The sequence below is a fragment of the Polyangium mundeleinium genome, assembly GCF_028369105.1.
Classification (GTDB): domain Bacteria; phylum Myxococcota_A; class Polyangia; order Polyangiales; family Polyangiaceae; genus Polyangium; species Polyangium mundeleinium.
This window is the reverse complement of the sequence record NZ_JAQNDO010000001.1, coordinates 10,899,233-11,360,605: the sequence shown is the minus strand read 5'-3', so window position 1 is coordinate 11,360,605 and position 461,373 is coordinate 10,899,233. Positions and strand designations below refer to the sequence as shown.

The 461,373-nt window shown below is 69.0% G+C and carries 376 protein-coding genes, 2 tRNA genes and 2 pseudogenes (2 of these 380 only partly in view); 189 read left to right on the top strand and 191 right to left on the bottom strand.

The annotated features are described in order from the left end of the window. The 4 genes from POL67_RS44780 to POL67_RS44765 all read right to left on the bottom strand — a co-directional run. Positions 1–1,106 carry the 5' portion of a S1 RNA-binding domain-containing protein gene (locus tag POL67_RS44780; protein ID WP_271927499.1) on the bottom strand. Its footprint begins 766 nt before the window's first position, so 1,106 of the gene's 1,872 nt are visible here — the first part of the coding sequence; it begins with the start codon at positions 1,104–1,106; its stop codon lies off the left edge, out of view. A gap of 148 nt (positions 1,107–1,254) precedes the next feature. Next, positions 1,255–2,364, bottom strand: coding sequence for an Mrp/NBP35 family ATP-binding protein (locus tag POL67_RS44775; RefSeq protein ID WP_271927498.1), 1,110 nt, complete (start codon positions 2,362–2,364; stop codon positions 1,255–1,257). A gap of 176 nt (positions 2,365–2,540) precedes the next feature. Then, positions 2,541–3,719, bottom strand: a complete 1,179-nt coding sequence (locus tag POL67_RS44770) for a hypothetical protein (RefSeq protein WP_271927497.1) — start codon at positions 3,717–3,719, stop codon at positions 2,541–2,543. A 216-nt stretch (positions 3,720–3,935) separates the two neighbouring features. Next, complete coding sequence (locus POL67_RS44765; protein ID WP_271927496.1) at positions 3,936–5,261, bottom strand: hypothetical protein; 1,326 nt, start codon at positions 5,259–5,261, stop codon at positions 3,936–3,938. A gap of 187 nt (positions 5,262–5,448) precedes the next feature. Here POL67_RS44765 and POL67_RS44760 point away from each other — a divergent pair, with 187 nt between their 5' ends. Genes POL67_RS44760 through POL67_RS44750 form a run of 3 tightly spaced genes read left to right on the top strand, consistent with a single transcriptional unit; the run spans position 5,449 to position 8,870 of the window. Continuing rightward, positions 5,449–6,159, top strand: a complete 711-nt coding sequence (locus tag POL67_RS44760) for a TlpA family protein disulfide reductase (protein WP_271927495.1) — start codon at positions 5,449–5,451, stop codon at positions 6,157–6,159. Positions 6,160–6,217: 58 nt separating this feature from the next. Next, positions 6,218–6,745 carry a peroxiredoxin family protein gene (locus tag POL67_RS44755; protein ID WP_271927494.1) on the top strand — a complete coding sequence of 176 codons (528 nt, stop codon included), beginning with the start codon at positions 6,218–6,220 and terminating at the stop codon, positions 6,743–6,745. Positions 6,746–6,779: 34 nt separating this feature from the next. Beyond that, on the top strand, positions 6,780–8,870 hold the full coding sequence (locus tag POL67_RS44750) for a DUF6029 family protein (RefSeq protein WP_271927493.1): 2,091 nt from the start codon (positions 6,780–6,782) through the stop codon (positions 8,868–8,870). Between the two features lie 12 nt (positions 8,871–8,882). On the opposite strand, the gene POL67_RS44745 is transcribed toward POL67_RS44750, so the two are convergent. Further along, on the bottom strand, positions 8,883–10,214 hold the full coding sequence (locus POL67_RS44745; protein WP_271927492.1) for a hypothetical protein: 1,332 nt from the start codon (positions 10,212–10,214) through the stop codon (positions 8,883–8,885). A gap of 190 nt (positions 10,215–10,404) precedes the next feature. Here POL67_RS44745 and POL67_RS44740 point away from each other — a divergent pair, with 190 nt between their 5' ends. After that, complete coding sequence (locus POL67_RS44740; RefSeq protein ID WP_271927491.1) at positions 10,405–11,340, top strand: diacylglycerol/lipid kinase family protein; 936 nt, start codon at positions 10,405–10,407, stop codon at positions 11,338–11,340. 12 nt (positions 11,341–11,352) lie between these two features. Here the strand turns inward: POL67_RS44740 and POL67_RS44735 are convergent, their stop codons facing one another. Continuing rightward, positions 11,353–12,003 carry a CBS domain-containing protein gene (locus POL67_RS44735; RefSeq protein ID WP_271927490.1) on the bottom strand — a complete coding sequence of 217 codons (651 nt, stop codon included), beginning with the start codon at positions 12,001–12,003 and terminating at the stop codon, positions 11,353–11,355. 165 nt (positions 12,004–12,168) lie between these two features. On the opposite strand from POL67_RS44735, the gene POL67_RS44730 reads away from it, so the two are divergent. Beyond that, positions 12,169–13,131 carry an acyl-CoA desaturase gene (locus POL67_RS44730; RefSeq protein WP_271927488.1) on the top strand — a complete coding sequence of 321 codons (963 nt, stop codon included), beginning with the start codon at positions 12,169–12,171 and terminating at the stop codon, positions 13,129–13,131. On the opposite strand, the gene pyrG is transcribed toward POL67_RS44730, so the two are convergent. Then, on the bottom strand, positions 13,124–14,815 hold the full coding sequence (pyrG, locus tag POL67_RS44725) for a CTP synthase (RefSeq protein ID WP_271927486.1): 1,692 nt from the start codon (positions 14,813–14,815) through the stop codon (positions 13,124–13,126). The genes POL67_RS44730 and pyrG overlap by 8 nt on opposite strands. Positions 14,816–15,130: 315 nt before the next feature. On the opposite strand from pyrG, the gene POL67_RS44720 reads away from it, so the two are divergent. Beyond that, entirely contained in the window at positions 15,131–16,039 is a 909-nt protein-coding gene (locus POL67_RS44720) for a fumarylacetoacetate hydrolase family protein (protein ID WP_271927484.1), read from the top strand. Here POL67_RS44720 and POL67_RS44715 read toward each other — a convergent pair. Together POL67_RS44715 and POL67_RS44710 are read right to left on the bottom strand one after the other, a co-directional pair. Beyond that, a complete protein-coding gene (locus POL67_RS44715) occupies positions 16,036–16,530 on the bottom strand; it encodes a hypothetical protein (RefSeq protein ID WP_271927483.1) in 495 nt (164 codons plus the stop codon). The genes POL67_RS44720 and POL67_RS44715 overlap by 4 nt on opposite strands. An 8-nt stretch (positions 16,531–16,538) precedes the next feature. Next, positions 16,539–17,072: a hypothetical protein gene (locus POL67_RS44710; RefSeq protein ID WP_271927482.1), complete on the bottom strand. Its 534-nt coding sequence runs from the start codon at positions 17,070–17,072 to the stop codon at positions 16,539–16,541. A gap of 134 nt (positions 17,073–17,206) precedes the next feature. Between POL67_RS44710 and dacB the strand changes: the two genes are divergently transcribed. Further along, positions 17,207–18,730: a D-alanyl-D-alanine carboxypeptidase/D-alanyl-D-alanine endopeptidase gene (gene dacB, locus POL67_RS44705; protein ID WP_271927481.1), complete on the top strand. Its 1,524-nt coding sequence runs from the start codon at positions 17,207–17,209 to the stop codon at positions 18,728–18,730. 151 nt (positions 18,731–18,881) lie between these two features. Here dacB and POL67_RS44700 read toward each other — a convergent pair whose 3' ends face one another. After that, complete coding sequence (locus tag POL67_RS44700) at positions 18,882–20,609, bottom strand: sigma-70 family RNA polymerase sigma factor (RefSeq protein ID WP_271927480.1); 1,728 nt, start codon at positions 20,607–20,609, stop codon at positions 18,882–18,884. Between the two features lie 836 nt (positions 20,610–21,445). Between POL67_RS44700 and POL67_RS44695 the strand changes: the two genes are divergently transcribed. Then, positions 21,446–22,813, top strand: a complete 1,368-nt coding sequence (locus POL67_RS44695) for an ATP-binding cassette domain-containing protein (RefSeq protein WP_271927478.1) — start codon at positions 21,446–21,448, stop codon at positions 22,811–22,813. Here the strand turns inward: POL67_RS44695 and pheS are convergent. Genes pheS through rpmI form a run of 3 tightly spaced genes read right to left on the bottom strand, consistent with a single transcriptional unit; the run spans position 22,804 to position 24,466 of the window. Continuing rightward, on the bottom strand, positions 22,804–23,874 hold the full coding sequence (gene pheS / locus POL67_RS44690; protein WP_271927476.1) for a phenylalanine--tRNA ligase subunit alpha: 1,071 nt from the start codon (positions 23,872–23,874) through the stop codon (positions 22,804–22,806). The two genes, POL67_RS44695 and pheS, sit on opposite strands and share 10 nt — an antisense overlap. Positions 23,875–23,890: 16 nt before the next feature. Continuing rightward, positions 23,891–24,244 (bottom strand): 50S ribosomal protein L20, encoded by a 354-nt coding sequence (rplT, locus tag POL67_RS44685; protein WP_136930298.1) that lies wholly within the window; start codon positions 24,242–24,244, stop codon positions 23,891–23,893. Between the two features lie 24 nt (positions 24,245–24,268). Further along, the gene (gene rpmI, locus POL67_RS44680; protein WP_153819534.1) at positions 24,269–24,466 is read right to left on the bottom strand and encodes a 50S ribosomal protein L35; all 198 of its coding nucleotides are present in this window, start codon (positions 24,464–24,466) and stop codon (positions 24,269–24,271) included. Between the two features lie 162 nt (positions 24,467–24,628). On the opposite strand from rpmI, the gene POL67_RS44675 reads away from it, so the two are divergent. After that, a complete protein-coding gene (locus POL67_RS44675) occupies positions 24,629–26,164 on the top strand; it encodes an ASKHA domain-containing protein (RefSeq protein WP_271927474.1) in 1,536 nt (511 codons plus the stop codon). Positions 26,165–26,221: 57 nt separating this feature from the next. Beyond that, positions 26,222–29,590 (top strand): carbamoyl-phosphate synthase large subunit, encoded by a 3,369-nt coding sequence (gene carB, locus POL67_RS44670; RefSeq protein ID WP_271927473.1) that lies wholly within the window; start codon positions 26,222–26,224, stop codon positions 29,588–29,590. A gap of 39 nt (positions 29,591–29,629) precedes the next feature. Here the strand turns inward: carB and POL67_RS44665 are convergent, their stop codons facing one another. Both POL67_RS44665 and POL67_RS44660 read right to left on the bottom strand, forming a co-directional pair. Continuing rightward, positions 29,630–29,896, bottom strand: coding sequence for a hypothetical protein (locus tag POL67_RS44665; RefSeq protein ID WP_271927472.1), 267 nt, complete (start codon positions 29,894–29,896; stop codon positions 29,630–29,632). Then, positions 29,893–33,633: a DUF3857 domain-containing protein gene (locus POL67_RS44660; RefSeq protein WP_271927470.1), complete on the bottom strand. Its 3,741-nt coding sequence runs from the start codon at positions 33,631–33,633 to the stop codon at positions 29,893–29,895. Before POL67_RS44660 ends, POL67_RS44665 begins: the two co-directional genes overlap by 4 nt. Positions 33,634–34,124: 491 nt before the next feature. Between POL67_RS44660 and POL67_RS44655 the strand changes: the two genes are divergently transcribed. From POL67_RS44655 to rimI, 6 genes are all read left to right on the top strand, one after another. Continuing rightward, positions 34,125–34,607 carry a roadblock/LC7 domain-containing protein gene (locus POL67_RS44655; protein ID WP_136930304.1) on the top strand — a complete coding sequence of 161 codons (483 nt, stop codon included), beginning with the start codon at positions 34,125–34,127 and terminating at the stop codon, positions 34,605–34,607. An 11-nt stretch (positions 34,608–34,618) separates the two neighbouring features. Beyond that, on the top strand, positions 34,619–35,209 hold the full coding sequence (locus POL67_RS44650) for a GTP-binding protein (protein WP_271927469.1): 591 nt from the start codon (positions 34,619–34,621) through the stop codon (positions 35,207–35,209). Between the two features lie 529 nt (positions 35,210–35,738). Further along, a complete protein-coding gene (locus POL67_RS44645; protein ID WP_271927467.1) occupies positions 35,739–36,245 on the top strand; it encodes a hypothetical protein in 507 nt (168 codons plus the stop codon). A gap of 172 nt (positions 36,246–36,417) precedes the next feature. Beyond that, positions 36,418–37,563: an alanine racemase gene (gene alr, locus POL67_RS44640; RefSeq protein ID WP_271927465.1), complete on the top strand. Its 1,146-nt coding sequence runs from the start codon at positions 36,418–36,420 to the stop codon at positions 37,561–37,563. A gap of 42 nt (positions 37,564–37,605) precedes the next feature. Beyond that, positions 37,606–38,793 (top strand): vWA domain-containing protein, encoded by a 1,188-nt coding sequence (locus POL67_RS44635; protein ID WP_271927463.1) that lies wholly within the window; start codon positions 37,606–37,608, stop codon positions 38,791–38,793. Beyond that, complete coding sequence (gene rimI / locus POL67_RS44630) at positions 38,790–39,260, top strand: ribosomal protein S18-alanine N-acetyltransferase (protein WP_271927461.1); 471 nt, start codon at positions 38,790–38,792, stop codon at positions 39,258–39,260. Before POL67_RS44635 ends, rimI begins: the two co-directional genes overlap by 4 nt. A 118-nt stretch (positions 39,261–39,378) precedes the next feature. Here the strand turns inward: rimI and tssM are convergent, their stop codons facing one another. Next, the gene (tssM, locus tag POL67_RS44625) at positions 39,379–42,324 is read right to left on the bottom strand and encodes a type VI secretion system membrane subunit TssM (protein ID WP_271927460.1); all 2,946 of its coding nucleotides are present in this window, start codon (positions 42,322–42,324) and stop codon (positions 39,379–39,381) included. 80 nt (positions 42,325–42,404) lie between these two features. Continuing rightward, positions 42,405–43,199, bottom strand: a complete 795-nt coding sequence (locus POL67_RS44620; RefSeq protein ID WP_271927459.1) for a hypothetical protein — start codon at positions 43,197–43,199, stop codon at positions 42,405–42,407. A gap of 221 nt (positions 43,200–43,420) precedes the next feature. Here POL67_RS44620 and POL67_RS44615 point away from each other — a divergent pair, with 221 nt between their 5' ends. Continuing rightward, on the top strand, positions 43,421–44,158 hold the full coding sequence (locus tag POL67_RS44615; protein ID WP_271927457.1) for a metallophosphoesterase family protein: 738 nt from the start codon (positions 43,421–43,423) through the stop codon (positions 44,156–44,158). Between the two features lie 134 nt (positions 44,159–44,292). On the opposite strand, the gene POL67_RS44610 is transcribed toward POL67_RS44615, so the two are convergent. The 3 genes from POL67_RS44610 to pyrH form a co-directional block, all read right to left on the bottom strand. Further along, positions 44,293–45,141, bottom strand: coding sequence for a class I SAM-dependent methyltransferase (locus tag POL67_RS44610; protein ID WP_271927455.1), 849 nt, complete (start codon positions 45,139–45,141; stop codon positions 44,293–44,295). A 24-nt stretch (positions 45,142–45,165) separates the two neighbouring features. After that, entirely contained in the window at positions 45,166–45,405 is a 240-nt protein-coding gene (gene rpoZ / locus POL67_RS44605) for a DNA-directed RNA polymerase subunit omega (protein ID WP_136930313.1), read from the bottom strand. Between the two features lie 106 nt (positions 45,406–45,511). After that, positions 45,512–46,291 carry a UMP kinase gene (gene pyrH / locus POL67_RS44600; protein WP_308789581.1) on the bottom strand — a complete coding sequence of 260 codons (780 nt, stop codon included), beginning with the start codon at positions 46,289–46,291 and terminating at the stop codon, positions 45,512–45,514. Positions 46,292–46,428: 137 nt separating this feature from the next. Here pyrH and POL67_RS44595 point away from each other — a divergent pair, with 137 nt between their 5' ends. Further along, the gene (locus tag POL67_RS44595) at positions 46,429–47,508 is read left to right on the top strand and encodes a peptidyl-prolyl cis-trans isomerase (protein WP_271927452.1); all 1,080 of its coding nucleotides are present in this window, start codon (positions 46,429–46,431) and stop codon (positions 47,506–47,508) included. A gap of 133 nt (positions 47,509–47,641) precedes the next feature. Here POL67_RS44595 and POL67_RS44590 read toward each other — a convergent pair whose 3' ends face one another. Together POL67_RS44590 and POL67_RS44585 are read right to left on the bottom strand one after the other, a co-directional pair. Then, positions 47,642–50,143, bottom strand: coding sequence for a bifunctional serine/threonine-protein kinase/formylglycine-generating enzyme family protein (locus POL67_RS44590; RefSeq protein ID WP_271927450.1), 2,502 nt, complete (start codon positions 50,141–50,143; stop codon positions 47,642–47,644). Between the two features lie 33 nt (positions 50,144–50,176). After that, on the bottom strand, positions 50,177–50,311 hold the full coding sequence (locus POL67_RS44585; RefSeq protein WP_271927449.1) for a hypothetical protein: 135 nt from the start codon (positions 50,309–50,311) through the stop codon (positions 50,177–50,179). 17 nt (positions 50,312–50,328) lie between these two features. Between POL67_RS44585 and POL67_RS44580 the strand changes: the two genes are divergently transcribed. The 9 genes and pseudogenes from POL67_RS44580 to nusB all read left to right on the top strand — a co-directional run. Further along, positions 50,329–51,897 (top strand): acyl-CoA carboxylase subunit beta, encoded by a 1,569-nt coding sequence (locus POL67_RS44580; protein ID WP_271927448.1) that lies wholly within the window; start codon positions 50,329–50,331, stop codon positions 51,895–51,897. 104 nt (positions 51,898–52,001) lie between these two features. Then, on the top strand, positions 52,002–52,508 hold the full coding sequence (locus POL67_RS44575; RefSeq protein WP_271927447.1) for a hypothetical protein: 507 nt from the start codon (positions 52,002–52,004) through the stop codon (positions 52,506–52,508). Between the two features lie 204 nt (positions 52,509–52,712). Beyond that, complete coding sequence (locus POL67_RS44570) at positions 52,713–53,072, top strand: hypothetical protein (RefSeq protein WP_271927445.1); 360 nt, start codon at positions 52,713–52,715, stop codon at positions 53,070–53,072. A gap of 234 nt (positions 53,073–53,306) precedes the next feature. Then, positions 53,307–55,532 (top strand): Rne/Rng family ribonuclease, encoded by a 2,226-nt coding sequence (locus tag POL67_RS44565; protein WP_271927444.1) that lies wholly within the window; start codon positions 53,307–53,309, stop codon positions 55,530–55,532. 8 nt (positions 55,533–55,540) lie between these two features. After that, positions 55,541–55,885 carry a PilZ domain-containing protein gene (locus POL67_RS44560; protein ID WP_271927443.1) on the top strand — a complete coding sequence of 115 codons (345 nt, stop codon included), beginning with the start codon at positions 55,541–55,543 and terminating at the stop codon, positions 55,883–55,885. A gap of 23 nt (positions 55,886–55,908) precedes the next feature. Continuing rightward, on the top strand, positions 55,909–56,649 hold the full coding sequence (locus POL67_RS44555) for a riboflavin synthase (RefSeq protein ID WP_271927441.1): 741 nt from the start codon (positions 55,909–55,911) through the stop codon (positions 56,647–56,649). A 49-nt stretch (positions 56,650–56,698) separates the two neighbouring features. Beyond that, positions 56,699–57,853: a 3,4-dihydroxy-2-butanone-4-phosphate synthase gene (gene ribB / locus POL67_RS44550; RefSeq protein WP_271927439.1), complete on the top strand. Its 1,155-nt coding sequence runs from the start codon at positions 56,699–56,701 to the stop codon at positions 57,851–57,853. A 10-nt stretch (positions 57,854–57,863) separates the two neighbouring features. Next, positions 57,864–58,370 (top strand): 6,7-dimethyl-8-ribityllumazine synthase, encoded by a 507-nt coding sequence (gene ribH, locus POL67_RS44545; protein ID WP_271927437.1) that lies wholly within the window; start codon positions 57,864–57,866, stop codon positions 58,368–58,370. Between the two features lie 18 nt (positions 58,371–58,388). Further along, positions 58,389–58,808 (top strand): annotated as a pseudogene (gene nusB / locus POL67_RS44540) (transcription antitermination factor NusB); the annotation flags it as partial. A 76-nt stretch (positions 58,809–58,884) separates the two neighbouring features. Here nusB and POL67_RS44535 read toward each other — a convergent pair. From POL67_RS44535 to POL67_RS44520, 4 genes are all read right to left on the bottom strand, one after another. Continuing rightward, complete coding sequence (locus POL67_RS44535) at positions 58,885–61,317, bottom strand: endonuclease MutS2 (RefSeq protein ID WP_271927435.1); 2,433 nt, start codon at positions 61,315–61,317, stop codon at positions 58,885–58,887. Continuing rightward, a complete protein-coding gene (locus POL67_RS44530; protein WP_271927433.1) occupies positions 61,318–63,231 on the bottom strand; it encodes a sigma 54-interacting transcriptional regulator in 1,914 nt (637 codons plus the stop codon). It abuts the gene before it with no gap. 86 nt (positions 63,232–63,317) lie between these two features. Continuing rightward, positions 63,318–64,700, bottom strand: a complete 1,383-nt coding sequence (locus POL67_RS44525; protein ID WP_271927431.1) for a hypothetical protein — start codon at positions 64,698–64,700, stop codon at positions 63,318–63,320. A gap of 84 nt (positions 64,701–64,784) precedes the next feature. Then, positions 64,785–65,783, bottom strand: coding sequence for an NAD(P)H-dependent glycerol-3-phosphate dehydrogenase (locus tag POL67_RS44520; protein WP_271927429.1), 999 nt, complete (start codon positions 65,781–65,783; stop codon positions 64,785–64,787). 108 nt (positions 65,784–65,891) lie between these two features. Between POL67_RS44520 and POL67_RS44515 the strand changes: the two genes are divergently transcribed. The 3 genes from POL67_RS44515 to POL67_RS44505 all read left to right on the top strand — a co-directional run bounded on the left by POL67_RS44515 (position 65,892) and on the right by POL67_RS44505 (position 69,762). Next, on the top strand, positions 65,892–66,956 hold the full coding sequence (locus POL67_RS44515; RefSeq protein ID WP_271927428.1) for a hypothetical protein: 1,065 nt from the start codon (positions 65,892–65,894) through the stop codon (positions 66,954–66,956). Positions 66,957–67,016: 60 nt separating this feature from the next. Next, positions 67,017–68,480: a signal peptidase I gene (gene lepB, locus POL67_RS44510; protein WP_271927426.1), complete on the top strand. Its 1,464-nt coding sequence runs from the start codon at positions 67,017–67,019 to the stop codon at positions 68,478–68,480. Positions 68,481–68,562: 82 nt separating this feature from the next. After that, a complete protein-coding gene (locus POL67_RS44505) occupies positions 68,563–69,762 on the top strand; it encodes a zinc-binding dehydrogenase (protein WP_271927424.1) in 1,200 nt (399 codons plus the stop codon). A gap of 56 nt (positions 69,763–69,818) precedes the next feature. On the opposite strand, the gene kbl is transcribed toward POL67_RS44505, so the two are convergent. After that, a complete protein-coding gene (gene kbl, locus POL67_RS44500) occupies positions 69,819–71,027 on the bottom strand; it encodes a glycine C-acetyltransferase (protein ID WP_271927423.1) in 1,209 nt (402 codons plus the stop codon). Positions 71,028–71,288: 261 nt separating this feature from the next. Here kbl and POL67_RS44495 point away from each other — a divergent pair, with 261 nt between their 5' ends. Beyond that, positions 71,289–72,365, top strand: coding sequence for an SMP-30/gluconolactonase/LRE family protein (locus POL67_RS44495; protein WP_271927422.1), 1,077 nt, complete (start codon positions 71,289–71,291; stop codon positions 72,363–72,365). 34 nt (positions 72,366–72,399) lie between these two features. Beyond that, positions 72,400–73,806: a DUF4331 domain-containing protein gene (locus tag POL67_RS44490; RefSeq protein WP_271927420.1), complete on the top strand. Its 1,407-nt coding sequence runs from the start codon at positions 72,400–72,402 to the stop codon at positions 73,804–73,806. A 64-nt stretch (positions 73,807–73,870) separates the two neighbouring features. Here the strand turns inward: POL67_RS44490 and POL67_RS44485 are convergent, their stop codons facing one another. Continuing rightward, complete coding sequence (locus POL67_RS44485; protein WP_271927419.1) at positions 73,871–74,674, bottom strand: hypothetical protein; 804 nt, start codon at positions 74,672–74,674, stop codon at positions 73,871–73,873. Between the two features lie 81 nt (positions 74,675–74,755). On the opposite strand from POL67_RS44485, the gene POL67_RS44480 reads away from it, so the two are divergent. Next, on the top strand, positions 74,756–75,349 hold the full coding sequence (locus POL67_RS44480; RefSeq protein WP_271927418.1) for a hypothetical protein: 594 nt from the start codon (positions 74,756–74,758) through the stop codon (positions 75,347–75,349). Between the two features lie 17 nt (positions 75,350–75,366). On the opposite strand, the gene POL67_RS44475 is transcribed toward POL67_RS44480, so the two are convergent. Beyond that, a complete protein-coding gene (locus tag POL67_RS44475) occupies positions 75,367–76,329 on the bottom strand; it encodes a hypothetical protein (RefSeq protein ID WP_271927417.1) in 963 nt (320 codons plus the stop codon). 105 nt (positions 76,330–76,434) lie between these two features. Between POL67_RS44475 and POL67_RS44470 the strand changes: the two genes are divergently transcribed. Then, positions 76,435–77,808 carry a tetratricopeptide repeat protein gene (locus POL67_RS44470; protein WP_271927416.1) on the top strand — a complete coding sequence of 458 codons (1,374 nt, stop codon included), beginning with the start codon at positions 76,435–76,437 and terminating at the stop codon, positions 77,806–77,808. Positions 77,809–77,811: 3 nt separating this feature from the next. Continuing rightward, positions 77,812–78,933, top strand: a complete 1,122-nt coding sequence (locus POL67_RS53975; RefSeq protein ID WP_271927415.1) for a HupE/UreJ family protein — start codon at positions 77,812–77,814, stop codon at positions 78,931–78,933. A gap of 3 nt (positions 78,934–78,936) precedes the next feature. Here the strand turns inward: POL67_RS53975 and POL67_RS44460 are convergent, their stop codons facing one another. The 3 genes from POL67_RS44460 to POL67_RS44450 all read right to left on the bottom strand — a co-directional run bounded on the left by POL67_RS44460 (position 78,937) and on the right by POL67_RS44450 (position 81,095). After that, the gene (locus tag POL67_RS44460; protein ID WP_271927413.1) at positions 78,937–79,221 is read right to left on the bottom strand and encodes a hypothetical protein; all 285 of its coding nucleotides are present in this window, start codon (positions 79,219–79,221) and stop codon (positions 78,937–78,939) included. Between the two features lie 23 nt (positions 79,222–79,244). After that, positions 79,245–79,646 carry a hypothetical protein gene (locus POL67_RS44455; RefSeq protein ID WP_271927412.1) on the bottom strand — a complete coding sequence of 134 codons (402 nt, stop codon included), beginning with the start codon at positions 79,644–79,646 and terminating at the stop codon, positions 79,245–79,247. Positions 79,647–80,054: 408 nt separating this feature from the next. Then, positions 80,055–81,095 (bottom strand): polysaccharide deacetylase family protein, encoded by a 1,041-nt coding sequence (locus POL67_RS44450; RefSeq protein WP_271927411.1) that lies wholly within the window; start codon positions 81,093–81,095, stop codon positions 80,055–80,057. A 159-nt stretch (positions 81,096–81,254) separates the two neighbouring features. On the opposite strand from POL67_RS44450, the gene POL67_RS44445 reads away from it, so the two are divergent. Next, positions 81,255–83,897, top strand: a complete 2,643-nt coding sequence (locus POL67_RS44445; RefSeq protein WP_308789580.1) for a serine/threonine protein kinase — start codon at positions 81,255–81,257, stop codon at positions 83,895–83,897. Here POL67_RS44445 and POL67_RS44440 read toward each other — a convergent pair. Then, on the bottom strand, positions 83,894–84,565 hold the full coding sequence (locus POL67_RS44440) for a ComF family protein (protein ID WP_271927407.1): 672 nt from the start codon (positions 84,563–84,565) through the stop codon (positions 83,894–83,896). The genes POL67_RS44445 and POL67_RS44440 overlap by 4 nt on opposite strands. Positions 84,566–84,712: 147 nt before the next feature. Between POL67_RS44440 and POL67_RS44435 the strand changes: the two genes are divergently transcribed. The 3 genes from POL67_RS44435 to POL67_RS44425 are packed head-to-tail and all read left to right on the top strand — an operon-like array spanning position 84,713 to position 89,833. Continuing rightward, the gene (locus tag POL67_RS44435; RefSeq protein WP_271927406.1) at positions 84,713–87,538 is read left to right on the top strand and encodes a GYF domain-containing protein; all 2,826 of its coding nucleotides are present in this window, start codon (positions 84,713–84,715) and stop codon (positions 87,536–87,538) included. Positions 87,539–87,540: 2 nt separating this feature from the next. Next, on the top strand, positions 87,541–88,326 hold the full coding sequence (locus POL67_RS44430; protein WP_271927405.1) for a hypothetical protein: 786 nt from the start codon (positions 87,541–87,543) through the stop codon (positions 88,324–88,326). 1 nt (position 88,327) lies between these two features. After that, positions 88,328–89,833 (top strand): alginate export family protein, encoded by a 1,506-nt coding sequence (locus POL67_RS44425; RefSeq protein WP_271927403.1) that lies wholly within the window; start codon positions 88,328–88,330, stop codon positions 89,831–89,833. Here POL67_RS44425 and POL67_RS44420 read toward each other — a convergent pair. From POL67_RS44420 to mnmA, 8 genes are all read right to left on the bottom strand, one after another. After that, complete coding sequence (locus tag POL67_RS44420; protein ID WP_271927401.1) at positions 89,830–90,348, bottom strand: YcbK family protein; 519 nt, start codon at positions 90,346–90,348, stop codon at positions 89,830–89,832. The two genes, POL67_RS44425 and POL67_RS44420, sit on opposite strands and share 4 nt — an antisense overlap. 107 nt (positions 90,349–90,455) lie before the next feature. Then, complete coding sequence (ftsH, locus tag POL67_RS44415) at positions 90,456–92,399, bottom strand: ATP-dependent zinc metalloprotease FtsH (RefSeq protein ID WP_271927399.1); 1,944 nt, start codon at positions 92,397–92,399, stop codon at positions 90,456–90,458. A gap of 148 nt (positions 92,400–92,547) precedes the next feature. Next, entirely contained in the window at positions 92,548–93,438 is an 891-nt protein-coding gene (tilS, locus tag POL67_RS44410; RefSeq protein WP_271927397.1) for a tRNA lysidine(34) synthetase TilS, read from the bottom strand. After that, positions 93,435–93,629, bottom strand: a complete 195-nt coding sequence (locus POL67_RS44405; RefSeq protein ID WP_271927396.1) for a hypothetical protein — start codon at positions 93,627–93,629, stop codon at positions 93,435–93,437. Before POL67_RS44405 ends, tilS begins: the two co-directional genes overlap by 4 nt. A gap of 28 nt (positions 93,630–93,657) precedes the next feature. Further along, a complete protein-coding gene (locus POL67_RS44400) occupies positions 93,658–95,031 on the bottom strand; it encodes a class I SAM-dependent RNA methyltransferase (protein WP_271927394.1) in 1,374 nt (457 codons plus the stop codon). 73 nt (positions 95,032–95,104) lie between these two features. Further along, on the bottom strand, positions 95,105–97,555 hold the full coding sequence (locus POL67_RS44395) for a serine/threonine protein kinase (RefSeq protein WP_271927392.1): 2,451 nt from the start codon (positions 97,553–97,555) through the stop codon (positions 95,105–95,107). A gap of 188 nt (positions 97,556–97,743) precedes the next feature. Then, on the bottom strand, positions 97,744–98,391 hold the full coding sequence (locus POL67_RS44390) for a hypothetical protein (protein ID WP_271927391.1): 648 nt from the start codon (positions 98,389–98,391) through the stop codon (positions 97,744–97,746). After that, on the bottom strand, positions 98,388–99,503 hold the full coding sequence (gene mnmA / locus POL67_RS44385) for a tRNA 2-thiouridine(34) synthase MnmA (RefSeq protein ID WP_271927389.1): 1,116 nt from the start codon (positions 99,501–99,503) through the stop codon (positions 98,388–98,390). The genes POL67_RS44390 and mnmA overlap by 4 nt, the downstream gene beginning before the upstream one ends. A 161-nt stretch (positions 99,504–99,664) precedes the next feature. Here mnmA and POL67_RS44380 point away from each other — a divergent pair, with 161 nt between their 5' ends. After that, positions 99,665–101,467: a response regulator gene (locus POL67_RS44380; RefSeq protein ID WP_271927387.1), complete on the top strand. Its 1,803-nt coding sequence runs from the start codon at positions 99,665–99,667 to the stop codon at positions 101,465–101,467. A gap of 28 nt (positions 101,468–101,495) precedes the next feature. On the opposite strand, the gene POL67_RS44375 is transcribed toward POL67_RS44380, so the two are convergent. After that, a complete protein-coding gene (locus tag POL67_RS44375; protein WP_271927386.1) occupies positions 101,496–102,104 on the bottom strand; it encodes a CPBP family intramembrane glutamic endopeptidase in 609 nt (202 codons plus the stop codon). A gap of 224 nt (positions 102,105–102,328) precedes the next feature. Between POL67_RS44375 and POL67_RS44370 the strand changes: the two genes are divergently transcribed. The 4 genes from POL67_RS44370 to POL67_RS44355 all read left to right on the top strand — a co-directional run bounded on the left by POL67_RS44370 (position 102,329) and on the right by POL67_RS44355 (position 104,855). Further along, complete coding sequence (locus tag POL67_RS44370) at positions 102,329–102,697, top strand: zinc ribbon domain-containing protein (protein WP_271927385.1); 369 nt, start codon at positions 102,329–102,331, stop codon at positions 102,695–102,697. Beyond that, positions 102,694–103,095: a hypothetical protein gene (locus tag POL67_RS44365; protein WP_271927383.1), complete on the top strand. Its 402-nt coding sequence runs from the start codon at positions 102,694–102,696 to the stop codon at positions 103,093–103,095. Before POL67_RS44370 ends, POL67_RS44365 begins: the two co-directional genes overlap by 4 nt. After that, positions 103,095–104,465, top strand: coding sequence for a DNA methyltransferase (locus POL67_RS44360; RefSeq protein WP_271927382.1), 1,371 nt, complete (start codon positions 103,095–103,097; stop codon positions 104,463–104,465). Before POL67_RS44365 ends, POL67_RS44360 begins: the two co-directional genes overlap by 1 nt. Positions 104,466–104,549: 84 nt before the next feature. Further along, positions 104,550–104,855, top strand: coding sequence for a hypothetical protein (locus tag POL67_RS44355; RefSeq protein ID WP_136936297.1), 306 nt, complete (start codon positions 104,550–104,552; stop codon positions 104,853–104,855). 7 nt (positions 104,856–104,862) lie between these two features. Here the strand turns inward: POL67_RS44355 and POL67_RS44350 are convergent, their stop codons facing one another. Then, positions 104,863–106,110: an NAD(P)/FAD-dependent oxidoreductase gene (locus tag POL67_RS44350; protein ID WP_271927380.1), complete on the bottom strand. Its 1,248-nt coding sequence runs from the start codon at positions 106,108–106,110 to the stop codon at positions 104,863–104,865. A gap of 86 nt (positions 106,111–106,196) precedes the next feature. Here POL67_RS44350 and POL67_RS44345 point away from each other — a divergent pair, with 86 nt between their 5' ends. Continuing rightward, entirely contained in the window at positions 106,197–106,511 is a 315-nt protein-coding gene (locus tag POL67_RS44345; protein WP_271927378.1) for a 2Fe-2S iron-sulfur cluster-binding protein, read from the top strand. A gap of 31 nt (positions 106,512–106,542) precedes the next feature. Here the strand turns inward: POL67_RS44345 and POL67_RS44340 are convergent, their stop codons facing one another. Beyond that, the gene (locus tag POL67_RS44340) at positions 106,543–107,541 is read right to left on the bottom strand and encodes a phosphatase PAP2 family protein (RefSeq protein ID WP_271927376.1); all 999 of its coding nucleotides are present in this window, start codon (positions 107,539–107,541) and stop codon (positions 106,543–106,545) included. 453 nt (positions 107,542–107,994) lie between these two features. Between POL67_RS44340 and POL67_RS44335 the strand changes: the two genes are divergently transcribed. Then, positions 107,995–108,375: a PDZ domain-containing protein gene (locus POL67_RS44335; RefSeq protein ID WP_271927374.1), complete on the top strand. Its 381-nt coding sequence runs from the start codon at positions 107,995–107,997 to the stop codon at positions 108,373–108,375. A gap of 48 nt (positions 108,376–108,423) precedes the next feature. Here POL67_RS44335 and POL67_RS44330 read toward each other — a convergent pair whose 3' ends face one another. Further along, positions 108,424–108,819 (bottom strand): YbjN domain-containing protein, encoded by a 396-nt coding sequence (locus POL67_RS44330; protein ID WP_136932305.1) that lies wholly within the window; start codon positions 108,817–108,819, stop codon positions 108,424–108,426. Positions 108,820–109,068: 249 nt separating this feature from the next. On the opposite strand from POL67_RS44330, the gene dctP reads away from it, so the two are divergent. The 4 genes from dctP to POL67_RS44310 all read left to right on the top strand — a co-directional run bounded on the left by dctP (position 109,069) and on the right by POL67_RS44310 (position 114,521). Beyond that, entirely contained in the window at positions 109,069–110,070 is a 1,002-nt protein-coding gene (dctP, locus tag POL67_RS44325) for a TRAP transporter substrate-binding protein DctP (RefSeq protein WP_271927371.1), read from the top strand. A gap of 136 nt (positions 110,071–110,206) precedes the next feature. After that, positions 110,207–111,463, top strand: a complete 1,257-nt coding sequence (gene metK / locus POL67_RS44320) for a methionine adenosyltransferase (RefSeq protein WP_271927369.1) — start codon at positions 110,207–110,209, stop codon at positions 111,461–111,463. A gap of 117 nt (positions 111,464–111,580) precedes the next feature. Then, positions 111,581–113,053: a choice-of-anchor L domain-containing protein gene (locus tag POL67_RS44315; RefSeq protein WP_271927367.1), complete on the top strand. Its 1,473-nt coding sequence runs from the start codon at positions 111,581–111,583 to the stop codon at positions 113,051–113,053. A gap of 175 nt (positions 113,054–113,228) precedes the next feature. Further along, positions 113,229–114,521 carry a choice-of-anchor L domain-containing protein gene (locus POL67_RS44310; RefSeq protein WP_271927366.1) on the top strand — a complete coding sequence of 431 codons (1,293 nt, stop codon included), beginning with the start codon at positions 113,229–113,231 and terminating at the stop codon, positions 114,519–114,521. 75 nt (positions 114,522–114,596) lie between these two features. On the opposite strand, the gene POL67_RS44305 is transcribed toward POL67_RS44310, so the two are convergent. Then, complete coding sequence (locus POL67_RS44305; protein ID WP_271927365.1) at positions 114,597–115,538, bottom strand: lipoyl protein ligase domain-containing protein; 942 nt, start codon at positions 115,536–115,538, stop codon at positions 114,597–114,599. A 189-nt stretch (positions 115,539–115,727) separates the two neighbouring features. Between POL67_RS44305 and POL67_RS44300 the strand changes: the two genes are divergently transcribed. The 7 genes from POL67_RS44300 (at position 115,728) to POL67_RS44270 (ending at position 121,381) form a co-directional block, all read left to right on the top strand. Continuing rightward, entirely contained in the window at positions 115,728–116,276 is a 549-nt protein-coding gene (locus POL67_RS44300) for a MerR family transcriptional regulator (protein WP_271927364.1), read from the top strand. Positions 116,277–116,303: 27 nt separating this feature from the next. Beyond that, positions 116,304–117,527, top strand: a complete 1,224-nt coding sequence (locus POL67_RS44295) for an IscS subfamily cysteine desulfurase (protein ID WP_276076136.1) — start codon at positions 116,304–116,306, stop codon at positions 117,525–117,527. Between the two features lie 24 nt (positions 117,528–117,551). Next, complete coding sequence (iscU, locus tag POL67_RS44290) at positions 117,552–117,956, top strand: Fe-S cluster assembly scaffold IscU (RefSeq protein ID WP_136932297.1); 405 nt, start codon at positions 117,552–117,554, stop codon at positions 117,954–117,956. Between the two features lie 35 nt (positions 117,957–117,991). Next, the gene (locus POL67_RS44285; protein ID WP_271927363.1) at positions 117,992–118,411 is read left to right on the top strand and encodes a HesB/IscA family protein; all 420 of its coding nucleotides are present in this window, start codon (positions 117,992–117,994) and stop codon (positions 118,409–118,411) included. 52 nt (positions 118,412–118,463) lie between these two features. Then, entirely contained in the window at positions 118,464–118,994 is a 531-nt protein-coding gene (hscB, locus tag POL67_RS44280) for a Fe-S protein assembly co-chaperone HscB (protein WP_271927361.1), read from the top strand. A 66-nt stretch (positions 118,995–119,060) separates the two neighbouring features. Continuing rightward, positions 119,061–121,019, top strand: a complete 1,959-nt coding sequence (hscA, locus tag POL67_RS44275) for a Fe-S protein assembly chaperone HscA (protein WP_271927360.1) — start codon at positions 119,061–119,063, stop codon at positions 121,017–121,019. After that, complete coding sequence (locus POL67_RS44270) at positions 121,019–121,381, top strand: 2Fe-2S iron-sulfur cluster-binding protein (protein ID WP_271927359.1); 363 nt, start codon at positions 121,019–121,021, stop codon at positions 121,379–121,381. Before hscA ends, POL67_RS44270 begins: the two co-directional genes overlap by 1 nt. Here the strand turns inward: POL67_RS44270 and POL67_RS44265 are convergent. After that, on the bottom strand, positions 121,378–121,641 hold the full coding sequence (locus POL67_RS44265) for a hypothetical protein (RefSeq protein ID WP_271927358.1): 264 nt from the start codon (positions 121,639–121,641) through the stop codon (positions 121,378–121,380). The two genes, POL67_RS44270 and POL67_RS44265, sit on opposite strands and share 4 nt — an antisense overlap. Positions 121,642–121,804: 163 nt before the next feature. Here POL67_RS44265 and POL67_RS44260 point away from each other — a divergent pair, with 163 nt between their 5' ends. Then, entirely contained in the window at positions 121,805–124,123 is a 2,319-nt protein-coding gene (locus POL67_RS44260; RefSeq protein ID WP_271927356.1) for a GumC family protein, read from the top strand. Next, complete coding sequence (locus POL67_RS44255) at positions 124,120–125,682, top strand: hypothetical protein (protein ID WP_271927354.1); 1,563 nt, start codon at positions 124,120–124,122, stop codon at positions 125,680–125,682. The genes POL67_RS44260 and POL67_RS44255 overlap by 4 nt, the downstream gene beginning before the upstream one ends. Positions 125,683–125,704: 22 nt before the next feature. Here the strand turns inward: POL67_RS44255 and POL67_RS44250 are convergent, their stop codons facing one another. The 4 genes from POL67_RS44250 to POL67_RS44235 are packed head-to-tail and all read right to left on the bottom strand — an operon-like array spanning position 125,705 to position 130,360. After that, the gene (locus POL67_RS44250; RefSeq protein ID WP_271927353.1) at positions 125,705–126,739 is read right to left on the bottom strand and encodes a GNAT family N-acetyltransferase; all 1,035 of its coding nucleotides are present in this window, start codon (positions 126,737–126,739) and stop codon (positions 125,705–125,707) included. 7 nt (positions 126,740–126,746) lie between these two features. After that, positions 126,747–127,496, bottom strand: a complete 750-nt coding sequence (locus POL67_RS44245) for a polysaccharide deacetylase family protein (protein WP_271927352.1) — start codon at positions 127,494–127,496, stop codon at positions 126,747–126,749. Positions 127,497–127,551: 55 nt separating this feature from the next. Then, positions 127,552–129,072: a glycosyltransferase family 4 protein gene (locus POL67_RS44240; protein ID WP_271927351.1), complete on the bottom strand. Its 1,521-nt coding sequence runs from the start codon at positions 129,070–129,072 to the stop codon at positions 127,552–127,554. A 55-nt stretch (positions 129,073–129,127) separates the two neighbouring features. Continuing rightward, positions 129,128–130,360, bottom strand: coding sequence for a glycosyltransferase family 4 protein (locus POL67_RS44235; protein WP_271927349.1), 1,233 nt, complete (start codon positions 130,358–130,360; stop codon positions 129,128–129,130). Positions 130,361–130,460: 100 nt separating this feature from the next. On the opposite strand from POL67_RS44235, the gene POL67_RS44230 reads away from it, so the two are divergent. From POL67_RS44230 to POL67_RS44220, 3 genes are all read left to right on the top strand, one after another. Continuing rightward, complete coding sequence (locus POL67_RS44230) at positions 130,461–132,215, top strand: carbamoyltransferase family protein (RefSeq protein ID WP_271927348.1); 1,755 nt, start codon at positions 130,461–130,463, stop codon at positions 132,213–132,215. A 44-nt stretch (positions 132,216–132,259) separates the two neighbouring features. Beyond that, positions 132,260–132,844, top strand: coding sequence for a Uma2 family endonuclease (locus POL67_RS44225; RefSeq protein WP_271927347.1), 585 nt, complete (start codon positions 132,260–132,262; stop codon positions 132,842–132,844). A gap of 103 nt (positions 132,845–132,947) precedes the next feature. Next, positions 132,948–133,577, top strand: coding sequence for a hypothetical protein (locus POL67_RS44220; RefSeq protein WP_271927345.1), 630 nt, complete (start codon positions 132,948–132,950; stop codon positions 133,575–133,577). Between the two features lie 10 nt (positions 133,578–133,587). Here POL67_RS44220 and POL67_RS44215 read toward each other — a convergent pair whose 3' ends face one another. Genes POL67_RS44215 through POL67_RS44180 form a run of 8 tightly spaced genes read right to left on the bottom strand, consistent with a single transcriptional unit; the run spans position 133,588 to position 141,936 of the window. After that, positions 133,588–135,783: a metallophosphoesterase family protein gene (locus POL67_RS44215; protein ID WP_271927343.1), complete on the bottom strand. Its 2,196-nt coding sequence runs from the start codon at positions 135,781–135,783 to the stop codon at positions 133,588–133,590. After that, positions 135,780–137,048: an ATP-binding protein gene (locus POL67_RS44210; protein ID WP_271927342.1), complete on the bottom strand. Its 1,269-nt coding sequence runs from the start codon at positions 137,046–137,048 to the stop codon at positions 135,780–135,782. Before POL67_RS44210 ends, POL67_RS44215 begins: the two co-directional genes overlap by 4 nt. A 58-nt stretch (positions 137,049–137,106) precedes the next feature. Further along, positions 137,107–137,988: a class I SAM-dependent methyltransferase gene (locus POL67_RS44205; RefSeq protein WP_271927341.1), complete on the bottom strand. Its 882-nt coding sequence runs from the start codon at positions 137,986–137,988 to the stop codon at positions 137,107–137,109. A 49-nt stretch (positions 137,989–138,037) separates the two neighbouring features. After that, positions 138,038–138,616, bottom strand: coding sequence for a glycosyltransferase (locus tag POL67_RS44200; protein ID WP_271927340.1), 579 nt, complete (start codon positions 138,614–138,616; stop codon positions 138,038–138,040). After that, a complete protein-coding gene (locus POL67_RS44195; RefSeq protein WP_271927338.1) occupies positions 138,613–139,059 on the bottom strand; it encodes a glycosyltransferase family protein in 447 nt (148 codons plus the stop codon). Before POL67_RS44195 ends, POL67_RS44200 begins: the two co-directional genes overlap by 4 nt. Beyond that, the gene (locus POL67_RS44190; RefSeq protein WP_271927336.1) at positions 139,056–140,207 is read right to left on the bottom strand and encodes a glycosyltransferase; all 1,152 of its coding nucleotides are present in this window, start codon (positions 140,205–140,207) and stop codon (positions 139,056–139,058) included. Before POL67_RS44190 ends, POL67_RS44195 begins: the two co-directional genes overlap by 4 nt. Positions 140,208–140,214: 7 nt before the next feature. Then, positions 140,215–141,195, bottom strand: a complete 981-nt coding sequence (locus POL67_RS44185) for a CgeB family protein (protein ID WP_271927335.1) — start codon at positions 141,193–141,195, stop codon at positions 140,215–140,217. Positions 141,196–141,201: 6 nt separating this feature from the next. After that, on the bottom strand, positions 141,202–141,936 hold the full coding sequence (locus POL67_RS44180; RefSeq protein ID WP_271927334.1) for a class I SAM-dependent methyltransferase: 735 nt from the start codon (positions 141,934–141,936) through the stop codon (positions 141,202–141,204). A 141-nt stretch (positions 141,937–142,077) separates the two neighbouring features. Between POL67_RS44180 and POL67_RS44175 the strand changes: the two genes are divergently transcribed. After that, the gene (locus POL67_RS44175; protein WP_271927332.1) at positions 142,078–143,202 is read left to right on the top strand and encodes a hypothetical protein; all 1,125 of its coding nucleotides are present in this window, start codon (positions 142,078–142,080) and stop codon (positions 143,200–143,202) included. Between the two features lie 15 nt (positions 143,203–143,217). Here the strand turns inward: POL67_RS44175 and POL67_RS44170 are convergent, their stop codons facing one another. Further along, entirely contained in the window at positions 143,218–143,406 is a 189-nt protein-coding gene (locus POL67_RS44170) for a hypothetical protein (protein WP_271927330.1), read from the bottom strand. A 263-nt stretch (positions 143,407–143,669) separates the two neighbouring features. Here POL67_RS44170 and POL67_RS44165 point away from each other — a divergent pair, with 263 nt between their 5' ends. After that, positions 143,670–144,113, top strand: a complete 444-nt coding sequence (locus tag POL67_RS44165; protein ID WP_271927329.1) for a hypothetical protein — start codon at positions 143,670–143,672, stop codon at positions 144,111–144,113. A 6-nt stretch (positions 144,114–144,119) separates the two neighbouring features. Here the strand turns inward: POL67_RS44165 and POL67_RS44160 are convergent, their stop codons facing one another. From POL67_RS44160 to POL67_RS44090, 15 genes are all read right to left on the bottom strand, one after another. Next, positions 144,120–145,019 carry a sialate O-acetylesterase gene (locus POL67_RS44160; RefSeq protein WP_271927328.1) on the bottom strand — a complete coding sequence of 300 codons (900 nt, stop codon included), beginning with the start codon at positions 145,017–145,019 and terminating at the stop codon, positions 144,120–144,122. 8 nt (positions 145,020–145,027) lie between these two features. Then, positions 145,028–146,071: an acyltransferase family protein gene (locus POL67_RS44155; protein ID WP_271927326.1), complete on the bottom strand. Its 1,044-nt coding sequence runs from the start codon at positions 146,069–146,071 to the stop codon at positions 145,028–145,030. After that, positions 146,068–147,525: a hypothetical protein gene (locus tag POL67_RS44150; protein ID WP_271927324.1), complete on the bottom strand. Its 1,458-nt coding sequence runs from the start codon at positions 147,523–147,525 to the stop codon at positions 146,068–146,070. Before POL67_RS44150 ends, POL67_RS44155 begins: the two co-directional genes overlap by 4 nt. Positions 147,526–147,538: 13 nt before the next feature. After that, positions 147,539–148,351: a class I SAM-dependent methyltransferase gene (locus POL67_RS44145; RefSeq protein WP_271927323.1), complete on the bottom strand. Its 813-nt coding sequence runs from the start codon at positions 148,349–148,351 to the stop codon at positions 147,539–147,541. Continuing rightward, positions 148,348–149,286 (bottom strand): glycosyltransferase family 2 protein, encoded by a 939-nt coding sequence (locus POL67_RS44140; RefSeq protein WP_271927322.1) that lies wholly within the window; start codon positions 149,284–149,286, stop codon positions 148,348–148,350. The genes POL67_RS44145 and POL67_RS44140 overlap by 4 nt, the downstream gene beginning before the upstream one ends. Positions 149,287–149,338: 52 nt before the next feature. Continuing rightward, on the bottom strand, positions 149,339–150,325 hold the full coding sequence (locus POL67_RS44135; RefSeq protein WP_271927321.1) for an NAD-dependent epimerase/dehydratase family protein: 987 nt from the start codon (positions 150,323–150,325) through the stop codon (positions 149,339–149,341). A gap of 31 nt (positions 150,326–150,356) precedes the next feature. Continuing rightward, positions 150,357–151,943 carry a lipopolysaccharide biosynthesis protein gene (locus POL67_RS44130; protein WP_271927320.1) on the bottom strand — a complete coding sequence of 529 codons (1,587 nt, stop codon included), beginning with the start codon at positions 151,941–151,943 and terminating at the stop codon, positions 150,357–150,359. Beyond that, entirely contained in the window at positions 151,940–153,085 is a 1,146-nt protein-coding gene (locus tag POL67_RS44125) for a glycosyltransferase family 4 protein (RefSeq protein ID WP_271927319.1), read from the bottom strand. The genes POL67_RS44130 and POL67_RS44125 overlap by 4 nt, the downstream gene beginning before the upstream one ends. Then, on the bottom strand, positions 153,082–154,254 hold the full coding sequence (locus POL67_RS44120) for a glycosyltransferase family 4 protein (RefSeq protein WP_271927317.1): 1,173 nt from the start codon (positions 154,252–154,254) through the stop codon (positions 153,082–153,084). Before POL67_RS44120 ends, POL67_RS44125 begins: the two co-directional genes overlap by 4 nt. Before the next feature lie 7 nt (positions 154,255–154,261). After that, complete coding sequence (locus POL67_RS44115; protein ID WP_271927315.1) at positions 154,262–155,233, bottom strand: UDP-glucuronic acid decarboxylase family protein; 972 nt, start codon at positions 155,231–155,233, stop codon at positions 154,262–154,264. Positions 155,234–155,250: 17 nt separating this feature from the next. Then, entirely contained in the window at positions 155,251–156,615 is a 1,365-nt protein-coding gene (locus POL67_RS44110) for an asparagine synthase-related protein (RefSeq protein WP_271927313.1), read from the bottom strand. Then, positions 156,612–157,610 carry a GDP-mannose 4,6-dehydratase gene (gene gmd, locus POL67_RS44105; RefSeq protein ID WP_271927311.1) on the bottom strand — a complete coding sequence of 333 codons (999 nt, stop codon included), beginning with the start codon at positions 157,608–157,610 and terminating at the stop codon, positions 156,612–156,614. Before gmd ends, POL67_RS44110 begins: the two co-directional genes overlap by 4 nt. Before the next feature lie 350 nt (positions 157,611–157,960). Next, positions 157,961–158,566, bottom strand: coding sequence for a hypothetical protein (locus POL67_RS44100; RefSeq protein ID WP_271927309.1), 606 nt, complete (start codon positions 158,564–158,566; stop codon positions 157,961–157,963). A gap of 77 nt (positions 158,567–158,643) precedes the next feature. Continuing rightward, entirely contained in the window at positions 158,644–159,819 is a 1,176-nt protein-coding gene (locus tag POL67_RS44095) for an AAA family ATPase (protein ID WP_271927307.1), read from the bottom strand. A gap of 199 nt (positions 159,820–160,018) precedes the next feature. Next, complete coding sequence (locus tag POL67_RS44090; protein ID WP_271927306.1) at positions 160,019–160,537, bottom strand: hypothetical protein; 519 nt, start codon at positions 160,535–160,537, stop codon at positions 160,019–160,021. A gap of 436 nt (positions 160,538–160,973) precedes the next feature. On the opposite strand from POL67_RS44090, the gene POL67_RS44085 reads away from it, so the two are divergent. Together POL67_RS44085 and POL67_RS44080 are read left to right on the top strand one after the other, a co-directional pair. Further along, the gene (locus POL67_RS44085; RefSeq protein ID WP_271931015.1) at positions 160,974–161,915 is read left to right on the top strand and encodes an NAD(P)-dependent alcohol dehydrogenase; all 942 of its coding nucleotides are present in this window, start codon (positions 160,974–160,976) and stop codon (positions 161,913–161,915) included. Positions 161,916–162,015: 100 nt separating this feature from the next. Then, complete coding sequence (locus POL67_RS44080; protein ID WP_271927305.1) at positions 162,016–162,342, top strand: hypothetical protein; 327 nt, start codon at positions 162,016–162,018, stop codon at positions 162,340–162,342. Between the two features lie 292 nt (positions 162,343–162,634). Here the strand turns inward: POL67_RS44080 and POL67_RS44075 are convergent, their stop codons facing one another. Next, the gene (locus POL67_RS44075) at positions 162,635–163,456 is read right to left on the bottom strand and encodes an alpha/beta fold hydrolase (RefSeq protein WP_271927304.1); all 822 of its coding nucleotides are present in this window, start codon (positions 163,454–163,456) and stop codon (positions 162,635–162,637) included. A gap of 213 nt (positions 163,457–163,669) precedes the next feature. Between POL67_RS44075 and POL67_RS44070 the strand changes: the two genes are divergently transcribed. After that, complete coding sequence (locus POL67_RS44070) at positions 163,670–166,684, top strand: hypothetical protein (RefSeq protein ID WP_271927303.1); 3,015 nt, start codon at positions 163,670–163,672, stop codon at positions 166,682–166,684. Between the two features lie 36 nt (positions 166,685–166,720). On the opposite strand, the gene POL67_RS44065 is transcribed toward POL67_RS44070, so the two are convergent. Then, positions 166,721–167,158: an RNA polymerase sigma factor gene (locus POL67_RS44065; RefSeq protein WP_271927302.1), complete on the bottom strand. Its 438-nt coding sequence runs from the start codon at positions 167,156–167,158 to the stop codon at positions 166,721–166,723. A 76-nt stretch (positions 167,159–167,234) separates the two neighbouring features. Between POL67_RS44065 and POL67_RS44060 the strand changes: the two genes are divergently transcribed. Beyond that, positions 167,235–168,125: a hypothetical protein gene (locus tag POL67_RS44060; protein ID WP_271927300.1), complete on the top strand. Its 891-nt coding sequence runs from the start codon at positions 167,235–167,237 to the stop codon at positions 168,123–168,125. Positions 168,126–168,158: 33 nt separating this feature from the next. Here the strand turns inward: POL67_RS44060 and POL67_RS44055 are convergent, their stop codons facing one another. Continuing rightward, positions 168,159–170,741 (bottom strand): O-antigen ligase family protein, encoded by a 2,583-nt coding sequence (locus POL67_RS44055; RefSeq protein WP_271927298.1) that lies wholly within the window; start codon positions 170,739–170,741, stop codon positions 168,159–168,161. Positions 170,742–170,867: 126 nt separating this feature from the next. Between POL67_RS44055 and POL67_RS44050 the strand changes: the two genes are divergently transcribed. Both POL67_RS44050 and POL67_RS44045 read left to right on the top strand, forming a co-directional pair. Then, the gene (locus POL67_RS44050) at positions 170,868–172,322 is read left to right on the top strand and encodes a hypothetical protein (protein WP_271927297.1); all 1,455 of its coding nucleotides are present in this window, start codon (positions 170,868–170,870) and stop codon (positions 172,320–172,322) included. Between the two features lie 127 nt (positions 172,323–172,449). Beyond that, positions 172,450–172,803, top strand: a complete 354-nt coding sequence (locus tag POL67_RS44045; RefSeq protein ID WP_271927296.1) for a hypothetical protein — start codon at positions 172,450–172,452, stop codon at positions 172,801–172,803. A 13-nt stretch (positions 172,804–172,816) separates the two neighbouring features. Here the strand turns inward: POL67_RS44045 and POL67_RS44040 are convergent, their stop codons facing one another. From POL67_RS44040 to trxA, 8 genes are all read right to left on the bottom strand, one after another. Further along, a complete protein-coding gene (locus POL67_RS44040) occupies positions 172,817–173,467 on the bottom strand; it encodes an acyltransferase (protein WP_271927295.1) in 651 nt (216 codons plus the stop codon). A 3-nt stretch (positions 173,468–173,470) separates the two neighbouring features. Beyond that, complete coding sequence (locus POL67_RS44035; RefSeq protein ID WP_271927293.1) at positions 173,471–174,982, bottom strand: glycosyltransferase family protein; 1,512 nt, start codon at positions 174,980–174,982, stop codon at positions 173,471–173,473. Positions 174,983–175,014: 32 nt separating this feature from the next. Then, complete coding sequence (gene secG / locus POL67_RS44030) at positions 175,015–175,284, bottom strand: preprotein translocase subunit SecG (RefSeq protein ID WP_271927291.1); 270 nt, start codon at positions 175,282–175,284, stop codon at positions 175,015–175,017. A gap of 17 nt (positions 175,285–175,301) precedes the next feature. Then, positions 175,302–176,093, bottom strand: coding sequence for a triose-phosphate isomerase (gene tpiA, locus POL67_RS44025; RefSeq protein ID WP_271927290.1), 792 nt, complete (start codon positions 176,091–176,093; stop codon positions 175,302–175,304). Then, entirely contained in the window at positions 176,090–177,322 is a 1,233-nt protein-coding gene (locus POL67_RS44020; RefSeq protein WP_271927288.1) for a phosphoglycerate kinase, read from the bottom strand. The genes tpiA and POL67_RS44020 overlap by 4 nt, the downstream gene beginning before the upstream one ends. A gap of 3 nt (positions 177,323–177,325) precedes the next feature. After that, positions 177,326–178,348 (bottom strand): type I glyceraldehyde-3-phosphate dehydrogenase, encoded by a 1,023-nt coding sequence (gene gap, locus POL67_RS44015; protein WP_271927286.1) that lies wholly within the window; start codon positions 178,346–178,348, stop codon positions 177,326–177,328. A 146-nt stretch (positions 178,349–178,494) separates the two neighbouring features. Then, complete coding sequence (locus POL67_RS44010; RefSeq protein ID WP_271927285.1) at positions 178,495–180,444, bottom strand: serine/threonine protein kinase; 1,950 nt, start codon at positions 180,442–180,444, stop codon at positions 178,495–178,497. Between the two features lie 108 nt (positions 180,445–180,552). Beyond that, positions 180,553–180,876: a thioredoxin gene (gene trxA, locus POL67_RS44005; RefSeq protein ID WP_271927283.1), complete on the bottom strand. Its 324-nt coding sequence runs from the start codon at positions 180,874–180,876 to the stop codon at positions 180,553–180,555. Positions 180,877–181,056: 180 nt separating this feature from the next. On the opposite strand from trxA, the gene POL67_RS44000 reads away from it, so the two are divergent. Continuing rightward, positions 181,057–181,779: a polyprenol monophosphomannose synthase gene (locus POL67_RS44000; RefSeq protein ID WP_271927282.1), complete on the top strand. Its 723-nt coding sequence runs from the start codon at positions 181,057–181,059 to the stop codon at positions 181,777–181,779. Positions 181,780–181,781: 2 nt separating this feature from the next. Here the strand turns inward: POL67_RS44000 and POL67_RS43995 are convergent, their stop codons facing one another. Next, positions 181,782–184,481 (bottom strand): DUF2169 family type VI secretion system accessory protein, encoded by a 2,700-nt coding sequence (locus POL67_RS43995; RefSeq protein ID WP_271927280.1) that lies wholly within the window; start codon positions 184,479–184,481, stop codon positions 181,782–181,784. Positions 184,482–184,532: 51 nt separating this feature from the next. On the opposite strand from POL67_RS43995, the gene POL67_RS43990 reads away from it, so the two are divergent. Next, entirely contained in the window at positions 184,533–185,108 is a 576-nt protein-coding gene (locus POL67_RS43990) for a hypothetical protein (RefSeq protein WP_271927279.1), read from the top strand. Here POL67_RS43990 and POL67_RS43985 read toward each other — a convergent pair. The 4 genes from POL67_RS43985 to POL67_RS43970 all read right to left on the bottom strand — a co-directional run bounded on the left by POL67_RS43985 (position 185,105) and on the right by POL67_RS43970 (position 190,147). Further along, positions 185,105–186,253 carry a peptidase MA family metallohydrolase gene (locus POL67_RS43985; protein ID WP_271927277.1) on the bottom strand — a complete coding sequence of 383 codons (1,149 nt, stop codon included), beginning with the start codon at positions 186,251–186,253 and terminating at the stop codon, positions 185,105–185,107. The two genes, POL67_RS43990 and POL67_RS43985, sit on opposite strands and share 4 nt — an antisense overlap. Further along, complete coding sequence (locus tag POL67_RS43980) at positions 186,250–187,026, bottom strand: hypothetical protein (RefSeq protein WP_271927276.1); 777 nt, start codon at positions 187,024–187,026, stop codon at positions 186,250–186,252. Before POL67_RS43980 ends, POL67_RS43985 begins: the two co-directional genes overlap by 4 nt. 68 nt (positions 187,027–187,094) lie before the next feature. Next, positions 187,095–188,231 carry a hypothetical protein gene (locus POL67_RS43975; protein WP_271927274.1) on the bottom strand — a complete coding sequence of 379 codons (1,137 nt, stop codon included), beginning with the start codon at positions 188,229–188,231 and terminating at the stop codon, positions 187,095–187,097. Positions 188,232–188,353: 122 nt separating this feature from the next. Continuing rightward, a complete protein-coding gene (locus POL67_RS43970; protein WP_271927272.1) occupies positions 188,354–190,147 on the bottom strand; it encodes a PE-PGRS family protein in 1,794 nt (597 codons plus the stop codon). Between the two features lie 272 nt (positions 190,148–190,419). Here POL67_RS43970 and POL67_RS43965 point away from each other — a divergent pair, with 272 nt between their 5' ends. Beyond that, positions 190,420–191,553, top strand: a complete 1,134-nt coding sequence (locus POL67_RS43965; RefSeq protein WP_271927270.1) for a vWA domain-containing protein — start codon at positions 190,420–190,422, stop codon at positions 191,551–191,553. 52 nt (positions 191,554–191,605) lie between these two features. On the opposite strand, the gene POL67_RS43960 is transcribed toward POL67_RS43965, so the two are convergent. The 6 genes from POL67_RS43960 to POL67_RS43935 form a co-directional block, all read right to left on the bottom strand. Next, the gene (locus POL67_RS43960; RefSeq protein ID WP_271927269.1) at positions 191,606–193,075 is read right to left on the bottom strand and encodes an HAD-IG family 5'-nucleotidase; all 1,470 of its coding nucleotides are present in this window, start codon (positions 193,073–193,075) and stop codon (positions 191,606–191,608) included. A 35-nt stretch (positions 193,076–193,110) separates the two neighbouring features. Continuing rightward, positions 193,111–195,093, bottom strand: a complete 1,983-nt coding sequence (locus POL67_RS43955; RefSeq protein WP_271927267.1) for an alpha/beta hydrolase family protein — start codon at positions 195,091–195,093, stop codon at positions 193,111–193,113. Positions 195,094–195,142: 49 nt separating this feature from the next. Further along, on the bottom strand, positions 195,143–196,090 hold the full coding sequence (locus POL67_RS43950) for an MBL fold metallo-hydrolase (protein ID WP_271927265.1): 948 nt from the start codon (positions 196,088–196,090) through the stop codon (positions 195,143–195,145). Positions 196,091–196,256: 166 nt separating this feature from the next. Beyond that, positions 196,257–196,847 carry an alpha-ketoglutarate-dependent dioxygenase AlkB family protein gene (locus POL67_RS43945; protein ID WP_271927264.1) on the bottom strand — a complete coding sequence of 197 codons (591 nt, stop codon included), beginning with the start codon at positions 196,845–196,847 and terminating at the stop codon, positions 196,257–196,259. After that, a complete protein-coding gene (locus POL67_RS43940; RefSeq protein WP_271927262.1) occupies positions 196,834–197,064 on the bottom strand; it encodes a hypothetical protein in 231 nt (76 codons plus the stop codon). The genes POL67_RS43945 and POL67_RS43940 overlap by 14 nt, the downstream gene beginning before the upstream one ends. Before the next feature lie 101 nt (positions 197,065–197,165). Beyond that, a complete protein-coding gene (locus POL67_RS43935) occupies positions 197,166–197,822 on the bottom strand; it encodes a protein-L-isoaspartate(D-aspartate) O-methyltransferase (RefSeq protein ID WP_271927260.1) in 657 nt (218 codons plus the stop codon). A 227-nt stretch (positions 197,823–198,049) separates the two neighbouring features. Between POL67_RS43935 and POL67_RS43930 the strand changes: the two genes are divergently transcribed. Beyond that, a complete protein-coding gene (locus POL67_RS43930) occupies positions 198,050–198,646 on the top strand; it encodes a DUF4384 domain-containing protein (protein ID WP_271927259.1) in 597 nt (198 codons plus the stop codon). A 48-nt stretch (positions 198,647–198,694) separates the two neighbouring features. Here the strand turns inward: POL67_RS43930 and POL67_RS43925 are convergent, their stop codons facing one another. Beyond that, positions 198,695–199,306, bottom strand: a complete 612-nt coding sequence (locus tag POL67_RS43925) for an SRPBCC family protein (protein WP_271927258.1) — start codon at positions 199,304–199,306, stop codon at positions 198,695–198,697. Between the two features lie 96 nt (positions 199,307–199,402). On the opposite strand from POL67_RS43925, the gene POL67_RS43920 reads away from it, so the two are divergent. The 5 genes from POL67_RS43920 to POL67_RS43900 all read left to right on the top strand — a co-directional run bounded on the left by POL67_RS43920 (position 199,403) and on the right by POL67_RS43900 (position 207,233). Beyond that, positions 199,403–199,966 (top strand): prolyl hydroxylase family protein, encoded by a 564-nt coding sequence (locus POL67_RS43920; RefSeq protein WP_271927256.1) that lies wholly within the window; start codon positions 199,403–199,405, stop codon positions 199,964–199,966. A 7-nt stretch (positions 199,967–199,973) separates the two neighbouring features. Beyond that, a complete protein-coding gene (locus POL67_RS43915; RefSeq protein WP_271927255.1) occupies positions 199,974–203,792 on the top strand; it encodes a serine/threonine-protein kinase in 3,819 nt (1,272 codons plus the stop codon). Between the two features lie 117 nt (positions 203,793–203,909). Beyond that, positions 203,910–205,397, top strand: a complete 1,488-nt coding sequence (locus POL67_RS43910; RefSeq protein WP_271927254.1) for a DUF2252 family protein — start codon at positions 203,910–203,912, stop codon at positions 205,395–205,397. 19 nt (positions 205,398–205,416) lie between these two features. Continuing rightward, positions 205,417–206,556 carry a hypothetical protein gene (locus POL67_RS43905; RefSeq protein ID WP_271927253.1) on the top strand — a complete coding sequence of 380 codons (1,140 nt, stop codon included), beginning with the start codon at positions 205,417–205,419 and terminating at the stop codon, positions 206,554–206,556. Positions 206,557–206,573: 17 nt separating this feature from the next. Beyond that, on the top strand, positions 206,574–207,233 hold the full coding sequence (locus POL67_RS43900) for a lamin tail domain-containing protein (RefSeq protein WP_271927251.1): 660 nt from the start codon (positions 206,574–206,576) through the stop codon (positions 207,231–207,233). 3 nt (positions 207,234–207,236) lie between these two features. Here the strand turns inward: POL67_RS43900 and POL67_RS43895 are convergent, their stop codons facing one another. Together POL67_RS43895 and POL67_RS43890 are read right to left on the bottom strand one after the other, a co-directional pair. After that, positions 207,237–210,116 carry a YncE family protein gene (locus tag POL67_RS43895; RefSeq protein WP_271927249.1) on the bottom strand — a complete coding sequence of 960 codons (2,880 nt, stop codon included), beginning with the start codon at positions 210,114–210,116 and terminating at the stop codon, positions 207,237–207,239. A 112-nt stretch (positions 210,117–210,228) separates the two neighbouring features. Next, positions 210,229–210,879, bottom strand: coding sequence for a glutathione S-transferase (locus POL67_RS43890; protein WP_271927247.1), 651 nt, complete (start codon positions 210,877–210,879; stop codon positions 210,229–210,231). Positions 210,880–211,006: 127 nt separating this feature from the next. On the opposite strand from POL67_RS43890, the gene POL67_RS43885 reads away from it, so the two are divergent. Further along, a complete protein-coding gene (locus tag POL67_RS43885; protein ID WP_271927245.1) occupies positions 211,007–212,065 on the top strand; it encodes a phospholipase D-like domain-containing protein in 1,059 nt (352 codons plus the stop codon). 242 nt (positions 212,066–212,307) lie between these two features. Continuing rightward, positions 212,308–212,586 (top strand): hypothetical protein, encoded by a 279-nt coding sequence (locus POL67_RS43880; protein WP_271927243.1) that lies wholly within the window; start codon positions 212,308–212,310, stop codon positions 212,584–212,586. A 9-nt stretch (positions 212,587–212,595) separates the two neighbouring features. Here the strand turns inward: POL67_RS43880 and POL67_RS43875 are convergent, their stop codons facing one another. Beyond that, positions 212,596–214,818, bottom strand: coding sequence for a putative metal-binding motif-containing protein (locus POL67_RS43875; RefSeq protein ID WP_271927242.1), 2,223 nt, complete (start codon positions 214,816–214,818; stop codon positions 212,596–212,598). Positions 214,819–214,926: 108 nt separating this feature from the next. Here POL67_RS43875 and POL67_RS43870 point away from each other — a divergent pair, with 108 nt between their 5' ends. Then, entirely contained in the window at positions 214,927–216,327 is a 1,401-nt protein-coding gene (locus tag POL67_RS43870) for a histidine kinase (protein ID WP_271927240.1), read from the top strand. A 111-nt stretch (positions 216,328–216,438) separates the two neighbouring features. Here POL67_RS43870 and POL67_RS43865 read toward each other — a convergent pair whose 3' ends face one another. The 5 genes from POL67_RS43865 to POL67_RS43845 form a co-directional block, all read right to left on the bottom strand. After that, positions 216,439–217,584 (bottom strand): site-2 protease family protein, encoded by a 1,146-nt coding sequence (locus POL67_RS43865; protein WP_271927238.1) that lies wholly within the window; start codon positions 217,582–217,584, stop codon positions 216,439–216,441. Positions 217,585–217,692: 108 nt separating this feature from the next. Continuing rightward, positions 217,693–217,968 carry a hypothetical protein gene (locus POL67_RS43860; protein WP_271927236.1) on the bottom strand — a complete coding sequence of 92 codons (276 nt, stop codon included), beginning with the start codon at positions 217,966–217,968 and terminating at the stop codon, positions 217,693–217,695. Between the two features lie 67 nt (positions 217,969–218,035). After that, positions 218,036–219,052, bottom strand: a complete 1,017-nt coding sequence (locus POL67_RS43855; RefSeq protein ID WP_271927234.1) for a hypothetical protein — start codon at positions 219,050–219,052, stop codon at positions 218,036–218,038. A gap of 52 nt (positions 219,053–219,104) precedes the next feature. After that, the gene (locus POL67_RS43850) at positions 219,105–220,403 is read right to left on the bottom strand and encodes a FecR domain-containing protein (RefSeq protein WP_271927232.1); all 1,299 of its coding nucleotides are present in this window, start codon (positions 220,401–220,403) and stop codon (positions 219,105–219,107) included. Beyond that, entirely contained in the window at positions 220,400–221,149 is a 750-nt protein-coding gene (locus POL67_RS43845) for an RNA polymerase sigma factor (protein ID WP_271927231.1), read from the bottom strand. The genes POL67_RS43850 and POL67_RS43845 overlap by 4 nt, the downstream gene beginning before the upstream one ends. Positions 221,150–221,321: 172 nt before the next feature. Here POL67_RS43845 and POL67_RS43840 point away from each other — a divergent pair, with 172 nt between their 5' ends. The 3 genes from POL67_RS43840 to POL67_RS43830 all read left to right on the top strand — a co-directional run bounded on the left by POL67_RS43840 (position 221,322) and on the right by POL67_RS43830 (position 228,374). After that, positions 221,322–221,534: a hypothetical protein gene (locus POL67_RS43840; RefSeq protein ID WP_271927229.1), complete on the top strand. Its 213-nt coding sequence runs from the start codon at positions 221,322–221,324 to the stop codon at positions 221,532–221,534. Positions 221,535–221,692: 158 nt separating this feature from the next. After that, positions 221,693–222,733, top strand: a complete 1,041-nt coding sequence (locus POL67_RS43835) for a hypothetical protein (protein WP_271927228.1) — start codon at positions 221,693–221,695, stop codon at positions 222,731–222,733. 79 nt (positions 222,734–222,812) lie between these two features. After that, positions 222,813–228,374 (top strand): tetratricopeptide repeat protein, encoded by a 5,562-nt coding sequence (locus POL67_RS43830; RefSeq protein ID WP_271927226.1) that lies wholly within the window; start codon positions 222,813–222,815, stop codon positions 228,372–228,374. A 9-nt stretch (positions 228,375–228,383) separates the two neighbouring features. Here the strand turns inward: POL67_RS43830 and POL67_RS43825 are convergent, their stop codons facing one another. Both POL67_RS43825 and POL67_RS43820 read right to left on the bottom strand, forming a co-directional pair. Continuing rightward, positions 228,384–229,223, bottom strand: coding sequence for a heme NO-binding domain-containing protein (locus tag POL67_RS43825; RefSeq protein ID WP_271927225.1), 840 nt, complete (start codon positions 229,221–229,223; stop codon positions 228,384–228,386). A 200-nt stretch (positions 229,224–229,423) separates the two neighbouring features. After that, the gene (locus POL67_RS43820; protein WP_271927223.1) at positions 229,424–231,061 is read right to left on the bottom strand and encodes a serine/threonine protein kinase; all 1,638 of its coding nucleotides are present in this window, start codon (positions 231,059–231,061) and stop codon (positions 229,424–229,426) included. Positions 231,062–231,308: 247 nt separating this feature from the next. On the opposite strand from POL67_RS43820, the gene POL67_RS43815 reads away from it, so the two are divergent. The 5 genes from POL67_RS43815 (at position 231,309) to POL67_RS43795 (ending at position 241,348) form a co-directional block, all read left to right on the top strand. Next, on the top strand, positions 231,309–233,135 hold the full coding sequence (locus tag POL67_RS43815; protein ID WP_271927222.1) for a DUF4215 domain-containing protein: 1,827 nt from the start codon (positions 231,309–231,311) through the stop codon (positions 233,133–233,135). 50 nt (positions 233,136–233,185) lie between these two features. After that, positions 233,186–236,941 (top strand): 1,4-alpha-glucan branching protein GlgB, encoded by a 3,756-nt coding sequence (gene glgB / locus POL67_RS43810; protein WP_271927220.1) that lies wholly within the window; start codon positions 233,186–233,188, stop codon positions 236,939–236,941. Further along, the gene (locus POL67_RS43805) at positions 236,938–239,424 is read left to right on the top strand and encodes a DUF3536 domain-containing protein (protein ID WP_271927219.1); all 2,487 of its coding nucleotides are present in this window, start codon (positions 236,938–236,940) and stop codon (positions 239,422–239,424) included. The genes glgB and POL67_RS43805 overlap by 4 nt, the downstream gene beginning before the upstream one ends. Continuing rightward, complete coding sequence (locus POL67_RS43800; RefSeq protein WP_271927217.1) at positions 239,421–239,909, top strand: MGMT family protein; 489 nt, start codon at positions 239,421–239,423, stop codon at positions 239,907–239,909. Before POL67_RS43805 ends, POL67_RS43800 begins: the two co-directional genes overlap by 4 nt. Before the next feature lie 116 nt (positions 239,910–240,025). Then, positions 240,026–241,348 carry a ferritin family protein gene (locus POL67_RS43795; protein WP_271927216.1) on the top strand — a complete coding sequence of 441 codons (1,323 nt, stop codon included), beginning with the start codon at positions 240,026–240,028 and terminating at the stop codon, positions 241,346–241,348. Here the strand turns inward: POL67_RS43795 and POL67_RS43790 are convergent. The 4 genes from POL67_RS43790 to POL67_RS43775 form a co-directional block, all read right to left on the bottom strand. Next, positions 241,307–242,530, bottom strand: a complete 1,224-nt coding sequence (locus POL67_RS43790) for an ATP-grasp domain-containing protein (protein ID WP_271927215.1) — start codon at positions 242,528–242,530, stop codon at positions 241,307–241,309. The two genes, POL67_RS43795 and POL67_RS43790, sit on opposite strands and share 42 nt — an antisense overlap. 34 nt (positions 242,531–242,564) lie before the next feature. After that, positions 242,565–244,214: a tetratricopeptide repeat protein gene (locus POL67_RS43785; RefSeq protein ID WP_271927213.1), complete on the bottom strand. Its 1,650-nt coding sequence runs from the start codon at positions 244,212–244,214 to the stop codon at positions 242,565–242,567. Between the two features lie 55 nt (positions 244,215–244,269). After that, positions 244,270–244,803 (bottom strand): YtfJ family protein, encoded by a 534-nt coding sequence (locus tag POL67_RS43780; RefSeq protein ID WP_271927211.1) that lies wholly within the window; start codon positions 244,801–244,803, stop codon positions 244,270–244,272. A gap of 99 nt (positions 244,804–244,902) precedes the next feature. Next, positions 244,903–246,141, bottom strand: a complete 1,239-nt coding sequence (locus tag POL67_RS43775) for a monooxygenase (protein ID WP_271927210.1) — start codon at positions 246,139–246,141, stop codon at positions 244,903–244,905. 131 nt (positions 246,142–246,272) lie between these two features. On the opposite strand from POL67_RS43775, the gene mscL reads away from it, so the two are divergent. Genes mscL through POL67_RS43760 form a run of 3 tightly spaced genes read left to right on the top strand, consistent with a single transcriptional unit; the run spans position 246,273 to position 248,587 of the window. Then, complete coding sequence (gene mscL, locus POL67_RS43770) at positions 246,273–246,671, top strand: large conductance mechanosensitive channel protein MscL (protein WP_271927209.1); 399 nt, start codon at positions 246,273–246,275, stop codon at positions 246,669–246,671. 46 nt (positions 246,672–246,717) lie between these two features. Beyond that, complete coding sequence (locus tag POL67_RS43765; protein WP_271927208.1) at positions 246,718–248,169, top strand: ferritin-like domain-containing protein; 1,452 nt, start codon at positions 246,718–246,720, stop codon at positions 248,167–248,169. Then, positions 248,117–248,587, top strand: a complete 471-nt coding sequence (locus tag POL67_RS43760) for an NFACT RNA binding domain-containing protein (RefSeq protein WP_308789579.1) — start codon at positions 248,117–248,119, stop codon at positions 248,585–248,587. Before POL67_RS43765 ends, POL67_RS43760 begins: the two co-directional genes overlap by 53 nt. A 580-nt stretch (positions 248,588–249,167) precedes the next feature. On the opposite strand, the gene POL67_RS43755 is transcribed toward POL67_RS43760, so the two are convergent. Then, positions 249,168–250,505, bottom strand: coding sequence for a sigma 54-interacting transcriptional regulator (locus POL67_RS43755; protein WP_271927207.1), 1,338 nt, complete (start codon positions 250,503–250,505; stop codon positions 249,168–249,170). Between the two features lie 71 nt (positions 250,506–250,576). Here POL67_RS43755 and POL67_RS43750 point away from each other — a divergent pair, with 71 nt between their 5' ends. Further along, positions 250,577–251,275 (top strand): hypothetical protein, encoded by a 699-nt coding sequence (locus POL67_RS43750; RefSeq protein ID WP_271927206.1) that lies wholly within the window; start codon positions 250,577–250,579, stop codon positions 251,273–251,275. Between the two features lie 3 nt (positions 251,276–251,278). On the opposite strand, the gene POL67_RS43745 is transcribed toward POL67_RS43750, so the two are convergent. Both POL67_RS43745 and POL67_RS43740 read right to left on the bottom strand, forming a co-directional pair. Continuing rightward, positions 251,279–252,307 (bottom strand): tetratricopeptide repeat protein, encoded by a 1,029-nt coding sequence (locus POL67_RS43745; RefSeq protein WP_271927205.1) that lies wholly within the window; start codon positions 252,305–252,307, stop codon positions 251,279–251,281. Continuing rightward, entirely contained in the window at positions 252,304–253,716 is a 1,413-nt protein-coding gene (locus POL67_RS43740; protein WP_271927204.1) for a serine/threonine-protein kinase, read from the bottom strand. Before POL67_RS43740 ends, POL67_RS43745 begins: the two co-directional genes overlap by 4 nt. Positions 253,717–253,915: 199 nt before the next feature. On the opposite strand from POL67_RS43740, the gene POL67_RS43735 reads away from it, so the two are divergent. Beyond that, complete coding sequence (locus POL67_RS43735) at positions 253,916–254,473, top strand: superoxide dismutase family protein (RefSeq protein WP_271927202.1); 558 nt, start codon at positions 253,916–253,918, stop codon at positions 254,471–254,473. On the opposite strand, the gene POL67_RS43730 is transcribed toward POL67_RS43735, so the two are convergent. Next, positions 254,457–255,395: a formate/nitrite transporter family protein gene (locus POL67_RS43730; protein ID WP_271927201.1), complete on the bottom strand. Its 939-nt coding sequence runs from the start codon at positions 255,393–255,395 to the stop codon at positions 254,457–254,459. The two genes, POL67_RS43735 and POL67_RS43730, sit on opposite strands and share 17 nt — an antisense overlap. A gap of 170 nt (positions 255,396–255,565) precedes the next feature. Here POL67_RS43730 and POL67_RS43725 point away from each other — a divergent pair, with 170 nt between their 5' ends. Both POL67_RS43725 and POL67_RS43720 read left to right on the top strand, forming a co-directional pair. Next, positions 255,566–257,035, top strand: coding sequence for a tetratricopeptide repeat protein (locus POL67_RS43725; protein ID WP_271927200.1), 1,470 nt, complete (start codon positions 255,566–255,568; stop codon positions 257,033–257,035). A gap of 76 nt (positions 257,036–257,111) precedes the next feature. Beyond that, positions 257,112–257,507: a VOC family protein gene (locus tag POL67_RS43720; protein WP_271927198.1), complete on the top strand. Its 396-nt coding sequence runs from the start codon at positions 257,112–257,114 to the stop codon at positions 257,505–257,507. Positions 257,508–257,510: 3 nt separating this feature from the next. On the opposite strand, the gene POL67_RS43715 is transcribed toward POL67_RS43720, so the two are convergent. Then, on the bottom strand, positions 257,511–258,707 hold the full coding sequence (locus tag POL67_RS43715; protein WP_271927197.1) for a hypothetical protein: 1,197 nt from the start codon (positions 258,705–258,707) through the stop codon (positions 257,511–257,513). A 166-nt stretch (positions 258,708–258,873) separates the two neighbouring features. Between POL67_RS43715 and POL67_RS43710 the strand changes: the two genes are divergently transcribed. The 4 genes from POL67_RS43710 (at position 258,874) to POL67_RS43695 (ending at position 265,008) form a co-directional block, all read left to right on the top strand. Next, complete coding sequence (locus tag POL67_RS43710) at positions 258,874–261,687, top strand: cation-translocating P-type ATPase (protein ID WP_271927195.1); 2,814 nt, start codon at positions 258,874–258,876, stop codon at positions 261,685–261,687. Positions 261,688–261,839: 152 nt separating this feature from the next. Then, positions 261,840–262,652, top strand: a complete 813-nt coding sequence (locus POL67_RS43705) for an AAA family ATPase (RefSeq protein ID WP_271927194.1) — start codon at positions 261,840–261,842, stop codon at positions 262,650–262,652. After that, a complete protein-coding gene (locus POL67_RS43700) occupies positions 262,622–264,454 on the top strand; it encodes a tetratricopeptide repeat protein (protein ID WP_271927192.1) in 1,833 nt (610 codons plus the stop codon). Before POL67_RS43705 ends, POL67_RS43700 begins: the two co-directional genes overlap by 31 nt. Positions 264,455–264,486: 32 nt before the next feature. Further along, positions 264,487–265,008, top strand: a complete 522-nt coding sequence (locus POL67_RS43695; protein ID WP_271927191.1) for an acyl-CoA thioesterase — start codon at positions 264,487–264,489, stop codon at positions 265,006–265,008. Here POL67_RS43695 and POL67_RS43690 read toward each other — a convergent pair. Beyond that, positions 265,001–265,076 (bottom strand) — tRNA-His (locus POL67_RS43690). The two genes, POL67_RS43695 and POL67_RS43690, sit on opposite strands and share 8 nt — an antisense overlap. Positions 265,077–265,150: 74 nt before the next feature. Further along, positions 265,151–266,233, bottom strand: coding sequence for a histone deacetylase family protein (locus POL67_RS43685; protein ID WP_271927190.1), 1,083 nt, complete (start codon positions 266,231–266,233; stop codon positions 265,151–265,153). Between the two features lie 86 nt (positions 266,234–266,319). Here POL67_RS43685 and POL67_RS43680 point away from each other — a divergent pair, with 86 nt between their 5' ends. After that, the gene (locus POL67_RS43680) at positions 266,320–267,756 is read left to right on the top strand and encodes an MXAN_5187 C-terminal domain-containing protein (RefSeq protein WP_271927189.1); all 1,437 of its coding nucleotides are present in this window, start codon (positions 266,320–266,322) and stop codon (positions 267,754–267,756) included. A 102-nt stretch (positions 267,757–267,858) separates the two neighbouring features. Here the strand turns inward: POL67_RS43680 and POL67_RS43675 are convergent, their stop codons facing one another. Next, positions 267,859–268,125: a hypothetical protein gene (locus POL67_RS43675; RefSeq protein WP_271927187.1), complete on the bottom strand. Its 267-nt coding sequence runs from the start codon at positions 268,123–268,125 to the stop codon at positions 267,859–267,861. Between the two features lie 457 nt (positions 268,126–268,582). On the opposite strand from POL67_RS43675, the gene POL67_RS43670 reads away from it, so the two are divergent. From POL67_RS43670 to POL67_RS43630, 9 genes are all read left to right on the top strand, one after another. Continuing rightward, on the top strand, positions 268,583–268,717 hold the full coding sequence (locus POL67_RS43670; RefSeq protein ID WP_271927186.1) for a hypothetical protein: 135 nt from the start codon (positions 268,583–268,585) through the stop codon (positions 268,715–268,717). Positions 268,718–268,872: 155 nt separating this feature from the next. Continuing rightward, complete coding sequence (locus POL67_RS43665) at positions 268,873–269,829, top strand: tetratricopeptide repeat protein (RefSeq protein ID WP_271927185.1); 957 nt, start codon at positions 268,873–268,875, stop codon at positions 269,827–269,829. 22 nt (positions 269,830–269,851) lie between these two features. Next, positions 269,852–271,279: a serine/threonine-protein kinase gene (locus POL67_RS43660; RefSeq protein ID WP_271927183.1), complete on the top strand. Its 1,428-nt coding sequence runs from the start codon at positions 269,852–269,854 to the stop codon at positions 271,277–271,279. A 235-nt stretch (positions 271,280–271,514) separates the two neighbouring features. Further along, positions 271,515–272,729: a hypothetical protein gene (locus POL67_RS43655; RefSeq protein WP_271927181.1), complete on the top strand. Its 1,215-nt coding sequence runs from the start codon at positions 271,515–271,517 to the stop codon at positions 272,727–272,729. Positions 272,730–273,167: 438 nt separating this feature from the next. After that, positions 273,168–273,485 carry a hypothetical protein gene (locus POL67_RS43650; RefSeq protein WP_271927180.1) on the top strand — a complete coding sequence of 106 codons (318 nt, stop codon included), beginning with the start codon at positions 273,168–273,170 and terminating at the stop codon, positions 273,483–273,485. A 221-nt stretch (positions 273,486–273,706) separates the two neighbouring features. Then, complete coding sequence (locus POL67_RS43645) at positions 273,707–274,486, top strand: bestrophin-like domain (RefSeq protein WP_271927179.1); 780 nt, start codon at positions 273,707–273,709, stop codon at positions 274,484–274,486. 87 nt (positions 274,487–274,573) lie between these two features. Continuing rightward, positions 274,574–276,019 carry a DUF2252 domain-containing protein gene (locus POL67_RS43640; protein ID WP_271927178.1) on the top strand — a complete coding sequence of 482 codons (1,446 nt, stop codon included), beginning with the start codon at positions 274,574–274,576 and terminating at the stop codon, positions 276,017–276,019. A gap of 227 nt (positions 276,020–276,246) precedes the next feature. Next, positions 276,247–276,921: a hypothetical protein gene (locus tag POL67_RS43635; protein WP_271927177.1), complete on the top strand. Its 675-nt coding sequence runs from the start codon at positions 276,247–276,249 to the stop codon at positions 276,919–276,921. A 61-nt stretch (positions 276,922–276,982) separates the two neighbouring features. Further along, positions 276,983–277,648, top strand: a complete 666-nt coding sequence (locus POL67_RS43630) for a Gfo/Idh/MocA family protein (RefSeq protein ID WP_271927176.1) — start codon at positions 276,983–276,985, stop codon at positions 277,646–277,648. Positions 277,649–277,710: 62 nt separating this feature from the next. Here POL67_RS43630 and POL67_RS43625 read toward each other — a convergent pair whose 3' ends face one another. After that, positions 277,711–278,034, bottom strand: coding sequence for a hypothetical protein (locus POL67_RS43625; protein ID WP_271927174.1), 324 nt, complete (start codon positions 278,032–278,034; stop codon positions 277,711–277,713). A gap of 4 nt (positions 278,035–278,038) precedes the next feature. Continuing rightward, the gene (locus tag POL67_RS43620) at positions 278,039–278,641 is read right to left on the bottom strand and encodes a plastocyanin/azurin family copper-binding protein (protein WP_271927173.1); all 603 of its coding nucleotides are present in this window, start codon (positions 278,639–278,641) and stop codon (positions 278,039–278,041) included. A gap of 263 nt (positions 278,642–278,904) precedes the next feature. Here POL67_RS43620 and POL67_RS43615 point away from each other — a divergent pair, with 263 nt between their 5' ends. Both POL67_RS43615 and POL67_RS43610 read left to right on the top strand, forming a co-directional pair. After that, complete coding sequence (locus POL67_RS43615) at positions 278,905–279,870, top strand: hypothetical protein (protein WP_271927172.1); 966 nt, start codon at positions 278,905–278,907, stop codon at positions 279,868–279,870. A gap of 107 nt (positions 279,871–279,977) precedes the next feature. After that, a complete protein-coding gene (locus POL67_RS43610) occupies positions 279,978–282,278 on the top strand; it encodes a lytic transglycosylase domain-containing protein (protein ID WP_271927171.1) in 2,301 nt (766 codons plus the stop codon). A 55-nt stretch (positions 282,279–282,333) separates the two neighbouring features. Here POL67_RS43610 and POL67_RS43605 read toward each other — a convergent pair whose 3' ends face one another. The 3 genes from POL67_RS43605 to POL67_RS43595 all read right to left on the bottom strand — a co-directional run bounded on the left by POL67_RS43605 (position 282,334) and on the right by POL67_RS43595 (position 286,765). Continuing rightward, the gene (locus POL67_RS43605) at positions 282,334–284,598 is read right to left on the bottom strand and encodes a lamin tail domain-containing protein (protein WP_271927169.1); all 2,265 of its coding nucleotides are present in this window, start codon (positions 284,596–284,598) and stop codon (positions 282,334–282,336) included. 127 nt (positions 284,599–284,725) lie between these two features. Then, complete coding sequence (locus tag POL67_RS43600; RefSeq protein ID WP_271927167.1) at positions 284,726–285,442, bottom strand: hypothetical protein; 717 nt, start codon at positions 285,440–285,442, stop codon at positions 284,726–284,728. A 126-nt stretch (positions 285,443–285,568) separates the two neighbouring features. Next, positions 285,569–286,765 carry a glycoside hydrolase family 113 gene (locus tag POL67_RS43595; RefSeq protein WP_271927165.1) on the bottom strand — a complete coding sequence of 399 codons (1,197 nt, stop codon included), beginning with the start codon at positions 286,763–286,765 and terminating at the stop codon, positions 285,569–285,571. A 92-nt stretch (positions 286,766–286,857) separates the two neighbouring features. On the opposite strand from POL67_RS43595, the gene POL67_RS43590 reads away from it, so the two are divergent. Further along, on the top strand, positions 286,858–288,489 hold the full coding sequence (locus POL67_RS43590; protein WP_271927163.1) for a DNA polymerase/3'-5' exonuclease PolX: 1,632 nt from the start codon (positions 286,858–286,860) through the stop codon (positions 288,487–288,489). Positions 288,490–288,503: 14 nt separating this feature from the next. Here the strand turns inward: POL67_RS43590 and POL67_RS43585 are convergent, their stop codons facing one another. Then, positions 288,504–288,827 carry a transcriptional regulator gene (locus tag POL67_RS43585; RefSeq protein WP_271927161.1) on the bottom strand — a complete coding sequence of 108 codons (324 nt, stop codon included), beginning with the start codon at positions 288,825–288,827 and terminating at the stop codon, positions 288,504–288,506. Positions 288,828–289,038: 211 nt separating this feature from the next. Here POL67_RS43585 and fusA point away from each other — a divergent pair, with 211 nt between their 5' ends. Next, positions 289,039–291,150, top strand: a complete 2,112-nt coding sequence (gene fusA / locus POL67_RS43580; RefSeq protein ID WP_271927159.1) for an elongation factor G — start codon at positions 289,039–289,041, stop codon at positions 291,148–291,150. A 68-nt stretch (positions 291,151–291,218) separates the two neighbouring features. Continuing rightward, positions 291,219–292,187, top strand: a complete 969-nt coding sequence (locus tag POL67_RS43575; RefSeq protein ID WP_271927157.1) for a potassium channel family protein — start codon at positions 291,219–291,221, stop codon at positions 292,185–292,187. 9 nt (positions 292,188–292,196) lie between these two features. Here POL67_RS43575 and POL67_RS43570 read toward each other — a convergent pair whose 3' ends face one another. From POL67_RS43570 to POL67_RS43560, 3 genes are all read right to left on the bottom strand, one after another. Next, complete coding sequence (locus POL67_RS43570; protein ID WP_271927155.1) at positions 292,197–292,925, bottom strand: aquaporin; 729 nt, start codon at positions 292,923–292,925, stop codon at positions 292,197–292,199. Positions 292,926–292,992: 67 nt separating this feature from the next. Beyond that, positions 292,993–293,766 (bottom strand): phosphocholine cytidylyltransferase family protein, encoded by a 774-nt coding sequence (locus tag POL67_RS43565; protein WP_271927153.1) that lies wholly within the window; start codon positions 293,764–293,766, stop codon positions 292,993–292,995. 110 nt (positions 293,767–293,876) lie between these two features. Next, positions 293,877–294,326: a hypothetical protein gene (locus tag POL67_RS43560; RefSeq protein ID WP_271927152.1), complete on the bottom strand. Its 450-nt coding sequence runs from the start codon at positions 294,324–294,326 to the stop codon at positions 293,877–293,879. 352 nt (positions 294,327–294,678) lie between these two features. Here POL67_RS43560 and POL67_RS43555 point away from each other — a divergent pair, with 352 nt between their 5' ends. Continuing rightward, on the top strand, positions 294,679–295,467 hold the full coding sequence (locus tag POL67_RS43555) for an acyl-CoA desaturase (RefSeq protein ID WP_271927151.1): 789 nt from the start codon (positions 294,679–294,681) through the stop codon (positions 295,465–295,467). Here the strand turns inward: POL67_RS43555 and POL67_RS43550 are convergent. Next, positions 295,448–296,539 carry a hypothetical protein gene (locus tag POL67_RS43550; RefSeq protein ID WP_271927150.1) on the bottom strand — a complete coding sequence of 364 codons (1,092 nt, stop codon included), beginning with the start codon at positions 296,537–296,539 and terminating at the stop codon, positions 295,448–295,450. The two genes, POL67_RS43555 and POL67_RS43550, sit on opposite strands and share 20 nt — an antisense overlap. Positions 296,540–296,556: 17 nt before the next feature. On the opposite strand from POL67_RS43550, the gene POL67_RS43545 reads away from it, so the two are divergent. Beyond that, positions 296,557–297,495: a TIGR01777 family oxidoreductase gene (locus tag POL67_RS43545; protein ID WP_271927149.1), complete on the top strand. Its 939-nt coding sequence runs from the start codon at positions 296,557–296,559 to the stop codon at positions 297,493–297,495. A 327-nt stretch (positions 297,496–297,822) separates the two neighbouring features. Here the strand turns inward: POL67_RS43545 and POL67_RS43540 are convergent, their stop codons facing one another. Further along, entirely contained in the window at positions 297,823–299,688 is a 1,866-nt protein-coding gene (locus POL67_RS43540) for a HEAT repeat domain-containing protein (protein ID WP_271927148.1), read from the bottom strand. Beyond that, positions 299,685–301,163, bottom strand: coding sequence for a hypothetical protein (locus POL67_RS43535; RefSeq protein WP_271927147.1), 1,479 nt, complete (start codon positions 301,161–301,163; stop codon positions 299,685–299,687). The genes POL67_RS43540 and POL67_RS43535 overlap by 4 nt, the downstream gene beginning before the upstream one ends. 50 nt (positions 301,164–301,213) lie before the next feature. Between POL67_RS43535 and POL67_RS43530 the strand changes: the two genes are divergently transcribed. Next, the gene (locus POL67_RS43530; RefSeq protein WP_271927145.1) at positions 301,214–301,813 is read left to right on the top strand and encodes a phosphatase PAP2 family protein; all 600 of its coding nucleotides are present in this window, start codon (positions 301,214–301,216) and stop codon (positions 301,811–301,813) included. On the opposite strand, the gene POL67_RS43525 is transcribed toward POL67_RS43530, so the two are convergent. From POL67_RS43525 to POL67_RS43510, 4 genes are read right to left on the bottom strand one after another with little or no spacing between them, the layout of a single operon-like run. Next, positions 301,734–303,959, bottom strand: coding sequence for a bifunctional serine/threonine-protein kinase/formylglycine-generating enzyme family protein (locus POL67_RS43525; RefSeq protein WP_271927143.1), 2,226 nt, complete (start codon positions 303,957–303,959; stop codon positions 301,734–301,736). The genes POL67_RS43530 and POL67_RS43525 overlap by 80 nt on opposite strands. 22 nt (positions 303,960–303,981) lie before the next feature. Continuing rightward, entirely contained in the window at positions 303,982–304,779 is a 798-nt protein-coding gene (locus tag POL67_RS43520) for an HvfC/BufC N-terminal domain-containing protein (protein ID WP_271927141.1), read from the bottom strand. Beyond that, the gene (locus POL67_RS43515; protein ID WP_271927139.1) at positions 304,772–305,647 is read right to left on the bottom strand and encodes an MbnB/TglH/ChrH family RiPP precursor modification enzyme; all 876 of its coding nucleotides are present in this window, start codon (positions 305,645–305,647) and stop codon (positions 304,772–304,774) included. Before POL67_RS43515 ends, POL67_RS43520 begins: the two co-directional genes overlap by 8 nt. Before the next feature lie 3 nt (positions 305,648–305,650). Then, positions 305,651–306,028 carry a hypothetical protein gene (locus POL67_RS43510; RefSeq protein WP_271927137.1) on the bottom strand — a complete coding sequence of 126 codons (378 nt, stop codon included), beginning with the start codon at positions 306,026–306,028 and terminating at the stop codon, positions 305,651–305,653. A gap of 358 nt (positions 306,029–306,386) precedes the next feature. On the opposite strand from POL67_RS43510, the gene POL67_RS43505 reads away from it, so the two are divergent. Further along, positions 306,387–307,001, top strand: a complete 615-nt coding sequence (locus tag POL67_RS43505; RefSeq protein ID WP_271927136.1) for an outer membrane beta-barrel protein — start codon at positions 306,387–306,389, stop codon at positions 306,999–307,001. A gap of 55 nt (positions 307,002–307,056) precedes the next feature. Here POL67_RS43505 and POL67_RS43500 read toward each other — a convergent pair whose 3' ends face one another. Continuing rightward, entirely contained in the window at positions 307,057–308,043 is a 987-nt protein-coding gene (locus POL67_RS43500; protein WP_271927135.1) for a DUF72 domain-containing protein, read from the bottom strand. A 388-nt stretch (positions 308,044–308,431) separates the two neighbouring features. Between POL67_RS43500 and POL67_RS43495 the strand changes: the two genes are divergently transcribed. The 8 genes from POL67_RS43495 to POL67_RS54480 all read left to right on the top strand — a co-directional run bounded on the left by POL67_RS43495 (position 308,432) and on the right by POL67_RS54480 (position 317,120). Then, complete coding sequence (locus POL67_RS43495; protein WP_271927134.1) at positions 308,432–308,914, top strand: hypothetical protein; 483 nt, start codon at positions 308,432–308,434, stop codon at positions 308,912–308,914. Positions 308,915–309,123: 209 nt separating this feature from the next. Continuing rightward, positions 309,124–310,146: a methyltransferase domain-containing protein gene (locus POL67_RS43490; RefSeq protein WP_271927133.1), complete on the top strand. Its 1,023-nt coding sequence runs from the start codon at positions 309,124–309,126 to the stop codon at positions 310,144–310,146. 159 nt (positions 310,147–310,305) lie between these two features. Next, a complete protein-coding gene (locus tag POL67_RS43485; RefSeq protein ID WP_271927131.1) occupies positions 310,306–312,720 on the top strand; it encodes a SpoIIE family protein phosphatase in 2,415 nt (804 codons plus the stop codon). Between the two features lie 22 nt (positions 312,721–312,742). Then, positions 312,743–313,660, top strand: a complete 918-nt coding sequence (locus POL67_RS43480; RefSeq protein WP_136928627.1) for a slr1658 superfamily regulator — start codon at positions 312,743–312,745, stop codon at positions 313,658–313,660. Positions 313,661–313,912: 252 nt separating this feature from the next. Next, positions 313,913–314,698 carry a PP2C family protein-serine/threonine phosphatase gene (locus POL67_RS43475; RefSeq protein WP_232379460.1) on the top strand — a complete coding sequence of 262 codons (786 nt, stop codon included), beginning with the start codon at positions 313,913–313,915 and terminating at the stop codon, positions 314,696–314,698. Then, positions 314,695–315,201 carry an ATP-binding protein gene (locus POL67_RS43470; RefSeq protein WP_136928625.1) on the top strand — a complete coding sequence of 169 codons (507 nt, stop codon included), beginning with the start codon at positions 314,695–314,697 and terminating at the stop codon, positions 315,199–315,201. Before POL67_RS43475 ends, POL67_RS43470 begins: the two co-directional genes overlap by 4 nt. Next, complete coding sequence (locus tag POL67_RS43465) at positions 315,198–315,605, top strand: hypothetical protein (RefSeq protein WP_136928624.1); 408 nt, start codon at positions 315,198–315,200, stop codon at positions 315,603–315,605. The genes POL67_RS43470 and POL67_RS43465 overlap by 4 nt, the downstream gene beginning before the upstream one ends. Before the next feature lie 771 nt (positions 315,606–316,376). Then, complete coding sequence (locus POL67_RS54480) at positions 316,377–317,120, top strand: hybrid sensor histidine kinase/response regulator (protein WP_271927130.1); 744 nt, start codon at positions 316,377–316,379, stop codon at positions 317,118–317,120. A gap of 8 nt (positions 317,121–317,128) precedes the next feature. Here the strand turns inward: POL67_RS54480 and POL67_RS43455 are convergent. Continuing rightward, positions 317,129–317,202 (bottom strand) — tRNA-Arg (locus POL67_RS43455). A gap of 160 nt (positions 317,203–317,362) precedes the next feature. Here POL67_RS43455 and POL67_RS43450 point away from each other — a divergent pair. Beyond that, the gene (locus POL67_RS43450) at positions 317,363–318,181 is read left to right on the top strand and encodes a hypothetical protein (protein ID WP_271927128.1); all 819 of its coding nucleotides are present in this window, start codon (positions 317,363–317,365) and stop codon (positions 318,179–318,181) included. Beyond that, a complete protein-coding gene (locus tag POL67_RS43445; protein ID WP_271927126.1) occupies positions 318,178–318,936 on the top strand; it encodes a L,D-transpeptidase in 759 nt (252 codons plus the stop codon). Before POL67_RS43450 ends, POL67_RS43445 begins: the two co-directional genes overlap by 4 nt. Before the next feature lie 34 nt (positions 318,937–318,970). Here POL67_RS43445 and POL67_RS43440 read toward each other — a convergent pair whose 3' ends face one another. The 4 genes from POL67_RS43440 to POL67_RS43425 are packed head-to-tail and all read right to left on the bottom strand — an operon-like array spanning position 318,971 to position 321,628. Next, entirely contained in the window at positions 318,971–319,657 is a 687-nt protein-coding gene (locus POL67_RS43440) for a class I SAM-dependent methyltransferase (RefSeq protein WP_271927125.1), read from the bottom strand. Positions 319,658–319,681: 24 nt separating this feature from the next. Then, positions 319,682–320,689: a D-cysteine desulfhydrase family protein gene (locus tag POL67_RS43435; protein ID WP_271927123.1), complete on the bottom strand. Its 1,008-nt coding sequence runs from the start codon at positions 320,687–320,689 to the stop codon at positions 319,682–319,684. Then, entirely contained in the window at positions 320,686–321,189 is a 504-nt protein-coding gene (locus POL67_RS43430; protein WP_271927121.1) for an acyl-CoA carboxylase biotin carboxyl carrier protein subunit, read from the bottom strand. Before POL67_RS43430 ends, POL67_RS43435 begins: the two co-directional genes overlap by 4 nt. A 4-nt stretch (positions 321,190–321,193) precedes the next feature. Beyond that, positions 321,194–321,628 carry a hypothetical protein gene (locus POL67_RS43425; RefSeq protein WP_271927119.1) on the bottom strand — a complete coding sequence of 145 codons (435 nt, stop codon included), beginning with the start codon at positions 321,626–321,628 and terminating at the stop codon, positions 321,194–321,196. A 63-nt stretch (positions 321,629–321,691) separates the two neighbouring features. On the opposite strand from POL67_RS43425, the gene hutH reads away from it, so the two are divergent. The 3 genes from hutH to POL67_RS43410 all read left to right on the top strand — a co-directional run bounded on the left by hutH (position 321,692) and on the right by POL67_RS43410 (position 326,629). Next, the gene (gene hutH / locus POL67_RS43420; RefSeq protein WP_271927117.1) at positions 321,692–323,248 is read left to right on the top strand and encodes a histidine ammonia-lyase; all 1,557 of its coding nucleotides are present in this window, start codon (positions 321,692–321,694) and stop codon (positions 323,246–323,248) included. Between the two features lie 56 nt (positions 323,249–323,304). Beyond that, complete coding sequence (locus POL67_RS43415) at positions 323,305–323,652, top strand: hypothetical protein (protein WP_271927115.1); 348 nt, start codon at positions 323,305–323,307, stop codon at positions 323,650–323,652. A 121-nt stretch (positions 323,653–323,773) separates the two neighbouring features. Further along, a complete protein-coding gene (locus tag POL67_RS43410) occupies positions 323,774–326,629 on the top strand; it encodes a protein kinase domain-containing protein (RefSeq protein WP_271931007.1) in 2,856 nt (951 codons plus the stop codon). 406 nt (positions 326,630–327,035) lie between these two features. Here the strand turns inward: POL67_RS43410 and POL67_RS43405 are convergent, their stop codons facing one another. After that, positions 327,036–327,566 (bottom strand): hypothetical protein, encoded by a 531-nt coding sequence (locus POL67_RS43405; protein WP_271927113.1) that lies wholly within the window; start codon positions 327,564–327,566, stop codon positions 327,036–327,038. Further along, a complete protein-coding gene (locus POL67_RS43400; protein ID WP_271927111.1) occupies positions 327,563–329,182 on the bottom strand; it encodes a hypothetical protein in 1,620 nt (539 codons plus the stop codon). The genes POL67_RS43405 and POL67_RS43400 overlap by 4 nt, the downstream gene beginning before the upstream one ends. A 111-nt stretch (positions 329,183–329,293) precedes the next feature. Here POL67_RS43400 and POL67_RS43395 point away from each other — a divergent pair, with 111 nt between their 5' ends. The 6 genes from POL67_RS43395 to POL67_RS43370 all read left to right on the top strand — a co-directional run bounded on the left by POL67_RS43395 (position 329,294) and on the right by POL67_RS43370 (position 335,830). Beyond that, the gene (locus POL67_RS43395; protein ID WP_271927109.1) at positions 329,294–329,911 is read left to right on the top strand and encodes a hypothetical protein; all 618 of its coding nucleotides are present in this window, start codon (positions 329,294–329,296) and stop codon (positions 329,909–329,911) included. Between the two features lie 81 nt (positions 329,912–329,992). Further along, entirely contained in the window at positions 329,993–331,444 is a 1,452-nt protein-coding gene (locus tag POL67_RS43390; protein WP_271927107.1) for a serine/threonine-protein kinase, read from the top strand. Between the two features lie 90 nt (positions 331,445–331,534). Next, on the top strand, positions 331,535–333,712 hold the full coding sequence (locus POL67_RS43385) for a hypothetical protein (RefSeq protein WP_271927106.1): 2,178 nt from the start codon (positions 331,535–331,537) through the stop codon (positions 333,710–333,712). After that, positions 333,709–334,356 (top strand): hypothetical protein, encoded by a 648-nt coding sequence (locus POL67_RS43380; RefSeq protein ID WP_271927105.1) that lies wholly within the window; start codon positions 333,709–333,711, stop codon positions 334,354–334,356. The genes POL67_RS43385 and POL67_RS43380 overlap by 4 nt, the downstream gene beginning before the upstream one ends. A gap of 211 nt (positions 334,357–334,567) precedes the next feature. After that, positions 334,568–335,134 (top strand): helix-turn-helix domain-containing protein, encoded by a 567-nt coding sequence (locus POL67_RS53970; RefSeq protein WP_308789578.1) that lies wholly within the window; start codon positions 334,568–334,570, stop codon positions 335,132–335,134. Between the two features lie 360 nt (positions 335,135–335,494). Further along, on the top strand, positions 335,495–335,830 hold the full coding sequence (locus POL67_RS43370) for a helix-turn-helix domain-containing protein (protein ID WP_271927101.1): 336 nt from the start codon (positions 335,495–335,497) through the stop codon (positions 335,828–335,830). Positions 335,831–335,933: 103 nt separating this feature from the next. Here the strand turns inward: POL67_RS43370 and POL67_RS43365 are convergent, their stop codons facing one another. Beyond that, complete coding sequence (locus POL67_RS43365) at positions 335,934–336,356, bottom strand: hypothetical protein (protein WP_271927099.1); 423 nt, start codon at positions 336,354–336,356, stop codon at positions 335,934–335,936. 13 nt (positions 336,357–336,369) lie between these two features. Next, positions 336,370–338,862: a peptidase U32 family protein gene (locus POL67_RS43360; protein WP_271927098.1), complete on the bottom strand. Its 2,493-nt coding sequence runs from the start codon at positions 338,860–338,862 to the stop codon at positions 336,370–336,372. A gap of 69 nt (positions 338,863–338,931) precedes the next feature. Between POL67_RS43360 and POL67_RS43355 the strand changes: the two genes are divergently transcribed. From POL67_RS43355 to POL67_RS43330, 7 genes are all read left to right on the top strand, one after another. Continuing rightward, complete coding sequence (locus POL67_RS43355) at positions 338,932–339,195, top strand: chorismate mutase (RefSeq protein ID WP_271927097.1); 264 nt, start codon at positions 338,932–338,934, stop codon at positions 339,193–339,195. A 46-nt stretch (positions 339,196–339,241) separates the two neighbouring features. Then, entirely contained in the window at positions 339,242–339,577 is a 336-nt protein-coding gene (locus POL67_RS43350) for a YciI family protein (protein ID WP_271927096.1), read from the top strand. A gap of 3 nt (positions 339,578–339,580) precedes the next feature. After that, the gene (locus POL67_RS43345) at positions 339,581–340,897 is read left to right on the top strand and encodes a globin domain-containing protein (protein WP_271927094.1); all 1,317 of its coding nucleotides are present in this window, start codon (positions 339,581–339,583) and stop codon (positions 340,895–340,897) included. A gap of 49 nt (positions 340,898–340,946) precedes the next feature. Next, positions 340,947–343,577 (top strand): DEAD/DEAH box helicase, encoded by a 2,631-nt coding sequence (locus POL67_RS43340; protein ID WP_276076128.1) that lies wholly within the window; start codon positions 340,947–340,949, stop codon positions 343,575–343,577. Continuing rightward, positions 343,556–343,903: a helicase-related protein gene (locus tag POL67_RS54475; protein ID WP_308789577.1), complete on the top strand. Its 348-nt coding sequence runs from the start codon at positions 343,556–343,558 to the stop codon at positions 343,901–343,903. The genes POL67_RS43340 and POL67_RS54475 overlap by 22 nt, the downstream gene beginning before the upstream one ends. Before the next feature lie 88 nt (positions 343,904–343,991). Continuing rightward, on the top strand, positions 343,992–344,996 hold the full coding sequence (locus POL67_RS43335; protein ID WP_271927092.1) for a hypothetical protein: 1,005 nt from the start codon (positions 343,992–343,994) through the stop codon (positions 344,994–344,996). 80 nt (positions 344,997–345,076) lie between these two features. Continuing rightward, positions 345,077–345,997: an aldo/keto reductase gene (locus tag POL67_RS43330; RefSeq protein WP_271931004.1), complete on the top strand. Its 921-nt coding sequence runs from the start codon at positions 345,077–345,079 to the stop codon at positions 345,995–345,997. On the opposite strand, the gene POL67_RS43325 is transcribed toward POL67_RS43330, so the two are convergent. The 4 genes from POL67_RS43325 to POL67_RS43310 form a co-directional block, all read right to left on the bottom strand. Beyond that, positions 345,994–346,686: a hypothetical protein gene (locus tag POL67_RS43325; RefSeq protein WP_271927090.1), complete on the bottom strand. Its 693-nt coding sequence runs from the start codon at positions 346,684–346,686 to the stop codon at positions 345,994–345,996. The genes POL67_RS43330 and POL67_RS43325 overlap by 4 nt on opposite strands. A 12-nt stretch (positions 346,687–346,698) precedes the next feature. Continuing rightward, the gene (locus POL67_RS43320; RefSeq protein WP_271927088.1) at positions 346,699–347,256 is read right to left on the bottom strand and encodes a hypothetical protein; all 558 of its coding nucleotides are present in this window, start codon (positions 347,254–347,256) and stop codon (positions 346,699–346,701) included. A 127-nt stretch (positions 347,257–347,383) separates the two neighbouring features. After that, a complete protein-coding gene (locus tag POL67_RS43315; RefSeq protein ID WP_271927086.1) occupies positions 347,384–347,911 on the bottom strand; it encodes a hypothetical protein in 528 nt (175 codons plus the stop codon). 23 nt (positions 347,912–347,934) lie between these two features. Continuing rightward, on the bottom strand, positions 347,935–349,224 hold the full coding sequence (locus POL67_RS43310) for a penicillin-insensitive murein endopeptidase (RefSeq protein ID WP_271927085.1): 1,290 nt from the start codon (positions 349,222–349,224) through the stop codon (positions 347,935–347,937). 92 nt (positions 349,225–349,316) lie between these two features. On the opposite strand from POL67_RS43310, the gene POL67_RS43305 reads away from it, so the two are divergent. From POL67_RS43305 to POL67_RS43260, 10 genes are all read left to right on the top strand, one after another. Further along, positions 349,317–350,078, top strand: coding sequence for a CoA transferase subunit A (locus POL67_RS43305; protein ID WP_271927083.1), 762 nt, complete (start codon positions 349,317–349,319; stop codon positions 350,076–350,078). Positions 350,079–350,082: 4 nt separating this feature from the next. Next, positions 350,083–350,760 carry a CoA transferase subunit B gene (locus POL67_RS43300; protein ID WP_271927081.1) on the top strand — a complete coding sequence of 226 codons (678 nt, stop codon included), beginning with the start codon at positions 350,083–350,085 and terminating at the stop codon, positions 350,758–350,760. Positions 350,761–350,800: 40 nt separating this feature from the next. Continuing rightward, positions 350,801–351,658 (top strand): acetyl-CoA carboxylase, carboxyltransferase subunit beta, encoded by an 858-nt coding sequence (accD, locus tag POL67_RS43295; protein WP_271927079.1) that lies wholly within the window; start codon positions 350,801–350,803, stop codon positions 351,656–351,658. 4 nt (positions 351,659–351,662) lie between these two features. Beyond that, a complete protein-coding gene (locus tag POL67_RS43290) occupies positions 351,663–352,985 on the top strand; it encodes a bifunctional folylpolyglutamate synthase/dihydrofolate synthase (protein WP_271927078.1) in 1,323 nt (440 codons plus the stop codon). Between the two features lie 77 nt (positions 352,986–353,062). Beyond that, positions 353,063–354,457, top strand: a complete 1,395-nt coding sequence (gene sthA / locus POL67_RS43285) for a Si-specific NAD(P)(+) transhydrogenase (RefSeq protein WP_271927077.1) — start codon at positions 353,063–353,065, stop codon at positions 354,455–354,457. A gap of 181 nt (positions 354,458–354,638) precedes the next feature. Then, positions 354,639–355,421, top strand: coding sequence for an alpha/beta fold hydrolase (locus POL67_RS43280; RefSeq protein ID WP_136928587.1), 783 nt, complete (start codon positions 354,639–354,641; stop codon positions 355,419–355,421). After that, positions 355,418–356,419, top strand: coding sequence for an STAS domain-containing protein (locus POL67_RS53965; protein WP_271927076.1), 1,002 nt, complete (start codon positions 355,418–355,420; stop codon positions 356,417–356,419). Before POL67_RS43280 ends, POL67_RS53965 begins: the two co-directional genes overlap by 4 nt. A 13-nt stretch (positions 356,420–356,432) precedes the next feature. After that, on the top strand, positions 356,433–357,542 hold the full coding sequence (locus POL67_RS43270) for a hypothetical protein (protein WP_271927075.1): 1,110 nt from the start codon (positions 356,433–356,435) through the stop codon (positions 357,540–357,542). Between the two features lie 13 nt (positions 357,543–357,555). Continuing rightward, positions 357,556–358,557: an LLM class flavin-dependent oxidoreductase gene (locus tag POL67_RS43265; RefSeq protein WP_271927074.1), complete on the top strand. Its 1,002-nt coding sequence runs from the start codon at positions 357,556–357,558 to the stop codon at positions 358,555–358,557. Positions 358,558–359,326: 769 nt separating this feature from the next. Further along, entirely contained in the window at positions 359,327–359,719 is a 393-nt protein-coding gene (locus POL67_RS43260) for a hypothetical protein (protein WP_271927073.1), read from the top strand. Positions 359,720–359,721: 2 nt separating this feature from the next. Here POL67_RS43260 and POL67_RS43255 read toward each other — a convergent pair whose 3' ends face one another. Both POL67_RS43255 and POL67_RS43250 read right to left on the bottom strand, forming a co-directional pair. Beyond that, a complete protein-coding gene (locus POL67_RS43255) occupies positions 359,722–360,966 on the bottom strand; it encodes a radical SAM/SPASM domain-containing protein (protein ID WP_271927071.1) in 1,245 nt (414 codons plus the stop codon). A gap of 30 nt (positions 360,967–360,996) precedes the next feature. Then, positions 360,997–364,401: a response regulator gene (locus tag POL67_RS43250; protein WP_271927069.1), complete on the bottom strand. Its 3,405-nt coding sequence runs from the start codon at positions 364,399–364,401 to the stop codon at positions 360,997–360,999. A gap of 264 nt (positions 364,402–364,665) precedes the next feature. Between POL67_RS43250 and POL67_RS43245 the strand changes: the two genes are divergently transcribed. Beyond that, a complete protein-coding gene (locus POL67_RS43245; RefSeq protein WP_271927067.1) occupies positions 364,666–365,166 on the top strand; it encodes a hypothetical protein in 501 nt (166 codons plus the stop codon). Here the strand turns inward: POL67_RS43245 and POL67_RS43240 are convergent. Both POL67_RS43240 and POL67_RS43235 read right to left on the bottom strand, forming a co-directional pair. Further along, positions 365,163–365,969 (bottom strand): YwiC-like family protein, encoded by an 807-nt coding sequence (locus POL67_RS43240; RefSeq protein WP_271927066.1) that lies wholly within the window; start codon positions 365,967–365,969, stop codon positions 365,163–365,165. The genes POL67_RS43245 and POL67_RS43240 overlap by 4 nt on opposite strands. A gap of 49 nt (positions 365,970–366,018) precedes the next feature. Continuing rightward, positions 366,019–366,684, bottom strand: coding sequence for an EamA family transporter (locus POL67_RS43235; RefSeq protein ID WP_271927064.1), 666 nt, complete (start codon positions 366,682–366,684; stop codon positions 366,019–366,021). A gap of 132 nt (positions 366,685–366,816) precedes the next feature. Between POL67_RS43235 and POL67_RS43230 the strand changes: the two genes are divergently transcribed. The 4 genes from POL67_RS43230 to POL67_RS43215 are packed head-to-tail and all read left to right on the top strand — an operon-like array spanning position 366,817 to position 370,510. After that, a complete protein-coding gene (locus POL67_RS43230; RefSeq protein ID WP_271927062.1) occupies positions 366,817–367,209 on the top strand; it encodes a hypothetical protein in 393 nt (130 codons plus the stop codon). Between the two features lie 39 nt (positions 367,210–367,248). Then, a complete protein-coding gene (locus tag POL67_RS43225; protein ID WP_271927061.1) occupies positions 367,249–368,088 on the top strand; it encodes a hypothetical protein in 840 nt (279 codons plus the stop codon). A gap of 2 nt (positions 368,089–368,090) precedes the next feature. After that, positions 368,091–368,717 (top strand): TPM domain-containing protein, encoded by a 627-nt coding sequence (locus POL67_RS43220; RefSeq protein ID WP_271927059.1) that lies wholly within the window; start codon positions 368,091–368,093, stop codon positions 368,715–368,717. Positions 368,718–368,719: 2 nt separating this feature from the next. Continuing rightward, a complete protein-coding gene (locus POL67_RS43215; RefSeq protein ID WP_271927058.1) occupies positions 368,720–370,510 on the top strand; it encodes a TIM44-like domain-containing protein in 1,791 nt (596 codons plus the stop codon). Between the two features lie 10 nt (positions 370,511–370,520). On the opposite strand, the gene POL67_RS43210 is transcribed toward POL67_RS43215, so the two are convergent. Beyond that, positions 370,521–371,627: a hypothetical protein gene (locus tag POL67_RS43210; RefSeq protein ID WP_271927057.1), complete on the bottom strand. Its 1,107-nt coding sequence runs from the start codon at positions 371,625–371,627 to the stop codon at positions 370,521–370,523. Between the two features lie 270 nt (positions 371,628–371,897). Here POL67_RS43210 and POL67_RS43205 point away from each other — a divergent pair, with 270 nt between their 5' ends. The 4 genes from POL67_RS43205 to POL67_RS43190 all read left to right on the top strand — a co-directional run bounded on the left by POL67_RS43205 (position 371,898) and on the right by POL67_RS43190 (position 382,770). Beyond that, entirely contained in the window at positions 371,898–377,642 is a 5,745-nt protein-coding gene (locus POL67_RS43205) for an alpha-2-macroglobulin family protein (protein ID WP_271927055.1), read from the top strand. After that, positions 377,639–380,062: a penicillin-binding protein 1C gene (gene pbpC / locus POL67_RS43200; RefSeq protein WP_271927054.1), complete on the top strand. Its 2,424-nt coding sequence runs from the start codon at positions 377,639–377,641 to the stop codon at positions 380,060–380,062. Before POL67_RS43205 ends, pbpC begins: the two co-directional genes overlap by 4 nt. Positions 380,063–380,149: 87 nt before the next feature. Further along, positions 380,150–381,430, top strand: coding sequence for an AAA family ATPase (locus tag POL67_RS43195; protein WP_271927053.1), 1,281 nt, complete (start codon positions 380,150–380,152; stop codon positions 381,428–381,430). 56 nt (positions 381,431–381,486) lie between these two features. Next, positions 381,487–382,770, top strand: a complete 1,284-nt coding sequence (locus POL67_RS43190) for an oxygenase MpaB family protein (RefSeq protein ID WP_271927052.1) — start codon at positions 381,487–381,489, stop codon at positions 382,768–382,770. Here POL67_RS43190 and POL67_RS43185 read toward each other — a convergent pair. From POL67_RS43185 to POL67_RS43175, 3 genes are all read right to left on the bottom strand, one after another. Then, positions 382,760–383,710, bottom strand: coding sequence for an STAS domain-containing protein (locus tag POL67_RS43185; RefSeq protein WP_271927051.1), 951 nt, complete (start codon positions 383,708–383,710; stop codon positions 382,760–382,762). The genes POL67_RS43190 and POL67_RS43185 overlap by 11 nt on opposite strands. Before the next feature lie 185 nt (positions 383,711–383,895). Further along, complete coding sequence (locus POL67_RS43180) at positions 383,896–384,837, bottom strand: STAS domain-containing protein (protein ID WP_271927049.1); 942 nt, start codon at positions 384,835–384,837, stop codon at positions 383,896–383,898. A gap of 11 nt (positions 384,838–384,848) precedes the next feature. Beyond that, a complete protein-coding gene (locus POL67_RS43175; protein ID WP_271927047.1) occupies positions 384,849–385,034 on the bottom strand; it encodes a hypothetical protein in 186 nt (61 codons plus the stop codon). 142 nt (positions 385,035–385,176) lie between these two features. On the opposite strand from POL67_RS43175, the gene POL67_RS43170 reads away from it, so the two are divergent. Together POL67_RS43170 and POL67_RS43165 are read left to right on the top strand one after the other, a co-directional pair. Next, the gene (locus POL67_RS43170; protein ID WP_271927045.1) at positions 385,177–387,402 is read left to right on the top strand and encodes a hypothetical protein; all 2,226 of its coding nucleotides are present in this window, start codon (positions 385,177–385,179) and stop codon (positions 387,400–387,402) included. Beyond that, positions 387,399–388,010: a hypothetical protein gene (locus tag POL67_RS43165; RefSeq protein WP_271927043.1), complete on the top strand. Its 612-nt coding sequence runs from the start codon at positions 387,399–387,401 to the stop codon at positions 388,008–388,010. Before POL67_RS43170 ends, POL67_RS43165 begins: the two co-directional genes overlap by 4 nt. A 1-nt stretch (position 388,011) precedes the next feature. On the opposite strand, the gene POL67_RS43160 is transcribed toward POL67_RS43165, so the two are convergent. The 6 genes from POL67_RS43160 to POL67_RS43135 form a co-directional block, all read right to left on the bottom strand. Further along, the gene (locus tag POL67_RS43160) at positions 388,012–392,373 is read right to left on the bottom strand and encodes a capsule biosynthesis protein CapB (protein WP_271927042.1); all 4,362 of its coding nucleotides are present in this window, start codon (positions 392,371–392,373) and stop codon (positions 388,012–388,014) included. Continuing rightward, positions 392,370–397,268: a hypothetical protein gene (locus POL67_RS43155; protein ID WP_271927040.1), complete on the bottom strand. Its 4,899-nt coding sequence runs from the start codon at positions 397,266–397,268 to the stop codon at positions 392,370–392,372. The genes POL67_RS43160 and POL67_RS43155 overlap by 4 nt, the downstream gene beginning before the upstream one ends. Further along, positions 397,265–398,377: a hypothetical protein gene (locus POL67_RS43150; protein WP_271927038.1), complete on the bottom strand. Its 1,113-nt coding sequence runs from the start codon at positions 398,375–398,377 to the stop codon at positions 397,265–397,267. Before POL67_RS43150 ends, POL67_RS43155 begins: the two co-directional genes overlap by 4 nt. Before the next feature lie 29 nt (positions 398,378–398,406). Continuing rightward, positions 398,407–400,920 (bottom strand): hypothetical protein, encoded by a 2,514-nt coding sequence (locus POL67_RS43145; protein ID WP_271927037.1) that lies wholly within the window; start codon positions 400,918–400,920, stop codon positions 398,407–398,409. Next, the gene (locus POL67_RS43140) at positions 400,917–404,180 is read right to left on the bottom strand and encodes a poly-gamma-glutamate biosynthesis protein PgsC/CapC (RefSeq protein WP_271927036.1); all 3,264 of its coding nucleotides are present in this window, start codon (positions 404,178–404,180) and stop codon (positions 400,917–400,919) included. The genes POL67_RS43145 and POL67_RS43140 overlap by 4 nt, the downstream gene beginning before the upstream one ends. A gap of 88 nt (positions 404,181–404,268) precedes the next feature. After that, positions 404,269–406,314 (bottom strand): S53 family peptidase, encoded by a 2,046-nt coding sequence (locus POL67_RS43135; RefSeq protein WP_271927034.1) that lies wholly within the window; start codon positions 406,312–406,314, stop codon positions 404,269–404,271. A gap of 418 nt (positions 406,315–406,732) precedes the next feature. Between POL67_RS43135 and POL67_RS43130 the strand changes: the two genes are divergently transcribed. Together POL67_RS43130 and POL67_RS43125 are read left to right on the top strand one after the other, a co-directional pair. Then, the gene (locus POL67_RS43130; RefSeq protein WP_271927032.1) at positions 406,733–409,231 is read left to right on the top strand and encodes a CHASE2 domain-containing protein; all 2,499 of its coding nucleotides are present in this window, start codon (positions 406,733–406,735) and stop codon (positions 409,229–409,231) included. Between the two features lie 94 nt (positions 409,232–409,325). Further along, positions 409,326–410,246 (top strand): formylglycine-generating enzyme family protein, encoded by a 921-nt coding sequence (locus tag POL67_RS43125; protein ID WP_271927030.1) that lies wholly within the window; start codon positions 409,326–409,328, stop codon positions 410,244–410,246. A gap of 13 nt (positions 410,247–410,259) precedes the next feature. On the opposite strand, the gene POL67_RS43120 is transcribed toward POL67_RS43125, so the two are convergent. The 3 genes from POL67_RS43120 to ppdK all read right to left on the bottom strand — a co-directional run bounded on the left by POL67_RS43120 (position 410,260) and on the right by ppdK (position 414,737). Further along, positions 410,260–410,982 carry a PspA/IM30 family protein gene (locus tag POL67_RS43120; protein ID WP_271927028.1) on the bottom strand — a complete coding sequence of 241 codons (723 nt, stop codon included), beginning with the start codon at positions 410,980–410,982 and terminating at the stop codon, positions 410,260–410,262. Positions 410,983–411,156: 174 nt separating this feature from the next. After that, the gene (locus POL67_RS43115) at positions 411,157–412,071 is read right to left on the bottom strand and encodes an SDR family oxidoreductase (protein ID WP_271927026.1); all 915 of its coding nucleotides are present in this window, start codon (positions 412,069–412,071) and stop codon (positions 411,157–411,159) included. Further along, positions 411,978–414,737 (bottom strand): pyruvate, phosphate dikinase, encoded by a 2,760-nt coding sequence (gene ppdK, locus POL67_RS43110; protein WP_271927024.1) that lies wholly within the window; start codon positions 414,735–414,737, stop codon positions 411,978–411,980. Before ppdK ends, POL67_RS43115 begins: the two co-directional genes overlap by 94 nt. A gap of 124 nt (positions 414,738–414,861) precedes the next feature. Between ppdK and POL67_RS43105 the strand changes: the two genes are divergently transcribed. Further along, positions 414,862–415,482, top strand: coding sequence for a Uma2 family endonuclease (locus POL67_RS43105; RefSeq protein ID WP_271927023.1), 621 nt, complete (start codon positions 414,862–414,864; stop codon positions 415,480–415,482). Between the two features lie 142 nt (positions 415,483–415,624). Then, complete coding sequence (locus POL67_RS43100) at positions 415,625–418,027, top strand: TonB family protein (protein ID WP_271927022.1); 2,403 nt, start codon at positions 415,625–415,627, stop codon at positions 418,025–418,027. On the opposite strand, the gene POL67_RS43095 is transcribed toward POL67_RS43100, so the two are convergent. The 10 genes from POL67_RS43095 to POL67_RS43050 all read right to left on the bottom strand — a co-directional run bounded on the left by POL67_RS43095 (position 418,028) and on the right by POL67_RS43050 (position 428,521). Then, the gene (locus POL67_RS43095) at positions 418,028–418,645 is read right to left on the bottom strand and encodes a hypothetical protein (RefSeq protein WP_271927021.1); all 618 of its coding nucleotides are present in this window, start codon (positions 418,643–418,645) and stop codon (positions 418,028–418,030) included. A 44-nt stretch (positions 418,646–418,689) separates the two neighbouring features. Beyond that, positions 418,690–419,268 (bottom strand): C-type lectin domain-containing protein, encoded by a 579-nt coding sequence (locus tag POL67_RS43090; RefSeq protein ID WP_271927020.1) that lies wholly within the window; start codon positions 419,266–419,268, stop codon positions 418,690–418,692. A gap of 59 nt (positions 419,269–419,327) precedes the next feature. Further along, a complete protein-coding gene (locus POL67_RS43085; protein WP_271927019.1) occupies positions 419,328–420,347 on the bottom strand; it encodes a hypothetical protein in 1,020 nt (339 codons plus the stop codon). 5 nt (positions 420,348–420,352) lie between these two features. Further along, entirely contained in the window at positions 420,353–421,840 is a 1,488-nt protein-coding gene (locus POL67_RS43080; RefSeq protein ID WP_271927018.1) for a serine/threonine protein kinase, read from the bottom strand. Between the two features lie 189 nt (positions 421,841–422,029). After that, the gene (locus POL67_RS43075; protein ID WP_271927016.1) at positions 422,030–422,566 is read right to left on the bottom strand and encodes an OsmC family protein; all 537 of its coding nucleotides are present in this window, start codon (positions 422,564–422,566) and stop codon (positions 422,030–422,032) included. Between the two features lie 31 nt (positions 422,567–422,597). After that, positions 422,598–423,458, bottom strand: coding sequence for an alpha/beta fold hydrolase (locus POL67_RS43070; protein WP_271927014.1), 861 nt, complete (start codon positions 423,456–423,458; stop codon positions 422,598–422,600). Between the two features lie 25 nt (positions 423,459–423,483). Beyond that, entirely contained in the window at positions 423,484–424,860 is a 1,377-nt protein-coding gene (locus tag POL67_RS43065; RefSeq protein ID WP_271927013.1) for a tetratricopeptide repeat protein, read from the bottom strand. A 131-nt stretch (positions 424,861–424,991) separates the two neighbouring features. Further along, positions 424,992–425,564, bottom strand: a complete 573-nt coding sequence (locus tag POL67_RS43060; protein ID WP_271927012.1) for a hypothetical protein — start codon at positions 425,562–425,564, stop codon at positions 424,992–424,994. Then, a complete protein-coding gene (locus POL67_RS43055) occupies positions 425,552–426,406 on the bottom strand; it encodes a metallophosphoesterase family protein (protein ID WP_271931001.1) in 855 nt (284 codons plus the stop codon). The genes POL67_RS43060 and POL67_RS43055 overlap by 13 nt, the downstream gene beginning before the upstream one ends. Positions 426,407–426,550: 144 nt before the next feature. Continuing rightward, the gene (locus POL67_RS43050) at positions 426,551–428,521 is read right to left on the bottom strand and encodes a hypothetical protein (protein ID WP_271927011.1); all 1,971 of its coding nucleotides are present in this window, start codon (positions 428,519–428,521) and stop codon (positions 426,551–426,553) included. Between the two features lie 501 nt (positions 428,522–429,022). Between POL67_RS43050 and POL67_RS43045 the strand changes: the two genes are divergently transcribed. Next, complete coding sequence (locus POL67_RS43045; protein WP_271927010.1) at positions 429,023–430,201, top strand: ferritin-like domain-containing protein; 1,179 nt, start codon at positions 429,023–429,025, stop codon at positions 430,199–430,201. Positions 430,202–430,233: 32 nt separating this feature from the next. After that, the gene (locus POL67_RS43040; protein ID WP_271927008.1) at positions 430,234–430,671 is read left to right on the top strand and encodes a DoxX family protein; all 438 of its coding nucleotides are present in this window, start codon (positions 430,234–430,236) and stop codon (positions 430,669–430,671) included. A gap of 3 nt (positions 430,672–430,674) precedes the next feature. On the opposite strand, the gene POL67_RS43035 is transcribed toward POL67_RS43040, so the two are convergent. Genes POL67_RS43035 through POL67_RS43025 form a run of 3 tightly spaced genes read right to left on the bottom strand, consistent with a single transcriptional unit; the run spans position 430,675 to position 434,784 of the window. Then, positions 430,675–433,407 (bottom strand): M1 family metallopeptidase, encoded by a 2,733-nt coding sequence (locus POL67_RS43035; protein WP_271927006.1) that lies wholly within the window; start codon positions 433,405–433,407, stop codon positions 430,675–430,677. 32 nt (positions 433,408–433,439) lie between these two features. Beyond that, complete coding sequence (locus POL67_RS43030; RefSeq protein ID WP_271927005.1) at positions 433,440–434,531, bottom strand: hypothetical protein; 1,092 nt, start codon at positions 434,529–434,531, stop codon at positions 433,440–433,442. A gap of 31 nt (positions 434,532–434,562) precedes the next feature. After that, complete coding sequence (locus tag POL67_RS43025) at positions 434,563–434,784, bottom strand: DUF350 domain-containing protein (RefSeq protein ID WP_271927003.1); 222 nt, start codon at positions 434,782–434,784, stop codon at positions 434,563–434,565. A gap of 110 nt (positions 434,785–434,894) precedes the next feature. Between POL67_RS43025 and POL67_RS43020 the strand changes: the two genes are divergently transcribed. The 4 genes from POL67_RS43020 (at position 434,895) to POL67_RS43005 (ending at position 438,972) form a co-directional block, all read left to right on the top strand. Beyond that, entirely contained in the window at positions 434,895–435,707 is an 813-nt protein-coding gene (locus POL67_RS43020) for an alpha/beta fold hydrolase (protein ID WP_271927001.1), read from the top strand. 39 nt (positions 435,708–435,746) lie between these two features. Further along, a complete protein-coding gene (locus POL67_RS43015) occupies positions 435,747–435,995 on the top strand; it encodes a DUF378 domain-containing protein (RefSeq protein WP_271926999.1) in 249 nt (82 codons plus the stop codon). Between the two features lie 124 nt (positions 435,996–436,119). Further along, complete coding sequence (locus tag POL67_RS43010) at positions 436,120–438,123, top strand: EGF domain-containing protein (protein ID WP_271926998.1); 2,004 nt, start codon at positions 436,120–436,122, stop codon at positions 438,121–438,123. Positions 438,124–438,165: 42 nt separating this feature from the next. Next, positions 438,166–438,972 carry a fibro-slime domain-containing protein gene (locus POL67_RS43005; RefSeq protein ID WP_271926996.1) on the top strand — a complete coding sequence of 269 codons (807 nt, stop codon included), beginning with the start codon at positions 438,166–438,168 and terminating at the stop codon, positions 438,970–438,972. 3 nt (positions 438,973–438,975) lie between these two features. Here POL67_RS43005 and POL67_RS43000 read toward each other — a convergent pair whose 3' ends face one another. Then, positions 438,976–440,547: a DUF2007 domain-containing protein gene (locus tag POL67_RS43000; RefSeq protein ID WP_271926994.1), complete on the bottom strand. Its 1,572-nt coding sequence runs from the start codon at positions 440,545–440,547 to the stop codon at positions 438,976–438,978. Between the two features lie 145 nt (positions 440,548–440,692). Between POL67_RS43000 and POL67_RS42995 the strand changes: the two genes are divergently transcribed. Together POL67_RS42995 and deoD are read left to right on the top strand one after the other, a co-directional pair. After that, positions 440,693–441,796, top strand: coding sequence for a hypothetical protein (locus POL67_RS42995; RefSeq protein WP_271926993.1), 1,104 nt, complete (start codon positions 440,693–440,695; stop codon positions 441,794–441,796). A 7-nt stretch (positions 441,797–441,803) separates the two neighbouring features. Beyond that, positions 441,804–442,538: a purine-nucleoside phosphorylase gene (gene deoD / locus POL67_RS42990; RefSeq protein ID WP_271926991.1), complete on the top strand. Its 735-nt coding sequence runs from the start codon at positions 441,804–441,806 to the stop codon at positions 442,536–442,538. Between the two features lie 9 nt (positions 442,539–442,547). On the opposite strand, the gene POL67_RS42985 is transcribed toward deoD, so the two are convergent. The 3 genes from POL67_RS42985 to POL67_RS42975 all read right to left on the bottom strand — a co-directional run bounded on the left by POL67_RS42985 (position 442,548) and on the right by POL67_RS42975 (position 446,324). Further along, a complete protein-coding gene (locus tag POL67_RS42985) occupies positions 442,548–443,108 on the bottom strand; it encodes a hypothetical protein (RefSeq protein WP_271926990.1) in 561 nt (186 codons plus the stop codon). Between the two features lie 248 nt (positions 443,109–443,356). Beyond that, entirely contained in the window at positions 443,357–444,616 is a 1,260-nt protein-coding gene (locus tag POL67_RS42980; protein ID WP_271926989.1) for a tetratricopeptide repeat protein, read from the bottom strand. A gap of 274 nt (positions 444,617–444,890) precedes the next feature. Continuing rightward, positions 444,891–446,324 (bottom strand): hypothetical protein, encoded by a 1,434-nt coding sequence (locus tag POL67_RS42975; RefSeq protein WP_271926987.1) that lies wholly within the window; start codon positions 446,322–446,324, stop codon positions 444,891–444,893. A gap of 125 nt (positions 446,325–446,449) precedes the next feature. Between POL67_RS42975 and POL67_RS42970 the strand changes: the two genes are divergently transcribed. Together POL67_RS42970 and POL67_RS42965 are read left to right on the top strand one after the other, a co-directional pair. Further along, positions 446,450–446,773 (top strand): transposase, encoded by a 324-nt coding sequence (locus tag POL67_RS42970; RefSeq protein WP_271917931.1) that lies wholly within the window; start codon positions 446,450–446,452, stop codon positions 446,771–446,773. Between the two features lie 53 nt (positions 446,774–446,826). Continuing rightward, positions 446,827–447,789 (top strand): DDE-type integrase/transposase/recombinase, encoded by a 963-nt coding sequence (locus POL67_RS42965; protein ID WP_271926985.1) that lies wholly within the window; start codon positions 446,827–446,829, stop codon positions 447,787–447,789. Between the two features lie 231 nt (positions 447,790–448,020). Here the strand turns inward: POL67_RS42965 and POL67_RS42960 are convergent, their stop codons facing one another. The 6 genes and pseudogenes from POL67_RS42960 to POL67_RS42935 form a co-directional block, all read right to left on the bottom strand. Further along, on the bottom strand, positions 448,021–448,146 hold the full coding sequence (locus tag POL67_RS42960; RefSeq protein ID WP_271926984.1) for a hypothetical protein: 126 nt from the start codon (positions 448,144–448,146) through the stop codon (positions 448,021–448,023). 7 nt (positions 448,147–448,153) lie between these two features. Further along, on the bottom strand, positions 448,154–448,834 hold the full coding sequence (locus POL67_RS42955; protein ID WP_271926982.1) for a peptidoglycan-binding domain-containing protein: 681 nt from the start codon (positions 448,832–448,834) through the stop codon (positions 448,154–448,156). After that, positions 448,759–449,115 carry a hypothetical protein gene (locus POL67_RS42950; RefSeq protein ID WP_271926980.1) on the bottom strand — a complete coding sequence of 119 codons (357 nt, stop codon included), beginning with the start codon at positions 449,113–449,115 and terminating at the stop codon, positions 448,759–448,761. Before POL67_RS42950 ends, POL67_RS42955 begins: the two co-directional genes overlap by 76 nt. Further along, a pseudogene (locus tag POL67_RS42945) lies at positions 449,093–450,372 on the bottom strand (type VI secretion system Vgr family protein). Before POL67_RS42945 ends, POL67_RS42950 begins: the two are co-directional and overlap by 23 nt. 21 nt (positions 450,373–450,393) lie before the next feature. Beyond that, positions 450,394–450,597 carry a hypothetical protein gene (locus tag POL67_RS42940; protein ID WP_271926978.1) on the bottom strand — a complete coding sequence of 68 codons (204 nt, stop codon included), beginning with the start codon at positions 450,595–450,597 and terminating at the stop codon, positions 450,394–450,396. Between the two features lie 39 nt (positions 450,598–450,636). Then, positions 450,637–451,464, bottom strand: a complete 828-nt coding sequence (locus POL67_RS42935; protein WP_271926976.1) for a class I SAM-dependent methyltransferase — start codon at positions 451,462–451,464, stop codon at positions 450,637–450,639. A 140-nt stretch (positions 451,465–451,604) separates the two neighbouring features. Here POL67_RS42935 and POL67_RS42930 point away from each other — a divergent pair, with 140 nt between their 5' ends. The 8 genes from POL67_RS42930 to POL67_RS42895 all read left to right on the top strand — a co-directional run bounded on the left by POL67_RS42930 (position 451,605) and on the right by POL67_RS42895 (position 460,494). Beyond that, on the top strand, positions 451,605–452,450 hold the full coding sequence (locus tag POL67_RS42930; RefSeq protein ID WP_271926974.1) for a hypothetical protein: 846 nt from the start codon (positions 451,605–451,607) through the stop codon (positions 452,448–452,450). 99 nt (positions 452,451–452,549) lie between these two features. Then, positions 452,550–453,311: a CDP-alcohol phosphatidyltransferase family protein gene (locus tag POL67_RS42925; RefSeq protein WP_271926972.1), complete on the top strand. Its 762-nt coding sequence runs from the start codon at positions 452,550–452,552 to the stop codon at positions 453,309–453,311. 338 nt (positions 453,312–453,649) lie between these two features. Further along, the gene (locus POL67_RS42920) at positions 453,650–455,413 is read left to right on the top strand and encodes a hypothetical protein (protein ID WP_271926970.1); all 1,764 of its coding nucleotides are present in this window, start codon (positions 453,650–453,652) and stop codon (positions 455,411–455,413) included. A 71-nt stretch (positions 455,414–455,484) separates the two neighbouring features. Then, complete coding sequence (locus POL67_RS42915) at positions 455,485–456,378, top strand: hypothetical protein (RefSeq protein WP_271926969.1); 894 nt, start codon at positions 455,485–455,487, stop codon at positions 456,376–456,378. A gap of 107 nt (positions 456,379–456,485) precedes the next feature. After that, positions 456,486–457,676 carry a PQQ-dependent sugar dehydrogenase gene (locus POL67_RS42910; RefSeq protein WP_271926968.1) on the top strand — a complete coding sequence of 397 codons (1,191 nt, stop codon included), beginning with the start codon at positions 456,486–456,488 and terminating at the stop codon, positions 457,674–457,676. Between the two features lie 60 nt (positions 457,677–457,736). Continuing rightward, positions 457,737–458,423, top strand: a complete 687-nt coding sequence (locus tag POL67_RS42905) for a DNRLRE domain-containing protein (protein ID WP_271926966.1) — start codon at positions 457,737–457,739, stop codon at positions 458,421–458,423. Next, positions 458,420–459,427 (top strand): ABC transporter ATP-binding protein, encoded by a 1,008-nt coding sequence (locus POL67_RS42900; protein ID WP_271926964.1) that lies wholly within the window; start codon positions 458,420–458,422, stop codon positions 459,425–459,427. The genes POL67_RS42905 and POL67_RS42900 overlap by 4 nt, the downstream gene beginning before the upstream one ends. Beyond that, positions 459,424–460,494, top strand: coding sequence for an ABC transporter ATP-binding protein (locus POL67_RS42895; RefSeq protein ID WP_271926963.1), 1,071 nt, complete (start codon positions 459,424–459,426; stop codon positions 460,492–460,494). Before POL67_RS42900 ends, POL67_RS42895 begins: the two co-directional genes overlap by 4 nt. A 3-nt stretch (positions 460,495–460,497) precedes the next feature. Here the strand turns inward: POL67_RS42895 and POL67_RS42890 are convergent, their stop codons facing one another. Beyond that, positions 460,498–461,373, bottom strand: partial view of an oxygen-binding di-iron domain-containing protein gene (locus POL67_RS42890; RefSeq protein WP_271926962.1) — the final stretch only. The gene runs 1,413 nt beyond the window's last position; only the last 876 of its 2,289 coding nucleotides appear in the window; its start codon lies off the right edge, out of view; the stop codon is at positions 460,498–460,500.

Here is a 461,373-nt window from a genome sequence, read left to right as displayed (position 1 = left end):
ATGAGGCCCTCGACGTTGCCCGCCTCGGGCAGCGCGACGAAGACGCCCCACGCCACGACCTTGCGCACGATGCCCTTGTGCACGCTGCCGGGCGTGACCTTGCTGAGCGCCTCGGTGCGCAGGCGGCGCGCATCCTCTTCGAGCATGCGCTTGCGCGAGACCACGATGTCGCGGCCCTTCTTCGCGTACTGCGCGACCACGAAGTCGAGGCGCTGACCGACGAGGTTCGAGAGATCCGCGCCGTGGCGCAGGTCCACGTGCGAGGCCGGCGCGAACGCGCGGAGGCCGCCGAGATCAACTTCGAGGCCACCCTTCACCGCGCCCGTCACGAAGCCGAAGACCGGCTCGCCGCTCTGCGATGCGGCTTCGAGCTGCGTCTTCAGCTCGTCGAGCGGCTTCGGCTGCCCCTTGCAGAGGACCAGCATGCCGCCGCGAACGCCCGTGCTTTGCACGCTCGCGATGAATTGATCGCCCTCGGCCGGCACTTCCTCGTCGCCGAGTTCTTGCCGATCGAAGAGGCCCGTCGCCTTGCCTGCGATGTCGATCCAGATCGCCTGGTCCGTCACCTTGCAGACCTTGCCGAAGACCTCTTCGCCCACGCTGAACGCAGGGCGCTCTCGCTGGGCCGCGGCCGCTGCAGCGGCCTGTTTGTCCTTGCGGCGATCCTTGCGCTTGCCTTGCGGCGCTTCGCCTCCGGCTTGGGCCTCGGAAGCCTCGCCGGCCTCCGCGTCTTCGCCTTCCGCGTCCTCGCCGTCGCTCGCCTCGGCGCCTTCGGCCCCTTCGGCTGCGCCTTCCGCCGTCGGACCTTGCGCGCCCGGGGGACCCTTGCGCTTCCTGCGGCGCTTGCGCTTCTTCGCGTCGCCGCCCGGACCCTCGGCCGTCGCCGCAGGGCTCGCCTGCGGCCTACCGCCGGCGCCTGGCAAGCGGTTGCCAATGTCGTCTCCCGGCTGCTCATCCTCCCACTCTTCGCGGGATGGAGCGGCGGTGGGCGAGGGGGCCTGGGCCTCGGTGCTCGCCTCGGGCGTTTGGTTCTGCGGCTGCGCCTCGGGCGCCGCGGCGTCCTTCTGGACCTCTGCCGCCTCGGTGGTGTTGTTGTCCGTGTTCATCCGGGATCTCGGGCCCCGCTCGCGGCGCGCGCCGTCGGGGGACGACCTTCGCGCATACGCTTAGCTCGGAAGGGGACGGAAAACATAACGTACCTCGTGCACAGGCGCGAGGTCTCCGCGCACAGCGCTCGAACTTCGAGACGCTTTTTCAACGTACGATGGGTAAAAACCGCTGCTGGCCGCCGCTACGGTCGATGCGGAGGGAGCCCCCACGACCAAGGTCGTGCACGCTTACCTTGGCCGCCAGCCGCTGCGCCACCTCGAGGAACGCTCGGCCGACCGAGCTGTCGGGCGCCGCCTGCACGACGGGCGTGCCTGCGTCACCCCACTCCCGCACCGAAGGATCGAGCGGGATCTGGCCGAGCAGCGGGGCGCCCGCGAACTCGGCGATCTTCTGACCGCCGCCCGAGCCGAAAAGCTCGTGACGCGCGGAGCAACCGTCACAGATGAAATAACTCTCGTTCTCGACGACGCCGAGGATGGGGATGCCCACCTTCTGGGCCATCGAGACCGATTTGTAAACGTCCTGAAGCGCGACCTCCTGCGGCGTCGTAACGACCACGGCGCCCGTGGTGCGCAGCTTTTGCGAGATCGTGAGCACGATGTCGCCCGTGCCGGGGGGCAGGTCGAGGATGAGGTAGTCGAGCGTGCCCCAGTCGACGTCCTTCATGAACTGGAGCAGCGCGTTCTGGATCATCGGCCCGCGCCACACGACGGCTTGACGCGCGTCTTCGAGCAAGAAGCCGATCGACATGAGCTTCACGCCGAAGCGCTCGAGCGGGAGGAAGCGCTGTCCATCGGACGAGGTCGGACGGCCCATCACGCCGAGCATCGTGGGCACGCTGGGCCCGTACATGTCCGCGTCGAGCAGGCCCACGCGGCAGCCGAGGCGGTTCAACGCGAGCGTCAGGTTCGCGGCGACCGTGCTCTTTCCGACGCCGCCCTTGCCGCTCATGACGAGCACAATGTTCTTCACGCCGGGGCAAGGATCGTCGGCCATGATGTTGCGCTCGGGAACGTTTGAGGTCCAACGGATCGACACGTTCGCCGCGCCCGCGGCTTTGAGTGCCGCCGTCACGTCGTCCTGGATCCGTTCCCTGTACGGGCACGCCGGCGTCGTGAGCGTGAGGACGACGGTGACGTTGTCGCCCTCGACGATGACGTCTCCCAGCATGCCGACGTCGGCGAGGGGGCGAGACAGCTCGGGGTCCTCGACCCTTCCGAGCGCGATTTTCGCGGATTCGACCGTGATTGCCATGATTTCCTTCGGGGCAGGCGCGGGGCAGCCGGTCTGTTAGGACCAGCCACGGGTGTCGTCAACCCGTTCCGCCGTCGCATGTGCGCGCTGCTGTCGGGAAAAACGGCCGGGGCGAAACAAAAAGAAAACGCGCCGCCCGGCGCGAAGAGCGGCCGGGCGGCGCGTCGATCAGGCGCTCACTGGACGGAGCCGGCAGCCTTGCCGCCGATGCTGGCGCTGGCCTCGACGGAGACCTTCACCTCGACGCTCGCGTTGAGCGAGGCCCTCGCCGCCTCCGTGGCGCAGACGAAGGCCTTGCCGCTCGACGTGAGCGCACCCTCCAGGTTCCCGCCGACCTCGACGAGGACCTCGCCGGCGTCGAGCGCGGCCTGACCACGCTCGATGCCGGTGACGATGAGCTTCGGCAGGTGCTCCTCGAGCGCAGCCGCGAGCGCCTCGAGGTCGGCGGTGGCGCCGCCCGCGAGCTCGATCGTGACCTTGGGCGGCGTGCACGACGCATTCGCCTGGACCTGCGCGTTGCAGCTCGCCTGGCAGTCGGCGTCGAGCTCGCACTCGGGCGGCGTGATTTTGCCCTCGCAGTGCGGGGCCTCGAACTCGACGGAGCACTCGCCGCGGCAGGTGCCGTCGCACTGCACAGCGGCGTTGGCTTCGAGCTCGCACGCGCCCGAGCAGGTACCCTCGCACGTGCCGTCGCAGCGGCCGTTGCAGTTGTTCGAGTCGCCCGAGGAGCACTGGCCGTCGCACTTGCCGTTGCAGACGGCGCTGCACGAGCCGCGGCACTCGACCGTGGCGCCGACGTCGGCCGTACAGGCGCCCTTGCACTCGGCCTTGCACGTGCCCGCGAGCTTGCCCGGCTCGCACTTGGCTTCGAGCTGCGCCGGCGTGCACTGGCCGCTCACGTCGCAGCGCGCGTTGCACTCGGCGGACGCGTCGAGGCTCGCCTCGCACTTGCCGCCCTCGACGAGCGCGACGAGCTCCACGTTCGCGTTGGCCTTGATCACCTCGTCGAAGCCGAGCTCCGCCTCCTTGCACACGGCCTCGAGGCGCGCGGCGCCCTCGAGCTTCGACCACTTCGATTCGTCGCGATTCGTCGCCTTGGCGATGCCCTGGCAGGCCGCGGTGACGTCGGCGATCATCTGATCGGCGAGCGTGATGAACGCGCCCGAGGCGCCCATGAACGACTTGACGCGGAAGTCGATGTCGAGGTTCGCGCCCCACTGCGCGTCGGCGCGGAACTCGTCACAACCCTCGGCGATGTCGGCGATGTCGCTGCAACCGAGGCCGGCGGTGAGGCCAACTCCGAGCACGAAGGCGGGTGCGGCGACGAGGCGGATCCACTTGTTTTTCTGCGACATGCGAAGCTCTCCTTGTTGAAGAAGTGATGGGTACGTTGAAGCGCACGTGCACCTTCTGCGCCATGCGAAGTGCGACGTGAGCACCCTCCCGTCCATCCCCGGGGCCCTCGCGGAATCCCCGGATCACGGGGGGGAGGGTGCGAAAGAAACGTGCCGCGCGCGGCGAAAGTTTTTGCGCGGCGAGGATCGATTGAGACCGGAAGAGACCAGCTTCTGTTACCAGCAGCTCGCCTCGCCGCCCTGGTTCGGGTTCGCGGGGTTGGCGAGCGTGTAGGGGAAGAGCTGGCACTTCTGGTAGTTCTGCGAGCCCGGGTTGAGGTCGCACTCGGCGTGCTTGCCGCTCGGCGAGAGCGGGCAGTCGTTGTTCGACATGCAGGCCCCGCCGGACGTGCTGAGATCGACGCAGCCGCGGCTGCCGTCGGTGGCCTGGATGCAAACGGAGCGGCCGGTGAGCGGGCCGCAGTCCTCGTCAGTCACGCAGGGCTCGCAGTATTTGCCCTCGCCGACGCAGGCGCCGAAGCGGTGGAAGCACGCCTTCGGTCCGTCCGGAGCGGCGTCGCTCACGGGCTTGCACTCGAACGAGCGTCCGCAGTCGGAGTCCTTCACGCACTCGGAGGCGCAGCGCTTCGTGGTGTCGTTCGGGAGCGAGATGCAGTGGCTGTTCGGGATCTGTGAACAGTCCAGATCAGTGTTGCACGGGGCGCACGTGTCGCGCTGGACGCACGTCTTCCGGAGTACACAGAGCTGGCCTTCGAACATCGTGTTGCCCTGCCCGAGCGAGCTCGGCTCGATGCACGGGTCGTTCGACTGACCGCAGAGGCCGTTGTTGCCCTTGGCGGGGTTCATGCTGCCGCAGAGCGCGCGCGCCTCGCGGGTCGTGCCGCAGTAGAACCCGCCGGGGCACTCGGCGTCGCTCTGGCAATCTTGCTTGGTGCAGAAAGCATCGGCATCACCCTCGGCGGCCGAGAGGCAGGAGAGCGGCGCCGTGCACTCGCCCGGCGCGCACGCGAGCACCGTGCAGGGCGTGTTGTCGGGGCATTTGCCGACGAGACAGTTTGCACGTCCGTAGCAGTAGGTCTCGTCGAGCTTGCAGGTGTCGGGCGCGCCGCCGCACTGATCGAGGAAGCAGGGCGACCCCGTCTGCGGGCAGGAGAGGGTCTTGCTGCACTCGTCGCCGAAGGGGCACTTGAAGCCGAAGCCGAAGGGCTTCTCGTTCGGCTGGCAGGCGAACATTTCACGCTTCGTGTCGTCCTCGACCGCGGGCGTGCAGTCCTGCGTGCCGTCCGCGAGGCAATCGGCGTGACCGGCGCACTCGAGGACGCAGCGGTTCTCCACGCACGTGTTGCCGGGTAGGCACTTGTCGGGGGTGCACTTCCCCTCGCATTTGCCGTCCGCGGTGACGAAGCCGCCGAAGCAGAACGGCACCGCCTCCTCCTCGGAGCAGGCGCCGAGCGCGCCACCAAAAAGGAGTGAGAGGAGCGAGAGGGCGGCGGCAAAACGAAGGCGCGGCTGCCGGGGACGGAGAACAGGAGAATGCTGCATGATGGCCTCGAACCTTGGAGGGCCGTCCCTCCGCGGGTGTGGGTATGCATGGGACGGTGCCGTGTTCCACGCATCTTGCCTGGGTACGGATCCGGTCCGTGCGAGGCCTTTTGCAAGGAGGGCGCTTGACGCCCCGAACCCCCGCGAGGACCATTCCGACCTACCTCATTCCAGGCGCGGTGGCATCATGCGAAACGACGTGCTCTTTCGGTGCTTGGTTCTCGGTCTGACGGCAGCTTTCGGTTTGATCGGCTGCGGCAGTGACGAGGGCGATGGCAACGTGACACCAGGGTTCCCGGATCAAACGGGGCAACTTCCGCGTGGATCGTGGGCGCTCCCGTATCCCGCGGGTCCCTTCGGCATCAGCAAGGGCTCGATAGCGCAGAATTACGAGCTCATCGGTTTTCCGAACGCGAAGGAAAAGATCGGCGACGGCGTGCGATTCATCTCCTTTGCGGAGTTCTACAATCCGACGGGCGACGGGGTTTTTCCGGAAAACTCCGTGTTCCCCGCGGGCACGCCGAAGCCGAAGGCGCTCGCGATCATCATCTCCGCTTCGTGGTGCGGCCCTTGCCAGTACGAGGCGGCCGAGGTCCTCCCGGGCCTGCGCGCGGAGTACAACCCGATTGGCGGCGAGTTCCTTCTCGCGCTCGCGGAGGGAATCTCCGGTTCGCCGGCGACGCCCGAAGACCTGACGAAGTGGGTGAAGAAGTTCGCCATCGACTACCCGTCGGTGACCGATCCGGGCGGCAAGCTCGCGGCTCTCTGGGAGAGCGATTCGTTCCCGGCGAACATCATCATCGACACGCGGACGATGGCGATCGTTCACACGTACGCCGGTCCGCCTCCGGCGACGTACTGGAAGACCTTCGAGAAGGTCATCGCAGGGACGTTGTAGCCCTCTCGCCTGCTTTTGCGCGCGTGCCGCCCCTCCTCCTTTGCGGCATGATGCGAGGATGAACGCGCAAAAAGCTCACGTCCTCGGCGCCGCGCTCGCCGGCCTTCTCCTCAGCTCGTGTGGCGGCGAAATGCCCTCCGCGAAGGCCGGCGGCGGCGCGACGGCACCCGACTTCACGCTGCCGTCGCTCGACGGCAAGCAGGTCCGGCTCTCCGACTACAAGGGGAACAGCGTGGTGCTCATCGACTTCTGGTCGACCACCTGCGACCCCTGCATGATCGAGATGCCGCACCTCGTCGACCTTTACAAAAAGCACAAGGATCGCGGCTTCGTCGTGCTCGCCGTCTCCGCCGACGGGCCGGAGTCGCGCGCGCAGGTGAGCAGCGTGGTGCGCTCGAAGGACATGGTCTTCCCCGTGCTGCTCGACGAGGAGACCGTGGTGACGGCCCGCTACAATCCGAAGCGCGAGCTGCCCTTCACGGTGCTGATCAGCAAGGACGGTTCGATCATGCACAAGCGTGGTGGATACACCGCGGGTGACGAGAAAACCCTCGCTGTCGAGGTCGAGAAGGCCCTCGCGGAGTGATCGGACGCCGCGCGCGTCATGGTAGAAGGCGCGCGTGAGATCTTCCTCGCGTCGCGCCGCTGCTGCGCTGGCCGTCACCCTCGGAAGCCTCGCGATCGCGCCCGCCGCGAGCGCGCTCGACTTGCCCGGGCCGGCAGGTGAGCCGATCGGGCTCGACGTCACCAACACCACGGTCGTCGACTATCGCTGGGACAACCGCAACCACGATCCAAGGGCGTTCAACCCGCGGCCGATCGTCGACGACGACTACGGCGAGTGGATCAACCGCCTGAACGTGCAGGCGACGTGGTGGCGCTTCCGCGTCGGCGTGCGCCTCGACTCGGCGCTCTACTACCTGACGACGAAGCGGACCGAGGCGCAGGTGATCGCGCAGCGCCAGATCGACGCGGTAAAGCAGGCGGATCCGAACGCCCAGGTCCCGCAGACGATCGACTATGCGAACCGCTTCTACAACGAGCTGAACACGCGGTTCTTGAACAGCGTGTACCCGGCCAAACTCTACGTCGGATACAACCAGCCGGGCCTAGACATCACGATCGGCGATTTCTACGCGCAGCTCGGCCGCGGCCTCGTGCTCAGCGTGCGCAAGATCGACGAACTCGCGATCGACACGACGATCCGCGGTGGGAAGGTCGTCTTCGACAAGAAGCTCGGGCCGGCGCGGATCGGCGCCACGCTGCTCGCGGGACAGATGAACCCGCTGCGCTTCGACGAGGTGAGCGGTCGGCGTCTGCACGGCGCAGGATCCCCCTTGTTTTTCGGCTTTCCGGACGCGAAGCCCGCGACGACGTACGCCATCAACGGGCAGCCGATCGTCGCCGAGCCGAGGCCGAGTTACCTCGAGGACACGATCTTCGGCGGCCGCGTCGAAGGCGGGATCGACGCCATCCAGTTCGCCGCGAACGCGTCGGTGCTGGTGCGCAAATCCTTCACCGAGGAGAACCTCGCGTGCAGGAACGCCTGCGCCACGGGCGATTCGACGTGCGTGGATCACTGCTACGCGCAGTTCCCCGAGTTCACGGTCCTGCCCGGAGGCCGCTCGCACAATCAGATTCGGACGTTCAGCGGATCGGTGAACGTGCCGTCGATCGCGGGGATCGGCGACCTCTACGTGGAGGTCGCGGGGCAGCAACTCCGCGACGGGCACGTGGGCGCGATCGACGCGCAAGGCACGGCGACGGAGCGGCAAGCGGACGTGTCGGGGTACGCGGTGTACGCGAACGCGAACTTCGGCCTCGGAAAGCTCCAGCTTTCCTTGGAGGGCAAACACAACCGAAAATTCTTCCCACTCGGTTCGAACATCGACGTGACGACGCCTGGCTATAGCGCCCCCGAGTACAGCGTCGTCGCCTACAGCGCGCCGCCGACCGCGGAGCCGATTTACATCGAGCCGATCGAGTCGCCGAACGTGTGCATGACCGGCGGCCGCGCGACCGCGAACTTCAAGTACGACGAGCACACGTCGGTGTACGGCTGGCTCGGTCGTTACCGGAGCTGGACGGAGGTGCCCACGAACGACCTCTGCCAGTCGATGGACGACCAGTTCCGCACGGACACGTGGGACACGGCCGTGGGCATCGACATGAGCCGCGAGCAGGGCAAGTCGCACGCGCGCGCCTGGATCGGAGCGCGTATCGCGGAGCGCGCGGTGCCCACGCTCGGCACGCGGGCGCCGGGCGAGACGGACGTCCTCTATTACGAGGGCTACATCCGCTACGACCTCGTCAAGCACATCAAGGGCCCGTTTTCGTTGCAGCTCCAAGGGTTTCATCGCAACCGCTACCTGCCCGCGACGCACGGTCGGGTGTGGAACGAGGGCGAGAACTACACGGCGCTCCACTGGTCGCCGCACCTCTCGGCGGTCTTCGGCTACGAGTACTCGACGCGCCCCGGCTGCCAGCCCGAGCTCGCCGGTGCAGACGAGTTCAAGGTCGTGCTTTGCCACTACCTGAGCGGCGGCCTCACGTACCGATCCGGGAGCACGGACACGTGGGCCTCGCGGCTCGTGAACACCGTGAACCTCTTCGTCGGGCAGCGGCGCGGCGCGATCCGCTGCGTCTCCGGCGTCTGCCGCCTCTTCCCGCCCTTCGAGGGCGCGCGGCTCGAGGTCGTCTCCCGGTTCTAGCCGGACAAACCGCTACTTCGCCCGGAGCATCGCGCACGCGACGCCCGTGCGCACGCGCGGGTCGGCGTCGACCGCGAGCAGCGCGGCGCGCCCGAGCTCGCCGAGCGCTACGAGCGACGTGCCCGCGACCTTGCGCGCCTGCTCGCTCGTCGAGCGCGCGTCCTCCGTGAGGAGCGGGAGCACCTCGCGCGAGCCCGCCCGCGCGAGCGCCGCCTTTGCGAGCAACGCGCGGATGCCCTTGCCCTTCGCGAGGCCGAGCAGCTTCTGCGTGATCTCGGCGCGCTCTTTCGGCTTCGCGCCTTCGCCCTCGGCCGGCGCCATCTCCAGGCCACGGCCGAGCGCCGCGATCGCGACGTCCTCGTCCGCGTCGCTCCGCGCCTTCACGAGAGCCTCGCGCACGCTCGGCGTATCGAGCGTCGCCGCGTGGATCGCGAACACCCGCTCGCGCGTCGAGCCGGTCTCAATCGACCGCGCGAGGATGCCCGCGGCGTCCTCCGCGCCGGGACCGGGCTGACGGACGAGCACAGCCGCTGCCACGATCTGCGGCAAGCCTCGTTCGGCCTGCGACACGCGCACGAGCTGCGCTCGCCCGCCCGCGTCCAGTGCGCGCGCCGAGGACCACGCGCCCACGATCGCGACCCGCTCGTCCTCGTCGGCCTTCACGAAGAGATCCTTCAGCGCGAGCACGACGCGCTCGCCGCCGAGGTTGCCGACCGCGTCGATCGCCTGCAAACGCGCGGGCGGGTGCGGATCGAGCCGCGCCGCTTCGAGCAGCGCCTCGGTGTCGTTCGGATCGAACGCGTCGAACGAGGCCTTGAGCGCCGCGAGACGCACGGCCTGGTCCCCGTCGGTAAACAGGCTCCTGCGCTGCGTGCCGTCCGCGTACGCGACGAGCCCACGCGCCTCCACCGCGCGCCACGCGCCCGACGCGCCCTTCGATGCGAGCGCTGTACGTGCTGCCTCCGCGAGATCGTCGCGATCCCACAGGCGCGCATCGAAGCGGATGAGCGCCGCGATCGCCGCGACCTCGTCACTGCCCGCGGCGCGTGCTTCGAGCACGTCGTCGAGCCCTTCGGCGCACGACGGCAGCTCCCGAAGCTTGCTCACGCCGGCGTCCCCCTTCGCGGCCTTTACCTCTTGTTCGAGTACGACGCGCGCGATGCGACGCGCCTCGGCCTCGCCGACGGTCTCCTGCGCGGAGCCGGACGCGAGCGCGCGCCTCGCCCCGCCGAGATCGCCTTGCTCCGCGGCGCGCAGCGCCGGGCCTCCGCCGCAGCCTGCAGCGAGAGCAAGGACGAGGAGACTTCCAAGGGCGCGCGGGAGTTTCGTGCGGCGAGCGATCATCGGGCGTTCCTTTCGAGCTACCTGACCTCGCCCCGACTCGCAAAGCCTTCCGTGGCCCGCGCGCGCTCGGCCCTTTCCCCCGCGCCTCCGGTGCGTCACCCTGCGCGCTTCGGGGGGCTCTTTTGTCTCCCGAACACGCCCATCGCGTCCGCGCCCCTACAGGCCTCGGCGTCGCGAGGGCCTTCCGTTCATGCGTTTCGACGTCATCGCCAACATCACGGCTCGCCTCTACCGCCGACGGCCCTCGCTCCTCGACGACGTGAGGCGCATCTGCGCGGGCGTCGCCGAGGTTCATCCCACCACGCAGGTCGCCGAGCTCGACGCCGTCTGCGCGCGGATCGCGGCGCGTGGCACGGACCTCGTGATCCTCTCCGGCGGGGACGGCAGCTTCATGGCCGGCGTCACGGCGCTCGCGCGGGCCTTCGGCGAGGCCTCGCTCCCGCGCCTCGCGCTCCTGCCCGGCGGCACCGTCGCCACCGTCGCGCGGAACTTCGGCATGCAGGGGGATCCCAGGCGGCTGCTCACGCGGCTCCTCGCCTCCCGCGCGCTCGCCTCGCGACGCAGGGCCACGCTGCGCGTGCGCGAGGCGCGCGAGGGCGCGGAGACGACGCGCATCGGCTTCATCTTCGGCACCGGCCTCGTCGCGCGGTTCTTCGACCTCTACTACGCGGATGGCGCGCGCGGGTACGGCGGTGCGGCACGGATCGCCGGCCGGATCTTCGTCGAGTCGTTCGTCGATGGTCCGTATGCACAGCAAGTGCTCACGCCCATGCCGTGCACGATCGAGGTCGACGGGCATCGCCTCACCTCCGATCGCTGGTCGCTCGTGTGCGCCTCCGTCGTGCGTGACCTCGGCCTCGGCATGCGCGTCAACCACCGCGCGGGCGAAGACCTCGATAGCCCGCACCTCGTCGCGAGCCCTCTGCCTCCTCGCTCGCTCGGCCCGCGCGCGCCGCTCGTCCTTCTCGGCAAGCCGATCGGCGGCGCAGGCGCTTTTGATGATCTCACGCGCTCGTTCGTCGTGCGTTTCTCGCCCGAAGGGCCCTACGTGCTCGACGGCGACGTGCTGCGCGCCTCGGAGGTCACGGTCTCCGCGGGCCCGCCCATCGACGTCGTCACGCTCTGATCCACGCGGTCGTCACGCACTCCGACGCGTTGGAGCCTTCCTCGTGGCCGCGCCTTTGCGCGCGTGCGCCTTCACCGAGACCTTCGGCACGATCTTCGTCGCCATCCCCTTCTTCGATGCGATCGTTTTCGCCCCTCGTGTCGCCGTCGCCGTCGCCGCGCTCTTCGCCGTCCCTTTCGCGAGCGAAGGCCTCGTCCTCGTCCTTGCGGACGCACGCGCCACCGGCTGCTTCGCCGCTCGCGTGATCTTCCCGGCGCGAAGCGCGTCTCGCGCCATCGCCATGAAGTCCGCGTCGGTCACGATGCCGAGCAGCCGACGCGACTCGTCCACCACGGGCAAGCAGCCGATCTTCTCCGTCAGCATGAGGTCCGCCGCGTCGGCTGCATCTTCGTCGAGGCCGATCGTGTCCACCGATTTGCGCATGACCTCGCGGACGCTCGCCTTGCGTTTCCGTTCGAGATCCTGATCAGCGGCCGGCTTCTTCAGGATCGACTCGGAGGCCGCGACGATGTCGCGGTGCGACAAGATGCCCACGAGGACGTCGCCATCCAGCACGGGCAAGTGACGCACGCGCTCGACGGTCATGAGCTCCTCGGCGAACGCGAGGTTGTCGTCGGGCTCGAGTGTGGTCACCGGCGTGCTCATGATCTCTCGCACCTTCACGCGATCCTCCTTCTCCCGCGCGCGCCGTGCGCACTGCGCAACACGATGACGCGCGACGCGCTGCACCACGCGTCACGCGTGCATCTCGTGAGCCACACGTGTGCATGACCGAATCGTGACGGGACGCAGGGCGACGGCTGAAGAGCGCATGTGACAGTCGGCCTCGTGCAAACGGTCCCGGATTCAAAGCCCTCCATCACGGTTGTCGCCGGCTCGAAGTGGTCGCTGTCCGAGCTCTTCCACGTCGCCGCGCTCGTCGCGATGCACGTGGGCCTCGTCATCGCGTTCGTGCGTGGTCCGACGTGGCGCCTCGTCGCGCTCGCCTTCGCGACCTACCTCGTGCGCATGTTCGCGATCACGGCCGCGTACCATCGCTACTTCTCGCACCGCAGTTTCAAGACGAGCCGGCTCTTCCAGCTCGTGCTCGCGTTCCTCGGCACGACGGCCGTGCAGAAGGGGCCGCTCTGGTGGGCCGCGGCGCACCGCGTTCACCACAAGCACTCCGACACCGAGCGCGACGTGCACAGCCCCCTGCGTCGCGGCTTCTGGTACGCCCACCTCGGCTGGTGGATGGGTCGCAACCACCAAGAGACGCGGCTCGATCTGGTCCCCGATCTCGCCGGGTATCCCGAGCTCCGCTGGATCGATCGCTACCACGTGATCGGATCGGCCGCGCTCATCGCTGCGGTCACGATCCCCTTCGGCTTCGACGGCTTCCTGTGGGGCTACGTCGTCTCGACGGTCGTGCTCATGCACGCGACGTTCACGATCAACTCGCTCGCGCACGTGTGGGGATCACGCCGGTACGCGACGAAGGACACGAGCCGCAACAACGCGTTCCTCGCGCTCCTCACGCTCGGCGAGGGCTGGCACAACAACCACCACCACTACATGTCGAGCGCGAACCAGGGCTTCTTCTGGTGGGAGATCGACATCAGCTTCTACGTGCTCCGCGCGCTCGAGAAGCTCGGCCTCGTGTGGGATCTGCGCCGTCCGCCCGAGCGCATGCTGCGCAAGGATCTCGTCGCGGAGGTGGGCGAGCGCGCGCCGCTGCTCCTCGGCAAGGAGACGTCGAGCGAGGAGGACGTCGCGCCCTCGCTCGCTCGTACGGCGACGCGCGTCAGTTGACGGTGGACGAGCTCTTGGCGGGGCCGGGCAGCGTGCCTTGCGCCCCGCTGACGCTCTCCGTCCGCGGCTTGCGTTGCTCACGCTGACGCTCGACGGCGGCGCGCACGAAGCGTGAGAAGAGCGGATGCGCCGCCTGCGGGCGGCTCTTGAACTCCGGGTGGAACTGACAGCCCAGGAAGTAGGGGTGATCCCGGAGCTCGACCATCTCCACGAGGCGCTGGTCCGGCGAGGTCCCCGAGAGCACGAGGCCGCCCTGCGCGAGCGCGTCGCGGTACTTGTTCGACACCTCGTACCGATGGCGGTGACGCTCGCTGATCGACGTCGCGCCGTACGCCTCGGCCGCGAGCGAGCCTCGCTCGAGGACACACGGATACGCGCCGAGCCGCATCGTGCCGCCCTTGTCGAGCACGCCCTTCTGGTCGGGCATCAGGTCGATGACCGGATGCGCCGCGTTGCGATCGAACTCGGCCGAGTTCGCGCCGTGGAGCCCGCCGATGTGCCGCGCGAACTCGACCACGGCGAGCTGCATGCCGAGGCAGATGCCGAAGAACGGCACCTTCTGCTCACGCGCGTAGCGGATCGCTTCGATCTTCCCCTCGGTGCCGCGGTCGCCGAAGCCGCCGGGCACGAGGATCGCGTCGAGCGCGCCGAGCAACTCCGCCGCGCCCTTCTGCTCGATCTGCTCCGAGTCGATGTACTCGAGGTCGACGCGCACGTCGTTGTGCAACCCGCCGTGCACGAGCGCCTCGTGCAGCGACTTGTACGCGTCGCGCAGGTGCACGTACTTGCCGACGACGCCGATCTTCACGGTGCCGCGCGTGGGGCGCTTGAAGCGCTCGACCACCCAGTGCCACTGGGAGAGATCCGGCTGCCTCGCCCAGATGTTGAGCTTCTCGGCGATCTTCTCGTCGATGCCCTCGGCGTGCAGCACGATCGGCAGCTCGTAGATACATCCGACGTCGACAGCCGCGATCACGCAGTCGACCTCGACGTTCGAGAAGAGCGAGATCTTCTCCTTCATGCCGCGCGAGAGCGGCCGGTCGCAGCGGCAGAGCAGGATGTCCGGCTGGATGCCGATCTCGCGCATCTCCTTCACGGCGTGCTGCGTGGGCTTCGTCTTGAGCTCGCCCGCGGTCGCGATGAAGGGCACGAGCGTCACGTGCACGCTGACCGCGTTCTGGCTGCCGCACTCGACCTTGAGCTGACGGATCGCCTCGAGGAACGGCAGCGACTCGATGTCACCGACGGTCCCGCCGATCTCGACGATCGCGATGTCCACGCCCTCGGCGGCCGCGCGGACGCGGTGCTTGATCTCGTCGGTCACGTGCGGAATCACCTGCACGGTGGCGCCGAGGTACTCGCCGCGCCGCTCCTTCGAGATGACCGACTCGTAGACGCGTCCGGTCGTGAAGTTGTTCTGGCGCGTCATGCGCGCGAGCGTGAAGCGCTCGTAGTGGCCGAGGTCGAGGTCGGTCTCCGCGCCGTCATCGGTCACGAAGACCTCGCCGTGCTGGTACGGCGACATCGTCCCGGGATCGACGTTGATGTACGGATCGAGCTTGATGTGGGTGACGCGCAGGCCACGCGCCTCCATCAGCGCGCCGATGGAGGCGGCGCCGAGGCCCTTGCCGATCGAGGAAACCACCCCACCCGTGACGAAGACGAATTTGGTCCGCTTGCTCATGAACCGCCGCTCCGGCCCCGCGTGGGCGCATCTCTTCCGAGCTGCGCTCGGTTGGTTTTTCCGTACGCTGTCGGGCAGCTCTGCCCGCTTGGGGCAAACACGCTGTCTGAGCACGTACGGGGGTTTGGGGATGCATCACTCCGCTCGATGGAAGTGACGCCCCAAGCGTCAACCAGGGCGCAGTCTAGGCGTCCAGGGTGGCGCGTCAACGCGCGAGCCACCGAAGAAATAACAGCCTTTTTCCCGCGTGAAAGCCGCGACGCACCCAGCGAGGGATGCTAACGTGGTCGATCCTGGTGCCGAGGCGCCTTGCCGATGCGTCTTGCCCGTGTCCTCCTTCCGTCCTCGCCGGTCCCGCGGATCGCGCTCGAACGTGACGGCTGCCTCTACGACGTCGCCGAGCTCGAGCGGAGGCGCGCCGAACCCCTCCTCGACGAGGACGAGGGCTTGTCCACCGCCGAAGATTTTTTCGCGCGCGTCTTCTCCGTCGGCGGCGCGGGCCTCGATGTCCTGGACGATGCGCTCTGCGCTGGCGAGCGCCCCACGGAAGCGAGGCTCTGGCCCGACGAGCTGCTCTGGCTGCCGCCTTGCTTGCCCGAGCGCGCGCTGCTCGTGCAGCTCGTCGGTACGGCCGACGGCGAAGAACCTCGCTACCACCTCGGCAACCCGCGCGGATTGTTGGGGCACAAGCTATCGGTCGCCTTCCCGCCGAACGAGCCGCGGCCCGACGTCGAGATCTCGATCGCAGTGCTGCTTGGCGATGAGCTCCGCGCCGCGACCGTGGACGAAGCCGAGCGCGCGATCCTCGGCTTCACGATCCTGCTCGGCTGGGTCGCGCGTGAACAGGAACGAACGAGCGGAGCTTTCCGCGCGCGTGACTTCGCCGCGACGCTCGGCCCCGTGCTCGTCACGAAGGACGAAGCCGGCGCGCTCGACGACGCACACGTCCGCCTGCGCGTGGGCGGCGTGATTGAAGAGCTCGCGCGGCCTGCTGCGCCGGCGCTTTCGTTCGCCGAGTCGCTCGCTTTCGTCAGCCGCCACGTCACGTTGATGCCGGGCGATATCGTTGGTGCTCCACCGATCGAAGGGAGCAGCGAGGCCGCACGGCGCCTCGGCCTCACCTTTGGCGCGACGCTCGAAGTCGCGGTGGATCGTCTCGGAAAGGTCGCGGCGCGGCCCGTGCGCGGCCCCGAGCCGCCGCCGTTTCGCCGCGTGAAGAGCTAGAACCGGCCGACGAGCCCGAGCCCGGTCATGTTCGGCGCCACGATCGGCACCGGCATGATGAACGCGCTCTGCTCCGCCTCCGCGGGCTTCGGCGCGACCGCCTCGGTCTTCATGATGATCCCCTCGGCGACGAGCGCGAGCCCGCCGATCTGCGCGAGCCCTCCGAGCCCCGTCAGAAGCCCGCGCAGCCAGATCGACCCGGAGCAATCGGTCGACGTGGGATCCCCGCACTTGTTCTCGGCGATCGCCATCCACGGCCCGACGATCGGGATCTTCAACGACTCCGCGCCCGGCGCGTCGGGCCAGCTCGTCGCGGCCACGAAGCCGACGCCGTAGGCGATCGCCGTGAGCGCGAGCCCGCCGCCGATGAGCTTCGGCCGCACCGACGACGGCGGATACCGCGGCGCCGGGGCTTCTTCCGTCTCCTCGGCGAAGCTCTGCGAAGAGCCGAGCAAGAGCGCGAGCGTGACGAGGATCGAGGCGTGCTTCATTCCGCGCGTCACTTCTTCTTCGGCGGCGTCGCCGGGGCGGGCTTCGCGGGCAGGTTCACCGTGTACTTCACGACCTTCGGATCACCCTCGAACGGCAAGCAATACTCGCCGATGAACGAGCGCTTGATGCACTGCTCGACCGGCGTCCCCGCGAACGGCGCGCCGACCTCGACATCGGTGATCTTGCCGATCTTGCCGTCGAACGTGACCGACACCGGGCCCTCGCCCGTCGGGCCGTTCTCGACGACGGTCGCGCAGTTCGTGGCCTTCGACTGGCCACGCTTCAGCGCGATTTCCATCTGCTTGATCTGGTCCTCGTTGAGCTTCGCCGGCTCGGACGCGCCGGTCCACTTCGTGTCCTCGGCGGTGTCGCCGGACGGCGTTTCGCTTTTCGCGCTGCTCTCGTCGGTGGACTTCGTCGGCGGTTTCTCCCAGGTGGAGTCGTCGCCGGCTTGCTTCGGCTGAGCGCCACCACAGGCCACGAGCAGGATGGAGATCGAGAGCCCCAAGGTGAGGTGCGAGGTCGAGGTGTGAAGAGCCACGGTCTTCTCCGGTCCCAAAGAGAGGAGCGAGTTTGACTCGACCCTAGCAAGGTCTCGTGCTGTCCGCACAATGAAAGCCCTCGTCTGCCCTCGTCGGATGCGCGCGCCCGACCCGGACGTTGTAGGAAGCTCCCATGCACCAAGGCAGCCGTCTTCGCCCCACGCTCGCCGGCCTCGCGCTCCTCGCCCTCACCGCCTCGGCGCGCTCGGAGGTCCCGACCCCCGCCGCGAGCCCGGCGTCGGCACCGGCAGAGCGCCCGAGCGCCGAAGCAGCGGCGCGCCCCCGCGCGTCGATCGAGGCAGGGCCGATGCTGCAAGCGATGGAGAAGCTCGCGGCGGACGTAAAGGGCTGGGGCGGGACCGTCGGCGTCGCCTTCGCCGACGTGGGGACAGGGGAGACGGTCGCCGCGCGTGACGGGCATGTTGCCTTCAACCCCGCCTCGAACGCGAAGCTCGTGACGGCCGCCGCGGCGCTGCGCCTGCTCGGGCCGGGGCATCGCTTCGTGACGGGCCTCTACGGCAAGCTCGACGGCGATCGCGTCCCGGAGCTCGTTCTGCGCGGGCAGGGGGATCCTTCGCTCGACGGCGGGGCGCTCTGGCCCATGGTGCGCGAGCTCGTGACCGCGGGCGTGCGACGCGTGGGCGCGATCGTCGTCGACCAGAGTTACTTCGACGATCGTTTCGTGCCGCCGGCGTTCGAGGAGCAGCCGAATGAATGGGCGCCGTTCCGCGCGCCGGTCTCCGCAGTCGCGCTCGACGAGAACACGGTGACGCTCTCGGTGCGCGCAGCGGAGAAAGGCAAGGACGCGCAGGTGCGCGTCGATCCGATCGGCTTCGTGGACGTCGTGGGGACGGTGCGGACGACGAAGAAGGGGGATCCGGAGAAGATCACGCTCGAGCTCTCGCCGAAGGGAGATCGCCTCGTCGCGCGCGTAGGCGGCCATCTACCCGAGAACTCGCGCGTCGTGCGCGTTCGGCGGCGCCTCGACGATCCGCGCCTCGTGCCGGGCCATGCGCTGCGCGCGGTCCTCGCGTCGGCGGGCATCGAGGTCGAGGGCGCCGTGAAGCTCGGCGGTGCCAAGGAAAAGCGCCTGCTCGCGTCGCATCGATCGCGCCCGCTCGGCGAGCTGCTCGCGCTGCTTGGGAAGGACAGCGACAACTTCTATGCCGAGATGATCTTCAAGGCCGTCGGCGCCGAGAAGAAGGCGCGCCCGGGCACGGCCGAGGGCGCCGCCGAGGTCATCACCGCATACCTCAAGGAGATCGGCGCGTTCGAGGAGGGGATGGTCGTGAAAAACGGCTCGGGACTCTTCGACGCGAACCGCATCACGCCGCTCGGCACCACCGCGCTCCTCCGCGCCGCGTATCGCGACGTGACCATGGGCCCCGAGTTCCTCGCGCACCTCGCGGTTGGCGGCGCCGACGGCACGCTCCGCGGGCGCTTCAAGAACCTCGGGGATCGCGGCATCGTCCGCGCCAAGACCGGCACCTTGAACGCCGTCGCATCACTCTCCGGCTACGTGCTCGGCCCTCCGGGCCGCGCGCCGCTCGCGTTCTCCATCTACGTGAACGGCATTCCCGGCAAGGTCGGCCAGGCGCGCGGCGGGATCGACAAGGTCGTCGAGGCGGCTGCACGTGCCCTCTGGAAGGACCGGTAGCTCGAGAGCATCGCTTGCTCAGATCGCGCACGCCGTGCCCGTGCGTGATGACACGAATGTCATACCCCCTCGAAAGCCAAAGGCCACGTGGAGGGTTTTTCCACGTGGCCTTTGGTGAGGCGGGTTGTGCGGGGGGTTGCCCCGCCGAACCTCAGTAGTAGTCGCGCATCTGCTTGCGGATCTTCACGAGCGCCTGCTCCTGGAGCTGGCGGATGCGCTCGCGCGACAGGTTGTACTTGTCACCGATCTCCTTGAGCGTGAGCTCGTCCTCGTCGTCGAGGCCGAAACGCCAGCGGATGATGCGCGACTCGATCGGCGTCAGCGTGGTGAGCAGCCGCCGGACCTCGTCGCTCCACTTGCGGTTCGCCAGGTGATCGAACGGCGAGAGCGCGTTCTCCTCCTGGAGGAAGTCGATGAACTTGCGCCCGTCCTCGTCGCCGACCGGGCGATCGAGGGAGAACGGCGTCTCGGCGTAGAAGTCCTTCACCTTGTCGAGCTTCTCGCGCGGGACGCCGGTCTCCTTTTCGAGCTCCTCGATCGTCGGCTCGTGGCCCGTGCGCGCGATGATCGCCTGGGTCGCGCGGGCGACGCGGTTGTACGTGTCGAGCATGTGCACCGGGATGCGAACCGCGCGGCCCTTGTCGGCGAGGGCGCGGCTGATCGCGTGCCGGATCCACCACGACGCGTACGTCGAGAAGCGGTAGCCGCGGTTGTGGTCGAAGCGCTCGACCGCCTTCATGAGGCCGATGTTGCCCTCCTGGATGAGGTCGATCAGCGGCAACCGGCCGCGGTTGTAGCGGCGCGCGATCGACACGACGAGACGGAGGTTCGCCTTGACGAACCGGTTCTTCGCGTCGTGCTGGGCCTGGAACGTCTTCTCGACCCGATCGAGGTAGCGCTTGTACGACGGCGACATCGGCAGCGTCGGGCGCGGCGGCCGGATCGGCGCGCCTTCCTCCGTGTCGGCGATCGTGTCCTCCTCGAAGTCCGGCTCGCGCACGAGATCCCGCGCGATGCTGCTGGCGCGCGACATCCAGAGGCGGTCGGAATCCGGCAGGCGGATCACGGTCGCGAGCTCGTTCGTGAGCTGGCTCCAAGCCTTCTCGTGCTCGGGCGCGAGCTTGTACTTCTGCTTCTTCGCGATCTTCACGAGCTTCTGCAGCTCTTCGATCTGCGGCGCCTTCACCTCGTCCTCACCTGCCTTCGCCACGTCCTCGGCGAGCGCGTCGAGCACGAACTCGGCCGCGGGCAGGTACGAGAGCAGCGCGACCCAGTGATCGATCTCCGTGCGCTCGACGGCACGCGCGGTCTCGAGCTCCTCCTCGGGGCCCATGACCGGGTGCAGCGCCATGTCGCGGAAATACCGCGCGAGCATGGAGTCACCGCCGCCCTCCTCGATGTCCTTGAGCTCGCGGTCCGCGTTGGTCCGGGGAGAATCCGGCCGGCTGAGCGGCGTAAACTCGAGGTCGATGAACTCGGCCGTCGTCGGCTCCGGATCGTGCATCTCGGGCCGCGGGCGGATGGCGGCGGCCTCTTCCGCGGCCGCGCCTTCGTCATCCAGCATGCCGATGTCGATGTCCGACGCGGCGAGCGGCTCCTTGGCGAGCGGCGCGGCGGGCGTCTTGCTGCGCGCGTCGTCGAGGTGCGCCTCGTCGTCGACCGGCGCCTGCGTTTGCTCGGGCTCCTGGCCCTTCGGCCGGCGCTCGATCGTTCCGCTGCGACGAACCGGGCGTGCATTCGCGACGGCGGCACCGCGGCGACCGGGCGCGCTCCCGCGGGCGGGCTTGGGGGCCGAGGCGGTGCGCGTCGTGGAGCCCGTCATCGCGGCCTTGGTGGAGGGGCGGTTGGCATCGGGGCGGCGGGCGGTCGACGTGCTCATCTTGCTCTTCGTTGCGGTGGAGGGTTTTTCGTTCACTTCTTCGGAATCACCCTTTCGAGAGTGGAAGCTCTCGGCCGGGTCAAGGAGGGATCGGTCCGGGCTCGTCGGGGTTTCGAAGCTCGCCATGGCTGGGCCCTTGTTCCCGCTGCCCGATAGGGGGCTGAACGGGGGATTGTGCGGTTTGATTCCGGTGGATCCTCTCCGAGAAGAAATCGGCTGGCTCGGGCCGCCGTTCACGGATGCAATGCTGGAGACTGGATCGCTCGTCTTCTCGATGAATTCTGCAAATTTCATGCCGTCATCGGTGTATGTTCCCGAATTTCCCGGTCCCGGGCCGGGCCTTCCGCCGGCCGGCATGCTAGGAGCATCCTCCGACGAGGCATGCAGGGAGGCCGGCTCCCCGTCATGCGAGGCGGTGGGCGATGGACTGCCTCGATGGCGGTGTGCTCCCATGCTTGCGCGCTCCGTTGTAGTCGATGATGCCGACTGAGAACACGTCCAGTCGGGCATTCGTCGTGCGTGTCGTTCACGAGCTCCGCCGCGATCGGCGAAACTGTTGGATGTTTTCTGGGGCTACCCTGGTGCAGGCGATAGCCCATGGAATCTTGGCTTCGTGCGCTGGCCTTCTCGGACAGGCGCTGATGGGTAGGCAACTTGCTTCCTTCAGCGCCCTTGTCGACCCCCGCGACGCCCTGCATCATCCGATTTTTCTGGCTTCTATCGGTCTCGGGGCGTCCCTTGTAAAGACTGCAGCGAGCACCTTCTCCATCTACGGCCAGAAGCGTGCTGTCTTTCAGGTCGGGAACGCAATTCGGCGTACGATCACCGCCGCGATCGTGCTTCAAGGGCAACCGCCGAGCGCGGCCGCCGCCTCCCTCGCTGCGATCACCGTGCGTATTCGCGACGTCGAGCGTGGCGTCGATGAAGGTGTGCTCGCGGCCGCTCGTGCGATTGCACACCTCGTTCCGCTTGCTGTGGCGCTTCTCTGCCTGTCCTCGCGCCTCGCGATCGCCGCACTCCTGCTGCTCGCGCCGTTCGCGCTGATCCTGGCCTTCGCGCGGCGGTTCGTTCGGGGGCATCACGCGCGGTCGGCGCGCCTCGCAGAGGGCCTGCATTCCGCTGTAGACGAGCTGGTACGGCATCTGGATCTATGGCGAACGTATGGAGCCGCCCGGCGCGTGCATGCAGCGCTGGGAAGGGCAGGGGACGAGGCCGGTCGGTCCGCCGCGCGGGCCGAAGCAACGCGAGGCGCGATCTCGGGGGCGAACGAGGTGCTCGCCGCAGCCGCTTTGCTTGGCGTCTGCGTGTGGATCGAGCGGTCGCAGCCGTCCCTCGGCGATGGGTCGCTCGTTGCATTCGCAGCGGTGTTTTTTCTGACGTATCGGCCGTTGCGGGATCTCGGGGACGCGCGGACGGCGATCGAGCGAGGCGCGGCGTCGCTCGGGTCGCTCGAAGCAAGCGTGCAGGTCGGAGGCGCTGAGGCCGCGCTCGAAGCGGTCGAGGCGGCGAGTGTGCAAGGGGCGCGCAGTCGGTTCCCGCTGGCGCGGCTGTCGGTCGAAGGGCTGCGTTTCGACGTGGGCGGCGTGAACGGGCGGGCTGTGCAGTTCACGGCCGAGCCAGGGCGGATCGTGGCGATCGTAGGCCCGACCGGGAGTGGGAAAACGACGCTGCTCCGGGGGCTGCTCGGGCTCGTGCCCGCGACGGAAGGGGCGCTTCGGTACGACGGGGAGGAGCTGACGCGCGCAGGGGTCGGTCCAGACGAACGGCCGTTCGCGTGGGTGCCGCAAGAGGCGGCGATCGTGTCAGGGACGATCGAGGAGAACGTGGGGCTCGGCGCGAAGGATGCGCCCGCTGCGGAGATCCGGCGCGCGCTTAACGAGGTCGGAGGGCTCGGGCTCGCCGAGGCGCGAGGCGGGGCGAGGATCGCGGCCGGGGGGCATGAACTCTCGGGCGGGGAGCGGCAGCTCGTGGCGATCGCGCGCGCGGTCGCGAGCCATCAGCCGGTGCTCTTGCTCGACGAGCCGACGTCTGGGCTCGATGCCGAGGCCGAGGCGCGCGTGCTCGCGGCGCTCGCGGCGCAGCGAGGCGCACGGACGATCCTGATCGTGACGCATCGGCCGGGGCCGCTCGCGATCGCGGATGACGTGGTCTCGTTCGAGGGAGCGGCGGCCGTCTCGGCCACGACGCTCGCGGCTCAGAACTGAGACAAGAAGCGCGGATCGCTCTCGAAGAGCAGGCGGATGTTCGGGATGCCGTAGCGGAGCATCGCCAGACGATCGAGGCCCATGCCGAAGGCGAAGCCGCTGTACCGCTCGGGATCCAGGCCGCACTGACGGAAGACGTCCGGATGGATCATCCCGCAGCCGAGCACTTCGAGCCACCCCGTGTGCTTGCAGACGCGGCATCCGGCGTAGGTGCCGTCGGCCTGTCGGCAGAAGACGCAGCCGCAATCGACCTCGGCGCCGGGCTCGACGAACGGGAAGTAGCTCGGCCGGAACCGCACCGGCAGGCCCGGGCCGTAGAGGCGCTCGATGAAGGCCGTGATGACGCCCTGGAGCTCCGCGAAGCTCACCTTCTCGTCGACGAGGAAGCCGTCGATCTGGTGGAACATCGGCGAGTGCGTGACGTCGTCGTCGCGGCGGTACACGGAGCCTGCCATCACCACGGCGAGCGGCGGCTTGCGGAGCAAGAACTCACGCGGCTGAACCGTCGTCGTGTGCGTGCGCAGGAGCAGGCCCGGCCCGAGCCAGAAGCTGTCCTGCATGTCCGTTGCGGGGTGATCGGGCGGGAACGCGAGCTTCGTGAAGTTGTTTTCTTCGAGCTCGATCTCGGGCCCGGCCTCGGCGACGAAGCCGAGGTCGCGGAAGATCGCGAGCAGCTCGTCACGAACCTGCGCGATGGGATGGAAATGGCCGCGGCCGAGCTCGAGCCGGCCCGGCAAGCTGAGGTCGTAGGGGAGTCCGCGGAGCTCGGCCTCGCGAGCGGCGCGGGCGATCGCCTTGAGGCGCGCTTCGAAGGCGGCCTCGACCTCTTCTTTGAAGGCGTTGACCCGGCTGCCGACCGTGGCCTTCTGGTCGCCGGGGACGTGGCGCATCAGCGCGAGGACGGCGGTGAGCTCGCCCTTCTTGCCGAGGACGCGGGCGTGTTCGAGGCGAAGGGCCTGCTCGTTCGTCGCGGCCGCGAACGCGTCGCGGTACCGCGTGCCGAGCGCGGACAGGCCCTCCTCGATGGCCTTGATCGCCTGGACAGGATCCGCGGCGCTCACGCCCCGTCCTCCCTGCCTAGCGGCTTCCGCCCGCGAGCTTCACGACCGCGCCGAACGACGCCGGATCGTGGATGGCGAGCTCAGACAGGATCTTCCGATCGAGCGTGACGTTCGCCTTCTTGAGCGAGCTCATGAGGCGGGAGTACGTCGTGCCGTTCGTGCGGGCACCGGCGTTGATGCGGACGATCCAGAGGCGCCGGAAATCCCGCTTCTTCAGCTTGCGGCTGACGTAGCCGTACTCCCACGCGTGGCGCAGGACCTCGACGGCTTGGCGGTAGCGGTTCTTCCTGCCAAGGAAATACCCCTCGGTCAGGTTCAGGACGCGGTTACGACGACGACGGGCTTTGAACCCACGCTTGACTCTCGGCATTGGGCGCTCCTCTCTTGCTCGGGATCAGCGGTAGGGGAGAAGGAGCTTCACACGCCCCTCCATCGCAGTGTCGACGGTGTCGTTCTTGCGGAGACGGCGAAGGCGCTTCTTGCTCTTCTCCTGCATGCAGTGATTCAAGCCGCCCTTGCTCCGGCGGATCTTGCCCGAGCCAGTGACGCGAAAGCGCTTCGCGGCGGCCCGGTTCGTCTTCATCTTCGGCATGATGCCTTCTCGCTCCCGTGAGGGTGCGCTCTGCCTGGCCTCGCTCCGACCGTCGGAGCGCCGTTCGAAACCAAGGTAGATGCGGCGGGGCGAGCTTTATGGCGGACGGGTGCGGGGGTTGTCAAGGCCGCGAAGGTCCCCAAGAGCTAGCCTCCGCAATCCATGCTCGTCCGCGCCACCTTCGAAGAGCCGTCCAGCGACGGATCCCCCGTCCGCACCACCGTGAGCTTCCACGCTGGACATTCGCTCCTGGAAGTCGCGCATTCGCGCGGAATCGCGATCAACGCGCCCTGCGGCGGTCGGGGGTCGTGCGGAAAATGCATCGTCCGCGTGCTCGCCGGGAACGCGCCGCCGACCGAGGAGGACCGCGCGGTGCTGAGCGAAGGGATGATCCGCGAGGGCCTCCGGCTTTCGTGCCGGATCCGGCCGCGCACGCCCGTCACGGTGGAGGTGCAGAGCCGGTTCGATCTGCGCGCGGCGCCGAGCGTGACGCGGCTCGCGACCGGGGAGCTGCCGAAGATCGTGGATGCCGCGGTGGATCTTGGGTCGACGAGCGTGCAGCTCCGGACGATCGATCCGGCCACGGGGGAGGTGCTCGGCGAGGCGAGCGTACTGAACCGGCAGGTGCGTCGTGGTCACGATGTGATGACGCGGCTGACGCACGCGCTGCAAGGAAAGCAGGCGCGCGAGGAGCTGACGGAGGACGCGCGCGAGACGCTGCGGCTCCTCGAAGGTGCTGCGCGAGGGCGGATCTTTCCGGAAGACGGCGCGATCCGGCGGTGGGTCGTGGCCGCGAACAGCGCGATGACGACGCTGCTTTGGGGCGCGGACGTGACGAGCCTGGCCGAAGCGCCGTACACGCCGCCGTTCTTCGACGAACGGACCGGGCCGGCCGCGGAGCTGGGTTTGTCCGGGGAGACGCTCACGACGTTCCCGCTGCTCGGATCGTTCGTCGGCGGTGATACGGCCGCGGCGGTGCTCGCGACCGAGCTCGATCGTTCGGGGCCTCCGCGCATGCTCATCGACATCGGGACGAACACCGAGATCATGCTCGCGCACGAGGGCTCGCTCTACGCGTCGTCGACGCCCGCGGGGCCAGCGTTCGAGGGCGGAAACATTTCCGTCGGGATGCGCGCGGAGCCTGGCGCGATCGTGCGGGTCGAGGTGCGGGACGATGGGGCCATCCGCCCGACGACGATCGGGACGGTGAAGGCAAAAGGGATCTGCGGGACGGGGCTGCTCGAAGTGCTGGGCGAGCTCGTGCGCGCGGGGATCGTGGCGAAGGATGGAGCGATCGCGTCGGGCGCGGATCGGATTACGCTCGCGCGGGGCGTGGATCTCCTGCAGATGGACATCCGCGAGCTGCAGCTCGCGAAGGGCGCGCTGCGGGCCGCGACGAAGCTGCTCTGCATGACGGCGGGCATCCGGGACAAGGATCTCGCGCGGGTGGCGGTGGCAGGCGCGTTCGGGACGCATCTCCGGCACGACGTGGCGATCCGGCTCGGGATGCTGCCGGAGGTGGATCCGTCAGCGGTCGTCGCGGTGGGCAACGCTTCGCTCGAAGGAGCGACGGTGTTCGCACGAGATTCCGAGGCGGCGCGGGCGAGGCTCGCGGATGTCCGCTCGCGGGTCCGGCACGTGGAGCTCGCCACCCGCGACGATTTCCAGGATGTCTTCGTGGCGAGCCTCGATTTCTGAGCGACCGTTCGCGCACACATCGACGGTGCCGCGTTCCGGTGCTAACTCGCCCGCCCGATGCCGCGCCGTGACGATCTGAGAAAGATCCTGCTGATCGGCTCTGGTCCCATCATCATCGGACAAGCGTGCGAGTTCGACTACTCGGGAACGCAGGGCGCGAAGGCGCTCGCGGCCGAGGGGTACGAGGTCATCCTCGTCAATTCGAACCCGGCGACGATCATGACGGACCCAGAGCTCGCGTACCGAACGTACGTGGAGCCGCTCGACGTACCGACGTTGACGGCGATCCTCGAACACGAGCGGCCCGATGCGATCCTGCCGACGCTTGGTGGTCAAACGGCCTTGAACCTGGCGCTCGCGCTCGACGCGGAAGGGGTGCTCGCGCGGCTCGGGATCGAGCTCATCGGCGCGAGCCCCGCGGCGATCCGCAAGGCCGAGGATCGCGCGCTGTTCAAGGCGGCGATGGAGCGCATCGGGCTCACGTGTCCGCGGTCGGGGCATGTGAAGAGCGTGGAGGAGGCGCGCGCGCTGGCCGAGACGTCGGGGCCTTGGGGCGCGCCGCTCGGGTATCCGGTGATCGTGCGGCCGAGCTTCACGCTCGGGGGCACGGGCGGCGGGATCGCGTTCCGGCCGGAGGAGCTCGATGCGAAGGTGCGCTGGGCGATCGAGCAGTCGCCGACGCACGAGACGCTGATCGAGGAGAGCGTGCTCGGCTGGAAAGAGTTCGAGCTCGAAGTGATCCGCGACAAGGCGGACAACTTCATCGTGATCTGCTCGATCGAGAACATCGATCCGATGGGTGTGCACACGGGCGACTCGATCACGTGCGCGCCCTCGATGACGCTGACCGATCGCGAGTACCAGCGGCTCCGGAACGCGGCGCGCGCGGTGATGACGGAGATCGGGGTGGAGACGGGCGGATCGAACGTCCAGTTCGCGGTGAACCCCGAGGACGGTCGGTTCGTGGTGATCGAGATGAACCCGCGCGTGTCGCGGTCGAGCGCGCTCGCCTCGAAGGCGACGGGGTATCCGATCGCGAAGATCGCGGCGAAGCTCGCGGTGGGCTACCGGCTCGACGAGCTGACGAACGACATCACGGGCACGAGCGCGGCGTTCGAGCCGACGATCGACTACGTGGTCGTGAAGTGGCCGCGCTTCGCCTTCGAAAAATTCCCCGGTGCGGATCGGCGGCTGGGGCCGCAGATGAAGAGCGTCGGCGAGGTGATGTCGATCGGGCGCACGTTCGCCGAGGCGTTGCAGAAGGCGGCGCGCTCGCTGGAGATCGGGCGTGATGGCCTGGAGTCGCTGCTCGGCAAGGTCGACTACCGGCAGCTCGGCAGTGACCCGAACCAAGCGCGCGACATGTTGATGGACGCGCCGCGCGAGCCGTCGGTGCCCGTGGAGATGCCGCCGGCGAGCCACGAGGATCTGGTCGCGGCGCTGGAGAAGATCGTCGGCGTGCCCGTCGCGGATCGCCTCTTCTACGTGGCGGACGCAGTGCGGCTCGGGATCCCGCTGGAGGCGCTGTACGAGGCGACGCGCATCGATCGCTGGTTCCTGTCGCAGATCGATCGGATCGTGCGGTTCGAGCGGACGCTCGCGGAGGTCGCGAAGGAGAAGGGCACGCTCGACGAGGGCACGCTGCGTGATGCGAAGCGGCTCGGCTTCTCGGATCGGGCGATTGCGCGGCTCGTCGGGCGGACGGAGGACGAGGTGCGCGCGCTACGGATGACGCTCGGCGTGCGCGCAGTGTTCGGCCGCGTGGACACGTGCGCGGCGGAGTTCGTGGCGAAGACGCCGTACCTCTACTCGACGTACGAGCGCGAGAGCGAGGCCGCGCCGAGCGGACGTCGCAAGGTGGTCATCCTGGGCGGCGGGCCGAACCGGATCGGGCAGGGGATCGAGTTCGACTACTGCTGCGTGCATGCAGCGTTCGCGCTGCGGGACCTCGGGTTCGAGACCATCATGGTCAACTGCAACCCGGAGACGGTCTCGACTGACTACGACACGTCCGACCGGCTCTACTTCGAGCCGCTGACGTTCGAGGACGTGCTCTCGATCTGCGACGAGGAGCGCAAGGACGGTGAGCTCGTCGGTGTCGTGGTGCAGTACGGCGGGCAGACGCCGCTGAAGCTCTCGGTGCCGCTCGCGCGCGCCGGCATCCCGATCCTCGGCACGCCCGCGGACGCGATCGATCGCGCCGAGGATCGAGGTCGCTTCGACGCGCTGCTCACGAAGCTCGGCCTCAAGCGTCCGCGCGCGGCGGTTGCGTCGAGCGTCGAGGAGGCGATCGGGGCGGCGCGATCGATCGGCTACCCCGTGCTCGTGCGACCTTCGTACGTGCTCGGCGGGCGGGCGATGATGATCTGCCACGAGGAGAAGGAGCTCGAGGCGTACATCCACGCGGCGGTCGAGGCCGCGCGCGAGGCCGGCACGCACACGATCCTCGTGGACGAGTTCTTGGAGGACGCGATCGAGGTGGACGTCGACGCGCTCGGCGACGGTCGCGAGGTCGTGATCGGCGGCGTGATGCAGCACATCGAGGAGGCCGGGATCCACTCGGGCGACTCGTCGTGTGTGTTACCGCCGCATTCGCTGCCGCTCGAGGTGGTGGCGTCGATCGAGCAGACGCGGCAGCTCGCGCTGGAGCTCGGCGTCATCGGCCTCATGAACATACAGTTCGCGGTGAAGGGCGGTGCGATCTTCGTCCTCGAGGTGAACCCGCGTGCGTCGCGCACCGTGCCCTTCGTGTCGAAGGCGACGGGCCGGCCGCTCGCGAAGATCGCGGCGCAGGTGATGGCGGGCAAGACGCTCGCAGAGCTCGGCATCACGGACGGGGTCATGCCGCAACACGTGGCCGTGAAGGAGTCCGTCTTCCCGTTCGCGAAGTTCCCGGGCGTCGATACGCAGCTCGGTCCGGAGATGCGATCGACGGGCGAGGTGATGGGCATCGCGCCGACGTTCGCGCACGCGTTCGGCAAAGCGCTGCGAGCCTCGGGCATGCAGCTCCCGAACACGGGGTGCGCGTTCATCTCGGTGAAGAACGACGACAAACCCGCGGCGTGTGTCATCGCGCGGCGGCTGCGCGCGCTCGGCTTCACGATCCTCGCGACGAGCGGGACGGCGCAGGCGCTCGCCCGCGCGCGTATCCCCGCGACGCCCATCAACAAGGTGAACGAGGGCTCGCCACACGTCGTCGACGCGATGAAGGCAGGCGAGGTCGCGCTCGTCGTGAACACCACGGTTGGCGCGCGGTCGATCCGCGACAGCTACCCGATCCGGCGGAATGCTTTGCTCGCCAACGTTCCGTACTTCACGACGATGGCGGCCGCGATGGCCGCGGTCGACGTCCTGGAGGCGAGCGCGCACGACGCGCGTGCTTCGTACCGGGTCCGCTCGCTCCAGGAGTGGAACCCGTCGTCCTGAGAGGCAACGAGGGCCGCCGGTGTTCGATGCGCCGGCGGCCTACGTGCCGTTCGGATCGTTCGTGTCGTTCTTGTTCGTGTCGTTCGCGCCGCCGTCGTGGGTCTCGTCCGACGATTCGCGGCGCTCGCGCGGCGTCAGCGCGGCCGTGAGGGCCACCGCAAGCGCGCCGACGACGACGCTCCCGTAGAAGAGGATGTCGATGGCGCTGCCCGCGGACGAGCAGTTCGCGCCCGGGCCGAGGCGCACCGCGAGCACGCCTTCGGGCAGCTTCGGCGGCCCCTCCGGCGTGCTCGCGCGCTCGGTCACTTCCCCACCACGATGCGCTGGCCGAAGGCGCGATCGACGGCCTCGCAGAAGGAGCGGAACGCCTCGTACTCGGCCGGCGTGACGCGCGCCTTCTTGAAGGACAGGCCCGTCCGCACGGTGACCTTGCCCGGCGCTTGCTCCACCGTGACGTGGAACGCGCCGAAGGGCGTGTCGAGCTTCTGCGCCGTGGGCGCCGCGCGGACCTTCATGCCCGCGGGCACCTTGATGACCCACTCCTCTTCACGGCTCGTGAGCGCCGTAAGCGTGACGTCGAGCGTGCGCTTCGACGAAGGCGCAAGCTCGGCGACGAGGCGCGGCGTGATGCTGGCGGGCACGCTGAGCGCATCGCCCTCGCGCCGCGCGAAGCTCGTGGCCTTGCCGCGGGCACGGATCTTCACGGCCTGCTCGACGTCGTCGAGATCGCCCGTCTCCACGCCCGCGCGGCCCTTTTCGAGCTCGATCGGACCGAAGTCCGAGGCGAGGTCTTGCGACGCGCGCTCGTGGCGTGTGCCCTCGGCGAGGTACCGCCTGCGCCAGTCGGGCGCGTACGCGCCGGTCACCTGCACGTCCGACACGAGCTGCGCCGCGCCGCCGTCCGCGAGCGTCACCTCGACGTGGCGGCGCGTGAGCGACTGCTCCGGCGGCGGCTGCGGCAGCCGCACGAGCTTGGGTTTGCCCTCGTTGACGAGCAGGCCGATCGCCGCGCGATCCATCACGGGCAGCTCCATCGAGCCCGTGTGCTCGGCCGTGCCGTCGAGGTAGAGGTCCATCGACGGCACGTAGACGATCGCGTGATCGAAGGGCGCGAGGCTCGCGGGCTCGGGGGCGATGTCGCCGCGCATGCGCGTGCGGAGCAGGACGATCGTCGAGTTGATGCCGAGCTCGCGCAGCATCGTGACGATCAAGGTCGCCTTGTCCTTGCAGTCGCCCCAGCCGCGCGCGAGCGTCTGCGCCGCGCGACGCGGCCGGATGCCTTCGATGCCAAACTCGAGCGCGACGTAGCGCGTCTGCGTGGCGAACTTGTAGATGGCCTTCACCTTCGCAGCGTCGTCGGTCAGGCCCTTCGTGAGCTCGCGGGCGCGCTTGCGCACCTCGTCGTCGACGTCGAACTGCTCTCGCGCGAGGCCCCAGTACCACGCGCCCACCGCGTCCCACGTGTCGAACGTGGAGACGTGCACCGTGCCGAGCACCTCGGACCAGGGCGGCATGTTGGGCTCGGGCGCGAGCGCCGGGACGTTTGTCCCCGTGAAGCGGTAGATGCGCTTGTCGCCCTCCTCCTTCACGTCCTCGACGAGCCCGGGGAGACGGTCGGTGCGAATGAAGAAGCGGCGCGCCTTCGGCGTGATGAGGACGTACTCGCTGCTCGCGATGGGGTGGTCGTTCTGGAGGTACTGGATCTCGCCGAAGTAGTCGGACTTCTCGTTGCGCGGCGCGACGTCCTCCACGCGGTAGCGCAGTTCGACGACGTCGCCCGCGTTGAGGCGCGGGAAGAGGACGACGAACGCGCGCTGCGACGTGTACATCGAGATGGCGGGGTTGTCGGCGGCACCCTCGCCGCTCTCGATCGCCTCATCGATCTTGCCGTTCGCGCGGTAGACGCGGGCGGCGCGCAGATCAACGGTCTGGCGGTCGGCCTCGTAAGCGAAGTCGTACTGGCGCGCGGACGCGGCGCTCTCGTCGGTGAGCGGCTGGAAGACGACCTGGTGGAAGCGGCTCGCGAGGCCGTTCGGGTAGACCGTCGTCACCGTGACGTTGCGCATGAAGCGCATCGGGTAGCCCTGCGCGGGCTCCTTCCGCATCGGAAGGAACTTCTCGGGCGCCCACGCGTACGCCTCGTCCGCGCGCGGCGCCTTCGGCTCGATGTGCTCGACGTACTCGCGCACCTCCTTCGCCTGCGGGACGATCGTGAGGATCTGCCGCAAGAGGTCGAGCTGCTTGTCGCGATCCCCTTCCTCTCCGTAGAGGTCGGAGAGCGCGCGTAGCGTCTGCACGTCCTCGGGCGCCATTGCGAGCGCTTGCTGATACGTCGCGAGCGCGCGGTCCTTCTGGCCGAGGGCGCGGTACGTGCGCGCCGCGAGACCTCGCGCCCACGCCGAGCCCGCGTCGACGCCGAGGAAGCGGTTCAGCCATCGCTCCGCGCCTGCGGCATCACGGCGCGCCACGGCGAGCTCTACCTTCTGGCTCAGGAATTCGGCATCGTCGAAGCGCAGTGCGGCGTAGCGCGCCTCGACCTCCTCGGCCTCGGTGTCGCGACCGAGCGAGCGAAGTTGCGCGGCGAGCGCGGAGAGGAGCGAGACGCAACGCGGGTTCTTCTGCACCGCCTTCTCGAGCATGCCGAGCGCGGTGCGCTTGAGGCCCGCCTCGATGGAGAGCTCGACCAGGCCGAGCGTGCCGCCGAGGTTGTCCGGGTCGAGCGCGAGGATGCGCTCGTAGATCGGCACCGCGTCGCGCCAGTTCGCTCCCGTGCGCGCGAGGTGCGCCTCGGAGAGCAGGACGTCGAGCTTCTCCTCGTTCGTCTTCGCGAGCGTGCTCGCGCGTTCGACCCACGCGCGCCGCTGATTTCGATCTTCGGCGAGCTCGCCGGCGAGCAGCAGTCGCGGCACCGTCGGCTCGGCCTCGGCGGCGCGGCGCGCGAGGTCTCGCGCCTTGTGCTCGGCCTTCGGGTCGCCGCCGGTGATCGCGAGGTACCGCGCGTACTGCTCCAGCGCGGCGGGCGCGGGGCTCTTGCCGGACGTGAGCGCTTCGAACGCCTGCACGGGCCCGACGACACCGCGGCCTTGCTCCTTCGGCTCCTTCGTCTTCGCGCGCTCCTTCATCGCGGCGGCGGCCTCGGTGCTCGCTTCGAGGTCTGCGCGCACCTCGACGTCGAGGTCGGGCTTGCCGGTCTCGTCGCCGATGCGCAGCGCGAACTTCGGCGCTTCCTCGTCGCCGCAGACCTTCACCGTGATGCGGCTGAACGTCGGGCGCAGCGTCACGGTGGTCGCGAGCCTGTCAATGTCGAGGTCGCGATAGGCCCCGTCTTCGAGGATCTTCTCGCCGTCGTAGTAGAGCTTGAACGCGCCCGCGGAGCCCATCCACAGCGTCGCCTTGCGCGCCTTCGTGCCGGGGCGCGCGCGGACGAACGTCGTCGCGTAGCCGCAGACCGACTCGCGCGGGCGCAGGATGTCGCCGAAGTCGAACCACCCGTACGACGACATCGTCGGCGGCACGCGCCAGCGCACGGCGCGCTCCTTTCCTTCGTACGCGCGGCCCGCGGGGATGGCCTCGGTGAGCTCGGCCTCGGGCTGGTAGTCGAGCGCGAAGCCCGTCTTGTTGTCGTTGTCGAAGGGGCCGACCGTCATGTATCGGCCGACGAACCCGAGCTTTTCGATGCGCGCGAGCGCGCCTTCGAGGTCGCCGCGGCGTCGCCTGGCGTAGGCGCCGAGCAGCTCCGCGTAGACACGCACGGGCGCGGGGAGCGCCTTGTTCTCCGTCGCCGCGACGATCGCTTCCTCGACGTGCGTCGGATCCGCGCGATCCCACGTTCGCCAGAGATCACGCAGCGCCGTGTAGGCGGCGGGGCCCTTCGCGGAGGCGATCGCGGCGCTCGCTTCGAGCACGTCGGGGTGGATCGTCCCGCCCTCTGCGCTCGCCGGGTGCGTCGGGGCGATCGCGCAGCAGGCGAAAGTCAACGCGAGGGCGAACCGTGCCTTCGCGCGTGTCGCGCGATCCAGGAGAGCACCACGTTTCCGAGCCATCGTCGGGCTATCCCGTGCCATGACCGGCTGGTCAAGGGGAGGACGCGGCCCGCTCCGGCGAGCTTCACGACCGTGCGGACGCGGGTGCGTCGCGCTGTGTGGCAGGCGGCTTTTTTGCGGCTTTTTTGTGAGTTGTCGCGGGAAACGCTTGAGGTGCGTGGGATGGGGTGGTCATCCACATTACCAGCGTTCGCGATCCTCGCGGGGGGCCATGGTGCGGAGGCGCTCCGGGTTTGGCGCTCGTGGAGGGGTCGGGCAGGAATCTGCGCGTTCGTTCCGAAAGGCCACCTTGCTCCGCGACGCCTGCTTCGGATAGAACCATCGCTGCACGCGTCGAATGTGCGCCCGTGCGAAGAGCTCGAGCGGGTGCGCGAGGGTGGCTCTCCCGCGCCGTCATTTCGGGGACGGGGCCCTCCGGCGGATCCGGCGGAACGAAAGCACTCTAGGCAACGAGACGAAGACCCCATCGCGGAAGCGCTGGCGGAGGAACGATGGTCAATCCTCAGATGGTGATGTACGAGGAGGAGTTCAATCAGATCCAGAATGTCGTGGATCGCCTCGTCAAGGACGCCAATGCGAAGGTCGTTTTCATCGTTGACAAGAACGGGCAGCTGATCGCTGCGAGCGGCGACGTGGACAATCTCGACACCACGTCGCTCGCGTCGCTGACGGCCGGCAACATCGCGGCCACCGGCGGGATGGCGAAGCTCCTCAAGGAGAACGAGTTCGCGACTCAGTTCCACGAGGGCGAGAAGGCGAACATCCACATCCAGCTCGTCGGCAACCGCGTCATCCTCGTGGTGATCTTCGACTCCAAGTCCAGCCTGGGCCTCGTGCGTTTGCGCGTCCGCCGGGCGAGCGAGGAGCTGAACAACATCTTCGAGGCGCTCTTGAAGAAGGTCGCGGATCCCGGCGCCGACTCTCCGTTCGCCGAGATCACCGACGAAGACATCGACAACCTCTTCAACGACTAGGAGCGCGCGCGATGAGCTTCATCAACTACATGGCGCGCGAGATCAACTGCAAGATCGTCTATTACGGCCCGGGTTTGTGCGGGAAGACGACGAACTTGCAGTACATCTACGAGCGCACGAACCCCGACGCGAAGGGGAAGATGATCTCGCTGGCGACCGAGACGGATCGCACGCTCTTCTTCGACTTTCTGCCGCTTGCGCTCGGCGAAATTCGCGGCTTCAAGACGCGGTTCCACCTCTACACGGTGCCCGGTCAGGTCTTCTACGACGCGAGCCGCAAGCTCATCTTGAAGGGCGTCGACGGCGTCGTGTTCGTGGCCGACTCGCAGGTCGAGCGCATGGAAGCGAACGAGGAGTCCGTCGAGAACCTCAAGACGAACCTCGACGAGCAGGGCTACAAGCTCGAGAAGATCCCGTACGTCATCCAGTACAACAAGCGCGACCTGCCCGAGGTCGCCACCGTCGAAGAGCTTCGCCAGAAGCTCAACCCGATGAACGTCCCTGATTACGAGGGCGTCGCGCGTACCGGCGTCGGCGTGTTCGACACGCTGAAGGCCGTCGCAAAGCTCGTTCTCACCGAGCTGCGCAAGGGCGGCCCCTAAACCGTCGTCTCACGACCCCACGCACCGCCTCGGTGTCTCGCATGCGCGAGGTGCCGGGGCGGTCGTCTTTCATCCAGTCGACAAAATGCCGAACGGCCGAAGGTCTCTCGTGGAGACGTCTTCGGCCGTTGGCGTTTGGGCTGAGCCCGGGGGGCTTACCCGCGCTGGTAGATCCGGTTGCGGCGACCCTTGTTCTTCGCCTTCAACTTCGCGCGGTGGCGCTTCGACTTGCTGCGGTTGGTCTTCCGAGGACCCTTCGAGAGCATCAGGAACATGAGCCGACTTCCTCGTCTTGCGCGGCGCGATGGACGGCCGCTCCTGTAGGGAGGGCGGGAAGGTAGGCCATGTTCGGTCGAAGTTCAAACGAGATCGCGAAGTTTTCACGCAAGGTCGAGGTCGTCTGCGAAAGATGGCCTTCGCGGTAGACTCGCCATCGATGCCGAGATCGCCCACGCCGTCACGTCCCCGCAGGGCTCTGCCCAGGGCGATCACGCGGGTGCGTCTCGGTGTAGCCGGAGTGGTGGCGCTCGTGACGGCCTCGTGCGGCGCGAGCATCAACGCCGTGTACGAGGGCGATGTGCGCTTCGAGCACTGCATGGCGCTCGACATGGAGAAGCACGTCAAGCCCACGATCCGGAAGGCGTGCTGGGAAGAGTGGACGAAGTTCTACACGTTCGGACAGACGCGTGATCGCGTCGAGTACGCGAAGCTGCGCATGAAGCAGCTCAGCGGCGCGAGCGACTACGAAGAGTCGGACCTCGGCACGGACGAGCCGCGCGTGGCGTCCGCAGTGCCAGAGCCAACGACGGCGCTCGCGCCGCCGCCGATGATGCTCGTGGTGGACGCAGGGACGTCGGGGCCCGCGGCGGACGCATCCACGGATGCAGCGGCGGACGCGTCGTTGGTGCCGCCCGGATCCACCTGCGCGGCGGCATGCGAAGCGACGTGGAACGAGTGCAAGGCGGGCTGCACGACGGCGACGTGCGAGCGCGGATGCACGGGGCAGTACAAGCGCTGCATGCGCAAGTGCTTCTGAGCACGGGCGCAGAAGCAAAAAGACTCGGAATCTTGACGTTTTGCTAGGCGTATGGGTATCGGCAAACGAGATGACGTCGCTGCCCGCATACGAGGACGGGGTGGCTCCCCATGAGGGGGGGCGGGGTGCAATTCGGGTGTTGAAGCCGCGCAGGGCCGCACCCGCGGACGCCGTGAGGCCGACGCGCGCCGAGGTGAACCTCGCGCACTTGCGGCACAACTACCGCGTCCTCGAGAAGATGTTCGGCGACGGCAAGACGACGCCGGCGATCTGGGGCGTGCTCAAGGCCGATGCATACGGGCACGGCTCGGCGGCGGTCGCGCGTACGCTCGAACGCGCCGGGATGCCGGGCTTGTGCGTGGCGCTGCTCGAAGAGGCGATCGAGCTTCGGGACGCGGGGATCCGCGTGCCGATCCTGGTGATGGGCGGCTACTACGGGCCGCGGCGCGAGGGGCTCGAGGAGATCCTCGCGCGGGATCTCGTGCCGGTCGTCTACGACGCCGGGCAGATCGAGCGCATCGCGACGCTCGCGCGGTACGAGAGCGAAGGTCGGCCCGTGCGCGTGCACCTGAAGGTGGACACGGGCATGGGGCGGCTCGGCGTGACGATGTCGGAGCTCGACGACGTGCTCGACGCGTTCGAGGGTCGGCCGGAGGTGCAGCTCGATGGGCTGATGACGCATCTCGCGTGCGCGGATGGCGACGATCTCGGTCCGACGATGGAGCAGCTCGCGCGGTTCGCAGAGGCGCGAGGCCGCGTGCGGGCGCGCGGGTTCTCGCCGCGCTTCGTGCACGCGGCGAACAGCGCGGGCGCGATGCGGCTCTCGGAAGCGCGCTTCGATGCGGTGCGGCCGGGCGTCGCGCTCTTCGGTGTGTCGCCGGTGCCCGGACTCGCGCCGGAGCTCAAGCCGGTGATCCGGGTGCGGACGGAGGTCGTCGCGCTACGGACGGTCGAGGCAGGAGAGCCGATCGGCTACGGGTACACGTGGCGGGCGCCGCGGCGGAGCGTGATTGCGACCGTGCCGATGGGGTACGCGGATGGCCTCGATCGGAAGCTTTCGAACCGCGGCCACGCGCTCGTGCGCGGGCGGCGCGTGCCGATGGTGGGCACGATGTCGATGGATCTTACGATGCTCGACATGACGGAGATCCCGGCCGCGCGCATCGGCGACGAGGTCGTGTTCCTTGGGCAGCAGGAGGGCGCGCTCGGGCGTGACGTCATCACGGCGGAGGAGATCGCCGAGACGACAGGCACGATCCCGTGGGAGGTGCTGACGAGCATCTCGCGGCGCGTTCCGCGGTTCTATCGCGAGCCCTGACGATCGAGAGCGCGTGGCCCGGTCCTGCTACGATCGGGTGTGATGGACACGCGCGCGCTTCGTTCAGCTCGGGGGATCGTGGCCTCGTTCGTGTTGCTCGGCGCGTGGGGCGTCGCGTCGTCGATCGGAGGGTGTGGGTCGACGAGTGACGACGCCTTGCCGCCGCGCCCGCCGCGGCCCGCGGCCGATGCGGGCGGTGAAGGCGGTTTTGACGGCGGTGGAGGCGGACCGCCGGCGCCCGACGCGGGCGGTTATTGCGGCAACGAGGTGCACCAGGCGATCGTCGACGCGCCGAACCTCTACTTCGTGCTCGACGCTTCGGGGAGCATGAACGCGCCCGCACCCGGAGGAACGCGATACGACGCGGTGCGCGCCGCGGTCGTGGGGCTCGTGCGCAAGCTCGGGCCGCTCGTGAAGGTGGGCGTGGCGATTCTGCCTGCGCAGGGGTCGAATCAGGATCAATGCGCGGCGGGGAAGCAGGTCTTTCCGGTCACGCAGGGCGATCCGATCACGGGCGAGGACGGCCCCACGACCACGGGGATCCGCTTGACGACTGCGACGAACCCGGTCGGCGGGACGCCGATCTCGCCGACGCTCGAAGCGCTCACGCCGACGCTGCTCGCGCTCCAAGGCAAGACGTACGTCATTCTCGCGACGGACGGAGGTCCGAACTGCAACGAATCGGCGTCGTGCGAGATCGAGGACTGCCAGCCGAACGTCGAAGGCGACGAAGCATGTCTGTCCATGGGGACGAACTGCTGCGCGCCTGGACAGCTTTGGGGTCCAACGTTCTGCGTGGACGAGCCCGCGACCGTGGCCGCGATCGAGGCTTTGCGCGCGGGTGGGATCGAGGTGTTCGTCGTGGGGATCCCGGGCAGCGAGGCGTACGCGGGCGTGCTCGACGCGATGGCGATCGCGGGCGGCTCGACGAAGGATACGGCGCCGTTCTACTACCCGGTGAGCGAGCTCGGATCCCTCGGCGGCGTGCTCGCGGAGATCGCGGCGGTCGCGGTGACGTGCGAGTTCGAGATCGTGGATCCGCCGGACGAAGAGGGCATGACGAACGTGTACCTGGACGATGAGGTCTTGCCGTACAACGATCCCGACGGCTGGATCTGGAAGCCGCCGTCGAGCGTGCGGCTGCTCGGCAAGGCTTGCGAGCGGCTTCAGGGCGGGCAGGTGAAGCAGGTGCAGATCGTGAGCGGTTGCCCGACGGAAGTGCCGAAGTGAGCGAGCGTCTGCAGGTGTCGGTGACGCGCGTCGAGCGCGAGATCGAGGACGCGGAAGAGCTCGCGGCGATCGCGCGCGCGGCGTTCGCGGGGCCGTCGTTCTCGCCGGTGGACGAGCTCGAACGGCCCTGGGCGCGTGTGTGGGTCGCGCGGGGTGGGGCGCCGGGTGAAGGGCCGCGGGCGCTCGGGTTCCTCGTCGCGTGGCACGTCGTGGACGAGCTACACGTGCTCAACGTCGCGACGGCGCCGGAGGTCCGGCGGCGCGGGATCGGGGCGGTGCTCGTGGAGGCGGCGCTCGCGTTCGCGACGGAGAACGGCGTGCGGCTCGTGCTGCTCGAGGTGCGGCGCTCGAACGAGCCTGCGATTCGGCTTTACGAGAAGTTCGGCTTCGTCGTGTCGGGGGTGCGGGAGAAGTACTACGCGGACAACGACGAGGACGCGCTGGAGATGCAGCGCATCCTCGCATAGAGCAGTGATTCGATCGCTGCTCTGCGAGGTCGCACAGCGAGCTCGCCTCGGGGGGTGAATCGGCCGGGCTCTGCCAGGCTGAGAGGGGGACGCGAGGCGTCCCCCTCGGGACAAGACGCTAGCGCCGGAACGGGTTCGGGAACCGCTCTTTCGGCTTGTCGACGTAGTTGCCGCCGCCGGGCGCCGCGATGCGCGTGCCCGAGATCCTGAGCGGGTTCAGGAGCAGCGGCCGCAAGAGCGCCTTGGCCTTCTCGTCGAGCGGCTGCAGGAAGGCTTCAACCTTCTTCGCGACGTCCGAGAGCTGCTCGCTCAGGTTGATCATGTCCGTCGACGTGGGCGGCGCCGGGATGTCCTGCATGACTCGGCGCAGCTCCGTGAGGCTGTCGAGGTACTTCTGCAGCGGCGTGTCCGTGATCGGCTGACCCGGGCGCGTGTTCTCGGGCGGCACGCCGAACGAGATGAGCGCCGCGAACGAGGGCGGCACCGTGCTCGGTCGCTCGCCCATCTTCGTCACGTCGACGTTCGTTGTGATGCGCAGACCGCCGGTCTTCTGCGAGAACTGCTGCTGGAGCTTGGTGTTGAACATCTTGTTCAACTCGTCCTTGTTCACGCTCGGACCGTCGCCCTTCTTGTACTTCTTCCACTGCGTGTGGTCCTCGACCGCGCGCAGGATCTGCAGGTACGGGTAGGGCGTGTTGAGCAGGATGTTGTAGAGGTCGAGCGCCTCTTTCACGGTCGACGGCGGGGTGATCGTGATGTCGGCGAGGAAGTCGCTCCACTGCTCGATGTAGCGCTGGTCGTAGTCCTCCGAGAGGCGCTTCAGGTTCGTCGGGATCTTGTCGACCGCCTCGTCGGGCCCGAGCGGCGCCACCCATTGCTCGCTGAGCAGGAGCGCCTCGGCGTTCGCCACGTTGAGGACCACGATGTAGTGGCCCTTGTCCGTGTAGGGGCCCTCGACGTCCTTGAAGCGTTTGTCCTTCTGGTACCGCGCGCTCTGGATGAGCTTCGTCGCGTTCGGGCGATCGACGAAGAGGTCGGCGAGGCTGAGCGGCGGGTACTTGCGGTTCTCTTTGCGATCGTCGCCGGCCTCGTCGTACCGCTCGTCGTTCAGGCTGTTGACGAAGAGCTCGTAGTAACGGTCCTGCACCGGGACGGACTGGAGCGTCTTGCGGACGTTCTCCACGAGGGCCTTGTCCGCGGGCAGCGGGAGGACCTTCTTGTCTTTGACGAGCTCCAGGTAGTAGCGCACGTGCTTGGCGAGCCGCTCCTTGAGCTCGTACTCCGGCATCGTGCTGTTCGTGGCCTTCAGGATCTCGGCCCAGAGGCCCGTGAGACGGCCCGTCTCCCAGTCGACGTCGAGGTTCGCGACGTCGCTCATCATGAGGTACGTCTTCAGATCGGTGCGCTCGCGGAGGTACTGCTTGCCCTTCGCGCTCTTGAGGCGATCTTCGAGCTTCGTCTTGCAGGGCAGGACGAAGCCGGTCTGCAGGAGCGCGACGTACGCGGTGACGGCGGGGCGATAGATCTCCTCGCCGCGGTACATGCCCCAGCCGTAGCTGAGCGGCAGGTTCGCGCGGAACTGGTCGAGCTCCTTCAGGCGATTGAAGACGGGATCGAGCTGATCGAGCTTCGGGCCCGGCTCGCCTTCACCCCAGTTGATCTTCATCGCGGTCTCGACGCGCTCCTGCGTGGAGAACATGAGCTCGCGGTTCTGGGCGAAGGAGCGGATGCTCGGGATGGAGAGGATCAGGCCGAGCGTGAAGGCGGCAGCGCTCACCGCGATGCGCATGATCTTCTGCCGCTTGATCTCGGCCGCGCTGCGCGAGGCGACGTCGCCGTCGGGGAAGACGACGTTCATGAAGACGTCGTGCAGGAAGTAGCTCTTCGACTCGGTGACCTGCTGCGCCGCGGTCTCCGGCGGGCGGATGCCCATCGCGTGGCCCATGCGCGCGAGCACGCGATCGAGCGGGCGACCTTCCTGCGTGCCGCTCGTGAAGTAGAAGCCGCGGAAGAGCGGCGTGCCCTGGAAGGCGTTCACCGCGAAGATCGTCTGCACGAGCTCGGTGAGGTTGCGCTTGATGCCCGCGAACTCGAGCGGGAACTGGTAGATGCGCTCGCGCGCCTCGCGGTTTCGCTCCTGCGCGAGGCGCTTCAGCGAACGGGCGTGGACCTTCTGGACGAGCGTGTCGAACTCGCGCTCGAAGAGCTGCTGGGGGTTCGACTTGTTCTCGGTGAGCTTGACCGTGGCGCCCCAGGCCTGCGCGCGGTCGCTCTTGCGGATGTCGCCGAAGAACTCGATGAAGCCGGCGATGAGGTCGCACTTCGTGAAGAGCACGTAGACGGGCACGACCATCTGGAGCTGGGTCATGACCTCATCGATACGAGCGCGTAGCTTCTTGCCGGTCGACTCGATCTGCTGCTCGGAGGCGTCGATGAGCTCGGCGATGCTGATGGCCACGAGCACGCCGTTGATCGGCTTGCGGCTGCGGTAGCGCTTGAGCATCTGGAGGAACGAGATCCACTCGTCGTGGTCGTCGCCCTCCGTCGTGTAGCGGCCCGCGGTGTCGAGCAGGATCGCCTCGTTCGTGAACCACCAGTCGCAGTTGCGGGTGCCGCCGACGCCGCGCACGCCGCCGCCGCGCGGATCCGCGAACGGGAAGACGAGGCCGGAGTGCTTCAGCGCGGTCGTCTTGCCGGCGCCCGGAGGGCCGATGATCACGTACCAGGGCAGCGAGTAAAGCGCGGCCGCCCCGCCCTTCTTGTTCTTGCCGAGCTTCGAGGTCTTGAGGGCGTTGATGCCGCCCTGGACCTGCTTCTGGAGCTCCTGGATCTCGGCGCGTCGCTCGGGCCGCGCGTTGAGCGCCTGCTGCGCGCCTTGCTGCGCGATGGCGCGCTCGAGCGCGGAGGCGGCGCGGCTTGCCCGGATCCGGTTCCAGAGGAGCCGCACGACCGAGACGAGCACGATGAGCACCGTGCCGACGATCGGGAGCCAGAGCGGCAGCTTGAGGATGTACCAGAGCGCCCAGACGATCAGCGCGAGGAGCGCAGATAGAACCCACCACACGGTGGAGCGACCTTATCACGAGGGGCCGCCCTCGCTCCGCATCCTTCGGATCGAGGCCGTCTTCGCAGGAAGACGCGTGTTCAGGAGTAGTCGTCGGGCTCGAGGTGCGCGTCGGCCTCCATGCCAGCGGCCATGCGGCGGGCGCGGATGGTCTCCACGATGATCTCGACGACTTCCAGGTGCGTCGACGGGGCGTGGTACTCGGCGTCGGAGACGGGCGGGAGCAAGGCGAGGCGCTCGGCGACGGCCGCTTGGTCGTCCTCGTCGAGTTCGAGGAGCGCAGGGCCGAGGTCATCCATGGGATCGGGGATGACGACCTCGTCCGGCGTCGCCTCGCTCTCCGCGGCCGCCTCTGTGCCCTCGTTCTCGTCGTCGTCCTCGTCTGCGTCCTCGTCCTTGCGCCCCTGGATCGGAGAAGCGTCACGCGGGGGCGTGGGGGGCAGATCGAGCGCGCGCGTGGCGAGCTCGATCGGGCGGAGGATCAAGTAAACGGGCTCGAGCTCGACGCGCCACGAGCGCGGATCGTGCTCGTCTTCGAGGCGCCAGAAGCCCTGGAATTTGCGGCGCGCGATCTCGCCGAGGTAGGCGCCGATGGCCTGCGCGAGGAGCGGGCGCGCCTCCTTGCGATCACGCGTGTCTTCGCGTGCTTTCTCGATGTAGTGATCGAGCACGGGCAAGGTCTCGGGTTCGAAGTCGAGCTTGAAGCCGATGGCTCGCTCGACGAATCGAACGCAGGAGTCCGCGAGGTCCTGCACCGCGCGCGGCGGCGGCGGCGTGATGGGCGCGTTCGAACGTTCGCTCGTGCCCTGCGTGGTCGCCGATGGGATCACGTGACCGTTGGCTTTGCCGTTGCTTTTCCCGTTCGTCCCTGTCACGCGACCCTTCCTTCCATCTTTTCGGCGTGGGAGCCACGAGCGCTCGCTTTGCGTTCGTGAGGCGCGAGAACACGCTGGATCTTCGTGTTCGTTCTCTAACGAAGGGCATCGTTTTAAGCGACGAAACCCTTTAAAAAAGGCCGTTCCGAAGGAAAATTTTTTTCGACGAAAATACTACCGTAACGGTAGGTGCCTCATGCTACCCTCCGGTCCTCACGCACATGCGGATTGGAGTCTTCAGCGACACGCATGCCAACTACGAGGCGCTCAGTGCTGTGCTGGAGGCGTACCGGCGCGAGCGCATCGATGTCTACTACTGTCTGGGCGACACGGTAGGCTATGGCGGATCCCCAAACGAATGCGCCGATCTGGTCCGGAAGATCGCCAAGAAAACGATCCTCGGGAATCACGATGCGGCCGTCGCCGGACGAATGGACTACTCGTATTATTACGAGGCCGCTCGTCAGGCACTCGACACCCACGCGTCGATGCTCTCGGCCGAGAACGCCGCCTGGCTCAAGAACCTGCCGTACCAGGAGAAGTTGACCGACATCGGCGTCGACCTCTGCCACGGTTCGCCGGTTCGCCTGGAGGAGTTCGAGTACATCTTCGCCCCGGAGCAAGCACGCGAGTGCCTGCCGATGTACAGCGAGCTCGGGCATCTGACCCTCATTGGCCACTCGCACCTCTGCAAGGTCTTCGCGCTGACGCCGACGACCGTGGAAGAGCTGCCCGCGGTCGACTTCACGCTCGACCCTAACAGGAAGTACATCGTGAGCGTCGGATCGGTCGGCCAGCCGCGCGACTACGACAACCGCGCGAGCTACACGATCTACGACAGCGAAGTAAAACGCTTCGAGTTCAAACGAGTCGAGTACGACATCGAAACCGCAGCAGAAAAGGTGCTGCGGGCGAAGCTCGAGCGGAACTTCGCGCATCGATTGTACATCGGCGTTTAGTCATGGTGGGGGGGCGCCGGTCGGACTGCTTTGCAGTCCTTCCTCTGCCCCCCACACCCCCCGCGGGTTCGAGCTGAGGCGTTTGCGTCTCCGCGGGGTTGAACGGAGACGTGTGCGCCCTGCGGGTTGCTTGATCAGCGACGGCGGGCGCGGGCGCGCAGGATCAGCGTGATCGAGTCGCGGGTCGGGGGCGAGCGGTCGAAGTCGCCCCACGCGTCGAGGATCTCGAAGCCGTTGTAGTGGAGGAGCGCTTCGAGCTCGCGCGGGTAGAACTGCCGGTGCGCGAGCGGCGTCATCCACGCGTCCTCGCCCGAGACCGGCGAGAACTCCATCGCGACGAACAGGATCTGGCGGATCTTGTCGTAATCGAAGCGCTCCGTGTACCGGACGGGCATGCCTTTGCCGTCGGGCCTCGGGTAGTTGAAGCGCGGCGTCGCATAGGCGCGCCCAGGATCCCGCGCGAGCTCCTCGGGCTCGGGGATCGAGACGTCGAAGACGAGCTCGCCGCGCGGCGCGAGATGCTCCCGCACGCGCTCGAGGAAGCGCTCGACGTCGACCCGCGTGTAGAGGTGCAGGAAGGCGTTGAAAGGGCAAAAGACGAGCGGGAAGCGGCGGCCAAGGCGGACCGTCCGCATGTCGCCGCGCTTCGTGCTGACGCGCGCCCGGACGTCCGCAGGCTCTTCGCGAAGGCGCGCGCGCAGGTCCGCGAGCATCTCGCTGGAGAGATCAACGCCCGTGACGTCGAGGCCGAGTCGCGCGATCGGGAGCGTGATGCGTCCGTTGCCGCAGCCGTACTCGAGCACGGGGCCGCCACGCTCGGCCGCGTAGTCCGCGTAAAAACGGACGTCGTCGAGCCGCGAGCGGTAGGTCTTCGTGTAGTAGGCGGGGTCTTCGTAATGAGCCGAGGTGCCAGCCTCGAGCTCGAGATCACGCCGGGCACGCGGGCGCGTGCGCTGAGGAGGAGTGCTTCGGGGAGAGGACATGTCCGGGGCTCCCCGGCGGGGCGATCAGCGGTCGAGGGCGTGCTGGTGGCGGAGCCACTCGTACACGACTTCCGAGGAGTTCCGGTGGAAGTGCACCTTGCCAGCCGCGATCTCGCGCAAGCTTGTCACAGCGGGCTTGTTCCTCGTCTTCAGCAGAGGCTCAGCGCCCTTCATGAGCTGCCGGGTGCGGTTCGAGGCCAGGACGACGAGGGCGAAGCGGTTTTCTTCGCGCTCGAGGCAATCTTCGACGGTGACGCGTGCCATAGGTGGGACTCGGGAGGTTAGCCGTCCTCGGGGAAACGCGCAACTTGCGTTCCCGATCGGGGGTTTGGGGCGTCGTTGAACAGCCCGTCCGTCGGGAACACGTAGGTCACGCCTCGACGACGGTGCCGATGTTTTCGCCTTTGCAGACGCGCAGGATGTTCCCGCGCGTCGTCAACTTGAAGACGCGGATGGGGAGCTTGTTCTCGCGGCAGAGCGTGACGGCGGTCGAGTCCATCACGCCGATCCGGTCGACGAGGAAGCGGTCGTACGAGAGCTTCGTGAACATCTGCGCATCCTCGTGGCGCGCCGGATCGCGGTCGTAGATGCCCTCGACCTTGGTGGCCTTGAAGAGCGCCTGCGCCTGGATCTCCATCGCCCGGAGCGCCGCCGCGGTGTCCGTCGAGAAGAACGGGTTGCCCGTGCCGGCCGCGAAGATGACCACGCTGCCCTTCTCGAGGTGTCGCATCGCGCGGCGCCGGATGTACGGCTCGGCGACCTGGCGGATCTCGATCGCCGTCATCACGCGCGTGGGGACGCCGTGTTTTTCGAGCGCGTCCTGGAGCGCGAGCGAGTTGATGACCGTCGCGAGCATGCCCATGTAGTCGCTCTGCGAGCGATCCATGCCGGCGCTCGCGCCCTTCAAGCCGCGGAAGATGTTGCCTCCGCCGACGACGATGCCGATCTGCACGCCGAGCGAGGAGAGCTCCGCGATCTCGGCGGCGACGCGCTGGAGCGTGTCGGGGTGAATGCCGAAGTTGCCCTCGCCGCACAGGGCCTCGCCGCTGATCTTGAGGACGATGCGGCGGTACTTCAGGCCAGGGGCCGGGCTCGGCGGAGGGGGAAGAGTCGAGTCATCGCGGTCTTGACGGGTCGCGTCGCGGGTCACGCGGGTCTCGTAGCCCCGGTTCGCCTCGTCCGCAACGCGTCGTTCGGCAAAAGGCCGGAGAAGCGGCAAGGTGCTGCACCCAAACCTCGCAGAAGCGCCCCCCAATCACGCCAGAGAAGTGCTAGACCGGCCGCTCGATGCTGGTGAGGCGCGCGCAATCGTCCCTGTTCGTCGCGGCAATCGTCGCGCTCTCCGCGGGCTGCAACGACAAGGCCGTGGCGCCGTCCGCAGCGGACGCGGCGCCGCCCGCGGCAGGGCTCTCGCAAGAGCAAGCCGCGCGGACGCTGGCGAAGGTCGGCGATCGGGTGATCACGCTCGGCGACTTCGCCGCGACGCTGGAGCGGATGGATCAGTTCGACAGGCTCCGCTACCAGACGAAGGAGCGCCGAAAAGAGCTGCTCGACGAGATCATCGACGTGGAGCTGCTCGCCGCCGAGGCGCGGCGTCGCGGGCTCGACAAGCAGCCCGAGACGGAAGAGGCGATCCGTCAGATCCTGCGCGACGCGATCCTCGCCGATGCGCGGAAAGGTCTGCCCGCGCCGGGCGAGATTCCGGCGACCGAGGTGCGCGCGTACTACGAGGCGCACGCGGAGGAATTCCGCGAGCCGGAGCGGCGTCGCGTCGCGGCGATCGTGCTGTCCGACAAGAAGACGGCAGAGCGCGTGTTGAAGGACGCGACGAAGATCAAAACCGCGGCCGAGTGGGGCGAGCTTTTCTACAAGCACTCGGTGACGGCGGCGAAGACGAAGGATCCGAGCGCGTCGGTGGATCTCGCGGGGGATCTCGGCGTGGTCGGCGCGCCCGACGATCCGCGCGGCAAGAACCCGAAGATCCCCGAGTCGATCCGCGCAGCGGTGTTCAAGATCGGCAGCGTGGGGTCGGTGCTCGACGAGATCGTCGAGGCGGACGGTCGGTTTTACGTGGTGCGAATGAACGGCATCACGGCGGCGCACAGCCGAACGCTCCAGGAAGCGGATCGCTCGATCCGCGTGAAACTCTTGCAGCAGAAGATGCAGGAGCGCGAGAAGGCGCTTGAAGCGGAGCTCAAGAAGAAGTTCGCCGTGGAGATCGACGACGCGGCGCTCGCGAAGGTGAAGCTCCCCGAAGGCGTGAAACCCTTCGAAGGCCAGGATCCGGGGCCGTGGGCGCTGCCCGGATACACGCCGCCCGGGCAAGAAGCGGCGGACGGCGGCGCGGGCGACGCGGGCGCGCCTTAGTCCCGAAGGGGACGCCTCGCGTCCCCCTCTCGGCCAGGCGAAGCCCGGCCGATTCACCCCCCGAGGCGAGTTCGCTTCGCGATCTCGCAGAGCAGCGAGCATGTCGCTGCTCTAGGGTTCGGAAGTACGAACCTCAGCGCGGGTGGCGGCGCGGGAGATCGTGCGCGACGCGGAAGCCGAGGTGCGTCGCGCGGGTGAGGGCGAAGAAGCGCGTGCGCGCAGCGCTGCGGGTGTACTCGGGCGTCGTGGACCAACCGCCCGAGCGGATGACGCGCCACTCGGAGGCATCGCGCAAGGCGCCAGCGCCGGGCTCGGGCTCGGTGCTCGTCTCGGACCACGTGCGCTCGCCGTGCACGTCGCCAACCCACTCGCGCACGCCGCCCGCCATGTCGCGGACGCCGTACGGTGATTCGTCGAGCGGGAAGGTGCCGACAGGCTCGGGCTGCGGGAGGTAGGGGCGCGAGGCGCGCATGAGGCAGAAGGTGGGATCAAAAGGATCTCCCCAGGGATGGATGCGGCCGTCGGTGCCGCGCGCGGCCTTCTCCCATTCGAGCTCCGTGGGCAAACGCATCTCGAAGTCCTCGTGTTCGGTGTGGAACGCGCAGTACGCGGCGGCGTCGAACCAATCGACGAGGAGGACGGGCACGTCGAGGAGGTGCCCCTCTTCGTGGGGGAACTGCTTGCGCGCATCGCCTTCGATGAGGCCGGAGACGGGCTCCCACTGACCGTGCTCGCCGCGGCGCACGACGTAGCCTTCGGTGCCGCGGAAGTCGCGCGGGGCGCGCATGAGCGCGAGCGCGTGGGAGCGCTCCTCGATGCGGTCGAGGAAGTCGCAGTACTGCCGGAAGGTGACGGGGAAGCGCGAGATCGCGAAATCGGCGACGACAGGCTCGGTACGTGCGAGCGCGTCGGGCGCGTCGTCGTCGCCGCCCGCGATGAACGAGCCGCCGGGGATGTAGACGAAGCCATCGCCGATCTCCTCCTCCGTGTAGAGGTTGACCGTGGCCTCGTGGCGCTCGCCGCGGCGGAGCAAGACGGGGTAACGAACGTCGCGAAAGCCGGGGCGGCGCAGCACGAGCAGGTAGCTGCCCGGCGAGAGGCGGACCTCGGTGATGGGCGTGCGGCCGAGGTAGCGCTCTTCGCTCGCGACGAGGACACGATCCTTTTCGACGTAGCGATAGGCGAGGACGCGCGCGCCGGGCGGGTTCGTTTCGATCGCGAGGCACGCGTCGGAGCGGAGGAGCGCGGCGTAACTGCCGACGTCGAACTCGGAGACGAGGGCTTCGTAGTAGATGCGGCTCGCGTGGCGACGCTCGGCGCCAGCGGCGAGGGCGCGGGCCCAGTAGAGATCGGCGAGGCCCGAGCGCGCCTCTTCAAGCTCGGGATCGTACGCGAGCGCCTTCGTGTAGAGGTCGATCGCTTCGGCCATGGCACGCGCCTGCTCGCGCTCCACGGCGGCGGCGCGATCTTCGAGGGCCCACGCGGGGCGCTTGCGATCGATCGGATCGTAGCTCTTCACGTCGGCGCGCAGGCGCCGCGCCTCGGCGTCGAGCTGCGCGCGTTCGAGGCGCAGGGCCTTGTCGCGCTGGGCCGGCTCACGCGCGAGCTCGCAGAGCGATCGCGCCTCGGCGCGGCGACGATCCCGCTCCTTCGCGCCTTCGAGGAAAGCCTCGGCTCCGCCCGCGACGAGCGCGGCGCAGTGCGGCCGTTTCGCGGGATCCTTCGAGAGCATGGCGAGGCAGAGGTCCTCGAGCACGAGCGGGCAGCTCGGCGCGACGGCGCGCGGCGGCCTGGGATCCCGCGTCTGCGTCGCGAGGATCACGCCGAGCACGGTGGGTGCGTCGAAGGGGTGCTCGCCCGTGAGCATTTCGTAGAGCACCACGCCGAGCGCGAAGATGTCGGCGCGGTGATCGATCTTCGCGCGCTCGCCGCGGATCTGCTCGGGGGCGATGTAACCCGGGGTCCCGGACAAACCGCTCGGATAACCACCTTCGCCGCGGATGAAGAAAGGATCGTCGTCGGGGAGCGAGATCGGTGAGGTGGGCTCGATGCCCGTGAGCATGCGCGCGTTGCCCCAGTCGCTCAGGTACACCTCGCCCTCGTCGCCGAGCAGGATGTTCTCCGGCTTGATGTCGCGGTGCACGACGCCGCGGCGATGCGCGTAGGCGAGGGCGCGCGAGATCTGGACGAATGCGGAGACGAGGCGCGCGAGCGGCCACTTCGGGTGGAGCTCGGGCTGCATGAGCACGTCGTGCAAGTTCTGCTGCTTGACGATGCGCATCGTGTAGAAGGGCCGGCCGTCGGGCAGGCGGCCGACGTCGTAGACGGGGACGATGTTGGGGTGCTCGAGCTGCGCAGCGACGCGCGCCTCGTGGAGGAAGAGGCCTTGGCTCCCGTCCGGATCGTCGCTGTCCTCTTTGCGCGTCTTCAGCGCGACGAGGCGGCTCGCGGCGCGGTCTTCGGCGGCGTAGACGACGCCCGTGCCGCCGGTGCCGAGGCGCTCGACGATGCAGTAGCGTGCGCCTCCGTCGGGGAGCGTGGGTGCGATGGGATCCATCTCCTCGAACGAGGGTGCATCGCCTTTGGCGTTCGGCAGTGCCGATGCGCCGGCCTCGCAGGTCGGAGCGGGCTTCATGCGTGAGCTGCCCGAGGCGAGCGCGGCCCCCCTCTACTTTCCGTCGCTCATCTCGTCTCCGCGCAGGCGCGGGCTCGCTCGGGCCAGGAAATCGTACTTGGTGGAGCGCGCGGCGCAACGCCCGTTCGGCCGCTGGGCGGCGAAGGGAGGCGGCGCGCGCGTGCCCATGGTAGGGGCCCTCCGCGATGTCCGAACAACAGAGCTCCCGCGCGAAAGACGCGATCGAACGACTCGACGACATGAACCGCCGTGCCCTCGAGGGGGGCGGCGCGGCGCGAATCGCAAAGCAACACGAGGCCGGCAAGCTCACCGCGCGCGAGCGCGTCGAGCTCTTGCTCGACCCTGGATCCTTCGTCGAGCTCGACCGCTTCGTCGTGCACCGTTGCAACGACTTCGACATGGACAAGTCGAAGGTCCTCGGCGACGGCGTGGTGACCGGCTGGGGGCTCGTCGACGGCCGCAAGGTCTGCGTGTTCGCGCAGGACTTCACGGTGATCGGGGGATCGCTCTCGGGGGCCTACGCGCAGAAGATCTGCAAGGTGATGGATCTCGCGATGAAGATCGGAGCGCCCGTGATCGGGCTCAACGACTCCGGCGGGGCGCGGATCCAGGAAGGCGTCGAGTCGCTCGCGGGCTACGCGGACATCTTCCTGCGCAACACGCTGGCGAGCGGCGTCGTGCCGCAGATCAGCGCCATCATGGGCCCTTGCGCGGGCGGCGCCGTGTACTCGCCGGCGATCACGGACTTCATCATGATGGTCGAGGGGACGAGCTACATGTTCATCACGGGCCCCGAGGTCATCAAGACGGTGACGAACGAGGACGTGACCAAGGAGGACCTCGGCGGCGCCTCGGCGCACGCGGCAAAAAGCGGCGTCTGCCACCTGACGGCCCCCGACGATCGCGCGGCGCTCGCGCGCGTGCGGGAGCTCCTCGCCTTTTTGCCCTCCAACAATACCGAGGATCCGCCGCGGCGGCCTTGCACCGATCCCACGGATCGCGAGGTGCCGGAGCTCGACACCATGGTGCCGAGCGAATCTTCGAAGCCGTACGACATCAAGAATGTCGTACGCGCGGTCGTCGACGACGGCTACCTCTACGAAGTGCACGAGCGCTACGCGCAGAACATCGTCTGCGGCTTCGCGCGCGTCGGCGGGCGGACGGTGGGCGTCGTGGCGAACCAGCCGAACGTGCTCGCGGGGTGCCTCGACATCCGCGCGAGCATCAAGGGCGCGCGCTTCGTGCGGTTCTGCGACTGCTTCAACATCCCGCTCGTCACGTTCGTCGACGTGCCCGGCTTCTTGCCCGGGACCGATCAGGAGTACGGCGGCATCATCACGCACGGCGCGAAGCTGCTCTACGCGTTCGCCGAGGCGACGGTTCCGAAGATCACGGTGATCACGCGCAAGGCCTACGGCGGCGCGTACGACGTGATGGCCTCGAAGCACATCCGCGCGGACTACAACCTCGCTTTCCCGACGGCGGAGATCGCGGTGATGGGGCCCGACGGCGCGGTGAACATCGTCTACCGCAAGGAGATCCAGTCGGCGTCGGATCCGGCGGCGGCGCGCGCGCGGTTCGTCGAGGAGTACAAGGCGAAGTTCGCGAACCCCTACAAGGCCGCGGAGCTCGGCTTCATCGACGAGGTCATCCACCCGAGGACGCTCCGCATCCGCCTCGACCGTGCGCTCGAGCTTCTTCGTGACAAGCGCGACAAGAATCCTCCGAAGAAGCACGGCAACATTCCGCTTTGACCAAAGCGCGTTGCTTTGCTGCTGCCGCGCGTGTACGGACGCGTTTGTCCTCGGCCCTTCGTACCTCTTGCGAGGCCGAGGTCGCACATCCTTGGAGGTTTCCGATGAAGTGGACGTTCGCGGCTTTGTTCGTGTCGCTCGGGGCGCTCGTGGCGTGCAGCGGCAGCGGCAGCGGCAGCGGCGGTGGTGGCGGCGAGGGCGGTGACGACTGGGGCGGCGACGGCGGCAACGGCGGCGGCAAGACCACGTCGGCGGCCTCCGCCTCGGGCGGCAGCGGCGGCACGGGCGGCGCGGGCGGCAGCGGCTCCGGCGGCAGCGGCGCCGGCGGCGGCAACCCGGCTTGCGACACGGCAGGCGCGAGCTGCCAGAGCTGCCAGGCCTGCACGCAGATGGGCGGCGGGTGTCAGACCCAGATCATGGCGTGTCAGACCAACCAGGCTTGCGCGACGCTCGCGCAGTGCCTCCAGAACTGCGCGGACGCCGCGTGCCAGCAGAACTGCGCGCAGATGAACCAGGCGGGCCTCGCGTCCTACAACGCCGTCGCCGTTTGCCTCATCTGCGACAACTGCCCGAGCGCCTGCGCCCAGCAGGCCGCCATGTGCCCGCCGTGACCTGACCACCGGCACAGTCGGACGGACATTGTCCATGTAGGTCGGTGTCGCCCTTTCGCGGGGAACCGCCCCGAAGTACGTTGATCCGTTGCACTTATGGCGCAACGGAACGGCATTTTCGGGGCGGCGCTCGTGTTCCTCCTGGCCTGCTCGCATGGTGACGAGGGGGGGGAATTTTCCGAAGGAAGCGGGGGCGCCGGAGGTATGGCGACGTCGGTCGCCGCCAGCGTCGGCACCGGCGGCGGGGGCGACGCGGGGGCCGATGCTTCGGCCTATCCGCCCAAGAGCTGCGACGAACTCGTTTTGTGCGGCGATTACAGCCGCGGCTGCACGGGATGCGCGGTGAAGGGCCCGTGTCTCATGGCCTACGAGGGCTGCTTCGGCGACAAATCCTGTGTCGAATTCAACATGTGCATGGCCGGCTGCGAGGATGACGTCGGCTGCCAGAGCGGGTGTGCCATGGGAAACCCCCTCGGTGCCGAGCGGTACAACACGCTCGTGACCTGCATCATCTGCGACTCCTGCGCGACCTCTTGCTCCGACAGCGCGAGCCTCTGTCCGTGAGAAAGGCCCCGCAGCGAGGCTGAAACCTTCCTCTTTTCCGGCACTTCCGCGGTTCGGCCGGCCCGACCCGCGCCCCGCTCCGGCGGCGCTCGGTCGTGCCGCGGGGGGCACCGGCGAAGCGCGGGTCCGTCATGAAGGACGAGCCCAGAACGAAAGGCGAGCCAATCGGCTTCATGGCCCGGGCTTGTCGTGGTAACCCTTCGCTCGCGGCGCGGTAAGGGCGCTCCAGTGGGCATGGGTAAGAATCTCCTCGTCATCAACGTCGACATCCGCGAGACGCGAGTCGCCCTCATCGAAAACGGGATCATCGCCGAGCTGCACATCGAGCGAGATGCGCAGAAGGGGACCCTCGGGAACATCTATCTCGGTAGGGTCAGCCGTGTTCTCCCGGGCATGCAGGCCGCGTTCATCGACATCGGGCTCGAACGCGCGGCCTTCCTGCACGTCGAGGATCTGATCCGTCCGGATGACTTCGACGCGTACCTCGCGGGTCGGCACACGCACGGCACGCCACACGAAGAAGAAGAACGTCCGGCGCACGTACCGCCCGAGATCACGGCGCACGTGCCCGAAGAGCCGCTGCGCACCGAGCGCGACGTGTCGATCTCGCTGCCGACCGCGCTCGACGTGATGGCCGAGCCGAGCGGCGAAGAGGTCTACGAAGAGGCCGAGGACGAGCAAGCCGTCGAGGCGCAGAGCAGCGAAGGGCCAGCGTCGGACGAACCGGCCTCGGAGGAGCTCGCCGCGGACGAGGCGCGCGCCGAGGAAGGTGCGGACGATGCGACGGCGTCGGAAGACGATGGCGACGTCGAGCCCGTCGAGGCGACCGAAGCGAGCGCGGAGTCCGAGGAGCAAGAGGACGCAGCGCAGGCCGAGGAAGGCGCGGAGGCGCAGGCGGCCGAGGTGAAGGTCGAAGGCGCGACCGGCGAAGGCGAGACCTCGCCGACGGAGCCGCGCGGCGGGCGCTCACGACGTGGTCGTGGGCAACGTGGACGCGTGCGTCGGTCCGGACGAACCCGCGATCGTCGGCCGGAGGCCGCAGCGCCTGCGGTGGTGGTGGCGGTGAAGGAAGCGCCCAAGGAGGCCGCTCGCGAGACGTCGCGTGCGCCGAAGGAAGGGCGCAGCCGCGACCGCAGCGAGAAGGGGCGCGGCCGGGATGGAGGCCGCGGAGGTCGTGATCGCGGGGGCGATCGTACGACCACGAAACGAGCGCACGGCAGCCACCACGAGCCGATGCGCGTCTCGAAGACGACGCCGATCCGCGAGGTGATCCGCGAGGGCCAGGAGGTCCTCGTGCAGGTCTCGAAGGAGCCGATCGGGACGAAGGGCGCGCGCGTGACGAGCCACGTCTCGCTGCCGGGTCGCTACGTCGTGTACCTGCCGACGGTCGATCACGTGGGCATCTCGAAGCGCATCGGCTCCGAGAAGGAGCGCTCGCGGCTGCGCGAGGCGATCGAGTCGATGAAGCCGCCGCAGGGCGGGCTCATCGTGCGCACGGTGGCCGAGGGGCTGACGAAGAAGCAGCTCAAGTCGGACGTCGGTTACCTCGTGCGGCTCTGGGGCGAGGTCGTGAAGAAGCGCGAGAGCGTCGTGCGGGGGCCGGCGTGCCTCTACACGGAGCTCGATCTCGTGCTGAAGACGGCGCGTGATCTGTTCACGGACGACATCGAGAAGATCGTGATCGACAGCCGCGAGGAGTACGTCCGGCTGAAGCGCTTCATGGAGATGTTCATGCCGGAGCGCGTGGACGCCGTGGAGCTCTACGAGGGCGAGGAGCCGATCTTCGACGCGTACGGCATCGAGGACGAGATCCAGCGCGCCTTGTCGCGCAAGGTCCCGCTGCCCTCGGGTGGCCACCTGATCATCGACCAGGCCGAGGCGCTCACGGCGATCGACGTGAACACCGGAAAGTTCGTGGGCAAAGGATCGCGTGATCTCGAAGAGACGATCCTCACGACGAACCTGGAGGCGGTCGAGGAGATCGCCTACCAGCTCCGGTTCCGGAACATCGGCGGCCTGATCATCCTCGACCTCATCGACATGGAGCGCGCGGGCAACCGCGAGAAGGTGCGCAAGCGCCTGGAGGAGCTCCTGTCACGGGACAAGGCCAAGACCACGTTCAACCGGATCTCGGAGCTCGGGCTCATCGAGATGACCCGCAAGCGCACGCGGGAGAGCCTCGGGCGCATCATGCTCGAGCCGTGCTTCTACTGCGACGGTACCGGGCAGCTCCAGTCGAAGCAGAGCATCGCGTACGAAATTCTGCGGCAGATCCGGCGCGAGCGTATGAACCTGCCGGGGTACGTGGTGATCGTCAACGCGCACCCGGCGGTCGTCGACCTTCTGAAGAACGACGAGCGCGTCGCCGTGCAAGAGGCCGAGCGCCTCTTCACGCGCCGGATCGAGCTCGTTCCCCGCAAGGAATACCACCTCGAACAGTTCGACCTGCTGGGCAGATGAGGTGACGCATGAGCGAGAGCGACCGTCCTCCTGTTGAACTTGGCCCGCGCAAGGACGAGCGCGTCACCATCAACAAGGAGTTCGAGAGCTACGACTCGTTCATCAACGAGTACGTGTCGAACATCTCCCGCACGGGTGTGTTCGTCCGCTCGAAGACCCCGCTCGAGGTCGGCACCAAGGTCAACCTGCGCTTCACCGTGATCATGGACGACATCGAGACGATCGAGGGCGTCGGCGAGGTGGTGCGCGTCCACGACGACCCGCCCGGCATGGGCGTCGTGTTCACGGAGCTCGGCGACGAGGCGAAGCGGATCGTCGATCGGTTGCTCGCCGCGCAGGCAAACAAAGAGTAAGCCCTCGGATCGAGCCGAAGAGGATGTTCACAGGCCTCGTCGAGACCATCGGGATCCTCCGGCAGAGGGCCGGCAGCCCCGTCGCGCGCGCGTTCATCGAGTGCTCGCTCGGGCCGCTGGAGCTCGGCGAGTCGATCAGCGTGAACGGCGCGTGCCTGACGGTGGATCGGATCCGAAAGGCCGGGTTCGAGTGCGACATGTCCTCGGAGACGCTCGATCGGACGACGCTCGGCGCGCTCATGGTAGGCGCGCGTGTGCACCTCGAACGAGCGATGAAGCTCGGTGGGCGCATGGGCGGGCACATGGTGCTCGGGCATGTGGACGGCATCGGGCGCGTGAGCGAGCGAGCGCCGAGCGGGGACGCGACGCGGCTCGTAGTCGAGGCCGACGGCGGATTGGCGCCGTACCTGGCCGACAAGGGCTCGGTGGCGATCGACGGCGTGAGCCTGACGATCAACCGGGTGACGGATCAGGGGAAGGGGCGCTCGTCACGGGTCGTGTTCGAGGTCATGCTCGTGCCGCACACGCTCGGGCGGACGAACCTCGGCGATCTTCGGCCGGGGCAGGCCGTGAATCTTGAAGTCGATGTGCTCGCGCGCTACGTGGCGCGCCAGCTTTCGATCGCGAGCGGAGCGCGCGCTACGTCTTCGTCGGAAGAGGCGCCGGGGTGGGGAGGAGAGGTCGCAGAAAACGATGAGCACCACCACCACGAATCCAGGGACGAACGCCTCCTCGCGAAGCTCCGATCGGGGGGATTCCTTTGATGAGCTCGCCACTTCCAACCCGCGCGCGAGCGAGAAGGGCGGGGGCACCATGCCGCATCGACTGACGATCGACTCTGCCGTCCTCAGCCGTGTGAACCGCGCGCTCGATGAGATCCGGAGCGGTCGGATGGTGATCCTCGTCGACGACGAGGACCGCGAGAACGAGGGCGACCTCTGCATGGCCGCCGAGCGCGTGTCGCCGGAGGCAATCAACTTCATGGCCAAGCACGGCCGTGGCCTCATCTGTCTGACGCTCGAAGAGGAGCAGGTCGATCGGCTCGAGCTGCCGATGATGAGCGCCCCGGGGCGCGGCGGTCCGCCCCTCGGGACGGCGTTCACCGTGAGCATCGAGGCGCGCACGGGCGTGACCACGGGCATCAGCGCGGCCGATCGTGCGAGGACGATCCAGGTCGCGATCCAGCCGGACGCACGGCCCACCGACCTCGTCACGCCGGGGCACGTGTTCCCCCTGCGCGCGCGGCGCGGCGGCGTGCTGGTTCGGACGGGACAAACCGAGGGCTCCGTGGATCTCGCCCGGCTCGCGGGGCTCCGGGCCGCGGGCGTGATCTGCGAGATCATGAACGACGACGGCACGATGGCGCGGATGCCGGACCTCGAGCGGTTCGCGGCTCAGCACGAGCTCGTGATCCTGTCGGTGGCCGACCTCATTCAGTACCGCCTCCAGACCGAGCGGCTCGTGCGTCGTGTGTCGGAGCGAGAGATCCGGCTCGATCTGACGAGCACGACGTGGACGGCGGTGGTCTACGAGATCATCGGCGAGGCGCGGCAGTTTCTCACGCTCGTGAAGGGCACCGTGGACGGCACGAAGCCCACGCTTTGCCGCATGCATTCGGGCGCGCTCGTGGCCGACCTCTTCAGCTCGACGCCGTTCGAGGGCGGGTCGAACCTGCGCGAGGCGATCTCGTTGATCGAGAAGGCGGGCGAGGGCGTGGTGGTCTACATCCCGCCGCGGCTCGATCTCGCGGCCGAGCTCGAAGCGAAGGGCCGCACGACGACGCAGGAGACGCGTGCGCCGCAGCAGGCGCTGCGAGAGTTCGGGCTCGGCGCGCAGGTGCTCGCCGATCTCGGCTGCCAGAAGCTGCGGCTTCTGACGAACAGCCAGACGAAGATCGCGGGGCTCGACGGGTTCGGGCTCGAGGTGGTCGAGCGCGTGCCGCTCGTGTCGATGCAGGGCGAGGCTTGAGGAAATTCGGATGAGCACCAACGGAGAGCGCGGCGCTCCGCGCACGGTCGAGGGCCACCTGGTCGTCCCGTCGGGGGCGAAGTTCGCCCTCGTCGTGAGCCGGTTCAACCACTTCATCGTCGACAGGCTGGTCGAGGGCGCGCTCGACGCGATTGTGCGGCACGGTGGTTTGACGTCGGACGTGACGATCGTGCGCGTGCCGGGCGCGTGGGAGATCCCCGTCGTCGTCCGCAGGCTCGCGGAGAAGCGCAGCGTGAGCGCGATCGTGGCGCTCGGCGCGGTGATCCGCGGATCGACGCCGCACTTCGACTACGTGGCGTCCGAGGTGACGAAGGGGATCGCGCAGGTCTCCTTGCAGACGGGCGTGCCCGTGACGTTCGGCGTCCTGACGACCGACACGATCGAGCAGGCGGTCGAGCGCGCCGGGACGAAGGCTGGTAACAAGGGCTGGGAGGCCGCCGTGAGCGCGATCGAGATGGTCTCGCTCGCCTCGGCCCTCGACGGCGCCAGGCTCTGAACGAAAGCTCTCGGGACCATGGGCGCTCGGTCGACCGGCCGCGAGGCCGCGCTGCAAATGTTGTTCGCGCTTGAGCAGGGCACTGGCTCGGCCGAGCGCGTGATCATGCACTACTGGCGTCTGACGCCAGGAGATCCGGAAGGTCGGGAGTACGCCGACCAGATCGTGCGAGGCGTCGAGAAGGACCTCAAGAAGGTCGACGAGACGATCCGCAAGGCGAGTGTGAACTGGCGACTCGAGCGGATGGCGCGGGTCGATCGGAACGTGCTGCGCCTCGGCGCGTGGGAGCTCATGAACGGCGGGGACGTGCCGCGTGCGGTCATCCTCGACGAGTCGGTGGAGCTCGCCAAGCGCTTCGGGAGCGAGGACTCGTCGGCGTTCGTGAACGGCGTGCTCGATCGGGTCGCGGAGGATCTCGGCCGCGTCGATCGTGATCGCGCGGCCGCGAACAAGGCGGCCGCGCCCGGCGGCAAGGGCGGCGGTGGCGGCGGTGGCGGTGGTGGAAACCGGCCCGCTAAGCGCGGAGCCAGACGACCGTGACGCCGTCTCCGCCCTCGCGAGGTTCGCCGGGGCGGAGGCGCGAGACGTAGGGGCTCTGGCGCATCGCGTCCCGCACGGCGTCGCGCAAGGCACCTTTGCCGTGGCCGTGGATCAGGAACGCCACGCGGCGGCCCGCGCCGACGGAGCGATCGAGGAACTGCTCGGCCATGCCGACGGCCTCGTGCGCGCGGAGGCCGCGGAGATCGACGGAGTTCTCGCTCGTCTGGATGGGGACGTCCGGATCGGCGGCCGCGTCGAAATCGACGCGCTTTTTGCCGCCGCCCGCGCGGGCTTTCTCGGACGAACCCCCGTCCGCCGCGCGCACCTCCGCGATGGACGTGGTGAGCTTGAGGGGACCGGCGGCGACGCGGAGCTGGCCGCCCGCGAGGACCTCGACGACGTCGGCTTCGGCGCGCAGGCGCGGGACGTAGACGCGCGTGCCCACGCGGATCTCAGCCGGCGCGACGGTTCCACGGGACAAACCTTCGTCCCGCGCGGTCGGTTCGAGCTCGCCGAAGGTGCTCGTCTTCTGCGCGACGGCGTCGATCGCGCGGGCCGCGGCGCGTAGGTCCTCGGCCGTGGGCTTGGCCCGGAGACGCACCTGGGCGTCGCGGATGTCCTGCCGTGCTTTGCGGATCGACTCCATCAGCTCGCGGCCGGCTTCGGTGACGAAGCGTCGTTCCTCGGCGCGGAGGCGCGTGAGCTCCTCGTCGATCGCGCGCTGTTTGTCGCGCGCGATTTCGGCCTCGCGCTCGGCCGACGTGCGCGCGACTTCGAGCGCATTTCGCTCGGCCTGGAGCTTCGCGACCATGTCCTCGAAGCGTACGGCCTCGCGGGAGAGGAAGCGCTCGGCGCGCTCGAGTACGGTGCCGGGGATGCCGAAGCGGCGCGCCACGGCGAGCGCGCTCGACGCGCCGGGGATGCCCATCGAGAGCCGGAACGTCGGGCTCATTGTGGCGATGTCGAAGCCGACGGAGGCGTTCTCGAAGCGCGGATCGGCGAGCGCGAGCGCCTTGAGGCCCTCGTAGTGGGTCGTCGTCGCCACGGTGCCGCCGCGCGCGCAGAGCGAGTCGAGCACGGCGGACGCGAGCGCCTCGCCTTCGCGCGGATCGGTGCCGCCCGCCAGTTCGTCGAGCAGGACCAGGGCGCCGGGCCGCGTGTCCGCGAGGATGTGCGCGAGGTTCTGCACGTGTGCGCTGAACGTGGAGAGGTTCTTGTGCAGGCTCTGATCGTCGCCGACGTCCGTGAGCACGACCTCGAAGACGTCGACGCGTGAGCCCTCGTCGGCCGGCACGGGCAGGCCCGCGCGCACGCAGAGCGCGGCGAGGCCGAGCGTCTTCAGCGCGACGGTCTTGCCGCCCGCGTTCGGGCCCGAGACGATCATCGCGTGGCCCGCCGTGATCCCGAGATCACTCGGGACGACGGAGACGCCGTCGAGCGCGAGCAGCGGATGACGCGCTCCGATGAGGTGGATCGCCCCCACCGATGCGGCCTCGTGCACCTCGGGGAACGTGAAGCGTAGATCCTTCGCGAGGCGCGCGGCCGCGGCGCGCACGTCCGCGTGCGCGAGGGCAAAGACGGCAGCCGCGACCGAGTCGATCTCGCCGCCGATCTTCGCGCTGAGCGCCGCGTAGACGAGCTCCTCCTCGTGCTGCACGAGGGCCTCGAGCATCTTCAGGCGGTTGCCCATGTCGACGACGACACGCGGCTCGACGAAGAGCGTCGCGCCGCTCCCGCTCGTCGCGTGCACGATCCCCGGGAACCGCTCGTGCGCGTCGGCGCGCACGGGCAGCACGTACCGGCCGTCGCGCTCCGTGTAGTACGTGTCCTGCAGGATGTCCGCGTGCTTGCGCATGATCTCGTCGAGCTTGCGGACGAGGCGATCGCGCAGGTTGCGTCGCTCGCCGCGGAGCTCGGCGAGGCGCGGCGAGGCGCGGTCGGAGAGCGTGCCGTCGGGATCGAAGGCGGAGCTCACCTCGCGCTCGAGCGCGTCGAGGCCCGGATCGGTCGAGCACGCGCGGAAGAGCAGCGGCAGCCTTTGCTTGCGCACCGCGAGGAACCGCCGCAGCCGGCCCGCCTCCGCGAGGCAACGGCCCACGGCGCGCAGCTCCTCGTTCGCGAGCGTCGCGCCGATGCGCGCGCGATCGAGCGCGGCCTCGACCCAGGGCACGTCGGCCGCGGGCAAGGGCTCAGCCGTGCGATCGAGGTCGACGGCTTCCTTCACCTCGCCGAGCGCAACCCGCACGCCTTCGTGTGTCGAGGCGAACGGGAGATCACGGGCGATGCGCTTGCCAGCCTCGCTCGCCGCGCGATCGGCGAGCGCCGCGAGCAGCCGATCCCATTCGAGATCGGCGCGCGTCTTGTCGGGACAGGGGTGGGGGAGGGGCCGGACTTCGATGCTTTCCATTCAGCCTTCGGAAGGATCCCGCGGCGTGCCGCCCGCGCCGCTCGGCATCGGGTTCTGCTCTTTCTCCAGGTACCGGAAGATGGTGCGTGGATCGACGCCGAGGTCGCGGGCGGTCTGCGTGCGGTTGCCGTTGTTGCGTTCCAGCACTTCGAGGACGTACCTGCGCTGGAATTCTTCTTTCGCTTTTTCGAGCGGCAAGATGGCGGTCTCCGCGCCGGGCCCGAGATCGAGGTCCTCGGGGCCGAGCAGCGTCTTGTCGCAGAGCACGAGCGCCTTCTTGATGCGGTTTTCGAGCTGCCGGATGTTCCCGGGCCAGGCGTATTTCTTGACCGCCGCGAGCGCCGCGGGGCTGTAGCCGCGCACCGAGCTGCCGAGCTCGTCTGCATACTTCGAGAGCAGCATCTTCGCGATGATGAGCACGTCGTCGCCGCGCTCGCGCAGGGGCGGGAGCCACAGGTTCACGACGTTGAGCCGGTAGTAGAGGTCTTCGCGGAAGTGGTTCGCGCGGATCTCCTCTTCGAGGTTCCGGTTCGTCGCGGCAACGATGCGGATGTCGACCTTCTCCGGCTTCGAATCGCCGACGCGGAAGACGACACGCTCTTGCAGCGCGCGGAGCAGTTTGACCTGCAAGTTCAGCGGCAGCTCGCCGATCTCGTCGAGGAAGAGCGTGCCTTTGTCCGCGACCTGGAACTTGCCGGGCCGGCTCGCGATGGCGCCGGTGAACGCGCCCTTCACGTGGCCGAAGAGCTCGCTCTCGATGAGGTTCTCCGGGATCGCGCCGCAGTTGATCGTGACGAACGGCCCGCCCTCGCGGTTCGAACGCCGGTGGATCTCCCGCGCGATGAGCTCCTTGCCCGTGCCGGTCTCGCCCGTGATGAGCACGCTGATGTCCGTCGCCGCGACCTTCGTGAGCTTGCGGAAGACCTCCAGCATGCTCGGACACGCGCCGATGATCTCGCCGAACTTCTTGTCCTTGAGCTCCGCTTCGAGCTTCGCCTTGTCGGCTCGGAGCGCGCTCAAGAGCATCGCGTTTTGCAGGATGAGCGAGGCTTGCGAGGCGAAGATGCCGAGCAGCTCGAGCTGCGTGCGATCGAAGAGGTGCTTGACCTTGTCGTTGCCGACGTAGAGCGCGCCGATCACCTCGCCCTGCGAGCGCAGCGGCGCGCACATGACGCTGGAGAGCTTCATCGCGATGACGCTCTCGCTGCGGCCGAACTGCGTGTCCGCGAGCGCGTCCGAGACGATGATCGGGCGGCCCGTGGCGAGGACCTGCCGCGCGATGCTGTCCGAGATCGAGCCCTGCGCGTCCGTCATCGCCTCGCGCCGCACGTTGCGCGAGGCGCGCACCGCGAGCTTGCGCTCCTCGCCCTGGGCCTCGCGTCGCGCGCCCTTGCCCGGATCCGCGGCCTCCTCGGCGCCCTCGACGAGCAGGAGAAAACCCTTGTCCGCGTGCGTGAGCTCGATGATGTCGTCGAGCATCGCTTCGAGCAGCTCGTCGACGCTGCGCCGGTTGATGAGCTTCTCGCTGAACGCGAAGAGCTTGCGCACGCCCGCGAGCTCCGCGGAGACGCCGGGCGTCGAGGGCTTTTCGGTCTCGTCGTCGTCGGACCGCGTCTTCGTGGCCTCGGAGAACATCGAGAAGCCGAGCTCGACGGCGCCGAGCGTGACGCGGTCGCCGTGGACGAGGCGCGCGCGACGCTTCTTCTTGCCGTTGATCTGGATGTCGCCGTCCCGGTCGAGCTCTTCGAGCACGAAGTCCCGGCCGTCGAAGGAGATCTGCGCGTGGTGGTCCGCGAGCCCCGTCCCCGCGAGCGCGACGTCGTTTCCGAGCGCCTTGCCGATCGTCGTGACCGGCTTGTGCACGGCATACACCCGAGGCGCGCCGCGGGCGGCGAAGTACTTCAATGTCGGCATGGGGACCCGGAGGATAGCGCTTTTGCCACGAGCGTCGGCTCCGGCGCGCTGTTCGATGTCAGAAGGCCAGGCTACGTCGCCGGGCTTCAGTAAAGCTCGCCGACGAGCGAGACACCTGCGCCGGGGCCCTGGACCGGCATGATGGAGGGGCCGAGGATGCGCGCGAACTTGGGGTGATTGCCGATGCCCGTGGTCGCGGGGGCCTGGGCCGTTGCGCTGCTGCTCTCGGGGGCGCCGATCAGCGCGCCGCCGGCCACGCCGAGCAGGGAGAGGACTCCCTGGAAGATCAGGCCGCTGCGCGGATCCGCGTCATCCGAGAGCGCGTAGAACGGGTACACGAGCGCGGAGACCGCGGCGCCCGCGCCGAAGCCGCCCCACATCCACCCGAGCTGGTTCCACGACGGCGTCCACACCGCGGAGACGCCCGCGGCCGCGACCATGCCGAGGTTGTAGCCGATCAGGCCGCCGAGGAAGACGCCGTCGTTGGCCCACGCGCTCCACGATCCGTTGCTTCCGCCGCCGCCGAACGCGCCGCCCGCGATCGAGCCCCAGAGCGCCGCCGAGCCGACGAACATGCTCGTCTGCGGACGGAACTTGAGGCCGTAATGCGCGAGGTAGCCGCCGACGCCGCCGATGGTCGAGCTGATGACGTGGGCGCGGAAATATTGCTTGGGGCCCCACTCCTCGCCGGATTTGGCGGTGGTGTACTGGCGTGTCCAGATGAGCGCGGCCTCGCCCGAGCCGAGCATGATGCCGGTGGCGATCGCGGAGGGGCGACCGAGGGGCATTTTCGGGCGATCGAGGAAGAACATCGCAGTCGGCGCGGCGGCGCCGAAGAGCGCGGGCGCGATGAGCGCGAGGCCGGGGTTTTCGGTCTCCGCTTCGAGATCGATCCAGACGCCGGTGGTCACGCCCCAGGCGATCGAGGCGCCGTAGAGGTAGCCCATTTCGAGCTTCGTCCGATCCTGCAACATCGGGACGGGCGTCTGCGCCGGGCACGGAGGGCCGTACGGCTGCTGCACGCAGGGCTGCTGGCCATAAGGTTGTTGCCCATAAGGTTGCTGGCCGTAAGGTTGCTGCCCATACGGCTGCTGCCCGTACGGCTGCTGCCCGTACGGATAAGGCTGGGTTTGCCCGTACGGGGTCGGCTGCGTGGGCTGCGTCGGCTGCGTCTGTGTGGGCTGCTGCGGGATGAGCGGCGGCAGGCCGGGGATCGTGGGTAGGCCGGGAATCGTGGGCTGCTGTTGCGGCGGCTGCTGCGGCTGGTTCGGATCCGGCTGCGGCGCGGGCTGCTGCGGGATGAGCGGCGGCAGGCCGGGGATCGTGGGCAGCGTCGTCGGCAGCGGGAAGGGCTGCGGAGGCGGCGGCTGACCGGACGGATCCGGGACCGGGTTCTGCGCCGCGGCCGTCGCAGCGGCGCCAAGGGAAAGGCATGCAGCAAGAAGAGCGAACCAACGCGCACGTAGCATTGCGCCTCCGAGTCTACACCTTTCCGGCTCTCCTGCCTTCTTCTGCGCAAACCGGACCGTGTCGGCGAGGCGCGATCGGGCGCGTCATTCCTTGCGCAGCGACCGGTTCATGAGGTCCACGACCGCCTGGAGCGGGGTCTTTTGCTCGTAGAGCACGCGGTAGACCTCGGTCGTGATGGGCAGGTCCACGTCGAGCTTCACCCCGAGATCGTAGGCGCTCTTCGCGGTCTTGACGCCCTCGGCGACGTGGCCGAGGTGCGAAAGGACGTCGTCGAGCGTGCGCCCGCGCCCCATCTCGTAGCCGACGGTCCGGTTGCGCGAGAGCTCGCCGGTGCACGTGAGCACGAGGTCGCCGAGCCCGGAGAGGCCCGCGAGCGTGAGGGGGCTGCCGCCCTTGACCATGGCGATCCGGGCGATCTCCGCGAGCCCACGCGTGATGACGCCGGCCCGCGCGTTGTGCCCGAAGCCGAGCCCGTCGACCGCGCCCGCCGCGATGGCGACGACGTTTTTCAGCGCCCCGCCGACCTCCACGCCGACGACATCGTCGGACTGGTAGACGCGCAGCCGCTCCGTGGCGAACGCGTGCTGCACGGCCACGGTCTCGTCGTTGCTCTTGCCCGCGACGACGACGGCCGTCGGCTGCCCCGCGGCGACCTCCTTCGCGAAGCTCGGCCCCGACAAATACGAGAGCCGCGGCTCGACATCACGCCCGAGCACGTCGACGAGGACCTCGCTCATCAGCATGAGCGAGTCGTTCTCGATGCCCTTCGTCGCGCTGCAGATGAGCGCGCGCTGCGGGATGTACGGTCGCGCGATCGCCACGACCTCGCGCATCGCGTGCGAGGGCACGACGAGCACGACGAGCTCGGCGCCGGAGAGCGCCTGTTCGATGTCGCCGGTCGCGCGCAGCGTCGGCGGCAGCGGGGCCGAGGGCAGGTACCGCTCGTTCACGCGCCGCTCGTTGATCAAGAGCGCGAGATCGGCGCTGTGCGACCAGAGGAACGTCGGGTTCTGTTTGTCTGCGAGGACCTTCGCGAGCGCCGTGCCCCACGCCCCCGCGCCAAGGACTGCCACCTTCGACATGAGGCAAAAACGCTATCACCCCTTTCCACGCTTGGGGCTCCGCTCGGACAAGCCGAGCTGCGCCCCAAACCTGCCCGAGGCCGTGCGTATGCACTATTCTCCCCCGCCATGTCCTTCCGTGCCGTCACAGCGCGCCTTCTCTCCGTCGCTTTCGCGCTCTCCTTCGTGGGCGCGAGCTGCGGCCAGACGTCGCTCGCGGTGATGCCCGGCGTCGTGAACGATCCGGGCAACCTCACGCTCCGTCGCGGCATCTTGTCGTTCGCGCGCGGCGAGATCTGCCGCGAGGTGCAGAAGCGCAGCGTGCCGCTCAAGCTGCGCGAAGAAGATCCCGCGACGGGCCGCTTCTTCCCGCTCTCGTGTGCCGCGCAGGAGCTCGCCTCGGGCAACCTCTTCCTCCAGTTCGGCGGCTATGGCTACGCCTGGACGAACCTCACGAAGCGCATCGGCTTCGATGCGAGCGCGGCCGTCGAGTACGACCACGACTTCCTGATGGATGGCAGCACGATGTACGTGTACTTCCGCGAGCGCGCGACGAGCGCCACGACGTTCGGCTCGCGCCTCGTCGAGCAGCCGCCCGCGCCCGGGGCCTTCGGCCTGCCCGGCGGATCGACCCAAGGCTTCCTCGATCAAGTCGGCGGCGCGGTGCTGAAGAAGGAGATTGGGCGTGGCTTCACGGTCATCCGTGACTCCAACGGCAGCGTCGACTTCGGCCTCGGCGTCGTGGAGAAGGGCAAGCGGCCCGGCTCGCCGTACAAGACCGCGGACAACGGCCGGCTCGTGCTCGTGAACGAGCGCATCGAGGTGCACCAGAACCAGCGCGATTATGCGGGACCCTTCGAGGTGAAAGGAAAGGGGCAGGCCCTGTATCTCAGCGTGGCCGTCGACGGCGCGCCTGCGGTCGACGTGATCGTCGTGCATCGCGGCGTGGGGGATGCGTGGCTTCAGCAGTACACGACGAGCGTGGCGCTCGGGCCTCCGCCTGCGGCCCCCGTCCTGGACGAGCCCGTGTCGAGCGGCATGGTGTGGCGGAGGCCGCTGCCGCTGCCGGCCGGGCAGTACTACGTGGTCTTCGACAACACGGCGGCGGCCGGCAGGACGGCTCCGCCCAGCGCGGCCGGTGACGACCGGGCCGCTCTCGTCAGTTACGCGGTCGAAGTCGGGGCCGCGCCTTGAGGTTCGCGGCGCCCCTCGCCCTTGCCCTGCCCCAGGGCGGCGTATAGAAAGGCTAACCCCTTGGCAACCACGCCGGATGAACGGTCTCCCGAGAGCTCGCCCGCCCTCGCCAAAGAAGGCGGCGCGACGGAGGGATCCGACCCGTCCCCCTCACACCGGCCGAACACGGGCAGCGCCGGACCGACCTGGCTCCGCGGAGTTTTCTACGCGATCTGGATCGTCACGCTCCCGTTTGTCCTGGCCATTCTCGCCGTCTGGCTCCTGACCCCGGCGCCCGGTGACGTCTCGGCCGGAGGCCTGCGCGTCTTCGTCGCGGAGCAGCAGATTCCAGCGGGCATCGTGCTCTTCACGATCTTCGCGATGCTCGCGTGGCACTACCGCTACGAGCTCCCGCTCTCGGGCGCGATCGGCGTCGGACGCAAGGACATCCCGCCGCAAGCGCGGGCGCGGTTCGAGGAGGCGCAGGCGCTCGTCGACGAGGCGCGGCGTATCCTCAAGCAGAACGCGCGCGAGGTGACCAAGGGGCTCCGGAGCGCCGAGCGCGAGCGCCTCGACGAGGCCATCAGCGGCCTCGAAAAGGTGATGCTCGCCGAGAAGTTCGACCTCGCGGAGTTCGACACGGCGCACGCGCGGGCCGACCGCGCGGTCGGCGAGCACCTGTCGCGCTGGCGCAAGGGCGAGATGCGCGAGTACGCCGAGTCGATCGGCGTGGCGGTGGCGGTCGCGCTCATCTTGCGGGCGTTCGTGATCGAGGCCTTCAAGATCCCGAGCGGCTCGATGATCCCGAGCCTGATGATCGGCGATCACATCTTCGTGAACAAATTGACCTACGGCCCGCTGATCCCGTGGACGGAGAAGCGGCTCTTCTCGAGCCTGCCGCCCACGCGCGGGGACGTGATGGTCTTCAAGTTCCCGGAGAACAAGGAGCAAGACTTCATCAAGCGGGTGATCGCGGCCCCCGGCGACACGCTGGAGGCGATCAACGGCCGCCCGATCATCAACGGCTGGCTCGTGCCGCACTGCTACGTGGGGCGGTACGGGCACGACGGCTGGCTCTACGTGGAGTTCTTGGAGGACAAGTCGTACTTCACGTTGTTCGCGCACGACGACATGCACCCGAACGGTCCGGACGAGCCCGTGTGCAAGGGGCAAGAGGACTGCGGGATCGGGCAGTCGTGCAAGGCGGGAATCTGCGGCCATCACCAGGGCCCGTTCAAGGTCAACGCGAACGAGGTGTGGGTGATGGGCGACAACCGCTACAACAGCCACGACTCGCGGAGCTGGCGCGGCGGGATGGGCGCGGGCGTGCCCTTCGAGAACATCAAGGGCCGCGCGATGTTCGTATGGATGAGCTTCGCGCCGGGCGGCGGTATCGCGCAGGACAGGCTCTTCGTGAACGTGATGGGCCGTCCGAAGCTCCCTGGCGGGCTCGACGTTTCGCTGCAATCGGGCCTCGACAAGTGCATGCGCGAGCGCCCGCCCGTCTCGCAAACGACGCCGCCGCCTGGTCGCAAGCTGCGTTGACTCTGCGTTAACCCAACGCGTCAAGCAGACTTGGCTCGCCTTGGGACTTGCGCAGCGTCGCGCCGCGACGACACTGGCCGACGTGTCTTTCGAGGAGGCGCACAACGTGAGCGACGCGATGCAGGCCCTGACGTACGACCGCGAGACCGATCCGTGGGAAAACTCCACGGGCCTGCGCAAGACCGAGGTCGAGAGGCCGCGCATCGATGAGACGAGCGACTACCACGACCGGTCGCAGGTGCTCATCAAGCCCATCATGACCGGCTTCTGCGGCTCGGACCGCGGCATCTGGTTCCGCTCGGCCTTCAAGGACATGATCTTCAAGTCGCTCGAGCGCGACAAGAAGTCGTCGCGCGTGATCGGGCACGAGCTGCTCGGCCGCGTGGTGGAGATCGGCACGGACGCGAGGCGGCAATACGGGCTCGAAGTGGGCGACGTGGTGACGACGGAGAGCCACATCCCCTGCGGCGTTTGCTACCAGTGCCGCATCGGCGACACGCACGTCTGCGCCGACGACAAGATCATCGGCATCAGCGAGGACGGCTGCTTCGCCGAGCTCGTGAAGCTGCCGGCGAAGAACCTGTGGCGGACGGACATCACGAAGATCCGGCCGGAGGTCGCGGCGATCCAGGAGCCGTTCGGCAACGCGGTGCACGCGTGCACGAAGGTCAACCTGCGCGGCAAGCGCGTGGCCATCGTCGGATGCGGGACGATCGGCCTCTTCGCGGTGGCGGTCGCGCGGGCGATGGGCGCGAACTACATCATCGGCGTCGAGCCGATGGAGAGCCACGCGGAGATGGCGCGGCGGCTCGGCGCGGACGTGGTGCTCCGGCCGCAGTTGCAGAACGGTTCGAAGGACAAGCCGCACAAGAGCGATCCGGAGCTGACGGAGCGCATCCGCAAGCTGACGGACGGCGTCGGTGTGGACGTGGCCCTCGAAATGAGCGGCGTGAACTCCAGCGTGAACAACGCGATCCACGCGGTTCGTCGCGGCGGCGACGTGATCCTGTTCGGCTTGAAGAGCGGCGACGCGGTGATCGAGAACTTCGATCGGCTGATCGTCGACGGCATCAGCCTGCACAGCGTGATTGGCCGCCGGATCTTCGAGACCTGGCACATCACGCGGCATCTCTTGGAGTCGCGTGATCCGAACATCCACGACCTCATCTGGGAGGTCATCCTCAAGCGCGGCGAGGGGACGATGTTCGACTTCCGCGACTACGACGCGGGGGACTTCCAGAAGGCGATCACGACCTATCCGAAGGTCGTCATCCGCTACTGACGCGGCCCTTTACCCCCTCTCCCCAGCGGGGAGAGGGGGCAGGGGGTGAGGGGCGATCAGCCCACGACCCCGAGCTTCTTGCCCACGCGGGCAAACGCCTCGATCGCCTGCTCCACGTGCTCGGGCGTGTGCGCGGCGCTGAGCTGCACGCGGATGCGGGCCTCGCCCTTCGGCACCACCGGGTACGAGAAGCCGATCACGTAAATCCCTTCCTCCAGCATCGCGGCGGCCATGTCCGTGGCGAGGCGCGCGTCACCCAGCATGATCGGCGCGATCGGGTGGATGCCCGGCTTGATGGTGAAGCCCGCCTCCGTCATGCCCTCGCGGAAGCGGCGCGCGTTCGACATCAGCCGCTCGCGCAGCCCGGGCTCTCGTTCGAGCAGCGCGAAGACCGCGATCGAGGCGCCCGCGATCGGCGGCGCGACGGTGTTCGAGAACAGGTACGGGCGCGAGCGCTGGCGGAGCAGATCGATGATCTCGCGCCGGCCCGTGGTGAAGCCGCCGCTCGCGCCGCCGAGGGCCTTGCCGAGCGTGGAGGTCATCACGTCGATGCGGTGCAGGACGCCACACTCCTCGGGCGTGCCGCGGCCCGTCGGCCCGATGAAGCCCGTCGCGTGCGAGTCGTCGACCATCACCATCGCGCGGTACTTGTCCGCGAGATCGCAGATCACGTCGAGCTTCGCGAGGTAGCCGTCCATCGAGAAGACGCCGTCGGTCGCGATCATGCGGATGCGTTTGTCCTGCGTCTTGCGCAGCGCCTCCTCGAGCGCGGCCATGTCGCTGTTCGCGTAGCGGTGGCGCTCGGCCTTGCAGAGGCGGATGCCGTCGATGATCGAGGCGTGGTTCAGCGCGTCCGAGATGATCGCGTCTTCCTCGCCGAGCAGCGTCTCGAAGAGGCCGCCGTTCGCGTCGAAGCACGACGAGTAGAGGATCGTGTCATCGGTGCCGAAGAAGCGGCTGATGGTGCCTTCGAGCTGCTTGTGCAGGTCCTGCGTGCCGCAGATGAAGCGGACGCTGGAGAGGCCGAAGCCGTGCGTGTCGATGGCGTGCTTGGCCGCCTCGATTACCGCGGGGTGCGAGGAGAGGCCGAGGTAGTTGTTGGCGCAGAAGTTCAGGACCTCGCGCGGCGCGGCGCCCGAGGGGCCGCCGCTCGTGCGGATGCTCGCGCCCTGCGGCGTGGTGATGACGCGCTCGTCCTTGTAGAGGCCGGCCGAGCGTATCTCGCTGAGGGTTTGGGCGTAGATGGACTTCGCGACGTCGAACATGGCGCGCGCAGTCTAGATCGAGGGTCGTTCGTGGTCGATGCCCGCGACCTCGGTCACGAGATCGCGCCATTTCACGAATAACACGCAGAACCCGCGCAACCGCGGCCACTCCTCGGGCGTAGCCCGCGAACCCCGATAAAGGGGGATTGCGGGTCGATCCACGCACCTTCCACGCAGCAGCGCGTGACACTCACTTAATCGATCGTGGCACGTGCTGCGAGCGCGGGGGCTGGGTGGGGAGGTCCATTTGAAGGAGGAAGCATGAGGGAAACGAGGCATCACCGCCTCCTGCGCCCCATCGCCGTGACCGGCTTGCTTTTCGTCGCCATCGCCGCGCAGGGTTGTAGCGACGAACCGCCGCCTGGAAACACGACGACATCGTCGAGCTCGTCCGGAAGCGGCGGGACGGGGGGCATGGGAGGCACCGGTGGCATGGGTGGCACCGGCGGCAGCGGCGGGTCGGGCGATTTCGCCGTCTCCACCGCTTCGAATCACGCGTCGTTCCAGCGCCCGTTCGACGCGACCCCGGATCCGGCGGGCAACGACGTGTATTTCACGGGGCTCGACGCGAACGGCGAGCCGGCGCTTTTCAAGGCGAAGGGCGACAACTCCGCGCCTCCGACGGCGCTCCACACGGGCGCCCCGCTCGTGGCGCCGCTCAACCTCGCGACGAGCACCGACGGCAGCAAGCTTTTCCTCGCCGACGTCGGCGCCGAGGATCCCGTCGGGGATCGCGGCCGCATCTTCACGATTGCCAATGACGGCGGCGCGCTGACCGGGCTCACGGCGGCAGACGCTTATCGGCCGCGTGGCATCGAGATTCGCGACGAGGGCGGCAAGGACGTGATCTATTTCGCCGGCACCGATCCGCAGGGCGTGCCCGGCATTTTCAAGCTCGCCGCGGATGGAAGCGGCAGCGTGTCCACCGTCATCAAGGGCAATCCGTTCCAGGATCCCAGCGGCGTGGCCATTTCCGTCGAAGGCACGGTGTACGCCTGCGATACCGTGCAGGGCGACGGGCTCGGCAGCATCTTCGCCGTCGCTCCGAATGGCACGGCGACGGCCATCCTTTCGGGGGTTCGCGTGGGGTATCCCTGCGGCGTCGCGCTCATGAACGGCGACAAGACCCTGCTCGTCTCCGCGCTCGACACGGAAAAGCAGACCGACGTCGTGATCTCCGTGGATCTCGCGACGAACGCGCCGACATACCTGTCGAAGGACATCGACACGTTCACCGAGTCCGCGGGTCTGCATCGCGCAAAAAAGGGCGGCAATACGTTCGCTTTCGTCGATAGCACGGCCAAGGGCGGGACCGTGTTTCGCGTGACGTTCCCGTGAGCGCCCGAGGGCGAAACAAGGAGTTTTCCTCATCATGATGAAGCGAATGACGTGGACGAGCGCTGCCCTCGCGGCACTCACGATTCTCGGGACGGCGGGCACGGCGATGGCTTCGAGCCACGCCGAGGCGCCGGGCATCGGCGAGGACCCTCGCGCCGACAACACCGATCTGTATGCCTGGGTCGAGGGCGGGAACCTCGTGATCCTGGCGAACTACATCCCCCTCGAAGAGCCCGCGGCCGGCCCGAACTTCCACAAGTTCTCGGACGACGTGCTCTACGAGATCCACATCGCGCGTGGCCCGAACAGCCTCAATGACGCGCTGACCTACCAGATCCGCTTCAAGTCGACGGCGTACCCCTATGTCGATCCGGCGAACCTGGCGGCCCCCGTCGGCGGCGGCAAGGAGTTCTTCTCCCAGCTCTCCGGCGCGACGCAGACGTATTCGGTGACGAAGCTCGTCGACGGGAAAAACCCGACGGTCGTCGTGAACGACGCGCCGGTCGCCCCGCCGAACGTCGGTCCGCGGACGAACGAGCTCGCCTATCAGATTCCGCCGGGCAAGACGTACGAGCAGTACTTCGTGGACGAGAGCGGGACGTCCGTCGTGCGGAACCTCAATGGCGGCGAGGGCCGCGTTTTCGCGGGCCCGCGCGACGACGGCTTCGGCGTGGACCTCGGCGCGATCTTCGATCTCGCCGGCCTCGAGACCGTGCTCGGCGGCACGCCCTACGACAACGTGTCGGGCTACAACGTGCACACGATCGCCCTGGAAATCCCGCTCTCGGTGGCGAACGGCGGCACGGCCGTCGTCCCCGGCACGGCGAACGACAACCAGACGATCGGCGTATGGGCCTCGGCGAGCCGCCGCAAGACCCGCATTCTGCGCAAGAAGGAATCGGCGGACGGCTTTGGCCCGTGGGTCCAGGTCTCGCGCCTCGGCCTGCCGCTCATCAACGAGGCGGTGATCGGCATTCAGGACAAGGACAAGTACAACCGGACGCACCCGAAGGACGACGTGGCGAACTTCGGCGCGTACATCCTGAACCCGGTCATCGTGCGCGACGCCGAGTTCGCGGGCTTTTACAATGCCGGCGGCCCGCTCGCGGCCTGCCCGGGAGGGCCGGCGGCCCTCAAGACCAACCGCACGGATGTCATCGACGTCATCAGCCTGAACGGCATGTTCGGGCACAACATCACGGCGATCGGCGACGTGCTGCGCGTCGATCTCGGCCTTCCCTCGGCGTTCCCGAACGGCCGCAAGGTCAACAAGGGGACGAACAAGGAAGAGGACGTGACCGACGTCGAGCTGAGCCTGCTGCTCTGCAAGCTCGCGGCGAACGTGCCCGACGGCGTGGACACGAACGACGCGACGTTCAAGAGCGCGTTCCCGTACCTCGCGCCGCCCTGGGAGGGGTCGACGCGCGGAAAGGGCGAGTGATCGCCGCTCCTCGATCGTGACGGTTTGCCATGGAAAGCCCTGCCTCGGCGGGGCTTTCCGCTTTTCAGGGGGGCGGCGAGAGGCGTGTCCCCGGGGGCAACCCCCGCATCGTGGGGTCGTCGACGTATTTCTGCACGTACGCGCGCTTCGACGCGAGGACGTCTTTCAGCGCGGGCGAGGCGCTCGCCGCGATCTCGTCGAGCGCGCGCGCCAAGAATTCGGCCGCGCGGGGCACGGTGAGGGTTTGCCCGCGGAGGATTTCGATCTTTTCGGCATCCGTGGGCGCCGCGCGGATTGCCTCGATCACGATCAGCTCGGGCAATACGTCCAGCGCGAGGCGCTGCACGACCTGCAGGCGACGCATGCCCTCGCCGCCGTCGAAGGCCGCGCGCACGGCATTCTCGGTGTCGTCGTACGAGACGATGATCCAAGGCTCGCCGACCTTGGGCGGTGGCGAGATACGAAGGCCCTCGTTCGCAAGATCAAAGCCCGAGACGTGCCGGGCAGACAAACACGGGCCGAGCCGAGCGGGGGGGTCGAGCGGCGGGAGGTCGCCGAGCGCCGCGACGTACGCGACGAACGCGGGGGATGTGGCGCGGGCGAGCGCCGCGTCGACGTGCGCTTGGGAGAGGCGCGCAGGCAGGCCGCCGCTCGGTCCGACGGCCGTGCGGAGGGTGATCCGACGGCTGCCGCTGCCGAAGAAGGCGAGCGCGACGAGGAGCAGGGTCGCGGTGATGCCGACGGGGATCCTGCGGCTCCCGAGGCGCGCCGCGATGTGCGGGCGGGCGAGGGCGACGACGAGCGCCACGAGCCCGAGCACGGCGACGTAAAAACCCAGGAAATGGCCGCCCGACATGCTCCCGCTCATCGGAGGGCCTCAGCGTCCGCGGAAGGCGAACATTTCGCCTGCGGGACGATCGGGATACGATGGTTCTTGGTGGAGGTGCGCATGGCCAGTCGCTGGGTGACAGGGTGCTTCGTGATCACGTGCCTCGGCGCCTTCGGGGTCGGGTGCGCCGATCCGGGGCGAGAGGACCGGGCGCTCGCCGAGATCGACGCCGTGCGACGGGAGTCCGCCGCGCGGGACGCGCAGATGCGCGTGCTGGAGGAGCGGCAAGCCGCATTCACGCAGCAGATGGCCATGGTGGTGGCCATGGCGCAAGCGAGCTATGGCCGCGACGCGCGCAGGGACCGGGACGACGAGCGCGACGGGCGGATCGCCGAGATGTCCGCCCGGCTGGCGCGCGTCGAGGGCATGGTGTCGCGGATTCACGCGAACGAGGTGCCGGCCGAGGCCGACGTCGCGACGGCGCGCCGCACGGCGGAGCAAGGCTCGGTCGAGGAGCGAGCGGCCGCGGTGCGCAAGGTGCAAGCGCTGCTTGATTCGGGTCAGGTGAAGGTCACGGTGCGCGGGGGCAAGGTGCAGCTCTCGCTCTTGCGCCCACTCGACGGGAAGGATCCGTACACGGGCCAGGCCGCGCCGCCGCCGAAGCCCGCGACGCCGCCGCCGCAGATGGAAGCGGACGTGCTGCAGTGGCGCTGAGCTAGCTCGCCCATTCGTCACAACATGCGGCACTTCATCCCGCACGTGCCGCCTTTGCCTGCGTCGCCGCGCAGGCAGCCGCCGCGGCACTCGACGTCGCGCTCGCACGCCGCGCCCTCCTCCTTCGGCCCGACGCATGTTCCTTTCTCGCAGCGGAGCCCGGCCGCGCAGGTGAGCTTGCAGGTTTGTCCCTCGCCAGGGAGCGCGCCCGCGCGGCATTTGCCCTCGTCGCAGATCTTGCCCGCGCCGCACGCGACATCGAGCTTGCACGCAGAGCCCTCGGCCACGATCTCCCGGCAGCGGCGTTGCGCGCAGTAGCCGCCGCACTCGGGGTGGCGCGCCTCGAACGAATCCTGCCGCGTGAGCGCCGCGAGCGTGTCGACCGAGACGCCGCACGGAAAGCTCGTCGGGAGTGGCTTGCGACACGTGCCCGTGTCCGTCGGTCCCACGCCGAGGCAGCGGAGCCCGTCGCTGCATTCGAGTGACGATCGGCACGGTTTGTCCTCGGCGAGCACGCCACGCACGAGGCCGTCACACGCCGCGGGCAGCGGCGCGCCCGTCGGCCCGACCCATGCGCATCCATCGTGCGCCTTCTCCATCGCGCTGACGCACGCATCGACGCCGGCCGCGTCCACGGTGACAGCCTTCTCCCGCAGCGCGTAGCTCAACGTGCGCGTGCATTCGGCGGCGAGCGAGAAGCCGGGCGCGTGTCCGCAGCAGGTCGCCCTGCGTTTCGTGGGCACGCCGTGCAGCGCGTCGCAGAGCTTCTCGGCGAGGGGATCGGGCGGATCGTTGGTCTTCGGATACACCGGCCGCACCTCGTCGTCGGGCGCCGACGTGTTCCCTGCGGGCGCGCTCGCGCTCGGCGCCGCGGAGGCGGGCGCGCTCGCCGAAGGCGCAGCCCCGGACCCTGCGTCTTTTCCGCACGTGCAGCCGCCGAACACGCCGAAAACGAAGAGCAGAAGGAAAGCGGGCCTCATGCGTAGTCATCGCATCGCAGACACGGTCCCCGCACAGCAAGGCCTTTTTTTGATACGTTTTCGCGGGGCCGGAGAGGCCCGTCGCGCGTAGCGCGTGAAGCCATCGTGCCCCCGAGCGAGCGTATCTCCCGAACCCCGAGCCGGTGGGCCCTCGCCGCCCTGCTCGTCCTCGTGATCCCGGCCTGCAACAAGGCCGCGCAGGAAACACCACCCGCGCCGATCGCGTCGGCGGCCGCTGCTCCGTCGGCGTCCGTGTCGCCGCCCGCGCAGGACGAAGCCACGCGGACGACACGCGCGCTCGCCCTGCAAAAACCGAACGGATCGAGCACGGTCGACAAGGAGATCGAGATCCTCGTGCGGCGCATCGAGAAGACGCCCGAGCCGATCGATCCGTGGATCCTGCTCGGGCGCGCGTGGGTCCGGAAGGCGCGGTACGAGGGGGATCCGGGCTACTACTTGAACGCGGGGGCCGTCGCGGATCTCGTGCTCGGCCGCGAGCCGAAGAACCGGCCGGCGCGGAACCTGCGCGCGGCGGTGCTGCTGGAGAGCCACGCGTTCGTCGAGGCGAAGGACCTCGCCGATCAGATCCTCGCCGAGGATGCGGACGATCTGCTCGCGCTCGGCACGAAGGCCGACGCGGCGCTCGAGCTCGGCGCGTTCGACGAGGCGCTTTCGAGCGCGCAGCAGCTCATGGATCTCAAGCCGAGCCTGCCGGCGTACGGGCGCGCAGGCCTCTTGCGCTGGCTGCAAGGAGATCCCGCGGCCGCGAAGAAGAACTACCGCGCGGCGATGGACGCGAGCGACCCGCGTGATCCCGAGCCGTTCGCGTGGGTGCTCGTGGAGGCGGCAAAAGTCTTCTGGCACGAGGGCGACGTCGACGGCGCCGACAAGGGCTTCGATCGCGCGCTCAGCGCCGTCGCGGACTATCCGCCTGCGCTCGTGGGCAAGGCGCGCGTGGCGCTCGCGAAGGGCGATGCGAAGCGCGCCGCCGAGCTCGCCGCGCGCGCGCTCGCGAAGAGCCCGCTCTGCGAGACGGCGTGGCTGCTCGGCGATGCGCGGAGGGCCGCGGGCGACGAGAAGGGCGCGGAGGAGGCGTACCAACGCGTCGCGGCGATCGGCCGCGCGACGGACAAGCGCACGCTCGCGGCGTTCCTCGCGGCGAAGAACAAGGATCCCGACGAGGCGCTCGCGCTCATTCGCGAGGAGATGAAGGCGCGCAAAGGCATCCACACGACCGACGTCCTCGCGTGGGCGCTCTATCGAAAGGGCGATTTCGCCGCCGCGCGCAAGGAGAGCGACGCGGCCCGCGCGCACGGCACGCGCGAGCCCGTGCTGCTGTTTCACGCGGGCGCGATCCGCATCGCGCAGGGTGAGAAAAAAGAGGGCGAGAAGCTCGTCCGCGAGGCGCTCGCCATGAACCCGCACTTCGAGCCGAACGCCGTGGCCGAGGCGAACAAGCTCCTCGGCGAGGGAGGCTAGCGCGTGCGGCCTCGCGCCCTGTTCGCCGCGCTGCTCACGCTCTTCGGCGTGCTCCTCGTGCTCCTGCCGCGGGTCGCCTCGGCCCATCAGGTGGGGTTGTCCCGGGGCGAATACAAGGTCGATGGCGCGACGATCACCGCGGAGTTCGTCTTCGCACGGCGCGAGGTGCTCTCGCTCGTCCGGAGCATGGACGAGGACGGCGACGGCGCGATTTCACCGACGGAGATCCAGCACGCCCGCGAGGCGCTCGGCCGCGCGGTGGTCGATCGCGTCTCCGTGCGCGCCGGCGAGGGGGCTTGTCCGGGGATGCTCGACGACGCGTTCCTCGTGGAAGAGGACGGGTTTTCCCTGCGCGCCGTCTACCGCTGCCCCGCGTCTCCCCGGGCCGTGCGCGTGCGCCTCGACGTGCTCGACGAGCTCCCCTACGGCCACCGCCACATCGCGCGCGCGGACGCGGGCGCCGGGCCCACAGAGCACGTGCTCTTCGGCGCGAACCGCGAGCTCGGGATCGCGGGCTTGCCCGGCGGTGGCGGCGAGGCCCCGGCGGCGCCGAAGGCCGAGGCGAAAAACGAAGGCTTCTTCGGCTTTTTTCGGATGGGCATCGAGCACATCCTGTTCGGCTACGACCACCTCGTCTTCCTCTTCGGCCTCGTGCTCGTCGGCGGTCGCCTGCGCGCGCTCCTCCTCGTCGTCACGGCGTTCACGGTGGCGCATTCGATCACGCTCGGGCTCGCCGTGCTCGGGATCTGGGCGCCGAGCGGGCGGATCGTCGAGCCGATCATCGCGCTCTCCGTCGCGTACGTCGGTGTCGAGAACCAGCTCGTGAAGGACGCCGAGAAGCGCTGGCGCATCACATTCCCGTTTGGCCTCGTGCACGGTTTCGGGTTCGCGGGCGCGCTCGGCGAAATCACGCTCCCCAGGCCGCAGATCCCGAGCGCGCTCCTCGCGTTCAACCTGGGCGTCGAGGCCGGGCAGCTCGCGGTGCTCGCCCTCGTGCTCCCGCTGCTCGTCGTGGCGCAGAAGCGCAAATGGCTGGAGAAGCGAGGCGTGAAGATCCTGAGCCTCGGCATTGCCGCGCTCGGGCTCGTGTGGTTCGTCCTGCGAATCGTGGACGCGGAGGGCTGAACGTCAGCGCTTTTGATCGTCCGTGATCGGCGCGGGGATCGAGATGCGGGGCGGGGGCGGCACGAAGGGGCGGGGCACGCGGATCGAGGCGGCGACCTGCGCGACCTCGGGGAACATCTTGCCGAGCCCCTCGACGAACGCCGCGCGGCTCGCGTCGTCGGGCGAACGCGCCGAGGCCCCGGCCGTCGCGAGCGCGGCCGAGAGCTCGTAATACCAGGCCGAAAGAGATGCGTGCGCCTCCAGGAGATCCCGGAGCGTCTCCTCCGACACGATGACGTTTTTACCCATACCCGCGCAGCATAACCCAGGCCTCAACCAGGCAGCCAGAGCAGGCCTTCCATGATGGGTTCGAGGCAACTCACGACCTGCGAGCCGACATCGCCACACGAGAGGTTTTTCAGGCAAACCTCGAATGCCATGCGGCCGCGCCGGTTCATCGCGCCCACGGCGCGTTCGAGGTGCGGCGCGAGGCCGTTGCCGAGCTCGCCCCGGCATTCGTCGTACGTGGCCTCGCCGCACCGGGCCATCCGCCCGCAGATCGCGGTGACGTACGGCGTGATCTCCTCGACCTTCACCACCACCGCGTCGAGCGCGGACGAGCCGCAGCGGCTCACCTCGGCCGCGTAGGCGCTCGTGAAGGGATCTCCGTCGAACTTGTCGAGCGCGGCGCGCGAGCAGCTCGCCGTCCGTCGCAGCATCTCCGGCGACGCCATCGTCTTCGCCTCGAAGCACTCGTCCCGGCTCGGCCAGCGCTCGTTATCGCCCGTTGCGCGTGGTAGAGCGCTTCGAGGTACTCGCACCAGGTGCGCTGCGCGGCGCGCTCGTCCGCCGCCTCCACGATGGCCGGGTCTTCCGTGTTTCCCGCGACCTTCACGATGTTCGGATTGGCCGAGCGGGCCCGGTTTCCCTTCGGCGCCGCGCCACAACCGGCCGCCGCGAAAGCGGCGGAGGCCGTGGCGAGCGAAAGCAATGCAGCCCCGAGGGAGCGACGACGGAGTGTGCGTGACACGAGCCACCTGACCTTCCCGGGCGGAAGCCCGCGAGCGAGAGGGGCAAACACCGGGCCTCGGCGATGGGCAGATCGGAGCCGCTGGCGCGAGGATGTCCGGAGTGAAAGGCGCCTAGGGCCTCGCGATCAGCAGCGCTTTGAACATCGCGCCTTCGAGCTCAGGGCCCATCGCGATGCGAGGGATGTTGAGCAAGTCCGCTTGGTCGCGCATACAGACGCCCGTCGCATTCGTGAAGCCGAGGTCGAAGCCTGCGTCGCGAGCGACCCGCACGAAGGGCCCCTGGACCTGGTGCCCGACGGGATAGGCCACGGTGCGCACGTCCTGCTCGAGCACGTCGGAGAGCACGCGGCGGGATCGATGGAGATCGGAGAGCGCCTCTTCGGGCGTCATCGTGGCCATCACGCGGTGCTCGTGGGAATGCGAGGCGACGCTCATCCCCGCGTCCGCGAGCGCCCGGACATCGCGGAAGCCCATGATGGTACGCGCCGCGATCGAGCGCTCCTCCGCGGGGTCGAGCGTGACGTCTGCGGCGCGCGAGAGCTCGTCGAAGAAGCGCGCGAGATCGAGCCCCGGCGTGCGCTTGACGAGGCTGAGCAGGAGGCGCTTGGCGCCGAGGGGATCGTGCCCGAGGTCGAGCATGATCGGGTACGGATATGCGAGCGCGAGCGTGCGCTTCTGGCAGCGCCCGAGGAGCAGCGCGATGCGATCCCACCAGAAGATCCGCCCCGCGTCGGGGTAGGCCGTGGGCACGAAGAACGTCGCGGTCGCGCCGGCTGTTTTCAGGATGGGCAGGGCGACGTCGTGGCAATCGCGATAGCCGTCGTCGAACGCCAGCATCACCGCGTTCGAGGGCAGCGGCCCGCCCTGGAGGAAGCGCCGCACGTCGGGCAACGACACGAGCGCGCCGTGTTGCTTCACCACCTTGATCTGCTCGGAGAGCCCACGCGCGTCGGTCTCGCGCACGTCGGGGTCGAGCTCTCCCACCTCCGCGGCGTCGGCGATCCGGTGGTACGTGAGCACCATGAGGGATCGCGTCGTGAGCTTCGCCCGCAGCGAGAGCATCCGATCCAGGATCCCCAGGGAGTCGAACGCGCGCGCGAGCCGCGCACGCTTGGAAGGCTTCGCCGTCGGGCGCACCGGTTTGAGGCGCATGGTGGTGATGTAGTTGAGCACACTTTCGACGATGTGCTCGTGCCTACGAACGCCTTCGTTTCGGCCGATTTTTCCACCTGTGACGTTCGGAGACGGGGCTGGCGGACAGGATCCGCCGACAGCGTGCCTGCGATTTGGGGAAGACGACTCGGCTCCGGTATGATCGCGCCAATGTTCCCGAGTGAGCCCGTTCCCGAGCGTATCGGGGCGTACAAAGTGCTCCGAAGGTTGTCCGGAGCGGGCTCGGCGGACGTGTACGTCGGACGCATGGAAGGGCCGATGGGCTTCTCGCGGCTCTGCACGCTGAAGCTCGTCCGGAACACGATCGAGGGAGACGCGCACTTCGCCGAGGAGCTCGTGCGCGAGGCGGCGATCTGCGCCGTGCTGAACCACCCGTCGATCCAGCGGATGTTCGACTTCTTCGAGCACGACAAGCACCTCGTCCTGGTGCTCGAGCACGTGGAGGGCGTGACGCTCGATCGGCTGCAGGACCTGCTCGGGCGGCAGAAGTCGAGGTTCGACGACAGGACGATCGCGTTCCTCGGCCGCGCGCTCAGCGGCGCGCTCGCGCACGCGCACGCCGCGAAGGATGAGGAGGGGACGCCGACGCCCGTGATCCACCGGACGATGCACCCCGAGAACGTGCTGATCGGCTGGGACGGGCACGTGCGGCTGACGGGGTTCGGGCTGGGGAAGATCCTCGGACGAAGCCCGGACACGGTGGCCTTCGTGATCAAGGGCGCGCCCGGGTTCATGGCGCCGGAGCAAGCGCGCGGCGAGCGGGTGACGCCGAAGGCGGACGTGTACGGGCTCGCGGTCCTGCTCTGGTCGCTCTACGCGGGCGCGAAGCCGCCCGAGGTGGGCACGCGGCCCATGCCGCTCGCGGTGCTGCGGTCGGATCTGCCGAAGGAGCTGACGAGCGCGATCGACGGGGCGCTGGAGCCGTCCCCGGACAAACGGAAGGTGTCGTGCCAGGATCTCGAGCGCGTCCTGAACAAGGCGCAGGGGATCGAGCTCGGGCAGAAGGACCTCGAAGAGAAGGTCGCGCCGCTCAAGGGGCCGCGAACGAAGGCGACGGAGGTCGACGGCGGTCCACGCAAGCGCGTGCCGCTCGAATCGGTGCGGCCCGCGAAGCCGCCGCCGTCGAGCAAGCAGAGGCTCTCGGTGCCGCCGCCTTCGCGGCCGCCGGGTTCGATTCCGCCGGTGCGATTGTCCGAGCGGCCCGCCGACCCAGGAGATGCGGCGCCGGCCTCGGTGTACCCGCTGCTCCGGGCCCTGGCCGAGCGCGTGCCGGGTCCGCCGAGGCTGCCGCTCGCGGTGGTCGAGGCCGATGCCGACGTGCAGCCGGAGGCGCCGACGGTGCGGCCAGCGCAGGCGCAGGCGCAGGCGCGGGGGCCGTCGAAGCCGTCGATCGCGGCGCCGCTCGGGGCCGTGGTGCCGGAAGGCGAGTGGAAGGAGTCGGTGCCGGACGAGGAGCTCTTCGACCAGCTCTTCGACGACGCGACGTCGCGCTCGGGCATCAGCCTGACGGCGATGGGCATCGGCGCCGAGGAGCGGGAGAAGGCCGCGCTGGCGATCACCGAACCTGATCAGGTCACGGCGCGAAAAGACAGGGGGACGCCTCCTCCACCCCAGGGCACGCCCGGAGCGGGCAAGGTGATGCCTCCTCCGGCCAAGCTCATGACCGGACCGGAGAAGGTCGTCCCGTCGACCCCGAAGATCGGGAGCGGCGTGGACAAGGTCATCCCCGGTCCTTCCAGGATCACGTCCGGCGCGGGGAAGTTCACGCCCATTCCTCCCCCGCTCACGCCCGGCGCTGGGAAGGTCACGCCCGTCCCTCCCCCGCTCAAGCCCGGAGCGGGGAAAGGTGACGCCTCACCTGTCGATTTTGGGCTGGGGGCGCCCAAGGACGTGCCCCCGCCTTTCGATTTCAGGTCCGGGGCGCCCAAGGATGTGCCCCCGACCTTGCCGGAGGTGCTCGATCCCGCGGCCGCATCGAAGGTGGGGAACAAGCGATTGGAGCTCGCGGACACGGTGATGGCGCTGAAGACGGCGCCGTCTCCCGGGGCGCCGCCCGCGGCGTTGCCCGCGTTCGCGCCGCCGCCGATGCCGCCGGCCGCCACGAAGCCGCCCGCGCTGGCCCCGCCGCCGATGCCGCCGATCGCCGCGCCGCCGGTGCCGCCTCGCTTCGGCACGCCCACGGCGACGCCCGCGCTGGCCGCCGTGTCCGCGCCCGTCGTGCCTGCCGCGCCTGCGGCCGTTTCCGCCGCCGGCTCCACGGCCGATCCCGTCGTCACGGCCGCACAACCGGTGAGCCGCAAGAAGCGACCGCCGCCCATCGCGCTGGCGATCGCCGGGGGCGCGGTCGCGTTGATCACCGCGGGGGCCGTCGTGCTGCTGACCAGCGGCTCGGATCCGAACGCGAATCCCAACGCCGGCGCGTCGGCCTCGTCCTCGGCCAAGCCTTCGCTCGCGTCGCCCGAGACCGGTCCGACCGAAACCGCCGTGGCGTCGCCGTCGACCGCGCCCGCCGCGCCTCCCGCGGGATACGGCCTCCTCACGGTGGCCTTCCCGTCGGAAGGAAACGTGTACGTCAGCGGCAAGAAGCTCGGCCACACGAACGAGGCGTTCCAGGCGCCGTGCGGGAGCAAGTTCGTGCGCGTGTCGAGCTCGGCCGAGGGGAAATATCCGGAGTGGCTCTCGGCCGGGGAGACGGTGGTCGTGCCGTGTCAGGAGTCGCTGCGGATCGACGTCGTCCCGGGTCGGCCGGCGCCGCAGGTGCCGCGGAAGAAGAAGCGCTAGCCGTCCCCGGCGCGGGCGACACACAACGTGATCACGTCCCGCGCGCCCGCCTCGACGAGCGCATCACGACAAGCCGAGAGCGTGGCGCCGGTCGTGGCCACGTCGTCGACGAGCAGCACGCGGAGGCCCTGCACGGCGCGTGGGGAGCGCGTCACGAAGGCCCGCGCGACGTTTGCGTGTCGCTCGGCGCGGCGGAGCGTCGCCTGCTGCGTGGTGTCGCGAAGCCGCACGAGCGCGCGTGCTGCGAGAGGGACGTCGAGCTCGTCGGCGGCTGCATGCGCGAGCAGCGCGGCCTGGTTGTAGCCGCGCTCCGCGAGTCTTCGTGGGTGAAGCGGAACGGGCACGACGAGGTCCACCCCGGGCGCCTCCTCGCGCATGAGCCCGCGCAGGAGATGGCCAAGCGGACGTCCGAGATCGGGGCGCTCCCCGTACTTGAACCGCCGCAGCGCAGCCGCGACGGCGCCGCCGAAGGCCGCAAAAGCGAGCGGCTCGCCGGGCTCGTTCGCGGCGCGGAGCACGGTCGCGGCGCAGGGGGAGCAAAAGACGCGGTCGCGGCGCACGGGCGCATCGCAGGCCGCGCAGGCCGGGGGGCTGAGCGTGTCGAGGAGGGCGCGGGCGAGGGCGCGCGCGGCGACGGACGCGAGGAGGAACGGACGTACGTGGGGCATGCCTGAACATCGAAGGCACCGCCCCGCAGTTGCGTCGCGGCGAACGAAATTCTGCGCAACGTCGCAGGGGTCGCTGTACGATTCGCGCGACGTGCTCGCCCGACACGAACCCGATCCGCGCACGACCTGCACGTTGCCGAGGCACGCGTGACCAGCCGCGACGAGTGGCGCTGGACCGACGAGCAGGGCGTACAGCGGCTCGTGCGAACCGAGGAGCTGCGGGAAGCCATCGCGACCCGCGTGCTCCCGCCGTCCGTCCTCGTCTGGCGCGAGGGCATGGCCGAGTGGGTCCCCGCCTTCACGGTGCCCGAATTCGCCGACGCCACGCCCACCACGCAGGAGCCGGCTGCGCCGAGGCACGAGCCCTCCACCATCTCGCCGTTTCGTTTCGGCGCCACGCTGCCCGAGAAGCGCGGCCAGATGGGCACGCTGCTCGGGCTCACGGGCCCCGGCGCGCCGCAACAAGGCGTCGAAGGCGCGCCGATCGTGGTGCCTTCGGGCGGAGGCACCGACGCCGCGCCCCCGGGCGCCGCGCCGATCACGCTGCGGCCCGAGTACGGCGGCGCCGCGTTCGAAGCCGCGCTTCCCCGAAGCCCGAACGCGTCGCCGGAGCCGCCGGCCGCCGTTCGTCCGCCGCCGCCCGTCGGGCCTCCCGTGCCGGGCCCCGTCGCCGATGCGGCTGCGAGGCGTCCTCCGACGAGCACGAGCGCGGTCGACGAGCTCTGGGGCAACGTCAACGACGACGAGACGACCAACGTCGGCGATCTCGCCCCGCCCGCCGCGAAGCCGCCGAAAGAGACGACGGCCGCGGCGCTGCCGAAGCCCGCGATGGTCGCACCTCGCGCGGCCGAGAGCCCCGCCAAGCCGCCGCACGTGGTGCCCAAATCGAGCCCGCCGCCGGCCGGCGCCGCGCCCGTCAAGCCCGCCGAGGGCCCGCGCGGCAAGGCCGGCGCCAGCGCGGAGAATACGTCGGTCGGTCTTGCGCCGAAACCCCTCGGCCCCAAGACGTCCGAGTACTCGACGGTGGGACCGAGCCCGATGCGCGCGCCGTCGAAGGTGTTCACGAAGCCCACGGAGCCGGCCGCGCGTCCTGCGGCATCGCCGACGCTCCCGCGGCCCGTCGCGGACAAGTCCGCGGACAAGCCCTCGGCCATCCTGCGCCCCTCGGCCCTGCTCAAGCCCGCGCCCGTGCCCGTGCCCCGCGCGGGCGCCACGCCGGGCACGTCGCCCGCGAAGGCCTCGCCGAGCGCGCCGCCGCCCGCGCCGATCGAGCCTCCCGCCGCGCAACCGCCGGCCACGCCAGCCGATCCGCCTGCGGCCGCCGCGCCTCCGCCGCTCGCCGCGACCGAGCCGCCGCCCGCCATGCCGCCGTCCGAGGTCACGTCGCTGGCCGAGCTCGCGCCCGTGACGGCGCCTTCGCGCATCGACGAGCTGCCCCCGGCGCCGCCTCCGCGCGAGCCGAGCACGACCGCGATCCTGCCGCCCGATCTCAACAGCAGCGGTGGCGGATACACCGGCCCGTCGATGGCGGGTGCGGTGAAGTTTGCGCACGAGGTCACGCGGACGATCCGGATCGACGCGCTGCTCGCCGATCCCTCGACGTCGCCGCTGCCCGAAAAGGAAGCGGCCGCGCGGGGTTCGTCCGGGGAGACGACGACGTTGCCCTCGGCGCTGGAAGAGGGCCCCTTCCGCGGGGCGCCGCCGCCGCCCGCGGTGGAGATCGCCGCCGTCGGTCCGAACACGTCGTACACGGATTTGCCGCGCGGTCGCGCCGCGCTCGACGCGACGTCGGACGGCATGCGCGCCGTGTCGCCCGAGCAAGCGGCGAGCTCGCTGCCGTTGAAGGTGATCGCCACGAGCTGCGGCTTGCTCGTGATGATGGTGATCTCGGCGTTTTTCGTGGGGCGTTGCTCGGTCAAGCCGACGGTGGCCGGCGGCGGCGCGCGTTCGGTCCTGGCGAACACGGTCCGCGAGATCCGCGACGCCCTGCCGCAGCCGCCGAAGCCTTGCTGGGTGGCGAAGCAGCCCGTGCGCTGGGCGCCCGTCGTCTCGAACAAGGTCCCCTTCGAGCTCTTGCCGCTCGCCTCGGGCAACGTCTCGATCGGTTACGCGAAGAGCTCGGACGAGGCCGTCGGCATCGAGGTGACGCCGTCGAGCGGCCAGGTGAACGAAGGCTTCGTCGAGAAGGTGAGCGGCGAGATCGATCGCGTCGCGCCGACCGGGACCGACAAGGGGTACTTCGTCGCGGCGAAGGAGGCGCCGGGCGCGCTCAAGTCGATCGTGCAGGTGCCCGCGTCCACGGCGTTTTTCCTGGGTGTCGCCGAAGGCAGCCTCGCGACGGCCGATGGTGTCGACGCCGCGCCGCAAGCGCTCTGGCCGATCGCGGGGACGGATCCGCTCGACGCGGCGCGCGTGGTGGTCGCGGACGACAAGGGCTACGCGCTCTCGTTCCGGCGCGACGGCGCCGTCATGGGCGGCTTCATCGGCCCGGATCGCAAGCCGATCGGCGAGCTCGTGAAGGTCGTGGGATCCGGCGGGCAGGTGGGCAAGCCGATGAGCGGATGGAACGGCCGCGAGGTCGCGATCCTGTTCGCCGATCGTCAGGACGATCAGAGCCCGTGGAAGATCCGGCTCGGCCACGCGCCTGTTGGCTCGATCCCGGCGACGACCGAGGTGATCGAGCTGCCGGCCGGAGGTCCCGGCGGCGACGCGTTCGCGCCCGGGATCGCGGGCCTGCCGGATGGTCGATGGGTGCTCATCTGGACCGAAGGATCGGCGGGCGCGCGCGCCGTTCGTGCGCAGACGCTCGGCCCGGATTTCGTGCCCGTGGGGGATCCGATCGCGCTCTCGCCGCCCGCGGGTAACTTCGGTCAGGGCATGGCCGCGGTGGCGGGCGCGTACGTGACCGCGGTGTTCCTCCAGAGGGGCAAGTCGAGCTACGAGCTTTGGGGAGGCGTGCTCCAGTGCGGATGAGAGTGTCGTCGAGGCGAGCGTTCGCGTGGGCCTTCGTCGTGGCGGCGAGCTTGTCCTCGCTGCCCGCATGCGGGCCCTCGCTGTCGCAGATCGAGCAGGGCAAGGCCATCACCACGAAGGAGCCCTCGCTCGACGATTTCTTCAAGTCCGTCGTCGCGCTGCGCGGCGAGGTCGATCGCGCCGAGAGTGATCGGAAGGCCGCGCGCGCCGATCTCGTGAAGGCGCTCGGGCTCGCGGAGACGGCCGAAGCCGGGGCCGCGCTGGAGGCGGCCGCGAAGAAGGCGAAGACGCTCGACGAGGCAGGCACGTCGCTGCACCTCGAGCTCACGCCCGACGCGAAGCTCCTCGTGCTCGCGCAGAAGCGAGGCAAGACGAGCGAGGATCCCGAGGCGCTCGCGAAGGCCGTGGAGCAATCCGTGAAGGCGTCGCTCGATGTGGCGCGGCGCATGGGCGAGCTCGAACAACGCGCGCGGTTCCTCGACACGAAACGGACGGAGCTGTCCGCGACGCCCGCGGCGAAGTCGGGCGACGCCCCGCGCGAGCTCGAAGGCGCGCGGATCGTGCTCGCCGAGCTGCGCGGGCGCGCGACGACGGAGGCGGGGCTCGCGTCGTCCTTCGTCGTGGGCCTGGCGATGGCGCTGGAGACCGGCGCGGCCGACACGGCGCTCGCGAAGTTCACCGGCAAGGCGGCGCGCCCGCGGCCCGGCGGCGGGGGTGGCGGCGGCGGCGCGCCCGCGGGAGGATCGCCGGCGCCGAAGCCCAAGCCGAGCGACGATTTCGAGCCCTGACATGACAAGACTGAACCCCCACGCCTTCGCCGCAGCGGCCGCGCTCGCGCTCTCGCTCGCGAGCCCTCGCGCCGAGGCGCAGGCGACGCCGCTGCCCGAGTCGATCCCGGTCGGGTCGTTCACCTTCCGGCCCTCGTTCGAGCTGCGCGTGCGCGGCGAGTTCCGCACCGATCCGTTCGACATCGGCGGCGTGAATTTCACGCGCGGGGCAGTGCTCGAAGACGCGTACGGCTCGAACCTGCCGCCGCGCTTCGACGGGCTGAGCTACATGACGCCGATCTACACGTCGCAGTGGGCGGCGACGAGCCGCGCGCGGCTCGGCCTCGCGGTGGATCGAGGCCCGGTGACGGCGGCGATCGTGCTGCAGGACGCGCGCCCGATCGCGGGCTCCATGGGGTCCAGCGTGCTGCAAGGCAACCAGCTCGGCGCGGGCCTCGGGCTCTTCGAGGCGTACCTCGACGTGCATCGGAAGAACCGCCGGCAGTGGTTCCGGCTCGGTCGCCAGCGCGTCGTGTGGGGCGACGGGCGCCTCGTCGGCGAGAGCGATTTTACGCAACGGCCACGAGCGCTCGATGCCGCGCGGCTCGGTTTGTCCTGGAAGGACATCGACGTCGAGCTGCTCGCAGCGCTCATCGGAACGTCGCCGCTCGGGGGGCTCGGTAGCCTCGGCGGCGCGGCGGGCGGGGGATCGACGGGGGGCACGGACAGCAGCACGGTGCCCACGACGACGGTCCGGCCGCAGACGGGCAGCCAGCTCTACGGCGCGCACGCGGTCTTTCGCATCTTCCCGCTGCTCGCGGTGGACGTGACGGCGCTCGCGCGGATCGTCCGGCCGCCGGTCGCGATCGATCTCACGCCGAGCGATACGTACGTGATCGACGCGCGCCTGTCCGGGGACTACCGCGGCGTTCGGTACGCCGTCGAAGGCGCGTACGAGCTCGGCCGCATTTCGAGCTTCGGCGCGAACCGCGATCTACGTGCCTTCGCGGGCGCCGGGCGCGTCACGTGGGAGACGGCGCTGCCCTGGCATCTCACGTTCGGCGCGGCGGGCGCGTACGCTTCGGGGGACAACGGCAGCACGGACACGCTCGCCGTGCAGACGCGTTTTGATCCGATCCTCCCCGAAGAGCGTCCGATGCACGGCCGCATGGGCCTCTACGCGTGGTCGAACTTGATCGAGGCTGGCGCTGACATCGCGGCGCGCCCGACCGACACGTTCTCGGTGAACCTCGGCTACCGCTTCGTTGGCCTCGCCGAGCCGAAGGGGCGCTGGACGAGCGCGTCGTTGATCCCGATCGGCGCCTCGGCCACGAACGAGTCGCACGTCCTCGGCCACCAGGTCGACGCGACGTTCGGCCTGCGTGCGTGGGATCCGCTCGCGATCGAGGCCTCCTACGGCCTCTTCCTGACCGGCGAGGGCGCGCGGAACATCCTCCAGGCGTCGAGCCGCGGCCAGCCCGACATGCAGCACTTCGCGTATCTCCAGGCTGTACTGCGCGCGCCTTAGATCCCGCTCCAGCGCCGCTTCGGCCCCGTGTCGACGTGCACGAACCTGTCGCGTTTCCCCGCGTAGGTGCCGAGTCCGCCTTGCCACTTCGCCTGCAGGATCTCGGCCGCGAGCTTCGGGACGGTGAGCCCCTCGACGCGGAAATCGATCGCCATGCCGAGCGTGTGCTGGCTGTGCGATGCGACGTGCCGGCCCTTCTTGCGCATCACCTCGTTGCGCTTGGGGCTCCGGTAGCCGCTCACGATCTCGATCCGCGTGCCCTCGTGTTTCTTCGCGATCGTACGAAGCAGATCGAGCAGCCGTGGATCGATGCGCGTCTCTTGCTCGTAACCGTGGTCCGCGAGGAACGTGGAGAAGCGCTCGATCGTTGGTTCGTCCTCGGTGAGCGCGACGGTCTCCTGCGTGTGACCGTGCACGATCGTCGCGAGCGGTTTCTTCGCGGGAGGTGCATCCGCTGCGGGATCCACGGGGCGTGGATCGAGCGATGGAGCAGGCGCCGCCGCCGCGTCGATCACGGCGGCGGTGCTTCTGCGTGGGGGAGGGAGGGGTGCTTCGGAGAGAGGGGAGGGGACGGGCAGGGCGAACGCCGCGGCGACGAGGGCCGGCGCGATCGCCCTACCTTTCACGTGCTCGGAGCCGGCTTCGGCGCGCCGAAGATGCTGGCGGCGCGGCGCTTCTCCTTCGCGGCGCGCTCGCGGTCGGCGTAGGTCGGGATGACGACCTTCTGCCGCTCGGGCAACTCGCGCCCAGCCACGATTGCGTCGACCTCCTCGGCGTCGAGCGTCTCGCGCTCGAGCAGCGCGTTCGCCAGCTTGTCGAGCGCCTCGCGGTTCTCGTCGAGCAGGCGGCGCGCCTCGGCGTGGCCGTCGAACACGAACTTGCGGACCTCGTCGTCGATCTGGTTGGCGACCGTCTCCGAGTAGTTGCGCGACTGGCTCGTGAAGTCGCGGCCGAGGAAGACGCTCTCCTCGTTCGCGGCGTACGAGATCGGGCCGATGACGTCGCTCATGCCGAACTCGGTCACCATGCGGCGCGCGAGGTTCGACGCTTGTTTGATGTCGTTGCCCGCGCCCGTCGTGAACTGGCCGAAGACGATCTCCTCGGCGACGCGGCCGCCCATCAGCACCGCGAGGCGCGCCTTCGCGAAGTCGCGCGACATGCTCAGGCGGTCTTCCTTCGGGAGCTGCTGCGTGATGCCGAGCGCCGGGCCGCGCGGGATGATCGTCACCTTGTGCACGGGGTCGGCGTTCTTCTCGAGCAGCTTCGCCACGAGCGCGTGGCCAGCCTCGTGCCACGCCGTCGTCTTTTTCTCCTCGTCGCTGATGACCATGCTGCGGCGCTCGGTGCCCATGAGGACCTTGTCCTTGGCCATCTCGAAGTCGACCATCGAGACGAGGTCCTTGTCCTGGCGCGCGGCGAGCAGCGCGGCTTCGTTGACGAGGTTCTCGAGGTCGGCCCCGACGAATCCGGGCGTACCGCGGGAGATGATGTCGAGGTCGACGTCCGGACCGAGCGGCACCTTCTTCGTGTGCACGCGGAGGATGCCCTCGCGGCCGCGCACGTCCGGGCGGTTCACCACGATGCGCCGATCGAAGCGGCCGGGCCGCAGGATCGCGGGATCGAGGACGTCCGGGCGGTTCGTCGCGGCGATGATGATCACGCCCTCGTTCGACTCGAAGCCGTCCATCTCGACGAGGAGCTGGTTCAGCGTCTGCTCGCGCTCGTCGTGCCCGCCGCCGAGGCCCGCGCCGCGGTGACGGCCGACAGCGTCGATCTCGTCGATGAAGATGATGCAGGGCGCGTGCTTCTTGCCCTGCTCGAACAGGTCACGCACGCGGCTCGCGCCGACGCCCACGAACATCTCGACGAAGTCCGAGCCCGAGATCGAGAAGAACGGCACGCCCGCCTCACCCGCGATGGCCTTCGCGAGCAGCGTCTTGCCCGTGCCGGGCGGGCCCATCATGAGCACGCCCTTGGGGATGCGGCCGCCGAGCTTCTGGAACTTCTTCGGATCCTTGAGGAAGGCGATGATCTCTTCGAGCTCGTCCTTCGCCTCGTCGATGCCGGCGACGTCCGCGAACGTCACCTTGTTCTGCGACTCCGAGAGCAGCCGCGCGCGCGATTTGCCGAAGCTCATCGCCTTGCCGCCGCCCGCCTGGAGCTGCCGCATGAACAGGTAAAACATGACGAGGAGGAAGACCATCGGCAGGATGGTCACGAGCGCGCCCGACCAGAACGGCGACGCGTCCTCCTTCTCGAAGGTGACGGCGACCTTGTTGTCGACCAGCGTCTTCGTGATCTCGTCGGCGTTGTCCGGGCCGATCGTGACCTTTTTGACCTTCGAGTTGCTCTTCGGGTCCTTTACCCAGAACGTGTATTCACGATCCTTGATCGAGACGGAGTCGACATGCGGGTCCTTCTCGCGATCGGCCTGAACCTGGCTCATGAACTCGCTGAACGAGACCTGCGTCGCGGGCGGGCGATCGGGGCTCAGGAACTGCCAGATCACGAGGAACATCATGATCAGCAGGACCCAAAGGAGGAGCGTCTTGTGCGATTGCTTCACGAGGATCCTCGGGTTGCCCGCCCCGATCTCCTCGGGACAAGCAGACTGCGTCCAAATGTAACGCTTCTTTTCACCAGCATGCCACGCGGTGGCATGGCCGCCAATGGAAGCCAAGCCGCGCCGTCCATTCGGTACCGACGTGGCTCGATCATTTCTTTTCGTTAAGGACGATCTTCCCGGCTGGGAAGGTCACGTCGAGCTCTCGTCCCCCCTTCATACGTATCTTCACAATCCGAACGCCCTTCTTTTGGGCTCGCTCGATCGTCCTGCGTTGCGCCCGGCCGAGTTCGCTCATCGGGTCCTCCGCCGGACGGACGTCGTGCAGCATGTCCGCGAGGGCACAGAGATGGTCGATGATCCGTGGTGATAAGTCCTCCAGCAGGGGAATCAGCTCGCGGCGCACCCGGACACGCGTGAATCGAGGGTCGAGGTTGGAAGGGTCGCGCGCGTGCGCGATCGCGTGACGATCGAGGTGAAGCAGGACGTCGGCCCGGCGCGCCCGGACGAGCGGACGCACGAGGTCGCGCGGCGTTTCGGAGCCGCTCGGCGGTACGGGCGCAGGCGCGCGTGGTTCGAGCACGGCGAGGCCACGCGGGCCCGCGCCACGGAGCAAGCGCAGGAGGACCGTCTCGGCCTTGTCGTCGGCCGTGTGGCCCGTGGCGATCACGGCGGCCCCGTGCCGCGCCGCAGCGTCCTGCAGCGCCCGATGACGCGCCTCGCGCGCCCGCGCCTGGAGGTTTCCCCCCGGCTCGACGTCGATCCGCGTCACCTCGAAAGGAACACCGAACTTGTCGGCAAGCTCGGCCGCGAGCGCGAGTTCGTCCCGCGCCTCGGGGCGCAATCCATGATCGATCCCGTGCCCCACCACGTCATGGCCGATCGTGCGGCGGAGCAGCGCGAGCACGTGGAGGAGCGCCGTCGAGTCGGGGCCACCCGAGCAGGCGACGAGCACGCGATCGCCGCGATCGAAGAGCGATTCGTCGCGGATGGTGCGCTCCGCGAGGCGTCGCAACGAAGGCGGGTGCGAGGGCTTGGTCAACGGAGCTCGAAGGCCTTGCAGAAGACGACCTCGTCACGCGCGTCGAGGTCGGGCTCCTTGTGCATGACGTGCGGATATCCGAGCGAGCAACGATCGCCTTCCGGATCGTACTGCGCGCAGTCGCCGCACGTGAACACGAGGCGGAAGCGGCGCGCCTCCTGCCGGAGCCGTTCGTCGACGTGGTGGATCATCCGGCGAGAGCGTAGCGCACGCGAGCGCTCAACGCGCCCCGCGGCGACGCACGAGGCGGGCCACGGTTTCGACGTGGCTCGTCTGCGGGAAGAGCTCGACCGTCTCCAGGTGCGTGAGCGCAAAACCCGCGCGCGAGAGCACGCCGAGGTCCCGCGCGAGCGTGGCCGGATCACACGCGACATAGACGATACGTTGCACGCGCGAGGCCGCGATCGCAGCCGTCGCGCCCTCCGCGCCAGCCCGCGGCGGATCGAGGACGACGACGTCCACGCGCGGCGGAATCGGGTAAGCGTCCGCGTCCGTGGCGACGACCTTGCCCGCAAGATCCCGCGCCGCGAGGTTTTCCCGGGCCGAGCGTGCAGCTCCCTCGTCCGACTCGACCGCGACGAACGACGCCGCCCCACGCGCGAGCAGGATCGAGAGGGTGCCGCTGCCGGCGAAGAGCTCGAGCACGTGCCCGTTCGTCGCTTCGCCTGCGCCTTCCCGCGGCGCATCGACGTCCGCGCGGGCGAGCTCCGCCACGCGCCGAGCGAGCAGCACCGCGCCGCGATCCGAGCTCTGCGCGAACGATCCGGCCGCGATGACGAGCGGCGCGCCGTCCGCGCCTTCGAGCACCGGCCGCGGATCGCCGAACACGGCCGGCGTCTTCGCGCCCTCCATGCGCACGCGCGCGCCGGCCCACGCGCCCTCCACGACACGTCGATCGATCGCGGTCCACGCCGCGGGCGCGATCTCGCCGCGCCACGACACATCCACGACGAGCCGCCCGCCCGCGCCTCGCGCGATCTGCACGTCGCCTTCGCCCGTCGAGCCTGCGAGCACCGCCGGGATCTCGTCGAGCGCGCCGGCGATCGACGACGCGAGCACGATGCAGGTCGGCGTCGCGGCGAGCACGTGTGAGCCCGGAGCGCGATACCCGATCCGCACCCGACCACGCTCGCCGCGCACGTAGAGCCGCGCGCGCGTGCGGTAGCCGAGCGGCTCGTGCGCGGCATGCACATGGATCGCGGGCGGCGCTTCGCCCGTCGCATGCGCGACCGCGCTCCGGACGATCTCCGCGTGCGCCGCCTCCTGCGCGTGCTGCGAGAGGTGCATGAAGTCGCAGCCGCCGCATGCGTCCACGTGCAGGCACGTTGGATCTACGCGATCGGGGCTCGCCTCGATCACCCGCAGGAGGCGTCCCCGCGCGGGTCGCGTGTTCCTGTCGACCTCGGCTTCCACGCGTTCGCCCGGCGCGGTGCCCGGCACGAAGACGGCCGTGCGATCGGCGAGGCGAGCCACGCCGGCTCCACCTGCGGCCAGGTTCTCGATGTGCAGGAGCTCCGTGCGAAGCGCTTGTTTCGGCCTCGCCGGTTTGTCCCTGCGGTCCGGCCTCCCAGCGGGACGCGTTCCGTGCGGCATCTAGGGAGACTACGTCACGACGAACGCACGTGCACCGCCCGCCCCGTTTCCAGGGCGAGCGGCCCGGTGCGTCTCACTTCATCGACACGCGTTGCGCCGTCACCTGGCCGGACACGACGATGACCGAGATGACCTTCGTCATGTCGCCCTTCTTGAGCGTGACCCGGTGCGATCCCGGCTTGACCGAGAGGTGCACGATCGGCGAGGGGCCAAGCGAGCGACCGTTGTCGAGCACGTCGTCGCAGAACGGGTTGCACACGATCGTCAGGAAGCCCGGCTCGCCCGACGCGGCCGCTGCGCTCGCCGTCGCCGTGGGCGCGGCCGTGGGCGCGGTGGCCGCCGTCTTCGCCGTGGCGGGCGCGGTCCCGGGCCCGGGGCCCGGCGCAGGCGTGGGCGCGGCCGTCTCCGTCGGCGCAGCCGCAGCCGTTTCGGTCGGCGCGGGCGCGGGCGCCGGTGCGGGCGCAGGCGCGGGCACGGCGACGGTGCTCGGGACTGCCGGCGCCTCGGGCACGGCCGTGACCGCCGGCTGCGTCGTCGTTGCCTGCGGCTGCTTCAGCTTGAAATACACGAGCACGCCGATGCCGATCACGCTGAGCGCGACGAGCGCGACGACCAGCACGAACACGCCCGTGTTGCGCTTCGGCCCGCCTTGCTGACGAGCCGCTTCCTGCTGCGCCATCCAGAGCGCGGCGGGATCGGGGCGCGGCAACGACATCGCGGTCTCGATCTGCGACTGCGCCACGCGCTGGCCGTACTGCTGTGGGATCTGCGGGTTCGGGTTGCTGATCGGGTGCTGGTAGCCGGGCTGCTGCCCGTACTGCGGCTGCGGCGGCTGCTGGCCGAAGCCAAAGCCCGGCTGCTGCGGCGCCATGCCGCCGTTGAAGCTCGGCTGCTGCGGCGCGGGATATCCGCCGAAGCTCGGCTGTTGCGGCGCGCCAAACCCCTGCCGCGGCGGCCCGGGATCCGGCATCTTCGCGTTCGCCGGCAGCGCGATCGTCGCGTTGAGATCGTCGGCGTCGCCGGGATACCCACCGCTCGGCAGCGCCGCGGTGCGCTCGTTGTGCCCCGGCCCGGGCATGCCCGCGGCGGGGAGCGGCGTCGTGAGCTGAGGCCGGTGCTGACCCTGCGGCGTCGAGGGACGACCTGCGCTCGGCAGCGGCCCTCCCGCGGCCTTCTCCAGGTGATCACGCGTCGCGACCGTGGTCGGCACGTCCTCGTCGTCGTCCATGAGCGACGTGGCGGCCATCTGCTGCGACGCGGACGATCGATCCTCGGGCGGGGGCATCGCCGCGGGCGCGCGGTTCGCGATCGGCTGCGCTGCCGACTTCGACGGCGCCGTTCCGCTCGCGCGGCCGCGGCGATCGTCGTCATCGTCTTCGAGCAGCGAATCGTCGTTCAGGCCGCCCTGCGCGCGGAGCTGATCGACGTTCACCGTCGACGTCACCTCGGCAGCCCACGCGAGGTGTGCCTCGCGCTTGGCGATGCGATCGGTGAACACGTGCCGGACGAACTGCGCGACCTCTTCGGGTCCGACGAACGCTCCGCTCTGGTTGAGGTAGACCTGCAGGGCGCGGGAGAACTCGCGGGCCGTCTGGTAGCGGTCCTTCTTGTTCTTCGCGAGCGCCTTCATGACGACCGCTTCGAGGCCTTGCGGATAGCCGCGCACGATCGTCGAGGGCAACGGCACCACGCAGGCCTGCACCTTCTCGAGCGTGTCGAGATCGGTGTCCATGCGGAAGAGCCGCTGGTTCGTGGTCAGCTCCCAGAGCACGACGCCGAGCGCGAAGATGTCCGTCGTGCGATCGACGTCCGCGCCGCGCACCTGCTCGGGCGACATGTACGCGAGTTTGCCCTTGAGCGTGCCGGCGCGGGTCGACGCGAGCCGGTCGGCGACCTTCGCGATGCCGAAATCGACGACCTTCGTGTAGCCGTCGTACGTGACGAACAGGTTGTGCGGCGTCACGTCGCGGTGGACGAGCCCGAGGAGCTGTCCGTTCTTGCCGCGCAGCTCGTGCGCCGCGTGGAGGCCCTCGGCCGCGTCCGCGCACATGCGCGCCGCGAGCTCGGGGCTGATGTTCATCCGCTTCTCCTCGGCCCGCCGCATGACCTCGCGCAGCGGTTCGCCGTGGAGGTACTCCATCGCGATCCAGTACGTGTTGTCGTCTTTGCCGAGATCGAAGACCTGCGCGACGTTCGCGTGGTTGATCCCGGCCGCGATGCGGGCTTCGTCGAGGAACATGTCGACGAACTGATCGTCTTCGACGAGGTGCGGGTGGATGCGCTTGATCGCGACCCACTTCTGGAAGCCACCGGGGCCGTCCATGCGCGCCAGATGCACGCTCGCCATGCCTCCGACGCCGATTTCGTCGACGACGCGGTATCGTCCGAGGAAGAAAGTCCCAGGCTGCTGCTTCTCGGGTTCTTTCGGGCGGGGACCGGACGAGGAGGCGGGGGCGCTCCTGGTGTTTGCCGGTGCCGGACCGCCCGGTCGCGAAGCAGCGGGTCGAGGCGGAGGTTGAGCCATGACGCGTTGATTGAATCCTACCGCGAAAACGATTCCACTTTCCATGCGCCGGAGAGCGCGCACGGACGCTTCCGGATGTTCAGCGGGCGAGCACGCCTTCACGCCCACGTTTGCGGGCTCGCTCGGGCAAGCTGGGCGATGCCCCCAAACCCCGCAGGTGTGGGCACCCTATCGAAGCGCCTCGAACTTCAGGGGAAGGGCTGACCGGGCTGGCCACGCTCGAAGTAGAAGCGGAAGAAACCCGTCACACGCGATTGCAGTTCCTTCGGGATCTCGTTGGCGGGCGCATCCACGGGAGCGTCGCGAGGATCACCCATCCACACGTCGAACTCGGCGTCGGTGTACTTCTCCGCGGCCTCGGCCTCGTTTGGATCGCCGCTGAACAGCGAATGAAACGTGACCGAGCCATCCACGGCGTAGAGGATCACGTTCTGGTTGTGGCAGGAGCGCTGAAGGTAGAGCGAGACGTGGATCGCCGGCTGATCCTCGGGCGGCGGGGCCGGGAAATCGGAGCCGGGAGGCAAGACGCCCGGCGAGAGCGTCACGTCGAGGGGCTTGCCGAGCAGCTCCTCTCGGACCTTGCCCACGTCCTCGATCAGGACCGCGAGCCCGTCGGAGACCTCTTGCAGATCGGTCCCGCGCTGCACGCGCATCTGGAGCGTCGAGCGGTACGGCACCGCCGCGAAGAAGTCGGGGCGGAGATCGTAGGCGTCGAACCAGCAATCCTTCGCGACGAGCGCGTCGCTCTTGACCTCGCCTTCGCCCTGCCCGAGCGAGCAGCCCATCGCGCCGAGCGCGAGCAGCGACGCGACGACGAGGCAGAGCCGCACGCTCACGCAGCGCCTCCCGCGCCAGCGTGGATCGCGGCCTTGATCGTGGCCCCGCCGCAGACCCGATCGCCGTCGTACGCCACCGCGACCTGCCCGGGCGAGACCGCCTTCACCGGCGTGCGGAAGCGCGCGACGAGCACCTCGCCTCGCTCCGGATCCTGCACGCGCTCGATCGTCGCGCGTTCTCCTTCGTGACGCGCGCGCACCCGCACGTCGGCTTCGAACGGGAACGACACGTCGTCGCTCCACGCGCCCGCTTCGAGCAGCGCGCCCGTCGCGAGCAGCGCGTCCTCGCCGCCGAGACGCACCGCGCCCGACTCCGCGTCGATCCCCACGACGAACGCGGGCCGACCGAGCGCCACGCCGATGCCCTTGCGCTGGCCGATCGTGAACCGATGCACGCCCTCGTGGTGCCCCACCGTGCGCCCTCGATCGTCGACGATCGGGCCGGGACGAACCCGCTCGCGCCCCGCGCGGTTCTCGACGAACGCGCCGTAGCCGCCGGCGGGGACGAAACAAAGCTCCTGGCTCTCGCCCTTGTCCGCGCGCGGGATCCGACGCGCGTGTGCCTCGGCGCGCACCTCTTCCTTCGTCGCGTCTCCGAGCGGCAGGACGAGCCTCCGCAGCTCGTCCTCGCGCAGCATGTGCAGGAAGTAGCTCTGATCCTTGACGCGATCCTTGCCTCGATACAGGCGCGCGCGCCCGTCCTCGCCGACCTCCGTGCGCGCGTAGTGGCCGGTCGCGATGAACGACGCGCCGAGCCGCTCCGCCAGCGGGAAGAGCTCGCGCATCTTCACCGAGCGGTTGCAGGCGACGCAGGGGCTCGGCGTCTCGCCGTCGAGGTACGCGTCGACGAACGGATCGACCACGTGCGCGCGGAAGAGCTCCCGGCGGTCGAACGTGTAGTGCGGGATGCCCAGGTGATCCGCCGCGCGCCGCGCGTCGTGTTGGTCCTCGGGCGCGCAGCAACGACCCCGCTCGCTCCGGTCGTCGGGGTAGTCCCAGAGGTGCAGTGTCACCCCGATGACGTCATAGCCGGCGTCACAGAGGCGCGCGGCCGCCACGGAGGAGTCGACTCCGCCGCTCATGGCGACCACGATCCGCGTTCCTTTCGTCACGAAGCCCAGCTTAGCGCCGAAAAGCCCAGCGCGCGCGGCCGAATCCCTCCGGGCGGGCGGGCCGAGACGCGGGGACCCCCACGCCCCCCGGGGACGAAACCGACCGGGCGGGCCCCTTGCCACTTGGCCCCCCGGCGAGCGCACGTGATACGGTTTCGCCAATGCCCCGAGGGCTCGTGCTCGTGATCGAAGACGACGAGTGGGTCAGCAGCCTGCTCTCGGGCGCGATCCGTGACGCCGGCTACGACGTCATCGTCTGCAACACCGCGCAAGCTGGGCTCGATACGGCCTGCGATCGCGAGCCGGACTGCATCATCTGCGACATCGATCTGCCGGACAACGACGGCTACTGGGTCGCGCGGAACGTTCGCACACAGCCCTCGCGCGTGTCGGTGACGCCGTTCCTCTTCCTCTCTGCCCTCGACGATCAAGAGGCGCGACTCGAAGGATTTCACGTCGGCGCCGATGCGTACATGACGAAGCCCTTTCGCGTCGACGAGGTCGTCGCGCAGGTCGGCGCGCTCGTGCAGATGGCGTGGCGGCTGCGCAAGCGGCGCGACTCGCTCGTCTCCGTGCCGCCCTCGTCCGTGACCGAAACGACGGCGATCCAAGGCGATCTCAGTCAGATGTCGATCGCCACCGTGCTCACGGTGCTCGAGCTCGAGCGGCGCACGGGCGTCGTCGAGGTCATCAGCAAGAAACGCAAGGTGCAGCTCGAGGTCGCCACCGGCTTCGTCGTGACCGGGACCATCGGCGGCACGACGACCGACGCGATCACGATCCTGCGCAACATCCTCGGCTGGAAGGTCGGTCGGTTCTCGTTCGTCCCGCAGCCCGATCGCCCGCCAACCGGCAACGCGCAGCCGATCGGGCACCTCTTGCTCGAAGCCGTGCGCCTCGAAGACGAGAGCGTCCACAACGGCGAGCAACCTCGATCGAGCAAGGCCGCGCCCTCCACGCGCCTCGCCGCACCCTCGATGGGCGGGCCTCCGTCGCGGCGCACCGACCTCGGGCCTCCGTCGTCGAAGGCGCTCGCCGAGCCCGCGAAGCCGATCCAAGCAGCGCGCGCGCCCGCTGCTGCCGCGCCCGCACAAGACGACGAGACCGATCGGAAGGCCTACTACGACTGGGCCGACTTCGGCATGGACGAGCCGGTGGCGCCGCCGCAGAGCGCGAACCGCGCGGAGGCCGCGCCGGGCTCGCAGGAGCTCGTCCCCGAGTCTGCGTACGGCGACGAAGCGCAGCTCGTCGAGGAGCCGGAGCAGCTCACCGAGCTCTCCGCGGAAGCGCTCGACGAGGTCGACGAGTCGCCCGCGTCCGAGTACCAGCTCGAAGAGGAAGACCTCGAAGGCGCGCCGGCCTATCGACCGAACTGGGGTAACGCGCCGAGGCAAGCCGGCGTGCGCCCCGCGCCCGCGAACGCAGGGCCGATGCGGCCTGCCGGAACGTACGGAGCGGGAGGCCCGGTTCGTCCGGGCGCCATGGCGCCGCGCTCGCCGGGCGCGCCTCCGCCGCGCCACACACCGGCCGCTCGACCTGCGGTGTCTGCGGGGTTGCCCGGTCCGCCGCCGCGTCAGCCTGTGCCCACGCGGACTGCGGGGGGTTTGCCCGGACCACCGCCCCGCGCGCCAGGCGGGGCCAATCGGCTTCCGGGACCGCCGCCGCGACAACCTCTCGCGCCTTCTCGCACGAGCGGCGAGTACACGCGCCCGTCGTTCCCCGGCCCCGCGCCCGCGGCGCGCCCGCCGGCGCCGGGCACGCACTCGCATTCGAAGAGCACGCCGCCGCCGCTGCCGAACCCGGGCGCCGGCCCCGTGCCGCGTTCGCCCACGCCGCCGCCGCGTCAAGCCGTACAGACGCGTCCCGATCTCACCGAAAGCGGCGTGCGTCCGGCGCCTCCGCCGCCTCCGCCGCTCCCGCCGCGTCAGCCGCATACGGGCCCGGTCAACGACAAGAAGCGCTGAGCGCGATCGCCGCGCGCGGGGGTTCGCCTCAGGCGAGGTTCTGCTCGGGATCGTCTCCCGGATCGTGATCACGCAGGTAACCGAGGTTCACCGCGTTCACGATCGCGTGCGCGAGCAGCGGCCCGAGGAGCGAGCCCGTGGCCGCGAAGATCGCCCCGAGGATGAGGCCCACGGCCGTCGCCCACGTCGTCCAGACCCAGCGGCTCGGCCCGCGCATCTGATGCAAGAGGCCGAAGAGCACGCCCGAGCCGAGCACGCCGATCACCGGCGTGAGCAGCCCGCGAAACAGGATCTCCTCGCCGAGGCTCGACAGGCCCGCGAGGATGAGGATCTGTCCGACGGAAAGATCCTTCGCGACCGGACGAAGCTCGCCGTGCAGGCGCCTGGCCCAGGTGAACCGACCGACCGCGAAGCGCGTCGTGAGCACGAGGATCGTGGCGAGGATGATGCCGGAGAGCGCGCTCGCGAGCGTCCCGACGAGCGGCGTCAGGCCGAGCCACGGGTTCGGGTACATCCAGGGCGCGCCGTCCCGGAGCGCCAGGGCGAGGGCGGTCGCGAGGCACGCAAGGAGCGCATAACCGGCGGCCACGCTCCACGCTGCAGCGTTCCGGCCCGTCCGGGTCCACCGTCCCCGCATGTCCGGCATGTTGGCACGTCCCTGCCTCGCCGTGAAGCGAGCCGAGCCGTCCCGGCCGGGCGCCCGTTCCCATCCGTCGACCCCGCAGCGTCGATCGGTGCGCTCTCCTCTGGCCGTGGGACCGGCGCCGGATTAGATGCGCCCCTGATGCACGCGACCGTGTTCATCATGCCGGCTCCGAAGGGCGCGAGGGCGACGCGCGGACGGATCGCCCGCGTGGCGCCATGACGGCCGGATCGGCCGAAGGTCGCTGCGTCGCCTGCGGCACGGGCGTCCCTGCGGGGGCCGCCGTTTGTTCGCGCTGCGGGACCTCGCAACGCATGGAGGTTTGTCCGCACTGCGGGGCTACGGCGGGAGCGACGCGTGATGCCGAACTCCGGTTCCGTTGCGACGTCTGCGGCGGGCCGCGCGTGCCGCTCGACACGAGAAAGATGCGGCGGAGCGGCAAGGAGATCACGGCGTTGCAGCGCGCCGAGCTCGCGCGGAAGGGGCGCGCGAAGAACCGCGCGGCCGCGGTGTTCACGGGCGTCGCGCTCGTGGGGACGATCGGCCTGCTCGCGATCTACGCCTGCTCGGCGTCGTCGGCGTGGTGAACCCGGGCTTCGGGTTTTTCCTCGCGAGCGTGCTGACGGCCGGCCCGCTCGCAGGGCTCGTCGCCTGGCTCCTCGCGCGCTCCCGGGCTCGAGGCAAGGAGATCGAGCCTGCGCTCGACGAAGCGTGGCTCTCGGTGGCGGCGGACGTGGCCGCGCAGATCAAGGGACCGGTCACGGCGCGCGCCCTCGCCGAAGCGCTCCCCATCGCGGAGCCGCAGGCGGAGGAGCTGCTCGCGCTGCTCGAAGCGCACGAGATCGTCCGCAACGACGGGAGCCTCACGCGGATGCGGATCGGGGCCTCCCCAGACAACCCCGACCTCGCGGCGATCGAAGCGGAGGCCGAAGCCGAGGCGGAGGCCGAGGCGCGTGCGCCCGGCGTCACGCGCGAGAAGGTGTGATGCGCGAGCGAACGAAGACGAAGCCCGGCGAGCGAACGAAGACGAAGCCCGGCGAGCGAACGAACCTTGGCGAACGAACAAGGCCCCGAGAGCAAACGAAGCCCGACGAGCGAACGAAGCCCCGAGAGCAGACGACGCCCCGCGAGCCGACGAAGCCCAACGTGCGGCGCGCGCTCTCCCACGTCGGCGGAGAGACCCACGTCGAGGGAAATCCCACGCGTGGCACGGCGCTCGTCAGAGCCCTCGACGTGCCCCCGTCCGAGGTCGCCGAGGAGGCCGCGCGCGCACACGTGCACGGCTTCCACAGCTACCCGGCGCGCATGCACCCGGTCACGGCGCAGCGGCTCGTCGAGTCCTTCTCGCGCCCCGGAGGCGCCGTGCTCGATCCGTTCTGCGGCAGCGGCACGGTGCTCGTCGAGGCGCGGCTCGTCGGTCGAAAGGCGATCGGCGTCGACGCGAACCCGCTCGCCGTGCGCCTCGCCGCGCTCAAGCTGCGCGATACGACGGAAGCCGATCGTGCCGCGTTCGTCGAAGCGGCGCGCGCAGTCGCGCTCTTCGCGGACGAACGCCGCAAGGCGAAGAGCGGACCCACGCGGCGGTACGGCCCCGAGGATCTCGCCCTCTTCGATCGACACGTGCTCCTCGAACTCGACGGCGTGCGGGCCGGGATCGATCGCATCGAAGAGCCCGCTGTGCGCGGCGAGCTCGAGCTCGTGCTCTCGTCGATGCTCACGAAGCTCAGCCGCCGCACCTCCGACACCTCCGAGCGCGAGCTCGAACGACGCATCGCCTCCGGCTACGCCGCGCGCCTCTTCGTGCGCAAGGCCGAGGAGCTCGTCGCGCGCCGCGCCGAGGCCTCCGCGCGCCTCGCCGCCGCGCCGCCCGCGCGTGTCCTCGAAGGCGACGCGCGCCGCCTCGACGGCATCGACGATCGCTCCGTGGATCTCGTCGTCACGTCGCCGCCGTACCCGGGCGTCTACGACTACCTCGCGCATCACGAGGCGCGCCTTCGTTGGTTGCGCCTTCGCCCCGAGCGCTTCGAGCGTGCCGAGATCGGCGCGCGTCGCCGCCTCGATCCCATGGGCCCCGACGAAGGCGTGGCCCGCTGGGAGCGCGAGATCGGCGACACCCTCGCCGCGCTCGCCCGCGTCATGCGCCCCGACGCGTCTGCGATCCTCCTCCTCGCTGACAGCGTCGTCGCGGGCCGCCCCGTCTACTCCGTCGACGTGATCCGCCGCGTCGCGCCGCGCGCGCGCCTTCGCGTGGACACCGTCGCCTCGCAGCCGCGCCCGCACTTCCATGCGCCCACGCGTCGCGCGTTCGAATCACGTCCGCGTCAAGAACACGCGATCCTGCTCGTCCGCGCCTAGCACCCGGGCGGAGTCGCGACGAACTGTCCCCGTCCTGCCCTCGTGTGGCAGGATGCCCGCCGCTTTCCCACGGAGACGTTCGAGATGCGGCGTGAGACGATCGCGGTGGTCTTTGCGGTTTCTCTGACGATGTTCGGTTGCAAGAAGGGCAGCGAAGGCGAGGGGACCGCTGCCACATCCGAGGGCGCGATCGGCGTCGCCGAGTGCGACGCGTACGTGAAGAAGATGGAAGCCTTCCTCGATGGTTTGCCCGAGGAGGCGCGCGCCGCGCGTGAGCCCGGCTTCAAGGCAATGCGCCAGGCCTGGCGTGAGGCCGCGCAAGCGCCCGGCGGCAAGGAAGGGCTCGCCGCGACGTGCAAGGAGAACCTCGCGACCGTGCCCACGAAGTAGCGCGCGTTCAGACGAACGTGGGCACTTCGGCCGGGTAGTGCTCGCGGAGGAACGAGGCCCACGGAGGACGGCGCTCCACGTGGAACACGTCGCCCGCGAGGATCGACGTGATGAGCTTGCGGATCGTCGGTCGCTGGTTCGGCTCGAACAACGTCTCGCGGAACCGCCCCGCGTAGAAGCTCTGCACGACGCCCAGGAACAGATCGACCGCGTAGCGCACGTTCGCCTCGTACGTGGCGAACGCCGCGCGCGACACGTCGCCCGTCGTGAGCGCGTGATCGATCGCCTCGGCCGCGAGCGCGGCGCCCTTGATGGCGAGGTGCGCGCCCGTCGAGAACAGCGGATCGAGGAAGCCGCCGGCGTCGCCGACGAAGAGCCACCCGTCACCCGCGAGCTGATCGATCCGATACGAAAAGTCCGCCAGCGCGCCCACGGGCCGCAGCCGCGTCGCGCCTCCGAGGATCTCGCGCGCCATCGCCGATTGCGCGAACGTACGATCGTAAAAAGAATCGAGTGATTCGCCTTTTTGCTTCTGCCGGATCCACTCCGACGATACGACCACGCCCACGCTCGTCACGTCGCCGCGGAACGGGATGAACCAGAACCAGCCGTGTTCGAAGATGACGAGCTGGATGTTCCCTTCGTCCTGCCCGCTCGGCCGGAACGTGCCGCGGTAGTGCGAGAACAGCGCGGTCTTGTCGAGCCGCGCGATGTTCGCTTTGCGCCGCGTGCGTGAGGCCAGGAGCGTGTCGCGCCCCGTCGCGTCGACGACGATCGGCGCGAAGAGCTCCACCACCTCGGAGGGGTTCAGGAGGTTTTTCGCGCGCACGCCGACGGCGCGGCTGCCTTCGAAGAGCACGTCCGTCGCTTCCCACTGCTCGCGCACCTCGGCGCCGAGCTTGCGCGCGTGTTCGAGCAGCACGTGATCGAACTCGGCCCGCGGGACTTGATAGGCGTACGTGAACTTCGGGTCGAAGCTCTCCTCGAAGCGATACGTGCTCTCGCGCCCGGTCGCGCAGCAGAGGAACCGCGCGCCGTACTTGCGCAAGAACCTGCGATCGAGCTCCTCGTCCACGCCGAGCTCGACGAAGATCTCGCGGGATCGAGGCAGGAGCGACTCGCCGATGTGGAACCGCGGGAACTTCTCCCGCTCCAGCACGAGCGCCCGCCGGCCTCTCCGCGCGAGGCTCGCGGCGAGCGTGGAGCCACCGGGCCCGCCCCCCAGGATCAATGCATCCCACCCATGATCCGCCATGGCCCCTGGATATCGCGGTCGCTCGGCCTCGCCAATGCCCGAGCAGTGGAGTCGACGACGCGCGCGCCTTCCGTTAGAGGTGCCTCGTGATCCGGGTGGAGTTCCTGGCGAACGAGCTCGGCCCCGCCGCGGGTGTGGACGCCGAGCCGGGCGACGCGCTCGTCGACGTCAGCGACGCATGCCGCGCGCCCGTCTCGTTCTCGTGTCGCTCGGCGAGTTGCGGTACGTGCCTCGTCGAGGTCCTCGAAGGCGCCGCGCTCCTCGCACCCCCCAAGGCCGACGAATCGGAGGTGCTCGACCTCTTCGACGCGCCGCCTTCCCAGCGGCTCGCCTGCGCGGCGCGTCTCGTCGCGCAGGGGGAGGGGCTCGTACGGCTTCGGTGGGCGGGGAGTGACGAATGATCGACGGTGCGGCGCGTCGTTCGCGTCTTCGTCAGTCGAAGACCCAGGCGCCGCGGAAACCTCGCGCGAGGCGCCACGCCTCTTCACGCTTCGCGATCCAGGGCGCGAGTGCGCCGACGGTGAAGGCGAGCGTCAGGCCTGCGAGGACGTCGATCGCGTAGTGCCAGCGCAGGAACACCGTCGAGAAGATGATGTTCGCCGCGAAGAAGCCCGTCACGATCGCGGGCCAGAACCAGCGTCGATCCGTCTTCGCGTTCTGGAGCGCGTGCAGCGTGAACCACGTCGGCGCGGCCGTGTGCAGCGAGGGGAAGATGTCCTTCATCGCGCTGCCGGCCTGCACCGTGTCCCAGACGCAGCCCCAGAAAAAACCGCCGTTGATCGGCCCCTTGAACTGATCGGCCAGGTACTGGTGCGGGCCGAAGCCGGGCACCGCCATGTACCCGAGCTGGCCGATGCTGAAGACGAGCAATGTTCCGATCGCGAACGCGGTCGTCCGGCGGCTCGGCTTCGTCAGCCACAGGCCCACGACCATGTAGGTCGCGCCGATGAAGAAGTAGCTGAAGTAGAAGAACGAGAACCACTCGACCACGGGTCGCACGTTGAGCGCCTCGAGCACGAGCGCGGGCTCGCGTCCGAAGATCGCCTCGTCGATCCGGAGGAGCGTCGCATCCACCGAGTCCGGCCGCACCACGGGCAAGAGCCAGCGCAGCACGAGGTAGTTCTGCACGAGCACGCCGACGATGCTCACGCGGTAGACGATCTTCCGGACGATCGGCGGGATGCCGGGGATCACGCGGCCGATCAGCACGGCGCCGAGGATCACCCCGATGCAGAGCTCCGTCGTCCGGGCGCACGACACCTGATCGGCCGTCGCTTGCCGCTGCGTCAAGAGCAGCCGCACGACCGTGAGGTAGACGAGCAGGATGAGGTCCTGCACGGTGAAGCTACCGAGCAAGAACTTGATCCACCCGCCTTGCATGGCGGTGATCTGCGAGGGGGCTCCCTCGACGTGCTCTTCGGAGGCACGCATGTCCGACGGGCTCCAAAGTCCGTTTTGGTGCGTGGAGGTACTCACTTGTTCTCTCCGCGTGGCCGGGATCCAGCGACGAACCTCGACGCCGCGGGAGATGACGCGGCGCAGTCTAAGGGGGAAGACCCATCAGGTCGAGGCTTCATCGCCATGGGAAGTGCGGCGGGCTCAAGCAAGATCGGCGCCCGTCGAACACGCGCGAAACGTCGAGGTTTTGTCGAATTCGACGGAACGACGTAGGGCAAGAGGGAACGGAGCGCGTAGCTGGATGCGCTGTCGTCTCGCTCTCGGAAATCCTCTACGCACCGTCGTTCACGTCCGTGCCCGCGTCGCTCGACATGCAACGGACGAGCAGCATGAGGAGACCTCGCGCGTGCATGCGCGCCTGCTCATCCGAGCGCCTGCCGTGCTGCAAGGCGGCTCGTTCGTCATGACGTCCGCTACGATGACGGCATGCGCGTCGCCCGAGCGCCGCTCCTCGCGTCGTTGCTGTTCGTAGGGCTCGCCTGCGCGGCGGAGAAGAAGGGCTCCATCGGCGCCGTGCTCTCGCGCGACAACGACACGGGCGCGCTCTACGTGCGCGACCTGTCGCCAGGCCTCGCCGCCGAGCGCGCGGGGCTCTTGCCGGGCGACGAGCTCGTCATGATCGAAGGCCGCTACGTGCGTGACCTCGACGCCAAGGAGATCCGCGTGCTCCTGCGCGGCGACGTCGGTTCGTCCGTGCGCCTCACCGTCGTGCGTGGCGAAGAAGTACGCCGCGTGCGTGTCGAGCGTCGCGCGCTGCTCGACGCGAAGAAGGAAGAGCGTCCACGCACCGAGACGATCACCGAGTGAAGGTTCGTCCTACCGGAGTTCGCCCCGAACGCTCCGCACCCGAACGCGTCACTGCCCCGAGAGTTTGTGCACGTCCTCGTGGTGTTTGTCCGCGTAGAACGAGAGCACGTCCACGGCGTCGCGGATCTCGCTCGGGTCGAGATGCTCGATCCGGTACTCGACGCTCAGGATGATGTCGCCGTCATCGTCGACGGAGTACTTGGCGAGGTTGATCTCCCGGTTGAGCTTGAGCAGGCGCGTCATGAGCGCCTCGGCTGAATCGGGGTCCTCGGGCAAACGCGCGTAGGGGATCACCGCGAACGTCACGAAGAGAGGTTCGAGGTGTACGAACAGCGGAAAAATCCGGTCCTTGCTGCGGAAGCGGCTGCGCAGCGTGGCCTCGGAGAGCCGCTCGACCGGCCATCCTTGCGCCTCGAGGACGGCGCGGATCTCATCCAGGGTCATCGGGTCGCTATCATCAGGGTTTTTCGCGATGCGGCAACGTGAATAACGTCGTGGGCCCATCGTCCACTGTCCCGTGCCGCCCTCTTCCTGGAACGCGATGCTCGATGCTGCGGTGCATCGTGCGTGCGTGCGGGGCGAGCCTGTCTGTTCGAGAGCGACGAGCTCCGGTATACGAACACGCGCAGGCCAGGAGGAACCCTCGAGACACGTCGCGTACGAGGGTCGGAAGAACCGAGACGGAGGCTTCTGATGATGCTGCGAAGAGCGATGGTGAAACTCCTCGGCGCCCTGACGGTCCTTGCGGGGATCGGTGCGTCGCAGGATGCGAGTGCTGCGGAAGTGATCACGATCGGCACGCTTGCGCCGAAGTCGAGCCCCTGGGGGCAGGTGTTCAGTGTTTGGGAGAAGGCGGTGGCCGAGAAGAGCGGCGGCCGGCTGGAGCTCCGCTTCTACTACAACGGCCAGCAGGGCGATGAAGCCGCGATGGTCGGCAAGATGAAGTCCGGCCAGCTCGACGGCGCCGCGGTCACCGCGGTTGGGCTCGGCAAGGTCCACAAGCCCATCCTCGCGCTGCAGATGCCGGGCCTCTTCTCCTCGTGGGCGAAGCTCGACGCCGCGCGCGAAACCATGCGGCCCGAGTTCGAGAAGGGCGCGGAGGACGCTGGTTTCCGCATCCTCGGTTGGGGCGATGTCGGCCAGGCGCACCTCATCACGAAGGGTGTCGCGGTGCGAACGCCCGACGACTTCAAGGGCACGAAGCCCTACGTGTGGCGCGACGACGCGGTGATGCCGGTGTTTTTCCAGGTCATCGGCGGCGTGACGCCCGTTCCGCTCGGCATCCCCGAGGTCCTGCCGAACCTCGGCACGGGCGCCGTCAACGCGCTCGTCGCGCCCGCGCTCGTCGCCGAGCAGCTCCAGTGGGCGTCGAAGCTCGACACCATCGTCGCCGACGCGTCCGGCTTCGCGGTCGGCGCGCTCGTTCTGTCGAGCAAGAAGCTCGACGCGCTGCCGGCCGACCTCAAGACCATCCTCCAGGACACTGGCAAGGTGGCCGCCACGGCGCTCACGAAGCGCATCCGCAGCGAGGACGACGCCGCGTTCGGTCGCCTGAAGGGCAAGATGACGGTCGTCGAACTCACGGCCGACCAGAAGACCAAGTGGCAAGGCCTCTTCAAGCAGGTGCGCTCGCGCCTCTCGCAGGGCACCTTCTCGCCCGACCTCGTCGCCAAGCTCGAGGGGCTGGGCGGCTGACGGATTTCCAGAGACAGTGTCGCGTGCGCCGGGTCGCCTTCAAGAGGCCCGGCGCTTCGCTTTTGTCGTATTCGGCGCGTTGACGGTGCATCGTCCACGGCGTATGCGTACGCCCCGTCCGTCCCAAGGAGCATCCATGCGCCGTTACCAGTTCACGTCCGAGTCCGTCACGGAAGGCCACCCCGACAAGATTTGCGACCAGATCTCCGACGCCATCCTCGACGGCATCCTCGCGCAGGATCCGACGGCGCGTGTCGCCTGCGAGACGATGGTCAAGACCGGCATGGCGATCGTGGCCGGCGAGATCACGACCTCCGCGTGGGTCGACATGCCCGTGGTCGTTCGAAGCACGATCAAGGACATCGGGTACACGGACTCGTCGATGGGCTTCGACTACGAGACGTGCGCGGTGCTCACGGCGATCGAGAAGCAGAGCCCGGACATCTCGCGCGGCGTGACGGAGGGCGAGGGCCTGTTCAAGGAGCAGGGGGCGGGAGACCAGGGCCTGATGTTCGGGTACGCGACGGACGAGACCCCCGAGCTCATGCCGGCCCCGATCTCGTTCGCGCACCGCATGGCCCGCAAGCTCGCCGAGGTCCGCAAGTCGAAGAAGGTCAACTGGCTCCGGCCGGACGGCAAGACGCAGGTGACGGTCGAGTACGAGAACGACGTCCCCGCGCGCATCGCCGCGGTCGTGCTCTCGACGCAGCACGGGCCGGACGTGAAGCACAAGGAGATCGTCGAGGCGATGCGCACGCTCGTCATCGACAAGGTCCTCCCGCAGAAGCTCGTCGACAAGAACACGAAGTTCTTCATCAACCCCACGGGCCGGTTCGTCATCGGCGGCCCCTACGGCGACGCGGGCCTCACGGGCCGCAAGATCATCGTCGACACGTACGGCGGCATGGGCCGGCACGGCGGCGGCGCCTTCAGCGGCAAGGACCCGACGAAGGTCGACCGCTCGGCTTGCTACTACGCGCGGTACGTCGCGAAGAACGTCGTCGCGGCCAAGCTCGCGGCGCGCTGCGAGGTGCAGATCGCCTACGCGATCGGCGTCGCGCAGCCGGTCGGCGTCCACGTGAACACCTTCGGCACGGGCCGCGTCGCCGACGAGGTGCTCGAGAAGTACATCCTCGAGAGCTTCGACATGCGGCCGAAGGCGATCATCGATCAGCTCGACCTGCTCAAGCCGATCTACCGCAAGACCGCGGCGTACGGGCATTTCGGCCGGGACGACTTCTCCTGGGAGAAGACGGATCGGGCCGCGAAGATGGCCGACGACCTGCTCCGTCCGAGTGTGTCGACCACGAACGGCTCGTCGCACGCGAACGGCAGCAGCAAGAAGGACCAGAAGAAGCGCAAGAAGGCTTCCTCGGCCTCGCCCGAAGCCTGAGTGACGGCGCGTCCACGCGGCGCGCTCTCCTACCGTCCCACCGCACGCTCCCCCCTCCAGGACCCCGGAAGCGCCCCGAGCGCGTGACAGCCTGCTGGCCGTTCGGCTACGCTAGGCATGCTTGCGCTCGCCGTGTCCATCGATACGTGCGTCTTCCTTTCCCCGAGGTACCGCTTGCTCGACGTGGCCGATCCGGCGGGCCATCGGGCGACGACGGCGACCGTGAGTCCCCGAAGAATCCTTTTGCATCACGAGGGCGTCGTCATGAAGCGGTCGAGAACATCCACATGGTTCGGGCTCGTCGGGTTGTGCGTCGTCGCCGCGACGACGGCGGGCGCATGCGCGGCGGGCGGCGGCAGCGGCAACTCCGGGGGGGAGGGTGGAACCGGCGGCGCCGGCGGCATGGGCGGTGCCGGCAACTTCGGTCAGGGTGGCGATGGAAACATCCTCATCACGACGAGCACCTCGTCGACCGGCACGGGCGGCGCGGGCGGCAGTGCTTGTGACGAAGGCGCGCCCGACGCGGACAACGACGGCGACGGCTACACCGAGCTCGAAGGCGACTGCAACGACTGCGACAAGTTCGTCAATCCGAACGCGGTCGAGGTCATCGCGGAGAAGGACGAGAACGGCAACCTCCCCGAGCCTGCGGACGAGGACTGCGACGGCACGGTCGACGTCCTGCCGCCTCCCTGCGACAGCGGACTCGCGCTCGCCAGCATGGATCCCGCCGACGCGGCGAAGGCGATCGGCGTCTGCAGGTTCCTGAAGAGCGCGAAGTGGGTGCTCGCGGACGGGACCCCGCCGCCGGTCAACGCGGCGCAACAGGCGAACTTCCACCTCGGGCACGGGATCGTCCCGAAGCTCGGGACGAACAACAACCCGCAGGAGGGCAACTCGATGCTCCTCCTGTCGTCGGGCAAGGCGCGGGACAAGGGCGACGTGGACGCCACGTACCGCACGTTCGACAAGGGGTACACGAGCAACGCGCCCTTCGGCTTCCCGAAGGCGAGCCCCTCGTGCCCCAACGTGCTCACGGGCCTACCGCACGACGCGACGGGCCTGGAGATGGAGGTCGACGTCCCGTCGAACGCGCTCAGCGTCTCGTTCGACTTCCAGTTCTTGAGCTACGAGTGGCCGGACTTCCTGTGCCGCGAGTACAACGACTTCTTCGTCGCGTACATGGTCCCGTTCCCGATGGGGCAGAGCGACGGGAACATTGCGTTCGACATGTTCGGCGCGCCGATCAGCGTGAACAATAAATTCTTCGAGGCGTGCGGTTGCCCGGGGAACCCCGTGGGGCCCACGGGGGAGTGCGTGGCGAGCGGGTTCTCGTTCAAGTGCGCTCTCGAGACGAAGCAGCTCCTCGGGACCACGTTCGAGAAGGACGAAGCGAATGCCGGCTGGACACACGGCTCGACGGGGTGGCTGCGTACGACGACGGCCGTGACGCCGGGCGCTCCGATCCGCCTGCGCCTCGTCACGTACGATTCCTCGGACGGGAAGGTCGACTCCTCCGCGTTGATCGACAACTGGCGCTGGTCGGGCAAGGCCGGCACCACGGTGACCGAGGTCATCATCCCGAAGTGACCCGCTGCGCGTGTCCGGAGCGTCCTCTCCCCTCGCGGCGCTCCGGACGCGATCTCTGTTCAAGAACGTCAACGCGTTGGTACACTTTGAGCGCAGTCCGCGCGCGTGTGGTGTGCGGCGCTGTGTTCGCGTCCGGCTTGGCTTGTCTCCGTGTGAGCGGGGATGGAGAAGGATCATGAAGCGTAGCCATCTGGTTCTGTTCGGTCTCGCCGCGGTTTTGGGCGTCGCCGCGGCAGGCTCCGCCGGTTGCGGGGCGACCGGCGGTCGCAACGTGTTCGGCGACGGCGGGTCCGGTGGAGAGGACTCGGGGGGCAACGGCGGCTCGGGCTCCTCCGGGCAACCTGGCACCGGGGGCTCGGCCTCGGATGGTGTGGGCGGCACGTTCGTCGGCTCGGGCGGCAACGGCACCGGCGGCGAAGCGCAGTGCAGCAACGATACGAACGTCGACAACGACGGCGACGGATTCTCTGAAGCGCAGGGCGACTGCAACGACTGCGACCCCAACGTCTCGCCGGGCTCGATCGAGGTTGCTACGGATCCGAACGATCCGATGGCGAAGCCTGCGGACGAGGACTGCGACTCGGTCGTCGACAACGTCGCGCCTGCGTCGTGCGACGACAACATCGGGCTCCAGGACACGGATCCGCAGAACGGCGCACGCGCGCTCGACCTCTGCCAGTTCACCACGCCGGCCGACAAGAAGTGGGGCGTGCTCAGCGCGCAGTACGTGCGCGCGAACGGCAACCCCGCCTCGTACACGAGGCACATCGGCATCCAGAGCGGCTTCGGGCCGAACGTGAACGTGCAGAAGGGCACGCGCATGCTCACGCTCTCCTCTGGCTACGCGCGCCTTCCGAACCAAGCGGGCGCTTGCGGCAGCCTGAGCTGCAGCGAGATCGGCGCCGGCACCCCGCCGCCCGGCTTCCCGCAGGACGTGCCCGGCTGCTCGGGCGATCCGGACATCAACGACGACGTCGGGCTCCAGGTGAAGATCCGGTCGCCGAAGAACGCGACGGGCTACAAGTTCAAGTTCAAGTTCTACTCGATGGAGTTCCCGGAGTACGTCTGCACGGCGTTCAACGATCAGTTCATCGCGCTCGTGACGCCGGAGCCGCAGGGCTCGATCAACGGCAACATCTCCTTCGACAAGAACACGAACCCGGTGAGCGTCAACATCGCGTACTTCGACGTCTGCTCGTACGACTCGTTCTACCCGCAGTTCACCTGCCCGTCCGGCCCGGGCGAGATGGAGGGCACGGGCTTCGGCACGTGGGACGAGGCGGGCGGCACGTCGTGGTTGCAGACGCAGGCCCCGATCAAGGGCGGCGACGAGGTGACGATCCGCTGGGCCATCTGGGACACGGGCGACACCGCGTGGGACTCGACGGTCCTCGTCGACGGGTTCGAGTGGGTCGCGAACGGCGGCACGGTCGTCGTCGGCACGGATCCGATCGAAGATCCCAAGTGAGCTGACCCGCTCGCTTCGAGGAAAAACGCCCTGCCAACGCGGGGCGTTTTTCTTTTGGGGGTGAACGATCGATCCTCAGCAGGTGAGCAGATCGGCCATCGTCGCGCCTTCGAGCGCGATCTCCGGCAGGCCCGCGTCTCCTTGGGTTGCGATGCGCGCGAGCGCCCAGCGCGGCGCGAGCACGTCTCCGCCGAGCCATGCGCGCCGTGCACCATCGGGCTCGACTGCGGATTCGATCCAGCCGATCGGGACACGCACGGCTGGTTTGAGGAGCAATCTTTCGGGGACGGGATCGCGCGCGCGCTCGATCGGGGCGAAGGGGCGCGTGTCGAGCTCGTCCGCTCCGATCGTCGGCGTCGTGATCGTGGGCTCGGTGCGTGCGCGCAACGCATCGAGAAGAGCGTGCGCGAACCGATCGAGGTCGAGCGGCGCGTCGGCCGCGAGTTCGGCGAGGGACGCGGGCTTCTTGCCGAGGAACCGATCGACAGCTCGCTCGCTCTCGGTCGTGATCTCGTCGGGCAACGCGATCGCCGCGTCGTACCCGACGAACGCCTCCACGAGGACGGCACCCGACGCGGCGACGTCGAAGCCGAGCAGCGCCGCCGGCCGACGACGCAGCGTGATCCATTCGCGTCCGAAATAATGTGCGAGCATTCCTGCGCGGGTCAACGCGCCGAGGAGCGGGCGCACGTTCCGGTTCAGCAGCGTCCGCGGCGTCGCGTCTGCGACGAGCGCTGCGACGTGCGGCAACGCGAGCGTCACCACGAGGCCCCGGCCGCCGAGCCAGGCTGCCGTCCCCGTCGTCGCGCGCCGCAGGATCGGGATGCCCCTCTGCGCGCACGCTGCGAGGTCCAAGACGCGGCCTGCTCGCTGCGCCGCGCCGAGCACCACCGCGGCTCCGTCGACCAGGCTCAGCGCGAGGTGCGCCGCCTGGGCCTGCTCGGCTCGCTCGACAAGCGCGGGGCCGAGCGCGAGCACCTCAGGGATCGCGCGCCTCCTCAGCTCGATCGCATGCATTTTCGTCCTGCTCCGGTTGACAGCCTCCCGAGGGGCGCCTAAACCTTCCGTTAGGTAACCCTCACGCATGCGTGAGGGTTGGAGTTTTGGATGCGGCCGATTCGCCACCTACCTTTAGCGCGTGGACTCGACGAGAGAGGTGTCCTTCCTCTCCCGAATGGCGTTCGTGCGGGTGCGCATCGGGCCGACGTGGGGCTCGTGCCGCCGGATCTCGACGAGGATCGGGACGGGCACGGGGCCGAGCGCCTTCTCCAGGTCGGGGACATCGCGCGGGCCGTCGGCAAGACGGTGCGAGCGATCCACCACTACGAGGACGTGGGTTTGCTCCGGCCGCACGCGCGGTCGAAGGGCCGGTATCGGCTCTACGATCAGGCGGCGGTCACGCGGGTCCGGTGGATCGGCAAGCTGCACGATCTCGGCCTCAGCCTCTCGCAGATCCAGGAGATCGTCGCGTTCTGGGAGAGCGCGCCTTCGGCCCCCGAGGCGATGGCGCAGGTCCGGTCGATCTACCAGCAGAAGCTCGAAGAGACGCGCGCGCAGATCGCGCGGCTCTCCTCGCTCGAGCGTGAGCTCGAGGCGAGCATCGATTACCTCGACACGTGCGACACGTGTGCACCCGACGAGCTCGTGGCCGCTTGCACCGACTGCAACGTGCATGATCGGACGCAGGCCGAGCCCGAGCTGGTGGCCGGAATTCACGGCGGAAACGGGCACTCCCGAGGTGGCGCGGACCGCTAGAGGGTGCTTCGAAGAGAGACGAAACCGATGTCGATCCAGATCCCGATTTACATGGACTACCACGCCACGACGCCGGTCGATCCGCGCGTCGTGGAGGCGATGCTGCCGTATTTCAACGCCCGGTTCGGCAACGCGGCCAGCCGGAGCCACGTGTTCGGGTGGACGGCGGAGGAAGCGGTCTCGCGCTCGCGGGAGATCCTGGCGAAGCTCGTGGGCGCGTCGAATCCGAAGGAGATCGTCTTCACGTCGGGCGCGACCGAGAGCAACAACCTCGCGATCAAGGGCGTCGCCGAGCTCTACAAGGAGAAGGGCAACCACATCGTCACCACGGTGATCGAGCACAAGGCCGTGCTCGACACGTGCAAGCGCCTGGAGAAGCAGGGCTATGACGTGACGTACCTGCCCGTCGGCAAGGATGGTCGCGTCGATCCTGACGACGTCGCGAAGGCGATCACGGACAAGACGATCCTCGTCTCGGTGATGCTCGCGAACAACGAGGTCGGCACGGTGCAGCCGATCGCGGAGATCGGCAAGATCACGCGGTCACGCGGCGTCCTTCTGCACTCCGACGCGGTGCAGGGCGTGGGCAAGGTGCCCTTCGACGTCGAGGCGATGCACGTCGATCTCGCCTCGATCACCGCGCACAAGATGTATGGGCCCAAAGGCGTTGGTGGTCTCTACGTGCGCCGGTCGAAGCCGCGCGTGCGCCTCGTCGCGCAGATGGACGGTGGCGGGCACGAGTACGGCATGCGCTCGGGCACGTTGAACGTGCCGGGCATCGTGGGCTTCGCCAGGGCCGCGGAGATCATGCTGGAGGAGGGACGCGCGGAGAGCGAGCGCATCCTCGCGCTGCGTGAAAAACTCCGCCGGCGCATCACGAGCGAGCTCGACGAGGTCATCGTGAACGGCTCGCTCGAGCACCGGCTCCCGGGCAACCTCAACCTCTCGTTCGCGTTCGTCGAGGGCGAGGCCATGATCATGGCGATCAAGGACGTGGCGGTGTCGAGCGGCTCGGCTTGCACGAGCGCGAGCCTCGAACCCTCATACGTGCTGCACGCGATGGGCATCGGCGACGACCTCGCCCACTCGTCGATTCGGTTTGGCCTCGGTCGTTTCACCACCGAGGAGGAGGTCGACTACGTGGCCGACCTCGTGATCCGCAAGGTGAACAAGCTCCGCGAGATGTCCCCGCTCTACGAGATGCACAAGGAAGGCATCGATCTCGCTTCCGTGCAGTGGGCCGCGCATTGATTTGAGGTAGGAGAGTTTCGAGCCATGGCATACAGCGAGAAAGTCATCGAGCACTACGAGAACCCGCGCAACGTGGGCACCCTCGACAAGAACGACGAGCACGTCGGCACGGGGCTCGTCGGTGCTCCGGCTTGCGGCGACGTGATGCGCCTGCAGATCAAGGTGAGCGACGCGGGCGTCATCGAGGACGCGAAGTTCAAGACGTTCGGCTGCGGCTCGGCGATCGCCTCTTCGTCCCTCGCCACCGAGTGGCTCAAGGGCAAGACGATCGACGAGGCCGAGCAGATCAAGAACAGCATGATCGCGGAGGAGCTCCACCTGCCGCCGGTGAAGATCCACTGCTCGGTGCTCGCCGAGGACGCGATCAAGAGCGCGATCGCCGACTTCCGGTCGAAGCAGGCGGCGAAGAAGGCCCTCCCGGGGCAGTGACGGCGCCCTTCGGGAAGGTGGACGGAGAACGTACGATGAACGCGACCAGCGAAGTTTCGCAGAGCAACCAGACGGAGCAGCGAGCGCCCGCGCCGACCGACGCGAAGAAGACGATCGGCGTGACGTCGGCCGCGGTCGACGCGATGCGGACGAACCTCGCCAAGCGCGGCACGCCCGACGCTGCGATCCGCATCGGGATCCGGGGCGGTGGCTGCTCGGGTTTCTCGTACGTCATCGAGTTCGACGACGACGCCCCGCGCAAGGGCGACCTGGTCCTCGAGTACCCCGAGGAAGGCAAGAGCACGGTCCGCGTCTACTGCGACAAGAAGAGCATCCTTTACCTCGGCGGCTCGGTGCTCGACTGGGAGAAGACCCTGATGTTCCAGGGCTTCAAGTTCAAGAACCCCAAGGAAGCAAGCCGTTGCGGCTGCGGCCACTCCTTCACCGTCGGCTGAGCAGGCTCCTTCCGCCGCGGCGCGGACGCTGCATCCCACCGCTCCTCTCACGATGATCGATCCCTTCCAGACGCTGGGCGTCGAGGCCCGCTTCGACCTCGATCCGGACGACCTCGCGCGCCGGCACCGTGACCTCTCGCGTGCGCTCCACCCCGACCGCTACGCAGGCGCGCCCGCGGCCGAGCGGCGTTTGTCCCTGTCGCGCGCGATCGAAGTGAACGACGCCTTCCGCGTCCTGAAGGACCCGATCCGCCGCGCCGAGGCGCTCCTTCGCCGCGCCGGCGTGCCCGTCGGGGAGACCGCCGAGCCGAAGCCGTCGCCCGATCTCCTGATGGAGATGATGGAGCGGCGCGAGGAGCTCGGGGATGCGCGGCGGCGGAAGGATCTCGCGGCCGTCGGTGCGCTCGCGGAGGCGATCCGCGGGCGTGAGCGTGAGGTGCTCGCGTCGATGGGCCGCCAGTTTGCAGCGTCCGATCCGGACGCGACCAAGCTCGCGGTCGTCCTGCCCGAGCTCGGCGAGCTCCGTTATCTTCGGCGCTTCCTCGACGAGGCGAGCGCGATCGAGGAAGAGCTCTCTTCCTGATCTTGAAAGGCCCTCATTCCACGTGAGGGCTACGCTCGGACAAGCCGAGCTTGGCCCGCGAACCCCATGGCTCTACTCGAAATCTTCGACCCCAAGGCGGCCCCGAGGCCGATCGGCATCGACCTCGGCACCACGAACTCGCTCGTCGCGCGTGTCCGTGACGGCAAGCCCGTCGTCATCACCGACTGCAACGCGGAGAAGCTCGTCCCTTCGGTCGTGCACTACGACCCGCGCGGCCGCGTGATCGTCGGCGTGGACGCGCAGCGCCTCGCGGTCGATTTTCCGCGCGAGACCATCGTCAGCGTGAAGCGCTTCATGGGGCGAGGGGCCGACGATCCCGAGACGCGCAGGCTCGGCACGTACGACTTCGTCGAGCCGAAGACGCCCGAGGAGGCGAAGAGCGTGCGGTTCAAGATCCGCGATCGCTCGGTCACGCCCGTCGAGGTCTCGGCCGAGGTCCTCAAGGTCCTCCGTTCGCTCGCCGAGGACGAGCTGCGCTCCGTCGGCGGCGTGGTGATCACCGTGCCTGCGTACTTCGACGACGCGCAGCGACAGGCGACGAAGGACGCGGGCAAGCTCGCGGGCCTCGACGTGCTCCGGCTCCTCAACGAGCCGACCGCCGCGGCGCTCGCGTATGGTCTCGAAAAACAGAAGAACGGCCTGTTCGCCGTGTACGACCTCGGCGGCGGCACCTTCGACGTGACGATCCTCCTGCTCGACGACGGCGTCTTCCAGGTGCGCTCGACCGGCGGCGACAGCGCCCTCGGCGGCGACGACATGGACCGCGCGCTCGCCGAGAGGCTGCTCCAGGACCTCGGTGTTCCCGCGGAGAACCGTCCTCGCGAGCTCGTGCGGCTCGCGCTCGATACGGCGCGCAAGATCAAGCACGGGCTCACCGAGAACGATCGTGTCGAGGCCGAGATCGAGGTCCCGGGCGGCACGCGCAAGCTCACCGTCACGCGGGACGAGTTCGAGGCGTTGATCAAACCGATCGTCGAGCGCACGGGCGTCGCTTGCCGGCGCGCGCTCCGCGACGCTGGCGTGACGGCTGACGAGCTCGACGGCGTCATCCTCGTCGGCGGCTCGACCCGCGTGCCGTACGTGCGGCAGTACGTGGAAAAACTCTTCGGCAAGCCACCGCTCTGCGACCTCGACCCCGAGGAGGTCGTCGCGCTCGGCGCTGCGATCCAGGCCGACATCCTCGCCGGCACGAAGGAGCGCGCCGACGAGGTCCTCCTGCTCGACGTCCTCCCGCTCTCGCTCGGCCTCGAAACGATGGGCGGCGTCGTCGAAAAGATCCTCCCGCGCAACACCACGATCCCGGCCGGCGCGCGACAAACCTTCACGACGTACGCCGACAACCAGACCGGCTTCGATCTCCACATCGTCCAGGGGGAGCGCGAGCTCGCGATCGACTGCCGCTCCCTGGCTCGCTTTGTCCTCAAAGGAATCCCGCCCATGCCCGCGGGCCTCGCGCGACTCGAAGTCACGTTCCGCGTGGATGCGGACGGCCTCCTCAGCGTGACTGCGAACGAGCTCACGACGGGCGTCGAGCAGAAGGTCGAGGTCAAGCCGAGCTACGGCCTCACGGACGAGGAGGTCGAGGCGATGCTCATGGCCGCGCTCGATCACGGCGAGGAGGACCTCGAAAAACGTCAGCTCATCGAGGCGCGCGTCGAGGCCGAGCGGGTCGTGCTCGCCACGAGGAAGGCGCTCGTCGCCGACGCCGACTTGCTCGAAGGCGACGAGGAGCGCGCGCGCATCGACGAGGCGCTCGCCGGGCTCGAAGAGGCCATCCGTGGGACGCGCGCTGCGATCATCCGCGGCCGCACCGAGGTCCTCGACGATGTCACGCACGGCTGGGCCGGCAGGCGCATGGATCGCGCGATCGCTCGGGCGATCGCGGGCAAGGACGTGACGGCGATCGAAGGCACCGTGGCGAAGGCGAGGGGCGTCGAGGCGCACCTCGCCGAGCATGCGGGGCACAATGCACCGGACGGCGACGCCTCCGGGACGGGGAGCTGATGGCAAAGGTACGGTTTTTGGCGCACGGGTCGACGTACGACGTCGAGGTACCGATCGGGACTTCGCTCCTCGAAGCGGCGCGCAAGGTCGAGGCGCCCGAGGGCTCGGCGTGCGGCGGCGTGTGCGCGTGCTCGACGTGTCACGTCTACGTGTTGCGCGGCAAAGAGCTGCTCTCCGAGGCGGAGGAGGACGAGGAGGACATCCTCGACAAGGCCTTCGACGTGCGGCTGAGCTCGCGGCTCGGCTGCCAGGCGAAGATCCATCGCGAGGGCGACATCGAGGCCGAGATCACGCGCGAGAGCCTCGACGCCTTCTACAACGAGCACCCGCAGTACACGGACCCGCGCAAGAAGAAGGGCTAACGCTCGTTCGCGGGCTTCGGCTTCGCGTCGGGCAGGGCCGGGGCGCGTTTGGCTCGTTCGACGTTCGCGGCCACCTCGTGGGCGAGGTCGCGCGCCGCGTGGGCGAAGGCTTGCGCGGCTTCGCGCGCCGGCTTCGTGGAGAAGATCGCCACGACGTGCTGCGCTGACGTCTTGCTCCCGACGGGGACGAGGAAAAACGCGAGGCTCCCGAGCAGGAGCACCACGCCGTTCACCAGGCGCTTGACGAGATCACCGAGCACGCAGGGCCGACCGTAGCCCGCCCGCCCCCGAACCCCCCAATTTTCGGCCGCGATCCTTGCCAGGGAGGAAGCTCCTCCCGCGATCGCGGCCCGCTTGAACATCTGGGGGCGTAGGCGCACCTTAGGCGGAGCCGGCCAGCTCGGCCGCACCCCACTTGCCACCGTGACGGACGCACCTGGAACCTCGACCCTGACGACGCCCAAGCCGACCCAGGCCGTGGAGCGCGCGCCCGAGGGGGCCCTGAGCCCTGCCGTCGTCTGGCAGATGGTTCGCAAGTACTGGTCCACGGCGCTCGGGGCGGCGCTCGTGGTCTCGCTCGCGGCGACGTTCAACACGCTCGGCCAGGTCAAAATCTACCAGGCGCAGTCGACGATCCTCTTCGACCCGAACCCGCCGCGTCCCCTCGGCCAGAAGGTCGAGAACATCGTGGACCTCGGCTCGGGCAGCTTCTGGGACAACCGCGAGTATTACGAGACCCAATACAAGATCATCCAATCGATGAAGGTCACGACGGCCGTGGTGAGCGAGCTCGGGCTCCAGCACGACGGCGGCTTTCTCGGCAACCTCCCGCCGGGCACGCCCTCGCCGGACACGAGCGTGCCCGAGGAAATCGCGGCGGAGGTGCTCCGAAGTCGGATCAAGGTTGATCCGGTCAAGGAGAGCCGGCTTGCCGTGATCAAGCTCGAGGACGCCGATCCGCAGCGCGCTCAGCGTATTCTCAACGTCCTCGTCGATACGTACGTCCAGCAAAACCTCGACGACGCGGTGACCTCGACCGCGACGGCCGCGGATTGGCTGCGCAGCCAGCTCGACAAACTCAAGGTCGACCTCGAGTCGAGCGAAATGGCGCTGCACGAGTACAAGGAGACGAAGAACATCCTCTCCGTCGCGATCGACGATCAGTCGAACATGCTGCGCGAGGAGATGAAGCAGCTCAATGACACGCTGACGACGGTCCGGACGCGGAAAGAAGAGTTCCAGGCGCGGCGGGACGAGCTCGCGAAGGTGAAGGGGGAAAACCCCACGGATTTGCCGGCGAGCGAGCTTCTGGAGAGCCATGTCTTGATGGGCCTCCGGACCTCGTACGAGGAGGCGATTCGCACGCGGGACGGCCTGCTCGGCGAGGGCAAGGGGCGCAATTACCCCGACGTGAAGGAGGCCGACGCGCGGGCCGAGGCGGCGAAGAAGGCATTGCTCGCCGAGGTGAAGAACATCCAGCGCGCCCTCGACAAGGATCTCGCCGTCCTGAAGCGCCAGGAGGCGGGCCTCTCGGGGCTCTTCGAGCGGTCGAAAAAGCAGGCGCTCGATCTGAACCTGCTCGAAATCGAATACAATCGCCTCCGACGCTCGAAAGAGAACAACGAAAAGCTTTATTCGCTCGTCCTCGAACGCACGAAGGAGAGCGATCTCGCGCGTGTCCTCCGCGTCAACAACATCCGCGTCCTCGATCGGCCGCTCGTCCCGCGCGCGCCGGTGCGGCCGCAGGTCACGCGCAGCATCGCGATCGGCGTGTTTTTGGGCGTCCTCCTCGGCATTGCGACGGCGCTCGCCCGCGGGCTCCTCGATCGCAGCTTGAAGACGCCCGACGAGGTCGAAAAAGACCTCGGCTTGCCGTTCCTCGGCCTCCTACCCGAGATCGACGACGGCGCGAAGCCCGGGGCGCATTCGCCGCGGCGGCAGCGCGGCAAACCCGTGCGCGTGATGAACTCCGAGCTCATCGTGCACGAACAGCCGACGAGCGGCATCGCCGAGGCGGCGCGCACCATTCGGACGAACCTGCTCTTCATGGCCCCCGACAAACCCTACCGCACGCTGCTCATCACGAGCGCGGGGCCTTCGGAGGGCAAGACCACGGTGGCCACGTGTATTGCGATCGTCATGGCCCAGGCGGGGCAGAAGGTCGCGCTCATCGATTGTGATTTGCGCCGGCCGCGCGTGCATCGGGTCTTCCGGAAGACCTCCGAGGTCGGCGTGACCACGGCGATGCTCGAAGATTCGCTCGACGAGGCCGTGCTCGAGACGGACGTGCCGAACCTGTCGGTCATCCCCGCCGGCCCGATTCCGCCCAATCCGGCGGAGCTGCTCCACAGCGAAAAGTTCAAGAAGTTCCTCGACGACGTGAAGAAGCGCTTCGACCGGGTGATCATCGACAGCCCGCCGATCGTACCGGTCACGGACGCGGCCGTGCTCTCCACGCTCGTCGACGGCACGGTGCTCGTCGTGCGCGCCTTCAAGACGACGAAGGACCTCGCGCGGCACGCGGTGCGCGCGCTGCAGGACATCAGCGCGACGAAGGCGGGCGCGGTGCTCAACGCCGTGAACTTCAACCGCGACGAATACAAGTATCGATATTATTACTACCGTCGCGAAGGGTATTACGAGGGCGAGGACGCGGCGGCGGCGCGGCCCGCGCGGAAGGCGGCACGGGCAAAAGCGGCCGCCGAGGACGAGCACGGCGCGGGGAGCGCTCCGCCGGCTTGACTCGTCCCGCATCCGCGGTCCGGGGCGCCCTCCTCGTCGCGGCGGCCTTCTGCGCGAGCAAGCTCCTCCTTTGCCCCCTGCGCAGCGGTGATTGGCTTTCCCGGCCTCTCGGCGACGACGCATTTTATTACCTGACCGTCGCGCGGAACATCGGAGAGGGACAGGGGATCACCTACGACGGCGCCCCGACGAACGGCTTTCACCCGCTCCAGATGGCGGTGTGTGTCGTGCTCGGTCTGATCACGGGCTTCGACCAGCAGCTCGCGCCGATGGCGCTCGTCTTCTTCAACCTGGCTGTGTTTCACCTGCTCGGGACGTGGCTCCTCGTGCGCCTCGTGTCTCGCCTCGTGCCTGTGAGCGTGCCGCTCGTCGTCTCGCTCGCCGTTCTTTGGAATGCCTCGGGCGCGGGGCTTTTGAGTTATACGGGGCTGGAGACGCCCCTCGCGCTTTGTGGATGGCTCTGGGTCCTCACGGCTTTGCACGATTACCACGCGGGCCCGTCCCTCCGCGCCGCGGGGTGGCTCGGCGTGGCCGGGGGGGTTGCGTTTCTGGCGCGGAACGACATCGCCGTCCTCTGCGGTCTGGCCGTCCTTTCCATGGTTTTCCCGCGGATGCTCGGCGCGTCCTCGGCGGAGACTTCGCTCCGCGATCGGGTGCGGTTCGCCTCGATCGCGGGTGTCGTCATGGTGATCCTCACCTCGCCATGGCTCCTCCGAAACCTCGTCCTTTTCGGCTCACCCATGCCGCAGAGCGGCGCCGCCGAGGCCGTGGGTAGCCTGTACGACGCCGGTCGAATGGCGCAATGGCGCGCCGTCGCCGTGTCCGCCGTCGTCAATTTGGCCGTTGCCAACCTTCCCGTCGATTCGCCCGCGTGGCTCGGCCACATCGTGATCCTCCTCGGCGTCCCCCTCGCGCTCGCGGGTCTCGTGCTCCTGTGGCGCATCGAGCATCGCGCTTCCACCGTGCTCCGGTGCGCCGTGGCGGCCTCGCTCGTCCTCGTCCTCGTCTACGGAAGCGCGTTTGGCGCGGCGCACATGGTCCGGCGGTGGCTCGCGCCGCTCGTGGTGGGGGGGATCCTCGGAGCGACGGCGCTCGCCGCCTCGAAGCGCCCGCGCGCCCTGCATGCCTTTGCGGCCTTCACCGTGTTGCTTTACGTGGCAAAGCTTGGTGTCGAGGTGCGGCGCATTTCGAGCGGCGGCGGGAGTTTTCGCACGAATACCGTGGATCTCGCCGCGTTCGTCGCGCGCCAACCGGCGGGGACGCGGATCGGCGCGCTGCAGAGCGGGCTCCCGGGGTGGGTGCGTCCCGGCGTCGTGAACCTCGACGGCAAGATGGATCGGCGTGTCCTCGCGGCCATTCGCGGGGGTAACTTCGCCACGTGGCTCGCTGCTTCGGACCTCGATATCGCCGTGGATTACGGTTTTTTCGGGCGGGACCTCGATCCCGCCGTCCTCGCCCGGTTCGAGCGGTGCGCCGGGCCGGCCGATCTCATCGTGCTCCGGCGGCGAAGCGAGGGCGTGGTCGCCTTGGAACCCTGTTCCGACGTGAATCCCCGATAACGGCGAACCGCCCGGACGTGGCTCAGAACATGTCCATGTCGGCGTCGCGGTACTCCCACGTCTGATACAGCGAGAGATCCGCGTTCGTCGTCGCGATTGCCACGATGGGCGTCGCGGAGCGTCTCGACAAAAAGCCGAGCCCGGCGAGCGAACTCCCGAGCCGGGCCGAGCGCGCGATTGTGTAGACCTGTTCGAGGCCGCGACGCCGGGCCTCCACGGCGCAGGCCGCAAACAGCGCCCGGAGCGCGCCGCGGCTCCGCGGGTCGACGAGAAAATCGCCGACGTGCAAGCGCGGCGGCTCGCCCGGCATGGGCAGGCGGGCCGCAGCCCAGGCGCGAAGCACGTCCCTCTCGTCGCGGAGCAGCACCTCGATGTATTCGCGTCGGGGACGCGACAGGCGCCAGCGGACGTACGCATGCGGGCGTTCGAGCATGCAATCGGAGGCGGCGAGGACCCTCGCCATGAAACCTTGCCATTCGTGCTCGTCAGGAGGCCCCATCTCGTCCCGGTAGCGCCCGAGGCGCAGCGGCAGCATTCGATCGAGCGCGGCGCCTGCACATTCTGCGGCGAAGATGCCCGGTCGGCCGAATCGCGCGCCCAGCGGGCCCCACGACACCGGACGGGCGGATCGGTCCACGTGGAACATCGCCGAGAAGCCGAGGCGGCCCAGATAAATCCGCAGCGCCGTTTCGTTCGGCCAGCCGAAGACGGCGTCGAGGCCACGTGTGCCCGCGGCCTCGACGAGGAACCGGATCAATCGCTGGAAGAGCCCTTTGCCGCGGTAGTCGGGATGCGTGAACGCGCTGCTCAGGATCGCGGCGGAGACGCGCCGCCCCTGCACGCGAAGGTGCTGCGCGGCGAAACCCACGTAGCCGACCAGCCTGTCGCCGTCGAACGCGCCCGCGAGCAGCCCCTCGTGTGTGGGGTTCTGGAAGAACCACCAGTCCATGAAATCGGCGTCGAATTCTTCCGGCCGCACGCCGTGGAGCAACGCGAACGACGCGACGTGCTCTCGGACCTCGTCGCGCGTGACGGCACGAATCAAAGGCTTCGTCATGGACTCCTCAAGCGCGGCGGTGCAGGCTCGCGCGCAAGCGGCGTTCGACGCGGAACGTGAGGAGTTGCCGCGCGAGGGGCGAGAGACGATAACGATCCCGCGGGCTGCGCATCGACGCGCTGATCACGTCGCGATACATCCAGAAGAGCGAGGTGGCGTCGTTCCGCGCCGGTCCGAAACTACAACATGCGGCCTCGTAGCCGGCGCGGCGCACGGCGCGGACCACGCGCGCGGAGAGCGAGCCGCCCGGATAGGCGAACAATGTGACGGGTTTGCCGAGCAAATCCTCGAGGTCCTGCCGGCTCCCGCGGAGCTCGTCCTCCAGGCGTGGTTCGTCGAGGCGCGCGAGATCTGGGTGCGTCCGCGTGTGCGAGCCGATCGTCATGCCGGCGTCCACGAGCGCCCGCAATTCCGCGGGCCCCATCCGCTTCGCGCACGAAGCACCCTGGCGCAGGTGGTCCGTCGTGACGAAAAACGTCGCCGGGATCCCGAGCGCCCGCAGGATCGGCAAGGCGTACTCGTACTGGTTTCGCCAGCCGTCGTCGAACGTCACGAACGCCGACCGATCGTCCTCCGCGATGCCGTCGTCGAGCTGACGCACGAGGTGATCGAGCGAGCCGAACCGATATCCTCGCCGTTGGAGCTCCTCCAGGTGAAATCGGAACGCCTCGGGGCTGTGCCGGAACGTGAGCCCATCCTCGGCGGAGAATCCTGCGGCGTCGCCCTCGGGCAGGATATGATGATAAAGCAGAATCACCGCGGGGCAGCCTTGGCGATCCGAAAGCGGCCGTCAAGCCTTCTCCTCGGCACGCTCAAGTCCCCGACGCTGCCTCCAGCGCTGGCGCTTCGGCCGCCGCCGCTTCCGCGAGCACCCGCGGCGCGAGGTGGCTCTTCACGCGCGTGAGGCTCGCCTCCACCATGTCCGTCACGACCTGGAGGAGCACCTCGGTTTGCGGCGAGACGTCGCCGAAATCGCTGCGCAGGCCGAATTTCAGCTCCGCGCGCGCCGCGTCGTCCCGGCCGATCGGATAACGCGCCGACACCACGTCCCGGCCGTAGGGATCGTCGTCCGTCGGGTTCGTCCAGCGATACGCCGTCGGTTCGCCGCCGACCACAGGGAGAATCTCGACGTAGGCGAGCTGTCCTTCGAGCGCGAAGAGCCCGAGCGCGGAGAGCACGTCGACCTCGGATCGCGCCGCCTCGAAGCGCGCGGGGAGCCGCGGCAGGAGGCGCCGCAGGACTTCGCTGTCACGCGAGCGGAGCCGCTCTTTTTGCCGCCTCCGCCCGTGGACCTGCTCGAAATACCCCACGGCGCGCACGAGCCCGATGAACACCACGCTGCTCGCCACGAGCGCGAGCCCCACCTGCCAGCTCCGGCCGAGCGAGATTCCGATTGCGGCCACCGTGAGCAGCACGCTCACGCCGTAAATGATGAGCACCGCGCGGCGGTGCGTGATGCCCATGTCGAGCAGGCGGTGATGGATGTGCCCGCGATCCGGCGAGAACAGCGGCCGTCGTTCGAGCCAGCGGCGCACCATCGCGAAGAGCGTGTCGAAGATCGGCACGCCGAGCGCCACCACCGGCACGAGCAGCGAGACCGTGGTCGACGCCTTCTGCGTCGCGCCGATGAGCGACGTCGCAGCGATCACGTAGCCGAGGAAATAACTCCCCGAGTCGCCCATGAAGATGCGCGCGGGGTTGAAGTTGTAAAAAAGAAACCCGATGATCGCGCCCATCATCGTCGCCATGAACAGCGCCGGCAGCGTGCCGAACGACAGATACGCGACGACGAAGTTCGTCAGGGCCGCGAAAAACACCACACCCGCGGCGAGCCCGTCGAGCCCGTCGATGAGGTTCACCGCATTCACGATGCCCACGATCCAGAGCACCGTGACCGGCAGGGCGAAGATGCCCATCGAGAGCTCGCCCACGAAGGGCAAGGAAATCGCCTCGATCCGGAATCCGCAGGCGAACGCGAGCACGGCCACCACGACCTGCGCATAGAGCTTGTGCAGCGCGCGGAGGCCACGCGTGTCGTCGATTGCCCCCACGCCGCAGAGGATCGCGCCGCCCGCGAAGAGGCCGATGACCTTGCGGACGTCCTGCGTGAACGCCTGCGCCACCACCGATTGGACGAAAAAGAGGCCCACGAGCGGCGCGAAGAACCCCACGAAAATCGCGAGGCCGCCGAGCCTGGGCGTCTCGTGGCGATGCACGTGCCTTCCGCCGGGCCGAGAGACCGCGCCGAGACGGAACGCGAGGAGGCGCACGAGCGGCGTGAGGATCCCACTGACGAGCGCCGAGAACGCGAACGCCGCCAGGTAGGTCCTCATGATCCGATGCCTCCCATCATCGCTGGATCTTGGTTGTTCGGTGGGCTTGCCACATTCAAGCGCGCTGCGCGAGCGGCGGTGGCTCTTTCGACGCCTCCTCCAACAGGGCGCGGAAGCGGGCTGAGGATACGGGGCGATCGTAGTGTTCGTCGAAGATCCTGCGGGCCCGCGCGCCCTTTTCATCCCAGGACGTTCTGCGCGTGACCGCGTCTTCGAGCGCGCGGCATAGGCCCTCGACGTCGCCGGGGTGGCCGGTCCAGCCGAGATCGTGCTCGCGCACCACGCGGGCAACTTCGCAACGCGGCGGTCCGAGATAGATCACGGGCCTTCCCGCGGCGAGCGCGCCGTACAGCTTGCTCGGGACGAGCAGCCCTTCGAGATCCTCGCGTAGCGAGACGAGATGTACGTCCGCGGCCGAGAGACTCTCGCCGATCGCGTCGTGAGGCTGATACGGCAGGAAACGCACGTTTTCGAGGCCCTTCGCGAGCGCCTCGGCCTCGGCGCGCCGCACACCGTCGCCGATGAAGAGCACGAGGAGCTCGGGCAGCCGGTCTTTCAGGCGTCGCGCGGCCTCGACGAAGGTCCGGACGTCGTGCCCGATGCCGAGGTTGCCGCTGTACATCGCCAGAAATCGTCCGTCCGAACCGTGGGTTTTTCGGAAAGGATGGTCCTCGCGTCCGCGGGGCGACACGAGGCGGCCGTCGGACCAGTTTGGCAGGACGCGGATGCGCTCACGGGGCGCGCCTTGCGCGACGAGGCGGTCGGCCATGCCTTCGGAGAGCGCGACGATGCGGGCGGCGGCGTGGTGCGTGGCGCGGCCGAGGCCGAGCAGCGCGAGCGACGCCGGGCCGCGGGGCGCGAGGTAACCGAGCTGGATGGCCGCCTCCGGATAGACGTCCTGCACCCACGTGACGAGCGGCAGGCGGCGGGCGAGGGCGACGAGCGCGCCGCCGGCGGCGATCATGGGCGGCGTCGTGAGCACGAGCAGCACGTCGGGTTTGGCTTCGAGGGCGGCGGCGAGCACGCTCGTGGCCCAGAACGACAGGTAATCGGCGAGGCGGCCGGCCATCGTGGCCTTGCCGAAGCGCGTGGCGTAGGGGCGGACGACGTCGACGCCGCGGAGGTGCTCGCGGGCGGGGAGCGCTTCGCCGCCGAGGTATCCGCCGCGGCTCGCAATGACCGTCACGTCTTCGCCCGCGGCGGCGAGGTCCTCGCAGAGCTCCGTGAGGAGCTGCGAGGTGGCGGCGTGGTCGGGGGCATAAAATTGGTTGACGGCGACGACGCGCATGCGAAGGGATCCTGCGGGCGCGGGCCATGGCGGCTTGACGTTGCCCGCTTTGGGTCGGTACCTTTCGCCTCCGCGCGGCCTGGGCGCAACGGAGAAATGAATGTCTCGTCTGGTCTTGGGCATCAATTCGGCCCACGGGGATGCGTCGGCGGCGCTCATCGGTGAGGGGGGCATCGTCGCGGCGATCGCCGAGGAGAGGATCAACCGGAAAAAGCACTGCGCAGGTTTTCCGCGCCTCGCCGTGGCCGAGGTCCTGCGCCTCGCGGGGGCGACGCCGCAGGACCTCACGGACATCGCGGTCGCGCGGGATCCGCGGGCGAACGTGGCGGCGAAGGTCGCGTTCATCGCGTCGAGGCCGTTCACGGGCGTCCCGAGCGCGGTGAAGCGGCTCGCGGTGCACCGCGAGGTCGCGACGAGCGGGGACCTCGTGGCCGAGGCGCTCGGCGTCCCGGAGGCCTCGATTCGGGCGAAATTCCACCGGGTCGAGCATCACCTCGCCCACGCGGCGAGCGCGTATTACTGGTCCCCGTTCGACCGCGCTACGACGATCACCTGCGACGGCGCCGGGGATTTCGCGACGAGCCTCATCGGCCTTTGCGAGGGCAATCGCATCGAGATCCTGCGAAAGAACCTCTGGCCTCATTCGCTCGGCGTGTTTTACACGGCCATCTGCCAGTTCCTCGGCTTCGACAAGTTCGGCGAGGAATACAAGGTGATGGGTCTGTCGGCGTACGGCGTCAATCGATTCGCCAGGGAAATGCGGCGTGTCGTGCGTTTTCATCCAGAGCAGGGCATCCGGCTCGATTTGACGTGGTTTCGGCACCACAAGACGAGCGAGGGGATGGAGACCGTGGAGGGCGCGGAGATCCAGGTCCCGCGGCTCTGGTCGGACGCGATGGCCTCGCTCTTCGGCCCTGCGCGGCGGCGCGGGGAGCCGATCACGGATCGGGAGCGGGACATCGCGGCGTCGTTGCAGACGCGGTTCGAGGAGATTTATCTCGCGCTCGTGGGGGACGCGGTCGAGCGGACGGGTGTGCGCAGCGTGGCGATGGCGGGCGGGTCGGTGCTGAATTCGGTGGGCAATGGTCGCATGATCACCGAGGGCTGGGTCGACCGGGCCTATTTCCAGCCCGCGGCCTCGGACGACGGCACGGCCGTGGGCGCGGCGTTATGGGTGAAGCACGGCGTGCACGGCGAGGTGCGGACGCCCGAGGTGCGGCATGCGTACTGGGGGACGAGCTTCCAGGACCACGAAATCGAGACGGCGCTCGTGAACGCGGGCCTCCCGTTCAAGAAGCTCGGCCGGGACGGCTTGCTCGCGGCGGCTGCGCAGGCGCTTTCCGAGGGCAAGATCGTCGGCTGGTTCCAGGGCCGCGAGGAATGGGGCCCGCGCGCACTCGGCAACCGGAGCATTTTGTGCCATCCGGGCTGGCCGGGGATGAAGGCCACGCTGAACGCGCGCATCAAGAACCGCGAGCCCTTCCGCCCGTTCGCGCCCGTCATTCGGCTCGAAAAGCTGAGCACCTGTTTCCGCGGGGATCACGAGGTGCCGTTCATGATCATCGTCTACAAGGTACGCCCGGAATGGAAGGACAAACTCTCGGCGATCACGCACGAGGACGGCACGGGCCGCGTGCAGACGGTGCGGCGGGCCGACAACGAGCTGTATTACGACCTGCTCGGGGTCTTCGAGGAGAAGACGGGGATCCCGGTCCTGCTCAACACGTCGTTCAACGAAAACGAGCCGATCGTGCACACGCCGGACGAGGCGATCGATTGTTATCGGCGCACGAAGATGGATGCGCTGGGAATCGGGTCGTTCTGGCTGGAAAAACCGGGCGGGGAGGGGGGCTGACGGCGAAGGGACGGGCGTGCTATGCTGAGGGGAGAGGTTTCATCATGGCGGAGCCGGCGGGGAAGCTGAAGGTCACGTTCGCCGAGTACCTGGCCCTCGAAGAGGGGAGCGAGACGAAGCACGAGTTCCTGGACGGACAGATCTACGACATGGCCGGGGGTACGCCGAATCATGGGCTCCTCGCAGGAAACGTGGCCCGAGCGCTTGGCAACCAGCTCGAGGGGCGCCCTTGCCGTGTGCACCCCGCAGACGTTCGGATCCGGGTCCAAGCGACCGGCCTATCGACGTACCCCGACGTCAGCGTCGTCTGCGGCCAGCTCCAGGTGGATGCCGAGGACAAGAACGGCGTCGTGAATCCCATCGTGCTCGTGGAGGTCCTTTCGGAGAGCACAGAGGCCTACGACCGCGGCATGAAATTCACGCATTACCGGCGGATTCCCTCTCTCCGCGAATACGTTCTCGTTTCGCACAAGACGAAGCAGATCGAGGTGTACCGCCGGGCCGACGGAGGCGCCTGGATTCTGCACGAGGCGCAGAGCGGGTCGATCGACCTCGAATCGATCGGCTGTTCGCTTTCGGTGGACGCGGTCTACCGCGGAGCCTTCGAGGTGCCCGAGCTCGTCTCCTGATCGGCTTCGCGCAGATCCAGCACACGTGACGCGGCGCGAGATTGCGCCGCCCGTCCGCTTCGTGGTACCTTGGGATATCGCATTTCCGCCGAGGAATGGCATCATGGCGAGATCGCTTGGTATTTGCTTGATGGTCGCGGCGCTCCTGACGCTCACGTCGTTCGTGCGCGCGGAGGAGCCTTCGCCCTCGACGCCTGCCGCGCCGTTCACCTACGATCCCACGTTCCTCGCGGCGGCGCCGCAGATGTGCAGGACCGGCGCGCAGGCTCGTTGCGTGTGCCAGGATGGGCGGCCGGGCACGCAGACCTGCGATTCGCGGGGCATCTTCTCGCTTTGCGCGTGCGCTTCGGTGACGATCGACGTCCCGCAGATGCCCGCCGTCTCCGCGGCCCCCGTGGAGGTCGATCTCGAGCGGCTGCGGCGACCGAAGCAAAAGAAGAAGAAGACGCGCTCGTCGGGCGTGGGGCTCCTGATCGGCGGCGCCGTCACGCTCGGGATGGGCACTGCGAGCCTCGCCTGGGGCATCGATCGGGTGCGGGACAAGGGAAAGGACCCGCTCGGCATCGTGCTCATCTCGACGGGCGGAACGGCCATGCTCGTGGGTTTGCCGCTCACGATCGTCGGCATCGTTTTCGTGGCGACGCGCTCGTCGAGCCCGAACAAATCGGCGCGGAAGGACGAGAGCAACGTCCGGTTCATGCCCACGGCGGACGGGTTTGCGCTTTCGTTCTAAGAGCGCGCTCCTACCAGAACAAATGCAACACGAGGACCTCCCGCCCTGCCGGAGTCTTCTCGTGCTCGATGCGCGCCTCCTCGTCCCCCTCGCCCGTGTGAACCACCACGAGCGCGCCGTGCGCGACCTCGCCGCTCTTCAAGCAGCGCTCGATCTGCTCGAATTGCTTCGGCAGGGCATCCCCGATCCTCCGTAACAGATGCACCTCGATGATCGAGCGGATCGCCGGGGCGTCGTTCGGATTCCCGATGAGAATGTCCGGCCGCGTCGCCTCAGGGAACGAGCGCTCCACGGATACGGGCCCATCCACCACATGGCTCAGCGCCGTGGCGATGAGCTGCACGAGCATTTCCTCGCGGGCCGCGTCCTTCGCCACCTTGCCGCGGACCTTGCGGTGAATGAACTCCGCCACCCGCCCGAGCGCCTTCTCCAAGAAGTGCGGATCCGATCGCGGAATCCGCGTCGGCCCTTCCGCTTCGAGTTCGTCGGCAGCCGTCTTGCTCAGCGCCGTGCTCATGCGCCGTTCGTCCACCACATTCGCGAGCAGCGCCGGATCGTCCACCTTCGCAGCCGCGGCCCGCGCGACCTTTTTCGCCACCGCTTTCGACATCCGGCTGCTCGGTGCCTCGATGCCGAGCACCTTCGCCACCTGCCTTTGCACGGCCTCCGGCGCGGCTTCCACCGCCTCCTCCGTCGCCCGGGCCAGATGCCTCCGCAAGGTGCTCGGCGTCCGTTTCTTTTCGGCCACGCCGAACGTGTGCGCGTAGCCGTCCTTTGCGTCGTCGGGGAAAACCTTGGTATCGAGCACCCAGGGATCCGCGCCCGAGGCGTACATGTACGGGGTGATTCGCACCTTGCCCGAGCGCGGCCGAAGCTCGCCGAGCAGGCAGCCATTGGGCCACGGGCTGCCCTGGTAGGCCGACGGCGCCGCGAGCTCGACGAAGCCGCCCCGCTGCGAGGCAATGCCGCGGCTCTTCGGCTGGTGCATGTGGCCGCGCAGCACGAGGTCGAAGAGGCGCTCGAAGCGGTGCTCGATGATGTCGCGCTCGAGCTCGTGCAGCTCTTCGAACGGGTGGTGCATGAGCGCGATCGCGGCCCGCGCGCCCTCGTCGGCGATGCGGTCACCGGCGCGATCCACATTCGGCTCGCCGAGCCAGAGTTTTCCGTGATCGTCGTCGCCCTGCGCGAAAAATGCTGAATTGAACGACGCAACCGCGATCCGCACCCCGCGCACCGTCACGACTTCCACCGCCTGCGCGCCGACGCCGAGCCCGAGCGCGCGGTCTTGCCCGAGCAGCGGCGCGAGCGCCGCGCGATACGCTTCGAGCTTTTGCATGTGGAACCGTCGGGCGTGCTCGTCCTCGAAGAATGCAATCGCCTCCTCGTCCTTGTCGAGCGTGCGCCGGAGCCAGCGGCCCACCTCGCGGTCGACGTCGTGGTTGCCGGGGACGACGAAGAAATGGGACGGCGCGACGCCCGTCACGTCGAGGAGGTGCTGGAAGAGGTCGACCACGAGCGCGAACTCTTCCGGCTTCCCGCTATGGGCGAGGTCGCCCGTCACGAAAATCAGATCGAGCGGGAAACGCGCGCGGTCCTGCGCGAGGAAATCGATGAGGCCGCGGAGAACGCGGTCCTGGTCGTATCGTTTCACCCGCTGGGGCCTCAAATGGAGGTCCGAGAGGTGGAGGAATCGAAGGGGAGGTTCTTCCGAGGGCACCCCGGGCGTGCGCTCGGGCAAGGCGCCGAGCCTTCGGGCCATCGCGACGAGCTCCGCGGGTGCGGGCAGCTCGTACGTCCGCGCGGCCCACGTGAAGAAATCGGGTGCCTTTTGCCGGAGGATTCGCTCCGTCTCGCGGGAGACGACGAGCAGCACGGGGCCCGCGAGCCGCCGCAAAAACTCGCGCTCGGCGTTCAGGAGGCCCGCGAATGCGCCGCCGCTGAACGGGCCCCACGGCGCCGCGGAGAGCACGTAGGCGTCGGCCGCGCGCTCGTGCGTGAGCTCCACCCAGCGCGCCGGGCCCATGTCGACGTCACACGCGCCGAGGTCCTCCATGTGCATCGGCGCTCGCTGCAAAATGCCCACGAGCAGGCCGCGCGCCTCGTCGAGCGTCGCATCGGATTCGGCCACCACGACGAGCAGGGACGGCGATCCCTGCGCCAGCGAGAGCCGCGCCGAGAGTTCCTCCATGCGCGCTTCCGGCGTCATCCGGCCCAGGTCTCCATTTGCCGGAGGAGCTGCTCGACGGGATCGGGCAGCGAATACCAGGCGATGCCATTGCGATATTCGATCACCCAGAGCCCGTAGAGGAGCTGCTTCGTCACATCGCCCTGGCCTTCGAGCCGGAACTCGCGTCGCACCTTTTCGAGCACCGGCAAGAAGCGGGGATCGTACGCGCGGCGGAACGACTCGCGCTGGTCGGCGATCGCGGCGGTCACGTCCTGCTCCTCGATGAACGTGCCGCGGCGGACGTGCGCCTTCACCACGCTCGATTGCACGAGCCGCGCGAGCTCGCGGATGTTGCCGCCCGATCCCACGATCGCGCGCTCGACGGCCTCGGGCATCACGATCCGCGCGTCGATCGGCTCGACGCGCGCCTCCACGATGCGACGCATGATGCTCACGCCCTGCTCGGAGCGCCGCCGCGTGTTCGTGTGCGGGTTGAGATCGTAGAGACGCACGGCAGGCAGGACCGCGCTACCCGCGTTGTTGTACCTCTCGGAGAGGACGTTGAACGTGGGCTCGTAGATCAGCGAAATCGGGATCGTCAAAATCGCCGCGCCCGGCGCCTCGACCATTGGCTTCTTCTCGTCGCCGAGGAACGCGTCGCGCGCCTGCACGGGCGGCAGTTTGTCGAGGCCGTCGAGCAGCACGACGGGCCTGTGCTCTTCGAGGTCGTCGAGCAGGCCGGCGAGCATGTCGATTGGCTCGAAGCCCGATTCCTTGATTTGCCGCCGCAGCTCGTCGCGCAGGAGCTTGCTCTCGCGCACCGTGGAGAGCAGCCGGCGTAGCGCGGCGCCGAGGGCGTCGAGGTCGGGCGCGACGGACGAGCCGAGCAGGCGTTCGAGGGCGCTGCGCAGCATCTCGGTCGCCTTTTCCGAGAGGCCGATTCCCGCTTTTTTCGCCTCCGCGATGAGCTCGGCCTTGGCAGCGAGGTACATCTCGAGCGAGCCGAGGTCCTGCACGGCCGTCTGCGCTTCGAGGTCGACGAACGCGACGAGCCGCCCCTCGCGCCGCAGCCGGTGGGCGATGCTGAGCAGGAGCGTGGTCTTGCCGCATCCGGGCTGGCCGGCGAGCAGCAGCTTCGCGTTGTCGTTCAGGTCGAGCGCGGCTTCGAGCTCGGCGCGATAGTGCTCGTGGGCTTCGGGGACGTACGAGGAGCCGGGGCCGTCGTCGGCGTCGAGGTACGGCCGGTAAATCGGGTCGAAGACCCGGGTCAACGCGCGGAATTTCGCTCGAGGATCGAGGCTCATGCCGGCACCTCCGATGAAACTAGCGGCCTCGCGGTCGGGGGGCAAGCGGGTGGCACGGTCAGCCCCGCGGCTTCTGCGCGACGAGGAGCTGGATGTCGCCGATCTGCGTGACCACGCTCTGCCTCCGGCGCTCCCACGCGCCCGGGTCGAAATGGCGCAGCGCGCGCCCGAGGACGACGCCGACGAGCACGTTTCGCAGGCGCCGCGCCACGTACCTCGGCGCCGAGCGCTCGAACGAGGGCGTCGAATACACGACGTCGAGGCCCGCGGCCCAGACGAGGCGCGAGAGCGACCCGTACGAGAACACGTGAATGTGCTCGGGCGGGCAGAACCAGTGCGAGCGCGCCGCGACGTCGCGCTCCGAGGCGTCGCCGCAGAGGGGCGTGTCGCAAAAGAAAAAACCGCCCGGCTTGAGGACACGGCGCACTTCGCGCATCGCCGCGTGTGGATCGCGCACGTGCTCGATCACGGCCCAGGACGTGACGACATCGAAGCTCGCGTCCTCGAACGGCAAGCCCCCCTCGGTGTCGAGGTTGCCGGGAAAAACTTGGACGCCGGGCGAATATTCTTTCCGCACGGAGTAATCGCAGCCGACGGCGTCGAAGCCGGCTTCGAGGGCTTGTGAGAGGAACCCGCCTTCCCCGCAGCCGACGTCGAGCAGGCGGCCTTGGGGCTGATGATGACGCACGAGCGCGAGCTTCGCGGCGTGGCGCTTCGGCATCTCGCGGGCGAACCGCTCGGCGCCCATGCCTGCTGTGTAGCTCTCCGAAAAACCAGCGTAATGGTTTGCCAGCTCTTCCACCGTAGGCAGAACGTTCGATTGCACGGTGCCGCAGGTGCCGCAGCGGAAACAGGCGATCTCCTCGAAGGACTCCTCCGGCGCTCCACGCGCCCCGCAGATCCGGCACGCGGAACGCGCGTTTTCGCGGGTCATGCTCATCGCGCCGCCGAACGTAGCGGGAGCGCGGCGCGGGGGCAAGCGCGCGGTTTCATCGCACGCGTAGCCGATCGAGCCGCGGACCCAGCGCCGCGAGCGCGCTCATGGCGAGTTTTCCGAGCAGCAGCGGGCGCTCGCGGGCCGGACCTTCGGCGATCGCGCGCGCCACGGGCAAGAGCCGCGCAGGATCCTCGTCCCGCGGAGGACCACGCCGCGCCTCGCCCCGCGCATGACGCAGGAGCGCTGCGCGGAGGGATTCGGCATCCTCGGCAACCTCGATCCGCCCTTCATGCCCGAGGGCCGCGACGATTTCGAGCTGGTGGTCGTTCACGATCTCCCCAAACCCGGCGCGGCGCGGCGCGACGATCGGGCGGTGGCCGCGGCGGAGGGCATCGGAGAGCGTGCCGACGCCCGCGTGGCAGACGACCACGTCAGCGTGATTCATTTCGCGCTCGAATTCGGCGCGGGAGAGGTTCTCGCGTGGCGTGAGCGCGCGCGGACGAACCCGGCTCGGTCCGTGCTGGCAGAGGCCTTCCACGGGCACGGGGAGCGTCGACGTGGCCTCGTCGACCCAGCCGAGGAGCCGGTCGAAGGGGACGAGCGCATTGCCGACGGTGACGAAGATCCTCATCCGAAATGAATGCTCGCCTTCTCGGCCCGCGGGAAGAACCGCGCGAGCGTGTCCCATTGATAAAAGAAATGGTGCGCGAGCGGCGCCATCAGCCGGCCTGTGAGCGTCGGGCGGACGATCGCCGCGGCCGTCTCGACGAACACGATCCGCGCCCGCGTGCCGAGCCGCGCCACGAACGCGACCGGGACCGCCGGGCCCGCGCCGGTCGAGAGCACGATGTCGGGATCCTCGTGGCGCAGGATGCGCGCGGCTTCGAGCAGGTTGAAGAGCACGCGCGCGTCCCGCTCGGCGTGCACGATGCGGTACACCCGGGCGAACGGAAAATCTGGCAATGCGGCCTCGTCGTTGAGGACGAGGACGACCTCGTGGCCCGCGAGGACCGGGGCGAGCTGCATGATCTCGGTCAAGTGACCGCCGACCGAGGAGACGACGAGGATCTTCAAGGCCGCCTCCCGCGCAGGGCGATGGCCTCGTACTCCCCGAGCATCTGTTTTGCCATGGCGTCCCAGCCGAATTCCGCGGCCACGGCGCGACCTGCTTCTCCCATGCGCCGGGCCCGCGCGGGGTCTTCGAGCATCCAAAGCAGCGCCTCGGCAATACGCTCGGGCGTGTTCTCGACCCAGGCGCCCGCGCCGCGCTCTTCCAGGATCTTCCAGGGACAAGCCTTGCTCACGACGACGGGCGTACCCGCGGCGAGCGCCTCGGCCACGACGATGCCGAAGTTCTCGCCGTGCGAGGGCAACACGAGGACCGTCGCCGACGCGAGGAGCTCCTGTTTGTCCTTCCCGTACACAGGCCCGAGAAACCGCACGCGGGGCCGGGGCGTGACGCGGGCGAGGAGGGCCTCGACGCGCGCTTGTTCGCCGTCCTCGTCCGGGCCGGCGACGAGGGTCTCCACCTCGGGCAGGACGGCGGCGACGCGGGCGAGGGCAGGGACGAGCACGTCGAATCCCTTCACCGGGTGGATGCGGCCCAGAAAAACGATTCGCGCCTTCTCGCGCGGCACGTCGGGGAGCACGTCGGGCAAGTCGACGCCATTGGGCACGACGAAGGTACGCGCGCCGGGGACGTGGCGGAGGATCTCGCGCGTCTCCTCGTCGCTCGTCGCGTGCACGCCCGCGGCGGAGAGGATGTTTTTTCGCTCGACGAGCTCGAAATAGGGAGCCTTTTTCCAGCGCTTCGAGCCGATGGCCCAGGGCATGAGCGTGCCCTGCGGCGAGAGGACGGCGGGCACACCCGCGCGCCGCGCGAGGGCCATGGCCGCGGCCGAGGAAAACGAGAACAGGGCCGTGACATGGACCAGATCCCAGCGCGTGATCTCCCGCGCGAGGTGGAGCGCGAGCGGCGCGGAGACGGCAAACCGCGTGCGAGGCCTGCGCGGGAAATACCGGACGGGCACGCCTTCGGCGAGCGTCTGTTCCGCGTGGGGCACGGCGAGATCGCCCGTGCCGTCGGCGTCCGTCGTGACGACCTCGACGGTCACGCCGAGGCCGAGGAGCCGCTGGCAAAGACGCAGCACGCCTTCGATCGGCCCGCCATACCGCGTCGCGGGCCAAAAGCTCGGAATGACGTGGAGGACGCGGAGGGACATGGAAACGTCAGGCGAAATCCGCGAGGATGGTTTCGAGCCTGTGCCGATACGTGTGCTCGGCGAGGGCGCGGCGCGCGCCGGCCTCGCGGATCGCGAGCATGTCGGCCGGGAAGCGGCGCGCGTGTTCGAGGTGGCCCCGGAGCTCCTCGTACGTTTCGAACGCGAGCACCTCTTTTCCTGGCTCGAAGCACTGGAGCAACGTCGGCCGGAACTCCACGAGCTGGAGCCCGCCGGCGCCCGCGATCTCGAACGCGCGGCAATTCAGCGAATTGCCCTCCGCCAGCGCGAACGTGTTGAGGCAAGCCATCCCCGCCCCGAACACGCGGCTCTTCTCCTCGCGGACGACGTATTTCCCGGAAAAACTCGCGCGGATCTCCTTCGCCGACCAGGGCGGCGGCTCGGCGCCATAAAGTTCGAGCCGCGCGCCGTCGCGGAGCAGGCGCATGAGGACGGCCTGGCGGAAGGCATAATAGTTCCCCGCGACGACCACGGCGTCGCTCGTCTGCTTCGCGAGCGGCCGATGCCAGCGCGGGTTCATCGCCTCGTGCAGGAGCGCGCACTCCTTGCCCGCGAGCCGTAGCTTTTTCACGGCGTCCGGGTCCTTGACGTACACTTTGTCCCAAAAGGGATTCACGAGCCCGAACCTGCGGCTGTTCGCGGGCGCGTCGCCCCACCAGAGAATCCGCCGGCCCGGGACGAAGCGGCCGAGCGCGTCGAGGACCTCGGGGTGCACGTCCCACGTGAGCGCGAGCAAGACGTCCGGGCGGCGATCCTTGACGAAGCGGAGGAGCTTGCGGTCCTGCGGCAAGGGCGCGTCCCCGAAGACCCGCTCTTCCACCATGCGGAGCGCGCGGCGAGGGACCGACCAATACGCGGCGTGATCGACCTCTTCCGCGCCCAGGACCTCGTGGCCCATCTCCACGAGCGTCTCGGCGACGTTGTCGGCAAAGCCGTCCGCGAATCGAGGGCCGAGGACGAGGACACGCATGGCGCCTCAGGATTCCTTTCGCAGCCGGAAGAGCATGTCCGACGAATAAATCCCGTCACGCGGCGCCCCGTTCTCCACGAGAAACCACGCCGCGATCGCGCCGCGCAGCGCGCGCCAGGCGACATATCGGATCGCGCTCTTCACGCCGTACGGCACCGGGCCGCACTCGCGGAACTCCACGCGGTCGCCCCAGCCCGTCATCGCCGCGAGCTGCGTGAGGCTGTTCGGCGTGAACGCGATCTGGTGCGTGATGTCCCAGTAGCGCGCCGCCGCGCCGAACGGAGAGACCGCGTTCGGCACCATGCCCACGAGCGCGCCTCCGGGGCGCAGCACGCGGCGCGCCTCGCGGAAGAAGTCGACGAGCCGCTCCTTGGGCAGATGCTCGACGATGTTGAAGGCCGTCACGAAGCCGAAGGAGCCCTCGCGCTGGGCCGCGAGGTGATCGATCACGTCGCTGACGACGAGCTCGGCGCGCACGAACTTGCGGGCCTCGTCGAGCTCCTCGACGCAGAGGTCGACGCCGTGTGTACGGGCGAACCCGCGTTGTTCGAGCGCGTAGATGAGCTCGCCGCAGCCGCAGGCGAGGTCGAGGCACGGCGTCGTGCGATCGCTCGGGATCCAAGGACCGAGGCGGCGCAGGAGGCCCGCGGCGCTCGTGGCGTAGTGCTCGGCGGTCGGGCGGTGGCCACGCGAGGCCGTCGTCTCGTAGTAGCGCTTGGTGATGTCATCGAGCGACGCCATGTGCCGGAGCGCATGGTGAAGAAGCCGGAGCGCCGAGGCAAGGGCGCGCAGCGGTTTCCCCTGCGCGGGGGCATCACGTGGTCCTCGCGCGACCGCGGCGCGGATTGCGCCCGTGCGCCTCACCGCGGTAGCATTCCTTCCATGGCACGTCCCGGGATCCGAGCGAGGCAGATGCGCGCGCTGGTTGCTGCGCTCCCCGTCGTTTTCGGCATGGGGTGTTCGCTCATCCCCCTGCAAATGCAGACGAGCGGCTTTAACGAGCCCGAGCCGATCCAGGTCCCCGCGGAGAATCGCTCCGCCGCGCGGGCCGCGGAGGCAGAACAAGAAGCTGCGGCAGAGGATACGCGCGTCGAGGAGATTCAGGCGGAACTCACGTCGCTGCGCACCAAGATCGCAGATGGCAAGGACCTGGTCGGCGACGCCAGGTCCTTCGCCGAGCTCGTGATCGAAGCCCGGCGGACGAAAGCGGCGAGAACCGGCGAAATGGAGGTGGGCAAGCTCGAAACGGAGGCCGTGGGTTACCTCGACAAGGCCCTCGAAAAGGCGCCCTCGCTCGAGCTTTTCGACGTCCTCGTCAACGTCGCCGTGAGCCCCGAGGCTGACGCCGTCGTCCTTCGGGCTTGCGCCCGCGTGAGGCCGAACGTGTCCGCGGACGATGTCCCTTCCTTCGTGGGAGAATGCCTCCATCGCGCGGGGGACGACGCGAAGAAGCTGAAATGGGCCAGCGCGGCCAGCGACGTCGCCAGGTTTCGCAAGCTCGAAGCCGAGCGTGTCGCCGCCGAGGCCGCGGCGCAGGAGGTCGAACGAAAAGCCCAGGCGAAGACGGCGCGTTACGTGGCTGCCGCGGTCTTCGCCTCGGGCCGGTGCAAGTTCAGCAATTGCTTGAAGGACGGCTGGACGACCTCGACCCCGGAGGGCGACGTCGACGTGCGTTGCTCCTTCGGCGACTGCATGAAAGACGGCTGGGAAGCCCGCTTCCCCGATGGAACGACGGCGCGGACGCGGTGCTCGTTTTCCAATTGCATGAAGGACGGCTGGGAGACGAGCTTTTCGGACGGGGCGACGGCGCGGACGCGGTGTTCGTTCTCGGATTGCCTGAAAAACGGCTGGGACACGGATTTGCCCGGCGGGGAGACGGCGCGGACGCGTTGCTCGTTCTCGGATTGCTCCAAGGACGGCTGGAGCACGGACCTGCCGGGTGGCCGGCAGGTGCAATGCCGCTGCAACTTTCAGAAGTGCTTCGTGGACGGCGCTACCTGCAATTAAGTCGCGGCGGGAGCGTCAGAAGCCGGCGGGCAAAGGGAGCGTCTGCCAGTTGGACCACTGCGTCCAGCCAGCGGTGGATTGCACGGCGTAGGCGAGCTCCGATCCGGACCAGATGAAGACCACGAGCCGGCCGTCACCGACGCGGCTCACCACGGGCGTGCTGGTGGCGACCTTGGTCCCCATGGGCTCGCTGGAGCAGATCATGAGGACGAGGCGCCCTGAGGAGCTGTGGAGGGTGTACCAAAAGGTCTACAAGGACCACGCGCACTGGCTCGACGCCATCAGGCCGTATTTCGGAAAGTAACTGCCATCGAGGCGCGACATGAGGACAGAGGTTCGACTCCTGATCAGCAACGACATCCAAGGGGGGCCACACACGCTCCTGGACCCGGTGGGATGCGGTCCCGACGTGGCAGAGTATCGAAGAAGGCGCGTTCTTCACCATCGTCACCCTCGACGAAACAGACATGCTCGTCGACGAGAAGCTGGCCGGCACGCTCGCGGAAAGCGGCTTGACCGGGATCTCGTTCCGAGGTGTCTTCGCAGCCTTCGAAAAGAGGGGCCACATTCAGCTCCCGTGGCGGCAGATCTGCGCTGCGCACACGATGCCGCCGCTGTCACCACGTTCGACGGGAATCGAGCCCTCCGAACTTTGCGCATGCGGCCGGAGCGGCTTCGATACGCCCTCGGAGGTCCCCCTCCGCCTCGTCTACCGCGCCTCGGACCTGGCCGACATTCGTGACGTCAACGTGACCTGGGAATGGTTCGGCGATGCGCGCTTCGACGGCGACGTGAGCGACGCTCTCTTCCCGTACCCCTGGTTCCTCGTCACTCCCAAGGTGTGGCGCATCTTCCACGACGCGGGCGTCACCGGGTTCGATTGGATGCCCATTCGCGTCGTGGACGAGTAGGCGAACTCATCGTCGGAGCAACCCCTCCATCGCCTCCGCAAATCGCCTCCCGATGGCCTCCTGCCCTTCCCCTCCGAAATGCACGGCATCCTGGAGCGGCAGGTCGTCCGTGCGAATGCGCGCGACGCCCGGAATCGCGACCGCACGTTGCTGCTCCTTGACGCGCTCCCACGCGGGGAAACGGCTGTCCGTCGGGCGCGAACCGAGCTCGGCGAACACGACGGGCAGATCGGGCGCGCCGAGGTCGCGGCGGAGGTCGGCGACGAAAGCTCCGAATGCAGCGGCCCATTTCGACGGATCGGGGTGCGCCTCCGCCGCCGTGAGGGCGGGATCCATGGCGTCCGTTTCGCCCTGAAAGAACAGGACGCCGGAGACCGTGCCCGCGGTGGACGCCGCGCGGGCGCGCTTCAAGCACGCGCCGTACAGGGTGTCGTCGCCGAGGTGGCGGCGCCATTCCGCGAGGGACGAGCCGCCTTTCGCGCAAGGAATCAGGCCGATGGGTCGATCTTTGTGTTTGTCGCGGAGCGCGGCGGCGAATGCCACGGAAGGGCCGGCGCCCGCGCCGGGGTCGGCAGAGACGTCGTCGATCTGGCCTTCGGCGAAATCAACCGGCTCGCGGCCCTCGTGCCAGCGGCCGTCGTTGCCGAAGATGTAGACGCCGGGAACCGGCGCAGGAAGCGGGTTCGGCAAAGCCGCCCGGCCCGACATGTTGGACTGGCCGGCAAGCACGAACAACGAAAGCACGCCGAGGTGCTCGGGCGGGAGCGTGACGCGGGCGGGGATCGTGGCCTCGGGGCGCGGCGCCGGGGCGGGTTTGGCCATGTGGCGAAACACGAGCGCGCTGGCGAGCGCTCCGGCGGCGAAGGGGAGGGCGAGGATCGCGGCGGCGCGGAGGTTTCTGCGCATGGCGCGCGTCAGGCGGTCGGCAGCGGCGCCGCGGGTTTCGGGCGGAGGGATTTCGCGAGGCGCCGCGCGAGCTTCTGCGACGGGTCCTCGCAGACGAGGAAAAACACATAGGCGACGCCGAGCGAGAGGGCCATGAGGAGCGCCCAATCGACGAAGTAGCCGAGGTTGAGGCGATAGTATTTCTTGAAGAGCTCCCACGCCGCGAGGTGGACGAGGTAAAGCGAGTAGCTGAAGAGGCCGAGGCGCTCGGAGAAACGGGGCACGCGCGAGGCCGCGAGGTGCGGGATCTCCACGAGGAGCCACGCATACACGAGGAGCGAGAAGGCGTTCAGGGTCCAGGGATACCCGATCGGAGAATGGAACCGGAGCGCGAGGGCCCCCGCGCTCGCGAGCCAGACGGCGAGGCGGAAGGCCCAGATGCGGGGGTTCGTTCGGGCCGGGCGCTCTTGAATTCGTTCGGCGAGCAAGCAACCGAGCAGCCAGCAGGGCAAGCCGATGACCCATTGCAGCGCCCAGCCATACGCCGGGTACGGGAGCGCGCGCGGATCGACGAGGACGATCACCGCCGTCGCGAGGGCAAACGAGCCCGCGAGGAGCGGGCGCCAGCCAAACCGATCACGAAGGGCGAGGAGGAGCGGATAAAGGGTGTAGTAAATGAGCTCGCACTGGAGGCTCCACAGGATCGACGCGGAGAGGCCGACGTAAGGGATGCCGACGGCGGACGAGAGGGCAATCGAGGCGAGGAGGGGAATGCCGATCCGGACGTAGCGGCGGACGAAATACTCGGGCCAGTGGGGGCGCCGCGTGAGCGTGGGCCAGTGGATGCAGAGGCCCGAGATGACGAAAAAGACGATGACCGCGGCCGGGCCATTCCAGGCGACGCCATACGAGGCGGAGAGGAACCAGGCGACGCGGTTCGTGCGTTCGAGGCCCGCGAGCAAGGGCGGCGGGCCGAGGTGACTCAGGACGACCATCGCCGCCGCGAAGAAGCGGAGCGTGTCGAGGCCGGCGATGCGGGCCGGCTCGTTCGTCCCTCGTTCGTCGCGGCTCATGAGGGGGACCGTACTCCGGCGAGGGCCTCCGCGCGCCTTTTCGCCGTGCGGTCGAGGAGGTACATCGACGGGACGAGGACAATGGTGCGGAAGGCAATGTTGACGACGGTGGTCCCCGCCTCGGACATGTCGATCATGTTGAAGACGATGCCGATGTAAAGCACGAGCCGGATCGGATCCTGCTCGGGGAACGCCGTCGTGAGCCGCCAGAGGGAGCCAAACAGCGCGCCAATCGCGGCGAGGCCGAGGATGACCCCGGGGAAGCCGAAGTTCCAGTACATCTCGCCGGCGGCGGTCTGCGCGATGGAGGTCGTGGCCTCGGCCTCGGTGCGGGCGGCGCCGATGTAATAGTAGAACCAGCCGCCGCGGGAGACGGTCGGTTTGTCGGGCCAGAAGATGCGGGGGACGAAGGCGTAGGCCAGGTAATCGAAGGTATCGCCCCAGCGGAGGCCGTGCCGCTCGACCTCACCGTACAGGAACGAGGCGGGGATCGGCTCGAAGGAGCGCTCGAAGAAGGCGGTGGCCTGCTCTTCGATGCCGTCGCCTTCGCCATACTCACCCTGCGAATAGGTGCGGACGATACGATCGCTCTGGCTCTCGCCGGCGAGCTCCGTCGCCTGGCGGGAGGCGGCGACGACGGGCGCGACGACGCCGAGGTAAAATGCCGTGAGCGCGAGCCCGAGGACCGGCAGCCAGCGGCGCAAGGCGCGCTCGCGGGCGAAGAGGAGGCCGGCGGGGAGGAAGCTGAACATGAGGAACGCCTTCGAGCCCGCGCGCAGGTTGACCGCGAACTCGATGGCCGTGCCGAGGGTGATGAGGAGCCAGAACGAGGCCCGCCGGTAGTCCTTGGACTCGAAAATGACGTATCGGGTGAGCGCCGCGAGCGAACCCCATTGCAAGAGGCCGCCGAACGCGCCGATCCCGACGATGAATTTGTCGCCGAACCGGACGAGGATGCCGATCACCCAGAGAAGCAAGAAGCCCGAGCCGCCGGACGGCGAGCGCTCCCCGGGCTTCGGAATCGGTCGTACGAACTGGAGCCCCGCGTGGAGGCCGAACGAGCCGAGGAGGTACATGACATACCCCGCGGCGAGCTCGTCCGGATAGATCGTCTGGACGCTGAAGCGAATGGGGATGCCGTCGGCAAGCTTGTTGCCGTGGTGGATGGCCGCGAGGCCGAGGGACACGGTGTTCCAGCCGAAGTAAAAAGAGATCGGGCTCAGGCCGAGCGGCGCGCGTCGAATTTCGAGGAGAATGATCCACGGAAAGACGACGGTGACGGCGGCGCCGGTGACGTAGAGCGTGGTGGCGGGCGATTCGGCGAAGCCGAGCGTGGTGAAGCCGAGCAAAACGAGGAACGCATGGAGGACGAGCGGGCCGTAACGACGGTCGAGGAGGCCTCCCGGGCGGGCTCCCGCCGTGGTGGCGAATGGCCGGGCGATCGTCGCGTCCATGGGCCCCGGAGGTTCAGCCGACCTCGGCGGCGGGGGTGTGCGCGGGGCGGCGCTCCGCGGGCCGGTAATCGGGGAATCCCTCGGTGATCGCGGGCGGCGGCGGGAGCGCGCCGCGGCTCTGGCGTTCGGGTTTGTCGAGGTCCTTCACGGCGAGGAGCTGGCCGCCGGGCGGGCCATACGTCTGCCAGAGCGCCATCGCGAGCTGGAGCGGGGCGCGCGGGCCCGGCTCGACCTTGCGGCCGCAACGAAAGCCGAGGGAGCGCAGCTCGGAGGGCGTGAAGGCCGAGCGGTGCGTCTCGGCGAAGGTCCAGGCCTGGACGTCGGGATCGGGGTTCTCGAGGCGCAAGAAGGCGCGCTCGTCGTGGCCGGTGTGCGGGTCGAGCGACTCGCGCGGGACGGTGATGACGATACGCTTGCGGGCGATACGCTCGAAATTGCGGAGGGCGCGCAGGGCCGCGGGTTTGTCGAGGTGTTCGAGGACCTCGATGCAGAGCAGGGTGTCGACGTAATCGTCGGGGTAGGGGAGGGCGTCGGCGCTGGCGAGGACGAGCTCGTCGTAGCTCCGGTGGTGGCTCGTGCGGCGGAGGTTGTGGACCGTGAGGTCGCAGCCGCTGAGCAGCTCGGGCTCGTCGAGGCGCGGGTCGCGGCGGTCGTATTCGCGGACCTGACGAAAGCCGATCGGCGTGTCCTGCCAGCGATGCCGGAGCATGAAGCCATAGACGCCGACGCCGCAGCCGACGTCGAGGATCCGCGTGCCCACGATCTCGTCGAGGACGCGCGGGATCATGTCGAGGGGGCTCTGGCCGACGAGGAGCGAGGTCTTCACGAGCGTTTCTCCGAAAGAAGGGATTCCAGAGGGCCCACGAGGGGCAAAAGGGCACGGGAGAGGGGGCCCGCATGATCGCGCAGGGGGCCGAGCGAGGCGCCGAGGCCGATGGGTTTTCCGTGGCGGAGGCGCGAGGCGACCTCGTGCAGGACCTGCTTGTCGGCGCGGAGCGCGAGCGCGGCTTCCTTGGCGAGGCGCATCGGTCCCTGGAAATGGCGCGGGACGTACTTGCGGTGAATGGCGAAGGAGAACGCGTGGATCGGCCACGGGTTGACGTCGACGTCGTGGCCGTCTTCGCGGTTGCGCACGCGGACGAGCGGGCGGGCCGCATACGCGACGTCGCCGTGCTCGCAGAGGCGCATCCACATCTCGACGTCGGCGATGAAGCCAAACGCGGGGTCGTAGAGGCCCAGCCGCTCGTGCGCGTCGCGCCGGACGAGGGTGAGCGCGCAGACGGGGGAGCTGAAGCTCCGGAGCATGAAGTCGAGCCAAGCCCGGCCACGCGTGAGCTCGGGCCAGGGGCCGACGTGGACCGCGCCGAGGGGCCTATCGTCCTGGTCGACCATTTCGAGGCCCGTGTGCGCGAAGAGCGCGCGCGGGTGGCGATCGAGCAGGCGCACGAGCTCGGCGAGGAAATCCGGGTGGTAAAGGTCGTGGTCGTGGCAGACCGCGATGAGCTCGCCGACGGCGTCCTCGATGCCGGCGTTGAGGTTCGCCGGCATGCGCAGGTTCTTCGGATTGCGGTGGTATTTGACCCGCGGATCCCCGGCCGCGGCCTCGCGCACGGCCTCCTCGGTGCCGTCGCCGCCCGGGCCGTCGTCGCGGACGAGCAGCTCGAAATCGCTGAACGACTGGGCGAGGATCGAGCGCAACGTCGCGCCGAGCAGGCGCGCGCGCTTGTACGTCGGCATCACGACGGAGACGCGCGGGCGCACGTCTCCATCGCGGCGAGGGGGCCGAGGCGAGAGCTTTGGCGGAGGAGGAAGATCAGTCGAGGCGCCCCGCACGAATGTACTCCACGCTGTCGCGAATGACGGTGTCGAGGTCGAAGCGAGGGCGCCAGCCGAGCTCGCCCATGGCCTTGTCGGCGTCGGGGTACTTGTCGTTCGCCTCCTCGAAGAGCGGGCCGAAGAGGGCCTTCGGGTCCACGTAATCGATGCGGCTCTCGGAGGCGGTGATGCGCACGGTGCGCTCGGCGAGGTCGCGGATGCTGATCTTGTTCTGCGGGTTGCCGATGTTGTAGGCCTCGCCGCGGCGGCCGAGGCGCAACGCCCGGACGATGCCCTCGGCGACGTCGTCGACGTGCGTGAAGGCGCGGATCATGCCGCCGTCGCCGTAGACCGTGAGCGGCTCGCCCGCGAGGCATTGCTTGATGAAGCGCGGCAGGACGAAGCCGCCCTTGCCCGACTGGCGTGGCCCCGCGATGTTGAAGGGGCGGATGATCACGGCGAAGAGCTCCGAGACCCTGCACGTGTTGACGAGCGCGATCTCGCACGCGAGCTTGGCCACGGCGTACTCGAGGCGGACCGAGACCTTGGGCGTGATGATCTTGTTGTCGTTCTCGGAGCAGTAGCCGTCGCGGCCGCCGCCGTAGATCTCGCTCGTGGAGACGTCGCAGAGGCGCGCGCCCGTGCGGTTCGCGATGTCGATCACGCGGTAGGTGTCGTCCGTGATGCTCTTCGTGATCTTGCCGGAATGAGCGAGGACGCCGACAGGGCCGACGACCGAGGCGAGGTGGTAGATCTCGCCGAAGGGCGCGAACGAGCCGCGTGCGTAGTAGTCCTCGACGGAGAGGATGTCGTACGTGAGGCGCGGGTTGTTCACGCGGCGCACGAAGGCCTCGTGATCGAGGGGGCTCGTGCTGAGGTTGTCGACGACGTGGACGCGCGCGTCTTCGTCCGCGAGCAGGCGCTCGACGAGATGGCTTCCCAGGAAGCCGAAGCCTCCCGTCACGAGGATGTGTTTGTCTTTCATGAAACGTTGTCCTTCGCGTCGTGGGTCCGGATCATGCGGCATCTCCCCGCGTGCCGCCGAGCTTTCGACGGATCTTCCCGGCGAGCCCCCGGGCAGTTTCGCGCTCCTCGGGGGCGAGCGCGATCCAGAAGAGCAAAAGCGCGAGGGCGCCAAAGACGGGCGGCACGAGGACGGCCCGGACGATCCCCTCGGGCAAAAACCACCAGAGCACGGCCGAGAGCGCGGCCGGGACGAGCAAACCAAGGCCCAGCGCGCCCAGGATTTCGCGGGCGTAGCCGCCGAACCGGTCGCCGAGCGCCTGGCAAGCGGCGCGCGGGACGATCCAGGCCGCGAGCGCGAGATCCGCGAGGAGCGCGGCCGCCGCGACGCCCCGCATGCCGAAGCGCGGGACGAGCAGGACGGACAGGACGAACACGAGCGCCGCGTTCGCCGTGAGCAAGACCGCGACGCGGCCCTGGCGGTTCGTCGCGAGCAGCGCGGTGGAGCCGACGCCCCAGAAGCCCCACAGGACGGCCTGCGCGACGAGCATCCCGAGCGTGGGAAGGTCGAGCGTGAGCTTTTTCAGGGTCCACGCGGTGTAGACGGGCTCGGCGAGGGGCAAGAAGCCGAGGAGCGCGAGGCCGATGAGGAAGCCCGAGAGCTTGGTCGTGGTGCGATGCGCGCGCACGAGCCGTGAGGGATCGCCGAGCGCGTCGAGCGCGGTGAGCTCGGGCCAGACGACGGTCGTGAGCTGGATCGAGAGCATGCGGCCCATGTTCGCGATGTTGCGATGGGTCGCGAAGCGAGAGACCTCCTCGCCGCCGATGACGGACTGGATGACGAGGAGGTTGCCCTGGTTGGCGAGGAACTCGCCGAGGCCCGCGAGCAAGAAGAGCGCGCCGGGCGCGAGCATGCGCAGGCCCGCTTTGCTATCGCCGCCGAGGGGCGTGAGGCGAAACCAGGGGTTTTGGCGGTGCAGGTCGCGCACGACGTACACGTCGAGCGCGAGGGCCCACACGACACGGGCGAGCGCGACGACGGGGAACCGCGCGCCGGCGAGCATGAGCACGACGGGCAAGGCGATCTCGACGCCGCGCTTCAAGGCCGTGAGGTAGGCGGCGCGGACGAGCTGGCCCGTGGCGCGGTAGGTGCCGCGGAGGGCGCCGAGCGGGACGCCGAGGAGGAGCTCGAAGCCGAGGAGCGCGAGCGTGAGGTACGTCTCGAAGTGCGTCGCGGTGGTGATGCCGAGCCACGTCTCGAGCGGCAAGACCGCGGTGACGAGCGCGGCGAGGATCCAGATGCCGATCGCGAGCGGGCCCTGGAGGCGAAGCGCGCTGTGGAGGTCGGCGAGGAAGAGGTCGTGATCCCCACGCGCGTGATGCGCGCACATGCGGTTGACGACATGCGACTGGACGCCGAGGTCGGTCATCGTCAGGAACGCGACGAGGGCCGAGAGCGAGGTCCATTCGCCATACCGCGAAGGACCCCAGGCGTGCATGCCGACGGGGACGACGACGAGCTGGCCGACGTAACCGACGATCGCGACGACGCTCATGGCCGCGACGCCACGAAGCACACGCTCGGCCATGCCGGGCGCGCCGAGCCGTTCGGTCCCGTGCTCGGCCTGCGCGACGCTCATGCGGTGCCTGCCGCGAAGGCGCGCGGGTGAAGCTCTGTGAGGGCGTCCCAGATGCGCGCGCCGAAATGGTCTTCGGTGAAGGAGGCGAGGACACGCGCGCGGGCGGCGCGGCCGAGGCGGTCGCGATAGGACGCGTCGCTGAAGAGCTCGACGAGGGCACGCGCGAGGCCTTCGTGATCGCCGTAGCGCACGGAGAGGCCGGTCTCGCCGTCGACGATGACCTCGCGCGCGGCGTCGTCGAGCGAGCCGATGCAAGGGACGCCCGCGGCCATGGCTTCGAGGTAGACGAGGCCAAAGCCTTCGCCGCGGCTCGGCATCGCGAAGACGGTGGTGCGCTGGTAGAGGGCGCGGAGGTCGTCGTCGGGGATGCGGCCCCAGAAGCGGACGGCGCCGCTTTCGAGCAGGCCGAGGCGCTTGGCCTGGGCCTCGTACGCGGGGCGCGCGGCGCCGTCGCCGACGATGTCGAGGCGCGCGCCGGGGCACTGGCGGCGGACGTGGTTCCAGACCGAGATGAGCTCGGCGTGGCCCTTGTAGCGCTCCTCGGGGTGGATGCGGCCGACGATCAGGGCGGAGAGGCCGGCGTCTTCGGCAGGGGGCGCGACCTCGAACGTGGCCCGATCATTCGAAAGGCCGAGCCAGAAGACCTTGCTCGGGATCGAGCGATGCTCGGGATTCCAGTCGAGGAAGCGATCGAGCGTGAAGGCGCTGTTGCTGATCAAAAGATCGGAGCCCCAAAGACCGACGCGCTGGTGCGCCGGCAAGGGGCGCCAGCACTCCACGCCGTGGAGGAACTGGACGACGGGCGCAGCGCGCGGGCGGAGAAGGCGGGCGACAGGGCCGAGGCCGATGTGCGTCGTGAAGACGAGGTCCGCATCCGAGCGCTCGCGCGCGGCGGCGGCGAGCATCCCGAGGCGCGAGCCGCCAAAGGAGCGGAAGCGTCGCGGCGGGGTTTGCAGGCCGACTTCGCGGGCGACGTCGCGCGTGTCGTGGGGCGCGTCGTGCAGGGCCCAGACGTCGAAGGCGAGCGGGACACGGCGCTCTGCGGCGATTCGTTCGAGCTGGCGCAAAAGCTGGCGGCTCACGGTGGGGATGCCGCCGTGGGGCGCGTCGACGAGATCGGGGCAGAGGAACGTGATCTTCATGCGCGCGACGAGACGGCGCGGGCCGCGCGGACGAAGCCTTCGGCGGTGTGCGGGATGTCCCAGTCCGCGATGCGGCGCAGGGAGGCTTTTCCACGCGAGGCGCGACCGTCGTGTTGCGCGAGGGCCTCGTCGAGGACACGCGTCAGCGCAGGGACGCTGCCGGCGGGGAAGACCCAGCCATTGTCGGGGCCGACGAGGTCGGGGACGGCGCCGACCTGATCGGAGGCGATGATGGGCAGGCCGAGGTTCATGGCCTCGTTGACGGCGAGGCCCCAGGGCTCGAAGCGCGAGGGCAAGACGAAGACGTCGCCGAGGGCATACGCGGCCGGCATGCGCTTCTGGTTGACGAAGCCGACGAAATGGACCCGCGCGGAGAGGGATTTGGCGAGCGATTCGAGCTCGCCGCGGAGCGGGCCGTCGCCGACGAGGACGAGGTGGGCGCCGGGGCGCGGGCGCGCGGCGAAGGCGCGGATCAGATCGGCGCAGCCCTTCACGGGGATGAGCTTGGCGGCGTAAGTGACGACGAGGTCGTCCGCGGGAATGCCGAGCTCCCGGCGGAAGGCGCGGGCCTCTTCGCGGACGTTATCGGCCTGGGATTGGAAGAACGAGTTGTCGACGGTGTAGGGCGCGAGGAAGACGCGCTCTTTCGGGACGCCGTAATGCTCGAAGTAGTGCGCGGAGAGGGCGCCGATCGCGAGGGCGCCGCCGAGGCGGCGGAAGATCGGGGGGAGGCCGAGGCGCTTGGCGAGGGCGACGTGCGGCGGGCGTTTGGCGAGCAGGTTCGATTCGCCGCGGAGCAGGACGGGGATGCCCTTCTGGTGGGCCCGCGCCATGACCTCGTGCTCGGTGAAATGGGCGTAGCCGTGGACGAGGATGACGTCGGGGCGGAACGCGGACATGCGCGCGAAGGCGCCGGGGTTGACGAGGCCGAAGAAATGGTCCGTGCCGGGGCGCTTCGAGACGTTCGGCACGAATTCGTGGTCGTAACCTTCGAGGAGGGGGACGTCCCAGCGGATGGTCTGGCCGAAGCCGGGGTCGCGGGTCTCCTTGACGCCGAAGTCCCAGCAGAAGAAGAGCTTGATGGCGACGTCGTCACGGGCGGCGAGCGCGCGATAGAGCGGCGCCTGGTACTGGATCGGGTGCGTTGCGAGGATCGCGATTCGGACCATGGCGAGCCTATCGTCCTTTCGGGCTGCGCTCGGCGAGCCGGGCCTGGAAATCGACGACGGTGGCGCGGAGCCCGTCGCGGAGGCCAATCCGCGGCGAGAAGCCGAGCAGCTCGCGGGCGCGGGTGATGTCGGGCTTGCGCTGGCGCGGGTCGTCGGCGGGCAAGGGCGCGTGGATGATTTCGAGGTCCGAGCCGAGGAGCCGGAGGACCTCTTCGGCGAGCTCACGAATGGTGAACTCCTCGGGGTTGCCGAGGTTCACGGGGCCCTCGATGGGCTCGGGGCGGGCGAGGGCGACGATGCCTTCGATGAGGTCCTTCACGAAGCAGAAGGAGCGGGTCTGTTTGCCGTCGCCGAAGAGGGTGAGGGGTTTCTCGCGGAGCGCCTGGACGATGAAATTCGAGACGACGCGGCCGTCGTCGAAGGCCATGCGCGGGCCATAGGTGTTGAAGATACGCGCGATGCGGACGTCGACGCCCCAGGCGCGGCGGGCGTCGTTGAGGAGGGTCTCGGCGCAACGTTTTCCTTCGTCGTAGCAGGAGCGCTCGCCGATGGGATTGACGTTGCCCCAGTAGCTCTCGGGCTGCGGGTGGACCGTGGGGTCGCCGTAAACCTCGGAGGTCGAGGCGTGGACGATCGTGCAGCGGCGGCCGCGGGCCATTTCGACGAGGCGGAGGGCGCCGAGGACGCTCGTGGTGAGCGTGGCGTGCGGGTCGCTCTGGTAATGGACGGGCGAGGCGGGGCAGGCGAAGTTGAAGACGAGCTCGGCGTAGACGTGAATCGACTGGCGGACGTCGCCCATCTGGAAGTGGAAATGCGGGTCGCGGCCGGCGCGCTCGAGGTTGCCGAGGTCGCCGGTCATGAGGTTGTCGATGCCGACGACCTCGTAGCCCTCGTCGAGCAAGCGATCGACGAGGTGGGATCCGAGGAAACCCGCGGCGCCCGTGACGAGCGCGGTCTTGCGTGCAGCGCCGAGTCCCATGTCAGCAGAGTCCTCCGTCAGATCGTTGCGTCATGGCTTTTCAGATAGGCGATGAGCGTGGCCCAGGCGAAGACGTTGGGCGCGGCGTACGTGCCTTTGTCGTCGAAGAGGCCGCGCCAGAAAACGGCGAGGACGTGCGCGTCGAGGAACGGAGCGTAGCGCCGGGCCTCGTCGAGGAGCGTTCGTTCAGCCCAGGCGCGGAGGGGGCCCCGGAGCCACGCGGCGAGCGGAGGCGCGGGCGCCGAGCGAGCGCGGGTATGGCGGAGCGCGCCGCGGAGCGGGAGGCCGAGGGCATGCTCCACGACGGCACGATCGAGAAGCGGGGCGCGGAGCAGAAGGCCATGGCGGCGGCACGCGAGGTCGGCGTCGCGCAGGGCCGTGCCGTGGAGGTCGTTCGCGAGGTCGAGCACAGCGAGCGCGCGATCGAGGCGGATTTTCCGCCGCGCAAGGGAGGGCTCGAGCTCCTCGGGGATCCTGACCGGCAGGAGCGTGTAGCCTTCGAGGTGGAGCAGGCTCGGGTGCGTGGCGATTGCACCGTCGCGAAAGGAGGCCGCGGCGAGCGCGTCCGTCATTTCCTTGCAGCGGAGCCCGGCGTAGGCGCGCTCGACGGACCGGTCCCTCGCGAAGAGCGCTCCGAAATGAAGGAGGCGGCTCGCCGCGGGGAAAAGCGCGCTCCGGCCGAGGCCCGAAAAGGCCGCCTCGCCCGCAGATTTCGCGGCGCGGAAGGCCTGGGGGAACGACGTGGAAGGTTGATCGAGCGCCTCGATGGCCTCCGTGATCTCGCGCTCGTCGGGGGCGAGGGGCGGGGTCGCCGGAGTAGACAGGGTCTCGGCGAGCGCGGCTTCGAGCGGCGCTGCGGCGTGTGTCGTGCCGGGCTCGCTCGGGAGCTTCCAGTACGTCGCGCTGCGCGTATGGCCCTCGCGGTACGTGAGAATCGTGGCGGGCGGGAGGGGCGAGACACCTTCGAGGATCGTGTCGGGTTCGGCGACGGCGCCCGTGGCGAGGAAGCTCGCGACCGCGCGGCGGGACAAACGTTTCTCGGCAAAACCCTGCGCGGCGAGGGTCCACACCTCGGAGGCGAACGCGAGCTTTCCGTGGGCCGTCGCGAAATAGAGGGATTTGATGCCGATCGGATCCCGCGCGAGCAGGAGCGTGCGCTCGGTCGCGTCCCAGAGACCGAGCGCAAACCCGCCCCGAAGTTCTTCGATCGCGCGCTTGCCGCGGGCGGCATACGCGGCGAGGACGCCTTCGGGGGTTTCGCGGTCGCCTTCAAAAACGAGCGTGAAACGGCCGTCCGCGGACGTCACGGCATTCGGGGAGAACCGGGCCTCGTCGATCGGGGAGCCCGGCCTGCCGCTGACGTACCCGAACGAGCCGTTCATCCCCGCGCCCGCTTTTCCCGCGCCGCGAGCTCGACGTCCGAATCCACCATGCGCCGCACGAGCTCCGGGAACGTGACCTTCGGCGTCCACCCGAGCTTTTCCCGCGCCTTCGTCGGGTCCGCGAGCAAGACGTCGACCTCGGCCGGCCGGAAATACTTGGGATCGATGCGCACGTACTCCTGCCAATCGAGGCCCGCATGGCGAAACGCGAGCTCCAGAAACTCGCGCACCGCGTGCGTCTCGCCCATACCGATGACGTAATCGTCGGCCTGCTCCTGCTGGAGCATGCGCCACATGGCCTCGACGTAATCCTCGGCGTGGCCCCAATCGCGGCGGGCGTCCAGGTTGCCGAGCCAGAGCTCGCGCTGGAGGCCCTGTTTGATGCGGCCGACGGCGCGGGTGATCTTGCGGGTGACGAAGGTCTCGCCGCGGCGCTCGCTCTCGTGGTTGAAGAGGATGCCGTTCGAGACGTGCATGCCATACGCCTCGCGGTAGTTCTGCGCGACGTAAAAGGCATACGCCTTGGCCGCGGCGTACGGGCTGCGCGGGTGGAAGGGCGTGGTCTCGCGCTGCGGGATCTCGGCGACCTTGCCGTAAAGCTCGCTCGAGCTCGCCTGGTAGAAGCGCGCCGCGACGCGCATCTTGCGCATGGCTTCGAGGAGGCGAATGGCGCCGAGCGCGGTGACCTCGCCGGTGTACTCGGGGATGTCGAAGGAGACGCGGACGTGGCTCTGCGCGCCGAGGTTGTAGATCTCGTCCGGCTGGACCTCGGCGAGGATCGACTGGAGCGAGGAGGCGTCGTTGAGGTCGCCGTGATGCAAGAAGAGGCGGACGCCGCGCTCGTGGGGGTCGCGGTAGAGGTGGTCGATGCGCTCGGTGTTGAAGGAGGAGGAGCGCCGGATGATGCCGTGGACCTCGTAGCCTTTGCCGAGGAGCAGCTCCGCGAGGTACGAGCCGTCCTGGCCCGTGATGCCGGTGATGAGCGCGCGTTTCATGCGGGTGTACGGTTCATCCGGCGACCCGGGAGGCGGACCGTAGCATCGGGGGTGGGGGGCGCCAAGACGAGCGCGGGCTCATGAAAGGCTTGGTTGCGGGAGAGGCAGGAGACGTTCAGGGGGCGGGGCGGGAGAGGTGGGGGGAGCCGGCAGCGGGCGCACTGCGCGGGGGCGGGGGCTGCTGCTGCCGCTGCCGCTGCGGCTTCAGCGGTTCGTTCAGGTGGGGTTCGGGGGCTTGGCTTCCGTGGCGCGCTCGGCGTCTTTCTCAGCGCGCGCCTGCTTGTTCTTGCGGCGCTGGGCGGGCACCAACGCCAGCGACGCTGTCAAGGGCAACTTGCTATGGGATGCCCTTATCGCAAGGCATCCCACGTCGTGAGCAAAGCGGAGAGGCTCTGCAAGTGCCCGGTCGAGGCACATCGCTGGCGCAATGCGTCCAGATAATCTTTCCTGACGACGACGCCGGGGTGCTCCTTCGAGTACCTCATCCCATGCTCGAGGAGCATCTCCTTCAAGTACTTTCCATGAAAACTGGCTTTCGTGGTGTACCCGTCCGGCTTGCCCATGATCTCCGGATCGCTGTTGCTCACATCGTAAAACCGCTTCATCTCCACGAGTTCCGGGGAGGTGGGGTTTCGACGCAACATCCTCCCGTGCCCCAGAAACCACGTCTCGATGCAGCAATGTTGCACGACGACGTGCAATCCGATGTTCGGGGCTTTTTCGACCAGCGAGCAAGCGCGCGCGGCGTCGTCGAGGACACCCCGTGTGAGATCGAACGCGTCTTCGTAGCGCATCTCCTCCGAATCGCTGCACACGAAGAAATGATCGATCACGGGACGATCGCATATGTCCCGTAGCGCGCTTTCGATGCGCTTCAAATACGACGGGTTCCCGTACCCCGAAAAGATGCAGTAACAGTTCGATTCCACATCGGCGAGATCTCGCACGGATCGCATGTCGGGGAACGTATGGCGGATCCATGCCTCGTACACCCTGCGCTCGGTGTGCCTCCCCTCGACCAAGAAGTACAAGTTCACGTGATACCTTCGTCGAACTCGGGCAAATTCAGCAACCGATCGAATGCATCAAAATGAGACGCGCGTTGGAGCGCCGGCACGTCACGCGCGCTCCGCACACGTACGGCACTGCCGCGGCGTTGAACGAGTTTCCACTCTGAAATGGGGATGTTGTTGATGACGTACGGGTGATGGCTCGTGATGATGAATTGCATTTGCGGCGCAGACTCGAGAATCAAATCCACCAGCGCCGGGAGGCAGTTCTTGCCGAGGCTGTTCTCGAATTCGTCAATGAGTATCACCGACCCGGGCGGCGTGAGGCGCAGTCCGAGGATCGTCGCGAGCACACGGCGCATCCCCCCCGACACGTCTGCTCCGACGATCCAGTCGCTCGCGCCGCGCTCACGGAGCAGGAGGATGAATTGCGCGGATACCCTCCCTCCGACCGATCGGTCGAAACGAGCAATCCGCAAATCCTCCACCGTCGGAAAGATCGACGCGAACGTCTCCCGGACGTCTCGCCACTGCTCCGGAAGAGCCTCCTGCAACATGTACGTTCGCAGCATGATGTCGGAATAGGGGCTCTGCTGGATTGCAGGGAGACTCATCGAGCCCCGCCGAAGACCGCTGAAAACACGCGCATCCGTGCTGGAAGTGCCCGCAAAGACGTCCAGAGAACCCAGGGCCCGGTGGTCCGTGACGCTCTTCAGCCCCGTGGCAGCCCGCGCCACCTCGGCTTCGCCGGAAAGCAGCGCCAAGGCGGACTCGGACGGGTTGAGCTTCGGCAAATCCGCCCCCTTGAAACGAAATACGCCACCGTCTTGCCGCACGAGCTCGACATCGTCGAGGTCCACCTCCTCCCGCTGGAAATGAGCACCTGGGCCATGCCCCCGACCCATGCGGTTCATCCGCCGAGGTTGTTCGTCCTCCACATCTCCCTGAGCGGGCTCGACGAACACCGCATGCCAGCGATACCGATGCCCTTCGTGCTCGAAGCGCATCGTCCACTCGACATCGCTCGGCAAGCCTGGTGCGCTCGGCTGAATCGCACTCCGCACCTGCTCGAGTGCACGCAGGATTTTCGTTTTTCCAACACCCGAGACACCAACCAACAGGTTGAACGGGTCGAACGTCGTCTCCTCGAGCTGCCAGCCCGTCGAGCGATCCTGGAACGAGAAGCTGTGGATACGCATCTTCCTCGCCGTATGGGAACTCTAACCGACCCCCTGCGCCAGGGGAAGGTTGGTCGCGTGGAGAGTCTGTACGAACAGGTTGCGGGAGAGGCGGGAGACGTTCAGAGGGCGGGATCCGAGGGATCCAGGGTCGCCTGCGTCTGCTGGCGCTGGCGCTGCCGCCGCTGCTGAGGCGGCGGCGGCGGGGTCCGCGGGGCGCTCAGGTGGGGTTCGGGTCCTTGGCTTCCGTGGGACGAGCGGCGTCTGTCTCGGCGCGCGCTTGCTTGTTCTTGCGGCGCTTGTCGGCGGCCTTCTTGGCGTACTGGGAGCGGTACTCCAGGGTCTTGTTGAAGGCCGCTTGCACGGACGGGTCGCCGTGCCGGGCGGTGGCGTCGACGAATTGGCCGATGCGGCTGATGTCGGCTTCGCGTGCGTCCTCGTAGTAGAGCTCGCTCTCCTCGAGGACCTCCGCGAGCTTGAGGACATCTTTCTTGAGCGCGCGGATCTCGTCGAGCGTGGCCGTCTTGTCGACGATGTTCAGCCAGATGCCGGGGTGCATGCCGAGGGTCTCGCCGTACTGCGGGATGGCCTTCGAAAGTTCGTCGAAGACACCCAGGAAACCGGGCTTCTCACGCTGCGCGCCCGTGAGCGTGCCATTGGTGAGATCCACGAGCTTCGGGCGAACCTTGGAAACGTCGATGATGCTGGGGCCCATATACGGAGCAATGATGTCGTTCACGAAAACCTCCATGGCCCGCACCCTCAGGGAAGGAGCGGGACGAGTTGGGGGACGGGCAGGAAGAGAAACAGAAGCTCGATGCTTTTATTGGCGGCGGAATCTTGCTCTGTGGGCGGCCACGCAGAGGGTGAGAACGAGAGAGGAGGTTCGCTCGGACGCGAACGGGGAGGGCGAGGGCGCGAGAGGGGTTCGCGTGGACGAAAGAGGAGGTTCGCTCGGACGCGAACGGGGAGGGCGAGGGCGCGAGAGGGGTTCGCGTGGACGAAAGAGGAGGTTCGCTCGGACGCGAACGAGGAGGGCGAGGGCGCGATGGGGGTTCGCTGGGGCGCGAACGGAGAGGGCGCGAACGTGATGGGGGGTTCGCGAGGGCGCGAATGGAGAGGGCTCGGACGCGAACGGGGAGGGCGAGGGCGCGAGAGGGGTTCGCGTGGACGAGATGGGAGGTTCGCTCGGACGCGATGGCTCGAACCGCTGGTCGCCGATCAGCGTGCCAGGCCACGAGATCGTGGGGCGCGTGTCCGCCGTCGGCGCGCACGTGACCGGCTTCAAGATCGGCGATCGGGTGGGCGTCGGCTGCATCGTCGATAGCTGCGGCCAGTGCTCGGCCTGTGCGGCCGACCTGGAGCAGTATTGCGAGGCGGGCATGACCGGCACGTACAATTTCGCGACGCCCGATGCGCCCGGACACACGCTCGGCGGCTACGCCCAGCGGATCGTCGTCAAGGACAAGTACGTCCTCCAGATCCGTCACCACGAGGAGCAACTCGCGGCCGTCGCTCCGCTGCTCTGCGCCGGCATCACCACCTACTCTCCGCTCAGGCACTGGAACGCTGGGCCCGGCAAGAAGGTGGGGGTCGTCGGCATCGGCGGGCTCGGCCACATGGGCATCAAGCTGGCGCACGCGATGGGCGCCCACACCGTCGCGTTCACGACGTCGGAGTCCAAGCGGAGAGCCGCCGTGGCGCTCGGCGCCGACGAGGTCGTCGTGTCGCGCAACACGAGCGAGATGGACGCGCACGTGGAGAGCTTCGACCTGATCCTGAACACGGTCGCGACGAGCCACGACCTCGACGCCTTCACGCGCCTGCTCAAGCGGAACAGCGCCTTGGTGCTCGTGGGCGTTCCGGAGCATGCCCACCCGTCGCCCAGCGTCTTCCACCTCGTCTCCAAGCGCAGGACGATCGCTGGCTCGATGATCGGCGGCATCGCCGAGACACAGGAGATGCTCGACTACTGCGCGGAGAAGGGAATCGTCGCGGACATCGAGTTGATTCGCGTTCAGCAAATCGAAGAAGCCTATGCGCGAATGCAGAAGAGCGACGTGAAGTATCGCTTCGTCATCGACAATGCGAGCTTGGGGGCCGCGTCGCAGGTGTAGAGCTGGGGAGACGAGGTCATGGCCGACACGCCAACGACGACGAAGACCATGAAGACCATCAAGCTGTCCCCCGCGACCCACCGACGTTGCTTGCTACGACATGGGCGCCGCGGCGCGCAACGGCCTGCGGCATTCCGTGAGCCTCGAGCAGCGCAAAGCGCTCATCAAGAAGGCGACGGACCAACGTTTCGTCGAGTTTCGGGGCGGCGAGCCCCAGTACATCCCCGGCACTGTCAACCAGCTCGACGAAACCACGGACCCTGTTCAGCGCGAGTTCTTCGATTTCTATCGCACCGCAAGAGGTGCATACGCCCCGAAGGGGCAGGCGCCCGAGCAGCCCACGAAGCCGATGCTGAGCAGCATCGTCAAGTTGCCCCCGCACGCGAGGAGGAGGGGCAGCGTGCGCGCGTGCAGAGCATCGAGCTGATGAGCAGCGAGGCGCTGGAGGGGGGCGTCGTCTGGCTGCGGTACCAGATCCGAAACCAATGATGCTGGACGATGTTCGGTCGGCGGCGAAGCGAATGCATCGCGCAGGAGCCGATCGGGCGCATGGGCAAGCCCGAGGAGATGGCTGCTGCGGCTCTCTGGTTGCCTTGCGGGGCCGGTGAGCCGCGCGTTGGCGGCCGCGATGTCGTCCTTGTCGACGTCGCCGCGGGCGTGATGGGACCAAAGCCCTACACGCGTGCTCACCCATGGGACCAAGGTCCCATGGCGGACGCTCAGGGAATGCGGAGCGCGAGTTCGGCGAAGGCCGCGCGCACATCCTGGGGATTCTCGATCCAGGGGAAGTGCCCAGCGCCCGCGATGACGCGCTCGATGACGTTGGGCGTCTGGAACCTCGGCTCGTGCCAGCCGCCTTGCCAGACGATCCGATCGTCCGAGCCAGCCAATCGAAGGACCGGCATTCGCGTGGGCCACCACCGGGCCTGGTAGACGTGGTCGAAATGGGCCTCCGACCACGCGACCGCCGCGCTGTTGTAAGGCATTCTCGCGAGGAGCTCGCGTCCCGCCGAAAGCCCGGCCGGGGTGAAGTTCCATTCCGCGGACGCCACCGCAACCGCGGCGATGTTCTCGTCGCGCGGGTCCGCTTCATAAAGCGCTGTGGCCGCCTCGACATCGGGCAACGGATGCGCCCGGGTCATTTCCACGAAACGAGGATGCCAGAGGGCGTCCGGAGCGGTGTCCAGGAGCGCCAAGGCTTCGAGGTGCGGCCCGAGCTCGGGCGTCGAAAGCAGATACATGCCGCCGGTCGAATGTCCGGCGAAGACGACGCGCGGGAGCGCCCTGGCCGCTTCGACGACGACCTGGGGCCAGACATCAAAAGGAGCCTTCGGGCTGCCTGGAGGGTTGCGGTTCGAGCCGTCTCCCGGCAGATCGACGAGCCAGATGGCCCCCGGCACATCCAGGATGCCGGCCAGCCCTTCGAGGCTTTCCGAGCCGATGCCGGGTCCTCCCGGCAGGAGCAGCCAGTTCAGGTCGCCGGGGCGGAGGGAGTGACGACGGAGCCGGACGCCGGATGGCGTATAGAAGAGGTCGGCCATGTCGGGAATCGTGAGCGCAAACGAGGCCTGAGGCCAGGCTGCGGAGAGGGGAGCTGGGGAGGGGGAGATTGCCCCATCCCGTCGAGCTTCGCGAGCTCTGCCACTGCCGCCCAAGCCCTCGCCGCGCCATCCGCATGATTCCGGTGCTCCGCGAGTCGTGATACTTCCCTGGTCCTGATGAGCTTTGGAAACAATCCCGAGGAAGGGCTTGCGATGAGGAAGGACACGGAGCGGAAGCGCGGGGGCTGGCGGCGTCGCGGCTTCGTTTTCGCCCTCATGACCTGGCTCTTCGCTTGCGGCGCCGACAGCGCGCCACCGAAGACGGAGGGCGCGGCGCCGGCGCCGTCTTCCGCGACCGAATCCTCGGCGTCCCTGCCGCCTGCGCTGCGTGCCGCCTACATCGAGGCGGTGCAGCAAGCGGCGCCCGAGCCGTATACCGCTGTGGACCTCGGACGGGGGCTCCTCCGCGCCGAGAATGACGCCCAGCGGTTCTCGGCGACGCTGGGCCCGTCGGGGGTTTTGGTCTCGTCGCGCGAAGGGTCTCTGTCCATGCGCGCGGCGGCCCTGGGCTGCGAGGGGGCGCTGTCGCCGTTGCCGGAGGTGGAGCCCGAGGCGGCGGGCAACCGGGTTCGGTATCGGCGCGAGCGGATCGAGGAATGGTACCTCAATGGCCCGCTGGGTCTGGAGCAGGGATTCGTGCTCGACGAGCCACCGAGCTGCGCGGGGCCGAAGGTGATCGCGCTCGCGTTCGGCGGAGAGCTCGACGCCGAGCTCGAGGACGAGGACGGCGACGGCCGTGGGGAGGCGCTCCGGTTCGTGGACGCCGAGGGTCGGAAGGCGCTCGCCTATACCGATCTGTGGGTGAAGGACGCGCAGGGGAAGAGCCTCGCGGCGTGGCTCTCGGTGGAGGCGGGGCGAGCGGCGATCCACGTCGAGGACGAAGGGGCTCTGTACCCCATCGCGATCGATCCGTTGGTCTGGACGCAGCATGCCAAGCTCCTGCCCAGCGACGGCGCGGCGGAACACTACTTCGGCATCGCGGTCGCGCTCTCGGGCGACACGGCGCTCGTGGGGGCACGGGGCGACGACGACCAGGGGACCGGCTCCGGCTCGGCGTATGTGTTCGTGCGGAGCGGCGAGGTCTGGACGCAGCAGGCCAAGCTCCTGCCCAGCGACGGCGCGGCGAACGACGCGTTTGGGTTTTCCGTCGCGCTCTCGGGCGACACGGCGCTCGTGGGGGCGGGGGGCGACAGCGACCAGGGGCTCTCCTCCGGCTCGGCGTATGTGTTCGTGCGGAGCGGCGCGGTCTGGACGCAGCAGGCCAAGCTCCTGCCCAGCGACGGCGCGGCAGGCGACTTCTTCGGCAGCTCGGTCGCGCTCTCGGGCGACACGGCGCTCGTGGGGGCGGAGAGTGACGACGACCAGGGGACCGGCTCCGGCTCGGCGTATGTGTTCGTGCGGAGCGGCGCGGTCTGGGCGCAGCAGGCCAAGCTCCTGCCCAGCGACGGAGCGGCAGACGACGCCTTCAGCATATCGGTCGCGCTCTCGGGCGACACGGCGCTCGTAGGGGCGTACGGCAGCAACGACCAGGGGAACTCCTCCGGCTCGGCGTACGTGTTCGTGCGGAGCGGCGCGGCCTGGATGCAGCAGAGCAAGCTCCTGCCCAGCGACGGCGCGGCAAACGACTTGTTCGGCATATCGGTCGCGCTCGCGGGCGACACGGCGCTCGTGGGGGCGCAGGGCAACGACGACCAGGGGACCAACTCCGGCTCGGCCTACGTGTTCGTGCGGAGTGGCGCAATCTGGATGCAGCAGAGCAAGTTCCTGCCCAGCGACGGGGCGGCGTACGATGGCTTCGGCAGAGCCGTCGCGCTCTCGGGGGACATGGCGCTCGTGGGGGGAGGCGACGCTCTGCTCGACGGCTCGGCGTATGTGTTCATGCGGAGCGGCGCGGTCTGGACGCAGCATTCCAAGCTCCTGCCCAGCGACGGGGCGGCGAACAACTTCTTCGGCCGTGACGTCGCCCTCTCCGAGAATACGGCGCTCGTGGGGGCGCTCGCGGACGACGACCAGGGCGACGCCTCCGGCGCGGCGTACGTGTTTTTCTTCGGCGAGCTCAAGAGCAACGGCGAGGCCTGCGCGGCCGGGCTGTATTGCGCGAGCGGCATCTGCGTCGACGGCGTGTGCTGCGACGACGCCTGCGGCGGCGGGTCTCCGAGCGATTGTCAGGCGTGCAGCGTCATGATGGGCGCGGCCGTGGACGGGGTCTGCGCGGCGCTCGCTGCGGGCACGGAATGCCGCGCTTCGACGGACGTATGCGACAGGGCGGAGACGTGCGACGGCACGGCGAAAAATTGCCCGATCGACGGTGTAAAGCCATTCGGCACGGAATGCCGCGCTTCGGCGGGCGCATGTGACACCGCGGAGACATGCACCGGCATTTTCAAAGGTTGCCCGTCCGATGGCATAAAGTTTTTCGGCGCCGAGTGCCGCGCTGCGGCGGGTGCCTGTGACGTGCCGGAGACGTGCGACGGCCTCACGATCCATTGTCCGTTCGATGTCAAGAAGCCCTTCGGCATCCCATGTCGCGCTCCGGCCGGCATGTGCGATGTGGCCGAGGTGTGCGACGGAGCTCTGGCCGATTGCCCGGCGGATGCCAAAACCGCGCCGGGCACGGAATGCCGCGCGTCGGCCGGAGCGTGCGATGTGGCGGAGACGTGCGACGGAGCTCTGGATGGCTGCCCCGCGGATGCGCAGGCGTCCGACGGAACGCCGTGCCAGGGAGGCGTTTGCATGAGCGGCGCGTGCGAGTCGGGGACCGGCGGGAGCGGCGGCGGCGGCGGGAGCGGCGGCGGCGGCGGAAGCAGCAGCGGAAGCAGCAGCGGAAGCGGGAGCGGAAGCGGCAGCGGAAGCGGAAGCGGCAGCGGAAGCGGAAGCGGCAGCGGAAGCGGCAGCGGGAGCGGAAGCGGCAGCGGAAGCGGCAGCGGAAGCGGAAGCGGCAGCGGAAGCGGAAGCGGCAGCGGGAGCGGAAGCGGCAGCGGGAGCGGCGGTGACGGCAGCGGCGGGAGCGGCGGCGGCCCAATCGCCGAGGAGGGCGGCTGCGATTGCCGCGCCGCACCTGGAACTCCGAGCGGGAGCCCTGGCACGCTCCTCGGTTTGCTTGGCCTTGGTCTGCTCGCCTTACGCCATCGCCAGTCTGCCGCCCTGAAGAGCGGGCGCTGCTTTTGACCGGACGCTTTACCCCGAGCGGCGCGCTCGAGGTCGTCAGGGACAGGTGCGGTCTGCGGTCATCATCTGCTTGTTGCCGGCGCAATTGCTTACGCCGGAGAGAAACGCCGGTCCCACCACGGTAAAGTTGTATTCGCACGTGAAGTTGTAGGTCGGCCATAGGTAGCGCACGCGCCGCCTCGGGGGGAGGGGAGACCCGTCACGCCAGGCAATGATGAAGACCTCCTGCACGAGGTCGTCCACCTCCCGCTCCGGGACGCCGCGCTGGAGAAGGGTGGAGCGGACGAAGGGGCGGCATTCGCGGTAAAACCGCTCGAAAGACGCTTGCGAGGAAGGAATGCGCGCAGGTTTCTTGGCGGATTCGGGATGCGGAGAAGGATTGGATCGACGACACCATCGCGAACAACTGAGCAGATTGCGCGCGGGAGCGGGGGGAGGCGGAAGCGGAACCGGCAGCGGCGGCAGCAGCAGCATGGTTCCGGTAAAACCGATTCGTTCCCCGACGAACCTATCCCTTGTCCCCCCCGTGCTCTCGCAGTAGAGCGCTCTCGTGCCTTCCCTCTTGCACGAGGCGATCATCGAGCTTTTCCGCAACCGTCCGGTCCTGGCGGCGGAGCTCCTTCACGAGGCCCTGCACATCCCGTTGCCGCCGTTCACGGAGGCGCGGATTGCCTCGGCGGATCTGACGAACATCATCCCGCGCGAGCTTCGCGCCGATCTCCTCGTCTTGCTCCTCGACGATCAACCTGTCCTGGTCATCATCGTCGAAGCGCAGCTCCCGTGGGATGCGGACAAGCCCTTTGCCTGGCCTGCGTACGTCGCCGGTGCGCGTGCGCGTTACCGGTGCCCGGCGTGCTTGCTGGTCGTCACGCCCGACGGAGCGCTCGCGGCGCGTCTTTCGCAGCCGATCGTGCTCGGCCCCGGACAGGCTTCGATCACGCCTCTGGTCCTGGGGCCGGAGGGGGTGCCCGTGGTGAAGGACATCGACGAAGCCAAGGAAAGGCCGGAACTGTCGGTCCTCTCGGCGCTCGCGCACGGACGAACGGAGGGAGGGATTTCCATCGCGGTGGCGGCGCTGGCAGCGGGGGCGGGGCTGGATGCGGAGCGAGCGAAACTCTACGCGGATCTCGTGCTATTTTCGCTGGGCGAAGCTGCCCGGACAGCCCTGGAGAAGCTCATGAGCATTCCGAACTACGAGTACCAGAGCGAATTTGCCCGCAAGTACGTGCAGCAAGGTCGCGAGGAAGGGCGCGCGGAAGGAAGCCTAGAGCCAGTTTTGCGACTGTTCGAGCGACGGCTCGCCCGGCCGTTGACCAGCGACGAGCGTGAGAACCTCGCCACGCAGCTCCGCAAGGAGGGCGCCACCCGGCTTACGGACATGGCCCTTGATCTCTCCGCGGCAGACCTCGCTGCCCTGCTCGTCGCGAACAATGGGCGCTGATCATCAGCCGCCGTAGCCGCAGCAGCTCCCTCGCTACTTTCCCCCCATCGCCCGCGCCCGCTCCTCCGCGATCCGTTTCCTCAACTCCTCCGTCATTCCCCGCTTCTGCGCCGCGCGTTCGAGCGCCATCACGGCCTGCGCGTGTGCGCCTCCGCGACTCGCAGCGTCCGCGAGCGCGAGCCACCGGGCCTCGGTCGGTTCTTCGCGGGCCGCGCGGTCGTAGAGCGTGAGCGCGGCGCCGGCGTCGCCGCGGGTCTCGCGGAGGCGCGCGAGGAAGGCGGCTGCCTCGGCGCAGGCGGAGGCCGAGAGGCAGGTCGCGGCGAGGAGGTCTTTGCTGGCCGCGTCGATGCGCGCGACGCCGGGGACCTGGGAGGCGATCTCGACGCGCGCGCGCAAGCAGGCGGCGCGCTCCTTGACGAGCGGGCATCGCGCCGCGAGCCGGGCCTCGGCGTCCTCGCTTTTGCCCTCGGTGACGAGGGAGCGCGCGCGGATCCGATCGGCCATGAAGTCCCCGGGGAACGCGGATTCGAGCGCGGCCGCGTGCGCCTCGATCTCTCGCATGCAGCGAGCGCGATCGTCACACGTGCCCTTCACGAGCGCGTCGAGCAGGGCGTCCGCGGCGCGCACGCGCGGGCCGTGGGCGCCGGGATTTCGCGTGATCGCTTCGGCATCGAGGCGCGCGCTGAGCGTGGCGTTGCCAGCGTTCCGCGCCTGCACCGCGAGCTCGTCGAGCATGGGCGTGCCCGCTTTGCCTTCGGGGACGGCGCCGCTCAATTCGCCTTCGTCCTTCGAGAGCCGGACCGCGAACACGCCCGCGGGGCCCACGAGCGAGCTGTCTTGCGTGACGGCGATCCGCAGCTCGAGCAAGGCCTGGCGGCGCGCGCCGCGGCTGGCGAGGACCTGCGCGAGCAAGAGGTGCGCGCGGCCGTTCACGTGGCCTCGTTCGAGGGTGCGCTGGAGCCACGGGAGCGCGCTCTCGCGTTTGCCCTGGTAGGCCGCGAGCGCGCCGATGAGCGGGAAATACGGCTCGGCCGGGTGGCGGCGCATCGCCGCGCGGAGCGCGCCTTCGAGCGCGTCGTGCGCGGCAGGATCCGCGGGGTTCGTCGCTTCATACATCGTCCGGATCACGTCGCGCTCGGCGCCGACGTCTGGATGTCCGAGCCGGAAGGAAGCGGCCGCGAGCGCGAGGCCCACGAAGAGCGCGATCGCCGGCGCGAGGCGCGTGAGCTTGTTCGGGGCCTTCGCGGCGAGGCCACGCGAGGGGCGCGAGCGCGCGCGATCTCCCCACAACGAGCCGAGCACCGTGGCGAGGGCGAAGCAGACGGCCGGGATTTCCAGCGAGAGGTCGGCGAGGTTCTGGAGGAGGACCACGACGACGCCCGTGAATGCGGCCGCCGCAAGACGGCTGCGCAAGGCGCCGAGGCGCGAGGGGGCGAGCGCCCACGCGAAGAGGACGAGCGACGCGAGCGCGACGGGCGCGCCCCACTCGACGAGCCACTGCGCCGGGAAGTTCTCGATGTACGCGAAGACGACGTGGCCCGAGCTCGCGCGGTACGCAGGGAAGACGCTTTCGAAGGCGCCGCGGCCGATGCCGAAGATCGGGTGCTCGCGCAAGACGGGCAGCGCCCAGCGCACCATCTGGAGTTTGTCGAGGTTCTTGTCGTAGAGCTCGAACCAGGTGTCGCGCGTGCCGCCGAGGAGCGCGAGCGCAGCGCCGCCGAGGAGCGCGGCGCCGAGGAGCCATCGGAGCGAGGGTTCGGCGTCGCCGCTGCCACCGCGACGCGCAGCGCGGATCCGCAGGAGGAGCGCGAGCAGGAGGACGCCGAAGATCAAGGCGATCACGCCGCCGCGCGAGGCCGACGTGACGTCGACGGCGACGAGGAACGCGACGCCCGCGGCGACGAGCCAGCGCGGCGCGACGGGATCGTGCATGAGGGCGAGGCCCATGCCCGCGAGCGCGCCGAGGTTCAGGTAGCCGGCGAGGGTGTTCGCGTTGATGAGCGGTCCGACGTGCCACGGAGGCAGCGCGACCGAGGGCGTGTAAAAGCCGTAGACCTTCGTCAGGCCTGCGAGGCCGTGCACGACGGTGACGAGCGCAACGGCGAGGGCCGAGAGGAAGACGAGGGTGATGCCGGTGGCGGCGCCGCGGCGCGCGGACACGGCCGCCGAGGCGGTGAAGATCGCGGCGTAGGAGGACCACTTCAGGGCCTCGACGATCGAGCCGCCGGGATCGAGCGAGAGGCTCGCGAAGCGCGGGCCGGCTTCACCGAAGGGCAGGAGGGCGCGGGACCAGACGTCGGCGTTGCCCGGCGCGAGGCGCTCGAGCAGGGCCATCGGCAAGGGCACGGCCTGCAGGAGCGTGTAGGCGGCGAGCGCGGTCGCGAGGAGCGCGGGCAAGGCGAGCGAGACCGAGCCCTTGCGCTCTTGTTCGCGTTGAAGCGCGAGGGCAGCGGCGGCGAAGGCGAAGGGCGCGAGGAGGGCGACGACGCGGACGTGGACGCCGCCGAGCGCGAGGGCGGAGCTCGCGACGGTGAGGGCGACGAGGGCGACGAGGGGCCGAACGGAGCCGGAGCTTCCGCGATCTCGGCGCGGGCTGGATCGGGAGGTAGGAGGCATCCGAGGCTCGTGATCGGGGCGCGCGGGAGGGAGCCGAGTGTATCGCAGAACGATCGGGCGTCGGGGCGCGAGATGGCGCCGCGCGTTCGTTGACGCCGGGTCGTGTTCCGCAGAGGATTCCTGATCATGGAACGTTCGTCTCGCCGCGGGCGTCGCGGCCTTGCTTCACTTGGGATCTCTGGCATCGCTGCGCTCGTGACGGGCGCGTGGCTCGGCGCGTGTAGCCTCGATCAGCTCGGGTCGGCGCCGATGGGACAAGCGTCGTCGTCGTCTTCGGGCGGGAACGGCGGCGGCGCGACCGTGGGGCCGGGCGGGATGGGCGGCGGCGGGATGGGTGGCGACGGCGGGATGGGCGGCGTGGGTGGAATGGGCGGGGTCGCCGTCGGTGGAATGGGCGGCGTGGGCGGCGTCGGTGGAACGGGCGGCGTCGGTGGAACGGGCGGCTCGGGCGGCGGGGGGCCGGTGGCGATCCGCGAATGGACGGCGACGACGCCTCCTGCGGCCACTTTACCCATTTACACGTTGCCAGGCGACTGGCTCAAGATCGAATGTCCGACGGCCGATAGGACCTCGCAGGTGGGTCCGCACAGCCTGAAGCTCCCCTATCCTGCGAACGCAGCACGTCCGAGAAACGTGGGGCCTGCCTGGGGGCTCAGCGTGGAGAGCAAGCGGAAGAACAGGATCTGGAACGGAGAATCGTGGATGGGGGTGGGCTGGACGACTCCGGTCGGGGCGGTCGGGATGGCAATCACGCCGGGGCAGCCGGATCCGGCGGGAGGTATGAGCGCCACGAGATTCGATTCCACGGGAAAACAGCAATCGAACTATTCGACGCTTCCCAAGGGATACGGGTCAGCATGGTTTCGTGGGCAGGGTGATGTCGGCCCCTACGCCTATTTCGTCATGGAGCCGGGAAACTCCGGGTGGACGGTCGACGTCATCGATGATGCCGCGAACTGGAAGCGTTACGAGGTCGGCGAGGACGACGGCTATTTCCTCCTGGAGACCCGCGGCGATGGGGACGGGGATCCTGCGCCGATCGAGACGCCGACGGCGGTGTTCGCCTATGGTGCGCAGCTCGAGACGAAGGACAACAACAACAGCGTCAAGTATCCATCGAGCTACATCCCGACGACGCAGGCACTGGAGCGTGTCCGGGAGGCCGACAAACTCTCCGTCATCGCCCCGCCGATCGTCGCGCCGGGCGGCTATTTCCACGTGAAGATCCGTTTCGCGCCGAATTATGCCACCGCCGAGACCACGGAGAACGAGCACGATTTGCTCAACATCAACAACGATAACCGTCTCTTTTTTCGGTTCTCGGACAAAAAGATCGTGTTTCGTATCGACAAGGTCAACCTCGAATCCGCCGCGCTCGCGTGGACCCGGGATCAGGAGATCCAAGTGGAGGCGATTCACTCGGCGACCGAACAAAGGCTGATCGTGTCCGGGGGCGGCACCTTCTCGGGGCCGGCGCAGGCCCCCGTCCCGGTGAACAACTCCTTCTACGTCCTCGGCAACGGATCCGGCGCCCAGGAGTGCGCGGATTTGCGTTACCTCGGGTTCTTCGAGCCCAATTGAAATCGTCCTGTCGCGGTAGAGTTTTTTTTGCCGAGGTGGAAGTTGCAACCCAAGGAAAATCGGTCCCCGTCCGCTTGACGTGACCGAGGGCCGTGCGCAAAACGTCGATGCTCTCCCGGAGAACCAAATGAGCAAAACTCTCGCGGTCGTTCTCGCTCTCGGTGTTTGCGGCGGCGCCGGCGTGGCGGCGTTCGCCTACATGAAGAAGCCCGAGCGCGCTGCCTGCGTGCGCATCGCCGACCTGTGCGGCGAAAAGAACGGGACGAAGGACGACCTCGACCGCTGTGTCGAGGAGGTCGAGCAGTGGCGCAAGGTCGCCGGCGACGAGCCGGTCGACAAGGGGATCGAGTGCGTCGACGGGGCCAAGACCTGCGGCGAAGCCATGGGCTGCGTCGCAGGCGCCGGCATGAAGGGCTTTCAGAACGTCGTCGACGACTTCTTCAAGGGCCTCGGCAAGGGGCTCGGCGGCAGCAAGAAATAGCCGCCGGTCCGTCTCAACCCGGGCGCGATCGGATGTAAGGCTTGCCCAGGTCGCGCCCGCCCGACGGCAGCGGCGCATCCTCGGGAAGATCCAAGCAACGGACGAGCCCCTCCTCGATCCGATATCGATATCCACTCTCGGGACAAACCATGATCCCGTCAGGCCCAGGCCGCCCGAGCTTCTGCCCGTGCCGACTCATGGTGCCCGTGCGTCGCGCCGGGACGCCCGTCATCAGCGCATAGTCGGGGACGTCCCGCGTGACGAGCGCGCCGGCGCCGACGAACGCATGCCGCCCGATGGTCGTGCCACACATGATCGTTGCATTCGCGCCAATCGTGGCGCCGCGGCGGATCACGGTCGTTTCGTAGAGGCCCCGGCGATCGATTTCGGCGCGCGGGTTCGTGACGTTCGTCAGGACGCAGGAGGGGCCGAGAAAGACTGAATCCTCGACGATCGTGCCCTCGTACAGGGAGACGTTGTTCTGGATCCGCACGTCGTCCCCGATGACGACGCCGCTCGCCACGAAGACGCCCTGGCCAAGCACGCAACGCTTGCCAATCCGAGCGCCCGGCATGACGTGGCAAAAATGCCAGATGCGCGTGCCCTCGCCGAGGGAGGAAGGCTCGTCGACATAGGCGGAGGGGTGCACGAAGGGGGATTGCATTAATCAGCGGCTCCCGTGCTCCCATAACCCGAACGAGCCGTGGACGGCGCGCGGCGGGCCAAGGACGGCCGCGGCAGGGCTCGCCGTGCGCCCGAGGAGGAAGTGCGCGCGTGCTTCGGCGAGGCGGCGCGGGAGGCCGTCGGGGGCGTCGAAGGTGGAGGCAGAGGCGGGTTTGCGAGGATCGAGGTCGCGGTCGAGGACGACGTCCTCGGGGCGGCCGAGGGCCGCGGTGATGGCGAAATGGCCATAATCGCGCACCTCGACGAGGACACGTTCGCCAGGGGGGACGAGCGCGCGCGCGGCGTCGCCGATGGCGACCTCGTCCGTGCGCGGGACGAAGTCTTCGCCGCGGAACCAGCGGCGGACGATGACGAGGCTGAAGACGAGGAGGGCGACGGCAGCGGTCGCCGCGCCGAGGCGGGCCTGCCGGCTCGCGCGAGGGAGCAGCGTGGCCGCGAGGTCGCCAACGACGAGGGCGCAGAGAAGGAGGCCAACGAGGACCGCACGCTCGGGGTGATGCGTCGGGGCGCCGTCCTTGACGAGCGCCGCGGAGAGGGCGACGAGCTGGAAGAGGGCAAGGGCGAGGGGGCGCGCGTACGGGCGGAGGGTTTCGCGGGCTGCGGCGCGGAGCGAGGGGAGCGCGGCGAGGGCGAGGAGGACGGCGAGCGCGCTGAAGAGCTCGGGCTCGTGGCGAGCCATGGCGAGCGGGTAGGCGAAGAGGCGCGAGAGAAGGGCGTCGGCGTCGCCGCCGAGGGCGCGGCGGTAGGCGGCGACGCGGTCGAGGGAGTCGAAGGCGCTGCCGCGGGTGAAATGGTTCCAGAGGACCCACAGCAGAGGGCCGAGGAGCGCGAGGGCCGCCGCGAGGACGAAGAGGGCGCGGTCCTTGCCGGATCGGTCGCGATCACGGAGGGCGTCGAGGCCGGTGAGGGCGGCAAACGCGGCGGCGATGGGCCAGACGTCGTACCGCGAGAGGGTGGCGCCGAGGAGCGCGAGGCCGCCGAAGAGGCGCGCCCGGGGCTCACGCGGGCCCACGAGCGAGGCCATCGCGAAGAGGGCGAGCGCCGCGGTGGGGAGCTCGGGGACGGTGGCGACGCCGAGGCGCGCGCTCCAGGGGAAAACGGCGGCGAGGGCGGCGCCGAGGAGGGCGGCGATTCGGGGGTTTGGGGGCGCAGCACCGCTTGTCGGCGCGAAGCCCCCAAGCGTGGATCGATTCGCGAGGCGCTCGGCCGCGAGCGCGACGAGCACGGCCGAGAGGACGCCAAGGACGAAGGCGGTGACGCGCGCGACGAGGAGCGTACGTCCCGCGCCGAGCATGGCGGCGCCTGTGATCCAGAAGGGGAAGGGGAGCCAGCTCGTGCCGGTCGGATCGAGCTTCGGGGCGTGGGCGAAGTCCTGCGCGATGACGACGCGCGCGAAGTCGTCGTCGCTGACGGCGCGAAAGCCCGTGGCGATCACGATCGCCGCCGCGATCACCTTGACGAGCGCAACGAGGCCGAGATCGCGTCTCTGCAACAACGCGGGCAAGGGGATCCGCCTCGGGCGCGGCGCTACTTCTGCTGCGTGTTCTCGAACTGCTTGAGCTCGCGATCACCCGCGGAGGACAGGTACGCGAGGGACATGCTGGTGACCATGAAGATCGCGGCGCAGATCGCGGTGAGGCGGGTCATGAAGTTGCCCGCGCCGCGGCCGCCGAAGACCTGCGCACCGCCGCCGAACGACGAGCCGAGGCCTCCGCCGCGGCCCTGCTGCAGGAGCACCACGAGGATCAGGAAGATACAAACGATGACGTGGATGACGTTGAGCAGAGTGGTCAGCATCGGCGCACGGCGACGTTCTACCCTCGTTCCGCGGCGTCCGCCAGCCGCTCGGCGCTGTCGATGATCTTGCCGAAGCCGGTCGCGTCGAGGGAGGCGCCGCCGACGAGGGCACCGTCGACGTCCGCCTGGCCGAGCAGGCCCTCGGCATTGTCACCCTTCACGCTGCCGCCGTAGAGGATCCGCGTGGACGCGGCGAGCTCCTCGGAGACGCTCGCGCAGAGGCCGCGGATCATCGCGTGGACCTCCTGGGCGTCCTCGGGACGAGCGACCTTGCCCGTCCCGATCGCCCAGACCGGCTCGTAAGCGATGACGCCGAAGCCCGGGCGCTTGGCAAGCTCGTCGAGGAAGGCGCGGGTCTGGCGCTCGACGACCTCGAGCGTCTTTCCAGCTTCGCGCTCCTCGAGCGTCTCGCCGACGCAGGCGATCGGCTGGAGCTCGGCGCGGATCGCGGCGGCGATTTTTCGGGCGATGAGCTCGTCCGTCTCGCCGAAGATCTGTCGGCGCTCGCTGTGGCCGAGGATGACCCAGGTCGCGCCGGAGTCTTTGAGCATCGGCGCGCTGATCTCGCCGGTGAAGGCCCCGGCGGGCTCGGGGTGCATGTTCTGGGCGCCGAGCATCACGGCGCTCTTCGACTCCCAGAGCTCGTGCGCGGCCGCGGCGAGCGCCGTGAACGGCGGGCAGATCACGACGTCGACGCGGGCCGAGCGGCGCGCCGCCTCGACCACGCCGAGGGCCAGGCTGCATGCGTCCTGGCCACCGGCGTTCATTTTCCAGTTGCCCGCGATGAGGGGGCGGCGCGCGACGTTCACGACGCTTCCTCCGCCACGGCAGAACGAAGCGCCTCGACGCCCGGCAGCTTGCGGCCCTCGATGAGCTCGAGCGCAGCGCCGCCGCCCGTCGAGATGTGATCCATGCCCTTCGCGATCTCCTCGCCCGCGGCGCGCACGGCCGCCGCGCTGTCGCCGCCGCCGACGACGGTGAAACCTTCGGCGCGGGCCATGATGCGCGCGATCTCGAAGGTGCCGTTCGAGAACGGCTTCGACTCGAAGAGGCCCATCGGGCCGTTCCAGAAGACGGTCTTCGCGCGCTCGATGGCATTGCCGAAGAGCTCGATCGTCTTCGGGCCGATGTCGAGCGCCATGGTGCCGTCGGGGATCGCGTCCACGCTGACGGCCCTGCCGCTCTCCGCGTCGAGGCTCTTGGCCACGATGACGTCGACGGGCAAAAGGACCGACGCCCCGCGATCGCGCGCCTTCTGCAGGATCGTGCGAGCGAGCGGGAGTTTGTCGTCCTCGATCTTGCTCGCCGCGACCTTCTTGCCTTGCGCCGCGAGGAACGTGTTCGCCATGGCGCCGCCGATGCAGAGCGTGTCGACGACGTTGAGCAGCGACTCGACGACGGCGATCTTGTCCGACACCTTCGCGCCGCCGAGCACCGCGACGTACGGCTTCTCGGGACGATCGAGCAAGCGGGCGAGCGAGCGCAGCTCCTTCAGCATGAGCAGGCCCGCGCCGCGATCGCGGATCATGCGAGGCAGGGCGTGCACGGAGGCGTGGGCGCGGTGGGCCGCGCCGAATGCGTCGTCGACGTAGATGTCGCAGAGCTCGGCGAGTTGACGCGCGAAGTTCTCCTCGTCCTTCTCCTCCTCCTCGTGGAAGCGGAGGTTTTCGAGGAGGCAAACCTGGCCGGTGCGCAGGTCGTGGATGACCTTCTTCGGGCCATCGCCGACGCAGTCGTCGGTCAGGTGCACCTCGTAGCCCGTGAGCTCCGCGAGGCGCGCGCCGGCCGGTTCGAGGGAGCAGCCCTCATGCTTGCCCGGCTTCGGTCGGCCGAGGTGCGAGGCGAGGATCACCTTCGCGCCCGCGTCCACCGCGACCTTGATCGTGGGGATCGACTCACGGATGCGCGCGTCGTCGGTGATCGCGCCCGTCTTCTTGTCGAGCGGGACGTTGAAGTCGACGCGGATGAAGACGCGCTTGTTCGCGAGTCCGCCGTCCTTGGCGAGGTCCTCGATCGATCGGATGCCAGTGAGCTTCATGGCTCAGACGCCCTTCGCGGCCATGAGCTTGGCCAGGTCGATCATGCGGTTCGAGAAGCCCCACTCGTTGTCGTACCAGGAGAAGACCTTCGCGAACCTGTCGCCGATGTGCTGCGTGAGCGTGGCGTCGAAGATGCTGGAGTGCGGGTTGCCGATGTAGTCGCCCGAGACGAGCTGGAGCTCGGTGTACTCGAGGATGCCCTTCATCGGGCCCTCGGCCGCGCGCTTCATCGCCTCGTGGATCGCGTCCTTCGAGAGCGGCTTCTCCGTCTCGAGCGTGAGATCCACGAGCGAGACGTCGACCGTCGGGACGCGGATCGCCTGGCCGTCGAACTTGCCCTTGAGCTCCGGGATAACCTCGCTGAGCGCCTTCGCCGCGCCCGTCGACGAGGGCACCATGTTCACCGCCGCCGCGCGGGCGCGGCGCAGATCACCCTTGCGATGCGGGAGATCGAGGATGTGCTGGTCGTTCGTGTACGAATGGATCGTGGTCATGAGGCCCCGCACGATCCCGAACTGATCAAGCAGGACCTTCGCGACCGGCGCGAGGCAGTTCGTCGTGCACGAGCCGCACGAGATGACGCTGTGCTTGGCCGGGTCGTACTGCTTGTCGTTCACGCCCATGACCACGGTGAGGTCGTGGCCCTTGGCCGGCGCGCTGATGATGACGCGCTTGGCGCCCGCGTTCTGGTGCAGAGCGGCCTTCGCCTTGTCGGTGAAGAGGCCGGTGCACTCGAGGACGATGTCGACGCCGAGGTCCTTCCAGGGGAGTTCGGCGGGGTCCTTCTTCGCGAGGACCTGGATGCGCTTGTCGTCGAGCGCGATGTAGCCGTCGCCGTGGCTCACCTTCGCCGCGCGGAACTCGCGGTGGATGGAGTCGAAGCGCAAGAGGTGCGCGAGCGTGCCGGCATCGGTGAGATCGTTGATCGCCACGATCTCGAGATCCTTCTCGCCGCGCTCGACGAGCGCGCGCACGATGCAGCGACCGATCCGACCAAACCCGTTGATTGCAATCCTCGTCGCCATCGGAGACTCCTGGAAAAGGTGTGGTTTCGGGCACGATACCTAGCCAGGTGGCCCCGATCGGTCAAGCGAAGGTTCCGCGACGAGCGAAGACCCCGTCCGGGCCGCGATCGCAGCCTCCGCCGCCCCGACCGGCCGCGCGCCCGTGATCAGCGCGCGTAGCCGTGAAAGAACGCCGAGCCATCCTCCGCGACCACGGTGATCCGCGGTGCGCGGGGGCAGACGAGGATCAGCGCGCTCGTTACCGACGGATCGAGCGGGACACGGATCCACCCGCTCTCCTGCCGTTCGAGCAGCCGCGCATCCGCACCCACGGCCCACGCGCCGCCCGTCGTCGGATCGACCGCGACGCCCACGAGATCCCGCGTCGTCTGCACGCTCTCCAGCGTCGCCACCGCGCCGCCGTGCGTCGGCTCCACGCGGAGCGCATGTCCCCCGCTGCCCACGGCATACGCGACGCCGCCGGGGCCCGCCGCGATCGCGTAGAGGTGCCCCGTTCGTCCCCAGGGAACATCGCGCGCGCCGCGCTCGCTGATCTCCACGAGCGTGCCTTGCGTGCCGACCGCGATCACGTGTCCGCTGCTCGTGCGCGTCACACCCGCGAGGCGCGCCGTGTCCGGCGCGGCGAGCATCGTGGGCGTTCCTTCGTTCGGCAGGAAGAGCGCTACGCCGCCCGGGCGCGACGCGCGCTCACCGACGAGGACGATCCCCCGTTCGTCCGCGTGCGCCGCGAGCAGCGTGATCTCGCGCTCCGGGAGCGTGATCCGCCGCAGCCCGCCGCGCGGCGAGAGGGCCGCGCAGAGCCCCGCGTCGCCGAAGAGAAGGAGCTCGCCCGACGGGAGCCGCGACAGGCCTCGCACGGCCCGCGCGTCGATCCCCGCGGGCAGCGGCGCCGCCGACCACGCGCCGTGCACGAGCCGGTAGAGGCCTTGCGTGCCGAGGGCCATGATCGCGCGTCCCTCCTCGACGACCATCGCCGCGCGGAGGCGCTCGCCTGCGATCGCGGGGCCGAGCATCTCCCACGCGGGCATCGGCGCGGCGACCGGCGCGGCCGAGGGCGGCGGCATCGGCATCGCGGCGGCGAGGCGAGCGCCCTCGCTGGATCGCGGGAAGACCGAGTCGAAGCTCACGGGCTCTTCGGGCGTGCTCCCGCCGCTCGCCGTCGGCCGCACGGCTTCGCGCAAGAGCGGCTCCAGCGCGAGCCAGAGCTCCCGGATCGACCCGTGCCGATGGATCGGATTCGTGCTCGTGGCGCGGCCGATCTCCCGATCGAGCGCCGCCACGAGATCCGGCCGATCCCGCAGCTCCGCCGGCAACGTGGCGCGCACGCGGCCGAGCTGCGGCCGGTCGCCCGTCATGAGGCGGAGGAGCGCTTTCGGCTTCGGTTCGCCCGGCTTCGGCGCGAACGCCGCGGTCCCGCAGAGCAGCTCGTACAACACGGCCGCGAACGAGTACACGTCCGCCTCCGGCCCGATGGGGCCCGGGAGTTGTCCGAAGCTCTCGGGCGCTTCGTAGAGCAGGTTCGGCGGGTCGAGCGGATCTTGCGGGCCGAGGGTCGTGACGAAGCCGTCCGTGATCCGGGCCGTCTCTTGGCCGCGCTCCTGCGCGATGAGCACGTGCGAAGGCTTCAGGTCCCGATGCACGCCGCCCGCCTCGTGCAAGGCGAAGAGCGCCCGCGCCACGTGCCCCATGAGCCGACGCGCGCGCGCCGCGGGCAGCCCGAAGCCGCCGTGCGCGGCGATCACCCGCGCGAGGTTTTGCCCCGGCAGATACTCGCGGACGACGCACGGCAAGGCGCCGCGGGGGCTCTCGATCGTGCCGTGATCGATCACGTGCGCGAGCCCGCGCCGCTCCGGGAGCGAGGCGAGCAAGCGGTGCAGGACGCTCGCCTCGCGGGCGAATCGCAGGAGCGCTGTGCCGCCGTCGACGAGCCCGGGCCGGTACACCTTCACCGCGGCCGTCGCGCCGAGGACCTCGCTCGTGGTCTTGAAGACCCAACCGGAGCGGCCTTCTCCGACGAGCTCGCCGAGCTCGTAACGGACGCCCTGGGCGCCATCCAGCACCCGGCCGATCAGGCTTTGTCGGAGTTCGGCGTCCACGAGAGCCAAGCTCTACGAGGAAAATGGAGCCGCGAAAAGACGCGAGCGCGAACCCCTCGTGCTCCGAGAGGCCGCGCTCGTAGGGTCAGCTAACTTTGGTGGCTCGACTTACACGCCGAGGAGCTTGACGAGGTTGTCCTTGCTCGTCAGCCCCACGTGCGTGCCTGCCTTCGCGCCGCCCTTGAAGACCATCACGGTCGGGACGCTGCGGATGCCGTACTTCGCTGCGACCTTCGGGGACTCGTCGATGTCGAGCTTGCCGACCAGCGCCTTGCCCTCGAACTCGTCGGCGACCTTGTCGACGATCGGGGCGAGCTGCTTGCAGGGGCCGCACCAGGTGGCGGTGAAATCCACGAGCACCGGGACGTCGGAGTTCAGGACCTCGGACTCGAAATTCTGTTCGTTGAAGCTGCGGACGTTCTTGCTAGCCATGGTGCCTCGTTCTCCGCCGGGCCGTTGGCCGTTGGCGCCTGTTGCAGGTACCCGCACGATCCGGTAGGGCAACGAAACGTAACTTCGAGAATCGGAGCCGACAAGGCTTCCTGCTGACGCTCCCTTTCTGCTACATGACCCCACGCTCCCGTGCGTCGGTCGGGGAGCCCACGAGCTCGAATGGCCCCGCGGATCCTCGTCGTCACGCCGACCTACAACGAGCGTGACAACCTCCCGCGCTTCGTGCGCTCGGTGCTCGAGGTCGTCCCCGAGGCGCACGTTCTCGTCGTGGACGATGCCTCGCCCGATGGTACCGGCGCCGTCGCGGACACGCTCGCCGCCGAGGACCCTCGCACGACCGTGCTGCATCGACCGGGCAAGCTCGGGCTCGGCACGGCGTACGTGGACGCGTTTCGGCGCGCGATCGAGCTCGGCTACGACGTCGTCGTGGAGATGGACGCGGATCTCTCGCACGATCCGAAGTACCTGCCCGCGTTTCTGCAGGCGATCGAGGAGGGCGCGGACGTCGTGCTCGGCTCGCGCAACGTGCCCGGCGGCGGCGTCCTCGGCTGGGGGCCGGGGCGGCACGTGCTCTCGAAGGGAGGCTCGCTCTACGCGCGGACCATCCTCGGCGTGCCGATCCGCGACCTGACCACGGGCTTCAAAGCGTTCACGCGTCGCGCCTTGCTCGCGATCGACATCGAGACGCTGCGCTCGAACGGCTATTCGTTTCAGATCGAAACGACGTACCGCGCGCTGCGGAAAAGCCTGCGCGTGACCGAGGTGCCGATCGTGTTCGTCGATCGGCGCGCGGGCCACTCCAAGATGAGCCGCAGCATCTTCGCGGAGGCCGTCGTGGAAGTGTGGCGCCTGCGCTTCGACGCGCTCACCGGCCGGCTCTGACGTCAGCGCATGAAGCCGCGTCGTTGCAGGCTGACGACGCGTCCGAGGGCGACGACCTTGAGCGCGGCCGGATGGTTCTCGTACTCGTCCTGCTGCATGTGCGCCTCGGCGACGATGCGCGCCTTGAAGCGCTGGAACATCGGTAGCTTCTTCGTGAGGCTCTCGGGCAGGTACGCGGGCATCAGCGACTGCGAGCCCGCGGGCACGAGGACGCTGCGGATCCAGGGCTCGCCGAAGACCGTGCGTTTCTGGTAGTGCCGCTGTTCGAGCAGCATCCGCTCGGTGTGCGAGTCGAGGTAACTCGGCGGCAGCATGCGGTTGCCCTGCGCGAAGGCGTCCTTCACCTGCTGCGTGAGCCGCTCGGCGACGCCGCTCGAGCTCGACAGCCACGGCGTCTTGAGCAGCTCGTTCACCGTGTCCACGGTCTCCTTGAGCTTCTTGTCGCCCGCGATGAGCGGCGAGACCGCCGTGACCGTGGCCTTCAGCGTTTCGAGCTCGTCGAAGGGGAACGTGAGCTCGGCCGAGACGAGCACGAGCGGCGGGGTGAAGGTGCCGTCGTCGGCGACCGCATCGCCGATGGCCTCCTGGATGCCCTCGGCGTCGGTGGTCGCGCCGCGCGTGAGCACGGCGAAGACGTCCTTGCGATCCCGCACGTCGGGCGGCTCCTCGGGCGGCGGCTCGTCGTCGAAGTCGAGGTCGCGTGGCTCGGGCTTCTTGTCGAGCAGGAGCTTCCAGCTCGGGTGCTCGCGCATCTTCGGCGCGGCTTTCGGGTCGTACCAGATGAGGTCGACGACGTCGCGCGAGGGGCCGCGGTGGGTGTACGGCCGCGGCGAGACGGCAGGCGAGGGCGAGGACGAACCGTCGTTCGGTGTCGACCATTGGGCCGCGGCGGCGGCTGCGTTCGAGGCTGCGGCAGCGCCGACGGTCGCGGCGTTCGCGACGGCGACGGGCGGCGGGGGCGCGGCTTGCGAGGCGCTGGAGAACGCGGCGACGGCGGCCGCGCCGGCGAGGCCCGCGGCGGCCATCGCGGTCGCCGTGGGGGCGATCGGGCTCGGCGGGGACAAACCCGCGGCCATGCTGCCCACGGTCGGCGCGGGGATGTTCTCGCCCCCGCCGGCGCGCGCGGACGGGTTTGCCCACGGGCTGTCGAGCGGCGAGGGGCTCGGCGAGGGCGGGGCCTGCGGGACACGCGCGGGCAGCGGTGGAGGCGGCGGCGCGGAGGGTTGCGCGGCGGGAGGCGCGAACGGCGTCGCGGGCGGCGGCTGGGGTTGCGCGGCCGCGGGCGCGAACGGCGTCGCGTTGGGCACGGCCGGCGAGGGGACGCTGGGGGACGACGATTTGCGCGCGGCCGAGAGCCACGGCGGCGCGGCATCTCCAGGCGGCGGACGATCGGCCGGCGGCTGCGGCGCGCTCCCGGCGGGCGCCACGTTCTTCGCCGCGATGAACGGCAGGCCGCTCGCCGTGGGCGCGACGCGGGGCTGCGGCGACGCGTTTTCCGCGCGCGGCGCGCTCATCTGGCTCAGCGCGGAGACCGCAGGCGAGGGCGACGGCGGTTTGGCCGGGATATCGCCGGCCACGTCGGGCCGCAGGAACGGCACGGTCGCGGGCCGATGCGGCTTGCTCGGGGGCGGCGTGGACAGCGCGGGGGCTTCGGCCGGGGCCTCCGGGAGCGGCTCGCCCGCTTGCCCGCTCGCGACGAGGAGACGCTCGACGTCGGCCCACGTGAGCCGCTGGCCCGGCTCCTCCATCGCGACCACGACGCGGCCGAGCCCGTGCGGCCTGTCGAGCCCGATCTGCGCGCGCCACGTCAGCGTGCATTGCGCCCGGTCCGTGTCGATCCAGAGCGTGTCGCACTTCATCGTGAGGTCCTGCGGGTTTCCGCCCGGCCGGACCAAGAAGGCGCGCGGATGCAGCCCCGGCAAGCTCGTCACGAGCCGCGGGTGCTGCGGGTGCAGGTTCTCGAGCACGATGCGCTCGTTGTCGCGCAGCTCGTCGAGCTGCTGATCGCGCGGGGCGCAGTCGAAGTACGCGGGATCGATGTCGTCGGGCACCGGCTGCTCGCGGACGATCTGCTGCGAGAACGACGACGCGTACGCGCCGAGCGCTTCCAGCCGGCCCGGCCACGTCGGCGCGATCGGGCCATACCCGATCGGGGGGATCACGTCCGCGCGGCTCTGCACGAGCAGCCCCGGCGGCTGCAAGTTCGGCACGGGGGAGACGCCGTACGCGTCCGGCTGCGCGTCGGGCCGGATGCCCACCGGGTTCAGCGTGTCCGGACCACCGGTCGCGCGCTCGTAGCGCAGCGGCACCTTCGTCACGCGGCTCGTTTCGCGCACGGCGCCGTCCGGGCCGTACACGCGCTCGCCGAACGCCTCGATCGATTTGTCGATCCCGCCGACGACGAGGCGCGTGAGGATCGACCGGGACGCTTCGCCGCGCGAGGCGAACGCGTTGCCCACGAGCACCACGTCGGCGCGCACCTTGAACGGAACGAGATCACTCGGCGAGTACACGCTGCGCGCGGGATCGTCGTTCCAGTGGTTGTCGTCCTCGTTCGGATCGTCCTGGTTCGCGGCGAGGCGCGACTGGACGGGCGCGAGGTCGTACGTGGCCTTGCAGACGACCGTGAGGACCCACCCGCCGCGTCGTGGCTGCCAGAGCAGCGACGCGACCCGGAAGGGACAAACCGTGACGACCTCCATGACGGGGTGATACTAATCGACCGTCGCGAAAGCCGATACGGGGGTTCTGGCATGAAGGCGATGATCTCGGCGCGTCCGTGGGTTTCTGCGTGTCTTCTGTCGCTTTTCACGGTCGCGTGTGGGCCGTCCTGGCACGTGGTGGCCAAGGCCGTGCCGAATCCGTTCGTGAACCAGCGCAGCTTCGCGGTGGAGCCCGTGCACTTCGAGGGCGTCCAGATCGGCGAAAAGAGCGAGGCAGAGTACCAGGCGTCGAAGGACGGCGATCAGCAGGCGAGCTGGGACGAGGACAAGCGTGCGTTCGCCGGTGAATTCGGCCGGGAGCTCGCCGAGGAGCTGCCCGAGGTCCAGTTCGTGTCCGCGCCCGCGCCGAGCCCGTTTGTGGTGCGACCCGTGGTCACCTTCGTCGAGCCTGGGTTTTACGCCTACGTCGCGGCGCGGCCCTCGGAGGTGCGGATGACGCTGGAGATCTGGGGCGCGGGGCCCCAGCGCCTCGACGTACTCCAGTTTCGCGCCGTCGTGCCCGCCACGATGACGAACCCGTCGAGCGGCGGCCGTTTGCGCAGCGCCGGCGAGATGCTGGGCGCGCAGGTGGCGGAATACCTGCGGACGCGCGTCTTCCCGGATTAATGCAGCGTGTGCCAGTCGCCGTCGTGCTCCACCTTGGGCACCTCGGCCTCCGGCGGGAACGTTTTGCCGAGGTCCTCGCGCGCGTCCTCGATGCTGTCGATGCGCTCGATGAACAGCGGCGCGGGCGCAGGCCGCGGGCGCGGGGGCGGGCGGCTCGGGGGTTCCATCGTGAGCGGCCGCGGCTCCTTGCGCGGCGCGGGCGTCGTCGTCCCCGCGCGCCGACGCTCGAACACGCGCCGCACGAAGAGGACCAGCACGCAGAGCGCCCAGACCCCGATCCCCGCGAGGAACACCGGCAAAAACCCGTACCGTCGCGCGAGATCCTCCCGCCACTTGAGCTCGATCTGCGCGAGCGGCGCCTCGTGCGCGGCCGCGAGCGCCTGCTCGAACGGTTCGCCGCTGCGGGCCCGATCGAGCGCCCCCACGAACGCCGCCCGGCGAGGTTTGTCCGTGAGGAACCGCGCGAGGTCCGCGGCCTGCGCATACGCGAGCGAGGTCTCCGGCGCGTCGGCCGGCAGGCCACCTTCGAGCGCCGCGACCCCGTGCAGGCGCCTTTGCAGCGTGGCGAGCAGGAGCGCCTGCGCGCGGATCGCCGACGCCTCGCCCGCCACGTGCGCGGCGAACCCCTCGTGCAGCCAGAGCGGCGCGGGCTTGTGGTCGAGCGTTTCGTCGAGCGCCACGTGCGCGAGCGCGTGGGGCAGGGCCACGGCGAGATCCGTCGGCTCCAGCGATCGATGCGAGCCGAGGCTCGTCACGACGAGCCGCTGCTTCGAGAACGCGAGCGCCGGCGCATACCCGGGCACGTCCTCCATCGGGCCGAGCGAGCGCACCTCCTCGGGCACCGCGGCCACGCGGATTTCCACCGCGCCGAGGACCTCCCGGCCGAGCAGCTCGCTCATGGCCTTTCGTGCCCGGAGCACCGCGGGGATCGCGGCGCGCACGCGCTCGTGCGCGGAGGGGTGATACGCGAACGTGAGGCCTGCCTCCTGAAGCTCCAGGTATCCCGTGGGACGCGCGGGCACGTCGGCGCGTGGATCCGTCACGGCCGGCGCATCATGCGGGCGCGAGGGCGCGGCGAACGCGTCCGCGGCGACGAGGCACGACGCGACCGACACGAGGACGAGCGCCCGCGACCCCGCTCTCACGGCGCGACCTGTCCTTTCAGCCGGACCATGCCCGTCGAATCCTCCGTCACCTTCGACGTGATCAGCACCGCGGCGCCCGCGGCCACGATTGCGCCGAGCGGACCCCAGAACCAGGCCGACTTGTAGAACGGCTTGCGCGTCGGCTCCTCCGGCTTCGGCAAGGCGGGCGTGCTGGTTTGTTTCGGCGCGATCGGCGGAGGCGGCGCGGCCTGCGGCACGATCACGAGCTTTCGAAGCGTCGATGCGGCGCCGGGCCACGTGTAGCGGATCTCCCCGGCCTCGTTTCGTTCGATCGTCGGCCCGAGCTCGATCGACTCGTAACGCGCCGTTCCCACGCGGAGCACACGCGCGACGGGACGATCGCCGGCCATCGACACGGCGACCACGATCTCGGCCTTCTGCTCGGCGCCGAGCGAGGCGAGCAGCCTGCGGCTCGGGGCATCGTCGTTCGCCGTGAGCGCGCTCCGCACCTCGGCGAGCTCGCGCTCCTTCGCGGGCGCATCCGGCGCGGCGGCCTCGCCGGCGAGCAGCCGCGCCGCCCGATCGTCGAGGCCCGGCCGGAGCACTTCATCCCGGTAGATCTCGCGCGCGAGCGGCTTCGCCGCGGCCTCCACGCCGCTCCCGATCGCCACGACGACCGCCCCGCGGCCTGCCGGCGCCGCCGCCGTCGTCTCCGAGCCTCGCGCCTCGGGCTCCGCCGCCAGACTCACGCCTGCGGATCCGAGCCACGTCCCGCACCCGGCGAGGGTAAGGGCGAGCACACGAGAACGCATGTGCGGATTTTACGGAGTACCTATCGCCCCGTCAAAGTGTTTTTCGGTGGGCGCCAGGCCCATTCTGGTCACAGCTCGCGCTGGTAGACGCGATATTTCTTGTAAATGCGGCCGCCCATCAGCCGGATCCCCGCATTGATGGCCGCGTTGTCTTCGAGCGTCCACGAGAGCTCGCCGCGCTCGAGGCCGAGCAGGTGGGCGGAGCGGTTCATCGCGACGTAGAGGAACGCGGAGAGCCCCGCGTACTTGCGCACGTGCCGGAACTTTTTCTTGATGCCGAGGATGATGAGCCGCCCGCTCTTCGGCCCCTTTACGCGCAGCCGATAGAGGAGCTTCGCCACATTGAACGGGAAGAGGCTTCCGTCGAAATCGCGGATCACCTCGTTGATGTTCGGCAACGCGAGCGCCACCGCGGCCGGCTCGCCGTCGATCGAGACGAGGTAGGTGATCTCGGGGAACAGGATGAGCTTCATGTCGGCCGCCATCTTGGCGAGCTCGCGCTCCGAGAGCGGCACGAAACCCCAGTTGTCGCTCCAGGCGTCATTGAAGATGTCCATGAGGACGCGGACCTCTTCGCCGAAACGCGCGGGGTCCAAGTGGCGGACCGTCACCTCGGGCATGGCGAGGACCTCGTCGTGCGCCTTCTGCGCGCGCGTCGGAACCGAGCCGACGTCGTACGTCCACGCATAAAAGTCCTTGAGCTTCGCGAGGCCTGCCTGCTCGATGAGCCCGCCCTGGTAGGGCCGGTGGTGGGGCATCATGATCATCGGCGGCGTATCGAAGCCCTCGACGAGGCAGCCGAGCTCCTCGTTGATGTTGAGCGAGAGCGGCCCGCGCAGGAGCTTCATCCCGCGCGCGCGGTTCCAGTCCGCGGCCTTTTCGAGCAGGGCCCGCGCGACCTCCGGGTCGTCCGTCGTATCGAGGAACCCGAAGAACCCGGCCGCGTCCTTGTGCCGTTCGAGGTGCGCGTGGTCGATCTGCGCCGTGATACGCCCGACGCGGCGCCCGTCCCGGTAAGCGACGAACGCCTGCACGTCGCCGTGGTCGAAGAACGGGTTCTTCTTCCGGTTGAGCCGGTCCTCGATGTCCATGTCGAGGGGACGCACCCAGGCGGGATCGTCCGCGTAGATGTCCCGCGCGACGTCGAGGAAATCCCGCCGCCGCTTCTTGTCCTTCTCGCCAAGCTCGACGATCTCGATGGCCATTGCCCGCCGTCCGTACCGTTCGGAGGCCGGCGACGCAAGAAGAAACGAGGGAACATGGAACGAAATGGGGCAGCCCGCGTACGGACCACCCCATTTCGTTGCGCCGCGCGAGACGCGCCGCTTCAGTTGATCTGGATGTTGAACCCGGAGGTGCCGTCGAGGCCCTTGCCGCCGACGCCGCCCTCGGGGTTCGTCCCGCCGTTCGCGCCGAGACCGACCGCGCCGGTCGAGCAGCTATTGCCGGTCCACGTGAACGTCACGCCGCCCGTGCGGGCGAGGCACGCGCTTGGGCCGCCGCCGCCGCCGCCGCCGGCGCCGCCGGCCGCGCCCTTGCCGCCGTTGCCGCCCTTGCCACCGGGACCGCTGTCGTCGCTGTTGCCGCCGCCGGTCCCGCCGACGCCGCCGAGTTGGCCCACCGCGCCATTACCGCCGAGCCCGCCCTTGCCGCCGGCGCCGGCCAGGATCTCGTTGCCCGTCACGATGACCTTGCCGGCCACGGCGAACACACCGAAGCTCCCGCCGCCACCCATGCCGCCCTTGCCGCCATTGCCGCCCTTGCCGCCGCAGCCGCCGCTGCCGCCGCCGCCGCCCTTGTCCCATTCGTTCAAGCAGGCCCCGTTGCCGCTGCCGCCACCGCCGCCGCCGGCGCCGCCGCCGCCCTTGGCTGGCTGCGCAGCCATTCCATCGGTGCCATTGGCGGTCCGATAGAAGTGGTCGAGCACGCCGCCGAGCGCATTGCCGCCCTGACCGGCCGCGCCTTGCGTCGAGTCTGTGCCGTTTTGCCCATTCCCGCCCGGATCCCCCGCGTCGGCGATGAACGGCGTGCAGCCGTTCGCCGGCGCTCCCGCTCCGCCCTGCGTGCCGCCGAAGCCTTGCGCGCCGTTCTGCCCCGCCGACGTATTCTGGCCGCCGTCGCCGCCCTTTCCGCCGGGGGCGTCGCAGACGGGCGCCGCGCCGCCGAAGCCGGAGTTGCTGTTCAGCGCCGCCCCGTTGGTCCCGTTGATCCCATTGGGCGCCGACGACTGCGCGTGCAGCATTCCATTGGCCCCGACCGAGCCGTCGTTCCCTTTGCCGATCGTCATCTTGTTGTACCGCACGTAGAGCTGCCCCACGCCGCCACCGAGCCGCACGCCGTACGTGCTCTCGCCCGCGCCCTGCGGCGTCGCGGCCTCGATCGTGATTCCTTCGATGTGCGTCTCCTGATCGATTTGCGGCGCGTAGAACACTGTGCCCACGGCCTTCACCGTCGTCGTCACCGCCTCGGATCGCCGGAAGCGGAAATCGGCATTGTTGTGGTCGAATCCGCCGTAAATGTTGATGCCCGAGACCACGGTCACGGCCTCGTTGTAAATCTCGCCCGAAAGGCAGACCGACGGGACGCCCTTCGATTGCGCCTGCTGAATGGCCGCGGCGATCGTCTTCATCGGGTCCTGCCGCGTGCCTGCGCTCGCGTCGTTCCCCGCGCCGGCGGAGACGTAGATGCACTGCTCGGCGACGCCGTCCGTCCCGTCGCAGTTGTCGTCCTTGTATCCGTCGTCGATCGGATCTTTGTCGGCGCTCACCAGTGTGCACTGATATTCGCAGCCGCACTGGGCGCCCGTGAGCGGGTTTCCGTCCACGTCCCAGGTGCCCGCGGGGCAGCCCATGGAGCATGGATCGACCATCCCGCCGCCCGTTCCACCGCCGCCCGCGCCGCCCATCCCGCCCGCGCCGCCCATCCCGCCTTCGCCACCTGCGCCCCCTGCGCCCCCTGCGCCGCCCGCGCCGCTCGACGAACTCGACACGCTCGAACTCGACCCCGAGCCGCCGCCCGAGCCGCCGCCCGCGCCCCCTGCGCCGGCCTCGCCGCCTTCGCCGCCCGTGCCGCCTCCGTTGCCGGATCCGCCGATGCCGCCGGTGATGCCTCCGGACGTCACGGACCCGCCCTCGGCGCAGCCTGCGACAGAAACGGCCCCTACCAACCCGATCAAGCCCAGTGTGGTACCAAGAAGAAGACGCGCGCGCATGCCTGAATCTTTCTCTCCCGCGCCATCGCTTGGCAAGGAGTTTTTTTCATTTCGACGAACGCCGTACAGCCCGAATGTGATCGTCCGACCCGGGCCCTCCGGGGCCGTCGCAAAATGCGACGCAAGCGCGAGTGTCCCGGCCTGGGTTGACGGCTCTCCCCCCGATCGGGCACCATCGAGACATGAACCGTATCCACGCCACTTTGCTTGTTCTATCGGCATGCGCCCTCGGCGTTGCCTGTGCGCCCGACTCGAACCTGCCGCCCTCGGGCAATCCCGGCGGCGCCGGCGCCGGGAACACGGGCGGCTCGGGTGGCACGGGCGGCATGGGCACGGGCGGGGATATCTTCGTCGGCAGCGGCGGCAGCAGCAGTTCGAGCGGCGTCGTGGATCCGGGCTGCGGCCTGCTCACCGAGCAAGGAAAGTCCGTGCCGCTCTCGCTCTACATCGCGTTCGACAAGTCGAGCTCGATGGTCGGAACGAAGTGGAACAGCGCCGAGGCGGGGCTCGCGGCGTTCGTCAACGATCCGAACTCGGCGGGCACCTCCGTCGCGCTCAATTTCTTCCCCCTGCCGGCCGAGTCCACCTGTGATCAGATGCTCTACAAGCCGCCCGTCGTGCCCTTCGGCGCGCTGCCGGCGAACGCCGAGCCGATCATTCAGGCCATCGCCGCCGAGGACCCGAACGGCTTCAAGACCCCGATCTACCCGGCGCTCGGCGGCGCCCTCCTCGCCTGCGCCGACGCATTGCAGCAAAAGCCGGGGACGGGCTGCGCCGTGTTGCTCGTCACGGACGGGCAGCCGGCCGGGCCCGCGCCCGTGTGCAGCGGCGTCAATCCGGAGGACCCGCAGGTCATCGCGAACCTCGCGGCGACGGGCCTCTCGCAATTCAAGGTCCGCACGTTCGTGATTGGCCTCCCGGGCGTCACGCAGGACACGGTGAACCTCATCGCGGCGTCGGGCGGCACCGATTCGGCGATCCTCGTCGGCAGCGTGAACGTCCAGGTCGAGTTCCAGAATGCGCTCGCGAAGGCCCGCGGCAAAGCCTTGCCCTGCGATTACGAGATTCCGACGAAGGTCTCGGGCGGCGAGGTCGATCCGGGCTTCGTGAACGTGCTCTTCACGCCGTCGAGCGGCGGCGAGCCGGAGACGATCCTCCAGGACAAGGATTGCACGAACGGCCTCGGCTGGTATTACGACAATCCCGTCGTCCCCTCGAAGATTTCGTTCTGCCCGGCCACTTGCGACGCCGTCCGCAAGGATTTCGGCGCGAAGGTGCAGATCGCCCTCGGCTGCAAGACCGAGGTGGCCAAGTAAAACCCCGGGGCGCGCGGCCGCGATCTACGTCCGTGCCGCGCGCTTCCAGCGGTCAAGGCCCCGGGTTCGGGCTCGGCGCTTCTCCGGAGGGATCGTGGGGCAGGCTCCCGCGGCGGGAGCGGAAATACGAATAGGGCGTGTAGCGCAGGAAATTCGAGACGCGCGACGTATAAATGTCGGCCGAGCGCTCGATCTGCCGCGCCAGGTGGCTCTTGTCGTTGCCTGTGCGCAGGAGCAGGCCCCAGCGCGAGTTCGAGACCTCGGCCGCTGCCTTCGCGAGCGGGGCGATTCGATCGTCGAGCTCCGCGAGCGCCGCCTTCAGCGCGCCGAGCCGCGCGAGGACCTCGTCGCACGACGGCGCTTCCTCGGGCAAACCATATTCTTCCCTGTGCCGCTGGGCGAGCAGCCGGAGCTGGCAGGAGGCGAGCTCGAGCGCCTCTTTTTCCTCCATCAACGCGCCGAGCCGCGCCTCGTCCACGCGGGACGCATAGGCCGCCCGCACCTCTTCTTCGAGCTCCCACAGAATGAGCGCCGTCCGCCAGCGCAGCACGCTCTTCGACACCCGCACGTCGCCCCAGATGTGGTCCCCCACGTACAGGATCTCGTCCCCCGAAATCCCGAGCGAGCGCTCCACCTGCGTCGCGTCCCCGCCGAGGTACGAGCCGCCTTCTTTGAGCGGCCCGATCCACGGCCGGAGCAGCCCGTCCTCGCTCACGACCTCGAAGAGCGGCGATTTCTGCATGAAGAAATCGGGCTTCCGCGCCTGCACGATCACCACGTCGAAGAGATCCCGCCACCGCATCCCGTTCGGCAGGAATCTTTCGAATGCGTAACGCATCATCGCATCCGTGTATCCCCACTCCGAGTTCGTGATGAGCAGGAGCTTTTTTCCGGCCCGCTGCTGGTCGAGCAGCGCGAGCGGCGCCTCCGGGTCGAGCACCACGAACCGGTCCGGATCCGCGATGATCTCGGCCTTCAGGCGGCCCTCCATGTGCGCCTCGTCGAGGCCGCTCTTCACGAGCCGATAGAGCTGCTCGTAGCCTGTCCCCGCCGGCATCTTTCCCGCGTCCGCGAGGTCGACGAGCTGGGCGTACATGCACGCCTCGGAGAGCGAGAAGAGCGTGTTCAGAAAGACGAACCGCGGCTCGGCGAGGTCGATGATCGTCCGCGCGTACGCCGAGCGCATCGGCTCGAAATCGAGCAGCGATGTCCCGTGCATCGCGCGCTTCACGTAGCCGAAGCGGTTCACCTTGAGCAGGTTGCCGAGCTCCGTGTCGATGATGAGCCCCCGGATCACGAGCTCCGGATCGAAGCGGAGATCCTCCACCGGATACCCATGCGCGAGCAGCCGCGTCCGCAGATGCTCGTACGCCAGGCGCTCCCACTCCTCCACCTGATAATGGATGAGCGTGTAGTCCATGTCGTAGCCGATCGCCTTGATCGACCGCATGTTCATGGTCCGGTTGCAAAAGATGCCCCGCTCGCGCGGCGGCTTGCCCGGCAGACCGTCGAAATACGACATTCCTCGAACTCTCCTCGAACCCTGCAACTCGTCCTTCAATAGGGCGGCTTCGCCGTCGCGTACGGCTCGGCGAGCCCTGTCTGGAAAAACTCCACGTATTGCGCCTGTCCCTCCGGCGAGAAGATGAGCTCGCCGTGCACGGCGAGCTTCGTCCCCTCGATCCGGTCGAACTGCGACATCACCAGCGTCGAGCCGGCCTTGCCGTTGCCCGTCAGCGGCCCCTCCGCGGCGGGCAGGCCGCTCACCGGGCGGATGGCATTCATGAGCGTCATGCCCGAGGCCCGCGCGAGTGCTTCGCTGGTCGAGTTCGGGACGATCGTGTCGTTCATGACCACCTGCAAGAGCACGTCGCGCGGCTTCGATTCCGGTGCGCCCGGCAGAGGTTCGCCCGACGCGAACCGAGCGTAGTTGATCGGGTCGCCCGGGTCCACGATCGCCTGCGTGACGGCGAAGAAACGAGCGAGCGCGCCGTCCGGCGTCTTGGGTGGACGCATCGCGTCGACGAGCAGGCCGAACGTGCCGGAGTCCCGCAGCAGCATCATGAGCCCGTCGCCGCCCACGTTCCAGACGGCTTGCCGGATCTCGGGCGCGAGCGCGAGGATCGTCGGCCCCTGCACGGACCCGAACGAATGGCCGATGTAGAGGATCCGCGAGGTATCGAGGTCGGGCTCGCCGTCCGGGGCGCCGACCGGCAGGAGGTCGAGCGAGCCGAGCGTATCGACGAGCCGCACGAGCTCGAGCTGATCCGACGCCATTTGCCGGAAGTTGTCCCGCGCCTTGCCGATGTCGAATTCGCCCGTCGCGCTGTCGATGCCGAAGAAGCCGAACGCGGCGAGCAGGGCATTCTGGCCCGGCTTTTTCGCGCGCGAGCCGTGCTCGGGCGAGTCGATCCCGAAGACGGCCGCGCCGTTCGGGTGAATGGCCGCGAGCCTTTGGGCCGTGCCCCACGTGCCGTCCTTGTCGCCGCCGAGCCCGTGGCCGTAAATGACGACCGGCCTCTTTCCGCTCACCTCCGCCTTCGAGAACGCCAGGAACACGTCGAGCCCGACCTCTTTGCTCGCGACCGGCGTCCCTCCCTCGAAGGACCATTTCCCCGTCTCGCCGCGATATTCGGGTGTCTCGTACACGCCCCGAAAACGCACGCGCCCGCCCGGCTCGGCCGGTGTCTCGACCTCGAAGGGCGTGAGCAACGCAGGCGGCGGGGACTTTCGTGCGGCGACCCCCATCGCCTCGATCCCGGCGCGCACCGTGGCCGTGGTGAATGCGGTCGCGAGCACGATGTCTTCGGCGTGGAAGAGCCCGCTCGGCAAGGCCTCGTCGATCGCCTTGCGCACCTCGTCCCCGTATTCGCCCTCGGCCGTGCCTCCGAGGAGCGCCTGCATGTCCGGCGATCGCCGCACGGGGGCTCCATCGTCCGCGCGGAGCACCTTCGTCGCGACGAACAGATACCGTGTCCCGGGACGGAGCGGCGTGGCGGGCTCCGCGACCAAGGTGAAATCGTCCGCGAAAAACCCGTCGTCGGGCTGCGGGAACCAGCGGGGGATCAGCCCGACGGGTTTTCCTTGCTCGGGCGAGTCCGGGTCCACGTCGACGAGGTAGAGCGGCGCGCCTGGCTTTTTGTAGTCCTCCGCGTCGAGGATGGGCCCGAGCAGCGGCGGCTCCGCGTACGGCGCGAGCACGAGCGGACGCGCGTCGATGGGGCCGCTGAAATTCACCACGACGCCGCCCACCGTGGAGAAACCATCCATTTCGTTCAGAAGATCGACCGTGCCCTGATAGCTGGTCACCAGCGGATCGGCCGCCGTGTCCGGCCCGATCCGCACGCGCCGGCCCGTGGCGGTGGCCGCGTCGGCCGTCGTGTATCGATCGGACGGATAGGGCGAGAGGACCGTCTCGGCGGGCTTGCCGTAGAGCGCGACGACGCCGGTCTCCGGCGGCACGGGCAGCTCCGCGGGGTCGCTGCAAGCGGAGAGGAGCAGGGCGGCGAGGGGAAGGGAGAAGGCAAGGGCGCGGCGCACGACGGCAGCCTACCAGAAAGCGCGCCCGGCCGCAGGCCGTTGATCCCGATCAGGGCATCTTGCAGGCCATGAAGTAATTCGAGGTGCCGAACGAGAGCAGGCCGTCGCCGCCCCAGGTGGGGTACGCCTCTTTGAGCTTCGTCACGGCCTCCTCGGCCGTCGTCGCGGCATCGAGGATCGGCTTTGCGTCGTTGAGGTACTTCTTGTCCTCGTCGATGACGGCGGCCGTGGCCTTTTCGCCGTGGCCCGGATAGAACGTCGTGAAGCCCTTCCCGGCGAGGGCGTCGAGGTTCTTGATCCAGCCGTCGAAGTTGCACTCCGCGAGCCAGAGGTGCTCCTTGTTGTAAAGGAGATCGCCTGCGAAAAAGGCCTTTTGCTCGTTCAGCGCGAGCCCCGCGGCCTCCACGCTCTCGCCCGCGTCGCCGATCTCGACGACGTCGAGCGGATGCCCGTCGACCGTGATCGTGGTCCCCGCGAGCGCGGTGAAGGCGACGACCTTGTCGGGCACCTGGCCGGGGAAGTTCGTCTGGGCGAACGCGAGCGTACCGTCCTTTTTCGCGTTGTAATCGGCGAGGACCGCGGCCGTCGTCACGAACTTCGCGTCCGGGAACGCCGCGCGGATGACCTCCATCCCGAGGTAATGATCGGGGTGGGCGTGCGTGAGCCAGACGGTGGTGAGCTTCTTGTTCGTGCCTTTGACGAGGTCGACGACCTTTTGCGCCTCCGCGGTGAAGAACTGGCCATCGACGAGGACGACCTCGGTCGGGCCCACGATGAGGTGCGAGTCGACGCCGAATCCATCGGGCGAGACGTGGGTCTGCACTTCGATCTCCGAGTCGCCGCCGCCGTTCCCACCGCTGCCACCACTGCCACCGCTGCCGCCCGATCCCGACGAGGAGGACGAGGTTGTATTGTTGGTATTGTTCGTATCGTCGCCGCAAGCCACGACCGCGAGCGCCGCGCCGAGGCCGAGCGCGAGCCAAAGACCTTGCTTCATGATGAATTCGCTCCTTGGAAGGATGAAAGCACCGCGAAGCTAATGGGCACGGATACGACTGTCAAACGAGGAACGTATTGGCGTGAGCGATGTCACCCATGCAGGGCGTGAATGGGTGGGCCGTTCCTACGCGATGGAACCGACCAGCGACCTCGACACGCCCGATTCAGCGGCCTGAACCAAGAATCCGCCGGAACGTCAAATTCATCCTCGCCCCCCGCCCGGCCTGCTTCGGCACCCCGTGCCGATAATGGTGCTGCGTCGTCCCCGCCATGACGAGCAGATTCCCCTCGCCGAGTTCCAGCGTCACCTTCTCCCCGCCTTTCTTCTTCGGTTCCAGGACAAACTTCCTTCGCGCCCCGAGCGACAGGGACGCGATCACCGGGTTTTCCCCGAGCTCGGGCTCGTCGTCGGCGTGTTTGCCCATCGAATCGTCGCCGTCTCTGTAGTGGTTCACGAGCACGCTGTTGAACGTGCAGCCCGCCGCCGCCTCGACCCGCGCTCGTAGCGCCGAGAGCGCCGGCGTCCAGGGGTTTGGCGTGAGCGACAGGCCCGAATACGTGTACGATGCGCCCGCATCTCCGTGCCAGGCCGATAGGCGCGGCTGCAAGATCGATTTGCCGAAGAGCCGGATCGTTTGCTGCTGGAAAGGGACCTCCGCGAGCAGCGCGGGAAACGAGGTGTCGGCCTCGTCCGGCGTGAGAAACGGGTCGTGGAAGAGAAGGAATCCCCCGCTCTGGAGCTCAATCCTTGTCACGGGGGTAAGCCCCTCCGCGCGGCGTCCTGCGTGCCGCGATCGCGATCGTCCCCGCGCCGCCCGCGAGGAGCAGCGCGCCGGGGCGCGACGAGCCCGCGAGCGCGAGGCCCGAGATGACGCAAAACAAACCGAACGCGAGCGTCGGACCGGAGAGCCGTTCGTCCTCGGGCGAGCCTTCGGGGGGCACCGTGGGCCTCATGCGGTACGGATGCGCCATGCGTTCATCGTACCAGGGCGGCGCGTGGAAGGGTATGGGGTTTGGGGCGTAACGCGGCTCGTCCGCATGGAGCCCCAATCGTCAAGCGGGGCGAATGAAAGTTACCTGCCGTCCGCCCGGGCCCAGCCGTCCTCGCCGACGAGCGGGACGAACCGCACCGCGCCGAGGTTTTGCTCGGAGAACACGCCGTCTTCCGCGCCCCGCGTGACGAGGACGAGCTCTTGCTGGTGTTCGTCCGGCCCGACCGGAATCACCATACGGCCGCCCGGCGCGAGCTGGTGCAAAAGCGCCTGCGGTACACGCGGCCCGCTCGCCGTCACCGCGATGGCATCATAAGGTGCGCGTTCGGGATATCCACGGGTGCCATCTCCAGTGACCACCCGGATGTTTGCGTAGCGGAGCGACACGAGCCTCGCGGCGGCCTCGGCGGCGAGGAGCGGGTGGCGCTCGACGGTGACGACCTCGCGCGCGAGTTCGGCGAGCACCGCCGCGGCGTACCCCGAGCCCGCGCCGATCTCGAGGACCCGCGCGTTCGGCCCGATCCGCAGGGCTTGCGCGGTGAGCGCGACGATGTACGGCTGCGAGATCGTCTGGCCTTCGGCGATTGGGAGCGGTCTGTCGAGGTACGCCTCGGGCTCGCGCCCGGCGGGCACGAAGGCGTGCCGCGGGACGCGACGCATCGCATCGAGCACCCGCGGGTCCTCGATGTCGCGGCGTGCGAGTTGTTCGTCCACCATCTGGTGACGCGCTTGCTCCATCGGATCCATGACGGGGACGCGCTCGACGCAATCGTCGTGCCGAGCTCCTTTCGTGCGGGACGTCAAGAAGAGCACGCGCGAAGCGGCGCGACCACGTCCTTGGTGCGCGGGGCTTCGCGCGGGCCCGCCGAGCGACGCCCCAAATCCCGCGAGGAGGTCTCGCTCACGCAGGAGGGATGTTCGTCGCGCTAGGGTTTTTCGGCGCTCCGCCATAGAATGGGTCGGCGATGGTGACCAGGAGCAGCGCGAAGGGCGGCACGATGAAGACCAAGGGGACGACGAAGGGCGGGGTCAAGGGCGCGGCGAAGAAGGCGACGAAGGGGGCGGCCAAGGCGCCCGCGAAGGGCGTGGCAAAGAAGGCGAAGGCCTCGGCCAGGGCGGCGAAGGGCAGCGTGACGGCGAAGATCGAGGCGAGGGCCAAGGCGGCGGCGAGGGCCGCAGCCGCGGCGCCGGTGGAGCTCATCGACGAGCCGCCGCCGAGCCTCATGGGTCGGCCGTTCCGGCGCCTCGCGTGGGGCTACGCGCTCCTCAGCGAGATGCGCGACGACGCGATGAACGAGTTCGACGTCGAGGCGGGCACGAAGGTCGCGATCGAAGGCGAGCTCGATCGGCTTGCGTACGTGTACGTCGTGCAGATCGCGGCGGAGGATCGGTCGGTGGAGATCCTTTATCCGCCGAAGGGCGGGGCGCGCCGCATGCGCCCAGGCACGAAGACGCGCATCCCCGGAGGTTCGGGCTGGATCGTGACCACGAAGAAAGGCAAGATCCGCACGATCGCTTCGTCGGCCCCGATCACGGACGTGACCACCCTCGGCATCGACTGAGCCATCCTCCCCCCACGTCACGATCGAGAAAAGGCGCGGCCGCGTGCGTCAAGGCCGCGGCCCCCGCCGATCCTCCACGTAGCGTCGCAAGAGCTCCGGCGTCTGCAATGCGTACGAGCGGATCTTCTCCTGAAAGAGGAGCTTGATCACGCCGAATTCGAGGTGCAGAAGGGCGCCATAGGTGAGCAGGGTTTTTCCGCCGTCCGCGGGGTCGACCCGGAAAAAGCCCCAGCAATCGCCGATGTCGTGGGGCCGCGTCGGGTCCATCCAGAATCGGACGAGCGACGGGGTTTCCCGACGCGCCCGGACGGTGTATTCGCCCGAGACCGTGGCGCCGCCCTGGCGGAGCGTCAGGAAAAAATCGTCGCCCTTGCGGCCGACGAGGCGCGCGTCCTGCGTGAGCGGGAAAATGTGCCGGTACGAGCCCGGGTCGAGCAACACGGCCATGACCTCGGCGGGCGGCGCCGCGATGACCACGTACCCGAGGCCGCCAATGAAATCGCCCTCCGGGAGCTCGACGTCGAAGGTCCGCCTGACGACCTCCCCCCGCGCGAGGCGGGCTTTTTCGTCCGTCGTGAGGGCGCCGGCGTGCGCGCGGCCCGGAAACCCGAGGACGAGGGCGCAGAGGACCGCGAGGAGGGCGAGGAGGCGGCGCGCCATGTCCTCCCACGGTGAGGTCGCGTCGGTCCCGGCGCAAGCCCCGCGTCGACGACGAAGGGCCCCTTCCGCCCTGCGGCCGCGTATACTCCCCTCACCATGTACGCCGGTCACCTCGACTTGACGCAGCCCCTCGTCTGGACGGTGGACGACGCACTCTCGCCCGCCGACTGCGACGCGTATATCGAGCGCATCCGGACAGGGCACGCAGAGATCGCGCCGATCGTGGGCGAGGACGGGGAGCCGGAGGTCGATCTCGAGGTCCGGAACAACACGCGCGTGATGTGGGACGACGCGGCGGAGGCCGACGGGCTCGTCGCGCGGGTCGCGCCGCACGTGCCGAAGCTCCTGATGGGCATGAAGCTCGCGGGCGGCAACCCGCGCATCCGCCTGTATCGATACGGCCCCGGCGAGCAACACGGGGCGCACTGGGACACGGTCGTGCACCTCGACGGCGGCGTGCGCAGCCTGGTCACGCTCGTCTTTTACCTGAACGACGACTTCGAGGGCGGCGAGACCGATTTTCCGGAGCTCGAACGGCGCATCACCCCGCGGCGCGGGCGCGCATTGCTGTTCCAGCACCGGATCCTCCATATCGCGAGCCAGGTGGCCCGCGGTGAGAAGTTCGTCCTGCGCACGGACATCCTTTACAGTCCGGTGTGAGGCGCGCATGCGGAGCGGCGACATCGTGGACGGGCGGTTCGAGCTGGAGTCGCGGGCGAGCTCCGGCGGCATGGGGACCATCTGGCGCGCCCGCGAGCTCGCGACGAACGAGACCGTGGCGCTGAAGGTCCTGCGCGATCCCGAGCACGGCGCCGAGCGATTCCTGTCCGAGGCGCGTATCCTCGCGCGGCTCGAACACCCGTGCATCGTGCGGCACGTCGGGCACGGGCTGACGGCCCACGGCGAGCCGTACCTCGTGATGGAGTGGCTCTCCGGCGAGGACCTCGCCACGCGCCTCGCGCGCGCGCCCCTCGAAATCGACGCGGGCCTCGCGCTCGTGCGCAACGTCGCGGATGGGCTCGCCGCGGCGCACGCGCGCGGCATCGTTCATCGGGACATCAAGCCGAGCAACATCTTCCTCGTCGGCCGGCGCGTCGATCGCATCAAGCTTCTCGATTTCGGGATCGCGCGCGCGTCGACCGGCTCGACCCTGCACACGCGCTCGAGCTCCGTGCTCGGAACGCCCGGCTACATGGCGCCGGAGCAAGCGCGCGGCGACGGGGTCGTGGGGCCGCGCGCCGATGTGTTCTCGCTCGGCTGCGTGCTCTTCGAATGTTTGGCAGGACGACCGGCATTTCAGGGTTCGCACCCGATGGCTTTGCTCGCGAAGCTCTTGCTCGAAGAGCCGCCCGAGCTCGCGGTCGTGCGGCCCGAGGTCTCCTCCGCCGTGTCGAGCCTCTGCACGCGCATGCTTTCGAAGGATTCGGGAGAGCGGCCGGACGATGGGGCGGCCCTCGTGGCCGAGCTCTCCGCCATCGGCGGGATCACGTCGTCGAGCTCGCCGTCCGTGCGGAGCATGACGCCGTCGCGGCTCAGCGAGCGAGAGCGGCGTCTGCTCTCGATCGTGGCGATCGCAGGCACCGCGCGCAGCGCGCTCGCGGAGGTTCGTCGCATCGCGGATCCGCTCGGCGCGTTCGTGGATACGCTCGCCGGGGGCACGATCTTGATGGTGTTGCCGGGCGTGGGAAGTCCGGCCGATCAGGTGCTGCGGGCGGCGCGCGCCGCGCTGGCGATTCAAGCGGCCTCGTCGGATCGGACCATCGCGCTCGTCACGGGCCGCAGCGATCTCGCCGATCGGCTCCCCGTCGGGGATCTCGTCGAGCTCGTGGCATTGCTGATCGATCGCGCGCGCGAGGACGGCCGACCCGGGGTGATCGTCGACGAGGTCACGCGCGCGCTGCTCGATCCACGGTTCGAGGTGCAGGAGCACGCCGGCCATGCGTGGCTGCTGCACGAGCACGCGCGCGGCGAGGAGACGCGTACGCTGCTCGGCCATCCGAGCCCGTTCGTCGGCCGCGAGCGCGAGCTCACCACGCTGCTGGATCTCCTGCAGCAAGAGTTCGACGAGCAGCGCGCGCAGTCCGTGCTCGTCACGGCGCCCGCGGGGATGGGGAAATCCCGATTGCGGCAGGAGCTCATCACGAAGCTGCAGAGCAACGTGCCCGATTTGTGTCTGGCGGTGGGTCGCGCCGATGCGATGCGCTCGGGCGCCGCGTTTTCGGTGATCGCGTCGGCGTTGCGCATGCTCATGCAGATCGAGGTCGGCGAGCGGCGCGAGGTGCAGCAGGAAAAGGTATCGTCGGCGGTGCGCGCGCTGCTGTCGGGAGAAGCGGCGGAGCGGACGGCGCCGTTCCTGGGCGAGCTCGTGGGGGCGGCGTTCCCGGACGAACGCAATCCCCTGCTCCGGTCGGCCCGCGAGAATGCGCCGCTCATGGCGGGCCGGATCGAGTCGGCCTGGGTCGAGTTCATGCGCGCCGCGGCCCGGAAGGGGCCGACGTTGCTCGTGCTGGAGGATTTGCACTGGGGGGATGGTTCATCCGTGAAGCTCGTGGATACGACGCTGCGCGAGCTGCGGGACGAGGCCTTCGCGGTGGTCGCGTTTGCCCGGCCCGAGGTGCACGATCTGTTTCCGCGGATATGGGCGGAGCGGACGCACGAGGTCCGGCTCGGTCCCTTGCCGCGCCGCGCGGCGTCCGCGCTGGTGCGCGCGGCGCTCGGGGCCGACGTCGACGATGTGCTCGTGACGGCCTTCGTGGCGCGGTCGGAGGGAAACGCGTTTTACCTGGAAGAGCTCGTCCGGGCCTTCACGGAGGGGCGCAGCAGCGGCGCGTTGCCGGAGACGGTGCTCGGGATGGTCGAGGCCCGGCTCGCCGCGCTTCCGCCGGACGTTCGCCATTTTTTGCGCGCGGCGAGCGTCTACGGGGAGGTGTTCTGGCCCAATGGAGTGCGGCGGCTGCTCGGCGGTCGCAGGCCTGTGAACGTGGATGCCGCCCTCGATTACTCCGTGGCGCGTGAGTTCGTGATGCGTCGGAATTCGCGGCGGTTCGTCGGCGAGGAGGAGTATGCGTTCCGGCACGCGCTCCTGCGGGAGGGGGCGTATGCGATGTTGACGGAGCGGGACCGCGCGCTCGGGCATGGGCTCGCGGGGGTGTGGCTCGAACGCGTGGGCGAGCCGGATCCCTCGGTGCTGGCGATGCATTTCGAGCGCGGCGGGCAGGGCGAGAAGGCGGCGTACTGGCACGCGCGGGCGGCGCAGACGGCGATGCGCGGCAATGACCTCCAGGCGGGCGTGCGGGCCGTCGAGCGGGGCCTCGCGGCCGGGCCGACGGACGAGGTCGCGACGGATCTCTGGGCGCTCCGGGCCCGCATCGCCTCGGCCTCGGGCGATTACGAGGCCTCGCTCGCAGCGGCCGAAGAGGCCCTGCGCCGCACGACGCCCGGATCCGTGGCCCATTGCATCGCGCTGGAGGGCGCCATCGGCGGCGCGATGCTGCTCGGCAGGCACGATACGTTGCAGGACCTGAGCCGGCGGGTCTTGCAGACGGAGCCCGCGCCGAATGCGCTCTCCGCGCTGGCGCGGGCGCTCGCGCCGCTCATCGCTGCGCTCGCGGCGAGCGGGAATGGCGACGCGTTCGTGTTCCTGGAAAAACTTCGTGCGACGATGGGGGCTGGCGTCGAGGTGGAGCCGTCGAGGGCCGGGGCGCTCGCGTATGCGTCGGCGATGGTGGAGAAGAACCTCGGCCGCAATCCGTGGCTCGCGAGGCAACACGCGCTCGATGCCGTGCGATCGCTGGAGCAGGGCGGGGAGCGCCACATCGTGCCGATCGTCACGGGGATGCTCGTCGGCATTTGCACGGACCTCGGCGCGTTCGAGGAGGCCGAGTCGTGGCTGGACCGCACGGAGGCGCGCCCGCCGAGCATGGCGGCAAACGTGGTCGCGGCGTACCTCGCTCAGCTCAGGCTCGCGCAAGGCCGGTTCGAGGAGGCGATCACGGTGTCGCGCTCCGTGGCGGAGCGGGTGCACGGCAAGGACGGCAACGTGGTCAGCACGCTCGGCGCGATGACGCTGATCGAGGCGCATATCGAGCGCGGCGACGTGGACGAGGCGGCGTCGAGGATCGATGCGACGAGCAGCCGCGGAAACCTGATCGTCAGCGCCTCGTGCGCGTGGTTCCGATCGAGGGTCCTGCTCGCGCGGGGCCGGCCCGCCGAAGCGGTGCACGTGAGTCGCGAGGCGCTCGCGCTCCATCGGCAAATTGGCCCGCGCGGGGTGGAGCGTGTGCTCCTCACGCTCGCCGAGGCCCTCATGGCCGCCGGGGACACGGAGGCGGCGAAGGGGACGTTGCGCGAGGCGGCCGACGAGCTTTCCGCGCGTGAGCTGGCGATCGGAGATCCCTCCTACCGCCGGCATTTTGGGGAGCGGGTCCCCGGGAACGTGCGCATTCGAAGGCTCTCGGGGGCGTGGCTCGGGGGGCCTTCGCAATAGCCGTCGGTGACGGGTCGATGTCACCCGCGTAGACAACATGGCAGCGCCGTGACGGAAGGGTGTCGCGCGCGCCGCGCGATTGCTTCGACGTGGCCGGTCGATTAGGCATCGCCCGCAGTGAACGGGCCGTCCTCGAAAGGTGTTCGTCTTTGCCTCGCGCTCGCGTTCGTGCTCGCGGCGTGCGGCGGGCGGACCGAGGAAGAGGCGCGCAAGGCCGAGATCACGAGCGTCATGGCCCGGGCCGACGAGCCGCTCCTCCGCGCGAGGCCACGCCTCTGCGAGGGCAAATACGCGCGGATGGCCGCGAGCGCGTACGATTTTTATCGGGGTACGGTGCCGCTTTCGCTCCACGATTTTCGAGGGAACAACTTCGGCTTCGGCGCCTCCGCGTATGCCATCGCCGGGCCGCTCGTGCCCGCGCTCGGCGATCCGCACCCCGAGAATTTCGGCGCGCTGCTCGCGGCCGACGGGACGCTCGCGCTGGAGCCGAACGATTTCGACAGCGCCGATTTCGCGCCGTATCTGTGGGACGTCCGCCGCCTCGTCGCGGGAATGGCGCTCGCCGCGCGCCTCACGAATGCCGACGAGCCGGCGGCGCAGGCAGCGACCGCCGCGGCCTCGCGTGACGTCGCCCGCGCCGCGGCGGAAGGGTATGCGGATGCGATCGCCGCCCTCGCGAAGGGCGGGCCCCGCGAGCGGATCACGGAGGGCGGGGGAGATGCGAACCTCGATGATCTCTTCGAGCGTTCGATCGAGGATCGGGACGCGCGCGCCGAGCTCGACGAGCTGACGACGCTCGACGGCAAGGTGCGGCGTCTTCGCCGGGGTGTGCTCGATTCGGAGGAGCCGACGGGTGTGTATCTCGACGTCCCGCCGGCTGCGTATGCTGCGCTTCCTTCGGCGATCGAGCGATACCGCGGGACGCTCCTCGAACCGCCGCCGTCCGCGTTTCTTACGCTGCTCGACGCTGCGCGCGAGCTCGGCTCGGGCGTCGCGAGCTGGGCGCGGGTACGGGTGATCTTGCTCGTGCGCGGCCCGACGGATGATCCGGCCGACGACGTCGTGCTCGAATTGAAGGAACTCGCCGACAGCGGGCTCGCGGGCCTCTATCCGCCGGGCGTGTTTTACGACGGCGTCGCCGAGCGCGTGCGCCTCGCGTCCCGCGCGGCCTGGGCCCGGCCCGATGCGGAGCCGTTCTGGGGGACGACGGAATGGATGGGGTTCGTCTGTCAGATCAAGCGCGAGAGCGCCGGGCAAAAGACGTTGCGCACGAGCCGCATGCGCGAGGAGCGAGGGAGCCCGGCGGCGCTCGCGAGCCTCGGGCGGCGTCTCGGCGGCGTCGTGGCGCGGGCGCATGCGGCGGATCCCCTGGGCACGTCTTGGGCCGTGGCGGATGTGGCCGCGGTGATCGGCCGTGACCCGGCCGGGTTTGTCGCGGAGCAAGTCGACGTCGGGGATCGATATGCGGCGCAGGTGATCGTTGATTGGAGGCTGTTCCGGGAGGCCTTGGAGGAGCGCGGGCCGCGCCTCGGTGTCCCGATGGATCTGGCGGATACGCCGCCGCCTGATGTGCGAGCGCTTTATGGCGATGCCCACGCGCCTTGACCTGGAGCGACGAACCCGCATGCGTAGTTTCGCCCTGACGACGAGTTTCGCCGTGATGTTTGCCGCCGCGGGACCTGCCGCGGCGCAGGAAGTGGCCGCGCCCGCAGCCGCTTCCGCGCGTACCCCCGCCCCTGCTTCCGTGCCCGCGCCCGATCTCGAGGGTATCGCGGCGCCTCCCACCGCAGCGGGGACCACGGGGCTCAAGGTGACGCCGGGGCTCGAATTGTTCGCGCAATACGCAGTTCGATGGACGGCGACCGAGCCGGGACAGCGAGCGTGGTTTCACCTGTTCGAGGTGCCGCGGGTGCACGGCGCGATCACCGGGGAGTTTGGCCCGGCCGTGGGGCGCGTCGTGATCGAAGGCGTGCGTTCGGCGAGCGAGGGAGCGCTGATCGGCGTGGCGGGCGATAGCATCGTGCTGCGGCTTCGCGAAGCCTGGGCCGGAGTTCGGTATTCGTCGTGGTTCGTGTTCTCGGCCGGCGTGGTCCCGACGCTCACTGTGCCCGAGCTCGAAGGGACCTGGCGGCTGCGGGTCGTCGGCCCCGCGCCGATCGAGCAAACCGGAATGCTCTCGCCTGCGGACCTCGGGGCGACGGCGCGTGTGAACTTGCCGCGGAAATATGGGTTTGTCGCCGTTGGTGCTTACAACGGCGAGGGATATACGAACCGCGAGCTGAACCGGGGGAAAAACATCGAAATCGCAGCCTCGGTGCATCCCGCGCCCGGCGGGGCTGCGCGGCCGCTGGCGATTTTCGGGTCGTACGTGGTGGGCTCGTCGGGGACGGGGCTTTCCCGCGCGGACAGGCTGACCGGTTCGGTTCTCTGGCAAGGCATTCGTGTCCGCGCGGGCGCGTCGGTGACGCACGCGTGGGGGCTCGCGGACGATGGCGCGCGGCGATCGCTCCTGGTGGATGGCTTCGTGCGGCTCGAGCCCGTGGATCGGCTGATCTTCGGCGTGCGCGGCGCGTACTGGAATCGGGATCTCGGCGGGGCGGGGGATACGGTCGCGACGGTGACGGGGTCGATCGGGTATCGCGTCGTGCAACCGCTCGAAGGGCACGTCGCCGTGACGCGGCAGGCGCCGGGGGAGGTCGCGCGGGCGGCGCTGCCCGGCTCGGATTTTTGGGAGCTCCGGCTCGCGAGCCGGGTCGTTTTCTGACGAAAGGAGACCACGAGATGGCGCGGATGGAGTTTTTCCTGGCAGGGGTGTTCGTCGCGGCAACCGCCGCTCTCGGCTGCTCGGAGGCGAGCGAGGATCGGCCTCCCACGGGGGGCGCGAGCAGCTCCGCGGGGCAAGGCGGCGGCGGAAATGGCGGGAGCAGCGGGAGCGGCGGGAGCGGGCAAGGTGGTGGCGGCGGGAGCGGCGCAGGCGCGGCAAAGGTGGTGATCAACGAGATTGCGGCGACCGGCGAGGAGTGGATCGAGATCGTCAACGTCGGCGACGCGGTGATGGATCTCGACGGATACGGGATCGCCGATCAGGACGGTGACGCGCCGAAGCTCGCGGAGGCCGTGCGTTTCGAGGCTGGGACGAAGCTCGCGCCTGGCTCCTACCTCGTCATCGTCGCGGGCCTCGACGCGCCCGAGGCAGGTCCGCAAGCGGAGTGCCTCTCGGAGGGCGGGCCGGCGACCTGTTATCAGGCTGGCTTCGGAATCAGCGCGTCGAAAGGCGACAAGATTTTTTTCCTGTCGCCGAGCGATGCGATCGTCGAGGAGGCGGCCTATCCGGCGGAGGCCGTGGCGGATGGGTTGACGTTCGGCCGCGTGCCGAACGGGATCGGCGATTTCGAGGCCTGCGAGCCGACGCCCGGAGCGGCGAACACGAAGGCGCCTTGAGGATCAGTTCGGCACGATGACGAACTTGACGCCCGGGAGGTTGATGCCCGGGCCGCCGAGCCGGAGCGTGCCCTCGACGAGCGAGATGCTCTGATCGGCCTGGTTCACGGTCTTCACCGTGCCCGTGATCATCGCGGCGTCGGCCACGCCGCTGGGGTTGATCGGCAAGGCGACCGGCTGCATGTAGAGTTTGTCGCCGTCGAGCCGCGCCCACACCTCCTGCCGCTGCTGGTTGCCGAAGAGCTGCGGTTTCACGATCAACGTCATACCGCCCGGGCGCGGGGTGTCGCTCGCTTCGAGCACGTAATCGAGCGGGGTCATCGAGCCGCCGGGGCCGGGGACGGTGACGGTCATCTTCATCGTCTTGGGCCACATGCCGATCGCCGGGTTCGCCACGACGAACTCCGTGCTCCGCTCGCCCCAGAGCGCGCCGCCCGAGAGGAACGGAAGGCCCGGCAAGGCGCGGAATCGGTATTTCGCGCCGGCGGTGAGCGGCGCCGCCGGGACGAACTCGACGAGGCCGCCGGTCACCACGACCGAGCCCGCGACCTTTTCGCCCGCCTCGGTTTCCAGCGTGACGTATTCCGCAGCGAGGTCGGCCGCGGTTTTTCCTGGCTGGGAGTCGTCGATCGGATCGGTGAACGCGACGCTCGGGCGAACGTTCGGGTAGACCGCGTCGTCGCTGTCGATGTCGGGCCAGATCCCCAGCGGGTGTGCGCCCTTCGGCGTGAGTTCGCGCAAGAACTGGAGCAAATCGGCCTTTTCGTCGGTCGTGAGGTCGGCGCCCACGTATTGGATGGCCACGTCGAGCGCCGCTTCGAGGTCGCGCGCCTGTCCCTTCACGAAATACACGCCGTGGCGGTAGACGCCGAGGAGCGAGGGGATGTCCGCCGGTTCGCCCGATTTGCCGACGGGGATGTATTCGCGCGAGGTGTAAAGCGGCGGCGCGTGGCAGCCATAACAAGCGGCTTTGCCCTCGAAGAGATCCTTGCCGCGGGTCGCGGCCTCCGTGAAGCTGCCGTCAATCCGGGTATGGCCCGTCTCGCGCGGGGCGCCGAGGAGCGAGCTGAGGAAGGCCTGCATGCCCAGCGCTTCCTCGGGCGTGGCCGGGCGGCCGACGATCGAGCTCGGGCCCTGATACCCGAAATTGTCCGTGTTCGAGACGTACGCGCCCCATTCGAGCGGCGTGGTCGCGTCGAGGAGCTGGAGCGGCCGCACGTTGTGCCAGATCTGCGGGCCGAAGCGCCAGACCATGCCGTCGTTCTGCGTTTCGACGTGGCAACTGGAGCAAGCGTGGTTCGAGGCGAAGCCGCCGCCCGGGCGCGTGAAGACACGCTCGCCGAGGGCGATGTTCGCCGGGCGCGGGTCCTCGGCGAGCGAGACGGTCTGCACGACGGCGCCGGTCGCGTCGAGGAAGCTCGCCTCGAAGCTCTGGTAGCTGTGGACAGCGACGTTGTTTCCGAGCTTGACGAGCGCGCGCGCGCCGGGGCCGACGGCGGCGCGGCCTTTTTCGGCGAGCGTGGCGCGGTCGAGGGCCACGACGACGTCGGAGGACTCGGACGCGACCCAGATCGTGTCGCCCACGCCGAGGACGCCCGAGGGATTGACGACAGCGCCGCCGGAGCCCGATTGTCGCGTGAGATCGACGCGGCGGAGGACGGCGCCGTAGTCGGGTTTGGCCGGGTCAGCCCCGAGCACGACGACCTCGTGGAAGAAGGGCTCGGCGCCCGGCGCGGACTGCGAGGGCTCGGGGTCGCCGTCGGTCGAGGCGACGTAGAGCTCGGCGCCGTCCTCCGAGAGCGCGATCGACCGGAGATCCGCGGCGACACCGGAGATGGCGAGCGAGACCTTTTGGGTCTCGGTATCGACGATCCAGATGTCCTCGTCGTCGCCGGGGCCGTACGTGCCGCGCGTGTCCTTGATCTTGTTGCCCGAGCGGTAGGAGGCGACGAAGAGGCGTTTTCCGTCGGCCGAGAGCACAAGGGCGCGCGGGTCGAAGCCGACGTCGATCGTGGCCTTGACCTCGCGTTTGGCGAGGTCGACCACGGCGACCTTGCGCATCGTGGCGAGCGAGACGTAGAGCGTCGCGCCGTCGGGCGAGATGGCGAGGCCGCTCGGCTCGTCGCCGACCCAAAGCGCATCTTCGAGGATGTTGCGGTCGCGATCGAGGATGCCGACCGTGTCGCCGCCGCGCTGCGCGACGTAGACCTTCTTGTCGCCGGGGTGATGCGCGATCGCGGCGGGCCACGAGCCGACCGTGATTTCGCCGGCCTTCGTCCACTGGCCATTTTCAGCGACGAGGCGCGTGACGGTGTACGAGGCGCCGTTCGTGGTCCAGAGCTCGCCGTCGACGACGGCCGCGCCGTGGAGCGGCGTGAGGTGGTGGTTGCGGAAGCGCGCTTGCGGGGGGCGGGCGACGGCGCGGAGCGTGAGCTCGGTCTGCGCGGGGTCGTTGAGGCGGAAGGTGTACTCGCCGGGGACGTCGGGCGTGAAGCGCGGCTCGGGGGCGCCGGTGTTGTAGACGGCGTTCTTGCTGTCGGGCGGCGCCGAGACGACCTGCCACGCGAGCTCGGCGGGGCAGCCGGCATCCGTGAGGAAACGCGGCAAATAAAAGGTCTCGCCGAGCGTGTGGGCGCGCGGGTTCTGGAGCGGAAGGAGCGCATCGGCGCAGGCGACGCCGGGGGTGCCAGTGCTCGAGCTTCCGCCACCGACGCCGCCCATCCCGCCGTCACCTCCGACGCCGCCACCCCCCCCGCTGCCGGAGGCGCTGCTCGAGCTCGTGGTCGTGCCCGGGTTCGTCGGGTCGTCGCTGCACGCAACCGCTGCAAACGGCGCGCAGCCAACGAGGATCGCGAGGAGCTGAGATAGGCGTAAGGATCTCATGGTTTGTCTACCCTTTGTGGAAGGTGTGTAGACAGTCGCAGACACACGGGACCCTTGCAAGACCTATTTTAGATCCTTCGAGATACAAAACGCCAGGGCTGTGAAGCTGGGATCAGGCCCGCTGGAAGTCCGAGGGGCGGCGGCGGGCGAGGTAGTCGGCGATCGGGGGCAGGGCGCGGACGTCGTCGAGGAAGCGCTGGAGCGAGCCGTGGCCGTCGAGGCAGGAGGGGACGACCTCGCGGTGCGATTCGAGGGTGTCGAAGGCGAGGAAGTCCGCGTGCGTGGGCGCGGGGCCCGCGAAGTAGAGGGCGCCGCGTTCCTCGGATTGTTCGAGCAAACCTTCGAGGGTCGTGCGGAAGCGGGGGAAGACGTCGCGGAAATGCGCGTCGGTGGCCGCTTGATCCTTGAGCCAGCCAGGGTTGTACGCGACGCGGTTCCACGCGGTGCGGAGCTCGAGGACGGTCTCGGCGACGACGTCGGCGCGGACGCGCTCGTCCTCGTTCGTCCCGTCGAGCCCGAAGACGCGGGCGAGGTGGCGGAGGATGGCCTGGCTCTGCGGGATCACGCGTTCGCCTGCGGGCGTGCGCTCGACGAGGACGGGGACCTGGCCGAGAGGGACGGTTTTCTTGAGGCTCGGCCAGTCGGCGCGCGGGATGCCCCGGTCGACGTACGGGGCCCGCGCATAGGCGAGCAAAAGGCGGATCGACTCGGCTCGGCCGCGGATGTCGAAGTAGACGAGCTCGCGCTCGGGATCATGGCTCATGCCTCGCGAGGAGACCCGAGCCGGCGAGGGGCGTCAATCGGACCGGGGCCGCGTTTGCCCGGGAACGCGATCGCCGGCGAAAGAAGCTCGACGCGGCGCGGGATCCCTTGCTAGATACGCGGTCGGCATGGCGACCATCGAGCTCCTGCGTCACGGCCGAGAGATGGGGGCCCGGCTCGCCGCGGACCTCGGCGAGGCGACGCGGGCCTGCATCGCGGTGAGCCGCGCGGAGGCGAGCGCGCTCGGGGTGGTCGATCTCGTGGGGTTCGTGGAGCGCGGCGGTGAGCTGATGCTGCTCTCCGGGCTCGACGGGTACGGGACGGAGACGGCGATGCTCCGGCGCTTCGAACGGATGCCGGGCGCGCGTTGCCGCATCTACCACGCATGGAGCGGGACGGCGTTCCTGCCGCGGCTCTACGTGATCGACGTCGGCTCGCGGCGCGTGGCCTACGTGGGCTCGTCGGATCTCGCGGCGTCGGGGCTCGCGCGGGATCTCGCGGTGAACGTGCGCATCGAGGGGAGCGCGTCGGAGCCGGAGCTCGAACGGCCGATGCGGCTGTTCGAGGAGCTCTTCTGGTCGGAGCTGTCGTGGCCGCTGTCGTATGCGTTCGAGGCCGAGTACGAGGCGCTGCGGGCCGCGCGCCGGGCGGCGATCGAGCGCGCGCCGGACCCTTCGGCCGAGGCTCGGCTCGGCTTTTCGGTGGCCGAGAAGCTCGGCGAGCAGCGCGGCAAGGCGTCGGCGCGGCGGCACCTGCTCGTGGTGACGGCGAAGAACTACGCGCTCTGCATGCAGACGAAGAGCTTCGGGCGGCGGAGGCAGGCCGAGCTCGAGCGGTACGGCAAGGGCGATCCGTTTTTTTTCCACGTGACGGGGCGCGGCCGGGGCCTGCGGGCGATGGGCATGTTCACGGGGGAGACGTACCGCGACGAGGCGCCCTCGATCCGGGGGATGGACGGCGGGGCTCCGCCATTCCGCAAGAAATTCGTGGTGCTCGGGGAGCTCGGCAAGGAGATCCGGACGCGTCCGATCCTGGAGTCGTTGCGGCCGGGCGCGCCGAAGCACTGGTTCAATGGGTTCGTCCAGGATAGCCATACGCTTTCGATCGAGGACTTCGAGGCGCTTCGCGGGGCGTTCGTCGCGGCGCTCGCGGAGGAGCAGGGCACGTCGAAGGCGAAAGCGGGCTGAGAGCCGTCCGTACCGGACCCCCCGTGCGCCAGGACAAAGAGACAAAGAGACAAAGGGACAAACCTGCGCGATGACAAACCCACGGTCCCGGAAAAACCGAGCTTGACGTTCGAGGAAAAACCGAGCATGGAAGAGCCTTGGTCAGGTACGCAGAGTTCGGCGTCCTTCCCAATGAGGGCCCGTACATGCGAAAGGAATCAGCTCGACCCCGAAAAACGAGCACCCGCAAGGACGTTATGGCGGTGGCGACGAGACGACGAACGAGAGATGTTCGAACGGAGGAAGACGAGACACCGCCGGAACTCCCGACGGAGCTCGCGCTGGGCAGTGACGGTTTGATCTACGTGAATGCAGAGGGCATCGATCCGGCGCGGTATGCCGGGCGCAAGATGTTCACGGGATTCGCGATGACGCCGGACGAGGCCGAGCGCGCCGTGGAGGAGATCCATCGGCTCGCCTTCAATGTGACCGTCAGCGCGCAAGCTGGGGCGGCGAGGTCGAAAAAAAAGAAAAGGGGGTGAAGGAGTCGTTCAGGGATCAACGATACGAACGTCGAGGAACCAAGGGCCGCTATCCTGGCCGAGCCCATCGATCTGGAGGAAGTACGTGCCAGGATCGAGGGTGAGATCGAGGAAGCTTTTGTTTTGGCCGTAACCGACGGCGCAGGCCTTCGGGACCTCGACGCCGGGGCAATCGGGGCCTTTTCGCACATCGAGGAGCGTCGTGTACCCCGATCCGCCCATGTCTAGCACGACGCGTTTTTTATCAGACAGGGAGAGCCCGAGGAGCTGGTCACGTGCCCCGCCCTCGGGCCCTCCACCTTGATCACAGCCAGCATTGAAGTTCGCCGTGGCATTCGCGGTGTTGCCCTGGAAAAAACCGCCCGTCGAGGGGATCATGAGCACGTCGGCGCAAGCGTCGGCGAACGGCACGATCAAAGGCGGCGTGGTCTTGCGGACGAATGCGGTGACTTGCGCGGGTTGACCGAGGAGGGATTCGGCGACGACCCGGTAATCGCCGGCCGGTATGTTGCGCTTGCCGATACGGAGAGGTGACTGCGAGCCAGGATCGCAGATGAGCTGATCCGAAGGGTCGGCGCACGCCGGGAGGGCGAGCGTGACGGCGCCGGTATCGCCCTGGGAGATGCGCTGGACGAGGAGGACGTCGGAGGCGACGGGTAGCGAGAGCGTGTAGGCCGCGTCGACGGCGCCGGGCAAGCAGCCGAGCTTTACGTCGTCTTGCCGATCGAGGAGGTCGACGTCGCGCGTGACGTTGGGCGTGATCGCCGGGGCGCCCTCGCAGGTTTCGTCAGGGAGAGGCTCAGTGGGCGGCTCGATCACGACGGTCGTGGAGACGATCGTGGGGGCGCCAGCAGCGACGGCGACGTGGTACGTGCCCGCGGGGAGCGCGTGGCGGAAGACGTCGACGATCGGCGCGCTCTTGCAGGTGATCTCGTTCTCGGGCAGCGCGCAGGCCGCGTCGCGGAGGGAGATGACGGGGAAGCCGTCGCCGTCGACGGAGCTCGCATAGACGTGGACGTTCGCGGGGGAGGCGAGCTCGAAGCTGTAGAGGAGTTCGCCGGTGAGCGGGGTGCAGGTGATGCCGACGTCCGTTGCGGCGTCGACCAAGGTGGAGAAGAAGGGCACGCCGAAGGAGATGGGCTCGGCGGTGCCGCAGGTCTCGTTCGTGGGAACGGGCTCGGGCGGGAGGAAGGCGACGTCGAGGATGACAGGCGTGTCCGCGTCGGCGAAGACGTACAGCGGCAGCGCGGTGGTCTTCGCAGGATCCCCGAGGCCGCGGCCGCGGATCTTGGCGAAGCGGCCGCCCTGGGGGTGGAAGAACGATGTGCCGCAGGTGATCTCGGTCGAGGGATCACCGCACTGGCCGAGGAGGGCAATGGCGACGTCGGCAGCGTTCGTCCGGGCGGTGATCTCGACGTCGACCGGCGGGCCCGCAGGCAGGACGATCGCCGCGACGACGTCACGCGCGGCGGGCTGGTTGTTGACGTTGCAGGAGGCGGCGAAGTTCGCGGCGGCGGCGGTGGTGTCGATCGTGTAGGCGCCTGGCGCATCGATCACGAGAGGATCGGTGCAAGTGTCGTGCTTGGGTGAAGCGCAGTCGGCTTCGTCGACGGCGCCGTCGCAGTCGTCGTCCTTGCCGTTCGCGCAGACCTCGGGCAGCGCGGGGGAGACCTTGGGATCGTCGTCGTTGCAGTCGCCCTTCGCGATGCAGTGGCCGTCGGGCACGCCGTCGCCGTCGGCGTCGCGCAGGACGTGGGTGCAGGCGCCCGTGGACTCGACGCAGGTGTCGATGGTGCAGACGTCGCCGTCGGAGCAAGCGACAGGGGGGCCGGGGAGGCAGCCGAGCTTGGGCGCGCAACGCTCGACGCCGTCACAGTAGACGCCGTCCTGGCAAGCCGCGTCGTCGGGGCTGTGGCGGCAGCGCGCGATCGAGGTGTCACAGACGTCGACGGTGCAAGTGATGGCGTCGTCGCACTGGGCGTCGTCGTTGCAAGGGCCGCCGAGGGTGTCGTCGGGCGTGCCACCGTCGTCGGGATTACCGCCGCCGGCACCGCCGCCCGTGCCGCCGTCGGGGTCGGTTGCGCCGTCGGGGCCGGCGTCGAGGGTGAAGGGGTTCGGCGCGGTGGATGGCCCACAGGCGCTCGCGAGCGCGGCCACGGGGAGGAGGGCCGTGATCCAGCGAAGGTGTCGCAGGAGCCGGGGCCGCGGAGCCTTCGTCTCGGCGCTCGTCATGGCAAAGGAAGAGGAGGCAGGTCCGCCTTCAGCGTAGCAGGGCAGGACGGGTTCTGGCATCATGCGTCGGCGCGATTTCTCGAAGAAAGCGCAGAGGACGGAGATCGGGTGACGAGCGATCGATTGACGCGCAACGAGCTGACGTGGCTGCTCGCGCAGGAAGCCCGCACTGCAGCGCAGAAGCTCCGCCAGGGAGTGATCATCCAGGACGGGCCCCCGGGCTCCGTTCGCGTGCCCGACGGCGAGAGCACGGTCGCAGTGGAGACGACGCTGAACCAGCTCGACGAGGCCGTCGGCATGCTGGCGTCGCTTCACGGGCATCCCGCGAGCCGAGGGCGGCGAGGCAAGATCGATCTCGCACAGCTCATGTGGGAGGTCGCGCCCGAGGCGCGGGTGCAGATCGAGATGGGCGAGGGCACGACGGTGTTCGGCGACGAAGCCGAGCTACGTCGCATGCTGCTCTTGCTCGTCGGTCAAGCAGGCGACCCGGCGAACGCGAAGGGCACCTCCGAAGTGAGCGTGCGCCGCGACGGCGAAGAGGTGAAGGTCAGCGTGGTGCTCGGTCCGGACCAGCCCGCGACGTTCGAGTCGGAGCGCGCGTGGCTGTCGCGCATGGCGATCCGGCACGGCGGACGGCTCGAGCTCGACGGCTCGATGCAGACGCTGGTGCTGCCGGCCGACGTGGACATGCAGCGGCAGGAGCTCGAGAACCTGAAGCGCGAGCTGAAGGCCGCGCAGGAGCAAGGCGAGGCCTACGCGCGCGAGCTCGCCGCGGTGTTCGCGAGCGGCAGCGCGAGGGTGTCGAGCACGCCGCCGGCGAGCGCATCGATCGAGCCGGTGAGCAGCGAGGGGCTCGCGGTGCTCGTGGCCGGCGTGCGAGGGCTCGTGTCGGAGCTGCGTGGCATCTTTTCGGCGATCACGCGCGACCTCTTGCCGCTCCGGGATCGGCAGGGAGAAGTCGGCGACATCGTGGCGAGCGCGATGCGGCACGTGACGGCGGCGTCGGAGACGATGGGGGACCTCGCGCGGCTCGGCGCGTGCCCGATCGGCGAGCTGCCGCGGCACGTGGACATCGCCGAGGCGCTGCGGGACGTGGTGCGCGACGACATGGGGCGCGCCGCGCGGCACGATGTGCGCGTGACGCTACACGCGCCGCAGAGCGCGTACGAGGTGACGCAGATTGGGGCGCTGACGGTGCTGATGCACGCGCTGCTCGATCATGCGATCAGCGCATCGCCGCCGGGCACGGAGGTGGTGCTGACGCTCGCCGAGCATACGAGCGGCGGGTACGCGCTCACGGTCGACGACGCCGGGCACCCGCTGCCCGAGGCGGCGAGGACAGGCGTGCTGAGCCGTGATTTCGAGGTGCTAGCGGCAGGTCGTCCGGCGGGGATCTCGCTCATCGCCGCGACGGCGGTCGCAGCGCACGTGCGCATGCACCTCGAGATCGAGGATGCTCCGAGCGGCGGCGCGCGCGTGCGCCTGGTCATTCCAAAGATGAGCGCCTAGAGCAGCGACTCGTTCGCTGCTCTGCGAGGTCGCGAAGCGAGCTCGCCCCGGGGGGTGAATCAGCCGGGCTTTGCCTGGCTGAGAGGGGGACGCGAGGCGTCCCCCTCGGGACTAACGACCCCGTCCGCCGGCCGCACCGAGGAGCGCGAGCGCGCGCTGCAGGTCGGCCGGCGTCACGAGGCCAACGACGTGCTCGCCCTCGTCGAGCACGAGCACCGCTTCCGCTTCGCCATTCACCAGCGCATCGAGCGTGGCCGCGGCGTCGTCACGCGTGTGCACGCGTGGCACGTCCGTCCGCATGGCCTTGCCGACGGTCGCGTCGGGCGCGCGGTGGAACTCGGGCCGCGCGAGGTCCCACGCCGTCACAACGCCGAGCACGTGATCCGGATCGAGCGCGTCGTGCTCGTGTGCATGCTCGTGCTCGTTGTCGACCACGAGCGCGCCCGCGAGGTTCTGCCGGAAGAGCCGCCGCGCGACCTCGCCCGCGCGTTCGTCCGCGTGCGCCTCGCCGAGCCGATCGGTCATCACCTCGGCCACGGGCAAACCTTCGAGGACCTGCCTCCACTGGCTGCGCCCCTGCTCGCCCGCCGCGCCCATGTACACGAACACCGCGATGAGCACGAGCAGCACGTTGAACGAGAGCAGACCGAAGAGGCCGAAGAGCACGGCCATGCCCTTGCCGATCGTCGCGGCCACGCTCGTCGCGCGTCGGATGCCGAGCCGCGTCGAGAGGAGGCCGCGGAGGACGCGGCCGCCGTCCATCGGGAAGGCAGGCAGGAGGTTGAACGCGCCGAGCACCGCGTTGGCGAGCGCGAGCGCGAGGAAGGCGACGCGCACCTCGGCGAGGAGCGGCAAGAGCGAGGCGAGCCAGCAAGCGACCGCGATGCCGAAGCTCGACAGCGGCCCGGCGAAGGCCATCCACGCCTCGCGCTCGGGCCGCACGTCACGCTCCATGCGCGAGACGCCGCCGAGCATCATGAGCGTGATCGATCGGACGCGGACGCCGTTCGAGACCGCGACGAGGCAGTGCGCGAGCTCGTGCAGCAGGATGGAGACGAAGAGCCCGACCGCGAGGATCGTGCCCCACACGAGCGGCGGCAGGTGCAGGTCGCTCCGCGGGACGCCAACGGCGTCGGCGATGGCCTTGAACTGGGAGGACGTGACGAACGCGACGTACGGGAGAAACAGGACGAGCGTGATGTGGAGCTTCACGGGGATGCCGCGAATGCGGAAGATCGTCCAGCCTCGGTCCAACATGGTGGCTCCTCCGGTGGCAGCGCGCGCGCCGGGCCGAGCTGCTCCCCCGGCGAGGGGGCAACACGCGTGCCCCGAGGTCGCTCGACGCGCGGCGAGGCAGGAGGCGCGTTACGCGGCCTCGTCGACCACGTCGCTGTCGATGTGGAAGCCCTCGCCGTCGGGCGTGCTGATGAAGCGCAGCGCGCCAGAGGCTTCGAGCGCATCGCAGAGCTCCTCGGCTTCGAGCTGCGAGACGCCGAACCGCTCGCAAAGCGCGTCGCGCATCGCCGTCTTGCCAGGAAGATAGTCGGCGCCGACGAACGTGCCGAAGCGCGCGCGCAGCGCCCGTCCCGCGCTCGCAGGCCCGAGCACGAAGGTCTCCTCGGGCTCTTGCTGGTGTTGCATCGAAAGGCTCCCCCCGAGGTTCATGGAGACGCGCCGCCGAGGCACAAGGCCCCTTCCTCGCGAGCGATCAACGGGGGTTCGTCGCAACGGGTCGGGCGAGCGGGTGCTCGAGCTGCAAGGCGAGGTCCACGCCGAGCCAGAGTCCCTCGACGGCGCCGCTTAGCCCGCCTGCGGTCTCGAAGCGCGTGGGCCGGAGGATGGCGCCCGGGCTCAGGTGAAGGCCGAGCCACGCGGGGCCGAACGCGCGCACGTCGACGCCGAGCAGGCCGCCCGCGCGGCCGGACCACGCGTCCCGCGCGCCGAGGATGCCGTCCGTCGCGCGCGCGTCGCCGAGGTGCAGGAAGCCGAGCGCAGCGTCGGCGCCGAGCGCGAGGCGGACCGACGAGCCGAGGTAGACGCGGTAGTCGACCGCGAGGCCGACCTCGAACCAGCGCGTGGCGCCGGCGCTCGTGGGGCCCGTGAGCCAGCGGGCGGTCGCGCGCTCGCTCACGCTGGCGCCGTGGAAGCCGAGCGAGGCGCCCGCGCCCCACAAGGTGCCGGACGAACCGGGCAGGAAGACGAAGCTCGGCGCGGCCGACCAGACGATCGCGGGGGCGCGCCGCGCCGCGAGCTCGAGCTCCTTCGGCGTGGGTGTGCGCGGGGCCGGGGCCTTGCGGGGCCGGAGCGGGCGCGCCTGCGCGCGGACGAGCTCGTTCGCGGCGATGGCCACGAGGCGCGCGGCCACGTCGGGGTTGAGGCCACCGATCAGGAGAAAACGTCGCGCGGCGGCGCGTTCGGCGAGCCGCGCTTCGATGAGGACCTCCGACGGGCTCGGCAGGTCGATCCACACGTGCGCCACATCGTCGCCGAGCGGGCCGCTCGGGCCGGGCGCGAGCGTGCCCGTGTCGTCGAGCTCGATCTCCAGCAGGCGCCGCACGCGGGACTCACCGCCGAGCGCCTCGGCGGCGGCGCGCGAGAGCGAGAGGCGCACCTCGACGCGGCGCGGGGCCGTGGTCGCCTTCGCTTCGGCAGGCGCGCTCGGCGCGGGCGCGCTCGGCGCAGCTCCCTCGGCGCGCGCGGCGCTCGGGGAGAGGGCGAACGTCACGAGGGCGGCGAGCGCCTTGCGTGCGGCCGGCGAGCGCCACGCGCAGGGCGTTTCAGGGCGCGCTTGCGTCGCCGGCTCCCGCGTCCGGTGATGCTTGGGGCTCCTCCTGCGTGGGCTCCTCGCCCGAGAGAATACGCTCCACGTCCTCCTTGCACCGGCCATCGGGGTACTTGTTCGAATACTCCGTGCCCATGCGCGCCGCCTCATCCTTCCGACCGGCGCGGTGCTCGGCGCGGATCTGCTTGCAGAGGGCGTCCTCGGCCAGCACACCTTTGAGGCTCCGCGCACGCTCGAAGTACTTTTGTGCTTGATCGGCCTGGCCCATCTTCTCGTACATGCCGCCGAGCGTGAAGGCCGCGATCTCCGCGTAAGGATCGTTCGGGAAGCCCTCGACGACGCGGGTGAGCGCGAGCAACGCCGCGGAAGGATCTCCACCTTTGGCGCGGGCGATGTCGCCGATCACCACGAGCTCGGCGGCGCTCCTCGACGACGCGATGGCGCCTTCGATCCCACCAGGCTGCTGGCGCAGGAGCTCGAGGGCCTGGGCGAGCTCGCCTGCGTTGTACTTGGCGCGCCAGTCGGGCGCCGCGATCGCGACCGCCGGTGTTTCGGGGCGCAGCGGCAGCGCGAGCGTGCGGGAAGACATGTCGCGCGGCATCGGCGCGATCGCGCGGCGCGGGCGCGGATCGGGGTTCGTCGGATCGTCGTGCGGGGCCTCGGCGAGCGCGATCATCGGCACGGCTTCGAGGCCGTCGCCGCCGGAGAGCTCACGCGAGCCGGCAGGCCAGGAGACGCGCGCCGATCCACTCGCCACGCGCACGTCGATGTCGGCCTCGTTTCGCCGGACGAACACCACGCTGCCCGCGCGCGCGAAGAGGGCCGCGCCCTCGGCGACGAGCGCGATCTCTGCGGCCTTGGGCGCGCCGGCCGTGTCCACAGAGGCCTCGCCGCGCAGGAGGCGCAAGGTGACGGCTTCGCCTTCGCCGCGCTCGACCTCAACGGTGGCGCCGGGCGAGAGGGTCAACGTGCCGCCGCCGGGCAGCGGATAACTCGCTTGCCGGGTGCCTGCAGCGAGCACGCTCGGCGACGCGTTGTTTTCGGCCGAGATCGCGCGCACCTCGGTCGGACCGCCTTCACGGCTCGTGCCCGTCCCGACGTAGAGGCCCGCGCAGAAGGCGGCGACGGCAGCGGCGGCGACAGCGATCAGCGTGCCCGTCATGCGTGAGCGTTCGGGTTCGCGGCGTCCGGGCAGATCGTGCTCGAGCCGCTCCCAGACGCGCTCGATACGCGCCGGATCCGCGTGATCCCGCAGGTCTTGCGGGCGCAGGGGAGGCACCACGCGGCGGGTCATTGGTCAACCTCTTTGCTCACCGGTTCTTCCTTGCCGGTCGGGTCGACGAAGTGTTCGTCGAGGAAACGCTGCGCGCGCGTGATACGACGTTTCACGGTGGCGAGCGAGCACCGCGTGAGCCCGGCGACAGCTTCGAGCTCGTGCCCGTCGATGCAGCGGAGCGTCCAGGCGATGCGCTCGTCCGAGGGGAGCGTGCGCAGGAGCGCGTAGATCTGGGCGAGCTGCGCGCGCACGTGCGGCGAGGCCTCGGGGCTCGCGATCGCGTCGAGATCCACGGGCTCGCTCGCGCGGCCGAGCCCGAGGAGGTTCAGGAGCTTGCCGCGCCGCATGCGCGAGCGGACCGCGTGCACCACGATCGAGCCGAGCCAGCCGCGGAACGCTGCGCGATCGGTGAGATCACGCAGGCGCTCGAAGGCACGGAGGAACGCGTCGTGGACGATGTCCTCCACGTCGCGGGGCGAGCCCTCGATCCGCGTGGCGAGGTTGATCGCGAAGGCCACGTGGCGCCGGTAGAGGATCTCGAGGGCCTGGACGTCGCCCTCCGCGCCGAGGCCGACGAGCTGCGCGTCGGGCAGGTCGGCGAGCGCGGAGCGGCTGCCTTTGGGGGCGCGCGAGGTCTCGGGCGGGCGCTTGGCTTCGGCGCGATCGTCGGCGATGGGCGTAGCGGCCACCTCGTCGCCCTCGTTCGTGGGGCGGGGCGATGGCTCGACGAGCCGCAACCGACCGCGCTGAAGTCTCGGCGCCATTTTCGTTAATCCTGCGTGTCTAAGGACGCTCAGGGTGTGGCAGGTGGCTCACGGCGGCTACAAAGATTTTTTTGGAGCTCGCGTGAGCCGTTCCAGAGACCTTGGGCGTCCAGGGGAGTGCCGCAGGTCGGACGTCTGCGGGAGCTTCTAGCTAGTACGGAGGATCACAAACATGATCAAGCACATCATCCTCGCTCTCTCGGTTTCCCTCCTCGCGGTCGCCTGCGGCGGCGCTCCGGCGGAAGAGGCGAAGTCGCCCGAGGGTGCCCCGGCCGATGCGAAGCCGGCCGAGGGTGCTCCGGCCGATGCGAAGCCGGCCGATGGCGCCGCCCCGGCGGGTGACCAGGCTGCGCCGCCGGCTGGTGACCAGGCCGCCCCGAAGTGAAACGACTTACACCCCGGCGATCCGCTTTCTGCGGATCGCCGGGGTGTCCTTTTTTGTGCGCCTGAAAGAAGGCCGCGCGGGCGCAGCGCGGGGATGCCACGTCGGGTAGGATCGAAGCTCGCTCGCTTCGTTTTCTTTCGTATCGACAGGTGGATCCCATGCAGAGCTCGCGGCGCTTCGTGCAGAGGTCGTTCGTCGGGGTGATGTTGCTCGGCGCGCTCGGCGCGTTGTTCCCCTTCGCCGGCTGCGGTCGCACGAGCATCACGCCCGCGGAGGGGGGAAGCCTGGGCGGCGACGGCGCGTGTGGCGACGGCACGTGTGATCCCGAGGAGACGTGCGCGACATGCGCGCAGGATTGCGGGTTCTGCGCGGGATGCGGCGACGGCGCGTGTACGGGGATCGAGGCCTGCGAGAACTGTCCCGTCGACTGCGGGGTGTGCGCGAGCTGCGGCGATGGAACGTGCGGCGACGGGGAGAGCTGCGCGACGTGTGTGCTCGACTGCGGCGCGTGCGCGGGCTGCGGCGACAAGACGTGTGATCCGAACGAGAGCTGCGCGACGTGCCCCGTCGATTGCGGGCTCTGCCAGACGTGCGGCAACGGCGCGTGCGACGCGAGCGAGACGTGCGCGTCGTGCCCCGGGGACTGCGGCGCGTGTTCGAGCTGCGGCGATGGGTTCTGCACGGCGCCGGAGGACTGCCTTTCCTGCGCGCCCGACTGCGACGCGTGCCCGAGCTGCGGCGACAACGAGTGCGACGCGGGCACCGAGAACTGCTTCACGTGCCCTGGAGATTGCGGAAAGTGCGCGGGATGCGGCGACGGTATCTGCACCGGGACCGAGACGTGCGCTTCGTGCCAGACGGACTGCGGCGTCTGTTCGGTGTGCCCGAACGGCAAGTGCGAGGCGTTCGAGACGTGCTCGATCTGCCCCCAGGACTGCGGGACCTGCCAGACGAAGGGTTGCCTCGAAGTGGTCACGTGCGCCCTCGGGTGCCTCGATCTCGGCTCGAATCCCCCGAAATTCAGCGTGACGTGCGTGGCGAACTGCGTCGCCCAGGGCTGCGCCGACGTGCAGTTCTTCGTGGACCAGGTGCTGACCTGCGCCGTCGGCGTGCTTCCCGACTGCGGCGGAGACTTCGGGTGCATCCAGTCCGAATGCGGCGCGGAGTTCGCGGCCTGCATCGGCGCGAAGTGCAACTGACGCCCGTCCCCAGGTGAAGGAGGGGCCTCTCTTGCCCAGGGCTTGCTCGATCGACGGGCAAGCCGTGTAGCATCGACGCGTGGCCGAGAACGACGAGCGCCCCGACGAGCCGAAGGCCGAGGACAAACCCACCCCGCAAGCGCGACCCGCCATGATGTCCGTGGACGCGGGCTGGGACGTGCCGGACAAGGGGAAGCCCGCCGCGCCCGGAAAGCCCGCGCCGCCCGCGCAAGCCGCGCAGCCGCCGCAAGGCGCGTCCGCGCCGAAGCCCGCGCCGCCCGGCAAGGTCGTGCCCGCGGTGGGGCCGCTCCCGCCGAAGCCCGCGACGACCGTGGTGCGCGCAGCACCGGAGCCCGCCGCGCCCGCGCAATTGCCTCCGATGGCGCCGCCACCGCTGCCGCCGATGGCGCCGCCGCCCGTCCCGGGGCGTCCCGCGCCGCCGCGTCGCGCGACCACCGTCGCGACGGGAGCCGCGCCTGCCGCCACGCCTGCGGCTGCACCCGCCGCGCCCACTGCGCCCGCCGTCGCGCCCGCCGAGCCTGTCGCGGCAGTTTCGAACGAGCCGGTCACGCTCGGCGTCGAGCTTACGCGGCGCGCCGAGCGCATCACGAGCGCCGATCCCGTGGCCGCGGCGCGCGCCCTCGTCGAGCGTGGTCTCGTCGAGGAGCGCGTCGAGCACGATCGGATCGCGGCGCGGCGCTCGTTCGCGGCCGCACGCTCGATCACGCGCGCGCTCGGCCCGGCGCTGTCGCGGCTCCGGCACCTGTTCGAGCCCGAGGATCGGCTGGAGCGGATCTCGGTCATCGACGACGAGCTCGTGGTCGCGGAGAGCGACGCCGAGCGCGCGGATCTGCTCGTCGAGCGCGCGCGCGCCACGGCCGATCTCGGGCGCTGGCCCGAGGCGCGCGCGGCCTACGGAAAGGCCCTCGAGCTCGTGCCCGCGCACCCGCACGCGCTGCGCGGCCTGGAGGCGGTGCTGCGCCGCGAGATCGAGCGCGCGAAGGGGCGTGATCTCGCGGAGTCGCTCGCCAAGCATCTCGAACGCATGGCCGACGCGTATGCCCCCGAGGCGGGCAAGCCCGACGGGGACGCGCGGCTCGCCGCGTGGCTCCACGTCGAGCGCGCGGCGGTCCTCGACGACATGCTCCAGCAACCGGCGCTCGCGACCGCGGCGCTCGAACGCGCCGTCAACTTCGAACCCGCGCCGGGGCCGGTCCGCGCGGCGCTCTCGCGGCACCACGTCCGCCACGACGAGCCGCGCGCGTACTGCGACTCGCTCTCCGCCGAGGCCGAGCACGAGCTCGAAGATGATCGCGCTTCGCGGCTGCTGTACACGGCGGCGCGGATCCAGGGGGAGCGAGCGCGGGATCCACACGAGGCGATCTCGCTCCTCGGCCGCGCCACCTCGCGCGCGCCCGCGGGGACGCCGACCGCGCGCCGGATCCTCACCGAGCTGAGCCGGCTGCAGGAGCAAGAAGGGGCGCTCGAACAGGCTTCGATCACGCGGAAGCGCGAGCTCGCCATGCTGACCGGGCAGGAGGCGATCGCGCACGCGCACGTGCGGCTCTCGGAGATCTACGACGCGCTCGGGCAAGCGGAGAACGCGGCCGTTCACGCCGAGCAGGCGCTCCTGCACGATCCCGTGGACGAGTCGACGCGAGAGCGGCTCGACCGCGCGCTGCAGCGCCTCGGCCGGCACGAGCGTCGCGTCGAAGTGTGGGCTGCGGAGGGCAATGCCGAGCGGCCCGCGCACCAGCGCGTCGCGTCGCTCATGCGCGCGGCCGACATCTGCGAGCGGCACCTGCGCAAGCGCGAGGACGCCATCGCCTACCTGAAGGCGGCGTGGACCGTGAACCCCGGCGATGCCGCGATCTTCGACGCGCTCACCGCGCTCCTGGAGAAGCCCGCGCGCGAGCCCGACGCGGCCGTGCGCGCGCGCATTGACCTCTACACGCAGGCCGCGCAGGCCCAGGCCGAGGCGCCTCGCAAGATCGCACTGCTCGAAAAGCTCGTGAGCATCTGGGAGGACGAGCTCGGTCAGCCCGAGCGCGCGATGGAGGTGCTCGATCAGATCCTCGCGCTCGATCCCGTGCGGCGCACCGCGGTCCTCGCGATGCAACGAAACGCGCAGCGCGCCAGCGATTACCGCAGGCTCGGGCAGGCGCTCGTCGCCGAGTCCGAGCTGACCCAGGATTCTGCACTCAAGCGCAGGCTCCTGCTCCGTGCCGCGGACGTGGTCGGCGAGCGCATGGGCGATCGGGATCGCGCGATCGATCTCGTGGATCGGGCGCTCGCCGTGAAGGCGACCGACCCGGACGCGCTGCGCGCGCGCTTCCGTCTGCTCACGCGCGCGGGCCGGAACGAGGAGGCGAAACAAGCGCTCCTCGGGCTCATCCGCAACGATCCCGCAGGGTCGTTCGGGCTCTGGATCGAGGTCGCGCGCTTCGACGAGCTCCGCCTCAAGCGCCCGCAGGAGGCCGTGAAGGCCTACGAGGAGGCCGCGCGGCTGCGCCCCGATCACCCGATGCCTGGGCTCGAGATCACGCGCCTGCTCCGCGCCACGGGGGATCATCGTCGCCTCGTCACCTCGCTGAAAAAGCTCGCCGACGGTGCCTCCGGGCCGATCGCGCGCGCGAGCTTTCTGTTCCAGGCTGCCGAGGTCGAGGAGCTCTTGCTCGGCGATGACCAGGCCGCGCTCGCGACCCTCGCGGCCGCGGATGCGCTCTCGTCCTCCCCAGAGGGCGCCTTCGATCCGGCCGTCGTCGAGGCCATGGAGCGCATCCTCGTGCGGCGCCGCGCGACCGACGAGCTTGCCGCGCTTTACGCTGGCTGGCTCGCGCGTCACCCGCCGGCGTCCGTCGATCACGCGATCCGCATCGCCTTCGCCGACGTGCTCTGCCGCAAGGATCGCCGCGAGGCCGTGGGGCTGCTCGAAGGGCTCACCACCGTCGTGCCCGATCACGTCCCGGCGTTGCGCATGCTCGAGCACCTGCACAGGAGCGCGCAGGCCGTCGCCCTCGCCGATGTTCTCCGCGGGCAGGCGGCCGCCGCGCGATCGGTCATCGCCCGCACGGGCGCGCTCGCGCACCTCGTCACGCTGGAGGAGCGCATCCCGAGTGACGTGGTCCTCGACGCGCTCGGCCGCGTCGTCGCCGAGCGCCCGGCCGACAGCAGCGTCCACGACGCGATCATCCGCATCGCCGGTCGCCTCGTCGAAGGCGCCATCTCGCCGGCCTCCACGGGCCCTGCGGGCGCGCTCCTCCTCGCGTCGATCACCGCGCGCAAATCCCTCGCGCGCGAACCTTTCGCCCGCGGATTCTTCCAGCTCGAAGAGGCGATCCTCGTCGAGGCCAAGGCCCGCGGCGGCGACGCCTCGCTCGCCCGCGCCTCGCTCGCCGGCTACCGCGACACCCTCGCGCTTTTCCCCGACAGCTTGCTCGCCGCGCGTGGCCTCGATCGGCTCGCCGGCGAGCTCGGCGATCGCTCGGCGCTCATCACGGCGAACCGCGCGCTCGCCCGGATCGTCGAGGGCGCTCCTCGCCGTGCCGGACACCTCGTCCGCGCCGCACAGCTCACTGCCGAGGAGCCCGGCCTCATGGGCGAGGCCCTCGATCTCTACGAGAACGCGCTCCGCGAAGACCCCGACTGCGAGCCCGCTGCGCGCGCGCTTGCCCGGGGCCTCGCGCTCGATCCTGCGCGCCTCGCCGATCGCCTTGGCGCCGCGCTCGAACGCGCCACGTCGTCCGCGCAGATCGTCCTGCTCGGCACCGAAATCGGCCGCGCCGTCCTTCGCCACCACGAGGCCGGCGGCACCTCGCCCGATGCGAGCATCGGCGTCGCGGCCATGCGCCGTGTCCTCGCCGAGACGCCCGACGACGTCCCCGCGCTCATGCTCACCGCGCGCCTCTACACCGCGCAGCGCCTCCCGGCCGAGGCTCGCGACGCGTGGCAGCGCATCGTCTCGATCGCGGCCGTCCCCGAGGCGCGCACCGCGGCGTACTTCGAGCTCGCGACCCTCTACGAAGGCCCGCTCGCCGACCTTCCGCGCGCCGAGCAGTGCGTCCAGGCCGTGCTCACGATGGAGCCCTCGAACGCCTTCGCGCTCGACCGCCTCTACCAGATCGCCGCCAAGCGCGGGGATCACGCGCTCGCCGTGCATGCGCTCACGCGCCTCGCGGACGCCTCGCCCGACGCGCGCACCCGCGTCGACGTTTGCCTCCGCCTCGCCGAAGCGCAACGCGAGGCCGGTGATCGTGCAGGCATCGTCCGCGCGCTCTGCGACGCCATCGCGCACGGCCCGACCGACATGCGCCCCTGGGGCGCCCTCGCGCGCCTCTACCGCGTCGAGACGCCCGACGGCGCGGCTCAGTATGTCGCGGCGATCGGCCAGGTCCTCGAGATCGCCTCTGCGCGCCGACTGCCCATCGACCCGCGCTGGCTCACCACGATCGGCTTGCTCGAAGTCACCGTCCTCGTGCGCCCGCGCGACGGCGTCGTGCACCTCCAGCAGGCCGTCGCGCTCCCCAGCGCCGGCCCCGAGGCCCGCGCCGCGCTCGGCCGCGGCCTCGACGCTGCCAACCGCAACGCCGATGCCGTCCAGGTCCTCCGCGACGTCCTCGCGACCGACATCGACGCCCTCGCGAAGACCGGCGAACTCTCCGCTGCCCTCGCCGCGCTCGAATCTGCGCTCGCCAAGGATGGACGCGCCGAGGAGCGCCTCACCGTCGAGGAGGCCCGCGCTTGCCTCGGCGACGTCAAACCCGACCGCATCACGCGCCTCCGCGCGCGCCGCATGTCGCCCGAGGCGCTGCCTCCCGGCGTCTTCGCGGGCCCCGAGCTCCACCGCCTCATCGTCCCCGAGGCCCAGAGCCCCATGCTCCTCGCCGCCGCGGCCATCGCGCCCATCGCGCACAAGGCCTTGCGCTTCGAGCTGTCGAGCCTCGGCATCTCCTCGCGCGACCGCATCGGCTCGCGGGACAACAGCTTCACGTATCGCCTCGCCGATCGCATCGCCAAGAGCCTCGGCATCGAGGGGTTCGAGCTCTACCTCTCGCAGACCTGGCAGGGCATGCCGCGCGTGTATCCCGGCGATCCGCCGGCCATCGTCGGCCCCGTCGCGTTCGCCGAGCTGCCCGAGCCCGAGCAAGCCTTCGCCCTCGGCCGCCTCTTCGTGCGGATCGCGCTCGGCCCCACCTGGCTCGACGAGCTCGCCCTCGAGTCGTGTGACGCCCTCCTCATCGCCGCCATGCGCACCGTCGATCCCTCCTTCGGCGCGCGTGACCTCGGCCCCGTGCGCGAGCAGGCTGCCCAGGCCTTCAGCGTCCACGTGCAGCGCGCCATCGGCCGCAGGCAACGCAAGCTCCTCGAAGAGATCCTCCCCTCCGCCGCGCCCGGCTACGACATCCGCCACCTCGCTGCCGGGGTTCGTCGCAGCGAAAACCGCCTCGGATATCTGCTCTCCGGCGACCTCGTCGCCGCGATCGATCACCTCTGCCGCATCGATCGGGACGTCGCGCGCGCGGCCGAGGATCCTCGCCTCGTCGTGCTGCATCCGGTCACGGGCGACCTCCTCCGCTTCGCGCTCAGCTCGCCCTCGTATGCGGAGCGGCGCCGCGCGGGCACCGTCTGGACGAACGCGTAACGCTTTGGATCAGCGCCGACGCCAGGGCTCCGACGGGTCGCCGTCGGAGCTTGGCGGCGGCGTGCTCGGCGTGCTCGGGAGGCTCGGCGCGGCTGGCAGCGAGGAGATCCGCGCGGGCGCCACGCTGCTCGCCGGCGGGCTCGTCTTCGTCTCGGTCCTCCACGCCGACGAGGATGCGGGCGGCGGCGGCACCGACGGCATGTCCGAGCGATCGCCGAACAGCGCGGTTTTGAGCGCCGATCGACTCATCGCCGGCGGCGTCAGCCTTCGCGCGAGCCCTTGCGCCCGCTCCGTGAGCTGCGTCGTTCGTTCGAGCCGGATGGCCATCTCGCATGCCGACGCGCCTGCGAGCATGCACCGCCCCTCGTCGAGGATCACCGGCTGCTCCATGTTCGCGCCGAGCCCTCGCACGATGCCCTTGATCAGCGCGCAGCCCTTCAGGTGCGACTGGTACACCAGCACCACTTCACCGTCGCGCCCCCAGCGCGCGGTCACCGGTGATTGGGGCGTCACATCGCCGCTCCGTTGCGCCATCCGCTCGATGAGCTCCTCGCTGTGCACGAGCAGGTCGAGCACCCGCCAGCGTGGATCGACGAGGTTGCCGTAGACCTTCAGGAGCTCGGACGCGAGCGTGTCGCCGAAGCTCTCCAGCACGAGGGCGGGCGACATGCCCGTCATGCGCGACATGCTCGTCGCGAGCGCGGAGAGCTCTTCGCCCGGGTACGACTGGGAGGGCAGGTACACCCGTTCGGCGACGCCGGCTTCGTTCCGGATCGTTCGCCAGAGCTCCTCGCCGAGCCGTTCGCGTACGTAGTTTTGGAACCCGAGGAGAATGACGCCCAGCACCACGGCCCCCTGCCTCGCGCGTTACGGTCGAGCGAGGCCTGAATGGGTCAAGTATGCAAGATCAACGCCGGAACCGTCTCGAACATTCGATACGCGTTCTTCCCGATCTCGACGACTCCGCCTGCCCTCCGTGGGACGTAAGCCCACGTTCGTGTGCCCGCTTTTGCAACGGATGGATTGCGACTTTGCAATGCGCGGGCGAGCTACTTTTTGTTCCAGTCGATCTTGTCCCACTCTCGCTTTTTCGTCTTCTTCGACGATTCGGTACCCGTCGTCGGCGCGCCGGATCCGGCGTTCGACTTCGTCGTGCTCGCGCCGGAGCCTGCGTTCGCCTTCGTCGTGCTCGCGCCGGCCCCGGAATCGGTCGACGGCTCGTCGTGCCCGCGGAACACCGCGATGCTGACGAACAGGAGGATCAAGCACACGAGCGCCGCGATCAGCGCCGGGATGAGCGGGATCTTCCGCGGCTCCGAGGGCGCTGTAGCGGCCGTCGTGATCAGGCTCTTCGCCATCGGCGGCGGCGTGTGCGCGGCCGACAGAGGCGCGGGCGTCGGCTCCGACGCGCGCGGCGAGGCTTGCGCAGGCGCCGAAGGGTGCGACGCGCGTGACGAGTTCGTCGCTTCGGGCGCTTGCGTCGGCGCGGGCGTCGGCTCCGACAAACCCAGGCTCGCCACGCTCGCCATCACCGTCGGCCCGTACAGGATCGACGCGTTCGCCTGCGCGGTCGTCGCGGATCGTGGCCCCGTCCCGGTCGGGCTGCTCGGCGGCGAGACCGTCGTCACTGCGGCCACGACCGTCGGCGCGGAGATCACGCCCGGCATCACGACGCCGATGCCCGCCGCCGTCGCCGACTCCCCTGCGCCCATCGGCGGCGGCGGCACCGTCGGCGCTTCGGCGAGATCGATGTTTGCCGGCGCGGCCGCGGGCGTCGTGATCAGCGCGGTCGGCAGCTCCCCGGCGGCGAGCTTTTCCAGCGCGTACGGCGGCGGCTCTCCGCGCAGGAGCGCGCGCACGTCGCGCTGCATCGTCGCGGCGTCCGGGTAACGCCGATCCGTGCGAAACGCGAGCGCACGATCGACGACCATGCACACCGACGGGGACACGTCCTTCACCAGCGTCGCGAGCGGCGGCGCCGGCTCGGTCGACATCTTCACGAGGATCTCGGCCTCGGTGTTTCCCTCGTGGATGCGCCGCTTCGCGAGCAGCCGGAACATCGTCGAGCCGAGCGCGAAGATGTCGGCGCGCCCGTCGATCTCGACGCCGCGGATCTGTTCGGGCGGCATGTACGGCAACGTCCCGAGCATCGAGCCGATCTTCGTTTGCACGGCGTGTTGCGAGTTCCGGAGCCGCGCGATGCCGAAGTCGAGCACCTTCACGTGCCCGGTGTTCAGGACGAACACGTTGTCGAGCTTGATGTCGCGGTGGACGATGTTCTGGGCGTGCGCGGCGCCGAGCACCGAGAGCACCTCGTCGACGTACGTGAGCATCTCCTCGACGGGCATCGCGCCGAGCCGCTTGAAGCGCGCGGCGAGCGACTCGCCTTCGAGCAGCTCCATCACGATGAACGGCAGCCCGTCGTGGGTCGTGCCCATGAACAGGACCTCGACCGCGCCTGGGTGACGGAAGCTCGACAGAACACGCGCTTCCTGCTCGAAGCGTGCCCGGAGATCCTTCTGCCGCGCCACCTCCGGGTGGAGGATCTTCACCGCGTCGCGCCGGCCGATCTCCTGCACGCCGACGTACACGGCGGCCATCCCGCCGACGCCGATGAGGCTCTCGAGCCGCCACGTGTCGCGCAGCGTGGTCCCGACGCGCCGCTCCCAGAGCTCCCGATCCTCCATGCCAGCGCTCCGATATGACCGTTTCCGGGCGGCCCGGTCAAGCGGCGCCTTCGTGTGGGGTGGTCTCCGTGCTTCCCACGTGCTGTCGACGGACGGAGGGGCCGCAAAGCTCCCGTCGCAACCGAAAAACGAACGAGACTACGAGAGATGCCACGAGAATCCAACCATTCACGGACGGATGCGGCTAGGATACGCCCCAACCGGCTTGCTTGGCGCGGGATGAAACGCTTGGAGGTGTAACGTGCGGATGCAATCGAATTCGCGGGGGCTCGCGGCGGTGATGACGCTCGCGGGGCTCGCTTTGATGGGACTTGTTGCAGGCTGTGGTGGGGACGAAGGCTCGGTCACCCCGACCGGAACGGGCGGGACGGGCGGGGAGGGCGGCATGGGCGGAGCCGGCGGCGGCGAGCCTGTGTGTGGCAACGGCGTCGTCGAGGGCACCGAGGCGTGCGACGACGGCAATACCGTCGTCGGCGACGGTTGTGAAAGCGACTGCTCCTTCTCCTGCAACAACGCGACCCCGGTGACCGGCGACGCGAAATGCGACGACGGCGATCCCTGCAACGGCGCCGAGACCTGCAAAGACAGCCACATCTGCGCGCCTGGGGCGAACGCGCCCGACGGCTCCGATTGCGGCACGGGCAAGGTCTGCAATGCAGGCGTCTGCGTCGACGACACGTGCGGCGACGGCTTCGCCAGCCCGAGCGAGGAATGCGACGACGGCAACATCGAGAACGGCGACGGCTGTGATTCGTGCAAGTGGAGCTGCGTCTCGGACGACCCGACGCGCGACTGCTCGGGCCTCGATCCGTGCGTCGGCTCCGTCTGCGACGACGCCACGCATACCTGCGGCAATCCTATCGGCAACGGCCAGGTCTGCGGGATGGACTCCGTCTGCGTGAATGGCGCCTGCACCTCCATCGTATGCGGCGACGGCGTCATGGATCCCGGTGAAGAGTGCGACGACGGCAACCTCATGGACGGCGACGGCTGCCAAGCCGATTGCACGCTCCCCCCTGCGGCGTCGGTCTGCGGCAATGGTGTCCGCGAGCCTGACGAGCAATGCGACGACAGCAACACGAAGAACCTCGACGGCTGCGATTCCGCGTGCAAGTTCGAGCAGATCCAGCGCGCGACCTGGCTCAAGATGCAGTTCGCCACCGACGCTGGTTTCTGCCCTGCGAACCGCCTCGGCAGCGCCATCGCCACCGCAGCGCAGAGCCAGCTCCAGACCTCGCTCGACGACGGCGTCCTCAACGGCTCGATCAGCATCATGTTCAAGACGCTCGGTCTGAACGACCTCAGCGGCACCTCCGACCCGTCGATCGAGATCGGCGTCATCCAGGGCACTCCTGTCATCCCGATGGGCGCCATGTACAACGGCACGGCCGATCTCGATTGGTGGTACACGATTGCCCCGGTCTCCATCGACGCGAACCGCAATCCGCTCGACAAGCTCACGGGCTTCATCAGCGCCAAGACGCTCACCGCGGGCCCGGGCAAGCTCTCGATCGGCGTCAACTTCGCGGGTGCGCCTGGGGCGCTCCGGATGAGCAACGCGCGGCTCACGATGTCCGTAGGCGCCGTGAGCACGCCCCTCGCGTCGACCGGCAATACGCCGGGCCACCTCGCCGCGGAGAACCTCGATCCGGCGCTCCAGAGTTATGCGAGCAATGGGCAACCGAACGACAACGGCGCTGGCAAGCTCTGTGGCAACGTCAGCGCGGCCTCGCTCGACCAGATCCCGGTCCCTGCCGACCTCGTCGCCGGTGGCGCCATCCCGTGCGACCAGGGATATACCGCGCAGAACTCCCTGCTCGACGTCATCATCGGCGGCTGCACCGTCTTCAACTTCGTCACGGTCATCGCCGTCAGCCAGCCTGATCAGGTCGATCCGAGCGCGCCGGTCGCGGGCGCGGGCGGCCCCTACACGCTCACGGCGAACGCCATGACGAAGGCGGTCAACGCCTGCCGCGACAAGAACAACCAGACCGCCGACCTCAATACGTGCCTCAACGCTGCGGCGTACTCGTCGTTCTTCAAGTTCGCGACGGGCCGCGTCATCGCGAAATAGGGCGATTCCCCTCTTCCCACCCCCCGCGGTTTCGACTAACCCGGGCTCCCATGGAGCTCGGGACCGCGGTTCGTCACGACGTCACTCGACTCACGGAAGAGGACATCTACCTCTTCGCCGAGGGCACGCACACGCGCCTCTACGAGAAGCTCGGCGCGCACCCGATGACCGTCGACGGCGTCCAGGGCACTTGCTTCGGCGTATGGGCCCCGGACGCCGAGCGTGTCTCCGTCGTTGGGGATTTCAATGGTTGGGACCGCGAGGCCCACCCCCTCGCGCGCCGCGGCGGCTCCGGCATCTGGGAAGGCTTCGTCCCAGACGTCGGGAATGGCACCGTCTACAAATACTTCATCGCCTCCCGCTTCCATGGGTACGTCGTCGAGAAGGCCGATCCGTTTGGCTTCCGGCACGAGATCCCGCCGAAGACCGCGTCGGTCGTGTGGGACCTCGCGTCGCTCGACAAGGAGCCGCGCAAGCCTCGCCAAAAGCGCACGAGCCACGACAAACCGGTTTCCATCTACGAGGTCCACCTCGGCTCCTTCCGCCGCGCCGTCGAGGACGGAAACCGCCCGCTCACCTACCGCGAGCTCGCGGACGAGCTCCCGGAATATGCCGCGCGCATGGGCTTCACCCACGTCGAGCTCCTGCCCGTCATGGAGCATCCGTTCGGCGGCTCGTGGGGCTACCAGATCACCGGATATTACGCGCCTACCTCGCGGTTTGGCGGCCCCGACGATTTTCTCCACCTCGTGAATGCCCTCCAAGACGCTGGCCTCGGCGTCATCCTCGATTGGGTCCCCTCGCATTTCCCCTCCGACGAGCACGGCCTCGGATATTTCGACGGCACGTACCTCTTCGAGCACGCCGATCCGCGCAAGGGCTATCACCCCGACTGGAAGAGCCTCATCTTCAATTATGGCCGCAACGAGGTGATGAGCTTCCTCCTCTCGAACGCCCATTTCTGGCTCGATCGGTATCACGCCGACAGCCTGCGCGTCGACGCCGTCGCCTCGATGCTCTACCTCGATTACTCCCGCAAGCACGGCGAGTGGGTTCCGAACCGCTATGGCGGCCGCGAGAACCTCGAGGCGATCGATTTCCTCCGCCGCCTCAACGAATCGATCTCGCGCGCCTTCCCGGAGGTCCAGACCTTCGCCGAGGAGTCCACCTCCTGGCCCATGGTCTCCCGCCCCGCGTACGTCGGCGGCCTCGGGTTCGGCTACAAATGGGACATGGGCTGGATGAACGACACGCTCAAATACATGTCGAGCGACCCCGTCTATCGCAAGTTCGTCCACAACCAGCTCACGTTCCGCATGATGTACGCGTTCAGCGAGAGCTTCGTCTTGCCGCTCTCGCACGACGAGGTCGTCCACGGCAAGGGCTCGTTGATCGGCAAGATGCCCGGCGACGAGTGGCAGAAATTCGCGAACCTGCGCCTGCTCTTCGCGTACATGTGGGCCCAGCCGGGGAAAAAATTGCTCTTCATGGGCGGCGAGATCGCGCAGAAGCGCGAGTGGAACCACGAATCGAGCCTCGACTGGCACCTGCTCGACGAGGGGCCCTACCACGCCGGCATGAAGCGCTTCGTCCAGGCGATGAACCGCCTCTACCGCGACTATCCCGCCCTGCACGAGCTCGACACGAGCCCCGAGGGGTTCCAGTGGATCGATTGCAACGACGCCGACCACAGCGTCGTCGTCTTCTACCGCCGCGCCCGCTCCACCGACGCCCTCGTCCTCGTCGCCTTGAACTTCACGCCCATGCCGCGCCAGCGATATCGGGTCGGCCTGCCCCGCGGCGGCCGCTGGAAGGAGCTCGTCTCCAGCGACGCCCTGGAGTTCGGCGGCAGCGGCATGGGCGGCGGCGGCGACGTCGCCGCGGAGAACATCGAATGGCATAGCCGGAAAAACTCCGTCGAGATCACCCTCCCGCCCCTCGGCGCCGTCTTTTTCGTGCACGAGGGCCTCGCCGTCTCCGAGCGCCCGCTCGGCGCCGTCCACCTCGGCGAGGACCGCGCCCGCTTCCGTGTATGGGCCCCGAACGTCGGCAAGGTCGAGCTCGTCCTCCAGGGCAAAGTCGAGCGCCGCATCCCGCTCGAACCCGAGGCGAACGGCTACCACCAAGCCCTCGTCGACGGCATCGCCCCCGGCGCGCGTTACCATTACGACCTCGGCGACGGCAAGCTCCGCCCCGATCCGGCCTCGCGCCTCCAGCCGGAGGGCGTCCACGGCCCGAGCGAGGTCGTGAAGAGTTTTTCCGACCATACCCCTGGCTGGACCGGCCGCCCGCTCGAAGAATACGTCATCTACGAGCTCCACGTCGGCACGTTCACCCCCGAGGGCACCTTCGACGCCGCCATTTCGCGCCTCTCGTACCTCCGCGAGCTCGGCATCACGGCCGTCGAGCTCATGCCGGTCGCTGCGTTCCCCGGCGCGCGCAACTGGGGCTACGACGGCGCGTATCCCTTCGCCGTCCAGGCCTCCTACGGCGGCCCCGAGGGCCTGCGCCGCTTCGTCGACGCTTGCCATTCCGAGGGCATCGCCGTCATTCTCGACGTCGTCTACAACCACCTCGGCCCCGAAGGCACCTACCTCGCCGATTTCGGCCCCTATTTCGCCTCGTATTACCACACACGCTGGGGCGACGCTCTCAACTTCGACGGACCACATTCGGACGAGGTCCGCAGGTTCTTCATCGAGAGCGCGCTTCATTTCGTCACGCAGATGGGCATCGACGCGCTCCGCCTCGACGCCGTCAATGCAATCGTCGACAACTCCCCGTTCTCGTTCCTCGAGGAGCTCGGCGAAGCCGTCCACCGCCGCGCCTCCGAACTCGGCCGTTTGGTCCACCTCATCGCCGAGAGCGACGACAACGACCCGCGCCTCGTCACGCCCACATTCCAGGGCGGCTACGGGCTCGACGGCGTCTGGAACGACGACGTCCATCATGCCCTCCTCGCGCTCCTTTCCGGCGAGCGCGTCGGGCACCTCCAGGACTTCGGCCTCGTCGAGCAGCTCGCCAAGACGTTCCGCGAGAATTTCGCCTTCACCGGCGAATACTCCAAGTATCGCCTGCGCCGCCGCGGCCGCCCGGCTGCGAGCATCGACCCGCGGCGCCTCGTCACCTTCGTCCAGAACCACGACCAGGCCGGCAATCGCCCGCGCGGCGAGCGCATCTCCGCGCGGGTCTCCTTCGAAAAACAAAAGCTCGCGGCTGCCGTCGTCCTGCTCTCGCCCTTCCTGCCCCTGCTCTTCATGGGTGAGGAATACGGCGAAACCGCGCCGTTCCCGTATTTCACGAGCCACGGCGATTCCACGCTCGTCGAGAATGTCAGGAAGGGCCGTGCGAAGGAGATGGCCCGGCTCGGCTATGCGGAAGAGCCGTTCGATCCCCAAGACGAGGCCACGTTCCGACGCGCCAAGCTCGATTTCCAGCTCCGCACCACGGGGGATCACGCAAAGCTCCTCGCGTGGTACAAAGAACTCCTCCGGGCGCGACGCGACATCGGCGCCTTCGCGGCGGAGGGCGGGCGGCAGGCCGTCGCCTTCGAGGACGAGCGCCTCCTCTACGTGCGGCGCTGGAACCGTGACTCCGAGGTATTCGTGATTTCCCATTTCGGCGACCACCCCGTCTCCGTCACCTTGCCCGTGCCTTCGGGTACCTTCCGCCGCTCGCTCGCCTCGTCCGAGGCCCGCTTCGGCGGAAAGGGCGAGACCCACGCCCCCGAGGAAATCACGTCGACGGGCGTCGTCCGCGTCACCCTCGGCCCGTCCGAGGCCGTGCTTTACGTGAGGGCTCGATGAAGGCTCCCGAACGGTACGTCTGCGTCCACGGCCATTTTTATCAGCCCCCCCGGGAAAACCCCTGGCTCGAGGCCATCGAGCAGCAGGACTCGGCCGCGCCCTGGCACGACTGGAACGCGCGTATCACGGCCGAGTGTTACGCGCCAAACGCCGCGGCGCGGGTCCTCGACGGGGAGGACCGCATCACGCGCATCGTCAACAACTATTCGCGCATCAGCTTCAATTTCGGCCCCACGCTCCTCGGGTGGATGGAGCACCACGCGAAGGAGACCTACCGGGCGATCCTCGCGGCGGACGAGGCGAGCGCGCGTCGCTTCGGCGGGCACGGCTCGGCCATGGCCCAGGCCTACAACCACCTCATCATGCCGCTCGCGAACCTGCGCGACAAAGTCACGCAGGTCCGCTGGGGCATCGCCGATTTCGTCGCGCGGTTCCGCCGCAAACCCGAGGGCATGTGGCTCCCCGAGACGGCCGTCGACACCGAGACCCTGGAGGTCCTCGCGGCCGAGGGCATTACGTTCACGCTCCTCGCGCCTCGCCAGGCCGCGCGCGTCCGCCGCATCGGCGGCAAGGAATGGATCGACGTCCGCGGCGGCCGCATCGACCCCTCGATGGCCTACCGCGTCGAGCTCCCCTCGGGCCGCTCGATCGCCGTCTTCTTTTACGACGGCCCCGTCTCCCAGGCTGTCGCCTTCGAGCGCCTCCTCGCCAATGGCGAGCATTTCGCCGGCCGGCTCGCCTCCGCGTTCGACAGCAAGCGCACCTTCCCGCAGATGGTCCACATCGCCACCGACGGCGAGACCTACGGCCACCACCATCGATACGGCGAGATGGCCCTCGCCTGGGCCCTCGGGCACATCGAGGCGCACGGTTTGGCCAAATTGACCAATTACGGAGAATTCCTCGAACGCCACCCCCCGACGCACGAGGCCGAGATCCTGGAGCGCACCTCGTGGAGCTGCGCCCACGGCGTCGAGCGATGGCGCGCCGATTGCGGCTGCCGCTCCGGTTCCCCGCACGGCTGGAACCAGTCCTGGCGCAAGCCCCTCCGCAGTGCCCTCGACGCCCTCCGCGACGAGGTCGCGGGCCCCTTCGAGCGCGCGGCCGAGCGCCTCTTCCACGACCCCTGGGCCGCGCGGGACGCGTACATCGAGGTCGTCCTCGATCGCACCGCGAGCACCCTCGCGCGGTTCTTCGCGGCGCACGCGACGCACGTCCTCTCGGCCGAGGAGCAGAGCGAGGCCCTCTCGCTCCTCGAGCTCCAGCGCAATGCGATGCTCATGTACACGAGCTGCGGCTGGTTCTTCGACGACCTCTCGGGCATCGAGACCGTGCAATGCCTCCAGTATGCCGGCCGCGTCGTCGAGCTCGGCGAGGCGCTCTTCGGGAGGAGCCTCGAAGGCCCGTTCCTCGAACACCTCGAAAAAGCGCGCAGCAACCTGCCCGAAATGGGCGACGGCCGCCGCGTGTGGGATCGCTTCGTCACCCGGGCGCGCGTCGATCTCCCGGCCGTCACCGCCCATTTCGCGACGAGCCTCGTCCAGGACGGCCCCCCGAGCACCTATTGTTACGACGTCCACGTCGAGGGCCTCGAAACGCACGAGCGCAATGGCGCGAAGCTCCTCCTCGGCCGCACCCGTGTCACGAGCCGCCTCACGCTCGTCTCGGAGTCCCACGACTTCAGCGTCCTCCACCTCGGCGATCACCGCGTCGCCGGCGGCGTTTTGCAGGACCCCGAGGGCGACGACCACATCGAGCGCCGCGCCGAGCTCGTCCGCATCTTCGAATCGGGCGACATGGAGGGCACGATGCGCCTCTTTTATCGCCGGTGCGACCGCACGATCGACTCGCTCGACGCCGTCTTTCGGGACGACCAGCGCCGCATCGTCGAGCGCCTCCTCGCGCCCACGCTCGCCGAGGTCGAGGCGGCCCAGCGCGCCCTCTTCGAGCGATATGCGCCGCTCCTCCGCCGCCTCGCGCCCTTGCGCAGCCCCACGCCACGCTCCTTGCTCGTCGCGGGCGAGCTCGTCCTCGGCGCCGACCTCTTGCGCGCCGCGGAGCGCGTCCCGCCCGACGTCCTTTCGATGCGGCGCCTCCTCGCGCAGGCCAAGGAACAGGACCTCCACGTCGATCGGGCCGCCGTGACCTTCACCCTCGGCCAGAGCCTCTCCGCGCTCGCCGAGCGCCTTCGCGAGAGGCCCACGGATCCGCTCCTCCTCGCGGATCTCGACATGGCCGTCGAATTCGCCCACCGCGCCGGGTTCCCTGTCGACCTCTGGGAAACACAAAACGTGTTTTACCGACTCGCACATACCATCTACCCCGAGATGCGCACCCGCGCCGACGAGGGCGACGCCGCGGCACATTCGATGTGCCTCGCGTTCCAGAGCCTCGCCGAGCGGCTCCGCGTCCGCCTGCCCGAGGGCGCCGCGCTACCGCGCCTCCGCTCCCTGCGCGGGGAGGAAATCGAGGAAATTCCGTGAGCGCTCGCCGCGCGCCGTCGAAATCAAACAAGAAGCCAGCAAAGAAGGCCGCAAAAGCGCCCGTGAAAGCGCGGGCCCGCATCTCGCGCGCCGAGCCCGACGACGCCGTGGAGCCCGTTTCCTGGTGGGAAGACTTCTACCGCGTCGTCCGTCGCATCCCGCGCGGCCGCGTCACCACGTATGGCGTGATCGCTGCCCTCGCCGGACACCCTCGCTCGGCGCGCCACGTTGGATTCGCGCTCGCCGCGCTGAAGGACCCCGACGGGAGCAGCCGCGTCCCCTGGCAGCGTGTCCTCGGCAGCCGCCCTCGCAATCGCGCCGCCGTCACCATCAAAGATCCCATCAACGGCGCCCTCCAGCGCGCGCTCCTCGAATCCGAGGGCGTCACGTTCGATACGCGCGGAAATGTCTCGCTCGACCGTTTCGGCTGGGCCGGCCCCGGCGCGAAAAAGCCCGCTGCGCCGCGCAAACGCGCGCGCGCCTGAGCCCCTCGCTTTAGGCCCGAATCTTGCCATCTTTCGTGGTTTGGATGCAGGCGTTGCGTCCTCATTGGCGTGGCCTTCGCGCCACCACGACCTTTCATGCATCGAGGCGGCACACCATGACCCACGCGAAACATCCTTCCCCTCTTTCGCTTGCGCTTTTCACGCGAATTTTGCGCGCCGCGGGGCTCACCGCGGGCGCGACCCTCGTCGTTGCGGCGGCCGCGTGCGGCGGCAACGTGGTCATTGATGCGGGCACGGGCGGCACGGGCGGCACGGGCGGCACGAGCGCAACGGGCGGCACGGGCGGCATCCTTGGCCACACCGTCGTCAGCTCCAGCGTTGGCGTCGGCGGGACGGGCGCTGGCGGCGCGCTCCCCTGTGAGAACCCGCCGCCCCCGAATGCCGAATATCGTTTCCTTTGCCTCCCGGGCTCCGTGGGCGGCAATTGTCCACCCCTCGCCGACGTCCAGAGCGAGCTCATGAAGCAGGTCCACGGCACCGACGAATGCGTCGGCTCCGGCTCCTGCTGCTATGACATCCCCGGTGCCGGCTGCCAGGACCTCGCGATCAGCGCGCAATGCTGCTACCACGTGGCCATCATCTTCGAGTCCTGCGAAGGCCGCCCCTTCATCGTCGACGGCGAAGCGCGCACCGCGGAGCCCGAGGCCCGCGCCGATTGGCTCCTGCAAGCCGGGCAAGGTTTGGCCGAGTGCCTCGATCTCTCGAACCTCGATCCCGCCACGCGCCGCGCTCTCGCCGACTACTTTACGCGCTCCGGCCTCTACGAGCATGCCTCCGTCGCGTCCTTCGCGCGGTTCGTCCTGGAACTCCTCGGCGTGGGCGCTCCCGCCTCGCTCGTCTCCGCCGCGCAACAAGCCCTGGCCGACGAGGTGCGGCACGCCAAACTCTGCTTTGGCCTCGCCAGCGCCTACGCCGGCGCGCCGGTGGGTCCGGGCCCATTGCCCATGCCCGCGCTCGCGATCGGGCGGACCCTCGCCGACGTCGCGCTCGCCACGGCCCTCGAAGGTGCCGTCAACGAGACGCTCTCCGCGCTCGTTGCGGGCGAAGAGGCCCTGCGCGCAACGGACCCCGCGGTGAAAGCCGTGCTCGTCTCGATTGCCGAGGACGAGGCCACGCACGCAGAGCTCGCATGGCGCACGCTCGCGTGGGCGCTCGACGCGGGCGGGCCCGAGGTCGCCCGCACCCTCGAAAAGGCATTCACCATGGCCGTTTGCCCCGAACCGGAGGACCTCGTCGCCCCCGGCGCGGACCCGGACAAAGTCGCGGCCCACGGCTGCCTCTCGGCCGCGGATAAACGTGACGTCATGCGCCGCGCCATGGCCGACGTCGTTCTGCCGGCCGCGCGTACGCTCCTCCGCGCGCCTCGCGCCGGCCGGTCAGTACGCGATGACGCGCACGGACTGGACAATCTCGCGTAACGCCTGCGCGACGCCTTCCGTCTCCGGGTGCCGGACCAGCACGTACCCTTCGCCCTCGTAGCTCGCCGATCGCGGCTCGCCGACCTTGGGCCATTTCACGTCCGTGATCATCCTGCCGAGCTTTTGCTCGGCCTCCTCGATCCCCAACACCTCGCGCACCACGCCCGGCGCTTGCCCGCGCAGGAACGCCGCGCCCGTCGCGTACTTGCGCTCGCGCGGCGCCTCGAACGTATCGAATGCGATGAGCCGCGCGACTTGACCGTACATGTCGAAATCATGGGCGCGCGCGTTCAGGTTCATGAGCTGCGCGCCGCCCGGCCGCGCCGCGACCTCGGAGAGAACGATCCTCCCGTCGTCTTGCCGGAACCATTCCATGTGGCAAATGCCCGTCTCGAGCCCGAGCACCGAGAGCGCCCGGAACCCGAGCTCCCGGATCGGAGCGAACTCCGGCCCGCCGATGTCCCGCGGCAAGAGCACGCACCACTGGATCCACGGATTGTCCACGACCTCGATCGGATTCGGCAGGTACCGCGAAATCGAGTGCCAGACCGGCTTTCCCCCGATCACCACCGCATCGAACGTGTGCTCGGCCCCGCCCACGAACTCTTCGAGCAGCACGGGGGACGCTGCGGTGGGCGAGGAGAGCGAGAGCACGCGATCGAGCTCGGCCTTATCTTTTACGATGAACGTGCCCGCCGAGCCCACGCCGGCCGGCGGCTTCGCGACCAGCGGAAAACCCACCTCGTCTGCAAAACGCCGCGCCTCGGCCTCGTCCGTGGCGAGGCGGTGGCGCGCGCAGGGCAATCCCGCCGCGCGCAGCACGTCTTTCATGCGCGGTTTGTCCCGGAAGTTCCGGATCACCTCCGCGCCCGGCCCCGGCAGCCCCAGCGCGTCGCGCGCCTCGGCCACCGCGACCTGCACGAACTCGCTCACGCCGAGCAGCCGGTCGACGGGCGCGACGTTCGCGTGCAGCCACCGCGTCGCCGCCACGAGCTCCGCCGTGTCCTGCACGTTGCTTACGCGAAAATGCTTCACGAGCCGGCCGAGCAGCTCTGCCGGCAGGTTCTCCTCGACGTCCTGGCTCACGACCGCGAGCCGGAGAGCCGGCACGTCGAGCAGGGCGGCGATGAATCGGATGGCGCTCTCGTTGAAGAAAGGCGTGACGAGGACGGCGAATCGCATGGCGGGCGCCACCATACTCCGTTCGTCCCGGTCTTCAAGGCGTCGTTCGTGACGTCTGCGTGGCGGCGTCGGCGTCGTCCGCCGGGGCGGTCGCTCCGCCGACCACGATAACCTCCGTGTCCCCCGCCTCGGGAGGCGCCTGCAATCGCGAAAGGAGCTCCTCGTACCGCCGCCGGAGGGCCGGGCGATCCGGCGCGTTCCGTGTCGCTCGGTACCGGGCGTCGAGCGCCCGCTGGAAATCCCCGCGCGTGATCCACGACTCGGCGATCCGATCGAGCGCCGTCGCGTCCTCGGGATCGAGCGCGAGCGCCGCCTCGTACGCCGCGTGCGCTGCGTCCTTCTCCCCGCGCGCCTCGTGCAGCCGCCCGATCGCCACGTGAATCCGTGGGCCATCCCGCCCGAGCATCACGAGCCTGCGCGCCGCGACCTCGACCCGCGCGAGATCCCCGGCCGCGGCCGCGCGCCGGATCCCCATTTCTTTCTCCCAGGCCGCGCCCGCCCACGCGCCCGCCGCGACGAGCCCCGCCGTGACGAGCCCCGCCCGCACCCCCCACGCCCCGAGGCCCTTCGCCGCCGGGGCCGTCTGCAGCGCCGCGCTCATTTGTCCAACGAGCACATTGCCGACCGTTCCGTCCCGGAGCTTCCAGATCGCCCCGTCGAGGATGAAGTGATGCACGTTCACTGCGGCGGCCACGAGCAGCCCGAGCCCCGATTCGAACGGCAGGATCCCGAGCGCGCCTGGCGCGCAGACGAGAGCGGGGAACACCCAGATCGCCGCGCCCGCGAGCACGGTTTTCCCGAGATACGTGAGCCCCGCCGGCGCCGCCTTGGCCACGCTCCCGGAGGCGCGCGCGTAATGGAACGAGATCCAGAGATATTGCACGCTGTGCGCGATCGCGACCCAGATGAACGCGAGCGCCGTCGCGCCGCCCGGACCATAAAGCGCCGGTCGCAAGAAGCCGAGGAGCACGGGCAGGACGAACCACGCGGCCTGGCTCGCGACGAGCGCGAGCGCCGGCACGAGCCGCGCAGTCCCTGCCATCTGCGTGAGCTTCCGGAGCACGACGCCCGTCACGACCACGTACGAGATTCCCGCGACGGCCAGCGCTCCCAGGGCAAACCGCGTAGGAATACCGAGCGGCGCGAATCGGTAAGCGGCGCTCGCCGCTTGCAGGGGATCGGCCCCGCCCGCGGAAGCCGAGCCGTGGATGTTCACGAAGACCAGCACGAACGAGAGGACGAACGACGTCCAGACGAGCCGCCGGAGCGCCGGGCTCGGCGTGATCCCGGCCCGGCGCAGGAACATCATCACGAGCCCGAAGTTCTGCGCCGTGTAATGCCACGGGCTCCACGTGAGATAGAGCGTGATGAGCCACGTCCCGAGCCTCGGCGCGGCGAGCGACCCCGCGAACGTCGCCCAGATCAGGAAACCGAGGGGGAATGCATAAAGAAAATACCGCTTGCGCGCCGATTCCGTCCCGTAGACGCGGAGCAACGTCGCCCCGTAATGCGGAATCCCCGTCACGAGCACGACGAGCGGCAGCCACCCTTCGAGCGAGCCCATCGGCGCGCCCGTCGCCGCGAGGGCGAGGACGAGCAGCCCATACCCGATCCCGCATCCGAGCAGGAGATCAGGCCATGGACCGAGCAGCCAGGGCCGGGGCGCCGCGACGGCGGTGGACATCGCGGCGCACTCTACCGCGACCGAACCGCCCCGGCCATCCCGCGAACGCGCCGGATCAGCTCCCCTCGACCTCGGCCTTCAGCGCGTCGACGAGCCGCTTCTGGTCGGCGCCCGCGGGCACGCCTTCCTTGGCGAACATCACGCGTCCTTCCTTGCCCACCATCACCACGCCCGTGATCTCGTTCTTCAGCTTGTACGCCGAGCGCATCCCGCCGGTCCAATCGCAATAGACCGTCGTCCCCTGCTTCTTCGTCTCGTCGCGGACGGCGTCCTTGACCGTGCCGCGCGCCGGCCAGAAATCGTAGGGGCTCACGTCTGCGACGATCAAGAGCGACACCTTCGACGTATACGGGCCCGATTTCAGGAGCTTGACGAGCTCGCGCCGGAATGCCTCGCTCTTCGGCGCCGACGTCCGGTCGTCGTAGACGATGACGATCGGCTTGCCCTTCAGCGATTTGATCTCGACCGCCTTTCCGTCGGCGTCCTCCACGCGTGCGTTCGGGGCGACCGCCTGCTCCGAAAGCACGGCCAGGGCGGGCGCGCTCGGAAGCGCCGTCGCCGCGAGAAGGGTGATTCCGAAGGCGAGCACGGTTCGTCGGGCAGAAATCATTGCCCACCAAACAAACCGCTTTTTTCGGAGGCTGTCAAGCTCTCCACGATCGGCCGAGAACAGCGTTCGCCCCGGACATCAATTTGCCGTCAGGTAGAAAAAGGCGATGCACATCTCGTCGTTCGTGCCCTGACCCCAGGACGTCGTCGTGTCGCGCCCGCGCGTGTCGTACGTGCACGTGATGCGCATCGAGTCGCCCCACGAGAGGTCGATGGGCTTCGTGTAATGGGCGAACCCCTGCCAGTGGAAATCCCAGCTGTTCACACGGGCCAGGCATTTCTCTTCTCCGTCGTGCATCGCGGTGACGAGCATCCCCGTCCCGAGCTTGTGCATGTGCGGCCAGAGTCCCCACAAGGTGAGATCCACGGGCACGGGCTGGACCGCGGTCTGGTCGACGCTCGCTTGCCTCGGTGGCAAGAGGAGGTTCGTGGCCGCGATGCGCTGCACGATGGCCTCTTTCGGCACATTCCGGGCGAGCATGAGGTCGATCCGGGTGCGATCGGCGTGGCGCCCATTTTCTTGATTGTAATGGATCTGCAGGATCGTCTTCCGCCCGGCGCGCATGCGCAGCCCCGTGCCCTCGGGGAAGCGAAGCGCCCCGCTGCCGGGGCCCGCGCCGACGAGCCAGCGCGCGTCCGGCACGTGGATGTCGTCGATGCACGAATACCCGAATCCGGGCTCGGCCGCGTCGAGCGCCTCGGCCGTGGCCTCCGCTTCCTTCGTGTCGATGGAGAAGAGCGTGAGGTGATGCAGCATCGAGGCGACCCCCGGGCGAACGTGGAAGCCGGTGATGAATACGTCCTCCGTGAGCCCGGGATCGAGCACGAAGCACCGGTAATCGTCGAACTTCGCGGCATCCGGGGTATACGTATCCTTCATGTCGATCGTCATGTCGACGCGATCGAGCTCCGCGAGGGCCCGCGGCGCGGGGGCCGCGCCCTTCGGCGGCTCTCCCTCGGGCGCGCCGGCGCGGGCCCAGGCCTCGATCGTCTTGATCTGCGCGTCCGTGAGCCAGCGGCCCTCGACGTACGTGTTGCATTCGCCGCTGTTGTCGAGGACGAACGGAGGCATGCTGCGCGACGTCGTGGCGATGCGGAGCGCCTCGGCGGTCCGGCGCGCGTCCTCGTAATCGACGAGGGAAAACGGGGCAATGCCGCCCTTGTCGTGGCAACTCTGGCAATGCTCGGCGAGGATGGGCGCCACGTCCTCGTGATACGTGGGGATCCGGAGCGGGGAGCTCGCGTCTTCCTCCTTGCTGCCACACGCGACCAGCGAGAACATTGAAATCGTAGCCAGCATCCACTGTGTCCGTGTCATCGAGCCCTCCTTCTCGTGTCGGGGGCGACCTGCATGGTCTTTCGCGGCCGCTGCACGGCGCGTTCCAGAACCCGGCGGGCCGACATCTCGTGGCACGCCTCGTGCACAGCTTGCTCGGGAGGGAGGCCGCCATGGCTCACGCGATCGTCAAGGAATTCAAGGACTTCCTATCTCGGGGCAGCGTGATCGATCTCGCGGTCGCCGTCGTCCTCGGCGCCGCATTCAATGCCGTCGTCACGACGTTCACGAACGGCATTCTGATGAACCTGATCGCGGCGATTTTCGGCAAACCCAACTTCGACGAGCTCTCGTTCCGGATCGGCCATGGAGTGATCGAGTACGGGAAGTTCCTGACCGCCGTGGTCAATTTCGTGATCGTAGGATTCGCGCTCTTCCTGTTCGTGAAGGCGCTCAACGCGGCGAGGCGGCCGCGGCCTGCGGCGCCTGCGGTGCCCCAGGAGACGGACCACGATCTTCTCGCGCAGATCCGCGACGCGTTGGTCGCGAAGACCCCCTCGCGCGCCTCGTAGTCACGATACGCGACATCACCGCGCGGAGCTGTGGTACGCTCGCGGCGTGGATCGTTACCGAAGTTTACGCCTCTCCCTCCTCGTCGCGATCGGCGGAGCCGCGTGCTCGGCCTCTCCTCCTGCCTCGTCCGGCGCCGGGGAAGGCGCCGTCGTCGCCATCCCCACGACGCCTTCGAGCGCGACGGCCGAGCCTTCGCCCGAGGGCGAGCCCGAGCCGGAAAAGTCGAAGCGCGTCGGCTGGGTGGCCGAGAAAAACGGGAACGTCCACCGCGCGAGCCGCGTGACGTGCGACGCGACGATCGACATCCCCGCCTGCGCGGGCACGGAGAGGCACCAGTCCTGCAAGACGGACGCCGATTGCACGGAGCATCCGCACGGGAAGTGTACGAGCGGGGTGGGGCAGGTCGGCACGTATTGCGGCTGCACGTACTCGTGCGAGACCGACGAAGACTGCGGCGCCGGGAAGGCCTGCATCTGCAAGGGCACGGGCGCTTTGCGCGCGCGTAACTCCGTCTGCGGGGAAGCGTCCTGCAGCACGGACGCCGATTGCGGGGGGAGCACCTGTGGTTTGTCGGCATACCACAATGGTTGTTACGAGCAGGTCACGCTCGCTTGCCGGACCAAGGAGGACACCTGCAAGAGCGACGCGGATTGCGGGAACAGCCCGCGGCCCGGCGGATCCTGCGTGGCGATTGGCGCGAAGGGCGCGAAGCCGACCTGGCAATGCGCGTCGATGTCCTGTGTGATCGGCCGGCCCCTCGTCGTGGAAGGCGAGACCCGCGCCGCGAAGCCGCGCGCCCGCGCCGACTGGCGCGCGCCGCTTGTCTTCGACACGGGAGACCTCTCCGCGGAGGCGCGTGAGGCGATCACGGCGCACCACGCGGCCATCGCCGCCATGGAGCACGCTTCGATCGCGAGCTTCGCGCGCTTTTCGCTCCAGCTCCTCGCGCTCGGCGCGCCCGCGGAGCTGCTCGCCGAGGCGCAAAACGCCGCGCGCGACGAGGTGGAGCACGCGCGGATCGAATATGCCATCGCCTCCCGAATCGGAGGGCGAATCATCGGGCCGGACAAACTCCCGGAGGCGACGGCGCGGCTCGCGACGGACGTCGTTTCGTTCGTGGAGGCGCTCGTGGTCGAGGGCTGCGTGGGCGAGACGCTCGGCGCGGCCGAGGGGCAGGAGGTGGCGCGTTACGTGAAGGACGAGGGTCTACGGGCCGTGCTCGCGCAGATCGCCGAGGACGAGGCGCGGCACGCGGCGCTCGCGTGGAAGACCTTGCAATGGGCGATGGGCACGTTCGGGGCCGAGGCGCGCGAGGCCACCGTGCGGGCGTTCGAGCGGGCCCGAGCGATGCACGAAAAGGATCCCGCGGCCGGGCCCGTGGAAAACGAGGAATTCGGCGTGCTCGGGGCACGGACGCTCGGCGCGCTGCGGCGCGAGGCGCTGCGTGAGGTCGTGGCGCCGTGCCTTCGTCAGCTCGGGCTTGTCGCCTGTTCTTGAGATTCGGCCGAGCGCAAGGCAGACTCCGCGCGTGGCAAGCAAAGGACGACCGTACCGTACGGTGACCGTGGAGGGCTTCGAGGTCCTCATCGGCCGCGGCGCCGAGGACAACGACTACCTGACGTTCGACGTCGCCAAGCCGCACGACGTGTGGCTGCACGTCGGCGGCGGGACACCGGGCAGCCACGTCATCGTGCGGAACCCCGATCGCGTCGAGGTCCCCCGTTCGGTCGTGGAGATCGCCGCCGCGGCGGCCGCCTGGTATTCGAAATCACGGGGGGCGCCGAAGGTCGAGGTGCATTTCTGCCGCGCGTCCGAGGTGTCGAAGCCGCGCGGCGCTCCCGCGGGGCTCGTGGAATTGGCCCGCTACAAGAGCGTCAAGGTGAAGCCCGCGGCGCCCGCGGGCGCGACCGATTGAGGGGGAGGCGGGGGCGGTCGCCCTCAGCTCGCGGTCGGGCAAGGCGTCGACACGGTCAACAAGGGCGTGCGCGGGGTCCGGGAAGGCGTGCGCGGGGTCCGGGAAGGCGTGCGCGGGGTTCGAGAAGGCGTCCACGAGGTCCGGGAAGGCGTCCACGAGGTCCGGGAAGGCGTCCACGAGGTTCGGGAGGGCGTCCACGAGGTTCGGGAGGGCGTCCACGAGGTTCGGGAGGGCGTCCACGAGGTTCGGGAGGGCGTCCACGAGGTTCGGGAAGGCGTCCACGAGGTCCGGGAAGGCGTCCACGAGGTTCGGGAGGGCGCCCACGCCATTCGGGAAGGCGCCCACGCCATTCGGGAAGGCGCCCACGCCATTCGGGAGGGCGCCCACGCCATTCGGGAGGGCGTCCACGCCATTCGGGAGGGCGTCCACGCCATTCGGGAAGGCGCCCACGCCATTCGGGAGGGCGTCCGCGAGGTCCGAGAGGGCGTCCACGCCATTCGGGAAGGCGCCCACGCCATTCGGGAGGGCGTGCGCAGGGTCCGAAAAGGCGTGCGCGGGGTCCGGGAAGGCGTCTACGCGGTCACGCCCCCCCTTCATCCGCCCCGCGAAACCCGTATTTCCGGAGCAACGTCCGCAGGTGGCTGCGGTCCATCTTCACCCGGCGCGAGGCCTCCGAGATGTTGTCGTGCGTCGCCCGCAAGAGCGCCCGCACGTACCGCCGCTCCCATTGATCTGAAGCTTTTTGCTTGCACACGCGGAAGGGAACCTCGAGGTCGATGTCGTCGTCCCGATCCTTGACCCCCGGGGCCGGCTCGACGTCGTTTCCGAGCGCCAGGATCGCCGGGTCGTTGAAGAGGACGGCGCGCTCGATCGCGGCCCGCAGCTCGCGCACGTTGCCGGGCCACGATTGACGGCGGAGCGACTCCAGGAGGTCGTCCGGGATGGGGTTGTCAGGGACGAGATCGGCGTGGAAATGGCGCGCGAGCCGCTCGATGTCGCCGGTGCGCTCGCGCAGCGGCGGGACGTGGATGCGCACCACGTTGAGCCGGTAGAACAGGTCGGCGCGGAATGCGTTGCGGTTGACCTCCGTGCGCAGGTCGCGGTTCGTCGCGGCAATCACGCGGACGTCGAGCTTGACGCGCTGGTTGCCGCCGACGCGCTTGACGCTGCGCTCCTCCAAGGCGCGGAGCAGCTTCGGCTGCATGTCGAGGGGCAGCTCGCCGATTTCGTCGATGAAAATGGTGCCGCCCTTCGCTTGCTCGAATGCGCCCGCGCGGTCGGCCTGCGCGCCCGTGAACGAGCCCTTGACGTGGCCAAAGAGCTCGCTCTCGATGAGCGTCGGCGCGATGGCCGCGCAATCGAGCACGACGAACGGCCCCGTGGCGCGCGGGCTCGCCTCGTGAATGGCCGCCGCGAGGACGCCTTTTCCCGTGCCCGTCTCGCCTTCGAGGAGCACCGTGCTGTCGGATTGCGCGACGCGGGGCAAGGCCGCGAAAATGCGGCGCATGGCGGAGCTCTGGCCGAGCAGCGGGCCGAAGCCGTCTTCGGGGCTCAGCGCCTCGCAGATGTCCTCGTTCACCTGGTCGACGAGGAGCGTCGTCCGGCCGACGCGCACGCGGGCGCCGGGCTCGACGTAACCGGAGAGGACACGCATGCCCGAGACCCAGGTCCCGTTCGAGGAGCCGAGGTCCTTCAAGAGATACCCCTCGGGCGTCGCCGAGAGGCTGAAATGGTGGCGCGAGACGGTGGGATCGGCGAGCACGAGGTCGTTTCCCTGGGCCGTGCCGACGGAGACCTCGCGCATCTCGGCGCGGAACGAGGCGCCGGAGCCGGGGCCCTCGATGACGGTGAGCGAGAAGCCGTCGAGGCGTAGCTCCTTGGCCCGGGAATGAAGGGGCAACGTGCTTTTCACCGACATGGCCGCGGAGCCTACCACGGCGAAGGCCTCGCGTGGGCAACCCGTGGTATCCTCGGACGGAGGGTGCAATCATGCAAACAGGGAAGGCGGTGTGGATCGCCCTGCTTCTGGCGGCCTCGGGCCTCGTGGCCTTCGGCTGTCAGTTCGTCGCCGGGATCGCGGGGCTCGAAGCGACGGATGGTAGCGGCGAGACGTGCGACGAGGCGGCGTGTGGTCCTTATGCCTGCAATGCGGAGGGGACGGCCTGCAATACGAGCTGCAGCCGGATGATGGGGGGGTGCAAGGAGGACGCGGTTTGCGTCGCGCCGATGAACCAGCCCGGGAGCTGCAACGAATGCGGATGGTCGGCCCTGGGCGAGGTCTGTCCGAGCGCCGAATGTGATTCCTGCGCTGGAAACGTGTGCACGAGGATCTGCGACGCGCCGAACGAGTGCATGCAGGCCGACATGGACGCCGGGACCTTCACCTTGACCCTCGATACGAGGGCGGCGCCCGTCCGGCTGGAGTGCAAGGATCAATGCAACGACGTTCTCGTGGGTTGTATGGGCGGCTCGCGCTGCGAGGTCGTCTGCGAGGAGGGGGGTTGTCAAAACTTGACGGTGAAATGCGGCCCCGACGGCGAGTGCAGCCTCGTCTGCAAGGGCCAGAGCTGCGCGGGCGCGACCGTGGTCTGCGGCGACAACCGATGCACGGCCACGTGCGACACCGCTGTCGAGATCGAGCAGACCTGCGGCGGCTCGTGTGATTGCACGTCGAACGGATGCCTGTGAACGTCAGAACGTGCCGCGGAGCCCGATCGCAAAGGGGCCGACGAGCGGCGTGACGGAGACGGCGGGCGGAGGCACATTCTCGTGTTTCGGCGCGAGGGCGATGCCGGCGATGCCCACGCCGAGGCCGAGGACGGCCACGCCAAACCCGATGTTCGATACGTTCGCCAGGGTATTCGCCGTGGCGAGCGCGTCGGCTTGCCCCGGACACTGCGAGCCGTTGCAGTTCGGCAGGAGCTCGCTCGCCTCGACCAGCGTGAGGATCCCCGTTACGGCCCCGACGAGCAAGGCCGCGCCGCCGACGCCGAACCCCGTGACCAGGAGGACCGTGGAGGCGCTCGGGCCGGTCGGCGCGGGGCTGCGGGGCTCCGCGGGCGGCGGCTTCGTCTGCGGAATGGGGGGCAAACGTTGGGGCGGCGGCGGCGGTGGAGTCGCCTCGGGCGGCGGCTCCGGCGCGTCTTCGAGGGCGGGGATCACGACGGGAATCTCGCCCGGCTGCGCGGGCACGAGGATTTCGCCGGTCCAGGCCCGTTTGCCCGGGGCCAGGGCCGAGACGGTGTGTTTGCCAGGGTCGATGGGCAAGGGGACGTTCAGCGCGGCGACGTCGATGGGTTTGTCGTCGAGCTTCATTCCGAGGCCGGTGGGCGGCGCTTCCATGCGGAGGACGACGTACGCGAGCTTCTTCTTGAGCTCGGCCACGTGGTCGCGCGCGAATTGCTCGCGGTCCTTTTGCCCTTTGCCGCGCGCGAGCGAGGCGGCGGATGTGTATTCGGCCCAGGCCGTCGCGGTCTTTCCTTCCTTTTCGTGGCAGACGGCGAGGTTCAGCAGCGTGCCGAGCTTCGGGTCGAGGCGCTGGCTCTCGGCGAGCTTGAGGCAAGCCTCGGCATAACGGCTCTGATCGAGGAGCGCGCGGCCCTGCTGGAAGAGCGCCTCGGCGACCGCGATGGATGCGCCTTCGGGCGATTGCGCGCGCGCGCGGGCGCCAGAGGAAGTCACGCCGAGCGAGAGCAAGAGGGCAAGGGCCCAGCGCCTCATTCGCGCTCCCCGAGGATCGGATCGAGGCTCGGCGGTTTCGACGGCATCTTGATCTGTACGGGTTTGGCCGGGCGCGGCGGTGGGGCTGCCGAGGCCGACGTGGTCGGGGCGGGCGCGGGGGTGATGTCCGGCGGCGCGGCGGACGGCGGGGGGCTCGGGATCCGCTCGGGCTCGGGGGATTCGTTTTGCATGCCGGAGCCCGCGCCGGGCCCGAAAGGCACGTCGCTCGGAGCGCGCGAGCGCGAAAGGAACGAGGCCGTCCCGCCGAGGGCGGCGATTCCGAGCAAGGCGAAAAGCCACCGGGCGGACGGTCCATTCTTGCGATGCACGCTCGACGAATCGAGGGCGGACATGCGCTCGGTGGACGAAGGCTCGGAGCGCGCGTGGGGCGTCTCGGCGGGGGCGGAGCGGCCGGGCTGCGCGGTGGCGCGAAGTCCCCCGCTTTCGAGCGGGCCGCGGGCGCTCTCGAGGCTCGAATGCAAGGGCAGACGGGGCGCGAGCCCGAGCAGGGCCGCCTGCGCGACGAGGGCGGCGACGGCCTCGCCCGCCGACGCGGGGCGATTGCGCGGGCGTTTTTCGAGCATCGCGAGGACGGGCGCGTCGAGCGCCGGGGGGAGGTCGGGACAAACGCTCGCCATGGCGGGGGGCGGCTCGGTGTCGTGCTTGAGGACGACGTCCATCGCGGAGTCGCCGGCGAATGGCACGGAGCCCGTGAGCATTTCGTGGATCATCACGCCGAGCGAATAGATGTCGGACCGGGGGTCGACCTTCTTGCCGCGCGCCTGCTCGGGGGACATGTAGAGCGGCGTGCCGAGCAGGACGCCGGAGCCGGTTTTGTGGGCGACGTCGTCGTCCATGAGCTTCGCGATGCCGAAATCGAGCAATTTGGGGAAATGGGAGCCGTCGCGCTCGGCGGCGAGGAAGACGTTCTCCGGCTTGAGGTCGCGGTGCGTGATGCCTGCCTCGTGCGCGGCGTCGAGCGCGGAGGCGACGCCCTGGGCGATCTGGAGGGCCGTCGGGAGGGGCAAGCGGCGCTTCTGCTGGAGGAGCGTGGCGAGCGTCTGGCCCTCGACGTATTCCATCACGAAATAATGCCGGCCGCCGGGGAGCGTGTTGAAAGAAAAAATGTCGATGATGTTGCGGTGGCGGATCTTGTTCACTGCGCGCGCTTCGGCAATGAAGCGGGAGACGGTCTCCGGATCCGAGGCGAAGCGCCGGTTCAGGACCTTGACGGCGACCTTCTTGCCGATGAGCGGGTGCTCGCCCGCATAGACGTCGCCGAACGTCCCACCGCCGATCTTGCGATCGATGCGGTACTCGCCGACCATCGTGCCGGGCCCGAGCGTGTCGTCCGTCGGGAAAAAATCGGGCGATACGAGCGCCGCGTCGTGCGCCGGGCATACGGGCACGTCGTCCTCGTAGCTCGCACGGCACTCCGGACACATTCGCATACGAGGCCGGATGTTACCGTTCCCGGGTGTTCCTTGGCTACACCTTCGAGGAGCGATCGGGCCCACGAAACCACGCTTGCCGAGCCCGGAGGACGCGCCATGATGCGCGAGATTTCCAGGCAAGATGCTTGGAGGACCAACGGCAGGGGAGGGGTACGTGACGAAGAAAGGTCATCCTTTCGCGGTCTTGGGCACGTGTGTCCTGGTGGTGCTCTGCGGGTGCAGCGACGACGTCGACGGGGCGTCTCAAGGCGTCAAGGAGAGGAAGAGGGCCACGGCGGAAATCACGCCGTCGACGGGCCAGAGCGTGATGGGGCTGGCCGCGTTCACCGCGGAGAATGGGCAAGTCGAGCTCACGCTCCAGTTGAATGGCCTCAAGCCCGGGGTTCACGCGGTGCACATCCACGAGATGCCTGACTGCGGCATGGACGGAAACAATGCAATGGGGCACTGGAACCCGACGAACGAGGCGCACGGGAAGTGGGGGACGCCGCCGTTTCACCGTGGCGACATTGGCAACGTGACGGCGGACGCGACGGGAAAGGCGTCGCTCTCGCTTCGAACGGATCTGTGGACCCTCGGGGACGAGTCGTCGTCGACGGACGTGTTGAACCACGCATTCATGGTGCACGCGGACCCGGACGATTTCACCACGCAGCCCACCGGCAATGCAGGCGCTCGGATTGGCTGCGGCGTGATCAAGCGGAATCCGTAGCCTCGGGCCCTTCCGCGGGCTCGGGCTCGCTCGCGAGCAGCTCCAGCACGGGGGGATCGGGGACGAGGACGAGCGCGGGGGCCGGGGCCGGGAGGGGCGCGACGATCTCCGGGGGCGCGGGGTTCGCCGCGGCGGCCTCGGGCTTGGGCTTGTGCGTGAAATAAAGCGCCATTCCCGTGAAGAGGCAGCCGCCCACGAAATTGCCGGCCGTGACGGGGAGCTGGTTCTTCAGCCACCAGTCCGCGAACGTGACCTTCGCGCCGAGCATCATGCCGGCCGGAATGACGAACATGTTCACGACGGAATGCTCGTAGCCGTGCGCGAAAAACACGAGAATCGGTAGCCAGGCGGCGACGATCTTGCCGACGGTCGCCGTGGACGTCATGGCCATGACGACGCCGAGACAAACCATCCAGTTGCAGAGGATGCTGCGGACGAACACGCCCACGAGGCCGGCGAGGCCATACTGGGGGAACTGGGTCTTGGCATGGGCGATGGCGACGATCTTGTTCGCGACGGCGTCGGGCGGGACGCTGCCCATCATCGTGAGCGAGATCGAGAGGAGCCACGCATAAAAGAGGCTGCCGGCGAGGTTCGCGAAGAATACGACGCCGAAGTTGCGGACGAGCTGCCAGAAGGTGGCGCGCTTGTCGAGCATCGCCATGGGCAGGAGCGCGAAGTTGCCCGTGACGAGCTCGAGGCCGAGCAGAACGATCATCACGAAGCCGATGGGAAAGATGACCGCGCCAGCGACCGGGAGGGTGGTCTGGACGGTCGTGGTGATGGCGAGGCTCGTGGCGAAGCCGAGGAGCGCGCCTGCGAGAAAGCCGCGGATCACGAGGTCCCGGAGCGACGCCGCGGCCTTGGCCGCGCCCGCGTCGAGCATGGTGGAGACGACCTTCGACGGAGCGACGTAGTCCATGAACGGCGCCATCATCACCCGCGCGCGGCGCCCTTGGGAAGCCCCTCGCCGGAGGATCGCGGGAACCCCACCAAGAAACGGCGTGTCGCTCCGTCTATCTGCGGTCCGAGAACCCAAGGGTCCGATCGGGCCCCTGGGTGTGATACAACAAACCAGCCATCGAGGTGTACATGAACCCGAAGCGGTGGAGTTCGCGCGTGATTCTGGGGGTGTCGTTGCTCGTCACGGGGGCGGCGTGGGCCGAGACGGCGCCGGCGCCGGCACCGGACGCGGGAGGCGCAGCGGCGCCGGACCCCGCGGCCGAGGCGGAGGCGTTCCTGAAGACGTGGGAGGAGAGCGGCAAGCCTCTTTGCGAGAAGAACGAGCCGGGTTGCGCAGCGGCCGGGCAGGCGCTGGTGAGGGCCGCGGCGGCGTTCGAGGCGGCGCACAAGCGAGACAAGGCGATCGCCGTGCGGAAGATGATCCTCGACCCGAAAAACCGGCTCGAGTACACGGAGTACGGCAAGGACACGGCGTTTCTTCTCGCCGCGAATTTGCAGTCGATCGGCGAATACGCGGAGGCTGCAAGTTATTACGAGTCGGCCGCGCGCAAGTTCCCGAAAATGGACCAGGCGCCGGCGGCGCTGATGGACGCGGTGGCGCTGCGGGCCGGGCTGAAGGATCAGAAAGCGGCGGTCGAGGACGTCGAGCTGTTCGTGAAGAATTACGGCGCGAAGCAGCCGGAGACGTCGGCGAAGCTCGCCGTGGCGGTCGCGGATTTCCTGGTCGGCGAAGAGAAATGGGCCGACGCGCGCACATGGCTCGGGAAGTGGACGGCGGCGGTGGACAAGGCGGGGAGCCTGCAGGAGCGGATCCACGCGCACACGCTGCTCGGGCGCTCGCTGGAGAAGCTCGACGACAAGAAGGGCGCCGCGAAGGAATACGAGATCGTGCGCGCGGCGTGGAAGGATCCCGAGGCCAGCGTGAAGCAGCTCGCGGCGATGGGCGGCAGCGATCAGGAGCAAATGCGGCGGCTCGCGCGGTCGTTGACGGACGTGGGCGAGGCGTTGTTTTTCTTCGCCGAGCAAAAGCGAGCCGAGGTCGACGCCATCCGGTATCCCGAATACAAGGGGCCCGCGAGCCGTGACGAGGTGATGAAGCACATCAACACGAAGGTCGTGGATTGGGTGAAGAAGAAGCGGCCGGCGATCGAGGAGGTGGAGAAGGCTTATGCCCAGGTCCTCGCGCTCCAGCCCTTGCCGCCGCCGCGGTGGGTCGTGGCCTCGGCGTCCCGCGTGGGGATGTTGTGGGGGAAGTTCGTCGCAGAGTTCCGCGCGGCGCCGATCCCGAAGGAGTGGAGGGGCAACGGGCCCGTGCTCGGGACGACGATCACGTACGAGGAGCTGCGGAGAGCTTATTATGAAAAGCTCGACGAGGCGAGCGAGCCCCAGAAGCTGCAGGCGAAGAAGTCGTTCAAGGTTTGCGTGGATTATTCGGCGAAGTATCAATACTTCGACCAGTACGCGCGGACGTGCAGCGTGTGGCTCGCGAAGAACTACCCGAAGGAGCACGTGCTCGTGGAGGAGCTCGTTCCGCGCCACGCGGGCGGGAGCTTCATGCTTCAGCCGTCGCCGGTCGCGAAGGCCGCGCCCACGCGCTGAGCTCTTTCGTATCCATCAAGGACGAGGGCGCGCGCCGGTGATCCCGACGCGCGCCCGGTCGTGCTAGGGAGAGCGCATGACCCCCGACGAACCCTACCTCATGCCCTCCCACGTGAGGCTGCTCGTCTCGGACACGGCGCGCGCGACAGCGTTTTACGAGGCGCTCGGCTTCTCCTGCGTGAATCGCGACGGCGTGTTCGTGCACCTGCGCTGGGCCCGGTACGCCGACGTGTTCCTGGTCGGCATGCCGGCCGGCGTCGAGCTGCCAGGGCAACGCGGGCTCGGGGTGATCCTGTGCTTCCACGTGCGAGACGAGGTGTCGCTCGACGAGCTGCGCGCGCGGGCCGAGGCCAGCGGCACCGCCGTGGACGGGCCGCGAAACCAGCCCTGGTTCACGCGTGAGCTCGTGGTGACGGATCCGGAAGGGTACAAGCTCGCATTCGTGACGCCGAGCGAGCGCGTGGAGGCGTAGCGCTCACTGGCAAGCGAGTCGGCAGCGCGAGGCGGCCGAGAGGCATTGCGCCTGGCACGATTGCCATCGGCCGTACTCGCTGCTCAGGGTCGGCTCGCTGCCGCAGCCACCATTGCATTGTTTCTGCGTGGCGGAGCAGCGGTCGACGCAGGCCGTGCCATTGTCCGGGAGCGCGGGTTTGTCGGTGGTGGCCGGCGTTTTGCGAGGTTGCGTGGCGGGCGCCGCGCGGGTCGAGGCAGGCGCGGGCGAAGGGGTGTCGAAGAGGTCGGAGCCTCCCGCGGGAGGCGCGCCGCCGGCGGAGTCCGCGGGGCGCGTGGGGCGGGCGGCCGCGGGCGGACGGCCGAGCATGGGGCGCATGCCGCATTGCTCGTAGGCGCCCTTGAAGAGGTCGGTACCAGGCTCCTCGTTGGGGGCGAGGGGCAAGTCGCAGCCACGCGCGAGATTGCCGAGGCTGCGGCGGACGGCGTCGGCCGCGAGCCGCGAAGGTCCGCTCTCCCGGAGAGGTCGTTCGCCCTTGGCCATGGCGTCCGTGCCGACGAGGAGTGGCGCCGGGCCGGACGCGTTCGAGCCGGCGCGGCCCACGAGGAACGCGCCGACGGAGGCGACGACGATGACGACGGCGGCGATGGCGAAGAGCAAGGTGAAGCGGCGGCCGTCGACGGGTTGCGCAGACTCACGCGGAGCTGTGCCGGGCCAGACGGGAGCGTAGGGATCACGGAGGAGCGGAGCTTCGGGGCCGCGCGGAGGCTCGACGACGGTGGGAGCGGGCGCGGGCGCGGAGCCGGCCTCGGGCGCGGGAACGGGAGCGGGCTCGGGAGCGGCAGCGGAAGCGGGCTCGGGAGCGGCAGCGGGCTCTGGAGCGGCAGCGGCAGCGGCCTCGGGCGCGAGGGGCGCGAGCGGCGGCGGCGGCGGGAAGGCGAGTGTTGCGGCGGGGGCTCCGGCGCGAGCGATCGGCGCGGGCCACTCCATCAGCGGTCGCGCTTGTTTCAGCGCTTCGACGAGTCGATCGAGTGAGCCTTGCCGCTCGAAATGCCGGACGACCTCACGCGCGACGTCCTGGATGCCGCGACCCTCGCCGGGCAGGCCGGTCGCGCCGAGGCCCTCGGCGAGCTCGCGTAGATCCTTGGCGCTGAAACAAAGCGTGATGCATCGGCGCACCTCGGCCGGGTCGTAGCTCGGCCGTTCCCCTTGGTCGCTCACGCCGGGGAGCTTACCCCGGCCCGCGGGTCATGGGCACCGGAAGCGCTCCTTCGCCCGTTCGAAACGAGACGATCGGGGGTGGGGGCGCAGCTCGGCTTGCTTGTCCGAGCGTGGCCCCCGAGCGCGGAAGGACTCGGCACGCGCCGTGAAGGCGAAAGCGAGGGACATGAAGCAAGGAACGCCCGCGCCCGCTCGGATCGAGCAGACGTCGTACCACGCGGAGCCCGCCGAGGCCGTGCTCGCAGCCCTCGGGAGCTCCGAGAACGGCCTGCTCACCACGGAGGCCAAGCGCAGGCTCGCCGAGCACGGTCCGAACGTGCTGCCGAGGGCCGCCCGGGAAGGGCCGCTCGTGCTTTTGTTCCGGCAAATCAAGAGCCCGCTCATTTACGTGCTCATCGCGTCTGCAGCGCTCGCCTTCGCGCTCGGGAAGGTCACGGACGGCGCGGTGGTGCTCGGCGTGGTCGTGCTGAACACGCTGATCGGGTTCATCCAGGAGTATCGCGCAGGACGGGAAATCGAGGCGCTCTCGAGCCTCGTGCCCGAGCTCGCGACGGTGCTGCGCGACGGCGGAAGGATCACCTTGCCCGCGGAGGAGCTCGTGCCCGGCGACGTCGTGCTCCTCGCGGCCGGTGACAAGGCCGCGGCCGACATGCGGCTCCTGCACGTGAAAAACCTCGCGGCCGACGAGGCGCCGTTGACGGGGGAATCGGTGCCGGTGCGCAAGCACGTCGCGCCAGTGCCGAAGGACGCCGCCGTGGCCGATCGGAAGAGCATGGTCCACGGCGGCACGTTGCTCACGGTGGGCACGGGGCAAGCCGTGGTGGTGGCGACGGGCGCGCAGACGGAGATCGGGAAGATCTCGTCGATGCTGCGCGAAGCCGCGGAGCTCGAGACGCCCCTCACGCGCTCGCTCGCGCGCGTGGCGCAGGTGCTGACGGTGGCGATCGCGATCGTGGCGGCGCTGATGGTGGGCGTCGCGCTCATGCGCGGGTATCCGCTGCTCGAAGCGGTGCTCGCAGGGATCACGCTGGCGGTGGCGGCGATCCCGGAGGGCTTGCCGGCGATCATCACGATCGCGCTGGCGATCGGCGTGCGACGGATGGCCGCGCGGCGCGCGGTGGTGCGGAAGCTGCCGGCCGTGGAGACGCTCGGGCAAGCCGGCGTCGTGTGCACGGACAAGACGGGGACGCTGACGCGGAGCGAGATGACGGTGTCGGCGATCTGGGCGCCGTCGGGGGGATACGAGCTCTCGGGCGTGGGATATGCGCCGGAAGGCGAGCTGCGGCGTGAAGGAAAGGCCGTGGGGGCGACGCCGGACGACGTGCGCGCGCTCCTCCGCGCCGCGGCGCTGTGCAACGACGCGCGGCTCGTGCAACGCGAGGGCGGGGGCTTCGGGATCACGGGGGATCCGACGGAAGGCGCGCTCGTCGTGGCGGCGCAGAAGCTCGGGATGACGGGCGACGCGCTGCAGGAGGAGGCGCCGCGGCGCGACGCGATCCCGTTCGAGTCGGAGCACAAGTACATGGCGACGCTGCACGTGACAGCGTCGAGCGAGCAGGAGATCCTGATGAAGGGCGCGCCGGAGGTGGTGCTTGGCCGCGCGAGTCGACTCGCCGGTGGCGCGCCGCTCGATCGAGCCGCCGTGCTCGAACACTTGGAAGGGATGGCGTCGCGCGGGATGCGCGTGCTCGCGGTCGCGTCACGCAAGCCGGAGCGGCCGCTCGCGGGGCTCGGCGAGGCGGAGGTGGCGAGCGGCTTCGAACTGCTCGGGCTCGTGGGGATGATGGATCCGCCGCGGCCAGAGGCGATCGAGGCGGTGAAGGCGTGTCAACGCGCGGGGATCACGGTCAAGATGATCACGGGCGATCACCCGGTGACGGCGAAGGCGATCGGGATCGAGATCGGTTTGCTCGGAGCTGCGGACGAGGTGGTGACGGGCCGCGAGCTCTCGGCGATGTCGCCCGCGGAGATCGCAAAGGCGGTGCAGACGCGGAACGTGTTCGCGCGCGTCGCGCCGGAGCACAAGCTCAGGCTCGTGGAGGCGCTGCAAGCCGCAGGGCAGGTCGTGGCGATGACGGGCGACGGCGTGAACGACGCGCCGGCGCTGAAGCAAGCGAACATCGGCGTGGCCATGGGGATCACGGGGACGGCCGTGGCCAAGCAAGCGGCCGACATCGTGCTGACGGACGACAACTTCGCGAGCATCCGCGCGGCCGTGGAGGAGGGGCGGCGGGTCTACGACAACCTGATCAAGGCGCTCGCGTTCGTGTTGCCGACGAACATCGGCGAGGCGCTGGTGCTCTTGCTCGCGGTGCTGTTCTTCCCGCTGGTCGACGGGCGGCCGCTCCTGCCGATGGCGCCCGTGCAGATCCTCTGGATCAACCTCGTCGCCACCGTGACGCTCTCCTTGCCGCTCGCGTTCGAGGCCAAGGAGCCGAACCTGATGGAGCGGCCGCCGCGCCGCACCAACGAGCCCATCCTGGGGCGGTTCGTGCTCGTGCGGACGGTGATCGTGGCGCTCCTGATGACGGCCGGCGCGTTGGGGCTCTTCCTGATGGAGTACCACGACAAGCTCGGCGAAGGCGTGTCCCCGGCGTTCGCCCTGCGCGAGGCGCAGACGATGGCCGTGACGACGATGGTCCTGTTCCAGGTGTTCTACCTCCTGAACTGCCGCTCGCTTCACGGGTCGTCCCTTTCGATCGGGCTGTTCTCGAACCCGCTCGTGTACGTGGGGATCGGGACGCTCCTCTTGCTCCAGTTCGGGTTCGTTTACCTGCCGTTCATGCACACGCTCTTCGGGTCGGCCCCGCTCGGCGCCGCGGAGTGGGCGAAAGCCGTGGCCGCCGCCCTCGTGGTCCTGCCGGTCATCGGCCTGGAGAAGTGGTGGCAACGGCGGCGCTCCCTGCGCCGGACCGGACGTACCCCGGGCGGGCCGAGCTTCCGGGTCTTCCGCCCGCGGCTCCGCCCCAACCCGTCTTGAGGTCGGCGGATACTCGAAAATGCCGCCGGCGCCGCTTTCCTCGGAGCGGGCAAGGCTATACCCTCGCCGCGTCGGAGAAAAACCTCCCGCGGAGCTCGATGGAGACCGAGAGACCAAACGTCAGTGCGCCACGCGCGCCAGCGTGTCCGCTCGTGGGCCGGGACGAAGAGCTTTCCCTCCTCGCCGAAAGCCTCACCGCCGTCGAAGAGCGGCGCGACACGCGCATCGTGACGATCGTCGGACCCGCAGGCATCGGCAAGACGCGGCTCGTCGAAGAGTTCGTGGCGTCGCGCAAGAACGAGGTCCGCGCGTTCGAAGGCAGCGCGCGTGACGGCTCGGTGTCGTTCTCGCCGTTCGCGCGGCTCATCCGCTCGCGCTTCGGCCTCGTGCGCGGCATGGACCCGGACGAGGCGCGCGCGACGATCCGGCAAAAGCTCGAAGGCGTGCTCGAGTCGCGGCGCGTGAGCGACGCCGTGACGTTCCTCGGGCAACTGCTCGGCCTGACCGAGGAGGAGAGCCCGCTGACGCGCGCCGTGAGCGACGACCCGCACGAGGCCGAGCTCGTGCGCCGCGCCGTGGTGAAGGCGTTCCTCGAAGCGGACGCGCAGACGGGTCCGCTCATCCTGGTGCTCGAAGACCTGCACGAGGCGCACGAGGACGCGCTCTCGCTCCTTCGGTACCTGCTCGAATACCTGACGGGCCCGATCCTCGTGATCTGCACGGGCCGCGACGATCTCGTCTACCGGCAGGAGGACTGGGCGCGCGTGGGCGAGCGCCGGCACACGCTGCTCGAGCTCGGCCCGCTCGGCGATGCGGACAGCGCGCGCGTGTCGAGCGCGATGCTCGCCGTGTACACGAACGGAGGCGAGGTGCCCGTGCCGCTCGTGGAGACGGCGTGTGCGTTCGCGCGAGGCAACCGGGGCTCCTCGCGCAGATGGTGGAGATCTACGCGGCCGAGGGCGTGATCGGCGAGGCTGCGACGGAGGAGGGCGAGACGCGGCTCGTGCTCTACCCGGAGCGGCTCGCGGCGGCGCGGCTGCCGGCGACGGTCGAGGACGCGGTGCAAGCGCGCGTGGCCTCGCTCGACGAGGACGAGCGCACGGTGCTCGAACAAGCGGCGGCGATGGGCGCCGTGTTCTGGAGCGGCGCGTTCGTGGCGCTCGCGCGCACGGGCCTCGAAGCGCCCGACCTGTGGGTGGAAGAAGAGACGGGCGACGTCGCGCGGATCGGGCGGATGCTCGACGGCCTCTGCAAGAACGGTTGGATCCTGCGCCGTGCCGGGACGATTTTTCCGGGCTCGGTGGAGTACGCCTGGGCGCGGAGCGAAGAGCGCGAGGCGATCACGGCGCGGACGAGCGCCGAGGCGAAGAGCCTGTCGAACCGCGTCATCGCCGACTGGATGGAGCACCAGCCGGGCGTGCGCACGAGCGAGGAGCGCATCGCGTCGCTGGCGCGTCACCGCGAGCAAGCGGGCGAGTCGATCCAGGCGGGCATCGCGTACCTGGAGGCGGCGGCCGTGGCGCGGCGCAGGTACGCGAACGGCAAGTCGTGCGAGTACTACCAGCGGGGCCTGGAGCTGCTCGGCGACTCGCACGACGGCGCGCGGATCGACGCGCTGCATGCGTACGGCGACGTGCTCCAGTCGATGGGCTACATCGACGACGCGATGGCCGCGTTCCGCGGGATGCTGACGCTCGCGTACCGGCTCGACATGAAGAAGAAGGGCGGCGCCGCGCACAACCGCATCGGCCGGCTCTTCCGCGACATGGGCTCGCTCGACGAGGGCGAGCGGCACCTGACGACGGCGATGTCGCTCTTCGAAGCGTCGGGCGACGAGCGCGGCGTGGCCTCGACGATCGACGACCTCGGCAAGATCGCGTGGCTGAAGGGCGAGTACGAGTCGGCCCTGACGAGCTTCCGCGACGGGCTCGCGCGGCGGCAGAAGCTCGGCGACCGGCGCTCGATCGCACTCTCGCTCAACAACGCGGGCCTGGCGCTGCAGGACTCGGGGCAGTTCAAGGACGCGCTCGAGGCGTTCGAGCAGTCGCTCGCGATCCGGCGCGAGGTCGGCGACCTCGTCGGCGTGGTGACGACGCTGAACAACCTCGGGACGATCGCCGAGGAGCGCCGGAACTTCCAGAAGGCGCTCATGATGTTCGAGGAGGCGCTGGAGGTCGCGCAGCAGATCGGCGATCGGAACAAGATCGCGCTCGTGCTGACGAACATCGGGACGACGTACTACCGGAGCGGCGAGCCGGAGAAGGCGATCGGCGTGCTCGTGCGCGCCGAGGGCCTGTGCGACGAGCTCGGCGATCGGCTGAAGCTCGCGGAGACGCTCCGCGCGCTCGGCAAGGCGTACCTGATGCAAGGCGACCTCGGGAAGGCGCGCGACTGCATCGGACGCGCGGTGGACCTCTTCGCCTCCGTGCGCAGCAAGGTGCACCTCGCCGCGGCGCTCCGGACGCTCGGGGAGATCACGGCCGCCGGCGGCTGGGGGCACGCGCATACGACGAGCGCGCGCGAGTACTTCGACCGCGCCGTTGCGATCTTCGAGCAGAGCGGCAACGAGGTGGAGCTCGCGCGGACGTTCAAGACCTACGCGCGGTTCCTGCGCAAGAACCCGGAGCTCGCCGGCAACGAAGAGGTGCAGAAGGAGGCGGGCACGATGGATGCGCGCGCCGAGGCGATCTTCGGGCGGCTGCAGATGACGAGCGGGAGCAAGTCGGAGCTGCCGCCGTCGCCGGAGGCGGAGATCGAGGTGGGGTGACGGGAGCCACGCCTCCGTGCTACCCGGCATCCATGTCGACCCTCGCCACGCCGCTCCCCCCACGCAACGTCAGCGACTCGATCACGACGATGACCGAGTACGTGCTCCCGACGCACGCGAACGCGCTCGGGAACGTGTTCGGCGGGCAGATCCTCGCGTGGATCGATCTCTGCGCGGCGATCTGCGCGCAGCGCCATGCAGGGAGGCTCGCGGTGACCGCCGAGTTCGACGACGTCTCGTTCGAGGCGCCCATCAAGGTCGGGCAGGTCGTGCTGCTCCGCGCGCGCGTGACGGCGGCGTTCCGCACGTCGGTCGAGATCCTCGTCGACGTCGAGGGCGAGGACGCGCCCTCGGGCAAGCGATGGCGCTGCGCGCACGCGTTCGTGACCTTCGTGGCGATGCAGGAGGTCGACGGCGCGCTGAAGCCGGCGCCCGTTCCGTCACTCGTCTGCGAGACCGAGGAGGATCGGGCGCTCGCCTCGGAGGCGAACGATCGAAGGAATCAGCGTCTGGTGCGGCGCAAGCGCCGCGACGTGCAACGAGGATTGGGGTGAGTAACGGGGCTCGAACCCGCGACAGCTGGTACCACAAACCAGCGCTCTACCAACTGAGCTATACCCACCGTGGTACGACCCCTGAGGGGCAACACCGGGCGCGCACTATACACGGTTCGCTGTAGCGTGCAACGACTTCGTTTCAGATCCCTCGCCACCGCTCGGCGGCCGTCGTCCGGGCCTGCGTGACCTCGCCCGTGTGCCGGAAGGAGGCGGGCGGCGCGTGGCTCGACGCGGCGTCGGCCGTGACCGCCCGTGTGGCGCCGATCAGCGTCGCCGCGAGCGAGCTCGAGAGCGCCGCGAGGTCGTAGCCCCCCTCCAGGAAAAACGCGAGCCGGCCCTCGGCGCTCCGCTGCGCCGCGCGCGCGATCAGCGTCGCCATCGTCGCGTAGCCCTGATCGGACACGCACATGTCCGCCAGCGGATCCCGCTGGTGCGCGTCGAACCCCGCCGACACGAGGATGAGCTCTGGCTCGAACGCCTCGAGCACCGGATCGACGATCTGCCGGAACGCCTCGGCGTAGACCCGATCCCCTGCGCCCTGCGAGAGCGGCACGTTCACCGTGTAGCCCTCCGCGTCGCCCGCGCCCTTCTCGCGCACGCCGCCCGTGCCCGGGTAGTACGGGTACTGGTGGAGCGAGATGTAGAGCACGCGCGGATCGGTCCAGAAGATGTCCTGCGTGCCGTTGCCGTGATGGACGTCCCAGTCGAGGATCGCCACGCGTTCGAGGCCCTTGGCGAGCGCGCTCGCGGCCGCGACCGCGACGTTGTTCAAGAGGCAGAAGCCCATGCCGCGGCTGCGCGTCGCGTGGTGGCCGGGCGGGCGCAGGAGCGCGAGGCCGGGCGCGCGCAGCTCGCCGGGCTTCTGGCTCGACGGGTCGAGCAGCGCGTCGACGAGCGTGACGCCGGCGCCTGCTGCGCGCCGCGCTGCGGCGACGGACGAGGGCGCGAGGTACGTGTCCGCATCGAGCGAGGCGTGATGGCCGGCGAGGTTCGCGAGGCTTGCGAGGTAGGCCTCGTCGTGCACGCGCGCGAGCTCCTCTTCCGTCGCGTCACGTGTCTCCACGGGCACGATGCCGAGGCCTTCCCCCGCGCAACGATCGAGCGCCGCGCGCGCCGCATGCAGGCGCTCGGGGCGCTCGGGGTGGTAGCCGCGCGAGCGGTGGTCGTCGAAGAGCGCGTCACCGACGACGAGGATCTGCGAGGCGGGGTTCGTTGCGATCATGGCACTCCGGCGGGGACGGTTGAGGACTCGCCCGGGCGGATGGTAACGTCCTTACCCCGTCGCCCGCAAAGGAGGGCGGCCTTTTCATGCGCGCAAAAATCATTGCCGTTTTTACGGTGGTCGTGCTGGTGGTAGGGGTCCTCGCGTTTGCCTTGACCCGGGCCTCCTTGAATCCGGGGTCGCCCAGGGCTGACGCGGCCCGAGCGCTGGTCGCCGCCGAGGCGGTTCTTCGGGTCCAGGCCGGGGAGGCCGAGCGGTGGCTCGCGTCCCAGGCCGCGGATCCGAAGGTCCGTGAGCCGTTCAGCGCAGGCACGGGCCAGGCCAGGAGCGACGGAGCCACGGGTGTGGCGAACGGTATCAAGAGCGCCACCAGCAAGGCGCCCGTGATCGCCGGGCTCGGGCCCTCGCTCGTCGTGCTCGTGGACGCGAAGGGCACGGCGCTCGGCCGGGACGGCTCGCCGTTTCTGCGCGGCGATGATCTGGGCGGGATTTACCCAGCGCTCCGGGCTGGGCTCGCCGAGGGGCAGACGGGCTCCGACGTGTGGGTGACGCCCGCCCGGAACGAGCAATTGCTCGTGTCCTGGGCGCCCATCCGGGGTGAAAACGGGCAGGTGCTCGGCGGGCTCGTGCTCGGGACGGCGCTCGGCGACGGGCGCTTGACGGACGTGGCAAACCAGACGAGCGGGGCCACGCTCTGGTTCGAGGTCAAGGACAAGGACGGCTATCGCATCGTCGCGCAATCGAAGGGCGGCACGCCGGACCTCGCCGCGGCGATCGATACGAAGCAGCTCGAAGCGGGCGCGACGTCGGCGCTCTCGACGGGCCAGGCCGTCGACGTGGCGGCGCTGCCGCCCGATTTCGGCGTGAAGGTGGGCCCGCTCGGCGGGTATGGCGACGGAAAGCGCGCGCTGCTCGTGGCGGTGGCGCGGGCGAATGCGCCGGCGGCGACGACGCTCTTGTTTCCGTTCCTCGGGGCGATTGCGCTCGGCATCGTGCTCGTGGCCATTGCGGGGCACGTCCTCGGGCAATCGATCATGCGGCCCATCGAGGAGGTCGAAGAGGGGCTGCTCGCGATCATGAATGGCCGGACGGACCTGCGCTTCCAGATCGAGCATCCGGAGCTCGGCGGGCTCGTCTCGCGGCTGAACAGCCTTCTGAGCCAGCTCCTTGGCATGCCGGAGGACGAAACCGGCGCGCCGCCGCCGGCGCTGGCGGTGCGGGACAAGGGACCCGAGGAGGCGCTCGCGGTGGACGAGTCCCTCGCGAACAACCAGGCCTCGGGCAGCGATTCGACCGCGCTCGGCGCCGAGGACGAGGCCGCGTATCACGCGCGCATTTTCGACGATTACATCCGCGCGAAGAAGAGCGTGGGGGATCCGGTCGATCACATCACGCGGGAAGCGTTCCGCGCGCGCATCGTGGCGAGCGAGAAGCAGATGGCGCAGAAGCACGGAAAACCCGTGCGGTACAAGGTCGAGGTGCGGGGCAAGGAGGTCGTCCTGCTCGCGGTGCCGCTCGGGTGAAGGAGAGTATTCCGAGGACGACGACCGACGATCCAGGGCGCGCAGCAAGTTTATCGACAGCCTGCTAGCCGCCCCACCCCTGCTCGGGCTGGTCCCAGGCACTCAGGCGGGTGAACGTCCCGTCGCCATCGGAGAGGGCCACGTACGTGCGATTGATGGTGCCGAGCGAGCTCCACACGAGGTCGGCCCGATTGTCGGAATGTCTCCGTCGACGATGTAGATGCCTGTATCCGGCTCTCGGTAGGTTTGAGCCTCGAATTCCTCGAAGCTCATGTAGGTATCGCTGACGTTTTCCTGATCCATTTCGGCCGTGCAGCTCGCCAAAGGAAGGACGAGCGCGCCGAACAGCAACGTCGCGGTCTTGAACATGGTGAAGGGACGAGCGGTCCGCATACAAACAAGCTCCTTCGGGAAGGAATGGTCGTGCCCTCACAGACCCGGTGGAGAGATATATCCTGGTCTGTTGTAGGGTGCGCAGGGGTACGAGGCTGTCTTTCACGAGTCAGGACGGCTGTTAGGCTCCACGCTTCATTCCCTCACGGCACATGGGGAAACACGCGCCCTCGGTTGCACAGACCTCCTGGAGGCGGTCGTGGACCTCTTGGAGGAGGTCGAGTGACCTCCTGGAGGAGGTCGTGGACCTCTTGGAGGCGGTCGTGGACTTCCTGGAGGCGGTCGTGGACCTCCTGGAGGCGGTCGTGGACTTCCTGGAGGAGGTCGAGTGACCTCCTGGTGCCGGTCGTGAACGTCCTCGACCCGGTCGCGGACCTCCTGGAGAGGGTCGCGGACCTCCTGGAGGAGGTCGAGTGACCTCCTGGTGCCGGTCGTGAACGTCCTCGACCCGGTCGCGGACCTCCAGGAGCCGGTCGAGGACCTCCAGGAGCCGGTCGCGGACCTCCAGGAGGCGGCCTCGGACCCCTTGGCGCCGGTCGAGGGATCCCCCCTCGGCGCCGGGTTGTAGGAAAGCGAGGACCGCGGCAGGACGGCGCAACGAGATTGTTGGCAGCGGACATGGATACGCGTATGGTGGGCTTGCCTTCTAGTGGTGGTGACTGATCTGGGGGGATGATCCTCGGGGGGGAGAGTTCGGTGAAAGAGCGCGCGCTGACGAAAGGGATGAGGTTTGTCTCCACCTTCGTGATCGCGCTCGCTGTCGCGCGATGGAGCTCCGCGCAGGGGCTCCCTGACAAGGCCGCGGCGGAGGCGCTTTTCAACGATGCGCGCCGGCTGCTCGACGAAGGCAAGATCGCCGAGGCGTGCCCCAAGTTCGAGGAGAGCCATCGCCTGGATCCCGCATCGGGAACGGCGCTGAACCTGGGCGACTGCCTGGAGAAGCTCGGACGCACGGCGAGCGCCTTCATGGCCTTCGGCGAAGCCGCGGCGATCGCGCGGCGGGACGGGAATACGGGGCGCGGGGAGGAAGCGGCGCGACGAGCGCTCGAACTGGAAGGGCGCCTCTCGCGGCTGGCCGTGATCGTCCCCGCTCCGAGCAGGGTTCGAGGGTTGACCCTCTGGCGCGACGGCGCGGCTGTCGCGGAGGCCCAGTGGGGCACGGCCGTCCCGCTCGACGGGGGCACGCATGTCATCGAAGCCCGGGCCCCGGGCCGGACGCCGTGGAAGGTCGAGCGGACGATTCGTGAACCGGGCACGGTGCGGGTCGAGGTTCCCGTGCTCGAGGTGGCGGTCGAACCGAATCGGCCCTTCATCCCGGAACACAGCAAGACGCAGGCAGTCGCGGGGATCGTGCTCATGGGCGTTGGGTTCGCTGGATTGGGCGTCTCGCTCGCGCTGGGAGCCGCCGCGGACGACAAGGACGCGGCCTCCAAGGACCATTGCCTTCCCCGGGATCCGAACAAGTGTTACCCCGAGGGCGTCGCGCTCCGGAACGAGTCCATTTTCCTCGCCAACACCTCGACGGTCGTGATTTCCGTGGGGGCCGCGTCCTTCTTGCTCGGGGGGACGTTGTTCCTTCTCGCAACGCGCTCCCGTCCCGCGAAGCCCACCACGCACGCGTGGGTGGTCCCGACGTTGTCTCCGACGAGCGCGGGTGTATCCATGGGCGGCTCCTGGTGAGGCAAGGCAGGAGCCGTCCCTCATGCTGCCGGGGCTGTCGATCGGGCAAATCCTCCACGACAAGTATCGCGTCGAGCGTGTGCTTGGCGCCGGGGGAATGGGCGTCGTCGTAGCGGCCCGTCACCTCGCGCTGGATCAGCTCGTGGCGATCAAATTGATGCACGGCGCCGCGAGCCCCGCCGACGTGGGGCGCTTCGTCCGCGAAGCACGCGCCGCCTCCCGATTGCGGAGCCAGCACGTCGCGCGTGTCCTCGATGTCTCCGCCCTGGACGACGGGACGCCGTACATCACGATGGAGCACCTCGAAGGACATGATCTCGCGCACGTGCTGCGCGAGCGGGGTCCCCTGCCCATCGCCGACGCCGTCGATATCCTCCTCCAGGCTTGCGAGGCGATCGGCGAGGCCCACACGCTGGGCATCGTGCATCGGGATTTGAAGCCGGCGAATCTCTTCCTCGCGCAGGGCGTGGATGGCTTGCCGTGTGTGAAGGTCTTGGACTTCGGTATCGCGAAGTGGGCGACGTCGGGGACCGAGCGCCTCGACCCGACACGTCCGATGGGCTCGGCGCCGTACATGGCCCCGGAGCAGATCGCCGCCCCCGAGCGGCTGGACGCCCGCGCGGATGTGTGGGCGCTCGGCGCCGCGTTTTTCCACATGCTGTCGGGCAAGCCCCCGTTTCACCACGAGGGCGTGTGCACGGCCCATGCGATGATCCACGCGGTGCTGCATCGTCCCCCGTTGCCGCTTCGGGTCCTTCGGCCCGAGGTGCCCCCGGAGCTCGAAGCGGTGGTGATGGCGTGCCTTGAAAAGGACATGTCCACGCGGCTGCCGAGCGTCGCTGCATTGTCGACGCAGCTCTCGCCTTTCGGGTCGGAGCATGCCGCCGTGTATTCGCGTCGTATCGCCCGCATGCTCGGCGCGCCCGATTCGGGCCCCGTATCGACGCTGCGTAGCGCGTCGCCGAGGGAGGTGCCCTCGGGGCTGTCGACCGCGCAGCGTCTGGTCTCTTCCACGACGGAGCCCACCGCGGCGACCCGGCCTGCGCCTGGCGATTCGGGGACAGCGCCGAGGGCGCGCAAGGTCGCTGGAATTCTCGGCGTGACGGGTCTCGTCGTTTTTGGTGTCGTCCTCGGCGCGAAATGCGGCGCGCGCGTCGTGGGGGACGGCGCAGCCGCACCGGTGCGCATCGCGCTCGAAGCTGCGCCCGAAGCGACCTCGCAGCCCACGAGCACAACGCCACGTCAAGAGGAAAATGCTCCGGCGGCCTCGTCGGTGCGCTCGGGAGCAGCATTCACGTCCACAACAGCCGCACCACGCATGGCGTCATCGTCTACTGCAAAATCGTCATCGATAAAAATTCGAAGCGGTCCCTCGGCGCCCCCCCCGTTGCCTTCTGCGTCCGCGGTGATGCCCACGCCTCAAAAAGATCTTTACGGATCGAGACATTAGGCGATCGTTCGTGTCCACGGAACATGCACACGCAGCCCCTCTCCGGTGCGTCAACGTAAAGTTCGAGAGGGACCAACGCGGCGCGTCGACATTTGCGTGACATTGAAGCCCTACGTTGAAACCGTAGTGAGCTGGGCATATCGCAGCAAAAAAACGCGGGCCTGAATGTTGACATCGCCGTCTGCGCGTCGGTAACCTGCACCTATTGTGCAGCTTACGCAGATGGAGGGGGACCATGCTGCAAGCCAGGGGGGCAAAGGTACGGGGTACAGCGTTCTTCGTCTTCATGCTGCTCGTCGCTGGGGTTTCGCGTGGTTGCGGTGGCAGCACGCCGCCTTGCGCGGTTCCACAAGACGACGACCCATGCACCCTCGACCAATGCGAGTCCGAGATCGCGACCCACTCGTATCTCGGCGATGGTCACCCCTGCTTCCGCGGGAATCTGCAGGGGGTGTGTCAACTCGGGATTTGCCTGATTCCATGCAACGACAACACGGATTGCGTGACGGGGCTGCCCTGTAACGTGGCCCAATGCACGGGCGGAGCTTGCGCGATCGTCCAGACCGATAAAGTCGGGCCCTTCGACGACGGAAACCCATGCACGAAGGAGGGGTGTGTCGACGGCGAGCTCGTGTCGTGGCCTCTCCCCGATGGCACGACGCCCGCGGCGTATTGTGCGGAATGCCTGGAGGGCGCTTGTCGTACGTGCAAGGTGCCCACGGATTGTGGGAAATCGACGAGCTGCTTGAAGTGGGCCTGCGTCCAGGGGCAATGCGCTGCGCTCTACAATGACGACGGCTACCCTTCCCTCGAACATGACATCCCGGGCGACTGCCAGAAGTGGGTCTGCAACGGCAAGGGTGGCACGAGGCTCACGGCGGACATCGACGATCCGCCGAAGACCGCGGAGACGTGCATGACGTGGACGTGTGTCGCGTGGACGCCGGTCCTGGTCCCTCAGAACGATGGGGAAGTCTGCCTCATGGAGGTTGGCGTGAAGGGACAATGCAATGCCATGGGCGCATGCGTCCAGTGCATGACCGACGACGACTGTCCGGCGATGGAGCGTTGTCTCCTGGGTGCTTGCACGACCTGTCACGACGGGGTGATGAACAACGGCGAGACGGGCACGGACTGTGGCGCCAACTGTGGCTGGTGCGGCGGAGCGACGTGTCTTGCGGACAGTGAATGCGCGTCCGGGCATTGCGCATTCATGGCCGGCGAGTCAGGAGCGAAGGTGTGCTGCGACGCTGCTTGCGACGGTGATTGCCAGGAATGCGACAACGACGGCGCTTGCAAGCCCGTCCCGCTCGGGGAGCCCGATATCGATACATGCAACAGTCCGGCCCAAGCGTGCGCCGGAACGACGTGCAAGACCAAGAAAGGATATCCATGTCTATCCAGCTCCGATTGTGTTTTCGGTAGTTGCGTCAACCATACTTGCTTGTGATCGAGGGTGCCGATGTACAAGCGACATGTATTCATCTTGCTGGGCTTTTTCCTCCTCGGAGGATGTCGGGGTATCTTGGGAATCGAAGATGCCACGTTGATATGTGCGTATGACGAACCAGGTTGCTCGTCGTGTATTCGGGAGACGGACTGCGGTCCTGCGACGGAGTGTACCTCTTGGTCCTGCGTGGATTCGACGTGCGTCCATGTGAACACGACCGCGGGCACTCCATGCTCGCTCGGCGTATGCACCGATGGCGATCCTTCCGAATGTGTCGCATGCGTCGTCGACGCGGATTGTGGAAATGGGGGACACTGTAGCGAACACGAATGTTATCATTGTAACGACGGTATCCAGTCCGGGCCGGAGCTCGGTGTGGACTGCGGCGGTGCATGCGGGATGTGCCTCGGATTGCCGTGCTCTGAGGCGAACGATTGTGTGAGCGGGTTCTGCGTGGACAGTGTTTGCTGCAACGGCCCATGCGAGGGGGTCTGCACCACCTGCAACAACGCGGAGGGAGACTGTTCGAGCCTGCCGAAGTACGCACAAGACGATGCCCCTGTTTGTAGTGGCGTGAACGTGTGTGACGGCTTTGGCGGCTGTCTCCTGCGTCCCGGGGAGATTTGCTCCTCCGACGTCGAATGCGCGAGCTACCGCTGTGAAAAATCCCGATGTGTCAAGCTCAGCGGAGAGCCGTGCAACTCGCCGCTCGACTGCGTCGACAACGGCTGCATGAACGGCGTCTGCATGCAGTGAAGCCATCCCTCGGCATCCCACGAAGTGCCGCCGTGGGCGGATGAGCAGAGCACGGGCAATCCATCGATAAAAGCGCTTGACGGATCGCGGTTGGCTTGGTTGACCTCCCGTGAGAGATCGCGACCCGAATGCCAGTGCCAGCCGGGCTGTCGGACGGAAGGCGACCGCCCACGCCGGCCCGGCGACGAGATGCGCCGTTTTCGCGATGGAGAGGTGCGCCCATGTTCCTGGCTGGACCGCTCGATCGATTTCCGCTCTGGATGCTCCTGGGAGGCACGATCGTGGTCCTCCTGCTCGCCGTCGAGGGCGGCTATCGGTTGGCAGGCTACCGGCTGCGCCACGCCGCGCACGAGCAAGCGGGCCACGTGCTCGCCCTGGTCACGACCACGATGGGCTTGCTGGCGCTCGTCCTGGCATTCACGTTCAGCTTTGCGGCGAACCGCTTCGAGGCCAGGAAACAGGTCCTCGTCGACGAGGCCAACGCCGTCGAGACGACCTACCTGCGCGCCGGCCTGCTCCCCGGTGACCGGGGCGGGAAGGTCCGCGCGATGTTGCGTGACTACGTGGACGTGCGTCTGGACGCGGTGCAGCTCGGCAACGTCGAGCAGGTCTTGCAGCGCTCGGAGGAGCTGCACCGGGAGTTGTGGAAAGAGGCGGAGGCCGCCGGACGAGAGCAACCCGATTCGGTCGTCGTGGGGCTCTTCATCGAAGCGGTGAACAGGACGAGCGAGCTCCACGCGATGCGCGTGAAGGTGGCCGTCCGGGGGGCGCTGCCAGGGGCCCTGTGGACGGCGCTCTACGTCGTCGCAATCCTGAACCTCATGGCCGTCGGGTATCACGCCGGTCTGGTCAAGACGCCCCGATCCCCGACGCTCGTGACGCTGGTCCTGAGCCTCTCGGTCGTCCTGATGCTGACGGCCGACCTCGACCACCCGCAGGAGGGGGCCCTGAAGGTGAGCCAGCAGGCGATGATCGATCTGCGGCGCAAGATGGGCGATTGAGCATCACGCGTGCGTCGGGCGGACCGGCGAGGATCGGAAGGGCGCGTCCCGCCGGGGGTGGGAGGAGGAGCGCCGAGGGAGGGACGAATGACGGAGATAACCACCGGAGACAGAGCATCCACGGACGCGGGGGCGTGGGCAATGCCGCACCCCTCCGCCGAGGAGCACGCGGCGCGCGGCAAGGCGGAGCGCGAGAAGATTCCACGCGCCGCCCACGCGAGCTGGGAGGCGCCGTCCCACCGGCCTGATCCGATCGCGCTTTTGGAGGAGCAAGCGAAGATCCGCGTGCCCGAGCTCGTGCCGATTCGCCATGGCCGGATGCTGGTCTCCCCATTGACGTTTTTTCGGGGCGCCGCGTACGTGATGGCCTCCGATCTGGGCGCCACCCCCCGCTCGGCCCTGAGGGTGCAGCTCTGCGGCGACGCGCACCTGTCGAATTTCGGGGTGTTCGGATCCCCCGAGCGGCGCGTGATGTTCGACATCAACGATTTCGACGAGACGCTTCCGGGACCGTGGGATTGGGACGTGAAGCGGCTGGCCGCCAGCATGGAGCTCGCCGGGCGCGACAATGGCTTTTCGAAGTCGGCGCGCTCCGACATCGTCCAGGCGACCGTCCGCGAGTACCGCGAGGCCATGCGGAACTTCGGGGCGCTCGGCAACCTCGACGTCTGGTACGCGAGCCTCGACACCGAGCAAATCATCGAGCGGTTCGGCTCGCGGGTGGGTCACAAGCGTCTGCACGTCACCGAGCACAACGTCGCGAAGGCCCGGACGAAGGACAGCTTTCAGGCCTACGAGAAGCTGACCCACGAGGTCGACGGCCGGCGGCGCATCATCAGTGATCCTCCCCTGATCGTCCCGATGGACGAGTTTTTGAAGGGCGTGGCCCGCGAGCAACTCGAGCAGCAAGTGCGCGAGATCCTGCACGGCTATCGCTGCACCCTCCAGACCGATCGGCGGCACTTGCTGGAGAAGTACGATTTCGCGGACATGGCGCACAAGGTCGTCGGGGTCGGGAGCGTCGGCGCGCGCGCTTGGATCCTTCTGCTCCTCGGCCGTGACGACCAGGACCCGCTCTTCCTGCAAGCGAAGGAGGCGCATGCGTCGGTCCTCGAGCCGTTCCTCGGCAAGAGCGAATACGGCAACAGCGGGCAGCGCGTGGTGGCGGGCCAGCGGCTGATGCAGGCCGCGAGCGATATCTTCCTCGGCTGGCAGCGGGTGAAGGGCGTCGACGGGATCGAGCGCGATTTTTACGTGCGCCAGCTACGCGACTGGAAGTTCTCGGTGGACATTGCCGCGCTGGATCGGGCCGCATTGACGGCGTACGGCAGTCTCTGCGGTTGGACCCTCGCGCGGGCGCATGCGCGCTCGGGCGATCGGATCGCGATTGCGGCCTATCTCGGGAAAGCGGACACCTTCGACAAGGCGACGGCCGCGTTTGCGGTCGCCTATGCCGACCAGACGGAGCGCGACCACCAAGCGCTGACGGCCGCAGTGAAGAATGGGCGTATCCAGGCAGAGACGGGGGTTTGAGCGGCGGGGGCGGGAGCAAAGAAACGTCGAGCGGAACTTGCTGGCACGCCGGGACGCCTGCTAGGCGTCGAGGAGGAGGTCGCGGCTGGCTCATGGGGTTCTGGGTTCGCAACCGATCGCGGATGGAGAGGGCTCCAGGGAGCACACGCCTCTCGCGGCTGGCTCGTGGTGGGTTCCTTTGCCTCGTCGTGGGGGGATGCACGCGTGGCCAGCCGGACGAGGCGGCGGTGGCCCCTCCGAGCGCCATCGCTCCAGCGCCGAGCGCCACGTCGTCCGCCGCGCCGAGCGCCACCGCGTCCGCCGCGCCGCCGGGGACACCGCCGGAGACGACGGCATCGGACGTCGAGGAGACGCCTCCGTCGGCGCAGCCCACGGCGCCGCCTTCGTGCCCGAGCACCCTCCGCGTCGAGAAAGGGGATTCCTTCGAGTCCATCACCAACCGTTGTTATGGGAGCCGGACGTATCAAGACCTCCTCGTGTCGCACAACCACCACGAGCGGAAGGGGCTTCGCGCCGGCGAGACATTGAAGATTCCGCCTTTCGAGACCCTGGCCCGCGAGCAGGTCGCGGCGAAATGGGCGAGCGAAATGAGCGCGGTCGCCGCGTCGTACACCCACTTCGTCCGTGTCCAGCCCGAGATCGAGAAGCAGCTTCGCGCGCAGAAGCCGGGGGCGGGGAACTATCGGCCGAGCGCCACGGCGAAGCGCGAGCTCGACGCCGCCGCCAGCGCGCTTCGCCCTGTCGTGGAGCACCTGCGCGCAGCCGGGGTTCGAACGAAGAAGTTCGCCCAGGCCGTACAGGCATTCGAGCAACTCGCCAGCGGCGAGGGTAGCGTCTCCACCGACTACGCGACCGAGGAGATCCACCAGTGCTTCTCCTACGGCATTTCGGCGCTCAAGTAGGCGCTTCCGCGCCCGCGTGACGCCGGCCCCAGCTCGCCGGCCTTTCGCCTCGGCGTCATGAATGAACGAATGCGAGGACGCATTTCCCTATACCTGGTTCGGCAAGTCGGGCCTGGGCGTCAGCGTCACGCGCAATCAGGGGTCGCACATGCTGCATGCCCTCCGGCATGTCTTCGGCCCCCTTCAATCGGTCGTCGGGCAGATGCAGACGCAGTTGAAGACGTGGGAGCTGCCGAGTGGGGAAACCATGCAGGTGGAGACCGATGACACTTCACATGCCCTGCTCCGGTTCGCGAACGGCGCGATGGGAACCCTGACGACCTCGTGGACCGCGGCCGATTGCCCGGGTTTTTCTATCGACGCGTTCGGCAGCAAGGGACGGCTGCGGCTCGACGCCCTGCGCTATCCGAGCATCGCTTCCGCCAAGCTGTATGCGGGCCAGAGCGATTACGCCATGGAGCCCAGGGGCCAGGAAGTGCCGGTTCCGGAGCGCTTGTGCACGGTCGACGGCCGCGTCGTCGCGCCCGACCCGGCGGATGGGAGCGGCGAACAGCGCGTCTCGCTCGGGAGGCTTTTCGACGGATTCACGCGGGCCATCCGCGACGGGGGCGAGCCGCCAGCGAGCTTTGCGCGTTCGCTTGAAGTGCAAAGGATCCTCGAGGCGCTCTACGCGTCGCACCGGCGCAAGGCGTGGGTCGACCTCACGCCGGGAGCAGACCTCGGCTGAGTACCAAAAAGGCGTGGGCCTCGCGCCAACCACTTCGCGAGGCCCCACCCGAGCAGGCGAAATCAGGGCATCATCGAGCCGCCGCCGCCAGCGCCGCCCATTCCGCCAGCGCCGCCGCTGCCGCCCATTCCGCCAGCACCGCCCATACCGCCGGCGCCGCCGCTACCGCCCATTCCCCCAGCGCCACCCATACCGCCGGCGCCACCCATTCCGCCGGTACCTGCGCCGCCCATTCCGCCGGCCCCGCCGGGCCCCGTCGTGCTGCTGCTCGACGAGGTCGTGGCGTTGTTTCCGACGGGAATGTTCTCCTCCTCCTGGTCCCCGCACGCGGCGAGCGCGACACAGGACAGCGCCGCGCACGTGAGGGCCATGGCAAGGGTTTTCATGGGATCACTCGACGAAGATCGCCCCCGTCATCCCGCCGAGGGCGTGCGTGTCACAGTAATAACCGAACGTGCCCTTGTTCGGGAGGTTGAAGCTCGCCATCGTTCCGGTGGTCGTCTTCTTGATCGGCGAGGCTGCGTCCTCGGTCTTCATGAGCCCCTCGACGGTACCGCCCACGAGCGGGTGGACCGTGAAATTCGAATCGAAGATGACGTCCGCCCCCGCCTTCACGCGAATGCACTTCGGCGCGTACGAGAGGCCCGTGGTCTTCACGGTCGCCGACGCGTCGGCCGTGTGATCCTCGGCCATATCCACCGTACAGCCATTGACGGCCATCATCTCGCCGCCGCCGGCGCCGCCCATACCGCCCATCCCACCGGCGCCGCCCATCCCACCGGCGCCGCCCATCCCACCGGCGCCGCCCATCCCACCCATGCCGCCCATCCCACCGCCGCCCATCCCACCCATCCCACCGGTGCCGCCCATGCCGCCCGTGCCACCGGTGCCAGCCGTCCCGCCCGTGCCGCCGCTGCCGCCCGTATCGTCGCCACAACCCGCGCCCGCAGACAGCATCGCGCCGACGACCAGAAGCATACCGATTGTTCGCATGTTCAAGCTACCAACCTTTCTCGCGTGGTCCGGCTCCCCCCGGATGCCGGATCCACATAGGACGGGAAGCCTATCACCCTTTCCGTATCCGCGTCTTCACGGATGCACGACTTCGACGTGGCTGGAATCTCCAATTACCATCTCCGCGCATACAGATCCCGGCGGACATGGAATGCTGGATGACGGTCCTCCCCGGATGCCATCGTTCGTCCGCTCGGCCCTTCCGCCCGGGCGAGGATCGGCTTACCTTTCCAGGTGTCGTGATGCGCTGTGCACCTCCGCCGGATTTTCGGTACGTGTGGCTGGTCCCGGGTCCGAGCTTCCGGGCGCTCACGCTGGCCGCCGGTACGGTGGGGCTTTCGAGCCTCGGGCTCGCGCTCGGACCGGAGACGGCGGCCTGGTCGCTCACGTCTGGCTCGCTCCCGATCGGGCTCGCCGTGGCGGGCGGCGCAGCGTTCGCTGTGGGTCTCGTGCGGCAGATCCAGAGGCCACGGGCGCCCTCCGGGGCGCGCGAGGTCAACATGGCCATCGTGCCCTGGGGCGTGCTCGTCGATCCGGGCGCCGAGGCGCGTATCCTGCGCTGGTCGGCCATTCGGAAGGTCGAGGTCGAGGTGAAGCACACGCTCCGCGGCGGTACGCCGGCGATCGTCTCGAGCGTGGTGACGGTGCAGACCGAGCACGACGTGCTCGCCGGGCACGCGCCCGGGGCCGTGGGCCTGGAGTCGCTGACGGTGAACCTCGACGCCTACACGGACGAGGCGTCGCGCCCGCTCGCCACGGACCTCGAAGGAATGGACGTGCTCGACGAGGACGGGCTCGGGCCCGTGGTGGGCCTTCTCCTGCGGCACGCGCAGGAGCTCTGCTCGACGAGCCGGGGGGCGGCGCGGCTGTACTTGCCGGCGGGCGATTATCGCCGGGCCTTGCTGCGGGCGCCGGGTCCCGAGACCGTGGCCGTGCTCGGCCGCGCGCTCGCGGGCGACGTGCCGGGATTGGCGGATCCGCGGCCGATCGCGGCGCTCTGCGCGGCCTTGCTCGGCGCCCAGGCCGTGACGCCCAAGCTCCTCCGCCTGTCGAGCTCGCCGCATCCGGTCGTCGCCGCCGTGGCGCGCGCGGCGGCGTTGCGCCTCGGGGTCGCCCCCGCGAAGGTGGGGTCGATCGAGGAGGTGGACGAGTTTTTGTTCGAGGAAGACCGCGCGACCATCGCCCGGATCGCCGCGGGAATCGATTGAGCGGCGCGTCGGATCTTTCAATTTCATCATGTAATCGAAGGAAAAACAGACGGGACTTTCTTGCGGGCCCCCTTGTTCCCCTGCTAGCTCTCGTTGGAGGAGAAACGGTGGTGCAGAGGCGGCGGATCGTGATGGGGCTCTTCGGGCTCGGGGCGCTTGGGCTCGGCGCTTGCGCTCGCTCGATGCCGATGCCCGGCGAGACCACGTCGAGCGCCGAGGGCGGTTCCGCCGCGTCCGCGTCGGCCGTGACGTCCGCCTCCGCCGCCGCGCCCGCGGCCACGGCCCTCCCCGCCGGCACGACCGCGCCTGCCGCCGCGCCTGCGCCCTCGCCCGCGCGCTGGGCCGACGCCGTGCGCCTGGAGCGCTGGGACGAGGCCGAGGCGCAGCTCGACGCGTTGCCCGAGGTCGATCGGCAGCGGCCCGAGATGCGGTACGTCCGGGGGCGCGTCGCGCTCGAACGGGGCGACGCGGCGCGCACGGTCGAGCTCTTCACGGGGCTCGAAAAGGAGCTGCCGCTGCTCGTGGACGACATCGTGCGCCGGCGCGCCGAGGCCGCGTCCGTCGCGGGGCCCTTCGCCGAAGCCGCGGCGTTTTTCGGCAAATCGAGGTCGCCTTCCGACCAGCATCGCGCCGCGCTCGCGCTGGAGAAGGACGGGCAGCTCGCCCAGGCGCGGTCGATCCTCGATCGCGCGCTCGCCGCGGCCGGTCGGTCGCGCAAGAAGAGCGACGAGGCGAAGCTCCGGGCCGCCCGCGCCCGGATCGCCGAAGCCCAGGGCCTTATGCCCATCGCGATCGCCGACCTGCGCTGGCTCGCCGTCGAGGCCGCCGGTTTGCCCGAGGGTGAGGCCGGCGCGGCCGCGCTCGATCGGCTGAAGCAATCGCTCGCGCCGAAGGATCAGCTCGCTCGCGCGCTCACGCTCGTCCGGGCAGGCCAGGCCGAATCGGCGGTACCGATCCTCGACGAGCTCGAAAAAAAGAAGACGGTGCCGCTGCTCGACGTGCTCCACGCGCGGGCCGAGGCGAAGCTCAAGGCGCGCGATTATCCCGAGGCGGAAAAGGCTTTCCGCGTGCTCTCCACGTTGCCCGGCCCGCGCAAGGTCGAGGCGATGTATCAATCCGCGAATGCGCTCGCCCGCGGCGGTCAGGCCGACGAGGCGATCAAGCGCTGGCTCGACCTCGCCTCGCGGTTCAAGAAAAATAGCTGGGCCGAGCGCTCCTTGTACCAGGCCGCGCGCTGGCTCCTGCTCCGCGGCCGTTATGACGAGGCCGCGCCGCTTTATACGCGGTACCTCGCGCTCTTCCCGAAAGGCGCCTACCGCGAGGACGCCGAATACGAGCAGGCGCTCGCGCAGCTCTCGGCGTCGCAGCCGAAGGTCGCGCAAAAGACGCTCGGCAGGCTGGCGAAGGCCGCAAAAAAGCCCGACGAGGCGCAGAAGCTCCGCGAGCTCGAAGGGCTCGCCGCCTTCCGCGCCGGCGACCGCGACGAGGCCGTGCGCATCTGGACCGAGGTCGCCCGCACGTTCCCGCTCTCCTTCGCCGCGCTCGCCGCCCGCTCGCGCCTGGCCGCCGCGGGCGCGCCCTTGCCGCCCTTGATCGAGCCTGCGGCCGTGCGCCCGGCGAATCCACTCGACCTCGATTTGCCGGATCCGGCGCGTTTGCTCGTCTCGATCGGGCTCGACGCCGAGGCCGAGGGGAGGCTGGTTCCCTTCGAGCGCGAGGCGGCCGCGCGGTTCGCCGGTCGTGAGGCCGAGGCGCTTTGCGGCATGTACGGCAAGCTCGCGCATGCGCGGCGCCGGTATCGGGTGGGCGTGGCGCAGGTGGGAATGCCGCAGCTCCTCCGTGCGCCGGGCGAGGCCGATCGCTGGGCCTGGGAGTGCCTTTATCCGCGGCCTTACCTCGACGAGGTGCAGAAGCTCGAAGGGGAGCACGAGGTGCCCCGCGGGCTCGTGCATTCGCTCATGCGGCAGGAGAGCGCGTTTGATCAGGAAGCGCTCTCGCCCGTGCTCGCCGTGGGCCTTTTGCAGCTCATGCCGAAGACGGCCGAGAAGGCCGCGGCCGAGGTCGGCATGAGCTTCGAGCCGTCGCGGCTCAAGAGCCCGCACGTCAATCTCCGGCTCGGCTCGTATTACATCGGCAAGCTGCTGAAGACGTTTCGGAAAAACCCGGTCCTCGCGGTGGCCTCGTACAACGCCGGTCCGAAGGCCGTGGGGCAATGGATGCGGCCGGGCGTGGACGCGGAGGCGGATCTCTGGGTCGCGCGGATTCCCTACGACGAGACGCGCAATTACGTGGCGCGCGTGCTCGGGAACCTGGCGCGATATCAATGGATGGAAGGCGGCGACGCGGCCGTCGCGCCGCTCGTGCTGGAGGTGCCGGTCGACGTCGAGGTGCCGCCGGACGCTTATTGAGGGGGAAGGGGAGGCGGGAAGGGGGCTCGATCGGAACCGAGCCCCCGCGCCGATGTCACGGGCAGGCCATGACGTTGTTCGCCGCGCCGGGCGTGGGCTGCCCGACCTTGAACTTGTCGCCATTCCTGCGACCGTCGCCGCAGCGCTGGATCGATTGCGTCTCCTGCACGCCGCCCGAGCCTTCGCTCACCTGCGTGCGGCCCGGCGTGCCCGCGGGCCCGATGAGGACGTCGAGCAGGCCGGCGTCGGCCGTTTGCCCCGTGGAATAGACGAGCACGTCGATGAGGCCGTTCGCCTTGACCGCCGTGCCCGAGGGGAACGACGCCGGGGCGGCCTGGTAAATCGCCACCGCGTCCTGGCCATTCTGAATCACGCTGGCCGCGCTGAAAGCGATGGTCGGCGCGGGCGTCATCCCCGGGCTGCCGACGACCAGCATGCCATTCGCGTCCGTCGTGCCGGAGAGCGCCGTCACGGGCGTGTACGAGAGATCGTTGTTGCCATTGTAGAGGACGAGCGTGTAGCCCGCGAGGCTCACGTTCGGCACGCCCGTCGTGATCTCGACGAACTCCGCGGAGTCCGTGCCCATCTGGTCCGAGTCGAGCTCGTTGATGAGCAGGTGAATCACGGTCACCTGGAACGGCGCCGTGTCGCCGCTCGGCGTGGTGACGATGAGGTCCTGCAGCGCGATCGGCGTCGTGTCGGGCACGTTCGTGAGCGTGATCTGCGTGTTGTTGTCGACCGTGAACGTCTGATCGACGCCGCCGATCTTGACCACCGTCGCGCCCGTGAAGCCATTGCCCGTGACGACGAGCTTGCCGCCGTGCGCGATGACCTGGTAATCGACCGCCGTGACCTTCTGGGCGACGCACGCCATGTTGCCCGCGCAATCCGTGTCGGCGCAGTCGACGAGGCCGTCGCAATCGTCGTCGACGAGGTCGGCGCAGGCCATTTCCATCGTCATGCCGCTCGGGCAGGCGCACGTCATCGACGCGGCCTCGCAGACGAGGCCGTTCGCCCCGCACGACTTGTCGGCGCAATCCGTGTCGGCGCAGTCGATCGCCATGTCGCCGTCGTCGTCGGTGCCGTTGCTGCAGTTCTCCTGCGGCAAACACGCGGGATCGGCGGCGCAGTCGGGATCGGCGCAATCGATCATCATGTCGCCGTCGTCGTCCTTCATGTTGGTGCAGGACTCCGTACACTGCGGCGCCATCGCGCAATCGGGGTCGGCGCAGTCGATGAGGTTGTCGGCGTCCTCGTCGAGCATGGCGGTGTCGCAGACCTCGGCCGTCGCCACGTTCGCCGCGCCCGGCGTGATCTGCGTGGTCGCGCGCCAGTCGACGCTGTCGTCGCTCGTGTCCTGCCCATTCGGATAGCGGATCATCGAGCGGATCGGCGAGGCCGCGGCCTGGTTGTCGGACGCGGTCGTCGGCGTGCCCGAGACCAGCGAGAACGTCTGGCCGCCGAGCATCACGGCCGTGACCTGGCCGTCCGGCGTGCCGTTTTCGTACGAGAGCCCGTCGAGCAGCGTGTTCGTCTTCGTATCGAAGAGCGCGACGCCGTCCGGCGCGCCATTCTGGATGTTGTCCATCGGGTTCGGGAGCGACACGACGATCGCGGCCGGATCGATGTTCGTCACACCCGTGGACGCGACGACGACATATCCGCCGGCCGCGAGCAACCCGGAGAGCTTGGAGGGCGTGCCGTAGACGACGTCCGCGCCGGCGGGGCCCGTGCCATTGACGAGGATGACCTCGACGCCGTCGAGCATCACGTCGCCGCCGGCATTGTAGATCTCGATGAACTCGGCCGTGTCGGCGCTGGCCTGGTCATAATCGATCTCGTTGATGACGAGCTTGCCGCACGCGGGTGCCAGCGCGCAGTCGGCGTCGGCGCAGTCGATGTCGCCGTCGTTGTCCTCGTCCGCGCCGCCCGTGCAAGCCTCGGCGCACGCCGCCGCGCAGTCGGCGTCGGAGCAGTCGACGTCGCCGTCGCCGTCGTCATCCATCATGTTGTTGCAGATCTCGGTCGGGGGATTGCCGCCGCCGGACCCGCCCATACCACCGGTGCCGCCCATACCCCCGACGCCGCCGGTGCCGCCCATGCCGCCGCCGCCCATGCCGCCGCCGCCCATGCCGCCGCCGCCCATGCCACCGTCGCCGCCGACGCCGCCGGTGCCGCCGCCGCCGTCGCCGCCCTGGCCGCCGGTGCCGCTGCTCGACGAGCTCGTGGTGGTGTTCTGCGTCGGTTCGTCGCTACAACCGGCGACGCCCACGGCGAGCGCCGCGAGGACCCCCGCCACCGAAAGAGATCGAAGCTTCATGGAAAAACTCCTCATCGAGGTCCCACGCCCGGGATTGGCACTACCAGGCGTGGGGACCGGATGAAAGAGGCTTTTCAGGAGAGACGGGTTGTTCGGAGGAGACCGGGCGGCGTGAGCGTCGGAACGATCACGGGCAGTTGATCTTCGTGCAACCTACGAGACCTTCGGGGCTACACGTGCACGTGTTGCAACCGTCACTCGCCTGCCACGAATCTCCGGGTTGGTAGGTTTGTTCATTGTAGGTGCACACGACGGCGCACGCCTTCTCGGTGCAAGCGACCGAGCCGTCAGGCCCGCACGTGCACGTATTGCAGCCGTCTGTCGAGGGGAAGGAGTCGCCGGCCTGGTAGGTTTGTCCGCCGTACTCACAGGGGAGGCAGGCCTTTTCGGTGCAGCCGACCATGCCGTCGTCGCCGCACGTGCACGTATTGCACCCGTCGCTCGAAGGGAACGTGTCGCCGGGGTTGTAGCCGATGCCGTCGACGATGCATGCAGGCTCGGGGCAGGCCTCCGCGGTGCATGTGACAGAGCCGTCATGCCCGCACGTGCACGTATTGCAGCTGTCGTCCCCGGGGAAGGTATCGCCCTCCGTGAAGACCTTGCCGTTCACGGTGCACGTCGCGAGGCACGCCAATCGCGTGCAGATGGTCGACCCATCGGCCTGGCAGGTGCAGGTGTTGCAGCCGCCGGGCGCGGGGAATTCTTCGCCGACGGAGAATTGCTTGCCGTCGACCTCGCAGGCGCCGCCGCCCGCGGCGCCGACGAAGATGCAGCCCGCAGCCGAGACCGAAAGCGCCGCGAGGGTGAAGGCCGAAAAGCAGGAAGAAAGGGTTCGTCGGATCATATCGACTCCTGTGCCAGCATGGGCCAGCCCAACGGGCCGGCCGAGCGGCGGAGGAGCCTAGGAAGAACCGTGCCAGGTGCAGGAATTCGTCGGACGTCCAAAGGCCGGACGTCCAACGGCTGGACCTCAAAACAGGGGCGGGGAGAGTTCCCAGCCGAGGAGGCCCGGGGTGCGGGCGCGGTGCCTACCGAGGTTGTCACCCGGGAGGGCCGGGCCGTCCGCGGCCCAGCGCGCGGTGAAGGCGTCGCGGAGCACGAGTTCGGCGAGCTTGCCGCGCGGGGAGAAGCCCCACTCGGCCTCCTGCGAGACATCGTCCGGGTCGGCATAATACCGCCACACGAAGAAGCCCGCGCACGAGCGGCTGTCGAGCAGCGGCGCGATGAGCGCCTCGTACGCGAGGGCCTGCGCCTCCTCGTCGATCGTCACGTCCTTCATGCCGTCGGGCCACTCCCACGGCCGGATCGCCGGATCCTTGCGGGTCGTGTACCCGATCTCCGTGAGCACCACCGGCCGCCCCCACATCGCCGCGAGCCGCTCGATGCCCTCGGCCACCTTGCGGCCACCCGCGAGGAGCTCGTCGCGCCCCGCGCCGTCCTTGTCGGCGAGCGGGTAGAACGCGTTGATCCCGACGAGGTCGAGCTCGCCGAAGATGAGCGTGTCCTCGGCGTCGTCCCAGTTCGCCGAGTAGGTCAGGAGGCCCGGGTAGACCCGACGGACCTCCTGGATGATCGGGTAAAACAAGGCGGCGCGGCCCGTCGTGACGAAGCTGCGTAGCTCCACGCCGACGCTGAGCATCTCGGCGCCGCCCTCGGCCGCGACCTCGGCCCAGGTGAGCAGGAAGCGCTTGTACGCCGCGGCCCAGCGCTCCCAGGCCGCGTCGTCGCCCGGATCGATGAGCGCGCGCCAGCCGCCGGTCTCGACCCACAGGTGCGGCACGAGGAAGACCTTGAGGCCACGCGCGTGCGCCTGCGCCATCGCGTGAAGGACGTTCGCGCGGTTCTCGGCGAACGGCGCCTCGAAGGTGAGGTCGATCCCGTTCGGTTTCAGATCCCAAACGCGACCGAAGGGCGTGAGGCTGACCCACGTGGAGCCGAGCGCCTTGGCCTCGTCCATCGCGCGGCCGCTCGCGGGGCTTCCGTAGCCCTTGCCCGCGTGGCGGAGGCTCTCGATGGGGCCGATCGTGAGCCCGCGGATGCCGCCGCGCGACGCGTCGGCCCAGGCCGTCGGGCCATGGGGCGCGGCGACGGGCGTGGCGACGGAGGCCGAGGCGGGAGCGGCAGCGGCCAGGACGAACAGGCTTGCTGCGGCGAAGGAGGTCCTCACGTTGGGCGAGGGGATATAGCGCGAGAAACCCGACGTGTGATTTGCTTTTCGCAGTCTGGTCGGGCGCGAGCAGGCGAGCGAAGAGGAAGAACATGGACAACGAAACCATCGGGAGCACGCTGGATCAGGTCGCTGATCTCCTGGAGATCGAAGGCGCGAGCGTGTTCCGCGTCCGCGCGTACCGAGGCGCAGCGCGCACGGTCTCCGCGCTCGCCTCACCCGTGAGCACATTGCCCGAGAAGGGGCCGGGCTCGCTGGAGGAGCTGCCGGGCATCGGCAAGGACCTGGCCGGCAAGATCCGCGAGCTCGCGGAGTCGGGCGAGCTCGCGCTCCTGCACGAGCTGAAGTCGCGCACGCCGGAGAGCTTGATCCACCTGCTGGAGCTGCCGGGGCTCGGGCCGAAGCGGGCGAAGGCGATCCACGAGGGGCTCGGGATCGACACGATCGAGGAGCTCGAGAAGGCCGCGCGGGAAGGGCGGCTGCGCGCGCTGAAGGGCGTGGGGCCGAAGCTCGAAGCGCAGATCCTCGAAGGCATCGCGGCGCGCGCGGCGCGCGGAAAACGGATCTCGCTCGCCGAGGCCGAGGCGCAGGTCGAGCCGATCGTGGCGCGGCTGCGCGCCACCGAGGGCGTTTCGCTGATCGAGGTCGCCGGGAGCTACCGCAGGCGCCGGGACAACGTGGGCGACGTGGACATCCTCGTCGCCGCGGAGACGAGCGTCGCGATCGGGAAGAAGCTCATCTCGGATCCTGCGACGGACAAGGTGCTCGCGGACGGGGACACGAAGACGAGCGTGCTCTTGAAGAGCGGGCTGCAGGTCGATCTGCGCGTGGTGCCCGTGGAGTCGTTCGGCGCGGCGATGCACTACTTCACGGGGTCGAAGGCGCACAACATCGCGATCCGCACGCTCGGCGTGCGCCGGAAGCTCAAGATCAGCGAGTGGGGCGTGTTCCAGGAGGACAAACGCGTCTCGGGCGAGCGCGAGGAGGACGTGTTCGCCTCGGTGGGGCTTGCCTGGGTGCCGCCTGAGTTGCGCGAGGATCGGGGCGAGATCGACGCGGCGCGAGAAGGGAAGCTGCCGAAGCTCGTGGAGCGCGCCGAGATGCGCGGCGACTTCGTGGGAGGGAACCTCGACGCAGACGGCATCGCGGCGATCGCGTCGGCGTGCGGCGCGAAGGGTGCGGCGTGGCTCGTGGTGCTCGGCGCGTCGCGCAACGAGATCGAGCGCGCGCAGAAGCACGCGGGGAAGGTGAAGCTCTTCGCCGGCGTGGTGGTGTCCATCGGCGCGGACGGTTCGATCGGGACGAGCGAGGACGTCGACGTCGTGATCGGGGAGATCCACGCGGCCGACCTCGACGAAAAATCGCTCACGCAGGCGCTCGTCGCCGCGGCGAAGTCGGGGCGTATCCACGTGCTCGCGCGGCCGTTCAACGGGAGCAAACCGAAGCAGTTCGACGTGGAGGCGGTGGCGAAGGTTTGCCGCGAGCACGGCGTGCTCCTCGGGCTCGACGCGCGCCCCGCGTTCCTCGCGGGCGCCGACGGCTACGCGCGGGCCGTCAAGGACACGGGCGCGCAGCTCGTGATCACGAGCCGGGCGGCGAACGCGGAGCAGGCCGCGCACATCCGCTTCGGCCTCGATCAAGCCCGGCGCGGCTGGTGCGAGGCGAAGGACGTGGCGAACACGCTCTCCGCCGAGGACGTCGAAAAGCTCCTCGCGCGCGGCTGATCAAGTGCCGAGCATCAGAGCGGCGTATCGGGCGGCAAGCCGGCGGCCCAGACGAACACCTCGTCGACGCCCTGGGCCACAAGCGCGATCAGCAAGGTCACGACGACGCCGAGCACGAGGCCCACGAGCCCGTGCAGGTACCCTTTTCCGCGCCGCGTCACCCAGCCCCAGGCCGGCATGCAGAGCGGCCCGTACCACATGAGCACCGCCCCCCAGGTTGCCGCGTTCCAGGCGCGCTCTCTCTGCTCTTCGGACAGGCGGCTCTTGTCCCAGCGCTGGAGCGCGTAGGTCAGAGCGATTCCGAGCGCGAACTGAAGGGCAAAACGAGCGACCTGCATGCGACCCCGAGCGGGAGGCGGATGCTACCCGAGCCCGCTCCCGTCTGGGGCGGTCAGCGCGGGGCTTGACGCGCTGCCGTCCTCCCGCGGGCCCGGCGTGGAAACCACAGAGCTTCGAACCCAAACCCCCTGGCAAGGGCGACCGAACAGGCGTAGAGGGGAGATCTGCCCTGCGACAAGGGGAGCGCGAGGGCGTGGACAGGAACCGACCATGACGACGAACGCGCCCAGCGACATTCGCAACGTTGCTCTGATCGGCCACAAAGGAGCCGGCAAGACGTCGCTCGCCGAGGCCATGCTCTTCGTGGCGAAGGCGACGCCCAAGCTCGGCAAAGTGGACGACAAGTCGAGCGTTCTCGACGACTCGGCCGAGGAGAAAGACCACGCCGCCTCGCTCGAAGCGAGCGTTGCCTACCTGCATTGGAACGGCAAGAAGGTGAACGTCGTGGACACGCCCGGCGAGGGCAGCTTCCTCGCCGAGACGCGCCTCGCGCTCGGCGCGGTGGACGCGGCGGTCCTCGTCGTGAGCGGCAAGGACGGCGTGCAGCCGATCACCGAGCGCGTCTTCGGCTGGGCGCGCGGGCAAGGCCTGCCGATCGTCGTGGTCGTCACGAAGGTCGACGCGGAGAACGCGCAGCCCGACGACGTCGTCGCCGAGATCAAGGCGCGCCTCAAGGCGCCGCTCGCCGTGATGGAGCACCACGTCGGCGAGGGCCTCGACTACCAGGGCATCATCACGCTGCGCACGAAAAAGGCGTGGATCGGCAAGCCCGAGGCGCCGAACGCGATCGCGGCGGGCGCGGTGCCTGCTGATCTCGCGAGCGTGCTCGAGACGGGCCGCGGGAGGCTCGTCGACGATGTCGCCGGGACGACCGACGAGCTCACCGAGAAGTACCTGACCGAAGGAGATCTCACACAGGAGGAGCTCGATCAGGGCCTGCGGGACGCTGTGCGCGAGGGCAAGATCGTCCCCGTGTACTTCGCCTCGGGCACGCGCCCGAGCGGCGTCGCGGCGCTGCTCGACGGCATCGTGGAGCTCATCCCGCCGCCCACCGCGCATCCGACGTGGAAGGGCACGGTGCCCGGCGGCAAGGTCGGTTCGACGCCGGCTGCGGCCGAGCGGCCGAGCTCGATCGACGCGCCGACCGCGGTGTTCGTCTTCAAGACCTCGATCGATCCACACGCGGGCCGCACCTCGTTCGCGCGTGTCCTCTCGGGCACGCTCAAGGCCGACAGCTCGCTGCTCAACGCGTCGACGGGCAATGCCGAGCGTGTTGGCAAGCTCTTCAACATCGTCGGCAAGGATGCGAAGGCCATCGACGAAGCGAAGGCCGGTGACATCGTCGCGCTCGCGAAGCTCAAGTCCACGCTGAGCGGCCAGACGCTCTCCGACGAGAAGCACGCGTTCCTGTTCACGGCGCCGGAGCTGCCGCCTTCCCTGTTCTCGCGCGGCGTGAAGTTCGAGGGCAAGGGTGCCGAGGACAAGGTGAGCTCGGCGCTCTACAAGCTCACCGAGGAGGATCCGGGCCTCACGGTGTCGATCGAGGAGACGACGCGCGAGCTCGTGGTGTCGGGCCTCGGCTCGCTGCACCTCGAGATCACGGTCGAGCGCATCCGTCGCCGCGTGGGCATCGACTGCCGCCTCGGCGCGCCGCACATCGCCTACAAAGAGACGATCACGAAGCGCGTCACGGGCGTCGAGGGCAAACACAAGAAGCAGACGGGCGGCCACGGCCAGTTCGGCGTTTGTTACATCGACATGGAGCCCATGCCGCGCGGCGAGGGCTTCCTCTTCGAGGACGCGGTCGTCGGCGGCGCGATCCCGCGCCAGTTCATCCCCTCGGTCGAGAAGGGCATCGTGAAGTCGATGGCGAAGGGCTTCCTCGCCGGCTTCCCGCTCGTCGACCTGAAGGTGCGCCTCTACGACGGCAAGTACCACGACGTCGACTCGTCCGACGCGGCCTTCCAGATGGCCGGCAGCAAGGCCTTCAAGGCCGCCGCAGCGCAGGCCGGCGCGGTGCTTCTCGAGCCGGTCGTGAAGATGCAGGTCGTCGCGCCGAGCGTGGCGACGGGTGACGTGATCGGCGACATCAACAGCCGTCGCGGCCGCATCCTCGGCACGGACACGGTCGAGGATCAGACGATCGTGAACGCGTACGTCCCGCTCTCCGAGGTGCTCGAGTACGAGTCGAAGCTGAAGAGCATGACGCAGGGCAAGGGCACGTTCTCGATGAGCGTCGACCACCTCGCGATCTGCCCGCCGATGGTCCAGGACAAGGTCATCAAGGACAGCGGCTTCAAGGTCACGGAAGAGGAAGACTGATCTCGAAGCGCCGTCGCTTCCGATCGGTCAGGCTCCGCATCGCCGCCGCAGGTTACGTCCTGCGGCGGATGGGGCCGCCCCTCCTTTACGCCTCCCTCTACCTCATCGTCGCGACGTTCGTGCTGCGCTGGGATCTCCGGCGCGGCGGCGAGCCTTTGCCCGACTTCTCCGAGACGGTCTGGTCGCTCTGGACGCTTCTCGTCTTCGAACCGACCGAGCCCTTTCCTCACACGCCCGTCGCGCGCGCCGTCTTCTGGTTGACCCCGCTCGCGGGTCTCTTCCTGCTCGCGCAGGGCGTCTTCAAGATCGGCGCGTCGCTCTTCGACCTCGCGACGCGCCGGGAGGTGTGGACCTCGATCATGACCGACATGATGAACGGGCACGTCGTGGTGTGCGGCGTCGGGCACGTGGGCTACCGCGTGATCGAGGAGCTCTGCATCCTCGGCGAGGACGTCGTGGCGATCGAGCAGAACGACACGAAGGGTTTCATCGAGCAGGTGCGCGAGAAGGGCGTGCCCGTGCACATCGGCGATGCGCGTCGCGACGAGCTGCTCGAGAAGGTCGGCGCCAAGCGCGCGAAGGCCGTCGTGTGCGCGACGAGCGACGACCTCGCGAACCTGGAGATCGCGCTCGACGCGAAGCGCATGAACCCGAGCGTGCGCGTGGTGATGCGCATGTTCGATCAAAGGCTCGCGGGGAAGGTCGGCGGCGCGCTCGGGCTCGATCAGTCGTTCTCGACGAGCGCGCTCTCCGCGCCGCTCATCGCCATCCAGGCGACGTACGAGGGCGTGCACGCCGCCTACCGGATCGACGATGTCGTGCGCGTGACGGCCGAAGTCACGGTCGGCGCGTCGCAGGCCGAGGTGACGGTGATGGACCTCGAAGACCGCTTGCCGTGCCGCATCGTGAGCCGCCGGAAGAAGCCCGACGAAAGCTTCGCGCCCGTACGACCACGTGACGTGCTCCGCGGCGGCGAGACGCTCGTCGTTGATACGGCCGCCGTGGATCTGCCGGCCGTTCGCTTTCAGCTTGGCTGAGGGAGGCGCTCAGCGCGCGCGCTCGGCCGTCGCGCGGGCGCCTTCGCTCGATCGTTCGGGCGTGAACAAAATCCGAAGCGCCATCGCCGCGATTGCGCCGCCGACGAGCGGACCGAGCACGAATACCCAGAGCTGATCGAGCGCGACCCCGCCCGCGCAGAGCGCCGCACCGAGCGCGCGCGCCGGATGCGCCGGCAGCCCCGTGACGGGCATGCCCACGAGGTGCACGAGCGTGATGCCGATGCCGCCCGCCGCGGCCGAGAGCGCATGCTGCGTGGCCGGGCGCGCGCGATCCGCCCCGCCGAGCAGGACGAACGCGAGGATCGCCGAGAGGCCGATCTCCGCGGCGAGCGCGGCGTTTGCGCCGTAGAACCCGGGCGAGTGCCGCCCGAACCCGCCCGAGAGCGCGTCGAACACGCCCGGCGCCCCGCCCGGCCTGCCTCGCGCGATCGTCACGGCGAGCCCGACGCCTGCGGTCGCGCCCGCGATCTGCGCCGCGACGTACGGCAGCACGTCACGCGCCCGCATCCGCCCGGCGAGCGCGGCGGCCACGGTGACGGCCGGGTTCAGGTGCGCCCCGCTCACCGGACAGAGCGCGAGCGCGGCGGCGGCGAACGCGAGCCCGAACGCGAGCGCGATCCCGATCGTCCCGAGCGCCGCCCCGCCCACAGCCGCCGCCCCGCACCCCGCGAAGACCACGATGAACGTCCCTACGCCCTCGGCCCAAGCTCGCCGCATGCCCGCGCCTCCTTTGTCCCCCAAGCGTAACCCAGGGCTGGCCAGGAGTTCCCCGCGCGCTGCGATTTCAGCCGGCCGGCTGGCCTCCGCTCCACCACGACTGGGCGAGCGAAGCATCCTCGACGGTATCGATCTCCATGTACCCGCCGAACGTGTCCACGCGGTGCATCGCCTCGCCCCGCTCCAACATGTGCTGCAAGAGGTCGATCAGGTACGCCTTCTCGAACGTACGTCCCTCCCGGAACACGCCCTCCGGATGCGCGACCTTCGCCTCGTCGTAGGCGTGCACGAACCGCCGCGCGCCGTCGGCCGACAGTTTCATCACGCCGATGAACTCGCCCGCCGCCTGCTCCGATACGATCCGCCGGGACAGCTCCACGACACGCCGGTCGTCCGCGCGCATCTTTTCCGCGTCGGTCTCCGGGTGCTGCGAGCGGCCGTGGTAGCGCCTCCGCCAGTCCGTGTCGCAGGCGAGCGTGATGTCCCAGGGCGCGCGCACGAGATCGGCGACGATCTCGGGGCGGTAGACGATGTCCGCGTACGTGGACACGAAGCCCTCGGCGAGGTGCTCGCGGGCGCAGAGCAGCGAGGCGAGGATGTTGTTGTGCTCCCAGCGCGTGTTCTCGACGTAGGTCAGGTCGGGGTACCGCGCCTGGATGACCTCGGCCTTGTAGCCGCAGATGAAGATGATGTCCTTGCGGGCGAAGCCGCCGGCAGCGAGCGCCTCGAGGATGCCGTCGAGCATCGGGCGTCCGAGGACGGGGACCAGGGTCTTCGGGATCTCTTCGGTCAGGTGGCGGAGCCGGCTGCCGCGGCCTGCGCCGATGATGATGGCCTTCACGGGCTGGCTCGTTAGCATGCCTTCGGGCCGGCGTCCTTTGGAGCACAAAAAGCCGCGAGCGGCCCCGGAAGACCGGAGGCCGCTCGCGCGATGGGTGAATGCGTGGCCGATCAGACGTCGTTCGAGCAAGCGCTGACCGCGGGGCCGCACTTCGCCGGATCGTTCATGCAGGCGAGGCAGTCGGCGTTCGGGGCACCGCCCGTGCAGAGGCTGTCCTTGCAGAGCGCCTCGCAGATGTTGCCGGACTCGCAGGTGCAGGCGTACGCCGCGCTGTAGAGCTCGTCCGCGGCCTTGCCGTCGGGCGTGTCGCAGAAGGTGAGCTCGGGATCCGAGGCCGCCTCACCACAGGACTCGGTGCACGCCGAGCCGCCGGAGCCGCCCTGGCCGCCCTGGCCGCCCTGGCCGCCGTTGCCGCCGTTGCCGCCGCCGCCGCCGACGCCCGGACCCGAGCCGCCGTCGCCACCGGAGCCGCCGCTGCCGGTGTTGTCGACGACGACACATCCCGCCGCCAACGCCATACAAGCCACTGCACCGAGCATCGCAAAGAATCGCATCTTCATTCGAGTTCCTCCCAGGTAAGCACCCGAGTTCGACAAGGACGTGCCGAGGCTAGCAGAGCTCTCCGCTCGGGCCAACCGGGGGCAAGAGCCCCACGACGGAGCGAAGCATCGGAAGCAAGCGAGCCACAAGGCGAGCCAACACGCGCGAACGGGCTCGGGTTCCCGTTCGCCGCTTGGCCAAAAAACTTGGACGACGCCGTCCACGGTTCATTCAAAGCTCAAAACGTGGATCGCGGCGCGGGTCGGGCCGAGGTGGTTTCTGGCCTTCCCACCCTCTCGCTGTCCGTGGACCGACGGAAAGATGACTCTCCCGTGACGGTGCGTGCCGTCCCATGTCGCTTACCAAGGAGCGATGGCAATCGTGCTGTTCTTCGTCGGGCACTGGACGTTGTCCATATTTTGCCAGACGTTTTTCCTTCATCGCTATGCCTCCCACCGCATGTTCACGATGAGCAAGGGCTGGGAGCGCTTCTTTTATCTGCTCACGTTCGTCGCGCAGGGCTCCTCGTTCCTCGTGCCGCGGGCTTATGCCATCCTGCATCGGCATCACCACGCCTATAGTGACACGGAGCGGGATCCGCATTCACCACGCTACACGGGCAATCCATTCGCGATGATGTGGGGGACGAAGAAGCGTTATCACGACCTCGCCTATCGCATCGAGAAGCCCGAGCCGAAGTTCGACGGCGGATATCCCGCGTGGGACCTCGTCGACCGCATCGGCAGCGACTGGCCGGGGCGGCTCGCCTGGGGCGCGGCGTATGTCGTCTTTTATCTCGTGTTCGCGACAGCCTTTTGGCAGTTCTTGCTTTTGCCCGTGCACTTCCTGATGGGCGTCATTCACGGCGCGATCGTCAACTGGTGCGGTCACCGGTATGGATACCGGAACTTCGATAGCAAGGACGACTCGCGCAATACGCTGCCGTTCGACTTCCTGACGATGGGCGAGCTCTTCCAGAACAACCACCATCGCTTCGGCCAGGCCCCGAATTTCGCGGTGCGCGCCTGGGAGCTCGACCCGACGTGGCACGTGATCCGGCTGCTCGCCTTCCTGAAGATCATCGACCTCGGCGAGCGCCCGCAGGTCGGCCGCTACGAGTCGACCCTGGAGGTCGCGCCCGTCATCGATACAGGTTCGTGAACGACTGCCGCAGGTTTTCCGGCGAGAGCGCGTCCTTGCGCTGGTGGAACTCGGGCAACGCCGCCTGGTAGGCCTCGTCGAGGCGGAAGACCGAGCTCCGGAACTCCGGCGCGAAGATCGGCGCCGTCGCCGCCCCGAGCTCGAGGACGTCCTGGTATTGCCCGCGCTCCTTGAGGATCTGCGCCGAGAGCCCGTACATGAGCAGGCCGCCGGGGATCGCGCCGAGCGCCGTCGTCCCCACGGCCGGATAACAAAGGCGCACCGTCCGCACCCCGAATCGATCTTGGATCTCCTGCATCGTCTGCCGCTGGAGCTTCTTCGCGCCGGCGAGCGGGCCCATCGCGTAGACCGGATCGTCGGGCTCGTAATCGTAATCGCAGAACGAAACGACGCTCTCGCCCCGCGCGAGCAGGCCCGCCGCCGCGAGCGGCTCTGCCCAGAGGAGCGACGACGTGCCCATGAACCGGTTCGTCCGCTCGATGTCCGTGTCCGTCGCGACCTCGACCTCCACGAGCCCGACACGACGGATGTTCTCCGGTCGGCCGAAATCCGGGATCTGCAGGATCGGATCAAACACGACGTCGATGTCCTTCACGTTCGTCGGGCCATGCTCGGCGTACCGCTTTGTCGCGCCCGCCGCGATGCCGTTGACGAGGTGGACCGCGCGGTACTGACCCTTCAGCGCCGCGACGACCTCCTCCACCGTCTCGGGCTTCGTCGCGTCCGCGTTCCAGATGCGCGCCGTGAGCCCCTCGGCCGTCGCTGCCTCGACGAGCGCCGCGACGTGGTGGCCGCCGATCTGCATCTTTTCGCTGTCGTAGTGCACGCCGAAGACGGCCGCGCGCTCGCCGAAGAGGAGCTGCACCGCGAGGGCCCGCGTGATGCCGTTCGAGCCGCCGAGGATGACGACGGCCGTGTCCTTCGCGAGGCGCGCGCCGCGCGGTCTGAGCAGGGTCCGCTGCGCAGCGAGGAGCTCCCGCGCGACACGAGGGCCGTCCTGGGCCAGCGCTTGGACGATGGCGCGGCGATCGGTGCCGCCGAGCGGGAGCTTGCGGAAGACCTCGAGGTTCATGTCCGTAGCCTCTTACCATGGTAAAGAGCGCCGTGGTGAAGACGGTCCTTTTGACGGGCGGCACCGGGTTCATCGGCCGGCGTCTCACGGAGACGCTTCTCCAGCGCGGTGATCGCGTGACAGTGCTCACGCGGGATCCCAACCGAGCGCGAAGCAAGCTGCCTCGAGGTGCGACGGCCGTCGCGTGGGATCCCGAGCACGAAGGTCCGTGGCTCGACGAGATCGGGCGCGCGTCCGCGATCGTGCACCTCGCGGGCGAGCCCGTCGCGCAGCGATGGACCGACGAGGCCCGCCGCGCGATCGTCGCGAGCCGCGTGGACTCGACGCGCCTCGTCGTCGAAGGCATCCGTCGCGCCGAGAAGAAGCCCGAGGTGTTCGTGTGCGCGTCGGCCGTCGGCTACTACGGGCCGAGGCCGCCGAACGAGGCGCTCGACGAGACGGGCAGCCGCGGCGAAGGGTTTCTCGCGGACGTGGTCGAGCAGTGGGAGGCCGAGGCGGCGAAGGCCGAGGCGCTCGGCGTGCGCACGGTGATGCTGCGGATCGGGGTCGTGCTCGGCGAGGGCGGCGGCGCGCTGGAGAAGATGCTCTTGCCCTTCAAGATGTTCGCGGGCGGGCCGATCGCGCCGGGCTCGCAGGTGATCGCGTGGGTGCACGCGGAGGACGTCGTGGGCCTCGCGCTCCTCGCGCTGAACGACACGCGCGCGCGCGGCCCGCTCAACGTCGTCTCGCCCGAGCCTGCGACGAGCAAGGAGCTGGCGACGGCGATCGGTCGCGTGATGCGCAGGCCCTCGTGGTTCACGACGCCCGAGGTCGCGGTGAAGGTCGCGCTCGGGAGCGAGGCCGTCATGATTTTGACGACGGGCCAACGTGTGGTGCCTGCACGCGCCAAGGAGCTTGGCTACGTGTTCCAGTACCCGGCGCTCGTCCCGGCGCTCGCGTCGATCCTGACGCCGTAGCGGCTCTGCGGAGCGCCTCGCGCTTCGCCGGGGAGAGTGACCGTCCGCCGATCCTTCTCCCCGGCGAAGCGCCTCAAAAGACGCCGGCCACCGGGAGTCGCCGAGAAGTCGACCTTGTCGAGCAGCAACTTCCCGGGGGCCGGGACGGCCTAGTGAGACGCTCCCCCCGAAGCGCGCCGTCCATGAGTCCATGCATAGGCCATCTTCGTCTCCGGATCGCTCGGGACGAGTTGGAATCCCGTGTCCGGTCCGGACCTGATGTCCCCGTACGAGACGTACGCGGACATTGAAATCCGGTGGCTGGAAAGGCCTATGACCAGGGGGTTTTCAGCCGATGCCGCGGCTTCGGAGGACCTCGCGGACGGCCGATTGGGCCGCGCTCGAGAGGCCAGGAAGGGCGGACTTCGCGACGTCGACGAACTTCATGCCGCGCGCTCTTTTGAGGGCCTCGATCGCAGCCTGACGCTCCTCGCGGCCGTCATGCTCGATCACCCCGAGGAGCATCTCGGCCGCCTCCAGCGTGTCGATGCGCGCGAGCGCCTTCACCGCAGAGGCGCGCACCACGGGGCTCGGCGACTCGCGGTAGATGCGGGAGAGCGGATCAAACGCGTGCGGGAATCGCAGTTCTTCAAGCGCCTTGGCGCCCTCCTGGACGACGCCGCCCTCGGCATCGACGAGCGCGTCGCGCAGCGTGATGAACGTACGCTTGTAAAGGAACCGCGAGAGCGCGCGGACCACGGCGATCCGTACCTCGCGCTCGGGCCTGCGGAAGAGAGCCTCGAGCGGCGAGAGGATCGTGTAGAGCTCGACCAGCGCGAGCTGCTCGGCGAGCGTGGCGTAGAGCTGGCTTTGCGCCGTTCGTCCGGGCGAGGCTTCCTCCTCGGCCTCGATCGCGAGCGCCGTGAGTCGCGCGAGCATGGCGCGTCGTCGCGTTACCTCCGACCACGCAGACGGGTCGAGCACGACGTCGCCTGCGGCCTGGCTCGCGCTGCCGCGTTGCTCCCACTCGACGAGATCGACGTGCCAAACCTCGGGGAAGCCGACCTCGTGGCGGAGGTGCGCCGGCAAGGGCTGGCTCTCGATCCGGAGGTCCTGCGCTTCGACGTAGCGCTTGCGCGCGTTCGTGTAGTGCTTGCGCCGCGCCTCTTCGAGGTCGAGCGCCGCGAGCTTCTCGTAGACGCCGCCGACCTTGCCGTACTGCCCCGCCTCGCCGAGCGCGATCACCGCCGCGAGCAGCGCGTTCTCCGCGATCGACGGCGGCGCGCCGCGCGCCTTCGACGCTTCGGCGACCTCCTGCCAGAGCCGCGCCTGCGCGAGCGTCCCGAAGTTCGCCACGGCCGGGAGCCCCTCCTTCCGCGCGTAGGCGCTCATCTCGCGCGCGAGCGTGGCCGCCGCCGAGACCTCCTTCTGCTTCTCCGCCGCGGAGAGCGCCTCCTCGTACGATTGGAGCGCGTAATAACGCAGGTGATCCTCGCGCAGGATGCGGATCACGTTCACGTAGCCCTCGAGCACGTGCTCGAACTCGCCGCTCTCCCGGCCGATCGCGATGAGCACCTGGTAGCAGTCGAACGCGCGCTCGCGCTGGCCGATCGTCTCGTACCGATCCGCCGCCTCTTCGAGCAGGTGCACCGACGCCACCACGGCCTCGCGCGCGGCCGCGGGCTCGCCCGTGCGCATCGACGTCCGCGCGAGGTTGAAGCGCGCGAGCCCCGCCGCGTAAAAGTCCCCGCCCGACGCGCCGAGGACCTGCGACAGACGCGACCAGAGCGCGCGCGACCGGTACAGATCGCCGCCGCGTTCCCGCGCGATCGCCGCCTGCGCCACGAGGCCCGCCGACTCGTACTCGTCCGCGGCCTTCGCGTAGAGCGCCTGCTTGCGCGACGCGTCCTCGGCCCGATCCGCCCACGCGAGGTAGGTGCGCGCGCGATCGATCATCGGCACGCGCCCGCTCGTCACGAGGTCCCGCTGCCCCTTCTCGCTGCCCGTGTACCAGTCGAGCGTGAGCGCGCCGCGCTGATCGCCGATCGCGACGAGCACCTCGCGCAGATCGCGGACCGCGGCGGCGTATTCCTCCTCGCGCGCGATGGTCTGTCCGAGCGCCGAGACGAGTGCAGTCCGCGCCCGCCCGAGGTCGCCCCGCGCGCTCGCCATCCGTGCTTCTTCGCGCAGATCGGAAACCGGCCGGCCGCTCACGCTTCCGCCCCTTTCGCCGCGCCCTTGCCCGCCTCTTCCCCGGAGGACGCCGTCGTCTGATCGAGGATCGACCGCGCCGCGTTGGCGCGCGCCGAGCCGCTCGACAAGGTCGCGTGGTCGACGACCCAGTGCGCGTCGAGCAGGTCGAGGTAGTCGAGGTCGAGCTTGCCGCCCGAGGGCAGGATGAACACGGCCGCGATGTGCGCCGAGCGCCGCACCGCCTGCACCATCTCGCGTGGAATGTAGAGCGCCGCGTGCGTGAAGAGGTGCACGACGGGCGAGCGTGGATCGCGGTGCCGGTGCAGATCGAGCTCCGTCGAGAGCTCGGCGAACACGCGCGCCGGGTTTCGACCGCGCTCGCCCTTGAACGAGAGCACGTGCGCCGTCGGCAGCTTGTCCCCGTGCGCCCGGTGGATCTCGTAGAGCCGCGCGTCGAAGAAGCGGAACGCCACGTCCTCGCCTTCGAGCAAGAGCTTCTTCGCCGTGGCGATCGCCATCCCGCGCGCGAACGTCTGCCGGTCGCCGCGCATCGATGCCGATGCGTCGACGAGCAGGTAATGCACCCGCTTCTGCTCGTCGCGGCTCTGCTCGCGCGCGTAGTAAAGCACCTCGTTGTCGAGCAACCTCCGCGCGAGCTCGAGGTCGTCCCAGGCGAGCTCCGTGAGCACGAGCCCGTCGATCGATCCACGCGTCCCGATCCCCGAGTACCCGTGCGCTGCCGTCGTCCCCGCCGCCGGCCGTGTCTTCGTCTCCAGCACGCTCGGCAGGATCTCCAGCGAGAAGTTCACGATGTCGTTCGCCTCCGGCGACTCGAGCGCCGCGAGCAGATCGACCTGCGTCAGCGCGCCGCCCGCGCCCTCCGCGCCGAGCATGCCGAAGAGCCGGAGCGTGTCGAGGTCGAGCGCGTCCGTCATCGTCAGCACGAAGAGCCGCGAGACCTCCAGCGCCGAGATCGCCGACGCCTCGAAGCCACGTCGCGCCGTGGAGAAGAGCTGCGGGAGCTGCGTGTCGATCCGCTCGAAGAGCGACGCGTCCATCGGCACTGCCGCGCGGTACGCCGGCGGCACGTTCACGCGCGACGCGACCGCGCCGAGCAGCCGCGAGAGCAGTACGATGACGAGATCGTCGCTCATCTTGAGCTCCGGCGCGCGCCGCGCCGCCTCGCTCTGCCCGAGCTCTTCGAGCACGCGCCGGTAGCCGTCGAGCAGCCGCTGGAGATCCGGCATCCCGCGCGCGATCGACGCGGGCTCGCAGCGCGGGCCGATCTCCACGTGATCACGCGACGTCGCGAAGAGCAGCCCCACGTCGTGCACGAGCGCGAACGGCAAGACGACGCCGAGCCGCCCGAGCCCCTCGTGCCACTTCACCGCCCGCAGCGCGAGTACGGTGCTCCCAGGGCGCACCTGGGACAAGGCGAGGGAGCCGAGCGGCCCCGTCACCGACGTATCGCCGAGGAGATGGTCGGGGACCGGCACGGCCAGACAACCTAGCAGGGAGCCGGCGCCAGAGAATATCCTCTCCGCGCTTGAGCCTCCTCGATGGGATCTTGGTGGCCGACGAGGCCCTCCTCCGCGCCGCCCGCGGCTCGCCCGCCTGGGCCACGCCTCTCTTTGTCGCCGTCACCTTCCTCGGCGGCGGCTGGGGCATGCTCGCTTTCATCCCCTTCCTCGCGCGCGACGCGACCCGCGCCACGACCGTGCGCCTCGTCGCCGCGCTCGTCGCAACGAGCGCCCTCGTCTCCACCGTGAAGGCCCTCGTCGGCCGCGTCCGCCCCTGCGACGCGCTCGACGCCTGCGAAGCCGTCTTCATCGCCTCGCCCGGCGGACACTCCTTCCCGAGCGGACACGCCGCAGGCTCGTTCGCGTTCGCCGCGTTCGTCGCCTCCGTGCGCCCGGTGTTCGCCGTTCCTGCGTTCGTCTTCGCCGCACTCGTCGCCTGGTCGCGTTGCTTCCTCGCCGTGCACTACCCGAGCGACATCCTCGTGGGCGCGCTCGTCGGCACGTCGATCGGGCTCGTCGCGGCGCGGCTCCGCGGGCGCTTGGACCTCAAAGGTTCATCACGCAGCGGAACCCGATCACCGGCGTCGTCGCGTCCGGCACCTGGTGGAACCGGAACGCAGGATTGAGCCACTGCTGCACGCCGCCGTTGAAGCCGCCGCCGCGGATCGCCTTCCTGTCACCCGCGGGCGCGCCCTTCGGGTTGATCTGCTCTTCGTCGGCCTTGTAGGTCTCGTACCAGTCCGCGGTCCACTCCCACACGTTGCCCACGAAGTCGTCGGCGCCGAAGCGCGTCTTGCCCTTCGGGAAGCTGCCGACGGGCGCCGTGCCCGGGTAGCCGTCGTCAATGTCGTAGAGCGTGCCCGTGAGCTTGAGGCCTTGCGCCTTCTCCCACGCCGCCCACTCCTTGCCGCCCGCGTTCATGTGCCCTGCCGCGGCCTCGTCCGCGCCCCAGGGGAACTTGCGCCCGTCGGAGCCGCGCGCCGCGTACTCCCACTCCGCCTCCGTCGGCAGGCGCTTCTTGCGGAACTTGCAGTACCCGTCGGCCTGGTGCCAGCTCACGCAGTTGGCCGGATGGTTCTCGCGGCCCGCCTTGCCGAACGTGCAGAACTCCGAGTACGCCTCGCGCTTCTTCTCGTGCTCCTCGTCCGTGCTCCCGGCCGTCTTCGGCCAGTTCGGCGCGACCTCCGGGCGCTTGCATTCGCCCTGATCCGAGCACTCCTTGTACTCGGCCGCCGTCACCTCGTGCAGGTCGACGCAGAACGTGTCGAGAATGACCTTGTGCGCCGGTTGCCAAAGCTTGAACGACGCTTCGTCCGAGCCCATGAAGAACTTGCCGCCCGGCACGAGCACCATCCCCGCCGGGCACTCCGTCGGCCGCGCGGCCGCAGCGATCGCTGCTGACGAGCTCGCGTTCGGCGCCACGCTTGCCACCGGCGCGGACGAGGCCACCGTCGGCGTTCCGCCCGAGGGCTTCGTGAACATCTTGTACGCGGCGAAGCTGCCGCCGAGCAGCGCGATCGCCGCGAACGCCGCGAACGCCATGAGCCCCTTGCCCTGATCCGCGGCCGGCGTGTTGCCCGTCGGCGCACTCGGCGCGGCGGGCGGCGTCGCCAGCGATCCCGGCGGGTCCTGCGTCGTGCGTTGCTGCGCGCCCTGCGATCCTGTCAGCGCGGGCGATCCTTGCATCACCGCGGTGCCGCCGTTCGGGCGCGGGAGCGTCTCCTGCAGCGCTCCTGGCATGCTCGCGCGTGACGCCGCTCGTCCGCCGGGCGACGACGTGATCGACGACGACACGCCGCTCGTCGTGCCCGGGTTCCACGCGATGTCCGGGAACACGGCCTCGTGCAGCGCGGCCCAGAAGCGACCCATCGACGGGTACCTGTCCGTCGGCGCGACCGCGAGCGCCTTCTCGAACACGGCCTCGACCTCGGGCGAGACTTGCACGCCGAGCGTGCGTGGCGTCGGCCGGCGCATCGGATCACGGCTCGCGAGGGCGAACTGGATGAAATCCTCGCCTTCGAACGCCGGGATCCCGCCGCGCAACACCTCGACCATGATGAGCGCCATCGCGAACACGTCGGTCCACGGACCCGTCGCGCCGTACGATCGGCTGAACTGCTCGGGCGCCCCGTAGTTCGGCGTGAACGCGGTGATCTCCTTGCCCGTCTGCGCGAGCTCCGCCGTCGCCGCCGCGTGATCGGCCATCACCTTCGCGATGCCGAAGTCGAGGATCTTCGTGAACGGCGAGGGCCCGCGCGGATCGCCGATGACGAAGATATTTGCGGGCTTGATGTCGCGGTGCGCGATGTTCTTCGCGTGCGCGATCTCGAGCGCCACGGCGACGGGTTCGAGCAGCGCGAGCGCCTCGTGGATCTCGCGCGGCTTCGCGCCGCTCACGCGCTCCACGAAGAGCACGTGATCGAGCGTCTTTCCTTCGAGCCACTCGAGCACCATGTACGGGATCCACATCCCGTCCGCGGTCGTGAACTTGCCGATGTCGCGCGCCTGCACGATCGCCGCCGAGCGGCTCGATAGGCTCGCGAGCAGCCGGCCTTCCTGGATGAACCCGTCGAGCAGCTCGTCGCGTTTGTTCTCGGGCGCTTGCGCGAGGATGCGGAAGCACTTGATCGCGACCGGCTGCTGCCAGATGAGGTGCTCGGCGCGGTAGACGACGCTGAAGCCACCCTCGCCGATGAGCGCGTCGATCCGGTATTTCTCGGCGAGAATCGTCCCGGTGATGCCGAGCGGGTCCTGTTGCGGGCTCGTCGTCATGGGAAAACGCGGAGGTGTCGGCTCATGTTCGTTCGCGGGCGACTATACCGCGCTCGCCCGCCGCGTGCGTGCCGGGATCGTGATTTCCTTGCTCGACCGCGCCGAGGACCACCCCGCGCTCCCCGAGGTCCGCGAGCACCTCGGACGTGCCTCGCAACACCGCCTCGTCGAGCGGCTCCCCGAGCGCCGTACACGCCGCCGTCACCGCCTCCCCGAGCCGCGCGCCTTCGAGGAGCCGCATGAGGATCGCGGCCGCGAGCGGCGAGAGCACGAGGCATCGGACCTCGTGCGCCCCGTCCCGGTACAGGAGCAAGGCCGTGGGCTGTTCTTGCGGCTCGCCCGACGTTTCCTCCGGCAAGCGGTGCACGGCCCACGTGGTCCGAACGACCCGGGCCGCGCCGCCGAACACGACCGCCCGATCGAGCGCGAGCGGAAGGCCGCTCGGCTCGCCCGCCACAGCCGCCGCTGCGACCTCGAATCGCGCGACCTCGTGACGCGCTAGATCGGCAATCCACGGCGGAACGGTCGGATCCGCGGCCCATCGCGCTGCAGCCCAACCGACGAACTCGGCCGCGGCGTCACGCAGGTACGGCGAGCGCGGCAGCGCCTCGTCGAGCCAAAGGTCCAGCGTCGCCTCGAACTGCGCCCCGAGCGCAGCCGCCGTGCGAGGCATCTGCGCCCGTACGGCCCCCACGATTCCGCGGCGAACGAGCGACCTGTACACCCCGAGCCGCGTCTCCGCCGGCGGCCCTTGCACGACCGCCGCGAACGTCGCCGCGACCTCGGCGATCGCGGCCCGCCCCTCCTCTTCTTCAGCCACGCGCCCGCGCCTCCCGCGCCGCGAGCCCTGCCTGGTAGGCCGCTTCGACCCGCGACAGCTCCCGCAGCAGCTCGTCGAGCGGCGGGATCGCGTGATCCCGCTCCAGCACCACGGGCACGGGCCCTGTCCGCTCGATCGTCCACGTGAGCAGCGACAGCACCTCGCCGAGCACGTCTGCGCCGTGCGTATCGATCACGAGGTCCGTCCCGGCGCGCTTCTCGTGCCCCGCCACATGGATCGCGGCGACCCGATCGAGCGGGATCTCCGCGAGAAACGCGAGCGGATCCGTGCCGTCGTTGATCGCGTTCACGTACACGTTGTTCACGTCGAGCAGAAGTTTTGACCCCGAACGATCGAGCACCTCTGCGACGAACGCCGCCTCCTCCATCTCCGGCGCGCCTGGCACGACGTACCGCGTGATGTTCTCCACCACCATCGGCAATCCGAGCCGATCCTCGGCCTCCCGCACCCGCGCGGCCACGTACGCCGCTGCGCCCCGCGTCTGCGGCAGCGGCAACAGCTCGTGCGCCATGCGCCCCCCGAACCCCGAAAAACACAGGTGGTCCGAGTGGAACGGCACGCCGAACCGCCGCGTGAAGGCGGCGAGCTCGCGCATGTACGCGTCATCCAAGGGATCGAGCCCGCCGAGGGACATCGAGAGCCCGTGCGAGAGCAGCGGACATCGCGCCGCGATCCGTTCGAGCGCAGCCGGGACGAACCCGCCCCGGCGCATGTAGTTTTCCGGCGCGACCTCGAAAAACTGCGCGGGCCCGAGCGGCGCGTCCGCCTCGACCCGCGCGAGCACGTCGTCGAGAAAGTCGAACCTGAGCCCGAGGCCGACTCCCGTGATCGTCGACCCGAAAGCCACCCGTTAGCCGCAGGATCCTTCGCCGCAGGCCGCCTCCGCGCCCTTCTTGGGCGCCGCGGCCTTTTTCGGAGCGGCCTTCGGAGCGGCCTTCGCCGTCGTCGCCGGAGCCGGCGCCGCTGCGGGCGCGGGCGTCGCTGCGGGCGCCGCCGGAGCTGCCGCCGCCGCCGGGGCTTCCGTGGGCGCGGCCGCCGCGTTCGTCGCGCCTGCCGCCTCCGTCCCTGCCGTCGACTCGGCCTTCTTCTCGTCCGTCGCGGCGCTTGCGGGGGCCTCGGCCTGCGGCTCCTCGGCGGCCTTCACGGGCTCCTGCGTCCCGGCACAACCTGCAATCATCGCGCTCGCGCCGAGGGCCGCGAGGGTCTCGTAAATGCTCTTCGCGTTCATCGTCTGCTCCTCGATACCTTGGTGATCCAACTACGGCCTTCACCCCCGCGCGGATCCGCCGCCCAGCATCCGCGCCCTCCCCGAGGCTTTCGTCGTCGCTCCTCTACTCTCTGCCCGAAGCGCCTCGGGCGGCAACAACAAAGGCTTGACAGCCCACGGCGACCTGACCTTCGCCGCGTGACGCCGCGCCTCGCGCGCCTGCTGTCCGCTCTCGCGGCACGACTCGGGTCCGGACCGCCCGTCTGGACGTGCAGGGTCCGACCTGCACAGCCACCATGGCCCGCAGCATGCACCGGGACACGTGCAAGGCGAGACTCGTTCTCGGCAAGGACCTCGAGCATTCGCTGAGGAGGAAGCAATGACCACCGGACGAATCGTGGCGGCCCTCGTGGCTTTTGCCGCCCTGGGAGCGCCGACCTTGGCCCACGCGCAGGACACCCGGCGCGGCCTGCCGCCGGCCGATCAGCCCGCCATTCGCCAGATCCCGAGGCCGACGGCGTACTCCGTGGAAGGCGGCGCGGGCATCGTCGGGTTCCTGGGCGGCGTCGGCAGCCTCGGCCCCGGCTGGAACGTGCGCGTCACCGGCATGATCAACGATCGCTGGGCGGTCGAAGGCAACTACCTCGGAAGCGCCAACACCCGCGCCGATACCCGCACCCAGCTCGTGATGACGTCGCTCGACGCAGGCTTCCGTTACAACCTCGCCGAGGCGAACCGCCTCCCGCTCCAGCCGTTCATCGTCGGCGGCGTCGGGTACGCCGGCTTCGCGGGCAGATACGGTGACGGCTTCACGCTCGTCGTCCCCGTCGGCGTGGGCGCGGATCGCATGCTCACCGAGAGCATCAAGGTCGGCGCGCGCTTCAACTACCGCCCGGCCTTCTTCGACAACCTGGGCTCGAGCATCACGCCGGTCAACGACGAGCCCGGCGCCGACACCTGGTCGCTCCTCGCGCAGATCGGCGGCGGCTTCTGATCAAGAGGAGGGGCGGACCTGCACGGGTCCGCCTCTTTCCGTCGGGACGTACGTCTCAGCGACCCGCAGCGATCCGCCGCGCGAGCGCGCGCACGGTCAGCGGCGCGGACCCTTCCACCTTGTTGTTCACGAGCACCATGAGGCTTCGGCCCTCGCGGGCGCAGCGCGCTGCGACCTCCACGACGTCGGCGCGGGACGCCTCGTCCGTCGCCACGATCTTGTCGAAGGGCGCGCAGATCCGCCGCCGCTCCTCGTACCTCTCGCCGGGGCGTATGGACAACCGGCACACGACGAGCGGCGCCGTCAGGATCTTCGGCACCGCGAGTTGCCGGCCGATCGTGGGCATTCGCTCCCACAGGCCGAGCACGTGTGTCACCTCGTGCCGCGCGAGCGTGTCGAGGTACGCCCTCGAAAGCAGCTCCGGGTTTCGGAGCTCCACGGCGTAGCGAAACGATCGCGGCGCTGCTTCGAAGAACCGATCGAGCCGCTCGGCGAGCTCGCCGGCATCCATCCGCTCCTCGGCGCGGATCGGCGAGAGCACGAGCAAGAACACGCCCACGTTCCGGGAAAAACTCTTCTCGATCGGAACGAGCACGCGCTCTTCGAACGCGCGTGGATCGAGGAACCAGGGGGAGCGCTCTCCCGTGTGGGGATCCCGCCGCGCCACGATTCCGCTCCACACCTTCATCGCGCAGCCGTACCCGTCGGGCAGATCGTCGCGGTACCGCGCGAGCTCCTCGGCGCGCAGCGGCGCGTAGTAGCTCCGATCGATCCCTACGGTGCGGAACAGCGGGTTTCGCGTGTAGAGCCGGAGCCCGTGCGTCGTGATTTCCCGCTCGGGGATATCCTTTGGGTAGAAAATTCCTCTCCAGCCTGGGAACGTCCACGTCGACGTCCCCATCTGAACGGTAGGAGCGAGCTTCTCGGCGATCGCGCGGTCTGCATCGATCTCGGGGAGCTCGGGCTCGGGCTTGCCCGAGAACAACACGAGCTGCTTCATGGGAAACACCTTCGGCCGGGCGAGCCGCGACGAACCTAGCATGCGAGGCTCGTTTCGTCTCGCCGCGGACAAACCCGAGGGTTTGGCGCCGGCTTTCGGGTGAACTGCGCTACAAGAGCTTTCTGCTTCTGCCGTTCTTCGCCGTCCGTCGCGGGCTTCGTGCTTTGCTCGCGGCCGTGTGGTGGACTGTGATAGGGGTGGCATGGTAGCTGCTACCCGCGCGTGCGCGAACGGCCGCTTGCGAAGCATGTTGAGACACGTCGCGAGCCACCACGGTTGGACAGACGGCACTCGACGTCGACGTCGGGACCGGCTAGCCTTTCTAGGCCGACGGTCGGCCGCCTTCGAGGTCCCGATGTCGATTGTCAAGACCATCACACCGGCTCCGCCCATGGAAGCCGAGTTCGCCTCGAGCCGATACAGGATGATCATGGCGGCTCGCTTTACAGTGGGCGGCTTTGCACGGGAGTGGGGGCACTGTCATCTGCTCGCGAACTACCTCGCTCGTTACGTGAGCGCGAACGAGGGGGACCCTGAGCGTCATGCGACGCTGCTTTCGACGTTCATCAACGAGCTTCTCGAGGTCATCTATCGCAACCACGCGGCAGACGGGCAGATCGAGCTCATCTTCCGCAGGCGAGCCCGGCACGTGATCCTGCAGATCACGCTCCCGGTCACCGAGCAGAATCGAGTATTCTATCGTATGGCCGTGCAGATCGTGAACCAGCCCGATCTCAAGAGCTGGTATCGCGCCAGGCTGGAGGATCCGGCGGACGGCGAGGATACGATGCTTGGTTTGCTCGAGCTCGCCGCCGTGTATACCTGTACGCTCACGATATCCGAGCCGCCGGGCCAGGACCGGTTGAGCCTCTTCCTCGAGCTGCCAGAGGTCGACGATATGGGGGAGGTATGAGCAACTCCGTCGCTCCCGCGTCTTCGGGTACGCCGTCCTCCGGCGTACCTCCTTCATGTATGCCCGTGGCCCTCAACATGAGGCTCACGGGGAACGAGGAGCAGGAGGTTACCCTTACGGGTACGTTGCGCCCGTTCGTCGCTGATGAGATGGCCTCGGTTCGCGCTTCCCTCGAGCAGGCGGCTCGAAGCGCGCGAGGCACGTTGTGCGTGAACTTGAAGCGGCTCAAGTACATGAACAACGTCGCGTTCCTCGAGCTGAACCGCTTCGTACGCTGGGTGGCGCATGCGCGCCCGGACCTTCGTATCAAGTTCGTCCTCTCCAGCGTCATTCCCTGGGCCATACGCAAGTTCCAGGTCATTGCCGAGCTCTATCCGGCGGTCACGATCGAGGTCTATGACAAGGCCCTCTATCCGACCCAGCCGGTGCTCGAGGACGACGAGTTCATTACCGTCCTCCGGATGCAGGAGAAGCTCATCTGGCATCACGAGCAGGAACTCCTGACGCAGCACGGCTTGCGCCCGGGGCTGCGCGTGGCCGACATCTGCTGCGGCCTCGGCTGCTTCGACATCTTCATCCAGCGTGACTTCCGGCCAGAGTACCTCGTCGGCGTCGATCATTCGAGGCCCCTCCTGCGGTATGCGCGGCAGGTGGTATCGGATTACGGGCTGGAGAACATCGAGTATCAATACGGCGACGCCGCGGCGCTCCTCCTCGCCGACAACTCGTTCGACTTCGTGGCCTGCCGGCTATCGCTTCAGATCTTCCATCAGCCGGAGAAGATCCTCCACGAGCTCGTACGGATATGCCGCCCCGGCGGGCGTATCTACATCACGAACGAGATGCTCTCCTGCGTGGTTGGCTATCCAAACGAGGAGGTCATTCAGCAGGGGTACAAGAGCTTCCTCCAGGTGAGCCGTCAGGGCGGCGTGGATCTCGACATGGGGCCGAAGGGGCGTTTCCTCCTTCAGGGCGCTGGGCTCGAAGATATCAAGATCAGCCAGATCAACATCAGCAACACGAACTCCGACCCGAACGAGCTCGCGCGGGTCGTCGAGCTCTGGATCCGCGTCGCCTGGCAGTTCGGCGCGGCGGCTGGCGTGGATCCATCCCATCACGCGGATGTCGAAAAGGGTTTGCGGGCACACATGGAAACGATCCTCAGCGATCGTGGCTATGCGGTATGGCCCATCATCGCTGCGTCGGGACGTAAGCCGTTCCGGACCAGCTGATCTCGGCGGCGAGCCACAGGAGTCAAGGAAACGTCGATCGTCGGACGCGAACGTTGGCCGGGGAAAGGGCGCATGTTTCGTGTGGATCCCAGGACGCAGACCGTTTAACGTGGCACCTCTGCCGGGGCCCCCGAGGGCGTTGCCAGGAGATAGGTAGACGTGTCGTCAGACGCTCGTGAGAGTCTCAGAGGAGCGAAGGCCAACGGCCTGCTCGCGAGATTCAAGAAATTCAACACCAAGTTTCTTCTGGTCACGGGCGTCAGCGTTCTGCTCGGCGCGATCCTCAACATGCTCGTGGCCCGTCAGGGCATCCACAAACTGAGCCTGGAGGCGACCCGCGAGATCGAGGCGGGCCTCAATATCGCCTACCGCGAGTCGCTGACGAACCACCTTGTCGACACGAGCCAGCACGTCAACTCGAGCTTTCAGCAAGCCATCGCCGACCTTGAGGTCGTCTCCGACATAGCGCAAACCATCGTCGACAAGGACGGCGACATGAGTGGCATCCACGCCACCCTGTCGTCGATGCCGTATTTCAAGGATCGGTTCTCGTTCACCCCGCCGACGCAGCGTAAGGACAAGGACGGTAAGGATCAGCCTGCGGGGGATTGGCTGCAGAACGACCCCACGGAGCCCTCGGTCATCACGGCCTGGGGCTACATGCAGAAGGACGGCGTGATCCTGCCCGACGCGCAGGCGGCGATCGACAAGTCCGCGTACCTGGACCTCATCCTGCCGTCGTTCACGCGGCATGGGGCGCCGAAGCTCCAGATCTACATGGTCGGGCCGCCCGCGTATCCGTTCGTGCGCCTTTCGCCATACGCGGACCTCGGCAAGGTCTTCGATGAGCTCTATCCGGGCCATAACAAGACGAACTTCTACGAGTTCTTCTATGCCGGCCTCATCCCGAGCTGGGAGACGTGGATCAAGGAACCCGGCGGCGTTCAGGCGCGCAAGACCCACGCGACGATCTTCCCGCCGTACATGGATGCTGGTGGCGGCGGCCTGATCATGACGATCTTCCACCCGGTGTGGGCGAAGGATCGGACGGGCATCGAGGGGGCGGTCGCCGTTGATCTGACGCTGGAGACGCTCATCACGTACATCAAGGACGTCAAGCTCGCAGAGACGGGCTTTGCGTTCCTCGCGCAGGCGAACGGCAACGTCGTCGCGGTGAATGACACCGGCGTGAAGAAGCTCGGCCTGACGACAAAGGCGGACAAGCAGGGCCTCGAGCTCCTGCATCGGTTCTTGAAGGACAGCACCGAGTCTGAGGTCGCGGCGATCGCGCTCCCGACCGACGTGGCGGTTCACTACCGCGAGGATGTGCAGATCGGCGGGCAGCCGCACATCATGGTGCTGAAGCAGTTGACGACGTTCCAGACCCTGGCGGACGGCAAGATCGCGCCGGAGAACTGGACGCTCGGCTTCGTGGTGCCGAAGAAAGAGATTTATGCGTCTTTGTACAAGGCGCAGGATGCGATCGAGGCGAGCCGGACGAGCATCGTGGCGAGCCAGGCGTTCGTCTCCTTCGGCTCGATCCTCGTCCTCATGGCGGGCGTCTTCCTCGTCTCGCGGAAGATGACCGGCACGCTCGTGGCCCTCTCGGAGGGCGCGACGCGCATGCGCCAGGGCGACTACGCGGTGCGCGTGCACGTGACGAGCGAGGACGAGATCGGGCAGCTCACGGCGGCCTTCAACGAGATGGCCGCCGAGATCCAGGCCCATACGAACAACCTCGAAGCGCTCGTCAAGGCACGGACCGGGGAGCTCGAGGACGCGAACAAGGAGATCATGAGCCTCAACGCCCAGCTCGCGCAGGAGAACCTGCGGCTCGGCGCGGAGCTCAACGTGGCGCGGCAGCTCCAGCTCATGGTGCTTCCGCCCGCGCAGGAGCTGCAGGAGATCAAGGACCTCGACATCGCGGGGTACATGTCGCCTGCGGACGAGGTCGGCGGTGACTATTACGATGTGCTCCGCGGCAACGGCGTCATCAAGATCGGCATCGGCGACGTAACGGGGCACGGCCTCGAGAGCGGCGTGCTCATGCTGATGGTGCAGACGGCGGTTCGTACGCTACTCGCCAGCAATGAGACCGATCCGACGCGGTTCCTCGGCATCGTCAACAAGGTCATCTACCAGAACATCCAGCGCATCAGCTCGGACAAGAACCTCACGCTGTCGCTGATGGACTACAGTGACGGCAAGCTCCGGCTCACGGGGCAGCACGAAGAGGTCATCGTCGTACGGTCCTCGGGCGAGCTCGAGCGTGTGGACACGACCGGGCTCGGGCTCCCGGTGGGTATGGACGAGGACATCACCGATTTCCTCTCCAACACCGAGATCGCTCTGGAGTCGGAGGACGTCGTCGTTCTCTTCACGGACGGGGTGACGGAGGCGGAGCGCACCGACACGGCGCAGTACGGCGTCGAGCGGCTATGCGAGATCGTCTCTCAGAATCACAAGAAGACGTCGCAGGAGATCAAGGACGCGATCATCGAGGACCTGATGAACCACATCGGAACCAACAAGGTCTACGATGACATCACCGTGTTGGTCATCAAGAGGCTATGACGCGTAGGAGACCGGCAACACTATGAGTGAGATCATTGGCGTCTATTCGCTGGACGATTCGTTCAGCGAGCACATGTCGTTGACCCTGTACCCGGATTCGTTCGCGGTGCGGTGGAGCCTCTGCAACCTCACGGCGAACTTCATGGCGGAGTACTTCGCCGAGCTCTTTCCGGATGCGGACAACGACGGGAAGCTCATCAGCCGGGCGGAGGTCAGCGGCGCGGTGAGCTATGTGTTGAACGAGCTCGTGGAAAACGCCGTCAAGTTCAACCGCAGCGGTGACATCAACGTCACGGTTGGGATTGGCAAGGAAGATCTGGTGTGCCTGGTGAGCAACCACATCGCCAACGGCGAAGTCCCTCCGCTGCGGGAGAAGCTGCTCGAGCTCTCGCGTGAGGATCCGGGGGAGCTTCTGCGTCGCCAGGCCGAGGCCAACGCCGAGGACGTCGAGGCGACGGGCTCCGGGCTCGGGTATCTCATCATCATGAGCGACTATGGCGTGAGCCTGGGGTGGAAGCTCGATCCGGTCTCAGCGCAGAACACTTGCATTAGGACGATGGCGCGGCTGCCCATCTTGAAGGAAAGGGCGAGAATGGAAATCAAAGGTGGAAACTATCGAGTCTGGTACGACCCCGCGGAGGTCACGGTCTACTTCGAGGGTATCTTGCGCCTCGGCGGACCGCAGGAATACCAGCCGATCGAGGATCTGCTCGAGAAGGTCCTCCTGGGCAATGCGAAGTCGATCACGATCGACATGCGCACGCTGAACTTCCTGAACAGCTCTGGCATCAACGTGCTCTACAAGTTCGCCATCGCCATGCGGAAGAAGGGTGACGTGCAGCTTGTCGTCCGGGGCTCGAAGGCCATTCCGTGGCAGGGCAAGTCGCTCCCGAACCTCAAGAAGTTCAACCAGAACTTCGAGATGATCTTCTGTGACTGATGGGAGAGGGGAACGTAGGGCGTCTGCGTTAGAGGATTTCTTCGAACGATGACCGCATCGAAGGACAGCTCGTCGGATCCGGTGGCCGAAGCTCGGTCGGAGCAGACGGATCTCGAAGCCGTCAAGGCGCTCCTATCGGACGACGCTGCTTGCAAGGCTTTGCTCGCGCGCGAGGGTGGGGCTCTCGAGCTCCTTACCCGGTGTCGGGGCTTGGTCGAGCAATGCGAGCGTCTCCGAGCCGACATCGACGAGATGTCCGTGGTGCACGAGCTCACGCTCGAGCACGCGACGCGCATCGAGAACGAGCTCGAGCTTCAGCACCGGACCCTGAGCGAGGACCTCGAGGTTGCCCGAGGGATCCAGCAGGCGCTTTTGCCAGACGCGTCCGCGCTCTCTGCGGAGCTGGAAATCGCCATCTACCACAAGCAGCTCGCGGAGGTTGGAGGAGATTACTACGATTTTTCCCAGCTACCCGGGGAACGCTTCGCTGTCAGCGTGTTCGACATCTCGGGGCACGGGGTGTCGTCGGCGCTCATCATGTCCTTCTTGAAGGCGCAGATTGAGAATGCGACGCGGCGTTCCGACAGCCCGAGCGCGATCGTGGATTGGGTCAACCGTGCATCGTATGCCTTCCTCCGCGGAGTGAGGCGGTATGCCACGGTGAACTTCGTTGTGTTCAGCGATCGGTTCATCCGTTACGTTTCCGGAGGCGGATATGGGCTCCTGGTCCGGCACGGGATGCAGCGAACGTTCAACAGGGTGGGCAATTACATCGGTTTGAGGACCAAACCGTTCCGTGAGTTCGAGCTGCCGTTCGAGCAGGGAGACGTCCTGGCGCTGTACACGGATGGTATGGTCGAGGCTTTAGATGCAGAGGGAAAGGGTTATACCGTGCAACGTCTCAACGACATCATCGCGCGGCATAGCGAAGAACCCGTCCAGGATATCCTGAAGAGATGTGTAGACGACTATACGTCCTTCAGGGCCGAGGACATCGACGACATCACGCTCCTCATCATGCGAAGGTGCGCTAAATGAGCGCCGGGGGCAACCGGACGCAGACGGCCGTCGGAGCGTCGATTTCCATCGCGCCGCTCGATCACGTGGCCGGCGACGTGGCAGGCCTGCTCGGGAACTTTCTCTTCGACCTTTTGGGGATGTTTTACCCGCGGCAGATCTGCTCGAAGGCGAACGTGGTCGTCATCGAGCTGGTCACCAACGTGATGGAGCATTGCTCGATCCGGGACGGCGCCTTGCGCGTCGACCTGAAGATCGACGGCGACGAGCTCATGATCACCGTGGCGAACCCCGCCACGGAAGACGAGTTCAAAGCCGTCCGCGATCGCTTCACCATCATCGCCAACGCCGAGGACCCGCGGAAGCTCCTCGCTGACACGGTCTATCGCCGGCGTATCGACAAGGCGAAGGGAGGCCTCGGCCTCATGCGACTCACCGCGGAGAGCAAGTTCAAGCTCACGGCTGAGTACGAGCAGGGGTTCCTCGTTGTCAAAGCGCTATTCCCGATGAGAGGTTTCGCATGAAGGTCCTCACCTATGGTGAAATCATGGACGGCGGACTGAGCGTGTTCCACTCGGTCGCGAAGCTCGATGATCATCACCTGATTCTGACGTTCGAGGGCGTCATCCGGGTGGACAACCCCTACCGCTACCTCCACACGTACCTCGAGGAGCTCGCGAAGGTCCTCCCCCGGCAGTCCGTCACCGAGACGACGATGGACTTCGTCAAGATGCGCTTCTGCAACTCGAACGGGTTCTACGTCATCATGGATATCGTCGACGCGGTCTACAACCTCGTCCCCGGCCGCGTCACCGTGCGCCGTATTGCTGACGACGATTGGCAATGCGAGACCCTGCCCATCCTGCTCAACTTGAGCGAGGAGCACATTGCCGCGAGGACGAACTTCGAGGACGTCAAAGCGCCCTGACCGTCTGAACGCTCGAACCGCCGAGCGTCCCGTCCCTCCCCATGATCCGTTTTTGCTCAAACGGATTTCCTTTCCATCCATTCCACCTCGAATCTCTGCTTGCAGGACGCCGCCGTTCGTCCAGAATCGCGGTGTCGCGAGATCCGTAGCTATTTCGTTCCGATCGCCGGAACATCGCGGAGCCAAGAGGTACGGTATTGAACCGCTCGGAGGCGCCTTCGACACGCGCGGCGTGGAAACGTTACGCGGTGGCGCTCCTATCGGCCGGGTTCGGTCACGGCGCGCGCGCATTGCTGACGCCGGCGGTCGGCAATGCCGTTCCGTTCATCACGATGTTTCCCCGCCGTGGTGCTGAGCGGCTGGTATGAAGGATTCCGTGCCGAAATGCTCACCACACTCGTCGGCGGCTCCAGCGTGGCTGGTTTTCCTTCGACACGATGAGCCGACGCTCGGCGGGTCGATCGAAAAGGTCACGAGCCTGGTCGTTTTTCTCCTGATGGGCGTGCTCATCCGTTGGCCCACGAACGAACGCAACGCGGCGATTGCGCTCCTGCGCGAGGCTCACGAAAGTGAGCGCTTGGCGCGGCAAAACGCCGAGCGAGCGACGGCGCGCGTGGAGGCGCTGCGCAGCTAGGCCGAGGCGGCCAATCGCGCGAAGGACGAATTTCTGGCGATGCTCGGGCACGAGCTGCGCAACTCGCTCGCCCCGATGGGCACGGCGCTCGAGCTGATCCGCATGCACGCGGCGGACAGCTCGGCCGACCCGAGCAGGTGATCACGCGGCAAGTGCATCACCTCGGCCGGAGGGTCGACGATTTGCTCGACGTCTCGCGCGTCGCACGTGGCCTCATTTCGCTCTCGAAGCGCCCCACCGAGCTCGAATCGGTGATCACGCGGGCGCTCGAGATGGCGAGCCCGCTGCTCGAAGAACGCCGCCACCACGTGACCATGAACGTGCCGCGGACTGGACTCTCCGTGAACGCGGATCCCGACAGGCTCGCGCAGGTCTTCGCCAACCTTTTCACGAACGCGGCGAAGTACACCGAGCCCGGCGGGAGTGTCGAGGTCTCGGCCGCGCGACATGGCGAGACCCTCGTGTCCGCGGTGCGCGACACGGGCGTGGGCATGAGCGCAGAGCTGCTCGCGCGGGTCTTCGAGCCGTTCGTGCAAGGCGCGCAGGGCATGCGAGGAAGCAGCGACGCTGCTCGCGGACGTGATCCGCGCGCAGGGATGGCTCGTGGCCGTGGCCTTCGACGGGCCGCAGGCGCTCTCGATGCTCGAGTCATTCGCGCCGGACGTGGCCGTGCTCGACATCGGGCTGCCGGTGATGGACGGCTACGAGCTCGCCGCGCGGATCCGCGAGCATCTGGGGGCGCGGCGCCGCGCCTGCTCGCGGTGACGGGGTATGGCCAGGAGGAGGATCGCAGGCACACGGCCGAGGCGGGCTTCGAGCACCACCTCGTAAAGCCGGTGAGCACAGACGTGCTCCCCGCTGCGATGAACGGGATGCGGTGAAGACTCTGCGCGCCACAGTGGATTCGAACCACTGGCCTTCGGCTCCGGAGGCCGACGCTCTATCCAGCTGAGCTAGTGGCGCACGCCGCGTTTTCGGACGCGGGGGCCAGCAACCTAGCGGGAAGTTTGCCCCTGCGCAAGCTCTTCGAGCGTCCTTTGGTGTGGGGTCCGTCGGGGCCGTCGTTTCCGGGGCTCGGGCTCAAAACTTGGCCCTCTCGGCTGACTTCCGGCATCCGGGGCCCATGGACGCACGCAAGCGGCTCTCCCTCCTGGCCCTCGGTGTGCTTGCGCTCGCCGGGTGCAAGGGCAAGGGCTCTCCTGAGGGCATCGTCAGCTTGTCCGCGCCTGCCGAGCAGGTCGCGGCGGATCCGGCGACGGTCCCCAAAGAGGGCGGCCCCCGCATTGGCGCCGTGGAGATGGCGGCGCCCGTCTACCTGAAGCCGGATCGAAGGTCGCCGAAGATCGGCTACCTGCGCGCGGGCGCGACCGCGGTGCGCGGGGAGAAGCCGGCTGCGTTCGACGACTGCCAGGGCGGGTATTACCGCGTCCTTCCGGCTGGATACATCTGCGCCGAGGGCAGCGCGTCGATCGACATGAAGCACCCGATCTTGCGGGCGCTCACGCGTCGGCCGGACCTCTCGAAGCCGATGCCGTATCCTTACGCGTTCGTACGAGCCATCGCGCCGAACTACTACCGGCCTGCGTCGAAGGCCGAGCAGTTCCAGTACGAAATGCGGCTGAAGGAGCACCTCCGCAGCTACAAGCGCCTCCAGAAGAAGTGGGATGCGATCGAGGTCGGCGCGAACGACGTGCCGCTCGACGCAGAGGGCAACGCGATCGGCGAGCCGCCGACCGAGGCGCCGGACCTCCCGGATCAGGAGCTCTACGGCGGCGATGGGAACGACGCGATCCCTGGTTTTTCCAGGGCGGCCGCAAGATCCCGAACATCTCGACGTTCAAGGTCCCCGACTACGCGATCATCACGAACCGCGTCGCACGGCACGCGGGCCTCGCGCTCATCGGCACGTTCGTCGGCGACAACGACCGGCGCTTCGCGATGACCACGGATGCGCGCCTCGTGCCGACCTCGAAGCTCAAGCCTGCGCGGGGATCGACGTTCCACGGCGTCGACATGCGCAAGGGCTGGGAGCTGCCGCTCGCGTTCGTGCGCGTCCCCGACGCGTACAAGTACGACACGAGCAAGCGCTCGCTCGAGAAGGCGGGCAAGCTCGCGTTCCACACGCCCATCCAGCTCACGGGCAAGAGCATGCGGATCGGCGAGACGCGCCTCGTCGAGGCCAAGGACGGGACGTGGATCAAGGACAGCGACGTGGCGATCGCGGTCAAACCCTCGGAGCTGCCGAGCTTCGCGGCGAAGACGAAGAAGTGGATCGACATCTCGATCCTGAGCCAGATCCTCATCCTGTACGAGGGGACGAAGCCGGTCTTCGCGACGGCGGTGGCGACGGGCCGCGACGGGCTCGGGGATCCCAAGAAGACGTACTCGACCGTGCGCGGCACCTTCAAGATCCGCGAGAAGCACGTCACGACCACGATGGACTCGCACGAGGTCGGCAACAAGTTCGAGCTGCGCGACGTGCCGTGGGTGCAGTACTTCGAGGCGGGTTACGCGCTCCACGCGGCGCCGTGGCACGACGAGTACGGAAAGCCCCGGAGCCACGGCTGCATCAACCTCTCGCCGATCGACGCGCGCCGCGTCTTCATGTGGACCGATCCGCCGCTCCCCACGGATTGGCACGGCGTGCAGGCGAGCGAATCCACGGGCGAAGGCACCGTGGTGCACATCCACCCCTGAATCTCCACTCCACGCGCGCGGGCGCTCTTCGACGTCAGGGTTTGACGGCGGAGAGCGTCCAGTGTCGATCGCTCGTCTTCCGCACGGCCGACGCGGGGATTCCGAGCGGCGCCACGAACGTGGCGATCTCCGAGACGGTGAGCGCCGCGGCGAGCGAAGCGCGGAAGAGAGATCGTTGGTGCTCGAACGATGGCACGGCGGCCGGATCGGCCGGGCGCTCGCCGCCGTGGAGCGTGACGAGACGATCGATCTCGGCTTCGGTCTCGGGCCGGTGGAGGTCGCGCACAAAGAGAAGGCCACCGCGGGAGGTCACGCGCCACATCTCGGCGAGGACCTGCGCGGGCTCGGGGATGTGGTGGATGATCGAGTTCGACACGACGGCGCCGAAGGATCCGTCGGGGTAGGGCAGGGCCTTCGCGTCGATCTTCGCGACGGTCACGCGGGAGGCGAGGCCCGCGCGCGTGATGTTCTCCCGGGCGAGCGTGAGCATGTGCTCGGCGAGATCGATGGCCACGACCTCGGCGTTCGGCGAGAGCGCGCAGAGCTCGATCGGGATGCGCGCCGTGCCCGTCCCGACGTCGAGCACGCGCTTCGGGACCGGGAGAACCGCGAGCACATCCTCGCAGAACGCGCGGTTCACCGCGGCGTGGTCCATGGCGTCGTAGTCACGGGCCTCCTCGGGGGTGTCCATGACCTCGGGTTCGAGGACGCGCGGGAGCATGGGTTCGCCTCTTCCTTTGGTTCTTCAGTCGAGACCGAGCGCGTCCTCGAACGTCGCCCCTTGCGCCAGGAGCCCCGGCAAGCCGCCCGTATGCACGAACAGGATCCGCTTGCCGGCGAGCGGGCCGCCCGCGCCTGCGAGATCCATCAGCGCCGAGAACGCCTTGCCCGTGTACACCGGGTCGAGCACCATCCCGGACAAACCGGCCACGCTCGTGATCAGGCGGCGTTGTTCGGGCGTGCTCACGGCGTAGGCCGGGCCCTTGTGGGCGTCGTCGACCGTCACGCGCGCGGGCTCCGGCAGGCGCGGGTCGAGCGAACGCGCCTCGCGGACGATGCCTTCGATCCGCGCCTGGAACGTGGGCGCATCATCGCAGACCGCGACGGCCACGACCTCGCTCGCCACCCCGTGCAGCGCTGCGCCGAGCGCCGCGCCCGCCGCCGTGCCGCCCGATCCACACGCGACAACGACCGCGTCGAACGCCTTGCCCCCGCCGAGCCCGAGATCGATCTGCCGCCGCACTTCGCCCATCGCCTCGACGTACCCGAGCGCGCCGAGCCCGTTCGATCCTCCCTCGGGGATCACGTACGGCTTCTGCCCCTCGGCCCGCAGCTCCTCGGCGGCCCGGTCCAGGATGCGCTCGCGATCCCGGTACTGCTCGGGCGTGATCAGCCGGATCTCCGCGCCGGCGAGGCGGTCGATCAGCACGTTGCCCTCCAGCGGAGGGTCGAGCGACGGATCGTTCGTCCTCAAAAAAAGCACCGCGCGCAGGCCGAGCGAGGCGGCTGCGAGCGCCGTGGCGCGGGCGTGGTTCGATTGCAGGCCCCCGCAAGTGAGCACCGTGTCGCACTCGAGCGAGAGGGCCTCGCCGAGCAGGAACTCGAGCTTGCGGATCTTGTTGCCCGCCTCGGCGCCGCCCGTCATGTCGTCGCGCTTGACCCAAAGGTCGATGCCCGTCGCGGCGGCGAGCCTTCGCGGGCGCTGGAGGGGGGTCGGCAGGTGGGCGAGCGGAAGGCGCTTTCGAAGACTCATTCGATCTCGACGAGCTTGGCACCCCCCTCGACGGTCGCGCCAGCGGTCACGTAGACCTTCTTCACCCGACCGTCGCGCGTGGACGCGAGCTCGTTCTCCATCTTCATGGCTTCGACCACGACGAGCGGCCGCCCCGCGTGGATCTCGTCGCCCTCGGTCACGAGCACCTTGAGCACGCGGCCCGGCATCGGCGACGTGATGAGCCCCTCGCCGCCGCCGCTCCTGCCGCCCTGCACGCTCGAAAGCGCGCGCAGCCGTTCGTTCTCGACGCGCGCGTAAAACCGCCGCGACGACGTGACGACGCCGACCTCGGGGGGCGTCCCCTCCATCCAGAGCTCGACCGAGCGCCCGCCGAGATCGAGGTGCACCGCGCCCTGGTGGTCGTAGGCGTCGATCGCGAACGATCGCCCCTCGACCTCGGCGCGGATCTCGCCCGAGGGCAGCACGGTCAGATCGACGGGGACCTCGCGGCCGGAAGGGAATTTGACGAAGTAACGCATGAGATCAGTTGGCTTTCGGCACCAGAGCGCAGCGGCCCTCGTAGCACATGCAAGGGTTCACGTCGGCGCTCTGGCAGTCGGCCATCATCGAGCAGACCGTGTCCGGCTTACGCGGCTCGGCACGTGACGCCGCGACGCATGCCCGCGCATGACACGGCACCGAAGGCGCGCAGTCCGCGTCCTTCGTGCACGCATCGTCGCTCTTCACGGGCGCGGGCAAGCTGCAGACGAACGGGCCCGGCGCTGCTCCACTGGGAGGGCTGCTCGCCACGGGCGAGCTCACGGCGGCGCCAGGTCCCCCACCGCCCGACACGCCCGGCTCGGCCGTCGGCTCGCCGCTCGGGGGCGGCGTGGTGGTCTCGGGTCCGGGTTCGGCCGCGCCTGCGCAGGCCACGAGCGCGAGCGCGAGCGCCGCGCAGATCGATCGCACGTTCCGCATCGGGGGCGGGAGCTTAGGCGATCACCCCTTGCCGTGAAAGTGCCGCTTACTAACGTGGCGCGCGTGCACACCCTTTCGCCTCTTCTCGTTGGGCGCCCGATCACCCTCGCCGATCTCGAGGACGTGAGCCGTCGCGGCCGCCCCGTCGCCCTCTGTCCCGAGGCCCGCGCCCGCATCGTCGCCTCGCGCCGCGCCGTCGACGCCATCGCCGAGGCCGGCGACGCCGCGCCCGCGGTTTACGGCATCAACACCGGCTTCGGCGCGCTCGCCGAGACGCGCATCGCCGAGCGCGACGTCATCGCCTTGCAGAAAAACCTCGTGCGCAGCCACGCGACCGGCGTCGGCCCGGATCTCGGCGAGCCCGAGATCCGCGCCATGATGGTCCTTCGCGCGCAGGTCGTCGCGCTCGGTTATTCCGGCGTGCGCGCCGAGGTCGTCGATCTGCTCCTCGCCATGCTCAACGCGCGCATCGCGCCGCGCATCCCCTCGCAAGGATCCGTCGGCGCCTCGGGCGACCTCGCGCCGCTCGCGCACCTCGCGCTCACGCTCATGGGCGAAGGCGAGGCCTCCTTCCGCGGCGAACGCATGACGAGCGCCGAGGCCCTCGCGCGCGCCGAGCTTCGCCCTGTGGTCCTCGCGGCGAAGGAGGGCCTCGCGCTCATCAACGGCACGCAGTACATGGCTGCCGTCGGCGCGCTCGCCGTGCGCGACGCGCTCGCCCTCTGCACGATCGCCGACGTCGCCGGCGCGATGAGCCTCGAAGCGAACAAGGGCTCGAAGCGCCCCTTCGACGAGCGCCTCATGGCCGTCCGCCCGCACCCGGGCCAGGCCGCTTGCGCCGCGAACCTCCGCGGGATGCTCGACGACAGCGAGATCATGCAGAGCCACGCGGACTGCCCGCGCGTGCAGGACGCCTACTCGCTCCGCTGCATGCCGCAGGTCCACGGCGCCTCGCGTGACGCCCTCGGCTGGGCCGCCGACGTCCTCACGCGCGAGATCAACAGCGTCACCGACAACCCCACCATCTTCCTCCGCGACGACGGCGGCGCCGATCTCCTCTCGGGCGGCAATTTCCACGGCCAGCCGCTCGCGCTCGCGCTCGACCTCGCGGCCATGGCTGCGGCCGAGCTCGCGAACATCAGCGAGCGCCGCGTCGAGCAGCTCGTCAACCCTGCGCTCTCGAGCGGCCTCACCCCGTTCCTCGCGCCGCAGAGCGGCCTGCACTCCGGCTTCATGATCGCCCAGGTCGCGAGCGCCTCGCTCGTCAGCGAGAACAAGGTCCTCTGCCACCCCGCCAGCGTCGACTCGATCCCTTCGAGCGCCGGCCGCGAAGATCACGTCAGCATGGGCAGCGTCAGCGCCCGCAAGCTCGCGCAGGTCATCGAGAACGTCCGCACCTCGCTCGCGATCGAGATCCTCACGGCCGCCCAGGGCATCGATCAGCGCCGCCCCCTCCGCTCCTCGGCCGCCGTCGAGCGGGCGCACGCGGCCGTCCGCGTCGTCTCCCCCACGCTCGACGAGGACCGCCCGCTCTATCGCGACATTGCCGCCGTCCGCGACATCGTCCTTTCGGGCGCCCTCCGCCGCGCGGTGGAAGAGGTCACCGGGTCCCTCCGGTAACCTCACGAAACACGCCCGACTCGCCATTTCGATACGGTTACGATACATTCGTTCAGGTGATTTCCGGGCGTGAAGATCCCTTTCCCGCGGCGGCCGTGCGCGACCTCATCGGCATCGTGCGGGCAATGTATGCGGCCGCCAAACTCGCGGGGGCGGGGCGCGTCGAGCTCCAGCGCATCGAGCGCGTCGGACGGGACCTCGCGTCGGCGCTCACGCTCGCGCAGCGGAGCGGGCCGAACACGATCGGCGCGTCGGCTGCGTGGAAGCGGGCTGAGGAAGCGGCGCTCCGCGCGGGCGACCTCGTCGACGCGTTGACGCCGGCCGAGCCGCTCGTGCACGCCGCCCGCGCGCGCATCGCGGGCAAGGCCGTGGCCGAGGGGAACAAGAAGGCGAGCGCGCGGTGAGTTCGCCGGTGGCGCACCTCTGATATCCTCGCGGCTTCGCGAGGGACCCCTGGACCAAGACCAAGCGATGCCCCGTTCGCCGCGCCGGCGCACTCTTTTCGCCGGAACTCTCGCCCTCGTGATGCTCTCGGCCTCGCCGATCACGCGCGCGGACGTGCCTGCTCCTTCTGCCGTCGAGGCGCACGCCCACGCGTATCAGGGCACGTGGGAGTACCGCTGGGGCGACTCGCCGCGCGACCCCATGAACGCGTTCGTCTGGGCCACGCCCGCGGTGAACGACGGATGGCGCGCCTTGCCCCCGCAGGCCACGCCCGAGGGCCGGAACGGCGCGCGTTTCCTCTGGATGCGCACGCGCCTCGTCGGCCACGTCGAGCGCGAGCCCGTCCTCTACCTCCGCGGCGTCGATCAGATCGTCGAGGCGTACCTCGACGGCGCCCTCGTCTACCGGTTCGGCGCGTTCGAGGGCGACGGCGCGCTCCGCTTCCAGGGCTACAAGCCGCACTTCCTCCCGCTCGGATCGAACTTTGCGGGCAAGACCCTCACGCTCCGCATCCACTCCGATCACGTCAACATCGGGCCCTACGGCGACTCGTTGATCGGCCCGCGCGCCGACCTCGCCCTCGACGCCGTCCGCGCCGACCTCCCCGCGCTCGCGATGGGCATCCTCCTCGTGTCGGCGGGCCTCTTCGTCCTCGGCCTTTTCCTCTCCGAGCGCCGCGACAAGTCGAACCTCGCCTACGGCCTGCTCGCGCTCGCGCTCGGGATCTACCTCCCCGCGGCCGCGCCCATCCGCGGCCTCCTCGTCGACGCGCCGCTGCTCTGGGTCCACGTCGAGTTCGCGAGCCTCTACCTCACGCCGATCTTCTTCGCCGCGTACTTCGAGCACGTCTTCGGCCCCGACCGCTTCCGCCTGCTCCGCGGCCTGCAGTGGGTGCACGCCGCGTACTTCCTCGGCTCGGCCCTCCTTGTCGCGCTCGGGCTCGTCCCGGTGCTGCGCACGCTCCTGCCCTTTCAGATCCTCCTCCTCGTCACGATCCTTCTCATGACCTCCCGCGCGGTCCTCCACGCGACGCGCGGCAACCTCGACGCGCGCATCTTCACGGGTGGGTTCCTCCTGGCCGCTGCTGCGGCCTCGCATGACGTGCTCAAGGCGATCGGCCTCGTCCCGCGCGACCACGTCTCGCTCGGCCACGTCGGCATGTTTGCCTTCACCCTCTCGCTCGGCATCATCCTCGCGCGCCGCTTCGTCGAGGTGCACGAGCGCATGGGCCGCTACTCGCGGGTCCTCGAGCTCAGCCTCGCCTCGGCGCAGGTCCTCGATCGCGGCGGCCAGGCCCGCGTCGCGCTCGACGAGATCATCCGCCTCCTCGGCGCGCGCGCGGCTCTCCTCTTCGTCACCCACGAGGGGGGCGCGGTCGCGGGGGCCGAGCTCGAAGTTGCCGCGGGCCGCGAGGCCGGTGGCGTCGAGATCCCGCTCGCCTCGGTCATCGCCGGGTTTGCCTCGAACCTCGACGACCTCGTCGAACAGGTCCGCCTGCGCCGCGAGGCGCGCGTGTGGAAGCGCATCGAGGACACGCGCCGCAGCGCCATGGCCGCGCCGCTCGTCGTGCGGGACGAGCTCCTCGGCGTCCTCTACCTCGAAACCGACGAGTCACGCCGGCACTTCGACGACGCCGACCTCTCGCTCCTCAACGCCCTCGGCGAGAAGCTCTCCATCAACATCGTCTCCACGCGTGCCGTCCGCGCCGAGCTGGAAAGCTCGCTCCACCAGAAGCGCATCGCCGAGCAGGCGGTGCTGCTCGAAGCCGCCGCGCGCCTCGCGTCGGGCGACATCAAGACCCCGATCCCCGTCGACGAGAAGAGCGAGTTCGCGGACCTCGCGCGGGGCCTCGACCAGATGCGCCGCGACGTGCAGGCCAAGATCCGCACGATCGAAACCAAGAAGGCCGAGGTCGAGGTCCTGAACGAGGAGCTCCGCCGCAAGATCCAGCAGCACACGACGAGCCTCCTCTCCTCGCTCCGCACCGACGTCGACGTCGACGAGGACGAGCTCGTCACCGCCACGCCGAGCTTCGAGGTCGGCGCCCTCATCGCCGAGCGGTACCGCGTCATCGAGGAGCTCGGCCAGGGCGCGATGGGCGTCGTCTACGAGGTCGAGCGTGTCCGCGACGCGCGCAGCTTTGCCATGAAGGTCCTCACGAGCCGCAGCGACAAGCTCGCGATGGCGCGCTTCGTGCGCGAGGCGCAGATCCTCTCCCGCCTCGACCACCCGAACCTCGCCTCGATCGCCGACGTCGACGTCACCCCCGAGGGCCTGCTCTACCTCGTCATGGAGCTCTGCAAGGGCAAGCCGCTCCATCGCTGCAAAGAGCGCTACCGCGACGTCACCTGGTCCTGCTCGGTGCTCCGCCAGATGGCCGCGGGCCTCGCCGCCGTGCACGCGCAGGGCGTCATCCACCGCGACCTCAAGCCGGGCAACGTCATGGTCGCCGAGGACGCCGAGGGGCATGCGCAGGTCAAGCTCGTCGACTTCGGCATCTCCACGCTCACGGGGGAGGTCCAGGAGCGCCCGCCCCTCTCCGAGCGGCCTCGCGAGCTCGATTCGCCGCCCTCCACACGCCGCAGCATCGCGCCGCCGCCGCAGGAGGTCACGCGCACGGGCATCCTCGTCGGCACCCCGACCTACATGGGCCCGGAGCTCGCACAGGGCTCACGCCACTGGAAGGCGCACTCCGACGTCTTCAGCCTCGGCGTCATCGCCTACGAGATCCTCACGGGCAAGCGCCCCTTCAACGTCCCGCCGATCTTCGTCGGCATGCAGGGCCAAACCCTCCCGCGGCCTACGGGCCTGCGCCGCGTCGAGGGCCTCCAGGGCGGCCTCGCGCTCCTCTTCGAGCGCTGCATGGATCCCGACCCCGCCGCGCGCCCCACGGCCCAGGAGGTCGCGGATTCGCTCGGCAAGTACGGGTATCGCTGACGTTGGGTGTGGAATTCCCTCGCGAAACGGGGAAGCACGACACCCCGACCAGCGTCCCGCACCGACCGACGGTGCTTTCAGGTGACCCGGGGCAGCCGCGACGACCGACCGACGGTGCTTGCAGGTGACCCGGGGCAGCCGCGAGCACCGATCGACGTCCTTGCAGGTGACCCGGGGCAGCCGCGAGCACCGACCGACGTCCCTGCAGGTGACCCGGGGCAGCCGCGAGCACCGACCGAGGGTGCTTGCAGATGACCCGGGGCAGCCGCGAGCACCGACCGACGTCCCTGCAGGTGACCCGGGGCAGCCGCGAGCACCGACCGAGGGTGCTTGCAGGTGACCCGGGGCAGCCGCGAGCACCGATTGACGTCCCTGCAGGTGACCCGAAGCCGCCTCCAGCCGCCGCTTACTCGGCGCGAAGCACCCGCACGGGTTTTCCATCCGGCCCCGTACGAATCTCCCCCGGCGGCTGCGTCAAGCTCGGCGCGCCCGCGTTCACGGTGAACGACTGCACCCGCTCGCGCACGCGTCCGTTGAACGTCCCGCGCACCCGCACCGCGAGATCGGCCCGCGTCGCTGGCGCCGTGAACGACACCTCGACGCCGACCTTCTCGCCCTGACCGAAACGCCGGTTCTGCACGGGCTCCTTCGCGCTCGTCACGACGAGCCCGTCCACGCCCCAGACCTCCACGGTCACATCGCTCGCGGCCTCCTCGAAATCGACCGTCAGCGCTGCGCTCGACGCCGCGAGCTTCCCCTCGACCTTCACGGGCGCCCCCGGCTTCTGCGTCCGCACCTCGCCTCCCTCCTCGGCGTTCGCCTCGGCGAGGGGCGCTTCCGGACCGCCGAGATCGGGCTCCTTCCGCTCGACCGTCCCGCACGCGGCCACGACACAAGCGAGCATCCACAGCGCGCGCATCTCGTTCCCTTTTTTCATGGCAGGACCTCGATCGTCACTTCGTACGGGCCCGAAAATTCTCCGTAGCCCTGCACGTTCACCACGTAGTCTTCGCCGGCGGTCGTGGCGAACGACACCGTCTCCTCGCCGCTCTCCGACGCGGCGCTGTCGAGCTCCTTGCCGCGCAGGTACACGTAAAGGTCCACGTCACTCGTCGCGCTCGAGCTCACCTTCAGCGTCCCGCCCGTGCCCTTCACGCGGAGGAACCGGTTCTGCCCGAGCAGCGCCGGATCGATCCCGCCGATCAACGTCAGCTTCACCGACTCGTTCACTGCCATCGGCACGAACACCGGCAGCGCCCCGGGATCTCCGGCCGTGTGCGTCTCGCCCGTCCCCCACGCGTCCGTCACCGGATCGATCCCGAACGAGCTGCCCGACCCGTGATGCCCGACCAGCGCGTCGATCGCCGTCGCCGCTTCCGGATGCGCGCTCTTCAGCCCCGCGACGAACGGGAACAGCGTGGTCATCGCCGGCGTCGACTTCAGATCGCCGATCATCACCGCGTACACGCCTTGCAGCTTCACCTCGACGTTGTCGAAGGCCTCGGCGTTCTCGTCGTACGCGTCGAACACCACGTTCTGCACCGTCGTCTCCGAGTACCAGCCGGGCTTCGCGGACTGGCTCGTATCGTTTTCCTCGATGTCCTCCCAGAACCCGTCCTTCTGCCCGGCGCCCATCGCGTCGCTGTAGACCGTGTCCGGGTCGAGGATCATCGCGGAGAGCGCGTTGCAGAACCCCTCGCTGAAGGCGAGCCGCGGATCGAGCACGTCGCCGTACCCGTGCGAGCCGCCCCAGCTATCCGAGCGCGTGATGTGCTCCTCGAACGAGTGCCCCCACTCGTGCACCAGCACGTGCGTGTCGAACTCGTCCGTGTCCACGTTCTCCTTGCCGAGCACGTAGATCTCGTCGCCGTCCCAGTGCGAGGTCCCGATCTGACCGAGCCCGACGAGCCCGTCCTCGGGCCGGTTCTCCACGCTCCAGTTGATCGCGAGCTTCGGGAACACGGGCGGCGGCGTCGTCTCGTCGAGGAACCGCCGCGCCGCCGTATAGGCCGCGTCGAGCACCGAAAACGGCGCCGCGAGCCGGGGTTTGCCGTACGAAACCCCTGTCCAGCCCGTCGTCGCCACCATGTCGAGTGACCTCGGCTCGTCGACCACGACCTCGCCGCTCTCCATCACGTACGTCGCGTCGCTCGCCGTGTTGTCCACGACGAGGATGGAGGGCACCATCGTCTCGGCGTAGACCCATACCTTCACCTGCGTCGTGCCCTCCCAGTCGAAGGCGTACTGGCCCAGCGCGTCCGAGGTCGTCTCGGCGATCAACGCATCGTTCGCCGCGTCGAGCAGCGCCACGCGCGCGCCGCGGATCGGCTTCTGGGTCACCTTCGAATAGTCGAGCCCGTCTGCCTCGTGGTTGTACGCGACGCTCTCGTAAAGCAATGTCCCCGCGAGCCGCGGACGCTCCGTCGGCGGCTCGCCCGTCCCGCCCGGCTTCACCGCGGGTTCGTCGCTGCCGCAGCCCGCGAGCGAGAGTGCGCCGAGCACGAACAGCGTCGTCAGCCGATATCCCGAACGTGCCGATCCCGCGCTGAACATCCCCCCAAAGTATCGAAGGCCCGTCCGCCTCGTCAACGCCCGGCGCCGCGTTTCCACTGCGTCTGTCCCCGTCGTTTTCGGGCATCTCGATTGCAAAGGCTGAAGGGAACCATGCATTCGACGACGCTTCGGCCGTTCACATTGTCACGAGCTGCGCTTTTGCTGCTCCTCGCTGCTACCGGTTGTCAGGGACGTGAAACGCAGGACGACGCTTCGAAAGGCGAGGGGGCTTCGCACGGCGCGTCGGGTGACTTCGATAGCCGGGACGGAGGATCCGACGCGGGCGCATGCGACGAAACAGCGAACCTCGAACCGGGCAGCGCCGTCGATCCAAACGATCCGTGCGGCACGCTCCTCGGCGAAGGCGAACCACTCGCGCGTGCTGCGTGGGTGAGCGCTCCGGACCCGAACTTCCAGATCTCTCAGGCTGTCGGCGTCACGTGGTTTGCCGAGTACGCCGCCCGCGTGCCCCTCGATCCGCGTGATGGCTACGTGCTCGAGCTCGAGCGCTGCGAAACCCCGGCGGACAGGGCGACCTCCTGCGCGACCTCGCCGCTCGTGCTTCCCGCGGACGCGTGCGGCACGGGCATCGTCCGTTTCGGCGTCGATCCTTCCCAGTACGGGCCCGGGACGAACCTCTACACGTTCACCGTTCGCCTGCGCCGAGGTTGTGTCGTCGACAGCGCCGACACGTTTTCCCTGACCGTCGAATACGACGCGGGGCCGTAGCGCGCGGACGCCCGGCGTCACCTCGGGAAAAAGCGCCAAATCCTCGTGCTGGGGACCCGTCCTCGGGTAGCATCGTGGCCGATGGACTTCGTCCCGGGGGCGATGATTGGGGGGAAGTACCGCCTCGAGCGCAAGATCGCCGAGGGCGGTATGGGCGAGGTGTGGATCGGCGCGCAGGTGGGGGGCGCGCAGGTCGCGATCAAGCGCCTCCTGCCCGACGCCGCGCGTGATCACCACCTCGTCACGCGTTTTCGCCGCGAGGCGCTCCTCCTCGGCAAGATCGAGAGCGACCACGTCTCGCGCGTCATCGAACAGACGACCGATCCCGACTTCGGCCTCCTGCTCGTGATGGAGTACGTCGAGGGCATGTCCCTCGCCGATCTGCTCGAAAAGCAGGGCACGCTCGCCGTCGAGGAGGTCCTCGACATCGGCGAGGGCGTCGCGCGCGCCATCGCGGACCTCCACCGGGCCAGCATCGTCCACCGCGACGTCAAACCCGAAAACGTCATCCTGCGGCGCTTGTCGAGCGGGGAGCGACGCGCCGTGCTCATCGACTTTGGCCTCGCCCGCCTCCTCGATCCGGCCGAGGACCAACGCGGCAAAGAGGAGACGCTCACCGGCATCACCCGCGCCGACATGGCCGTCGGCACCATCCCGTACATGGCGCCCGAGCAACTCCTGAACTCGCGCGACGTCAACGGAACGGCCGACGTCTACGCGCTCGGCGCGATCCTCTACCGCGCCGCCTCGGGCCGGAACGTCTTCGGCGACCAGGACGACCTCTCGTACGCGCGCCAGAAATTGAGCGACGACGCCCCGCCCATCGCGCTCACCCGCAGGGACCCCGCGGCCGAGCGCCTCTCCGCGATCGTCATGCGCGCCGTCAAGCGCAGGCCCGCCGAGCGGTACGAGGGCATCGAGCCCATGCTGAAAGAACTCGCCGAGGCCCGCGCCCTCGCGCGCCCGCGAGGCGGAGACGCCGACGCCCCCACCCAGGCGGCCCCCGTCTCCTCGCTCCTCGGCTCGGCCGCCACGCAACTCCCCTTCGCCGCGCCCGCTGCGCCTTCCCCCGTCGCTCCGCCTCCCGCGTCCGCGCGTTTTGGTCCCTCGGCCCCGATCCAGCGCCCGTCTCCCGCGCTCACCGTGCCGATGCCGGCCGTCTCCGACATCCCCGACCCGGGCCCTCCAGCGGCCCTCCGCCGCCCGTCGCCCGCGTTTGGAGTCCCCGCGGTCGCTCCGGCAGCGGCCCCTCCGCAGGTCATCATCACGCCGCCCGCCGCGCCGCCGCCCGTCGCCCTGCCCATCGCTGCCGCGCCGCTCGCTGCGCCGCCCGTTGCCCCGCCGCTCGGCCGTCCGCCTGTCGTCGGCTTTGGCGAAATGCCTGGCGCGCCGAGGCCTGCGCCTGCCGTCGTCATCCCGGCCGACGCCGTCCCTCGCCGCGCCGCGTTTGCGTTTGGCCTTGTCGCGCTCGGCGTCGGGTTCGTCCTCGGATTCGTCGCGCACGCCCTCCTCGCGGCCGGCGGATCGCCCTGACAACCCCGTTTTCCTCGCGCGCCCCGCGCGGCCGGCCGTAGCCCTCGGCTGGAATGTCGGGGTACCCTGGAGCGTACCCGGATCCCGCCGATGCGAACCACCGCGTCCACCTTTCTCCTCGCAGGCTTCACCTCGCTCGCGGCCCTCGCCGCCTGCAAATCCGGCGATACGCCCTCGCCGACCGACGTGACGCCAAAGCCCACCGCCTCGAACGCGACCCCGGCCGCGCAGCAGCCTACCCGCGCGCGGAAGCCCCCGCTCGTGCGCGAGGGCGGCGCGCTCGTCCGCTCGCCGTCCGAGCCTGCGCTTTGGCTCGCGGACGAGGATCAGCAGGTCGTGCGGCGTATTGCGCTCCCCGCCGACGCGCAGAACCCGCCCGTCGCCGTCAAGATGCCTGGGCCCCCGGCGGCCGTCCTTGCCCTCGACGATCGTGTCCTCGTCACGGTGCGTGGCCTTCGCAAGACCGACGATCCTGCATCACCTTATGAAGGCCCGGGCCTCTTGCTCGTCATGCGCCCCGATCCCGCGGCCGGCCTCGTCGAGATCGGCCGTGTCGAGCTCCCGGCCGATGCTTGGGGCCTCGCGATCACCCCCGACGAATCCACCGCGCTCGTCACCTCGCCGTGGACCCACGCGGTCTCCGCCGTCGACCTCAAAACCCTCCAGAAACGCTGGACCCTCGACGTCCCGCGCGAGCCGCGCGCTGTCGTCGCTTTGCCCGACGGAAAAACCGCCTACGTCACGCACCTCGTCCGCGCCACGCTCTCGCGCATCGACGCCGTCGACGGCGACGCCCGCGTGAAAGACGTTCCTTTCCCGGCGGCACCCTTGCGCACCCCGCCTGATCCGGCGCGGCGTGAGGCCGCAACACTCGCGTATTCGGCCGTCCTCTCCCCCGATGGCGCGCGCCTTTTTGTCCCGCGCCAGGCGCTCGGGGCCATGGGCGAGAGCGCGTGGAATGGGCAAAACACCGTCGATGTCCTCTCGACGGCCGACGAGAGCCCGCTCGCCGTGCGGGCGCCTCGCTGGTTCGTCATGCAATCGAAGCCGTTTCAAAAGCTCCTCGGCGAATTCGGATTCGAAGAGGCCGACCCGCACCTCACGGGCCCTGCGCCTGCGCAGCTCGGCGAGATCTTCGTCCAACCGCGCGCCGTCGTGTATCGCAAGAAGACCCGCACCTTGCTCGTCGCGAGTGAAGGCACCGACCACCTCGTCGAGCTCGACGCGCTCTCCCTCGATCCCTCGCTCGGCGCCCTTCGCAAGTACGACCTCGGCGGTGGCAATACCGAGGAAGACAAACCCGGCGCCACCCGCTGCGGCGCGCCCACCGGAATCGCGCTCTCCGAGGACGAGGGCACGGCCTTCGTGTTTTGCCGATCGAGCCACGACCTTGCGATCGTCCGCCTCGACGCCTTCGACAAACGCGCCCCCTACGAATCCTCGCCCCCTGCGATTTTTTCCCTCGGCCCGGATCCCCTACCCGAGCAGGCGGCCATCGGTCGCCGGCTTTATTACAATGCGCGCGACTGGCTCTTGAGCGCCTCGTATGGCTGCGCCGGCTGCCACCCCGAGGGGCGCGACGACGGGCACGTGTGGCACGAGGACATCCGGGAGAGCTACGAACAAAAGGGCAAATTCGAGCCCAACGCGATGCATGCCTTCGAGGACAAGCAGGCCTTCGAGGGCTTCTTCAAGGGCGTCCCGCGCCAGACGCCGATGCTCGCGGGCCGCGTCGCCGCATTCGGACCTTATGGCTGGAAAGGCGAGAGCCCGAACCTCAAGCACCGCGTGATCATCGGCATTGGCCTCCATCGCTGGCTCGGCGGCGGGCCTTTGAGTTATTCTGCGGACAAGACGATCCCGCGCGCCGAGGCCATTGCTGCCTTTGCTCGCAACGGCCTCGTCCCGCCCCCGCGCGACAACCACGAGAAGACCGCCGCGGAGAAGCGCGGCGAGGTGCTCTTCAACGACCCCAACGTCGGCTGCGCGACCTGCCATGTTCCGAAGACCGAATACACGAACCGCGCTGTCGTGGGGCTCGGCACGTGGGCGTTCGACAAGGCGCGATTCGAGACAGAGGCCGAGGACGACTGGAAATTCAAGACGCCCTCGCTGCTCTACCTCGCCGGAAGCGCGCCTTATTACCACGACGGCAGCGCGGCCACGCTCGAAGATCTCGTCGAGCGCAATGGCAAGCGCATGGGCCATACGGATCATCTCTCCAAGGAGGATCGGGCGGCGCTCGTCGCCTTCCTGAAGACGTTATGAGCAACTCGAACCTGCGCCGCGCCTTGGCCTTTTCGCCGCCGTTCCTGGTCCTCCTCGGCTTCTTTTCGTTCGCCGTGGCCGAAGAGGCGCCTGCGCCCGCCGCTGCACCTGTGCCCGCATCCGCGGCCGCTGCGCCCGCGACCCCGCCTGCCTCGGCGGCCGCTGCGCCCGCGCCCGCGCCCCCGGAGCCGAGCGCACCTCCCCTCGCGGAATGGTCTCCGCCCGAGACAGCGTCCGACAAACCCACGCCCGAGGAATGGGAAAAGGCGACGCCGCTCGAGCTTCTCCGCCCTCACGAGTTCTGCACGGCGTCCGCGGTCCGCGAATGGCTCCGTATCTCGTGTCGGGATCCGCGGGACGAGTTCAAGGGCCTCCGCGTCATCGGCGGCTCCGAGAAGGACGTCTCGATCACCGACTTCAAGGTCAAGGGCAAGAGCAAGGACTTCCAGGGCAAGGAGATCGACAAGACCTTCGACGGCCTGCACGTGGTGTTTCCCGTGCGCAAAGAGGATCGGCGCGTGCTGAGCATCGTGAACTGGGCCTCCTGCGGCTGGAAGTGCTGGTACTTTCGGGAGGACATGTTCGTCACCATCTCCGAGCTCTGGCTGCCCGGCGAAGAGCGCCCCACGATCGTCCTTCATTGAAGCTCCTCCTCACGGGAGTGCCTCGACGCCGTCTGCGCCCCGGACAGTTGCTCCGAGGTTGAAACTTTCTCGCAGACCGATACCGACGGCGTCGGCGGACGCCTGCCTCGCCTTCTTCTCCCTCGATCGGCGCAATCGTCCACCGTCGCCGCAAGAAAACGCGAGCTAGGACGAAAAGCGTCCGATCTGCCTCGCGTTTTCCCTCCTCTCAATGCCGCATCCGTGCGTGGTAGGACAATTGGTGTCCTACCACGATCACGTTTTTCGGTGCGGGTTCGTCCAATGCGGTGCATATTCGCTCCTGGTCGTACCGAGCCGAGCGCGAAAGGCGCGGAGAGGCCGGACGACCGAGAGCTTCACCAGCGAAAAAAGACCCTTGGAATTCCGGCGAGAAGGAGGCCGGTCGGCGCGTCCGCGAGGGCGAACCGAGAACCACATCCACATGCCCCGACGTTCTACTCCCGATGCGTTTGCACTCCAGGTTGGCGCCCGTATCCGCGAGCTCCGGTACGAGATGAACATGTCCCTCGCGGCGCTCGCCGACGCGAGTGAGCTTTCGAAGGGCCACCTCTCGAGCGTCGAGCATGGCCTCGCCGCGATCACGATCGGCACGATCGCCCGGCTCGCGCAGGGCTTCGGCGTGCCCCCGATGTACCTCCTCACGTTCGCGGCGGAGGACGAGCGCGCCCACACGGCCGAGCTCCTCCGCTACCTGCCTCAGACCGAGGTGAGGAAGCTGCGCCGCCAGATCCAGGCGCAGGTCGCCGCCCGCAAGTAATCGCGCCCCACCCACAAGACCATCCAGAGAGCGCTGATCGGCAGGTCCGATCGGCGCTCTCGCTTTTTTGTCCATCACGAAAGAGCCTAGGACAATCAATGTCCCTCACGCCCCACGTTTTCCCTGGCCTCGCTACAGCGGCCATGCTGGGTAGGACATTGACGGACCGATCGACTTGCGGTTTTTCGTGCGGGTTCGTCGGAATGGGTGCATAGTCATTTTCGTGGTCGCCGCGGTGGTCGCGAATGAAAGCGACGCGGGGCGACGAGAGCTTCCGAAACGACAGACGAAACCATTTTCCCCGGCGAGAAGGAGGCCGGTCGGAGCGCCCGCGAGGGCGAACCGAGAACCCTAAATCACATGCCGCGACGTTCGACCCCCGAGCCGTTTGCCCTCCAGGTTGGTACCCGTATTCGCGCGCTTCGCAAGGAGCGCAATATGTCCCTCGGCGCCCTCGCCGACGCGAGCGCGCTCTCGAAGGGCCACCTCTCCAGCGTCGAGCACGGCCTCGCCGCGATCACGATCGGCACGATCGCCCGTCTCGCGGAGGGCTTCGGCGTGCCCCCGATGTACCTCCTCACGTTCGCCGAGGAGGACGAGCGCGCCAAGACCGCTGAATTGCTTCGCTACCTGCCTCAGACCGAGGTGAAGAAGCTGCGCCGCCAGATCCAGGCGCAGGTCGCCGCGCGCAAGTAATCGATTCCTCCGCCCTTGAGCTCCCTCCGCTCCCGGGCGTTCCAGGGCCGCACCACTTCCTTAGGCTTTCGACCGGGGGTGCACGGAGACGTGCGCCCTCGGTCTATTTTTTGTCCGCCGCGAGGTGCTTTGCGCGGCACTCGACGAGCCAAGCCCTGGCCAATTCGTGGTCATCGAAAAAGCCGAGCACGGTCTTTTGACCTTGCAAGAGGTTCGCGGCGCGCGTGAACAGCGAGATGACCACGCGCGTCTTGAAGCTCGTGCCCACATAGGCCGCGTAATACGTTCCCGCCGGCCTCGGCCGTTCGGCGCCCAACTTGCGCGCGGCGGCGTCGAGGCCGCCGAATTCATGCATGTGGTAGAGGGCGAGCTGAAATCTGCCCTCGTGCTCGTCCATGTCCGGGAGATCGACGAGGACACGCATGTCCTCCAACGTGATCGGCCCCCGGTACACGTGTACGGCGATCCCGGGGTCTTCGAACGACAGCGTATGTTGTCCGATCTGGAGCGGCTCTCGCTTTTTCATCACATGCGATCCCTCACGCCGGAAGCACCCGGAGTGACCCCTTCACCACACCATATCCGCCTTCGGCCCGGAGCGCGCGGAAGACCTCGGGCGCGTGCATCTTGCCTTCGAGCAGCCTCCGGTACGTCCCGACGATCGTCGCCACGTCCTCCGCCGTCTCGCGCACGAGCTCGATCCGGAATCGCCGCACGCCCCCCCGCGCCGCCGCGGACGCGAGGCTCGCCGCGCTCTGCGCCGCCGCGTGAAACACCGTGTTCCGGCAGCCCACGTCCGCCTCCACCGGGTGCTCCATCCCCGCGCGGTCCCGCAAGGACACCTTGTGCTTCTCGCAGGGCCTGCCGCAATCACGAAAATCCTTCCCTGTCGAGAGCAGCGCCGCGATCACGCAATGCTCCATGTGGAAGAGTGGCATCGGGTGATGCAGGACCACCTCGGCGAACGGCCCGAACGGCGAATCGAGCAGCCGTTCGAGCTGCGCCGCGTCGAGGTCGAACGAGGGCGTGAACGCCGAGAGCCCGCGCGAGAGCACCTCCGCGGCCGTCAATCGGTTCGTCACGTTCAGCGAGAAATCGCCGATCCGCGGAATCGAGAGCCCCGCGCCCTCCCGCAGCGCGCCGAGCCCACGCACGAGCAGGAGATCGGGCTCCAGGGAGAGCAGGTACCGGTCGATCTTCTCCTCGCCTGGCTTGCGAATGCGCGGCGGCGCGACGCCGATCGTCACGTTCGGCCGCGACGTCCGGAGCGCGCGCAAGGCCGCGCCCGTTCCTACGAGCTCCAAGAAATCGAGATAGACCCCGTCCGCGCCTGCATCGAGCGCCGCCGCCGCTTGCGCCTCCGTCCGGCAGAGCACGAAAAGACCGGCCGCCGGCGGGCTCCGATCGGGCGGGCCCGCCGCGCGCACGAGGTCCTGGAAATGCACCGACGTCGTCTCCACCTTCCGCGCGGCCGACGCGAGCAGCGCCTCCACGAGCGCGCGGCGCGCCCGGTTCAGCGATGACGGCGGGATCATCACACCCGTCGGCAGGTCCGCGTCGATCGCCGCGATCTCGAACGGCGTATCGCCGAGCCGCCCGAGTTTGTCCTTCAGCACCGCGGCGACGTCCGCGCCCCCGCGCGCCTCGCCGATCGGCGCGTCGCCCGTCACGACGCCCCAGAGCCCCGACGTCGTCGACGCCTCGAACCGCGGCATCTCTCCGATCGCCCCCGACACCCGGATCGAGAGCGGCACCTTCCGCGGCGCTCGCTCGATCTCCGCGAGGATCGCCTTTTCCGTCGCCGGATCGTCCGTCTTCCACACGCGCCGGCCCGGCTTCGCGACATCCACCCGCACATCGGGTCCGAGCCAGACGGCGACCTCCTCGCCCGCCTCGGCGCGCGGCGTGTCCGCGCCGTTCGTCGCGATCGTCCAGACGCGCCCGCCGAGTTCGCCTGCGCCCGCGAACCCGCCCTCCACGAGCACGCCGTCGCCACGCGTGATCGCCTCCGCGAGCCGGATCCGGAGCAGCGTTTTCCCTCGCGCGCGCGTGGTCCCGACGAGCTCGCCCACCGGCAAGCCTCGATGATCACAGGCGCGCCCCTCCACGAGCCGCTGGTGATCCACGCCCGCGAGAAAGCCCGGACCCGATCCTCGTGAATACGTTTGCAGCGCGGTTTTTCGGATCGAACCGAGCGCCTCGCTCGGGCCCGCGCTGCTCGCTTCGAGCGCCGCGCGGTAGAGCCGCGTCGTCGCGGCCACATAGTCGGGCCCCTTCAGCCGCCCTTCGATCTTCAGCGATGAGACGCCGAGCTCGGCGAGCTTCGGCACGAGCGCGCTCGCCTCCAGATCCTCCGGCGACAGGAGATACGCGTGATCCCCGAGGTCTCGCTTTTCCCCATCGACGACGAGCTCGTACGGCAGCCGGCACGCCTGGGCGCACGCGCCGCGGTTCGCGCTGCGCCCGCCGATGGCCTCGCTCGTCAAGCACTGCCCCGAATACGCGATGCAGAGCGCGCCGTGCACGAAGACCTCGATCTCCACGTCCGTCGCGCGCCGGATCGCTGCGATGTCGTCGACCGACAGCTCGCGCGCCAGGATGACCCGGCTCGCGCCGAGCTCACGCGCGAGCTCCGCGGCACCCGCGTCGGTGCACGTCATCTGCGTCGAGGCGTGGATCGCGAGCGCCGGCGCGATCGCCCGCACGAGCCGCGCGACCCCGAGGTCCTGCACGATCACCGCGTCCACGCCGGCCTCCGCGCACGTACGCACGGCGTTCTCGACGTTCTCGAGTTCCTCGTCGAAGACCAGCGTGTTCAGCGTGACGTACCCGCGGACCCCGTGCTCATGCAGGAACGCCATCGTCCGCGTGAGCCCCTCGGCGTCGAAGTTTTTCGCGCGCGCCCGCGCGTTGAACCCTTGGAGCCCAAAATAAACGGCGTCCGCGCCGGCCAGCACCGCGGCCCGGAGCGCGGCGTCATCACCGGCGGGGGCGAGGATCTCGGGGCGCCTCGGCAGCGCGGGGGAGCTCATGGTCGGACGCTATATCGCAACCCGAAAGCGGTGGCACGCGCCCGACGCGGTTGTACCCTTGGGCCCGTCATGCTTCCTGCCGACGTCAGCGAGACCCGCAGCGCGCTCGACGAGCTCGACCATGCGCTGCTCGACCTCATCGCGCGGCGGAGAGCGCTCGTCGGCGCGCTCTTCGTCAAAAAGCGGGCGCTCGGCCTGCCGCTCGTGGATCCGATGCGCGAGGTCGAGCTCCTCGCGGATCGGCGCGTGTACGCCGAGCGTCAGGGCGTCCCGGCAGACCTTGCCGAGGTGATCTTCCGGGCCATCCTCGAGGACAGCCATACAAGGACGTAGGTTCGAGTGGATTTATCGCGCCGCGATGGACCATGATGCGATGCCCATGAGCGACCAACCTGCCTCTCAGCCCACGGACAAGTGGATATACGTCGTCCGGGCCGTGCGATCGGATCTCCTGCAGACCGGCCCCACGGAGACCGAGATGGCCACGCTCGGCCGACACGGCGCGTACCTCGAAGAATTGAAGGCGCGCGGCGTGCTCGTCTTCGTCGGTCGCACGTTGACGACGGGCCCGGAGACGTTCGGCATGGCCGTCGTCGAGGCTCGGGACGAGGCCGCCGCGCGCGCGATCGTCGACGCGGACCCGGTCGTGTCCGAGGGCCTCATGCGCGCGGAGTTGTATCCCTTTTTCATCGCCGGCATGCGCGCGGCGGGTTGAGCCATGAGCAGAAAGACCCTCTCGGCCGAGACTGTCGCGATCGTGAAGGCGACGGCTCCGGTCCTCGCCGAACATGGCGCGACGATCATTCGTCGTTTCTACCGCCAGATGCTCCACGAACACCCCGAGCTCGAGCTGCTCTTCAACCCGGCCAACCAGGGCACGGGCGAGCAGAAGACACGCGGCTCGCAGCAGGAGGCGTTCCGGGGGGATTTCTTCGGCCGAGAGGGCGCCTCGGGCGCCGCGCTGACGAACGTGCTCAATGGCTCCATGACGAGCCTCGACGACCTGCCCGAGCTGAAGGCCACGGTGATGCGCATCGCGCACCGCCACGCCTCGCTCAACATCCGGCCCGAGCATTACCCGATCGTCGGTCACCACTTCCTCGCCTCGGTCAAGGCCGTCCTCGGCGATGTCGCGACGGACGAGATCATGGCCGCCTGGCGCGAGGCGTATGGCGTCCTCGCCGACCTGTTCATCGAGATCGAGCGGGATCTCACGCAGAAGAGCGCCCAAACGCCGGGCGGATGGGAGGGGTTCCGGCCTTTCGTGGTCCGGCAGAAGGTCCAGGAGTCGGCGGACTCTGCCTCGTTTTACCTCACGCCCCGGGACGGCGGCCCCCTGCCGCATTACGAGGCCGGCCAGTACGTCACCTTTCGCGTCGAGGTGCCCGGGTATTCGCGCGCCGGTGGCAGCGCCGTGTATCGCAATTACTCGCTCTCGACCGCGCCGGGAAAGGGGCATTTCCGGGTCACGATCAAGCGTGAGCCCGGCGCGCAGGGAAACCCTGACAGCGTCTGCTCCCGGTTCTTCCACGACCACGTGCGGGAAGGGGACGTGCTCGACGTCTCGTCGCCGTTCGGCGAGCTCGTCCTCGTCGAATCGCAGCGCCCGCTCGTCTTCATCGGCGCGGGCATCGGCATCACGGTGATGTTCAGCCTGTTCCAGAGCGCCCTCGATCGCGGGATCGACCGGCCCATTTACTTCTTCCAGATGATGCACGACGGGCGCCACCACCCGCTCCGACGGGAGATCGAGGAGCTCGCGCGCCGCCACCCGAACGTCACGCTCCACCGCTGCTATTCGCAGCCTTCGGCCGAGGACGAGCCTGGGCGCGATTACGAGACCCGGGGCCGCCTCGGCCTCGGCACGCTCGGGCGGAACCTCCCCGGAAACGATTGCGATTTTTATTTCACCGGGCCGATACCCTTCATGCGTTCGATCCGCGGCGCGCTGCACGTCTTCGGGGTGCCGGCCGATCGCGTCCACTACGAATGCTACGGGCCTCACGGAGCGGAGATCGAGGCCGACGTGCGCTGACCCGAGGGAGGCGACACGCGCGCCGTCCCGTGCTACCGCTCCCGTCGTCATGGACTCGCTCCTCCAGGCGGTTCGTAAAGCCTGCCCGCCCGGTCTCTGGTCGAAGGGTATCAACCTGGCGCGCGACGGCGCCGTGATCCTCGACAGGAGGACCGCCACCGAGCTCACCTATCGCATCCGCGTCCCCGGCGTCGCCATCGCGCCCACGGTCACGCTGTACGTCGCGGACGAGGAGTGGACCTGTGATTGCGGTGGCAAATTCGACCCCTGCCAGCACGTCGCCGCCGCCGTGATCGTCGCGGCCCAATCCCCCGAAGGCCAGAGCCCCGCGACCGGGACGGACGCTGGCCCGCGAGCCGCGCCTGCGCCGAAGCCCGCGCTCGGCAAGATCGAATACGAGTTCAGCCGCGACGCGGGCACGTTGTTCCTGGAGCGCGCCGTCCTTTTTCCGGACGGCCGCCGCGAGCCGTTCCAGGGCTCGATCACGAATCGTGTCTCGCGCGGCGATCTGCCGGTCTTGCCCACGCACGAGGACATCACGATCGACCGCATGTTCTCGACCTGGAAGGGCGGCGTCGTCCCGCTCTCGCGCGTGCGGGAGCTCTTCGCGCTCCTGGAGGCTGCGCCGAGCGTCCTCTTCGACGGTTTTCCCGTCCGCACGAACAAACAGGCCGTTCGCCCCTCGGCCGTCGTGCTTGACGGCAAGAATGGCGGCGTCCTCGTGCGTGTCGAGAAAGACCCTTCCGTCGACGAGGTCGTCGCCCGCGGCGCCGCGCGCACGGGGGACGTCCTACGTCCGCTCGGGGATACCTCGATCACCGGCGATGCGTGGGAAAAATTGCCCATGGAGCGGCACGTCGCGAAAGAGGAGCTCGGCACGTTCGTCACGAAGATCCTCCCCGACCTCGACAAACACACGCGCCTCGTGGTGCGCACGCGCAGGCTCCCAGGCGTCGCGCGGAAGGGCCGCCCGCGCATTTCGATCGAGCTTTCGCAGGCGGGGCATACCCTCTCCGTGCTGCCGCTGCTCGTGTATGGAGATCCGCCGGAGGCCCGCGTCGATCAAAATGTGCTCGTCCACCTCGGCGGGACCGTGCCCGTGCGCGACGAGGCCGAGGAGCGAAGGCTCATCGAGCGGCTCCGCGACGAGCTCAACCTGATCCCCGGCCGGCGCGTCGATCTCGACGGCGAGGCCGCATTACGATTTGCTCAAAAGCTCAAAGGGTTTCGCGGCGGCGAGCAAGGCGAGACGCTCGGCGAGTTGTTTGGCAAGCGCCCGCTCGTGCCCCGGTTCGACATCCAGGGTGACGGATTCGACGTCGTCTTCGAATCCATCGCCGAGGACGGAGCGGAGGGTGGGACGACGAAACACGCGAGCGGCGCGGCCGTCATTCGCGCATGGAAAGACGGGCTCGACATCGTCCCGCTCGAAGGTGGAGGCTTCGCGCCGCTGCCTTCCGATTGGCTCTCGCGGTTCGGCGATCGCGTGGCCGATTTGCTCGCCGCGCGTGCGGAGACCGAGGACCAGACGATCCCGCCCGCGCTCCTGCCCGCGCTCGCGCGCCTCTGCGAGGAGATCGACGCCCCACGCCCCCCGGGTTTTTCTCGGCTCGCCCCTCTGCTCGAAGGTTTTTCCGGGATACCCGAGGCGCCCTTGCCCGGGGGCCTCTCCGCGACGCTCCGCTCCTACCAGCGCCGCGGCGTCGATTGGCTCGCGTTCCTGCGGGACACGGGGCTCGGCGGGATCCTCGCGGACGACATGGGCCTCGGAAAGACCTTGCAGGCGCTCGCGTCCACGCGTGGCCGCGCGCTCGTGGTTTGTCCGAAGAGCGTGCTCTTCAACTGGGAGGCCGAGATCCGGAAGTTCCGGCCAAACCTTTCGGCGGCCCTCTACCACGGCCCGAAGCGCGCGCTCGATCCGAAGGCCGACGTCACGCTCACCACGTATTCGATGCTTCGCATCGACATCGAGGCGCTCTCGGCCGTGGAATGGGACACCATCGTGCTCGACGAGGCGCAGGCGATCAAGAATCCCGACAGCCAGGTCGCGCGGGCCGCGTATGCGTTGCGCGGGAAATTCAAGGTGGCGCTCAGCGGCACGCCCGTGGAGAACCGGCTGGAGGAGCTCTGGAGCCAGATGCATTTCGCGAACCGCGGCTTGCTCGGCGGTCGCAGCGATTTCAAGGAGCGTTATGCCGGGCCGATCGAGGCGGGGCATGCAGGTGCGGCCGAGCGGCTGCGTGAGCGCATTCGGCCCTTCGTTCTGCGCCGCTTGAAGCGCGAGGTCGCGCCCGAATTGCCCCCGCGCACCGACCGCGTGCTCAGCGTGGAGCTCGACGACAAGGAGCGCGCCGTATACGACGCCGTGCGCGCGGCGACGCTCACGGACGTCGTCAAGCGCCTCGCCGAGGGCGGCAGCGTGCTCGCCGCGCTCGAAGCGTTGCTCCGGCTGCGCCAGGCCGCCTGCCATGCGGCGCTCGTGCCCGGACAGGTTGCGAATGCATCGTCGAAGGTCGAGGCGCTCGTCGAGGCGCTCGCGGATGCGGCGGCGGATGGCCACAAGGCGCTCGTTTTCTCGCAATGGACGTCGCTGCTCGACCTGGTGGAGCGCACCTCGCCGAGGCGGGGATCTCCTTCAATCGGCTCGACGGCTCGACCGTGGATCGCGCGGGTGTGGTGAACGAGTTCCAGGCCGAAGGAGGCCCGCCGGTGATGCTCCTCTCGCTCAAGGCGGGCGGCACGGGCCTCAATTTGACGGCGGCCGATCACGTGTTCTTGCTCGATCCGTGGTGGAACCCGGCCGTCGAGGACCAGGCCGCGGACCGCGCGCACCGCATCGGCCAAGACAAACCCGTCTTCGTGTACCGGCTGGTCGCGAAGGATACGGTGGAGGAGCGCATCCTCGCGCTGCAGGAGAAAAAGCGCCTGGTGGCGGACGCGGCGCTCGGGGAGGCGGCGCAGGCGGCGGCGATCACGCGCGACGATCTGTTGGCGCTCCTCAGTTGAGTTGATTCGACTGTCAACGAGGTAGGCATTCCGCGCTGCGGAGTTGCCGTCGTGTGCGTGGGCATTGCGCGCGGGCCTGCTCGCGGAGGTGCGTACGCGCGGCGAGAGCTGCGGCGAGGGGACGGCTGATCCCGCGGAATGGCGCCCGGGTGATGATCGTGTGGTCATCGTGCGCCCGAGCGCGCCGACGGAGCTCGCGCTCGTCACGCCCATCGATCGGCCGGCGCTCGCATGGCAGACGCTCACGTCGAAAGCGGAAGAGGTCGAGGCTGTCGTAGCTGCCGCGGCCGAGGCTATGGAGCAGCGGCTCGCGATGCCTGGAGAGGCGTACCGGCCGCTTCGAGCGGCGAACCGCGCGCTCGATGTCATGAGGGGATTGCATGCGCCTGAGACCGACGCGGAGGCGGCGTTTGTCGCGTCGCTCGCCAAAGGCACGACCCCTGTGCTTTTCGTCGCGAGCACGCGGGACGACGAGGACTTCATGACTCCAGGGGAGCTCGTGCCGAACGAGGTCTCGTTGTCGTCGGTGAGCCAGAAGATCCTGGTGGTTCCGTCGACCGCGGAGCCATTCGGCTGCCAGCTCGGGGGCAAGACCGGCGATACGCGCCTCGAGGCGTGGGGGGAGCTCGTCGGCGCGCGGGACTACGCATGGCCGTGTGACGACGACAATGAATGGGACGCAATGATCAACGGGGGATTCGTCGATTGTGGTCGCCCCTGCATGCCGCGGCCCATCCAGGTCGACCCGAACGGCATCGCCTCGTGCAAGATCCACGTCGCGCAGCCGGAGCTCGAGCAATGCGATCCAGAGAAAGGCTGGCGAGATCCGGACGGAAAGGAGACATTCGTCGAGCGTTATGGCGAGACGTTCCGCCGTTGCGAAGTCATGCAGCACGAGGGCGCAGCGCTCGAGAGCTGTCGCACTTCGCCAGATTGTCCCGGCTGCAAGAGCGGATTTTGCGTGGCAGATTTTTCCTTCGATGACGTCAGTTGCGACAAAGGGATGTACCCGTGGTTTTTCCGTTTCACCGCCGGAGCGAGGGCGCAGCCGTACGGGTACATGGAAATCGCGTGCACGGCCGGGGACGATTGAGGGGGGATCGCCTCTCAGCGCGCCGGGCTCTCGCCGCGTGACAAGCGTCACCGCCCTCGGGTAGGATGCCACGCGTGAGCATGACGGAGACGAATCTGCGCGTTCGTTTGGCCGGCGAGGGACCCACGGTGTCGCGGATCGCCTACGGCGTCTGGCGGCTGCTCGACGATTCGGAGGGGGCGTCGGTCCCACGCGTCCTCGACAAGATCCACGCCTGCCTCGATTGTGGGATCACGACGTTCGATCACGCTGACATCTATGGCGGATATCGCTGCGAGGAAGTGTTCGGCGAAGCCCTCCGCGCGTCGCCGGGCCTGCGCGAGAAGATCGAGATCGTCACGAAATGCGGGATCATGCTGGTCGATCCCGCCCGGCCGGAGACCCGCATCAAGCATTACGATGATTCACGCCGCCACATCGTCTCGTCCGTCGAACGATCGCTGAGAAATTTGGCGACCGATCATCTCGACGTCCTGCTCTTGCACCGACCGAGCCCGCTGCTCGATCCGGACGAGGTGGCCGGGACGTTCGAAATGCTTCGGAGGGAGGGCAAGGTCCTGCACTTCGGCGTCTCGAATTTTGCGCCCTCGCAGCTCGAAATGCTCCAGAGCCGGCTCGCGTCGCGCATCGTGACGAACCAGGTCGAGGTGAACCCGCTCCGGCACGACGCGTTCGTCGACGGGACGCTCGATCAATGCCAGCGCCTCGGCATCTCGCCAATGGCCTGGTCGCCGACGGCCGGCGGGCGGATCTTCCACGGCGGCGGCGACGTCGAGCGGCGCGTGCGCGGCGCGCTCGACGAGCTCGCCCGAAAATACGGAGCTGCGCCCGACGCGATTCTCTTCGCGTGGCTGCTCCGACACCCGTCGAAGATAGTCCCGGTGCTCGGGACAAACCGGCTCGATCGGATCCGCAGCGCGGCGAGCGCGCTCGCAATCGAGCTCGACCTGCAGGATTGGTTTTTCCTGTGGACAGCGTCGACGGGCTGGGAAGTACCTTAATCGCGAAGGCCGGCGAGCTTGGCCGTGCCGGCCATCCAGGCGACGAGCGCGAGCGCGGCGAACTTTTGCAGCGTCGGAAGCAGCGCCGAGGTGATCTCCACGCCCGACGCGACGTGCGCTGCATAAAGCGCTCCGTCGAGCGCCGCGAGTCCCGCCGTGAGCCCCGCGAGGCGCGCCGGCGTGCGCGGCCCGTGGTTTGTCGTGACGAGCCCGAACGTCGCGAGCCCGCCCGCGAGGAGCCCAGGCACCCCCGCGACGAAGATGAGCAGCGCGTGGAGCAAGCCATACCGCTGCGACGGCGCGAGCGGCACCGCAATCGCCGCGAGCGCCGAGGCGAGCCCGAGCCCACGCACGGCGAGCGCGAGCCGAGGGCGCTCCGAAAACAGCCGCGTGACGAGAAACCAGAACGGCAGCGTGCCCGCGGACAGGAGGACCATCCCGGCCTTGGCGAATGATGCGCCCGGGTTCGTCTGCCCATTGAGCGCACGATCCGCTGTCAGATCGCAGAAAAAGTTACGGAGAAAATCGTGCCCGGGGGACGAGCGATCGAGCCACGTGCCGCCGGGGTAGAGGGCCATCGCGGCGGCCATCAGTGAAAGAGAGAGGACGAGCGCGCCGATCACGAAGAGCGCCGCGGCGCGCACGGCGGGCGGCGGAGCGGGGCTTGTTTCGGCGACGGGACGCGCCATTGCCGTCCGAGTTTACTTCGATCCCTCCGACTTGGGGCGACGCACGAGCACGAGGTGGAACGTCGCGCCGAGGTGGCGAATCTCGGAGGCGGTGACGGTCGCGGCGTCGGCGCGCTCGTGCGGCTCGAAGCGGCTGAGCACGAGGAGACCCGCCTGGTGCGCCATGAGCAGCCGGTTCTTGAACTCGGCGAACCCGAGCCCGGACGTCTCCCCGCGCTCTTCGAGCGAACGGAAAAGCGCGGCGATGAACATCCTGCCGTCGTCCCGCGCCACGATCAGGTCGCTCGCCGCTTGGATTACGCGCGCCGCGAAATCACGCGGGGAGAGCACGATGAGGGGAGGTGACGCGCCGCGGCGCCGCTCATCGTCGCGCAGCTTGCGCGCGTGGGCGAGGAGCGCGGCCACGCCGTGCGGCGAGAGCTCGGCGAGGACGGCCGAGAGCTCGCTCGCCGGATCGAGCAACGGCGGCGGGACGCTCGCGCGCGGCGGCGCGATCGATCCGGGTCTCTGGGCACGGAGCTTCGTGCTGCTTTTGCGTTTGGGAAATGGGCTGAGACGACCCGGCGACATGACCGGTCAACCTACCAGCGACCGGCCGCCCGACGCAACAGGCCTCTTCGGTGCCTTGTGCGTATCAAAACGTGGGAGCGTCAACGAATCAGCGCTCTTGTTGTTTCGCGCGCAGAGGAGCCGCGCCTCATCCGCACATGGGGACCGTGGTGCAGATCGAGACGTCCATGTGGCCGGCATACATCGTGCCGTTTGTCGTGAGGAACGTATATTTCACCTGGGCCTCGTCGGCGCCAACCGAAACCACCTCGACGGAGGCGTCTTTCGGCGCTTCGGAGTTGCCGCCGATGCCATTCGCATACCACCACGCCTGCACCTCGTTCGTCGGCATGGCGGCGTTGAACGTCCACGATTGTCCGGCCGCGAGCATGGATGTGTTGCCGGGGTAGATCGCGAAGTGGAGCTGGGGCTCGGGGCCCCCCGCCTGGCCACACGTCGACGCGGTTCCGAGGGTGAACACGAGCCAGGGGCCGTCGTTCGGCGCGCAATCGTTGCTCACGATGCCCTGGGCGGGCAGGCTCATGCCCGGCCCACCGCCGCCCTGGCCACCGCTGCCGCCATGGCCGCCGCCGCCCTGCTGCACGTCGGGGCTCGAACATGCCGCGGCCAGGACAAACGTGCCCATCGCCGCGGTCATGAAAATACCTTGTCGCATGAAAGAGGCTCCTCGGCGCGTGATCACCGCGTGATGCGCGGCGCGCCTTCCTCGTCGACGGCGTCCTTCACGTCGGCCGCGTCGGAGGCGGCCTCGTCACGCCCATCGTCCGTCTTCGCCGCCTCGGTTCGCGCCGCGTCCCCGCGGCCGATCGAGGCGCCCGCGAGCGCCCACAAGGAGACCGGGACGTCCGGGCCCGTCGTCGCTTTCGTGGCGCGGGAGAGGTAAATGCCGCCCGAGCGCTCACCATTCTCGATCCGGGCCTCGGCCGTGCGGCGCGGGGGCGGAGCCGGGGGCGGCGTCGCCGCGCGGCGCACCGGGGTCTTCACGCCGCGCTTGCCCTTCTTCGCCATCTTGAGCCGCGCCTTGCTCGGCGCATTTTTCGCGATCTCGACGCAGCTCTTCGTCATCGAGGGCGGGCACGAAATGCGCACGTGGAAATGGTCGTCATGGGGCAAACCCCCCGTCGGCTGCATCATGACCTGCGCGGCCCGCACGTAGAGGGCGCGCGAGACGCCGCGCGCGCGGGCGTGGGTGAGCAGGGCGTGCTTGAGCGGCTCGGCAACGAAAATGTGGCTCACGCGCGCCTCGCGATCGAGCAGGAGGTTCTGCAAGAAGAGCCAGTTCCGCGCGACGTCGAAGCGCGCGCCCGGCACGCTCGACGCCGTCAGCTTCTCGTCGATTTTCACGAACGAGGGGCGCAGCACGGGTTGTCCCTTTTCATTCACCAGGTAAAACCCGAGATCTGCGTCGCGCCCGCTCTCGTGGGAGTGGTGGTGCGCGAGCTCGCCGCCGTTCTTGCGCGAGAGGTCTCCGACGCCGAGGACGGCGCCCGGAAACTTCTTGTTCACGGCCTTTGCCGCGCGATCGAGCGCGTGGACGAGCGCGGGCAGGCCCCAGCGCGTGTCCGTGTCCTTGTAGTTGTAGGCCGGGACGACGCGCAGGTAGGGTTTGTCCGTCGTATCGAGACGAATGCCACCTTCGAGGCGGCCGTCGTTCGGCGGGCCGACGGAATCGGCGCGCGGCGGGGGCGCGGGCTTCTTCTCCGGCGTCGCGACCTCGGTCTTCTTTCCCGCCCCTCCGCTTGGGGCTTCGCCCGGACGAGCCGGGCTACGCCCCAAACCCCGTCCGGGGCGTCCCGTGGCCGCGGGCTCGGTCTTGGCGCGGCGCGAAGGCCCCTGGGGTTTGTGGGTTCCCGCGCGTGTTCCTTGAGGGACGGCGGACGCGGGCGGCGCGGCTTCGGCGGGGGTCGTGGGCGTGCCGCAGAGCGCAATCGCGAGCGCGGCGACGAGGGAGCGGAAGGGGCTACGCACGGCCCTGGGAATACGTCTTCGCGGAGGGCCTGGCCAAGTTCGAGGGATCCCCCTGGCCACCCGGGCGCGGCTCTGGTAGCACTCCCGGCCGTATGAACAAGGTCTACCAGAGCGCCCTCGACGCGTGCCGGGACATTCCCGACGGCGCGACGATCCTCGCGGGCGGTTTCGGCCTCTGCGGGATCCCCGAGAACTGCATCGCCGCGCTGCGCGAGCTCGGCACGAAGGACCTCGTCGTCGTCTCGAACAACTGCGGCGTCGACGATTTTGGTCTCGGCGTGCTCCTCCGGAACAAGCAAATCCGGAAGATGATTTCGTCCTACGTCGGCGAAAACAAGGAGTTCGAGCGGCAGTACCTCTCGGGCGAGCTCGAGGTCGAGCTCACGCCGCAAGGCACGCTCGCCGAGCGCATCCGGGCCGGCGGCGCGGGCATTCCCGCGTTCTACACGCCGACCGGCGCGCACACCGCCATCAGCGAGGGCGGCCTGCCCGTCCTCTACAACCCCGATGGCTCGGTGAAGAAGTTCTCCGAGAAGAAGGAGATCCGTTCCTTCAATGGTCGGGATTACGTGCTCGAACCCGCGATCCGCGGCGACGTCGCGATCGTGAAGGCCTGGAAGGCCGATCGGTACGGAAACCTGGTCTACCGCCGCACGGCGATGAACTTCAACCCGATGATGGCCACGGCCGCGAAGGTGACGATCGCCGAGGTCGAGGAGCTCGTCGAGGTCGGCGCCCTCGATCCGGACACGATCCACACACCTGGCCTCTACGTGCACCGCGTCGTGGTGGGCGCGAAGTACGAAAAGCGCATCGAGCGCAGGACCGTCCAGAAGTCCGAGGGAGCGAAGTAGGAAGATGAGCCTTTCGCGAGAGCAGATCGCACGCCGCGCGGCCGGAGAGCTCCGTGACGGCTTCTACGTGAACCTCGGCATCGGGATGCCGACCCTGGTCGCGAACTTCATCCCGAAAGGGATGGACGTCGTGCTCCAGAGCGAAAATGGCCTGCTCGGCATCGGCCCCTACCCGGAGGCCGGCAAAGAGGACGCGGATCTCATCAACGCGGGCAAGGAGACGGTCACGATGATGCCCGGCTCGGCCACGTTCTCCAGCGCGGAGAGCTTCGCGATGATCCGCGGCGGCCACATCGACCTCGCCATCCTCGGCGCGATGGAGGTCTCCGAGAAGGGTGACCTCGCGAACTGGATGATCCCGGGCAAGATGGTGAAGGGCATGGGCGGCGCGATGGACCTCGTGGTCTCGGCCAAGCGCGTCGTCGTGATCATGGACCACGCCGCGAAGAACGGGTCGCCCAAGATCCTGCGCGAGTGCAGCCTCCCGCTCACGGGGCGGGGCGTGGTGCACCGGATCATCACGGATCTCGCGGTGATCGACGTGACGCCCGAGGGGCTCGTCCTGCGCGAGCTCGCGCCGGGCGTCTCGGCGCGCGAGGTGCAGGCGAAGACGGAGCCTGCCCTGAAGGTCCCGCACGACGTGAAGGAAATCGACCTCGGCGAGGGGGGTTTGGGGGCGTAGCTCGGCTCGTCCGAGCCTACCTCCCAAGCGTCGACGTAGCATGAGCTGGCCAGACAAAACACCGCCCAGTGCCGGGGAAAAGCGCTCGATCGGCGCGGGTGTGTTCCGGCGCTGCGAGGGCTGCGGCGAGACCGTCACGGCCGACGATCTCGCCGCGAGCTTCGAGGTTTGCCCGCGCTGCGGACATCACCACAAGCTCTCCGCGGCCGGCTTTCGCGCGCTGCTCTGCGACGAGGGCGCGCTCGAAGCGTGGGACGAGCACCTCGTGCCCGACGACCCGCTCCGCTTCAGCGACGGCCGGAGCTACAAGGATCGTGTCGCCGCCGCGCAGAAGAAGACCGGCGCGCGCGAAGGCATCCAGATTGGCAAGGCGAGCCTCGGCGGCCGGCCGATCGGGTACGGCGCGTTCGTCTTCGCGTTCATGGGCGGCAGCATGGGCTCGGTCGTGGGCGAGAAGATCACGCGCCTCTTCGAGCGCGCGGCCGAGGAGGAGCTGCCCGTTTTGCTGCTCTCGGCCTCGGGCGGCGCGCGTATGCAGGAGGGCATCCTCTCGCTCATGCAGATGGCGAAGAGCGTGGCGGCGCTGGAGCGCTTCCGGCAGCGCCGGCTGCCGTTTCTCTCGGTGCTCCTGCACCCGACGACGGGCGGCGTGGCCGCGAGTTTTGCCTTCCTCGGCGACGTCAACATCGCGGAGCCGAAGGCCCTCATCGGCTTCGCGGGGCCGCGGGTCATCGAGAACACGATCCGGCAGACCTTGCCGCCTGGCTTCCAGCGGGCGGAGTTCTTGCTGGAGCACGGCATGATCGACGCGATCGTCCCGCGCCTGGAGATGAAGCAGACGATCGGCCTTTTGCTCGATCACCTGCAGGACGGCCGCGCCGCGCGGACCCCACGCTGAACGGATGCCCTCTCCACGTCTCGCTCCCCTCGTCGACGAGCTCATGCGGCGCGCGAGTCGCCGGGGCATGTTGCTCGGGCTCGAGCGCATGCACGCGGCCCTCGCGGCGCTGGGAAATCCCGAGAAAAAGCGGCCGTTTTTCCACATCACGGGGACGAACGGGAAGGGTTCGACGAGCGCGATGCTGGAGTCCATCGCGCGGGAAGCGGGCGTTCGGACCGGGCTCTACACCTCGCCGCACCTCTGCCGGATCGCCGAGCGCATCCGGCTGAACGGCGAGCCCATGGCCGACGACGGCCTCGCGGACGCGCTCGAACGGGTGCTCGTGGCCGCGCCCGATGCCACGTTTTTCGAGGCGATGACGCTCGCTGCGTTCGTCGCGTTCGACGCGGCGGACGTCGAGATCGGCGTGATCGAGGTGGGCATCGGGGGGCGGCTCGACGCGACGAATGTGCTCGAACGGCCGCTCGGGACGGCCATCACGTCGGTCGCGCTCGACCACACGGCGCTGCTTGGCGACACGCACGCGGCGATCGCGCGGGACAAAGCAGGCCTGTTTCGGCGGGACGTGCCGGTCGTGCTGGGGCCGCTCGACGACGAGGCGCTCGCGGCGGCGCTCGATGTGGCGAGGGACGTCGGCGCGCGGCCGATCCTGCGGGTGGCGCGGCCGGGCGAGGCGGCGTCGGATGCGGGCGGGGTGTTCGTCTTCGAGGCGCGTGCGCTCCCGGACGGGCGCGCGCGGATCGAACTGCCGGGCGGGGTCGTCGAGACGCACCTCGGCCTCGCTGGCTCGCATCAAATCGCGAATGCGGCGGTGGCCGCGGCGCTCGCGGCCGCAGCCTCGAAGCCCCCATTCAAACCGCCGCCGGGGCTGCTTTCGCGTGGCCTCGCGGCGGCGCGATGGCCGGGGCGGCTCGAACGGATCGACAAGGACGGCAAGGCCGTTCTCCTCGATTGCGCGCACAATCCACACGGCGCGGCGGCGCTCGCCGAGCACGTGCGTTCCCTCGGTGTTTCGCCCGATCGGGTGGTGCTCGTCTTCGGGGCGCTCGCGGACAAAGCGTGGACGGGCATGCTCGACGTACTCGGCCCGCTCGCCGATCGGCGCGTGTATGCCGAGCCGAAGGGCCGTGCGCCGGTGCACGCGAGCGAGCTCGCGGCGCGTTTTCCTGGTCTGTCCGCGCCCGAGGGGCGGGAGGCGATCACGCGGGCGCTTGCAATGGCGGGACCGTCCGACCTGATCGTCGTGGCGGGGTCGATTTATCTCGTGGGCGAGGTGCGGGGCGAGCTCTTGGGCGTCACTTGTGATCCCGTGGTGGCGCTCTGACGGCGCGCTCGGACGGCGCGGGGGCGTAACCGCCGCTTCGTTGCGAGTTTTGCCGGCCCGACGTACAGTGCGCGCCGATGAGCTCGCGATCGTTTGACGTCATCGTGATCGGCAGCGGCCCCGGCGGCGAAGGGGCGGCCATGAAGTGCGCCAAGGAGGGCCGGAGCGTCTGCGTCGTGGACCAGCGCCACCTGGTCGGGGGCGCCTGCACGCACACGGCCACGATCCCCTCGAAGGCGCTTCGCCACGCGATCCAGCGCTTCGTGGAGATGCGCCACGTCCCGGGGTTCCGGGCGAGCCCGGATGCGCAGCCCTCGTTCGGCGACCTCACCCGCACGGCGAGCAGCGTCATCGCGCGCCAGACCGACATGCGGCAGACGTTCTACGAGCGGAACAAGGTCGAGGTCGTCGAAGGCCACGCCCGTTTTATCGACGCGAACACGCTGGAGGTCGGGCAGCCGAAAGGCGCGATCGACGTCCTCACGGCGAAAGCGTTCATCATCGCGAGCGGCTCGCGGCCGTATCACCCGCCGGACGTCGATTTCAGCCATCCGCGCATTTACGACTCCGACACGATCCTCCGCATGGAGGAGATGCCGCAGGCGATGATCGTGTATGGCGCGGGCGTCATCGGCTGCGAGTGGGGCAGCATGTTTCGCATGCTCGGCGTGAAGCTGAACCTCATCAATACCCGCGACAAGCTGCTCTCGTTCCTCGACGACGAGATCGTGGACGCCCTCGCGTATCACCTGCGCGACATGGGCTGCTTGATCCGGCACAACGAGGAGTACGAGCGGGTCGAGGGCCAGGACGACGGCGTGGTCCTGCACCTGAAGAGCGGCAAGAAGATCAAGTCCGACGTCTTGTTATGGGCGAACGGGCGCACGGGCAATACGAATGACTTGGGGCTCGAACAGCTCGGGATCCCCATCGATTCGCGCGGAAACATCAAGGTGAACGAGGCGTACCAGACGTCCGTGCCGCACATCTACGCGGTGGGCGACGTGGTGGGTTTCCCCGCGCTCGCGAGCGCGGCGTATGATCAGGGCCGTTTTGCCGCGACGCACCTCGTCGAAGGGCGACTTGAAACGAAGCTCGTGGAGGACATTCCGACGGGCATTTATACCTCGCCCGAAATCTCGTCCGTGGGCCGGACCGAGCGCGAATTGACGAAGGCGGGGATCCCGTACGAGGTCGGCCACGCGCAGTTCAAGTCGCTGGCGCGCGCGCAGATCACCGGACGAACCGTGGGGATGCTCAAGATCCTGTTCCACCGCGAGACCTTGGAGCTGCTCGGCGTGCATTGCTTCGGGGACAACGCGAGCGAGATCATCCACATCGGCCAGGCGATCATGTCGCAGGAGGGCAAGGCCAACACCCTCCTGTATTTCGTGAACACGACGTTCAACTACCCGACGATGGCCGAGGCGTACCGCGTCGCGGCGCTCAACGGCCTGAACCGGGTGTTTTGAGCGAGATTGCGAAGCGAGCTCGCCTCGGGGGGTGAATCGTCCGGGCTTTGCCCGGATGAGAGGGGGACGCGAGGCGTCCCCTTCGGGACGAGAGTGGGGCTGTTCGCCAAGGTACGCGTATTCGTGCTTGAGTCGCGGGGGTGGGGTGCATAAGGTGTCTCTCGACCAGAGGAGGGCATCCATGCACGTCACGCAGGCGAACGACGGAATCAAGATTGCTTACCGCAGCTTCGGGGACGGCCCCGAGGCGGTGTTCCTCGTCCACGGGTGGACGGTCTCGGGCGCCGTCCACGACGACCTGCTCGAGCACCTCGACCGCGACGGCCTGCGCGTGATCGTGCCGGACCTGCGCGGCGCGGGACAATCCGACAAACCCGAGGCCGGCTACTCGATCCAGCGTTATGCGGACGATATCCTGGCCATCGCCGACGCCGAGGGGATCAAGTCGTTCACCGTCGTCGGGCACAGCATGGGCGGTCAGATCGCCCAGTGGCTCGCGGCCTACCATCCGGACCGGGTGAACGGCGCAGTGCTGCTTTGCCCGGTGCCTGCGAGCGGCGCGCCCCTGCCGGAGGAGGCGATCGGCCTCTTCTCGAGCGCCGGCGGCAACCGCGACGTGCAGCGGACGATCCTCGGCATGGCCTGCAAGGAGCTCTCGCCGGCCTCGCTGGAGCGGCTGCTCGACGACGGCGCCCGCACCTTGCCCGAGGCCGTGCGGCTCTCGTTCGACGTCTGGCGCAAGGGCGGGTTCGCCGAGGCGCTCGGCTCGATCAAGGCCCCGCTCCTCGTCGTCGGCACCGACGATCCCTTCCTCCCGGTGGCGGCCTTGCGTGGCGAGATCGTCGCGAAGGTCCGGGGCGCGCGCTTCGCGTACCTGCCGGGGCCGGGGCACTACGTGCAGGTCGAGCGTCCGCGGGAGACGGCTGCCTTGTTGCAAGCCTTCCTCGCCGCGCGCCGGCCGTGAGCCGCGCGCGTCGTGCCCGGGCGCGGCTCCTCGCTGCGGTGCAGAGGCGCCGCGCGGGGCCGGTCCGGGCGCGTGTGACGGCGGGGGCCGAGACGCCGGGCCTCGCGGCGCTGCTCGACTTGCTCGCGCGACGAAGGGAGGACGTGCTGGAGCGCGGCACGGACTGGGTCTTCGCGCTCGCGCCGGACCTTCAGGGCAAGCGGCCGCGCGAGGAGACGCGCGACCTCGTCGACCGGGTGATCACGACGAACGTGGCTCTCCTCGCGTCGGGCGATCGCACGCCGCTCGGCGCGTTCATCGCGTACGTGACGAGCCTGCGCGCGGCGAACGAGTTCCGCGTCTCCACGTTGCTCCGGGGGTTTCTCTCGTTCAAGCGAGGCGTCGCGGTCGTGATCGCGGAGGAGCGCTGGCCCGCGCGTGAGGTGCTCGCGGCGCTCGGCCTCGTCGACGAGGTTTATTACGAGGCCATCTTCGAGCTCTCGGACGTGTACGGCGAGAAGCTCGTGGGCTCGGTGGTGGCGCGCAAGCGTGAGCTCGAGGTCGAGCTCGGGGAGAAGCGCGCCGAGCTCGAGGACAAGATCACCACGATCGACGCCCAGCGGGCCGAGCTGCGCGCGCTCTCCTCGCCGGTCCTCCGCGTGTGGGAGGGGGTCCTGCTCCTGCCGCTCGTCGGCGAGATCTCACCCGAGCGGGCCGAGCATGCGAAGAGCGTGCTGCTCCACGCGATCGGGAGGTATCGGGCGCGGGTCGTGCTCATCGACGTGACGGGGCTCAGCGTGGTGGACGCGCACGCGGCGGGGGTGCTCGGCGTGATGATGCGGGCGACGGGGCTCGTGGGGGCCGAGGGCATGTTGGTCGGGGTGCGCGGCGACGCGGCGCGCACGTTCGTGGAGATCGGCGAGCTCTTCCCGGGCGCGCGGACCTTCGCGACGCTGGGCGACGGCCTCCGACATGCGATCCGACGCGTGCTTCATCTTTCGAAGGCGCGGTCCTTCTGATAAAACCCCGGCCGTGGCCCTCCCGCCGAACATCTGCCTGGTGAACGCCGCGCGCAGCCTTTGCGACGACGTGTTTTTTGCGATTGCCTCGACCGCCCGCCTCGACGACGGCACCCTGCGTGCCCTCGCGAAGCGCCGCGCGCCTGTGCTCCAGGCGGCCGCGCGTGGTGCGCCCGGCGAGCACCTCGGCGCGTGGGACACGTGGCTCGTGCGGATGACCGTGGCGATGGCCCCGATCCAGCCGCTGCGCTGGCTCGCGATGGCGGACGTGATCGACGAGGGGATCTCGCTCGAAGGCGGCGCGCGTGGCGTGCGGTCGCTCTTCACGTCGAAGCCGAGCGAGAAGGACGTGGCGCGGGTGAAGGCGTTCGGGGGCTTCGCGGCGCGTGCGCTCGCGGCGGTGCTCGGGGCGACGGGCACGTTCCAGATGGAGGCGAAGTCGCAGCGCGGCTGCTTCATCGCGTCGCTCGGTTTGCCCGAGGAGGACGAGCGCGCGCTCGCGAAGGAGGAGCCCGCGCGGGCCGAGACGCTCGAAGTGCCGGAGGGTTTGCCCCCGAAGATCGCGCGGGCCGTGCTGCGGGGCGCGTTTTACGCGGCGATGCTGGAGGGCGTCGACCCGCGCGAGGAGCAGGCGGTGCTGGTGATCGGGAAAAAGACGGCGCTTCCGGCCGAGGAGATCACGGCGGCGCACGGGGAGGCGCGGCAACGTATCGAGGCGGCGCGGGCGTTCGGCGCGCCGTGCGTGGATGCGATTCGATACGTGCTGGATGGCGAAACGGAGTCGAGCGACGAGCTCGCGGTCGCGGCGGCGAAGCTGACGTTGCCCATGAACCACCGCACGGAGGCGATTACGGCGGTGAACGTGGGCGGCAAGGTCGTGCTGGCGAAGAAGCACTCGCTCGACAAGAAGCAACGCGAGGCGGCGCTCGCTCTTTCGTGGGCCGCGGCGTTGCGCTCGGATCCTTCGTACGTGCGGCGGAGCGAGCTTGCCTTGCGGCACGACGCGGTGGCCGCGGACCTCGGGGACGAGGGGGCGGGGAAGGACGCGCGGCGGGGCGTCGAAACGTTCATTGAAGACGAACTGCGGGCGCTCGTGCCGCTCGTGCCGCCGCCCTTGCCGTGAGGATCGAGGTGTCATGATGCGAATTCCGCTTTCCGTTCTCGACCTGGCGCCCGTTCGGCGGGGATCCAACGCGAGCGAGGCTTTTGCCGAGAGCATCGATCTTTCGAGGCATGTCGAGGCGCTCGGATACCGGCGGCATTGGTTCGCCGAGCATCATGCCATGCCGGGCATCGCGTCTGCAGCGCCTGCGGTGCTGATTGCGCGGATCGCGGCCGCGACGACGACGATTCGCGTCGGTTCCGGCGGCGTGATGCTGCCCAACCACGCGCCGCTCGTGATCGCGGAGCAATTCGGCACGCTCGAAGCGCTCTTCCCCGGCCGCATCGACCTCGGCATCGGGCGCGCCCCGGGCACCGATCCGCTCACGGCGTCGGCGCTGAGCCGCGACGACCCGACGACGGGCGACGGCCTGCCCGCGATGCTCGACGAGCTGTATGGTTTTTTCCGCGGCCAGTTCAGCGACGATCACCCGTACCACACGATCCGCGCCGTCCCGGCGCTCGGCAACGAACCGCCGATCTGGCTGCTCGGGTCGAGCGGCTACAGCGCGCGTCTCGCCGGCCGGCGCGGCTTGCCCTTCGCGTTCGCGCACCATTTCAGCCAGGCCAATACGTTGCCTGCCCTCGACCTCTACCGAAAGTCGTTCAGCCCGTCGGCGGTGCTGGCCCAGCCCGAGGCGATGATCGGCGCCATCGTGATCGTCGCCGACACGGACGCCGAGGCGCGGCGCATCGCGCTCCCGGGCGCGCTCGCGTTCTTGCGCGTGCGCCAGGGCAAGCGCGAGCCCTATCCGACGATCGAGGAGGCGGAGGCGTATCCGTGGGCGCCGGAGGAGCGAGCCTTCGTCGAGAACTGGTTCGCGCAGAACATCGTCGGCGGCCCGGCGTCCGTGCGTGAGCAGCTCGACAAGCTCCTCGAAGCCACCCGCGCCGACGAGCTGATGGTGTTGTGCGCGGTGCCGGACGCGGAGGCGCGGAACCGCTCGTACACGCTGCTCAGGGAGCTTCACGGCTGATTTCCCGTCCCGGCGCTCGTGGAAGCGATCCCGCCGTTCGGGGAAGCCGTCCCGGCGCTCGTGGAAGCGATCCCGCCGTTCGGGGAAGCCGTCCCGGCGCTCGTGGAAGCGATCCCGCCGTTCGGGGAAGCCGTCCCGGCGCTCGTGGAAGCGATCCCGCCGTTCGGGGAAGCGGTCCCGGCGCTCGGGGAAGCGATCCCGGCGCTCGGGGAAGCGGTCCCGCCGCTCGGGGAAGCGGTCCCGGCGTTCGGGGAAGCGATCCCGCCGCTCGGGGAAGCGGTCCCGGCGTTCGGGGAAGCGATCCCGCCGCTCGGGGAAGCGGTCCCGCCGCTCGGGGAAGCGGTCCCGGCGTTCGGGGAAGCGATCCCGCCGCTCGGGGAAGCGGTCCCGCCTTTCGCGGGTGGCGTTCCGCTCTCTGCGGGTGGCGTGCAACGAACAGGGTATCCTGCACGAGCAATGAAGCTAACTGTTGATCCGCTCCCTGTGGGTATGGTAACCGTGGCAGGGTCGAGGGTGATGGCATGCGCTTGCTGTTGCTGCTGTCTGGGGTCGCGGTGGTGGGGATGGGGTGTGGGTCGTCGTCGGTGACGGCGACGCAGTGCATGCCCCCGAACTGGTGCGCAGAGCAAACGCCCCTCTGTTACAACAGTTGTAGCGGTACGAGCGGGTCCAGTTGCGCCGATTGTTGCGCAGAGCAGCGTAGGACATGCGACAACTGTAGTGGAAAAGTGTCCTTCAATACGTGTCGTTGATGTCGAGTACAAGAATCATGCGGACTGCCTTCCTTCTGATCACCGCTGTCGTCCTCGGGGCCTGCGCACGGACGGAGTCTCCTGTCGTTACTGTGGAAAAGGGCAAGGTCGCGCGCATCAACGGTTGTCACGTCCTCCTTGACGAGGCGTATGAGGCGTATGGCGCCCGTCGAGCGCCTCGTGCACTCATGCACTTTGCTTGCGGCGTGCCCGAGTCAGCACTCGGCGAAAAAGAGTGGTGGGGCCAAAGCCACCAGCCGCCAGGATTCACGATCGATGTGGGCGACTGCATGCCCCTCGATAATACCTACTATTGCCTGGAAAGTGTCGTCGACGCGGCGTCGGCGACGTTCCGGGCCACGTACAAAAAGCCCACCCACCCGCTGGGCAACCTCGAGCGAATGCAGTAGCGCTATGCCTGCCCTTGCCTCGGGCGCCGCGTGATCTGGACGAGGCTCTCCACCGGGCCCAGCGGCGGCTCGGGGGCGTCGAAAGGCTCGACGACGAGCTCGAAGAGGCCATGATCGAACGGTTCTCCCTCGGCCGCCGCCGCGGGGACGAGCCTCTCGCGTTTGCCCTCGGCGGCGAGCGTGCGCGCGCGGAAATGGCAATACGGGTTGTTTCCGGGCCGGCCGAAGAGCGCATGCGCGGTGAACGTGCATCCGCCCATGCAGACCTCGGCGAACGGGCAGGCGCGGCAGAATCCCCATAGATCGTCGGGGGTGCGGCTCCGCGCGAACGCGAGGGCCGGGGCCTCGTCCCAGATCGCGCCGAGGCTCTGCTCGCGCAACGTGCCGCCGACGTAGGAATGGCTTTGCAGCGAGGGACAACCCTTCACCGCGCCGTCGGATTCGATGCCGAGGACGCGTTTTCCCGCCTGGCAGCCCATGAAATGGTCACGCCCGCCCTCTTTCACGGACCGCAGGAGCGCCTCCTCGGGGCCGAAGTATCCGAGGTTGTTGCCGGGCATCAGCGTGATGCCGTCGCGAAAGGCGCGGCGCTTCAGCGCGGCGACGCGCGGCATGACGTCGAGCAAGTCGTAGGGCTGGAGCAGCATGTCCGGGCGATCGGCGGCGCGGCCGAGGGCGGCCGTGATCTGCACCTGCCAGGCGACGATGCCGAGCGCGCGCAGGTGCTCGTAGAGCGCTTCGAGGTCGCCCCGATTGACGCGGTTCACGTTCGTGTTCGCCGCGACGAGGAGGCCCGCCGCGCGCAGGTGGCCGATCGCGCGCGTGGCGCTTTCGAAGCTCGATTTTGCGCGGCGAATGAGGTCGTGCGTGCGCGCGAGCCCGTCGACGCTCACCGAGACGCTGTGCAGCCCCGCTTCTTTCATGGCCCGCGCGAGCGCCGCGTCGATTCCGCGGCCGCCCGTGGTCATCGTCGGCCGGATCCCGGCGTTTTGGAGGGCCCGGACGATGTCGAGAAACCCCTCGTGCAGGTACGCCTCGCCGCCGATGAGCACGACCTCGCGCGCGCGGCGCTCCTTCAATTGCTGCACGACGCCGAGCGCTTCTTCGGTCCCGAGCTCGGTCGTCCGCGGCCCTCCGGCGCGCGATCCGCAATGGGCGCAGGGCTGGTCGCAGCGGAGCGTGAGTTCCCAGACGACGTACGCGGGATGGTCGTCGTCGGGGAGCACGGGGACGCGGCGAAGGGGCATGGCGGCGCTCAGAGTACCACCGATCATGCCTCAGGCGCCGGTGGACGCTGCGTCCCGGGCCCACTCGAGCTCGATCGCGGAAGCGAACCCTTCGAACTCGTGCTCCAGGCGATCGAGGAGCTCCTCCGCGCCGTCGAGCCCGCCGGACCGCGCCATCCTTTCGAGCCGCGCGCTCGTCTCCGCCACGCGCTTCGCGCCGATCGCGCCGCTCGATCCCTTGAGCGCGTGCGCCCGCCGTTCGAGGTCCGCGGCGTCGCGTTTCTTCAGGGCGCCACGCAGTCCGACCATTCGTTCCGGGACCTCCGCGAGGAACGCGCGGGCGATCTCCTCGAGGGCCCCGAGCTCTCGGAGCCCCTCGACCATTCGCATGTCGAGGACCGGCCCTGCGCCGTCCGATACGACCGCGGGCCGCGGCGCCTCACCGGCGGGCCGCGAGAGCGCCGCGTGACGCACGAGCACGCGCTGGAGATCCACGCGCTCGATGGGCTTCGGCACGTGGTCGTCCATTCCGGCGGCGAGCGCGCGCTCCCGGTCCTGCGGCATTGCGTTCGCCGTCAGCGCCACGATGGGCGTGCGTGGCCATCCGTGCTCCCGCTCCCGCCTCCGTATCTCCTCGGTGGCGCGATATCCATCCATCTCCGGCATCTGGCAATCCATCAGCACGAGCCGATACGACCCGCGCTCGAACGCCTCCACCGCGGCGCGCCCGTCGTCCACCGTGGTCACGACGCAGCCGAGCGTCGCGAGCATCTTCTGCGCGACCTTCTGGTTGACCACGTTGTCCTCGGCGAGCAGGACCCGGAGGCCCGCGGTCGCCCCCGAATCGACGAGCCTCTCGCTCCGGGTCGCCTCGTCCCTCGCCGCCGCGTGGGGCCCCGCGACCGCCGCGAGTGCTGCCAGGAGCGCCGACCTGCGCACGGGCTTGTGGATCCGCGCGGCGCGCGCGCCCGGCGGAAGCGAGGGGAGGTCACGCCCCACCGGCGAGAGCAGAATGAACGAAAGGGAGGCGAGCTTCGGGCTCGCAAGGACCGCCTGCACGACGTCGGCGCCGTTCATCCCCGGCATGTCGCGGTCGAGCACGAGCATGTCGTAGGGCCGCCCCGCGGACGCCGCCTGATGAAGTGAGCTCATCGCCGCGCCGCCGCCGTCCGCCTCGTCCGCCTTCATTCCGAGGCTCGTGAGCGAGGCGCAGAGGGCCGCGCGCGCGGCGGGGCTGTCGTCGACGACGAGCGCGCGGAGGCCCGCGATGTTCGGGGGCGCGGCGCCACGCGACGCATTTCTCGTGGTCTTCTCGAATCGTGCCGTGAACCAGAACGTCGATCCTCGCCCGGGCTCGCTCGTGAGGCCGAGCTCGCCGCCGAAGAGGCGCACGAGTTGCCTCGAAATGGCGAGCCCGAGCCCGGTCCCGCCGTGCCGCCGCGTGCTCGAACCGTCGGCCTGCGCGAATGCGTCGAAGATACGATCCTGGTCGCCCGGCGCGATCCCCACGCCCGTGTCCTTCACCTCGAAGCGCAGGAGCACCGAGCGCCCGTCGTCCTCGACCACCGACACGCTCGTGACGGCCTCGCCCGCGTCGGTGAATTTCACGGCGTTGCCGAGCAGGTTCACCAGCACCTGGCGCAGTCGGCCTGGATCTCCTGCGAGGTCCTTGGGCACTTCGTCTGGCAATCGCAGCACGAGCTCGACGTGTTTGTCGTGGGCGCGCTGGGCGAGCATGTCGAGTGTACCTTCGAGGAGCGTGTCGAGCTCGAACGGCTCGCGGGCGAGCTCCATCTTCCCCGCCTCCATCTTCGAAAAATCAAGAATGTCGTTGATGATGGAGAGGAGGCTCTTGGCCGAGCCCTGGACGATCTCGGCATACTCCTTCTGCACAGGGGCGAGCGGCGTCTCGAGGAGCAGCTCGGTCATGCCGAGCACGCCATTCATGGGCGTGCGGATCTCGTGGCTCATACGCGCCAGGAACTCGCTCTTCGCGCGCGCCGCCGACTCGGCGAGCTCCTTCGCGGCGCGGAGATCATCCTGCGTGCGCAGCAGGGCCGCGTTGTCCTCGCCGAGCCTGCGCCCCATCCCCACGACGCCGCGCGCGGTCTCGTCGAGCTCGACGACGGCGACGGGGACCGCCTCCTGCTCATAACGGCCCTCGCCGATGTTGCGCACGATGTCATTGATGCGCGTGAGCGGATCCGCAATGCTGCGGCTCATCGTCCGCGCCTTCCGATAAAGGTAGACGAAGAAGCAGGCGTAAAAGACGACGAGGCCGGCCACCATGTACACCGCGATGCGTCCGATCCGCTTGCCGAGCGTCACGGCTTGCCCGTCGATCCGGGCCTCGGGCACGATGATGACGAGCTTCCAGCCGGTCGCGTCGACCGTGCTCCACGCGACGCGCTTCGCCTCCCCCGCGAGCATCGTTTCGAGGCTCCCCTCCCGCTGCCGCTCCAAGGCGCCCGGAAGGTCGCCAAGATCCTTGCGTTTGTAGAGGTTGAACGCGTCGGGCTTGAAGGTGTCCTTCAGGATGGCGGCCTGATAATCATGGTTCGTGAGCTCGGTGAGCGCGAAATCCCGCTCCCCGCCCGAAGGCAGGGCCAGGATCGTCCCCGAGCGTCCAATCAGGACACCATACCCTTCCCAAGGGATTTGCAGCTCGAGCACCTGCTCGACGAGCGTGGCCACCGTGACGTCCGCCCCCACGACGCCTTCGAGCACGTCGCCGCGATAAACGGGCGCGATACACGACGCCATCCAGCCCTGTCCGGCCGGGTCGACGTAAACGTCTGTCCAGACGATCTTCCGCTCGGGGTTGTGCTTCGCGTCGGCCTCGTAATAGAAATTATACGAGGGAATGTCCATGTCGGGCGGATATTGCTTGCGCACGTCCATGAACGGATAGATGCGGTTCATCGAGTCCGACGTGTTCAGGTACGCCTGGACCCACAAGCGATGGTTTCGGACGATCGAGCGGAGCAGCGGGTCGAGGCGCTCGGTCTTCAATACATTGTCGCGCTCGGCGTCGCCGATCCGCGTGCGGCTGCTGTAAAAGAGCGCGCTCCCTCCCTCGTCGCTCGTCTTGTAATACAGTCCCTCGGGCGCACGTGCGTACCGCTCGAGCGCTGCCTTGCGCTCCGCCTCCGAGAGGCGGAGCGGCTCGGAGAGGGAGCGGCTGGCCTCGTCCGTGAGAACTCTCACGCCCGTGATGACCGCCGAAAGCTCCTGGTCGAGCAAGACCGCCTCCCGCGACGCGATGCGCGAGAGCTCACCCGTGGCCACCGTGCGTACGGCGGCCGTATTCTCGCGTTGCACGAACCGGTTGGCGCCGAGGTACGCGAGGATGAGGACGACCTCGACGAGCAGCAGCGGAATCAACGCAGTGCGAAAGAACGCATGCCAGATCCAACGAAAGAGGGGCTGGCTTTGCAAGGTGGTTCGAGGAGGCATGGGTGCGGCACCCTCGGTTCGTGAAGGATCGGCGCGAGGGGGGGAACGTCTCCAATAGAGAAGAACCTCGTCAGGCCGTCAAGCGTGAGCGTCGATCGGGTGACGCCGCAGATCTCGCGTTTCGCTTGCATCCACCCATGGGTGCATGACAGCCTTCCTCGCATGCTGAAGTCTTGTGTATCTTGTGAAGGTTTCGTCCCCGGAGCGGCTTCGAGCTGTCCCCACTGCGGCGCGGCGGCGCCCACAGAAGAGAAGGCTCCCTCGATGCTCGCGGGCTTCGGAAAGAGCCTCGCGGCGTTGGCGACGGGCGGGGCCATGGCCGTCACGCTCATGGCTTGTTATGGGATGCCCCCGTGTGATGCGGTCGATGACAAGGACGGCGACGGGTTTTGCCCCGGCTACGATTGCGACAACGAGAACAAGGACATTCACCCCGAGCAGGACGATCCCAAGGGCGATGGGATCGATCAGAACTGCGACGGCGTCGACGGCAACGCCTGGGAGGAGACGCCGGACGCGGGCGACGGCGGGGCGTGCCTCTCGTGCGCGCAAGGCCAGTCCACACTCGGCACCACGGAGGCCGACGTTTGCCAGGACGCAGCCCTCAAGGCCTTCCAGACGCTGAAACAATGCGCCTGCCTGGATGCCTGCGCGGCCGTTTGCCAGGATAACTCCCACTGCACCGGCTCCGCGACGACGCCCGATTGTCAGGCGTGTATCGACACGCAGTGCAGCACGCAGAAGCTCGATTGCCAGGAAAACTAGGACCCGCGGAGCGTGGCGACCAGGATCCCGAGCGTCGCCACGCTCGCCCCGATGAGCCCCCACCCGATGCGGCGCAAATGCCGCGTATGGATCGGGAGCACAAGCACCCCGAGCGAGAGCACCACGAAAGGCGCGAGCGCGATCGGCACGGCCCGCGGGAGCACGTCCCGAAGCGCGAGGATCACGCTCGCCGCGCCGAGGCCGATCGTCGCGACGTACGCGGCGACGAGCGTCGCCCGCCCCTCGTGTTTCGCCCGCGCGATCACGGCGCGCACCGCGAGCGTCGACATGAGGAACGCCGTCGTCCAGGCGAGCCAGGCCACGGCCGCGGGAAACAGCGCGACCCCGCCCGCGAGCGCCACCGGAAATCCCGCCCCCGAGAGCGCCGCCGCCGCGATGATCTCGCCCGTCGCCGTCTTCTCTTCCTTGCGCCAGACGAACGCCATCACGACGAGCCCGAGCACGACCGGCGGGACGAGCGCGAGCCTTGCGTCGGCGGGCGCGAAGACCAGAAACACGCCGCCACACAGGGCCATTGCCGCGCCGAGCCACGCGAGCCGCCGCGTCGCGCGCGGCCCATCCTGCGCGCGGGCCTTCTTGCCACGCTGACCGAGCAGGACGAGCACCGGCTCGTGCGCGAGGAACGCCGCAACCCACGCGATCGTCAGGCCAAACGCCGCGACCCCCGGCCGGCCGATAGCGAGCGCCGCCACGAGCGGCAAACCGAGCTGCCCGTACGCGCCGTGCTCCTTCGGCGCGAGCGAACGCGCGGGCGCCGGGGAAGCGAGCGGGGCGGAGATCATGCCTTCCCCCATGGCATTCCGCGCGCCCGCTGGCAACGGTATCCCGGCGCTAGATCTCCTCGGACTCCTCGGCGCTCGAGCGAGGATCGTTCTCCTCGACGAGCTCGTCGATCGTGGGCTCGGCGCGCTGGCGTTCCCGCTCGCGCTCGACCTCCCCGTGTTGGATCTCTCGCTGGCGCACGCCCACCACTCGTTTCGGGTCGTGGCCGGACTCGGTTGTGTGGCGATCCTGGTTCGGCATGGGTGAAGCCTCCTCCCCGCCTGCATCTTGGGGCGTTTCCTTCGCATCGGAAGGGGTCGCGAGCAGGAGCATCGCGATCACGCCGAGCGCGACGCCGAGCGCGCGCCGCACCGTAAAACCCTCGCCAAAGATGAGCGGGGCGAGGGCGGCCGAGAGGACCACGCCGCCGCCGAGCGCGAGCGTGCCCGTCGCGGCGACCGGGCCGCCGAGGCGAAGAGCCGTGAAGAGGAGCGTCGTCGCGACGCTGATGCAGAGGCCCGCGAGGCAGGCCCACACGACGCCGGGCGTGCTCGTGGGCGTGCTCTCGGCTTCGCGGCGCACGACGATCCAGACGACGATCCCGAGGGCCGCGGTTCCTTCGAGGCAGAGCGCGCCGAGGGCGTCGCCGATGCGCCCGCTCGACGCGCGCAGGGCGAGGTAGTGCAGGCCGAAGAAGCAAGCCGCGACGAGGGCGGGCAGGGTCCAGGCGGGCATCCGGCGACCCTAATGTCCCGCGCGGTCCGGTGGAAGAGCTGGCGGGATCTTGCCACCGGCGCGTGTTCGTGAGACACACGTGGACCTGAACTGTCCGCCGAGGTGCCCGTCCCTCGGCGATGCAAGGGGATCGTGAAGCCGCTCCGCCATCTCGTCGCCCTCTGCGTGCCCTTCGTCATGGTCGCCCTCGCGGGAGGCCCCTTGGGTTGCCAGCTCATCGGCCTGCCCGACGCGCCCCAGCCGCCGAAGGTCCAGCTTCCGCAATTGCCCCAGACGCCCCAGGTGCCCTCCGTCGACGTGCCTGCGCCGCCCTCGGTCTCGCTGCCCTCGGCGCCCGAGAAGCCCAAGATGGACGTGCCCCTCGACGAGGACACCGAGGTTTGTTGCCTGCGGAGCGGCCCCGTAGAGCAGGTCTGCGGCGGGGACGCGAAGCGCTGCTGTACGATCAAGCTCGAGCGCGACGCGTGCGAAAACCAGGGCGGCCTCTGGTTCCACAGCGTCCGCGGTTGCGCCGGCGCCTGCTGACGACGCACGGACGAGGCGAGGGCTGGTAGACTGGCCCGCATGCCTCTTCGGACGGCGCGGTTTTTCCTTTTCCTCCTCGCTCCTGCATTCGCGGCAGGCTGCTTCTTGGGCAAGGACCTGAAGGAGGTCCTCGCCGAGCATCGCGCCCCGGTCGAGGCGAAGCTCGCCAACGTCAAGGCCCTGCGGGAGCAAGCCCGCGCCTTGCCCGTGGTGTCGAGCGACGCCGTCCACATCGCCGGGGGCCCGGCGCCGGTGGTGGCGTGGGGCAGCGGCATCGCCGGGGTCAATGCCTCGGTCGTGTACCTCGAAGACCTCGACAATCTCGCCGAGCTCGGGAACGTCCCGCATCGGGTGCCCGCGTCGGGGAAGATCAATCGATGTGCGTCGGTGCTCGCGACGCACCGGGAGCCGTATGACGCGGCGTACCCGCAATCGGCGCCGCCGACGATGAGCAGCTATCGCGCGGACGAGGTGCTCGACCTTTGCCAGGCGCTCCGGTATCTGCTCGTCATCCGCTCGATTGCGTTCGTCGAGCCTTCGGCTCCGAGGACGTCGACTGCGTGTAGCCTGTTCGACGCGGGCGCGGGTGATGGCGGTGCGGGCGATGCGGGCGCGAGTGATGCAGGCGCAGACGACGCCGGGACGTGCCATCGGTTCGACGGCGGGTATCTGAAGGCCGAGGTGCTCGTGTTCGACGTGGAATCGGGCAGCCACCTCGGCGGATTCGGGTTCGTCGCGGAGAACAGCGCCGCGGTCGACGTCACCGACGACAGGACGAACGTCAAGGGTGCCCTTGCCGGGAATTTTCAGCGCAACATCGAGGAGGCGCTGAAGGCCGCGGCGCGGAAGGCTCTCCCCGGTCTGCCCACCGAGGATTGATCATGGCGTCGATATCGTGGCGAAAGGATGGGGCGGAGCGGGCGCAGATCGAGGGCCTCATCAAGGAGGTCGAGGCGACGTGCTCCGCCGAGATCGTCATCACGGTGCGGCCCCGATCGGGGGCCTACCGCCAGGCCGACTACCTGTTCGGTATGATCTGCGCGTTCGTCGGCCTCTGCGTCTACATTTATGCGCCGACGGAGTTCACGGACGACCTCGTGCCGCCGGCGCTGCTCCTCCTGTTCCTCGCGGGCGCCGTGTTTTGCGCCAACCTCGCGTCCTTGCGGCGGCTCCTCTTGCCGAAAGCATTGCAGGCGCGCCAGGTGCGCGCGGCCGCGCGTGAGGCGTTCCTCGACCAGGGGATCGCGGGGACCCGGGACCGCACGGGCATTCTCATCTACATTTCCGTCTTCGAGCGCCGCGCCGAAGTCGTCACCGATATCGGCATCCTCCGCCGCGAGAGCGACGGCCAGCCGGGCGAGGCGATCCGCGGGATCGAGCGCGCCGTGGCCGAAGGGTTGCCCATGGAGGGGTTTGCCGCCGCGGTCCGAGGCCTCGGCGCCTGGCTGAAGGAAGCCCTCCCGCCGCGCGCGGACGACATCAACGAGCTCAGCGACGAGGTGACGTGACCATGAAACGGCGCAAGAGGCTCCTCGGATCGGTGCTCCTCTCGTTGCTCCTTGTGGGGTCCAACGATACGGCCTTCGCGCGCCCCGGCGGCGGCAGCTCCTTCAAGGGCGGAGGCTCACGCTCGTCCGGCAGCAGCAGCAGCAGCGGGAGCCGTTCGTCGAGCAGCAGCAGCGGCAGCCGTTCGTCGAGCAGCGGCAGCGGCAGCCGATCTTCCGGTTCGAGCTCGGGAAGCCGGCCGATCTCGATTGGCGGCAGCACCGGGAGCGGATCGAGGAGCTCCGGCGGCGGCACCCCGCGCAAGACGGTCTGGGCCTTTCGAGACCAGAGCGGGGCTCTTCGCGCCAACCAAGCCCCCTCGCCCGGCGCCTCGATCTATCCGGCGCCCGCGCCGCACGCGCCCATTCCGATCGGGCCTGACACCACGTCTGCGGCCGAGCGTATGGTCGGGTTCGTCTTCGGCGCCGGCTTCTTCGCCGTGGGCGCGGGCGTGCTCGCGATGCCCATGTTCCTCATCGGGCTCTTCCTGCACAGGCAACGAAAGCGCAACCAGCTCGACGTGGGCTGGTCCTCCGCGGGCCATTTCACCGGACCCATGTACGTGCCGTCCGAGCCCGAGGAGAGCCCGGCCGAGGTTCGCCGCAAGATGGAACGGCTGCGCGGCCAGGATCCGGATTTCTCGGTCATCCTGCTCGAAGACTTCATCACCGCGCTCTACGCCGAGGCGCACACCGCCCGCGGATCGAATGCGCTCGAAAAGTACTCGCCTTATCTTCGCCCGGCCGCGCGGACGACCCTCGGCAGCTTGCCGCGCGTCCCGGTCACGACCGTCATCGTTGGGTCGCTCCGGCTCGTGTCGTTCGCGGTCGATACGCGGACCCAGCAAAGCCGGCTCGTCGTGGAGCTCGAATCCAATTATACCGAGGATCCGCAGGGCGCGCCCCCGACCTCCTTTTACGCGCTGGAGCGCTGGACCTTCGTGCGATCGTTCGGCGCGCGCTCACGGTCGCCCGATCGGGTCCGCTCGTTCGTCTGCCCGAACTGCGGCGCGCCGCTCGAACGCACGACGCACGGGCGCTGCACGTATTGCAGCCAGGCCGTGGACTCGGGGCAATTCGACTGGGTCGTCGAGCGGATCGACCTCCTCGCCCGCGAGACACGCGGCCCCATGCTCACGGGCACGACGGAGGAGGAGGGCACCGAGCTGCCCACGGTCTTCGATCCGGGGCTCTCGGCGCAACGCATGGAGATGGCGCGGCGCGACACGTCCTTCACCGAATCGACGTTTTTCGGGCGCGTGCAATGGATCTTCGCCACCATGCAGCACGCGTGGACGTCGCTCGAATGGAACCGCGCACGGCCTTGCCTCACGGATCGGCTTTGGAGATCGCAGAGCTACTGGATCGAGGCCTATCGGCAGCAGGGGCTCCGGAACGTCACCGAGAATGCGCGCATCCTGCGGATCGAGCTCGTGCGGATCTCGTCAGACCGATGGTACGAGGCCGCGACCGTGCGGGTGCACGCGACCGGGCTCGATTATACGATCCAGGTGGGGGACCAAGCCGTCGTCGGCGGCCGGCGCAACAAGGAGCGCGCGTACACCGAATACTGGACCCTCGTGCGGAGCGCGACGCAGCACGGCCCCACGCGCGCCGCGCCTGCCTGCCCGCAATGCGGCGCGACGCTCACCATGGAGATGGCCGAGCGCTGCGGGTATTGCGGGACGCTCGTCGAGGCGAGCACGTTCGACTGGGTGCTGAGCCGGATCGAGCAGGACGAGGCCTACGCCGGTTGAGCCGAAGCGCTCAGCCGCGTCCGCCCGCCGTGGGCCGGGGCAGCGACCGATCCCATAATTCCTCGCGATAGGACAGGTCGCCGAGGAGCCGCTCGAAATCGGCGATCGGCATGCTGCACCGGCCGTACTCGTCCTCGATCCGCACGTTCGCGCCCTCGAACCAGCGCTCGTGTGGATCGATGGGATCGTCGTAATGCACGACGCCTTCCTCCCCGTCGACCGAGAGCACCAAAATCTTGTGCTCCGCGTGCCGGAGGGGCTCGCCCCCTGTGTCGCCCTGGAAGCCCGTCACGGCGGGGATCACGATCGTCGCGAAGACCGGCTCCCCTTTGCGCGTCGATTGCTCGACGATCGAGAGCCCGTCGCGCGCGAGGTCGGCCACGCCCTCCGTCGAAATGCCGAGCTTCGCGAGCGCCTTCGCCATCATCGCGTGCTGCGTCGAGAGCGTCTTCCAAGGTTTGCCCGTGACCGCGACGAGGAGCCGCTCGAACGCGCCCATTTCGAGCCCGCTCCCGACGCACGCGTCGCCCTTGAAGTGGCTGTCCATGATGTTGTCGTAATCGAGGTCGGGATACGCGAACTCCATGCACGCGCCCTGGAAGATCCGGCTGATGGGATTGCGGCCGCGCTCGCCGGCGCTCGGCAAAAGGATGTCCTCGTCGCAGACGAGCTCCTCGCCCGACCGCAGCGTGGCCCGTCCGGACGCGGAGATGAGCCCGGCCACGAGGCGCGCGTATTCGGCCGGATCCTGCATGGCGAGGTAAATCTCGACGCAAGTCGCGGCGCAGGTGCCCTTGAGCCCTTGATTGATGCGCCCTGGGTTCGCGAGGTTCTGGACGAGCTCGCCGAGCGCCCGATTTCGGCCCTCCTGCGCTGCGAAGAAGCTCCAGAGCGGGCGCGTCGCGATGGCCACGAGTGATTCCACGAGGGGATGCCCGAGCGCGTCGACCCGCGCGAGCCGTCCGTCGCCCGAAAGCACATGCAGCGCGTCATCGATCGTCGCGCGCCAGGGCCGCGGAGGCTCCGTCCATCCAGGAACGCGGCTCGGCGGTACGGTCCACTGTTCGATGGTGCCGGCGAGCTCTTCGAAGAGGCTTTCGACCGTGACTGCGCCCATTCGATCCTCCCCCCGGGATCATGCCCCCGATGCTCTACCCATTTCCAGACACGAGCAGGCTTTTTGCCACATATTTTTGAATGACGCCCTGCGTGGGAAATGGTGGTAGCATCGAACGATGGAGCCTCGCATGCGCGTGTCGTCCCCGCTGGGCCCACCCCGCGGCGTGGTTTCCACACGTCGCGGCCCGCCGGACACACACCGGAGATCGTAACCATGCGTTTTCATTCACCTCTCCGAGCGGCGCAGGGCGTGGAAGGTGCACGGACCATGTCCCCCGCCCGCACCCGTCCCCTCTGGCTCGTCCCGGCCGTGCTGCTCGCCTCCTCGGTTGGCCTCGTTTGCAGCAGCACGCCCTCCGTTCCCACCACCCTGCCCGGACAACCTCCGCCGCCCGTCGTCATCGAGCGGGCCGTGCACAAGGGCGACGAGCCGCTGGTCTTTCCCCCGGCCGTGTCGCGGAAGGATCGCCTGCCGGCGTATGGCGACGAGGTCGACCGCACCTCCACCGACCTCGTCGTCCAGAGCCCGAGTCTCGACGACGACCGAAAATTCTCGTTCCGCGGCCCCTCGTTCCGCATCGTGTTCAATCAGCGGATCGCGCGCCCCGCGCCCGATCCCGCGGCCAAAGGGCCGGCGAAGGCCGCAGAGGGCACGATTCGCCTGACGCCGAGCGTGGAGGGCGAGGCGTATTGGCTGAGCGATACCACGCTCGAATTCGTGGCGAAGCGCCCGTTCGACACGGAGACCACGTACGGCGTGGAGCTCGGCGAATTGAAGACGCCTGCGGGCGCCGGCCTGAAGGAGGCCTGGAAAGCGCAATTCAAGGCGACCCCGGGCGTCACGATTGCCGGCAAGGATCTCGGCTACATCCCCGTCGCCGGCCGCCACCGTGTGATCGCGATGCACCCGAATGACGGCCGCGACGTCGGCGCGCGCTCGACGTTCGCGGTTCTTTATGATCAGCCCATCGACCTCGGCCTCGCGCGGAGCCTCATCACGCTGACCGACGCGGCGACCGAACGACCCATCTCCGTCGTCATGGATCACCCGAAGACGCCGACGTTCCAGGGGATCAAGGTCGATCCGAAGTTCGTCGTGCTCGTCCGCCCCGTCTCGCCCGTCGCGGCCGGCACGAAGCTGGTTCTCCAGGCGAAGCCGCGGTTCCTGGAAAAACTTCACCAGGCACGGGAGATCGACGTGACCGTGGCGGAGGCGCTCGCCTTTTCGGAGGTGACGTGCGAATGGTACTGGGACGACGACGGGCGGCAGCGGTCGTGCACGTTCCAGGACGGGAAGCTCTACACGGCGGGGCGCGAGATTCGCGTGTCGTTCAATCAGGCGATCGCGACCCCGGACGACAAACTCGCGGCCCGCGTACGCGTGAGCCCGGCCGTGCGGAACATGACCGTGCGGAACGAGCGTTGGGACAATGAAATCGTGATCCGCGGCGAGTTCGAGCCCTCGAAGTCATACGAGGTCACGATCGACGGCCTCGTCGACGATCACGGCAGCCGCCTCGCGAAGCCCGCTTCCTTCCGCGCCGAGATGGCCCCGATGCCCGCGAGCGTGACGATGGCGGACGGCATGTTGTGGCTCGATCCGGAGACGACACGCCATTTCGCAGTGACCTCGCGCAACGTCGCCAAAGCCTCGCTCCTCGCCTGGCCCGTCGCCTCCACGGACCGCGCCGCGCAGGAAGCCGCGCTCCGGCGCGTGCGTACGCGGGACCTGCCCCCCGAGGCCGCTCCCGTGCGGATTCCGATCGCCATCAAGGCCGAACGAAACAAGCTCGTCACGACGCAGCTCGACCTCTCGAAGCACCTCTCGGCGGGACAAAGTTACGTCACGTCGATCGCGGCCGACGAGATTGCCTTCAGCGCGAAGCTCGCGAAGTTTCCGCGCGGGAGCGAGGCGGCCAAGCCCATCGTCGCGCTGATTCGGCCCGGCGACGAGCGCTCGCTCGCCGTGCACACCCGCGCGACGCCGAATGCGACGATCGTGCAGGTCTCGCGGCTCGCGGGCGGCGCGCCGGTGCAGGGCGCGCTCGTGCGCCTCTCGGGCGACGAGAATTCGGCCGGCGTGACCACGGATGCCTCGGGCATCGCGCTCCTGCCTTTCGACCTGCGCGCGACGGAGCGGCCTTTCCTCGATGTGCGCGCGCAGGACGCGGATTTCATTCTGCCGCTGGATGGTGATGGCATCACGGAGCGGCAAATCTTTCCGGACCTCGCCTCGGGCGAGGGCGCGCCCTCGTCGTTCGGCCGGGCGTTCGTCCTGACGGACCGTGGCATTTACAGGCCCGGATCGAGCGTGTTCGTCAAGGCAACGGTCCGAAAGCCCGACGGGTCCGTGCTGGCGCCCATTGCGGGCGCATCCCTGCGCGTGCACGTCGTGGGCCCGACGGGCGACGATGTCTTTCAGCAAACGCTCACGACGAACGACATGGGCAGCGTCTCCACGACGATCACGATTCCGGCCGACGCAAAGATCGGCCGGCACCAGATCCTCCTGGAGCGGCCGGATCAGGAGGGGGAACCGCTCGCGCAGACGATCGTGCAGGTCGCTGAATTCGAGCCGCCTCGGTTCGTGGTCGACGTCGATGCAGCCGCGGACGCCAAGAATACGATGCGGGCCGAGGTGCGGGCGCGGTATCTGTTTGGCGCGCCGATGGACGGCGCCGCCGCCTCGTGGACGGTGCGGCGCGAGGGCGCGCCTTTCCCGGAGGGGCCTTTGACCGCGGCGGGGCTCTCGTTCCGGCGCGCGCCTCGCTGGTACGACGACGAGGAGCAGCCGTGGTCGCGCGCGGGCGAAGGGTCGCTCTCGGCCGAAGGAAAGCTCGCGGTCGTGCAGGCGCTCGAAGTTGCACCCGCGCTCGGGCCGCAGAAATTCGTGATCGAGGCGGATGTGACCGACGCCTCGCATCGCCACGTCGCGGGGCGGGGGAGCGTCGTGGTTCATCCGGCCAAGCGATATGCCGGGATGAAGCTCCCGCAGACGTGGTATGGGGTGGGCGACGACGTGCCCGTCGAGCTCGGCGTGATCGATCCGGAGGGGCGGCCCGTCGAGGGCGCGACCGTGACGGCGAAGCTCGAGCGGGTCGAGTGGCAGTATGCGAGGCGGCGCGGGGCGGGCGGGTCGCTCGAATGGGACTGGACTTCGAAGAAGATCGAGGCCGGTCGCTGCACGGTGACGAGCGGAAAGCAGCCGGTGACGTGCAAGGTGAACATCGGCCGCTCGGGCAGCTACGAGATCACGGCCGAGGTGGACGGCCGGGTCGGCGGCGCCATGGGGTTGTGGGCCTATGGAAGCGAGGGCGAGGCGCTGCCGGCGGCCCCGGAGCGGCCCCACGCATTGGATCTTTCGGCCGACAAATCGAAATATGCGCCCGGCGAGACGGCGAAGATCCTCGTGCGCAATCCGTTCCCCGAGGCGACGCTCGTGACCACGATCGAGCAGGGCGATCTGCTCGAAAAACGCGCGATGCGGGTCAAGGCGGGCGCGACGGTGATCGACGTGCCGCTTCGGGCCGAGCACGCGCCGTACGTGCACGCGACGGCGACGCTCTTGCCGATCGGCGCGAAGGGCCGCGCGGCCACCGATTACAAGATCGGCGCGGTGCGGCTGCCCGTGTCGATGGCGGGCGCGCGGCTCGAGGTCGCGGCGCGGAGCGATAAACCTTTTTATCGGCCCGGGGACGAGGCCGAGATCGACATCGAGGTCACGGACGGGGGCAAACCCGAGGGCGACGCGGAGGTCGCGCTCGCGGTCGTCGACGAGGGCGTCCTTCGATTGACGGATTTTCACCCGATCGATCCCGCCGCGGCGCTGCGGCCTGGTCGAGGCCTTTCGTTCCGCGTGCGTGATTCGCGCAGCGACCTCGGCGAGCTCTTCGAGCGCAGCCACGTGCCCGGCGACGGCGGCGGCGCGGCGCTTTCGACGATCACCGAGGCGCGGAAGAAATTCGTGGAAACCGCGCTCTTCAAGCCCGACGTGCGCCCGGATGCACAGGGGAAGGCGAAGGTGCGGTTCAAGCTCCCCGATAACCTCACGGAGTTCCGGATCATGGCGGTCGCGCTGGATCGCGAGGGCAAAGGGGCAAAGTCGGAGGCGAGCTTCCTCGTGAAGAAGCCGGTGATGCTCGTGCCCGTCGTGCCGCGATTCGCGCGGGTGGGGGATCGATTCGAGGCGGCGACGATGCTGCACAACGAGACGGCGGCCGCGCTCGGCGCGACGGTGCGGCTCGGGGCGCGCTCGCAGACGGTGAACGTGCCGGCGGGCGGCAAGGCGCGCGTGGGATTCTCGCTCGAACCGGCGGCCGCAGGCGCGCTCCCGCTCCTTTTCTCGGCCGAGGACGAGGCGGGCAAGAAGCTCGACGAGGTGGAGGCAAAGCTCGCCGTGGACGAGCCTGGGATCGACGAGCGCCCGCGGCTCGGTGGGTCGTTTGTCCGAAATGAAGAAGTGCTTCTCGACGTGCCGGCCGGCGTGATCGAGCGGGGCGGGTTTCTCACGGTGAAGGTGGGGGAGCACCTTTGGCCCGAGCTCGGGGCGCGGCTCGAATGGCTGCTCGGATATCCGCACGGGTGCGTGGAGCAGACGACGTCGAGCACGCTGCCGCTGATTGCGGCGCGCACGATCCTGCCGCGCATCGGCGTCACGCGGCTCTCGGAGGGCGAGCTGCAAAAGCGGATCGCCGCGGGCATTCAGCGGCTCGCGACCATGCGCACGGATTCGGGCGGCCTCGCCTACTGGCCGGGCGGCGACGAGCCGAACGTGTATGGCACGGCGTATGCGATCCGGGCGGTCCTTCTCGCGAAGAAGGCCGGGATCAATCCGCCGGCGGGCTTGCTCGAAGGCATGCAGCGGTTCCTCGCGGATCGAATGCTCGACGAGGACACGGCGCCCGAGGTCTCGGCCGCGATTGCGGAGAGCCTCGCCGACGCGGGGGCGCTCGATCGGAGTGCGGCGGACGCGCTCTTCGATCGGAAGCAGGAGCAGAGCGTATTCGGGCTCGGCAGCCTCGCGCTCGCGCTCGCCTCGCTCCCGGAGCAGGAGGATCGCGTGAAGACGTTGCTCGACATGATCGAGGCGAGCTTCGACGAGCGGGGCGCGCTCTCCAACACGAAGCGGATGAACGATTTTTACTATTATGGTTCGCCCGCGCGCTCGCGGGCGCAGGCGGCCATCGCGCTCGCGCGGTTGCGTCGTTCGTCGACGATCCTGCCGCTCCTCCTGCGCGAGATCGCGGCCGACATGGATGATTACACGACGCAGGCGACCGCGTATTCGCTGCTCGCGTTGAGCCAGCACCTCGAGGCGAGCACGGACGACGGCGTGATCGTCCGCGTGAAGCTCGACGGCGAGAGCCTCGCGCCCACGACGGACCTCGGGTTCGGCAGCAAGGAGTTCGCCATTCCGCTGAGCCGCGTGCGGGGCAAGAAGATGAAGCTCGTGCTGGAGGCCGAGGGGGATCGTTCGGTCGGGTATGCGATCACGTCGGCCTGGCAGCGGGCCATCGCGGCCGCGGATTCGCCGGCCGGGACGCGCGGGGAAAATGGTCCGTCGGTGTATCGCGTGATCAGCGATCCGCGCGGCGGTGCCGTGGATCTCTCGAAGGTCAAGGCCGGGGATCTTCTGCGTGTCGCCCTGTACGCGCGTCTGCCGGAGGTGGGTGACGAGCGGCGCGGATACGTCGCGCTCACCGATCGCCTGCCGGCGGGCTTCGAGCCTGTGCAGCCGGATCTCGCCACGGTGGCGAGCGCGCCGGGGATCGACGCGCATCATCCGTTTTACTCGGCGCTCCGCTGGAGCTCGTCCGAGGCGAGCCACATCGAAATGCGTGACGATCGGGTGAACGTGTATTTCGACAAGGTGTGGGGCGATTCGGTTGCCGCGACGTACCTCGTGCGGGCGACGACGCCGGGCGTGTTTGCATTGCCCGCGGCGGCCGGCGAGCTCATGTACGAGCCGGACAGCGTGGGGTACAGCGACGCCGGGCAGGTGACGATCCAATGAAACGTCTCCCCTCGAAGAAGGCCCTGCGGCGGCTTGGCATTGCGGCTGGCGTGGTCGCCAGCATCGTGCTCGCGGTCGTGGCGGTCTCGCAGCGCGTGCGCGCCGCGGCGGGGGAGCCGTCGGCGCGCCTCACGGACCACTGGCACGAGGGGCATCGTATCGTCGATCGCGAGGGGCGCTTGCTCCGCGAGATCGGCTCCGAGGCCGAGCAGCGCGGCCGGCCCGTCGCGCTCGATCAAATGGGGGATCGGATCGTGCTCGCGACGCTCGTCAGCGAGGACAAACGGTTCTTCGAGCACGACGGCGTCGACGGCCGGGCGATCGCAAGGGCGATCGGGCAGAATTTGAAGGGCCGGCGTATCGTGTCTGGGGCGAGCACGATCACGCAGCAGCTCGTGAAGTTACTCGACGCCGAGGGAAAGTCGGCGCCGCGGACGGTCGAACGCAAGGTCACGGAGGCCGCGCGGGCGCAGAACCTCGAAGAGGCCGTGGACAAGCGGACGATCCTCGAAGCGTACATGAATCGCCTCGGGTATGGCCACGGGCTCACGGGGCCGGAGGCGGCGGCGCTCGGGTATTTCGGGGTTTCGGCGAAGGATCTGAGCTGGGCGCAGGCGGCGTGGCTCGCGGTCTTGCCGCGCGCGCCGTCGTTCCTCGATTCGTATGATCACCCGGAGCGCGTGCGCCTGCGGCAGCGGGCCTTGCTCGATGATCTGCGCGAGGAGGGCGTGATGACCGAGGCCGATCACACGCGCGCCGTGAACGAGCCCATCCACGTGCGGAAGATCCAGCGGTCGTTTTACGCGCCACACTTCGTGGACGCGGTCATGCGCGAGGTGTCGCGGCCCGGCGAGCGGGGGCATGGGGTGACGAAGACGACGCTCGATCTCGTGTTGCAGGAAGACACCGAGGGGCTCGTGCGCACGCACCTTTCGGCGCTTGCCTCGCTCGGAGCGAAGAATGCGGCGGTGATCGTGGTCGATAACGAGCACGGGGAGGTGCTCGCCTGGGTCGGGAGTGGTTCGTACTGGGACGATTCGATCGCGGGGCAGGTGGACATGGTGCGGGCCCGGCGGCAGCCGGGGTCGACGCTAAAGCCGTTCGTGTATGCGCTCGCGTTCGCGGACGGGCATTCGGCGGCCGAGCCGCTGGCGGACGTGCCGACGCGATTCTCGGAGCAGGGCGGCACGTACGCGCCGGGCAATTTCGACGGGACGTTCGAGGGGCCCATCAGCGCGCGCGAGGCGCTCGCGGGGAGCTTGAACGTGCCCGCGGTGCGGCTCGCGGCCGAGCTGGGCGAAGGGCGGCTGCTCGAATCGCTCCACAGCCTCGGGTTCGTGAGCCTCGATCGGGAGGCGCGGCATTATGGTTTGTCGCTTGCGCTCGGGACGGGCGAGGTGACGCTGCGCGAGCTCGCGGGAGCGTACGTGGCGCTCGCGCGTGGCGGAGAGCGGACGCCGATTCGCATCGTGGCGGGTGCGGAGGCAGCGGGCGAGCCTTCGCGTGTGATGGATGCGGCGGTCGCGTCGCTTGTGACGGAGTCGCTCTCGGATCCGCTGGCGCGCGTGCGGGGCCTGCATGGGCGCGGGCCGTTTGATCTCGGGTTTCCGGTGGCCGTGAAGACGGGGACGAGCTCGGGGCACCGCGATACATGGTGTGTCGGGTATACTCACGAGCGGACGGTCGCGGTGTGGATCGGCAATGCCGACGGCGCGCCGACGCAAAAGCTCACCGGCGCGAGCGGCGCAGGGCCGCTCTTCGCGGACGTGATGCGGCGGGCCATGGAGAACGTGCCTTCCCGCGCCCCGCTATGGGATGAGGCGCATCTCGAATCCGTCGAGGTTTGTCCCCTGACGGGCAAGCTCGCCGGACCGGCCTGCGCGGATCATGCGTCGCGGCATTTCATTCGCGGAAAGACGCCGAAGGAGACGTGTGATTGGCACGTGCGCGCGAGCACGCGGGGAGGCGAGGTGCCGTTCGCCTGCGATTCGCAGGGGAGCCGATCGATCGTGGTGTTGCCGGAGGCGTACGAAGGGTTTCTCGCGGCGCTGCCGCTCGGCGCGCCGGGGCACGATCCTTTGGGTTTGCCCTGGCTTGCGCGGTCGAGCGTGCCCGGCTGTGGCGACGTGACGCACGTGGAGCAGGCGCTGCGAATCGACGGGCCCGCAGCGGGCAGCGTGTTCGTGTACGGGGAGGGCGACGCGCAGGTGATCGTTCTCTCCGCGTCGGCGGTGGGCGGTCCCGTGGAGCGTCGCGTCAGCGAGGTCGAGTTCGTGGTGGATGGCGAGGTCGTGGGGCGATCGCGCTGGCCGTTTCGGACGCGGTATCACGCGGCGAGGGGGGATCACGAGCTCGTGGTGCGGCCCGCCGATCCGCACGTCGCGGTGCGTACGGCGAAAACGAGCTTCAGCGTGCGTTAGGCCAATACGACGTTTGACAGGCCGGGGGAAGCGGCCCTAGCATGCGTGGCGGAGGGGGGCCGGTCGCCGGCTCTCGCGGACCCCGGGATGATCACACGCATCGAGATCGACGGATTCAAGTCGCTGCGCGCGTTCTCGCTCGATCTCGAGCCGCTCACCGCGATCGTCGGGCCGAACGGGGCAGGGAAGTCGAATCTGTTCGACGCGCTCGCGCTGCTCGCGAAGGTGGCGGAGACGAACCTCGTCACCGCGTTCAAGGGCGGACGCGGACGTATTCGGGATCAGTTCGCGCGCACGCCCGAAGGGGTGGAGCGCTCGATGCGCTTCGCCGTGGAGCTGCTGCTCTTGCCCGGGTCGTCGCGGCACGACCTCGTGCAGTCGCGCGTGCGGTACGAGGTGGAGATCGAGCGGACGCTGGAGCGCGGCGGGCTCGACGGCCTCGTGATCACGCGCGAGCGGCTCCTGCCGCTCAAGCACGGCGCGGATACGTGGATCGATCATCACCCGCATTGGGGGCCGCTCGCGCGATACGGGATGCCGGAGCTGCGCGTCGAGCTCGAAGGGGCCCCGGGGCCGGAGCGGATCGTGCGGATCGCGCCGAGCGAGGGCGGGCCGTCGTTATCGGTGGATATCGGGCGAGATCGCAGCCTGCTTTCGCTCCCGTATGCGCTCGTGACGCCGCTCGTCGAGTCGACGAGCCGCGAGCTCCGGGCTTTTCGGCTGCTGCACATCGAGCCGCACCGGCTCACGCAGCCGAGCGATCGAGCGGCCGGGACGTTGCTGGCGGAGGACGGCTCGAACCTGCCGACCGTGCTCGCCGCGCTCGGTCCCGAGACGCGCGCGGCGATTCGCAAGGACATGGAGACGCTCCTGCCCGGGTTTCGTGGCTTCGATGTGACGCCTTTCGAGGACGAGCTCCGGCTGGAGGCCGATTTCATGGATACGAAGCGGCTGCCGGCGCGGCTGCTCTCGGACGGAATGCTCCGGCTGCTCGCGCTCTTCACGTTGCTCCGATCGGCGCGGCGAGGCGCGATCGTGGCGATCGAGGAGCCCGAGAACGGCGTGTATCCCGGGAGGCTGCGCGCGCTCGTGGATTCGCTGCTCTCGGCGACGTCGCCGACGCTCGGGGAGGCGACGGCCGTGCCGCAGGTGCTCTTGTCGACGCATTCGACGGCGATCATCGCGGCGTTGCGAGGGTTGCCCAGGGCGATCGTGTTCGCGGATCTCGTGCGCGGGCGCGACGGGCTGCGCTCGACGCGGATGCGGCACGTGGTATCGGAGGGCGAGAACGAGAGCGGCGCGGTCCCAAGCGTCTCCTCGGGGGAGATGATGCGGCTGCTCGAATCCTCCCGGCCCTGGGACGACTGAGCTATCCTGCGGACCACGCCGAGCTCGATCGAAGTCGAGGTTGAGGTCGAGGTCGCGTGCACGAAAGGGACCAGATGAGCGAGGCAGCGTTTTTCAGGTCGGGTTCGGTGGATCGGATTCCGACCGAGTTCCGCTACTGGGACAACATGAAGGACGCTCGCGCGCAGAAGCGTCGGAAGCAGCTCCAGAGGCTGCTCGGCTTCGATCCGGTGTTGCCCGACGAGCTCGTGCGGACGTTCGCGCATTGCTATTACGACGCAGATCCCGTGGCTGAGGCGTTCGTCGAGGACGTCTACCTCGCGCGGGGACAAGGGGCCGGGCGCGCGCTCGTGGATCGGGCCTTGGAATCGGGCGTGGCGTCGATCGAGGATGCGCCGGCGTCGCTGCGGGCGCTTTTCGCGGAGGTGGAGACGCCGCCGGAATGGCTCGATTGGGAGAAGGTCGAGCTCGGCGCGCGGGTTTGGCGGCGGCACGGGACGCACATGTTCAGTTTCGCGGGCGCGGTGACGCTCGACGCGTACCAGGAGTGCTCGGTCGTGAAGCCGCTCGCATTCACTGGCGCGTATACCGGGGAATCGGCGCAACGACGATTCTTGGAGACGGCCGCGTTCTGGATCGACGTGTCGGAGCCGGGGGCTCTCCGGCCGGGCGGGCAGGGGAGAAAGACGGCGCTGCGCGTCCGGTTGATGCACGTGTTCGTGCGAAAGCGGCTCCTTCGTCATCCGGCGTGGGACCTCGACGCCTGGGGCGTGCCGATCAGCCAGGGGGACGCGTTGATCACGCTGATGGCCGGCAGCGTGGGCGCGCTCGCGCTGAAGAAGCTCGGGTATCGTACGAGCCGCGAGGAAGTCGAGGCGCTCATGCACTTCTGGCGGTACGTGGGCCATTTGATGGGCGTGCAGCCCCGATGGTATCCGCCGACGTACGAGGACGGCGTGCGCCTCGTGTTCACCGCGCTCTCGAAGGGCGCGAAGAAGGCGGGCGAGGACGGCGTGGATCTGGCGCGCTCGTACGTGCAATCGTACGCGCCGCGCGAGGGGGATCCGCCGCTCGTAGCCTTGCGCAAGCGGCTCGAATACCACCTCGAGCTCGGGTATACGAAATTTTTCCTGTCCCCGCAGTCGTTCCGCGCCTTCGGATTGCCGGATCCGGGGTTCTGGAAGCTTCACCCGTTCGCGCAGTTCCCGGTCGTCTTCGCGCTGGAGACCGTGCGGAAGCACGTGGACGTGGTCGACGAATGGGCAGACACGTTCGCTCGGTGGCGCGCGCGGCAGTGGCTCGACGCGCACCTCGGGCCGCGGCGCGCCGAATACAAGGCGGTCGAGTCGTTCACGCGTTGAGGCGGTCGGGGCGGCGGCGCCCCGCCTGTCCGAGGGCGTGGCCGAGCGCGGCGCTCAGCGTGGCGAACGTGGAGAGCTTCGCCACGTCGATCCCGAGCGAGACGATGATCGAGGCCACCCGGGGCGAAATGCCGGAGACGATGCAATGGCTGCCGAGCATCGTGGCGGCGCGGACCATGCGCATGAGGTGCTCCAGCGTGGCCGCGTCGACGTCTTCGAGGCCCGTCAAATCGAGGACGGCGACGCGGACGCGGCTGCGGGTGATTTCGGTGAGGAGCGCGTCCGTCATGGCCGAGGCGCGGGCCTCGTCGACGGCCCCGAGCACGGGCATCGCCAGGACGCCGTCCCACACGTGCAAGAGCGGGCTCTTGAGCTGCCGGAGGGTCTGCTCGTTGCGTTCGAGCGCGAGGGATTGCTCGACGTGGTCGGTGGTGTCGAAGATGTAGCCGAAGTAATGGGTGATCTGGCCGCTCGCCGGGGCGCGCCGGATGACGGTATAATCGGCGATCCAGATCGTCTGGCCGTCACGGCGTTTCAGGCGATAGGGCTCGTGGGCGAACCATTCGGCGCCGCTCGCGCTGTACGTGCTGACCTCCTCGCCCACGCGCGCGAGGTCCTCCGGGTACACGAGGTCGGAGTATTTCAGCTTGTCCAGGAGGTAATCTTCGGTCGGATACCCCGTCAGTTCGGCCACGTTCGGAGAGACGTACTCGACGGGCCAGCCGTCCGTGGCGCGCCAGCGGAAGACGACGACCGGGCCAATGGCGAAGAGGAGGCGCTCCTCCAGGCGCGTGCTCAGGCTGCCGATGGCGTGATTGAGGTTCCGTTCAATGTCGCCGAGCGGACCGTCGTCGATATCCTCGATGAAGTCGGGCAGCTCCTCGTTGGCGAGGCGTGCCAGGGACGTGGAGATTCGACGTAGTCTCTCGGCTTGATTCATGGGGGGTCCTTCGGCTCGAGCACCCCCCGAGGCTCCTCCCCCTGAATGAAAGCAACTTCAGTTTACCCCAGGCGCGCTTCCGTCGACAAGGGTTTCCCTGCGTCATGCACGCACGCGAATTCGGATGATATTGGAATTCGCGTGCGGCCGTGAGGTGTAGTGCGGATTTTGCGCTGTGCGCTCTTCTACGGGCCGGCGCGGCGGAGATTCCTGTGCCGGAGGGCGTGGCCGAGCGCAGCGCTCAGGGTGGCGAACGTGTGTAATTTCGTGACGTCCACGCCGAGCGATACGATGGCCGCGGCGACCCGGGACGAAATGCCCGAGACGAGGCACTGGCTCCCGAGGAGCTCGGCGGCACGGACCATTCGAATGATGTGCTCGAGCGTGGCCGCGTCGACGTCGTCGAGGCCCGTCAAGTCGATGACGCTGACCTTGATTCCGCCGTCCGTGATCGACTGGAGCAAGGTCTCGGTCATGTGCGCGGCGCGGGTCTCGTCGAGGGCGCCGATCACGGGCATTGCAAGGACCCCGTCCCATACGTGCAGGAGGGGGCTCGCGAGCCTCCGGAGGGTCGATTCGTTCTGCTGGAGGCGGATGGATTGCTCGATGTGATCGGTGCTGTCGAAGATGTAGCCAAAATAATGGGTGACCTCCTGCGTCCAGGGGTCGCGCTGGATGACAGCGGTATCGGAGACCCAGATCGTCCGGCCGTCGCGCTTGCGGATGCGATAAGGCGACTGGGTGAACCATTCGACGCGGCTCGCCTCGAAGGCCCGGAGCTCCTCGGTGATGCGTTGGACGTCCTCGGGGACGATGAGGTCGGACAAGGTCCGCGTGAAGGAGAGGAATTCCTCGGCGGGATACCCGGTCAGATCGAGGACGTTTGGCGAGACGTACTCGACCGGCCAGCCGGGCTCGGCACGCCAGCGAAAGACGACGACCGGGCCCACGCGGAAAATCAGGCGTTCTTCGAGCCGCGCGCAAAGGCTCGTGACGGCGCGATTGACCTCACGTTCGATGTCGCCGAGCGGGCCGTCTTCGATGACCTCGATGAGCGGCGGGACTTCTTCGTCCACGAGGCGCGCCAGCGTGTCGGTGATGCGGCGCATGCGTGCGGCGTGATCCATCGCGGCGCACCTCAGGCGAGCTTCGATTCGAGCATGCCCACGAGCCTCGACGCGTGATTTCGGAGCGGATCCGGCAAGGCGCCGCTCGTATCGCACACGGCCGCGCGCGCGGCGTCACCGCCCTTCGTGCCTGGTTTGCGACCGGCGCATGCCGGAGAACAGAGCTCTTCGACGAGCTTTCGCATCTCCGTCGTCATGGATGAACCTTATCATGATCATGGCGCGTGGACCGGGTAAGATGCGTGCTCTCGCGGGTCCCTGGACGAGGGGCCGCGGCCCGAGCGTTCCTCGGCGCCGCGGGGAAGGTAGGGGCCACGCGGTCCGGGAGAGACAAGGACGATGCGTTTTTCATGGGGCTATCCGATCGCAGTCGCAGCGGCCGTCGTCGCATGCAAGGGGGGCGGCGAGAAGCCCGGGGAGCCCACGCCGAGCCCGGCGGAGACGACGAGCGCGGGCGCCCCGAGCGCGGCCGAGGCGCCCGCGGCGCCAAAAGAAAAGCGGAAGGCCGTGGCGCGGGAGGGCAGCACGATCGCGCGTTCGCCCTCCGATGACGTGATGTACGTGGCCGATGAGGATCGGGGCGTGGTGCACGTGATCACGATGCCGGTGGACGTGGAGAAGCCGGCGCGGACCGTGAAGGTGCCCGGGCAGCCGACCCAGGTGCTCGCGCTCGCGGATCGCGTGCTCGTGACCATTCGGAGTGAAGGGGCGATTGCGCCTGGCACCGATTTGAAGCCGGAGGAGCGCGAGGCGAGCGCGGCGCCCGCGCCCACGGCCTCGGCGAGCGTGGCGCCGGTCGTGACGAAAGCAAAAGGGCCCGAGAAATACGAGAAACCGAAGACGGTGCCGTCGGCGACGGGGCCAGGGCTCCTGCTCGTGATGCGGCCGGACGCCGAAAAGGGGCTCGTGGTCGAGTCGCGGGTCGAATTGCCCGAGGACGCGTGGGGCGTGGCCGTGACGCCCGATGAATCGACGGCGCTCGTGACGAGCGCCTGGACGCACAAGGTGTCGGGCGTGGAGATCGCAACGGGGAAGGTGCGGTTTTCCGTGGACGTGGGGCGCGAGCCACGCGCGGTGGTGGTGCACCCGAGCGGGAAAGCGGCGTACGTGACGCACCTCGTGGGCACGGATCTCACGCGGATCGACGGGATCGACGGGGAGGCGGCGTCGGCGCGGCGGATCACGCTGCCGGCGTCGCCTTTGCGAACGGAGGTGGGGGCGAAGTCGAATGCGTCGCTCGCGTATTCGGCGGTGCTGTCGCCGGACGGGAAGAAGCTTTACGTGCCGCGGCATGCGCTCGGCGGATTGGGGCCGCAGGTCTGGATGGGGGTGTCGGCGGTCGACGTGCTTCTCACGACGGACGACACGCCGCTCGCGCCGACGCGCCTCGCCGGGCCGAAGATGACGACGCCGCAAGCAGCGGGGATGGCCACGGATCAGGAGACGGGTGGCGCGGGGCCGCGTTCCGCGCCAAACCCGTTCGTGCAGCCGCGCGCGGTGGTGTATCGGAAGAGCACGGATACGCTGCTCGTGGCCTCGGAGGGGACGGACGATCTCCTGGAGTTTTACGCGGGGCCGATCGATCCGGCGCTGTTCGTGGCGGCGAGACACGAGCTGCGGAAGGATCCGGATCCGAAATACAAGGTGGCGACCGGGTGCGGCGCGCCGAGCGGAATCGCGCTCGCCGCGGACGAGCGATCGGCGTACGTCTTTTGCCGGGCGACGCATTCGATGGAGGTCGTGTTCTTCGACGCGCGAAGGAACCAGTTGATGCGGCTCGGGGAGGAGCCACTGCCCGCGGAGGCGGCGCTCGGCCGGCGGCTTTATTACAATGGATCGGACGAGGTCATGAGCGGCGGGATGGGCTGCGCGGGCTGCCATCCGGACGGGCGCGACGATGGGCACGTCTGGCACGAGGTCGCGGCCGTCGGGCAACATCCGAACTTCTTCGCGGGCGCGGCGAACATCCCCGGCTGGGGGGCGGAGAACGGGACGAACGGGGGTTTTGCGCGCCAAACACCGATGCTCGCGGGGCGGGTGGTGTACGAGGGGCCGTATGGATGGCACGCGGAGAGCCCGCACCTCACGCACCGGCTGACGAATGGGTTTTTGCTGCACCGGTGGGGCGATCTGCCGTACGGGCACGATCGAAAGGAGCTGACCGAGCGGGCGATGGCGCTGCGGGCGTTTTTGCGGCTCGGGCTGGTGCCGCCGCCGCGCAAGGCGCGGGAGCTCTCGGAGGAGGAGAAGAAGGGGCAGGAGATGTTTCTGCGCGTCGAGACGAAATGCGCGGGCTGCCACGTGCCTGAGATGGAGTACAGCGATCGCGCGCCGTACCCCATTTATTCGAAGCTGGCGCCGCCGGAGGGCTTCGCCCCGGATCAGGAGCTCGGATTCAAGACGCCGTCGCTCCGGTTCGTCGGGGGGACGGCGCCTTATGCGCACGACGGGCGGTTCTCGACGCTGGAAGAGCTGATCGAGCAGAACGACGATCGCATGGGGAACACGAACCAGCTCACCAAGCCGGAGCGTGCGGCGCTCGTGGCGTTCCTGAGGACGTTATGAAGACGAAGATGGGCACGATCGGGTTCGTGGCGCTGGCATTCGCAGGAGGCGCGCTCTTCGCGGGCTGGGCGAGCGCAGAGGACGCGCCCGTGGCGCAAGACGCGCCGTTCGGGAGCGTCGCGGCCCTGGAGGACGCGGGCGGGGGCGACGCGGACGACGGAGGGGACGCGGAGGCGGGGCCGGCCGTGCCGCCGAAGCAGACGCTCGCGATTTCAGCGGACAAGTCGCCGCGGCCGAAGGACAGCGACTGGGACGTGCTGGGTGTAGAGAGGTCCTTTTCGCCGGGGTCGTCGGCGAATGGCTGCCGGCTCCAGAACATCCGTGAATGGGTACGGATCCGGTGCAGTGGATCGATGGCGCAGATCGCGATGCTGGGCGGCCAGCACGAAGGGGTGTCGATCAAGCTCGATCCCGTGGGGACCGACGAGTTCATCCCGTTCCCCGAGGGCGGCGAGATCGTGTTCCCGGTGCGGACCGGCGATCGCCGGGTGTTCGAATGGCTCGGCGTGGAGTTCGGCTACAAGGGGATGACGTCGGCGTCGACGTTCCTCATCATCTCGGAATCGTGGATGCCGTGGGACGAGGGGCCGACAATTTACGCGCGCTGAATCAGCCCGCCGGCGCGGGATCCCCGGTCGGCGGTGAATCGCCCTTCTTGTCGTCTTTCTTTTGCTCTTCCTCGCTCTTGCCCTTGAGCCAGGGGAATCGCTCTTCCTGCTTGGCCCACCATTTCTTGAGGTCCTTGTAGAGCCAGCCGCCCTTCGAACGGCCCGTGACGTCACGGAGCAGAATGGCGGCCTGGCCGTGGCCGACGCGCGCGGCGAAGAGGTCGTTCATGACCGTCTGCGCGGTGTTCGTGCGGCGGACCGAGTCGAGGTGGTCGAAGAGCTGCTCGACCTTGTTGAGGACGCGTTGGCCAAGGCCTGCTTTGCCCGTCGCCTGGAGTTTCGTGACCTTGTCCCGCTCGAGGTTGCTCAGGCGTTCGAGGGCGGCGTTGATCAGATTCGCGTGCTGCTGCCAGTCGGGATCGTCGGAGGTCTTTGCGCGTTTGGTCGCTTCGAGGGCCTCGCGGCAATCGATCAGGCTGAAGTCGTTGTACGACATGAAGAACGTGAGCACCTCGGCGCGCGCGCTCGGCGTGGTCTCCATCTTCTCGATGTTCAGACGCACGCGGTCCATCGAGAGCCACCGGTACACGAAGTCGAGGCCCGTGCCCTTGATGTTCTGCGTGCCCATGATGCGCACGTCCATCCCGGGCGGGATCTGCTTGACCATGAAATCGATGACCTGGTCGCCCGTGGATCCGGAGTTCCAGAGGACATAGACGCGTTCGAGGAAGAGCTCGCGGTAGGCGGCGCGGAAGATCCCGTCGGCCTCGGCCCACGCTTTCTGGTCGAGCGCGCCCGAGACACGTTTCTTCGCGTCGTCGCGAATCTTCGTGCGTTTGGCGTAGCGAATCGTGTGGGCGACGATGTCGGGGCGGATGTCGTCCTTGCCCTCGGGAGTTGATTTTCCGGACAAGGCTTTTTCAATCGCGGCGCCGAGCTCCTCGGGGGTCGCGGAGAAGAGCGGGCGGGCGTCTTCGACGATCTTGCGCGCGTCCTCGTCCTCCATCGGCAAGGCCTTGAGCATGATGAGGAGCGTCTCTTCGAGGGCTTCGAGGCTCGACCGGGTGCCCGTGCGGCGGAGGTATTCGTCGAATTTGACGAGCGCCTTTTCCTTGTCGGCGTCGGCGGTGATGCGGGTGCCGCCGAGCCAGCTGTCGAGGGCCTCGGTGATGAACTGCATCATGCCGCCGAGGTTCGTGTTGATGAGGACGATGTGGTCGCAGCCAGCGTCGTCGACGAAGATCTGCGCGAAGACGCGGGAGCGGGCGACGCGGTCGGCGCGGTTGTTGACGACGGCGCAGGTGGCCCGGTCGGGCGTCTCGTCGGGGTTGTGTTTGTCGTAGGCGAGGCGCGTCCAGTTGGAGAGGAAGCCGGCGCGCTCGTTCGCGCTCATTCCATTGGAGAACGTGAGCTTGCGGCCACGGTATTCGACCGTGGGATAGGTCTTCAAGACGCCGAGGTCGAGGATGACGTGGTCGGCGATCTCGACGAGCGCTTTTTCACGGTCGATCTGGAAATAATCGGCGAGCTCGAGGACGAGGGCGACGTTGCGCGGGTGCTCCTGGTAAGGGAGGCGCTGGAGGAGGTCGACGGGAATGATGTCGGCCTCGATGGGCTGGACGTGGACGAGGTTTGTCCGTTTGCGGCGTGCATTGTCGAGGAAGAGCGGGAACATCTGCTCTTCCGAGGTGAAGGTGACGCCGTCCTGGGGCATGAAGCAGGAGATGACGCGCGCGACGTCCTCACCGCCGGGGCCCTGGATGTCCTCGTGGTCGGGATAAGCGTTCGTGAGCGTCGTGATCGGGTCCTGCATCCATTCGTTGCAGAGGGTCTCGACGAAGCGCGGCTGGAGCGCCATGCACTCCCAGAGGAAGACCTGGCAATGGAGGTTTTTCCCCGTGAAGAGGACGTTGCGCTGCTCCCAGATCGTGGCCTTGTCGTAGGGGCGATAAATGAAGATTTCGCCGGCCGGGAGGTCCCGCATCGCGTGAATGAACATGGCCTCGCAGCCGGTGGTCTTCACGACGACGTCGTACCGCATGGCGTGGAAGAGCGCGGCCTTCAAGCGCTCGGAGCCGGATTTGCCGCGCGTGCCCCAGCCGCCGATCGAGAGCGGAATCGCGGCGCGCGCCTTCTCGATGCCGCGCATGATGACCGCCGTGCGAAGCATGAGATACGAGAAGAGGCCCCACACGACGACCGCGAGGTGCGCGGGGGTGTTGCCCGAGGGCGACAACAAGAACGAGAGGACGTGCTCGGCGATCGGCGGGAGCGCAAAGGGGAGCGGGGCGTAGAAATTGCGCGGGAGGTGCGGGACGAGGTTGAAGCGGGCGTTTTCGATTTCGCCCTCGGTGTCGACGACGTCGAGGGAAAATCCGAGCTCCTGGGCTTGCTGCCAGAAGAGCTTTTTCTCGCGCGGCTCGCTGGCGCCGAGCGAGCGCTGGCGGACGAGCGCGAGCTGCGGGTATTCGAGCGAGAGCTTCCACCGCGCCCGCATGCGCTCCTTCAGCGTGTCCGGGCCGCGGAGGAGGACGGTGCCGACGGGCGTGATCATGCGGAGGGGTTTGCCCGAGATGGAGCAGACCGAGAGCAATTCGTCGACGCGAGGCAAGAACGGGCCCCAGCCGGCGACGGGCGGGCAGAGCTGGCGCTCGCCGGGGACGCGGGTGGGCGTGACCTCGGCCATACCGTACGGCGGGACGACGATTTCGCCCTGCCAGACGCGGCCCTGGGTATGGGCGTAGCCCTTGCGTTTGTCCGGCATGGGCGTCTTGAGCTCGTTCCAAAAACGCCAGAATCGCCAGTGTCGGGGCTCGCCGCGCCAGAGGATGTATTTGCCGGGGCCGAGCTTCTGGAGGGAGACGGTCATGTCGCCGCGCGCGGCGACGGCGAGGGCACGTTCGAGGTCACGCGTGGGGGTGTTCGGCGGGACGTGGAAGCGCGAGGAGCGGCCTTCTTTGATCTTTTCGAGTTTGTCCTTGAAGCGCTGCGCCAGGGCCATGAGCTCGGGCTCGGCCGCGACTTCGAGCCAGCGGAGCGTGGCCGCGGCGCCCTCCGTGAGCTCGGCGCCGGCCTTTTCGTTGTTGGCGAGCGTGGCGAGAGGCTCGACGAAATACCCCGGGCGGAGGACGGGCGTGGTGCCGGCCGCGACGAGCTTGACGGATTCGAGCGCGACGCGCACCGGGAGCGAATCTTCGGGTTTCGTGAAGGCCCGCTGGATGACGCCGAGGAGCGCCTCGGCCGCAGCCGGGTCGCCATTCTCGATCGGGGGCTCGTTGCCAGCGCGGGGGCCCTCGCAGGCAAAGCCGCCGGCGCGCTTCGTGAGGACACGAATGCCGAGGCCGCGGACGCGGGGCGATTTGTCCTCGGTGATGATTTTGACGAGCTGTTCGAGGCCGCCCTCGCTGCGGGTTTGTCCGAGGAAGCGCGCGAGCTCCTGGCGGACGTGTTCGCTCGGGTCGTCCTTGGCGATGAGGCCCGTGTCGAGGCGGGAGCGGTCGTCGGCGAGGGTGCCGAGGATGCGCAAGGAATTGCGGCGAATGATGGGGCCGTCCTTGCCGGAGCGAATGCGGAGGCGCTCGGAGATGACGCCACGAATGCCGTCGGGGAAGACGAGGGAGGCGATTTCGAGGGCCGCGACCTGCGCCCAGCGCATGGCGTCGACGCCGCGGGCCCACGCGAGGACCTGGCGGGCGCGCTCGACGCCGAAGCGGCCAAGGCGCTGCGAGGGGTTGAGGCGCGCGAGGAGGGCCGCGAGGACACGCAAGGCCGCGACACGGACGGGCTGCGGGCGTCCGGTCGAGGCGTGGGACATGGCGAATTCGAGGACGCCGCCGCCGGAGAGGAGGCGGTAGGCATCCCCATCGGTGAGGGATTTGGCCTTCGTGATCGTCGCTTCGTAGGCGACCTCGACGGCGTCGACCTGGTCGGCGATGCGGGCGGCGAAGCGCTCCTGGACGGCCTCCATGTCGAGCCAGCGCTTGGTGGCCTGGACGTCGCGGCGTGCGTCGAGGCGGGTCTTCGCGGAGGCGCGGAGGTGGTCGATGAGGAGCTTGCGTTTGTCCTCGTCGGTGGCGGCTCCCTGGTAGGCGACCATGAGCGAGGCGGCCTCGCCATTGAGGCGGTCGAGCTCGCCGACGGCGACGTCGGCCGCGCGAACGAGGGAGGCGATCATGATGCCCGGGGGGTGCGGTCCCGGGCCGAGCTCGGCGGCGATGTTCTCGGCGATGCGCTCGACGGTGGGGGCGCGGAGCTTCGCCATGAGGGGCGAGACGCTCTGGAAGAGCTCGATCGCGAGCCCTTCCCGCCCGTCGGCATGGCGGGATTTACGTTTCGTGAGCGCGGGAGCGAGAGGGTATCTCAAGGCGGCGTACCCCAGGTCGGGTCGGAGGAGGTGCGGCGTCTGTCGATACGGCCGCTGCCCTCTTCGAGCCGAGCGCGGAACGGGGCCTCCCGCGGCGGCAAGTCACGAAGGCCCCTGCCGCCCGCGAGGTCGTAAGCCACGAAGATACCGCCGGAGAGTCGGAAGGGCGAGGTTTCCCGAGGGACGTCGAGCAACACGCGGCCCTCGGCCCCGGCGCTGAGGCGGTGGCCCCGCATGAGCCACGTCCAAAACGTGAGCTGGGCGTTGACGCCGCTCCGAAGGAAGGATTCGGGGCGGTCGTAGCCGGCCGGCCGGTAACTCGTGAAGGCGCCGAGGGTGATCCAGGGCGTGAAGCCACGGCCCGGGAGGAGGTGGAGCTGGGCCTCGAGGTCGGCGCGGTCGATGCCGGCGAAGTCCGGGGTGGTGCGGGTGGAGAGGCCAACGCTCGCGAGGGCGTCAATGGCCGGGCGGAAGAGGGCGCGGAGGCCCACGACGCCGTACGCGGGGTGGGTGCTGGAGTAGCGGGTCCAGACTTCGCGGTCGGCGTCGTCCTGGCCGGCAAGGTTGGGGTCGGTGAGGACGAGGGCCGCGCCGCCCCAAGGGACGAGGGAGACGGAGTCGGCAAGGGGGATCGACCAGAGGACGCCGGCGAGGGCGCGAGCGCCAAGGCCGAAGGTGTCGACAGGCTGGGCGACGACACGTCCGCGGACGAAGAGGCCAGGGATGAAGCCGTTGGGGGCGAGGTCGAAGGAGCCAGCGACGCCGAAGCTCGGGGCGCCGAAGCGGGCGCGGGCGAAGACGGAGCCTTGGGTCCAGGCGTGGATCGTTTCGATCTCGCGGCGGAGGGCGACGCCGACTTCGAGGAGGCGCGCGCCGGTGAGGTTGTCCTCGTCGCCGACGTCGAGGTCGACGAGGCGCGCGTAGACGGAGGTGAGGAGGCTGCCGGGATCGGCGTCGGAGACGATGTCGGGCGCGACGCGGAGAGGCGGCTCAGGGGCGCCGGTGGGCGCAGGGCGGAGGCCAGGGACGGGCGGGGCGCGGCGGGGCTTGGGCAGGCCGATGGGGACGGCGAGCTGGACGCGGACGAGGGCGCGGCCGCCAGGCGAGGTGACGTGGAGGGTGTGCGGGCCGTCGGGGAGGACGGGGATCCGTTTTTCGAGCTGCTGGCCGAGGGGGACGAGGGTGTTCCGGTCGCCGCCGACGAGGTGCGCGGCCGGATCGGCGGTGGGATCGAGGAGGAGCTCGCCGCGGGAGGTGGTGCCGGGGAGGGGGATCTGCGGGTCGAGGGACCAGCCGAGGGTGCGAGGTTCGCCAGCAGGGCCGCGGGCTTCGAGGCGGACGACGGTGGGCGCGGCGAAGGCGAGCTCGAGCGGGCGATCGGGGTCGATCTCGAACCACTCGGAGACGACGCGGGCCTGGAAGGAGAAGCCGCCGGCGCCGGAGAGGCGGGCCGAGCCGATGATGGTGCGGCCACGCGGGGCGCGGATCTCGACGCGGTGCGGGCCGCGGGGGATCGAGAGGGTGCAGGCGGTGCGGGGAGAAGCCGGGGCGTCGCCGCACGGGGCGGGTTTGCCGTCGATCTCGACGCTGAGCTGGCAGAGCGGGTCGTCTTCGAGGGCGAGGCACTGGGTCTCGACGCCGAGGGTGGTGGGCTTGCTCTGGCGGACGCGGAGCTCGACGTGCTGGCCTTCGGCGAGGAGGAGGGCGTCGTCGGGGACGTCGAGCAGGGCGCGGCGGACCTGGACGCCGAGCGACGGCGTGCGGCCTCCGCGGACGTCGACGAGGCCGGTGCCAGCGGCGTTGTCGGCGCGGGCGACGGCGAGCCAACCCACGGCGGGCGCGAGCCGCGCGAAGGCGTGCGAGGCAGGATCGCCGTTCTCGACGGCGTGCTGGGCGAGGATGAAGCTGCGCAGGGCGCGGGCGCGGTCCTGCTCGTCGGCGGCGCGATCGGTGGAGAGGGCGGCGGCGCGGGCGAGGGCCGGGCCGGAGCGGTGCGTGAGGCCGATGCGTTCGAAGACTTCGCTGGCGATCCAGCCGGCGCCGGTGCGCTCGGTGAGGACGGCGTACATGAGGCCGTCGGCGTCGGTGGAGGCGCGGGCGTTGCCGTCGGTGAGGGCGGTGAGGGCGGCGGCGGTGTCGTCGGCGGCCTGGGCGCGGCGAGCGCGGGTGAGCGGATCGAGCTCCTTCGGCAGGGGAAGGGGCGGTATGCGCGGGAGGAGGCCGAGGGGGACGACGGCCGGGCTGCCAGCAGGGAGGAGGAGCGCCTGGGGAGGGGCCTGGGTGTCGGGCTCCTCGGCGGTTTCGAGGGGGATGTCGCCCTTGCGATCGAGGGCGGCGAGGGTCCCGTAGCCGAGGGATTCGAGGGCCTCGGCGCGTCGCTTCCGGAGCGCGTCCTGCGCGGCGGGCGGGGCTTTTTCGAGCTCGCGGGAGGCGTCGCGGACGCGGGCGAGGAGGAGGGCGATGGCTTCGGGGGCAGTCTCGCGGGCGGCGGCGGGGATACGCGGCTCGGGGGCGCGTTGCGGGTGGAGGCGCGCGGAGACACGGAGGAGGGTCTCTTCCTGGGTCTCGACCTGGATTTCGCCGGCGTCGGCCGGGACGGGGACCTCGATCGCGCCGGTCGCGCCGTGGTCGATCCAGGCCTCGTACACGCGGTCGCCGACGCGGACATGGAGGCGGCGCGGCTTGCGGGTTCCGCTCTCGGCGACATGCGCGACGACCCGCGCGACGGTGGCGCGGCCCGGGTCGGGGACGCGGAACTTGGCGTCGCCGTTCAGCCGGATCCAGCGGGTGAGCTCGCGCAGGGTGTCGCAAGGCGCGGCGCCGTCGCGCGGGATGCGGGCGAAGACGGGGACAGCGCCGGCGGGGCGCTCGAAGGCGTGGCGGCCGGGCGTGACGGCGACGCCGGTGCCGAGGCCGGCGCCGGTGTGCACGGCGGCGGCGATGTTGTCGATGAGGAGCGAGGTCTCCGGGGCCGGGTCGGTTTGTCCGGAAATGACGAGGAGGCGGGTGTGGGTCGCGGGCGCGGGCGGCGGGAGGACGTCGATCTCGGCGCGGCCTTCGCGGAGGACGGTCCAGCGCAGGCCCCGCGGGCCGACGAGGGCGCAGCGGGTGCTGCCGACGTTGTCGAAGGGGACGGAGATGTCGTTCCAGACGACGGCGCCGGAGGGCGGATCGAGCGTGTCCCAAGGCGCCTCGCGGACCCAGGTTTGGCGCGCGCGGTTGGCGGCGCTGGGCAGGTCGCCGTGGAGCCAGGCGTATCGTTCGGCGAGGGGCGCGGCGGCGGGGCGGCGACCGTCCTCGGGCGGCGAGAGGATGGCGCGGAGGGCGTCGAGGGCAGCGCGATCGTCCTCGTGGGTGGCCTCGGGCAGAGGGCGCTCCCAGGGGCGCGGCGGGGGAAGCGTGCGGGCGTGGGCCGCGGTGAGCCGTTCGAGGACGGCGCGAAGAGCAGGGCCGGCGGCGCCCGCGGGGAGGGCGCGGGCGAGGTCGAAGGCGCGTTCGGCGGCCTCGCGGGCCTGCTCGGGGCTCGTGGCCCAGCGGACGGCTTCGGCGAGGAGGAAGGCGCGGAAGGCCGGAGGGACGTCACTCGCCTGGACGCGCTTCAGCACAGCGTCGACGTCATGCGCGGCGCCCGTGCGATCGGCGGCGGCGGCGAGGCGGAGGACGGCCGCGGCCGCGGGTTCCTTCGCGCCTTCGCCGAGGGCGTCGAGGCGGGCTTCGCGATCCCGGGCGCGCGGGGCGATGTCGAGGACGTCGGTGCGCTTGCGGAACGCGGTGGCGGCGACGGCGATCTCGCCTTCGAGGGCCTCGATCGAGACGCGCCGTGTATCGACGAGCAAGGGGATGCGGATGCTCTGCGTCGCCGTCCATCGCTGGGCGTCGGCGGTGCGGGTCGCGACGTCCCACACGAGCTCGCGCACGACGAGGTCACCGGCACGGACGATGGCGCGGGCCGCGCCGATGCCACGGGCCTGGATGGAGAGGCGCACGACGTCGGAGGCGGGCGCGTCGACGACGATGCTGTTCGCCTTGGCGGCGAGCGCGCCGCGGGAGGCGAGGACGAGGCGCCACGGGGAGGCGTCGGGCTCGGCGGTGAGGTGATCGGCGGCTTCGCGGGCATCCCGGCCGCCTTCGAGGACGACGGGGCGGCGGACGAAGTACGGCTCGACGAGAGGGCGAACGAGGAGGGAGCTTTCGAGCCAGCGGACGGTGAGCCAGTCGCGGGTGGCGTCGGGCGGCGCGGCGTCGAGCGCGCTTTTCGCGGCGAAGATCCAGCGGAGGATCGAGGCGGCTTCGGGGATGGTGGTCTCGGGCCGGGGAGAAGCCGGATCACGCAGCCAACGCGTGACGTCCTCGTCGAGCCGATGCCAGGCGAGCGAGGAGCGGAGGAGGCTGCCCATCGAGGCGGTGATCGTGGCGGGTTTGTCGGACCGAACCACGAGGAAACGGGCGCCGGTCCACATGGGGACGTCGACGACGCGGGATTCGGTGGTTCTGGCGGACGTCGGGGCGGCGGTTGGTGGGGGGTTCGGGGGCGCAGCTCCGCTTGTCGGAGCGGAGCCCCCGAGCGTGGACAGCGGCAGCCACGTGACCGCGTCGGGCACGTCGCGCACGCCGGTGCCGAGGCCGACGGCGGTGATGGGACCGTCGAGGCGGACGCGATCCCCAGGCTCGATGGGCAGGAGCAGGACCAAGCCCTTCGCGAGGGAGATCGGCACGCTCGGATCGACCTCGACGGCACCGCCCTGCGTGGGGGTGTCGAGCGAGAAAGGCGCAACACGGGCGCGGGTCGGCGCGACCCAGCCGGGCGGATCGAGGCTCGCATCGGCGCGCGCTCCCGCGGGAGCGAGGCCGAGGACGAGCCCGAGGGCCGCGGCGAGGGCAGACCGAACGTTCATGGGTTCGGGGGCTTCGGCGGGGCGAAGATCGGATCGAGCGCGGCGGCGAAGCGCGCGCGTTTCTGCTTGTCAGAGCCGAGCGCGTCGCGAACGGTGCGCGCGATCTCGACGTGGAAGAACGGCGCGCCGAGCTCGCGGCAGGTGCGCGCCTGCTGGTTGATGGTGCCGCCGAGGATCGAGACGTCGGTCGGGTAGACGCGGACGCGGGTGTCGGCGACGGCGGGCCCGAGGCGCGCGGCGAGGCCCGCGGCGTCGGCGTTGCTCTTCGCGGCGCTCACGATGACGCCCGTGCCTTCCGACTTGTCGTCACGGAAGCCGTGGATCTGCACGGTGACCGCGCCTTGCATGAGCGCGACGAGCTCGCGATGGGCTGCATGAAAGAACGAGTGCTCCGCGTGGGCCACGTCCGACGCGACGACCGGCGCCGCCGCGTTCGGATCATCCGCCTCGTCGCGATCGACCCCGGCCGGCTCCTCCACGGCCGCGCCCTTGTCATCGTCCTTGTCGTCGTCCTTGTCGTCGGCCTCGTCCGCATCGGTGTCCTTGTCCTTGGATGCGGCCTTCTCGTCCTTCGTTCCGCCGTCCTTCGCGGCGTCCGCGGGTTTGTCGATGTAGCGGTGCACCGTGTTGATCAGGAGCACCCGCGCCGCTTGCGCATCGAATACGGAGAGCGCGATCGGCAGCGTGCCTGCGTCGTAGAACGTGTGCGGCGCTTCCACGAGGATCGGCCTCGCGCGCCCGGTGCGCATCACGATCGCGCCCGCACCGCGCTTCTTTTTCCGCGCCTCTTCGAGCAGCCACACATCGCCGAGCACGCGCAACGAAAACCCCTCGGGGGCCTTCTTCGGCGGCTCCTTGCGTTCGGTCGCGGCGACGAGCGCGTCGCGCACCCAGGCGGCGTACGCGCGCTCTTCCTCGTTCGTCGGCGCCTTGTACGTCACGGTGCGGCGACCGCCCTTCCGCAGCTTAGCGATCCGCTCTTCGAGCGCCTTCGTCGCCCCCTCGTCCACCTGGGGCATCATGGCGCCGGCCTCCGAGGGAGGACAAGCGGCCGGCGCGGGTGGGCTCTTCGGGCAGGACGGCGCCCCGCAGCCGAAGAGCAATGTCATCGCGAAAAGCCCTGCCCATCGCGCTTTTTTCACAGATCGTCCTCCGACCAAAGCCTCGGCTCGAGGTCTCCCGGCAGCGGCGCCTGGCCGACGAGCACCGCACCTATCCACACGCGATCGACGCTCTCGATCTTGATCGTCCGGAGGCCGGGCTCGAGGTCGTCGCCGATCGGAATCTTCACCTTGGCGAGCCCGTCCAGGTTCTTGCGCGCGTCCTTCGCCGTGCGCCGCGCCTCCCAGAGCAAGCCCATCCCCGCGTCGCCCGTGCGCCCCGAGAGCTCGCCGCTGCCTGTCGTGATCGACCGGAAAAACGCGCCCTTCTGCCGCACGGGTTTGGCCCCGTCGATGCTGTAGCGAATCTTGAACGGACGCGTCGACGCCTCGCTGATCACGAAGAGCACGAGCGTGAGCGACTCGCCCGTTCGCTGCCGGAACGTGAACGAGAGCGGCTCGCGCGCGGGCAACTCGAAGACGTCGCGCCGGCGCATGATCGCGCCGCCCTCCCACGGCGCTGCATCCGCGTACGCGAGCCCGTCGCCGATCCCCTTCACCTGGATGTCGTGGATGCCGGCCTTGACGCTCGCCCGGAGCACACCCGAGAGCGACGCGATCGGCTGCTCGACCATATTTTGGCCGTCGATCCAGAGCTCGGCCATCTTCCCGAGCCGCGACGGGTGCGCTCGGTAGAGCACCTTCAGCCGCCCGCCGCGCTCCCCCGCGTAGCCGATCCCGAGCTTGAGCGGGTTCTCCAGATCGAGCGGCGTCCAGCCGTCGTTCGGCAAGAGCTCCTTCGCGGCGATCTCGTACGGCGCGAGGAAGCGGCGTCGGACGGGTGCTTGATCCGGGACGAGCGTGCGCTCGGGCTTCTGGCCGGCCTCGCTCGGCGAAGGCTGGCCGCGAAGCTCGATGCGCACCTGTTCGTAGAGGTCGGCGATGCGGCCCTGGCGTTCGAGTTCGTTCTGGTTCTCGGCGCGGATGGGCGTCCAGGTGCGCACGTCGAACGGCGCGTATCGCCAGATCTCGTTCTCCGCGAGCTCGACGCGGTACGGCACGCGCAAGATGTCCTCGGGCACGCCAGGATCGAGCACGCGCAGGTGCACGCGCATGTGCGCGTCGCCGAGGATCTCGATCTTCGTGGCGCCCTTCGGGATGCGCAGGATTGCGCGGCGTGGATCGGTCGCGTCGGCCTCGGTCTTGTCGCTCCCTGCGGCGATCGCGCCCTCCGCGGCTTGATCTCGCGGCCTGCCCCAGCGTTCGAATCGCGAGCGCGGCAAGATCTGGCGGAGCTCGGCGCGCTCGTTCGGGCCGGGGCCCCAGCGCGCGACGACCGTGCCGGCCATCGAGTCGGGCGCGCCCGCCTCGGGCAGCTCCGCGCGGAGCAGGAGGCCGAGGTACGGCTGATCCGGCGCCACGCGCGCGAGGACCGGGCGCTCCGGATCGAGCTTCAGGTACTTCACGACCCGCACGTCGGGCCGGATCTCCAGCCGATCGCCCTCGAACGGCAGCGCGATCAGATCCCCGATCTGCGCGCGTTCGTACGGTTTTGGAAGGACGAACCGCACGAGAAAATCATCGCCCTTGCCCTCGACCACGAACGTGCGCGGGTTGAGGCGCGACGACGACACGTGGAAGACGCCGTCCTCGGGCACCGTGAGCATCCGAGCGCCGCCGCCGCCGCCCTCGCTGACCGTCACGGATCGCCCCGGCGGCGCGAGCACGTCGAGCTCGACGGGACCCATCACGTTGACCGCGGCCGCGTGTCGTTCGCCCACGGAGTACCCCGGCACCGTGCCCGCGGCCGCCGGGAAGGGCGTGCGGTAGTTGCGGAGCAAGAGCCGCCGGAGCGTGTAGTCCTTGCCTTCGAGCCCGGCCGCGTCGAGACGCCGATCCCAGCCGGAGAGCGCGCGTGATCGCGCCGTCTCCGGAAGATCCTCGAAGCCGAGCGAGGTCATGTCTGACACGACGCGTGATCGATCCTCGTCGTCGAGGCTCATCTCGTAAAATGTGCGCTCGTACGAGCCGCGCCGGTATCGACCTTCCACGCGCGAGAGCACATCCTTCACCGAGATCGGCAGCCCCCGCATCCGCATCACGCCGCCGCGCGGCAAGAGCTCTGCGGTGGTGATCGTGGTCGTCCGTGGATCGAGCACCCACTCGTCGCCCTGCGCGACCCGCGCTGCGTACTCGCCCGCCGTGGCGCCGTCCTTGTCGTCGCAGGAGAGCCGGCTCTCCAGCTCGAACCGGTGCGTCTGGACGTCTTTGCCGTGCTCGTCGACGAACGTCGTTTCGAAGCCGTACGAAAATCTTCCCTTTGGATCACAAACGGTCACGCGGGGCACGAGGGCCCAGGTCGAGACCACGACCGCGTCGATCGACGCGGGAACCTTCACGGCGACGGGCTTCTCGGGGTCGACGCGATAGGCGAGGATCTCGTCCATCGCCGGCAGCGCGAGGTGGGACGCGGGCGGCGGCGAGGTGAGCGGCCAGAGCAGTGCCGCCCAGCCGAAGAAGAGGATCGCGACGATGAACCATCGGATGATCACGGGCTCTCCGTCACCCGGATGCTGGTCAAGCCCGTCGCGACCGCGCGCCGCACCCGCACGATCGAGGTGAGCGGCTTCGGCGCGCGCGGCACCCGCGACGTACCGAGCGGGACCAGCACGACCTGCCCCGGCTCCGCGACGAGCGCCCAGATCCGCCGAGACACCGCGTCCCGGACCACCTCGACGTGGCACGCCCGATCGTCCTTGATCGCCGCGCGCAGATCGAACGGATTGTTCTGATCGAGGTAACGCTCGAAGCTCTCGAGCCGCGCATCCACGTTGCACCGGCTCGCCGCATCCGCCGTGAAGCTCGGGCAGCGCGCCTTCGTGGCCTCCGCCGGGGCTGCGTCGTCCGTGCCCTTCTTTTTGCCCTCCGTCTTCTTCGCCGCGCTCTTCGGCGCCGGCGCCTGCACTTTGCACGCGACGAGTTCGAACGCGCGCGACGCCACGTCCTCCGAGCCGAGATCCACGCCGAGCCGCCCGAGCCGCGGCGTGAGGATGCCGTCGCCCTCGACCGCGGACATCGCCGATCGCAGATCGCCCGACATGTACACGAGCGCGAAGCGACCATCGGCGAACTTGCGCGCGTAGCTCATCGAGAGGTCCGCCGACCCGTTGTACGGCGCGTGCTCGCGAGCGCCGTCGAACATCCCCACGCGCAGGCCGAGGTCGCCGAACACCTCCACCATCGGCCGCGCCCACGCCGGCACCTGCTCGCGCCGGATCACTTCACGCCCGAACGAAACCACGAGATCGCCCGTGTAGTCCCGCTCCGGCGCGATGCCCTGCATGCTGATGCCGCTCTTGCCCTCGCCGAGCCAGACCTCATGCAAGCGCTGGAAGAACGATCGGCGCGACACCCGGCGCCGCGGGTCCGCGAGCCCGCGCGGATCGGCGCTCGGCAGCGCGCCCGCGATCAAGAGGCCGCGCGCACCGAGCGCGTCGTACAGCGACAAACCCGCGCCGAACGTGCCGATCTCCCAGCGCGGCGCCGGCACCTCGACGAGGATCTCCCCCGGCGCGATCACCTCTCTGCCTGACGTTTGGGGCTGCTGCGGATCGCCTCCGGCGTCCTCCGCCCCAAGCCCCAGCTTCTCGACCTTCACGAACAGGCTCGCGTTTCCGCGCCGCCCGCCCGTCTCGTCCTCGACGAGCCCCCACGCCTCGATCTCGCCGTCGGGCCGATGCACGCGCACGATCGCGTACCCGAGCCGCGCTGCCACCGCGCGCTCCCACGCCGTCCACCGAGGCTCCATGTCCGCGTGCGTCATCCGGCGCGCGAGCGTCGCGTCGAAGAGGCGCAGCTCCTCGATCGTCGGCCCGCGATACCCCGCCGTCCCCACCGACGTCAACGCGACGACCCGGCCCACGAGCTCCTGCCGCAGCCCGCCCGACCACACCTCGACCTCACGCGCGCCGAGCAGCGATCCCCCGACCTCCTCCGCGAGCGACAGCGGCACGCGCAGCGTCGGCGCGTTCGACCACGGCCGCTGCGACGCGCCCTGGATCGGCGCCCTCCACGACAGCGTTACATCCGCGCCGAGCATGCGCCCGAGCGCCATCACGTCGAAGCCCTCGGGCACCGAGCCGACGGCGCTCACGCCCGGCGCCGCGTCCCCGCCCGCCTCGACGACGAGCATCTGATCCAGTCCGAGCCGCTTTCCGAGCTCCGCCGCGAACGCCTCGTCGAGCGCCCGCTGCCCCTCGTGCCGCGACAGCAACACGATCGCCCGCGCCCCGAGCGCCTCCGCCGCCGCGTGCGCGAGCGCGGGCAGCGCGGAGCCAGGCCCCTCGGGCGACGCGAGCACGAGAAAGCCTCCTCGACGCGCGACGAGCCCCGGCGTCGACTTCGGCCGCACCGCGAAGCGCGGCGCCGGCGTCACGTCGTCCGGATCGATCTCCGACGCGCGCGGCCGCGCCACGACCCAGCCGCCCTTCTCCTCGCGCATCACCAAGAGGCCTGCGGTCTTCGCGGCCGTCAGCGTTCGCGGCGAGACTTCCTCTCCGCCCCGCGCGTCCGTGAATCCATCGACCTCGGTCGCGACGTCGAGCGCGACCTCCACCGCTGCGATCCCCACCGATCGCTCTGCCGCGGGCCTCGGCCTCGGCCCTGTGTCGCCCAGCGTGAGCTCGTACGGCACGCTCGCATCGATCGCGATCATCGCGATCTCCGAGACGGCGGCGCGCGGCACGAGCAGCCCCTCGGCCTTCACGAGCCCGTAGCCGATCCCGTTGCCCACGAGGAACGCGGTGATCGACACCTGCAGCGTCGGCATGACGACGATGCCGATGTGGTCCTTGTTCCACATCTTCACCGCCAGAAGACTCGGCAAGAGGTAGCCGAATCCGAAGTAGTCGATCATCGGGACACCCGGCCAGAAGTAGGCCAGGACGAACCCGAGGATGACCTTCACGAAGAAGCCCGTGATGTAGCACATGAGCATGCGCCGCGGGCCGACGATGAGCATGCGGGAGAAGGGCGGGACGCTCATCAAGAACTTCGATGCGCCGTACACGAGCAGCGCTTCGACCGTGGTCGTGACGAGCTTCAGCGGCTCGTAGCACGCGACCGCGAGCAGCCCCGGCACGAGGATGCCGTTGTAGTCCCAGCCGTACCGGACGTTGTTCCGCGCGCCGAGCAGCGCGCCGATGACGAGGATGATCTGCGCCTTCGGCGACTCGAGGAACTTGATCGAGAGGCTCTCGTTGATGACCTGGAAGCGCGAGACCGAGAGGTTCGTCGTGCGCAGGAGCAAGACGAGCAAGATCCAGGTCAGTACCGTGACGAACCCGACGCGCGGGAACGCCTTGATGATGCCCGCGTTCCAGAACGTGTTCGACACGAGCGGCACGAGCACGAGCCCCACGCTGTAGAGCTCACGCGAGTGCGCGAAGCCGTATTGCGCCTCGATACGCGGCACGATGACGCCCTCGAAGAGCAGCCGCACGAGCACCGCGCCAACGATGAACAGGTAGAAGCGCTCGCGCCCGAACGCCGCCGACCACGCGCCGAGGTGCGTGACCCATCGCCCCACGCCTGCGACGAGCCAGTACGTCACGACCGACTCGACCACGATGAAGAGCGCGGTCGCGGGCGCGGCGATGAAGATCGTCGCGAGATAGCCGGGGACGACGAGGCCTGCGTAGGTCCAGCCGAACAGTTCGGTCAACACAGTCCCGATCACGAGGCCGATCAGCACGGCGACGTGCAGGCTTCGATCGAGACCGTTGGGCGGGAGGACGGCGAGAGAGGCCAGCATGAACTCGCGGCTCAGGAGCTCCGGCGCGAAGGAAGGATGATCTTCGCGCCGCCCGGGCCGCGCTGTCGAGTTAACGCATGATCCTGGATCAGGGGAGGGTGAGCGCGAGCCCCATCGCGTTTGGCGCGCCCCATCCCGTCGGATAATCCCATCCCGTCTTGGGCAGTTTGTTGGCTGGCGTGGTGCCGTCCGGATCCGTCACGGTGATGTCGCGGAACGTCGCCTTGACGGCGGAGTTCGAATACAGGATCGAGTTCAACCAGCCGGCCTGCGGCAGGTTGTTCGCCGCACGGTAGTGGTTCACGACGGCCATGATCCCGCCGAAGACCGGCGACGAGAACGACGTCCCGCCGTAGCCGCTCTTCCACTCGCTGAGATAGTAGATGAAGTAGCCCGCATACTGCGAGGCGTGGACCGCGAGGTCCGCCGTCGCCCGGCGCGGCGGCGCGTTGATCTCGACGTTCGTGACGTACGGCGTTTGCCACGCGGGCATGAGGAACGAGAGCGAGTCGCCGCAGCCCGAGGCGTACCAGTTCGTCTCCTGCTGCAGCGTTCCGTTCGCGTTCCAGAAGAGCCGCGTGCCGCCGACGGCCGTGACGTACGGGCTCACCGAGGGCGTATCGGCCTGCGCCGAGTCGCCCGTCGCGGCCATGACCGTGATGCCGAGCGCCGCCGCTTGCAGCGCCGAGTCGTGGTACTGGATGCGCACCGGTGCCGGCTCGGAGTCCTCGCGATGTGCGAACGAGTCGGTGATGATCGAGACCTCGTTGCGGCCGATCGCCTCGTTGAACGTGTAGACCATCGACGTGTTGCGCGCGTCGTGGCCTGCGTAGACCATCAGCGTCGCTCCCGGCGCGATTGCGCCGGCCCACTCGATGTCGAGCGTCGTCTCGATGTACCGCGTCGAGGGCGGCTCCATCGTGTACGTGACCACCGGGTCATCGCGGATGATCCCGAAGGACTGCCAGAACGACTGCAGATCCTTGTACCGGAACATCGCGCCGACCGTGACGCCGAGCTTCACGCCCTGGCCGCGGTAGCCCATGCTGTAGAGCTGATCGACGCCGTACGCCTTGGCGATCTTCGCAGGCGACTGCCGGTTCGTCGGGACGGTCTGCGGCTGCACCGAGATGCCGCCGCCCTCGGGCGTGAGCGGGGTCTTGTCGGCCGCGAAATCGGCGGTGATCACGCCGCCGATCCGCTGCGCCACCCAGAGCGGCACCTTGAGCGGCTCGAGCGTGCCGTACACGTCGATCGGCGGGTTGCCTTGCTGCGGGTTCTCGCGCTCGAAGACGTGCAGGTTCGTCTGGAAGACCTCGTTGAACTTCGAGACCTTGCCCTGGAACTCGATGAGCAGGCGGTTCGACGCGACGTACGGCACCGTGAAGCCCTGCGATTCGAGCCAGAGCTTGACGAGGTGCAGATCGACCTCGGGCGGCGCGTGCTGCGCCATCCACGCGTCGACCGTCATGTAGTCCCGGAACATCGGGTGGCCCGGGTCGTAGATGTGCGAGATCGTCTCTTCGAGGAGCGCCTTGTCCCGCATCGGGAAGGCGATCAGCGAGCGGAACTCCGCGTTCGGGTTGGCCGGGCCGAGGTCCATGTAGACGCCCGGCAGCGGGTTCGGGATGCCGTCGATGCTCGTCACGGGCTCGAGCTCGGCGTCGGTGAAATCGGGGAGCGCGTCGGGCAATTCGCCTGCATCCGGATCCCCGCCGCCGCCTGCGCCGCTCGACGAGCTCGACGAGCTGCTGCTGGACGAGCTGCTGGACGAACTCGACGAGCTGCTGCTGGACGAGCTGCTGGACGAGCTCGACGAGCTGCTGGTGGACGGGCCCATGCCGCCACCGCCGCCTTCGCCGCCGGTACCTCCCTGGCCACCCGTGCCGCCGGTGCCGCCTTGTCCGCCGCCGCCTTGACCGCCGTCGCCGCCTTGACCGCCTTGACCGCCGATGCCGCCCTGGCCGCCGATGCCGCCGGCGCCGCCTTGGGCGGTCGAGCCTGCGGTGCCGCCGGGAGGCGTCTCTCCGGAGCCTCCGCTGCAGCTAGTTGCGGCGAACGCGGTGCCGTTGACAAGGGCGAGCAGCGCGAGCACCCGCGCTGTGGTGGAGGAAGGGAATCGCAAGGACAGCATGGTGGGCGATGCTCCCTCCATGCGAGGAAAAAATCCACCAATTCCGGGTGATGTGCAGTACGCGTTCCGGGCGGAAGCTTGCTCAAATATCCGGAAACGAAGCAATATTTGGACGCCGTCGAGAAATGGGCGCCTGGGCGATGTGCCTGGTAGCATCGAGGACCGGGCCCCGGTTCCGCCCACGCAACCAGGACTTTGAGGTATAAAGGCCATGCTGCGTGAGGCCTGGAGGCATCGAAGGCGAGGACTCCAGACCGCAACGAGAAAGCCCGTGGGGGCAACCCGGGAGCAAGCCGGTCGATTTTCCAGGATCGAGAAAGTGCAACGATCGACGTTCCCACAGCGAGACGGGTGAGCTCTGCCGGGCATCGGTCCGGTGGCAGGAAAATTGCCGACAAGCTGAACCCGTTACCCCTCGATGCGAAGTTTCGCCCGACGCCTGCTCGAGACCCGCAAGATACCGAAGCCGTTCCGCGCCCCGCGGCCGATGGCGTTCGAGAAGGATCGATCGCGCCTCTCGAGCCGCGCCCGCCTCGAAGCGACGGCGATCCTGGTCGCTGGGATCACGGCCGCAATCGCGCCGCTCGGCTCCGCCGACGACGAGGCGCGTGAGCTCACCCTGCGCGCGATCGCAGGCAAGAGCCCCTCGTCGCACGTGCTCGTCGTTCATGCATCGCCTGCGACGCTCGCCGAACGAGACTGCCTCGGCGCGCTCTCCGAGCTCGTCGTCGACGGCCACGCGCGCGGCGTGCTCATCGTGCCGCCGCTCGACGCGTTTTGTGTGAGCCGCAAACAACCGGCCGCCGAACCGGCCGCGTCGATCCAGGCGCTCCCGCCAGGGATTGTGCGCCTCGACGCGCGCGGCGCGGCCGTCGGCTTCGCAGCGCCGCCCGCAGATCGGCCGGCGCTCGCCGCGCTCGGGATCGCGGAGGCGCCGTGGATCGTGCCCGCGCCAGCCGAGAGCGTGCCCAAGGTCTCGCTCGCCGACGTCGCGGCCGGACGAACGCCGCTCTCCGTCGCTGCCGGGCGCGTGGTGATCGCCGCGCTCGACTCGCCGTTCGAACCACGCACGAGCGCCGCGGGCGCGCCCGAGATCTCGATGGGCACCCATGTGGCCTCCGCGCTGGGCGGCCTGCTCGACGGAGGCGCGAGGCGCGAGGCGCCGCGGTGGATCAGCGCGCTGATCGCGTCGCTCTCGGTTTTGATCCTCGCGTTCGTTCGAAGGGTCGCGTCCATCAAAGCTTCGTTGATCGCGCTTGGCGTGTGCCTGCTGGCGACGATCCTCGGGCAAGCGATCCTCGCGGCCTCGATGGTGCGGGGCCTCTTGCCGGCGGCGAGCCTCGCCTCGGGCATCCTCGCGGGCGCGATCGTCGCGCTCTCGCTCGACCTCTCCGGCTGGCGACGCGCGGTCGCGCGCACCTCCGATCTGCTCGGCCGCGAGGGCATCTTCCGCCGCGTGCAGACCGAGCCCGATGCGGTCTTCTGGCCTCGCCTCGGCCGCCTCGCGGGGCGCCTCTTCCCGGCCGACTTCGTGCTCGTCGCGGAGCTGCCGTCCGCGCAGTGGCACCTCAAGTTTTGGGACGACGGCGACGTCGGCGAGCACCTCATCGGCGAACGCCGCCGCGACGTGCGCCGCAGGCCGTACATCAACGAGCACGGCGTGGCCGCGCCGCACGTGGTGACGGATTACCTGAAGAACCCCGGCGAGCCCTCGCTGGTCGTGCCGCTCATCGCGCTCGGCGAAACGGAAGGCTACGTGTTCCTGTGCGGCCCGAAGGCCGAGGCCGCGTTCGCCAAGACGCCCGAGCGCCTCGAACGGCTCGCGCGCGAGCTCGCGCTCATCGCGCGCAGGCGCCGCCTCGGCAGCCTGGGCGAAGGCGAGCCCCTCTCTGGATCGCGCTTGCTCGATGCGCCCTTGCCTCCGTCGGAGCGCCTCGTGCAGCGCGCGGACGGCGCGGCGAAGGAGATCGCCACGTTTGGCGAGGTGCTGCGTAGCTCTCCCGTGGGCCTCTTTTATGCGGACGCGCTCGGCGACGTGCGCCTCGCGAGCCGCGAGCTCAATCGATGGCTCGGCGCGCGCGGCGTCTCGGTCCCGCCCGAGTCGGCCGACGGCGCGCTCCCGCCGGGCTCGATCCACCTGAGCCAGATCCTCGTCGCGCTCACGGGCTGCACGGCGGAGGAGGCGGCGACGAGCATGGCCGAGGTGCTGCAGAGCGAGTCGGGCATCACGGGCCGAAGCCCGCCGGGGACCGCGCCGGCGTTTGTCTTGACGGTCCGCGCACTGCGACAGAAGGCGGACGGCTTCTCCTCGATCGTCGGGTACGTCGCGTCCGTCGTGGAGCAGCCCGAGGACAAACCCACGAACGTTCGCGCGCTCGCGACGGCACCGACGCACGATCCGTTGAGCGCGTTCCCGCTCTCGGAGGTGATCGCGCAGGCGGTGGCGGGCACGGCGCGGGCGACGGGGCGGCAGGTGAAGATCGAGCCCATGCGGGGCATGGGCCACGTGATCGGGCACAGGTCCGCGCTCGAACGGGCGCTCGAAGCGTTCATGGTCGAGGCGGCGGGGCAATCGCCGTCGGCGCAGCCGCCGGTGATCTCGGTGCGCGAGACGAGCACCGCGGTCGAGCTCTCGATCCTCGACTGGAGCCTCGGCTTTGGCCTGCCCGAATCGGCGCTGCAGCGCGTGCTCATCGCGCCGGGCGCGGCGCCACCGGGGCTCGAGGTGCTCGGGCGGCTGATCATGTCGATCGAGGACAGCCACGGCGCCGTGCAAATTCGCAGCGAGGACGGATGGGGTCTCACGCTGGTGGTGAGCCTGCTTCGCGCCAAACCTCGGGTGAAGGTGGCGGTGGGCGAGGGAGGCGCGAGCGCGGTGGACAACGTCGTGGCGCTCGGCCGCAACACGGCGAAGTAGGCCGACGCTCGGCATGGTGCGGACGACATGTGCGTCCGTCCCGTCCATCGCTCCCCCGTTGCAGTTCGCGGGCGACGTGTGTCATCGTCGGATCATGCGCGTCGCCGTTTCTTTCCTGCTTCTTGCTTGCCCGCTCGTGATCGCGGCTGGGTGCTTCGGCGGTGGGGGGATCGACGCACCGCCGCCTGAACCGAGCGGATCGGGGGCGACGGGCGGAACCGGCGGCGCAGGTGGGGGCGGCGGCGCCGCCGGCATGGGTGGGGACGCGAGTTCGTCGTCGAGTTCGTCGGCGGGCGGCTCGGGCGGCTCGGGCGGGGGTCCGCTGGCGTGCCCCGACATCCCCAACACGCCGACCATGGTGATGGTGCAGGCTCCGAACGGGGGACCGTTTTATTGCATCGACAGCACCGAGGTCACGAACCTCCAGTACCTCGAATGGGTGGAGACGAAGCCGACGGTGGTGCAGCCTGCGCAATGCGAGGGGAACACGATGCTTGCACCCTCGAAGACACCGGCGAAGGACAGCCTGCCGGTCGCGGACGTAGACTGGTGTGACGCGTTCGCGTTCTGTGCTGCGCACGGCAAGCGTCTTTGCGGCCAGATCAGCGGGGGGGCCCTGCCGTTCACCGTACCCGCCGGCAGCCCCGCGAAGAGCCAATGGCACAACGCCTGTACGGGCGGGGGCACGAAGAGCTACCCCTACGAAGGCGAGTTCAATGTGACGGCCTGCAATGGCCAGGGTTCCGCAAACGGTGACGTCGTCCCGGTCAAGAGCCTGCCGATGTGCGAGGGCGGGTTCCCGGGGATCTTCGATATGAGCGGGAACGTGTGGGAGTGGGAGGATTCCTGCGACGAGCCGACCGGCGGAATGCCCGCGGAGAACCCCTGCCGGCGCCGCGGAGGTGGCTACACGAGCACGGACCACGACATGGATTGCTCCTCCGCGAGCACAAGCTTGGCACGCGGGCTCAGCAACTCGGGGACCGGCTTCCGCTGCTGCGCCGACCTGCCCTGACGCCTTTCGGCGTTCAGCCGATCCGGATCTTCTTCTTCAGCGCGGCGAGCTCGTCGTCGATCTCGGGGTTCGAGGGCTTGCCGTCCTTCGAGATCGTCCCGCCGCCTTCGAGCTGCGCGAACTTCGACTCCAGCTCCATGTCAGACATCCCGCCTCCGCGGAGCGCGTCGTCGAGCTCGCGGGCGGCGGTCACCTCGGCGACCTTGCCCTCGATCTTGTCTTCCATGCGCCGGAACTCGGCGAACGCGCCGCCCGTGCTGCCGCGCGCCCCGAGCCCCTCGGCCCCGCCGCCGGCCTTCGCCTGCTGGAGCTGCGAGGCGATCGTCCCCTTGCGCGCTTCGAGCTCCTGCTGCTTCTGCTCCATGCGTTCGAGCTCGCGCTTCATGTTCAGCGCGGCCGCGCGTTGTTCGGCGCGCAGCGCTTCGGCGCGGTCTCGCTCGGCGATGATGCGCTTCTTCTGCACGAGCGCCTCGCGCGCGAGCGACTCGTCACCGGCCTTCAGGGCGAGCTCGGCGCGCCGCTCCCACTTCGCCGTCTCGGCGTCGATTTCGTCGACCTTCTTGCGCAGCACCTTCTCGGCCGCCACCGCCTCGACCAGCTCCTTGCGCGCCGCGCGGATCTGGTCCTTCATCTCCTCGACGATCAAATCGACCGACTTTTTCGGGTCTTCCGCCTTGTCGAGGAGCGCGTTGACGTTGCTCGAGATGACCTTGCCCATCCGGTCGAAGATGCCCATGGGGCAAAGGTGCCTCGCCTTGCGGCCGGAGTAAAGTCACCCCAGCGTGGGGGGCTACGGTCGGCCCCCCTCACATCCCTCGCGCGGCGCAGCTTCCCTTCGTTCCGCTGCTTCGCGCGCCTCGAACGGGAGGGGGGTTCGTACGGTCCTGTGCCGACGCCGGACGAGATGACCTCACCACTTCTCGATCCACGGGCGGAGATCGAGTTCGAACGTCCACGCGTCGCGCGGCTGGCTGTGGAGGTGCCAGTAGTTCTCCGCGATGTGGTCCGGGTCGAGGATGCCGCCCTCGTCCTTCTTCGCGTAAAGCGCGGGCAGGTTGTCGCGGATGAAGGCGGTGTCGATCGCGCCGTCGACGATGACGTGCGCCACGTGAACGCCCCGCGGACCGAGCTCGCGCGCCATGCTCTGCGCGAGGGCGCGCAGCGCGTGTTTTGCTCCGGCGAACGCCGCGAAATTTGCGGAGCCGCGCACGCTCGCGGTCGCGCCTGTGAAGAGCATGGTCCCGCGCCCGCGCGCCACCATGCGCTTGGCCACCTCGCGTGCCGTCAGGAACCCCCCGAAGCAGGCCATCTCCCAGATCTTCATGTACTTGCGAGAGGTCTCGTCGAGGATGCTGCACGGGACGTTCGCGCCCACGTTGAAGACGTAGACCTCGATGGGCGCGATCTCGCGCTCGATGCGCTCGACCGTCGCGATGACGTCGTCCTCCTTGCGTGCATCGCAGCCGATCGCGTGCGCGAGGCCGCCGCCCGCGGCGATGGCGTCGACGAGCGGCGAAAGCTTCTCCGCGCTGCGACGCGACACGCACGTGACGAAGCCTCCGGACGAGGCGCGCGGCGAGCGTATACGCTCGCGGATGCTCGCTCGGCCCTTCGGTATCTTGTGTGAAAGCTGGGAAAGGATCGGCAGGATGGAATGCCATCCCGCCCGGCATGCTCGTGCCGCGAAAACCGCGGGGGTCGGCCCGATGGGAGACCCCCCGCGGTGAGGGACTACGCCGTCGTCTGGACCGTCGTCGCAGCGCCTTCGGCGAGCGCCGCCTGCGCCGCCGCGAGCCGGGCGATCGGCACACGCAGGGGCGAGCACGACACGTAATCGAGCTTCACGCGCTCGAAGAACCGAATCGAGGCCGGGTCGCCGCCATGTTCGCCGCACACGCCGAGCTCCAGGTTTGCCCGCGTCTTTCGGCCGCGCTCGCAGGCGATTGCCACGAGCTCGCCCACGCCCTCCGTATCGAGGCTCGTGAACGGGTCTCTCGGCAGGATGGCCGCCTCCACGTAGGCACCGAGGAATTTCCCGGCGTCGTCGCGCGAGATGCCCATCGTGGTCTGCGTCAAATCATTCGTGCCGAAGCTGAAGAACTCGGCCTCCTCGGCGAGCTCGGAGGCGCGCAGGGCCGCGCGCGGCAGCTCGATCATCGTGCCGAACAGGTACGACACCGACCGGCCCTTTTCGGCGAACACCTCGCTCGCCACCCGCTCGATCGTCGTTTTGGCCAGCGCGAGCTCCTTCCGCGTCATTGCCAGCGGAATCATGATCTCGAGCTTCGGAGCGGCGCCTTTCGCGGCCACATCGCACGCGGCCTCGAAGATCGCGCGGGCTTGCATCTCGTTGATCTCGGGGAACGTCACGCCGAGGCGGCAGCCGCGGTGGCCGAGCATCGGGTTCAGCTCGTGGAGCTCCTCCACCTTCCGCACGAGCTCTGCCGGCCGGACCTTCATCGTCGCCGCGAGGTCCTCGATCTGTTTGCGCTCCTGCGGCAGGAACTCGTGCAGCGGCGGATCGAGCAGGCGGATCGTCACGGGCAGGCCCGCCATTTCCTGGAAGATCGCGGTGAAGTCCTCGCGCTGGTAGGGCAGGAGCTTCGCGAGCGCTGCTTTTCGCGCGTCCACGTCGCGGGCGAGGATCATTTCCCGCACCGCCGCGATACGTTTGTCGTCGAAGAACATGTGCTCGGTGCGGCAGAGGCCAATGCCTTCGGCCCCATACGAGCGGGCCGTCCGCGCGTCCGCGCCCGTGTCCGCGTTCGCCAGCACCTTCAGCCGCCGCGCCGTGTCGGCCCAGCGCATCAGCTCTTCGTACTCCGCCGACAGCGAGGCCGGCGCCGTTGGGATCGCGCCGAGGTAAACCGAGCCGGTCGCGCCGTCGAGCGTGATCACGTCGCCCCCCTTCACGCTCACCGTGTCCGTGGGCCGGCCGAGCTCGTCGTAGATCGTCACGGTCATCGTGGCCGTCTCGTAGCTCACGGCGACCGCCGAGCAGCCTGCGACGCAGCACTTGCCCATGCCTCGCGCGACGACCGCTGCGTGGCTCGTCATGCCGCCGCGCGCCGTCAGGATGCCGTTCGCGGCCTTCATCCCGTGAATGTCCTCGGGCGACGTCTCGGCGCGCACGAGGATCACGGGCAGGCCTTGCGCCGCCTTTCGCTCCGCCTCGTCCGCGTGGAAGACCACCTGCCCGCTCGCCGCGCCCGGGCTCGCCGGCAGACCCTTCGCCAGGAGCTTCTTCGGCGCCTTCGGGTCGATCGTCGGGTGCAGGAGCTGCTCGATCGACGCCGGGTCGACGCGCATCACGGCCTCGCGCTGGTCGATGAGCCCCTCCTTCGCCATCTCCACGGCGATCCGCACGCTCGCCCGCCCTGTCCGCTTCCCGTTCCGCGTCTGGAGCAGGTAGAGCTTGCCCGACTGCACGGTGAACTCGAGGTCCTGCATGTCGCGGAAATGCTTCTCCAGCCGCTCCTGCGTGCGCACGAGCTCCGCGTAGGCCTCGGGCATGCGCGCCTCGAGCGAGGCTTCGTCGTTGCCTTGGCCCTTCGCGATCGGGTTGGGCGTGCGCACGCCGGCCACGACGTCCTCGCCTTGCGCGTTCGGCAGCCACTCGCCGAAGAAGCGCTTCTCGCCTGTCGACGGGTCCCGCGTGAAGGCCACGCCCGTGCCGGAGTCCTCGCTCAGGTTGCCGAAGACCATCGCTTGCACGTTGCACGCCGTGCCCCACGCCTCGGGGATGTCGTGCATCTTGCGGTACGTCTTGGCGCGGTTGTTGTTCCAGCTCCGGAAGACCGCGACGATCGCGCCTTCGAGTTGCGTCCACGGATCGTCGGGGAACGGTGTCCCCGTCTCCTCCTTCACGATGCGGCGCTGCTCCTTCACGAGCGAGCGCAGCGTCTCCTCGTCGAACATCGAGTCGGGCAGCTTTCGCTGGAGCTCGGCCACCGTGAGCCTTTGGGCCTCGACCATCCCGCGCGCGGCGGCGGCCTTGCGCCGGGCGATCTCCAGCGCGTCGTCGAAGCGCTTCCGATGCAGCCCGAGCACGACGTCTGCGTATGTCACGATGAACCGGCGGTAGGCGTCGAGGGCGAAGCGGGGGTTTTGGGTGCGTGCGCCGAGCCCGGCCACGATCGTCTCGTTCAGGCCGAGGTTCAGGATCGTGTCCATCATGCCGGGCATCGAGGCGCGGGCGCCGGAGCGGACGCTCACGAGCAGCGGGTTCTCCGGGTCGCCGAAGCGGGTGCCGACGATCTCCTCCACCCGACGGATGGCCGCGCGAGCCTCGTCGAGGAGGCCTTCCGGGATCTGCTCCCTGGAGGCGAAGAAGGCCGTACAGACCTCGGTGGTGATCGTGAAGCCCGGCGGCACGGGGATGCCGAGCCGGGTCATTTCGTGGAGCCCTGCGCCCTTGCCGCCGAGGAGCGGCTTCTGGGTTCCGTCGCCGTCGGCCTGACCGCCGCCGAAGAAATAGATGCGCTTCGCCATGGCGGCTTCCTTCCATGTTTGGGGTGACGGGCGCAAGAAAAGTTTTCGAAACACGCAACCGCAGGCGGCTCCACGCAGATGTACGTGCATGGAAAACCAGCCAGAGGTAGGCTCGGACGCTCCCATGTCCTCCACCTTCAAACGTCGCCAGCATGCAACCGTCGCCGACCTGCTCGCGATCCCGCCTGAGGAGCGTGTTCACGAGATCATCGACGGCGAGCTCGTCCGCAAGGCGGCTCCCACGGGCGAGCACGGCGATGCGCAATCTGCGGTCGTCGCGCGTCTCAAAGGACCGTTCCAGCGCCGTCCTTCCGGCGGCGCGTTTCCTGGCGGATGGTGGATCTACACCGAAGTCGAAGTGGAGTTCGCCCCGACGCAGGTCTACCGCCCCGACGTCGTCGGTTGGCGCCGCGAGCATGTCCCGGAGAGGCCCAAGGGCACGCCGATTCGCATCCGGCCGGACTGGGTCTGCGAGGTCCTTTCGCCCTCGAATCCCGGCACGGACCGCGTGAAGAAGCTGAACCATTACCACCAGTTCGGCGTGCCCCATTACTGGATCGTGGATCCGATGGAGGAATCCCTCAGCGTCTTTCGCTGGACGCGGGAGGGATACCTCTTCGTGATCGCGGCCGGCCGTGATGTGCGCGTGCGGGCCGAGCCTTTCGAGGCCGTCGAGCTCTCGGTCGGCGCGTTGTTCGGCGGCGACGACGACGATCCCGTGGAAGGGTTCCCCGGCGAGCGATAACGTCCCTCGAATCAAAATCGAGGCTGAAGACCCACCGTTTTCGCCCTGAGGGCTGGCTGACGCTTCGCCCCTGGGGCGAAAACGTGCACTTTACACTATTTAACCCATCGTCCCTCGAGTCGTGAGATGTAGCGGACTGGCGATGAAACGCGCGTCTTTGAAGCCCCTCCTTGTCTTCTCGGCTCTCCTTCTTTTTGCCGCTTCCCCTGCGCACGCCGACGAACCCCAGAAGCCAGCGCCCGCTCCGCCTGCCGCAGCTCCCCCTGCGGCGCCTGTCCTCGTCCCGCCTCGTCCGCTCGCCGCGCTCGAGGCCGCTTATCCGACCGAACCGGGCCTCACGGGCGAGGCGGACGTCATGCTCGACGTCACCGTCGCCGCGGATGGCAGCGTCAAAGAGGCGCGTATCGTCTCCGGGGACGCTCCCTTCACCGAGGCCGCGTCTCGCGCCGCGCCCGGCTGGCGCTTCGAGCCCGCCACCCGCAACGGCAAGCCCATCCCCGCGCGCATCCGCGTCCTCGTCCATTTCACGCCCCCAACGCCGCCGGCCGAGGAGGAGACCCCTCCCGCGGCCGAGGAGGGCGCCACGCCGAAGGACGGCACCCCCGGCAAAAAGCCGACTGCGACGCCGAAGCCGGCGGGCCCTGCGCCCATCGAGGTCCTTGCCCTCGGCGAGCGCCGCGCCGTCGGGACCTCCTCGCTCGGCCGCGCCGAGGTCCGCGTCTTGCCGGGCGCGTTCGGGGATCCTTTCCGTGCGATCGAATCCCTCCCCGGCGTCACGCCTATCTTCTCGGGTTTGCCCTTCTTTTACATTCGCGGCGCGCCTCCCGGCAACGTCGGGTATTTCCTCGACAACGTCCGCGTCCCTTATCTGTATCACCTCGCCCTCGGCCCCTCGGTCGTCAATCCGGCGATCGTGGACCGGGTCGACCTCTATCCCGGTGGTTACCCTGCGCAGTTCGGTCGTTTTGCCGGCGGCATCGTCTCCGGCGAGACGACCAAGCCGAAGGGCGAGCTCCACGGCGAGGCGAACATCCGTGTCTTCGACGCTGGCGCCATGGTCGAGGCCCCGATCGGCGACCGCGCCACCGTCATGGCGGGCGGCCGATTCTCGTACACCGCGGCCGCGCTCTCCCTGCTCGCGCCCGACACCACGCTCAATTATTGGGACTATCAGGCCCGCGCGACCTTCGACGTCACGCCCACGGATCGGCTCACCCTCTTCGCCTTTGGCGCGCACGATTACCTCGGCGCCAAGGCCGATGGCGTGGAGCAGGGCCTCTTCGACGTGCAGTTCCACAGGATCGACTTCCGCTACGACAAGGACGTCAGCCCACGCACGCGCCTGCGCCAGGCCGTCTCGTTTGGCTACGACCGGACGGCCATCGGCGGCCAGGAGGGCATTTTTGCGCGCGATTTCCTCCTTTCAGCCCGGAGCCAGATCCTCCACCGCCGGAATGAATCCATGCTCTTCCGGGCCGGCGTCGACGCGAATTTCGATTATTACGACCTCGTCGTGGGGGGCGACACGGACGAAGAAGATGCCCAGAACCAGCAGTCCTTCCTCGACCAGTTTTTCCCGCCGCGTCAGGACATCGCGGTCGGGTTTTACGCGGACGCCGTCCTCGACGCGGGCCGCGGCGTCGAATTCACTCCCGGCGCGCGCGTCGACCTATGGGGCTCGGGCGGCGTCACCGCGATCAGCGCCGACGTCCGGCTCGCCATGAAGGTCCCCATCGTGCCCCGGCTGAAGCTCGTCTCCGCCATGGGCCTCGCCCACCAGCCGCCCGGATTTGTCTTGCCCATCCCCGGCCTCTCCATCGGCAAGCTCGCGGGTGGCCTTCAGCGCAGCGTCCAGACGAGCACCGGCCTCGACGTCAAATTGCCGTTCGGCTTCGAGGCCACGGGCACGTTTTTCCTCAATGGCTTCTTCAACATGGCCGACGCGCTCGATTCGGTCGGCCGCGCGGTCAACGGCGGCGGCGGCGGTCCGGGCGGAGGCCCCGGCGGTCCGGGTGGCCCGGGCGGTCCGGTGCCCCAGGAGAACGACGACGACGGATCGAACGTGATCAGCGACCGATCGCTCGGCACCGCGGTGGGGCTCGAGATCTACATCCGCCGCAAGCTCACGGAGCGGCTCGGCGGATACATTTCATATACGCTCTCCCGCTCGTCGAGGAGCATTGGTTTTTCCTCGGGCCCAGCGCAATTCGATCGAACCCACGTCCTGAATGGCGCGGTCTCCTGGGAAGCTGGCAAGGGATGGCGCCTCGGCTCGCGTGTCGTGTTCTACACGGGTTTGCCCATCGCGGCCGCGGATGCCGCGATATGGGGCAAGAGCCGCACCGATCCGTTCTTTCGCATCGACGCGCGTATCGAAAAGCGCTGGAACCTGAAGAAGCGCGGCTGGGTCTCGTTCGTGATCGAAATGCTGAATGCGACGCTCAGCACCGAGCAAACGGGCGTAAGCTGCGGCCCGACCGAATGCGAGGCCCAGGAAATCGGCCCCGTCACCGTGCCGAGCATTGGCGTCGAAGGCGGCCTCTGATCACTTCACCTTGCAGCGCGCCCCCGCCCCCGCTGCGGGCCGCCCATACGGGACCTTCGGCCCCTTCGGCTTGACGTACACAGCGCCGCCTGGCCCGGGCCGCGGCACGACCGCCCCCGAGGCCTGCGGACGGCCCGATGGCAGCTCCTCGATCGTCAGCACCACGTCGGCCCCTTCCTGCTCCACCGCTGCGATGCTGGGCCGTCGCGGCGCGTCCTCGGCCACCCCGGGACATGGCACGCCCTTGCCGCTCACCGCGACCACGGCCACGTCCCCGCCGAGCTTCGGCACCTCGGCTTGCCACAGGAGGCGCGGATCCCCCGGCTCCCCGACCACAACGGCGAGGCACGAGCACGTCGCCTCATGGGGCGTGTCCTTCGCGATCATCACGTCGTGACGCACTCGTTTTTCGGTGGGGGGCGTCGTGGTCGTCCCGCTGAGCGGCGCGGGCGCCTGCTCGGGCTCGCTCAGCGTCTCCGTGCGGCGGAGCGGCTGGCCCGTGGGATCACCGAGATCCTGGGACCAGCCGGAGTTCGCCGGCGAGCTCTGTTCGCCGCCGCAGCCGCTCAAAAGCGCGAGCGCGAGGAGGGCCGAAAGGGAAAGAGGAGCCTTCCGCATACCCCTTCAGAATCGCACCCCCGACGGGGAGGCGACAAGAAAAGTTACGGCGGTGGCGACATTTCGCAGAGAAACCCTCGTTTTTCGCCGCAGTTCCGGTCGTCGAACGACGCCGCGGTCCCGGGCGACGCCGACAGCATCACGCAGTCCTGCTTGTTGCCTTGATCCCCGGGCAGCGCGTCCTTCCACGCCGTGAACCCCCACGGCTCCCCGTTCGACCACGAGAACGCGCCCTCTTGCTGCGCGTCCGTCCCGCCGATCCATACGTCGCCCGACACCACGCTCCCTACGAACCAGAACTCCTCGGCCGAACTCAGCGCCGCCAGGTCGCCGCCGAGCTCCAGGCAATGCTCGCGCGCGGTGTTCCAGTCGCGCTCGTTGCCATGGTGCAGATAACACGAGCCCGTCGTCGGCGACTTCCATTGCCACGGCAGAGGACATGCATCGTCGGGGTCGGGACAGCTCTGGCAGGGCGGCGCCCCACCCGTCCCGCCGCTGCTGCTGCTGCCGCCCACTGTGCCCTGGCAGCCGGTTTGATCGATACGCGTGCCGTCCTGGCAAAGCGCGAGCACCCCCTCCTCGATTCCGGCGAGTGCGTTGCAGCCGAGAGCCTGGCCGAGCACGAAAAGTCCGAGCCACCAAAAGGGACGTCCGCGCGGGCTCCCCGTTTGTCGTTTGATACTCAAAACACACCTCCGACAACGATCCCCGCGCCCGATCCCACCGTTCCCACGCCGGCACGCGCGGGCGTGCCCTCCGGCGCCGTCAGGTACAGGACGAGCCCTCCCGTCGCCGCGAGCACGCCCGCGATGATTGCCCCCGTCGCCGCGTCGCCGCGCGTGCGCGCCTCGTTGCGCAAGGCGACGCCGGTCGCGTCGCAGAGGTTGCCCTCGATGCAATGGCCGGCCGAGGCGTCGTTCCGCGCAATGGCCTGCATCCCGAGGATCGAGCCCGCGACGACGGACACGACGCCTGCGCCTCCCAGCGCGATTCCCGCGATCTTGTGCACCGAGGCCCTCGGATTCGGAAGGGGCATCTCGGGCGGCGGGGGCGGTGGTTGCGGGGCGTCCATCAGCTCCGGAATGGCTGCCGTCACCCGCGTGGCCTCGCCCCCGGGCACCTCCACCTCCACGCGGTACGGGCGTTTGCCCTCGGCCTGGGCCTCGACCACGTGTTTGCCCGGGTCCACGGGCACGGCGGTCCCCCATAACGCGCGCCCGAGGACCTGCCCGTCTTTGCGGATCTCCACGTTCTGCACCTTCTCGGCCCACGGCGCGGTGATCACGAGCCGCGTGAGCTTTGGCTCGAGCGCCGCCGCCCGCTCGCGCGCGACCGTCTCGCGCTCGAGCTGCCCCTTTTCGCGTGCGGCATAAATGGCGGCCCGGAACTCGGCCCAGGCGCTCGCGGTGCGCCCGATTCTTTCCAGACAATCGGCGAGGTTCAAGAGCGTCCCGACGCCCGCGTCGAGCCTCTGGCTCTCGGCGAACTTGGGGCATGCCTCTGGATAACGCCCCTCGTCCATCAGCCATTTGCCCTCGTCGAAGAGTACCTCTGCTGCGGCCCTCCGGGCGGCGCGGTCCTCCATCGTGTCGGGCGGAATTGCGGCGGCTTGGCCGGAGAGCAGCACGACGGCGAGGGCGGCCGCGGGCGCGACGGCGCTTCTCCTCGGATCACGATGAGCGACGCGGAAGGTATTCGTCATGGGTGTCATTCGCGCCCGTCGAAAGGATTGGGGCGCTTCACGGACGACGGGGGTTTCTCCGAGATCTTGTCCGTGATCGTGCTTTGCGGCCGCGGCTTTGAAAAGCCCCCCTGCGGCGTCTTACTCATCGGCCGCGGTGCGGGTCGCGCCTCTACCATGACGGGCGGATGCGCTTTCGTCTCGGCGGCCTCGACGGATGCCGGCAGCGGTTTCACCTTCGTGAACGCCGGGCCGAGCGTCGCCTCGATTCCGCCATGCGCAAGGTCTGCGACGACGTTCGGCGATCCGTACGCGCGCTGCAGCCGGATCCCTGCGCCTCCTGCGAGGATGAGCGCCGCCACGAGCGCGAGCAGCGGCACGGGCCGCAGCATTCGTTGCCACTTCGCCCCCGCGGGATCACGCTCGAGCAGCGAGGTCGCCGAGACCGGCGGCGTCGAATGCAACGGCGGGAGGAGCACGCGCGGATCGGTCAAGGTCGGGCTCGTGCTCAGCGGGCCGCGCGCGCTGGGGGAGCGCTCCGCGGACGTACCACGCGCGAGCAGGCGCACCGCGCGCTCGCTCGACGCAATGGCTCCGGGCTTGCCGAACGGCGCGAGCGCGACCGCGAGTTCGGCGATGTTCGTGTACCTATCGCCCGGGGTTTTCTGCAGACAACGCAGGAGCGCCGCGTCGAGCTCCGGCGGCGCGTCGGGAAGACGCGCGCGGAGCGGCGTCGGTGGGTCCTTCAGAATGGCCGCGCAGAGCTCGGGCAGGCTTTGCCAGGGGAAGGGGCCTTCCCCCGCGATCAGCTCGTACAGCGTCACGCCGATGGACCAGATGTCCGAGCGGGGATCGGCGTCGCGCGTGGCGCGGAGCTGCTCGGGCGACATGTACATTGGTGAGCCGATCACGGCGGAGGTCGTCGTGAGCGGAGCGCCGCGCTCCGGCGAAGTTCCATTATCGACCGACAGCTTGGAAATTCCGAAATCGAGCACCTTCACGATGCGGGATCCGTCCGGACGCCGGGCGAGGAAAAGGTTGTCGGGCTTGAGATCACGATGGACGATTCCGAGGGAATGGGCCTCGGCGATCGCCTCGCACGCCTCGAGTACGTACGTGACGGCGTCCTCGATGGGGAGGGGGCCGTTTCGGGCGACATGCGCGCCGAGATCCGAGCCTTCGAGCAGCTCGAGCACCATGTAGGGCTGTCCGCTCGGCAATCGCCCGATATCGAGCACGCGCGTCGCGTGCTCGTTCTGGATCATGGCCGCGGCCCTCGCTTCGCGGGCGAATCGGGCAACGACCTCCTCGTTCTGCATCGCTGATTTCAATAGGAATTTGAGCGCGACCCGGTGCCCGAGCTCCACGTGCACCGCGGCCACGATCACGCCCATGCCGCCTTTGCCGAGGACGCGCAGGACGCGATACTTGCCATCGAGGACGTCGCCGATGGCCACGGGCAGACCCGAAGGCTCGTCTTCCCACGACGAATCCGACCTGCGCTCGACCTGCATTCGTCCCCCCCGCCCGACGATCCCCCGTGCGACTGCGACCTCGCACACCATAGCGCAGCGCACTTCTCTCGCCCGTGCCTGAGCGCTGGTATTCTCCCGTACGGTGCTTTTTAGAGGGCTCGAACGTCCGCGGCGTCGGACGACGCGTGAATGGTGTGCGGAGCGGAGGGAACGATGCCGGTTTTGGGATCAGGCCGAGACGCTCGGGCGCTGCTGGACGATCCCTTCGACCGGCGTCGGACGCAAGACATTGTCGAGCATGGGGCTCGTCCGTTCCACGGCGATTCGAATCTCTTCGAGCAGCGCCGCGTCCGCGTCGGTGTCCACGTCCACGGTATAACGAAGCTGCCCGAACCCGGGCCGGACAGAAGGATCCAGCGCGAGATATCCGCGCAGGTCGAACGGCGCCTGCACCTTGATCACGAGGTTGCGATACTCGATCCCGCGCAGCCGCGCCTGCGTGACCCATCCAATTGTGAGGCACGATCCGAGGGCCGCGAGCAAGAGCTCCATTGGATCGACGTGCTGGTCTTTTCCGCCGAGCGGCGTGGGCTCGTCCGTCTCGATCTTGAAGGACCTCGCCCGCGTCACGGCTTGCGCGCCGTCCCGCCACTCGGTCACGGTCTCGAAGCTCCCTTTCCCTGCTTCGGGCGCTTTCTCCACCGCGTCGCGCGTGTTCCGGAACCTATCGATGTCGAGGGTGCAGCAACCACCAAGCGATTCCATGGTCATGACCTCCATCGGCCGGCGCGCACCCTCAGGCAAGGGCGCGCAAGAATGCGAGCAAGACGGCGTCGAATCGCGCCGACTCCTCGTATTGAGGATTGTGCCCGCTCCTCTCGAAGATGTCGAGAACGCCCCGCGGCACCGCGTCGATCGCCTCCGCCCATAACTCCACAGGGCAGACGTAATCGTATCGGCCACAGAGGGCGAGGACGGGGCAAGCCATCTCGCCGAGGGACGGCACGAGGCTCCAGCGCTCCGCTTCGGGGCGGATGACCGATTGCATGTAAAGGGCAAATCCCTTCGGGACGCCTCCCCAAAGGGCACCGGCGTCGAGCGCCGGATCGTTCCACACGAGTGGATGCAATGCGAGGTATCGACGGAGGGTGAGCTCGTCGGGATCCATCGTGCTCGTATCGAGGGCGCCGAGCTCGGCTTGGTTGCGAGCGAGGAGCTCCTTCCGTGGCGCGCTCGCCTCCGCCTCCCACCGCGCGATTCCCACGCTCATGGCGCGGCTGAAATCGGGCACGCTCGCCACGGAGACGACTGCGGCCGCGTGCTCCCGGTGACGGAGCCCGAATTCGAGCGCGATGCCTCCGTGGTTCGAATGGCCCATGACCACGGCGCGATCGATCCCGAGCTTCTCACGCGCGGCATCCAGATCATCGGCGAGCGTCGCATACGTGGCCCCCTCGGGGCTGCCGGTTGATGCCCCCGTGCCTCGCATCTCGACGTAGACGAACGTATGGGCATCGAGGAGCCGCCGGGAAAAGGTACGCCGGTAGAACTCGATCCCGCAGCCAGTGGGGACGAGGATCGGCGGGCCCGAGCCCTCCGTGAGAACGTGGAGCTCGACGTCATCCACGCGAATCCGCTTGCTCGTGGCTTCGATCATGATGTGTTTTTCTGGAAAGACCAATTCAGAACGTGCCGACGCAACCCACGCCGCCGCCTTTGCCGCCCACGTGGGGGCCACACTGGAGGGTCAAGGCCGGCGCGCGGCCCACCTTCGGGCATTCGAGATCGGGCGCCGATCGCGTCACGGCGAAGACCACGATCCCCGTGGTGAGCGCGGCAGTTCCGAGGATGTACCCCACGACCTGGAGCCCGGTCGTCACCTTGATTCCGGATTCGATGGAGGGGCATTCCAGGCTTGCGCCCGACCCGCCGCAGAGGTTCGCGTCGAAATTGTCGAGCCTGCCCGAATGCACGACCGAGGCCGCAATCGCGCCGCCCATCACCGCGAGCCCGCCGACGCCCACCACGATGGGCCAAACGGGCGCCGTCGCCGCGGCAACGGGCGCCGCGATCGCGCCGACGGGCGCTGTCACTGCGCCGACGGGTGCCGAGAGATTCGGGGCCCCGATATTGGGATTCGGCGCCGTGAGTCCAGGATTCGGCGCCTCGATTCCAGGGTTCGGGGCCGTGAGTCCTCCCACCGGCGCCGTGAGTCCCCCAATGGGCGCCGTGAGTCCGCCGACCGCCCCCGTGAGTTGTCCCGTGGGTTTGCCGAGCCCACCGGTAAGCCCACCCGCGAGCCCACCGACCGTCCCGGTGAGACCTCCTGCCGCCACGCCAATGCCAGGCGTATCCAGGTTCGCGCTCGCGCGGGCAACGGCGCCCACCGCGAGACGCGCGCGGACCGTCAAGTCGGGTTTTCCAGGCGGGCGGACCACGACCGAGACGTCCCCCGGCGCGAGGTAAATCGGTGAGGTCATTGGCAATTTGGCGGCAATTTGTCCCCGGACGAGCACGAGGGCGCCTGGCACGCCGCCTTCCACCACGAGTCCGCCGAGCTTCCCCGAAAGCTCGCCGAGCGCCCCATCAATCTTCGCGCGGATCGGCTCGTACGCCGTGCGCGCCTCCACGCGGAATCGATGCAACGCGAGCCACGCCTCGTCGAGCCGCCCGGCCGCTTGCAGTGCGAGGCCGAGGTCCCCGAGGATCGTCACATCCCCCGAGAGCTCGAAAGCGCGCTCCAGATCCGGCAAGGCTTCCCGCCAACGACCCGCATCGATATTCACCTTGGCGCGGGCGCGCAGCTCGGCGGCGTCGCGCAGCTGCGCCTCAGGCCGTGGCGGCTCGACATTCGCGTTCGCATTTGCCCTCGCGTCGGCCGCCGCATCCATGCGCGCGCCCGCCATACCGCTGACACCCGCATCCACGCGGGGCGCCTCGGCCGCGACGTCTCCGGAGATCGCGGGGCGACAATTTTCCGTGGTCGATCCGCAGCCCAGCGGGCCGGCGGCGAAACACATCGTGAGGAGCAACGGGGCGACGGGAAAGGAGCGGCGCATCGAGGCCATCATCCTTCGAGCTATTATCACAGGTGGCGTTGCATCATCAATGCAAAGCAATGATACGGCAGTACGATGGCGCGGTCCGCCGCGATTGCGCGTTGCGCCAATGGCGCGACATCTCGGCCGGCTTACTTTTCGACGCCAAACACACCAAAGAGTCCGCCGATCGGCGCGGCCACATGGGACGGAACGAAGAGCGCGCGTGCGTCGATCCCCGCGTGAAGAGCCCCGAAATGAAAGAGGATATCGACGCCGGGGCCGAACGTGAACCTCGGCTCGATCCCCTGGCGCATCACCCCGCCGAGCTGCGCTTCGTCCACAATGAAGAGAGAACCGAGGATGAACCTCGGCCTTACGAGCAGTCGTCCGGCGAGCATCGTTCGATCGTAACCGGTTGCGGCGTGGACGAACACGGACCGTCGGCGCGACCAGTAGACGAGCGTATCGTTCGCGGCCGATTCGATGCTGCCGACGTGATACGCCGCGCCGACCTCGACGTGAATCGGCACGCGGAACGTCAGGCCTCCGATGAGCCCGGTCGCCGGCCCGAGGTACGACTGCCCGGTGGTCCACGCCGTGGCATACCCGAGGCGGGCATCGATGCTCCACCGAAGCCGCGCCGGCGGCGCCTCCCCGCGCGCGGCCGGCGCGACCAGGGTGGTCACGAGCGAGACCAGAAGGGCGCACCTCAATCGTGACACGGCGCCGCGCCCTCGTCGGTAAACGAGCCGCCCGAGACCGGTACGAATCGCCAGGCGTATCCTTCCGACCGGAGCTCGAGCCGAAGCACGCCGAGCGTATCGGTATTCCGTATCTCGCTCCCCGCGTGAACCTCGAAGGCGGCGTGCAGCGGCACCTTGCCACCGGTGCCGACAACGAACCCGCGCATTCCCCGCACGACGTCGACCTGGCCGTCGGCGTCCATGGGCGCGAAACGCTCGTAAAGGTGCGCGTGGCCGGCGAGGACGACGTCGACGCCGGCATCCTGCAAAATACGCCACGAATCCCGCATGGAATCGGCGCTCCCGTGCTCGCCGGAGGTGAACCGCGCGTGGTGCCACATCGCGAGTGTGCAGCGCGACGGGTGCGCCGCGAGGTCTTCTTTGAGCCAGCGCATCTGCGGGGAGTCCGGCCCGCAACCGCCGAAATCATCGGGGACCGAGGAAGGGACGTCGAGGTCGCCGCCGCAATTGGAGTTCAGCATCACGACGTGCCAGGCTCCGATGTCGAAGCTCGCGCGCCCCTCGAAAGGCGCCCCCGCGCCGCCGCAGAAATAAGCGAAGAACGGCCCGGCACGCGGCGCGTGGTACTCGTGGTTGCCCACGACCGCGCGCGTGATTGGGCGAAACTTGCCCCAGCTCGGGTGATAACAATCGAGAAACTCGTCGAGCGCGCCGTTCGGATACGTGGTGTCGCCGAGCGTGAACACCGCGTCCGGCCCGATTTGCTCGACGAGCGCCGCTGTCTCCTCCTGCCGCCCCCCGGGACACTCGGCGATATCACCCGCCGCGACGATCACGGCGGCGGCGGGATCCTTCAACATCACGGGGAGAGCGGGGGATTCGTCGCACGGCGGGAGCTCTCGGGGGCGCGTGCACGTGGAAAGGCAAACCGCCGCGAGGGCAAGCGCGCTGAGGGCACGAACCGAAGCGCTCCCATTCATTCGCTCACGTGCTCCCGCGGACCCTCATTCCTTCCAGCGCTCGGCGAGCTCCGGCAGCACGGTCACGGACATTTGCACGAGGTGCGCCATGTGCTGATCGGGTGTTTGTCCCGAATAACCACGCACGTGCAACCCGCCTTTTTTGCCTTCCGTCGTCTGCTCGAGCCTCGTCTCCTGCGCCCCTTTGTTGAACGCGGCGAGCGCCGTCTTCGTGGTCACGCGCGGCGGCGTCGCCTGCGCCGGGGCTCGCTCGGCGCCCACCTCGCGCAGGAGCGCGTCCGCGCTCTCCGCCGAACTCGCGTACTCCGTGCCGCCGATGTTCGAGTGCGTGATTGTGAAGAGCCGCTTTCCCTCGGACGCGAGCTTCGCGAATCGCAAGAACGGCGAGAGCCGGACGGGGTCGACCGTCTTCGCTTTCGGGTCGAGGTACGCGGCGTGGATCCCGTCGAGCACCAGTACCGAATCGATTCGCTCGACGTTCTTCGTGATGTCGAGCAGCTTCGCGAGCGCCCCATACCCCGCGCTCCACGAGCCAAGCGCCACGCGCCGCACCCTGGCGTCGCGCAGGCCTTGTTTTTTCGCTGTGTCCTGGATCTTCTCGATCGTCTGGTCGAGTACGCCCACGACCGAGTACTTGTCCTCGTACGGCCCCGAGCCATTGCCCAGGTTCACGGTGTACACGAGCGCGTTCAGCCCGGCCGAGGTGGCGCTCTCCTCGACGAGGTTCGTATTGCCGTGGAAATGCATGTACAGGTCGAACGCGCCGTCGTCCGAGCGGAATTTCGGCGGGACGTGCAGGAGCCCGCCGTTCACGAAGACGTGGCCCTCGCGCTTCAGCTTGAAATCGGCGCGCTGCTCGGGCGGCAGCTCCGGCTTGGGCGGGAGCTTCGGCGGCGGCAGGTGGTTGGCGTGGAGCAACTCGCCGGGACCCCCGGTCGTCGCCGCGAGGATACCCGTGATCGCGGACCCGAGCGCGAGCGAGCCGACCACGCCTCCGATCAGCGCGAGGCGCGCTCGTTGCGAAAGGGCGGGCGGCGCGGAGGCGTCCCTCCGCGATCGGACGAGCCAGAATGCCGCGCCCGCGAGCAGCACCGCCGCGAGCGTGATTGTCCCGAAAAACGCGCCGAGCACCCGCAACGCGCCGACGTTCGTGACCACGAGCAGCACGATCGAGAGGACGGCGGCGAGGGCCGCGACGAGGGCTACGTGCTCGAATCCGAGCGCCTTCGAGCCGCTCACTCTCACGGAGCCGAGGAGCGTCGACGCGCACGCGGCGAGCTCCGCGGGGATCGCGCTTTCTGTAGGCGCCGGCTTCGGGGGCGGTGGCGGAATGACGGCCGGGGCCTCGGGCTCGGCGGTCACCGTTGCAGCCAATCCGTCGGAGGCCACTTGCGGAAGATCCTCGGACGCGGCGGGCGCCGTAGTTTCGACCGACGGAGCCGCGGGCACGGTCACTTCGAGGGTTTTGGGCGCGACGGCCGGGGGCTCGGGAGCCGGAGGATCAACGGGGACGGTCGCCGCGAGCGCGTCGGCCTTTTCCGGTGCATTCGCGGTGGGCTCCGGCGGCGCGGTGCGGATCAACGTCGGCCCGTCGAGGACCGGCGGCGCTGTGGGGGCCGGCAAAGCGTTCGTCGCTGTGGTCGGCGCGGGCTCCTGCGCGAACTCCTTGGGGGCCGGCTCCGGCGCGGCGGGCCGCTGCGCGCCGGTGACGATCGGCAGCGGGCCTCCATTCGGCGGCAGCAGGATGGTATCCACTTGCCCGGCCAGCGAACTGGGCTTCTTCGCGGGCGCTTTCGCCTCGGCGGGCGGCGGCGGCGCTTCGGCGTCGACCACGCCGGAGACCTTGATCGCTGGCAAGGTCTGGTCGCGCGGAATCGCGTCGATCGGCACGAAGCTCTTTGCGCAACGCGGGCACGTCGTCTGCACGCGTAATGCTTCAGTCTCGATGGATAACTTCTGACCGCAGAAGGGGCAGTACAGTTGGATCGCTGCCATGTCGTCCGACGACCGAGGCTATCCGAAGAGTCCGCCGGGCAAAAGCGGAGACTCGATGCTCGGATCGTGCGACATCAAACGATCGTGGTGGGTTTTTCCGATGGCTACGTAACTTGCGTCAGGATTCGCCCGACCCGCCGATCGCGGTCCCGGGCGAGCGAGTTGATTCGATCGGTGAGGACGGGCCCAGCGTGTGCTGCACCTCGTCCGCGACTGCCGCGGGACAAAAGGGGCCGACCATGGGCTTCCCACCCTGGCGCGGACGCCAAGCATTCATTTCGCAGGACCTTCTCGAAGACGAAGCCGACGAATCCATCGCCACCAGAAAATGACCGATATATCAAGCCTCTTCCCATATCTTCCGATATGGGAAGCGTCGTGAGCACGGGCGCGCACGTTCGAACCATCTTCTCCCAGGTCGACCTCGCCTTTCGAAGGGAATCGCCGTACGATGCGCGCGCACTGCATCACGCAGAAACTTTCTTAACCACGAGGTCATTCATGAATGCTCCGCAGGACTTCCGCCGGAACCTCGCGCGCCGGCTGGTCGCGCTCGTCGCCGCCGCGCTCCCCGCCACGGTGGGCGTGCTCTCGGGCTGCGTCGTCCAAGAATCCAGCGGCGGTCCTTGCGGACAGCCGGCCGAGAAGCGGGCGTGTTTTGCTTGGCCCGAGGCATCCCAGGGAACCGGCGGAAGCGGAGGCGCTGGCGGAAGCGGAGGCGCTGGCGGCGCTGGCGGCGCGGGTGGAGCCGCCCCCGTGATGTGTCCTTCGCAGGCCGAGGCCAAGGCCACCCTTGATGATTCCTTCGGCATGTACACCATGAAATCGGATGGCACATTCGAGAATGGCCAGTGTTGCTACGATACGGTGTTCCAGCCCCGGTGCCTCGGCGGTCGTCCCTTCCTCGTGAATGAGGTTCCCCGCACAGCCGCACCCGTCCGCGGCGCCTTCGCTTCCGGCGCTCGCAGCCCGGAGGCGATGGCTCCGAACATCGACGATCTCTCCGCCGACGAGCGCGCGCTGCTCGCGGCTGCGTGGACGCGGGACGGGCTCTTCGAGCACGCCTCCGTGGCCTCGTTCGGGCGGTTTGCCCTGGAACTGCTCGCCGTGGGCGCCCCGGCGGACCTCGTGGCGCGGGCGCATCAGGCCGCGCAGGACGAGGTGCGCCATGCGGAGCTGTGTTTTGCGCTCGCCTCGAATTACGCGAGCGAGGTTACGGCCCCGGGGCCCTTTCCCTTCGAGGGGCGTATCGAAATCAGCGCCGATCTCGCCTCGGTCGCCGCCCGCGCCGCGCGGGAAGGTTGTATTGGAGAGACAATCGCCGCGGCCGTCGGCGCCGAGCAGCTCGCGTCCGCCACGGATCCGGCCGTGCACGCGGTCCTCAGGCTCATCGTCGAGGACGAGGCGCGTCACGCCGAGCTCGCGTGGCGCACGGTGGCCTGGGCCGTTCGCGTGGGCGGCGAGGCCGTGCGCGCGGCCGTCGTCGAGGTCTTCGCGGCGCTCGGACAAGGCGCGGCCGGGGAGCGAACGCCCAGCGATCCGCGCCTCGCGGCACACGGACGGCTCGGCGAGGCCGAAGCGAAGGAGGCCGCTCGGCGCGCGACGGTCGAGATCGTTTTGCCCGCGGCGCGTCTCTTCCTGGAGCGGCTCGGGGGCGGTGAGATTCGCGCGGAGGCTTGACGGAGCGCGCCGATCGCTCGAAAAGAGGGCGAATGGCTCCCGCCGATCGCCCCGCCGAACCCGCCGCGCCCGCGCCGCCGGAGAGCCGCGTGAAGGTCGTTCTCCGCGTCGTGCTCGCCCTGGCCATGACGGGCGTGGGCATCCTGCATTTCGTGTCCCCCGCGCCGTTCGTGCAAATCGTCCCCGCGGCCCTGCCCGCGCCGCTCGCGCTCGTGTACGTGAGCGGAGTCGCCGAGATCGCGGGCGGCGTGGGCCTGCTCGTCCCGCGGCTCCGGCGCGCGGCGGGCATCGGACTCATCGCGCTTTACGTCGCGGTGTTCCCCGCGAACATCAACATGGCGATCCACGAGATCCAGGTCGGCGACGACCCCGTGCCCGCATGGGCGTTATGGGCGCGGCTCCCGTTTCAGCTCGTTTTCATCGCCTGGGCGTACTGGGTCGGCGTTCGTTCGCGTCCGGGGCGCGTGTAGCGCTCACCGGGGCCCGAGCCCGAGCTTCTTGCGCAGCCGCGGCGTCTCGCGCTCCCGCACGGCAATACACTGATTCGCCTGCTCTTCGAGCGCCTGGAGCTTCCGCGGGTTCACGGAAGCCGTCTCGAAGATCGCCTTGAAGACCTTCAGCGCGTCGTCTCGCGTCACCGGATCACACGCCTCGCCCACGGCGCTCGAGAGTTCGAGCAAGAGCCCTCCGCCGAACCGCGGGGCGAGATCGGGGCCGCGCGCGCGGATCCACCCGAGCGACGTGGACAACGTCTCCGGCGCGCGCGCCGATTCATGGAACGCACGGGCAAACTCGTGCGCCCGGAGCTCTCCGGCCCGCGCGATGTCGAGGCCCCGACCGAGCTCCGCTGGATCGCCGATCCTCCCGATCGCCCGCGCCGCGATGACCCGCTCCTCCGGCGTCGCCGCCAGGCGCACCGCGTCCCGCAGCGCTTGCAGCCGCTCGTCGCCCCCGGTCCGTGCGGCCACGAGCAACGCGACGGCCGTCGTGTCCGCGTCGATCGCGCGTGGATCGTCGAGGTACGCCGTCGCGCGCGAGGCCGCTTGCCGCAGCGTCCACGGGTCCTCCGCGAGCACGCCGAGCGCTTCGAGCACGGCCACACGCGCGAGGCGCGTCGCGTCGTCGTCCTGCTTGCGCGTCGCCCACCCGAGCTCCTTGCCGAGTGGCAGGAACAGCGCGCCGACGAAACGCCCGAGCGCCTCGCGAGCCCCCGAGTCCGGCAGCACCACGCGGATCCAGCGCAGGCTCTCCGTCATCTCGGCGAGCACCGCGGGGTTCCGCTCGCCACGGAGCGACGAGAGAAGCTCGAGCAGCGCATCCGCACCGAGCTCCCCGCTGCGCACGAGCGCGAGTGCGTTCGCCACGAGGCCCACGCGTTCCGTCGGCGAGAGCTTCTTCGCGACCTTCACGAGCGCGTCCCACGAGGCGCGCGGCAGCGTGAACCGGTAGTAGCCGCGTTCGTCCGCGTTCGGATGAATCCACGCCGGGCAGCCACGCCGCGGGAGCTCCAGCACCAGGCGATCGGAGAGCAGCCCGCACACGGGCGCCGTCCCGCCCTCGTACGCGACGCACGCGGGCACGACGAACGCCTGCGCCTGCTCGCCACCTGCGCCCGCCCGCGAGGCCGGCGACGTGAGCGCGAGCGAGACGCGGGGCGGTTTGTCTGCATCGCAGGCGAGCTCGGCACGCACGAAGGGCACGCCCGTGCGTTCGAGGAACGGGCGCGCCACGGCCGCGACGTCCTTGCCCGACGCATCGGCGAGCGCCGCGAGCAGGACGTCCGTCGAGGCCGTGCCGTGCGCGTGCGCGGACGTGTGCGCCGCGAGGCCCTTCCGCATCACGTCTTCTCCGAGCCAGCCTTCGAGCATCCGGACGAGGCTCGCGCCCTTCTCGTAGGTGATCGCGTCGAAGATCTCCTCGGCGTCCTCTGTGCTCACCACGGGCGCGCGCACGGCCCGCGACGAGGGCAGCTCGTCGAGCTTCATCGCGAGGTGTTTGTCGCGAACGCCGAACGCGGCGGCGCCTGTGTCCTTCGTGATCGTGTCCACGACCTTCGCCGTCATCCACGTCGCGAGGCCCTCGTTGAGCCAGAGATCGTCCCACCACGGCGGCCCCACGAGGTTGCCGAACCACTGGTGCGCAAGCTCGTGCGCCACGATCGACGCCATCTCCTGCTTCCCTTGCGCCGAGGCCACGTCCGGATCGAGCAGCGCCAGATCCTCGCGGAACGTCACGAGCCCCGGGTGCTCCATCGCCGCGGCCATGAGGTCCGGCACGGCCACGAGATCGAGCTTCTTGTACGGATACTCCCGACCGAAGAAGCCCGCGAGCACGGCGAGCTCACGCGCCGCCGTGTCGAGCACGAGCTCGCCGAGCTTCGACTTGCCGCGCGTCGTGACGATCCGCAGCTTGATCGGATCCTTTGGACCCCCAACGGTCGTCTTCGCCTCGCGGATCTCGAACGGCCCTACCGCGAGCGCGACGAGGTACGTCGGGAGCGGCTCCGTCGTGGCGAACGTGAACGTCTCGTGCGCGGCGTCCGGCGAGGCCGTTCGGCCGGTCTCCGGCGCGTTCGACAGCGCGAGCTGGCCCTTCGGCACCGTCACCTTCACGTCGAACGGCACCTTGAAGCCGGGCTCGTCGAAGCACGGGAAGACCCGCCGCGCGTCGACGGGTTCGAGCTGCGTGAAGGCGTACGACGCGCCCGCGTCCTCGACGCGGAACAGGCCCGCCGTGCCCTCGCCGAAGGGCGCGACGTAGGTGATCTCGATCGACGCGCGTCCCGCGGGCAGCGGCCGATCGAACGAAAGTACGAGCTCGTCCGGCGCCTTGTGCCCCGTGCTCGGCCGCGTCGAGATCCGCGCCGGGTGCCGCTCGCCTCGGACGAGCCCCTGCGCCCGCCGCAGATCGATCTCCGCCGCGTGCAGCACCACGTGCGACGTCGGTCGCGGGATCTCCACGTCGATCGTCACCTCGCCCGTGAAGCGCGGCTCCTTCGGATTCACCCACAACGAGAGCGCGTACCGGAGCGGTCGCGCCGTGTCCGGCAGGCGGCCGTTCGCGAGCGGCGCCGGGGCCTTGGGCGCCTCCGCGGTGGGCTCGCGGGTCGGATCGACGCGGAGCACGGGCACGTTCGGGATGCAGCCCGCGAGGGCGACCACGACGAAGGGCAGAACGAGCCTCGCTCCGCGCGACCAAGCAAGCATCGATCGAACGTTCGCCGCGCGGCGTGGCCCGGTCAAGCGGCAGGCTCCGGCGCGCCCCGGAACCCGAGCGCTCGCGCCTGCGCCGGGCCCGTGTCCTTGCGGCGCCAGAGCACCGCGTCGAGCACGTAATGCGTGGCCTGCGGCAGCGCGAGCAGCGGCACCACGAGCGCCCGCGCCGAGGGGCCGAGCAGCGGCGCCTCGCGCATCCCGCCGAAGAGCGAGGGTCTGTCGTGCCAGACCAGCCGATCCCAGAGCGCCTCCTCGACGAACGCGAGCGCGAGCGCCGCCGCGGCGAACGCGAGCACGCCGCCCGTAGCGATCCGCGCGACGAGCCCCGCGGGCGCTTCCCGCGCCCTCTCCCGCATGTAGGCCCAGAGCAGCGCCATGTACGGGATCCCGTGTACGAGCACGTTCGTCACGGTGAACTGGAAGTCCGAATTCGTCGCGACGATCCCGGAGAACCACGTGAGCGCCGTCGTCGCCACGACGAGGTGTTTGCCCGGGTTCCGCGGCCCGCCGCGCCACGCCACGAACGCGGCGCGCGCGGCGTACGCGACGAGCAGCGCGGCCCATACGATCCCCGCGGGCACGACGAGCGCCGCGAGCCACGGCAGGGTCACGAAGTCGTTCTCGACGAACCACCGGAACGCGCGGGGCAGGTGCGCGTGCCAGTAGAGCAGCGGGAAGCAGGTCGACGCGTAGATCGTGGCGTCGTCGAGCACGCGTCCGAGCTGCGAACGTTCGCCCGCGCGCGCCCGGTAGATCGCCACCCAGCCCGCTTGTTGCCGCACGAAGTGCAGCACCGCCACGTATGCGAGCACGCGCCAGAAGAGCCGCTCGGACGTGGCGTGGAGGCACGCGCCCGCGGCCCAGCACGTGAGCGGCGTGGCGATGTAGAGCGCGCGGCGCTTCCGGAGCTCCTCGCGATCGAAGTACGTCCGGAAGAACGTCGTGTGGACGTGCGCGACGTCGACCGCGAGCACGAACGTGATCCACCCCCAGAGCGGCAGTGCGCCCTCGTCGCTCAGCGCGGGCGCGAGCGCGGCGAGCACGAGCGCGAGCGCCGCGGACCCTCCGAAGACGGCCACGTCGACGCGCGCGCCCCAGATCCAGGGCCCGTTCACGAGGCGCTCGGGACCTCTCCCGTTCCTCCTGCTAGCCGTGGATCGCCGCGGCGATGATCCAGGACAGGCCCAGGATCACCGAGCCGATCACGATCGCCAGCGCGGTGTTCTGGTCCTCCTCGATCTCCTTGCGGATCGAGAACGGCGTCACCTTCGTGATGATGATGAACGCCACGGCGAAGACGACGAGCCCGATCGCGACGAAGATCAGCGTGGCGATGGCGGCCTTGAGCAACTGCGAAATGTCGAGCATCGATGCTCTCCCGAGGGCCCGGAGGGGCCGTGCCGGCAGGGTACGGGAAGATGGGCCCGGCTGGGAAGCCTCGACGTCACGGGCGGAAGCGGCTACGTCCTCGGGCCACCATGGGCATCGCGCGGCTCGGCGACGTCGACATCCATTACGACACCTTCGGCGAGAGCGGCCCGGCCGTGCTGCTCGTGATGGGCCTCGGCTCGCGGGGGGACAACTGGACGCCGATTTCGCGGGCCCTCGCCGGACGTGGCTTCCGCGCGATCCAGTTCGACAACCGCGACGTCGGCCGTTCTTCGCGTGTCTCCGGCGGGAGTTACGAGATCGCGGACATGGCCGCAGATGCCGTGGGGCTCCTCGATCACCTCGGGATCCCCGAGGCGCGGCTCGTCGGCATTTCGATGGGCGGCATGATCGCGCAGGAGATCGCCGTGCGTTACCCCGAGCGGCTCTCGCGCCTCGTGCTCCTCGCGACCTCGGCGGGCGGCGACCTCGCGCGGAAGCCCGAAGGTGCGATCCTCTCCGAGCTCACGGCGCTCGCCCGCGGCGGGGATCACGCGGCGGCCGAGGCGCGTCTCGCCTCGTTTTATCGCGCCATCACGGGGCCCGCGTTCGTGCAGAAGTACCCTGAGTTGCTCGACATGGCCATCACCTCCACGCTCGAAGGCGCGCCCGAGGTCGACGGGCTCCTGCGGCAAATCCAGGCGATCAGCAGGTTCTCCGTTTGGGATCGCCTCGGCGATGTCCGCGCGCCGACGCTCGTCCTGCATGGCGATGCCGATCCGCTGATTCCGCACGAAAATGGCGAGCTCCTCGCGCGGCGGATTCCGGGCGCGCGGCTTCGCACGCTGCCCGGCGTGGGGCACCTCGTCCCGCTGGAGGCGCCGCTCGAGACCTACGGGGCGCTGCTCGATTTTCTTGCCTGACGTGGCTCGGCTCGGCTGGGCGGATCGCTGGTCCGTCCCATGCATCGACGGCCTCGCATGGTAGATACACGCACGGATGGGATGTCGGGGTTGGCGTGGGTGGCGATGATCCTCGTGATCGTCGGCGCCCTCAACTGGGCGCTCGTGGGCCTCTTCCAGTGGAACCTCGTGACGGCCCTTTTCGGCGTGGACTCGGCGCTCACGCGCATCGTGTACGTGCTCGTGGGCCTGGCAGGTCTGTATTTGATTTTCCTCTCGACGCGGCTCGTGCAACGGCCAAGAGCTTGACGCAGCGCTGCAGCCCGAATCTCGCGTGATCCTTCACGAAAATTTCTGGACAAGCGAGGGCTGTCCAGGTTCCGATGCCCGACGTTTGCGCGCTGCACGAGGCAGCCCGTGAGGAGGTCGGAGCATGCGTGGTGGGATTCGGGCGATCAGCGGGATCTTGCTCCTCGGGGCGATATTGGTGGCAGCCGCGGGCTGCAGCGATGACCCATCGATCCCCACGACGGGGGGGGCGGGCCAGGGCGGTAGCGCGGGCCAGGGCGGGGCGGGCGGTCAAGGCGGCCAGGGCGGCGACGCGGGCCAAGGCGGTGACGCAGGCCAGGGCGGCCAAGGCGGCCAGGGTGGGGTGGGCGGTCAAGGCGGCACGGGCGGCAGTAGCGCCGTCTGTGGCGACGGCTCGGTCGAGGGCAGCGAGGGGTGTGACGACGGCAATACGGCCGATGCGGACGGCTGCTCGGCGGCGTGCGCCATCGAAGAAGGATGGAGCTGCGCCGGGGAGCCGAGCACGTGCACGACGGGCTGTGGCGACGGGCTGATCGCCGGCATGGAGGCGTGCGACGACGGCAATAAGGCCGATGCAGACGGCTGCTCGGCGGCGTGCACGTTCGAATCCGGCTGGGAGTGCGCGGGGGAGCCGACGGTGTGCACGGACGTGGACGAGTGCGCGCTGAATACGGACAACTGCGACGCGAATGCGAGCTGCACCAACACGCCGGGTTCGTTCGCCTGCGCCTGCAACATGGGATATGCGGGCGACGGCGTCACGTGCATGGAAGTGGACGAGTGCGCGCTGAATACCGATAACTGCGACGCGAACGCGTCCTGCACCAACACGCCCGGCTCGTTCGCCTGCACGTGCAACATGGGCTACGCGGGCGACGGCGTCCTGTGCATGGACGTGGACGAGTGCGCGCTGAATACGGACAACTGCCACGCGAATGCGGCGTGCACGAACCTGCCCGGCACGTTCTCCTGCGCGTGCAACATGGGATACACCGGCGACGGCATCCAGTGCATGGACGTGGACGAGTGCGCGCTGAATACAGACAACTGCCACGCGAATGCGGCGTGTACGAACCAGCCCGGCTCGTTCTCCTGCACGTGCAACATGGGATACACGGGCAATGGTGTCCAGTGCACGGATGTGAACGAGTGTGCCGCCAACACGGACGATTGTGATCCGAACGCGGCGTGCACGAACCAGCCCGGCTCGTTCTCCTGCGCTTGCAATCAGGGTTTCACCGGCAATGGCAAGACGTGCACGTCGGTCTGCGGCGACGGCCTCGTGGTCGCGGGCGAGCCGTGCGACGACGCGGGCACGACATCGGGCGACGGTTGCTCGGCGACCTGCCAGGTCGAGGGCGGCTACACCTGCACGGGTATGCCGAGCGTGTGCACGCCCCTCTGCGGCGACGGGCTCCTCTTGCCCGGCGAGAAATGCGACGACGGGGACGCCATGGGCGGCGACGGTTGCTCGGCGATCTGCAAGGTCGAGCCGTATTTCCGGTGCAAGGGCACCCCGAGCACCTGCGCGCGCATCCGGATCGCGTATGCCCCGTCGATCGCCGACGCCGCTTCGTATCGCACCGCCATTGCGGCGATCACCGGCGGCACGGTGACGTATGTCGATCCCCGCATGTCCACGCCCTCGCTCGCGACCTTGAACACCTATGACTGCGTGCACACCTGGGTCAACGAGGGGTACGCCAACGCGACCACGTTCGGCAACAACCTCGGCGATTTCGTGGACGCGGGCGGCAATGTCGTCCTCGGCGTTTTCTCGACGTACACGAGCAACATCTCGCTCGCGGGCAAGATCATGACCGCGGCGTATTCGCCCGTGGTGTCGCCGACCGGGGAAAACCTCTACACCTCGTCGAGTTATTCGGGCAATGGCACGACGTTCCTGCACAGCGGCGTCTCGGCGTATGCCTCCACCTACCGCGATTACCTCATCCTGCAGGGCGCCGGGATCGTCGACGGCACGTACGCCGACGGCGAGATCGCGCATGCGTACCGTCCCGACTTCAAGGTCGTTTACTCGAACGGCACGGGGCACCCGGGGATGCAGGGCACCGGCGACTGGGCGCGGCTCGTGGCGAACGGCTGCGCGGCTGGCTTCCTCCAGTAAAATGCATTGATTTTGCCTAAGGCCGAGGAGACGATGATCGTCATGGCGACGATCGTTCGAGGGCTCCTCCTCCTCGGCCTCGTTTCAGGCTGCGGCGCGCGCACCGAACTCCCCGTCTGCCAGGTGGAGGGGCAAACACGGGAATGCGAGACCATCTGCGGCAAGGGCGTGGAGACGTGCGTCTTCGGGCGATGGGAGGGCTGCACGGCGCCCCAGCCGTCCTCCACGCTCCCCCTCGGCGTCACGATCCGCGATTTCAGCTCCGCGCACCCTGACTTCGAGGAGGTCTCGATCGGCCTCGATCTCGGGATCGTCCAGACGAACCTCGGCAGCGACGGCAAACCCGTCTACGCGGGCAGCCCCACGACCCCCACGACGAGCGGCAAGGCGAGCTTCGACGAATGGTACCGCGACGTCCCCGGGGTCAATGCCTCGACGCCGTTCGTCCTCGACCTCGCGTCGAGCCCGGACACGCCGGACGTGTATCGCTTCCACGCGCCTGACTTCTTTCCGATCGACGGGCAGCTCCTCGGCAACGAGGGGAATCCGCACAATTTTCATTTCACGCTGGAGATGCAGATTCCGTTTCGGTACGTCGGCGGCGAGTCGCTCACGTTCCGTGGCGACGATGACCTATGGGTCTTCATCAACGACCGGCTCGCCATTGACCTTGGGGGCGTGCACGCGACCGAGAGCCGAACGATCCTCCTCGACGACGCGGCCGAGACCCTCGGGATCACGAAAGGCGAGGTGTTCCCCTTCGCGCTCTTTTTTGCCGAGCGGCACACGTCGGGCTCGAATTTTTATCTGGAGACGACGATCGCCGAGTTCGACATCTGTCCGAAGTGACGGTCAGACCGTCGCCTCGCCCTCGGCCGGCTTCGTCGCGCGTTTCTTCGTTTTCGGCGCCGTGGGCTTCTCGGGTTCGTCCGGGGGAACCTCGGGAGGCGGGGCCTCGCCGCTCAGGATTTGACGCACGATGCGCGTCGCCTCCGTGGCGCGGGATTCGGGGACCATCACCTCGATGGGGACGAACGGGTGGAGGAAACGCGCCATCGTCCGGTACAGGATGCCGCGCAGGAGGACCGGGATCCCCTCGCTGCGAAGGACGGCAGCGACCATGTCCGCGGCGAAGACGCGTTGCTCCGGCCAAACCGAGACGAGCTCGCCTTCGATTTGCAAGCGCGTGCGGATCTCGGCGACGAGGTCGAGGGCGAGCACGGTCACGAGCGGCAGGAAATAGGAGCTCGACCCCGGGCCCACGTCGACGAGCAGCGGCAAGATCACGAAGACGCAGAGTGGCAGGATGCTCATGCGGAGCGCCGCGAGGACCTCGGCGTCCCCCTCGTCGAGCGGGCGGCTCGCGGGCGAGAATTCGCGCACGCGGCGCCAGAGGGCCTCGCGCGCGGTCGGCGTCTGGAATTGCCATCCGAAAACGAGGACGAGCGCCGCCGTGAGGACGAGGTGGACGGCGATCGGCCCGCCCTCACGGCGGAAATACCATGCAATGTCTTCGGAGGGGATCAGGCCGACATTCGACAACGTCATCAGCAGCGCGCCCACCGTCGCGCCCACGAGCGCCGGCGCGATGCCCGAGGCCGGCAGCCGGAGCGGAGGCGGATCCGCCCCCTCCGCGCCGGCGCCTCGGCGATAGGGCTCCGCGCCGGCGGCTCTCGTGCGCACGCGTTCGTCCCGCCAAGCAGGCCAGCGCGAGCACGCGATCGTCGTGGCCACGAGCAGCACCGGAATGGCGAGGATGCGGGCGATTTCGGCGACCGTGGGCGGCTCGCGCGTGTTCGTGCCCGAGAGGATCCCATAGAGGCGCTCGCCCTCACCGACGAGCTCCGGGACCAAAAAGAGCAAGGCATATCCGCTGCCGAGACCGCGCCTCGTCACCCACGCCGCGAGCAGCACGAGCAAGCTCATCCCCGCGAGCAGGCTGCCTATCACGACGGCGCTATGATACACGCCGATCTCCGCAAAGTACATCCATGTCGAAATGCCGTAGGCCTGTGCGAGCGCGAGGCCCATGGCGACGAAGATCATCGCGCGCCCGAGTTTTTCGCGGCCCGCAGGCCCCGCGTGCCGGAGCCGGCGCAGGGACGGGACGAGCCAGGCGACGAACTCGACGAGCAGCGCCGCGGCGAGGATCGGCCGCAGGCCGAGCGCAAACACGCTCATGTTGACCAGCGATGTGCCGGGCGGCAGGACGTTCGTATCGACGCCGGGCAGGGGGACGAGCCTCGGACCCGCGATCGCGATGGCGAGCGCGACGACCGTCACCACGATGCGCGACACGAATCCGGGCGGAAGCGGGCGCGCCGCGGGCTCCGTCGCGGGAGCGGCGTAGTAAGCCGGCCCGTCCGCGAGCTCCGCGCCGCAATCGGCGCAGTCCGGTCGATCCACGTCGTATTCGGCCGGCATGCCGGTGTGCTGTCGATGCGAACATGCGACGTTTGGGCAAAACTTCATGACGCCCTCGGCCCGAGGATCCGCGCCCGCGGTCGCGACGTCAAGCCCTTGTGAACGGCGCCGCATGCGCGTAGCCTGGGTCGAGCGAGGGCAAGCGATGCGACGACGAATGCTCGAGGGGGCGCTCCTGGTTTGTCTTTCCACGGGCGTGGTGTCCGGCTGCGGGGGCGACCCTGCGCCGGCGACGGTCGATCCCAAGACGAACCCGGACGAGGGCCCCTCTGCGGGAAACCAGGACGGTGCTTGCGCCGTGCCGGCCGAGGCCCAGGCGGCGGATACGTCGAATCCGACCCAGATCGTCGGCAATGGCACGACGGAGAGCTGCACCTCGGACGCATTCGTCGACGCCGTGGCGAAGGGCGGCATCATCACGTTCGATTGCGGTCCGGAGCCGGTGATCATCACACTCGACCGCACGGCGAAGATTTTCAACGACACCGGCCCCGAGATTGTGATCGACGGCGGCGGGAAGGTCACGCTGAGCGGCGGGGGCGCGCGGCGTATCCTCTACATGAACACCTGCGACGAGGCGCAACACTGGACCACGCCGATGTGCCAGAACCAGGACCACCCCCGGCTCACGGTGCAAAACCTGACGTTCATCGACGGCAATGCAAAAGGCGAGGATCCGGACGGCGGCGGCGCGATCTTCGTGCGCGGAGGCCGCTTCAAGGTAGTGAACAGCCGCTTCTTCAACAACGTCTGCGACGATGTCGGGCCGGACGTCGGGGGCGGCGCGATCCGCGTGCTCAGCCAATACGAGGGGCTGCCCGTGTACGTCGTGAGCAGCACGTTCGGCGGGAGCGAGAAGCTCGGTAACGTCTGCTCGAACGGCGGCGCGCTGAGCAGCATCGGCGTCTCGTACACGGTCCTGAATAGCCTGATGTCCCACCAGCGCGCGATTGGCAACGGCGCGAACCCGGCGAAGGACGGAACCCCGGGCGGCGGCAGCGGCGGCGCCATTTACAACGACGGCAATACCTTCACGCTCACCGTCTGCGGGACGAAGATCGCGGAGAACCATGCGAACGAAGGGGGCGGCGCCATCTTCTTCGTCAGCAACGATCGAACGGGCACGCTCGTCATCGAGGACTCGTTGCTCTCGAACAACCCGAGCCTCGGCTTCGAGACGCCAGGGTATCCCGGCATCTTCGTGCTCGCGAACGGGGATCCACAAGTCACGAACTCCACCCTGGAGTGACCGAACCATGTCCACCATTCACATCTCCGCCGCACCCGGCGATTTCGCCGACGTGGTCCTGATGCCAGGGGATCCCCTCCGCGCCCGCTACATCGCCGAGCGTTTCCTGGAGCAGTCGCGCGAGGTGACGGCCGTGCGCAACATGCTCGGGTTCACCGGCCAGTATCAGGGGCAACGTGTCTCGGTCATGGGGCACGGGATGGGCATCCCGTCGATCTCCATTTACGCGACCGAGCTCATTCGTCATTACGGCGCGCGTGTCCTCATTCGGGTCGGAAGCTGCGGTGCGCTCCGGCCGGAGGTCGATCTGAAGGAGGTGATCGTCGCCCTCGCCGCGGGCACGGATTCCCGAGTCAATCGCCATCGCTTCCTCGACCACGACTTCCCGGCAGTCGCGGATTTCGAGCTGGCGCGGAAGGCGATGGAGCTCGCCGTGCGCCGGGGCCAGCCGGTTCGGGCTGGCTCCGTGTTCAGCTCCGACCTTTTTTATACGCAGGATGCCGCGCTGCTTCATGCGACGCTCGTGCGCATGGGCATGCTCGCGATCGAAATGGAGGTGGCGGGCCTTTATGGCGTGGCCGCCGAGCAGGGCGCGAGGGCGCTCGCGCTCCTCTCGGTCGCGGACAACCTGCCGATCGGCAGCGCGCTCTCCTCCGCGGAGCGCGAGACGAGCTTCGACGCGATGATTGGGCTCGCGCTGGAGCTCGCGGCCGCCGAGGCCGCTGCCATCGCGCCGCGATAGGATTCGCCGTCAGCGGCCGCGTCGACCTGGCCCTTTTTGAGGATCGTCGGGAGCGATGATCACGGATTGGGCCAGCGCGTCGTCCTCGGGCGCCCCCTGAAACGGCAAGGGTTTGCGAGGAACGGACGAGCTGAGATCGGCCGTATCCCCGAGCCCGGGCGCGCGCGGAGGAGGAGGCGGCGCGGGCGGCGCCGGGGGCATTTCGGGGGCCGCAGCGTCCGGCGGCATCTGGAAGGGCATTGTCGGCATCCTGGTTTGGGGCCGGAATGCGGGGCGTGTCGCGCCGAGGTCGGACTGGAAAGGGGAGGGGACGCGGGCGGGAATGGGGGGCGCTGCAGGCGCGGGGGCAGGCGCGGGCGCGGAAGGTTTCACGTATTGTGTCCACACGGAGCCGGCGCTTTGAGGCGCGCGCGAGGGCGGTTCGTCGCGCATGAACGAAGGCCGCTCGGGCGCGCGCTCCTCGGGATCGGGCGCGTCCGGATCGATAGGCTCGCCGAGCGATTCCAGGCGAGGAGGCCATTCGCGGAGCTTGCGCGAGGTGCTGCCAAAGGCGCGGGCGAAGCGAAGCACGATGTCGGGTGTTTCCTCGGCAGCCGCCTCGGCGAGCGCCTCGCCCGACGCAGTCGCGGCCCGCGCCCAGCGCGCTGGGCGAATGCCGCAGCGCAGGAGGACCTCCTCGGCGAAGTGCGGCGGGAAAACTTCCGATACGCCATCACCTCCACGAACCGCTCGAGCGTGAGGCCCTCGCGGCGCTCCTCGATAGGGGCCTCATGGGACGCAGAACCGGGCTTCGTGGTCATGATTGGCTCCCGGTGGGATCATCTCTTGGGTTGCTGCTGCACGAAATCGACCCAGCCTTGGCGCGGCCCATGAGCGGGGTCCTTCACCCATTCGCAGCCTGGACGCGCGCCGAGCTCGCAAGCTTTTTGCGCGAGCTCCTTGGCCTTCGTGCGGCTCTTCGATACACCCAGGCCGAGCTCGTGAATCCAGGCCGCGCCGAAGCATCCGAGGCCGTCCTTTTGATCGCAAGCGAACAGGTACGAGCGCAGCGCCTCGGGGTATGCGTCCTTCGGCGGCACTCCGTGTCCTTGGGTCCCAAGCAAGAAGGCTGCGACGCTCCGGCAACCACCGGAATCGCCACGGCGGCATGCTCGCCTGTAGAGCCCCAGTGCCCGCGTCGCATCCTGCTTCTCCAGCGTGACCGCGAACCGCGTGCAACTGGGGCCGAAGCCGAGATGACATGCCTTCTCTTCGAGCTCCGTGGCGCGCCTCTCGTCTTGGGGAAAACCATTGCCCTTCGCGTAGAGGTGCGCGAGCCTGTAGCAACCGCTGCCGTCACCGTCCTCACACGCTCGTTGATACAAAGCGCCTGCACCTTGAAGGTTCTTGGGAACGCCTCGACCGTCCTCCATCTTGATACCGAAAAGCACACATGTTCGTGGATGGCCACGATCGCAGGCCGTTCGAAGCACCTCGATTTCCTTGACTGGATCCTGCTTCGTACCGACCCCATCTGCGTGGTACTCGGCCAAGGTGTCGCAGGGTTCGAGCTTCTCGTCACATGACGCTTGCAGGAGCTTGAACGCATTCTGACGGAGCACCAGCGCGTGTACCTCGTCCGGCTTCTCGCCATCCCACCCGAGCTCGTACATGGTGCCATTGATGGTACAGCCCCGGTAGTCCCCCAGCTCGCAGGCGTGTTCGAGGTATTGCTTGGCCAGTGGATGGTCCTTCTTGACTGGTTTCCCTTGGCGGTACACGCCGCCGAGGATCGTACAGGAATTCGCATGCCCAGCCTCGCAACTCTTCTTGGCGAGAGCGATGGCAGCCTTGATATCGGGCTCCTTGTCCGCAAGCACTTCCATGTCGCCGTTGACGAGCAGGACGCTCGCGAGATGCCCACACGCGGGCATGTACCCGGCATCGCAGGACTTGCGGTACAGCGCCACGGACGAAGCATCCTCGTCGAGCAGGGAACCCAGCTCGTCGCAGGCCTCCAGGTCGCTCGCGTCACAAGCTCTTTGGAACAGCTCGACGAGGCGGACCTTGTTCCGCCGGCCTGCCTTTCCCTGCTGCATGAGCAATCCGAGGTTCCGGCAGCTTGGGGCGTCGCCCGCGTCGCACGCAGCCTTGCATAGATCGGCCCCGCCCGCGCGCGTGCACGGAGGCGGAGGCGTCGTGGGGGCGGCGGCGCGTTTTCCGTCGGAGCCGCCGGAGGGGTCGTCGGGGCGGTCTTTGCCGCGACCTGTGGGGGCGCGGGGGAGGGCTTTGTCGGCTCCGGGGCAGCCAAGGCACATGCGGCGGCGAGGAGCGACAACGACAGCAGGAACGGGCGTTCCCGCATGGTCAAACTCATACGAGCGCGACTTCCTGCGCCGACTGGTCGTGGTCGTGCACGATGGCCGTATCGATGAGAAGCTCCGGGGGAGGCGGCGGCTCGGCCGCGGGTTTGCCGTCGCGGAAGAGATCCGGAATTTCGATCGTGTGGTCGTTCGTATACGGATCGCAGAACCGGTTGTGCACGTGCTCGGCGTCGTAAGACATCTGTAAGACCGGGTCCTGCTTCGGGTTGGGGGCGACACGAGCCCGGATGGCGTCCGGGATGGCGTTGCCCTGGAAGTTCTCGCTCGTCGAGCCGAAATTCAGCTCCGAGCGCTTGCGATGCCAGTAGAGGCAAGTGCCGTTCGACGCGTTCGTCAAGACGATCGTGTCGCGGTAGTCGTGGATGTACTGGAGCCCGGGCGTCGGCTCGACGAGCGGGTCCTTTTTCTTGTCGCGCCTCGGGTTCGCCTTTTTGATCTCGTATTTTTTCTTCTTCTTGGCCTCGTACACGACGGGCTCCATCTCCGTGAGCCTCCGATGGCGAGCGCCGTGCTCCCACATCATCCGCGCGAGCTCGCCCTGCGGCGTGTAGATGATGAACCAGCCCTGGAGCTTGGTGAATCCAGGCATGTTCCGGAGCGCCCACACGCAACGCGAGATGTGGAAGTTGTCGTCCTCGGTCTCGCCATACATCCGCACCATCTTGCTCACGTAGAGAATGTGATCGTCCGTCATCTTCGCGGGCGGCACGCGTTCGGTGATGACGAGGCGCAGGAGGCCAATCGGACGAGCGCGGCGGATGAACTTCGCCATTTCGAGGAGGTTCTCGGGTGGCTCGGGCGGCACGCCGAGGCCGCAGAACGTGGTGCCCTGGTAGACCTGCGACACGAAGTTCCCGTCGTAAATGCCCTCCTTGCCCGTGGGATCCATGAGCGTGTGGGCCACGTGCTCGTCGAGCGGATGCCCGTTCGTCGTGTCGAGGAGCTGAACCTTCTTCTTGTCCTTGCTGATGCGGAGAACGACGTTGATGTGCGAGCCTTTGCGTTGTCCGGAGACCGGCACGTCGACCTGCACGGTAAAATGTTCCGCAGGGATGTCGAGATACGTGGGATTGCTCGACAGGATGGTCTCTTGTATTGTGAGGTTCTTCTCGTTGTCCTGGTACACGACCTGCTGGTCCCTGAACTTGCTTTTCACCTCGGGCAAATCATTCAGGGCATGCTCACGATGCTCCTTCTTGAGCTGCGGAGCACCATTCTTGTCGACCTCGATCCAGTGCGGGGGAACCCACGCTGTCGTGTACTTCGCATCCCCGAACGGATTGTAACAATACGCCGAGCCCGGCCGCAGTGGCACCGGCATTGCCTCCGTGCTGTTCGCGGGCGCTCCCTTTTTCGGCGGCACCGGCTCGATCCCCGTCGCGATCGGCACCCGCAGGTGCGCGAGGTTCGTCGGGTACCACATCCCGCCTTTTTGGGGGTCGAAAATGGGTTTGCCCTTGTTCTGGCTCGCCGCCAGGTTCGTGTTCTGCCTCCCTCGGAACGGGACAAACCTGACTGCCGTGCTACACGGTCGAGGACAAACCGTTCATGCCGAAGCGAATCCGAAGAAACCACACGAGCGAGCAGAAGGCCGCGCTGCTGAAGCGCCACCACGTGGAGAAGGTGCCCGTTTCGAGCCTTTGCGACGAGACGAAGCTGCAGCCGAGCCTCTTCTACACCTGGCAGCGGCAGCTGTTCGAGAACGCGGCCGTCGTGTTCGATGGGCCGCCGAAGGACAAGCCCTCGGCACGCGAGCGTGAGCTCGAAGCGCGCGTCGCGCAGCTGGAGGCCAAGCTCTCGAAGAAGGACGCGGTGATCGCGGAGATCTCCGAGGAATACGTCAAGCTGAAAAAAGAACTTGGGGAGCCCTGACCGGCCGGTGGGTTCCCCACGACACGCGTGACGAGGTCGTCGACTTCGTCCGCGTGTGGGCCGACAAGACGAATATCATCGGGGAGAGCTTCATTCGCTGGCTCGGCGTCGCGCGCAGCAAGTTCTTCGACTGGAAGAAGCGCTACGGTAAGGCGAACGAGCACAATGCAGATGTGCCACGCGACTTCTGGATCGGGCCCGAGGAGCGGCAGAAGGTGCTCGACTTCCACGCAAAGAACCCGCTCGAGGGCTATCGCCGATTGACGTTCATGATGCTGGACCAGGACGTCGTCGCCGTCAGTCCTTCGACCACCTATCGGGTGCTGTCGGCGGCAGGCCGCCTCGACCGTTGGAAGCGGGGCGCGTCGAAGAAGGGCACCGGCTTCGTGCAGCCGCTCAGGCCGCACGAGCACTGGCACATCGATATCGCCTACCTGAACGTAGCTGGCACGTTCTATTACCTGTGCTCGCTGCTCGACGGCGCCAGCCGCGCGATCGTCCATTGGGAGATTCGCGAAGCGATGACCGAGTTGGATGTCGAGTGCATCGCACAGCGTGCGCGCGAGAAGTACCCTGACGAAAGGCCACGCATCATCTCGGACAACGGCCCGCAGTTCATCGCGAAGGACTTCAAGGAGTTCATCCGAATCGCGGGCATGACGCACGTGCGCATCTCGGTCAACTACCCCCAGTCGAATGGCAAGATCGAGCGCTGGCACAGGACGCTGAAGAGCGACGCGATTCGGGTGACGCCGCCGTTATCGCTCGCGGATGCCCGCCGTATCGTCGGGCGCTTCGTCGACCATTACAACGGCGTGCGCTTGCACAGCGCCATCGGGTACATCACACCGAACGACGCGCTCGCGGGCCGAGCCGATATCATCTGGGCCGCACGTGACACGAAGCTCGAGGCAGCTCGTGAGGCGCGGCGGCAGCGTCGCCTGGCAGCGAGGGCGGCTGCGCATCCGGAGCTCCGAGCCCCCGCCGGAGGCTCCGTCTGCCCATCGCCCGCATAATCGCGGAGCCGCCGCGCGCAGCAAAGGGCAATCTCGCGCCCGGAGCCACCCGCAGCCGCGGCGAGATGCTCGGGGCTGCGCCGGGCAGCAACCGCGGCCGCCTGGAAGCCAAACCCGGCGAGGATGGCGAGGACGCGAGTTGCCCAACGCGAGCACGGTGGCACTCTCGGTGGCGCGTGGGCCTCGCGAATTCAGGCCGCTTGTGACTTGCCTTGGAGAGGTTTTACTTTACTATACCGGGACCGCGTCCTGTTCACGGGGAACCAGTACACCCGGGTGCGCCGCAGGGTTCGAGACCTTCGCGATGGATTCGTACGCCGCCTGGATGAATTGCTTTTCCGCCTCGGGGATCGCCATGAAACCCTCAATTCCCGTGCACGTCGAGCAGCGTTCGTTGTGTCGCCTCGTCGAGCGCCCCCGACGCTTCGAGCTCGTGATCCCGCTGGAACCAGGCGAGCGCCGCGCGCGTCTCGTCGTCGATCTCGCCCTGACCCGCGCCCACGTAATACCCGAGGTTCTTCAGCCGCACCTGCGCGCCCGCGACCGAGGCGATGTCGGGCAATGCGCCGATCTTCACCGAATACTCCCGTTTCGGCCCCGTGCGATCCTCGCCGAGCCACAACGTGCTCCGCGCCGTTTGCGCGTCCTTCGGGACGTCTTGCTCGACGCGCCCGTCCGGCCCCGTCGTGTCGTCGCATTTGAAACCCTCGCAGACGAGGTCGTAGAGCTTGCCCGCGTAAGGTTCGAAGTTCTCGTCCGTGAGCTGGAGGCGGAGTTGTACGGTCTCCGGCTCCTTCCCGTCGCGCGTCGGGTCCTTGGGGCGGCTGTCCTTGCAGTTCAAAAGGACGCGCGTCCCCTTCACGCTCGCGTCCCGATCGAGCTCGATCGACGATTTCTCGCCGTACAGCTTGAGCACCTTGGAGACGATCTCCGCCTCCTCGCCGAGGCGCACGGCGGGGCCCTTGCCCATCATGGCCGCGCTCTCCTGCCCCTCGATCTCCACGCGGCGCGCGCGCAGGACGATCCGATCCGAGAGGATCTCCACCACGCTGTCCCCACCACCAGCGAAATGCCCTGATCCGCCTGGATTCGGGCGGTTTTTCCGGCCGATACGATCCACTTGCCGGAGACGTTCGTCTCGACGATCCCGTCGTCGCGCCCCTCGCCCACGACCACCGCGTGCTCCGCCTCCACGCGGAGTACGCTCTGGCCCATCACCACCGTCATGTGATCGCCGTGCACCGTGTGCTGCTCCGATCCGTGCACGACCTCCGTGCGGCTTCCCCGGACCTCGCTCGCCACGTCACCGCCCGTGGTCTGTGCCATGCCGCCCGAGACGCTCACGGTCGCGCTGCCCTCGATCGTTTGCACGAGCGCGCCGGCCACGTGATCGTCGCGGTCGCCCTGCACGCGCAGGACGTGCTTGCTCCTGCCCCGAGGGCCCCACGACCGTCGCCGTCTCCATCACCTGGCGCATCGTGTGGCGCGGCTTCTTCGGGCGGACGGCGACCGCGGCGGGCGCCGCGCGGAACGTCGTGGTGAAGACCGGATCGTTCGTCCCGGCCTGCTGCGGGTCGTGGCCTTCGTGGACGGCGCGGACCACGACGTAATCGCCGTTCAGCGCGGGGACGTCATGATCTTCGAGCGTGAAGCGGTGGCCCGGCGAGAGCCTGCGGCAATACGTCGTCCCCTCGGCGAGCGCGGCGCGCGCCCTCCGCTGTTCGAGCATCGTGATCGCCCGCGCCGGTTCGATCTCCGGCTCCTCGTCCTCGCCGTGGTGCTCGTACACGACGAGGCTCTCCGCCTTGCCCGCGCTCGCCCGGAGCTCGGCCGTGGGCTTGCGGAAATCGTGATCTCGGACGAGCGTGCCTTCCGTCGCCGCGTTCGATTGGCGTGTAAAACGCGTGACCTGGTCCTCGCGGATCGTGAGCGTGGTCGCGCCGTCGGCCCTGCGGAACACGAGGATCTCGGAGCCGGGGATGCGCGGATAAAGGGTGGGGGCGTCGCCGAAAACCACGACCTCCCGTCGTCGGTCCCGTCGCCGGGACATTCGAAGTGGTAGAAGACGCCGGCCTCCGCGGCAAGGCGCTGCACGAAGGCGAGGTCGCTCTCGCGGTGCTGCACGCAATACGCGCGGCGCGGGTGAGGGCCGAGCAGGTCGAAGCGGCAGGGGATGCCGTGCCCCGCAAGCACGGCGGCGATGATTTCGGGAAACGTACGGTCCTGAAAGATGCGGCTCCGCTGGTTCAGCCGGCAGAGCGCGAGCCGCGGCGCGATGCGCAGGCGGAAGGCGATCCGGCCCGGTTCGACGGTGCCCTCGGCGCGCACGCGCGTGATCACGCCGCGCACGATGCGCGGAGCCTGGTCGGGGACCGCGATCCGCAAGACGGCGTCCTGGCCAATCGTGTCGCGCTCGAAGCTGCCTTCGTCGAGTCCCTGCGCCGGCGCAAACACGACCACGTCGAAGACAAACGGCCGCGAGATGCGCTCCTCGCCGGCGAGGTTGACGATCGTGAGGCGGCCGAAGTCGAGCTGCCCGATGCGGAGTTCGAAGTGGGTCCTGGGGTCGACGGAGTGGGCCATGGGCGGGTCGCGTTGACGATATTACCCGGGCGGCCGCGTCACGAGGGTATAGAGCACGGATAGGTCGTTCTGGAGGTCCATCGCGTCCTCCCCCTGATCCCAGCCGAGGACGCGTCCGATCGTCCGGATCGCCTCGGTGTCGTCCCGATCGATGACACGCACCTCGAATCCCGCCGCCGTGAAGGCCTCGCGCGGGAACGGGGAGCGGCCGTCGGACCAGGGCACGAAGGGTTTGTCCGGGGGCGTCGGGGCCGGGCAGATGTTTTAGATGAGGAAAAACCCTCCGGGGCGCAAGCGCTCGAAGACAGCGCCGAGGAACGTCGCGTCGTCCACGCCGAGCCGGATGAGCTTGCTCTCGTCCGCGGGCCGGTCCGGGTGGATGTATCCCTTCTTGAGGACGTTTTTCGAGACAATCACGTCGAACGGCCCGGCCGAGGCCGCGCGGACCGTGGGATCGCCGGGGAAACTCCCGTGGAGGAGGCGCAGCGAGCCTGCTGCGCCCGAGAGGCCGGGGATCACGCCTTGATCGCCGGGCGCGCCGTACAGCACGGGGAGGAGCGGGTCGACGTCCACGCCGACCGCATGCACGCCGAGGCTCGCGAGCATCCGGAGGTGCCCGGCGCCGCCATACCCGAAATCGAAGAATCGGGATCCCGGCGACAGCGTGGCCCCCGCGTCGCCGAGCACCTCGAGCGCGCGTGTATACGCGAGCGGAGAGCTGTACCGCGTGTTGTAATAAAACTCCTCGTCGACGGGCAGCGGCTTGAATGCGTCGCGGTCCGGGATCCGCGACCAACCGTCCGCGTCGACGACGCGCTTCTTTTCCGCGTCCCGGTACAACGTGCGGGGCGCGACGGCCGGGAGCGACGGCGCCGCCGAGAGGAATCGGCGGGCGAGCTCGGAACGGACGAGCGGGGCGAGTTTTTCGGCGTCGGCGCGGATGCGCGCCACGCCCTGCGAAGCGTCTGCGGGCGCTGCGGGCGCGGGCGCGACGGCGCGGGCCGGCTCGCGTGGAGCGGCGCCGCCGCAGGCCGGAAGGACGAGGGGGGCCACGAGAAGGACGGCGAAGGGGAGCCCGAGGCGCGTCGACATGAAGCCCGCGTAGCAGGGGCGCTCCGGCGAATCAATGGCGGAGGCGCAGAGCGCCCGGGCGCGGGAGGCGTCCTGGCCGAAGCCCCGCGGATTGCCACTTTTTCCGGACGCGCCGTCCCGACGACGAGCGCCGGGACAACGTGACAATCGACGGAGGCGCGGGAATCGCGCACCCGCGGGCCCGTTTCTCCCGCGTGAAAAAAATCGAAGAGTTGCTGGCGCGCGCCGTCCAGGTGTCGCTGGGGGGCCTCGAGTGGATGTTCCATGCCACCCTCGTCGTCATCCTGACCCCCACCCTCCTGGCGGTCCTGGTCGGGCCGGGGATCGGCGTCATTTACGCTTGCACGCAGTGGGTCCTCTCCGTCTCTGGGGGTTTGGCGTGGTACCCGACGGCCTTCGGAGGCCTCTTCCTCGGGGTGTACCTGTTCCCCATTTCCATCCTGTCTGGCACGTTCGGCCGGCACCTCTCTGAGCGCGTCGCGCGTTTGCACCAGGTCCGCGTGGCCGAGGCTCTGCCCCATGAGTGCGTGGCGATCGACGCCATGGTCGTGGGAGGTCGCCCGGCCCAGGACCGCCAGCCGGCCTCCGCCGCGGCCGACGTATGGGTCACCTATCCCCTCGTCCTTCAGGATGCGGCCAGCGACATGCTACATGTCGAGCGCTCGGACGGCGCGGATACGCCAGCCGACGTGAACGCGGCCCCTTATGGTATGGTCCGCGTGGGGCATCGCGTCGTGGCTGTCGGCGAGGTCCGGCGTGATGAGCCGGGCGGGGGCCCGTACCGCGTCCGCGCCCGCGGCGCTCGGCTCGTGCGCGGCAAGGCGCCCTTCTTCACGGTCCGTGAAGGAGACCTCGCTTCCGTGGCCGCCGTGCTCCACCTCCGAGAGACCCCGCGCGGCTGGGGTATCTTTTCTCTCGCAGCGCTCGCCCTCGGCCTCGGCTCCATGATCGGCGCCCAGTCCGCAGCGCCGCCCTGGTTTCCGTGAAGGGGCCGCTGCGAAGCATTTTGCGCACCGGGCCCTCCGCTACAGGATCGCGTAATGGGTTTTGACGCGGCGCCCCGGACGGATGTACCATCCCGCGCCGTGCCGCCGCTTCGTTACTTCGTACCCAATGGGTTCACCGGGCTTTCGCTTCTCCTCGGCCTCGGCTCCGTCGTGATGAGCGCAGAAGGCAATTTCCGCCTCGCAGCGTGGATGATCCTCTGGGGCGTCCTGCTCGACAAGCTCGACGGCAGCGCCGCGCGCTTGCTCAACGCGACGAGCAAGTTCGGCGTCGAGTTCGACAGCTTCGCCGACTTCGTGGTCTTCGGCATCGCCCCGGCGGCGCTCGTGTACTACCGGCTGCTTCCGATCGGGCCGATGCTCGGCTGGGAGAAACACGCGCTCCTCGCGACCTCGGGCCTCTACGCGCTCGCGCTCGCCGTGCGCCTCGCGCGCTTCAACGTGACGACGGGCGGCGAGGGCATCTTCTACGGCCTGCCAGGCACGTTGATGGGCGCAATGATCGCCTCGGCGTACCTCACCTGGGACAAGTACGGTTTGCCCGAGCGCTCGCTCATCGCGAGCCCCGCCGTGCTGGTGATCGCCGCAGGGCTCATGGTCAGCACGGTCCGTCTGCCGAAGCTGAAGCTCGGCAAGAACAAGGTCCTCAAGGCGTTCACGGTGTGCAACGTCGTCGGGGCGTACCTGTGCGGCCCGCTGCGGATCCTGCCCGAGTACCTGTTCGGCATCGCCCTGATCTACACCGTGGGCGGGGTCGTGTATTGCCTGATGAACCCGAGCGCCGGCCTCGACGCCGAGCCCGAGTCGGCCCCCGAGCCCGCCACCACCGAGCGCCTCGCCTGACTTTCCCGCGTTTTCGTGCATGCATGGCTCGGCGCGATGTCCACGCCGCGTGCCCTCTTCGTCACGGAAGCGCAGCCGGATCGCCCACGCCGTCCCCCTCCGATGCCCCGGGCGCGGCGCGTCTGACACCGCCACCATTGCCATCAGCCGGGACGCGATGTCGTAGCTTCGGGCGCAATACACGTGTGAGCTGTCTCACTTTTTGGTGGTCACGCGAGTTCTCCCCGCTATCCTCCTGATAAGCCGCGTGCGTGGCCCTGGCGTGTCGCCGGGGCGAAAGCTCCGGCGATTGCTTGGCTCGCGGGTGCTTCAAGCCTCGCGATTCAGGGAGGGGCTACATGAGGGCCATCGGTGCTCCGACGGACCGCTTACGATCATTTCACGGCGCGATTCCCGCGCGTCTCTCGATCCTCTTGCTGCTCGGCGTGGGCGCCTGCGGGCCTTCGGAGGAGCCCGTACACGAGAACGCGGAGGCAATCGGAGGGAAGCCGGCTGAACAGCCGCTGGTGATCAACATCGACCGCTCATTGATGATCACGGATCTGCCGACACTCGAAGCCAAAGATTCGAAGGGAAACTTTCTCTTCTCGCTGGAACGAGTGCTCGGTCAACTCGCGGCGACCAGCGGGTCGAACCCGGGCGGCCTCGACGCCGTCAAGCTCTACCAGAGCATCTTCGATACGAACAACACGAAGGCTGGGGGCTTCCTCTCCGACGGGCAACACTGCGACGACGAGAAAGACGCCAATGGCAGGCCGGTGCTGAACGGCTTCCCGATCGAGTGCCCACGGCAGGAGGGCGCGCTGGCGGATCTGTCGAAGCACAACCCATACTGTAGCGGCCCGGGCTGCGATCCCTACACGCCGATCGCCATCGCCAACCGATTCGATCTGGCCCCGGGCAATGGGCAAAACTGCGGCCAGTTCCGCATCATCTTCGCCAAGGGGTCTCAGGAATCTCCCCTGAAGACGGCCGGCAACCAGCTTCTGCTCAACCGCAACCTCCTCATTTTCGAGGCGATCCTGCCGAACCCGAAGCCTGCGTTCGGCCTCAAGGGGTGCGCGAAGGTGGCCGAGCTCTGGGCCGGGCTCACGAACATGCATAAACCGTCGGAGCGGGCCGAGGAGCTCGAGCGCTTCTTCTTCAAAGGCGCCTCGGGCTTCCCGGCGGCCCTGCGGTGGGAGCATTTCACGGGCGAGTGGGATCCCCAAACGGGCGAGGCGCTGAGCGGCCAGATTCGTAGCAACCAGTTCTTGAACGACGCCGCCGTCGGCGGGCTCGGGCAGCCGTGGCAGCTCCGCGAGTACCACCTGCGGCGTTCCTGCAATGGCAAGGCCAAAAAGCAGAATTGCAAGGCCGAGGTCCGGATGGTCCCGACCCAGGTGAACCCCGAGGCAAGTCTGTTCAGCGACAACAACACGAGCCCGCGGGCGATCTCGTTCCGCAACCCGAACAACGCCACGGGGTTCATCAGCCAGGTGCCCGCGCTCGCGCTGAGCGACCCGAACCTCTTCAACATGAATCGATTGGGCAAGGAGTTCAACGGCGGGCAGAGCACGTCGCAACCAGCACTCCTCCCGGGCGGAACGCCGGTGGTCAACGACACGAACTACAACTTCGTGTTCAATCCCAACGGGGCCTTCGCCGCGAAGATCCAGGCCAAGCTCAATGCGATCGGGAGCTCGCTCACGCCCGCCGAGATCGTGCGCCGAGCCCAGTCCCAGGCCTGCGGAGGGTGCCACGAGCTCGCCACGTCGACGGCGCCGATCTTCGGCGGCGTGGCCAACGCAGAGAGGCTCGGCGGCGGCATCGTATGGCCCAACGTGGCGCCGGGGCCCGAGTCCGCGCCGGGCGTGCGGCCCCTCGCGTTCACGCAGGTCTCCGATTCGGTCCTCGTGCCGACGGCCACCGGGGTCACCTGCAATAAGGCGTGCACCGCAGAACCCGACTCCTGCCAGTGCGCGTGGGCCGTCTCGCCGGCCTTGGCCACCGCCTTCCTGCCGTTCCGGCGGGACTACCTGGTCGATTACCTGCAAAGCCTGCCCGGCAAAGGCAACCCGCACGGGCGAGGCGAAGGCGAAGGCGACGGCGAGCTCTTCTGAGCGCATGCGCCGGCATGCCGGCCTGATTTTTCCGCGATTTCCTGCCCGCCTACGCTATCATGGGTTCGCCCATGAAGCGCCGCGCCCCGTCCTCGATCGCGACGATCGTGCTCACGTTCGTCCTTCTCCTCGCCGCGTCCCCCGCGTGGGCCAAGGGCAAGAAGCCTCCGCCTCCGCCGCCGCTCGACGGCAAGACGATCGATTACGCGTGGGACGGCAAGGACGTCGGACACCCGGAGCGCGCCTGGCTGGGTCGGGCGTTCGTGCATCAAACGGCCCTCGCGGACGCGAACGCCAAGCGTCCGCTCCTGGTCTTCATCCACGGCCTGAACACCGAGCGCATCAAGTATCGGTGGATGGGCGGCGGAAACGAGGGCGACGTGCGGCGCATCGTGGCCGGGCTCGTCGAGGCCGGGAAGATCCCGCCGGTGATCGTGGCCGCGCCGAGCTCGATCGTCCCCTCGGCCGTGACGAACGCCGTGACGAGCTGGCCCGCTTTTGATCTCGATCGGTTCGTCGACGAGACCGGGAAAGCGCTGGGCGGCACGGCCAGCATCGATTCGAGTCGCATCCTCGTCGCCGCGCACTCGGGCGGCGGGTGCAACGTGCGCGGCGGCATCGCGACTGCGATCCGAGGGAAAACGAAGGTGCACGCGGCGCTGTCGATCGACACGTGCATGCTCCCCGATATGGCGAAGGTGCTGGCGAGCGGCCGATCCGACATGCACGTGATCGTCTCGTGGCAGACGCTCTCGTGGGCGAAACGTCCGTTCGGCGATTTTCGCGCGGTGTTCACGAAAGGCGTGGCCGAGAACCCCGCCGCGTCCGGGTTTCTGCGGGAGCTCGAGCACGTGCAGCCGCGTGAGCCCATGCCACACGACGCGATGGTGGGCTTGACGCTCGGTCGGTGGCTCCCGATTCTACTTCCCACAGGGAACGGGAGTCCCCCGACCCCGTCGCCCTGATACGACGCGGAACGCTCGTCGCGGGCCTCCCGCTTGCAAGCGTTGCCCTCATGGCGCGCGCCTGCCCGCAAGGACCCCTCCTCAGAAGCCGGTACGGTCTCGTCGGGGTGGTGCTCGGGGGGGTCCTCGGCGCGCTCGGGCTCGGATGCTCGACGAACGGCGCGCCGCGCGTCGATACCCGATGCACGCTCGTCCCCGGAGGAAACGCGGGGCCCGCCGGCGGCGCCGCCCTGAAAGCGGAGACCGTGGCGGACGGGCTCGAAGTGCCGTGGGGAATCGCCTTCCTGCCGAACGACGACATGCTCGTGACCGAGCGGCCCGGCCGCGTCCGGCTCGTGCATCAAGGTGGGCTCACGCCGCCCATCCTCGTGCTCCCCGCGGTGCAGGAAGGGGAAGGCGGGCTTCTCGGCGTCGCCGTCGATCCGAAATTCGCGCAAAATCGGTATTTTTACATTTACGTGACGGTGCGCGGGCCGGATGGGCCCGAGAATCAAATCGAACGATATCGGCTCGCCGACGATAGCGCGAGCGCGACGCGCGACAAGGTGCTCGTCGCGGGGATCCCGGCCGGTCGTTTCCACAATGGCGGGCGGCTGCGTTTCGGGCCCGACGGGATGTTGTATGCAGGGACGGGGGACGCGCAGCACCCGGATCTCGCGCGGGACCCGCGGAGCCTCGGCGGGAAGCTCTTGCGAATGACGCCCGACGGGGAGGTGCCCGGGGACAATCCATTCCGCAAGAGCCTCGTGTACCTGAGTGGCGTGCGCAACGTGCAGGCCTTCGCGTTCGCGCCCGGCGGCGAGGTGATCGTGGCGGATCACGGGCCGAGCGGGGAGATGGGCCGGGAGGGGCACGACGAGATCACGCGGGCACGGGCCGGCGACGATCTCGGGTGGCCCACGTATTACGGATGCGAGGTGGCGCTCGGGGTGACGGCGCCGTCCTTGGTGTTCGAGCAAGCGACGCCGCCGGGCGGGGCCGTGCTTTACCAGGGGGACGCGATTCGCGAGTGGAGAGGGAGCCTGCTCGTGGCGACGCTCGGCTCGCAGCACCTGCACCGCGTGACGTTCGACAGGGACGACCCGAAGCGCGTCGAGCACCACGAGGTGTATTTTCAGGGCGAGGGGCCGACGGGGCTCGGGCGGCTCCGGGACGTGGTGACGGGGCCCGAGGGCGCGCTCTACGTGACGACGAGCAATTGCGACGGCCGCGGCGATTGCCCTCGCGACAAGGACAAGATTTACCGTATTACCCGCTGGTCCCCGCTGCCCGCCCTGCCGCCTTCGCCCGAGGGCTGACGTCTTTTTCCTTCCGTGGTGGGAGCGGGCGGGCACTTTTGCTAGGGTCCCGGGGCCGCCGTGTGGATCGCTCGCCCGCCTTTCGCCGTGCTCCTCGCCGTTTCGTTGCTCGGCTGCGTGCAGCGCCCTCCCGGCCCGCCGCTCTGCGCCGCGGACGTGCCCTGCGCGGCCGAGGGAGACGCCTGCGTGGTCGGCCGCTGTCGGCCCAAAAAAGACTTGGTCGTGGCCGCGCTGGACGCGCGGCGCCTCGTGCTCTTCCCGGACGCCGTCGCGGTCGTCTCGTCGAAGGGGCCGAGCGGCGGCGGGGGCGCGCTGCCGGAGGCCGTCTCGCTCGGGCGAAGCGCGGCGGGGGATACGTCGCTCCTGCTCCACTTCGAGGTGCCCGTCGCCGAGGTCGGCGAGGTGTCGTCGGCGTTCCTCGTGCTGGAGACGGCGACCGCATCCGAGCCGCCGACCCAGCCGGTGTCGCTCTCGATCGCGCGGATCCTCGACCCCTGGCGCGCCGATTTCGTGTCGTGGGGGCGGAGCCCGCGCCTCGACGTGGCCGAGACGGCGGGCACGGTGGGCGTGACGTCCCCGAGCCCGGTGCGCTTCGACGTGACGCACGTGGTGCAGCGATGGGCGAAGCGGACCGATGCGGAGCACGGGCTCGCGGTGATGGCCGACCCGAACGATCCGCGCGGGATCACGTTTTCCCTCGGCGTGGTGGAGAAGCGGGGCCCGCGCCTCGAGGTCTACGTCCGGTGACGGCTCAGGAGCCGTTGCTCTCGGTCCGCGACCTCGCCGTCTCGTTCGCGACCGCCGAGGGCACCCGCGTGAAGGCGCTCGACGGCGTCTCGTTCGACGTGCCGCAAGGCAAGACCGTGGGGCTCGTGGGCGAGTCGGGCTGCGGGAAGACCGTGACGGCGCTGTCGATCCTGCGACTCTTGCCGACGCCGAGCGCGCGGATCGACCACGGCGCGATCGTGTTTCAGGGCGAGGATCTGCTCACGCTGCCGGAGCGCGCGATGCGACAGGTGCGCGGCGGCAAGATCGGGATGGTCTTCCAGGAGCCGCTGACGGCGCTCACACCGGTCTACTCGGTGGGCGCGCAGATCATGGAGGCGCTCCGCCTGCACGAGCGCATGTCCCGCAAGGAGGCGCGGGCCCGCGCGCTCGCGCTGCTCCACCGCGTGGGGTTTCCCCGGCCCGACGAGCGCTTCGACAGCTACCCGCACGAGCTCAGCGGAGGCATGCGGCAGCGCGTGCTGCTCGCGATGGCGCTCGCCGCGCCGCCGCGCCTGCTCGTCGCGGACGAACCCACGAGCGCGCTCGACATGGCGCTCCGCGCGCAGATCATGGCGCTGCTCGCCGATCAAGCGCGCGAGCTCGGGATGAGCTTGCTCGTGATCACCCACGATCTGCCGTTCGTCGCGGAGATCGCGCACGAGCTCGTGGTGCTCTACGCGGGGAAGGTGGTGGAGACGGGGCCACCTTCGCGGGTGCTCGCGTCGCCGCGGCACCCGTACACGCAGGCGCTCGTGCGCAGCGTGCCGCCCGCGGGCTCGTTCCGGACGCGCGGAGAGAAACGAAAGGCGCTGCCGACGATCGAAGGATCGTTGCCAGATCCGCGGCGTTCGCCGGGCGGATGCGCGTTCGCGCCGCGTTGCCCCGAGGTGATGGATCGGTGCCGCGAGGAGGCGCCGCCGCTCTTCAAGGCCGAGGGCGGACGCGACGTGGTCCGGTGTTTCCTGCAAGGAGGCGCGGCATGAGCGGCGGACCGGACAAACCTCGCTCGAGCAAACCGCTGCTCCAGGTCGAGAAGCTCTCGGTGCTCTACCCCGTGCGGCAGGGGTTTTTTCGCGCGCCGAAGTTCCTGCACGCGGTCGACAGCGTGAGCTTCTACATCCGGCCGGGCGAGACGCTGGGGCTCGTGGGTGAGTCGGGCTGCGGCAAGAGCACGCTCGGGCGCACGGTGCTGCGCCTCGTCGATCCCACGCTCGGGCGCATCGTGTTCGACGGGCAAGACATCACGCGCCTCTCCGAGCGAGCGATCCGGCCGTTGCGCCGGCGCATGCAGATCGTCTTTCAAGACCCGTACTCGTCGCTCAACCCGCGCATGACGGTGCGCGAGATCGTGGGCGAAGGGATCGCGGCGCTCCGGCTCGCGAAGACCACGCGCGAGGCCAACGAGACCGTGGAGGAGATGGTCGCGAAGGTGGGGCTCGGCCCCGAGGCGCTCGATCGTTACCCGAACGAGTTCTCGGGCGGGCAGCGGCAACGCATCGCGATCGCGCGGGCTCTCGCGGTGCGGCCCGACTTCGTGGTCTGCGACGAGCCCACGAGCGCGCTCGACGTGTCGGTGCAGGCGCAGATCCTGAACCTGCTCGAGCGGCTGCAGGACGAGCTGTCCGTGAGTTACCTGTTCATCTCGCATGACCTGCGCGTGGTCGGCTACATGAGCCATCGCATCGCGGTCATGTACCTCGGCCGCATCGTGGAGATGGGGCCGGCGCGCGAGGTCGCCGAGCGGCGGCTGCACCCGTACACGCGGGCGCTCTTCGGAGCGCTGCCGCGCGAGGACGGCGATCCGCGGCCTCGGCGCGTGCTCTGGGGCGAGCCGCCCGGCCCGCTCGAACCGCCGCGCGGGTGCGTGTTCCAGTCGCGTTGCCAGAAAGCCGAGAACGGGCGCTGCGACGTCGAGGCGCCGGACCTCACGGAGATCGTGCCCGGCAGCCACCATCGCGTGGCGTGTTTCCACCCGGAAGCGAGCGAGTTGCTGGCGCCACGACCGAGCGCGAGGCCCTCGATCCCCGCGAGCCCGCCGAGCGAGGGCTGAACCTCAGGCGCCCATGTGCTCCGCCGACTCGGCGTCCTCGATGCGGATGTCGGGCGAGGGCAGCTCGAGCTCTTCACAGGCGAGGACCGCTTCGAGCTTGATCGGGTTCGCGATCGTGGGGGTTTGTCCGACCGTGAGGGCCTCGACGACGGCGCCGAGCGTCCAGCGGCCGAGCGACGAGAGGCGCACCTGATCGCCGCTGACTTGCAGCGCGTCGCGCAGGTCTTCGTGCTGCTGGAGCAGCTCGTCGGCCTCGGGGCCGAGCACCATGCGGGCCGTGCGGACGACGCGGCGGAGCACGCTGTTCCAGGCCGTGATCGTCTCCTCGTCGGCGACGTCGTCGAGGATGTCGAGGCCCACGGGCAGGCGCGCGAGGCGCTCGATGTAGCGGTGGAGCAGCGGGCCGCGCAGCAAGCGGCCGTGCTGTGGGGCGATGATCTCGACCGGCGGATCGAGGGCGCGGATGACGTCCATCGCGCGGGTGAGGACGCGGTTCGTCGGCATGTACGTCTGGTGGAAGGCGCGGATGCCGGCCCAGTCGCTCTCGTCGGCCCAGAGCCCGCGCGCCTCGATCGGCGTGAGCCCGCCGAAGAGATCCCCCGTGAAGAGCACGCGTGTCTCCGGATCGTAGAGCATCACGGCGCCGCGGAAGTGGCAGAACGGGCTCGGGACGGGGAGCATCATGTGGCCCGTGGGCACGTCGAAGCCGCGGGGAAAACGGGCCGTGTCGACGTAACGCTCGGGCGGCAGGTTGAAGTGCACGATGAGGCGCCACGTCGCCTCGGAGCAGACGATCGAGGCGCCGGGCGCGTAACGGGCCGAGATCACCGCGGCGCTCGACCCGACGTCCGGATCCTGGTGGTTGACGAACAGCGCGGA

Bases quoted from the DNA above. Each gene is read 5' to 3' on its own strand.
- POL67_RS44775 (WP_271927498.1), bottom strand. From the start codon at position 2,364: ATGGCAATCACGGTCGAATCCGCGAAAATCGCGCTCGGAAGGGTCGAG.
- POL67_RS44770 (WP_271927497.1), bottom strand. From the start codon at position 3,719: ATGTCGCAGAAAAACAAGTGGATCCGCCTCGTCGCCGCACCCGCCTTC.
- POL67_RS44765 (WP_271927496.1), bottom strand. From the start codon at position 5,261: ATGCAGCATTCTCCTGTTCTCCGTCCCCGGCAGCCGCGCCTTCGTTTT.
- POL67_RS44760 (WP_271927495.1), top strand. From the start codon at position 5,449: ATGCGAAACGACGTGCTCTTTCGGTGCTTGGTTCTCGGTCTGACGGCA.
- POL67_RS44755 (WP_271927494.1), top strand. From the start codon at position 6,218: ATGAACGCGCAAAAAGCTCACGTCCTCGGCGCCGCGCTCGCCGGCCTT.
- POL67_RS44745 (WP_271927492.1), bottom strand. From the start codon at position 10,214: ATGATCGCTCGCCGCACGAAACTCCCGCGCGCCCTTGGAAGTCTCCTC.
- POL67_RS44740 (WP_271927491.1), top strand. From the start codon at position 10,405: ATGCGTTTCGACGTCATCGCCAACATCACGGCTCGCCTCTACCGCCGA.
- pyrG (WP_271927486.1), bottom strand. From the start codon at position 14,815: ATGAGCAAGCGGACCAAATTCGTCTTCGTCACGGGTGGGGTGGTTTCC.
- POL67_RS44720 (WP_271927484.1), top strand. From the start codon at position 15,131: ATGCGTCTTGCCCGTGTCCTCCTTCCGTCCTCGCCGGTCCCGCGGATC.
- POL67_RS44715 (WP_271927483.1), bottom strand. From the start codon at position 16,530: ATGAAGCACGCCTCGATCCTCGTCACGCTCGCGCTCTTGCTCGGCTCT.
- dacB (WP_271927481.1), top strand. From the start codon at position 17,207: ATGCACCAAGGCAGCCGTCTTCGCCCCACGCTCGCCGGCCTCGCGCTC.
- POL67_RS44700 (WP_271927480.1), bottom strand. From the start codon at position 20,609: ATGAGCACGTCGACCGCCCGCCGCCCCGATGCCAACCGCCCCTCCACC.
- rplT (WP_136930298.1), bottom strand. From the start codon at position 24,244: ATGCCGAGAGTCAAGCGTGGGTTCAAAGCCCGTCGTCGTCGTAACCGC.
- rpmI (WP_153819534.1), bottom strand. From the start codon at position 24,466: ATGCCGAAGATGAAGACGAACCGGGCCGCCGCGAAGCGCTTTCGCGTC.
- POL67_RS44675 (WP_271927474.1), top strand. From the start codon at position 24,629: ATGCTCGTCCGCGCCACCTTCGAAGAGCCGTCCAGCGACGGATCCCCC.
- carB (WP_271927473.1), top strand. From the start codon at position 26,222: ATGCCGCGCCGTGACGATCTGAGAAAGATCCTGCTGATCGGCTCTGGT.
- POL67_RS44660 (WP_271927470.1), bottom strand. From the start codon at position 33,633: ATGGCTCGGAAACGTGGTGCTCTCCTGGATCGCGCGACACGCGCGAAG.
- POL67_RS44655 (WP_136930304.1), top strand. From the start codon at position 34,125: ATGGTCAATCCTCAGATGGTGATGTACGAGGAGGAGTTCAATCAGATC.
- POL67_RS44650 (WP_271927469.1), top strand. From the start codon at position 34,619: ATGAGCTTCATCAACTACATGGCGCGCGAGATCAACTGCAAGATCGTC.
- POL67_RS44635 (WP_271927463.1), top strand. From the start codon at position 37,606: ATGGACACGCGCGCGCTTCGTTCAGCTCGGGGGATCGTGGCCTCGTTC.
- POL67_RS44615 (WP_271927457.1), top strand. From the start codon at position 43,421: ATGCGGATTGGAGTCTTCAGCGACACGCATGCCAACTACGAGGCGCTC.
- POL67_RS44610 (WP_271927455.1), bottom strand. From the start codon at position 45,141: ATGTCCTCTCCCCGAAGCACTCCTCCTCAGCGCACGCGCCCGCGTGCC.
- rpoZ (WP_136930313.1), bottom strand. From the start codon at position 45,405: ATGGCACGCGTCACCGTCGAAGATTGCCTCGAGCGCGAAGAAAACCGC.
- POL67_RS44595 (WP_271927452.1), top strand. From the start codon at position 46,429: ATGCTGGTGAGGCGCGCGCAATCGTCCCTGTTCGTCGCGGCAATCGTC.
- POL67_RS44590 (WP_271927450.1), bottom strand. From the start codon at position 50,143: ATGAAGCCCGCTCCGACCTGCGAGGCCGGCGCATCGGCACTGCCGAAC.
- POL67_RS44585 (WP_271927449.1), bottom strand. From the start codon at position 50,311: ATGGGCACGCGCGCGCCGCCTCCCTTCGCCGCCCAGCGGCCGAACGGG.
- POL67_RS44580 (WP_271927448.1), top strand. From the start codon at position 50,329: ATGTCCGAACAACAGAGCTCCCGCGCGAAAGACGCGATCGAACGACTC.
- POL67_RS44575 (WP_271927447.1), top strand. From the start codon at position 52,002: ATGAAGTGGACGTTCGCGGCTTTGTTCGTGTCGCTCGGGGCGCTCGTG.
- POL67_RS44570 (WP_271927445.1), top strand. From the start codon at position 52,713: ATGGCGACGTCGGTCGCCGCCAGCGTCGGCACCGGCGGCGGGGGCGAC.
- POL67_RS44565 (WP_271927444.1), top strand. From the start codon at position 53,307: ATGGGTAAGAATCTCCTCGTCATCAACGTCGACATCCGCGAGACGCGA.
- POL67_RS44560 (WP_271927443.1), top strand. From the start codon at position 55,541: ATGAGCGAGAGCGACCGTCCTCCTGTTGAACTTGGCCCGCGCAAGGAC.
- POL67_RS44555 (WP_271927441.1), top strand. From the start codon at position 55,909: ATGTTCACAGGCCTCGTCGAGACCATCGGGATCCTCCGGCAGAGGGCC.
- ribB (WP_271927439.1), top strand. From the start codon at position 56,699: ATGCCGCATCGACTGACGATCGACTCTGCCGTCCTCAGCCGTGTGAAC.
- ribH (WP_271927437.1), top strand. From the start codon at position 57,864: ATGAGCACCAACGGAGAGCGCGGCGCTCCGCGCACGGTCGAGGGCCAC.
- POL67_RS44535 (WP_271927435.1), bottom strand. From the start codon at position 61,317: ATGGAAAGCATCGAAGTCCGGCCCCTCCCCCACCCCTGTCCCGACAAG.
- POL67_RS44530 (WP_271927433.1), bottom strand. From the start codon at position 63,231: ATGCCGACATTGAAGTACTTCGCCGCCCGCGGCGCGCCTCGGGTGTAT.
- POL67_RS44525 (WP_271927431.1), bottom strand. From the start codon at position 64,700: ATGCTACGTGCGCGTTGGTTCGCTCTTCTTGCTGCATGCCTTTCCCTT.
- POL67_RS44520 (WP_271927429.1), bottom strand. From the start codon at position 65,783: ATGTCGAAGGTGGCAGTCCTTGGCGCGGGGGCGTGGGGCACGGCGCTC.
- POL67_RS44515 (WP_271927428.1), top strand. From the start codon at position 65,892: ATGTCCTTCCGTGCCGTCACAGCGCGCCTTCTCTCCGTCGCTTTCGCG.
- kbl (WP_271927423.1), bottom strand. From the start codon at position 71,027: ATGTTCGACGTCGCGAAGTCCATCTACGCCCAAACCCTCAGCGAGATA.
- POL67_RS44495 (WP_271927422.1), top strand. From the start codon at position 71,289: ATGAGGGAAACGAGGCATCACCGCCTCCTGCGCCCCATCGCCGTGACC.
- POL67_RS44490 (WP_271927420.1), top strand. From the start codon at position 72,400: ATGATGAAGCGAATGACGTGGACGAGCGCTGCCCTCGCGGCACTCACG.
- POL67_RS44485 (WP_271927419.1), bottom strand. From the start codon at position 74,674: ATGAGCGGGAGCATGTCGGGCGGCCATTTCCTGGGTTTTTACGTCGCC.
- POL67_RS44480 (WP_271927418.1), top strand. From the start codon at position 74,756: ATGGCCAGTCGCTGGGTGACAGGGTGCTTCGTGATCACGTGCCTCGGC.
- POL67_RS44475 (WP_271927417.1), bottom strand. From the start codon at position 76,329: ATGAGGCCCGCTTTCCTTCTGCTCTTCGTTTTCGGCGTGTTCGGCGGC.
- POL67_RS44460 (WP_271927413.1), bottom strand. From the start codon at position 79,221: ATGGGTAAAAACGTCATCGTGTCGGAGGAGACGCTCCGGGATCTCCTG.
- POL67_RS44455 (WP_271927412.1), bottom strand. From the start codon at position 79,646: ATGGCGTCGCCGGAGATGCTGCGACGGACGGCGAGCTGCTCGCGCGCC.
- POL67_RS44450 (WP_271927411.1), bottom strand. From the start codon at position 81,095: ATGCGCCTCAAACCGGTGCGCCCGACGGCGAAGCCTTCCAAGCGTGCG.
- POL67_RS44445 (WP_308789580.1), top strand. From the start codon at position 81,255: ATGATCGCGCCAATGTTCCCGAGTGAGCCCGTTCCCGAGCGTATCGGG.
- POL67_RS44440 (WP_271927407.1), bottom strand. From the start codon at position 84,565: ATGCCCCACGTACGTCCGTTCCTCCTCGCGTCCGTCGCCGCGCGCGCC.
- POL67_RS44425 (WP_271927403.1), top strand. From the start codon at position 88,328: ATGACAAGACTGAACCCCCACGCCTTCGCCGCAGCGGCCGCGCTCGCG.
- POL67_RS44405 (WP_271927396.1), bottom strand. From the start codon at position 93,629: ATGATCCACCACGTCGACGAACGGCTCCGGCAGGAGGCGCGCCGCTTC.
- POL67_RS44400 (WP_271927394.1), bottom strand. From the start codon at position 95,031: ATGCCGCACGGAACGCGTCCCGCTGGGAGGCCGGACCGCAGGGACAAA.
- POL67_RS44395 (WP_271927392.1), bottom strand. From the start codon at position 97,555: ATGGCTCAACCTCCGCCTCGACCCGCTGCTTCGCGACCGGGCGGTCCG.
- POL67_RS44380 (WP_271927387.1), top strand. From the start codon at position 99,665: ATGCCCCGAGGGCTCGTGCTCGTGATCGAAGACGACGAGTGGGTCAGC.
- POL67_RS44375 (WP_271927386.1), bottom strand. From the start codon at position 102,104: ATGCGGGGACGGTGGACCCGGACGGGCCGGAACGCTGCAGCGTGGAGC.
- POL67_RS44370 (WP_271927385.1), top strand. From the start codon at position 102,329: ATGACGGCCGGATCGGCCGAAGGTCGCTGCGTCGCCTGCGGCACGGGC.
- POL67_RS44360 (WP_271927382.1), top strand. From the start codon at position 103,095: ATGCGCGAGCGAACGAAGACGAAGCCCGGCGAGCGAACGAAGACGAAG.
- POL67_RS44355 (WP_136936297.1), top strand. From the start codon at position 104,550: ATGCGGCGTGAGACGATCGCGGTGGTCTTTGCGGTTTCTCTGACGATG.
- POL67_RS44350 (WP_271927380.1), bottom strand. From the start codon at position 106,110: ATGGCGGATCATGGGTGGGATGCATTGATCCTGGGGGGCGGGCCCGGT.
- POL67_RS44340 (WP_271927376.1), bottom strand. From the start codon at position 107,541: ATGCGTGCCTCCGAAGAGCACGTCGAGGGAGCCCCCTCGCAGATCACC.
- POL67_RS44335 (WP_271927374.1), top strand. From the start codon at position 107,995: ATGCGCGTCGCCCGAGCGCCGCTCCTCGCGTCGTTGCTGTTCGTAGGG.
- POL67_RS44330 (WP_136932305.1), bottom strand. From the start codon at position 108,819: ATGACCCTGGATGAGATCCGCGCCGTCCTCGAGGCGCAAGGATGGCCG.
- dctP (WP_271927371.1), top strand. From the start codon at position 109,069: ATGATGCTGCGAAGAGCGATGGTGAAACTCCTCGGCGCCCTGACGGTC.
- metK (WP_271927369.1), top strand. From the start codon at position 110,207: ATGCGCCGTTACCAGTTCACGTCCGAGTCCGTCACGGAAGGCCACCCC.
- POL67_RS44315 (WP_271927367.1), top strand. From the start codon at position 111,581: ATGCTTGCGCTCGCCGTGTCCATCGATACGTGCGTCTTCCTTTCCCCG.
- POL67_RS44310 (WP_271927366.1), top strand. From the start codon at position 113,229: ATGAAGCGTAGCCATCTGGTTCTGTTCGGTCTCGCCGCGGTTTTGGGC.
- POL67_RS44305 (WP_271927365.1), bottom strand. From the start codon at position 115,538: ATGCATGCGATCGAGCTGAGGAGGCGCGCGATCCCTGAGGTGCTCGCG.
- POL67_RS44295 (WP_276076136.1), top strand. From the start codon at position 116,304: ATGTCGATCCAGATCCCGATTTACATGGACTACCACGCCACGACGCCG.
- iscU (WP_136932297.1), top strand. From the start codon at position 117,552: ATGGCATACAGCGAGAAAGTCATCGAGCACTACGAGAACCCGCGCAAC.
- POL67_RS44285 (WP_271927363.1), top strand. From the start codon at position 117,992: ATGAACGCGACCAGCGAAGTTTCGCAGAGCAACCAGACGGAGCAGCGA.
- hscB (WP_271927361.1), top strand. From the start codon at position 118,464: ATGATCGATCCCTTCCAGACGCTGGGCGTCGAGGCCCGCTTCGACCTC.
- hscA (WP_271927360.1), top strand. From the start codon at position 119,061: ATGGCTCTACTCGAAATCTTCGACCCCAAGGCGGCCCCGAGGCCGATC.
- POL67_RS44270 (WP_271927359.1), top strand. From the start codon at position 121,019: ATGGCAAAGGTACGGTTTTTGGCGCACGGGTCGACGTACGACGTCGAG.
- POL67_RS44250 (WP_271927353.1), bottom strand. From the start codon at position 126,739: ATGACGAAGCCTTTGATTCGTGCCGTCACGCGCGACGAGGTCCGAGAG.
- POL67_RS44240 (WP_271927351.1), bottom strand. From the start codon at position 129,072: ATGAGGACCTACCTGGCGGCGTTCGCGTTCTCGGCGCTCGTCAGTGGG.
- POL67_RS44235 (WP_271927349.1), bottom strand. From the start codon at position 130,360: ATGCGCGTCGTCGCCGTCAACCAATTTTATGCCCCCGACCACGCCGCC.
- POL67_RS44230 (WP_271927348.1), top strand. From the start codon at position 130,461: ATGTCTCGTCTGGTCTTGGGCATCAATTCGGCCCACGGGGATGCGTCG.
- POL67_RS44225 (WP_271927347.1), top strand. From the start codon at position 132,260: ATGGCGGAGCCGGCGGGGAAGCTGAAGGTCACGTTCGCCGAGTACCTG.
- POL67_RS44220 (WP_271927345.1), top strand. From the start codon at position 132,948: ATGGCGAGATCGCTTGGTATTTGCTTGATGGTCGCGGCGCTCCTGACG.
- POL67_RS44215 (WP_271927343.1), bottom strand. From the start codon at position 135,783: ATGACGCCGGAAGCGCGCATGGAGGAACTCTCGGCGCGGCTCTCGCTG.
- POL67_RS44210 (WP_271927342.1), bottom strand. From the start codon at position 137,048: ATGAGCCTCGATCCTCGAGCGAAATTCCGCGCGTTGACCCGGGTCTTC.
- POL67_RS44205 (WP_271927341.1), bottom strand. From the start codon at position 137,988: ATGAGCATGACCCGCGAAAACGCGCGTTCCGCGTGCCGGATCTGCGGG.
- POL67_RS44200 (WP_271927340.1), bottom strand. From the start codon at position 138,616: ATGAGGATCTTCGTCACCGTCGGCAATGCGCTCGTCCCCTTCGACCGG.
- POL67_RS44190 (WP_271927336.1), bottom strand. From the start codon at position 140,207: ATGTCCCTCCGCGTCCTCCACGTCATTCCGAGCTTTTGGCCCGCGACG.
- POL67_RS44185 (WP_271927335.1), bottom strand. From the start codon at position 141,195: ATGCGTGTCCTCGTCCTCGGCCCTCGATTCGCGGACGGCTTTGCCGAC.
- POL67_RS44180 (WP_271927334.1), bottom strand. From the start codon at position 141,936: ATGGCGTCGCTCGATGACATCACCAAGCGCTACTACGAGACGACGGCC.
- POL67_RS44175 (WP_271927332.1), top strand. From the start codon at position 142,078: ATGGCACGTCCCGGGATCCGAGCGAGGCAGATGCGCGCGCTGGTTGCT.
- POL67_RS44170 (WP_271927330.1), bottom strand. From the start codon at position 143,406: ATGATCTGCTCCAGCGAGCCCATGGGGACCAAGGTCGCCACCAGCACG.
- POL67_RS44165 (WP_271927329.1), top strand. From the start codon at position 143,670: ATGCTCGTCGACGAGAAGCTGGCCGGCACGCTCGCGGAAAGCGGCTTG.
- POL67_RS44160 (WP_271927328.1), bottom strand. From the start codon at position 145,019: ATGCGCAGAAACCTCCGCGCCGCCGCGATCCTCGCCCTCCCCTTCGCC.
- POL67_RS44155 (WP_271927326.1), bottom strand. From the start codon at position 146,071: ATGAGCCGCGACGAACGAGGGACGAACGAGCCGGCCCGCATCGCCGGC.
- POL67_RS44150 (WP_271927324.1), bottom strand. From the start codon at position 147,525: ATGGACGCGACGATCGCCCGGCCATTCGCCACCACGGCGGGAGCCCGC.
- POL67_RS44135 (WP_271927321.1), bottom strand. From the start codon at position 150,325: ATGAAAGACAAACACATCCTCGTGACGGGAGGCTTCGGCTTCCTGGGA.
- POL67_RS44130 (WP_271927320.1), bottom strand. From the start codon at position 151,943: ATGAGCGTCGCGCAGGCCGAGCACGGGACCGAACGGCTCGGCGCGCCC.
- POL67_RS44125 (WP_271927319.1), bottom strand. From the start codon at position 153,085: ATGAAGATCACGTTCCTCTGCCCCGATCTCGTCGACGCGCCCCACGGC.
- POL67_RS44120 (WP_271927317.1), bottom strand. From the start codon at position 154,254: ATGGTCCGAATCGCGATCCTCGCAACGCACCCGATCCAGTACCAGGCG.
- POL67_RS44115 (WP_271927315.1), bottom strand. From the start codon at position 155,233: ATGGGACTCGGCGCTGCACGCAAGACCGCGCTCGTCACGGGCGCCGCG.
- POL67_RS44110 (WP_271927313.1), bottom strand. From the start codon at position 156,615: ATGAACGGCTCGTTCGGGTACGTCAGCGGCAGGCCGGGCTCCCCGATC.
- gmd (WP_271927311.1), bottom strand. From the start codon at position 157,610: ATGAAACGCGCGCTCATCACCGGCATCACGGGCCAGGACGGCTCGTAC.
- POL67_RS44100 (WP_271927309.1), bottom strand. From the start codon at position 158,566: ATGCGATCCGTGCGAGATCTCGCCGATGTGGAATCGAACTGTTACTGC.
- POL67_RS44095 (WP_271927307.1), bottom strand. From the start codon at position 159,819: ATGCGTATCCACAGCTTCTCGTTCCAGGATCGCTCGACGGGCTGGCAG.
- POL67_RS44085 (WP_271931015.1), top strand. From the start codon at position 160,974: ATGGGAGGTTCGCTCGGACGCGATGGCTCGAACCGCTGGTCGCCGATC.
- POL67_RS44080 (WP_271927305.1), top strand. From the start codon at position 162,016: ATGGGCGCCGCGGCGCGCAACGGCCTGCGGCATTCCGTGAGCCTCGAG.
- POL67_RS44075 (WP_271927304.1), bottom strand. From the start codon at position 163,456: ATGGCCGACCTCTTCTATACGCCATCCGGCGTCCGGCTCCGTCGTCAC.
- POL67_RS44070 (WP_271927303.1), top strand. From the start codon at position 163,670: ATGAGGAAGGACACGGAGCGGAAGCGCGGGGGCTGGCGGCGTCGCGGC.
- POL67_RS44065 (WP_271927302.1), bottom strand. From the start codon at position 167,158: ATGCTGCTGCTGCCGCCGCTGCCGGTTCCGCTTCCGCCTCCCCCCGCT.
- POL67_RS44055 (WP_271927298.1), bottom strand. From the start codon at position 170,741: ATGCCTCCTACCTCCCGATCCAGCCCGCGCCGAGATCGCGGAAGCTCC.
- POL67_RS44050 (WP_271927297.1), top strand. From the start codon at position 170,868: ATGGAACGTTCGTCTCGCCGCGGGCGTCGCGGCCTTGCTTCACTTGGG.
- POL67_RS44045 (WP_271927296.1), top strand. From the start codon at position 172,450: ATGAGCAAAACTCTCGCGGTCGTTCTCGCTCTCGGTGTTTGCGGCGGC.
- POL67_RS44040 (WP_271927295.1), bottom strand. From the start codon at position 173,467: ATGCAATCCCCCTTCGTGCACCCCTCCGCCTATGTCGACGAGCCTTCC.
- secG (WP_271927291.1), bottom strand. From the start codon at position 175,284: ATGCTGACCACTCTGCTCAACGTCATCCACGTCATCGTTTGTATCTTC.
- POL67_RS44020 (WP_271927288.1), bottom strand. From the start codon at position 177,322: ATGAAGCTCACTGGCATCCGATCGATCGAGGACCTCGCCAAGGACGGC.
- gap (WP_271927286.1), bottom strand. From the start codon at position 178,348: ATGGCGACGAGGATTGCAATCAACGGGTTTGGTCGGATCGGTCGCTGC.
- trxA (WP_271927283.1), bottom strand. From the start codon at position 180,876: ATGGCTAGCAAGAACGTCCGCAGCTTCAACGAACAGAATTTCGAGTCC.
- POL67_RS44000 (WP_271927282.1), top strand. From the start codon at position 181,057: ATGGCCCCGCGGATCCTCGTCGTCACGCCGACCTACAACGAGCGTGAC.
- POL67_RS43995 (WP_271927280.1), bottom strand. From the start codon at position 184,481: ATGGAGGTCGTCACGGTTTGTCCCTTCCGGGTCGCGTCGCTGCTCTGG.
- POL67_RS43990 (WP_271927279.1), top strand. From the start codon at position 184,533: ATGAAGGCGATGATCTCGGCGCGTCCGTGGGTTTCTGCGTGTCTTCTG.
- POL67_RS43980 (WP_271927276.1), bottom strand. From the start codon at position 187,026: ATGCGTTCTCGTGTGCTCGCCCTTACCCTCGCCGGGTGCGGGACGTGG.
- POL67_RS43975 (WP_271927274.1), bottom strand. From the start codon at position 188,231: ATGGCCATCGAGATCGTCGAGCTTGGCGAGAAGGACAAGAAGCGGCGG.
- POL67_RS43965 (WP_271927270.1), top strand. From the start codon at position 190,420: ATGAACCGTATCCACGCCACTTTGCTTGTTCTATCGGCATGCGCCCTC.
- POL67_RS43960 (WP_271927269.1), bottom strand. From the start codon at position 193,075: ATGTCGTATTTCGACGGTCTGCCGGGCAAGCCGCCGCGCGAGCGGGGC.
- POL67_RS43950 (WP_271927265.1), bottom strand. From the start codon at position 196,090: ATGAAGCAAGGTCTTTGGCTCGCGCTCGGCCTCGGCGCGGCGCTCGCG.
- POL67_RS43940 (WP_271927262.1), bottom strand. From the start codon at position 197,064: ATGGCGCATCCGTACCGCATGAGGCCCACGGTGCCCCCCGAAGGCTCG.
- POL67_RS43935 (WP_271927260.1), bottom strand. From the start codon at position 197,822: ATGGAGCAAGCGCGTCACCAGATGGTGGACGAACAACTCGCACGCCGC.
- POL67_RS43930 (WP_271927259.1), top strand. From the start codon at position 198,050: ATGGTGACCAGGAGCAGCGCGAAGGGCGGCACGATGAAGACCAAGGGG.
- POL67_RS43925 (WP_271927258.1), bottom strand. From the start codon at position 199,306: ATGGCGCGCCGCCTCCTCGCCCTCCTCGCGGTCCTCTGCGCCCTCGTC.
- POL67_RS43920 (WP_271927256.1), top strand. From the start codon at position 199,403: ATGTACGCCGGTCACCTCGACTTGACGCAGCCCCTCGTCTGGACGGTG.
- POL67_RS43915 (WP_271927255.1), top strand. From the start codon at position 199,974: ATGCGGAGCGGCGACATCGTGGACGGGCGGTTCGAGCTGGAGTCGCGG.
- POL67_RS43905 (WP_271927253.1), top strand. From the start codon at position 205,417: ATGCGTAGTTTCGCCCTGACGACGAGTTTCGCCGTGATGTTTGCCGCC.
- POL67_RS43900 (WP_271927251.1), top strand. From the start codon at position 206,574: ATGGCGCGGATGGAGTTTTTCCTGGCAGGGGTGTTCGTCGCGGCAACC.
- POL67_RS43895 (WP_271927249.1), bottom strand. From the start codon at position 210,116: ATGAGATCCTTACGCCTATCTCAGCTCCTCGCGATCCTCGTTGGCTGC.
- POL67_RS43890 (WP_271927247.1), bottom strand. From the start codon at position 210,879: ATGAGCCATGATCCCGAGCGCGAGCTCGTCTACTTCGACATCCGCGGC.
- POL67_RS43885 (WP_271927245.1), top strand. From the start codon at position 211,007: ATGGCGACCATCGAGCTCCTGCGTCACGGCCGAGAGATGGGGGCCCGG.
- POL67_RS43875 (WP_271927242.1), bottom strand. From the start codon at position 214,818: ATGACGAGCGCCGAGACGAAGGCTCCGCGGCCCCGGCTCCTGCGACAC.
- POL67_RS43865 (WP_271927238.1), bottom strand. From the start codon at position 217,584: ATGTTGGACCGAGGCTGGACGATCTTCCGCATTCGCGGCATCCCCGTG.
- POL67_RS43860 (WP_271927236.1), bottom strand. From the start codon at position 217,968: ATGCAACACCAGCAAGAGCCCGAGGAGACCTTCGTGCTCGGGCCTGCG.
- POL67_RS43850 (WP_271927232.1), bottom strand. From the start codon at position 220,403: ATGACCCGCCGCGTGGTGCCTCCCCTGCGCCCGCAAGACCTGCGGGAT.
- POL67_RS43845 (WP_271927231.1), bottom strand. From the start codon at position 221,149: ATGGCGCCGAGACTTCAGCGCGGTCGGTTGCGGCTCGTCGAGCCATCG.
- POL67_RS43840 (WP_271927229.1), top strand. From the start codon at position 221,322: ATGATCAAGCACATCATCCTCGCTCTCTCGGTTTCCCTCCTCGCGGTC.
- POL67_RS43835 (WP_271927228.1), top strand. From the start codon at position 221,693: ATGCAGAGCTCGCGGCGCTTCGTGCAGAGGTCGTTCGTCGGGGTGATG.
- POL67_RS43820 (WP_271927223.1), bottom strand. From the start codon at position 231,061: ATGGAGGATCGGGAGCTCTGGGAGCGGCGCGTCGGGACCACGCTGCGC.
- POL67_RS43815 (WP_271927222.1), top strand. From the start codon at position 231,309: ATGCAATCGAATTCGCGGGGGCTCGCGGCGGTGATGACGCTCGCGGGG.
- glgB (WP_271927220.1), top strand. From the start codon at position 233,186: ATGGAGCTCGGGACCGCGGTTCGTCACGACGTCACTCGACTCACGGAA.
- POL67_RS43805 (WP_271927219.1), top strand. From the start codon at position 236,938: ATGAAGGCTCCCGAACGGTACGTCTGCGTCCACGGCCATTTTTATCAG.
- POL67_RS43795 (WP_271927216.1), top strand. From the start codon at position 240,026: ATGACCCACGCGAAACATCCTTCCCCTCTTTCGCTTGCGCTTTTCACG.
- POL67_RS43790 (WP_271927215.1), bottom strand. From the start codon at position 242,530: ATGCGATTCGCCGTCCTCGTCACGCCTTTCTTCAACGAGAGCGCCATC.
- POL67_RS43785 (WP_271927213.1), bottom strand. From the start codon at position 244,214: ATGTCCACCGCCGTCGCGGCGCCCCGGCCCTGGCTGCTCGGTCCATGG.
- POL67_RS43775 (WP_271927210.1), bottom strand. From the start codon at position 246,141: ATGACACGGACACAGTGGATGCTGGCTACGATTTCAATGTTCTCGCTG.
- mscL (WP_271927209.1), top strand. From the start codon at position 246,273: ATGGCTCACGCGATCGTCAAGGAATTCAAGGACTTCCTATCTCGGGGC.
- POL67_RS43755 (WP_271927207.1), bottom strand. From the start codon at position 250,505: ATGTCGGTGAAAAGCACGTTGCCCCTTCATTCCCGGGCCAAGGAGCTA.
- POL67_RS43750 (WP_271927206.1), top strand. From the start codon at position 250,577: ATGCAAACAGGGAAGGCGGTGTGGATCGCCCTGCTTCTGGCGGCCTCG.
- POL67_RS43745 (WP_271927205.1), bottom strand. From the start codon at position 252,307: ATGAGGCGCTGGGCCCTTGCCCTCTTGCTCTCGCTCGGCGTGACTTCC.
- POL67_RS43730 (WP_271927201.1), bottom strand. From the start codon at position 255,395: ATGGACTACGTCGCTCCGTCGAAGGTCGTCTCCACCATGCTCGACGCG.
- POL67_RS43725 (WP_271927200.1), top strand. From the start codon at position 255,566: ATGAACCCGAAGCGGTGGAGTTCGCGCGTGATTCTGGGGGTGTCGTTG.
- POL67_RS43720 (WP_271927198.1), top strand. From the start codon at position 257,112: ATGACCCCCGACGAACCCTACCTCATGCCCTCCCACGTGAGGCTGCTC.
- POL67_RS43710 (WP_271927195.1), top strand. From the start codon at position 258,874: ATGAAGCAAGGAACGCCCGCGCCCGCTCGGATCGAGCAGACGTCGTAC.
- POL67_RS43700 (WP_271927192.1), top strand. From the start codon at position 262,622: ATGGTGGAGATCTACGCGGCCGAGGGCGTGATCGGCGAGGCTGCGACG.
- POL67_RS43695 (WP_271927191.1), top strand. From the start codon at position 264,487: ATGTCGACCCTCGCCACGCCGCTCCCCCCACGCAACGTCAGCGACTCG.
- POL67_RS43685 (WP_271927190.1), bottom strand. From the start codon at position 266,233: ATGATCGCAACGAACCCCGCCTCGCAGATCCTCGTCGTCGGTGACGCG.
- POL67_RS43680 (WP_271927189.1), top strand. From the start codon at position 266,320: ATGCGCGCAAAAATCATTGCCGTTTTTACGGTGGTCGTGCTGGTGGTA.
- POL67_RS43675 (WP_271927187.1), bottom strand. From the start codon at position 268,125: ATGTTCAAGACCGCGACGTTGCTGTTCGGCGCGCTCGTCCTTCCTTTG.
- POL67_RS43665 (WP_271927185.1), top strand. From the start codon at position 268,873: ATGAGGTTTGTCTCCACCTTCGTGATCGCGCTCGCTGTCGCGCGATGG.
- POL67_RS43660 (WP_271927183.1), top strand. From the start codon at position 269,852: ATGCTGCCGGGGCTGTCGATCGGGCAAATCCTCCACGACAAGTATCGC.
- POL67_RS43655 (WP_271927181.1), top strand. From the start codon at position 271,515: ATGCTGCAAGCCAGGGGGGCAAAGGTACGGGGTACAGCGTTCTTCGTC.
- POL67_RS43645 (WP_271927179.1), top strand. From the start codon at position 273,707: ATGTTCCTGGCTGGACCGCTCGATCGATTTCCGCTCTGGATGCTCCTG.
- POL67_RS43640 (WP_271927178.1), top strand. From the start codon at position 274,574: ATGACGGAGATAACCACCGGAGACAGAGCATCCACGGACGCGGGGGCG.
- POL67_RS43630 (WP_271927176.1), top strand. From the start codon at position 276,983: ATGAACGAATGCGAGGACGCATTTCCCTATACCTGGTTCGGCAAGTCG.
- POL67_RS43625 (WP_271927174.1), bottom strand. From the start codon at position 278,034: ATGAAAACCCTTGCCATGGCCCTCACGTGCGCGGCGCTGTCCTGTGTC.
- POL67_RS43620 (WP_271927173.1), bottom strand. From the start codon at position 278,641: ATGCGAACAATCGGTATGCTTCTGGTCGTCGGCGCGATGCTGTCTGCG.
- POL67_RS43615 (WP_271927172.1), top strand. From the start codon at position 278,905: ATGCGCTGTGCACCTCCGCCGGATTTTCGGTACGTGTGGCTGGTCCCG.
- POL67_RS43605 (WP_271927169.1), bottom strand. From the start codon at position 284,598: ATGAAGCTTCGATCTCTTTCGGTGGCGGGGGTCCTCGCGGCGCTCGCC.
- POL67_RS43600 (WP_271927167.1), bottom strand. From the start codon at position 285,442: ATGATCCGACGAACCCTTTCTTCCTGCTTTTCGGCCTTCACCCTCGCG.
- POL67_RS43590 (WP_271927163.1), top strand. From the start codon at position 286,858: ATGGACAACGAAACCATCGGGAGCACGCTGGATCAGGTCGCTGATCTC.
- POL67_RS43585 (WP_271927161.1), bottom strand. From the start codon at position 288,827: ATGCAGGTCGCTCGTTTTGCCCTTCAGTTCGCGCTCGGAATCGCTCTG.
- fusA (WP_271927159.1), top strand. From the start codon at position 289,039: ATGACGACGAACGCGCCCAGCGACATTCGCAACGTTGCTCTGATCGGC.
- POL67_RS43575 (WP_271927157.1), top strand. From the start codon at position 291,219: ATGGGGCCGCCCCTCCTTTACGCCTCCCTCTACCTCATCGTCGCGACG.
- POL67_RS43570 (WP_271927155.1), bottom strand. From the start codon at position 292,925: ATGCGGCGAGCTTGGGCCGAGGGCGTAGGGACGTTCATCGTGGTCTTC.
- POL67_RS43560 (WP_271927152.1), bottom strand. From the start codon at position 294,326: ATGAAGATGCGATTCTTTGCGATGCTCGGTGCAGTGGCTTGTATGGCG.
- POL67_RS43555 (WP_271927151.1), top strand. From the start codon at position 294,679: ATGGCAATCGTGCTGTTCTTCGTCGGGCACTGGACGTTGTCCATATTT.
- POL67_RS43550 (WP_271927150.1), bottom strand. From the start codon at position 296,539: ATGAACCTCGAGGTCTTCCGCAAGCTCCCGCTCGGCGGCACCGATCGC.
- POL67_RS43545 (WP_271927149.1), top strand. From the start codon at position 296,557: ATGGTAAAGAGCGCCGTGGTGAAGACGGTCCTTTTGACGGGCGGCACC.
- POL67_RS43525 (WP_271927143.1), bottom strand. From the start codon at position 303,959: ATGACGACGAGCCCGCAACAGGACCCGCTCGGCATCACCGGGACGATT.
- POL67_RS43510 (WP_271927137.1), bottom strand. From the start codon at position 306,028: ATGAACGCGAAGAGCATTTACGAGACCCTCGCGGCCCTCGGCGCGAGC.
- POL67_RS43505 (WP_271927136.1), top strand. From the start codon at position 306,387: ATGACCACCGGACGAATCGTGGCGGCCCTCGTGGCTTTTGCCGCCCTG.
- POL67_RS43500 (WP_271927135.1), bottom strand. From the start codon at position 308,043: ATGCTAGGTTCGTCGCGGCTCGCCCGGCCGAAGGTGTTTCCCATGAAG.
- POL67_RS43495 (WP_271927134.1), top strand. From the start codon at position 308,432: ATGGCGGCTCGCTTTACAGTGGGCGGCTTTGCACGGGAGTGGGGGCAC.
- POL67_RS43480 (WP_136928627.1), top strand. From the start codon at position 312,743: ATGAGTGAGATCATTGGCGTCTATTCGCTGGACGATTCGTTCAGCGAG.
- POL67_RS43475 (WP_232379460.1), top strand. From the start codon at position 313,913: ATGTCCGTGGTGCACGAGCTCACGCTCGAGCACGCGACGCGCATCGAG.
- POL67_RS43470 (WP_136928625.1), top strand. From the start codon at position 314,695: ATGAGCGCCGGGGGCAACCGGACGCAGACGGCCGTCGGAGCGTCGATT.
- POL67_RS43465 (WP_136928624.1), top strand. From the start codon at position 315,198: ATGAAGGTCCTCACCTATGGTGAAATCATGGACGGCGGACTGAGCGTG.
- POL67_RS43450 (WP_271927128.1), top strand. From the start codon at position 317,363: ATGGACGCACGCAAGCGGCTCTCCCTCCTGGCCCTCGGTGTGCTTGCG.
- POL67_RS43445 (WP_271927126.1), top strand. From the start codon at position 318,178: ATGACCACGGATGCGCGCCTCGTGCCGACCTCGAAGCTCAAGCCTGCG.
- POL67_RS43440 (WP_271927125.1), bottom strand. From the start codon at position 319,657: ATGCTCCCGCGCGTCCTCGAACCCGAGGTCATGGACACCCCCGAGGAG.
- POL67_RS43435 (WP_271927123.1), bottom strand. From the start codon at position 320,689: ATGAGTCTTCGAAAGCGCCTTCCGCTCGCCCACCTGCCGACCCCCCTC.
- POL67_RS43430 (WP_271927121.1), bottom strand. From the start codon at position 321,189: ATGCGTTACTTCGTCAAATTCCCTTCCGGCCGCGAGGTCCCCGTCGAT.
- POL67_RS43425 (WP_271927119.1), bottom strand. From the start codon at position 321,628: ATGCGGAACGTGCGATCGATCTGCGCGGCGCTCGCGCTCGCGCTCGTG.
- POL67_RS43410 (WP_271931007.1), top strand. From the start codon at position 323,774: ATGCTCTCGGCCTCGCCGATCACGCGCGCGGACGTGCCTGCTCCTTCT.
- POL67_RS43405 (WP_271927113.1), bottom strand. From the start codon at position 327,566: ATGAAAAAAGGGAACGAGATGCGCGCGCTGTGGATGCTCGCTTGTGTC.
- POL67_RS43400 (WP_271927111.1), bottom strand. From the start codon at position 329,182: ATGTTCAGCGCGGGATCGGCACGTTCGGGATATCGGCTGACGACGCTG.
- POL67_RS43395 (WP_271927109.1), top strand. From the start codon at position 329,294: ATGCATTCGACGACGCTTCGGCCGTTCACATTGTCACGAGCTGCGCTT.
- POL67_RS43390 (WP_271927107.1), top strand. From the start codon at position 329,993: ATGGACTTCGTCCCGGGGGCGATGATTGGGGGGAAGTACCGCCTCGAG.
- POL67_RS43385 (WP_271927106.1), top strand. From the start codon at position 331,535: ATGCGAACCACCGCGTCCACCTTTCTCCTCGCAGGCTTCACCTCGCTC.
- POL67_RS43380 (WP_271927105.1), top strand. From the start codon at position 333,709: ATGAGCAACTCGAACCTGCGCCGCGCCTTGGCCTTTTCGCCGCCGTTC.
- POL67_RS53970 (WP_308789578.1), top strand. From the start codon at position 334,568: ATGCCGCATCCGTGCGTGGTAGGACAATTGGTGTCCTACCACGATCAC.
- POL67_RS43370 (WP_271927101.1), top strand. From the start codon at position 335,495: ATGCCGCGACGTTCGACCCCCGAGCCGTTTGCCCTCCAGGTTGGTACC.
- POL67_RS43365 (WP_271927099.1), bottom strand. From the start codon at position 336,356: ATGAAAAAGCGAGAGCCGCTCCAGATCGGACAACATACGCTGTCGTTC.
- POL67_RS43360 (WP_271927098.1), bottom strand. From the start codon at position 338,862: ATGAGCTCCCCCGCGCTGCCGAGGCGCCCCGAGATCCTCGCCCCCGCC.
- POL67_RS43355 (WP_271927097.1), top strand. From the start codon at position 338,932: ATGCTTCCTGCCGACGTCAGCGAGACCCGCAGCGCGCTCGACGAGCTC.
- POL67_RS43350 (WP_271927096.1), top strand. From the start codon at position 339,242: ATGAGCGACCAACCTGCCTCTCAGCCCACGGACAAGTGGATATACGTC.
- POL67_RS43345 (WP_271927094.1), top strand. From the start codon at position 339,581: ATGAGCAGAAAGACCCTCTCGGCCGAGACTGTCGCGATCGTGAAGGCG.
- POL67_RS43340 (WP_276076128.1), top strand. From the start codon at position 340,947: ATGGACTCGCTCCTCCAGGCGGTTCGTAAAGCCTGCCCGCCCGGTCTC.
- POL67_RS43330 (WP_271931004.1), top strand. From the start codon at position 345,077: ATGACGGAGACGAATCTGCGCGTTCGTTTGGCCGGCGAGGGACCCACG.
- POL67_RS43325 (WP_271927090.1), bottom strand. From the start codon at position 346,686: ATGGCGCGTCCCGTCGCCGAAACAAGCCCCGCTCCGCCGCCCGCCGTG.
- POL67_RS43320 (WP_271927088.1), bottom strand. From the start codon at position 347,256: ATGTCGCCGGGTCGTCTCAGCCCATTTCCCAAACGCAAAAGCAGCACG.
- POL67_RS43315 (WP_271927086.1), bottom strand. From the start codon at position 347,911: ATGCGACAAGGTATTTTCATGACCGCGGCGATGGGCACGTTTGTCCTG.
- POL67_RS43305 (WP_271927083.1), top strand. From the start codon at position 349,317: ATGAACAAGGTCTACCAGAGCGCCCTCGACGCGTGCCGGGACATTCCC.
- POL67_RS43300 (WP_271927081.1), top strand. From the start codon at position 350,083: ATGAGCCTTTCGCGAGAGCAGATCGCACGCCGCGCGGCCGGAGAGCTC.
- accD (WP_271927079.1), top strand. From the start codon at position 350,801: ATGAGCTGGCCAGACAAAACACCGCCCAGTGCCGGGGAAAAGCGCTCG.
- POL67_RS43290 (WP_271927078.1), top strand. From the start codon at position 351,663: ATGCCCTCTCCACGTCTCGCTCCCCTCGTCGACGAGCTCATGCGGCGC.
- sthA (WP_271927077.1), top strand. From the start codon at position 353,063: ATGAGCTCGCGATCGTTTGACGTCATCGTGATCGGCAGCGGCCCCGGC.
- POL67_RS43280 (WP_136928587.1), top strand. From the start codon at position 354,639: ATGCACGTCACGCAGGCGAACGACGGAATCAAGATTGCTTACCGCAGC.
- POL67_RS43265 (WP_271927074.1), top strand. From the start codon at position 357,556: ATGATGCGAATTCCGCTTTCCGTTCTCGACCTGGCGCCCGTTCGGCGG.
- POL67_RS43260 (WP_271927073.1), top strand. From the start codon at position 359,327: ATGCGGACTGCCTTCCTTCTGATCACCGCTGTCGTCCTCGGGGCCTGC.
- POL67_RS43255 (WP_271927071.1), bottom strand. From the start codon at position 360,966: ATGCCCCTTCGCCGCGTCCCCGTGCTCCCCGACGACGACCATCCCGCG.
- POL67_RS43250 (WP_271927069.1), bottom strand. From the start codon at position 364,401: ATGCCTCCTCGAACCACCTTGCAAAGCCAGCCCCTCTTTCGTTGGATC.
- POL67_RS43245 (WP_271927067.1), top strand. From the start codon at position 364,666: ATGCTCGCGGGCTTCGGAAAGAGCCTCGCGGCGTTGGCGACGGGCGGG.
- POL67_RS43240 (WP_271927066.1), bottom strand. From the start codon at position 365,969: ATGATCTCCGCCCCGCTCGCTTCCCCGGCGCCCGCGCGTTCGCTCGCG.
- POL67_RS43235 (WP_271927064.1), bottom strand. From the start codon at position 366,684: ATGCCCGCCTGGACCCTGCCCGCCCTCGTCGCGGCTTGCTTCTTCGGC.
- POL67_RS43225 (WP_271927061.1), top strand. From the start codon at position 367,249: ATGCCTCTTCGGACGGCGCGGTTTTTCCTTTTCCTCCTCGCTCCTGCA.
- POL67_RS43220 (WP_271927059.1), top strand. From the start codon at position 368,091: ATGGCGTCGATATCGTGGCGAAAGGATGGGGCGGAGCGGGCGCAGATC.
- POL67_RS43215 (WP_271927058.1), top strand. From the start codon at position 368,720: ATGAAACGGCGCAAGAGGCTCCTCGGATCGGTGCTCCTCTCGTTGCTC.
- POL67_RS43210 (WP_271927057.1), bottom strand. From the start codon at position 371,627: ATGGGCGCAGTCACGGTCGAAAGCCTCTTCGAAGAGCTCGCCGGCACC.
- POL67_RS43205 (WP_271927055.1), top strand. From the start codon at position 371,898: ATGTCCCCCGCCCGCACCCGTCCCCTCTGGCTCGTCCCGGCCGTGCTG.
- pbpC (WP_271927054.1), top strand. From the start codon at position 377,639: ATGAAACGTCTCCCCTCGAAGAAGGCCCTGCGGCGGCTTGGCATTGCG.
- POL67_RS43195 (WP_271927053.1), top strand. From the start codon at position 380,150: ATGATCACACGCATCGAGATCGACGGATTCAAGTCGCTGCGCGCGTTC.
- POL67_RS43185 (WP_271927051.1), bottom strand. From the start codon at position 383,710: ATGAATCAAGCCGAGAGACTACGTCGAATCTCCACGTCCCTGGCACGC.
- POL67_RS43180 (WP_271927049.1), bottom strand. From the start codon at position 384,837: ATGGATCACGCCGCACGCATGCGCCGCATCACCGACACGCTGGCGCGC.
- POL67_RS43175 (WP_271927047.1), bottom strand. From the start codon at position 385,034: ATGACGACGGAGATGCGAAAGCTCGTCGAAGAGCTCTGTTCTCCGGCA.
- POL67_RS43170 (WP_271927045.1), top strand. From the start codon at position 385,177: ATGCGTTTTTCATGGGGCTATCCGATCGCAGTCGCAGCGGCCGTCGTC.
- POL67_RS43165 (WP_271927043.1), top strand. From the start codon at position 387,399: ATGAAGACGAAGATGGGCACGATCGGGTTCGTGGCGCTGGCATTCGCA.
- POL67_RS43155 (WP_271927040.1), bottom strand. From the start codon at position 397,268: ATGAACGTTCGGTCTGCCCTCGCCGCGGCCCTCGGGCTCGTCCTCGGC.
- POL67_RS43150 (WP_271927038.1), bottom strand. From the start codon at position 398,377: ATGACATTGCTCTTCGGCTGCGGGGCGCCGTCCTGCCCGAAGAGCCCA.
- POL67_RS43140 (WP_271927036.1), bottom strand. From the start codon at position 404,180: ATGCTGGCCTCTCTCGCCGTCCTCCCGCCCAACGGTCTCGATCGAAGC.
- POL67_RS43135 (WP_271927034.1), bottom strand. From the start codon at position 406,314: ATGCTGTCCTTGCGATTCCCTTCCTCCACCACAGCGCGGGTGCTCGCG.
- POL67_RS43130 (WP_271927032.1), top strand. From the start codon at position 406,733: ATGCGAAGTTTCGCCCGACGCCTGCTCGAGACCCGCAAGATACCGAAG.
- POL67_RS43125 (WP_271927030.1), top strand. From the start codon at position 409,326: ATGCGCGTCGCCGTTTCTTTCCTGCTTCTTGCTTGCCCGCTCGTGATC.
- POL67_RS43120 (WP_271927028.1), bottom strand. From the start codon at position 410,982: ATGGGCATCTTCGACCGGATGGGCAAGGTCATCTCGAGCAACGTCAAC.
- ppdK (WP_271927024.1), bottom strand. From the start codon at position 414,737: ATGGCGAAGCGCATCTATTTCTTCGGCGGCGGTCAGGCCGACGGCGAC.
- POL67_RS43105 (WP_271927023.1), top strand. From the start codon at position 414,862: ATGTCCTCCACCTTCAAACGTCGCCAGCATGCAACCGTCGCCGACCTG.
- POL67_RS43100 (WP_271927022.1), top strand. From the start codon at position 415,625: ATGAAACGCGCGTCTTTGAAGCCCCTCCTTGTCTTCTCGGCTCTCCTT.
- POL67_RS43095 (WP_271927021.1), bottom strand. From the start codon at position 418,645: ATGCGGAAGGCTCCTCTTTCCCTTTCGGCCCTCCTCGCGCTCGCGCTT.
- POL67_RS43085 (WP_271927019.1), bottom strand. From the start codon at position 420,347: ATGACGAATACCTTCCGCGTCGCTCATCGTGATCCGAGGAGAAGCGCC.
- POL67_RS43080 (WP_271927018.1), bottom strand. From the start codon at position 421,840: ATGCAGGTCGAGCGCAGGTCGGATTCGTCGTGGGAAGACGAGCCTTCG.
- POL67_RS43075 (WP_271927016.1), bottom strand. From the start codon at position 422,566: ATGGAATCGCTTGGTGGTTGCTGCACCCTCGACATCGATAGGTTCCGG.
- POL67_RS43070 (WP_271927014.1), bottom strand. From the start codon at position 423,458: ATGATCGAAGCCACGAGCAAGCGGATTCGCGTGGATGACGTCGAGCTC.
- POL67_RS43065 (WP_271927013.1), bottom strand. From the start codon at position 424,860: ATGCGCCGCTCCTTTCCCGTCGCCCCGTTGCTCCTCACGATGTGTTTC.
- POL67_RS43055 (WP_271931001.1), bottom strand. From the start codon at position 426,406: ATGTTGAAGGATCCCGCCGCCGCCGTGATCGTCGCGGCGGGTGATATC.
- POL67_RS43050 (WP_271927011.1), bottom strand. From the start codon at position 428,521: ATGGCAGCGATCCAACTGTACTGCCCCTTCTGCGGTCAGAAGTTATCC.
- POL67_RS43045 (WP_271927010.1), top strand. From the start codon at position 429,023: ATGAATGCTCCGCAGGACTTCCGCCGGAACCTCGCGCGCCGGCTGGTC.
- POL67_RS43040 (WP_271927008.1), top strand. From the start codon at position 430,234: ATGGCTCCCGCCGATCGCCCCGCCGAACCCGCCGCGCCCGCGCCGCCG.
- POL67_RS43035 (WP_271927006.1), bottom strand. From the start codon at position 433,407: ATGCTTGCTTGGTCGCGCGGAGCGAGGCTCGTTCTGCCCTTCGTCGTG.
- POL67_RS43025 (WP_271927003.1), bottom strand. From the start codon at position 434,784: ATGCTCGACATTTCGCAGTTGCTCAAGGCCGCCATCGCCACGCTGATC.
- POL67_RS43020 (WP_271927001.1), top strand. From the start codon at position 434,895: ATGGGCATCGCGCGGCTCGGCGACGTCGACATCCATTACGACACCTTC.
- POL67_RS43015 (WP_271926999.1), top strand. From the start codon at position 435,747: ATGCATCGACGGCCTCGCATGGTAGATACACGCACGGATGGGATGTCG.
- POL67_RS43010 (WP_271926998.1), top strand. From the start codon at position 436,120: ATGCGTGGTGGGATTCGGGCGATCAGCGGGATCTTGCTCCTCGGGGCG.
- POL67_RS43005 (WP_271926996.1), top strand. From the start codon at position 438,166: ATGGCGACGATCGTTCGAGGGCTCCTCCTCCTCGGCCTCGTTTCAGGC.
- POL67_RS43000 (WP_271926994.1), bottom strand. From the start codon at position 440,547: ATGCCGGCCGAATACGACGTGGATCGACCGGACTGCGCCGATTGCGGC.
- POL67_RS42995 (WP_271926993.1), top strand. From the start codon at position 440,693: ATGCGACGACGAATGCTCGAGGGGGCGCTCCTGGTTTGTCTTTCCACG.
- deoD (WP_271926991.1), top strand. From the start codon at position 441,804: ATGTCCACCATTCACATCTCCGCCGCACCCGGCGATTTCGCCGACGTG.
- POL67_RS42980 (WP_271926989.1), bottom strand. From the start codon at position 444,616: ATGCAGCAGGGAAAGGCAGGCCGGCGGAACAAGGTCCGCCTCGTCGAG.
- POL67_RS42975 (WP_271926987.1), bottom strand. From the start codon at position 446,324: ATGTGGTACCCGACGAACCTCGCGCACCTGCGGGTGCCGATCGCGACG.
- POL67_RS42970 (WP_271917931.1), top strand. From the start codon at position 446,450: ATGCCGAAGCGAATCCGAAGAAACCACACGAGCGAGCAGAAGGCCGCG.
- POL67_RS42960 (WP_271926984.1), bottom strand. From the start codon at position 448,146: ATGGCGATCCCCGAGGCGGAAAAGCAATTCATCCAGGCGGCGTACGAA.
- POL67_RS42950 (WP_271926980.1), bottom strand. From the start codon at position 449,115: ATGGCACAGACCACGGGCGGTGACGTGGCGAGCGAGGTCCGGGGAAGC.
- POL67_RS42935 (WP_271926976.1), bottom strand. From the start codon at position 451,464: ATGTCGACGCGCCTCGGGCTCCCCTTCGCCGTCCTTCTCGTGGCCCCC.
- POL67_RS42920 (WP_271926970.1), top strand. From the start codon at position 453,650: ATGAGGGCCATCGGTGCTCCGACGGACCGCTTACGATCATTTCACGGC.
- POL67_RS42915 (WP_271926969.1), top strand. From the start codon at position 455,485: ATGAAGCGCCGCGCCCCGTCCTCGATCGCGACGATCGTGCTCACGTTC.
- POL67_RS42895 (WP_271926963.1), top strand. From the start codon at position 459,424: ATGAGCGGCGGACCGGACAAACCTCGCTCGAGCAAACCGCTGCTCCAG.